This is a genomic window from Halorarum halophilum (assembly GCF_013401515.1).
Taxonomy (GTDB): Archaea; Halobacteriota; Halobacteria; order Halobacteriales; family Haloferacaceae; genus Halorarum; species Halorarum halophilum.
In genome coordinates this window covers 2,949,206-3,410,578 of the sequence record NZ_CP058529.1, presented here as the reverse complement: position 1 = coordinate 3,410,578, position 461,373 = coordinate 2,949,206, and the positions used below count along the sequence as shown (strand labels likewise).

Below are 461,373 nucleotides of genomic sequence, written 5' to 3'. Positions count from 1 at the left end.
CCGCAAGGGCGGGGCGCGAAAGCAGCGCCACAAGGCGGGCCGCCGCTCGAAGCGACAGGGCGTCAACCGCATCGGCCGCCGGAAGTCCATCCAGCGCATCGGCGAGGAGCGCGTCTCGCGGAAGTACCCGAACCTCCGCGTGCTCGCCTCCTACCCCGTGGGCCAGGACGGCTCGCAGAAGTGGTTCGAAGTGATCCTCATCGACCCCGAACACCCGGCCATCCAGTCGGACGACGACCTGAACTGGATCTGCGACGACACGCAGAAGGGGCGCGCGTTCCGCGGGCTCACCAACGCCGGTTCGAAGGGTCGCGGCCTCAACAACCGCGGCAAGGGCGCCGAGAAGACCCGCCCGTCCGTAACGAGCGGCGATCGCGGCGGGAAGTAGCCTGGTTCGACCTTCTTTCGGGTTTTCTGGGTCGCCAGCCACGAGGCTGTTCGTTTCCATCGTTACGACGGGCGTTCAGCGACGACTGCGGAACGAACCCCTGCCGGGAACGCCGCTCGCTTCGTTCGCTCGTTGGCCGACTGCGGGCCCGAGCATCAGGTTCCGATGTCCGCGTCGAACGCCTCCCGGGAGAGTCCCTCCAGAAGGTCCTTCACGTCCTGTCTGGTGTCGTCGTCGACGTCGTCGATAGCCTCGATGCTGTAAGCCCCGCCGTGTGCGGCCTGAAGGGCGTTTTCGTTGAGGTTTCCGTCCGGATCCACGACCGGCAGTTTGAGGTCCGTGAAGTTGTCGGGCGGGAATCCCGACGACGAAAGCACGAAGTGGTCGTCGATCTCGGCGAGGTCGTCGGTGTCGAAATCCTCCGCCTTGGGGGAGTCCCACTCCTCGGTCGTCGTCCCCGAGTACTCGGGTTCGTGCGTTTCGTAATCGGTCATGAGCCGGTTCAACGATAACGAGCGTCACGGTGAAGAACCCGTCGGCGGGGACTCGCCTGGTGTGGGTGTACGGCGCCCCTCGGCCCGGTTTCCGTTCCCGAAAGGTGGTGCACGTGACTCGCGCCACGACGCGCTCACACGGCCAGACATGGAGACCGCCGGGCACCAGGAGTGACCCTCAGTACTCGCCCAACCGCGACTGCCCGTCGCCCGACTCGCCGACACCCGCCAACTCCGCGGCCTGCAGTATCACCGACTCGAACGTCTCGGCCTGGCTCCGGTCGTACAGCGTCGCCGCCGGGTGTACCGACACCAGCAGCCGAATCGCCGTCTCGCCGACGCGAGCGTCGAACACGTCGCCCGCCTCCGAGGTCACCGCGACCGACCGACCGAGCAGGTGCTGGGAGGGAACCTTCCCGAGCGTGACGACGAGTTCCGGGTCGAGCCGGTCGAGTTCCTCGGCGAGGTAGCCGCGGCAGTTGTCCAGCTCCTCGACGTGCGGGTCGCGGTTCTCCGGCGGGCGACAGCGGACGCAGTTCGTGATGCGCACGTCGGCCCGCATGAGCCCGGCGTCCCGGAGCGCGTCGTCGAGTACCGTCCCCGAGCGGCCGACGAAGGGTTCGCCCTGCTCGTCCTCGGTCGCGCCAGGCGCCTCGCCGACGAACACGAGGTCCGCGTCCGTCGGGCCGGCGCCGTTGACGATCCGCGAGCGCGACTCCACGAGCGCCGGGCAGCGCTCGCAGCCGTTCACGCAGAGGTCGGCGTCCAGATCCATACCGGGACGCGGGCGGCGGGGAAATTAGGTCTCCCGGTCGTCCCTGCGGTCGTCGTGGGAACCACCGACGCCGCGGCTGACGCTGCTGCCGTCGTCGCGAAGCGACCGACCGGCGCGGGCGGCGATGCGTGCGACCCGGAGCGGTTCGGGCCGGCGCCCCCCCTCCGGCGTGAGTTCGCGGACGACGTCGGCCGCTTCATTGTCGTCGACGCCGACCGCGCGCACCCAGGCGTCCATCCCCTCGACGGGGACGCGTGACGGCTGGCGCTCGTAGATCGCGAGTCGCTCGGCGAGGGCGTCGCCCGAGAACTGCTCGCGGAGCGCGGTTTCGAGCCCGGTGCTCGCCTCGAAGGAGACGGAGAGCACCGGACGGCCGACCGACTCGTGGACCCGCAGGAGGTCGAGCACGTTGAACCACGCCGGGGCGATGCCGGCCGCAAGCAGGTACTGGACGTCCTCGCGGTCCAGCGACTCGACGCAGTGGATCACGGAGTCCGTGTAGTCGGTTGCGCCGACGGTACACGTGGAAAAAGCGAGGCCGTCGAAGGTCCGGTCCGCGCGGACAAGCGCCCCGGCGACGGTGGCGGCGGTCGGGGTCTCGCCCGGAGGCGTCGAGACCGCCATGCCGAGCGCCCGCGCGCCGGCCTTCACGTCAGGCGTCGTCCTTGATGTCCGCGAGCCTGTCGAGGAGTTCGTCGTTCGACGCGCCGATCTCGAACTCGACGCTTCCCTCGTGGTCGGCCTCGCCCGTCGAGACCGTCTCGTCGTCGAGGTCCGCGTCGACGTTCTGGTTCTCCTGTTCGGACTCGTCGTAGCTCCCGAAGCCCATACGTGGAAACCTAAGCGGTTCCGAGGGAAAAATCCACGGGTCGTTTCACCTCCGAACCGCGTCGAAACGGCCCCAGAACACGTCTCGCCGCCTGAGACGGCCCGTGCGTCCCTATCGTCGGAACCGGCAACCCCCGCCAGGCCGACGGCGTTTTTCACTCGTCGGCACGTGGCCCCGGTATGAACGTCGTGAACGTGACCGCCGACGCCGAGGAGTTCACCTGCAACGCCTACCTGGTCGACGGCGCGGTGCCGGCGCTCGTCGACGCCGGCACGATACCGGGCGTCGAGGACGTCGTGAGCGAGTACACGGACGACCTCGACCGAGTGGTGCTCACCCACCAGCACCACGACCACGTCGGGGAACTCGACGCCGTGCTCGACGCGTTCGACGCCGAACTGTACGCCTACTCGGACCACCCGCGGCGGGACCACGCGCTGGGGCCCGACGCCGAGGTGGAGTTGGGCGACGAGACGTTCGAGGTCGTCTACACGCCGGGGCACGCGGGCGACCACGTCTCGTTCGTCGGCGAGACGGCGCTGTTCTCCGGCGACGTGGTCGTGTACAACGACGGCGCGTACGACGACGGCTCGTTCGGCCGGACGGACATGGCGGGCCAGTCGCGCGAGCGGCTCATCGAGAGCCTGGACGACCTGCTCGAGCACCTGCCCGACTCGGTGACGTCGATGTATGCGGGCCACGGCGACCCGTTCCACGCGACCGAGGACGAGTCCGTGCGGGACGTGATCGAGCGCGCGCTCTCGCGGGCCGAGGAGCGCGAACCGAAGTACTCCGACGATTAGGGGATCAAGCAAGCGGGAGAGACGCGTCGAACGGCCGGGTGAGAGTGCAGTCGCTCGCGAAGGCTGGGTCGAAAGAACGGTGGGCCGCCCGCGAGGGGCGGCCGGAGCGCGTTATGCGGTCCGGGGTTCCTTCGCCTTCGGTCGGAGGCGCGCGTAGCCGCACTTGCGGCAGTGGTCGGCGCGCTTGGGGTTGCGGGCGTTACACCGCATGCAGATGAGCTTGTCGAGGGTGCGGCGCTCGGCCGCGTCGAAACTCGCCATGTATCGTTGGAGAGGGCGGACCCGTGTTAACGGTTGCGAGTCGATGCTCCGTGGGGAGGGATCGCGGGGACGGTGGATTCGCCAAGTATCGGGTTATTCCGACGGTGACAACCCGCTCGAAAGCCCCGGCGTTCTGCGCTCTCTGGGGACGGTCGGGTCGTCGCTGTGGCTCCCCACGCCTCCCCGGCAGGCGCGGCTCGCGGCTTCGCCGCTCGCGGTGCGCCCACCGCTTCCCCCCCGACCGTCGGTCGACGAACAACTGTGGGACTACTGAACCCACGCGCACTCGGTAGTCAGGGCCGCTTCGCTCGATTGGAACGCCGGAGGGGTGGGAATGGAAGGGGCCGCGGCTGTCGACGAAGGTGGACGAAGCAAGCACGTGAGCGAGGCCGGAGGCCGAGCGAACGCGCGCAGCGAGGCCCCCGAGTCGACAGCCGCGGGGGCTTCCGCGGTCACCACCGGTGTCTCGTCACTGTCACCGGCGACCGAAGTTCGGCCGTCACCGGTTCGGAACTCGTAGAATCAGGCCCCAGCGGACGAGAGCGCCTCCTCGATGTCCTCGCGCTGGGTCACGCCCACGAACCGCTCCACCACGCCGTCGTCGTTCTCGACGACGAGCGTCGGGAGCGACCGGACCTGGTACTGGTTGGCGATGTCCTGTTCCTCCTCGACGTCCACTTTCTCGAAGTCGACGTCGGGGTACTCCTCCTCGAGCTCCTCGAGGATGGGGTCCTGCGTCTTGCACGGGCCACACCAGTCCGCGTAGAAGTCCTTGAGTCGGACGCTCATGACGGCCCGCACTTTCGGCGGGCCGCGCATAAGGGTTACTCACCGGGGCAGTTCAGCCGGAACTCGGTCGCCGAGTCGAAAGGCTTAGGCAGGACACACTCGTCGCCCCGCACATGAGCAGTGGACAGAACAGTGGCGGACTCATGTCCAGCGCGGGACTCGTCCGCTACTTCGACGCCGAGGACCGAAACGCCATCCGCATCGACCCGAAGACCGTGGTCGCCTTCGGCGTCCTCTTCGGCGTCATGATCATCCTCCTCAACTTCGCGTTCTGAGCGCCCGGGACTCGGCTCCGAGCGAACGGCGCGATACGCCCGAACGAACGATACCTTTTCCCGCGCCTGCCGCCGACCCCGTAGTATGAAGGCAGGCGTCATCGCCGTCCAGGGCGACGTCTCCGAACACGCGGACGCGGTCCGTCGCGCCGCCGCGAGCCACGGCGTCGACGCCGACGTGGTCGAGATCCGCGAGGCCGGGATCGTCCCCGACTGCGACGTGCTCCTCATGCCGGGCGGGGAGTCGACCACCATCTCGCGGCTGCTCCGCGAGGAGGGCATCGACGAGGAGATCACCGTCCACGTCCACGAGGGGAAACCCGTGCTCGCGACCTGCGCGGGGCTCATCGTCGCCTCCCGCGACGCGAAGGACGAGCGCGTCGACACCATCGACCTGCTCGACGTGACCGTCGACCGGAACGCGTTCGGCCGACAGGCGGACTCCTTCGAGGCACCCCTCGACGTGACCGGGCTCGACGAGCCGTTCCCGGCCGTGTTCATCCGCGCACCCGTCATCGACGAAGTCGGCGGCGACGTCGAGGTGCTGGCCGAGTGGAACGGCGACCCGGTCGCCGTGAAGCAGGGGCCGGTCGTCGGCACCTCGTTCCACCCCGAACTCACCGACGACGCCCGCATCCACGACCTGGCGTTCTTCGCGCAGGAGTACGCCGGGAGCGACGTCGACGTGGGCGCGGAGGCGGCCGAATGAGCGACCCCGTCGAACCCGTCGGGGACGACGGAACCGAGGACGACGCGACCGGGAACGACGCGACCGGTTCGACCCGCACGGGAGACGCCGCCGTCCTCGACGACCTGTTCGCCACCATCGAGTCGCGCAGGGCGGAGCTCCCGGAGGGCTCCTACACCGCCTCGCTGTTCACCCACGAGAAGGGGGAGAACGCGGTGCTCGAGAAGCTCGGTGAGGAGGCCACCGAGACGATCCTCGCGGCGAAGGACGACGACGACGAGGCGCTGACCGCCGAGAGCGCCGACCTCGTCTACCACCTGCTCGTCCTGCTCGCGATGAAGGACCTCGACGTGTCGGACCTCCGCGCGGAGCTCCGTGACCGGTTCTGAACGACCGTAGACCGGGTCGCGCGACTCACGACCGCAACGTGACCCGGAGCGGTGCCGGAAAGGACGCCTACTTATTCTTCCGCCGGGTAGATTTCCCGTGAACAGCCGAGCCGACATCGTCGTCGTGGACTACGGGCTTGGAAACCTCCGGAGCGCCACGCGCGGGCTCGAACGGGCCGGTGCGGACGTGACGATCACCGACGACCCTGAGGCGTTCGCGGCGGCCGACGGCGTCGTCCTGCCGGGCGTCGGCGCCTTCCGCGAGGGAATGGAGAACGCCGGGCCCTACCGCGACGCGCTGACCGAACACGCCGAGGCGGGCCGACCGCTGTTCGGCATCTGTCTGGGGATGCAGATGCTGCTCACCTCCAGCGAGGAGGCCGAGCGCGCCGGGCAGGGCGACGTGACCGGGCTGGACCTGATCCCCGGCAGGAACGTCCGCTTCCGCGACGTGGAGACGGTGCCACACATGGGCTGGAACGACCTCTCGGTCGAACGGGACCACCCGGTCGTCGAGGGCGTCGACGGGAAGTACGCCTACTTCGTCCACTCCTACTACGCCGAACCGGACGACGACGACGCGGTCATGGCCAGCACCGACTACGGAAGACGGTTCCCGGCCATCGTCGCGAACGAGGCCGGCAACGTGTTCGGCACGCAGTTCCACCCCGAGAAGAGCGGCGAGACCGGCCTGCGCATCCTCCGGAACTTCGTGGACTACTGCGTGGAGCAGTAGCTCGCGCCTCCGCTCGTACCCGAGGGCTTATCCTCGGCCCCGGCCCAGCGTGGGGCATGCAGGTAGTCACCCTCGGACCGGTAGGGACCTACTCACACCGTGCGGCCCGGTCCGTGGCCGACGACGTGTCGTTCCGCGAGTCCGTCTCGGCCATCGTCGACGCCGTCGCCGACGGCGAGGCCGAGCGCGGCGTCGTCCCGGTCGAGAACAGCATCGAAGGGAGCGTCTCCGAGAGCCTCGACGCCCTCACCGAGGCGGACGTCGCGGTCGTCCGCGAGGTCGTCACGCCCGTCCGCCACGCGCTGCTCGCCCAGTCGGAGAACTTCTCGATCGTCGCGTCCCACTCGCAGGCGCTCGCCCAGTGTCGCGACTACCTGGAGCGGGAGTACCCGAACGCGACCCCCGAGGCGGTCGCCTCCACGGCCCGCGGGGTCGAGCGGGCGCGGGAGGACCCCGACGTGGCGGGCATCGGACACCCGGCCACGGCGGAGCCGTCGGGCGAGGGGAAGACGCTGCAGGTGCTCGCCGAGGACATCCAGGACCGTTCGTCGAACGCGACCCGGTTCCTCGTCATCGCGCCCGAGTCGGAACGCTCCGACGCGGGCGGGAAGACGTCGGTCGTGGTCTACCCGAGCGCGAACTACCCGGGGCTCCTGCTCGAGGTCCTCGAGGCGTTCGCGGACCGTGACATCAACCTCACCCGCATCGAGTCGCGCCCGAGCGGCGACAGGCTGGGCGATTACCTCTTCCACATCGACTTCGAGGCGGGACTCTACGAGGAGCGAACCAAGGCGGCGATCGCCGAGGTGGAGGAAATCGTGGCGAACGGCTGGGTCCGCGTGCTCGGCTCGTACGACACTGAACACGTCATCGAGTGAAGGGAGGAGGCAGGCGGAAACGGGGGCTCACGGACGCGATGTTCTCCGGGTGACGATGCTACGACTCCTCGACAGTTGGGACGAACAGGCGACACCTCGGTTCCCTACGGCGCTGTGCCGCATCCCTCGCGTCGATGTCGGGTTCGACGCGAAGCGCAACCGCGCGACGCCGCAGGGCCACTCTCACGTCACGGGGACGCTGCGTCCCGATCGTGTTTGAAGGTCCCCAATCCGTCCCCCTGGCAGCGACAAGATTGAAGGGGAATCGCGGCCGATATACGCCCATGCCGCAACGGAACCCCTTCGAGGACATCGAGAGAATGTTCGATCGGATGAACCAGGAGCTGGAGCAGTTCGGCCGGCAGCTCGAGGGCGAGTTCGTCGGCGACGTGGACGTGGACGTGGCCGAGACTGACGACGAGGTCACGGTCGTCGCCGACCTTCCGGGGTTCAGTTCGTCGGAGATCAGCGTAAGCGTCGCGAACCGGGAACTCACCCTCTCGGCGGAACACGAGGAGGAAACCGAGGATGAGAGCGGGGACGAGAGCGACCGGCGCTACCACCGACGTGAGCGTTCCCACCGGCACGTGACGCGCCGCCTCAAGCTCCCCGCCGACGTGGTCGAGGAGGAGGCCGACGCGACGTACAACAACGGCGTACTCACCGTCACCCTGCCGAAGGCGGGGGGCGGCGACGAGGACGGAACCCACATCGACGTCGAGTGAGCCGACGACCCGCCGAGCCGATTTTGCCCACATCCACCTGGTACAGCGCCGGAGGCGTGCGAATAGCTATCCCGCGTCCAGCTACGTTTAATATCTCAGGCGCCCTCTATACCACCCGGTGATAACACGATGACTCGCATGACCCCCTTCGACGACATGAACCGCGTATTCGACCGAATGAGCCGCCAGTTCGACGAGACCTGGGGCGGTATCGACCAGATGCGCCGCCTCGACGGCCCCGCCGTCGACGTGGCCGAGTACGACGACGAGATCGTCGTCGTGGTCGACCTGCCGGGCCTCAGCAAGGAGGACATCGACCTCAGCGTCCGCGGCGACACGCTCAGCATCTCCGCCGAGCGCTCGATCGAGCAGGACGAGGAGTCCGAGGAGGGCGCCTGGGTGCGCCGCGAGCGGCGCGCGGAGTCCGTCCGCCGCCGCATCGGCCTCCCCGACGAGGTCCACGAGGACGAGGCGAGCGCGACCTACACAAACGGCGTGCTCACCGTCACCCTCCCCAAGGTCCACGTCGACGATGACGGCGACGACGACCACCGCATCGACGTGAACTGATCGGGGTCGCCACCGAATCCAACCCCGTCGTCGGCCTCCCAATAGCCCCGTTTTTTCGTATCCGTCACTCACGCCTGCATCATAGAATCCCCGCGGACGGGGACGTTACTCGGCGATGTCGATGGCTGGCCGTCCCGGCTCCGCCTTCCGCGCCACGTCGTCGTCCGCCTCCTCCGCCCGCAGGACGCGAACGGGCGCGTCGAACTCGCGCTCGACGAGCCACGCCGCCTCCTCCAGCGCCCCGTGTTCGCGGTCGGGCGACAGCGCCGGTCGGAGCGCCTCGCGCTCGTTCTGCAGGTCCTGGCCGTAGGCGGCCGCCGCGTCGCCCCTCTCGCGGATGTCGTCCTCCTGCATCAGCTCGGAGATGAGGTTCGGCGCGTCGCTCTCGAGGGCGATCTCCAGCGCGCGATGCTTCCACTCGGGCGCGACCACGACGTCGATGCGCTCGGGGTCCTCGATGCTAGCCACGTCGACGATCTGGCGCACGTCCTCGCGGGTGTTCTCCACCAGGCGGCGGCGCTCGTCCGCCCCGGACACGTCACCCTCGGGTTCTGGCCAGTCGGCGTCGAGGACGAAGCTGTCGCCGCCCTCGCGCCCCAGTTCGTCGTACAGTTCCTCCGCCACGTGCGGCGCGACCGGCGAGAGTAGCTTCACTGCCGTCACCAGCCCACGGCGGAAGGTGTCGGCGTGCACCGCCTCGACGTGGTCACGGTAGCCCCGCAGCGTGCCGACCAATTCCTGCGTCTCCCGCAGCGAGGTGTTGAACGTCAGGTCGTCGTAGTCGGCGGTCGCCGCCGACACCGTCGCGTCCGTCTCGCTTTCGACGTAGGACGCGATCGGGCCAAACTCGCCCTCCGCCGCCTCGGGGTCAAACTCGCCGACCAGCCGCTTCAGCCGTGTCAGGAAGCGGTACGTCGAGCGGACGCCCTCCTCGGACCAGTCGAACGCGCGCTCGGGCTGGGCGGCCTGCATCATGAACAGCCGGGCCGTGTCGGCGCCGTACTCCTCGACGATGCGCTGAGGGGAGACGACGTTCCCCTTCGACTTGGACATCTTCTCGCCCTCCAGCTGGACCATCCCCTGGGCCAGCAGGTTCTCGAACGGCTCGCGGTGCTCCAGCATGTCCATGTCAGCGACGACCTTCGTGACGAACCGCGAGTACAGCAGGTGCATCACGGCGTGCTCGATGCCGCCGACGTACTGGTCGACGGGCATCCAGTCGTTCGCCCGGTCCACGTCGAACGGCGCCGCTTCCAGGTCCGGCGAGACGTACCGCAGGAAGTACCACGAGGAGTCGACGAACGTGTCCATCGTGTCCGTCTCGCGGACGGCGTCGCCGCCGCACTCCGGGCAGTCGACGTGCTTCCACTCTTCGGCGGCGTCGAGCGGGTTCCCGGTCGTGTTGATGAACTCCGGCAGTTCGACCGGCAGGTCGTCCTCGGGGACCAGCACGGGCCCGCAGTCGTCGCAGTGGACGACCGGGATGGGCGTCCCCCAGTAGCGCTGTCGGGAGATGCCCCAGTCGCGCAGGCGGTACTGCGTGTGGAACTCGGCCGAGTCGATATCGGCCGTCAGTTCCTCCCGCGCTTCGGCCGAGGACAGCCCGCTGTACTCGCCGCTGTTCACCAGGACGCCGTCGTCGGTGAAGGCGGACTCGCTCACGTCGGGTTCGGACGGCGCCTCGCCGTCTCCCCCGTCGGAGTCGCCCCCCGGTTCGGGCGCGACGACGGGGACGATGTCGACGCCCATCTTCGAGGCGAACGCGTGGTCGCGGTCGTCGTGGCCCGGGACGCCCATCAGCGCGCCCGTCCCCACGTCCGAGAGGACGAAGTCGGCGACGAAGACGGGGACCTCCTCGCCCGTGGCCGGGTTGGTGGCCGTCAGGTCGGTCCGAACGCCGTTCGGCTCGTCGCCCTCTGGGTCGGCCTCCTCCTCGACGAACCGCCGTACCTCGTCGTCCTCGGCGGCGACCGCCTCGGAGACGGGGTGGTCGGGCGCCAGCGCGAAGAACGTCGCGCCGAAGATCGTGTCCAGCCGGGTCGTGAACGCCTCGACCGGTCCGTACTCCCGCGGCTCGCTCCGCTCCCCGCGTCCGTTCGAGGCGCCTTGCGCCTCGCCGATCTCGAAGGAGACGCGCGAGCCCTCCTGCCGGCCGATCCAGTTGCGCTGCATCTGCCGGACGCTGTCGGGCCAGCCGTCCAGGTCGTCGATGTACCCGTTCAGTTCGTCGGCGTACTCGGTGATCCGCAGGAACCACTGCTCCAGTTCGCGGCGCTCGACGGTCGTGCCGCAACGCCAGCAGTTGCCGTGCGCCCCGGGGCCTTCGGAACTATCCCCGCCCTCGACCTGCTCGTCGGCCAGCACGGTCTCGCAGGTGGGACACCAGTTGACCTCGGCGGCCTCACGCTCGACCAGCTCCCGGTCGTGGAACTCCCGGAACAGCCACTGGTTCCAGCGGTAGTACTCCGGCGTGCAGGTGGTGACCTCGCGGTCCCAGTCGTAGCCGAACCCCATCGACTCCATCTGCCCCTTCATCGTCTCGATGCAGTCGAACGTCCAGTCGCGGGGGTTCGTGTCGCGCTCCTTGGCGGCGTTCTCGGCGGGCAGGCCGAACGCGTCCCACCCCATCGGGTGGAGCACGTCGTCGCCGCGCATCCGGCGGAACCGGGCGTAGGCGTCGGTGATAGTGTAGTTGCGGACGTGGCCCATGTGGAGCAGTCCGGACGGGTACGGGTACATCCCCAGCACGTAGGTGGGGTCCGTCACCTCGTCGGGCGTCCGGTACGCGTCGGCGTCGTCCCACGCCGCCTGCCAGCGTCGCTCGACCGCGGCGTGGTCGTATCCCTCCTCGGACATTCTCTTGTCGTACGAACGGCGGCTTCCGCCCATATCCCTTTCCATCGAACTGTGTAACCGACGTCGGTGGGACCGCAGATCGAGCCGCGTCCAGCAGTGGCACGTTTAGGTCGGAGCACGGAGTTCAGTTCGCCGTGTGAGTGCGGGGGGATACTGAAGATCGACTCCGACGACCGGGCCGGGGAGATCGGTGCGCTCGGAGCGGGCGCAGGGGTGGCCGTCGGCGTGGTGTTCGTCTCGGACGGGAACCCCCTCCTCTGGGCGTCCGTCGGTGCGATCGCCGGCCTGCTGATCGGACTCCTCGTGGCAGAACTGGGATAGGACGGCCGGATTCGCCGGCCCGTACTGTGTGATCCGTGGGCTGTGGGCCCTTCCGTGGGGCGAGTACAGGCTCGCGAGGGGCGAACGAGTCGAGAGCGAGCGATCGCCACACCCACGAAGCCCACGCGACCCCACAGAGCCTTTTTCGCCCAGTAAACCCACTATCGGGACATGAGTGACTCCGCGGAGTCCGAGGACCCGAGCCTCGTCCGGAAGGCCTACCGAACGGTGACCCCCGGGTACAGGGGGCGCGAGGACGTGGAGATGAACCTCATCGGCTGGAGTCTCTTCCTGGGCCTCGTCGTCCTTCTGGTGCCGCTGCTCCCGTTCCTGATCGTCGTCTGGCTGGTCGGGAAGGTGCTCGACGCCGTCGTCCCGAGCGAGGAGTAGTCACCGCGGGTGCTCGAACCGGAAGAACACCGAACCGGTCAGTCCGAGAGGCCGAGCAGGTCGAACGGGTAGCCGTTGTCCCGCTCGTCGGCGTGTTCGTACACGACGTGGGCCGCAGCGACGTCCTGGATTGCGAGCCCCGTCGAGTCGAAGACCGTGACGCCGTCGGCCGCCGTTCGACCCTGCCTGTCGCCGACGACGATCTCGCCGAGTTCGCCGTAGATGTCGTCGTCCGTCAGGATGCCGGCGGCGTAGGGGACGTTGATCTCGCCCGAGTGGGTCGTCTGCGCGTAGTCGTCGATCACGAGTTTCGCGTCCAGCAGGAGGTCGTCGGCGAGTTCGTGCTTCCCCTCCGCGTCCGCACCCATCGCGTTGACGTGGGTGTGCTCGCCGACCGCGTCGCGTGGGACGATGGGGGACTCGACGGGCGTCACCGTCGAGAGCACGTCGCAGGACGCCGCGTCGGCAATCGAGCCTGCGCGGACGTCGAAGCGCCCCTCGAAGGTGTCGATGAAGCGCGCGACGCGCTCCTCGTCGAGGTCCGAGACGACCACCTCCTCGATCTCCCGGACCGTGGCGATGGCCTCCAGTTGCGTGTACGACTGGACGCCGGCGCCGACGATGCCGAGCGAGCGGGCGTCCTCGACGGCGAGGTGGTCCGTGGCGACCGCGGCGGCGGCGCCGGTGCGCTTCATCGTGAGTTCCGTCCCGTCGAGGATGGCGAGCGGGAAGGCGTTGCGCGGGTCCGAGTAGATCATCGTCCCCATCACCGTCGGGAGGTCGTACTCGTCCTCGTTGTCGGTGTGGACGTTCACCCACTTCACGCCGGCCGCGTCCCAGTCCCCGGCGTCGAGGTAGGCGGGCATCGACCGGAAGTCGCCGTTGTAGGCGGGGAGGTCGATGTAGGACTTCGGCGGCATCTGGGCGTTCCCGCGCTCGTAGGCGGCGAACGCCTCCTCGATGGCTGGGACGAGTTCGGCCATCTCGGCGTTCTCGTGAACCGCGGCGCTGTTGAGCAGCAGCGTCTCCATGACCGCAAAATTTGCCCGCCGGGATTAGTACCCACCGAAACTCCGCGCTGTCGATGCCACGCGCTCCGTCGGTGCTCGGCAGCCCGACCCGACGCTGGCGGTGTTCGGTCGGACGGTCGAAAGAATCGCGATCGGTCGTGGGACGATACGGAATCGGTCCGGGTGTGAACGTGCCTGGCCGGCGCTTACATCGCGCCGCCCATGCCGCCCATGCCGCCCATACCGCCGCCGGGGGCGCCGCCCTCGTCGTCGCCGCCCGCAGTCGAGAGGTCGCCCGCGGCGATGATGTCGTCGATCTTGAGCACGAGGTTCGCGGCCTCGGTGGCGCTGGAAAGCGCCTGCTCCTTCGAGTGGGCCGGCTCGACGACGCCGGCCTCGAAACTGTCCTCGATGTCGCCCGAGAACACGTTCAGCCCGGCGTTGGCGTCGCCGCCCTCGTGGGCCGCCCGGAGGTCGACCAGCGTGTCGATGGAGTCGAGCCCGGCGTTCTCGGCGAGCACGCGCGGGACGAGTTCCAGCGCGTCGGCGAACGCCTCGACGGCGAGCTGCTCGCGACCCTCGACGGAGTCGGCGAAGTCGCGGAGCCGCGAGGCGAGTTCGACCTCGATGGCGCCGCCGCCGGGGAGCACGCGGCCGTCGGAGACCGTCGTGGCGACGACGTCGAGCGCGTCCTGGACGCCGCGCTCGAGCTCGTCGACGACGTGGTCGGTGGAGCCGCGCAGGAGGAGCGTGACGCCGTGGGCCTCGTCGCCGCCCTCGACGTAGAACAGCTCGTCCTCGTCGTCGCGGCTGACCGAACCGTACCCCAGGTCGGCCTCGGTGGCGGCCTCGACGTCCGAGACGATGGCCGCGTCGAGGATGTTCTGGAGGAACTGGAGGTCGGACTTCTTCACGCGGCGGGCCGCGAGGATGCCCTCCTTCGCGAGGAAGTGCTGGGCCATGTCGTCAATGCCCTTCTGGCAGAAGACGACGTTCGCGCCGGTCTGCTTGATGGCCTCGACCTTCGCGCGGAGCTGGTCCTCCTCCTGGTCGAGGAACTGCTGGAGCTGGTCGGGGGACTCGATGTTGACGGAGGTGTCGACGTCGGCCTCCTCGACCTCGATGGGGTCGTTGAGCAGGAGTACCTTCGCGTCGTCGACGGCCGTCGGCATGTCGTCGTGGACCGGGTCCTTGTCGATGACCGCGCCCTGGAGGAGCTGGGACTCGCCGGCCGAGCGGCCGGTCTGGGTCTCGATCTCGACGTTCTCCATGTCGACGACGTTGCTCCCGTCGTCGGCCTCGACGGTGACCTGCTTGACCGCCCGGTAGATGAGGTCCGCGAGGACCTCCTTCTCGAGCTCCGCGCCCTTGCCGGTCATGGAGGTCTCGGCGACCTTCTTCACGCGCTCCTCGTCGTCGGGGTCGACGCGCTCCGCGAGGTCGTCGACCTCGGCTCGGGCGCGTTCGCTCGCGAGGTGGAAGCCCGAGGTGATCGCCGTCGGGTGGATGTCCTGGTCGATGAGGTCCTCGGCGTTCTTGAGGAGTTCGCCCGCGATGGCGACGGCCGTCGTCGTCCCGTCGCCGGCCTCGTCCTCCTGGGTCTCGGCGACCTCGATGATCATCTCGGCCGTCGGGTTGTCGATGTCCATCGTGGTGAGGATGGTGACACCGTCGTTCGTGATGGTGACGTCGCCCATCGAATCGACGAGCATCTTGTCCATCCCTTTCGGGCCGAGCGTCGAGCGCACGGCCTCCGCGACGGCGCGCGCCGCGGAGATGTTGTATTCCTGAGCGTCCTTGTCCTTCACGCGCTGGGAGTCCTCACCCATGATGATCATGGGCTGACCCTGCATCCGTCGCTGACTCATGGTCAACTGCGAGTGTGGTTGTGATTCTACATAAAACCTTGGGTACCGACTGACCGAGGTTCCTCGAACTGGTCGATCGAATACTGCCGAGAATCGAAGACACGAGGGGCGCCAACCGTGCTAACGGATACCACGCGATCGGCCGCGACGTCACCCGAACCGGGGGCGAAGCGGTTCTTTAAGTACTACTCGACGTCCGCGGCGCGGAAGCCCTCGGTCGCGGGCTCCTTCCAGTGGACTCGAACGGTCCCGACGGCGAACGCGTCGTCAGTGTCCCCGTCCCGTTCGAGCGCGAGCGTGTTCGTCCCCTCGACGAGCGACACCCCGGTGACGGAGTCGGCCCAGTATTGCCAGCCGTCGTTCGGCGGGATGTCGAACCCCGAGAGCGACTCGCCGTTGAGCACGATCTCGTGGCCGTACTCGCCGACGTCGAACGCCTGGATGCCGAGGAACGGGTCGCTCGGTTCGTCCGTCGGCACTTCGAACTCGTACTCGTCGGTGACGTCGCCGACGGCGTCGGCCCAGTCGAGGTCCAGGCGGACGCCGTCGGGGGAGAGTTGCGCACCGACGTAGACGGTGGCGTAGTTCGCGTGGGTCCGCATCGTCGCCACCTTCGCGGCGGCGGACAAAAAGGGCCGTTGTTCCGATCGGTCAGTCGTCGGCTTCCGCGTCGGCCGAGAGGAGGTCGGCCTCCAGTTCCGTGGGCGGGTACTCCGGCTCGTCCTCGTCGTCGATCGTCTCCACCTCGCGCCGGTTGAGACGGCGTTCCAGCTGTTCGCGCTTCTTGCGGCCCTGACGCTCGCGCCCACGTTTCGTGTCTGGCATTGACAACCGTGACAAGAACACCCATGGTAAAGAATCTTTCCGCCGGGAGCCCCGGGACGCGGATTCGGCCGGTCACGGGGTTCCGACAGCGAGACGCTCCACGAGGAGAGGACGGGCCGGTTAAGTGTCTCGGAGCCCTGCCTCGTCGTAATGAGAGACCGGGTGCGAACGAGGGGTGGGCGGTAGTGGCGAAGGAGTTCATCGAGGTCACGGGGGCCGAGGAACACAACCTCAAGGACCTCGACGTGAAGATCCCGCGCGAGGAGTTCACCGTCGTCACGGGCCTGTCGGGATCGGGCAAGTCGTCGCTCGCGTTCGAGACTGTGTACGCCGAGGGCCAGCGTCGCTACATCGAGTCGCTGTCGGCGTACGCCCGGAACTTCCTCGGGCAGATGGACAAGCCGCAGGTCGAGAGCGTCGAGGGGCTCTCGCCGGCGATCTCCATCGACCAGAAGAACGCCGCGAACAACCCCCGCTCGACGGTCGGCACCGTCACCGAGCTCCACGACTATCTCCGGCTCCTGTACGCGCGGGTCGGCCAACCGCACTGCCCCGAGTGCGGCCGCGAAGTGGGCGAGCAGTCCGCCCAGCAGATGGTCCGCCGGGTGTTCGAACTCCCGGAGGGGACAAGGGCGAAGCTCGCCGCGCCGGTCGTGCGCGACCAGAAGGGCGCGTTCGAGGACCTGTTCGAGGAACTGCGCTCGGAGGGGTACGCCCGAGTCGAGGTCGACGGCGAGGAGTACGACCTCGCGACCGAGACGCCGGACCTCGACGAGAACTACGACCACACCGTCGACGTGATCGTCGACCGCGTGAAGGTCCGCGAGGAGGACCGCTCGCGCATCACCGACTCCGTCGAGACGGCGCTGGAGGAGGCGGACGGCGTGCTGAAGGTCATCCTGCCGGACCCGCCGGCTGACGTCGACCTCGGCACCGAGGCGCGCTCGACGGGCGACCTGGCTGGAGACGCGGCGGAGCGACTCGTCGTCGAGTTCTCCGAGGAGCTCGCGTGCACCCACTGCGGCATCGACTTCTCGGAGATCGAGACGCGGTCGTTCTCGTTCAACTCCCCGCACGGCGCCTGCCCGGAGTGCGAGGGCATCGGCTCGACGAAGGAGGTCGACGAGGACCTCGTCGTCCGCGACGAGTCGAAGCCGATCAAGCACGTGTTCGAGCCGTGGAGCTACAACCGGAACTACTACCGGACGCGGCTCGACAACGTCGCCGAGCACTTCGGCGTGAGCGTGACCACGCCGTTCGAGGACCTCGACGAGGACGTCAAGCGCCAGTTCCTCTACGGCACCGACCGGCAGGTCGAGTTCAGCCAGCAGACCCGTAACGGGGTCCGCCGGAAGACCCAGCGGTTCGAGGGCGTCATCCCGAACCTCGAGCGCCGGCACATCGAGACCGACTCGGACCGCACCCGCGAGCACATCGAGGACTTCATGGCCGTCACCGAGTGCCCGGCCTGCGAGGGGACTCGACTGAAACCCCAGTCCCGCTCCGTGTACTTCGCGGACACCGGCATCGCCGAGGTGAGCCGGATGTCCATCGGCGACGCGCTGGCGCACTTCGAGGGGATGGAGGCGACGCTCACCGACCGCGAGCGCACCATCGCCGAGGAGATCCTGAAGGAGATCCGCGCGCGCCTCGGCTTCATGGAGGAGGTCGGGCTGGAGTACCTCACGCTCGACCGCGAGGCCTCCACGCTCTCGGGCGGCGAGAGCCAGCGCATCCGGCTGGCGACGCAGGTCGGCTCCGGCCTCGTCGGGGTGCTCTACGTGCTTGACGAGCCCTCCATCGGCCTCCACCAGCGCGACAACGACCGCCTGCTGAACACGCTCGAGGGGCTGCGCGATCTCGGTAACACGCTCATCGTCGTCGAGCACGACGAGGCGACGATGCGCCGGGCCGACGAGATCATCGACATGGGCCCCGGGCCGGGCAAGCACGGCGGCGAGGTCGTCGCGCAAGGTAACTTCGACGAGATCGTCGCGTCCGAGGAGTCGGTCACGGGCGACTACCTCGCCGGCCGGAAGGGCGTCGACGTGCCCGCCGAGCGCCGCGAGAGCGACGCCGCGCTGACGATCAGGGGCGCGCGCCAGCACAACCTCAAGGACGTCGACGTGGACGTTCCCATCGGCCAGTTCACCGCCATCACGGGCGTCTCCGGCTCGGGCAAGTCCACCCTGATGCACGACGTGCTGTACAAGGGGCTCGCCCGGACGATGAACGACAACACCGAGGTCGACCCCGGCGACCACGACGCCATCGAGGGCACCGACAACATCGAGGGCGTCCGGCTCATCGACCAGTCGCCCATCGGCCGCACGCCGCGCTCGAACCCCGCGACGTACACCGACGTGTTCGACTACGTCCGGGAGCTGTTCGCGGACACGAAGCTCGCGAACCAGCGCGGCTACGAGAAGGGGCGGTTCTCGTTCAACGTCAAGGGCGGCCGCTGCGAGGAGTGTGGCGGCCAGGGCACCGTGAAGATCGAGATGAACTTCCTCTCGGACGTGTACGTCCCCTGTGAGGAGTGCGGCGGCGCGCGGTACAACGACGAGACGCTCGACGTGACGTTCAAGGGCGCGACCATCGCGGACGTGCTCGACATGACCGTCGAGGAGGCGTACGACTTCTTCGAGTCCCACACCGGTCTGCGACGCCGGCTCGGCCTCTTGAAGGACGTCGGCCTCGACTACATGCGGCTCGGCCAGCCCTCGACGACGCTCTCGGGCGGCGAGGCCCAGCGGATCAAGCTCGCAGAGGAGCTCGGCAAGAAGGACTCGGGCGACACGCTGTACCTGCTCGACGAGCCGACGACCGGCCTCCACAAGGAGGACGAGCGGAAGCTCATCGACGTCCTCCACCGGCTCGCCGACAAGGGCAACACGGTCGTCGTCATCGAGCACGAACTCGACCTGGTGAAGAACGCCGACAACGTCCTCGACCTCGGTCCCGAGGGCGGCGAGGGCGGCGGCGAGGTCGTCGCCACCGGCACCCCCGAGGAGGTCGCCCGGACCGAGGGCTCCTACACCGGGAAGTACCTCCGCGACTACCTCCCCGACGTCGACATGGAGGGGCCGCGGGCGGACCGCCGGCTCCCCGCGCGGGACGACGACGCGGAAGAAGCCGAAGTACCCGCCGCGACCGACGACTGAGGGCGGATCTCGTCCCCGCTTCCGTGTCCCCTCCGATACCGTCCCGTCGCCTCGGCGACCTGGCGTACGCCCTCGGCGGCTGGTTCCTCCTCGCCCTCGCGCCCGCCACGGGTGCGCTCGAACTCCTCGCACCTCACGCCGTCGCGAGCGGGACGGCGTTCCCCCTCGCCGGTCTCGCGGCCGTCCCGCTCGCGGCGCTCCACTGGCTCGAACGCTGGTCCGTCGGCCCGCTGGGCGCGATGTTCTTCTGGACGATGGCGCTGGCGATCACGGCGGGCCTGCCGCTCGCGTTCCTCCTCGACTGGTTCGCGGTGGGCGGCGGTCTCGGCGAACCGGCCGTCCGTCTCGGGTTCCTCGCGGTCGTGTACGCCGGCGCGTACGTCGTCGGCGTCCGGCGACGGGCCGACGACCCACGGCCCCGGGCGTGATGGGCGACAGGAAACCGACGCGAGGCTTTTGTGACTGTCCCGCACACGTTACGGTATGACCACGGCCTACGCCGCCCTCCGAAACGGCTTCCTGACGGTCGACCCCGACGCGGGCGAGACGACCGCGAGGGCCCTCGACGGTCACACGCTGGAGTGCGTCGCCGTCCACCCCGACGACCCGGATCGGGTCTTCGTCGGCACCTTCGAATCCGGCCTCCACCGCTCGACCGACGGCGGGCGGACGTTCAAGCGCGTCGACGACTTCCCCCACGACGCCGTGATGGCCGCGGCGGTCTCATACCGCGACCCCGGCACGGTGTGGGCCGGCACGGAGCCGTCGCGGGTGTACCGCTCCACCGACGGCGGCGACTCGTGGGAACACCTCGACGGCCTCGTCGACCTCCCGTCGAGCGACGACTGGTCGTTCCCCCCGCGCCCGGACACCCACCACGTCCGCTGGCTCGAACCGGACCCCACGGACCCCGACCACTGGTACGTCGCCATCGAGGCCGGCGCGCTGGTCCAGACCCACGACGGCGGCGCGACGTGGGAGGACCGGGTTCCGGACGCCCGCATCGACAACCACTCGCTCGCCACCCACCCGCACGCGCCCGGACGTGCCTGGGTCGCGGCGGGCGACGGCTACGCCGAGACCGACGACGGCGGCGACACCTGGGCGCACCCGCAGTCCGGGCTGGATCGGACGTACTGCTGGAGCGTCGCGGTCGATGCGCGGAGCGACTCGGAGAGTCGGACGGAGCCCGGCGGAACCGGCGATCCGGACCGCGTCCTCGTCTCCGCCGCGCGCGGCGCGTACCAGGCCCACACGGCCGAACGCGCCGAGACCTACGTGTACCGCCGCGAGGGCGACAAGGACTGGGAACGACTCGACGGCCGCGGCCTCCCCCTCGGCGAGGGCGTCACGCGGCCGGTGCTCGCACGGGGCGAACCGGACGAGTTCTACGCCCTGTCGAACCAAGGGCTGTTTCAGACGGGTGACGGGGGCGATTCGTGGAACGCGATCGACATCGAGTGGCCCGACCGGTTCACCGACCGGACCGCCCGCGGACTGGCCGTCCTCCCGTAGACGGTCGAGCAGGGCAGTCCGCCCGCAACTTCAAGGCGGATGCCGGGACCAGCGCCCCCGATGACGTAGCGAATCGCCGGCCGGGGGCGAGCGGGTGCGCGACACACCCCCGGCCGGACGTGGGTGTCGCCTGTCAGTTGTGAACCACGAGGCATATCTCCCTCCGCGCATAGCCGGAAGTATGTACGACTTCGTCGTGGTCGGCGTCGGCCCGGCCGGCGCGCGCTTCGCCCGGCGCGCCGCCGAGGCCAGGTACGACGTGCTCGCGCTGGAGAAGGGCGAGGTCGGGACCCCCCTCGCCTGCTCGGGCCACGTCTCCACGGACATCTGGAACTACGTCCCTGACGGGGCGCGCGAGGACCTGTTCCAGAACCGCGTGTACGGCGCGGAGTTCCACGTCGGCGGCCCCGACGAGGACGGCTACCGGTTCTACAAGCGCGACGAGGTGTCGAACGTCATCGACCGCGTCCAACTCGACCGGACGCTCGCGGACGCCGCACGGGAGGCCGGCGCGGACGTGCGCGAGGGCCACACCGTCACGAGCGTCGAGGAGCGTGCAGGCCACGTCGCCGTCACCGCCAGCGTCGGCGGCGCAGAGCGCACCTTCGAGGGGCGGATGGTCGTCGGCGCCGACGGCCCAGTCTCCCGGGTCCGCCGAGGGCTCGGCCTCCCGGAGCCGGACGAGACGCTCCACGGCGTGCTCGCGTTCGACGAGACGCCGGACGACGGCGACTACGTCTCGGTCCACCTCACCGCGCCGCGGTTCTTCGCCTGGCGCATCCCACGCGGCGACGCCGGCGTCGAGTACGGCCTCGCCGCCCCGCCCGGCCACGAGGTCAACGAGCTGTTCGACGAGCTCACCGACGCATACGACGTGGAGACGGACCACTTCTGCTCGGGCGCCATCCCCATCGGGCCGCCCGACCGGACGACCGCGACGCGCGGGTTCCTCGTCGGCGACGCCGCCGCCCAGACCAAGCCGTTCACCGGCGGCGGCATCCTCTACGGGATGCGCGCGGCCGACGTCGCCGCCGACGTGGTGGACCCGGAGGACCCGACGACGCTCCCCCGCTACGAGGCGGCGTGGCGAGACGAACTGGAGCGGGAGATCCGGTTCGGCCACTGGATCCGGCGGGCCTACTCGCTGCCGGAGCCGGTCCAGCGCGCAGGACTGTGGGCGCTCTCGGGCGAGATCGGCGTCCACATGGACGAGCCGAGTTCGTTCTTCTCGCGCGAGCACCTTCGAAAGCTGTTCTCCTGAGTACGAGTGGATTCGGTCTAACTACCGTTCCAGTCGCTCGAACAGTGGAGCGATAACTCGTCCGAGCAGCCCGTGGAAGCCCCCGCTCGCTGACCGGCCGCGACTCGCTGTGCTCCTCAATCGCTCACCTTCGGTTCGCTCTTGCGGTGCTTGCGTCGTCGGGGCTCGGTCAGCGAGCGGCCCCTTCCATTCCCACCCGGAAGCCAGCCGGGTCATCCCTCGCCAGAGAATCGGCTTCGTCCCCGGTTGTCACTCGGGGTACGCCGGGAGTCGGGCCGAATCCGCGCTGCCCTCGACGAAGGGGAGGTCGATACGTTCGGCGGCTACCTCGTCGCCGTCGACGCGGATAGTCAGGTCGCTCCCGTCGGAGTCGAAGTCGACGAACGCGAGCGCGACGGGAGCGTCGAGCGTCGGCGACTCGACGGCGCGAGTCACCTCGCCGACCGCGCTGTCGCTGGCGAAGACGGCCGCTCCGGAGTCGGGGAGTTCCTGGGGCTGGAGGCCGACGAGCCGCTGGCTCGGCCGGCCGCGGTTCTCTACCTTCGAGACGACCTCCTGGCCGACGAAACAGCCCTTCTCGAAGTCGACCGCGTTGCGGAGGCCGACGACGTTCGGCAGCCTTCCGCGCAGTTCGGGCTCGAACTGCGGCGTGCCCGCCTCGAGGGTGAGCGCGTCCCAGGTCCGGTAGCCGAACGGTGCCGCGTTCAGCCCCCGCGTCAGGAGCGTGTCGAACACGTGGGGGGCGTCCTCTGCCGCGCAGATGACCTCGTACCCCTCCTCCCCCAGCGGCGCGTCCGTCGCGACGACCGTGACGCCGATATCCTCCTCGGGGCCGCCGTCAATCCGCCCGCGAACGAACGAGAGCGCGGGTTCGGGCGCGCCGGCGCCGTTCAGGACGGACGCGATCTTCTCCGTCGCGGTGCCGCCGTGGACGCCGAACACGCCGAACTCCGCGCTCGCGTCGCGGAGCTCCACGTCGTCGATGAACACCTTCCCGGACCAGTCCTCGACGAGGGGTTCCGCCCGGTCGGGCGGCGTGAAGAGGAGCAGTCGCTCGCCGGCGTTGTACACGTACATGTCCGTCTCGATCCGGCCCTGGGGGTCGAGCAGCAGCGAGTAGGTCCCCTCGCCGTCGGAGTCGGGGACGCGGTTGGAGACCGCGTTGTCGACGAAGTCGACGCGGTCGTCGCCCTCGACGACGACGACGCCGTAGCCCATCTCGATGGCGCCGACGCCGTTCCTGACCGCGCGGGCGGCGCTATCGGGCCGGCCGTAGTGGGCGACGACCTCGCGGCCGCCGCGCTCCTCGAACGTCGCGCCGTGGTCGTCGTGGAGGTCCGCGACGAGGCTCATGGGGACCGATAGTGCCCCTCCGGCAAAAGGGCCGCCGTTCCCGCGCGGGTCAGAGGCCGAACCGGTCGCGGATGACGTCGATGATGGTCGCCTCCTCGTCGGGCGCCTCCCCCGGATTCGGGATCACGCGCTCCTCCGGGAAGATGCGGACCCGCTCGCCGTCGTCGTCGACCTCGATGAGCCCGTCCTCCTTCAGGGTCGCGAGCGCGTCCTCGAGTTCGTCGATGCCGGCGTCCACGCCCGAACGCAGTTCGAGGACCGTCATCCCCTCGTCGGCCCTGGCGACGAGGGCGTCGAGGACCGCGACTTCCACGTCCGCCCTGTCGCGGAACTCGGACCGCGCCTTCATGCTGGGGGGGTTCGACGGGCGGCGGTTTACGTGTACCGGCGCTCCGTCGGTCGGGCGTCAGACGGGAAGGAACCCTTTTGTCCGCGAAGACGGTGGTGGTGGGTAATGGGACTCAGGTGCCTGCTCGGTCACGACTTCACGGAGCCGACGACCGAGCGAGAGCGCGAAGAACGGGGGGACGAGGTCATCACCACGATCCGGGAGGTGAAGGAGTGCCGGCGGTGCGGCGAGACGCAGGTGGTCGCCGAGAACACGGAGGTCACCTCGCTGAGCAGGCGGTTCGGCGGCGATACGGACGGCCGCTCCGAATCGGAGGCCGACAGCAGGGGGACGACGCACACCGACGACCCGGTGGTCGCGCCCGAGACCGGGTCCGTCGAGAGTTCGAGCGGTCCCGAGGCCGCCACCGGAACGGACGCCGTCGTCGACGAGGCGGAGCCCGAGGACGACGGCTTCGACCACCCGCGCGGCGACCCCGATAGCGTCGACCCGACCGTCGAGGACGACGCCGAGATCATCCGGGAGGGACCCGCGGACGCGACGAACGAGGGGTCGGCGGACGAGTCGGCCGACCGCTCGACCGGGACGGGGGCGGACGTGTCGGCCGGGGGCGAGCGCGGCCACGGCGAGTGGCCGAACTCGGACAGGACCCATCCCACTGAGGCGGAGGGTGAGACCCGGCCCGACGCGGCCGGCGGCTGGCCGGACCCGGAGGCCGAACACGACGCGCCGAGCGACGGGTCAGACGGCAGACGCGACGTCGAGGACGCGGCGGCGACGGAGGCCCGAACCGGCATCGCCTCCGACGTCGATCGATCGGGGGCTGACCACCAGGCGACCGGCGCCTCGAACGCCGACGCCGACCGCCCGGAGCCCGACCGCGAGACGCGGACCCCGGCCCCCGAGGACGAGGACGTGGAGTTCATCGACGCGGACGCCGCCGCCGACGACTCGGACGACGGCCCGTCCCCCTGGCCCGAGCAGGAGGGCGACGACGAGGGGTTCGACGCCGAGGTCGGCGACGGGCGCCCCGACGAGGACGTAACGGTTGACGGCAACCTCACGCCGCGGGTGAACCCGAACGCGGAGGTCGACGAGGACGCCGAGTTCGTCGAGTCGTCGTCGAGTCCGTCGACCTCGTCCCGATCCCGTTCCGGGGCCGACGAAGGGGCAGGCTCGCAGGCGAGTCGGTCGTCCGGAGCACCTACCTCCACTCCGTCAAAGCACGCGAAGAACGGCAGCCGGAACGGTGGCGGCGAGGGTCGCCGAACCGGACAGGCCCGGCAGCCGACGGCGACACACGAGGTGGAACTGACCACCACCGCCGGCGACCGGGAGATGGAGTACATCTGCCCGAACTGCGGCAAGCGCGAGCCGGTCGGCGCCTCCTCGATGCGCGCGGGCGACATCTGTCCCGAGTGCAAGCGCGGCTACATCGAGGAACGCGAACTCGAGTGACGCAACCGAGGTAACGCGCCGACCCGGCCCCCTGTTCCGTCCCGCCTCCGAGTCCCGAGCACGTCGCTGAAGCGCTGTGAGACAGTCCCACACCAGCCCCGGCGTCTGACGAAACTCGTTTAGGCCCCCCCGCCGAACGGCCGGTCATGAAACAGTACAAGATGCGCCGCGGGGAGCACCTCGAGGAACGTATGCCGGACCTGAAGGGGGAGATCGAGAAGCGGTTCGGCCCGGTCGCGGGCACCGAGGAGTTCGACGGCCACGAGCTCTACGTCGTCGAGGAGCCGGAGAACCCCGTGTTCGACCGCGTCGTCGCAGGGGCCGCCTCCTACTCCGGCAAGAAGGACAAGCTCGCGGTCCACTTCGAGGAGCGCCCGGCCGAGGACGTCATCGCCGAGGGGAACGCCGACGCCGCCGCCGACGCGGTCGACGCGAAGAACTCCTTCCTGCTCGACGCGACGGGCCGGGACGCGAAGTCGCGACGCGAGTCGCTGAAGCGCGAGGTCGAGGACGACGCGCCCGACTACTGATTCCGGGTCCGATCCCCGTCGTACGTTCCGGCAGTGGCTTCGGTCGGGAGCGACGACGCTGCTGACCGAAGTGTCCGAACGCTCGTCCCTCTCAGCGCCACACTCCGCTGCTTGTGTGGGCAGCGCGCGTCTGCCAGCGACGGATGTCCGCCGGCACGCCTACCGCGAACGTCCGATCCTCGACCCGGATCAGAGCTTCTCCGGCAGATAACCCCCGTCGACCTCCACGTTCTCGCCCGAGACGTACCCCGACTCCTCCTGTAGGTAGAACAGCAGGACGTTCACGAGGTCCTCGACGGCGGCCCAGCGGCCGCGGGGAGCCTCGTCGGGGAACGCGTCGGAGGTCTCGACGACGTACGGCGAGACGGCGTTGACGGTGATCCCGTCGTCGGCCGTGTCCGCCGCGAGCATCCGCGTGAACATCAGGACGCCCGTCTTGGCGATGAAGTACGGCGCGTTCTTCGGGTGGATCAGCCCCTTCTCACTGCCGGCGTAGCCGACGTTGACGATGCGCCCCCAGCCCGACTCGCGCATCCCCGGCAGCGCGCGCTTCGAACAGAGGTACGTCCCGTTGACGTTCGTGTGCAGGACTGTCTGCCACCGCTCGAAGTCGATGTCGGCCCAGTGCTCGGGTGCGAAGGCGCCGACGTTGTTGACGAGCACGTCCACCGCGCCGAGCCGTTCCTCGACGTCGGCGAACAGGGCGTCCACCTCGTCGGGATCCGTCACGTCCCCACGCACCGTGATCGCCTCGACGCCGCGCTCGCGCGCCTCCTCGGCCGTCGCCTCGGCCTCCGTCCCGCTCGACCGGTAGTGGACGGCCACGTCCGCGCCGTGTTCGGCGCACGCGAGCGCGAAGCCGCGACCGATGCCCGCCGCGCTCCCGGTGACGAGCGCGGTTCGCCCGCGCAGGTCGGGGTTCATACCGTCACGCTCGTCCGCCGATGACAAAACGCTGACCACCCGGCGCTACCCTTTTCATACAGGGGTCCGAGTCGCCGCGTATGGCTATCGAAACCGTGCTGCTCGCGGTCGGTCGCGACGACGACGCTCGGATGAAGCGAATGGTCGAGGCCGCCGTCGACCTGGCCGCCTCGGCCGACGCCCGAGTCATCGTAGCTCACGCCTTCCCGACGCAGGGGGCCGTGGACGACGCGCTGGGCCAGCTCGACATCACCGGCGGATCGCCCGACGACGTGACCCGCCGGCTGGAGAGCGTCCGCGTCGCGCGGTCCGAGCTCGAGTCGGCCGGGGTGGACTTCGAGATCCGTGGCCTCGTCGGCGACCCCGGCAGCGCCATCTCGGACCTGGCCGGCGAGGTCGGCGCCGACCGCGTCATCGTCGGCGGGCGGAAGCGCTCCCCGACCGGGAAGGCCGTCTTCGGCAGCACGGCCCAGGAGATCCTCCTGTCCGCGCCGTGCCCCGTCACGTTCGTGCGCGAGTGAGCGCTCGCCGGCGCCCCTGACGACCAGCGGCCCGCGAACGTCCCCCGTCCTGTTCTGCGGCCCGACATCCTCCTGGCTCGCGCGCCCGTCAGCTCGTATGAATATTCACTCGAAGCCGGGTGAGAAACGGCACCGTTACGTATCGCCGCGGCGAGCATGGTGGTGATGGCTTCGTACGTCGGCGTCGACCTCGGCGCGACGAACGTCCGCGCCGTCGTCGGCGACGAGGAGGCCCGGATCCTTGGTAAAGCACGCCGGTCGACGCCGAACGGCCCGACCGGAATCGCGATCACCGAGGCGGTCCTGGACGTGGTCCGGGACGCCTGCGAGGAGGCCGCCGTCGACCCGGAGACCGTGGTCGCCGCGGGCGTCGCCTCCTTCGGCCCGTTCGACCTCGCGGACGGCGCGGTCGACAACCCGGCCAACTTCCCGGACACCGTCGACCGCATCCCGCTCACCGGCCCCCTCGGGAAACTGCTCGGCACCGACGAGATCCACCTCCACAACGACACCGCCGCCGGCGTCATCGGCGAGCGGTTCCACAGCGAGCGCAACCCCGACGACATGGTGTACCTCACCGTCTCCTCGGGCATCGGCACCGGCGTCTGCGTCGACGGGCACGTGCTCTCCGGGTGGGACGGCAACGCGGGCGAGTTCGGGCACGTCGTCGTCGACCCCGACGGCGCCATGACGTGCGGCTGCGGCCGCGACGGCCACTGGGAGGCGTACTGCTCGGGCGAGAACGTCCCGAAGTACGCCCGCCACCTCCACGAGACGGCCGACGTGGCGACGGACCTCCCCGTCGACTCGGCGGAGTTCGGCGCCGCCGACGTGTTCACGGCACACGGCGAGGACCCGCTCGCGGACCTCGTCGTCGAGCGCATACAGCAGTGGAACCTCATCGGCGTCACGAACATCGTCCACGCGTACGCCCCGCTCGTCATCTTCGTCGGCGGCGCGGTCGCGCTGAAGAACCCCGAACTCGTCGTCGACCACGTCAGGGAGCACCTGGAGAGCCAGGTGTTCACGAACGTCCCCGACGTGCGCCTCACCGAACTCGGCGACGACGTGGTCGTGAAGGGGGCGCTCGCCTCGGCGCTCACCGGCGGCACCGGCGACCGGAGCCGCCTGTAAGACGCGGACAGTCAGCCACCCGTTCTTCCACGCCGGCCCGATCCGTCATCCGTCGTTCCACCGCCGGTTCCGCCCGTCACCTGCCCCCTCCGCCACCCCTATCCCCGTCCGCGTCACATTCACTGTATGCGACGACGCGACGCGCTCCGCGCAGGCGTTGGGTTCCTCGGGGCGGTTCCGTTCGTCGGCCGTGGAGCCGCACAGGACGGCACGGCGACCGGCTCCGCTGGCTACGAACCGCTCGGCCGCCTCGAACTGGACGGGACGAAGGAGGCGGTCGTCGACCCCGACGGCGACGTCGTCTACCTCGCGCTCACCGACGGCTACGGGGTCGTCGACGTCTCCGACCCCGCGAACCCCGCGGTCCTCGCCGAGCGCCGAGACCTCCGCGCCGACACAGAGGACGGCGCGATGCGGCAGATCCACGACGTGAAGCACTCCGGCGACACGCTGGCTGTCGTCGGCCCGGCGAACTCCGTCCGCGAGGGCTCGGCTGGCGCGCTGCTCGTGGACGTCTCCGACCCCGCGAACCCGACGGAGCGCGCGTTCTTCCCGACCGACTACCCGATCCACAACTGCTTCCTCGACGGGTCGACCCTCTATCTCACCGCCAACGGCGTCGACGGCAATCCGCTCGTCGTCGTCGACGCGAGCGGCGACGACCCGACCGAACTCGCCCGCTGGTCGCTCACGGACCACGAACCCGCCTGGCGGGACGTGCGCTCGAACCTCCGTCCGCTCCACGACGTGTGGGTGCGGGACGGCCTCGCCGGGCTGGCGTACTGGGACGCCGGAACGTACCTCCTCGACGTGAGCGACCCGTCGGCGCCCTCGCACGTGGGAACCATCCCCGCGAGCGACCCGGAGGCGCTGGCCGACCCGCCGGCACGGGAGTCGCTCTCCCCGCCGGGGAACCACCACTACGCCGCCACCGACCCGGCGAACGACCTCCTCGGGGTGGGCAAGGAGTCCTGGGGCGCGCAGGTCGACGGCGAGTACGAGGGCGGCCCGAGTGGGATCGACCTGTACGACGTCTCCGATCCGAGCGCACCAGAGCACCTGTCGACCGTCTCGCCGCCGCCCACGCCCGACCCGTCCTTCTCGGGCGTCTGGACGACCGCGCACAACTTCGAACTCCGCGACGGGACGCTGTACTCCTCGTGGTACCAGGGCGGGGTGAAGCGCCACGACGTCTCCGACCCGTCGAACCCCGTGGAGGAGACGTGGTGGGTCGACCCGGACGCGACGCGGTTCTGGGCCGCCCCCGTCGTTACGCCGGGCGAACTGTTCGTCGCGCCCTCGATGGGCACCGACGACGGAACGGCGGGCCTGTGGACGTTCCCCGACGAGGCCGGAACCGGCGGCGACCCCGACGCGTTACGGGAATCCGGCACCTCGACGGCCACGGACGATCCCACCGCGTCCACCACGCCGTCGGCGTCGACGTCCTCGCCGACCGACGCGACGAGGACGGAGTCGTCCTCCACCGCCGCCGCGGCCGGGTTCGGGGCGACCGCCGCGCTCGGCGGACTCGGTCTCGCGGCGTGGCGCGCGCTCGCGGGGCGTGAAGAACCCTGAGACACTTTCGTTCGAGCCCCCGAAACCCGGTGGAACCGCAAGCTTTCAAGGCTCGGACCGCTAGGATTCGGTAATGAACGACCTCGCTGAGCGCGTGGAGGAGTGGATGGTCGGGCAGATGCCCATCATCCAGATGCACGGCGGGACGAGCGTCGTGCGCGAGGCCGACCCGGAGTCCGGACTGGTCGTCGTGGAACTCGGGGGGACCTGCTCGGGCTGTGGCATCTCCGACATCACCGCACAGAACATCAAGCGCGACCTCATCATGGACTTCGAGGAGGTCGACGACGTGCAGGTGAAGGTGCCCGACACGGGGGACATGGGGGCGAGCACCGTCGAGGGCGGCCGCGGCGGCGACCTCCAGTTCTCGACCGAGTCCGGCGACCACTTCTAAGTCGTTCCCTTGGAAACGTCGCTGTTCTACTGCAGTCGATAGTGAAAGCGCTCTCAACCCGGCGGACCTCGACACCCTCGACGTAGGCGCGAACTGTTCGTATCCCGAAATCCCGCCGGGAGGACCGATAACGACCCGTTTACGCCGGCACCACAGTGATCGTCTGCTTCCTATCGATCGCGTCCTCGAGCTCCTCCGCGATCGCCGATCCGCGCGACACCTGGATGTCGCCGCCGCGCCCGACCGTCGCCGTGAACAGGTACTCGCCGCCCGCGCGCACTTCGACCGTCTCGCCCACGTGCTCGTCCATCCGGACCACGACGTGACGGCTGGTGATCTCGGGCTGGACGACCTCGCCCTGCGGCTTCGGCGTCCCGCCGGCACCGCCCGCCGCCCCGCCCTGTGCCCCACCGTCGGCCGCGTCGAAACCGCCCGCGCCGCCGGAGCCGGCGGGTCGTTCCGAGTGGGTGCGCACGTCGATGTCGATGCCGAGGCGGTTCTCGATGTCGGTGATCCGGCCGCCACCCTTCCCGATGACGTAGCTGATGTCGTCCTCGTCGACGTAGACGACGGCGTCGTTCTGCCCCTGGAGCTCCACGTCGACGTGGCCGCGCGCGACCGAGCGGATCTCCCGCTCGATCTCCTGTTTCGCGATGCGGCCGACGCCCGTCTCGGCCTCGCCCTCGTCGGCGTCGAGCGGCACCGTGACGACCTGGCGGTTGAACGTGTAGATCTCGTAGGCGGGCGTGCCGGTCTCGAAGTCGACGACCTGGATGACCGGGCGGGCGAGGTCCTCGGCGGTCAGGCCGGCGGGGACCTTCACCTGCGTGGTGACGTCGTACACCGTGTCGACCTCGCCGGCCTCGATGAACACGACGGTGTCGACGACCTGCGGGATCATCCCGAGTTCGACCCGGCCGACGAGCCGCTGGAGCGCGTCGATGGCGCGGGTCGCGTGGGTCACCCCGACCAGCCCGACGCCCGCGAGCCGCATGTCCGCGAACACCTCGAAGTCGTGGGTCTTGCGGACCTCGTCGTAGATGGTGTAGTCCGGACGCACGAGCAGCAGCGAGTCGGCCGTCTTGGCCATGTCGCCGCCGAGCGCGGTGTACTGGGTGATCTCGTCGGACACCTGCAGGTCGCGCGGTTTCTCCATCGTCTTCACGGCGTAGTCGTTCTCGTTCAGGAACTCCGCGACCGCCTGCGCGAACGTGGACTTGCCGGCGCCGGGCGCCCCCGCGATGAGCACGCCGCGCTGGCGCTCGAGGAACCGGTCGCGCAGTTCGTCGGCGAACTCGTAGTCGTCGAGCGTCGTCTTCGCGACCGGGCGGACCGCGGTGATCTCGATGCCGTCGGAGAACGGCGGCCGGGCGACCGCGATGCGGTAGTTCCGGTACTGGACGATCGTCATCCCGGGCTCCGAGAGCTCGATGAACCCCTGGGGGGACGCGCGGGCGGTCGCCTCGACGTCGTTGGCCCACTCGGCCATCTGCGCCTCCTCGACGACGTCCTCGTCGATGACCTCGTAGCGCATCTCGCCGATGGTTCCCCGCTTGGCCTTCGGCCGCGTGCCGGTCTTCAGGTGGACCGACATCGTCTCCTCGGTGAAGAACGACTCGATGGCCAGCCCGTCGTCCTTCCGGCCGCGGACCTCGGCCTCGACGTACTCCACGTCCAGCCCGGTCGCCTCGCCGGTCTCGGCCTGCACGTAGTCGCTCGTCAGGAGGGTCGCGTCGTGCTCGACGGCCAGTTCGCGGATGAGCGCGTCGATGTCGCCCTCGCCCGCGCCCTGCTGTTCGGCCGCGGAGGGTCGTCGGCCGACGAACTCGGCCTCGATGACGCCCTCCTTCGACAGTTCGGCGAGCCGCTGGAGCTCCGCGATGCCGTCCCAGCCGGTGTCCAGGCCCTCGTTGGCCTGCCGTTCCAGTTCGGCGACGACCGCCTCGGGGACGAACACCGTCGCCCCCTCGTAGCTCCCGTCCTCGATCCGCTCGGACACGCGCCCGTCGATGACCGCGCTGGTGTCCGGTACGACGTTCATGGTTGGTATCGGGGCGGGAACCCTTTAATTGCTTCAATCCCGCGATGACGCGGTCGAGACGGCCGCGTTCCCACCGTCGCCGTTCGACCGCCGATGCCCGGAAGGTTTTGACCCTCCCCGCGGAGGACCCCCTATGGACCAACGGGAACTCGCGAGCCTCACCGCCGAACTCGTCTCGGTGCCGAGCCACGAGGACGAGACGGCCGCGGGCGACACCATCGAAGCGTGGCTGCGACAGGAGACGGACGCCGATGTGACCCGCGACGGGCACGGGAACGTCGTCGCCCGCCGTGGCGACCCGTCGGCGCCGTCGCTCGCGCTCGTCGGCCACCACGACGTCGTCCCGCCGGGCGAACCGCAGGTCGACGAGGCGGGCGAGTACGTCGTGGAGGAACGCGACGGACGGCTGTACGGCCGCGGGAGCGCGGACATGAAGGGCGCGGTCGCGGCCGCGATGCTGGCGTTCCGGGACGCGGAGGTCGAAGGGGCCTCCAGGGACCGGTCGGGGGCCGGCGACGCCGAGAGGGGCGGAACCGCCGAGGATGGCGGAATCAAACTGGTGTTCGCCTCGTTCGTCGGCGAGGAGATCGGGGGGGTCGGCGCGCGCGGCGCCATCAACGACGGCTTCGTCCCGGACTACGCGATCGTCGCCGAGGGGTCCACGAACTACTCGAAACCGGGCGTCACGGACGTCGTCATCGCGCACAGGGGGCGGCGCGCCAGCACGCTCGTCGCCCACGGCGCGAACGCCCACGCCAGCGTGCCCGAGAAGGGCGTAAACGCGGTGTACCGCGCCTGCGACGCCGTCGGCGTCGTGCGTGAGCTCGACTACCCGGAGGTCGACGTGTACGGCGAGCGCGTCCGCGGGAGCATCGCCGTCACCGAGATCGACGGCGGGAGCGCCTGGAACGTCATCCCGGACAGCTGCACGGTGACCGTCGACGAACGGACCGTTCCCGGCGAGTACGCGCCGCTCGACCGGGCCGAGGAGATCGAGGGCGTGGAGTGGCGCGTCGACCAGGACCTGCCGCCGATGGCGTGCTCAGACGACGCCTTCGCCGACGCCGTGCTCGACGCGGCGGGCGACGTTCAGGAGGGGGAGCCGGAACACGTCACGAAGCCGCACGCGACCGACGCCGGGTGGCTCGCTGAGGCCGGAACCGCCTGCGTCGTCTGCGGGGCGTCCGAGCCCGGCGAGGCCCACACCGACACCGAGAGCGTCTCGCTGGCCGTCCTGTCGCGATGTTACCGGATCTACCGGACGACCGCGGAGTACGGGACCTCCTTCGCGGAGTAGCGCGCCGGCGTGCCCGGCGACGCCGACTGCGACCCCACGAACTTCCGGCCGCGACATGCCGGGAACGCACGTTTCAAGGCGCGTGACGGGCAAGAATTGCGCGATGGCAACAGAGGCGGAGACGGCCGATGAGGCCGACGCGTACGCGGAGCTGACCGAGCGGCTCGAACGGGTTACGGCGATCCAGGGTGCGGGCGGCGTCCTGGGCTGGGACCAGCAGGTGATGATGCCCAGGGGCGGGACGCCCGCCCGCTCGAAGCAGCTCTCGGTGCTCTCCTCGATGGGCCACGACGTGCTCACCGACGACCGGACCGGCGAACTGCTCGACCAGTGCGAGGAACTCGACCTCGACGAGGACCGGGCGGCCGTGGTCCGCGAGGCCCGGCGGGAGTACGAGCGCGGGACCGCGGTCCCGCGCGACCTCGTCGAGGAGCTCTCGCGGACCTCCTCGGAGGCGCTCTCGGCGTGGGAGGAGGCGAAGGCGAACGACGACTTCGAGGCGTTCGCACCCCACCTCGAGACGCAGGTCGAACTGAAGCGCGAGTACGCCGAGCACATCGACCCCGACAGGGACGCCTATGCGGTGCTGTTCGAGGACTACGAGCCCTGCCTCCCGCTGGAGCGGGCCGAGGAGATCCTGACCGAACTGAAGGAGACGCTCGTGCCGATGATCGACGAGATCCGGGCGAGCGACGCCGACGTGACGACCGACGCCTTCTCCGGCACGTTCGACACGGACGCCCAGGAGGAACTCTCCCGCGACGTGCTCTCGACGCTCGGGTACGACTGGGACCGCGGCCGGCTGGACGTCTCGACCCACCCGTTCACCTCCGGGAACCAGTTCGACTGCCGCGTGACGACGCGATTCGACGAGTCGGACCCCCTCGGGGCGCTGATGGCGACGGTCCACGAGTTCGGCCACGCGTACTACAACCTCGGGCTCCCGCGGGAGCACTACGGGACGCCCCTGGGCGAGTCGCGGGACCTCTCGGTCCACGAGAGCCAGAGCCGACTCTGGGAGAACCACGTCGGCCGGTCGGCGCCGTTCTGGGAACTGGTCATGCCGACCGTACGCGAGCACTTCCCCGACGTGGACGCGTCGGTCGAGGAGGCCTACCAGTCCGCGAACCAGGTGTACGAGGACAACCTCATCCGCGTCGAGGCGGACGAACTCACCTACCACCTCCACATCGTCATCCGGTTCGAGATCGAGAAGGCGCTCATCGCGGGCGAACTGGACGTGGCGGACGTGCCCGAGGTCTGGAACGAGAAGTACGAGGAGTACCTCGGCATCCGCCCCGAGACGGACGCCGAGGGCTGCCTGCAGGACATCCACTGGAGCCACGGCAACTTCGGCTACTTCCCGACGTACTCGCTCGGCTCCGTGATGGCGACGCAGCTGTTCGACGCCGCGGAGGACGATATCGACGATCTGGACGGGGAGATCCGTGACGGCGAGTTCGGTGACCTGCAGGACTGGCTGCGCGAGAACATCCACCGGCACGGCGCGAAGTACGAGACGAACGAACTCGTGAAGCGCGCGACCGGCGAGGACTTCACGGCCGACTACTTCACGGACTACGTGACCTCGAAGTACGGGGAGCTGTACGACCTGGAAGAATCGGTTTGAGGTTCTGATTCGGATGTAAACGCTGATTTTACAGTCTTTCCTCAGGTCGTGGCCGCTGCTCTCTACCGTGACCCTGGCGGACTCTCGAAGGGCGAGCGCTCTCGATTCGTCCCCGACAATGCAAGCACCGCAGCGACCGGAGGGAGCGAGTCGCGGACGGTCGAGAGCGTGAGGGCTTCGTTCGACAGTCGAAACATCGGCCGGGTCATCCATCGTGGGAACTCGTCATCCGACCCCTTTTCACCGCCCCGCTCCCACGAAAACCGGAACCCGACACAATGCGTCGATTCACGCCCGAGTACCTCAACCGGACGCGCCGCGGGATGTGGGCCTCCCGCGACGCGCTCGCCGATCTCGAACTCGACTCGCGAACCCGGATCCTCGACGTCGGGTGTGGCACCGGCCAACTGACCCGCGTCCTCGCCGAGGAGGCGCCGGGCGCGACCGTCGTCGGCGCCGACGCGGACCTCGGCCTCCTCGACGTCGCCCGACGCGAAACCGACCTCGACTACTGCGCGGCCGACGCCCTCCGACTCCCGTTTCCCGACGACGCCTTCGACCTCGTGGTGTGTCAGGCGCTGCTGATCAACCTCCCCCAACCGGCCGTGGCGGTTCGGGAGTTCGCGCGAGTCTCCGCGGACCTCGTCGCCGCGGTCGAGCCGGACAACGCCGACGTAGGCGTCGCCTCGACCGTCGACGCCGAGGCCGACCTGGAGTCCCGCGTCCGGTCGGCGTACATCGAGGGCGTCGGGACGAACGTCGCGCTCGGGAAGCGGGTACGACAGCTGTTCGGGGAAGCCGGGCTGTCGGACCTCCGGACGCGCCGCTATCACCACGAGAAGCGCGTGGAACCCCCGTACTCGGCGGCCGACCTGGAGAGCGCGAGGAGGAAGGCCAGCGGGACGGGGATCGCCGACCACGAGTCGGAGCTCCGGAGCGCGCTCCCGGAGGGCGCCTACGCCGACCTGCGGCGGGACTGGCGCTCGATGGGTCGGGACGTGATCGAACAGATGGGCGCGGACGAGTACGAGCGGGCCGAAGTCGTCCCGTTCGACGTGACGGTCGGACGGGTCTGAAAACCCCGGGACGCTTCGGCCGACCGCTCAGACGACATCGCCGCGGACCGTCGGCCCCTCCTGACCGTCGCGGTAGGTCCGCACGGCGGCGGCGGCCTCGGATGCCTGCGGCTCGTCGACTCCGAGCATCTCCAACGCGCCCGAGAGCGTGGGGAAGGGGAGCTCCCCGCCGCGGAGCTTTTCCATCGTCTCCTCCGCGCGCGTGCCGTCGGCCCAGAGCTGGACCCCACGTGGATCGAGGATCTGCGCGTAGTTCTCGCGCGCGAGCGCCCCCTTCAGCCGTTGGGTGACGTTCCTGTCGAACGGCGCGTTACACACCTCGAGGTGTACCGGCTCGTCGTCCGGCAGGAGCTGCGCGGCGAGGCACTTCTCGGGGGCCGCGTGGCCGTTGTCGTTCGTGCGGAGGTGCTCCGGGAACTCGCGGGCCCACTCGGCGGAGACGGACTTCCCGACCCCCTTCACTCCGTGGGATGCTTCGAAGTCGGCCTCGGCGTCCGCGTCCCCTCGCATGTGGAGGTCCTTGGTCACGTACACGTCGAGCCGTTCGACCGGGTCGAGCCCCAGTGCGACGTCGCTGTACACCCACACTTCGCGGACGGGCACCGGCATCGGCTCGGATTCGACCGCGTCGACGATGGCGTCGACGCGGTCGAGGGCGGCGGCACGGTCCATGGCCGTGACTGGGCGCCGCGGCTGTAAGCGTCTTGCGTCCCGGAGTCGGGCGGGACGGCAGCGTCGCTCGATGCTGGCGAACAGGCGGTCCCGCTCGTGGCAGTTCGGCGCGCCGTCGGACCGCACACCCGCCACCCGACGCGCCGCGAGCCTCACGTCACGGAGGCGCTGGTCCCGTCTTCGCCCTTCAATCCTCGTACGGGACGAAACCGGTATCCCTCCGCGGTCGGAAGCGACCAGCAATGGACTGCGACAAGTGCGACCGCGCGGCGGTCCACCACGCCGCCTACTCCGGGGCGCACCTCTGTGAAGACCACCTCTGCGAGTCGGTCGAGAAGCGGGTGCGCCGCCGCGTCCGCGAGGACGACCTGCTCCCGGGGGACGCGACGCCGGAGGACCCCGAGCGCTGGGTCATCGGCCTCTCGGGCGGAAAGGACAGCGTCGTGCTCACCCACATCCTCGACGCGACGTTCGCGGAGGACCCCCGAATCGAGATGGTCGCGCTCTCCATCCACGAGGGCATCGAGGGCTACCGCGACGAGTCGCTCGCCGCCTGCGAGGAGCTGGCGGCTGACCTCGACATGCGCCACGAGACGGTGACCTACGAGGAAGAACTCGGCGTCCGGATGGACGACGTAGTCGAGGACGACCCCGAGAACATGGCCGCCTGCGCCTACTGCGGCGTGTTCCGCCGCGACCTGCTGGAGGAGTACGCCGCTGAGTTCGGCGCCGACAAGCTGCTGACGGGCCACAACCTCGACGACGAGGCCCAGACCGCGCTGATGAACTTCCTCGAGGGCGACGTGGCCCAGATGGCGAAGCACTTCGACGCGAGCCTGGGGCCGTTCCCGGAACGCAACGAGTCGGATCACTTCGTCCCGCGCGCGAAGCCGCTCCGCGACGTCCCCGAGAAGGAGGTGGCGCTGTACGCGCACGTCCGGGACCTGCCGGCCCACATCACCGAGTGCCCGCACGCAAGCGAGGCGTACCGCGGGGAGATCCAGCAGTTGCTCCTGAAACTGGAGGAGAACCACCCGGGAACGCGGCACTCGATCATGGCCGGCTACGAGGAGGTGTCCTCGATGGCGACCGACCGCTACCGCGGCGAGGGCGGGCCGGACCTCTCCGAGTGCGAGCGGTGCGGGTCGACGACCGCGCGGGACGTCTGCCGGAAGTGCCGGCTCATCGAGTCGGTCGAGGCCGTGTAAGACGGGTCGCGAACGGTCACCGTCAGGGGTGGTCGATCGACCTGCGTCGTGTACCGGTGTCACCGGCTGACCTGGACGTCTCTCCGCATATTGCAGCACGAAAACGGGGCGTCTCGTTCGGAAACGGGACGCAACGGAACGACGGTGTCGGTGGACCGGGCCGCGTTCGGGCGCCGGTCCGGCTACGGTAGAAGTCTGTTCGGAAACGCGAGCCCCGATGCCGCCTCGGCCGGGTCGTCAGCGGATGACGTCGAGGCCGTTGTTCTTCTCGCGCGTCTCGCGCCCGCCGTCGGACTGCCAGGCGGCCCGCGAGGTGCCGTTTCCGTTCGTGTTCGCCTTCGTCCCCACCTCAAGGTCGCCGCTCTCGCGACCCTCGATGCTCGCGCGGGACTTGTCGGCCTGCTTCTGCGTGCTCGGGCCGAGGACCTGTGCGCTCTGGACGCCGGTCATGATGGCCATGACGCGTACCTTCCCCTTGTACTCGTCCTGGATGCGCGCGCCCCAGATGACGTTCGCGCTGGCTTCGAGCCGCTCCGTGATGTTGTCGGCGATGCCCTCGGCCTCCTTCAGCGTGAGGTCGGGCCCGCCGGTGATGTGGACCAGGCCGCCGCTCGCGCCGCGGTAGTCCACGTCGAGCAGCGGGTGGTTCATCGCGTCGTTGACGACCTCCTGGGTCTTGTTCTTGTCCTGGGTCTCGCCGACGAGCATCACCGCGACGCCGCCCTGGTTCATGATCGTGGACATGTCCGCGTAGTCCAGGTTGATGAGCGAGGGCTGGGTGATCGTCTCCGAGATCCCCTTCACGGTCTCGGCGATGATCTGGTCCATCACCGAGAACGCCTTGCCGATCGGGAGGTTCGGCACGTAGTCGAGCAGGCGGTTGTTGTCGAGGACGATGATCGAGTCGGCCTCGTTGCGGAGGTTCTCGAGGCCCTCCTCGGCCTTCACCGTGCGGGCGCGTTCGACGTTGAACGGCGTCGACACCATGCCGACGACGATGGCGCCCTGGTCCTTGGCGATCTTCGAGACGACTGGCGCCGCGCCGGTGCCGGTGCCGCCACCCATACCGGCGGTGACGAACACGAGGTCCGCGTCGCCGAGGACCTCCTTGATGGTCCCCTGGGCCATCTCGGTGGCGCGCGAACCCATGCTCGGGTCGCCGCCGGCGCCGAGCCCCTGGGTGAGCGACTTGCCGACGAGGATCTTCGTGTCGGCCTCGATCATCTTCAGGTGCTGCTTGTCGGTGTTGATGGCGACGGTCTCCGCGCCCTCGACGCCGATGTTGTACAGCCGGTTGATGGTGTTGTTGCCGGCACCGCCCGCGCCGACGATGACGATCCGGGGCTCCCCGAACTCGTCGTCGTCGTCCATCTCGGACATCTGGCGCTTCTCGGCCTCCGCGTTGTCGAGCGCGTCCTGGACGATATCCTGCATCTTACACCTTCGCCCAGCTGCGCTTGCTCCGTTCGCGGCGGGTGCGCTCGCCCGACGTGTCCGTCTGCTCGTTGAGCATGTCGCGGACCGCCGACCGAATCGCCTCGCTGCGGTTCGGGAACTCGCCGGTCTCGACCATCTGTTCGACCTCCTCGATCTGTTGCTTGGGTATTCGTAGTGTCACACGCTCCATTGGTACATTCCCCCGGTAAGACGGCGAGCACGCGTCCGCGTGCCTCGAGTCCGGACCGCCTGGACGGGGCACCCGTCCGGCGTCAGCGGTCCGTAAGACATTCCGTCTTACGCAGGCGTAATCACAAACCGATTTGTTATAAAGCTACCGGGGGATGTAAGACAGTCCTTCCCCGCCCCGTAAGACGGTAGCGTCGTCCTACCCCGTCGGTTCGGTCCGGTTCCGCCGTGGATTCCGGCGTTCCGGGCTGCAGTACGTCACACGGATGGTCTTGGTCCGGGTTTCTCGCCAGAGCGTCCGGCGGGACCGCGTCAGACGGGCGGACGGGCGTATGACGAATCCCGTCACCCCCGCCATCCCGTCCCGCCACGTGGATCCGAGATGCCGGCAACGGCGGGCCCCGTTCGTCGTGTCAGCGACGTATACACACACCCCGTATTTCAACCTGTCCCTCGTGCGCCGCACGTCGGACTCGGTCGTCGAACGCCGTGTCCCGCCCCTTCGGTACGTCTCCCTGCGTTTACCGGGTATACGCGTCGCTCGGGAGGGGCCACGCGACCGGTGACCTGCGAGGAGTACCCCGACCGGGTTCGGTCCCGACGATCAGTCAACTTGGTCTTCTCGCGCGCGACGTACGCGCGGGAAGACGAATAAGATGTCAACGATCCTGGCGAACGAGAGGACAGGTGAACGGGTTAGCAGGTCGGCGAGCGGGGGAGTTTCCGTACCAGAACCCCTCGCCGGCGTCGTGGGGGTCTTGGCAGGGGCACGCGTGTGCTACGTATGGACCGACGGACACTCGGCGCGGCCGGCCGCGTGACGGAGATCGGACTGGGTACCTGGAACATCGGCGGCGGATGGGGAGACGTCCCGGACGAAGCCGGCCGGGAGGCGGTTCGGGCGGCGCTCGACGCGGGCGTCGACTTCCTCGACACGGCGGACGTGTACGGCGACGGCCGCAGCGAGCGCCACATCGCCGCCGTGCTCGACGAGCGCGAGGCGCACGACGAGGTGACCGTCGCGACGAAGGCCGGTCGCCGGCTCGACCCGCACGACGCGGACCGGTACGACGCGGAGAACCTCGAACGGTTCGTGGATCGATCGCGGGAGAACCTGAACGAGGACACCCTCGACCTCCTCCAGCTCCACTGCCCGCCGACGGACGCGTACTACCAGCCCGAGACGTTCGCCGCGCTCGCGGACCTCAGGAAGCGCGGGAAGATCGCCCACTACGGCGTGAGCGTCGAACGGGTCGAGGAGGCGCTGAAGGCGATCGAGTACCCCGGCGTCGAGACCGTCCAGATCATCTTCAACCCGTTCCGCCAGCGGCCCGCGGGGCTGTTCTTCGAGGAGGCGAGGCGACGCGGCGTCGGCGTCGTCGTCCGCGTCCCGCTCGCTTCCGGGCTCCTCACGGGGGCGATCGACCGCGACGCGACGTTCCCCGAGAACGACCACCGGAACTTCAACCGCGAGGGCGAGGAGTTCGACGTGGGCGAGACGTTCGCCGGCGTCCCGCTCGACGCCGGTGTCGACGCCGTCGAGGCGCTCGAACCGCACGTCCCCGAGGACCTGACGCTCGCACAGTTCACCCTCCGCTGGATCCTCGACCACGACGCCGTCTCGACGGTCATCCCCGGGTCGACGTCGGCCGAGCACATCGCGGAGAACGTCGCCGCGAGCGAGGCCGACCCGCTCCCGCACCGGCTCCACGGGGTGACGCGGGACGTGTACGACGAGCACGTGGCCGAGCACGTCCACCACCGCTGGTAGCGAAGTGACCGCCCGGCAGCGGTGGCCAGTTCACCTTTGGGGCTCGCGAACCGAGGCGTCGATATGGAGCACTTCACCGAGGAACACGTCGGTATGGAGGTCGTCGACCAGCGCGGCGAGCCGATCGGACGTATCACCGGCATCGAGGAGGACAGCGCGCGACTCGCGCCCGAGACTGGCACGGAATCCCAGATGGGCGCGGCCGCAGATTCCGGTACCGACGCGCTCGACGTCCGTCCCGAACAGGTCGAGGTCGTCACAGACGAGTTCGTCCGCGTCAGCCTCGGCGACGACGCGTAAGGGAACGGCGGGGCGGTGAAGCGGCGTCCCGGTCAGTCCTCGAGGAACGATCTGGCCGCCGCCCGACACTCCTCGTCCGCGAGCACCGTCGAGAGCGACTCGTGGACGCGCTCCCGCTCGTCCGCCGACGCCAGACTCGCCGCTGCCGCCCGTTTTGCGGTCCGCGTCGCCGTCGGCGGCGACTCGGCGATAGACGAGACGAACGCCTCGACCGCCGTGCTCAGGTCGCCCTCACCCACGACACGATTGACCAGGCCCCAGTCGCGTGCCCACTCGGCGTCGATCGGTTCGCCCGTCAGCGCGAGTTCCATGAGCCGCTTTTTCCCGACCGTCGACGCCACACGTTCCATCGCGTACGGTGGGTACGCGCCGATGGTCGTCTCCGGGAGCGCGAACGCCGCGTCCTCGACGGCTACCGCGAGGTCGCTCGCGGCGACGAGTTCGCATCCGCCCCCGTAGGCGAGGCCGTTCACGGCGGCGACGACTGGCACGTCTAGCTTCTCGACGCCGAACAGGGCGTCGTAGAGCGAGTCCGCCAGTTCCGCGACGTCCGCGTCGGTCTCGGCCGCATCGAGCGCCGCGATGTCGTCGCCCGCACAGAACGCGTCACCGACGCCGGTGACGACCGCGACCCGCGCTTCCCCTTCCGCCCGACGGAGCAGGCCGGTCAGCTCCCGCCACCCGGCCACGGGTAGCGCGTTCCGCTTCTCCGGACGGTCGATGGTGATCCACGCCGCGTCGCCGGACAGGTCGTACGAGAGCACGACCGGCGGTTCGGATGGAGTCGCCAAGGAGTTTCGGAGTGAACGGGAAATCGAGTGACTGCGGCGGGGTCAGCTATGAATTTTCCTCGAAACCACCGGACAGCGGCGAGGTCCGCGGTGCGACGTTCGGCCCCGCCGAAGAAATTTGATATCGCGTTATTCGATTTACTGGTGGATTTCGTCCCCACACAGAACATCCATCCGGTTCCCCGAATCTTATGCCTCGACGGCCGAATTCGCCCGCAATGGCGACGAGACTCCCCGAATCAGAGTTCGACGCGCGGCTTGCGCAGGTCCGCGGCCGGCTGGCGGACACCGACGCGGACGCAGCAACGTGGTTCGGCGCGACGGGCATCGAGTACCTCACCGGCTTTCACCACATCCAGACCGAGCGACCGGTCGTCCTCGCCGTCACGGACGAGCGCGTCGAGATCACCGTCCCGCGGCTCGAGGTCGAGCGCGTGGAGTCGAACCCTCGAATCGACGCCGTCCACCACTACTTCGACTATCCGGGTGGCGCCCCCATCGAGGTCGCCGCGGGGATGCTGGAGGGGATGGGCGTCGAATCGGTCGTCTCCGACGCGGACGGCGCCCCCGGCGTGATGGGGTACGAGGGCCCCGCGCTCTCGGAGTTCGTCGACGTGGAGAGCCAGTCGTGGACGACCCGGATGCGCTGGGAGAAGACTGACGCCGAGGTCGGCCTCGTTCGCGAGTCCGCGAAGTGGGCGAACCTCGGCCACCGCTACCTCGCGGAGTACACCGAGGCCGGCGCCCACCCGGCGACCGTGAGCCAGCGCGCCTCGATGGAGGCCTCACGCGCGATGCTCGACACCCTCGGCGACCGGTACTCGGTCCGCGTCCGGGGGAGCGGCCCGGTCCGCGCCGGCTACATCTCCGGGGAGGAGACGGCGCTCCCGCACGGACACACGCCGAACGAGACGCTCTCCGAGGGCGACGTCCTCATCACCGGCGCCTCGGCGAACGTCGACGGCTACAACTCCGAACTGGAGCGGACGATGTTCGTGGGCGACTACACCGACGAGCAGGAGCACTACTTCGAACTCATGCTCGAGGCCCAGACCATCGCCATCGACGCGCTCGGCCCCGGCGTCCCCATCAGCGACGTCGACCGGGCGGTGTGGGACTACTTCGAGGAGCAGGGCGTGACCGACCTCGCCCAGCACCACGTCGGCCACAACATCGGGCTCGACGGGCACGAACCGCCGTACATCGACCGGGGCTGGGGCGAGTACGAGCACGTCGACGAGGGCGACGCCCTCATGGCTCCCGGGCAGATCTACACCATCGAACCGGGCATCTACACGGAGGAGGCCGGCTACCGCCACTCGGACACCATCGCCGTCACCGAGAACGGCGTCGAGTGGCTCACCTACTTCCCCCGGGACATCGACTCGAACGTCGTCTGAACCGCGTCCGACCCGGCCCCCGCGTCGGCAACGGTGGCTTCTTGCCGGCGCCACGCGCACCCGACACCAACCGTGGCGACCTCCTTCGACCTGTTCGGCACGCTCGTCGCCGTCGAGCGCCCCGACGACCCCGCCGCCGCCGTCGGCCACGAGCTCCGCGAGCGCGGCGTCGCGGTGCCGGACGACTGGGAGGCCGCCTACCGCGAACCCCACATCGACGCCCCCGAAGGGGCCGAGGTCCCGCTCCCCGCCCACGTGAGCGCCGCGCTCGCCTCCCGCGGCGTCGACGCGCCCGGAAACGCCGCACGCAGGGCCGTCGTCGCCGCGTTCGACCCGGCCGTCTCGACCCGCGACAGCGCCGTCGACGCCGTCGAGGCCGCCCGGGAACGGGGTCCCGTCGGCCTGCTCTCGAACTGCGCAGTCCCCGAACTCGTCGGTCGGACGCTCGTCCGGTCGGACCTGTCCCGCGAGGACTTCGATTCGATCGTCACCAGCGTCGCCTGCGGGTGGCGCAAGCCCGACCGCAGGGCGTTCGAGGCGCTCGCCGCTGGGCTCGGCGTCCCGGTCGAGTCGCTGACCCACGTCGGCGACGACCCGGCGACGGACGGCGGGATCACCGACGCCGGAGGCACCTTCGTCGACGTGACGGACCGCCCGCTTCAGTCGCTCGCGGCGGAGTGGCGGGAGGGACGCGAGTGCTGACCGCCGGCGCCGTCCTGGTGGCGGCCGGACTCGACGCCCTGCTCGCGGAACCGCCGGCACGCGTCCACCCGGTCGCGCTGTTCGGCCGACTCGTCGACCCGCTGGACCGCGACTGGGGCCGCCCGCGAGCCGTCGGCGTCGGGGCCGCGTCGCTTCTACCCCTCCTGGCCGCGGGAGTCCCGTTCGGCCTCGTACTCGCGGCGAGTAGCGTGGACCCGCGTGCGGGCGCGGCGCTCGCGGGACTGGTGCTCTTCTCCGCGTCGAGCCTGCGGATGCTGCTCGGCGCGGCGCGACGCACGATCGTCGAGAGCGAGTCCGACCTCGCGGCCGCTCGCGAGTCCTTGCTGGCGCTCGCAGGCCGGGACGCCGCGTCGCTGTCGGCGGGACAGGTCCGCTCCGCCGCCGTGGAGTCGCTCGCGGAGAACCTCGCCGACGGCCTCGTCGCGCCGCTCGGCGCGTTCACCCTCGCCGGGTTCGTCGCGGGCGTCGCGGCACCCGGCCTCGCCCTCCCGCTGGCGGCCGCGGCGGCAGCGTGGACGAAGGCCGTGAACACGCTCGACTCGATGTTCGGCTACCGCGAGAAGCCGGTCGGCTGGGCGCCAGCGCGGCTGGACGACGTCGTCATGTGGCTCCCCGCACGGGTGACGGCGCTCCTGCTCGCGCTCGCCGCCGGGCGGCCGGACGCCCTCCTCGCCGCCCGACGCGACGCCCGCGCGCCGCCCTCGCCCAACTCGGGCTGGCCGATGGCGACGCTGGCGCACGTGCTCGGCGTTCGGCTGGAGAAGCCGGGCGTGTACGACCTTCCGGGCGGTGGCGACTACCCCTCCGTCGCGGACGGGCTCCGCGCGCTCGGGGTCACCGCCTTCGCCGGGGTCGTCGCCGTCGCCGGGGCCGTCGGCCTGCTCTGGGGGGTGGCGCCCTGATGGCCAGCGCGCTCCGGGGGGCCGTCTCGTTCCTGACGCGCCTGCCGGCCGGCGGTGACGCGGCCGACTGGGAGGCGTTTCGGCGGGTGCCGGCGACGTTCCCGGCCGTCGGCTACCTCGTCGGCGCGCTCGCCGGACTCGCCGTCGTCCTCCCAATTCCGGCCGCGACCGCCGTCGCGACGTACCTCGTCGCGCTCTACCTCCTCACGGGTCTCACGCACGCCGACGGGTTGGCCGACCTCGGCGACGCGGCGGCCGTCCACGGCGACGCCGAGCGCCGGCGGGCGGTACTGAAGGACTCCGCGACGGGCGTCGGCGGGGCGCTCGCCCTCGGAGTCACGCTCCTCGTCCTCGCATTCGGCGCGCTCGGCGCGGCGGGGATCGGCTCCGGCCTCGCGGCGTTCCGCATCGTCGTCGCCGCAGAGGTGGGCGCGAAGGTCGGGATGGCGCTCCTGGTCTGTCTCGGCGACCCCGGCCACGAGGGGCTAGGAAGCCGGCTCGTCGGCGAGTCGGCGCCGGCCGACCTCGTGCTCGTCGCCGCGCTCGCGCTCCCCGCCATCGTCGCGGTCGGCGGGACGTTGCCGGCGCTCGCGGCCGCGCTGCTGGCCGGTCCCCTCGTCGCCCTCCTCGTGAAGCGGTGGGCGGACCGACGCCTCGGCGGGATCACCGGCGACGTGCTCGGTGCCGCCAACGAACTCGGGCGCGCGACAGCGCTCCACGCGGGGGTGGTCGTGTGGACGCTGTTCTGATGTGCGGCGGCGAGGGCAGTCGGCTCGGGTCGGCAGGAGGAACGGAGAAACCGCTCGTCCCCGTCGACGGCGTCCCGACGGTCGAGCGCGTCCGGCGGGCGCTCGCGGCGTCGAGCGTCGAGCGCATCCACGCCGTCGTCTCCCCGCACACCCCCGAGACGCGAGCCTGGGCCGAGTCGGCCGACTGCGAGGTGATCGAGGGGACCGGCGAGGGGTACGTCGCGGACCTCAACCGCGCGCTCGACGAGGTAGGGCGCCCGGCACTGACCTGCGCGGCCGACCTCCCGCTGCTCTCCCCAGAAGCGGTCGACTGGGCGCTCGACCGGGCCGAGGGCGACTCGCTCGCGGTCTGCGTCCCCGTCCGATTGAAGCGCGAACTCGGCGCGAGCGCGGACGCCTCGTTCGAGCGCGACGGCCGCCAACTCGCGCCCTCCGGGCTGAACGTCGTCGGCGACGGCGAGGACCGCGTCGTCGTCTCCTGGGACGCCCGGCTGGCCGTGAACGTGAATCGGCCGGAGGACCTCGAACTCGCCCAGCGACTCGTGGATTGACGTCGGTGCGACCGCCGAGCGAATCCGAGGTAACGCATCAAGCGGGCCGCCCGAGCCGAGAACCGGGACATTCGACGCATTCGTGTTCGACCGGATCGCCGTCGATCACACGGCTTTCAGGCTCCGTCGGATCCCCGTTTACTGGATGCTTTCTCGTGTGAAATCACCGGTACGTAGGCCCGCCAATTTATCGCTAAGTGATGGAGGATATACGGTGGCGAGGCTACGTTGCCATCCTCTGGAACTCGATAGCATCCCGGGTGATTCGGATGGAGAGCCCATATGCGTTAGAATCGGGGAGATCACACTCGTAGGTGTCTTCCGGCCCGTTCTCTACGGACACTCGAATTAGAAACAGTTCTTCCCCTGTAATCGGATTCCTGTAGCTGGCTGACTCGTCTGCCGGAATTGTTCTCGTATCGGAAAACACCGTCTCCCCGTTCGCATCTCGCGTGACGGTGGTCGTCACGACGACTTCTCGCTCCGTTCGATTCGAATACTGTAGGTCCGGCAACCCCCCGAGGCATCCTGCCACAGAGGCGATAGCCAGACCCGAAAGCTGGAGGAATGTCCGACGGGACGGAGAGCTTGGCATATTTACGGGCGACAGTCCACTGACAAGTGCATTCCCTTTCTCAGAGGTTCAGTTGGGTGAACCCCTGCTCAGTCGAGTTTGCGAACTAATCGGCGGAATTTCTAACAGGTACCTGAACAGCGGGCCCGCATCGGTCAAACGAACGTATCGCAGCACAGGTCAAGCTGTTCAGTACATATGGAGGTGCTATGTGACGGACCAACCGTCGTTCATTCGTCTCGTGGGGAAGGAGCTAAGTGACATTTTTCGGTGGGGTACATGTCGCGTTCGTTCGCCGGCTCAATCACGAAGGTAAGTCGTTCTGTATTCCACCCATCGTAGATGATATAGGCGAAGGCATATTCGGGACTCGAACTCACTCCCTCGTCGACGGACTGAGACACCCACTCGCCATCTCCAAGCCTCGCGGCAACAACATACGAACCAGACGTGTCCATCCACGGACAAACATCTACAGTCCCGGTTACAGACCCTCCGTCTCCCTCGAGCGTGTGAGTAGACTCGTGGACGACCGTATCGTTTCGTTGGACACGAATCTCGAACCGGTGAGATGAGCTACTAAGATTCGTGAGATGAAGCTGGGCCAGTTTCGTCCCAGAATCCAGAAAATCAACAGGAGAGCCAGCACACCCGACCGTCGTGACAGTCGCGGCACAGCCGAGAGTGCAGAGAATCGAGCGGCGGGTTCGCATGGAGGTATTACACGATATTCCTGGTAGTAGAAAAACATGATGATAAAACTGACCCGCCTATGGCTGGTTCAGTCGGGACATCTGGATAGAGTTCGCTGCTCGTGCTCAATGCAGCCTCTACATCCTGCAGGCGACTTCTGGGAGATCGCGAAAGGATCGATAGCCGCTCCGGTAACTGATTCGACTAAACTTAGCACTCAGGAGGCGGATCCAGCGAGTTCTTGAGGGTTCCAACCGAGCCGAGATTCGGTACGAAACCACCGGCTCCCAACGACGCAACCTTCAGGCCGGACCCCACCCACACCCGAGTATGCACCCCGACGCGCTCGAGTCGGTCGGCCGGGTCGCCCACGGCGGCGAGTCGGACCCGGACGTGCTCGACTTCAGCGCGAACACGAACCCCGAGCGGCCGCCCGGCGTCGCGGACGTCTACGCCGCGGCGCTCGACGAGTCTCGCCGGTACCCGGACGACGACTACCCCGAGTTCCGGACCGCCGCGGCCGAGTACGTCGACTGCGACCCGAACGCCGTGATACCCTCGCCTGGCGGCCTCGCCGGCATGCGACTGGCCTTCGAGTCGACGCTCGGCCCCGGGGACTCCGCGCTCGTCCCGTACCCCTCCTTCTCGGAGTACGCCAGGGAGGTCCGCCTCCAGGGCGCCGACCCCGAGTTCGTCCCACACGACGGGATACTCGACGTCGACCCGTCGGGCCACTCACTCGCCGTGGTCTGTACGCCGAACAACCCCACCGGGGAGGTTTCCGACCCCGACGCGCTGCGGAGATTCGCCCTACGGTGCCGGGAATCGGAGACCGTCCTGCTCGTCGACGAGGCGTTCCTCGACTACGTCGACCGCCCGTCGATGGCCGGCGAACCGGGCGTCGTCGTCGCCCGCTCGCTGACCAAGGTGTTCGGGTCGCCGGGGATCCGAGCGGGCTTCCTCGTCGCCGACGGCGACCTCCGGGAACGGCTCGCGACCGCGCGCCCGGCCTGGAACCTCTCGACGCCCGCCGCGCGGGTCGGCGCCCACTGCCTCCGCGCGACGGACTTCGTCGCGGAGACGCGCGAGCGGACCGCAGAGGAACGCGCAAGGCTCCGAGAACGACTCGAACCCGCCTACGACGTCGCGCCGTCCGACGCCCCCTTCCTCCTGCTGGACACCCGCGAGCGCGACCCGGTCGCCGTGGTCGAGCACGCCCGGGAGCGCGGCGTCGCGGTCCGCGACGCGACCACCTTCCGCGGCCTCGACAACCACGTCCGTGTGGCGGTGAAGCGACGGTCGGAGAACGACGAGTTGCTCGGGGCGCTCCCCGGAGTGGAACCGTGACACGGGAGCGCGAATCGGAGACCGAATCCGATTCCCATCGAGGGGACGAACCGGGGGCCGATCGGGGGGACCACTCGGGCGGCGAGGAGGGGGAGTCCGGCGTGTTCGAGGCGACGGTCGACGAGGGGGTCTGTCAGCTCCGGCGTCCGGGCACCCGCTGGCTCTCCACGGGAGCGAACGGCGGCGAATCCGTCGCCGACGCCGCGTACAACCTCACCGTACCCGAGGGCTGGCCAGAGACCGACCTCGCGGCCTACGTCCGGGAGCACAGGGATCGGGCCGGGTTCGCCGCCGACGGACCGGCGCTGCTCACCGGCGTCGACCAGACCCACGCGCGGCGAGCGCGCAGGGGGCCAGTCGAGGTCATCGCCACCGCCGGGGTCTCGAACCCGGCGGCGCTCCCGGTCGGCGATTTCGAGCCCGGTCCGGTGTTCGACGGGAAACACGAAGACGACGAGCCGAATCGGAGGAGTTCGGAGGGGTCACAGGCGGACTCCGAACGGGTCGGAACGGTCAACCTCGTCGTCGGCACGACCCGAGCGCTCGCGCCGGGCGCCCTGGCGAACCTCGTCGCCGTCGCCGCGGAGGCGAAGGCGGCGACGCTGCTCGCGGCGACCGGGTTCCCGGGGACGACGACCGACGCCGTGGTCGTCGGCTGCGACCCCGGGGGCGACCCGGCGGCGTTCTCCGGGAGCGCGACGGTCGTCGGCGACGCGGCGCGGGTCTGCGTTCGGGACGCGGTACTGGCTTCGCTGGAATCGCGATACAGCGCGGCGAATCGGAGGGCTCCGGAGTCGGTCGCGGCGGCCGAGTACGGCGTGGTGGCCGACGGCGAGGCGACGGTGTCGCGGCTCACGCCCCGGTGACGAAGAAGAGGATGACCGAGACGGCGAGCGAGGAGACGATGACGGCGAGCGCAAGCGCGCCGCCCATCGAGACGGCCGCGTTGGCGTGGCTCGCGAGCGTCTCCGTCCGGTCGTTCCCGAAGATGGTGACCTCGGCGCGCTCCGACGCCATGCCGGCCTCGACGGGTTCGAGGTCCGCCTTCGCCTCCGACACGAGGTCGCGGACGAGCTCCTCGAGCTCGTCCACGTCGATCGCCGCGCCGACCTGGTTGTCCGCCTCGACGGTGTTGACGATGTGGGTGTCGGTGGTCATCACCTCGGCCTCGTCGACGAGGTCAGCGACGAGCGTGTCCACGAGGCGGTCGCGCAGGCCCGGCTCCATGTTGTTGCCGTCGACGAGCACGTAGGCGGTGGTGGTACCCGCCACGTCCGCGGTCACACCCTCGCCCTCGCTGGCGCCGACCTTCGATACCATCACGCGTACGCCGAGCGGCCCGACGCCCTCCTTTGGGGTCCACTCGGTTCGGTCCCAGGCGACGCCGACCGCGAGGGCGCCGCGCGGCGCGTTCACCAGGTGGTCGGCCGCGTCGCGCGCGGCGCCCATCAGGTCGAACGACCGGCGGGACCCGGGGGTGACGTGCCCGAGGTCCGGCCCGTCGAGGCCGTTGTTGCAGTTGTGGGCGTCCACGAGCAGCACGTCGCGCAGGCCGCCCGCTCGGGCCTCCGAGGCGGCAGAGAGCCCGACCGCGTACTCCACGTCGTCGGCGAACCCCGGCGCGAACGTCGAGACGAGCAGCGCGTTCTCGCCGAACGACTGGCCGAGCACGCTCGCCTCGCCCGAGGCGACGCGGGCGCCCCGGGTCGCCTCGTCGGTGTACTCAAGGCGGTCGAACGCGCGGTCCGCGGCGTCGATGACCGACTCCACCTCGCGCTCGGTGACGAGGTTGAAATCGTGGCCGGCGGTGGCGTGGGGCGGGAACGCCAGCCCGTCGGCGTGGGCGGCGATCCGGACGGGGAGGTTGCCGCCGCCGATCTCGCCCATCGGACCGGGGTGGATCATCGGGAGCACCCACCGGGCCTTCTCCTCGCCGTCGGGCGTCCGAACGGAGAGGACGGTGACGGGGACGAGCGCCTCCTCGCCGAGCTGTTCGAAGAAGTCCTCCAGCTCGCGGCTCCCCTCGGCGATGTGGCCGATGAACCCGCCGAGGAAGTCGAGCACGGAGACGCCGAGCGAGTTCCGCCACGGGCGGTCGACGACGTAGAGGAACCCCCAGACGGCGAGCCCGTACAGCGCGCACGTGAGCCCGAGCAGCATGAAGTGGTTCGGCCCGATGGCCGAGAGCGCCTGGGGCGCCTCCTCCGGCCGGGCGAGGTACGGCGTGAGCAGCGCGTCGAACAGCGGACCGCCCACCTCGAGGAATAGCAGCGTCCCGCTGTAGACGAACAGGAGCGCAGCGGCGGTGACCGTCTGGATGCTCGCCGGAATCGCCGCGACGAGCAGTCGCGAGCCCGAGACGGCCATGATGACCAGCAGGCGGAGCGCGAACACGGACGCGAGCGAGACGACGAGCACGTCGAAGACGAACCGCTGCTCGAGGCTCGTGAGATACGAGAGCGTCCCCGCGACCGTGAGCATCACGACGATGACCAGCTCGCACACGAGCGCGAGCAGCGACGAGCGGTTGTGCGTGAGCCGCCCGCCGACGCGGTGGTCGACCCACGTGGTCGCGAAACTGGCGACCACGGTGGGGATGCCGATGAAGAAGATGCCCTCCCACGCGTCGCGCCCGACGAACAGGATCCCCCGCCAGGTGGTGACTGCCTCCGGGCGCTCGAACGCGCCGACGCCCGCGACCGCCGCCAGGAAGATGGCGAAGGCGACGCTCGTGGACCACGACGGCGCTCGGAAGATGAACCGCGAGAGGCCCGCGAGGTTGCTCTGCGAGGCGGTCATGTGTGAAGTGGATTGGAGCCACGCGTCCGCCAATTAAAAAGGGCTGTTCTTCGTCGGTGGGTCTCGTTTCGCCAGGTTGGAGCTCCGTTCGGTGGGTTCGAGCCGGCTCGACGAACGCTGTGACCGACTCCGGATCTCCAGCCCACCGGTATTCCGCCATGCCGGCTCCGATGAAACCCTTCCTTCGGGCACGTTCGTGCGTGAACGGGCCGCTCGAATGGGGAGCGGATGGCTCCTCGACGAGGAAGCGTTCCCGTGATAATCGAGGAGGTACCGACGAACCCCTACTCAGTCGAGGAGGCGCGGCGGGCGGGACACGATTCGACACGGTTCGTGTCCGGGTCGTAGTCGACGACACCGAACTCGGCCATCTTGGGGAGGTGAACGTGGTGGAGCATGATCGCCACGCGCTCTACGGTCTCCACGTCGGCCGCACGCGGACCGTTTTCTCGCCCGACGACCCCGACCGCCAGTTCCTCGAGTTCGACCGGGGCGGTTCGACCCTCGAGGATGTCGAGCGCGATCCTGCGATGCTCCGCCGCGAGCAACCGATGGCGATCACTCTCGGTCAGGTCGTCCGTTCCCGTACGCTCCCCCGTAAACTCGCTTGAAGACTGGCTCATATTGGTGTTCGTTGCGACCGACCGGCGTCGGCTGGCGTCTATCGTCCCTGGGGACCGTTCACCCCTAAGGCTACAGTAACGGTGATTAGGTTCCGCCCGCGGTAACCGAGGAACCGGATGCGTACCGCGTCGTTTCCTCGTCCTCCCGAATACCAGCGACGAGACGACCACGAAGTTCCCCGCATCCGACCTCCGAGCGTACCTCCGCCGGCGGAGAGTTGATTAGCCTCAGCGGCGAGGATACAGAGTAATGTCCCCCGGATCACTGACGGAGAGTCTTCGGGAAACACTCACTCTCTTCGATGGAGCGGGGGTTCCACGAACGACGACCGAAGTGGCGGAACTCCTCGACCTCGGCCGACGGAGTACCTACGAACGCCTGGAGCGGCTCGTCGAGCACGGTCGGCTCGAGACCAAGAAGGTCGGTGCGAGCGCGCGCGTGTGGTGGCGGCCGCCGACATCGTCGGCCGGCCACTCCCCCGGCACACAGGGGTGGCCGGCCGCTGTGGAGTCCCTGATCGACGTGCTCGACAGCGCCCAGGTCGGCGTGTTCGTTCTCGACGCGGACTTCGAGGTGGCGTGGATCAACGAGGCGACCGAGCGGTACTTCGGACTCGACCGCGAGCGCGTCGTCGGCCGGGACAAGCGCAGGCTCGTTGAGGAGCACATCGCCTTCGAAGTCGAGGATTCGTCGTCGTTCGTCGACACGGTCCTGGCGACCTACGACGACAACACGTACACGGAGCGGTTCGAGTGCCGCGTAACGGCGGGCGAGGGGCGCGAGGAACGCTGGCTCGAGCATCGCAGCAAGCCGGTCGAGACCGGCGCGTACGCCGGCGGCCGGATCGAACTCTACTACGACGTCACCGCACAGAAGCGCTCGGAGTACGACCATCGAAAGGACCAGACACAGTTCGAATCACTGGTCGAAGCCGTCGAGGAGTACGCCATATTCATGCTCGACCCGGACGGCAACGTCCGCACCTGGAATACGGGGGCCGAGCAGATCGAGGGCTACACGACCGACGAGGTGCTGGGCGAGCACGTCTCGTCGTTCTACACCGCCGAGGACCGCGCGGCCGGCGTGCCCGAACAGCACCTGTCTGCCGCTGCAAGCCGGGGCTCGGTCGAGGACGAGGGCTGGCGCGTTCGTGCGGACGGCTCGCGGTTCTGGTCGGACGTCACTATCACGGCCATCCGGGACGTGGATGGCAGCCTCCAGGGCTACGCGAAGGTGACACGGGACTCGACCGAGCGCAAGCGCTCCGAGGCTGAACACGAACTGCTGTACGAGACGACGCGCGCGATCGCCGAGGCCGGGACCTTCGAGGACGGGGTGGAGGCCACACTGCACGCGGTGTGTGAGATGACCGACTGGGAGTACGCCGAAGCGTGGATTCCGACGGACGGGGGTGAACTCCGGCGTATGGAGGCGGACTACTACGGGGGGGACTTCGAGGAGTTCGCGGCGTTCTCGGCGGACGTCACGTTCGATCGGGACGAAGGGCTTCCGGGCCGCATCTGGGCGTCCGGGGAGTACGAGTGGTTGGCCGACCTCCCGACCGAAACTCCCGCGATGTATCCCCGGTTCGAGACGGCCCTCCGCGAGGGCATGAGATCCTCGCTGGGCGTTCCGATCGTCGACGGCGACGACGTCGTGGCCGTGCTCATGTTCGGCATGAGTCAGGCCCGAGAGACGGACGAGCGACTCGTCGAGACGGTCTCGTCGGTGGCTGCAGAACTCGGCAACCTCGTCGTTCGGCGACGGATTGAAGAGCGGATGGAGCGGGAGAGCGACCTCCTCAATCGGATCCTGAACACGAGCCCGGTGGGCATCACCGTCCGGACCCGCGACGGTGAGGTCCAGCGGCTCAACGAACGCGCGAAGGACCTCCTCGGGATTCCCGATGATCGGGTCGAGTCCTACACGCCGTCGGACCTGGCGATCCGCGATGCCGACGGGAACCCCGTTCCCCCCGCCGACCATCCCTTCTCGCGGACGGTGGCGACCGGTGAACCCGTGTCCGACTGGCAGGCCAGGATCGACGTCGGAGACGGCGAGTTCCGGTGGCACTCCGTGAACACCGCGCCGATTCTGGACGCCGACGGCGAGGTCGAGCGGGTGGTCACGACCGGGAGGGATATCACCCCACTCAAGGAACAGGCCCATCGCCTCGAACGCCAGCGCGACGAACTCGAGCACGAACTGCAGGAGGTGTTCGAACGGATCGACGACGCGTTCTATGCACTCGACGACGAGTTCCGGTTCAGTCACGTCAACGACCGGGCCGAGGAGTTCATAGGCCACACCGAGGCAGACCTCCTCGGACGAACCGTCTGGGAGGCGCTGTCCGTGTCCGCCGACGATCCGATTCGCGATCGGTTCGAGACGGCGATGGCCACGCAGGAGTCCACGACGTTCGAGCGGTTCTCCGATCCGCCCGGAACCTGGGAGTCCGTCCGGATCTACCCGTCGCCGTCCGGCCTGTCGGTGTACTTCACCGACGTCACCGAGCGCAAGGAGCGCGAACGCGAACTCGAACTGTACGAGACGATCACGGAGACCGTTCCCGACGGCGTGTACGCGCTCGACGAGGGGGGTCGCTTCATCCTGGTCAACGAGGCCTTCTGTGAGCTCACCGGATACGACCGCTCCGAACTGCTGGGCCGGCGTCCCACGCTCGTGACCAGCGTCGACGTCAACGAGACGGCGAACGAACTCGAACGCGAGGTCGTCGCCGGGAGGCTGGACGACGCGACGCTCGAATTCGACCTTCGAACCGCCGACGGTGACACAGTCCCCGTCGAGGGCCGCTTCGATCCGTACCAGTACGGTGAGCGGTCCGGCCGATGTGGCGTAGCCAGGGATGTGACCGAGCGGGTCGAGCGGGAGCGCGAACTCCAGGAGGCGAGACGCCACTTCCAGACGCTCGTCGATCACTTTCCCAGCGGCGCCGTCGCCCTCGTCGACCGAGACCTTCGGTACGTCACCTTTGGCGGTACGATGGAGGGGGAAGACACCCTGACGCGAACAGATCTCGAAGGGAACCGCCTTCGCGACGCACTGCCACGGGTGATCGCGGACGTCGTCGTCCCGCACTACGAGGCCGCCCTCGACGGCGAGACCGCCACGTTCGAGGAGGCGATCGGCGACAGGGTCTACGAGTTCCACTTCGTCCCGGTTCGTGACGACGACGGCGACGTCTTCGCCGCCACCGCGATGTCCCAGGACATCACCGACCGCGTGAAGCGGGAGCGCGAACTCGAACGCCAGCGCGAACGCCTCACGGCCCTCGACGAGATCAACGGCGTCTTCCGGGGCATCACCGACGTCGTCGTCGAACAGTCCTCCCGCGAGGAGATCGAGGCGACGGTCTGCGAGCACCTCGCCGACGCGGACTCGTACCTCTCCGCATGGATCGGCGACGTCGACGGTACCGCGCGGACGGTGGACGTGCGAACCGAGGCCGGCGCGGAGGGGGGCCTGGACGGCACCGAGGTAGCCGTCGGTCCCGACGGTGAACGCGGCGAGAGGGCCATGGAACGAGCCATTCGAACGGGCGAGATTCAGCCGATACGCGACGTTCGGACCGATTCTCGTCACGGCCCGTGGCGCGGTACCGCCGAGGAGCACGGCGTCAGGTCGTCCGCCGCTGTCCCGTTCGTCCACGGGGACACGACGTACGGCGTCCTGAACGTGTCCGCCGAACGACCGGACGCGTTCGAAGGCCAGGAACGCGAGGTGATCGGACAGCTCGGCGAGGTCGTCGCCCACGCGATCGCCGCCGCCGACCGCAAGCGGGCGCTGATGAGCGACGAGGTCGTGGAACTCCAGTTCGGCATCCGGGACGCGTTCGCCGGGTTCGGCGTCGACGCTCCACCCGACGGCACGATCACGCTCGACCACACAGTCCCCATCAGGGGTGGCGAGTACCTCATCTACGGGAGTGCAACGGAGGATGCGGTCGACGACGTCGAGGCCCTCGTCGAGAAAGTTCCCCACTGGGTCGACGTGACGTTCCGAACCGCCGACGGGAGGGGTGACTTCGAACTTCGGCTCTCCGAGCCGCCGGTGCTGTCGACTGTCGCCTCCCTGGGCGGGTCCATCGAGAACGCCGTCATCGAGGACGGCGACTACCGGATGACCATCCACCTGTCCCCGGAGACGCACGTCCGGCGGGTCATCGACGCCGTGAAGGCGATCTACCCCGCTGCGGATCTGTTGAAGCGCCGCCAGATCGCCCGACGCGACGAGACGGCCGAACACGTCAGTCACGTTCTCGCTTCGGACCTCACCGACCGCCAGCGAGCGGCCCTCGAAGCCGCCTACCACGCGGGTTTCTTCGAGTGGCCCCGAGATGCGGCCGGCGAGGCCGTCGCCGAGTCGCTCGACATCGCCCCGTCGACGTTCCACCAGCACCTCCGGAAGGCCGAAGGGAAGGTGTTCGAGTCACTGTTGTCGTCGCCTGTTCCACCGACTAGTTAGGAGGACGTCGCGGGCCCGGCGAAATCCCGTTCGTGAGCGGGGTTCCGGGAGAGAACGGTCAACAGCGACGACGACGAACGAGAGATCTAGCGACAGATCTCGACGAAGTTCTCGAAGACCTCCTGCCCGCGCTCGGTGTGGGACACCTCGGGGTGCCACTGGACGCCGTACAGGTCCCGGTCCGGATCGCTCATCGCCTCCACCCCGCAGACGTCGCTGTCGGCGGTGACGTGGAACCCGTCGGGGACCGCCTTCACCTCGTCCGCGTGGCTCGCCCAGGTGCGCGTCCCCGGGGCGAGCGACCCGACCAGCGGGTCGTCGTCGTCGGTGATCGTCACGTCGACGTCGGCGTACCCGCCGTAGTCGCCCGACTCGACGGTGCCGCCGAGCAGCTCGGCGATTGCCTGCAGGCCGAGACAGATGCCCAGCACGGGCACGTCCAGGTCGAGGTACTCCTCGGTGCGACCGATGCGGTCCATGCTCGGCCCGCCAGAGAGCACCAGCCCGTCGGCGTCGATGTCGCCCGGCGGCGTGTCGTTGTCCAGGATCTCCGTGTCCACCCCTGCGTCCCGGAGGGCCCGGCCTTCGAGGTGGGTGAACTGCCCGTGGTTGTCGATGACCACGATTCGCGGCTCGCTCATGGCGGGCCTAGCGCGGACGCGGTGAAAAGCAGTCCGCTTCGCGCGAACTGCTCGCACGGCACCTTCCCGGGAATCTGGGGTTGCCCGTGTTGGACCCGAAATCACCCCAAAATCGAAGGGGAAACTCGACTCATCGACGAATGGACGCTCTGAGAAATATTTCATATAGCGAAATGTGATTCATTCGCTGAAATCAGCCATCCGACCTTCCTCCTCGAAACCTGGGCTATGAGTTACTGAGGCTGCCGAATTACCTCCTTGAGCGTTATAAAGTTCGGGAGGGACCAACGCCGCTTCGCGCCTACTCGTTCCGGCGTCGCTCGCGTGCGGTCGAGAAGCCGAACTCCCCCATCTCGGTGCCGCGCCGCGACTCGCGTTCGGCGATGGCCTCCGGATCCGGGTTCGCGTCGTCGTCCACCCGGGCGAACCCCCTGTGAACTTTCGCGTGGCACCAGCGACAGAGGCCGACCGTGATCTCGTGGGTCGGCGTGTCGTCCCCGTCGGCGTCGCGATCGCTCCCGTCGTCCCGGGTGTCACTCCCCGATGCGACCCCGGGGTCCTCGGTCTTCCGGTCGCGACTCCAGCCGTCCCGTTCCGAGCTGGGGCGTGGGCGACCGTCCGACCGGCGATCCCCTCGCCCCCCGCTCCCCTCCTCGGCGGCGGCGCCACCTCCGTTTCCGGGGCTTCGCCCCGAACCGTACGAGAGGTGATGTTCCTCGACGAGCGGACGCCTCGCGTCGTGGGCCATCCTGACCTCCTCCAGCCCGCAGCGCGCACACGACTTCCCGTCTGTGGTCGATCGGTAGTGGGGGCAGTCCGGCCAGTCGGCGTCCTCGTCGGCCACGAGGCACTCGTAGTCGTCCGCGCGTCGGTCGGCGGCGAACTCCGTGTCCTGGCCCGCGTAGTCGAGGGCGTAGCGACACCGCCCGTCGCCGGTGAGGTGATCGCAGGGACTGGCGTGTTCGTACGGGTCGTCCACGCCGACGGGCGTCCCGTCCGGCGTCTCCTCCATACCGGTCCTGGTTCGTCCTCCCGGATAAGCCCTTCTCGGCGGGAGGAGCGTCGCTGCCGGCTGGTCGTGACTGTCATGAAACCCCACGACTGCGTGCGTTTCTGCACCGCATTTCGCTATATAGAATCCCCCACAGGAGCGGAACCGTCAAGTTGTGCCCCCGGGACCGACGCGACGTGCAGGTCGTCCACTACGCCGCCGACGATGACGACGGTGTCGACGACGCCGAGGGGGACGTGCTCGCGACCGACGCCGAGTCGGCGGACTCGTTCCTCGCGAAGGCGCGCGGGCTGATGTTCCGCCGGTCGATCCCGGAGGGCTACGCGCTCGTCTTCCCGTTCGACGGCGTCGGCTCGCGCGACCTCCACATGGTGTTCGTCCCGTTCGCCATCGACGCCCTCTGGCTCGTCGACGGCGAGGTGACGAAGCGGAAGCGCCTCCGCCCGTGGCTCGGACTCGGCTTCGGCCGGGCCGACACGGTGATCGAACTCCCGGCCGGCGCGGCCGACGGCGTGGCGGTCGGGGATCGGATCGAACTCCGGGAGTGACCGGACCCCCGCTCGGTGGGCAATTCTTGCCCGCCCGACAGACCGGTCTGTCCGGTTGGCCCCGTTTATCCCTCCCCGGCGTGGAGGGGGAGTAGAGTGTCATGACTCGTGACCGTTTTATTCGGGCGTAACGCCCACAACACACCTCCCCTCGATTCGACCGACGTAACGTTCCTCGACACCACGCTCCGCGACGGGGAGCAGATGCCCGGCGTCTCGCTCTCGGCCGACGAGAAGGCCGAGATTGCCCGCGACCTCGACGCCGCCGCCGTCGACTTCGTGGAGGCGGGCTCCGCGTGCACCAGCGCCGGTGAGCGCGAGACGATCAGCCGGGTCGCCGGACTCGGGCTCGACGCCACCGTCACCAGCTTCGCTCGCGGCGTGCGCGCGGACGTCGACCACGCGCTTGACTGCGACGTGGACGGCGTGAACCTCGTCGTCCCCGCCAGCGACCGCCACGTCGAGACGAAGGTGGGCTCCTCGCGCGAGGGCGTCCTCGAGCGAACCATCGAACTGGTGGAGTACGCCCGGGATCACGGCCTCTGGGTCGAGGTGCTCGGCGAGGACGGCTCCAGGGGCGACCTCGAGTTCCTCGACCGGCTCTCGGCGGTCTCGATGGACGCCGGCGCGCACCGCGTCTGCTACTGCGACACCGTCGGGGCCGCATCGCCGGAGCGAACCGCGGAGGTCGTCTCGACGCTGGCGACCCACGGCCCGGTGTCGGTCCACACCCACGACGACCTCGGGCTGGCGAACGCGAACGTGCTGGCCGGGCTGAACGCGGGCGCCGACCTCGTCCACGCCACCGTCAACGGCGTGGGCGAACGCGCCGGCAACGTCGCGCTCGAGGAGGTCGCCGTCGCGCTGGAGCGCTGCTATGGCGTCGAGACGCTCGACCTCGAGACGCTGTACCGGCTCGCCCGCCGCGTCGCCGACGCCACGGGCGTCCCGCTCGGCGCGAACAAGGCCGTCGTCGGCGACAACGCGTTCGCCCACGAGAGCGGCATCCACACCGACGGCACGCTGAAGGACGGCCGGATGTACGAGCCGTACCCGCCCGAGACGGTCGGCCGCGAGCGACGCCTCGTCCTCGGGAAACACGCCGGACGGGCCGGCGTGAAGGCCGCCCTCTCCGAGCAGGACTTCGACCCCGACGACGACGAACTCGACGCGATCGTCGCCCGCGTGAAGGACCTCGGCGATCGTGGCAAGCGCGTCACGGACGCGGACCTCCGCGCCGTCGCCACGGACGTGCTCGGGAAGGAGCGCGAGCGCCGGGTCGAACTGCTGTCGCTCTCGGCGACGAGCGGCGGCGACGTGCCGACCGCGAGCGTCCGCCTCCGCGTCGAGGACGAGGAGCGGACCTCGGCCGGCACCGGGAGCGGCCCGGTCGACGCCGCTGTCGAGGCGGTCCGGACGGCGCTCGGCCCAGACGCGAACGCGGCGCTGGAGTCGTACCACGTCGACGCGGTGACGGGCGGCACAGACGCCGTCGTCGCCGTCGAGGTGACGATGCGCCGCGGCGACCGCACGGCCACGGTGTCGGCCGCGGACGCCGACATCACCCGCGCCAGCGTCGAGGCCGCGGTCGACGCGCTCGACCGCCTGCTCGCCGAGGAGGCGGAGGCAACCGACGGTCCCGGGGAAGTGGACGCCCGAGCGGACGGCGGGCGAACGACGGACGGCGACCGGACGACAGGCGACGGGTCGGACGCGGACCCCGCCGAGTAGCGCCCGTAGACATTTCTCCTCCGGGGTCGTCGACCCCGGTATGCTCCCACGTCGCCGGCTGACGCTCGCGGCCGCGCTGCTCGCCGGCAAGGGACTGGACGCCGTCTCGACGGTCGTCGTGCTCTCGCTATCCGACTCGGTCCGGGAGTCGGTGCCGCTCTCGCGGGCGCTGATGGCCGCGTTCGGACCGGTCGGCGGGATGGCGGTGCTGACGGTCGTCACGATGGTCGTGGTCGGGCTGCTCGCCGAGTCGGGCGTCCTCGTCGACCGGATCACCGACGGCGGGACGCCCGACTGGTACGTTCCGGGGCTACGAGCGACGGTGTACCTCGGCTGCGCGACGTGGTTCGGGCTGGTCGGCCTCTGGAACCTCTCGCACCTGCTCTGAGCTGGGATTTTTAAATACCAGGCCGCGTAACCCCCACCAGTGTACGAGGTCGAGGTGAAACCGTCGGCCCGGAAGGCCAACGGCGCGGTCGGGGGGCTCGTCAACCGCGACGGGATCCGGCACGCCTTCGAGAGCCGCGCCGCCGCCGAGGCCTGGGCCCGCGGGCTCTCCGAGTCGGGTCGCCGTCCGGTGTGGATCCGGACCGCCCATCCGACCGACCTGAGCGACGTCGACGGTTACCTCGTCAGCCGCCAGCGCCAGTTGCTCGACCTCGACCGCGCCTACGACAAGCGCCGCCTGCGCCTCCGCAACGGGTCGAGCGAGCGCGAGACGCTCGCGTCCTTCGAATCCTGACGGCGAACGCCGCTCTCGAACGTCACGGGCCTCCCACAGAGGTGTGTTTCCGGGAGTGAACATCGCATTCGCTCGTGAGCGGCCGCGCGATGACGGACGAACCTACGTGCGGTCCCGGAACCCACCGGTCGAATACTGTCGTGAACTGGGGGCTCGTGGCTCGTTCACGAATTAGTGGTTGCCAAAGGTTCATGACCGGACACCCATCTGATAGGCTATGTCCCGGACCGCCGTCCCGTCCGCGCGGGGAGTCGCGAAACTCGGACTCCTCCTCGCGCTCCTCGGTACGGTGGTAACGATGGGTTACCCCGCCGTCGCGGAGGAGGCCACGCTCCCGACGGTCGACCGGTTCACCGACTCGGCGGCGGCCGACAACCCGTGGAGGCGGACCACAGTTCGGGTCCACGTCGCACACGAGGGGGACGATTCGCCGGCGCTCGACGCGCTCGCGGAGCGGGAACTCGACCACTGGGAGACCAACTCGCAGCGCTACGCCGGGAGCAACGTGTCGTTCGAACTCGTGGACGAACGGGATTCGGCCGACCTGGTGGTGGTGTTCCAGGAGGAGGTCGGCTGCGGGGAGGGGCGGTTCGCGGTCGGTTGTGCGAGGCAGTGGACCTCCTCGCGTACCGGCAGGGTCACCCACGCGACGGTGTGGGTCAGAACTGGGTACGACGATTCGATCACCCGGCACACCCTCCGTCACGAGCTCGGCCACGTCTTCGGGCTGAGCCACGACGACGCCGACGAGTTCCCCTTCATGCGCTCGACCGTCCGGATACACGGCAGCGGGTAGCTTCGGGATGCCGCACACTCCCGTTCACACTCGAACCGTGCAGGTGCGGCCTCGTCACCCGGCCGACTGATGTAAACGACAGGCCCCTGCCGGCCGAGAGCCTTCGTGTTTCCGGAGGTAGGGATCCCTTACACAGTGTCGGGCAGGCCGCCTCGAATCGCGTCGACAGCGGTATCGGAGTAGGAAACACTTACCGGATGGTAACTGTGCCCCCTCTTCCGGTCAACGGAGGAGCAACGAAATTAATATCACGTTCCCTGATGTAACCTGCAGGTGGTCAGTAATCGGCTCGCAGTCGAACTGCACTTGCCCCAAAGAAACCCGTTCCCACTAGGTAAGTCGCTCGAGGTGGTCAAAACCGCTTTTTGGTAAACCCCATCCTACCCGGCCATGGCAGCAGGCCACACCGACGACGGAGAAGAGAAGGGGAACGCTACCGACGACTCAGAGGGGCTAGAGGGGGCGTCGGAAGACGGCCAAATCGGGGGTGCTTCGCGACGTTCGCTGCTGAAGGGGGCAGCCGCGACGGCTGCCACGCTGGGGGCGGTCGGCGTGAGCACGAACGGGGCGGCCGCACAGGAGTCCCTCACGCTCAGTCCGGACGGCGAGGTCACGCTCGATCCGGGTGAGTACACGTGGAGCGGCGAGGACCTCGACATCGGGTCGAACGCGGCGCTCGTCGGCGGCGGGACGGAGGGCGACGTCGTACTGAACCTCGAGTCCGGGACGATGCAGGGGACCGTGGAGGGGACCCTCGAGAACGTCGTCGTCCGCGGGGCGAACCCGAGCTCGAAGGCCGGCATCGACCTACCCCCAGGGGCGACCGTCGACGGGTTCGTCTGGCCCGAGGGCGGCCAGCAGAGCGAGGACCGCGCGTTCTACTCGCCCGAGGGGGGCGACGAGCGCGTGACGCTCCGGAACTCCGCATGGGGATTCATGGCCAACAACGGCGCGTACCTCGACAAACCCCCGGTGACCATCGAGAACTGCGCGGCGGTGAACAACAACATCGCGGGCATCCGCATCGGCCACCGCGATGGGACGAGCAGCGGCCAGACGACCCACGTCCGCAACAGCCTGATCGCCGTCACTGCGGACATCCCGAACGACGACACCAACACCCCCAACGCGCGGGGCGTTCGCATCCGACACCCCGGTGACATCGTCATCGAGGACAGCTACTTCATCTACCTCGACGTCGACGGGGCCGCGAACCCCATTGAGGTCCACGACGGGGCGGCGGGCGCTTCCGTCACGATCCGCAACTGCACGTTCTACAACGACTCCGATCAGGCGATCCTTCGCGACAAGTCCGGCGGTTCCGCCGACGTGACGGTCGAGAACTGCGTCGCCGTCGGTTCCGGGAGCATGGAGTTCGAGGCGGGCGGCGTCAGCGAGTCGGACCTCGCGGCCGACGGCGACGTGTCCTTCCCGCTCCCCTCGGACGTGACCGGCTACCCGTCCGCCGACGAGATCGAGGGCGTCGGCTCCGGCATCGGCCCGTGGGACGGGTCGGTGTCCGTCGACACCGCTACCGAGGAGGAGGAGGAACCGGCGGACCCGGCCGAGTACGACCACGTGCTCGCACTCCACGGGAGCCCGGACAACCCGGTCTCATCGTCGGCGAAACCGGGCGACTTCGACCTCGACGTGACCGTCTCTGGGTCGGCGACGCTCGGCGAGCACGCCGAATCCGGCTCCGACTCCATCGTCGAGAACGACGACGGAACGTCCACGATCAACGTCAACAACCTCGGCCCCGACGAACTGGACTCCTTCCGGTTCGACGGCGAGGTCGTCGACTTCGTGATGGACGACGGCTACGAGGTCGACCTCTCGCTCGACGGCACAACGATGACGCCCGACGAACTCGTCGACGGGACGAGCGGCGGCGACTCCAGCGGGGACGATTCCTCTGGCGACGACTCGTCGGCCGGTGATTCCGCCGATGACGACTCCTCGGGTGACGACAGCACGAGCGAGGACGACGCGCACCCGCACCTGCTCACCGTCGCCGGCGAGGGCGACGTCACCCAGTACACGTTCACCGTCTCCGGCGACGTCGGGCGCGACAGCGATGCGAGCGTCGTGGCCGACGACTCGACGCCGTGGGACCGCATGAAGGACATCGCGCGGGACGGCAAGGTCATCGGGGTCGTCGGCAACGGGACCGACGGCTACCGCTTCTCGGGGCACCTGACGGCCCTGACCGTGGACGGCGACGCGGACGTGACGATCGAACGCGACGCCTGAGATGAGCACCCCCAGCCTCCGGGACCTGGAACGGATGCCGCGCGACCCGGACCCCGAGTCGGATCTCGGGTACCGACTCCTGGACCTGGACGTGCTGCACTCCTCCGACGGGGAGAACGAGCACACGCTCGTGCTCCCCTCGGACGAGGACCTGCTCCGGGAGAACGCGTTCATCGTCGCGAACCCCGGACTCGTCTGCGACCTCAAGACGATGGTGTGAGGCCGGTCCCGTCGCCGACGGTACCGCCTCCTTACCGCGCCGGGACGGGTTTTTTCGTTCTCTCGCTATCCCCGCCAGCCCCGAACGACGAGCCAGCCGCCCCAGCCCCACAGCACGGCCGTGACCACCAGCACGAGCAGGTGGAGTTCCGATACCCAGTAGGGGACCGCCACGACGTGGTGCATCCCCGCGAGTAGCGTCGACAGGACGGGCACGTCACGCGACGTCCACTCGGCCGATTCCCCGTGGACCGTAGGGGTGTCGCCCTCGAGTCCCGCCCGCTCGCCGTAGGGAAGGACGTCCGCCTCGTAGGGGAGCGGCGCGGTGGCGTAGCTCCGGACGAGCCGCCCGTCCTCGTCGACGACGACCACGCGGTCGTTCCTGGTGTCCGTGATCACGGTGTGCCCGTTCGGCAGCCGGTCGGCGTCCCGCGGCCACTCGAAGGCGATGCCGCCGGTCCCGGCCAGCGTCCACGCCACCTCCCACTCCCCGGTGGTCCCGTTCCGGTGGAGTTCGACGACGCGGTGGTTCTCGGAGTCGGCCACGAGCACCCGGCCGGGGCCGAGCCAGTGGGGGTTGTGCTGCTGGTTCAGCACGTCGGCGTCCCGGTCCTCGTTGATCACCTCGACGACCTCGCTCCCGCCGTCGTCGGTGCGTTCGACGATCAGCAGCTGGTTCACGTTCCGCACCGAAACGAGGTACCGGTCCTCGCCGATCCGGTCGACGTCGTTGATGTGGAGCCAGTCCTCCCGCGTCGGGTCCGGCGGTGCCTCGTAGTGCTCGCTCGCGTTCCAGGTCCAGGTTCGCTCCCCCGTCGAGTCGTCGTAGACGAAGATGCTCTCGTACTCCATATCGGCGACCAGGACGTCGCCGGACGGGAGCCGTTCCGCGTCGTGCACCTCGCTGTCCTTCCGCGTGCGGACCGGGTAGCTCCACTCGGAGACGACCGTGGGCTCGGGGTCGGGGTCGATGATGCGGACGCCGGTTCGCTTGCAGGGGGGTTCGAAGTCGCCGCAGTCCGAGTAGCCGTCGTCCGCAAACGTCGTCAACACGGTGCCGTCCTCGAGCGACTGGACGTTCTGGTAGCTGATCACGCCGCCGTCGGTCCCGCCGGCGTAGGTCCACGCGATCGTCCCGTTGGCGTGGAGTTCGGTCACGCTCCCGCCGACCCCCGGACCCTGGACCCCGATGAGCACGGACGTGTTCGCGTAACTCCCGGCTTCGCCTGAGGCGGGGCTGCTTCGGTCGGGCGCGAGCGCCCAGGCTCCGCCGAAGGCCCCTGCCGAGAGCAGGAGCCCGGTGAGGACGAGCAGTCCCCCGATTCGGAGTCGCTTGCGTTGGTTCACAGTCTGTTACAGGGGCGGTCGAGGATCGTCGTGGACCCGAGCGATGGTCGGACGTCGAGGTCGGCCGGCCCACACGGCGTCACGTCCAGATTCGATACGAGAGCTATGCGGCGGATGGACTTTGTTTATTGACGCCATACTGCGTTTCCCCTCGCGGAACGCCCATAATACCTCGCCGACGTCGCGTCCGAGGACCGGCGGCGAGCGGGGGCGCCCGACGTACTCACGGCTTCCCCCCCTCGAGAGAGCCACGGAGGGCTCTCAGGATCGTGATCGCGCGAAAAGCGCCGAGGGGGAGATTTGAACTCCCGAGTCCGAATGGACAGCAGATTTCGAATCTGCCGCCTTGGCCAGGCTAGGCTACCTCGGCTCGTTTCCAAAGAGAGGGGACAGCGTTTAATCGGTTTCGGTATCCGAGGGCCGGCGGCGGGAGAACCCCGGGAGTTATTCACCGGGACGTGCTCACGAAGCGCATGGACGTATCCGACGCGAGCGCGGCCTGTTCGGACGTGCTCTCCGCCCTCCGCGGTGCCATCGTCGCCGAGGACGACTTCTTCCAGGACGTGCTGCTCGGACTCCTCTCGGGCGGCCACGTACTCATCGAGGACGTGCCCGGCACCGGCAAGACCCTCACCGCGCGATCGTTCGCCACCGCGCTGGGCCTCTCGTTCTCGCGCGTGCAGTTCACCCCCGACCTCCTCCCGTCGGACGTCACCGGGACGAACGTGTACGACGAGGGCGCCGGGGAGTTCGAGTTCTCGACGGGCCCAATCTTCGCCAACGTCGTCCTCGCCGACGAGATCAACCGCGCGCCGCCGAAGACGCAGGCGGCGCTGCTCGAGGCGATGGAGGAGGAACAGGTCACCGTCGACGGCGAGACGTACGAACTCCCCTCGCCGTTCTTCCTCATCGCCACGCAGAACCCGGTCGAACAGGAGGGGAACTTCCCGCTGCCCGAGGCCCAGCTCGACCGCTTCAACGTGAAGACGGCGATGGGCTACCCCGACCTCGGGGGCGAGGTCGAACTGCTCCGGCGCCGCGCCGGGCGGGTCGAACAGGACCCGTCCATCGAGCGGGTGCTCGACGAGGAGCGCGTCGTCGGCGTCCGGAGCGCGCCCGAGTCGGTCAGGGTCGAGGACGACCTGCTCGAGTACATGGCCCGCGTGACGCGCGCGACGCGGGAGGACCGCCGGGTCGCCGTCGGCGTCTCCCCGCGCGGCACCCAGCGGCTGTTCGAGGCCGCCCGGGCGGCCGCGGTGCTCGCCGACCGCGAGTTCGTCACCCCCGGGGACGTGAAGCGGGTCGCCCAGCCGACGCTCGCACACCGCCTCGTGCTCACGCCCGACGCCCGCGTCGACGACGTTGCGAAGTCGGACGTGCTCTCGGCCGTGCTCGACCGGGTCGAGGTGCCGACGGTGCAGGACGCGGAGGTCTAAGCCGTCGTCGGTCTCGACCACGCGACAGCCACACTACCCGACAGGATAGCGCGGAACCGACACGTCCGCACCGTGGAAGCCGACGACACTACCGGACAGCACTCGCGAGCAGCACCGCGCCGACGAGCAGGAACACGAGCGCGACGACGGGCTGACCCCCGGTCGCGGCGCTGTAGGTGCCGAACGCGACGCCCGCGCCGACCGCACCGACCGCGACGCTCGCGCCGGTGTGGACTGCGACGTTCCGGGTCACGTCCGTCTCGCGACCGAGTTGTTCGCCGAGGCCGAGCGCGTGCTCGCCGAGGTCCCAGGCGACGGCGGCGGCGACCGTTCCCGCGAGCGACGCCCCGACGCCCGCCCCGTCGAACGCGCTCGCCGCGAGCACGGCGCAGACGATCGCGACCGCGCCGGCGCCGAGGACGCGCCGCGAGGGGCGGAGCAACCCGGCGACGACGAGCACGACGCCGACCGCGCCGATGCCCGCGCCGACGGGCGAGTAGAGGGCCAGCGCCGACGTGCCGGCGAGCGCCGCGAGCGCGGCGCCCCAGACCCCGGCAGCCGGCGGCCGTCGCGTGATCGTCATCCCGACCACCGCGCGGCGGCGCGTTCGAGTTCGGTCGCGAGCGACTCCTCGCCCCAGTCGAGGACGCGGATGCCGGCCCGTCGGAGCCCCGAGAGCCGGTTCGCCCGCTCGATCCGCGCGAGCGTCCGGCCGGGCGTGTCGTCGGCGGTCGGGTCGGGACTGACGACCGTCACGGCATGGCCGTAGGCGTCCAGCCGCCTGGCGACCGTCACGGCGTAGTCGTCCGCGACGGGCGAGAAGAGGATGACCTGCGCGTCCGCCGGGAGCCGCCGCCGGAACCGTCGGAGCCACGTCGTCGGGAGGAACCGCTCGGTCGGCGGCGTCGGCGAGAGCGACGGGTGGGTGCCGAGCACCTCGCGCGCGGCGGTCGCGTGGTCGGCGCCGCTCCCCGGCGGGAGCCAGCATTCGCCCGGGCCGAACGCCGCGACGCCGACCCGGTCGCCGCTCTCGAGCAGCGCGGAGCAGGCCTGGGCCGCGGCGTCGACGCTCCGCTCGACCGCGTTCGACGCGTCGGGGTCGGGCGCGAGGTACGACTCCGCCCGGGCGTCGATACAGAGGACGACCGTCGCCGCGCGCTCCTCGCGGAAGAGGAGCGTCGACAGCTCGCCGCTCCGGGCGTACCGCGCCCAGTTCACACGCTTCGCCGGGTCGCCGTGGCGGTACTCGCGGGTCGAGTGGAACTCAAGGCCGGCGCCGCCGACGTCCGTCGCGACCCGCCCGGCGTACTGGGTCGTCAGCCCGCGGAGCGGGAGGGAGGCGCTCGCCTGCAGGTTCGGTGCACAGCGCATCGTCGTCTCGACGGTCACGCGCTCGTCGTGCTCGCGGGAGCCGCTGGCGTTGCGCGTGATGACCTGGACCGGCTGCCACTCGTGGGCGCCCCGGACCGCCGTCACCGTGTACCGGAGCGTCGCGGTCTTCCCCGGACGCAACGCGGTTCCGAGGCGGGCGGTCGTCTCGACCGAGAGCGCCGGCGGTACCCCGTCCACCAGTCTGAGGTCCGGGACGACCCCGTCGCCGGCGTTCCGGACGCGGAGCGTGACCGTCACCTCCTCGCCGGGGTCGGGCGTCGTAGTCGAGAGCTCCCGCGTCACGTCGAGGTCGGGTCGGGGCGCCGAGTCCCCCCGGGCGTAGGCGGCGTACGCGACGCCGACGGCCCCGACGACGACGAGCGGCGGGCTCTGGAGCAACGCCCCCAGCCCGACCGGGACCAGCGCGAGCGCCGCCATCCCGGCCCACCGCCCCGTCGGGACGACGCCCCGCGGTCGGAGCTGTTCGGGGAGCGTCGACATTATCGACCGACACCCCCGAATCTGTCCCGAAGCGTACCGAGCCGACGGCGGCCGAGCGACCGGACCGCGGAGAGCAGGCCGCTCGCCTCGGCCGACGTGTGTCCGTCAGGTTCCACGTCACCCGCACGCACGGCCGCCAGCGCCGCGACAGTCCGCTCGGCACCGAACCTGAACTCCACGTCCGAGCCGAGGAATCCCCTGATCCGGACGGCCGGCGGCGGCGCGAGGTTGGTCCCGAGGAACCACGCGGCGACTGGGTCGGCCGTCCAGGTCCCCGCGTCCAGCGCCTCCGACACCGTCGTCTCGTCGTAGTCCCCACGGACGAGGAGCGTCTCCCGGGCGACGCGTCGGATGCGCTCGTGGAACTCCCGCCTGCCCCTGATGCTCACCGTCGTCAGGCCGCCGGTGCCGGCGAGCAGTTCGTCGACGTCGCTCCCGGGCGAGGGCACCTCGTGGCGGTCCTCCACGTCGGCCGTGTCGGTCGCGCGGGCGTCGGCGTCCCGCGCGTCGCTCGCGTAGCGGAGCCCCTGGACGAGCGCGAACGCGCCGACCAGCATCACGAAGGTGTAGCTCATCGAGCCGAACGCGTCCGCCAGGCCACGCTGGACGACGACGGTGAAGCCGAACACCACCGCGACAAGTCCGAGTACGACGGTCCTCCGCATCAGTTCCCACCGTCCTCGTCGCCAGCGTCGCCGTCGGCGTACGTCTCCTCGAGGTGTCTGAGCGCCGAGACCGCCCGCTGCTCACGTTCTGGAGTCGGGTCGGCCCCGCCGTAGCGCACCTCCTCGAACACGGCCGTCAGCGCCGTCACGTCCTCGCGGTCCATCCCGGCGGCGACGGCCGCGTCGGCGAACTCGTCGGGCGTGCTCGCGGCCGGGTTCTCGACGTCGAGCAGGTCGGTCATCTCGCTCCAGGCCCGGTACACCTCGTTGCCGAGCCCAGCGTCCTCCTCCAGCCGGTCGGCGGCTGCGCCCGCGGCGGCGCCGACCGCTGCCCGTCGCTCCGCCGGGGGGAGGTCGGGTTCCTCCTCCGCGGGTTCCCCCTCGTCGTCGCCCGTCGAGACGAACAGGAGGACGACGCTCCCGAGGAGCGCGAGCACGAGCAGGACGCCGACCAGGGTCGTCGGGGTCGAGAGCGCCTCCCCGGTCGCGGCCACGCCCGCGTCGCCGCCGCCGACGCCGAACCCGGTCCGGTTCGTGGCACGGCTCCCCCCGGCGATGGCGGCTTCGCTCGGCGTGCGACCACAGGAGACGAGCAGGAAGTAGATGATGACGAACGGAACGAGCGCCGACGAGACGAAGATGGTGCTCAGCACCTTCGACCCGGTCGTGTAGTAGACGGCGAGGAAGAACAGGGCGACGAGGCCGAGGAGGGCCAGTTGCACGAGCGGGCGGGTGAGGAACTCGACGCAGATCGAGAGGCGCATCCCCGTCTGGGTGGCGGAGGTGTTCCCCCCGAGGTCCACCGACCCGCCCCGGTCGCTGCCGACCCCGCGGTCGTCCTCGGAGGCGCCGGCGCCGAAGCCGCCGCTGTCGCTCGTCGTCGTCGCGGAGTCCAGCGTCGCCGCCGCGACCCCGAGGGCGAGGACGGCGAGAACCGCGAGGAGGGCTGTGGCGGCGGTCCGTCGGTCAACCACGTCACCTCGTATCACGGGGCGGGGGTTAAATGTTCGACGGTCGTCACCCGACGGCGTCCACACGACTCGGGCGAGCCGTCGTCCCCCGACTGGCGACTTCCGGGGCTGCGGGGGTTACTTCGAGAACGGGGAGTCGGCGCCGTCGGGCTCCTCGCCCGGGAGGGTGATGACGTTCCCCCGACCGACGTTGATCTTCGTCACCCGGCCCGCGTCGTCCATCCGCGAGAGCACGCGGCTCACCTTCGACTTCGACCAGCCCGTCTCCTCGACGAGATCCGACTGTCGGACGCGCCCCCCGTTCCGTCGGAGCACTGCGAGGACCGCGTCCTCGTTGCTCAGCATCTCGAGTGGTACCTCGGAGGGGCCCTCGTCCGGGCCGGGGTCCGGGCGGTCGCGGCCGCCGTTCGCCGCGGTCGCCTCGTCGGTCGCCCGTTCGCTCGTCCCGCCTCCGACCACCTCCGCGACCCACGATCGGACCCGGTCGGCCCAATCGCGGACGGACAAGACGGTCCCGGTCACTCGGTCGGTCGCCCCCGACCCCACGACCTCGGTCCTGACTCGGTGGGGGACGTGCGGGAGCCACCGGCGCCGTGTCGCCCACAGCGCGCTCCCGGCAGCGGCGCCCACGAACGGGATGCCGAGGAGCAGCGCGAACGGGGTGAGCCGCTGGGTGACGTCGACCTCGCTCGCGTCGGCCTGCCCGTCGCCGTCCGTGTCGGCCCGCATCGGGTCCGTGTCGTAGCGGTTCACCTCGGCGCCGTCGGCGAGCCCGTCGCCGTCGGTGTCCGCGCGGTTGGGGTTCGTCCCGTAGGTGTTCACCTCGGCGCCGTCGGAGAGGCCGTCGTCGTCCGTGTCCGCCAGCGACGGGTCCGTGGCCAGTTCGTTGACCTCGGCGCCGTCGGAGATGCCGTCCTCGTCCGAGTCGGTCTTCGCCGGGTCCGTGCCGTAGGTGTGTACCTCGAGCGCGTCGCTCAGGCCGTCTTCGTCCGTGTCCGTGTCCGTCGGGTTGGTCTCGTGTTCGCGCACCTCGGCGGCGTCGTTGAGGCCGTCGCCGTCGGTGTCGGCCCGAGCGGGGTCCGTCTCGTGGGTGTTGACCTCGAGCGCGTCGGACAGGCCGTCGCCGTCGGTGTCCGCGCGGTTGGGGTTCGTCCCGTACTCGGTCACTTCGGTCCGGTCGTCGAGCCCGTCGCCGTCGGTGTCCGCGCGGGTCGGATCCGTCTCGTGGGTGGTCACCTCGGCGCCGTCGGAGAGCCCGTCGCCGTCGGTGTCCGCTCCCGTCGGGTCCGTGTTGTACGTGTCGAGTTCGAGGCCGTCGGCGAGGCCGTCGTCGTCGGTGTCGGGGTCAGTGAAGTCGGTGCCGCCGTCGACCTCCCGCCGGTTCGACGCCCCGTCGCCGTCCGCGTCGGCGGCCTTCCCGACGACCGAGACGGCGTGCGTCGCGCGCGCCGCTTCGTCACGGCTGAGCGTGTCCGCGGTGACGACGATGCTCACCGTCTGCTCGCCCCGGTACCCCTCGGGCCAGCCGTCGAACGTGAACGCCAGTTCCTCCGTGCTGTTACCCGTGAGCACCTCCGACCGGCACTCGAGGTCCGTCGGGGATCTGTCGTCGGCCGGTTCGGACCGGACGCAGACCTCGTAGTGCCCCTCGCCGTCGCTTCCGCTCGTCTCCAGGGCCACCTCGAGGGTCGTGGACTCGTCCGCCCATATGAACTGCGTTTCCCCTCTCTCCGCGAACGCATCCGCGTCGCCGAACCCGCTCTGGGCGATCCTGATCTCCCCCGGTTCCTGCGCAGCGGCGGTCGCAACCGGCGCGACGAGCGCGGCGAGCAGCACTATCGCTACGAGCGCAGTTCGGGCGGGGTTACGGGGGGTTCGGCGATCGGACACGTACTGGGCTCCAGGTTCGTCCTGCCGTTTCCGTTCAGAGCCTTAACCTTTTCGCGGCGAGTTCTGTCGGAACGTAGACGACGAAACACGTCGAAACAGTGCCGAAACAGTCCCCGAAGGAGGATAGTCCACAGACGCTACGTGGGGTAGTTTCGTTCGAAACAATCAGATCGCTTTCGTATCGTCGGCGGAGGATTCGGGGGCGCCGGCGTCGTCCCCCCGGATCGAGCCGGCAGCCCGTTTGCGGGAACCAGGCCACGTCAGATCGAGTGGGTGCCCAGGTTCTCGGTTGTCGGAATCGTCGGGTCGTCAGCGACTGCGAACGACGCTCGAGCCGTCGGCGTCCACGTGGACGACCGCGTCCATCAGCGAGGCGAAGGTGTCGACGGTCATGTCGTCGTGCGCCTCCGCGCTGAGGTGGTAGTGGGCGAACGCGTCCGCGGACGCGAGCCGGTTCGTCATCGCGTTGCAGAACCGGTAGGCGCGCTGCCGGTCGACGTACTGGAGGAGCGCGGTGAGCGACGGGAGACAGCAGTCGAGCCGTCCGCTCGTGTCCCCTGCACGCGCGAGAAGTTTGTCGAGTGCGACCCCGATCTCGGTGAGGTTCGCGGGCGAGGAGACCGACTCGACGGTGATCCCGTCGGTGGCCTCGTCGACCACGTTCCCCTGCGGGGTCGCGTCGACGACGTACAGCTCCCGGTGCTCCTGTCCCTCGAGCAGTTGGACGTCGGCCGCGGTGAACGCGATCAGGAGCAGCGGCCCGTCGGTCACGAGTTCGGGACCGAAGTGGTCCACGGTCGGGATGCGCGGATCGTCCAGTACTAACACGTTCCGCGCGTCCGCGAGACCGGCCGGCTCGTGGCCGTTCTCGTACAGAACCGACGGGTGCGACGTTCCTGACATGGCGTTTTCAGGGATGGTGACTACGGACTAAAAGGGGAATGTCCGTCCCAACAGATTTCCCTTCACAGCCACAACACTTTCATTTCGTTGCGCGTTATCTCGAATGAAAATCGGGCGCCGGTCCGTGCACACGTCGAAATAGTCCACAAACGATTGGTAACTGGTTACGAAACGGTTCACTGCTGTCGTGCGGTTTCGAGGGATATAGTTGCAAACGTTTCTTCACTGCCGCGGCAACGGTTCGGCCGGAGACGGTGTCGACCGTGTGGGGCCGGCGTCGGGACCGACGAATCAGGCTGTCAGACCGGTGCGCGCGAGAAGCTCCCGAGGAGAACCGCCGTATTCGGATAGAACCGGGCGTACGGCCGCTCACGGTCGCGTATCTGCCGCCAGGGGGATCCGGGGACCTCCAGCATCGTCCCCCTGACCGCCCTCCGGACCTGCTCGTCCGTCGTCGACTCAGTTCCCTGAGCCCAGTTCCGCGACCAGCGACGGACTCCCGGTCTCGGTGCCGGTCGTCTCGTTCTCGTCGCCCCCGGCGTCCACGATCTCGGTTCCGGTCGTTTCGCCGTCGTCGGCGCCGCCGAACTCGGTTTCGGTCGCGGTTCCGGTCGGCTCGTCGGTGCCCGCGTCGGGGGTGGAGGTCCCGCCGTCGGCCCCGCCGCCCGCGGTCCCGTTCGCGACCGTCACCGGCGCCGGCGACGTCACCGCCTCGCCCTCGACCGTGTACGGGCCGTCGGCGGAGCCGTTCGAGGAGACGAAGTCGTACGTCCTGTCGTTGTTCGTCTCCAGGTGGGGCATCGCGAAGAGGACCTGGCTCTCGGTCAGTTCGGAGGTTTGGAACTGGGCGCCCGGCACGTCGAACAGCGTCACGTCGACGTCCTCGTGGAAGCCTGGTTCGAGGTACGAGGAGACGCCGATGACGCTGCCGAGCGCGTCACCCTCCAGGAGGCGCTGGTCGTGGATGGTGACGTAGCCGCCCTCGGGGACGAACACCTCGTCCACGGTGACCTGGGTCCCGTCGGACTCCTGCTCGTCGAAGGAGACGTCGGCGTCGGTGGTCACGTCGAGTTGAGCGAACTGGCTACTGTTGGCAGTCGTGACGCCGTGGATGTAGTCACCGGTACCGAAGTTCGTCGTCTCGAGCGTGAAGCTCACCGACGTCGTCCCGTCCGGCCCCACGGTGACGGACTGGCGCTCCACGATATCCTGGTCGTCGCCCACGAGCCTGAACGCGACCTCCTCGGTGAGCTCCTGGGAGGTCGGGTTCGAGATCGTCGCGTTCACGGTGATCGTGCTGTTCGGCGTTGCGGCACCGGGCGCGTCGAGCGACTCGACGACGAGCCCCTGCCGCTCCTGCTGCTGTTGACCCTGTGCGCCCGCGCTCCACGCCGCGGCGGGTGCGAGCACCGAAACGACCACCAGCGCCGCGACGAGCGATACGACCGCGTTCCGCGTTGTCATGTCCGAGCCTCCATTGCGGCCGATTCGTCGGCCGCTGAGCGCATAAACCCCGGAAACAGTTTACCCTCGAAGGGTAGTCTTACGCCCCAGTAAGCGTGTATTCGGAAGGTTCGCAAGTGAGAGTTAGTCGACACCGAGGGAGCGAACAGGTCCGCCCTTCGGGCGGACGCTGCACGGTTGGTCGGGCGTACTCGGATGCCGAAACGGGGGACGAGGCCGACGCTGTCGGAACGTGGACGTCGCGTCGAATCGACCGCTGGAGGCCTCGTGAGGGTTCCGACGTCCAGGGAACGGTCGCCCTACAGGACGACGCTCGACAGCAGGAGGCCGACCGCGAGGGTCACGCAACCCAGAAGCAGCACCGCGAGCAGTCGCGGGTCCAGGTCGTGGTCGGCCCCGGACCGCCTGATTCGTCGCCACGTTCGGCCGACCGACCGCCTCGTGGCGAGCCTGGCGCGGAAGATCGCGCGGCGGATCCGCCAGACGGTGAACTCGACGCCGTAGGCGACAAGGTGGCTCGCCTCGAGGACGATGTTCTCCTCGGCGGCGTCCCGGCCCCGGCGGCGGTGGCGCCGACTCCGACGGCTCGGCGGTTTCGGCCGCTTCGGACCGCGGTTCTTGACGATGGTCCGCGACGGGGTCCTGCCGATCGGGGTCGAGCGGTCGTCCGTCGCCGAGTCGGCCCGCACGATCGTCCCGCCGCTCTCACCACCCTCGAACTGATCGTCGGCCGACTCCGAGTCGTCGGCGGAGCCGGCGTCCCCGGAGGACGCCGATCCGGCCGTCGAACCCGTTCCTGAGTCGTCCTCGACCGCTTCCGCCGCCTGATCGAGGTCCGGCGATCGCGTTCCTGCGTCGGACGATCCGCCACCTAGTTCGGCCCCGGCTGATCCGCCGCCACCGGCCGATCCGCCGCCGGTCGACCCTCCGCCGGTTCCGGGCCCGGAGTCGGGGTCCTTCATCGTCGACCCCAGGTTCGAGAGCTCCTCCTCGAGGTCGGAGCTGATGGAGCGGAAGTCCGGGCGCTCGACGTCCTCGAGACCGGGGGTCGCGCCCGCGTCGAACGTCTTCTTCCGGCGGAACTGGACGCGCGTCACCTGCTCGTCCCAGTCGGTCACGAGGATCGCCTCGCCGTCGTTGAGCCCCTCGACCATCTCGGCGTACTCGTTGTCGAGGAATCGCCCGACCACCTTCGTGTCGTTCTCCCAGGTGAGCCGGTGCCAGACGAGCCAGTCGCACTGGGTGATGAAGTCCTTGTCGACGGCGGCGGGGCGCTGGGACATGCCACAGAGGCCGAGCCCGCGCTTGCGGCCGCGCTTGGCGACCTGGAGGAGGATCTCGCCGACCTCGTCGAGACCGCCCGACTCCGGGAGGTACTCGTGGCACTCCTCGACCAGCAGCATGAACGGCTTCTTCTCCTTCTTCTCCCGGACGAACAGCGTCTTGACGACGCCGTGGATCAGCTGTCGGGCGTCGTCGACGTCGAGGTACTCCGAGACGTCGAGGATGACCGGGACGTTCTCCTCGAGCGCGAGCGTCGCGATCCGCTGGGCGTGGGTCGGCGAGACCTGCACGTCGCAGAGGTCGCCGGCGCCGACGTGGAGCATCTCGTAGCGCTCCTTCAGCCCGTAGTACTCGCCGTCCGTGTCGATGATGAGCATCGGGAGGTCGAGTTCCAGCAGTTCCTCGGCGATGACGCTGGCCGTGTTCGACTTCCCGCTCCCGGACTTGCCGGTCACGAACCCGCGGCCCGTGAGGAGCTCGATGACGGGCAGCGTCGTACCGTCCTCGGAGATCCTGATCTCGTCCGGGATACTGGTCATCGTTCACCCCCATCTGGGGAGGGCCCCGGCATATGCCTTCCGTCGTGAGTATCCCGTACGCGAATTAAGGGAACCGGTCGTTTCCCGGCCGGTGGTCGGTACCTTTTTCGCCCCCAGACGGCTGTGCTCGCACATGTCTCCCTCACGGTGGTTCGAGGGTCAACTGAAGCAGATCGCCGCACTCGTCCTGGTGTCGACGGTCCTGCTGACGGCCGACTTCGTCGGCCTGCTGTCGCTGGTGACAGGCAACGCCGTCAACGTCGGGATCCGCTTCCCGGTGTACGTGCTCGTGATGGCGGTCGCGTTCGTCGTCACCATCGTCGGGTTGGCCCGCTACGACGCGGACGGCCGCACGGTGCTGTCGGCCGCGACGGGGGTCGCGATCCTCGCGCTGGTCGTCGGCATGCTCGCGGGCGAGGGGATCGTCTACGCGTACCGGGCGCCCGAGGCGGTGCTCAACTCGATCCTCTTCTACTTCATCGCGGCCGGACTCATTGCCACCGGTCTCAGTTTCTGGACGGTGAACTACTGGCGCGACTTCACGCGCGCGGCGACGGCCGACGAGGCCGACGTGTGACCGCGGAGTGACACGCGGGCGCTGCTTCCGAAGGTACGAACCGCAACGGTTCATCGAGTGATTTCGTTCTGTTCACGGCCAACCGGACCTCCGACAGCACTCGGATTCGAGGCTCAGCGATCGCCGCGGAGGACGAGAAACAGGCCGTAGACCACCCCGAGGACGAGGAGGACGGCGCCACCGACCCCGTACAGTTCCTCGTTCGTGAACCTCGACACCCGATCGCCGTACCGGAGGACCGCGCTCGACACGAGGAGCGTGAACCCCGATCCGACCAGCGTCGTGGAGAGATCGAACCCGAAGGGGGCACCAATGTCAGGCACGTGCCACGGTTAGCCACGGCCGGAGAAAAGTGCTGGCCGCGCACGTGCGCGGGAGACGGCGACGACTAGGTTGTGGCTAGGACGACGAATCGCGGTCGGCGGCGGGGCTCGACGCCTCCCGCACCGCCACGTCGGGGTTGAGTTCGCCGGTGTGCCGGTAGGTCCCCGCGAGGAGGACGACGCCGGCGGCCAGGGGGATGAACGCGCAGGCGGCGTAGACTGGGACGAAACCCAGCGCCTCGACGGCCGGGAGCGAGACGATCGGGCCGAGGCCACCGCCGACGTCGCCGAGGACGTTGTTCGTCCCCGTCGCCCGGCCCATCCGGTCGGTCGGGGTGAGGTCGGCCAGCAGGGCCATCAGCGGACCGCCCACGCCGCCCTGGCCGGCGCCGACGGCGAGGCAGGCGACGAGCAGGCCGACGCGGGAGTCCGCGACGGCGAGCCCCAGGAACCCCGCGCACGCCAGCCCGAGGAACGCGAGGAGGATCGGCACGCGGGCGCCGAGCCGGTCGCTCGCGCTCCCGCCGACGAGCATGAACACCGACCCCGCGAGGACGGTCGCGGCCATCAGGAACCCGGAGGTTCCCTGCGCCGAGTAGCCGAGGACGGTGATGCCGCGCCGGCCGAGCAGGAGCACCAGCGTCGCGAACAGCACGCCGGCGTACGAGAAGTAGAGCCCGAAGTTCACCAGCCCCGTGGTCAGCGCCGGGGTGCTCGTGTCGATGTCCCAGGGGCGCACGCTCGTCCCCGCGTCGCTGGCGTGGGTCTCCGGGACGGTGAGGAAGGCGAGCCCGCCCGAGACGAGCGCGAAGGCCGCCGCCAGGGCGAACGCGACCGCGACGCTGTACAGGTCGCTCACGACGCCGCCGAGCACCAGCCCCGCCGGGAAGCCGAACGTGATGCCCGCCCTGACGAAGCCCATGCTCGTCCCGCGCGAGGCCGCCTCGCTCACGTCGGCCGTGATGGTGTAGGCCGTCGCGAACACGAGCGCGCTGCCGAGCCCCCACGCGACCCGCGAGAGGAGGAACCAGAACTCGGGGAGCGACGACGCCAGCGCGACGTTGTAGCCGAGCGTCGCCACGCCCTCGATGAGCAGCCCGGCGATGAACGGCCGGCGGGTCCCGACGCGGTCGACCAGCGCCCCGGCGGGCGCGTTCGCGACCATCCGGACGAACCGGTTCGCGCTCAGGATGATGCCGACCAGGAACGGGGAGATGCCGAGCACCGTCCCGAGGTTCGGCAGGATTGGGAAGACGACGCCGCCGCCGAAGCCGACGAAGAACGTGCATGCGATAACGGCGAGCACGACCGCTCGCGGCCGCACTTCGCCCATTCAGGACCACCCGCGACGCTCGTCCGCGTACGACGCGGTGCTGGAGGGACCGTCGCTCGGGGGAGTCGGGAACCGGCTCACACTGACCGGGTAGTCAGGTGGCGCGTATGAGTCGTTCGGTGCCAGCAGTCGGGGCCGGTACGTGCGGACTCGTCGCGCAGGGAGCGCCGGTCCGGGCGCTCACTCGGACCCGGTCGATGAGTCCGTCGGCGTGTCCGTCGGCGTGTCCGTCGGTGTCTCGGTGGGGGTGTCCGTCGGTGTCTCGGTGGGGGTGTCCGTCGGAGTCTCCGTTGGAGTATCCGTCGGGGTCTCGGTCGGCGTGTCCGTGGGGGTGTCGGTCGCGGTCCCGGTTTCGGTCTCCGTCGTCGTTCCGGTCGCCGTCTCCGTTTCGGTCTCGGTCTCGGTTTCCGTCTCGGTCGCCGTGGACTGGCTGCTGATGGTGCAAATTTCGTTCCCGCCGGTGTCGAGCAGGGCGACGACATCGGTCTCGTCGTTGTTGAGCACTTCACCCTCATAGTCGAACGTCACGTCGGCGTCATCAACGGGTTCAGCCCCGGTGGCGATTATTAAATCCCCTCCCGCGTCGATGGTTGTTCCGTCGGGGATCGTCCTGCGCTGGTCGGTGTCACTGTTTCCGTACTCGAATGCGACAACGTAGCCGGATACGTCGACTTCGCTATCGCCCGTGTTCGTAAACACGACATACTCCGCCTCGGCGTTAACCTCCGCGCACTCGATGTCGTCGGCTCCGTTCTCTCCGTCAGGGGTCTCGGGGTCGCAGTCGTCCACGTCCGGGTTCACGAGGTTGAAGAACACGTCGCCGCCGTCTGCGGCGATCTGGACGCGTTCGATGACCTTCCCCTCGTGTTCGTCCGTCCCGGCGAACGTCCGGGGCGCGGAGAAGTCGTCGGGGCCGAGCTGGTCGCCGAACGTCTGGGTGTCGCCGCCCACGAACAGGAGTCTCGCCATGGCGAACTGCGGGGGAAGGCTGCCGAACTCCTCCTCGCCGACCGTCACCTCGGTGCAGTCGAACGTCGTCGCGTACTCGCCCGGGTCACACGACGTGTCGTCGTTCCGGATGACCACCTCGTCCGGCGTATCGAAGCTCGCGCGGTCGAACACGCGGCCCGGCGAGACGAATTCGACCGGGCTCGGCTCCCTCACGTCGAGGCCCTTCGCGCTCCCGTCGGCGAAGTAGAGGCTGACGTCGACGTTCACGTCGTCGGGGTCTTCCATCGTGATGCCGGAGCACTCCCGGCTCACGTCGAGGCAGCTACCGGGTTCGTTACTCGCCGACGCCGTCGCGGAGCCGTCGGAGACGACGGCCTCCCGGACCCATCCGTGGTACTCGGTGAACAGTTCGTCCTCGTCGCGCACGCTGCCGCTCCCCGAGAAGCCGAACCGGTTCTCCCCGCCGTAGTCGCCGGTGAACCGCTGGGTCGACCCGTCGCTCATCCGGAGGGCGACCTCCTCGTACGACTCCGCGTCGACGTTGACTTCGTAACAGAACAGCTGAATGTCGGCGTCCAGCTCCTCCGGCGCGTCGTCGTCATCGTCGTCCCCGTCATCGTCGTCGTCGTCCCGGTCGTCTCCGTTGTCGCCGTTCCGTCCGTCGTCCTCGACGCGGCCCCTGCGGAGGAGTTCGTCGGTCATGTCCTCGCCGTTCAGGAGCAGCCTGAACTCCGGGTAGTCGTCCGTCTTGTACTCGAAGTCGAGGAGCGGGCCGTACAGGTAGAACGCGTCCCCGTAGCCGTCACTCGCGGAGCCGAGGACGCCCCACGTGCCGTCGCGGAACCGGTCGACGTCGTCCGCGCCGCGATCTGCCGTCCCGCGCTCGGCGGAGTTCTCCCCCTCGTCGAGCGCCTTCGTCACGCGCCCGTCGACGAGGAAGTCGTAGTATAACGTCCCGTCGCTCTCCGTCCTGATCTCGAACAGGTCCCTGTCGTACTCCGAGTCCGGCGTGTCCAGGGCCGTCACGCGGTCGGTCACGTCCTCCCCGTCGAGCTGCACCGTGAACGACGGGGCGCTCTCGTCGTTGTACTCGAAGTCCACCATCGTCCCGGAGAACCGGTAGGAGTCGCCCTGGCCGTTGGCCGTCTCGCCGGTCACGGTGACCTGCTCGGACCGCTCCTCGTCCACGTCGTCGTTCCGCAGCTCGGCGGAGTCGTCGCCCCTGTCGAACACCTTCATGACCCGGCCTGCGACCTCGAACTCGTAGAACAGGGTCCCCTCCTCCTCGGTGACGATCTCGAGGAGGCTCCCGTCGTCGGACTGTGCGTTCGCGCGTTCGGCCTTCGCGGTCCCTCGGGACGCCTCTCGACCCAGACCGGCGGCGACGCCGCCGACAGCCGTCACGCCGAGGAATCCCCGGCGCGAGATATCGGACAGATCCATCGACCCACCTACCACGTCTCGGGCAGTATAGGGCCACCATCCTTCACATCGTCCCGGTCGATGCCGCGAGGAGTACGGTCGGATTTCTCGGCCCGTCGAGGGTGCACCGCTCGACGCGAGAATTCCGTCGCGAGCGATTCCGTCGAGTACGGTACGCCCGCCTTACGTCCACGCTTCGCTCGGTTCACGGCGATTCATCGGCGATTCGCGCGGTCTCGTGCCGGTCCCCGCGCCCGTCACATCGGCTGGTCCGTGCCGAGGCCAGCCTCGCGGGCCGCCTCGTACACCTCGGTGGCCGCCGCGACGTCGAGCACGGCCGTTCCGACGCTCTCGACGACGACGATCTCCTCCGCCGACTCGCGCCCCGCGGTCCCGTCGAACAGCGCCGCCATCGGCACGAGGTCGGCCTCGGTCAGGTCGGTCGCGGCGACGTCGCCGATCGTCGCCACCTCCTCTGGCACGTCCGCGAAGGTACGAGCAGCACGGTCGAACACGGCCGGTTCGAGCTCCTGCATCCCCGACTGGTACGCGCCGACGGCCACGACCAGCGTCCCGGGCGCGAGCGCGTCCGCCGGGAAGACCGGTTCGGTGCTCGTGGTGGCGGTGACGACGACCGTCGCGTCGCGGACGGCTTCCGCCGCCGAGTCGGCCGCCGAAGCCGGAATCCCCTCCTCGCGGAGGTCGGCGACGCAGTCGTGTTTCGAGTCGCTCGGCGAGTAGACGGAGACCGCCTCGACGTCCGTAAGCGCCGCGATGGCACGGGTCTGCCAGCGTGCCTGCGCGCCTGCGCCGATCACTCCCAGCCGTACGGGACTCGTCGCGAGTTCGCGCGCCGCGAGACCGCCGATACAGCCCGTCCGCGCGTTCGTGATGCGCGTGCCGTCCAGGAACGAGACGGGCTGACCGGTCCGCGCGTCCGCGAGGACGATCTGGGCGTGCAGCGTCGGCAGCCCGCGCGCCTCGTTCCCGTCGTGGATGCTGACGAGTTTCGTCGCGAAGTAGTCCTCCCCGTGGACGTACGCCGGCATCGCCAGCCCGGTCCCGAGCGGGTCCGGGGAGTCGAGGCCGGTTCCCACCGGGTAGTGCGGGCGATCCGGGCGTTCGACCTCGCCGGCCGCCTGCTTCACGAGCGCCTGCTCAACGACCGGGGCCAGCGACTCGAGGTCGAGCACCTGCGCGACCGCGTCGTCGGAGAGGAACAGGACCATGTCCGTCGACACGGAATCCGGCGGGTTAGGTGTTCCTCCGATGACCCGCTGGGGTACACTTATTCCGGTGCGAGACCGTGCGTTCGCGTATGAACGTCGTCGTCGTCGGGGGCGGGATCGTCGGGCTCTCGTCGGCGTACTACCTGGCCGACGCGGGCGCCGACGTGACGCTCTGTGAGAAGGGCGCCCTCGGAACCCGGAGCACCGCCCGCTCGGCCGGGGGGATCAGGTCGCAGTTCTCGACCGAGATCAACGTCTGCCTCTCGCTCGCTAGTCGCGAGGTCTGGGACGCCTTCGAGGAGGAGTTCGGCGTCGACATGGCGTACCGCAAGCACGGCTACCTCTTCCTCGCCCGCGACCCGGAGACGGCCGAGGCGTTCCGCGGGAACGTCGCGATGCAGAACGACCTCGGCGTCGGCAGCGAGTACATCACCCCCGAGGCGGCGCGCGAGCACTGCCCGGAACTCCGGGCGGACCGGTTCGTCGCGGCGACGTACAACGCCGCGGACGGCTACGCCGACCCGAACCTCGCCGTGCAGGGCTACGCCGCGAAGGCGCGCGACGCCGGCGTCGACGTCAGGACGAAGACCGACGTGACCGACGTGCTCGTCGACGAGGGGGCGGACGAGCGGATCATCACGGGAGTCGAGACCGAGGACGGCAGAATCGAGGCGGACTTCGTCGTCAACGCGGCCGGCGCGTGGGCGGCGCGGATCGCCGGGATGGCGGGCGTCAACCTGCCGATCCACCCGCGTCGCCGCCAAATCTCGATGGTCGACCCGAGCCTGACGCTCCCGGAGGACGTCCCCCTGACGATCGACCTCGACACGGGGTCGTACTTCCGGCCCGAGCGCGACGGCACCGCGCTCGTCGGCGGGCACTTCGCCGGGGACGACCCCGACGTCGACGCTGACGCCTACACGGAGTCGATGGACATCGACTGGGCGGCGACGGCGGTCGAGCGCGCGGCCGACTGCGCGCGGTACTTCGACGGCGACTCGCGCATCAAGAGCGGGTGGGCCGGCCTGTACGCCGTGACGCCCGACCACCACCCCATCGTCGAGGAGACGGTTCCCGGGCTGGTCACCGCGGCGGGGTTCTCGGGCCACGGGTTCCAGCACGCGCCCGCGACCGGGCGGCTGGTCGCGGAACTGTGCGTCGACGGCGAGGCGTCGCTCGTGGACGTGACTCCGCTGTCGAGCCGCCGCTTCGAGGCGGACGGCGAGGAACTCGTCGAGCGGAACGTCGCGTGAGGAGGACGGGTCGCCGCGGACGCTGTGTGTCGGAGGCGTCCGCTCCGACTTCGACCGCTCGCCCTCACAGCACCTCGTCCCACACCAGTTCCGAGAACGCGGTGTGACCGCACTTGCAGGCGTCCTTCCCGCCGAGCAGGTGGACGGTCTCGTCCTCGAGACGCCGCGCGGCGTACCCCCTGCCACAGCTCTCACACCGCATCAGCATGCGCTCAATCACGGCGATCATCCCCGGCCGCATGGCTACCTGGATCGTGTTCCCTCTCGCGGGTAGTAGACCGGTCGGCCGCCGCGCTCCCGTCAGACGCTCGATGCCGACACGCCCTTCCGAACGCCCCCCGAGACGCGGGTATGGACCTCGACATCGACCACGTCACGGTCGCCGGCCGCGATCTCGACGCGCTTATCGAGGCGTTCACCGACGCCGGGTTCCCGGCCGAGTACGGCGGGAGCCACTCGAACGGCGTCACCCACATGGCCGTCGTCGGCTTCCGTGACGGGACCTACCTCGAACTCGTCTCGACGATAGATCCGGACGCGGCGTCACCGTGGTGGCACGACCCGATTCACGGGGACGGCGGGCCGTGCGCGTGGGCCGTGCAGGTCGAGGACATCGCGACCGCGAGCGGGACGTTCCGCGAGCGCGGCGTCGCGGTCGACGGGCCACACGAGTACGAACGGGAACGGCCGGACGGAACGCTCGTCGAGTGGGAACTCTCCTTCCTGGAGGAGGGCGACCCCGGGTCAACGCTCCCGTTCCTCATCGCGGACCGGACGCCCCGGGAACGCCGCGTGACACCGACCGGCGACCTCGCCACGTCGCCGATCCGCGGCGTGGACACCGTGGTGCTCGCCGTGGCGGACCTGGAGGCGGCCGTCGACCGCGTTCGGACGGCGTTTCGTCTCGACGGTCCCGAGCGCGGTCGGCTCCACTCGCTCGACGCGGACGTCGCCTCGTTCCCCGGGACGCCGGTCGCGCTGGCCGAACCCCGCGACGAGGGCTGGCTCGCCGACAGGCTCGACCGGTTCGGACCCCGACCCGCCGCGTACCTGCTGGGGGTCGAGGGAGGTATCGAGTCGACCCTCGACGTGGAGGCGGGCGACTCGATCGCCGGGCGCGATTTCGGGTGGCTCTCGCCGACCGCCCCTGTCGGTCGCCCGTACCTCGGCGTGATCGGGGCAGATCGCTGAACGAGCGGTGAACGGCGTGGACGGGGGTTTGAATCAGCCGCCGAGGAACTGCTCGCGGACCTCCTCGTCGTCGAGCAGGTCGTCACCGGAGCCCTCGTACCGGTTCTCGCCGTTCGCCAGCACGTAGCCGCGGTCGCAGCGCCGGAGCGCCTCCTTCGCGTTCTGCTCGACCATCAGGACCGCCGTCCCTGCTTCGTTGACCGCGTCGACGCGTTCGAACATCTCGTCGACGAGGTCCGGTGCGAGGCCGGCCGACGGCTCGTCGAGGAGCAGGAGGTCCGGGTCGAGCATCAGCGCACACCCCATCGCGAGCATCTGCTGTTGCCCGCCCGAGAGCGTTCCGGCCGTCTCGTCGAGGCGTTCTTCGAGGATCGGGAACCGATCGAATACGGCCCGACGACGCTCCTCCGGCGTCCCTTCGAGGATGTACGCCCCGAGACGGAGGTTCTCCGCGACCGTCAGCGAGGGGAAGACGTTCCCCGTCTGGGGGACGTAGCTCATCCCCTGGTGGATGACGTCCTCCGGCGGGAGTCCGGTGATGTCGGTCCCGGCGAAGACGATGGACCCATCCAGCCGGTCGGCGAGGCCGAAGACGGCCTTCATCGCGGTGGACTTGCCGGCGCCGTTCGGGCCGACGATGGCGACGTACTCGCCGGAATCGACGTGGATATCGACGTCGAAGAGCACCTGCAGGTCGCCGTAGCCCGCGTCGAGCGCCGAGACGTCCAGCAGGCTCACGGGACCCACCTCCGACGGCGTGCGTTCGTCCTGCGGGCGGCACCCGGGCGGTCACGGAGACGGGGATATCGTGTGTTCATGGTCACTCTCCGAGGTAGGCGTCGATGACACGTTCGTCCGACAGTACGGCTTCCGGGTCCCCCTCCACGAGGAGCCGCCCCTGTTGGAGGACGATTAGTCGGTCAACCAGTTCGGTCAGCGTCTCGATCTCGTGTTCGATGACGACGACGGTCATCCCCCCGTCATTGAGGTCGCGGATTCGGCCGGCGATCTCGCGGGTCAGCGTCGGGTTCACTCCGGCGAACGGTTCGTCGAGCAGGAGCAGGTCCGGCTCCAGCATCAGAACCCGGGCGAGTTCCAGCAGTTTCCGTTGGCCGCCGGAGAGAGCGCTGCTGTACTCGTCCGCGAGGCGTTCGAGTTCGAACGTCTCGATCAGGTCGTCCGCGCGCTCTCGAACCCGACGCTCCTGCTCCTGCATCGCGTCGGTGCGCAGGAGTGCTGGCACGGTGCGCTCACCCTGCTGGTCCGGCGCCGCCAGACGCACGTTGTCCCGGACGGTCATCGTCTCCAACTCGCGCGTGAGCTGGAAGGTCCGAACCAACCCCGACCGGGCCAGCGTCTCGGGGGCGTCGCCGGTCACGTCCTCGCCGTCGAAGGTGACGCGGCCCGCGTCGGGCTCGACGATTCCGCTGACGCAGTTGAAGAGCGTCGACTTCCCGGCGCCGTTCGGCCCCATCACGCCGACGAGTTCCCCCCGATCGACCGAGACCGAGAGGTCCTCGAGCGCCCGGACCCCGCCGAACTCCTTGACGAGCCCGTCGGTCGCGAGCAGGCTCACGAGTCCACCCCCAACTCTCTGGCGTCGCCCCAGATGCCGGCCGGCCGGTAGCGGATGACAGCCACCAGGATCAGACCGACGACGATGAGCCGGATGGAGGCGAACGCGTCCGCCGACACCGGAGCCACGCCGAGGGCGAACCGCGAGAACAGTCGGAGGCCCATGATGATCGCGAGCCCCGCGAGCACCGCGCGGTGGTTCGACGCGCCGCCGAGCAGCATCCCGATCCAGATCGTCACCGTCACCTGGATGGTGAAGTAGCCTGGCGCGACGGCGCCGTTGTACAACGCGAACAGCCCTCCCGCGAACCCCGCGAGCGCGGCGCCGTAGACGAACGCCTGCATCTTGTACGTGAACGTGGACTTTCCGACCGACCGAGTGACCAGTTCGTCCGCACGGATGGCCCGCAACACCCGGCCGTACGGCGCCTCGGTCAGCCGGGTCACGGCTGCGAACGTGACCGCGGTGAGACCCCCGAACAACAGTAGGGTGGCCACCAGCGTCGTGTCGCTGTCGGCGGCGAGGTTCGAAACCGGCTGCGGGACGCCGATGATACCGACGTTGCCGCCGAAGACCCCCCGGAAGTTGACGAACAGCGTGTGGAAGATCTCGGCAGTCGCGAGCGTCGCGATGGCGAGGAAATCGTCGCGGAGGCGCAGCGAGGTCGCGCCGACGACGGCACCGAGCAGCGTCGCGACGAGGACGCCGGCCACCAGCGCCAGCGGCCAGGGGTAGCCGAGGCCGATCCCGGCGAACGGCTCCTGCGCCGACAGCATCGCGACGGTGTAGGCGCCGACCGCGAAGAAGACCACGTGGCCGAAGTTGACCAGCCCCGTGTGGCCGTACTGTAGGTCGAGTCCGAGCACCAGGATGCCGTAGACGACGAAGAGGATGCCGACCTCGAAGACGACGTAGAACCCGCCCGGCACCGACGCCACCAGCGGCGTCAGCGCGAACAACGCGGCCAGGAGGATACAGACGACGCCGACCAGCATCGCCCGCTCGGCGTCGCCGCCCGGGAGCCGATCGAGGGGGCTCACGAGCAGACACCTCCACACGTGTGTTCCGAGCACGCCGCGAGTGCGGGGAGACTCACGCCAACCACCTCGACCGCGAGCGTGCGAAGAGTGAACCGGCCGGGGTCACGCCTCGCGCACCTCCTGTCCCGCGATGCCGCTCGGTTTGACGAGCAGCACCACCACGAGGATGAGGAACGCGATGGCCGTGGAGATGCCGGTCATGCCCGTGGGGAGGAACGCGGTCGAGAGTGCGAGCACGAGCCCGATGATGTACGAGCCGGCGATGGCGCCGTAGGGGCTCCCGGCGCCGCCGAGGATGGCGGCCGCCAGGATCTGGAGGATGTAGCTGAACCCGGTCCCCGCGCTGACGTTCGTCTGCATCCCGATGAGGACGCCCGCCAGCGCGGCGAGCACCCCGGCAAGCACCCAGACGCTGTCCCGGATCGTCTGGGTATCGATACCACGGACCCGCGCCAGGTCCTCGTCGTCGCCCATCGCGCGCATCGCGATGCCGACGTCGGTCCGCGTCAACAGCGCGTGCAGCGCCAGGAAGACGGCCACCGCGCTCCCGACCACCACGAGCTGCTCGGTGGTGACGAACAGATCGCCGAGGAGGTCGACCGGGCCGACGGGAAGGTCCGGGAGCCCCTCGAACCGGAAGGTGGTGGTGTCGGTGTCGAAGTAGCGGGCACTCCGCCCCCCGGCCAACCTGATCCCGTTGCGCAGCGCCAGGCCGAGGCCGATGGAGGTCAACAGCATCGGAACCGGGCCGGTGTGGTTGATGGGCGTGAAGAACGCCCGGGCGAGGACGAGGCTCGCGAGGCCGCCGGCAGCCATGGCCACGAGCGCGGCGACCGGAAGCGGCAGGGGGAGCGCTCCCGCCACGAGGACGCCGACGAACGCCCCGACGGTGAGGTACTCGCCGTAGGCGAAGTTGATCATGTTCACGATGCCGTAGATCAGCGTGAAGCCGATCGCGGCGATGGCGATGTACGAGCCAGTCACCAGGCCGAAGACGAGGTTCTGTGCGAGGCCCATCGATCAGTACTCGTCCTGGGGGACGAGGGCACGCACGTCCTCAGCCGGGATGACCTCCTCCTGGGAGAACTCCCCGCCGCTCGCGACGTTGATCGCGACGGGACCGAACACGTTGCCGAAGTCGGTGAAGTTCACCGGCGTGGCGGCGCCCGTGTAGTTGATCTCGTCCCCGTCGGCCAGGGCCTCCTTCCCCTCCTCGAACGTGGCGACCTCGGTCCCGCCATCGCGACTGACCGGCCCGAGGTTGCGCTCGATGGCCTCGGGGGTCGCCTCGCCGGCCCGCTCGATCGCCAGCGCGGTCACGTTGATGGCGTCCCACGCCGGCGGCGTCCAGCCGTTGAGTTCGGCGTCGCCGCCATCCTCGTAGGCGTCGAGGAACGTGTCGTAGTTCGGACCCGATTGTCCGGGGCTGGCCGCCCAGGCGCCGTCGAGGTCGCTCCCGACCTGTTCCGCGAGGTCGTTCTGGGCGAGCGGGTCCGAGAGGATGGGCTGGCGACCGTAGCCGCCGTCGGCCCAGTCGCTCAACAGGGTGGTGGCGTCCTCGAGGGGGATGCTCACGGCGAACGCACTGAACTCGGCCTGGAACAGGCGGTCGAGCGCGGACTGGTAGTTCGACTCGCCCAGAGCGACCTCGACCCGCTCGGCCACGGTGCCGTCGCCCTCCTCGTAGGCGCTGATGAAGCCGTCGGCCCAGCTCCGCGCCCCCTCGGAGTTGCCGTTGATGACGCCGAGGGTGTCGTGACCCTGGTCGAGCGCGCGCCTCGCGCCGCCGCCGGTGTGGACCGTATCGCCGATGACGGTCCGCCAGATCCACTCGTCGTCGTCGATGTTCCCCGGCGTCCCCCGGTCGCCCCCGCGGGTGTCCAGGAAGCCCGACCCCGGCCAGGGCGTCACGACCGGGACGGCCTGTTCCTGTAGGAAGTCGAACAACGGGTTGATCTCGCTCGAGAACAGCCCCAGCAGCGCTACCGCGTCGTCGTTGTCGACCAACTGGGTGACCACCGTCCGGGCCTCCTCCGGGTTGACCGCGGTGTCCCGTCGGACCACTTCGACCTCCCTGTCGAGCGGACCGCCGGCGTCGTTGATGCGTTGGCGTGCGACGTCCGTCGCCTGCGAGACGCCGGGCTGGAGGAAGTCCCAGTCCCCGGTCTGGGCCGCGGGCTGACCGAAGACGATCGTATCGCCCGACCCGCCGTCCCCTCCGAGGCCGATACAACCCGCCGTGGCGGTGAGTCCCCCGGCACCGGCGACCTTGAGAAACGTCCTGCGATCAGCAGTGTTCGTGCCATTCGGTATCATGACACTCGACAGTCTCCCGGAGAACAGGAAATACCCCTAGCCGACCATGGTCGGGTGTAACCGTGGGCGACCCGACACGTGTCCCCGGATCGGACGTTCAGCGGGTTCGAGCGACGCCTGGTTCGCCCCGTCTCGTTCCGGGTCGGTACCCTGCGGCGAGTCGGGGTTACGGGTCCAGAATCTTCGTCTCCGCCGTCCGCAGGTGTTCGAGCAGCGTCGTCTTCGAGATGTCCAGTTCGTCCGCCAGCTCGCGGGTCGAGACCTCGCGTGGCCACTCGTAGTACCCACGGTCGCGCGCGAGTTCGAAGACCTCCCGCTGGCTCGAGGTCAACGTGTCGAGTCGGCGGGCGCGGGGCGACTCCCGACCGACCGACCCGATGCTCGCGATCTCGATTTCGGCACCGGTCTTCTCGCGGACCGCGTCGATCTGTGAGTCGATCTCGCCGCGCTCGCCGGCGTAGCGAACGTCCCAGTACTCCCGCCCATCCTCGATCCTGCAGGGCGCGCTGTGGACGAACCCGTGTTCGAGCAGCAGGGGACAGATCATGTCGTTCGGGTCGTACTCGAGGAAGAACTCCCGGGAGACGGTGCCGGGCACGACGCGCTGCCTCCGGGTGTCGAAGCTCGTGTGGAGTTCGTTGAGCGTCTCCGTGAGCGCCGACGAGTCGACCTCCCCGAGGAGCGCCTCCACCTCCGCTTCGGTGTCGCCGTACGCGGTGAACAGCCCGTTGACCGTCGCAGTCCCCATCACCGGCGTGTCGTAGACCGCGTGTGCCAGGATCCCGCCGGGCCGCCCCTCGGTCGCCTGGATCGCCCAGCAGTTGGGATGCCACAGGTCGAGCGTCAGCCGGGTCCCGGCCTCGGTGATGCCTCCGCTCATACCCGTCGGTACGAACTGGGGCGGCATGATGGTACGGGTTCACACGGCGAGGCCGATCGCGGACGCGCCGGCCGGCGGCACCCCCATTTACCGTCGTTCGGGCCGATAGCTACGGACGGAACCCCATGACCCGAAACGTCTTCGTCGGCTTCAACGACACGCCCCGTTCGGAGCGCGCGCTCCGGTTCGCGTGCTCCACGTTCCCGGACGACGAGATCGCCGTCCTCTTCGTGATCGACTCCCACACCGACCCGACCGCGGCCACGGGGTGGGGGAACACGACGGACGAGTTCGAGGAGTGGATCGACTCCCGGACCGAGTACGCGGAGGACGTGTTCGCCCGGGCGTCGGGGATCGCGGGCGAGTACGGCGTCTCGACCGAACCCCGACTCGGGTTCGGCCGCGTCAACCGGGCGATCGTCGACTACCACGACCAGTACGACCCCGACTTCGTCGTCGTCGGTCGCCACGGGCGGTCCCGTATCGATGCGGTGCTCGCCGGGGACATCTACGAGCGACTGGTCAGGTCCTCGGACGTGCCGGCGGTGAGCGTCCGCGAGTCGTGGGTCGAGCGACCGGCGGAGGGGCCGCGACGGGTGCTCGTGCCGTTCGACGGCTCGCCGAGCGCCGAGATCGGGCTCGAGTGGGCCTGCGACACGTTCCCCGACCTCGACGTCGTCGCGATGCACGTCGACTCCCACAAGCGCGGAAGCGCGATCCGGAAGTGGACCGACGACGAGGCAGACCGCTCGGCCTGGGTGGGCGAACAGCGCGAGCGGAGCGAGGAGATCCTGGACCGGGCGCGCGGGATCGCGGAACGGAGGGGCGTCCAGCTGGAGACCCTCACCGGCTTCGGTCCCGTCGACGAGGTCGTCTCGGACTACACGACGACCGAGCGCGTCGACCTGATCGTCCTCGGCGTCCGGGAGTCGAGCGGGCTGCGGTCGTACCTGACCGAGTCGCTACTCGATGCACTCATCCAGCGAGCGAACGCCCCCGTCGTGGAGATTCGGGCGGGAGGCCCCGACGAGTAGCCGACTTGCGCGACGGACCCCGCCACCGTCACCGGCCCGAACCCGTCACTCGTCGGGAACCAGGCAGTACGCGTGTCCGGGCGTCTCGGCAACCGGCTCGTCGTTCCCGTCCCGCTCGCCAGAGAAGACGGCGCGTTCGGCGTAGAAGATGCGCCCGTCGTGGGGGACCGCCTCGCTCGTGACGTGGCCGTTGTTCCGGACGCGCCAGCGGACCGTCCCCGTTCCCTTGTCGAGCGCGTAGAGGTGCGCGTCGTACGAGCCGACCAGGACCGACTCGGCGGTGACCGTCAGCGAGCCGATGACGTGGCCGCCTACGTTCCGCGCCCACAGTTCCTCGCCGGTGTCGGCGTCCAGTGCGTGCACGCGGTGGTCGTCGCCCCCGACGTAGACGACCCCCGCGTCGGGGTCGATCCCCGGGTTCGACATGACCACCTCGCCGGTCTCGAACCGCCACCGCTCGGCGCCGTCCTCCAGGTCGAGCCGGTAGACGTTGCCGTCCCAGGAGCCGACGAACGCGCTCCCGTCGTACAGCGGGGTCGTCCCCTTGACGTGGCCGTCAGTCTGGAACTCCCAGGCGAACTCCATCGAGGGGAACTCCCAGCAGTAGACGACGCCGTCGTTCGACCCGGTGACCAGGCGCTCGGAGACCGGGTCGATCGCCGTCGACGGGTGGGGCATGCCGAGGAGCCTGTCGTCGCACCACATCGGTCGGCCCGTCTCCGCGTCGATGGCCCACATCGTCCCCGCGTCCGGGGTGCTGTACTCCGCGACCACGTAGACGACGCCGTCCCAGTAGGCGGGGCTCGACCCGATCGCGATCGACCCGTCCAGCGCCCACCGCCTCGTCCGCCAGACCGTCTCGCCTGTCTCGACGTCGAACGCGTAGAGGTCACCGTCGTAGCCGCCGATGAATGCGATGCCGTCGACGATCGTCGGCGTGCCGTGGATGCCCATCCGCGTCGCCCCGGTCTCGGCCGTCCAGCGCTGTTCGCCCGTCGGCGTCACCGCGTGGACGCGACCGGTGTCGGACGGGATCAGGACGGTCCCGCCGTCGGGCGTTGGGCGGGGGCTCGCCTTGGCCGCCGTATGGTCGTCGTAGTTGACGGGGCGCTGCCAGTCGACCGTCACGGCGTCGGGGACGACCGCGTCGGGGTAGTAGCCGAGCCGACGGAGGCCGCGACGGAACATCGTGACCCCGTCGCCGGGGTACGTCTCGTCGTACGGGAGGACCTCGGGGTCGAAGTCCGCCTGGGGCCGGTCGTACCCGGTCGGACGGCTCAGGAGGGAGGTACAGCCGGCGAGCCCGACGGTCGCCCCGACGCCGGCCCGCCGGAGGAGCCGTCGCCTGCTCGTCCACGGGGAGTCGGGCTGTCGGCCGTCACGGGGGGACACCATGGTAGACGAGCGGAGTTCGAACCGGGGTTACATATGTGTCCCCGTCGGCACGGCGGCAGCGGTCGGACGACGGCTGGAGCCGCACCACCACGTCCGTCCCGCCCGCAAGACATGACTACTGCGACCCGCTAGGGGGGACAATGAGCCGCCAGGACGTCCCGACGTTCGTTCGCGGGTATGCGCGGACGTGGGTTCACGCGCTCGCGGCGGCGGCGATGACCGCGCTGGGCACGCTCACGTTCGTCCACCGCGGGTTCGCGGCGCTGGCCATCGCGGCGTACCTCCTCCCGCCGATCGTCCTCTACCTCACCGGGAACGGGGCACCGGAGGCGGAGGCGCCGGCCGATGGACCTGTCCGGACAGAGTCGTCGGCGGGGGTCGCCGGCGGCGAGGCAAGTACGGAGGGCGGTCACGGGGAACGGACGGACGCGGGTATGACGGCTGAGCCCGCCGGCGCGGACCTCGACCGGGCGGATGTCGAAGTCGACGGCAGGAAGGACGATGTTGGCGGCGAGGGTGACGAGGGCGGCGGTGATGACGAAGACGGCGGCGGGGATACCGGAGCCGGGACGCCCGACGACTGGTCCGCCGTCGACGTCCCCACCGAAGCGACGCTCCACGACGTCGCGCTCGCCGATGGGCGCGCCGTCGCGGTCGGCGCCGGTGGCGTCGTCGTCGCAGGCGACGACGAGTGGGACGTGCTCCTCGAGAGCGGGCCGGGCGCGGACGCGAACACGCTCCGGGGCGCGTCGGAGACGGGGGACGGCGGTGCGGTCTGGTTCGCGGGCGACGGCGGCGCGCTCGGTCGCCTCGACGTCGGATCCGGTCGCCACGTCGACCACTCCGCGCCGGACGGCGTGACCGACACCTGGACGGACGTCGCCGTCGCGGGGGAGGCCGGCGAGGAGACGGTCCTCCTCGTGAACGGCTCCGGCGAGGCGCTCCGCGGCAGGTACCGCGACGGCGACGTCGTCTGGGAGGACCCCATAACGCCCGGGAGCGGGTCGAGCCTGAGCGGGGCGACGCTCGCCACTCCCGAAGCCGGCCACCTCTGCGACACGAACGACGGCGTGTTCGAGACGACGGACGGGCGCTCCTTCCGGACGGTCGGCGTCGACGCCGACGGGACGCTCACGGACGTCGCGACGGCGGGCGAGGGCGACTGTCTCGTCAGCGCCGACGACGGCGTCCTCCACCGGTACGACGGGTCGAACTGGACGCCGCTCGACCTCGCCGACGGGCCGCTGCACGCCGTCTCACGTGCCGGTGGAGCGGCCATCGCCTGCGGGGACGACGCGCTCCACGGCCGATCGGATTCGGACGGCGACTGGACGCGGACGTTCCCACCCGCGGCGGGCGACCTCCGGAGCGTCGCCATCGGCCAGTCGCGCGCGGTCGCGGTCGGTGAGCGGGGGACCGTCGTCGCGCGGGACCGATAGCGGACGAACCGCCGTGTCGAGGGCAGTTGCCACCCCGTTCGTCTGACGCGCGTCGGACGACGAGCCGGAAGAGTCCTATCACCGGTTGCCCGAGAGGGGACCGACTCGATGAACAAGCGAGGCCACATCGTCAACGCGGTCCTGCTCGGCGCCGGGATCGGCTACCTGCTCGAGCCGTCCGGGTCGATCGCGACCCTCCGGAGCGTGTTCGTGGTCGGGATCCCGATCGTCCTCGGCGCGCTGTTTCCCGACATCGACACGGAGTTCGGCACCCACCGGAAGACGTTCCACAACGTCTGGGTGCTGGCCATCTTCGTCGCCTTCCCCTACTACACGGGGAACCTCCAGTACGTCTGGCTGGGCATCGCGACCCACTACGCGCTCGACCTGTTGGGCAACGTCAAGGGGATGGCCGTGCTGTACCCCTACCCCGAGATGTACGACATCCCCGTCGGCGTCCCCGTCACGAGCAAGTGGGCCGACGTCGTCACGCTGCTCGTCACGGCGTTCGAACTGGCGGTCGTCGCCGGTCTCGTCCACGTCGGCCGTGCCGAGCTCCTCCGGAACCCGACGCTCACGACCGTCGTCGACTCGCTGCCGGTGTAACCGAGGTCCAGCCGTCGCCGAACTATCTCCCCTCGGAGCGGCGAAATCAGTCGTCGGTGGGACTCACAGCGGCCGATCGCTCGTCGGCCAGCGAGACCGTCCGATCCCCGGTGACGACCACCGTGTGGCCGCAGAATTCGAACGTGATCTTCCCGACCGGTCGGGGACCGTTGCACGTCGGCGCGAACAGGGCGTCCAGCGCGTCAGGGTCGATCACCTCGTAGAGCGAGACGTTCAGCTCCCGCGGATCGACGTTCTCGGCCTTCGCAACTCGTTCCACTACAGCGTTACTTACCTTCCCCATCGTCGAAGCACTCACACTGTGAGAAGCCGCCCATCACGGATAAACCTACTCTATAATTTACATTTGCAAGCGTGGCGCATTACTCCCGTCCGATTTCCGGGAACGAACGGGTGAAGCGGAAATCGTCCGAGTCGGTCAGTTCCCGTCGACGACGTCGCTGCCGAAGTGGTCCACGGGTTGGTCGAGTTCGCGCTTGAGCATATCGACGCTGGCGATTTCGAGGCCGAGTTCGCCGAGTTCGGTGAGCGCCGCCTCGACGTCGCTGCGCGCCGTTCCGACGAGTTCGACGGTGAGGTTCCGGCGGTGGGTCAACAGTTCCCGAACGTTCACGACGCCGCGAACCTCGAGCGCCTCGTCGGCGAGGCGTTCGCGGTCGCCGAACGGTACCGTCGCGACGACGAGCAGGTGATGATCGAGCCCCATCCGTTCGTAGTCGACCGTCGGCAGGTACCCCGTGATGACGTTCTCGTTCTCGAGGTTGTTGATCCGGTTCCCGACCGTGGTCGAGGAGACGCCGAGCGCCTCGCCGATCCCCGCCGTGGTGCTGTTGCGCGCGTCTCGCTGGAGCAGGTACAGGATCCCGCGGTCGACTTGATCGAGACCAGCCATGGGGGGGTGCTAGCAATAGACCCTCCTGCACAATGAAACGTACCCTTAGTCGTCGTGTCGTCGCCGACATCGGACAGGTCTCGAACGAGGGACCGAACGCACCCCACACGGCCGGCAAGGCCTTTCATTGTCCGACGAGAGATTGCCGATATGGACTTCCGGCTCACCGACGATCAGCGGGCGTTGCGTGAGGACGTCCGGGCGTTCACCCGGGAGGAGATCCGCCCGGCGGCGATCGAACTCGACTGGAACGGGGAGTACCCCGACGAGATCCTCGAGGAACTCGGGGAACGTCGCCTGACCGGACTCACCATCCCCGAGGAGTACGGCGGTCGCGGGGAGGGGCTGGTCGAACTCGCGCTCGTGACCGAGGAGCTCGCGGCCGGGCTCATGTCGGTCGCCAGCGCGACGGCGCTCCACCTGGGCGTCGCCGCCGTCGTCGAGCGGTTCGGCACCGACGCGCAGAGGGAGACGTTCCTGCCGGGGATGGCGACGTTCGACCGGGTCGGCGCGCTCGGGCTCAGCGAGGCGAACGCCGGGAGCGACAAGCTCGCGATGGAGACGACCGCCGAGCGCGACGGCGACGAGTGGGTCCTGAACGGCCACAAGGAGTGGGTGACGAACTTCCTCGACGCCGACGTCGTCCTCACCTACGCGAAGACCGGTCCCGACGGGGACGCCCCCAACAACGTGAGCGCGTTCCTCGTCCCGACCGACGCGTTCGAGGTGGAGGAGGAGTGGCAGACGCTCGGCGCCTGGAGCGTGAAGTCGCCCCGGGTCCGCCTCGACGACGTGCGAGTCCCTGCGGACCGACTCGTCGGCGAGGAGGGCGAGGCGTACGTCCAGCGCGGGGAGGTCAAGACCGGCGTGAACGTCCCCGCACGCGGGGTCGGCATCGCGCGGGCGGCGCTCGAGGACACGGTCGCGTACACGAGCGAACGCGAGCAGTTCGACCAGCCGGTCGGCGACTTCCAGGGCGTCCGCTGGCGGGTCGCGGAGATGGCGGAGCGGGTCGACGCAGCCCGGCTGTTGACCCTCCGCGCGGCCGCACGAGCCGATCGCGGGGCGGACGTCGGCCGGGAGCTGAGCATGGCGAAGATCCGCGCGACGGAGTCGGCCGTCGAGAACGCGAACGACGCGCTCCAGCTCCACGGCGGGAAGGGGTACACGAACGAACACCACGTGGAGCGCTACCTCCGCGACGCGCGGCTGCTCACCATCGCCGGCGGCCCGAACGAACTCCACCGGAACACGCTGGCCGACGCGGTGTTCGACGCGCGTTCGGAATCGGCGTCGACGGAGTGACGGGCGGCGGAAGGAGGTCGTCAGAGTAACCCGAGCGGGCGGAGACGAACCCAGTCGCCGCGTCCATCGCCCACGGCCGATTCCGCCGAACCCGTCGAATTCCCCCATCTTGCGGGCGTTAAGTGGTCTGTAATAACGTGAGTTCCGTCCGAACGGGGAACGTGTCCCAATCCGAGAACCAACCGAACGCGGAGACGACTCAGCGGAACCAGTCGGCCGAACATACCGCCGGTGAGCCGGCCGCCGGCGAGCCGACTCCCGGTGGAGAGACGGCGGAGCGGTTCGCGGCGTCCTCGTTCCGGATCGGCCTGGCGTTCCTCGGAATCGTCCTCCTCCTGTTCGCGCTCGGACAGGCGGTCGGCGTGGACCTGCTCGGGATGGTTGGGGACGCCCTCGCGACGGAGGTCGGGCGCTGGCTCGTCGTCGCGTTCTTCGCGCTCGTCCTGATCGCGGTCGCGCTGCGGGGCTTCGGCAGGAGGCGCAAGTAACCCCGAGTCGGCACCACCGGAGCCTCCCCCGCCGACGGGGGAGCGGGACGGCGGGTCGATCAGAACATCGAATCGACCGACATCTTTAGCCGCAGCCGGGAACGATAGCGGTGTATGTCCGCCGATTCCGCCGACGAGCCCTCCGCGGAGGGTCGCGGTCCCGACGAGGCGTACTGCCGCAGCTGCGGGGTCCTCATAGACGCCGACGCCCGATACTGCCCGACGTGCGGCGCCCCGCAGGACGGCCCCTCCCCGTCGTCCGCGACCTCATCGCTCGACACGGCGCTGGACGACCTCCTCGAGGGCGGCAACCCGTTCGTCGCGGCCGTCCTCTCGGCGGTGTTCCCCGGCCTCGGACAGCTCTACAACCGCGAACTCGAGAAGGGACTCCTCGTCATCGCCGCCAGCATCCTCGCGGTGCTGTCCGCCGTGATCCTCGTCGGGTTCGTCCTCTACCCGGCCGTCTGGCTCTTCGCCATCTACGACGCGTACACCGTCGCCGAGCGGCAGTCCGCGACCGGCGGCCGGGACGCGATGAGAGGTGTGGACGCCGCCTCCGACACGAAACCCCCGCGGGACGACTGAGTTCACGCCGTACATCTCTGCCAGCCTCGACGGGGTCGTCGCCGACGCTCCCGTCCGCGTCGGCCGCCCGTGCCTCAACTGTCGAGGTCGAGCACGAGCTGTTCGCCGTCGCGCTCGAACGAGGTCCCGAACTCCGTGGACAGTTCGCGCATTCGCTCGCGACTCCACTCGGCCGCCTCGGCGCCCGCGCGGTGGACCGAGTAATCGTCGATCTCCGTCGGCAGCAGGCGGAGTTCGACGGAATCGCCATCGTCCGTCACCGACACCTCGAACAGGAAACTCCGGTCGTTCCGCAGCCGATCGTCGACGGCGTAGTCGTCGACGAAGTCGCCCGTGTCGTAGAGGATCGGTCGCCCCTCGTACACCTCGATCCCCTGGAAGACGTGCGCGCTGTGGCCGTGAACCAGGTCGACCCCCTCGTCGACGAGCCACCGGCCGAACTCGCGGAACGAATCGGGGGGCGTCTCGACCATGTTCGGCCCCCAGTGGAGCGAGGCGATCAGCAGGTCGGGGTCCCGTTCGCGCGCGCGTTCGAGGGCCCCGGAGACGGCCCTGCGCGTCCCCTCGTCGTCGACGTCGATCTCGACGTACGCCGTCCCTGGCGACGCCCCCGATGCGGCGTACTCGGGCGTGTTGTCGGTGAGGGAGACGAACCCGACGTCGAGGCCGCTCGCCGTCACCGACGCCGGTTCGAACGCCTCCTCGCGCGTCCGACCCGCGCCGGCGCGAGCGATACCGCCGCCGTCGAGGTGGTCCAGCGTGTCGCGAAGCGCCTCCTCCTCGAAGTCGAGGACGTGGTTGTTGGCCAGTGCACAGCAGTCGACGCCGGCGCGTTCGAGGGCCGGGACTGCCCAGTCTGGGTGCGCGCGGAAGTGAAACGTTCGCCGCGTCCGCCGCCACGGTCGTCCCCGGCTCGACAGGCAGCACTCGAGGTTGACGAAGAGCCCGTCGAGGCCCTCGAGGTACTCCAGGAGATCGCCCCACACCGCAGTCACGGGCCGGCGGCGCTGGTGCTCGTCGACGAGGCGGCCGAGCATCACGTCGCCCGTCAGCCCGATCTGGTAGGGCATCGTCATCCGGTTGGCGCTCCAGTTCCAAAAAGAGGGCTCGCGACGACGGACAGGAGGTCCGAACTCGGCCGCGACCTCGCTCCCGTATCGAGGCGGCAGGACAAGCATACCATGTAGACAGAAAAGGCATCTCGATTAATATTATCTAAATTAGATATGTATGCCAGTTTGGTGAATCGTCTACTCCCTCCATCGCCGTTTGCCGCAAATCAGTCCGGGCCTTGCCCCCGTCGACGGTACCCGTGATGGCGATAGAGCGGGGAACGCATCCGGTCCTGACCAGGTGCGTTCTGTCGTCGCGGGCTCTACCTGCTCGACCGTCGGCCGAGATCGCTCCACACCGAGAGGGCACTACGGCGCTGGGATGGTCAGTTCTAACGTGCTGGACGGTTGGCCGACCCTTTCTCGACCGATGACGATCCGTGAAAGGCTGCGAGAAAGGGACACCCGCGCGGTACGTTCCTCTGACCGACGCCATCCGACGGTTCGGCCGGAGACACTCCGTCGTCCGGATAGTCGTCGGGCGAACCGCCACAGTACCGTCTTGACGCTCCCGAGGCCGTCGCGAGAGGGTTTGCGCGCGTGCGACTGTGGGTGACGATACTCACACGTCCCTCGACGACATATCGGAGTAAGTGAAATATGATAAATAATCTGGTAGTTTTCAAGAATGGTTCAAGATTTGTTATATCAACCCCCGATTTCGATTCCCCCTGGGACGTCGTGTGCATCACGGACGTTCGCCATCATCTCGACGATAGCCGAATTCCGCTCCCTGCGAAAACTGGTCGTCGGCCGTTGGTCGCCCTACAGCGAACTGACGTCGTAGCCGCCGTCCACCGTCACCACCTGCGCAGTGGTGAACGAGGCCGCGTCGCTCGCGAGGTAGATGACCGTCCCGGCGATCTCCTCCGGGGTCGCGACGCGCTCCATCGGCGTTCGCTCGTCGACGGTCTCGCGGAACGACGACCCGTCGTCGAGTTTCGGGCCGGCCATCGGCGTCTTGACGAAGCCGGGGGCGACGGCGTTGACGCGGACGTCCGGGGCGAGGTCGGCGGCGGCGGCACGGGTGAGCCCGTCGACGCCGCTCTTCGCGGCGCAGTAGGCCGCCCTGGCCTCGCGGGCCTGGCCCGCCGACATCGAGGAGACGTTGACGATGCTCCCCTCGGTCATCGTCCGGCCGAAGATCTGGCACGCCCGGAACACGCCGGTGAGACACACGTCGATGTCCCGGGCCCACTCCTCCTCGGACATCTCGGTGATGGGGCTCTGTGCGACCGTTCCCGCGGAGTTGACGAGCACGTCGACCGATCCGAGCGTCTCCTCGGCGACGTCCCGGAGCCGTTCGATCGACTCGCGGTCGCGGACGTCACAGGTGACCTCGGCCGTCGTCGCGCCACGGTCTCGCAGCTCCGTCGCGACGTCCTCGACCGCCTCCCGGGTGCGACTGGTCGCGACGACGTCGGCACCCTCGTCGGCGAACGCGAGGGCGATCGCGCGACCGATTCCGGTCGTCCCCCCGATGACGACGGCGGATCGGTCCTCGACACTCACGGCTGGTTCGGAGTCACTGGCCATGGACACCGCGTGGGTCCGTCCGAGAGGCCTTATCTTTACCTGAAAACGCGATGGATGATCGGGATCGACCGCCGGTTCAGCTCGTCGCCAGCGTGACGTAGCCGTCGAAGTTCAGGGCGATCCGCTGGGCGATGTCGCCGAACAGCGCCTTGCCCGTCGGCGACCGACGACGGCCGAGGACGAAGACGTGGTCGCAGTCACGCTCGGACGCCAGGTCGAGCACGGCGTCCGCGCGTTCGTCGTCGTCGGTCGCCCTCGCGACCACGTCGACGTCGACGCCGGCGGGAAGCAGGTCCGCGGCGAACTCGCGGACATCGTTCGCCGCCGCGTCGAGCGCGGTGTCGCTGTCGTAGCTGACGTTCTCGACCGAGCCGATCGTCTCCAGCGTCTCCGCGTTCGACTCGAACTCCTCCCTGGTCATCGTCGTGAACAGGACCAGTTCGGCGTCGGCGCCGACTGCGTGCTCGGCAGCCTCCCGGATCAGCCCCCTGTGCGCGTCCGTCTTGTCGACTACCACTAGGCCTCGTTGCATATGTAGAGACGCCCATACGCGCGAGACTTAAATTCTCCGGGTCGACCGGGAGCGTGCCCGAGAATCCGTCTCTCGTCGGCGAGCGATGTGCTCTCTCCTCGACGGTGATGACCCCCGTCCGCTAGTAACCATCGGTGGTGCGGAGTGTCCATTGATGCCGGCTGAGGGACAGGACGGACGTCGTGGCGATGGAAGTGTCCAGCTATCTTGGACAGATGACGTGGATGGCAAGTCTCGTCGCTGGAACGGTCCGTTCAGCGTCGTGACTCTCACAGCCGTACGCTTGTAATGCCATCGTCGCCCGGTGAACAGGGCAGCCCGACGTACCGTCAGTAGTGTTTGAGGCGGAGTTCGATCACGTTCGCCTTGTCGTACAGGGGGTCGAGGATGCGCTCCTCGATGAGCGAGTCCGAGAACCTGGCTTTGGGCCCCGACAGGGAGATCGCCCCGATGATGCCCTGCTCGGAGAGCACCGGAACGGAGACGGCGCGGATGTTCTCCCAGTGCTCCTCGTCCTCGAGCGCGTATCCCTGCTCACGGATGCGTTCGAGCTCGTCGTAGAGCGCCTCCGGTTCGGTGAGCGTGTGTTCCGTCGCACGGGGAAGCCCGTGCTCGTCGACGATCGCCTCGACCCGCTCCCGGGGCATGTGCGCGAGCAGCGCCTTCCCCAGTGACGTCCAGTGCATCTCGGTGAACTCACCGGTGTGGGAGTTGTCGTAGACCGCGTCGCCGCCCTCCGACTTGTAGAGTAGCACGCGCTTGCCGCCCTCCTCGACCCCGATGCTCGCGACCTCCCCCGTCTCCTCGGCGAGGCTGTTGATCTCCCCCTTGGCGACCTGGTAGATCTCGAACTCGCGACGGACGACCGTGCCGTGGCTGAGGAAGTGGAGGCTAAGCCGATACGTCCCGTCGTCCTTGTACAGGTACCCCGCTTCGGCCATCGTCTTCAGGTGGATGTGGGCCGTGCTCTTGGGGAGGTCGAGCGCGTCCGCGAGCCCCGTCACCGTCGTCGGTCCCGTCTCCTTGATGTGTCTAACTATCTTGAACGCCTTCCGAACCCCCTGGAGCGTCTGTCCCTCGGACCCGTCTTCCATGGGTATTCGAGGGGAACCATCGTATAAACCGGTTGGGTAATCGGACCGGTTTCCAACCATCCTGGACAGAACGGGAGCGAAAAGCGGTGATGAGTGACCCGCTCCGTGGAGGCCCGCGCCGCCCGATGGGAGCCAGAATGCCCCCGTACGGGTTCGACAGCAAAGAGCACCAACATAAATTATATATGGTGTGTGTGCACATGCCCAGTAGAAGGTTCACACATGGTCAACGACGACTACACGCCGTCGGACCGGAACGGGCACGCCAGTAACCGCCTCAGCCGCAGACGGATGATGCAGGGGGCCGGTGCGGCGACCGCCGTCTTCCTCGCCGGCTGTTCCGGCGGCGACGACGAGGACGTCACGCCCGTCAACGGCAACGGCGGGAACGGCGGCGGAAATGGGGGGAACGGCGGAAACGGCGGGAACAGGGAGTTCCACACGTTCCTGCCGGGCGCGATGGAGTCCCAGTCGCAGATCCAGAACCCGTGGGGGGCGAACCTCCACGCGCTCGCGTGGTCCATCCACCCGCAACTCGCGCGATGGTCGACGTCCGCCGAGTTCAACAAGGAGACCAGCAACACGTACGACCAGTTCGTCCCGCTGGGCCTGGAGTCGCTCGACATCGACCAGGGGAACGGGACCATCACGATGGGCCTGTACGACGACTGGCAGTGGACGTCCGGGGACGAGGTAACGGCCGACGACCTGACGCTGCGGCTCAAGATCCAGAAGGAACTCGGGAAGATCGACTCGGTCATGTGGTCGAACGTCGACGCGATCACCGCCGAGGGCGACAAGACCGTCGTCATGGAGCTGGGGGAGCTGAACACCGACTACGCGGCGAAACAGATGTTCACCCAGGATTACCAGCTCTCCCCGCCGCGCGAGATCGACGGCGAGGAGACCGTGTTCGTCGACTACCTCGAGCGTCTGCAGGACGCGACCACGACCGACGCGATCACGAAGATCGACCAGGAGCTCACCGACGACCACCAGTGGCCGATCGACGAGACGGTCACGTGCGGGCCGTGGAAGATCAGCGACTCGACCGAGACGGTCGCGGTGCTCGAGCCCCACGACGGATTCCACTCCCCGCCGGAGTTCTCGGGGCGCATCGAGAACTTCGACGCCGCGGGCGGGCGCTCGCAGCCCATCTCGGCGGCCCTCTCGGGCAACATCGAGGCCGGGCCGCTCCCCCAGCCCGAGCACATCGAGCGGATCCAGAAGGAGGAGAACATGGAGATCGTGATCCGCGCGGGGACCGCCGTGCAGGGGCTCGCGTTCAACTGGAACACGGACGCCGACGGCGTCCCCGACGTGTACGCCGAGCCCAAGTTCCGGCAGGCGATCGCGTACGTCCTCAACAACGAGGAGATCTCGCGTGCCCACCCGACCCGCACGACCGCGCTCGAGCGGGCCGACGGGGTCTTCTTCAAGACCGAGGAGGCCCTGCCGAACATCCACGACACGCTCCGGACGTACGGGACCGACCACGAGAAGGCCACACAGTTGCTCGAGGAGGTCGGCTTCTCCAAGGAGGACGGCACCTGGTACTACCAGGGCGAGGAGTTCGTCATCGACCACATCTCGCCGAACTACCACCACTGGCCGACGACGGGTCAGGCGACGATGAACCAGCTCGAGCAGTTCGGCTTCAGCACGAACTTCTCGGTCAACGAGCAGTTCGGCTCGATCCTCTGGGGTCGTTCGGACGACACCTGGAACTCCCTACGCACGCACACCAACGCGCAGTCGCCGGTGTCGTACCTGGGAACGATGTTCGACGGCGACAGCATGGTCTACTTCCCCGAGACGATCGAGGTCCCGATGCCGGTCGGTAACTGGGAGGGCGACCTGCAGGAGATCAACGTCCGCGAGGAGGTCGACGGCCTCGCGAAGCTCACCGGCGAGGAGTACACCACGCAGATCGAACTGCTCGCGTGGGTGTACAACTACGCGCTGCCCTCGATCCCCACCAACGTCGAGAACTGGGGGATGATGTACTGGACCGACGAGTGGAACTGGCCGGCCAAGGACGACCCGCTATGGGGCATCAACTACACCAACCGGACGTTCATGTCCATCCCCGCGATGAGCCCGAAGTGACCGGTCGATAATCCGAGACGTCGATCTCGAAACCGGCCCGGACCGTCCGGATTCCGTCACGTCGTCGTATCGACCATAATTAATCGATAGGGATATTACGGTTCGTACTCGAACCACACTGTACATGTCACAACAGGCGGTATCGCACGAGAACGTCCTCGAAGTTCGGGACGTCGACGTCACCTTCGACATGGACCGCGGGACGTCCAGGGTGCTCGACGACGTCTCGCTGGACGTTCGCCGGGGGGAGATACTCGGCGTCGTCGGCGAGAGTGGGAGCGGGAAGTCGATGCTCGCGTCGGCGATGCTCGACGCGGTCGTCAACCCAGGGAAGGTCGACGGCGACATCACCTACCACGACGGGAGCGGCCGTTCGATGAACGTCCTCGACCTCGAGGGTGAGGAGTTGAAGCGACTGCGATGGGGGGACATCGCGATGGTGTTCCAGGGCGCGATGAGCTTCTTCAACCCGACGATGCGGATCCGGGGGCACTTCCTCGAGACGCTCAAGGCCCACGACGAGGACGTCGACGCGGGCATGGAGCGCGCACGCGAACTGCTCACCGACCTCCACCTCGAACCCGAGCGCGTGCTCGACACGTATCCGCACGAACTCAGCGGGGGGATGAAACAGCGGGCGCTCATCGCGCTCAGTCTCATCCTCGATCCGGAGGTGCTCGTGATGGACGAGCCGACGGCGGCGCTGGACCTGCTGATGCAACGCTCGATCCTCACGCTGCTCGAGGACCTCCAGGAGAAGTACGACCTGACCATCGTCTTCATCACCCACGACCTCCCGCTGGTGCAGGACCTCTGTGACCGCATCGCGGTGATGTACGCGTTCGACGTCGTGGAGGTGTTCCACGCCGACGACCTCTCGAACTCCCAGCACCCGTACACCAGATCGCTCCTCAACACCGTGCCGAACCTCACGACGCCGCTCGACGAACTGAAGGCGATCGAGGGCTCGAGCCCGGACCCGGTCGACGTGCCGCCGGGCTGTTCGTACCACCCCCGCTGCCCGCTCGCGACCGAGGAGTGTCGCCGCGAGGAACCTCCCCTGGAGCCGCTCGGCCCCGGTCAGGAGGTCGCCTGCTTCCACCACGATGAGGTAGACGGGGAACTGCCATTGATCCTCGAGGACGACTCGTCCGAGTACGAGCGGATCGAGGGGCGCCAGTCGGACGAGCCGGTGGTGACCCTCGACGACGTCGAGGTCCACTTCGAGGACGACGGCGGGGGGTTCTTCGGCCTGTTCAGCGACCCCAACGTCGTCCGCGCGGTCGACGGCGTCGACCTCGACATCTACGAGAACGACGTGGTCGCCGTGGTCGGCGAGTCCGGCTGCGGGAAGACGACCCTCGGGAAGACGGCCGTCGGGCTCCAGGAGCCCACCGGTGGGAGCGTCAACTACCGCGGCCAGGACGTCTGGGAGGCCAAGAAGGGGAAGGCGGGGGACGGCGAACGATCGTACGACGACATCAGGCGGGCCCTGCAGATCATCCACCAGGACCCGGGGAGCTCGCTCAACCCCAACCGGAAGGTCTCGGCGATCCTCCAGGTGCCGATGAAGCGCTGGAAACCCGACCTCGACAAGGAGGACCGGTGGGCGCGCGTGCTCGCCATGCTGGAATCCGCGGGGATGTCGCCGCCGGAGGACTACGCGGAGCGGTTCCCACACCAGCTCTCGGGCGGCGAACAGCAGCGCGTCGCGCTCATCCGCGCGCTGCTGATGAACCCCGACCTCATCCTCGCCGACGAGGCGGTCTCGGCGCTCGACGTGTCGATGCGGGTCGACATGATGGACCTCATGTTGACGCTGCAGGACCTGTTCGACACGTCGTACCTGTTCATCTCGCACAACCTCACCAACGCCCGCTACCTGACCGGGCGCGCCGGGGGGCGCATCGCCGTGATGTACCTCGGCGAGATCGTCGAGATCGGCCCCGCCGAGGAGATCGTCCGGAACCCGAAGCACCCGTACACGCAGGCGCTCCACTGGGCGACGACCGACATCACGGACGGCGACGAGACGCACGACGAGGCGCCGATCAGCGACATCGACATCCCCGACCCGGTGGACCCGCCGTCGGGCTGTCGGTTCCACCCGCGGTGCCCGAAGGCCCGGGAGGCCTGTACCGAGACGAACCCCGAACTCCAGGAGGGTCACACCGCCGCCTGCTTCCGCGACCGCGACGATGACCACCCATACTGGGACAGCGAGCCGCTCGACAACGAAGTCGTCGGCGTCGGGGGTGACGCCCCGTGAACGGACGCTGGCTGGCGCGCCGCATCGGGATGGCGTTCGTCGTCATCTACACGACGATCACGCTCACGTTCTTCCTCATCCGGCTGATGCCGGGCAGCCCCATCGACCGGATGCGGGCGGAGCTCTACCAGCGCTACGGCGCGACGATGAGCGAGGCGGAGATCAACCGGCAGGTGCGGCTCTACCTGAACGTCAAACCCGACGAACCGCTCCACGTGCAATACTTCGACTACGTGATCAAGACGTTCCAGGGCGACCTCGGCTACTCGTACATCCAGGGCGTCGAGGTGTCGGTGCTCCTGGCGGACGTCCTCCCCTGGACGGTGTTCCTGCTCAGCGTCGCCATCACGTTCCAGTACGTCATCGGCATCCTGCTCGGCGCGATGATGGCCTACACGGAGGGGAGTCGGTTCGACCTGTCCGCCTCCGCGCTCAGCACGTTCGTCGTCTCGGTGCCGTTCTACGTGTTCGCGTTCATCCTCGTGTTCTTCTTCGTCTTCCAGTGGGGGATCTTCCCCCAGGGCGGCAAGTTCGCGGCGGGGCTCAACCCCGGGTCGCTGGCGTGGTACCGGAGCGTACTCTACCACGCGACACTCCCCGTCGTCTCGCTCGTCGCCACCGGCTTCGGGGGCATCGCGCTGAGCATGCGCGCCAACAGCATCCAGACGCTCGGGTCCGACTACATCCGCGGGGCCCGCCTGCGCGGCCTGTCGGACCACCGCATTTCCTACCGGTACGTCGCGAGGAACGCCATCCTCCCGCTGTACACGGGGCTGCTCATCCAGATCGGGTTCCTGTTCGGCGGGTCGGTCATCCTGGAGCAGATCTTCAGCTACCGGGGGGTCGGCTACCTGATGCTCGACTCGGCGCTGCGCCGGGACTACCCGGTCATGATGGGGGCGTTCCTCGTCATCACCATCGCCGTCGTCGTCGGCGTGTTCGTCGCTGACCTCACGTACGGACGGCTCGATCCGCGTATCGAGACGGGGGGTGAGGGACGGTGAGCGACCGACAGGTGGACGAGGACATCCCGCTCGAGGTGGTGTCCGACGTCGACCGGACGCGGGAGGACCGGATCAGGGACCTCCTCCTGACGTACGTCGTCGTCCCCGGACGGATCCTTATCACGGACCCCAGGGCCCTGTTCGGGTTCGGCGTCGTCATCGCGTACCTCCTGATCGGGACCGTCGGGGTGTGGCTGCTGGAGCCGACCGAGATGTGGGCCGGCGGCCGCCTGGTCCAGCCGTTCCAGACGCTCGACCACCCGCTCGGGACGGACCCGCAGGGCCGCGACCTGCTGAAGATGATCATCTTCGGCACCCCACCCATCCTGACGATGATATTCAGCGGCGGCCTCTTCGTCGTCGTCGTCGGCACCGTCGTCGGCACCGTCGCCGGCTTCTCGGGCGGGCGCCTCGACGACGTGCTCTCGACGATCACCGACGTCGCGCTGACGATCCCGGGGCTCCCGCTGATCATCGTCCTGGCGGTGACGCTCGAGCCGGAGAACCCTGTTCTCATCGGCGTTCTGTTGGGGATCAACGGGTGGGCCGGGCTCGCCCGGAACCTCCGATCGCAGGTGCTCAGCGTCCGCGAGGAGGACTACGTGGAGGCCGCCGACGCGATGGGGATCCCGATGCGGAGCATCCTCCTGAAGGACGTGATGCCGAACGTGATGCCGTACGTCATGTACAACTTCATGAGCTCCATGCGGGGCGTGTTGTTCGCCGCCATCGGGCTCTACTACCTGGGCGTTCTGCCGTACAATCAGGACCACTGGGGAGTCCTCATCCGCCAGGCCTACGCCGGCGGCGCACTGACGGCCGGGTCGATGTTCCACTGGATCCTCTGGCCCATCGTCACGGTCGTCCTGCTCTCGATCGGCCTCATCCTGGTCTCGCAGTCGACCGACCGACTGTTCAACCCGCGGGTGCACGCCCGCCACGAGGACTAGCGGCCCGACCGCCCCGCTTCGTCGTTTTTCCGTTCGATTGCGACGGTCGGACCGGCCGACGGCTCAGAGGTCCCGGGACCGACAATGGCGGATGATCGCGTACAGCACGACCGCGTTGACCGACAGCACGGCGACGTTCAGCGGAATGAGCGCCCGTGTCTCCGGCCCCGGACCGTTGATCCAGGCGAACCCCATGAAGAAGAGCAGCGCGACCGAGATCGCGAGGAACACGTACGCCTGCGTGGAGAACAGGCAGAGGAAGTCCCAGAACCGGTCCCGACGTGAGCTCATGGCGTGCCCTACAGGCACCGCACGTTAGGTCGTTACGGTGCTGGTTCGGTCGCAGTACGGTGGTGTGGAGGGTCGGAGTAGGGTGGTGCGCGGGGTCGCAGGATGGGAATGGCACCGTCGGCGATCGGGCGAGGCGACGGCTTTGCGGAGGCGGTTCGGCTGGCCGCCGGCCCCAATGGCAACGACCGTCACGCCTATGGTACCGGTCGGGCAATCGCGTCGTATGCCCATCGAGGAGTACGACGACTGCTGGTTACGGTACGACGCGGTCGCCGACGAGGACCGCCTGGCCTCGTACCGGACGCGCTGTGCGAACGTGTACGCGTCCACCGGAGCGCCGGAACTGGGCGCCGTCCGCGACGAACTGCGACGCGGAATCGAGGGGCTCCTCGGCCGCGAACCCCACCTCTGGCAGCACCCGCCCCGATCGGCCGACGGCTTCCTCGCCGTCGGTACGCCCGGGGAGATGGAGGTCGTGGCCGACTCGGTCGACGTCGATGCGGTCGAGGCACTCGACGACGGCGGGTTCCACCTCCGTTCGGTGGAGTGGGAGGGTGCCGACTGCGTCGTCGTCACGGCCTCGACCGACCGGGGGCTGGTGTACGGCACCTTCCACCTGCTCCGCCACATGGCGCTCGGCCGGCCCATCGACGACCTCGACGTCTCCGAGGAGCCGACGAACGCCGAACGGATCGTGAACCACTGGGACAACCCGTTCCGCCGGTCGGTCGAACGGGGCTACGCCGGGCAATCGATCTTCGACTGGGAGCGGCTCCCCGACCTCCGGGAGCGGTACTTCGACTACGCCCGGCTGCTCGCCTCCGTCGGCATCAACGGCATCGTCGTCAACAACGTCAACACGCAGATCCCGGATCGGGAGGGCGCCAACGAAGCGATGGGCGAACTGGCGGGCTGGCAGCTCCTCGAATCCCGGCATCTAGAGAAGCTGACCGGCCTCGCGTCGGCCTTCCGACGGTACGGCATCCGGACGTACCTCTCGGTCAACTTCGGCGCGCCGGAGAAGGTCGGCGGCCTGGACACCTCCGACCCGAACGACGAGCGGGTGGCGGAGTGGTGGGCGGCGAAGGCCGACGAGGTGTACGACCTCGTCCCGGACTTCGGCGGCTTCCTCGTCAAGGCCGACTCCGAGGGCCAGCCGGGACCCTACAACTACGACGCCGACCACGTCGACGGCGCGAACGTGCTCGCCCGGGCGCTCGAACCGTACGGCGGGCGCGTCTGGTGGCGGGCATTCGTGTACGGGTCACACGAGGACCGCGCCGTCCAGCAGTACGACACCTTCGAACCGCTCGACAGCGAGTTCCACGACAACGTCACGGTCCAGGTGAAGAACGGACCGATCGACTTCCAGCCCCGCGAGCCCGTCTCGCCGGTGTTCGGGCAGATGCCCGACACCGGTCTGGGGCTGGAACTGCAGATCACCGGCGAGTACACCGGCCAGCACGTCCACGCCTGCTACCACGTCCCAATGTGGAAGGAGGTCCTGGAGTTCGACACCGACCCCGACGGCCACGGGAGGAAGGTGAAGGAGCTGTTCACCGAGGAGGGCACCGGCCTGGCGGGCGTCGGCGGTCCCGGCGAGGACCCGAACTGGACCGGCCACTACCTCGCGCAGGCCAACCTCTACGGCTACGGCCGCCTCGCCTGGGACCCCGACCTCGAGACCGCGACGATAACCGACGAGTGGGTCCGCCAGACGTTCGGGGGCGACCCGGCGGTCGTCGAGACGGTCACGGACATCCTGCACGACACCTGGCCGGCGGTCATCGGCTACTCCACCGGCGGCCTCGGGCTCATGCACATGATGTACAACGGGAGCGCACGCCTGGAGAACCACTACGACCCCGGCCCCGAGGAGTGGCCCGGCTACCACGGGGCCACCGAGGACGGCATCGGGAAGGACCGCAACTCGAATGGGAACGGCTATGCCCAGCAGTATCCCGACGCGCTCGCCGAGATGTACGACGACCCCGAGACGTGCCCGAGGGAACTGCTCCTGTTCTTCCACCACCTGCCGTGGGAGCACGAGCTCGACGACGGCCGGACCGTGGTGCAGACGCTGTACGACAACTGCTACGCCGGCGTCGAGGAGGCCGAACGACTCCGCGAGCGGTGGCGCACCCTGGAGGGGAAGGTGGACGACGAGCGGCACCGTCACGTGGCCGAGCGGTTCGACGAGCAGGTCCTGCAGGCGGGGCGGTGGGCCGACGCTCTGAGCGAGTTCTTCCACGACTACTCCTGCGTGCCGGACGACGAGGGACGGGTCCCGCTCGACGAGTAGTCGAGTCGAATCCGAACCGTCGGAGTGGCAGCCGCAGTCTCAGTACTCCGTCCGGACCGTATCGACGACGCCGCGGAGGTAGCCGACCGTGAACCCGCGGGCGCGGTGGCGCCAGTCGTCGTCGCCGACCATCTCCGGCACGTGATCGGGGATGACGACGCCGTCGAAGCCGACGTCGTGGAGCGTCCGGACGGCCGCGACCGCGTCGAAGTTCCCCTCGTCGACGAACGTCTCGTGGAAGCGCGGCACGGTGCCCGCGACGTCGCGGAAGTGGACGAAGACGATCTGGTCCCGCTCGCCGAACCGGCGGACGACGTCGTGCACGTCCGCACCCAGCTGCGAGAAACAGCCCAGACAGAGCTTCAGCCCGTGGTTGTCGCTCGGGACGAGCTCCATCGCGCGCTCGAAGCTCTCGACGCTCCGGAACAGCCGCGGAATTCCGCCCAGCGACTCCAGGCCGGGCGGGTCGACGGGGTGCAGCGCGAGGTCGACGCCCACCTCCTCGGCGATCGGGAGCACCGCCTCGAGGAACCCCCCGTAGTTCTCCCAGAACTCCGCCTCCGTGTACTCCCGGTCGAGCCCCGGCGCGAGCGCGTGGGGGTCGTCGACCTCCGCGAGGTCGAACGCCGTGCCGATCGCGCCGCCGCGGAGTTCGACCGGGGTCGTCCGCATGGGGACGACGCCACGCGGGTTCCACTGGTAGCCGAGGATGGGGACCCCGGCCGCGCCGAGATTACGCACGAGCGTCGTGATCTGCTCGAGCGCCTCGTCCGCCCCGTCCTGCCCGAACATGATGTCGCCGTACAGCGAGTACGGCAGCGACTGGATTCCCGCGAGCCGGAGCCCGGCGCCCTCGACTCGCTCGCGTGCGTCCTCGAGTTCTGCGACGGTGGGGATGGCGTCCCGCCCGACGGCGAGCGTGTCCGTCCCGTCGCGGTCGTTGAACTCGTCTGGCTCCTCGTCGGTGTCGGCGTGGTCGACGAACAAGTCCGTCGCGCCGAGCTGTCGGACGTACTGCAGTCGCGATTCCGCGAGCGAGCGCGTCCTGACGCCGACACGGACGTCGGCGTTCCGGTCGTGCTCGTCGCCCGTGCTTCGATCGGTCATGGTTCGGAATCACTGCGGGACGATAAAACACCACTGACGTCCAACCCCCCACGGTACCGACGCCCGAGACGGGGTTACTCGCCCGGGTAGGCGGACGACTCCGCGAGCACCGCCGAGTCCTCGAGGTTCCAGCCGTCGAGGTACGGCTCCTGGGCGGCGACCAGTTCCGCGAACAGCTCCCGCGAGTCGTCGGGCGACAGTGTGCGGACCTGCTGGTCGAGCAGGAACCCCTCGAAGGCCGCGTCGAGGTCGCCCTCGCGGGATGCCTCGACGATCGTCTCCTGCGTGTCGACGTGACCGCGGACGAGCCCCCGGACGGGCCGCGGGAAGCCGCCGGCGGCGACCGGCGTCACCTCGTCGGTCCGCACCACCGCGTTCGTCTCGACGACCGCGTCCGACTGCAGGTCCGACACCTGCCCCTCGTTGGGGAGGTTGACGTTCGTGACGCAGGTGCCGTCGCCGGTCAGCGCCGTCAGGATGTCCATGAACGTCTCGTTGGAGGACTCCAGAGAGAACTCCCGCTCGCCGTTCATCCACGCCTCGACGTCGGTCGTCTGGTCGGACTCTGCGGGCGACCAGTGCTTTGCGCGGTAGTCGCTGCCGGTGCGCTTGACCCCCCAGCGGTTCAGCGTCTCTCGTCCGCCCTGGAGGAACCACGTGGCGTACTCGACGAGATGGCGGTCGCCGGCGGCCGGTAACACGCCGAACCGGCGGAACAGCTCCCAGGTGACCTGCCAGTTGTCGACGAACACGCTCTCGCCTTCCAGGTCCTCGGCGGTGAACTCCTGGCGGGCCTCCTCGCGCTCCGCGAGGTCCTCGAGCAGCGGCCAGAGGTCGACCCCGTTGCAGCGCGCCTCGTCGACCCAGGTGAAGTGGTTGATCCCCTTGACGTTGACCGAGACGTCCTCCCGTGAGGCGTCCACGTCGAGGTGCTCCCGGGCGTAGCGCGCGAGGCAGGACCGCGTCCCGAGCACCTCGTGACAGAGGCCGATCGCGTTGACGTCGGGGTACTCGTCGTACAGCGCGCGGGTGGCGAACGTGACCGGGTTCGTGTAGTTGAACACCCACGCGTCGGGGCAGTGCTCCCGGATCGCAGCCGCGAACTCACGGTAGAGCGGGATCGTCCGCATCGCCCGGAAGATGCCGCCCGGGCCGATGGTGGCCGCGACTGCGCCGTAGATGCCGTACTCCTTCGGGATATCGAGGTCGTGGACGAACGTCTCGGTCGGGTCGTACTGCGTCGAGAGGACGACGACGTCCGCGCCCTCGAGCGTCGCTGCCGGCGTCTCGGTCGCGTCGTACGACCAGTCGGCAACCGCCTCCTCGCGGTCCTGCACCCAGTTGCCGAACCGCGCGTTCCGCTCCGCACTCTCGTGGTTCGCGTCGTAGAGGCGGACGTTCCCGTTCAGGTCCGACAGCGCGAGGTCGCGGATGAGCGCCGGCGCCCACTGGCGACTCCCGCCGCCGACGTAGGCGATGGTGACGTCGTCCGTCCGGTCCGTGTCGTCCGTAGCCGTCGCTTTGGCCCGAGTGGTTGTCATCGAATCGCACACGTTCGGGACCCAGCATAGAGGTGTGGGAAGCTGCAAGACGGGTCGGTCGCGGATGGCCGATACACCATACCATTAAAACCGCACACGAAGAAAGTGAAATCGATGGCTACCGTCGACGGCGGAGACGCGGCTGCGGAGCGACCCGACGATCTCCCTATGCGGGTCGGTCTCGGACAGTTCATGGAACCGACGGAGGAGCGGCTCCGGTTCATCAAACAGCTCGGGGTCGACGACGTCCTCCTTAACATGTACCAGTACGACGACCCCGACTACGAGCACATGCCCGACGACGAGCGGATGCCCCTGGAGGGCGACGGCGAGTGGTCGGTCGAGAACCTGGTCGCGCTGCGCGAGCGGATCGAGGACCACGGCCTCCGGTTGAACGCCATCGAGAACTTCCCGACGTCGTTCTACGACAAGGTGATGCTCGGCCGGCCCGGGCGCGACGAACAGCTGGCCAAGCTCAAGAACACGATCCGGAACATGGGGGAAGCCGGCATCCCCATCTTCGGGTACCACTGGGCGCCCGCGGGCGTCTGGCGGACCGGGACCGAGACCGTCCGCGGCGGCGCGCGGGTGTCGGCGTTCGACGCCGAGGAGGCGGACACGAGCTTCACGCACGGGCGCGAGTACACCGAGGAGGAGATGTGGGAGAACTACGAGTACTTCCTGCGCGAGGTGCTCCCGGTCGCCGAGAACGCCGGGATCAAACTGTGTCTCCACCCGAGCGACCCGCCGATGGAGACGCTCGGCGGCGTCCCGCAGCTCGCACGGAACTTCGAGAACTTCAAGCGGGCGATGGAGCTCGTCCCGAGCGACAACCACGGGCTGGAGTTCTGTCTGGGCTGCTGGTCGGAGATGGGCGAGGACCTGAACGAGGTGATCCGCCACTTCGGCGGACGCGACGAGCTGTTCTACGTGCACTTCCGGGACGTCGAGGGGACGATCCCCTCGTTCAGGGAGACGTTCCTCGGCGAGGGAAACTTCGACGAGTACGGGGTACTGAAACTCCTGGACGAGGTAGGTTTCGAGGGGATGATGATCCCGGACCACACCCCGAAACTGGAGGGCGACTCCGACTGGGAACACCGCGGCCGCGCGTACACGGTCGGCTACCTGAACGGGATGCTGAAGGCGATGCGGGCGGAGCAGGGCGAGCAGGTGGAGCAGGTGATGCTGGCGGAGCAGGTCGAACAGTCGGAGCGGACGTGACGGCCGCACCTAACCGAACGGCGCGATAACCCGGAGCGAACGACGACAGCTAGGCGAACCCGTAGAGGCGGCCAGGTCGATCGTAGGCGACGTGTTCGACCAGGTCCAGTCCGACGTCCATCGGCATCCGGCCGCGCTCGACCTGCCGACCGACGACGTTCGCGAGCGAGCGCCGGAACATCTCGAAGCGCGAGTCGAACGAGAGGAGCTTCCGCGAGTCGCTGACCATGCCCGCGTGGTTGGCAAGGAGGTCGACCGTGCCGACGTACTCCAATTGGTGTTCCATGCCGAACGGGCTGTCGTTGAACCACCACGCCGCCCCCACGCAGACGTTGGGGAACGCCCGGGCGATGGTCGCCAGCGTCGGGTAGTGCGTCGGGTCGACGCAGTAGAGGACGATCTCCCCCTCGCCGTCGAACGTGTTGAGGAAGTGGCGGAGGTTCTCCGCGATCTCGACGTCGCCCGACGTGACGGTGCCCCCGGCGGCAGAGCTCAGCCGCTCGAACAGGTCCTCGCGATAGTCGCGGACCGGCCCGATGTGGAGCTGGGTGACCCACCCCTTCTCGACGTTCAGCGAGCCGATGTACTCCAGCAGGAACGCCTCGAAATCCTCGACCTCGCGCTCGCTCGGGGACTCGCCCCGGCGAGCGGCCTCGTAGATCCGCCGCGCCCGCGTCTCGCTCACGGGTCGGGAGACGGGTTCGTACACGCTCAGGTCGCTCGCGCGGCAACCGTGGTCGGCGAAGCGGTCGTGGGTGGCCGCGAGCGCGTCGAGGAACCCGTCGAGACTGCCCGTGTCGATGCCGGTCGCGTCGGTCAGTTCGTCGACGAAGTCGTCCCAGTCCCCGTGGCCGATGTGCACGGCCCGGTCGGCCCGCCACGTCGGGAGGACGTCGGTGCCGTCGACCTCGGTCGCGGCGCGCTCGTGGTACTCCAGGGACGAGGTCGGGTCGTCGGTGGTGCAGACGACCTCCACGCCCATCTCCTCGAGGAGGCGCTGCGGTCGCATCGTGTCGTCTTCGAGTTGCGCCGCGGTCTCCTCCCAGATCTCGTCGGCCGTCGCGGCCGAGATGGGGTTCTCGATGCCGAACCGGCGCTTCAGGTCGAGGTGGACCCACTCGTAGGTCGGGTTGCCTGCGAACTCGGGGAACACCTCAGCCAGCGCGGTCCACTTCTCGCGGTTGGAGGCGTCGCCGGTGATCTTCTCCTCGGGGACGCCACGTTTTCGCATCATCGCCCAGACGTAGTGGTCGGTGGCGCCCTCCACCTCCCAGATGTCGCCCCAGCCGTCGTCCTCCACGATCTCGACCACGTCGGCGTGGCTGTGCGGGTCGCGGATCGGCAGGTCGGCGACGGCGTCGTACAGGTCGCGTGCGGCGTCGGTTTCGAGCAGGTAGTCCTCGTCGAGGAAGCCCATCGTTGGTAGAGGTCACAGCCGAGACCGCCATAAATCCGCGGATGCCGCGGACCGGTTTCGTCGGTTTACGCCGATCGTTCGCGCGTCGGCCGTGACCCCGATATCGGTAGGCTACCGCTCGAACGCCAGTTCCGAGAGGGGGGCGCGAACGACCGAACAGCCGGCGGGGGGGACCTCCTCGTCCCCGACGAGCCACTCCGCGTCCCCGTCCGCCCGGACCGTCACCGGATCGAGCGCGAAGTTGAGCACCCAGACCGCGTCTCCTCGGGTCGAACACCGAACGTCCCGTGGGAGGCGGTCCGCGCACTCGACACCGCCCGCGTCGAGCACGTCCGCGACGAGCGCGTCGGCCAGTTCCGCCCCCGGCCAGACGCCGCTGTACAGGACCGTGCCGTCGCCGACGCGGTTCCGCGTGATCGCGGCGCGGCCCTCGCCGACGCCCGCGGCGTACTCGCCGACGACGTCGGCGCCGTCGACGTCGAGCCACTCCGCCCACGTCCGGTACGCGAACGACTCGCCGCGGTACGTCAGGTCCAGCCCGTCCTCGTCGCGGGGGAAGCTCTCGCGCTGGTCGAGCGTCGCGCCCACGGTCCCCGCGAGCGGCCCGGGAGCCGGATCGTTCCGGAGCTTGTCGTACTCGTCCTTGACGCCCGACCGCATCGTCACGAGCAGGGAGCCGCCGCGCTCCGCGTACCGGCGCAGGCGGTCGGCGAGCGCCGCGTCCGCGAGGCACAGCGTCGGGGCGACGACCGCGCCGTAACCGTCGAGGTCCGCGTCGGTCCCGACCACGTCCACGTCGAGTCCCCGCCGGCGGAGGGCGCTGTAGTACGTCCGTGCGTGCGCCCAGTAGTCGAACGAGGAGGATCGGGGCTGGATGTCGAGCGCCCAGGCGTCCTCGTAGTCGTGGAGGAGGGCGACCGGGGCGTCGACCGGGCCGGGATCGAGGTCCGCGAGGTCGGCCGCGGTCTCGCGCGCGTCGCCGTACGCGCGGTCGGGGCCGCCGTGGTGTTTCCGCAACCCGGCGAGGTACTGCTCCTGGCCGCTCCGGCAGCGCCGCCAGCGGAAGTACAGCGCCGCGCCCGCGCCGTGGGCGACCGCCTGGTGGGCCCACAGCCGCATCGCGCCCTCGGCCGGCTGCGGGCTGTCGGCAGGGTAGTCCTTCTCGCCCGACTGGAGCTCCGTCACCCAGAAGCGCTCGTCACTCATCCCCCGGTAGAGGTCGTGGTTCATCCCCACAGTGTCGAACGCGCCGGTCCGGAGCGACGCGTCACCGCCGCGGGCGAACCCGCCCGTCGGATAGGTGTCCCACGAGGCGAAGTCCAGGTCCTCGGCGACGGCGCGGGCGTCGAGGTCGCCGAAGTTCCCCATGAAGTTGTGCGTGAAGAACCAGTCGTCGTCCGCGTCCCGCAGGAGCGCCACCTGGAGCCGGTTGTAGTCGAGGACGCTGTCGCTGGCGAACCGGTAGTACGCCAGCAGCCGCGACGGGTGGTGGTCGGCGGTCGCCACGCAGGGCGGATCGACCGACCCGAACGACGGGTACGACTGGCTCCAGAAGGCGGTGCCCCAGGCCTCGTTCAGCGCGTCGACGTCGTCGTGCCGCTCGCGGAGCCAGTCACGGAAGGCGGCCGCGCAGTCGTCGCAGTAGCACCGGACGGTGTCGTGACAGCCGAACTCGTTGTCGATCTGCCAGCCGGCGACCCGCGGGTCGCCGGCGTACCGGTCGGCCAGCTCCGACACGACGCGCTCGGTCTCCTCGCGATACGCGGGCGAGTTGAAGCAGTAGTGGCGACGTCCACCGAACCCCCTCACCGTCCCGTCCGCGGTCTCCTGGAGGATCCCGGGGCGCTCGTCGACCAGCCACTTCGGCGGCGTCGCCGTCGGCGTGCACAGCACCGCCGTCAGGTCGTGCTCCGCGAGCAGGTCGAGGATCTCGTCCAGCCACCCGAACTCGAAGCGCCCGCGCTCGGGCTCGAGCCGGTCCCAGGCGAACTCGCCCATCCGGACGTGTTCGAACCCCGCCTCGGCCATTTGTTCGACGTCGCGCTCCCACCGCTCGCCTGGCCAGTGTTCCGGGAAGTAGCAGACTCCGATCGACATGCGCTTCCAGTCCTGGCCGGGTTAGTTGAACCTTCCCCTCGGCCGCCCGGATAGGACCGTTCCGGGCGACACCGTGTCCGCCGAAGTCGGGACAGTCGCCCGTCCGGGGCGATACCAGACGCCGTCAGAATCGTTAAGATGCGGCGCCGTGAACCCGGCCTCTGTGACAGCAGAGGTTCCGGAGGGCGCGACGTACACCGACGACGCCGCGCCGCCAGAGCGACGCATCGACGACCTGCTCTCGCGAATGACGCTACGGGAGAAGGCCGCCCAGCTAGGCTCGGTCAACGCGGCGAAGCTACTCGACGACGGCGAACTCGACCGCGAGGCGGCCGAGGAACTCCTGTCCGAGGGGATCGGTCACCTCACCCGCATCGGTGGGGAGGGGAGTCTCTCCCCGACCGATGCCGCCCGGATCACGAACGAGTTACAGGAGATCCTCGGCGAGACGCGACTGGGTGTCCCGGCGATCCCGCACGAGGAGTGCCTGAGCGGCTACATGGGCCCCGAGGGGACGACGTTCCCCCAGTCGATCGGGATGGCGAGCACGTGGGAGCCCGACCTGATGGCCGAGGTTACCGAGCAGATCAGGTCCGAGATGGAGGCGATCGGGACGGTCCACGCGCTCTCACCCGTGCTGGACGTCGCGCGCGATCTCCGGTGGGGGCGCGTCGAGGAGACGTTCGGTGAGGACCCGTACCTCGTCGCGGCGATGGCCTGCGCGTACGTCTCAGGGCTCCAGGGCGACTCGGTCGAGGAGGGCATCTCGGCGACGCTGAAGCACTTCGTCGCCCACGGCGTCTCCGAGGGCGGGAAGAACCGCGCCTCGGTCAATCTCGGCGAACGGGAGCTCCGCGAAACGCACCTGTACCCGTACGAGGCCGCGATCCGGAGGTCGGGCGTGGAGTCGGTGATGAACGCCTACCACGACATCGACGGCATCCCCTGCGCGAGTTCCGAGTGGCTGCTGACCGACGTGCTCCGCGGCGAGCTGGGGTTCGAGGGGACGGTCGTCTCCGACTACTACAGCGTGGAGTTTCTGCGGAGTGAGCACGGCGTCGCGGCCGACGAGCGCGAGGCCGGCGTGCAGGCACTCGAGGCCGGCATCGACGTCGAACTCCCGGCCACCGACTGCTACGGCGAGCACCTCGTCGAGGCGGTCGAGAACGGCGAACTCGCCGAGGAGACGCTCGACGAGAGCGTCCGGCGCGTCCTCCGGATGAAGCTCCGGAAGGGCGTCCTCGAGGACCCGACCGTCGACGCGGACGCCGCGGCCGACGCGTTCGGAACCGACGAGGCGACGGCGCTCACCGAGCGCGCCGCGCGCGAGTCGCAGGTCCTGCTGAAGAACGAGGGCGACCTCCTCCCGCTCGACGACGTGGACACCCTCGCCGTGGTCGGCCCCAAGGCGGACGACGTCCAGGAGATGATGGGCGACTACGCCTATCCCGCACACTACCCGGAGGAGGAGGTGTCGGTCGACGCGACGACGCCCCTCGAAGCCATCCGAGTGCGTGCAGGAGTCGGGGTCGACGTCCCGTACGAGGAGGGGTGTACGACGACCGGTCCGGATACGAGCGGCTTCGACGCGGCCGCGGACGTCGCGGCCGACGCCGACGTCGCGCTCGCGTTCGTCGGCGCCCGCTCCGCCGTCGACTTCTTGGACGCCGACGAGGCGGACGCGACCAACCCGAGCCTCCCCACCAGCGGCGAAGGGTCGGACGTGACCGACCTCGGCCTGCCGGGCGTCCAGCAGGAGCTCCTCGTACGGCTCCACGGGACGGGTACGCCGCTCGTCGTCGTCGTCGTCAGCGGCAAGCCCCACTCCATCGAGTGGGTCGCCGAGGAGGTACCGGCCGTCCTCCAGGCGTGGCTCCCCGGCGAGGAGGGCGGCACGGCCATCGCCGACGTGCTGTTCGGCGACTACAACCCGAGCGGCCACCTCCCGGTGTCGGTTCCCCGGTCGGTCGGGCAGCTCCCCGTCCACTACAGCCGCCGACCCAACTCGGCGACCAACGACCACGTGTACACGGGGAGCGCGCCGCTGTACCCGTTCGGTCACGGGCTGAGCTACACCGAGTTCGACTACGACGACCTCGAACTCGCGGCCGACCGCGTCGACCCGGCCGGGACGGTAGCGGCGAGCGTCACGGTCACGAACGTCGGCGACTGCGCCGGGCGCGACGTCGTCCAGCTGTACGTCCGCCCCGAGTCGCCCGACCAGGCCCGCCCGGTTCAGGAGCTGAAGGGCTTCGAGCGCGTGGCGCTCGACGCCGGCGAATCGAAGCGCGTGACGTTCGAGCTCCCCGCCTCCCTGCTCGCGTACCACGACCGCGACATGAACCTCGTCGTCCACGAGGGCTCGTACGAACTGCGCATCGGCCGCTCTGCCGCGGACGTCGTCGCGACGGAGACGGTCGACGTGAGCGAGTCGAAGGTCGTGCCGCGCAACGGGCGCGCCTACTTCGCCGAGACTCACGTCGAGGACGCCTGATTCCGGATCGCATCGGGGAACTCTACGACGGACCGACGGACGATTCGCTTCAGCACCACGGCCGGCGGAGGTAGTACTACCTTTCTATTATCTTCTCCTTCCTATATCTAACCCGTAATGATTTCTTTTGTTATGAGTCGTGGTGTTCGGCTACTGTCTTGGCTGTCCTCGTCTCCCGCATCTGTCGGCCCGATCCGTCCGCACCGACTCGATCGGCGACGGCTCGGAGTCTGCACTCGATCGGAACCTCGTCGACGCAACAGCGTCCGATCGGGGTACAGCGCCGCTCTCGGCTAATAGTCTGGACGATGGGGCTGCTTCGTCGAAGCCGTGACGCCCACATCGACGGAGCTCGGACGCACGGGTTGGGAAGACACTGACTCGTCCGCTGATTGGATTCTCCGGTTCGCGTACGCCGGCGGACCCACCAGAAAAATATCTATTTACTTTCTATAGTCGTTATTCGTCATTTCTAGTACCTCCATTCGTCGGGAGCTCGTTCAGACTCCTGTCAGCGTGAAATCAGAGGATAGTTAGGGACGACGAGAGAGCGAGCACCAGATGCCCTCCAGACGGTCCCTCCTCGCGACAATCGGAACCGCCAGCGTAGCCGGATTGGGCGGCTGCTCGTCGAACAGCGGGTACGATCGAGCGGCCAAGGACGCCGGCGACGCGACCGACTGGCCGACGGCCGGCCACGACCGCCAGCACACTCGGTACATTCCCGACGGGACGGGCCCCCGGTCGGGCGTGACGGAACGCTGGCGGGTCGAGACCGGAAGGCACACCGCCGAACCCATCGTTGCCGGGGAGACGGCCTTCGTGACGGTCAGCCACGACGTGCTGGCACTCGATATCGAGACCGGCGAGGAACGGTGGTCGGTCGCGCCCGAGAACCGGGTTGCCGTGTACTGGGCGCCACCGGCAGTACACGACGGCACCGCGTACGTCGCCGGGGACAGGATGGTCCGCGCGTTCGACGTCGAGACCGGCGAGCAGCGGTGGGTGCACGAGTCGAGTAGACACACCACCGCGCCGCCGATCGTCAGCGGGTCCGGGACCTCACTGCTCGTCGGCACGGGCGAGACGATCGTCAGACTCGATGGAGAGACTGGAGCTGTGGAGTGGGAGCGCCGGTTGTTCGGTCAGATCCAGGGGATCGCGGGTACCCAGTCGGTGCCGTTCGTGGTGGCGACTGAAGCTGGTGACGTCTACGCACTCAGCCCGAGCACTGGTGATGGCTTCTGGCGCACGGCGTTGCCGGACTACTGCCAGTGTGGCCCGACCACCGTCGGTGGGCGAACCTTCGTCGGCTGCTTCGACGGCAACCTGTACGCACTCGGAAGGCGGGGACAGATCGAGTGGACCACGGAGATCGGCGGCTTCGCGAAAGGTGGCATCGGCGTCGCCGACGGGACGGTGTACGTAGACGGTGGACGGACACTCCACGCCCTCTCAGCCGATAGCGGGGAGAAACGGTGGCACGTCGACGTCGGGACCACCGGCGACCACCCACCGGTCATCGTCGGCGACACGGTCTACACCGGCGGCGACCGGCTCCGGGCGCTCAAACCGGATGGGGGAATCGGGACGGACGGTTTCCGCGTCGAACCCGCGCGGTTCACCGCCGAGGTGGGGACCCACGTCGGTCAGCTCTCCGCGGCGAACGGTTCGCTGTACGCGGCCGTCAGCCAGGGGAGGGGCGACGAACAGCGCACGTCGCTGGTTCGACTCGACCCCGCGTAGCGCGTCGACAGTCGGTCACTCGTCGTTCCCGAACCCCGTCGAACCCCCTTATTTCCTATTAGTATAGCGATGTGATTAATGACCTCCTCCGAGAGTTGATTTGGGCGCATGTGCACCAAACTGTGTGTTACCATCCGTCGAGGGAGAGACCATCACGATCGCCGCCCGGCGTGTGAGACTCATGAGTAAGGATCGCTCGCGACCATCGGCCACATCGCACACGTCGTCGCCGATCACGACCTCCAGGCGCACGTTCCTCCAGGCGACGGGCCTCGGCGCCCTGGCTGCCGGGACCTCGTCCGTCGGCACAGCCCAGTCCGACGGGGCGCCCTCGTCCCCGGAGACGGAATCCGGCGGCCCTGGACGCGTTGGGAACATCTCCTCGTACATCGAGGACCCCACAGTCTTCGAACAGGGGCGCGAACCGACCCACGCCACGGCCGCCATCCCGTACGGGTCCGTCCGGCAGGCGCGCGACTCGGACGAGCGGTTCACCCCCCTCGAGGAGCGGTTCGCGGGGTCCGACTACTTCCGGAGCCTGAACGGGGAGTGGGAGTTCCGCTTCTACGAGCGCCCGGACGACCGACCCGGGGAGTACGCCGACGGGGACTGGGAGTCCATCGACGTCCCGAGCGTCTGGCAGACCGAGGGGTACGACCAGTACATCTACGCGAACACGCCCATCACGTGGACCGAGTACGACCCGCCGCTCGAGGGCGAACTCGACCCCAGGGCCGAGGGCGGCGTCGACGTCCCCGACACGAACCCGACCGGGACGTACCGGCGCTCGTTTAGCGTCCCCGACGACTGGGACGGCCGGGAGGTCTTCCTCCACTTCGAGGGGGTCAAGCAGGCGTACTTCGTCTGGGTCGACGGCGAGTACGTCGGCTTCCAGCAGGGGCCGATGACCCCCGGCGAATTCGACATCACCGAGCACGTCTCCGCCGGGAGCGACCACGAGGTCACGGTCCAGGTGTATCGCTTCTCCGACGGCGAGGCGATCGAGACCATCGACATGTTCCGCTACGCCGGGATCTACCGGAGCGTCTACCTCTTCTCCACGCCGTCGGTCCACCTCCGCGACTTCCACGTCCGGTCGGGCCTCGACGACGACTACGAGGACGGCCACCTCCGCATCGACGCCGAACTGGCGAACTTCACGGGCGAGCCGCAGGGCTCCTACACCGTCCGCGCCCACCTGTTCGAGGGCGAGGAGCCGTCCGGCCCGGGGGCGTCGGAGGACTCGTCGAGGGATGGCCCGTCCGACGAGCCGGTGGCGACGCTGTCGACCACGACGACGGTCGGACCCGACGGCGACGCGGTGACGATGGAGACCGACGTCCGGGATCCCGCGAAGTGGTCGGCCGAACACCCGAACCTCTACACCGTCGTGCTGGAACTGCTCCCGTCCGGGGGGTCGCCGACCGAGGCGATGCTCGACAAGGTCGGCTTCCGCTCGTTCGAGGCGACGCGGGGGGAGCCCGGGGCACGCGTCCTCGTCAACGGCGAACCGGTGAACGTCAGGGGGACCAACCGCCACGAGACCGATCCCGACACCGGGCGGACGGTCCCCGTCGAGACGATGCGGACCGACCTGGAGCTGATGAAGCGGTTCAACCTCAACGCGGTGCGCACCTCCCACTACCCCAACGACCCGACGTTCCTCCGGCTGGCTGACGAGTACGGGGTGTACGTCCAGGACGAGGTCTGCGTCGAGAGCCACTGGTTCGAGGACCTGCTGGCCTCGACGGACGCCTACCACGACCAGGCGGTCGCACGCTTCCGGCGCATGCTGCTGCGCGACCGCAACCACGCCTCGATCTTCTCGTGGTCGACCGGGAACGAGGCGGGGACGGGCGACGAGCACCTGGCGATGGCCGCGCTGGCCGCGGACTCGCCCGAGCACATCCCCGAGGACACGAGCGACGTCACTGGCGTCGGGCCGGTCGAGTCCTACTCGGGGGGCGTCGAGGGACTCGCACCCGACCAACTGCTGTACCACCAGCCGAACGGCGGCGGGTGGGACGTCGAGTACAGCGACATGCTCGGACCGCGCTACCCCGACCTCGACGGCCTCCTCTCGGTCGCCGACGGCTCCGGCATCGGCGACGGCGAGCGCCCGGTCGTGATGGGCGAGTACAACCACGCGATGGGCAACAGCCTCGGCCTCGTCCACCGCATGTGGGACGAGCACATCCAGCCGCCGGTCCGTCGGGCACGCGACGGGACGGGCGAGGGACCCGACGGCGTCCTCGTCGGCTCGCCGACCGTCGAAGCCGGCCGGGAGGGCGGCGCGGTCACGCTGGGGGACGGAGACCACATCGAGGTCGAACGGGCGGACCTCGACCGCTCTCCCTCGTTCACGTTCGCCGTCACCTCCACGGGGGTCGGGCCGAACACGACCCGCGAGCTCCTGTCCGCGGGCGGGCGGGACGTGCTCGCGGTCGACCAGGGACGGCTCGTCGTCGGCACCGGGGGGCGGGCGACGTCGGCCGACCTCCCGGGGCTCTCGGCCGACGAGTGGCACACGCTCGTCCTCGTGGTCACGGACGACGGGCTCCGCGTCTACTTCGACGGCGAGCGGGTGGTCGCGACCGACCGCGCGCCCCGTGGGTTCCTCCGCGGACGCGCCCCGCTCCGACTCGGCGGCGCCGGCCCCGCGTCCGACGACGGGTCGGGGGGCGAGGCGTCGATCACCGTCGACGCGGTTCATGCGTTCGACCGTGCGCTGTCGGCCGAGGAGGCGGCCGACCCCGCCTCCGTCGAGGACGGCGCGGTGCTGCGCTACACGTTCGACGGACTGCTCCGCGACCGGAGCCTCGGCGGCGGGTTCGTCTGGGACTGGGTCAACCAGGACGTGACCCGGACGACGACCGTCGACGGCGAGTCGGTCGAGTACGGGTTCTACGACGGCAACCCGTTCTGTCTGAACGGGCTGGTCTGGTCCGACCGCCGCACCCAGCCCGAACTCGACCAGCTCAAGCACAGCCACCAACCCGTCAAGGTCGCGCCCACGGGGCGACTCGCCGAGGGCGACGTCTACATCACGAACCACTTCTCCTTCACCGACCTGAGCGCGCTCGACGGGCGCTGGGAGCTCGTCGCCGACGACGAGACGGTGGACGAGGGGACGCTCGACCTCGACCTCGCCCCGGGCGAGACCCGGCGCGTCTCGGTCCCGTTCGAGTCGCCCGAGGAGCCCGATCCCGGCGTGGAGTACCGGCTGAACGTCTCGTTCGTCGATCCCGAGGCGAGGGCGTACGCGGAGGCCGGCCACCGGGTCGCCCGCGACCAGCTCGACGTGCCCGTCGACGCGCCGGACGCGCCGACGGTCGACCCCGCGGAGCTCCCCGCGCTGTCGACCTCGGAGGACGACGGGTCGGTCGGCGTCGCCGGGGACGGGTTCGAGTACACGTTCGACCGCGACGCCGGGACGCTCTCCTCGATGCGGTACGAGGGGGCCGAGCTGCTGGACGCCGGCCCGCTGTTCGACGCCTGGCGCGCCCCCATCATGAACGAGGTGCAGGCGTGGGGGAGCGAACAGGCGTCGAGCTGGGAGGAGGCGGGACTGGACTCGCTGGACCACCAGGTCGACTCGGTGAACGTCTCACAGCCCGCGGACGCGCTCGTCCGCGTCGACGTGACCGGGTTCGCACAGGGGCGCGGCCCGCGGACCACGCTGACGACGCCCGACGGGACGGGCGGTAGCGACGGGATCGTCCACGGCGACCCCGAGCGCGTCGACGGCCGGTCCGGGCTGGCGCTCGCGCTCGACGGCGAGGACGACTACGTCGACGCGGGGAGCGGGTCGGGGGTGAACTTCACCAGCCCCGGGTTCACGATCAGCGCGACGTTCGGGGGCGTCGAGACGGGCGATCACAACCCCCTCGTCACCAAGGGCGACCACCAGTACGGGCTGAAGGTCAACGGGAGCGACTTCGAGCTGTTCGTCTACTCGGACGGCTGGCACACCGTGCGGGCACCCGTCCCGGACGACCTCGGTGATGACTGGCATACCCTCACGGGTGTCTGTACGGCGGACGAGCTCCGGCTCTACCTCGACGGGGAGCAGGTCGGGTCGAGCGCCTACGAGCCGTCCGGCGTCAACGGGACCGAGTTCCCGGTCCACGTCGGCCACAACTCCGAGAACACCGGCCGCTACACGGCGACGACAATCGACTCCGCGCGGCTGTACGACCGAGCGTTGACGGCCGACGAGGTCGCGGACGGTTTCGACTCGCCGCCCGAGAGCGCCGTCCGCTGGTACGAGTTCGACGAGTTCGAGGAGAGTCAGTCCTCCGAGCGCGGCGCGGGCTTCTGGACGGCGTACAGCTACGCGGTGTTCGGCAGCGGCGACGTGACCGTCGGCGTCGACGCGGACCCGAACGACGAGCTCCGGAGGATCGTCACCGACTACCTCCCGAAGGTGGGGCTCCGGATGGAGCTCCCCGAGGAGTTCTCCGAGTTCGAGTGGTACGGCCGCGGGCCGCTGGAGACGTACCCCGACCGGAAGTGGGGCGTCGACGTCGGTCGGTACGCCGGGTCGGTCGAGGACCAGTACGTCCCCTACCTGCCGCCGACGGACAACGGGAACAAGGCCGACACGCGCTGGGCGGCGCTCTCGAACGGCGAGGTGGGTCTGCTCGGCGCCGCGACCGACGAGTCGATGAACGTGAACCTCGAGCAGTGGGCCAACCTCGCCGAGGCCGACTACCAGCACGAACTGGAACCGCGGGGCTCCGTCGGGTTCGACCTCGACCACCGCGTCTCCGGCGTCGGCGGCACCCCCGTCGAACCGTACGACGAGTACCAGGTGCAACCGGAAGCGGCGACGTTCGAGTTCCACCTCCGACCGTTCGCCGCCGGGGAGGCAGACCCGATGGACCTGGCGAACCGACGGTTCCCGGCGAGCCACGGGTAGTGCGGCCGCGGGCGGGTCGTCGAAACGCAGGAGGGGCGATCGAACCCGCCCGACGTGCCGCCCCACCCGCGCGAACACCGGGCTTATTGAGCCGCGTCTTGTCGGGGTAGCCATGACAGCCATCGGCATCCAACTGTACAGCCTGCACGCCGTCGGTGACCAGCTTCCGACGGTGCTCGAACGGGTCGGAGGGACGCGGTTCGAGGGCGTCGAGTTCGCCGGCATCGGCGACGCGAGCGTCGAGGCGGTCTCCGACGCCCTCGATCGGTCCGGGCTCGAAGCCGCCGCCGCGCACGTCGGACTCGAGGAGATCGAGGCGGACCCCGAGCCGGTCGCCGAGACCGCCCGCCGCCTCGGGTACGAGGACGTCGTCGTGCCGTGGCTCGACCCGGAGCACTTCGAGTCGACCGAGGCCGTCGAGGCGGCCGCCGTCCGACTCTCGGCGGCGGCCGACGACCTCGCCGCCCGCGGGCTGTCGCTCCACTACCACAACCACGACCAGGAGTTCCGGGAACTCGACGGCGAGCCCGCGCTGGCGCACCTCGCCGACGCCGGCGAGGGGGTGGGGCTCGAACTCGACGTCGGCTGGGCGGGCGCGGCGGGGTACGACCCGCTCGCGCTGCTGGACGAGTACGCCGACCGGCTCGGCCTCGTCCACCTCAAGGACTACGACGCCGGGACCGGCGACGTCGTCGAGGTCGGGGAGGGCGACCTCGACGTCGACGCGATCGTCGCGGCGACCCGCGAGCACGGCGTCGACTGGCTGATTTACGAGGCGGAGGAGCGACCCGACTCCTACGAGACCCTCTCGCACGCGGACGAGGTCGTCGCCGCTCACTGGTAGCCCGCACCAGGGCGCTGGCGGGTCGGGCGGACCGAAACCGATTTTTATCGGGCAGTCAGGATACGCACGGAAGAATGACCACCTACTCAGTGGCCGTCATCGGAACCGGGCCGGACCCGGCGAACCCGACGGTCCAGGGGTTCGCGATGGGGTATCGGCACGCCGAGGCGTTCGAGGCCGACGACCGCTGCGAGGTCGTCGGCTGTGCGGACGTCGCCCCGGAGAACGCCGCGGCGTTCGCCGAGGAGTTCGACCTTCCGGACGGCGCGGTGTACCGGGACTACGAGACGATGCTCCGCGAACTCGACCCGGACGTGGCGAGCGTCGCGGTCCCGCCCGCGATCCACCGCGACGTCGTCGTCGGCTGTGCCCACAGCGGCGTCCCCGACGCGATCCACTGCGAGAAGCCGATGGCGACCACGTTGCCGGACGCGAAGGCGATGGTCCGGGAGTGCCGCAGCAGCGGCGTCCAACTCACGTTCAACCGCCAGCGGCGGTTTGGCAGGCCGTTCACCGAGGCGAAGCGGCTCGTCGATGAGGGTAAGATCGGGTCGCTCCGGCGGGTCGAGATCGGCTGGGGCGACTTCTACGACCTCGGCGCCCACACCGTCGACCTCGCGGGGATGTTCAACGGGGACCGCTCGGCGGAGTGGGTGCTCGCCGCGCTCGACTACCGCACGGAGGACCGCCGCTTCGGCTCGCACCAGGAGAACCAGATGTGGGCCCAGTGGCGGTACGACAACGGCGTGTACGGCGTCCTCTCGTCGGGCGAGGGGAGCGACTTCTGTGACGCCGCGTTCCTGCTCCGCGGGACGGGCGGGACCGTCCGCATCGACGCCGACGACGGCCCGATGCTCGAGCTCGAACGGGACGGGGAGCGCGAGGCGGTCAACGTCGACGGCGAGGGCCTGCACCGCACTGGCTCGGAGACGGACCGCTTCGGCTCGAGCTTCCAGGACCGCTCGGCCGCGGAGGTCATCGACGGCCTCGAGGAGGATCGCGAGCCGATCACCAGCGGACGCATCGGCCTCAACACTGCGGAGATCCTCTTCGCCGGCTACGAGTCCGTCCGCCGGCACGGCCGCGTCGACCTACCGGCCGACATCGAGGGGAACCCGCTCGAGGCGATGGTCGAGTCGGGCGCGCTCTCGCCGGCGCCGGCTAACGATGGGTGACCGGACGGGCCCGGCCGCCCCGGCTCACTCGTCGGCGGCCGAGCGTTCGATGAGCCCCCGCATGTACCCGACCGCGAACAGTTTCCCCGTGATGTGGTAGCCGGGGACCGAGTTGTCCTCGCCGGCCATCGTGGGCACGTGGTCGGGGCGGATCGGCCCGTCGAAGCCCACGTCGTGGTAGGCGTCGATCGCCGCGGCCATGTCGGTCGGTCCCGCGTCGTGCCACGTCTCGACGAAGTCGTCCGCCGGCCCCTCGACGTCCCGGAAGTGGACGAAGTTGATGCGGTCGCCGAAGTGACGGACGGTCTCGGGGACGTCGACGCCCATCGCGGCGAAGTTGCCCTGACAGAACGTGATCCCGTTGTGCTCGCTGTCGACGATATCGAGCACGCGGTCGTACGCCTCGACGCTGTTGACGATGCGGGGCATCCCGCGCACGTCGCCGATGGGCGGGTCGTCGGGGTGGAGCCCCAGTTTCACACCCGCCTCCTCGGCGACGGGGACGACGCGCTCGAGGAAGTACTCCAGGTTCTCCCAGAGGTCCGCAGCGGTCGTGTTCCGCGCCGCAGCGGGGGTCGGGCCGCGGCGCATCTGCTCGTCCGAGTAGGCCGTCGTGAGCGAGTCGCCGCGGGCGGGGACCGTCGTAGACGTGCGCGCCCACCGAAGGCCGGCCATCCAGTCGTAGCAGACGACCCCGACGCCGAGTTCGCCGAGGTTCCGGAGCAGCGTCTCGAACCGCTCGATCTCGGCGTCGCGCCCGTCGGTGCCGAGCCTGACGGCGTCGGTGACCGGGACGCTCCCCTCGAAGACGGCCGGTTCGAGGCCGTAATCGCGGTATCGGTTCACGAGCCGCAGGAGTTCGTCGTACTCGTACGGGCGGGAGCCGTCGCCGAGTTCGAGCGAGTGGAAGACGGCGTGTTCGACGCCGGCCTGTCTGGCGAGGTCCCAGCGTTCGTCCGGTTCGGGCGGCAGGACCAGGGAGAGATCCATTGCTGAGTGGTCAGGGACTCGGCGACTGACCGCTTAGGCCTTGTCGTTCCCCCGATCACGTCGATCCTCTCCGGCTGGCAGCCGCCCGGGTACGGACACGCCATCAACTGTTAATCCCCCGCGCCGGAAGTGGGGAACGTGAGCCTGGACACGGTCGCCGTCACCGGCGGCAACGGGAAGATCGGCGAGGCGATCCTGGCGCACCTCTCCGACCGCGGCTACCGGACGGTGAACGTCTCCCGGGGCGAGCGCCGCGAGGAGGTCGCCGACGAGTACCGTACGACCGACCTCCTCGACGCGGGCGAGGTGTACGGCTCGTTCGCGGTCGCCGACGTCGACGCAGTCGTCCACATGGGGACGATCCCCGGTCCGACGGACCACCCCGGCCACGTCACCTACGAGAGCAACGCGATGAGCGCGTACCACGTCCTCGAGGCGGCGCACGAACTGGACCTCGAATCGGTCGTCCTCCCGTCGAGCATCAACGTGATGGGCGCCGCCTACCAGGAGGCGCCGACCCACGTCGAGTACCTCCCCGTGGACGAGGCGCACCCGCTCACGCCGCGGGACCCGTACGCGCTCGGCAAGGAGACGACCGAGTCGCTCGGCGACGGGTTCGGCCGCCTCCCCGACGCCCCGACCGTCTCCTCGCTCCGCTACCCGTGGGTCGCGACCGAGGACGAACTCCGGGAGTCGTTCGCGGGGGAGGACCGCACGCTCGACGGGCTGGCGGACGCGTGGCACCACACCACCCGGAGCACCCTGTTCTCGTATCTCCACATCGAGGACGGGGCCACGATCGCCCGGGCGGCCCTCGAGGCCGACCACGACGGCCACGAGGCCTACTGGGCGGTCGCGGCCGACACGACCGCCGAGGTCGACTCCGCGACGCTCGCCGAGGAGTACTACCCCGACGCCGAGCACGGCGACCTCTCCGGGACGGAGTCGCTCATCAGCATCGACAAGGCGGGCGAGCAACTCGGCTGGGAGCCGGAACACAGCTGGCGCGACCTCTGAAGACAGCCCGGTCGGCCTCGATCGACTCGGTTCCCGAGCGCGTGGCGGGGGGCCGCCGCCCGCCCGAAATCGTTCCAGCCGACGGCGTCGGCGTGATACTGGTCCAGCGTCACGCACGCGACGGGCGTATCCGGAGTTGCACTTCCGGGGCGGGAGGAAAGATCGACTCGACAAACCCAACGAGTCGAAGCAGGTCACTCGGTGAGCGAGGGCTGGCTGAAGCGGTCGACGAGGTCGGCGGACAGCTCCTCCTGCGAGAAGAGCGTGATGACGTCGTCCGCCTCGATGCACGTGTCCCCGTCGGGGGTGATCATCGTGCCGTCGCGCTCGATCGCGATGATGAGGACGCCGTCCTCCAGGAGCCCCTCGTCGTTCGCCTCCTCCAAGGAGAGGCCCGCCAGCGACGACGACCCGTCGACGGTGATCTCGACGACCTGTGCCGAGCCCGCGAGGCTGATGAAGTCGGTGAGCGATCGGTTCCCCGTGCCGTTCTCCGGGCCAAAGGGGGCGTACGGCTCGGTCAGCTCCTGCTGGAGGAGGTTCTCCGACTCGATCTCCACGTCGAACGTCGAGATGGCGCGGGCGATCCGCGCGATGTCGTCCATGTCGGTCCCGACGGCGACGACGTGGAGGTTCCGCTTCCCGGCCATCAGCTCCCGCACGTTCGTGACGCCCGGGATCTGGGTGAGCTTCGTGGTGACGTTCGGTCGCTCGGCCACCGGCGCCGTGCAGACGAAGAGGTTGGTTAGCCGCTTGTCCACGCGCTCGAAGTTCACGTTGATGTGGTAGCCCGTGATGACGCCGTACTCCTCGAGCTGCCGGATGCGGTTCAGGATCGTCCCCGAGGAGACGTTCACCTCCTCCGCGATGTCTGGCGCCGACGTGTTCCGGGCGTCCTCCATCAGCCGATAGATGACCCGCTTGTCGATCTCGTCGAGCCGATAGTCCATATCCTTGAATGGGGAAGAATCAATACAAACACTTTCCGCTCACTCGGCGGCAACCGTCCCTCTCGGAGTCGGAAGCGATGACGAGTGACACCCGGTCAGTCGAGTTCCCCGCTGGTCTGACCGTATCTGTCCTCGGCCGGTCCCAGGTACGTCCAGTGGAGCCTCGTATCGCCCTCGGGGGTGGGCTCCTCGGTGACGAGGTAGAGTACGGGTACCTCCTGCTGGTCATCGTCGAGCGGTTCGTATCGCAGGACTTTGGCCTGGCCCTCCTCGGCCTGAACGATCTCCTGATGACTGTTCTCGTCGATCCGGTCCGAGATGGCCGGATGAACCTCCCGGAGCCGGTCCTGGGCGAAGTCGATCAGCGCCCGTAGTTCCCCCTCGTCCAGCGCCCGAACGACCGCAAGCAGGTCGTCCGGAAGACGCTCAGTTGTATCTGACCCCTCGTCGTCCATACTATCCCTTCGAAGTTCGACTACTTAATATTCCCCCAGCCAAATTGCGTGATGGGCAATTATCTCGCCCCTCGTTCAGACCCGGACAATCTCGATGCGAGTTCGATACACTTTCCTCAGCCGGCCAAGAACGAACAGGAGAATGTATATTATCATCGTCGGGGCCGGTGATATCGGCACCCCACTCATCGACGTCGCCACACGCTCGGGGAACGAGGTCGTCGTCATCGAGCGCGAAGCGAAGAAAGCCGACCAAATCGCGGGCGAGTACGACTGTCTGGTCCTCAACGCCGACGCGACGGTCAAGGAGACGCTCGAGGACGCCGGCGCCGAGCAGGCCGACGCGATCATCTCCACGACCGATCAGGACGCGACCAACATCATGATCTGCCTGCTGTCGAAGGAACTCGACATTCCCGCGATCCTCTCGGTGGTTCACAACCCGGAGCACATGGGGTTGTTCCGACAGATCGGCGTCAACACGATGGAGAACCCCCAGCAGCTCATCGCCGAGTACCTCTATCGGGCGGTCGCCCGCCCCGCCATCGTGGACTACATGCGCATCGGCGAGGAGGCAGAGGTGTTCGAGATAAGCGTCACCGCGCAAGCCCCCATCGCCGGCAAGACGCTCATCGAAGCGGCCGACGACGAGATCATTCCCGACGACGTCCTGATCGTCGCCATCGAGCGCGAGGGGGAGGATCCACCAATCACACCGCGAGGGAGTACGAGAATCGAAGCCGGCGACCTGTTGACGGTGTACTCGGGATTCGGGGCGGAACCGGAGCTCACCGACGTGTTCGGCCACTACGAAGACCGACTCGACTGAGGAGCCACCGATGCAACGCGTAACCATCACCGGCGGCTGTAAGCGTAGTATGAGTCATACGCTCGAACCGGGATCCCGTCGTCGTTCCGCCGTGTATATGCCTCCTGGTGCAGCAGTCGGAGATACATGAACGCGGCCACGGAAACGATCGGGCGGGACCTTGGTCGTATCCTCCAGGCACTGGCCGGTCTGATGTTCGTCTCCGTCCTCGTTCCCGTCGTCTGGGGGGAGTACTACGCGATCCCGCCACTGCTCGTGTCCGGGGCGATCCCGTTCGTGCTCGGGTACGGCATGACGTCTGTGTTCCGGGAGGCGGAGTACCCCGGAAAGCTCCACGGGATGATCATCGCCGCGCTCGGCTGGCTCTGCGTCGGCGTCTTCGGGTCGACTCCGTTCCTCCTGATCGCGTGGACCGTCGAACTCGCGCCGGCCGTGCTGAACACCCCAGCGCAGACCTCGACGCTCGCGGCCTTCACCAGCCCGCTGAACGCGTTGTTCGAGAGCATGAGCGGGTTCACGGGCACGGGCCTCACGATGACCGACAACGAAGAGGTGCTGCCCCGAACCCTCCAGTGGTGGCGGACGTTCAGCGAGTGGATCGGCGGCGTCGGCGTCATCGTCCTGACGACGGCGATCCTCGCCCGCCCCGGGAGCGGGTCGCTGACCCTCTACGAGAGCGAGGCGCGCTCGGAGAAGATCCACCCCAGCATCGTCTCGACCGTTCGGTCCATCTGGTGGATCTTCATCCTATTCACGTTCATCTCGATCCTGATCCTCTGGCTCGCCGGGATGCCCATCTGGGGGGCGATCAACCACGGCATGACGGGCCTCTCGACGGGCGGGTTCTCCATCACGGACAACTCGATCGCGACCTACGACAGTGTGGCCATCGACTTCGCGCTCATTCCGGTGATGATCCTGGGGAGCATCGCGTTCCCTGTCCACTACCTCATGCTGCGGGGTGAGCTACGGAACCTGTACGCGGACCTCCAGACGAGGTGGATCTTCGGCTTCTTCAGCGCCGGGTCGATCCTCCTCACGGCGATGGTCTACTTCAACGGCACGTACGACTCGGCGTTCACGGCGTTCCGCTACGGGCTGTTCCAGTACGTCTCCGCGATGTCCTGTACTGGGTTCCAGACCGCCGTGGACTCCACGAACGTCGCGCTCGGTCGGTGGCCGGCGGAGGCGCAACTCACGGTGACCTTCGGCATGGTGGTCGGGGCCGCCGCCGGGTCGACAGTGGGCGGCATCAAGCTGATCCGACTGGCGACCCTCCTCAAGGGGATCCGGCACCGCATCTCGGACGTCTTCTACCCCGAGTCGGCCGTCCGCCGCCTGAAGATCGACGGCCGCCGACTCACGCAGGAGGAGGCGAGTCGGGAATTCGAGGAGGCGGCGATCATCGCCTTCCTCTGGTTCGTGTTCCTGGGGCTGGGGATGTTCGTCTTCCTCACCATCCTCCCGGCTGGCGAGTACACGCTCGAGAACATCGTCTTTGAGGTCGCCAGCGCCCAGGGCAACGTCGGGCTCTCCGCGGGCATCACGGGGCCGAGTATGCCCACACTGGGGAAGGTGATGTTCCTGTTCAACATGTGGATCGGGCGGCTCGAGATCATTCCCGTGCTCGTGCTGCTCCGAACGCTGTTCAGTCGCGGGGGGCTGTACCAATGAACGTCCGCGATCTCCCGGTCGTCGAACTGGTGTTCGAGTCGGGAGCCAAGGACCGGGTGTTCGACGGGTTGCTGCTCGTCGGCCCGCTTGTCATCGTGGCGATCGCCGTGCTCGGTCGATCGGCGATCACGATAGGAATCGCCGCCGCGTATCTCGGCGCGTTCGTGTTGCACGTCCTCCAGAACGCCCTCCTCGGTCGGCCGTAGCGTCGCATTGTACGGCCGGCCCTCCTCCGTCGAAAGGGGATACGGTCGGGCTCTCCGCCGTACCGGGAGTGGTCCACCGCCCCCTATCGAAGCTTCACGGTATCGTGGTACCTGTCGTAGGTGACGAGCCCGCCCTCCTCCATCTGGACGAGGCAGTGTCGTGAGAACAGTTGGTAGAGATCACTTCGAACGGCCGGGAGCTCGTCGCTCGATATCGGACCGACCTCGGCGGTCAGGTACTCGTCGATGAGATCGGTGACGTGGACGGGCGAGCGCTGACGCGTCCGCCGGAGGAAGTCGAGGACGAACTGACACCGGGGGTTGCGAAGGACGAACGGGCCGTAGTGCCGGGACGTCCCGGTGACGTTCCGACGTGGATCGCCGTTCGAGGAGTGGGGGGAGCGGTTCGACATGGGAATTAGCACGCGATGAGAGTGGATAGCCCTATTGTCAGTGCTACTGAGGGTGAGCGTAGTAGCGGTAGTCAGACTACACGTCGTCCATCCCATCGAAGTGTCGAATCCGAGTCCTGGAAGTCCGCAACCTGGCCGACGTTCGCTCAGTCGCCGGCGTCGCTCTCATCTCCGCATACTCCTTCCACGACAGGTCATCGTGGTCCCGAATCAGTCGTGGCCACCTCAACCGAGGACGTACCGGAGCCACGGGTAGCGTTCGACGAGGGGTCGCCCATCGACCTCGTACTGCTCGATGTACGCGTCGAGCCCGAGGATCCGCCCGGCGCCGAACGCGGCGACCGAGAGGAAGACGAGCATGTACGCGAAGTCCCCGTTGATGTAGCCATGCGAGATGTCCCAGTTCCCGAGATAGAACAGGAGCATCATGAAGGCGCCCCAGAACGCGGCGAAGCGCGTCATGACGCCGAAGATCAACCCGAGCCCGATGAGTATCTCGCCCCACGGGACGGCGACGTTCACGAACTCGACGAACCACGGCGTGTTCCCCATCGCCACGAACAGGTCCGCGGCCGGACTCCCGTTCGCCGGGGTGGCCCCCGTCAGATAGCCGCCGGCGCTGAAGCTCCCGGAGAGCACCTTGTCGAGTCCGCTCTGGAAGAACGCCAGCCCCATCATCAGCCTGAGCGCGAGGATGAACCAGACGCTCAGCGTGTGGAGCCGCCCGCTCGCCGTGAATCCCCCGACCGTACTCCGGAGTTCCACCTCTCGAGAAGACATCGTTCGTGGGCGACACGCTTAAGGCTAATAAAACTGCATCCTGTCATGTTCTCCGAGCTGCACGACGGTTCGGCGGATCGAGTCCCTCCCCGATTCGGGGACAGCACACTAGTGGGAGCGCGAACGAGTAAGACGAGATGAAGGCACGGTCACGGACGGCGCGCTCGATCCTCGTCGGCTTCGGCGTCGCGTTCCTCGTCCTGTTCGCCCTCGTCAGGATCGTCGGCGTGTCCGAGGTGGTGGCCGCGCTCGGCGCCGCCGATCGCGTCGGGGTCGGCGCCGCCCTGTTCGTCTCGCTCCTCTGGATCGCCTCGTGGAGCTACACGCTCCACCTCATCCTCGGTGCCCTCGACGTCCCGACGTCCCCCCGACGGTCGTTGCTCGTCTTCCTGAACGTGCTGTTCGTGAACAACGTCGCACCGTTCTCGGTCGGCGGCGCCGAACCCATCGCGGCGCTCCTCGTCACGCGGTCGACCCGGACGAACTACGAGACCGCGTTCCTGTCGGTGACCAGCACCGACGTCATCAACTACCTCCCCGCGCCCGTCCTGGCGTTTCTCGGGCTGGTGTACGTCGGGACCACTACGGCACTCGGGCGTGATCTGGCGATCGTAGCCGCGTCGCTCCTCGGCGTCTCGACGCTGTTGGTGGTGATCGGGGTCCTGGGCTGGCGCTATCAGCGGTGGATCGAGGTCCGCGCCGTCTCGGTCCTGGTCACCTTGCAGCAAGTCACCGCGCGCGTCGTCCCCGGCGCCCGGGGCATCACGCCCGCGAACCTGCAGGAACGGGTGGGCACGTTCGTCGCCGGTCTCGAGCGGGTGGTCGCCGATCGTCGGGTGCTGGTCCTGGGGTTGGCGTCGTCGACGCTCGGCTGGCTGTTGCAGGCGACGGTGCTCTGGATCGCGCTCGCCGCCGTCGGGGCGAGCGTCCCGGTCGCGGTGCCGGTGTTCGTCGTGTCGACCGTCGCGGTGACCGACTTCGTCCCCCTCCCCGGCGGCATCGGCGCCGTCGACGCGACGCTGGTCGCGCTCCTCGTCACCGTGACGGGCGTGCCCGCGGCGACGGCGACGGCCGGCGCGCTCATCTTTCGGAGCGCGACCCTCCTGTTCTCGACCGTCCTGGGGGGTGTTACCGTCGCGACGATGCAACTGCGTTCGGGATCTGCCGGCTAATTGTCGGCGGGCGACTCGGCGACCGTCGACTGCTTTCCCCCCGTGGGGTGTCGCCCTCGCGTCGGCCACACCGATCGGTCTGCTCGGTCGGATTCTTCCACGCAGGGTCCGAAACCGGACCGGCCCGTCAGAACACCCGTTCGCTCGCCACGGCCGCCCCGTCGACCAGCGACTCCAGTTTCGCCCACGCGATCTCGGGGTCGACCATCGCCAGCCCCGCCTGCGTGTCGAAGCCGCAGTCCGGGGCGGCGACGACGCGGGTCGGGTCGCCGACGGCGTCGATCACCCGCTCCAGCCGGTCGGCGACCGTCTCCGGGTGCTCGATGACGTTCGTCTTCACGTCGACCACGCCGGGCATGAGGTACCAGTCGTCGGGAAGCGGATGCTCGGCGAACGCGCGGTACTCGTGCTGGTGCCGGGGGTTCGCCTGCTCGATGCTGATGCCGGACACGTCGAGTTCGTACAGCTCCGGGAGCACCTTCTCGAGTTCGACGTCCCGGTGGTGGGGGCCCTCGTAGCTCCCCCAGCACGTGTGGACGCGGATCTGCTCGGCAGGGATGTCGGCGACGGCCTCGTTCAGCGCCTCGACGTGGAGCCGGATGATCCCCTTCAGCGTCTCGATCGACTTGTCCTGGGGGCCGCGGTGGCCCGACGCGAGGAGTTCGGGCGCGTCGAGCTGGAGGGTCGCGCCCGTCTCGGCGATCAGTTCGTACTCCTCGCGGAGGGCGTCGGCGAGCGCGAAGACGAACTCCCGGTGGGAGTCGTAGTAGTCGTTGAACAGGGAGGCGGCCGCGACGCCCGGCGCGGCGGCCGTGATGAACGTCTCCTCGAAGTCGACGTCAGTCGTCTCGAGCAGGTCGAAGAACGCGTCGAGCTCCTCGCGCGCCGCGTCGGCGCCGACGTACTCGATCGGCTCGACCACGGCGGGCTGGGTTCGCAGGTCGATGGTGTCGGTCTTGAACTCGGTCTCCGCGTACTCGGGGTAGTCCTGCAGGTCGTCCCACAGCGGCGCCTCGCGGGTGCCGCCGATCCCCGAGATTCGGTTCGCCACGTACCAGTTGAAGGAGACCCGGGGCTGCTCGCCGTTGTTCACGATGTCCAGCCCGACCTCCGACTGACGCCGGATGACGGTCTCGGTGGCGTCCGCGACCGCGCTCGCCCACTCGTCCTCGTCGACCTCCTCGCCCGCGTCGCGTCGCTTCAACAGCTCGCGTAGCTCCGGCGGTCGCGGCAAACTCCCGATGTGTGTCGTCAGTAACCGGTCGGTGTCGTGGGGCATGGTCCGTTTCACTTCGAAGACGTACGTCGGCCGTCATATGACTTTTGGTAGTATTGGTGGAGTGTATTATCCCCACCAGTAATACAGATCGGTGATCAGGAGTGCTTTCTCTCGCGGACCGGAGGGGCGAATCACACGCATTCGTTCGGGAAGCCACGACTCGTTCGTCCGCGATCACCGGAACTGTCCGAGGAACCTCCTGGGGCCCCCGACTCGTTCACGTTCGCGGGGCGGCCTCCGCGGCGTTCGGTTGGCGGGCGGTCTCGTGCCCGACCCACTCGTACCCGGTCCCAGTACGTCGGATCGTGCCGTCGTCCGCCCACCTCCCGACGACCTGCGCGAGCCCCTCGCGGTAGGTGGGGTACGACGGTTCCCACCCGACGTCCCTGCGGAACAGGGTGGCGGTAGTGGGGAACGGCTTCGTGAGCACGTTCACCTGCTCCCGGCCGACGAGGAACCGGGCGAGCCACCCCGGAACCCGACGGGGCTTCGGCGCGCCCAACTCGGCCGCGAACGCCGAGAAGAAGTCGGCCACGGAGACCGGTTCGTCGTCGACGACGTGATAGAGGCCGGTCGCGTCCGCACCGATCGCCTCGACGAACGCCCGCGCCGCGTCGTCCGCGTGGAGCAGCGACAGTTCCGCGTCCCGGCGGCCGAGCAGGCCGCCCCCGACGATGGGCAAGTCGCGGGAGAGGAGCCCCTCGCCCATCTGGCGCGTGTGCCCCGCGTCCGGCGCGTAGAGGAAGCCCAGCCGCAGGATCGTGACGTCGAACCCGTGTTCCGACGCCGCGTCCTGGAGGAGGTCCTCGACGTCGGCCGCCGACCGCGTGGCCCGGTCCGGGTGGCGCTCGGCCCGCTCATCGAACCGGGAGCCGTCGGGCTGTCGGGCGACCCAGACGACGCTCGGGAAGCAGAACCGGTCGACGGTGTCGTCCGCGGTGGCCACCAGGTTCCGCGTGCCCTCGACCCGGACGCGGTCGTTCCGGGCCCAGTCTGCCTCCGTCGGCTTGTCCTTCACCGGAAGCGCGGTCTGGGCGGCGACGACCACGTCGGCGCCCGCCATCGCCGGAGCGAGCGTCTCCGGATCGAGCACGTCCCCGTACTGGGGCGTGCCGCCCCGCGTCTCGACGAGCGCCGCGCCGTCGTCGTCCCGGACGAGCCCGACCACTTCGTGTCCCCGGTCGGCGAACTGGTCGACCAGCCGACGGCCGAGGACACCCGTCGCACCCGCGAGGAACACTCGCATGATACCCTCGATAGTCGCGCCAGCGCCGTATCCCTGCTGCCGGAACTCCACGGGAGGTTTAAGCCGAGGGGGAGGGAGCGTCCACGGGATGAGACACGTCCGGCTCACCGTCGCACCCGCCGGGGACGGGAGCGAGGTCCCGGCCATGTACCGGGTGCTCTCGGACGCGCCGTACCTCGACCGGGTGGTCGGCCTCCACTGGAACGTCTCCGGCGACCGGCTCGGGTTGATGGTGTACGCGGAAGGCGACGCCGAGGCGTTTCGGGACGGGATACGACGGATCGCGGCGGTGCTCGACTTCGAACTCGTGTCGGCGGGCGACGGTCGTTTCTACGCGTACCTGCGGAACGAGTTGAACGAGCTCTCGCGGCGGCTCTTCGGGACCTTCACCCGCGGCAGCCTGCTCGTCGTGCCTCCCCTCGTCTACGGCGACGGCTCGGTGACGTTCTCGGTGTTCGGGCCTCGGGACGAAGTGCAGGCCGCCATCGAGCAGGTCCCGTCCCCGTTCGAGGTGACGGTCGACGCGGTGAGCGGGATGGGAGCGACGCCGGGACTGGTCGGGACGTCGCTCTCCGCACGCCAGCGCGAGGCCGTCGAAGTCGCCATCGACGTCGGCTACTACGAGGTTCCGCGCCAGGGGGACTACGAGACGATCGCGGCGAGGATGGAGTGTGCGCCCAGCACGGCCGCCGAACACCTGCGGAAGGCCGAGTCGAAGGTACTCCGCGCCGCGTTCCCGCGCGGGTAAACGACGCCACCGTCCTCACTCACCGCTCCTCGTGATACTTGCGGAGGGACAGCGGCGCGAACACGGCGACGATCACGGCGGAGGCCGCGAGCACCCACGCCACGTCCGCGAGCGCGACGCCGCCGTGCATGAGCCCGCGGGTGGCGTCGGTGAGATGCGTCACGGGATTCACACCGACGACCGTCTGGAGCCACCCCGGCATCGTCGTCGGATCCACGAAGATGTTGCTCACGAACGTGAGCGGGAACAGCAGGAGGAAGCTCGTCGTCATGACGGACTCGGGCTTCTCGACGGAGAGCCCGACGAGGATCCAGATCCACGAGAGGCTGAACGCGAAGACGAGCACGAGGGCGAGACCGCCGAGCACGCCACCGACCCCGGCGCCGGGCCGGAAGCCGAGGACGACCCCGAGCCCGATGACCATGACCGCCGCGATCGAGTAGCGGACGAGGTCACCCAGGAGCGCGCCGACGATCGGCGCGGGCTGCCAGATCGGGAGCGACTGGAACCGGTCGAAGAGGCCCTTGTCGATGTCCGTGTTGAGCCCGAAGCCCGTGTAGACCGTGATGAAGACGATGGACTGGACCAGGATGCCCGGCAGGAGGAACTGGATGTACTCGCCGGGCGAGCCCGCGAGGGCACCGCCGAAGAGGAAGGTGAACAGCAGCGTGAACATGAGCGGGAACGCCGTGACGTCGAAGAGCTGGAAGGGGACGTGCTTGATCTTGAGCATCGCTCTCCACGCCAGGGTGAGCGAAGCGGAGACGGCCCCGGCGCGCGGTGGGCGCTCGGCCTTCGAGAGGACGCCGCCGAGTTCGTCCTCGGCGACGGGGGGCGCCTCCGGCGTCTCGGCGCTCATGTCCTCGCCTCCGTCGTTTCCGTTCTCGCGGCACCCGGCTCTTCGACCCGGTCCTCGGCAGGGCGGCCCGTGAGCGCCAGGAACACCTCGTCCAGGCTCGCCTGTCCGAGCGAGAACTCCGCGACCCGTACTCCGGCATCGGCGAGGGCCGCGAGCGCCGCGGCGGCGCGCTCCTCGTCCGGGACGCTCGCCGAGAGCGCGTCCCGGTCGGTCCCGTCGTGGACCTCCAGGCCGAGTACCTCGCCCAGAACGGCCTCGGCCTCCGAGCGGCGATCCGGGTCCTGGACGCGGACGTTGAGCGTGCTCGCCCCGACGGCCGCCTTCAGTTCGCGGCTCGTTCCCTCGGCGATGACGCGCCCGTCGTCGATGACGGCGAGGCGGTCGGCGAGCCGGTCGGCCTCGTCCAGGTACTGCGTCGTGAGGAGGACGGTGGTGCCCTGGGCGGCGATGGCGCGGATGATCGCCCAAACCTGGTTCCGGCTGCGCGGGTCGAGGCCGGTCGTCGGCTCGTCCAGGAACAGCACCTCGGGCGTCACGACGAGGCTCGCGGCGACGTCCAGGCGACGCCGCATGCCGCCGGAGTACGTCCGCACCTGCCGTGTGGCGGCGTCCGCGAGGCCGAAGGCCGCGAGCAGCTCGTCGGCGCGCTCCCCGGCGTCTCGCCACGGGAACCCCAGGAGGCGGCCCACGAGGACGAGGTTCTCGCGACCCGTCAGGTCCTCGTCGACGGAGGCGTACTGGCCCGTGAGGCTCACCGTCGCGCGGACCTCGGCCGCGTCCCGCACCACGTCGTGGCCGAGGACGGTCGCGGTACCCTCGTCCGGCCGGAGCAGCGTCGCCAGCATCCGGATCACCGTCGTCTTGCCGGCGCCGTTGGGTCCCAGGAGCCCGTACACGGACCCCCGGGGGATCTGCAGGTCGATGCCGTCCACGGCCTGCGTCTCCCCGAAGGACTTCCGCAGGCCGGTGGTTTCGATCGCGTACGTCGGTTCGTCGTTCATTGTAGTGTCTGATTGGGTTACAGTCCCGGAGCGATTCGCTGGAGCGATCGTCGGGCTCATTCGAGGAGCGCGGCCAGGTTCCGCAGCGACGACCGGCAGCCGGCCTCGTTGTCCTCGGGCCGGATCCCCCTCGGTACGTTCTCACAGCGATACGTGACCTCGGTGCTGTCGGCGACGTCGGCCAGACTCACGGTGACCCTCATCTCGCCGTCGAACGCCGGATCGTCCGACTCGAACGCGACGACCTCCACGATCCGCTCGTGGGGAACCAGTTCGACGAACCGCCCTCGATGCGTGTCCGTGTCCCCGGTGGTCTTCCCACCCGTTCCACCCGGCGAATCCGCCGGGTCCCGGTACGTCAGCGAGATGCGGAACTCGCCGCCCTCGCGCGGATCGAAGCGATGGACGTGGCCGGTCATGCCCGCTGGTGGGAGCCACGAGGCGACGGCGTCCGGGTCGAGGAATGCTCGATACACCTCGTCGCGGGGTGCCTCGATGACCCGGGTGACTTGCGTGCTCGTACCCTCCCCGGAGGTCCCCGTCACGCTCGCGGTCCCTTGCTTAGGAACGTGGAGATCGCCGCACTCCCGTTCTCCGGCGTCGAGTCGACGTGCTCCACGCTACTCGCCCCCTCGAAACGACAAGTCCCGCGCTTCGAGTAGCTCGCGAAGCGTCGCTACCGTACTCGGACCGACGCCGTGTAGCTCCGCGACGTCCGCCTCTCGGACCGCTTCGAGCTGTTCCAGCGTCGTGTATCCGGCTCCGTCGAGTGCTCGTCGGGCCGGGGCGGCCAGTTCCGCCGTCGGGATGGGCGTCCCTCCCGTATCACGGGGCATACGCTTCCTCCAGCGCCTCCACGTCGAGTTTCCGCATTCCGAGCAGCGCCTCCGTGACCCTCCTCGAACCCTCGGAATCCTCGCCCTCCAGCAGTTCCGACAGCACGGTCGGGACGATCTGCCACGACACGCCGTAGGGGTCCTTCAGCCAGCCGCACTGTCCCTCCTCGCCGCCGTCCGTCGTGAGTTCCTCCCAGAAGTAGTCGACCTCCTCCTGGTCCGCACAGTCGACGACGAACGAGATCGCCTCGGTGAAGTCGAAGCCGTGGTCCATCGCGCTGTCCATCGCCGCGAACCGCTGGCCCTCGAGCCTGAAGTCGGCGTACATGACCGTCCCCTCCTCGTCCGGCCCCTGATCCGGGCCGTAGCGGGCCACGTCACCGACCTCGGAGTCGCCGAATATCGACGTGTAGAAGCCGATCGCTTCCTCCGCCTGTCCACACCGATCGCCGACGAACAGCAGGGACGGGACGATCTCTCGCTTCGGGACGTGGTCGGCGAACATCAGCTGCCACGACACGCCGTACTCGTCCTGGATCCAGCCGTACCGATCGCTGAACGGGTACGTATCGAGCGGCATCAGTTCCTCGCCGCCCGCTGAAAGCTGTCCCCACAGTTCGTCGACCCCCTCCCTCGTCGGGCAATTGACGATGAACGAGATCGCAGGGGTGAACGAGAACCCCGGCCCGCCGTCGAGCGCCAGGAACGACTGGCCTTCGAGTTCGAACGGCACGGTCATGACGCTGCCCGCCGGCCGTCCGGACGCTTCCGCCGATGCCTCGTCGTACCGGCTGACGGTTCCGATCGCCGAATCGTCGAATACGCTGGTGTACCGGTCTACCGCCTCCTCCGCGTCGTCGTCGAACCACAGGTTCGGCGTGATCTTCTGCATCGTGTCACTCCTCGTGGTCCGTCGACGGCTCGCTCGGTTCCGTTCGCGATTCCCGTTCGGTCTGCCGCTGGATTGGTGTCATCGTCGTGGCTCCGTCGTGGCTTCGCTCCGTCCGTCGCTGCCCAGCCTGCTGCTCCACCGCGTCCTGCGCCCGCTTCCACGCGGGGTAGGCCGCCTCGATCTTCCGGCGGCCGGCCGGGGTCAGCCGCAGGGGGCGTTCCCTGGCGTCCGCCGACTCGGCGTCCGCGATCCACCCCTTGTCCTCGAGGCGATGGGCGCTCCTGGTGAGCGTCGTGCGATCGAGACCGAGGAGGTCGGCGAGCTCCCCGAGGGGTTTCGGGCCCGTCTGGGCCAGCGCGGCGAGGACGGAGAACTGCGTCGCCCGGAGTCCGTGGGGGCGGAGTTCCTCCTCGTAGCGTCGCGTTATCTCCCGCGCGCGGCGGCGCGCGGCGAGACAGTGGCAGTTCCTGGTGGCGGAGAGATCCACGGGGGGAGTACGCGGCACGTGTATATACACGTATCTGTGAATCGGCTGTTCCACGCCCGATAGCCGCGTTCTCCGCCGATCTCTGCAGTTCCTGGCCGCTCTTCTCAGAGAGCCCGGAATCGACACCGTCGGGGGGAGTCCATCGAGCGGATGCGTCCGCTGTCCTCGTTTCGAGGAAACCGATGGTATCGACGAAAAGCGGAAATCTGTTTACGCCACGAGCGAAGGGTTCTGGCAAGATGTCCGCTCATCGACCGTGCCGAGACTCGAGGGACGTGTCCCGCTGCTCCCCTTGCTGGCGGGTTGCCGACACCGCGCGCTTCGACGATCGGTCGGCCAGCGACGCGCGTCCGTTCGCCGGTAGCCACGTTCGCGGACGCAGGAGCTAATGCCCGAGAAACTGCTCTATCGGGCGCTGTTCGCGCTCGTCATCGTCGGGTGCGTCGTCGGAACCGCGGCCGCGTACGTCGGTAATCCCTCGGGGGAGAGCGGCTTCGAAGGGAAATCGGGGTCTGAGGTGATGGCCGATCGATCCCAACAGGTCGTCCCGGAACGCGACGACATCACCGTGATGGGGATGGATTCGAACTCGTGGCGTGGACAGGAGAGCGACGGCCCCCGGGGACGGGCGGAACTCGTCGCGTACGCGCCGAACGGGAGCATCCTCTACTACAACGACACACACACCCGCTACTGGGACGTTGACCCGGTTCCCGGGACGCGAGCGACGGTCGAGGCGACCTACGCGGACCACGTCGAGGGCCCCGACTGCCCGGATCCTGACGAATGGGACCCCGCTCGCCACGGCGTCGACCAGGACACCTGGGACGCGTACTACGACCATCACGAGGAAGCCGACGCGTGCACCCGGAACGGCGTCGAACGCGTCAACCTCACTACCGGGGAGGTCACCCCCGTCTGGTCGCGGATGACGCCCGGCAAGGAGGCGACACGGTACCACGACGTCGACCGCATCAACGACACCCACCTCGTCGTCGCCGACATCTACCTCGACCGCGTGTTCGTCGTCGACGAGACGAGCGACGAGACGGTCTGGACGTGGAACGCCTCCGACGAGTTCGACCCCGAGGAGACCGGCGGCCCGTACCCCGGGGACTGGACGCACATCAACGACGTCGAACTCGTCGATAACGGCTCGCGCATCATGGTCAGCGCTCGGAACCTCGACCGGGCCCTGTTCATCGACCGTGAGACGGGCCGGACCGACGAGAACTGGACGCTCGGGTCGGAGGACGACTACGGCGTCATCTACGAACAGCACAATCCGGACTACATCCCCGAGGAGAACGGGGGGCCGGCCGTGCTGGTCGCGGACTCGGAGAACAACCGCGTCGTCGAGTACCAGCGCGAAAACGGCGAGTGGATCAAATCCTGGCAGTGGCGGGACGCCCGGATGCAGTGGCCGCGGGACGCCGACCGCCTGCCGAACGGGCACACGCTGATCACCGACTCGAACGGGAACCGCGTGTTCGAGGTGGACACCGACGGGAACGTCGTCTGGGCCGCGCGCGTGGCGTTCCCGTACGAGGCCGAGCGCCTCGGGACGGGTGACGAGAGCGCCGGCGGTCCCAGCGCGGAGCGTGCGGGGCTGGCCTCGCGAACCGGGGGCCCCGTCGACCAGTTCTGGATCGGCGTGAAGGACGTCCTCCCGGGCAAGTACCTGAACGGGTTGATGTACATCACGCCCGTCTGGCTCGGCGTCGGCCAGCTGTCCGCCCTGTTGCTGGCAGTCGTCGTGGCAGTGGTCTGGGGGGTCCTGGAGTATCGCTGGCGGCGTAACGCCTCCCAGCCCTGACTTCGGGACTGGGTCGTTCTCACTGCGGGACGGGTCGCTCTCACGGCCGACCGCACGGGCCGGGCTCGGGCAGAGCTTCTAAAGACTCAGTCGAGCGGCACGCTCACGCGCCTCCGAACATCTAGGACGGACACTAGCGCGCTGTCCCCGATCTCCTGTGCCGTCGTGTCGCGGGCGTTCCGCTGGAACAGGTAAGGGATGCTCCGGTCAACGTCGTCCAACTCGTGTCCCATGTGAGACTATGCGAGACGTGCGTACTAACTCGTTCACCCACCTGCGCGGTGGAGTGTCGTGCGGCCGCCCGATCGTCGCGGAGGGTGAGTCGAAGCCTACTGGAGGATAGGTCGAAGGCGATCAGTCGTACTCCGTGACCCACTCGTAACTCGGTAGGGAGGGCGACCGTGTCGGAAATCAGTGCTCGCCCGCCAGATCACACTCCTGTCGAACGGGCGCGGACTTCGAGCCCGCCACCGCCGTCGACGACGATCGTGAACACGTCCACCGAAAACGACACGCGAACGTCGGGACGCGAACTGTCTTTCGCAGCGGTTACCAGCGCGTCGAGGGCGTCGCTATCGATGTGCTCGTACAACGGCGCGACGGAGACGGGGTCGCGTCCGGTCGCCTCCGCGATGGCCTCGACGATGGCGATACTCGGCCGTCCGGACTCCACCCACTCTGTCCGGACGATGGTCTCAGAGGGACCTGCATCCCTCGTGGAATCCCGATTCGTCGCGTCCGTGTCTCCCGGTGATTCTTCACATGTCATGTCTTGGACCACGCAGGGAGACTGTATCCCTCACGTCCGAGTGTTCGTTCAGGAATACGTCACCCATATTGTGGGCATCGTACGAGGTGATTCAACACGGACGTACATCAAGGCCCTGTTATTATTCGAGTAACATCTCCCCTGATACCAACCCCCCAGATGTACGATTCTACCTCATTCGCCCTCAGCCACTCGGATTCGACACGATCGCTGAGAGTTCCGTTTCGAGGTCACCGAGGTCGATCGTCCGGGCGTCGGACGGTTCGCTCCCAGTTCCGAGTTCCTTGAATCCGGTCCCCGTGGTTACGACGACGACGTCCTCGTCGGCCGCGAGTTCGCCCTCGTCGGTGAGCGTCCGGACGCCGGCGAGCGTGGTCGCGCTCGCCGGCTCGACGCAGAGTCCCGCCTCGGTCGCAAGTATCGATTGCGCCTCCGTGATCGCAGCCTCGGAGACCGACACCGCCGCGCCGCCGGTGTCGCGGACAGCCGCGAGTGCCCGGTTCCCGCTCGGCGGCGACGCGTTCGAGATGGAGAACGCGACCGTCTCGTCGGGGTCGACCGGCGTCACCGTCTCGGCACCTTCGCGGTACGCCCGGGCGACGGGGTCGCAGGCGGCCGCCTGGACCAGGTAGAGCCGCGGGAGGTCGTCGACGACGCCCGCCGCGGACAGCTCCCGGAGCCCCTTCCAGACCGCGCTGGCGTGCCCGCCGCTGCTGACCGGGAGGACGATCGCGTCCGGGACGTCGGGCGCGAACGCCTCGCAGAGCTCCAGCGCGACCGTCTTCTGGCCCTCGACGCGGAGGGGGGCGTCGGAGTTGACGAACTCGATGGCCGGCTCAGTGTCGAGGGAAACGGTCTCGTCGTACAGTCTCCCGTAGTCGCCTGCCACCTTCAGCAGCGTCGGCTCGTACTGCGCGATGAGTTCGAGCCGTCCGGGTGGGATGCGCTCCGGGACGAGCACGACGCAGTCGAGGCCGCGGCCGGCCGCCATCGCCGCCGTGCTCATCGCCATGTTGCCGTGCGAGACGGTGCCGACGAGTTCGCGGCCGCGTTCGATCGCCGCCCCGACGCCGACGGCGCTGCCGCGGTCCTTGAAGCTGCCAGTGGGGTTCAGCCCCTCGTCCTTCACGTGGAGCCGACAGCCGGCGTACTCGTCGAGTCGCTCGGCTCGAATGAGCGGTGTATCGCCGGCGCCGGCACTCACATCCGTCGACGGCTCGACGGGGAGGAGGTCGGCATAGCGCCACACGCCCTGCTCGCCGTCGCGGACGGCCGACCAGTCGAACCCCGACGGGTCGACCTCGATCCAGACTGGCTCGCCACAGTCGCAGCGCAGGCGCTCGGTCGAGGGGTAGGTTGTACCGCAGGCGTAGCAGACCGTTCCCGAAGCCATGAGTACGAGTGGAAACGCGTGAGGGCGTCTTAATCCTCCGCCTGATAGAGGTCCTCAGATTGGCGATTGGCTGCGGTCGGAACCAGGCAGGGGACCGCGAGTAGATACTGTCCTACGTTCCGACCCGACCAGGGGAGAACAGCGTCGGGATTGGTTCATCAATACACCTGTTAGTTGCGTATTTTATCCAATTCAATAATATTATATTCAACTACTCTTCCATAGTATATTGTATGTACAGATAGTGGAACCAGGGATTCAGCTCTCCACGTTGATCCGGGTTCCCGGCACACGACCCAACCTCAACCATGACCTCCACAGAAGTCCAATCCGACACAGGTTCAGAAACCGATACCCAACCGTACCGCTCGCAGGTGCTGCGTCGAGTACTCGGAACAGTTGTCCTCCTCAGCTTCGCCCTCGTCGAACCCGTCGTCGCACAGGAATCCGCCGTCTGTGCGGCCGAACGACTCCCCGAGATGATCTCGGGATTCTTCCAGCTCACAACTGGGATCGGGGTCATCGGGGTCGTCGTTGTCTGGCAAGCGGACTCGCTCGCAGAGATGTTTACCCTTCATCCCGAGCAGCGCGAAGGACTCAAACGGCACAAACGAGGCGCGCTGAAATCCGCGCTCCTCCTGTTAGTCCTCGGACCGTTGTACATGGTCGCGGGTTCGATGATGAACCTCCCGCTCGCGCAGTGTGTCGACCTGGTCCCCTGGTAACCTGTGTTCGACAGCAATGAGATCGCAGTCACCGCAGGCGCTGGTCGCCATCCTGGTAGCCGTGGGCGTCGTCGTGGTCGGACTTGGTGCTGCCACTGAGCGCTCCCAGCAGACAGCTGAGGACAGCCCACTCGACGACAACGAGACGGCGACACTCTGGTCAAAGGACTCCGATCGCTGTACTGTTGACCCGAACGGATCGGTCGGCTCGAAATCTGAGCAGCACGCGATGGAGGAGTTGGCCAACTGCACTGACATCACGTTCAAACGACCACCGGCGACAGCAGCGACCTGGAGCGCACACGACTTCGGCAACCTCGAACCCGGCGATGGAGAGACGTCGGTACATCCACCAGACGCGAATCTAACCGAATCGGTGGCGATCGCGGACGCACACGCGTCACTCTTCGCCGTCCATCCGTCGACGCGAATTCACCGTGATCCGGGCACTTCACCACTGTACATCGCGCCGCACGGGACGGTCCGAGGACTCGTCGACTATCGCGTGCGAGTCCCCGAGGACGGACCAACAGAAACCGGCTCTGGTGGCTGGTCGGTGGTCGATCACGAGGTGAGCGAGGTTCGCCTCTACTTTGGCGACGACCGTCTGGCGGTCACTGATGGATCACAACTGCCCGTCATCGAATACAGGACCAACGGAAGCAGGCGAACGACCCTCAAGGTCGAGGCCGACATCCGCGTCACCCTCTCGGGTCAGATGACGGAAGGGCTCGGCAATGGGTCGGAGATGACCACCGACCACCTCACCGTCTCCGACTCCGTTCCTGTCAGGGTCTACGACCCGGTCGTGGAGCAGTACCGGGTTGGGTATCCCAACGGCGATGCGGGGGTAGCAATCTATCAGAGCCAGCCCTGGCACGGCTATCAGCTGACCGCGGACGGCGAGGCACGGGTCCGTGGTATCTGGCGCTACTACACAGCCCGCGATGAGAGCTGGGACGAACTCGTTCACGCCCGGGTCGACGGCTCTGAGCGAACCGACTCGGACGCTCGCCCGGTGTACGTCCACGCCTACCCATCGGAGATCGGTCCACGTGCGGAACCTGTTCGTGATGGGCCGACGATCCTGGACGTCTGGGGGACGGAAAGTCAGTCCCCCGCATCAAGACTCCACGAGAACGTCTCGGTTGACGTTGTCACGTCCTCTTACACGCGGTCATACGGGCTCGGGCTTCGGTACACGGACGTCGACCCAGATCAGCTTCGCGTCCACGGAGTCGTGCGCGGGGTGAATGCGACCATCCGCACGCCAGATGGGAACGCTGAGCGCCCATTGCACGAGAGCAACCTGAGCATCGATGTTCTGGAGCAGAACGAGTCTACGGCGACGCTCCGGATCGAACTCTCCGATGCCACCACAGGTGTACCGATTCACCTCGCGGAAACGCAGAGCGACGACCCACAGGCCGTTCCGATTGGTGGGGAAGCACGTGAAGGGTACATCACCGTCAACGGCCAGCGAATCGAGACGAATGTCGAGGGCGTCGCTGTCGTGACTGTCAACGAACCGGGGAGCTACACGGCCCGCTACCACCCTGGCTCGTGGCTCTCACATGATCCGGCGTATGTCGGTGACTCCGCGAGCCTCTCCTGGCACCCGTTGTGGACCATCTCCGGTTGGACGGCCCTCATCGCCGAGGTGGTCTGGTGGTCTATCCCGTTCATCACAGCCCTGTACGGCGGCATACGCCTCGGAAGATTCCTGCAGTACGACGAATACCTATGATACACACCGATCGACACCTCCACCGACGGACAGTCCTTGGAAGCATCGCTGGGAGCACGGTCCTCCCACTTGCTGGCTGTACTGGGGCGCCCGATGGCCAGGGAGAATCTGATGGTGCAATTCGTGACGTCACTGTGAGCGAGATGCAGCTCGTCGTCACGCTTCGTGAGGACGCTTCCGTCGATGGGCTCACGGTGATTCAACCGGATGGATCGGAGTTCGCGACGCGAAGCGTAGCAGCCGGTGTGACCCGTGAAACGATCGACCTCGGGATGCCGTATTCACCGGGAGAGTACGAAGTTCACGCGATCGCCGATGAGGAGACGGTCGACGAAGCGAGTCTTGATATCCGTCCGGACGTCCGGATTACCGATCTGAAGCTCGGCCGGAACCATCCCGACGAGATGTACGAAGGAGCGAGTGATCAGGCAATCCGATCAGAGGCCATTGTCACCGTGGAAAATCACGGAACTGGGCCAGATGCTGTGACGCAGCTTCGCTTCGAAGGTGACGTTCCGCAACCGACACCCAATGATTTCGAAGAGAGCGGAATCTATGATACAGAGAGCGGTCTTCACGAACATCGCGAGAAGGCCCTAATCACGGTTGACGAGGAGGAAAACATCTTCAGCTTCACCCAACCGTTTGGTTCGTCAGGCAGTAACATCTCATGTGGACCTGAGACTGTCGAAGGAAGGTTTTCGGTGAAAATCCTCACTGAGCTTAGTAAGGACTCTCACAGGAAGTCATATAATGTAGAGTATACAGGCGAAGGGTTCCCTTCCTGTAATGTCAGGATCTCGGAGGTGGAACCTTGAGTAACATCTCGCTAGTTGATATTGGACTCAAATGGTTCGAAGATGCTGTCGAACGGATCATTGACTGGTTCCAGAGCGGCATAATCGAGGGCTATCGAACTCTCGCAAAGAGTCAATTTGGTACACCAACTCCCGCAACGGAGGGATCGTTTGTTTTCGGAAGACCAACGAACGAGCCATGGGTTGAACTCCATGATTCTCTCGTAGGCGGTGAAATGATGCTCGTTGGACTACTGTTGCTCGTGACTTGTGTCCAAGGACGGCATACTGTTCGTATTTTCAAAATGGGAAGTAGGTATGAAGCTAGGAAGACAGGGAGCACAGCTTGGACTGGAGCATTTCTAATAGTGACCTGGTATTGGGTGTGCGTCTTAACCCTCTATCTTGTCGATGGATTCACTATTGCATTGATACCGGACATAGCGGTCGTCACAAGCGCCATGCTGAGCTTTTTGCGTGTATCCCTCTCCAATCCGGCCCTTGCGCTCTCAATGGCCACCTTAGGAGGACTCTCAATGTGGGTACTCCAAGCGCTCCTGTTCATTCGAGAAGTCCTCCTCTACATCTACGTGTACGGAATGCCGTTGGCGATCGCCATCACGTTCGGCAATCTTCCTGTCGTCTCCCGAATTGCGAAGGCACTTAGTTTGAAGTTCGTCCCGCTGGCGATCATGCCGCTTCCGGTCGCGGTCCTGTTCAAATCATACGCCCTCCTGTTCAGCGAGGGAACCGGCGCACCCCTAGCCCCCGAGAGCGCGTTTCTCAGCTATCTCCTCGCAGCATCGCTTCCGTTCCTTGCCGTACTCGTCGTCTGGAAGCTGTTCAAGTACGCGTCCCCACTGACGGCGACAGTGCTCGGCACCGCCACTGGCGCCGCGGTAACCGCTGGTGCAGTCGTCACTGCTGGGGCTGTCGCTGGCCCGTATGCCGCCTCAACGGCTGCCCGATGGGGGCCGAAAGCCGCTGCTGGTCATGCAGTCGCACAGCGCGTTGCATCGAGTACGAACGGAACAGGCGGACAAACCGAACACGTGCAGACCGCTAACACTGCTGGAACGAACCAGGACAACGTCGTCGTTGACGCGAACGGCCAGCGCGGCGTTCCCTCGTATCGGCGGACCGAGAACGACCCCGGATACTACTGAGTCCCGACGATGACGAACGATCACGACGCCGCGTCCCGCCGCATCATGGACGCTATCGGCGAAGAGAGTCGCCTTCCGATCATCAACATCCCCGAGGGAGACGTGTACGTCCTCGTCGGCTTTCCGACCGTCGGACTGCTTCTCGGTGGCCTCACTGGAATCGACGTACTGGTGCTTCCCCTCGTGCTACTCGGCATCCTCACAGGAGTCGCTGCCGTGGTGGCCTCCCCATCGCATCTCCCTGCTGGGACCTGGCTCGGTGACGTCGCTCGCTACTATCTCGCCCGGCCACGCGTTACCGTCGCTGCTCCCACGGGCCATTCAAGTGACGAAGCGAACGCGGCGAGACAGACCGATGGTGGTGTCCGCGAATACAGTCCGTTCACGCCGGACGAGCGTACGCAAGATCTCACGGGACTCGAACGGGCGTGGCCCGGCGCCGGCGCAATCGAGCAATCCGACGGGACCATGGTGGGGATGCTCCAGCTCGATCCGGCGAACATGGACTTCGCGATGTCCGGTGACTGGGCGTCCCGTCAGGCCGTCGCCGAGAAGTTCGCCAACAACGACCTCGACTTTCCGCTGACACTCCACGCGACGACGCGTCCGTTTCCGGTGGAGCAACTCATCGACCAGATCGACGACCGACTGATGGACGACGACGTCGCGGCGAACCCGGTGTTTCGCGAGCTCCTGGAGGAGTATCGTGAACGGCGGCCTGCTGACCTCGCCGAAACCCAGCAGCTCCACTACTACCTCGGTGTGGAGGTGACGCCGTTCGAGGTGTACAACCGCCACACTGACGAACGGCCACCCGCCGAGCGGCTGAGTCGGATACCGGTGCTCGGCGTCCTCGTCACCCCGTTCGTGACCCGGCGCGAACGCCTGACCGAGGGCGAACTCCGGGCTGAGTTGTTCGACCTGCTGGACAGGCGCTGCCGAGCGGTCGAAACCGAACTCGTCGGAGCCACTGGGGGCTGGTCGAGCCACCGGCTCGACACGCCCGAACTGTACCTGCTCGCCATGGAGTTCTGGAACGGCGAGACCCATGAGTACGGTGACGCCGCCGCTGCCGTCAGCACGGTGCCTGCGATCGACCATCATCCTCGGGAGGCCGTCGATGAGTAATCTCCCGTCCTCGCTCATCCCGCTTCAGGGTCCCATCACGGAGTTGCCTTTGCTTCCAGTAGGTACTGCCCTTTTGGGGGCGCTGCTCCTCGGCGTACTGGTCACGACGTGGTGGCATCGTCGGGCGGAGCCCGAACCGTTCGAGCCCGGTGCCGTGTTCGACGAGTCGGTCTTGCGGGATGCCCACGCCGAGCAGGCAGTTCTCGAGGAGATCGCCGAGCGCCAGCAGCATGCTGTCGCACCTGCGGCCGTCGAGTGGGAGACGAGAGCGGCCCGTGTCGGCGAGCAGTGGACGAGCACGCTGTACGTTGCTGACTGGCCCGACTACCCCGCCGACGGCTACCTCAACGAGCTGTTCACGCTCACCGACGTCCAGTTCGATTGTACGGTTCGAATCACGCCGAGGAATCAGGAACGCGCCCGTGACGAACTCCAGAAGGTGGCCGACGACCTCCAGGTCGATGCCGACCTCGAACGGAGTGTCCACGGGCGCTACCTGCAGGAGCGCGCTCACGAGGCGGCAGCCACCTACACTGCCGTCGAAAACGGCCAGCGAGTGTTCGGCCAGGCTATGTTTGTCACCGTCCGGGCCGACTCTCGCGAAACACTGCGGGAGGACGTGCGGACCGTTCGCCGCCGTCTCCGCGATACGCCCGCGAACCTCACCCCGAAAACGGCGATCTGCACACAGGATCTCGCTGTCCGAGCTGCCGCCCCACTGACCGGCAATCCATTCGGCCGTGAAGCCGTCGCACTCGGTGGAGCGGTGGGGGCCGTGCTCGCCTCACCACATACGCCAACGATCCTCGAGCCCGGTGGGGTTGAAGTCGGCGTCCATCGTCACACGGACAGCCCGCTCGTCATCGACCCCTTCGCCCGCGAGAACGGCTATGCCAAGTTCACCGTGGGTGACCCGGGCTCTGGCAAATCGTTCGGCGCTAAACAGCAGTTCCTCCGGTCGATCGCCCAGTCGCCGAACCGGCTGGGAATCATCCTCGAACCGCTGAACAACTGGGCCGGCGTCGCTGACGCGCTCGGCGCCCGTCGCATCACGGTCGGTGGGACGATGGGGCTGAATCCTCTGGAGATCAAACTGACTCCGGAGCACGTCCAGCGCGCCATGGGCGAGGACGCCAGCCCGTTCAGCGAGAAGAAGGCGAGCGTTCTGAGCTTCCTCACGAACTACTTCGCCCTCCGTGGTGTCGACCTCGGTGATCGGCGAACGACGCTCGAACTCGCAATCGACCATGCGTATCGAGAGCAGGGGATCACTGACGACATCGCCACGCACGCCAACGAGAGCCCGACGCTCAGGGACGTCCTCGATATCCTGGAGACGTTGGTCGACGATCCCCAACCGTTCGTCGTTCGGACGGCTGCGGAGGAGGACAAGTTACGGGCCGATGCGACGTGGCTTATCGATCAACTCCGACCGTTCGCCGAGGGCGGCCGGTTCGAGAACCTCGGGCGGCCGACCGAGTTCGATATTCGTGATGAGGGTCTCATCTATCTCGATCTCGGCCAGCAGGAGGGGAGCGTCGGTGGGACCACGAGTCTATTGATGCAACTTCTCATCTCGCTCGTCTACGAACGCGCAAAGGAGACCGAGAAGGAGGTCGTATTCTGCATCGACGAGGCGCGGTACGTAATGCAGGACACCGCGAGCCTGTCCTTCCTCGAGACGGTGTTCCGCCATCACCGTCATCACGATCTCTCAATCCAGCTTGTCACCCAGACTGTCGACGAGTTCTTCCAGCATCCGGAGTCGGAAGCCATCCTCGACCAGTGTGCAGTCAAGCAATTTCATCGGCTCGACGGTATGGACGAGGAGTGGGCCAACGAGTTCGGCCTGAACTACGCACAGATGCGATTCGTGCAGGACGCGATTCCTGGGAACGATCGGGCAGGCTACTCGGAAGCTCTTGTCGGTGTCGACGGTGAGTGGCGCGGTCTCGAGGTGCGGGCACTTCCGTTAGAGACGGAGGTGATCGATTTCGATCCAGGCGAGAACGGTTCCGAAACAATGCTTGGGGTTTCAGTGGATAACGGTGGCGCCACCCAATCACTATCGAATCGATAGCATACATCTCAAATTTTCCTCATTCCGATTTCGACATAGCATACATTTTCTGTCATTCTATCTCTGTTCAGATATATCACTCAATCGGTTTTTGGAGACAGCAGCAATCCCCTACTAAAGAACCAAGTAATGGCCCGACAATTTTCCTAGTGGCACTTATAGTAGCATTATCTATCTGATAATCAAATTCGCTAGGAGGCCATGAGAGAGCCCAAAGGCCGAAGAAGTCCGCTACCCATCTCAATTATTATATTGAATCTTGAGTAATATCCCTGATTCGAATAATAGATATTTAATTTACCATATCCAATTTTTGGGGGAGTTGTTGACACTGAATAGGGCAGGTTGAGCTACGCTGCTTGTTTGCGGTTTTCTATATGTTGAACAGTTCAGCAGCGTTTGAGACCATGAGGCGTTCGCGGTCCGACTCGGATGGAACCACAGTTTCGACATCGGCCACGATAGTTTCAGTGTCTTCCTCATCAAATGGGAAGTCCGTGCCAAACACGAACTGTTCGAGCCCAACGGTGTCGATCGCCGCCGCGAGGGCGGGGTGGTGAAAGGAGATACAGTCGTAGTAGAACCGTTGAAGATACTCAAGTATCGGTTTCTCCGGCCCAGCTTCAGGGTCGTCGATCTCGTCACGGCCCCTGTTCAATCGGCCGGCCAGCTGAAGAAGGGCTCCCCCCATATGCGAGAGGACGATGTCGAACTCGTGGTCGTCGAAGAACCCGTCGTAGATGAGGCGGGCGATCTGGAACGTCGTCTCCGTCGGGAACACCACGAGCGGGTTGAGGAACGACTCGTCCTCGTGTAACTCGTCGCTGAGAACGTTTCCGTGCGGGTGGATAAAGGCCGTCAGATCTACCTCATCCATTCGGTCAAACACAGGTGCTAGCTCCTCTGCCGACAGCTTCTGACCGTTGATCGACGTGGGAAGGGCGATCCCATGCAGGTCGAGGTCCGTGGCGATCCGGTCAACTTCATCAATGGCCTCTTCGGGCTCTCGAAGTGGGAGCATCCCGAGTCCGGCGATGCGCCCCGGGTAGTCGGATTGCAGCTCGGCAAAACCATCGTTGATGGCTCGAATCAGCTGCGTCGACTGCTCAGGAGTAAACGCGTCGTGAAGTGGATTCGGGGTGGATACAGAGACCAACGTCGTGTCAACATCGTATTCATCCATCCAATCGAACCGAGTTTCGACGTCCGTGAACCCTTCGTTTACAGGAATCCTGTTTCCGGCTGCGACGCTGGCCGTCCCAGAGCGCTCGTGGGCCATGTAGAGGTTCCCATCTTCGACCTCGAGGCCCACGGGCGTGTCCCATTCTGTGAGAAGGTCGATATACGGTTCCGGCAGGAGGTGATTGTGGACGTCTATCCGCATCCTGATAGCGCTTCTTGTTGGTGGCGTGATAAAGCTACTGTGAGGAAGCCTAGTTCAACCCATCGTCATGAGTGGCTGGACTGTACGCTAACACCGTTGCGAAAGATTGAGTTCTTAAACCGACCCCGGCGGCGTCACAGCCTTGAGCGTCCACACGGCAATCTGGTAGAACAGGTAGGAGCCGAGCATGATGACGATGACGACCCCGAACATGTAGCCGAGTGCCGCGTTTTTCCACGCCAAGACGATCTGATATCCGATCCCGGATGAAGACGCGATAAACTCCGCGACGATTACTCCCACGATGGAGAGCTGGACGGTCGATTTGATGCTGCTCGTAATGTTCGGCATGGCACGCCAGAACCGGAAGTACTTGACCATCTGCCATCTCGAGGCACCCAGGACGGCGCCCAGGTGTTGGAATCGCTCCTCTAGCGCGTTCATCCCGGTGATCGTGCTGAGGAAGACCGGGAAGAACCCAACCCATGCACCGAAGGTAGAGACACCGTCGATCGCCAGACTCAGCGTCGACTCTCTGACCATTTCGGAGCCGAGCACGTATGCGGCGGGATTCTGAAACGTGAGAAGCGTGATATCCCCGCCGATGAGGAACCAAATGATGAACATCGGTGCGAGGACTGGGTGGGGAACTGCGTACGCGAAGATGATGAGTGGCATCGTCATCTGCCTGATGGTGTAGAGCTCGGCGACCACCATCCCCAGAACCACACCGAGGCAGACAGCGAGGATGAACGCGACGAACACGGACGTGAAGGTCTCCATCACCCGAACGACGACAGTGTCACTCCGCTCGAGCGTCTGTTTCAGGGTGTAGGGAATAGTCGCGAAAATCCGATTGTTGCCGATTACGCGGGCGACGAGTTCCCACAGAAGGAGGAACCCGATCCCCGTGGCGACGGTCGGTATCTGTCGCTTGATCCACTGCTTTGTCTTCGCGGATCGGTGGGCTGGCACTCTCGACATCTGTTAGCCCTCCCCCATGATCGACGATTCGCGCCAGAAGAGGAAGCGGCTCTCGATCATGTAGATGATGAGCACGACGCCAGTGCTGATGAATCCCAGTACGAGGACGATGGCGAACGCCCGTGAGACACTCGTGCGACCAATCGCGGAGGCCGCCTGTGACCCAATGCCAAATGTCCCGCTGACGAATTCGCCGACGACTGCACCGATCATCGCCAGCACGAATCCAATCTTCATTCCGTCGAAGATGAACGGGAGCCCTTGCTTGAAGCGGACGTACTTGAACTCCTGCCACGTCGTTGCGCCGTACAGTTGGAGCATGTTCTCCGTCGCCTCGTCGGTGCTTCTGAATCCATCGAGTGCAGCGATCAACATTGGGAAGAACGCCACCCAGACCGCCATAACGTAGTTCGCGAGATAGAGACCGGAGACCGTGACGAAGCTAACCCAGTAGATGACAAGCGGAGTCATCGCAATACGCGGGACGGTGTTCGTCCCGATGATAAACGGCATCAGGGCGTTCAGGACCCGTTCGTTGGCGGCGAGCGGAATCGCGATAGCGATGGACAGCGCGAGTGCGATGAGATACCCTGTGATGGCCGCCGAGAGCGTGTTTGGCAGCGCACTCGTGATCGCAGGCCAGATTCGCACGAGTTCGTTCAGCACCTCGGTCGGGCCCGGGAAGTACTTCGGATTGAGTTCGAGGACGGTCGTGGTCAGCTCCCAGAGCCCAAGCACGAGGAGCATGCCAATGGCGGACAGCGTCCAGCGGGTTCGCCGGGAGTCTTCGACCGTAAACCGACCGGCCTCCGGCATCCCGTCGCCTATTTTGCGAACGGCACTTCCGATCATCGTAGACTCTTGAAGTGCTGATGGAGTTTGGCCGACAGTTCAACGAAGCGTTCCGATCCCCTCGTGTCATCAGTTCGCGGACGGTCGAGGTCGATGTCGATGACGTCGGCGACCTGGCCCGGTCGGGGGGAGAGAACGATAACCCGATCCGAGAGGAACACGGCCTCGTCTAGGTCGTGCGTGATGAACAGGACCGTCTTCTCTGTCTCGCGCCAGATTCGTAGCAGTTCGAGGTTGAGTTCGTCCTTCGTCATCGCGTCCAGCGACCCGAACGGTTCGTCCATCAGCAGGACAGAGGGATTGTAAATCAGCGCCTGGCTGATCGTGACTCGCTGTTGCATCCCGCCGGACAGCTCGTTTGGATACGAGTCACCGAACCCTTCGAGCCCCACGAGGGAGATGAGTTCCTCGGCGCGCTCCCGATACTCGGACATGTCCCCCTCTATCGCCCCGTTCTCTCTCAGGATCTGAATCGGGAGCATGATGTTCTTCAGCACGGTCCGCCATTCCAGGGCGACCGGATGCTGGAACACGAGCCCTACTTCCTTTCGCTCGTGATCGGGACTCTGCACGTCGACGCCGTTGATTTTGACGGCCCCATCCGTGGCTTCCAAGAGGCCCGCGGCAAGATGCAATAACGTCGTCTTCCCACAGCCCGAGGGGCCGACCACGGATACGAATTCACCACGTGAGATATCCAGGTCGATGTCTTTGAGTGCCGTCACTGACTCCTCAGCCGCCTCGTCGGCACCGTACACCTTGTCAACACCGCTAAATGAGATCGTGTTCTCCGCAGACGTCGTGTCGCCCGCCTGGGACTCCGGTGCTAACTCGTTACTCATTCACACACGCACGTCGTATGCCACACCCCATAAGGATAACTGATTCTGCCAAAACCGACCGGCTGAAATTGGAATCACGTGTCGTACGAGGAGAGCATGCCCCGGTCTGATCACGTGTCCGGTGAGTGATCGTCCATCTGTCGTGAACTACACCATGGTCAAGCCCCGAGACACTTGCTTCGTTTACCAGGAGTTTCGGTAGAACCGAGGCCTTGCTGAGGAATTGTCTCGTTCAAATAATCTGATCCGTCTCCACAACGGCTGTCGGCTTGCTACGGTGCGATGGCCCATCGGTGACCGAGAGTGGTTCGGGCCCGATCATCTACTCTGCAAGGGGACCACTGGTGGGGTGTCAGTTCCCAGATTCGGCCTCCTCAAAGAGATTCCACACTTCGCCGGCGGTTTCGGATAGCTGGTTCCACTCATCCTCGGTAAACGTCACTTTCTCCGATTGTTCGTACGCGCGCCTGTCGACAAGCTCGCTCGCGGACGGGAGTGCGTCGGGGTTGTCGACCAGGGCTGACCCGGCGTTCTCGAGAACGAACGATACGCCGTCCTCGGTGAAGTAGCCGAGCCCCTCGTCCTTCATGTCCAGCGTGATCGCTTGGGCGCAGTTCACCGCGTGCTGGCCTTGGAGTTCCTCGTCGGTCCAGGTCTGGAGGTTGGGGTTAACCTCGTTTTTGAGGTAGTCGAGATACTCGCCCTGGTTCAGCAGCCCCCACTTTAGGGCCTTGAAGTACCCGGTCAGGACCTTCGACATGAACTCTACGTTGTTCTCCTTGTTCTCGTACCAGCTGTTGTTGACCCAAATTGGGAAGCCAGGGAACGCACCGAAGGCCGTCAGCGGGGTTACACCGAGTTCGGCGTCCACTTCCTCTTGGTAGGCGGGAAGCAGGTCGATGGACCCCCAGATGGCCTGGACTTCATTGTTGGCTAGTTTGGGGGCAGCGACCTCCTCCGTCCCCTCCTGCATATCCACTTCGCTTGGGTCAACGCCAACTAGATTGGGGTAGACGTCCGAGGTTGCCGCCGCGAACCCGGATGCCGCGAGGATAGATTTCCCGGCGATGTCCTCCCTGTTTTTCATCTGGTCCTTGCGCCAGATGAGCGACAGAAGCGGTCGCCCCCGAGCCAGCCCTACGATCGACATGTCCAGTGCCTCGGTGTCCTCGGTTTCTGGATAGACGCTCAGCGCCGTCGGCATGGAACTGATTCCCATCTGCTTGTTGCCAACACCGATGTTCTGGGCCTCAGTGTCCGACCCGTTGCCCCGCGTCGCGTCGATGTTGGGAACGCCGGCGTCCTCCCAGTACCCACGACCTTCTGCAACGTGTGCGTGACCCCACGAGGGTTCTTGCTTCCACGGTGTCGTGAAAACCTCAGCGTTGCCATTACCGCCGCCATTGCCGCCCCCGTTGCCGCCCCCGTTTCCACCGCCGCCGCCCATGCAGCCGGCGAACATTACAGCACCAAGGGAGCTTAGCGAGCCGTGGAGGAATTTCCGCCGATCAATGCTTCCCGGAAGCAGGCCATCAAGGTCGTCAACTATCTGTTCTTCCGCCGAACTCGATTCTCGGTCGGGCATCGGGAGTTGGGTTTGCGTTCCCCTTATAAAAATTGTGGTATACGGAGAGTGACAGTTCTTACCATCGACTCGTCAGTGCGATCGTTTTGTTGGCGCTAACAGGCCGCTACAATAAGTGCTATTTATAGTTCGGTACTCTCGAATGGGGCCGAGGGCGAGACCCGTTTATGTACGTGAATGACACGCACAATATTACAAGCCTAGGCTTGTCATTTCGAGCCAGCCTGTTATAAAGTTCCCATATGTGAAACCACGAATTCCCACGTGCTGTTCTCACGCGAGTGCTAGTTCAAGTTCGTACTCGTTGATTATCTCCGTCACCCTGTCCGCAAGTTGTCCCTCCCTGTTCGAGCCGGTAAACGAGTGCTCCGGACCGGTGACGCTGAATCCACCAATCACTTCTCCCGATTGTCTGGTCGCGGCGACACCAATTCCATGTAGTTCTTTGATGTTCTCTGCGCGATTGACGGCGTACCCCTGGTCGCGGACTTCAGCGAGTTCGTCGAATAAGGCCGCTCGGTCAGTGATAGTGTTCTCAGTTTCCGCCGGCATCCCCCATTCATCGAGGATCTGTTCGACTCTCGATTTGGGATACTCAGCGAGTATCGCCTTCCCAACAGCAGTGTTGTGGAGGTACAGGCGGTTTCCTAACTGTTCATGCATCCATCCCATTTTGCTTCCCGACGCAGTATGAATGAAAACTGCTTTTCCACCCATCTCTACTGCAAAGATGGATCGAAGTTCGACTTCTTCGAACAGTCGCTCCGTGAACTCGCGTGCTAGGACGAATCCCTCCTGCCGGGTCCGGACCTGATTGCCCAAGCGCAGGAGTTCGGGGCCGAGATAGTAGAAATCACCTCGCTGAATTACGAACTTTTTCTCCTTAAGCGTCGCGAGGTGACCGTGAACAGTGCTCTTTGGGGTCTCCATCTGATCGGCGATCTCGGAGACCCTCGCACCATCGACTGCTTCAAGCAGATTGAGAATCTCTATCGACGTCGCCGTCGTCTGCAGTGTCTTCGGTCCGTCTTTGTTGTCCATAGGGGAAGCAGCGCAGCTAATCATATAAAGTTCAGGATAGTCGAACGTCTAGCGACGAGACGAAATCACTGCTCGAGGATGGTGTCAGAACCGATGGAGCGGAAGCGAGGGTGCATGAATTGTCGACCTACAAACCTGGAACGCGCGTAAGGAAAACCAGAGTGCAGGACTCCGAGCGTGCGGCGTTGCTAGTCCGAGACTTCGACCCACTCGCCACGGTCGCCGGACTCGTAGGCCGCGTCGAGGACTCTGAGCAACTGGACCGCGTCGTCGACCGTCGCGGGCACGTCCCCCGTCTCGTAGCCCTCGAAGTACGCCTCGAAGTAGTCCTGGACGAAGTCACCCCAGGCCGGGAAGCGGTCGTAGGAGAACTCGAACTCGGTGGTCCGCGTTGGCGCTGCCGACCAGTCCGGTTTCTCCGACGTGAGTTCGAGCGGAACCGTCGGCTCGTGCTGGAGGGAGTCGTGGTGGAGCGGCGTCAGAGCTTGGGCGTCGGTTCCGTAGAGGCCGAGATGCGTGTCCTTGCCGCGGTCGCTCAGGTAATACCCCGTATGATACGTGCCGAGCGTTCCACCTTCGGTCTTGAACTGAAGTACGGCCCCCGCATCAACGTCGGTATCCGCCGCCTCGTGGAACTCAGCGTTCACCTGGGCAATCGGATCATCGAGGACCCACGGCATCATGTCGACCCAGTGCGGCCCGATCCACTGGAGGGCGCCGCCGCGACTGGTCGCCTCGTCGTAGATGTAGTGGTCGGTGTTCCGGTAGGAGAGCTGGCTTGCGTTGAACCGCCCCTCAACGGTCCACACGTCGCCGAAGAAGCCATCGCGGACTCGGTCACGGAGTTCCATCGCAACGGGGTTCTTTCGATAGTACATCGTCGGCGAGACGGTGACGCCTGCCTCGTTCGCCCGCTGCGCAATCGTTTCGAGGTCGGCTGCGGTCCGTGCTATCGGTTTCTCACTGATGACGTGGACGCTGTTCTCGACGGCACTTTCGATGATCGACGGCGTCTCGTCGCTACGATACGTAATCCAGACGACGTCGATGTCCCCATCGGCGACGAGGCGGTGCGGGTCCTCGTAGACCGACGCACCCGCCACGAGATCGGCGACGTTCTGTCCCTCGGTGGTGACTTCGTCTGGTCGTTCGTCCATGGCAGCGACGTTCTCAACGTCCACTTGTCGGCCGGGCTCACACACCGCGGTGATTGTGACGTCCAGGCCGCTCGCAACAGCGAAGTACGGGTCACGGTGGTGATGGTCGATACCGACATAACCGATGTTCACACCCATACATCCGACTGCCGTGAGGAGTTATATGAGTATAGAGGTAACAGCCAAAATTGCATCAAACTCCTTGCTCGCCCCATACCTCTGTAACTGCGGATCCAGTCGAGTCATTATAGCAATTCGCCCGAATGAGAGGTGAATCGTGATCGCCGAAGAAGTCGATGGACTGGGAAGATGGGAGTCAATCACTCCACCGTTCTTGTGGGTAGTACCCAAGGGGTGACCAAAACGTTATTGTAGTGCCGAATTGGAGTTTCGACGACGCACTAGCCCCATGCAAGAGATTGGTATCATCATGAATGGCGTGACCGGCCGGATGGGAACGAATCAACACCTCATCCGATCTATTCTGGCCCTCCGAGACGAGGGCGGGGTCGAACTCCCCACTGGAGAGCGGGTGATCCCGAATCCGGTGTTGGTCGGCCGGAACGAGCGCAAACTCAAGGCCTTGAGCGAGGAACACGGTGTCGAGCGCTGGATCGCCGACCCCGACCTAGAGACAGTTCTCGACGGGGACGACGAGATTTACTTCGACTCGCAGGTCACCCCACGCCGTCCGAACGCACTCCTGAAAGCGATCGAGGCCGGGAAGGACGTGTACTGTGAAAAACCCCTGGCGGGAGATTTCGATACTGCCCTCGAAGTTGCCCGGAAGGCGAAGCAAAGTGATGTCAAACATGGTATTGTCCAAGACAAACTGTGGCTGCCCGGGCTGATGAAGCTCCAGCGGCTGATCGACCAGGACTACTTCGGCGAGATCCTCTCGGTGCGCGTCGAGTTCGGGTACTGGGTGTTTACTGGGGACGTCCAACCTGCACAGCGCCCATCTTGGAACTACCGCGCGGAGGACGGTGGCGGAATCATCGACGACATGTTCTCCCACTGGAGCTACGTCATCGAGAACCTCTTTGGCCGCGTGGAGTCGGTTCGCTGTCTGGAGAAGACTCATATCCCCCGACGCGTCGATGAGAACGGCGAGGAGTACGAAGCGACGGCCGACGACGCGGCCTACGCCATCATGGAACTCGAGGACGATATCGTGGCACAGCTCAACTCCTCGTGGACTGTGCGGGTCAATCGCGATGACCTCCTCGAAATCAAGGTCGACGGGACAAACGGGAGTGCCGTCGCTGGACTTCGTGATTGTAAGACCCAACACCACTCCAATACCCCAAAGCCGGAGTGGAACCCCGACACACCGAACGAACACGATTTCTACGACGACTGGGAAGGGGTGCCGAACAACCAGGAGTTCGAGAACGCGTTCAAAATCCAGTGGGAGCAGTTCATTCGCCACGTCGTCGCGGACGAGCCGTTCCCCTGGGATTTCGCTGCGGGCGCTAGGGGCGTCCAGCTTACCGAAGCGAGCTACCAGTCCTCGGACGAGCAGTGTCGTGTCGCACTCGACGAACTCACGATCTGACGGATTACCTTCACACCAGCTACGGGTGTGGCTCGGGTACCGTCTCGGTCCGTCGGAGTATCGACTCCGTTTTCGACGCGCTCAGTTTTGCGGTGATCAATCATCATGTCCCGTCTCGTGAGGGGACGGGGTCGCGAAGTCACCCGCTTCGAACCTAATGGGCGAGGGTTCCTCGAGTACGCGGAGGTCGTCGCGGTCCCGCGCTTCCTCGACGAGCGCGGTCGACGCGTAGAGCCGGTGGAGGTGCATCGTGTCGGCAGCGCGGAGGACGCGGACCGTCGTCGGGTCGACGATTCCAATTGTCGACATTGCTGCGACGAGGCCGGCGCGGTCGGTCTCGACGGCCGGCGGGAGCCGGACGCCCCTGGTCGTACTCGCCGTCAGGGCGTTGATGAGCGTCGTCGGCATCTCGATCTCTTCGAGGAGGTTCGCATGGACGAAGTCGGCCGAGCCCATCCCCATGGCGTTGCCGTGTGTCGTCCCGGTGAGTCCCCGTGTATAGATCCGTTTGATATCAGGAAGGTCCGGCTCAGGTTCCTGGATCGCAAACGGGCGGCGACCGATGACGTTCGTGTCCATCCCCTGGCCGCTGATGTCCTTCCCCTGCCGGTCGAGCACTAGTACATCGAGTTCCGAGAACGGGAGCGTCGGCATGATATCGTACGCGGTCTCGAGGAGTTCCGCCTCGCGGTCGAGAAAGCCCTCCGGTGGCACCCCTTCAATGAGTGTGGTGTCGTCCCGCTGGTCTTCGAGAATCGCGACCCCACCAACGACGGGAAGTTCCGCGAGTAGCTGTTCGGTGATTTCGGGGATCATGTTTCGGAGCGACCAGTCGACGGCCCAGTCATGGGCGATCTTCGCCCCGCGCTGTTTGCCCATCCCGATGACGAGCATCTTCGAAAGGCCGCTCTCGACCGTGCCATCGAAGTCGGTGTGCGGTTTGACTCGGTTGATCGGCACGATCGCGTCGGCCGCGACCGCGTTCGCGTCGGCGACGACCGGCACGTCCCGGTCGGCGGTCCGACCGACCTCGGTGACCTCCATGCTCGACCGAATCTCGCAGCCGATGGCCGACTCGGTCACGCCGAGTTCGGCCAGCATCTCGCGCTGCCCCTCCCCCGTGGCCCCGCCGTGACTGCCCATCGCTGGGAACACGAACGGTTCGTATCCGAGGTCCTGGGCCTCCGCAACAACGCCGGCGACGATCCGGCTGAGATTCGCGATCCCACGGCTCCCGACGCCGAGTGCTATCTCACCGCCCTCTGGGACGTCATCAAGGGGGAGTGATCCAAAGGCATCCGCTGCCCGCTCCCCGATGGCTTCGCGCGCAATCGGGTCGGTCTCCCAAACTTGTTCGATGAGTCCGAGTTCGGGAAGCGGAGTATCGCCACATGCCTTGCGGATCGACTCTTCCGGTACAGCAAGTGAGCTCCTTGCCGAGTTTGCATCCATACCGTATCGCTGGGTTGATTCAGTGAAAAATATGCCCCTACTGCAGTCTCCGCACGACAGCAATCGCTGAGAGCACGCGTCAGAGCTGATCATCGGTGGTAACGCATCCATCTCAATATTTAAGGTGGCGGCCCCATCTCTCACACCCGATGCAATTCGTTCGATACAACGGTGGTGCTGGACCCACATGGGGCATCAAAACCGAGGCAGGCATCCACGCCCTCGCCGATCTCCCAGCGGGTGAACCGTCCTATCAGGACCTCACCAATCAACGGTATCTCGATCAGGTACTCGACCTCGTTCAAGACGAAGCCGTCTCACAGGTCGACCCCGATGAGGTACGCCTGCTGGCGCCGGTTCCCCGCCCGCCGAAAATCGTCTGCGCCGGGCTCAATTACCGGGACCATGCAGAAGAACAGGACGAAGAAATCCCTGACGAACCTCTTCTATTCGCCAAGGCACCGACGACAGTCACAAATCCGAACAGCCCGATCGTCCATCCAGACGGTGAACAGGTGGACTACGAAGTCGAACTTGCAGTCGTCATCGGCCGCACCGCAAAGAACCTCGACGAGAACGAAGTTTCAGAATACGTCGCCGGGTACACGATTCTCAACGATGTGAGCGGCCGGGACGCGCAGTTCTCCGACGGCCAGTTCTTCAGGGGGAAGAGCTACGACACCTTCTCCCCGATGGGCCCCACGCTCGTGGCAGGAGACGACTTCGACCCAAACGCCGTCGATGTCGCGTTACACGTCGACGGGGAGACGAAACAGTCATCCAACACGAGACAGTTCATTTTCGACGTCCCAGAACTGGTGTCGTACATTAGCGCGAACATGACGCTCCAGCCTGGAGATGTGATTTCGACCGGAACACCAGGTGGTGTCGGAATCTTCCGCGAGCCCGTCGACCTGCTTGAACCGGGTCAAACCTGCGAGGCCGAAATCGAAGGGATCGGGACGCTCACGAACCCTGTCGTCGGGGAGTAAACTGACGCGGGCCATGGTGAGGCTCAGAATCCCCCGGTAGGGGTGGCTCGCAAGCAGCAGTATCCTCAGTGTGACCTGTCGGCGGAGGAAGGAATATGGTCGTCGCGATTGTTGGGCCGCCTATGACGATCTCGGTTTCGACCACGACGTTTCACGTAATCGACCTTGAGACCAGGATGCCGTTTCACTTCGGGAATGTCGAAGTGACCGAAATCCCGAAGTTGTTCCTCCGGGTGGAGACTGACGTCGACGGGGCGACCCAGGAAGGCATAGCGACGGGTGGGTTGATTCCAGGCTGGTTCTACAAGGATCCCGAGATGAGCCTTGACGAAGGGATCCAAAACATGGTCGCTGTGTTCCAATCGGCGGCGGACATCGCTCGGAACCTCGACCCGGAACCGACCGCGTTTGCGTTCTGGCGCTCGCTCTACGAAGCCCAACGCGAGTGGGCATCCGACACCTCGTTTCCGCCCTTACTCTGGTCGTACGGCGTGAGTCTCGTTGAACAGGCAGTGATCGACGCTGTCTGCCGCGAAACGAACACGACTTTCGCGAGCGCAGTCCGGGAGAACCTGCTTGGGATCGACCTGGGCTCGGTGTACGACGAGTTGGCCCCGTTCAAACCCAAGGAGTTGTTACCGGAAAGACCGCGACGTGCTACTGCGGTCAGGCACACCGTGGGCCTCGACGATCCGCTCACGAACCCGGAACTCGTAGATAGTCGACCCGACGATGGACTACCGCTGACGCTCGCTGAGTACGTGCGCGAAGATGGGGTGAACCATTTCAAGATCAAGCTCTCCGCGGACCCTGAAACCGATAGGGATCGGCTCGCTCGGATAGGTGAGGTGCTCGCAAACCTGGACGTCGACGACTACCTCTGCACCGTCGACGCAAACGAGGGGTACGACTCCGCGGAAGACTTCAAACATCAATGGAGTGACCACATGTCGGAACCAGCGCTTCGGGCCATCTTCGATCGTCTCGAATATGTCGAACAACCACTCCCACGAGACGAGGCGTTCACCCCCGAAACTCGGGAGTTGTTCCTCGGGTGGGACGATGCACCGCCGATCATCATCGACGAGTCGGATGGCCGAATCGACAGCACGGGTACCGCGCTCGAGTACGGCTACGCCGGGACGAGCCACAAAAACTGCAAGGGAGTCTTCAAGGGCATCATCAACGCGTGCTTGATCGCCCACCGAAATCAGACTGATGCGGAACGTCAGTACGTAATCTGCGCCGAGGACTTGACGACGGTCGGTCCGGTCGAGTTACTACAAGACTTCGCCGTGACGGCGACGATCGGTGCTGACCACGTCGAGCGAAACGGTCACCACTACTTCAGAGGACTGCACTCATTTCCAAAGAAGATACAGGAGACAGTCTTGGCCGTTCACGGCGATCTGTATCGCCACCATTCCGATGGCTTTGCGACACTCGATATCGACGGTGGCACGGTCGACCTGAACACGACTGTCGATGCGCCATTCGGCGTTGCCCCCCTATACGATACGAGCCAGTTTGCGCCGCTGAACACGTGGCTAAGTGAGCGGAACGGATAATCGATAATCCGAGTCGGCGTAGAGATGCGCTCAACGTGGGAGGGGTTCGCGATCGGCGTTGGGCTCTCTGATGTTCGACTTCATCGTCGTAACGCGATGTCCGTTCGTTCCCCACGTAATTGTCGTCGATACAGCAGAGAGCACATTGGATTGCGGGGTCACCCTTCGGTGGTGCAGCATCTCCCGACAATTCGCCACCCCTTATCCTCTAACAGGGTAGACTTCCAGACATTGTCGACGCCATCGATTGAGTCCGAGACAATCCGGATAGGTATCGTTGCGTTGTAGCCGAGCTTCGGAGAGATATCTGATACAAGTATGGATTGGTAATATTATCTACCAATGCTAAAGTGAGAGATGATAGAACTAGATGGATTTCTGTTCAACGCCGTTCCGCTTCCTTCCGATCTCGCGGTGGCATCACACGCTGCATTCAGTTTGGATCGTGATTATCGGGCTGTATCACGATTTCAATAGGCGTGGTGCGGTTCAGATCTACGTCATTACTGACTGGGGCCGTCCTCCAGTACTCTAGTGGTAAACGGTGGATTGACACCGACTGCACCCAACATATCTGTATCTCATACTACCTTCAATAGTGGTAGTAAATCCCGAATAGTTGTGGAAGATTAATCGCGCAGCGTTAAGCCATTCCAGCAGTTGAACGACGGAGAGAACTATCTCGAACTAGTATCAGGTTGATACCTGTGAGTGGACCGTCAAACAACCTAGGCAACAAGGCGCACGATCACTCAGGCGATTCTGATTCGTCTTCATCTGAGAGTCGTTTCGAGAGCCGATCGAACCGATCTGACGCGGACTCCTGGCGATTCTCGGTCTCCTCGGACTCATAGCTGAACTCAACGGGGTCACCGTCCACGAAGCGAACGGTGAACACCGCGTCCTGCTGGCGGCCATCCTCGGGAAGCCTCGAACGTGCCACGACCGCCTCGTCGACTACCTCTCCGTCTGACTCGATTAGGAGGACGGCGACCTCCTCCCCGTCTTCGGTTTCTTCGAAGCGGTCTAACACCGCAGTCTCCTCTGTCTCGCTCATGAGTACTCCTCCTGTAGTACGACCGCATCGCTGGAATCCGTGACGGTGACCGTGTCGCCACCGTTGTTCCAGATCGCGCTTCCAGAACCCCAGTAGAGGTCTGTTGCTATGTCCGTCCCGCTCCCCGTATGAAGTGTTACACGCTCACCAGGCGCCAGTGTGAACCCATCAGGGACGGTGTACGTGTGGTCCGCACTGTCCGCGACCTGCCACCCAGACAGGTCGAGCGCGTCCTCACCAGTATTCTCGAAGACGAGGTACTCGTCGTTCAGGTTCTCGTTCTCGGTACCCTCCGCATCCGCGTGGATCTCGACCAGCGAGAGCGCAGGCCCCTCATCGTCCGCAGTTTCGGTCTCGGTGCTCGACGATTCAGGTGTGTCCGTACCACCGTCGGCGATCGCTGCTCCGAGCGTCATCCGCAGTTCGAGTGAGACATCACTCCCTGGCTCGACCGGCGATCCGTCGCGGATTGCTGTCGCAGTCGTTGGCGCAGACTGCTGGGTCCAGACCTCGACGGCCGAGCCATTCGATCGGAATGCAGTCGTACCATGGGTTGCCGTCCAGTAGGTCGGGATCGAGCGGTCAGCGAGCCGCTGGAGTGTCTCGGTGTGCGGGTGGTCATACTGAGAGTCGTACGCGCTGGAGATGACTGCTACCTGTGGCTCTGTTACATCGAGGAGCTCCTCGTCAGTGCTCGACCGGCTCCCGTGATGACCTGCCTGCAGGACGGTTACGTTGAGCTGGTCGCCGTATCTGTCGACGAGGTACTCCTCCTGTTCGGCTTCGGCATCGCCTTGGAAGAGGAAGCCCGTCTCGCCGTGGCGTACGAGGAGGACGATACTGTTCTCATTGCGATCCTCGTTGGCGAGATACGGCTCTGGCGGCCCGAGGACGGATACTTCTGCACCGTCGAGCGGAAGCGTGTCACCTGCACGCGTCTCGTACAGCTGGACGTCGTGTTCTTCGATGGCGTCGAGGTAGCGCTCGTACGTCGCCGAACTGGCGGAGAGACCGGGGTCGTACACTGCGCCGATTCCGTCTTTCTCCGTCTCGTAGTACTCGATCACCGCTGCGTGGCCACCTATGTGGTCGGCGTCCGCGTGCGTCGTTACGAGGTGGTCGATTCTATCGATCCCCTGGGCGTCGAGATAGTCGATGACGTGTTCGCCTTCATCGCGCCAGTCGCCCGTATCGATCAGCATCGTCTCCCCAGTTGGCGTGACGATGAGTGTGCTGGCACCCTGCCCGACGTTGATGAAGTGGACCTCGAGCGTTCCATTTGGAGTCTGTGCAGTTGTCGTCTGATTCTGCGTAGGAGAGTCGGTTGGAGCGATCGAAGACGTGGGACTTGTATCGGTGGACTCGTCGACGGAGGGGACAGCCGGTCCGCCAGGACTGGCTGCACACCCACTCAGCATCACGATGAGAACGAGGACAACGAGGAGTGCCCTGCGATTGCCGAGCATATTCCATCCTCTCCGGGTGCAGACAAAACCCTTCCCCAGCCAGCGCGAGGTTATCCGTTAGAGAACGGTCCGCGGACTACGGAGATTGCGTTCTTGTGGAGCTGGAGTCATGTATTCTAGTGAGCGGTCACTCGATTTTTATTCTATACCTAGACATGCGATTCGCTCGGCGACAAGTAGGTCGGGTGGGTGCTTACCGTCGAACGGTTGGCTAACCTCACCCACACAGGATATGTCGGAACTCATTGTATTCCGACTGATCATCTTACACATCATCTCCGATACCAATCGAATCGAGATGCAAGTTCCATAATCGGAAATTGAAATAGGAGTTTACATCACTGAAGTCAGGCAGAATCCTTGAGGCGTTATCGACTGGAAACGGAACATTGTCGACAATATTGTACTGACAGAGGTCGTGAAATCTCATGGAGAGAATACGATGTAAGCTGCGGAAGATAACCTGAAATGGAGAATTTAAGGCGATCTAGAGAATGGGAGAAACCAATAGCCAGTCTGATAAGTGATGGGATAAGCCACCACCTCGGCGAGGATGGGGAGGTTCGAATTGTTCTCAGCCATGATCGGACTATTTGTCTTCTGAGTGCTATCGTAGATGGTGAACCAATCTCACTCAACAACTATAGTCAAAAAGCCGAGTCACAAGTTTTTCTTACACTACAACGTCCGTGAACAAGTTGAACGCCTATTTGGTGATACGAATATCACTTCGTATACCGCGATACCAACCTAAATTTCCCTGACACCGATCCTAGTCGGGTCGTCGGACCTACTCGGCGGAATCGACGCTACCAAGAGATACGTTCCGTCTACAGAGATTCGTTTCCCCTGCTCAACTACTGGGACCTGAACCACGTAACCGCCAGATTTCCTATCCTGGCCATGCGGGCTCGACATAGGCTAGAACGCTTTCGGTGATCGCGAATCCCGCGTCCCTAGAGCGAAGGATGATGAGTTTTTATTCTCTGTGTATTCCTTCTAGTTATTCGAGGGTTGGAGAGACACACCCTCCCCGGTCGATAATAGACACAGGCTTGTGAGTGGGGGGAACTGACGCAATTACCATTTCGAAGAGTCGCTTTGACCCCGATTACAATAGTAGGACTGTAATCCCTATGGAAGGTGTATGCCTCCAGTATGTAGGATAGTTCACCAGAATTCGATGTAGCCATATCACGAGACGGTCCTCTCGGTGTTGTTCATCAGCATGGTCACCGATGGTGTACCGACGAACTGCTCTGACCAACTCTCTCCAAGCGGCGTTCGCAGTGAGCAAATCTAATGACGGAACACAGAATCAATGTAACAGGCAGTCTCGTACAGAATCAATCGATATGGCGAGTGTGAAGACGATCGCACTGCGAGCATCCGGGACAAAACAGGTGGAGACGATATACTCCCTAGAGCGTTCTTGATTCGCTTACTGCGAACGAATGAGTGATTTAGGAGAGACGGTATGCACCGCGTTAAAGGGTCAGAACGGCCGATTTCTCCTGTTTAGGACCGGCGCTGGTGTTTGCCCATTGCAAACAGAGCGTCAGAGGTGAGTCGCGTTGATTTCGATGACGTTGACTGCGCCGCGGATAATCTCAGGGATCTCTTCCGTGAAGCGCTCTCCTTTGAAACGACTCGTTGGGCCGGAGACGCTTATGGCGCCCTGTAGTTTGCCGGTCGGATGTTCGATCGGTGCAGCGACACAGCGGAGGCCATGAAGCACTTCTTCGTCGTCGAAGGCAACGTTCTGGTCACGGATTTGCTCGAGTTCATCGAAGAGTTCATCGGAATCAGTGATTGTCTGTGCTGTCTGCTGGGGTAATCCGTGCGTCTCCAGAATCTCCTCAACGCGATCCTCCGGGAGCTGTGAGAGGATAGCCTTGCCAAGCGCCGTACAGTGGAGGTTTTTCCGATTGCCTGTATATGAGGCCGTTTGTATGGCCTTCTCGCCTTGCGCCTTGTGGAGATAGACCCCTTTGCCGTGCTCTTCGACCATGAACTGGGCGATTTCTCCGGTCTCCTCGGCGAGTCGGTCGACTTCGGTGCACGTGAGGTCGTAGATGTCGACGTCGTTTTTTGCGTACTCTCCGAAATCGACGAATCTGAGACTGATCTCGTACCGGTCGCCGCGCTTGACGACGAACTCGTTGTCGCAAAGCGTCGCGAGGTGGCTGTGGACGGTCGCTTTCGCCAGGTCTAGCTGATCCGCAAGTTCCGACACCCCGGCACCATCCAGATTTCGGAGTTCGTCGAGAATTCGGCAGGTCGTCTGGACCGCCTTTACGCGTCGTCCGACATCCCCTGCGGGGTTGTCCGCTGGCATATCGTTGGCATTGGGCCGGTTCTACAAATGTGTTTGCAATGGCCGAACGGTCGAACTCAAAAGAGCGAACCACCATCGTTACAAAGAGAGCGAGTCGTCGACCGCCCCTCGGGCATTATGTAGCTGGCTGCCTGACCTGGTCGCTGGGTTGAGCGAAGTGATCGTTACGTCAAATCTCCTGTGACATTTCTACGGCATCAGTTGGCTCGCTGTTTTTGAGCGCCGCGCCGGACGCGGCGTCGAACAGGTGGATCTTTCGTTCGGGAAAGACGACGTGGAGGTGGTCACCGGCCTTAACGAGACGTTCGCCTTCGACGCTCATCGTGTACGTCTGGTCTCCGATGGTGATGTAGACGTAGCTGAGTTCCCCCATCGGTTCGACGACATTGACGTCGACAGGGATCGCGTTCGGTGTGTCTGCATCGACGATGTCGATATGTTCTGGGCGGATGCCGAGGGTCAGCTCGGTGCTAGCGTCGGCGACGAAGTCGACAGTTTCCTGGCCGAGGTGGTAGCTGAACTGTTCGTGTTCGAGGATGTTGCCGCGCCGGGTAACAGTTAGGAAGTTCATCGACGGAGAGCCAATAAAACCAGCAACAAACTGGTTGGTTGGCTGGTGGTAACACTCGAGTGGCGTGCCGAGTTGCTGGAGCTCACCACCGTTGAGGACGGCGATGTGGTCGCCCATCGTCATCGCTTCCGTCTGGTCGTGAGTCACGTAGATCGTCGTGATGCCCATATCCTGCTGGAGTTGCTGGATCTCGGTACGCATCTGGGTGCGCAGTTTAGCGTCCAGGTTCGACAGCGGCTCGTCCATGAGGAAGACCTTGGGCTCGCGGATAATCGCGCGACCCAGTGCAACACGTTGCTGCTGGCCACCGGAGAGCGCCTTCGGCTTCTTGTCGAGGAGCTCCTCAATCTCAAGCATTCTGGCAGTCTCTTCGACCCGCTGGTTGATCTCGTCCTTCGGGAGGTCGGTTGTAATCTTCAGCCCGTAGCCGATGTTCTTCCGGACGGTCATATGGGGGTACAGCGCATAGTTCTGGAAGACCATCGCCATCTCGCGCTGCGGGGGCTTCTTGTCCGTGATGTCGTTCCCGTCAAGCAGGACCTGACCGCTACTTGCGATCTCCAGGCCCGCGATGCATCGCAGCGTCGTTGACTTCCCGCATCCGGATGGCCCAACGAGCACCAAAAAATCGCCATCGTCCACCGTTATGTCGAGCGAGTCGACGGCGACAATCCGCTCGTCACCACTGTCAAACACCTTCGTCAGTTTGTTGAGTTCAAGTCGTCCCATAGTCTCTATGCGATTCCGTACCAAATGTTGGAACCTGATGTGATAAAACCTCTGTCCGGCGGTGGTTCTGTGTGATACGCGGTGATTTTCACCACGCGATGGTCGCCTCTCTTTGCAGCTTATGGGAAGGAGTGACTGCTAGACCACGCTGACGCGGGTGTGTGAGTGAGAATGAAGGAACGCTCACTGCCGGTACTGAATCAGCTGCGGAGGGGGACGTCCGCTTCTCCACCACAATCTTTAACCGGGCGTTCTAGCACTCATACGGTAATGGTACAGGATGACGAGCCTGATTATCGAGTTGCACAGGGAGGCGGTGTCCCATGGCGTGATCTCGCACGAACAGAGACACACCGGCCCTCGGAACGAGACATTGAGATAACCGACATCAAAACGATGGCCATCGCAGGGAACTTCACATGGGGTATTGTCAAGGTCGAGACCGACGCTGGCGTCTACGGCCTTGGCGAGACCTTTCGAGCCGAGGCAGCCCTCGATATGGCTGGACGGATGGGGATCGACCTCGAGGGCGAAAACCCGCTCGACACCCACCGCATGCGGGAACTCCTCGAACAACGTTATACCGGAACCGGCCGCATAGGCCAGGCCGCGTTCACTGCTATCGAGACCGCCTGTTACGACATCAAAGGGAAATTGTTGGATGTTCCCGTCTACGAACTCCTCGGCGGGAAGTACCGGGACGAAATCAAAATCTACTGTGATACACATGCGGGGGAGTCGCTCGGCGAGGCCACAGCTCACAATCCCAAGGACGTCTACACGCCCGAGTCCTACGCACAAGAGGCCCGGGCAGTCGTCGACGAGGGCTTCGACGCACTCAAATTCGATCTGGACGTGCCTACACACGCTGGATACGACGATGCAAACCGGCGAATGGACAACGAAGCGCTCGAGCACAAAGTATCACTTGTCGAAGCTGTCCGCGATGAAATCGGCTACGACATCGACCTCGGGATGGACCTCCATTGGAACTTCACCGTGGAGACGGCCATCCGCCTCGGCAAAAAACTCGAACAGTTCGACCTTGCGTGGTTGGAAGACCCAGTACCCCCGGAGAAGTGGGACGCACAGAAGCGCGTCACTGAGTCGGTCGACATCCCCATCTTGACTGGCGAGAACCTCGTCACGGTCGACCAGTTCAACAAGACCGCAAGGATGGGAATGATGGACATTGCAGCGCCCGATGTGAACAAGTGCGGGGGCCTCGGTGAGTACGTCGACATCGCCACAGTCTGTGACCTCTACGGCATTCCTATCGCCTCACACAACATTTCCAGTCCGCTCGGCACTGTTGCCGGCGCCCATGTTTCGGCGGCCATCCCGAACTTCATCGCGATGGAGTGGCACTCCCGTGACGTCCCGTGGTGGAACGACATGGTCGCCCGCACCGGCGAGAGCGGTCCCATCCTCGAGGAGGGGTACATTAACGTTCCCGAGGGACCGGGTCTTGGTGTCGAACTGAATCGCGATCTATGTGAGCAGTACCTCACCGATGGGTCCGAACTGATCGTCTGACTTTCTCATCCCTCGTCAACGTTGCCCGAGGCTCTCTCGTCGACGGGGACGTACTCCTCGACGCACTCAACGCAGGCAAGATCGCTGGTTGGCCTTACCGTTCTTCCCGACGACCCACTACATTCGACCACCTGTTCCGCGACTACGAATAGGTCGTCGCGACACCTCACGTCGCCTTGTACTTGGAGGAAGCGAACGTGAATCGACAGCGCACCATCGCCGCGGGGCTCCTAGGGGAGAACCTCCCCCCACATCGTCAACGGTGTTGAGTGAACACGGAGTCGAAATACCCGTTTTGGTGCCGAACTTCTGAATCTAAAGCGTGTGCCCAAGAGAATGACGCGGCAGCTCAAAGGAAATCGGTCGGTGAAAAGGCGCTCTGTGAGGAGACGAGCGATGAGAAAAGCTGCGCCGACCCTGCTCAGGCCTTGCCGGTACCCGCGGTGAGTCCCTCGACGACCTTACGCTGGAAGAACAGCATGAACAACATCAGGGGGATGATTGACGTGAAGACTGCTGCCGAAATAGTCCCCCACGGTGTTTCGAATTGGCCGCCGTACAGAGCGATACCGACCGTGATAGTTCGCATGCTGTCCTGGCTCATGAACGTCAGTGCGAACAGGAACTCGTTCCATGCATAGATGAAGACGATAATAGCGGTCGTCGCCATCGCCGGCGCCGAGACAGGGAGGATGATTCGGAAGAGAACACCGATGCGCGAGAGGCCGTCCATCAGTCCCGCCTCCTCCAGCGAATCGGGCAACTCCTTGAAGTACGCCTGGAAGATCCAGACGGCGAAGGGGAGCTGGAAGGCCGCGTAGGGGATGATGAGCCCGAGGTAGTTATTGAGCAGTCCCCACGAGCGCGCCAGCGAGAATAATGGGATGAGCCGCGAGATGAATGGCAACATCGCCGTGCCCAGGATGAGCAGGAGGACGTGGAGCTTGAATCGGAAGCGCAGACGTGAGAGCGCGTATCCGGCGATAGCACCAAGGAAGACGTCCAATATTGCAGTGCCACCAGCGACGATAGCGCTATTTATCAAGTATCGGAAGAACGGCGCGTTTCCGAGAGCCACACGGTAGTTCTCCAGCGTTGGATTCTGCGGCAAGTACTGAACTGGAAACTGGACGATGCTCCCGGGTTGCTTGATCGACGTGAGGAAGATCCAGATGACGGGAAACATTGAGACGAGTACCAGGATCAGGAGCGACCCGTAGAAGCCGACCTTCTTACCGACAAACTGGAAGGACTCGATCTCGAAGCTGCGTGACTTAGTGCTCACGTTAGCTCACCTCCGGTTCATACAGCGTTCCCACGTAGATTAACGCGATGAGGAGCGCAATGAGCGTGATGATCGTCGCGGCGGCGGAGCCGCGCCCGAAGGCCAGCGAGTTGAATGTCAGCTTATGGTCGTACAAGACGAGTGTCGTCGTCGCCTCTGCCGGGCCGCCACCAGTCAGCCCGTACGGCAGGCCGAACGCTTGGAATGCGGGGAGCGTTCGGAAGATGAGCGCGACGAGGATGGTCGGCTTCAGCAACGGCAGTGTGATGTCCCGGAACTGGCGCCATTTCGATGCGCCGTCCATACGCGCCGCCTCGTAGAGATGGCTCGGAATCCCGGAGAGTCCGGCCAGCATGATGAGTGCCATGAACGAACTCGTCTTCCAGATAGTAACGAACAACATCGAGGCGAGCGCAGCGTCGGGGACTGCAAGGAACGGGTAGGGGGATTCAAGGATGCCGATCTTGACGAGCATGTCATTGATAACACCGTACTCGCCGTGGAACATCCAAGCCCAGATCCGGGCGTTGATCACTGTCGGTAGCGCCCAGGGAAACAGGATCGCGGCCTGAATGAAGTACTTGCCCTTGAACGCACGGTTGAGCAACAGCGCCATGCCGATGCCGATGACGAGTTCGATCGGGACGCTGACGAAGGTGTAGATGAGGCTCACCGTGAGTGCGTTCCAGAATCGTCCGCTGTTGAGTATCTGTTCGTAGTTCTGTAGGCCGACGAACTGTTTCGTCTCGTGTTCGAGGACATACCCCGTATGCAAACTTCCCCATACCGTATCGACGATGGGGTAGAACGAGACGGTCAGGAGAAACATGACGACGGGAAACAAGAGTACCGTCGCCAGTTCTTCCTCTGTCAGGTCGAGTTCGCGATACCGCCTGAATCGAGCTCGGAGCCCAGTTGACCCGCCCCCAGACGGCTCGATGGGTGGATCGCTGGATTGTTCGACTACATCTGCCATATGTGTCCGTCTACCATGTTGGTGGAGGGGTGCATATAAACTACGGTCATGCACACCCCCCTCGCAGCTACGGTTGAGGAGACGGCCCCCGCAATTGTAGACGCGTCACCACGACCCTAGGTGGTTTTATCCCTTCGCAGGTAGCGGACAGAAGTGTATGCCCGCAGAGACAGTGTTCGCTGCTGTGAGCACAAGCAACAGCGTCCTCGGCAGCGTCACAAACTGGTGGCAATCCCTTAACAGGGGCTGGAAGGCGACCCTCATCGGACTCGCCATCGTCTTGGGGTTCATCGTCGTCCCACTGTGACGATGAGCGAGGTCACAACGATACGTTCGCTTGCTCCAGGGCTGCTGATTCTGGTTGCCATCGCTGCACTTTCCCGGCTAACTGTCGGTCCAATCCCGGGCGTCAGCCCGCTCATCGTCGCCATCGGTGTTGGTGCCCTTGTCGCCAACACTGTCGGCGTTCCAGCTTGGGCAGCCCCTGGTCTGGAACAGCACAAACTGCTGCTTGAAACAGGAATCGTCCTCCTAGGCGCTCGCCTCACCCTAGGCGAATTACTCGACACTGGTCCGACCGTGCTACTCCTCGCGGCGGCGGTGGTCACGCTGGGCGTACTTTATGTTGAGTTGCTCGCCGGTCACGTCTTCCAGCTGCGACGACGAACCGGGTCACTGCTCGCGGCGGGTGTAAGCATCTGCGGAGTTTCTGCCGTCTTAGCGGTCGCCGGTGGCATTGACGTTGACGAGGCAGATGTGACATACGTTGTGGCGACGATCCTCCTGTTCGACGCAGTGACCCTGGCTGTCTTTCCTCCGCTGGCGCCAGTGTTTGGGCTTACGGGCAAGCAGTTTGGCGTCTGGGCAGGGTTGAGCCTGTTCTCGACCGGGCCGGTGGCTGCGGTAGGATTCGCTGTCTCAGAGGCTGCCGGGCAGTGGGCGACCGTCACCAAACTCGTCCGGAACGCGTTCATCGGTGTGCTGGCGATTGGCTATGCGGGCCACTACGCCGCTTCTGCCGCGGACTCGATGGACGCTCGTCAGGTTTGGGGACGATTTCCGAAGTTCTTATTCGGGTTTCTCAGCGTGGCTGTACTGGTGAACCTCTTCGGCATATCAGCGGGTACTGCAGACCTCATCGACACTGTTGGCGACTGGCTGTTCACGTTGGCGTTCGTGGGCCTTGGATTCGACATTGATCTTCGCAGCCTCCGAGCAACCGGGATCAAACCCGTAGCGCTCGTACTCGTCCATCTCGTCACCGTCAGCGCGCTCACGCTCGCGGCCGTCTTCATACTCCTCTGAGTTGAGCCCGAGCGAGGCGACAGATACTCGCACGAATACGAACCGTTGATTGGCGGCGTCGTTCACCGGTTGGAAGTGGGGGTCCCGATGGATTGTGAACGGTGGCGATGTAGTCGACTAGAGTAAATTTCGGGCCCATGGAGGCATAGTTATCCAACATGCATCGCCTGCCGCAATCCCTCTGGCCACCCACATAAAAGGATATTTTTATAAACCCGGTTACGTATGTGTGAACGTATGCCACGCGATAGCTTCGGAACCCGGAGACGGCAGTTAATAAAAGGGATCACGGCGAGCGGGGCAGTCCTGCTTGCCGGTTGTAGCGGTGATCAAAATACTGGCAACGGCGGAAACGGCGGTAATGGGGGGAACGGCGGTAATGGGGGGAACGGCGGTAACCAAGAGACTGAAATTAGCTTCGTCCATATTTCGTCGTTCGAAAACGACATGGAGAGTATCGGACCGATGTTCGACGAGGCGAACAACTCCGTCTCGATCGACGCAACTGCGACGCCGGCCGCGTCCTCCTCGACTCGGGAGTACTACATCAACCAGTTCGTTTCGCAGTCGACCGACTTCGACATCGGGATGATGGACGTTATATGGCCTGCCGAGTTCGTCGGGAACGAGTGGGCAGCCGAGGTATCCGATCCAGATGGCCACACCGACGCAATGCTCGAGACGCCGGTTGAGGCGGCGACGATCGACGGGACATTGTACGGGATGCCGATGTTCACCGACGCGAACGCCTTCTACTACCGGGAGGACAAACTCGAAGAATACGGTCACGACGTGCCGAAGACGTACATGGAGGTGGTGAACGTCGCGCAGGACATCCTCGAGCAAGATGACGAAATCAACAATGGCTACATCTGGCAGGGTGGCTCCAACGAGGGACTCACGATCATGTGGCTCAACTGGCTCTGGGGTATGGGCGGCACCGTCACCCACAACGACCAGCTCAAGGTAAATACTCAGAAAGGAATCGATGCACTCAGCCACGCCGTGGATCTGATCCACAAACACGGAGTCACGCCGAAGTCCATCCCGGCGAGCGGAACGGATGGAAACCGCCAGACGTTCCAGCAGGGCGGCACGCTGTTCATGCGTAATTGGCCCTACGCAGTTTCGGTCATGAACGAGGACGGTTCCGCCGTCAAAGACAAGTTCAGCGTTGCCACTATGCCGAAGGCCGAAGGGAACCCGGACGCGCCGAACTCCTGTCTTGGTGGCTGGAGTATCTTCGTCAACAAGTTTTCCGAGAACAAGGAAGCAGCCCAGCAGTTCGCCCAGTTTGTGGCGACGAAAGAGGCCCAAGAAACGCTCGCACTCGAACACAGCAGGTTGCCAGTTCGAAAGGACCTCTACACCGAGGAATACTTCGAGCAGGCGCCCCTTCTCGAGACCTTCGCGGAGGCGCTCCAGCAAACGAGCGCCCGGCCGGCGACGCCGGATTATTCAACGTTCTCCGAGATCGTCTACACGGAGTGCAACAAAGCGCTCGTCCAGGACAAGACACCCAAAAAGGCGCTCAACGATGCACAGAGCCGGATCGACCAGGAGATCAACAACGCCTAATCTCGTCGCACTCGCTGTGTGACCGAGGCGTTCCACCCTTTTGCTGACGTCGACGTTGAGTGCTCAAGCAGGTTAGCAAATCTGTGCCGAGCGCAATACGAATGGACGACGTCACTCAGGGTTCGGAAAGTTCGGGGCGGAGAAAGCTGACTCGGGACGAATCGTATCGTCGGGTGGTGGTATTACTGTTCGGCAGTAGACGTTTCGAGACGTTCGACGATGCGTTCATAGGTTTGGTCGAGCCGGTCGCGTTCATCATCGTCGAGCTTTGGAAGTGGAGCGAGCGGTTCGCCAACATCGAGTCCGCTTCGCCCGACAAGGTGCTTGATCCCCGCGGCGGTCGGAACGTCACTCGTAGCGGTGACGAGGGGAACGACGACCTGGTTCATCAGACGCCGGACTTCGTCGTGATCGTGAGACTGGTGAGCTTCGTAGAGCCGTGCAAGCGCCTCGGGGAAGATATTCGCGGGGCCGGCGATGATGCCGGACGCACCCAAGTCGAGTGAAGCGACAGCTAGTTCGGTCGCACCCTGGAAGACTGCGAAGGAGTCAGGTGTCTCCTCAATGACACGGTGGTGGTAGGTAAGGTCGCCGGAGGTGTCTTTCACCCCCACGATGTCGTCATGAGCGGCCAGTTTGGTGATCGTCTCGACCTCGACGTGGTTGCCGGTCAGCGAGGGGATGTTGTAGACGAGGACCGGCAGCGTCGTACGGTCGGCGACGCTGGTGAAAAAGCGGTACAGTCCATTCTGTGTCGTATTGAGGTAGTAGGGGGTGACGACGACAGCTGCATCCGCGCCGGCAGCGTCCGCGGCGCGAACGTTGTCGATGACGCCGTCAACACTTGTGTCACAGCAGCCGGCAAGTACGTCCGTGTCATCAGCAGCGGTCTCTGCGACAATCTCGATGATCTGATGGTTCTGCTCGCGGGTCAGGCTCGGAAATTCGCCAATCGAACTTCCGGGGAAGAGACCGTGTACCCCCGCATTGACTAAGGATTCCGTGAAGTCCTCGAGGGTAGGTACGTCGATGTCCCCGCCGCGCCTGTGGATAGGCGCAGCCATGGGAACGACAGTCCCCGATAGGTGCATGATGCTGGACTAGTCGACCGTTAGTTTATAATTTGGGATGCCAGCGACATCGACGAAGAGAGCGGTCGGGTCCTCGCGGATCGAATCCGCTGCGACGGCGGCCCGGCGAACGATGCTCTGTTTAATCTCCGCCGCCTATCGGGGCAACACTTAATTTCGCGCTGAGACTCCATCCCTGTATGAGTCTTGAAACAGCGAGTAGCTTAGACAAGGACATGCTCGTCGGTGGCGAATGGGTCAGCGCAGACGAACGGACGGACGTGGTACATCCCTATGACGGCGAGCACGTGGGTTCAATTCCGATGGCTGGGACGGAGCAGGTGAACGAGGCCATTGAGGCCGCCGCTCGCGCCCAGGAAGCTTCGACGCTCTCAGCCTACGAGCGCTACGAACTGCTAATGACGACCGCCGAGAAACTGGAGTCCCGGGCCGACGAGGTCGCCCGCATCATCACCAGCGAGCAGGGCAAACCTATCGGCGAGTCAAAGACCGAGGTCGATCGTGCCGTCCAGACACTTCGCCTCTCAGCGGAGGAAGCTAAGCGGATGTTCGGCGAGTACGTCCCAATGGACGCCCAGAAGGGGTTTGCGAAGGACCACTGCTTCACCCAGCGTGAACCGCTAGGCGTCGTCGCGGCCATTACGCCGTTCAACTTCCCGCTGAACCTGATGGTTCACAAGGTCGGGCCCGCTCTCGCAGCCGGAAACGCCGTTGTCGGCAAGCCTGCGACGAACACGCCCCTCTCGTCAATCGTGTTGTTCGAGTGCCTTGACGAAGCCACCGACCTCATTGGCGCACCCGATGGGCTGGTGAACGTGGTCACCGGAAGCGGATCTACCGTGGGGGACGCTATCCTGGCTCACGAGGCAGTGGAGGCTATCTCCTTCACTGGATCGACCGCCGTTGGGAAATACCTCGCGGACAATAGCGGGATGAAGGAACTCACGCTTGAACTCGGCGGAAACGATCCGACTATCGTCTGGTCAGACACGGATATCGAGCAGGCCGCGACACAGGTCGTCGGGGGTGCGTGCTCGAATGCTGGCCAAGTGTGTAACAGCGTCGAACGGGTACTCGTCCACGAGGACATCGAAGACGAACTAATCGACGCGTTGGTTGACGCCGCAGCGTCGCTTACGATCGGTGACCCGTTCGATGACGAGACGGACATCGCCTCTATGGTTGACGACGACCAATTCAAAACCGTCGTTAATCTGTTCGAGCAGACTGTTGAGCAGGGTGCAACCGTGGAGTACGGGGGTCGCTACGGGAGTGACCTTGGCGAGCGCATCTTCGAGCCGACTGTCCTCTCCGGCGTGACGCCAGAAATGCCCGCCGCAAAGGAAGAGACGTTTGGCCCGCTGGTCCCTGTTATTGCGGTCGCAGACTTCGATGAGGCCATCGACGAGGCGAACAATACAGAGTACGGCCTCGAGGCGGGCCTGTTCACACAGGACATCGACCGCGCCAAGCGTGCAGCGGACGCTATCGACGCTGGCGGCGTCAACATCAACACAGTCAGCGGCTTCCGTGCCGACCATATGCCCTACGGAGGGTTCAAGGATTCAGGCGTCGGCAAGGAGGGAATCAAGTACGCTGTCGAACACTTCTCCCGGACGAAGCTAGTCGGCTTCCACCAGGGCTTCACTGATCTCTGAGTTGGCTATCCGCGGTTGCTAGCAATTTGCAGCGTCGCGCGATGTAGAAGTTGGACAACCAAAAGCTATTACGTCCTCCTGAGTCTGGGGGCTGTATGCAACGGAGTACAGTCGCGACTGTCGACAGCTACGAGACTGACGACCGAGGCGTGACGCTACACTGCCAGACCGATGAATCGTTCGTCGGTGCTGATTTCAAGTACCGCGAGGAGACCCAGCGAACCGGTGACGTACCCGTCGACCGCCGATTTCCCATCTCGCTGATGTTCTACAACCCCTCGACGTTCCGATTCGAGTTCACGGCGAACCCCGAGGCCGGCGCGACCGAATCGCTCACTGACTTGGACGCGTCGGCCATCACAACCGACGTCGAAGTCGAGGTCACCGAAGAGGACGACGCGCTCGTCGTCGAGTCTACTGACCTTCGGGTGATCGTCGGCCTTACGAAGTGGACCTTTGCCGTCGAACGCCGAGACGGAACCGTCCTGCTCGAGGAGCAACGCGGTGACGTTGACGTTCGCGGCGAACGCCGTATCGAACCACTCAGCTTCGCCGAGGAGATCAAGAACCACGGCCCTCGCCGCGTCGAACGGACTGGGACCACATTCGCGCTCGGCCCGGACGAACACTTCTATGGCTTCGGCGAGAAGTTTACGAACTTCGACAAGCGAGGCCAGAAGCTCACCTCTTGGACTGTCGAACCGATGGGAACCGAGACGGAGAAGTCTTACAAGAACGTTCCTTTCCATCTCTCCTCGCATGGCTTCGGGTTCCTGGTCGACACAACTGCTCGCGTCGAGTACGATTTGGGCGCTACCTCGTCGGCGAGCGCTACCATCGACGTGGCTGACGACACCTTCTCGTTCGTCTTCTTCGATGGACCCTCGTTCGCCGATATTATTGAGGAGTACACAGCGTTCAGTGGCCGGTCCCCACGCCCGCCAAAGTGGAGCTTCGGCGTCTGGATGTCCCGGCTCGGCTACGAGTCCCGGGACCACCTCGAAGACATCGCCACCCGCCTGCGCGATGAGAAAATCCCCTGTGACGTAATCCACCTCGATCCCTTCTGGATGCGGGAGTTCCGCTCGACGGATCTTCAGTGGGATACCGAGCAGTTCCCCGATCCCGAAGGGATGATCGACTGGCTGGACGAGCAGGAGTTTCACCTCTCGCTGTGGGAACATCCGTACGTGCCGGTAGGGTCCGAGGCGTTCACGACGGGGGTCGAGAACGAATACTTCGTTGAGGACTCGACCGGGAAACCCTACGTAATGGACGACCTCTGCCAGGGCGACTACGCCGGCGCGATCGTCGACTTCACCGACCCGGGCGCCATTGACTGGTGGCAGGAGAAACACCGAAGACTCCTCGAAATGGGCGTTGACGTGTTCAAGACAGACTATGGCGAAGCGATTCCTGAGGACGCCGTGTTCGACAACGGTCTGACCGGGAAGACGGTTCACAACTACTACCCCTTCCTCTATAATAGAACAGTTTACGAGGCCGTCAAGGACGTAAACGGCGAGAAGGACGCCCTCGTCTGGGGTCGGTCGGCGTGGACTGGCAGTCAGCGGTTCCCGATGTACTGGGGCGGCGACGCTCAGACTTCTTTCCACGGGATGGCGTCAGCCCTCCGTGGCGGCCTCGGTATGTCGATGTCGGGCTTCCCGTTCTGGAGCCACGACATTGGTGGTTTCAGAGGGACACCAGACGACGAGGTGTACATTAGGTGGGTCCAGTTCGGCCTTCTTTCCAGCCATGCACGTTGTCACGGCACGACGCCGCGAGAGCCCTGGGCCTTCGGCGAGGAGGCTGTGCGCATCTTCAAGAAGTATGCTGAACTACGCTACCAGTTACTGCCGTACCTCTATACCGTCGCCGAGGAGGCCACGCACACCGGCCTGCCAGTGGTACGACCGCTCGTACTGGAGTACCAAGACGACCCCCGGACCTATGATATCGAACTTCAGTACCTGCTGGGTGACTCACTCTTGGTCGCGCCCGTCTTCGAGACATCCGGCCAGGTGTCAGTGTACCTTCCGGAGGGTGACGACTGGGTCGACTACTGGTCCGGGGAGTACCACATGGGCGGCCAGACGCTGCACCTGGAGACCGACCTGGACGAGATGCCCGTGTTCATTCGGGCGAACAGCGTCATCCCGATAGGTGAGGCAACCCAGACGGTCCAAGAGGGGACGCCGGAGTCGGTCACCCTTCGAATCACGCCGGATGGCCACGGCAGCGTCGCGACGGCAGCTGAATTCTACGACGAAGATGCCAATGCGCTCGTCAACATCGAGGTGACACTCGACGAGGAATCGCTCGCTCTGCACGTCGGTGATGACGGTCGCTCCGACCTGTTCGTCGCGGAGGTGACCGATATCGAGTCGCCACCCGAGACGGTCACCCTCGACGGCGACAGAGTTGAACGGGTCGACGGGACCCCGACCCCGGGATCGTGGTCTTACGACGAATCTCGGGAGACCCTCACCGTCGATCTGGCGTGAAAAACCGGTGTCGTTGATAGAGGACGAGACCGTTACCGACTGACGTCGACCCACGCCCTACCTTCTGCGCCCTCGTAAATGGCCTCCATGACGTGCATGTCGACTAAGCCGTGTGCCGCATCGGGTTCCATTGGCGCGTCACCGCTGATGCGGTCAGCGAAGTAGTCGAATTCTTCGAGCATCTGGTCAACCTTCGTCAGCCTGACTGACGCCCAACCGTCGCCCCGTGAGATGTGGAGCTTCCGTGTCTGGTCCTGGAAGAAGGCCGGTTCGATCCTGACCTGCCCCTCGGTTCCGGTGAGCGTAATCCCGCTCGACTGGCGTGCATTGTGACTCGCATAACACGAGCCGAAGACGCCGTCAGGGAACTCCACACTGAACGAAACCGTCTCGTCGACCTCGTCGAAGGCATCGTGCGAACTCGACACCTTTCCGGTGACCTCCACGGGATCGGCATCGAGCAGGAAGCGAGCGGTATTGAGCGGGTAGATGCCAATATCGAACAGTGCGCCGCCGCCGGCCAGTTCCTCGTCGAGGCGCCACTGGTCAGGGTCGGGATTCACACGGTCGAGCAATCGCTGGGACATGTCGCCGTTCACCGCCATTGGTTCGCCGACGTAGCCCTCAGCGACGATCTCGCGGGCTCGGCGGACGGCGGGTTCCGTCTGCATTCGATAGGCGATCATGCATTCGATCCCTGCTGCCTCGCACGTCTCAACCAGTTGGCGCGCTCGGTCACTATCGCGCTCCATCGGCTTCTCACAGAGAACGTGCTTGCCCAACTCCGCGGCCGTCTCAACGTAGGGTAGATGCAACGCGTTGGGTGTACAGATGTAGACCGCATCGTATTCCGCCGCCGCCGAGCCATCATGGAAGGCGTCGTAGTCGATTCCCGTCTGTTCACCAGCGGTTTCGGCACTGACGGTCTTGGCTTTTTCCGCGGTGCTGCTGACGAGTACCGTCGGTTCGCAGACGTCGCTCGCTTCGAGCGCGGGTAACGCTCGTCCACGAGTGAACCAGCCGAGCCCGATGACGGCGAACCGAACGGGGCTCACAGCGGTGGGATCGATGGTTTGCCAGTCACGCGCACAGCTATCGCCAAGAATATCGTCCAGGTCCATGTCAAATTCCTCCGCGCTCTTCGGCTTAAAGCCTCGTGCGATACTCCTGATGGTAGTCCGCTGTGGGCGTTGTGGTTTCGGTACACGGTGTTGCAGAGTCGATATCGAGGTCGACGTACGGTCGAACCTTTTACCACTGTGAGGCGTATCACCGTTCTACAACGGAACAAAGGAGAGACACGTGACGGCAAGCGAACGAGACTCCACAATCGACCAGGAGCACGACGATCCGGCGACCGACCCACGCGCGAACTACGACTACAGCGGCAAGTCCGTCGAGCGGCCTGCACTCGTCTCTGATCTCGAGGGACTCGTCGACGGCGAGGTCCGGTTCGACGAGTACACACGACAGTTGTACGCGACCGACGCGAGTGCGTACGAGGTGACGCCGGTCGGCGTCGTCTTCCCGCATGACACCGCCGACGTGAGTGCGACCGTCGAGTACTGTGCGGAGCGGAAGGTCCCGGTGCTCCCGCGCGGGGGTGGAACCAGCCTCGCCGGCCAGGCCGTCAACGAGGCGGTCGTCCTCGATCTTGCACGGCACATGGACGGCGTGATCGAGATCGATTCTGACGCCCGCCGGGCACGCGTTCAGGCCGGCGCAGTGCTCGCTGACGTCAACGCGGATCTAGAGCCGTTCGGACTGAAGTTCGCGCCTGACCCGGCCGCCGGAAATCGCAGTGTGATTGGCGGCGCCATCGGCAACAACTCGACGGGTGCCCACTCGCTGAAGTACGGGAAGACCGATGCGTACGTCGAGTCCTGCGAGGTCGTCCTCGCGGACGGTACTGTGGCGACGTTCGGCGAGGTCACCCTGACTGAACTCCGCGAGCGCGCAGACCCCACCGGCGACCTCAGAGGTCGCATCCACGCCGAAATCGCGCGCATCGTTGACGAAGACGCCGAAGCCGTCGAGGAGGCGTACCCCGCCATGAAGCGGAACGTCTCGGGGTACAATCTTAACGTATTGATCGAGGAAGCTGCGGAGGGCTCGGTTAATCTCGCTCGACTGCTGGCCGGCAGCGAGGGGACCCTCGCGGTCGTCACCGAGGCTGAGGTCTCGCTCGAACCGGTGCCGGAGACGACGTCGCTCGCGTTCCTGACCTACCGGAGCGTCGATGCGGCGATGGAGGACATGCCACACGTCCTTGAGCACGACGCGTCCGCGGTCGAACTCATCGACGATGTACTCCTCGACCTAGCTCGCGACACCGCCGAGTTCGCGGAGGTCGCGGGGATGCTCCCCGATGGAACTGAGGCTGCACTGCTGGTCGAGTTCTACGCCGAGACCAACGCAGAGGGCGAACAGAAAGTCGCCGACCTGATCGACGACCGTATTTCAAAGGCTGGCAGCGGTGAGTACAATACTTCCGCGTTCGCAGCGCTCGAGGCACACAACGACGCAGATCGGGCGTCCTTCTGGAAGCTCCGGAAAGCGGCGATGCCCATCCTCCTTGGACGGACCTCAGATGCAAAACACATCTCGTTCATCGAGGACTGCGCCGTACCGCCCGAGCACTTGACCGAGTATGTCCAGAGCTTCCGGGAGATTCTCGCTGAGCACGACACGTTCGCATCCTTCTACGGGCATGCCGGCCCCGGCGTCCTCCACGTCCGCCCACTGATCAACACCAAGGAGCCTCTCGAAGTTGAGGCGATGGAGTCGATTGCAGACGCGGTCACGGACCTCATCGTCGAGTACGGCGGGTCGGTGTCGGGCGAACATGGCGACGGTCGGGCGCGCACCCAGTGGAACCGGAAGCTGTACGGCGACGGCCTCTGGGAGACCTTCCGGTCGCTCAAGACCGCGTTCGACCCGGACTGGCTGTTCAACCCCGGGCACGTCTGTGGCGATGTGGACATGACCGAGAACCTCCGGTTCGACCCCGACTACGAGTTCGACGCCGGCTTCGACCCCGTCCTCGAGTGGGACAACGAGAACGGGTTCCGGGGAATGGCAGAACTATGTCATGGTTGTGGTGGCTGTCGTGGTAAGCAAGATACCACTGGGGGCATGATGTGCCCAACCTATCGCGCGGCCAACGAGGAGGTGCTATCGACGCGTGGCCGGGCGAACATGCTCCGGCAAGCAATGAGCGGCGACCTTCCCGAGGGCGAGGCGTTCGACGTCGAGTTCATGCACGAGGTACTGGACCTTTGTGTCGGCTGCAAGGGCTGTTCACATGACTGTCCCAGCGAGGTCGACATGGCGAAATTGAAGGCCGAAGTGACCCACGAGTACCACGAGCGCCATGGCTCCGGTCTCCGCGACCGTCTCTTCGCAAACGTAGATACCTTCGCTGCACTCGGGAGCGCGACTGCGCCGCTTTCTAATTGGCTCACCAGCATTCCAGGTAGTCGCCGACTCATGGAAGCTACTGTCGGTATCAGCCGTACCCGCGACCTGCCGACGTTTGAGCGCGATACGCTGCAGGACTGGTGGGCCACGCGCGGCCCCCGCGTCTCAGAGACAGACGCCGCCAGGAAGGCGTTGCTGTTCCCCGACACGTTCACGAACTACGTGAACCCGGCCATTGGGAAGGATGCGGTCCGAGTCCTAGAGGCTGCGGGCGTCCACATCGATCTCGCCGAGCGCACCGACTCGGGGCGGCCCGCCCACTCAAAGGGGTTTCTCGACCAGTCCCGTACGACCGCCGCTGCGAACGTCGAAGCGCTCGACCCGCGGATCGCCGACGGCTGGGACGTCGTGCTTGTGGAACCTTCCGACGCTGTGATGTTCCAATCGGATTACTGTGACCTACTCGGCGGTGCGGCGGACTCACTCGCGAGCAACGCCTACGGTGTATGTGAATACCTCGATATGTTCCAGCTTGATGATGCCATAGACTGGACGTCCCCCACGTCCTCCGAACAGCTGGTCTATCATGGTCACTGCCACCAGAAGTCCACGAAGAAAGACCACCACGCGGTTGGTGTCCTCCGACGGGCTGGATACGATGTCAGCCCGCTTGATTCAGGCTGCTGCGGGATGGCAGGTACGTTCGGCTACGAGGCCGAACATGACTCGCTTAGCCGCGCCATCGGCGGCATCCTCAGCGATCAGGTCGCCGAAGCCCCGGACGGGATGGTGGTCGCACCAGGCGAATCCTGCCGCTCGCAACTCGAGGATGTCGCCGGCGAAGTGGAGCCGCCTCACCCCGTCGAAGCGCTCGCCGCCGTCCTCGACTAAAACGGAGTGTTGTATTGAGATATCTTGCCGCAGCACATACTTCCTTATGACCGCTTCTCATGGTAGATTTTTATGGAGACGACAGAGGCATTTCTAGGCGTAGAGTGTGTAGACTGCGGTACTTTGTTCGACGCTGAAACGGCAACCCACCGCTGCCCGGACTGCAACGGGATTCTGGACCCAGCCTATGATTATGATTCAATTGAGATAACGCGAGAGGACCTTGCCAACCGACGGTTCGACTCGATGTGGCGGTACGAGGAACTCCTCCCGTTTCCGGCGGAATCTGCTATTACACTTGACGAAGGGGCTACCGCATTGGTTGAGTGTCCGGACCTCGCCGAACAGATGGGTGTCGGAAACGTCTACGTGAAAGATGAAGGGCGTAATCCAACAGGAACCTTTAAAGACCGAGGGCAGAGCGCCGCCGTGACTGCAGCAGTCGAACATGGTTCGGATGAAATCGCGCTGGCTTCTGCCGGTAACGCTGGCCAAGCGGCTTCGGCCTACGCTGCAAAAGCGGGGCTGGATTCAAACGTCTTCCTCCCTGAGCGTTCAGGATTCGTTCAAAAGGCCATGGTCGAGGTGCACAATGGCAAACTGACAGTTACGGCGCCAATTGGAGGCGATTCACAGATCGGGGATGCTGGCAGTGCTTTAGAAGACAGTCTGCGGACAGAAGACTGGTATCCCGTCCAAACGTTTGTCACCCCGTATCGTCATGAGGGAAAAAAGACGATGGCATTAGAAGTAATCGAACAACTGGATTGGGACGTTCCTGATGCCGTTGTCTATCCGACGGGAGGCGGAGTCGGCCTCGTTGGCATGCATAAGGCGGCAAAGGAACTTCGCGAGCTTGGGTTGGTCGATGAGTTACCCGGTATGTACGCCGCACAGTCGTCCGGGTGTGCACCAATTGTCGAGGCATGGGACGCTGGTGAAGATACACATGTGCCGTGGACTACTGTCGATACCATCTGTGGTGGAATCGCGATCCCTGACCCAGGTGCAAGCTCGTTGATTCTGGACGCGCTCCGTGAGAGTAACGGAGGTGCTGTTGCGACACCCGATGAAGCAATCCTTGATGCTGCACTCGAAATCGCAGCCTGCGAAGGCCTAGAACTAGCGCCAACCTGTGCTGCCGCCGTCAGTGGGGCCTTCGAATTAGCTGAGAGAGGAGAGTTTGGCCCAGATGATACAGTCATTATCCTAAATACTGGCGCTGGCAACAAAGATGCTGACGTGCTCCGGTCGCATCTCGGGGATGAGACCGAACACTGACTTCCTGAACTGAACCAATCGACGCTCCTCACGGCATTCACAATCCCCTCCGGCAAGACCGATCGTTGAAACTTGCGCTAGACCAAATGGCACCGACGAAGTTACAGCCGGGGAGGCGCAGCGCGTGTACTTTTACTGTTGAAGAGAAGACGAGCGGACGCCGAGAACAGCCCGCTAGAACCACGAAGCCTAGCGTCAAGGAGCGAATCAATCCCAAGTGATCCTCCTCAACTATCTGATCTTAACCTACCTGTTTACAGTTCAGGATATTCAATTGTTGGTTAAGATAGTAACGGACACGGCACCGGAAGCTTCGGATGACCTCCCGCAGCATGTCGTTGATGCGTTAAATCGACAGGATCCTCAAACTCTCTGCCAAACCGCTACCCACTCTAAGAAGTTCGCGTCATGGAAGGAAGTCCACGCTGAAGTGGTGAAGGAGGAGGAAGACGTCGTTCGTGAAGGTCGCACCGACAACAGTGATCGTCCAGAAGGTGTCCCTGCGAAAGCGAACATCGTCGAGAAGAACATCAACGACAACCGCTACTACTACCAGTGGCATGAGGGGGAGAAGATGAAATCGAAGTACAAGGGGCCAGTTGACGCTGGCGACTAACGAGTGAGAAGGCCATCTCCAAATTGTTTACTACTTGATGTTAGTCCGTGTGTGAGTGATTTTTGTCATAACCTCTTGTCGAGGTCATACCCTCACTCGCGGAGGACCTCCGCAGTGAGTTCCGGTTTGCACTGAGCGACGACCATTGCAGCCTCCGGATAATCGGATTTATACACGTCCTCCCCGGGGAGGGTTTCGAGCGTATCCTGGAGTTCATCTTCTGCATTGATAAGCTCCTCCCGGAGAAAATACGGAACCTGCTCGCGCCCTTCGTTCACCTACTCCTGCCCCTTTGCGGTTGCCTTGAACGGTACGACGACGTTACGGACGGCGACCAGCGCGTTGTAGAGAATTGGGCCAGCTTTCCCGGCCGAATCGACGATGAGGACGCCGTAGAGATCACAGACGGTCGCCTCACGCAGGACGCGATGGAGCTAATGGTACATGCTGTAGGATTCCCCCAGTTTCTCTGCCTGCGTTTTCTCGTTGAACAGGAACTAGTGAGCGTATTTTGACATGCTATTTGACGGAATGAGGTCGATGCCGTCCTCTACTTCATATGTGAAGTCCCGGAAGTCACCTTTCGGCCAACCTGATGGCGGACGAGATTGTGTACCTCTGGATCGCCACGATCGTAGTCGGGGGCGAAGAAGTAGATGAGACTCCCGTTCTGCGTGTCCATGTCGATCAGAAGGACGTCGCGCCCTGCCCGACGTTGATGAAGTGAACTTCGAGCGTTCCATTTGCGGATGGTGCGGTTGATGTCTGTTCATTCGTCGGTGAGTCAGCTGAAGCGGGAGAGGAGGTGGAACCAGCTGTCTGTCCATCGACGGACGGGACAGACGGACCGCCAGGACTGGCTGTACACCCACTCAGCGTTACGATGAGAACGAGTGCGAGGGAGAGAACTCCTCGACTGGAGCATACGGTCTCCGTTCCTCGGGAGGGCAAAACCCTTCTCACGGACAGTTCCGCGAAGATCCCCCGAAGCGTCCCGAGCAGATCATGGCTGGTACGATTCTGCGAGCTCGCCCTTCCCTCCGAGTGAGGACGAATAGAGTACGTGCGTTGGACGGAAGAATACTGCTTACGCGTATTGCTCGACCACCTCGATGAGTTCGCCCGCCGTGCTACTGATTCGGTCGAGCCGATCGAGAATGTCATCGGCTTCGTCCCCCTGCCACGCGGCAAGGTAGTATGCCGACCCGCTCGTATCGAGCCCGAAGTATCGACCCACGATCGCAGCAACCGCCTCGGCTTCGACCTCCCGTTTGGATCGCTCCGTGTGGTCCTCAACGCCAACGTGCAATCGGGCGTGGGCGAACTCGTGGACGAGCGTCACTGCGAGGTCCGCCCGGTTCTCCCGATCTTTTACTTCGATACGCGGTCGTTCCTCGCCATCGCTCGGGTGACGACAGAAGCCCTTCGCTGTTCCGTGCGACCACGACTCGGAGGAGACGATTTCGACGTCGGCTGCGAGTTCGGCGGCCGTATCGAGAAGGGCAGGGACCAACTGGCTAGCGTCACCCGTTGCAGCCGTGTCCAGCTTCGGAAGTGGCTCTCCCTCCGTTTGGGAAATGTCGAACACGGGAACAGGTCGGAACTCGACGAGCCCCTCGCTCCAGTCGTCGGGGTCCGTTTCATCGTACGTGCAGTCTGCCGCCTCGTGATACGACGGAGAATTCCCGCAGTTTGGGCACTTGCTGGTGATGATCGGCGCCCAGATCCAGATCGCCGACTCCCCCGCTTTCACATGGCGATCGAACTTCTCCTGCCACGTGGGTCGCCTGGGGACACTGGAGTGCGATGAGGAGCGTGTTTCGATGCGAGTAGTCGTGAAACCGAGTCTGGACGTTGAGCCACTCCTGGAACTCCTCACTTTTGGCTGCCTCGGTGACGCCCTCGACGAGGTCGTGAGCCCACGCTTCGGTCGTTCTGTGCATCTCGTCGTCTCGGTCGTCCGGATTCTCGAACGCCACTTGGGACTGGGTATCTAGCCCAACCTGATTACTGGCATCAGTGGTCATGTTGAATCGCTCCGCATCCTTCAGGAGCGGAAAAACAGCGTTTCACGACGACAGAGAGGGACTGTTTGACCTGTTACTGAGTATCCGAGCTGTAACGTCGGCTATTTGTTTGAATTACAGCATCAGAGCTGGAACAGGCTCTAAGAAGGTCTGCAAACTGATCAGCAGTATTTCTATCAGATCCGGATGATATTCGTCGAGTTATGCTGAATACAGGGCGCGTATCGGACACGAGGGCAGTCCGAAGTGACAGTCGATTGTATCGCTAAGAACAGGTGAGGTACTAATCGCTCAGTACGGAAAAAGAAACAGCCTCACAACGGTATGTTTAATTTAGAGAAAAGTTTGTCAAGACTATGGCCGATTGGTCCCCGACCATCGCACGGAGGAGTCTCCTCACTGGGGGAGTAGCAACACTGACCGCTCTGGCAGGGTGTTCATTCAGCTATTCTGATGACGACACCGAGACAGCACCCGCCTCGGAATCTCCCCTTGAACGGATTATCGTACGTAGCGATACTGGAGCAACTGAGCAAATACGGTTAACGCTGGTGTATGGGCCACCAGAACGTCATACCGAGCGTCCTATCTGGACTACCGTAAACGCACCTGCCGACGGCGAACCCACTACGGTAGTTCGGGACTTGGAGACCGGTGCGGGTGTATACAGTCTGACAGCGGCCTCAGTTCGTCATGGCAATCACGAAGTGATGTCGTTCAATTCTCGAATGAAGGACGGTCCGAGTCAGTTCGAAGTTGCCGTCGGGGGCAACGGCGACGTGTCGGGCAACATAAATCAGGGCGGAGAGCCAATGGCTAAGCCATAAGGAAACAAGTAGCGGTTCGACGGTAAGTTAGCAGGTTCCTCTTAGCGGCAGTTTCAGCATCCACTCACCGAAAATATCGGCGGTGCGCTGCTGAATTCACCCTCTATAGTCAGCATGCTCCTGTTGACAGATGTTGAGTAGATCGTTAAGTGTATGCTGAATACAGGGCGCGTCTGCAGCAACGAGAAGTAGGGACGACAACGGTGTGAAGCCAGCTCACTGTCTGGAACGCGCGTTCCAGCGGCGTCGATAACGGATTACTCCGTGCTCGTCGCGAGTTCGTCAACGTCGGCTTCGGCCCGGTCCTTCCATACGATGGTGCGCTGACTGCCGGTGAAGTACCGGTATGCGGCGTATAGCAGGTTCGGGACGCCCATCGCCCACCAAATCGTCAAGATGGCGATGATGAGGTGAATCCCTGGATCACCGAACTCACGCCGCACGAGCGTGACTCGGTCCTGAGTCTCCTCCTCGATCCGCCAACCTGATTCGACCTTCGAGGTGACCTCACGTCGGTAGGAGTCGGAACGGTCCATAAGGAACCGTAAGGTGCCGCACCGAAAAGTAGTTGCGCCAAAGACGGTTGCGGGTTCACTCCCAGGGGGCGCTGCTGCTCCCTTTACTGCTGAGATACTGTATCGAACACGCCTTACTCAGCAGGTGTAGGAGGTGGGCCGAGTCGGATTTAGCACGCAGTTCCTGCAGAACACCCCCTCGAAGGGGATGTGGCTGAACACCTCGTGTCCACAAACCGGCTACCGGAGGAATTGAATAGTTCCTCATTGTGTCGGTCGAGTATTTCGAGGCTCATTGTTGGACAGATCCGGTCGAGCTGGGCCACTCCCTTGTCCCCGACACAAATACCACCGTTTGCGAGCCGATTATTCCCCAGTAGTCTCTGTCTGAGAGGTCTCAGGTGGCTGGATCACGAGGCGTTCGATTCGCGCGTTGTCGATAGCGTCTACGCGAAGGACATATCCCTGCTGCTCGATCTGGTCACCGACATCGGGTTCTCGACCGAGCTGACTAAAGACGAATCCACCGATCGTTTCGACCTCGTCGGTCTCGAACGTAGCGCCGAGCCGTTCGTTCACGTCTTGGACTGGGACGCCGCCGTCGACGATGTACGTTCCGTCGTCTCGGTGCTCGATAGTAGGGCCCTGCAGTGCTGTGTCAAATTCGTCTTGAATGTCGCCGACGATCTCCTCGAGGACGTCCTCGATGGTTACGATCCCCTCGAAAACGCCCCATTCGTCGATGACAACCGCGATCTGTCCACCACCGTGTGTCTGGAACTCTGCGAGAATTGCGTCAATCCGTCGCGTCTCCGGGACTACCAGGACCTCTCGTGCGAGGTCACGTGCAGTGATTGAGTCGTGATTTGCTTCGGTTTCGCTCGCCTGAAGGATATCCTTTGCGTGGACGAAGCCAACTGGCTGGTCCCCGTCTTCGTCGAGGACGATATAGCGAGTGTAGGTCCCGCTGGCGGCAACCGCACGAAGTTCTGAAAGCGCCATCGAGGCGGACACGGTTTCTACATCGGGACGTGGCACCATGATCTCCCGGGCGAGCGTGTCGCCGAGTTCGAAGACGCTCTCAATCATCTCGACCTCGTCGAGGTCGACGTGTCCCGTTTCTTCCGAGCGCGTGAGGATCATCAGAATCTCCTCCTCGGAATGGGTTTCTTCGCTTTCGGACGCTGGCGACACGCCGACGAGGCTAGTGAAGTAGTTGGCGGTGCCGTTGAAGACTATGAGACCGGGCAGGAATAGGTGGTAAAATATTTTCATGAGCGGCGCAACGAGGAGCGCCACCCGTTCGGCCTCTTGGATGGCGAACGTCTTCGGTGCCAATTCACCGAAGACGACGTGGAGGAACGTGATGAAGCCGAATCCCAGAGCGAATGCCACAAGATGAATAACTCCTGCAGGCAGCAGTTGCCCGAGGATGGGTTCGATGAGTGCTGCGACAGCCGGCTCACCGATCCACCCGAGGCCGAGTGAGGAGAGCGTAATCCCGAGCTGACTGACTGCCAGATAGCCATCGAGGTTCTCGATGGCGTCCTGTACAAGTCCTGCACCGGGTTTCCCGCGGTCAACGAGCGCGTTCACCCGGGTCGGCCGGATTTTCACAAATGCGAACTCAGCGGCCACGAATACTCCGTTCATAATGACGAGGAAGAAGGCGAGGAACAGCCCACCGATAGAGATCAACTCAACCATACACCAGTATTGGCGTATAGGCTCTTGTAGGGGGCGGCTCCTGCGCGCCGCCATAGCGCACGACGCAGTCGAACATCTGTCGGGTCACAGTCCCCAAAAGTACGCGATGCCGGCCGTCGTGACGACGGTCAGGATGAGCTGGAGCGGGGCACCGACGCGCGCGAAGTCGGTGAACTTGTAGCCGCCCGGGCCATACACCATGAGGTTCGTTTGGTAGCCGACCGGGCTGAGTAGCGGCGTGCTGGCGGCAAACGTCACTGCGAGCGCGAACGCGAAGGGGTTGACACCGAGTTGCCCCGCGACCTCGACGGCGATGGGCAGCATCAACACGACGCTGGCGTTGTTGCTCACCATCTCCGTGATGATTGCGGTGCCGAGATAGAACGTCGCGAGCATCGCGATTGGTGGCAGCACGGCGCTCCCGGCGACGATGCCTGTCGCAATCAGGTCCGCGGTCCCGGACGCCTCGAACGCGATACCCAACGGGATAACGCCGGCGAGCAGGAAGATGACGTCCCAGTCGACGGCGTCGTAGGCGTCTGCGGGGCGGAGGATGCCCGAGAACAGCATCGCCACGACACCGGCGAGGGCGCTAACCATGATAGGGAGGTACTCGAGCGCGGCCAGCCCGACGACGCCGGCGACGATGCCCAGCGCGATGGGGATCTGCGTCCGGTCGAACTCCTCCCAGCGCTCGTCGCTAGAGACGACGACGTTGGTGTCGACCCGAAGCCGTTCCAGGACGTCCGCACTCGTCTGCACGAGCAACACGTCCCCAGCCTGCAGGTCGACGTCCCGGAGGCGCTGACGAATTACCTCGTTGCCCCGGCGGATTGCGAGGACTGTCGCGTCGAATTCACGCTCGAAGCCGGCGACGCCATCTCGTCTGTTCGACCACGACCCAGGGAGCAACACGACCTCCGTGAGCGAGGTCTCCGCCTTGGCATCATCCGCGTCCGCGTTTCCGTCCCCGCCGTCTTTTTCCTCGTTCTCATCAGCCGACGGGGTGGCGTCGGCTGTTGCCGGCGGCTGGTTCCACGCGTGGTGTGCCGGCACAAAGCCATCGGGGAAGGGTTCGTCCTCGTCGGCTGCGGCGTCGAGGAGTTCTGGCAGGAGGACGAGGTGCTCGTCCTCGATGACCTGTTCGAGCGTCTCCTGGCTCGCTCTCACCGAGAGGACATCGCCGGCGCGGATCCGCTCGCTCGGGAGGCCGCGGACGATGCTGCGGCCGTTGCGCACGATCTGAAACACGTCCAGATCGAGGCCCCCGCGCCGCAGCTCACGCACCTGTGACCCGACGAGGTTAGAGTCCTCGTGCACGACGACGTCGGTCAGGTAGTCGGCCATCCCAAACTGGTCTGTGGGAGATCCCTCGGCGGTGATCCGGGCGGGCGTGAGGTATCGCCCGACGGTCAGCAGATAGACGATACCGACAGCCAGGACGACGGCCCCCAGTTGTGTGAACTCGAACAGTGAGAACGGCTCGCCGGTCGGACCGATCTGCGCCCAGATATCGCTCGCGAGCAGGTTTGTCGACGTCCCAATGACGGTGAGCGTCCCGCCGAGCATCGAGGCGAACGAGAGAGGAATCAGCAGCTTCGACGGCGAGGTCCCGGTCTTCCTGGCGAGGTTCGTGACGGCTGGGATCAGTACTGCGACGATGGGCGTATTGTTGACGAAGCCCGCGGAGGGTCCAGACAGACCGACCGTTGCGAGGAGTTGTCGTGATTCGCTGTCACCCGCGAACGACTCCATTTTCTGCGTGAGGATCTGGATGACGCCAGTCTGTCGAATGCCTTCACTGAGGATGAACATCGCCAGCACAGTGAGTGTCGCCGGATTCGAGAAGCCGGAGACGCCTTCCTCTGGGGAGACGCCAGTCCACGGACTGAGGAGGATGAGCGCGACCATCAGCGCGATAGCGGTCGTATCGATCGAGACAGGCTGGAGGACGAACAGGACGAGCGCGACACCGACGACGGCAAGCACGACGAACACGTCGAGAGAGACCGGCAGCTCCACTGGGAGTTGCTGGAGGAGTGCCGGCGTCGCCAGTGCGAGTTCGTGTAGTACCTTCGTCACCGAATCAACTATGTATGGGTTCACAGTGGGGCCCACATAGTGATTCGGTTCTCACGGCTATGTTGCCCACCACCGGCGAGGTACGTACCGTGGGAACTGCTTTGTGACTGTTCGCCGAAGCTGCCGGTAGTGACATGTACGATTCGATTCTTCTCCCGGTTGACGGCAGCGAACACGCAGCCAAAATCGTCCATCACGCAGCCGAGCTCGCGCAGTGGACTGAGGCGACGATCAAGGTGGTGTTCGTCGCCGATACGACTCGGGACAGCGTCACTGTTGTCGACGGGACCGTCGTTGACGCACTGGAACAGGAGGGAGAGACGATCGTTGCGGACGTCGCGGGCACGCTCGAAACGCTCGGTGTCGAGCACGGAACCGACGTCGTTCAGGGCAATCCGGCGCCGACGATCGTTGACTACGCCGAGCGCTACGACTATGACCTGATCGTCTTACCCACTCACGGCCGGACCGGCATCTCACGCTATCTCCTCGGGAGTGTCACGGAGAAAGTGGTGCGCTTGTCCGATGTCCCTGTTCTAACCGCTCAAATTCGATCTGGTGAGCAGCTGACGTTCCCGTACGAGAACATTCTCATCCCGACCGATGGGAGCCCTGCTTCGACCACTGCCGCCAGTCATGGTCTGGCGCTGGCGGCGGCCCTCGACGCCACTGTCCACATTATTTCTGTCGTGGATGATACATCGCTGGGTCCTGACGTTCGCTCTGGACTCTCTGCGGACGAACTTGAGCACCCGGCATCTGAGGCTGTCGTCGACGTGGTCGCGAAAGCCCACGAGTACGAACTGGCACACGTCCAAACGCACGTCGAACACGGATCACCTGCGAAGGTAATCAGAGAAAGTATTGAGACGAATGAAATCCACGCCATTGTCATGGGTACCAGTGGCCGACGCGGCGCCGACCGAGTCCTACTCGGGAGTGTGGCCGAGAAAACCGTCAGGTCCGCACCGGTTCCCGTTATTACGGTTAGAGAACCAATTCGGAACGGTTGATCGGTGTGCTCAAGGGGCTGCTAGACCGGCAGCCTCCGGCTTGCACCCTCCCTCACCAGGAATCGCAGTGCGTTCAGTTCCGGGGTCAAATTCTGTACCGGTCACTCGATTTCTAACTGGCCAGTGCGTTCGCCCCCGTTCCCACTGTTCTCATCCCACTCGAGTTCGGCTTTGTCCTCGAACGCCGGACGAGCTGGCGGCTCCATCGTCACGGACTCGGATCCAGATGTGAGCGTAATTGCGTCTCCCCGTTCGAGCTTTTCGGCCACGGCGTGGAGGTACAATGCGATTTCTTCTCTGCTCTGGCCGCTTTCGGATTTGAATAGGACTTCCCCGGACATACACCATCTGCTACACGCCCGGTCAGTTATGGTTTCCAACATTCTTTTAGGTTGGCCTAAGAAATAGCCAAAGCGTCCACCCTTCCCCCCTCGAGCGGAGTACTTCTGCCCCGACCAACTTCCGTTGGGAGACGGGCGGCGAGTTGTTTTAGGACGGCCTAAAATCCGAGGGATTTATGATGTTTTAGGTGAGCCTAAAACACGCATGCAGCAACCAAGGACGCGAGTACGGGCACTCCATACGTCGGTTCTGAGCTGTCGTGGAGGTGGCGTACGATGAGCTATCTCGATCAGGGGAACGGCGCCATACTCTCCCAGCAGGCCAGTCGGGAGTCGAATGCGCGAACGTATCCGCGACATTTTCCGTTGGCCATCCGCGATGCGAAGGGAGTCACCGTCACGGACATGGACGGGAATGAATACTACGATTGTCTCGCAGGGGCAGGGACGCTTGCACTGGGGCACAATCACCCGCTCGTGGTCGAGGCAATGGAGCAGGCGCTCGATACCGGGCGACCGCTCCATACGCTCGATCTCTCCACGCCTGCGAAAGAGCGCTTCATCGACTCGCTATTCGAAAGCCTCCCTGACGAATTCAGTGAGCGAGCGAAAATACAGTTCTGTAGCCCGGCTGGAACCGATGCCGTCGAGGCAGCGCTGAAACTCGTCAAAACTGCGACTGGCAACCGGAGCATCCTGGGATTCCAAGGCGCGTATCACGGAATGACGAGCGGCGCCCTCTCGTTGATGGGTGACACCGATGCCAAAGAGCCCATTTCGGGGCTGATGAACGACGTCCACCATCTTCCCTTCCCGTACGACTACCGGTGTCCGTTCGGTGTCGGTGGCGAGGACGGTCAGCGAATCGGGAGCAACTACGTGGAGAACCTCCTCGACGACGAAAAAGGCGGTATTACCGACCCAGCTGGGATGATTCTCGAACCCGTGCAGGGAGAAGGTGGTGCGATTCCTGCGCCGGACGGCTGGCTCCAGGAGATGCGTCGCATCACGCGCGAGCGCGACATTCCCTTGATACTGGATGAGATTCAGGCGGGGCTCGGTCGGACGGGGGAGACCTATGCGTTCGAGCACGCGGGAATCACACCTGACGTCCTCACGCTCTCGAAGGCGATTGGCGGTGGCCTCCCGCTCGCCGTCGTGGTGTACGACAAGGAGCTCGACGTCTGGGAGCCTGGCGCTCACGCAGGGACCTTCCGTGGCAACCAGCTCGCGATGGCGGCCGGCGAAGCGACCATCGACTACGTGCTCGAACACGACCTTGACGACCACGCCGCCGACGTAGGTGGACGCCTCCGTGACCATCTCGAAACCATGGCTGAGCGTTTCAGTGCAGTCGGCGACGTTCGGGGTCGTGGCCTGATGTTAGGTGTCGAGTTCGTCGACCCCGATGTCGACTGGCAAGGCGCGGGCCCCCACGCCCCCGACAGTGACTTCGCGGAGGCGGTGCAGGCCGAGTGCTTCGACCGGGGGCTCATCATCGAACTCGGTGGCCGCGAAAGCGCGACTGCCCGGTTCCTACCACCACTGATCGTATCGAAGACACAGATCGACGATATCGCCACCATCTTCGAGGAAGCGGTTGCTGCCGTCGCGAACGCCGAGAAAGAACCGGCGGAGGTGGCCCCATGAGCGCAGACGAACTGTTCCTCGGCTCTGAGACAGGGAACGTCGCCTACCGCGAGGCCATGCAGCAGGCCGCCAATGCGGTTGTGGATAGCTTCGCACACACCGAGGAACCGTATTCGGGGCGGTCCCCCGACGCGCTCGCCGAGCAGTTCGAGGAGCCAGTTATCCCTGAAACCGGGACAGATCTCGACACTGCTATCGACGAGGTTGCAACGAAGGTGCTCCCCCACTCGGTCGGAACCTCGCACTCACGGTGTGCAGCGCATCTCCAGTGTCCGCCGATGATTCCTGGACTCGCCGCGGAAGCGATGCTCACCGCGGCGAACCAGTCGCTCGATTCCTTCGACCAGGCACCCGCCGCCACCGTCCTCGAACAGGAGGTCATCGGCGCACTCTGCGAACTGTTCGACCTTCCGGACGCCGCAGATGGCGTCTTCACGAGCGGTGGAACGCAGTCGAACTTCCAGGCCCTCCTGCTCGCCCGCGACAAATACTGCAGTCAGCAGTTCGGCCGCGACGTGCAAACGAGTGGGCTTCCGCCCGAGGCTGAATCGCTTCGCATCCTCTGTTCCGAGGAAGCCCATTTTACGGGTAAACAGGCAGCACATCACCTCGGACTCGGCGAGGACGCCGTCGTCACAGTCCCTACCGACGAGAAACGCCAGATAGACCCGGACGCGCTCGACGCGGTGCTGGCCGGGCTCGAAACCAACGGCGTGGAGCCCTTCGCACTCGTTGGAACCGCCGGAACCACCGATTTCGGCAGCATCGACCCCCTCGATGCACTTGCCGACCGGGCTGTCGAACACGATCTCTGGTTCCACGTCGACGCCGCATACGGCGGTGCACTCGCACTTTCCGACGACTACGATAGCCTGCTATCTGGCATTGCGCGGGCTGACTCCATTGCCGTGGATTTCCACAAACTGTTCTACCAGCCCATCAGTTGCGGCGCCTTCCTGCTCCGCGAGGGTGCGGACTTCGAGTGGATGGCGCGCAACGCGGCCTATCTCAACCCGGAGGCACACGACGAGGCGGGGGTTCCGAACCTCGTCGCGAAATCCGTGCAGACGACACGCCGGTTCGATGCGCTGAAACCCTACGTCGCCTTCCGTGCGCTCGGCCGTGAAGGAGTCGCAGAGCTCGTCGATAGCACCCTCGCACTGGCTGATGGTGCGGCATCGCTCATCAGGGATGCCGAGGATTTCGAGCTGTTACACGAGCCGACCCTGAACGCGGTCGTCTTCCGCTATCGGCCGCACACAGGGATGAGCGACCGCACGGTGAGTCGGTTGAATGCCGAGATTCGGGAGCAGTTGCTTCAGGATGGTCGCGCCATCGTCGCCAGAACGGAGGTTGCAGGCGTGACGAGTCTGAAGTTCACGCTGCTGAACCCGACTGCCACGCTTGATGACGTCGCCACAATGCTAGATATCGTCCGTGACTGTGGGATGGCAGTCACCCAGGAAATGGGGGTGGTCGCATGAGCGAAATGAGCCTCGATTTCGACCACCGTTCGAGCCGGGATATCGACCCTGCCAGCCGTGCCGACGACGCCACCGTTCATGCGTTCCTCAACTGCTACCTCCGTGAGACCGGTGACTACGAGGTCCACGATGAGCCTATGGCCGGGGTCGACCCCGGACCGGATGGATTGCTCCAAAAGCAACTCCCTGCCCAGGGCATCGACCTACTGGCACCCCTCGACTATCACTCGCCGACCGAGCGACATCTGTTCGACACGCCGGTGCGGTATCGGCTCCCCGATGGCGCGATCAATCCCATCGACGCCGCGACACTCGCCTCGTTCGTTATCAAAGACCTCTCACGCGCACGTGATGGCGAGTCCGTTCCGGACGAACTGCTGGAGCGCGTGCTCCGGAGCAAGCGGAACGTCGAATCGTTCGTCGCGAATCGGGTGGGCGACGAGGAACGGCTCTACGCCGAGCAGCTGTCGTTCCGCGACGCCGAGCAAGCCCTCATCTTCGGCCATCACCGACACCCCACGCCCAAGAGCCGACAGGGCATCGCCCCCCGGAACCGGGACACGTACGCTCCGGAACTTCAGGGGTCGTTTTCGCTCCATTACTTCCGTGCCGACCCCGACCTAGTCGCTGCGAGTTCGGCAGACGACCAGCAGGCCGCGACGTGGGTGAAAGACGCCCTGCGAGACGACCCCGAGGTCCCCGACCCCTTCGTCGCCGACCACGTCGACAGCGAGGACGTGCTCCTACCCGTCCATCCGTGGCAGGCGGCGTATCTCCTCGATCAGCCACACGTCCAGCGATACCTCGGCGACGGCCTCGAACACCTCGGCGCTACCGGACGGGAATTCTATCCAACCACCTCCGTCCGGACGCTCTACAGCCCTGACGTGCCGTTCATGGTGAAGTCGTCGCTCAACGTGAAAATCACGAACTCCGTCCGGACGAACAAGCGCCCCGAACTGGAGCGCGGTGTGGCCGTCGCGGAACTGCTCGACACCGCGTTCGGTGACGAACTCGCCAAGACGTTCCCGAACTTCGACATCGTCCGTGACCCCGCCTTCCTCGCCCTCGATATCGGCGAGGAGCGGGAGTCGGGGCTGGAGACGGTCCTTCGGAGCAATCCGTTCCGTGGTGAGTTGGCCGAGCGCTCCACACCGCTGGTCTCGCTCTGTCAGGACGCAATCGCGGGCCAGTCGCGTCTCGGTCGTATCGTCACCGCCATCGCCGAACGCGAGGGGCGCGAAACCCAGGCGGTCAGCGAAGACTGGTTCCATCGCTATCTCGAAACCGCGATCCGGCCGGTGCTGTGGCTCTATCTCGTCCAGGGCGTTGGCGTGGAAGCCCACCAGCAGAACTCGGTGCTCACGCTCGACGAGGACGGCTATCCGAGCGAGTTCCGCTACCGCGACAACCAGGGCTTCTACTTCCCCGAGTCGCTGTACCCCGATGTCGACGACTACCTGCCCGGCGTCGGCGTGCGGGCCGACACCGTCTGTGCAGACGCCATCGCCGACGAGCGACTGCGCTACTACGTCATCCTGAACAACGCACTCGACGTCATCAACGCGTTCGGGAGCGCAGGCCTGGTCCCGGAGCGCCGCCTGCTGGCGCTCCTCCGGGAGGAACTCGAACGCGCTCGCGAGCGTTACGGCCGACCCTCGTCGGACTTTCTCACGCCGCTGCTAGAATCGCCCACCGTCCCCTGCAAGGCCAATCTGCTGACGCGCTTCCGGGGACTGGACGAACTGGAGAACGACCTCGAGAACCAGTCCGTCTACACGTCCGTGAAGAACCCGCTCGTGACCGAACTCGACACATGACAGGACCTGACGCCACCATCGCAATGGACTACGACTACCAGACCTACAACAGGAGTATCGAGCAGACGATCTCGCTCCGACAAGCGTCTCTCGAACGTGACCTCGGCCGGCTCCACGCCTGGCTCGGGAGCGACCACGTGAAACCCTACTGGCAGCTCGACCTGCCCCTGCCGGCGTTCCGCGACCGGTTGGCGGAAAAGCTCGACGACGATTACCTGACGCCCTACATCGGGTGTCTGGACCATGTCCCGATGAGCTACTGGGAGTGCTACTGGGCGGCCGAGGACGACGTAGCGAACCACTACGACGCCGAGCCGACCGACCAAGGCGTCCACCTGCTCATCGGCCCCGAGAAATATCTGGGCCACGGCTACGCGCTCCCGCTGATGCGAGCTGTGGTCGCGATGCAGTTCCGTCATCCCGAGACAGAGCGGATAATCGCGGAACCGGACGCCCGCAACGAGCGCGTCATCCACGTGTTCGAGCAGTGTGGGTTCGAACCTCGCAAGGAATTCTACTTCGAGGAGTCCGAGAAGGACGCCCTGCTGATGGTCTGTGAGCGCGAGCGGTTCGAAACTGACGTGCTCGCCGACGCCACTGCTGCACCGAGCCAGGAGGTGAGCGTGGATGACTGAACAGAACATCCACGACGTCGTCGGCGTCGGCCTCGGTCCGTTCAACCTCGGCCTCGCAGCCATGCTCGATGGTGTCGAAGAAGACGTCGACGCCGCCTTTCTCGAACGCGATGCCGAGTTCCACTGGCACGAGGGAATGCTCCTCGACGGAACGACGCTCGAAGTCCCGTTCCTCGCAGACCTGGTCACGCTCGCGGACCCGACGAATCCCCACAGCTATCTCAACTACCTGCGGGAGACGGGCCGCATCTACGAGTTCTACTTCTATGAGACGTTCCAGGTTCCCCGCCGCGAGTACAACGACTACCTGCAATGGGTCGCCGAGAACCTTGATAGCTGCCGGTTCAGTCGCGAGGTCACTGGTGTCTGCTGGGACGACGAATGCGAACACTACGTCGTCGCCGCGCGGAATCCCGAGACTGGTGAACGCTTCGAGTACCGCGGCGAGCACCTTGCGCTGGGCATCGGTTCCAGACCACAGATTCCAGAGCAGCTCCAGGGCCATCCCGAGGAAGACGTCGTTCACACCGCCCGGTACCGCTACAACCGCGAACGTGTGCTGACGGCCGATTCAGTCACCGTCGTCGGGTCCGGACAGAGCGCTGCGGAGGTGTTCCAGGACCTGCTTCAGCGCCAGAAAGCCAACGACTATCGGCTCGATTGGCTGACGCGCTCGGACGGCTTCTTCCCGATGGAGTACTCGAAGCTGGGACTCCAGCATTTCACTCCCGAATACGAGCAGTACGTCTACGACCTTCCTCAGGAAGTCAAAGATGACCTCATTCCGAACCAGGACCTACTCTACAAGGGCGTCGACCCGGACACGAGCGCGGAGATCTACGACCTGCTCTATCGCCGTTCCATCGGCGATCACGACCCCGACGTGGGACTCTTCGCGATGACCGACGTGCAGGACATCGAGTCCGTGGGCGAAGCCTACGCACTCGACTGTCACCAGTGGCAGACCGAGGAGTCGTTCGTCCACGAAAGCGAGGTCGTCATCCTCGGGACCGGCTATGAACGGCCCATCCCCGGCTTCCTCGAACCGCTCGAAGACGCGATCAACTGGGACGACAAGGGCCGGTTCGAAGTGACTGAGGACCACCGTCTCGATATCGCTGTCGGGGGTGACGTCTTCCTCCAGAACGCCGAACTCCACACCCACGGCGTCGGCGTGCCTGACCTCGGTCTCGGCTGCTATCGCAACACGAAATTCGTCAATCGACTCGTCGGCCGCGAGGCCTACCCCGATGACACCGACACGGTCTATCAGGACTTCTCGCTCGACCAGTTCGTCGAACACGCGCCCGGCACCTCCCGCGAACGCGGGAGCGAACCACTGCCGCAGAACGACTAACCATGAATCCGAACGACACCACCCTGCAGGACGCACTGGACGCTGAGATCTGGGAGACCGTCGAACGCCGTCTCCTGACGAAGATGCTCGAAGAGTTCGCCTACGAGGAGATTATCACACCCCGGAAGGTCGAAGCAGGCGATGGCAGCGCGAGTTACCGCTTCGAACTCGGAGATACGAGCTATCGCTTCGAGGCGACCGAGCGGCTGATGGAAAGCCTGTACGTCCACGGCGACACCGTCGAACGCAACACGGATGGAACGTGGACGTCCATCGGCGACCCCCTTCAGCTATTGCGCGACCTCGGTGAGACGACCGACCTTGACGGACTCACTGAAGGGAACCTCGTTCGCGAGTACAAGCGAACGCTACTCGCCGATGCTCATATCGAGGCGCGCAGGCGGGACCGCGATGAGTTCGACCCCTTGGACCTCGATTACGCCCATCTCGAAGGCGAGATGGAAGGTCATCCCTGGATCACCTACAACAAGGGCCGGCTCGGCTGGGGCTATGACGACTACAAGCAGTACGCGCCCGAGCGCAAGGAGTCGGTGACGCTCTCGTGGGTCGCCGTTCGCAAGGAGAACTCGACGTTCGTCGGGACCGAGCAGGTCGACCACGATTCGCTCGTGCAGTGCGAACTGGGCGAGTATTATGACGAGTTCATTGACCGGCTCGCATCCAAGAATCTCGACTCGGACGCCTACTACTTCATGCCTGTCCACGACTGGCAGTGGGAGAACAGCATCGTCCCGCTGTTCCCCGACCACATCGCCGCGGACGATATCGTCCCACTCGGCGAGGGCCCTGACGAATACCTGCCACAGCAGTCGGTTCGCACCTTCGTCAACGTCGATAACGAAGAGAAACACCACGTGAAAGTCCCGATGCGGATTCTCAACACGCTGGTCTGGCGGGGGCTCCCCGGCGAGCGGACCGAACTCGCCCCGACCGTCACCGAGTACATCAAAGGCATCTACGAACAGGACGAATTCCTCCAAGAACAGGGACTCATCCTCCCAGGGGAGATCGCTGGTGTCAACTACGACCACGCTGATTTCACCGACATCGACGGGTCGCCCTACCAGTATCACGAACTGCTGGGGGCAATCTGGCGTGAGTCCATATACACCTTCCTTGAGGAGGATGAGGAAGCTATCACGCTCTCGTCGCTGATGCACGTCGACAGCGATGGCGAACCCTACATCTCTCAGCTCGTCGAGCAGTCGGGCCTCACACTCGATGAGTGGCTCGCGGAATTCTTCGACACGGTACTGCCGCCCCTCCTCCACTTCCTCTACCAGTACGGGACGGTTTTCTCCCCGCACGGGCAGAACACGATTCTCGCCGTCGAAGATGGCGCTCCGTCCCGCCTGGCCGTCAAGGACTTCGTCGACGACGTGAACGTGAGTGATCAGCCACTCTCCGAGCTGGAAGCACTTCCCGATGAGATTCACGACGTGCTCCGAAAGGAGCCACCGGAGGGGCTTTGCCAGTTCATCTTCTGTGGACTATTCGTCTGTGTCCTTCGGTATGTCGCGGACCTCCTCGAAGAACACGAGGACTACCCTGAAGAGCAATTCTGGACACATGCACGTGAGACGATTCTCGACTATCAGGCGGCGTTCCCCGAACTGGAGGAGCGGTTCGAACTGTTCGACCTGCTCCAGCCGGAGTTCATGAAGCTCAGTCTCAACCGAAACCGCATCTTCGACTACGGCTACGACGACGCGCCTGGTCGTCCCCACGCTTCCGAACACGGCACGGTGACGAATCCACTTCACGTGGTCGCTGACGACGCACCGGATGCTGCTGAACAACCGAGTCCCGCTGACGACTAAGGGATGATCGGCGCGGTCACACGGCGGCTCCAGAACGCATATCGTCACCGACGAGGAGCCGCCGCTGTGGACGCGCTCGTTCCTCCTCGTTTGCGGGGCGCAGTTGCTCGCGTACAGCAGCTATGCAGCGGTTCACCCGATTTTCGCCGTCTATCTGGAGTCGCTAACGCACAGCGAGTCGCTCATTGGCGCTGCCTTTGGCGCGTTCACGTTCGCAGCCGTTGTCGCGCGACCAGTCGCTGGATGGCTACTCGATCGGGTTGGTCGCCGGGGTGTCCAAGCCATCGCTGCCATCGCACTCGCAGGTGCGACTCTCTCGTTCGCGTGGGCGACCGTCATCTGGGTCGCAATCGGGCTGCGGGTACTCCACGGGCTCACCTAGGGCGCCAGCAGTACCGCGACACCGACGATTGCTGCCGACGTGGTACCGGACGCCCGCCAGTCCGAGGGGTTCGCGTATTTCGGTATTGTCCCGAACATCGCGCTGATGGTGCTTCCACCGGCCGGACTCTGGATAGCGCACCAGTACGGATTTTCCGACGCAATTTGCTTTCGCAGCACTGCTTGCGCTTCTCGTGTTGGGCCCGCTGGTCGCGCTTGAGGAGACAACACCGCCCGCAACCAGTACCGGTGAGTTCTATGCGCCGGAAGCGTTGCCGGCCGCATTACTGGTCGCACTCGCGAGTGTTCCTGTCGGCGCCATCGACGCACTCATCCCGCTCTATACCCCCACCGTCGGCCTCGGAAACTCGGGGTTCTTTTTCACGGCGATGGGCGGGGCGATTATCCTCGCACGCGCAGTCCGGGGCCAACTTCCAGGGTCGGTACCGGTCGTACTCTCGGCGTCGTTCATCTGTCAAGCCGCTGGGCTGGTACTTCTCGCGCTCGCTCCTCGCCTCCTTGTCGTCTCTGGGCACCCACTCGGGTTGCTCGCAGGTGCCGGGCTGTTCGGGGCCGGGTTTGCACTCGTTTTCCCACTCCTACAGAGGGTCGCCATTGTTGCCACACGGGACACCCAGAATGGAAGCGCGACCGCAACCGTCCTCATCGGGATGGACATCGGGATTGGTGTGGGGGTGATCGGGTTCGGTGTCCTTGGAAATCACGTCGGATTCGAGCTAATGTATGCGACCGCAGCAGTCGTTTCACTTCTCGGAATGCTGGTGACCGCTCTGGTTCGGCCAGGTGATTCAGTGGGCTAGTTATTCGACCACCGAGCAACTGATAACGACAGTCCCTGGAGTTGTCGACTGCTGCATACACCCTCTATAGTCAGCATGCTCCTTTTGACAGATGTTGAGTAGATCGTCAAGAGTATGCTAAATACAAGGAGCGTATCGGACACGGGGGCGGGAGCGATGCGCGGTTGAATGAAGCGCTATATACCGCTTACACCCTCTTAAATACTGTTCGCTACTGAAAGGTGGAATTTAAAGTAGGCACGGTCACTCGAAGGACCCACTTGGGTCCCATGACCTACGCAGTTACTTGTTCAGAATGTGCTCTCGAGTGCGAGATTGCGGGGGAAGACGCCATGCTCGAGTTCCAAGAAGAACACCGAGCAACGTACGGTGAGAAGCACATCCTCGAATTTGAGCTAATTCATTAGCAGGTTCTACTGAGCGACTGTTTTGTCGTTGACAGCCTGAAACGAACGACGACCGTCTACTGCACACATACCGTGATTATTCTCAGTATTGTCGGTGTCAGAGCAATCTGGCGTGCAAGATACACGCTCTGTATCAGCAAACGGCTTTTTCCAGATCCCGGAAGGATTGATAGTCGTTCCAGAAACTGCTTCCTCTGACCGTAGAAATCTCCATCCCCCAAGCCTACCGACGCTACACCTAACATCGTCTGCGTCGACCTCTCTCGTATGTGCGGCCGCACGTCATTAGCAATCGACCCAGCGGTCCTGATGGAGCGCTTCGACGCGACGCCCGCCGAGGACGTCACCATCCGACCGCGATACAACATCGCCCCGCGGGACGAGTTGCTCGCCGTTCAGAACGACGCCCCCCAGGAGTTCGACCTTTTGGAATGGGGCTTCCTGCCACAATGGGCAGACGACCCCGAGGATGTTCCCCGGCCAATCAACGCCCGCTCGGAGACGGTCGCCGAGAAGTCGATGTTCCGCGAAGCCTTCGAACAGCGCCGCTGTCTCCTCCCCGCCGACGGCTTCTACGAGTGGAAAGGAACGCGTGGGTCGAAGCAACCGTATCGGATTGAGCGCCCCGACCGCTCACCCTACGCGTACGCAGGATTATGGGAGACGTGGACGTCCGCAGAGGGCGATCCACGCGTCACCTGCACCATCCTCACCACCGAGGCAAACGAGGTGGTCGAACCAATCCACGATCGGATGCCGGTTATCCTCGAACAACAGCACGAGGAGACGTGGCTCTCCGGTGGATCCAAAGATGAGTTGCAGTCGGTGCTGAAGCCGTACCCGAGCGATAAGCTTCACGCCTACCCCGTCTCCAAACGAGTGAACAGCCCAGGGAACGACTCCGCGGAGCTACTCGACGAAATCGACATCGGGGAGCAGTCCGGGCTCGGTGAGTTCGGGGGGTAACTCGAATCGGGCGAACCACAGTTGTATCGGTCGCGAATGCACTGAATGATCGGTTGCCGAATCAGACATTCCGGCAACAGCGTCCGTAAGCGAGTCAGGACAGCCGTGCGTATCGAGACCTGCCGGAGTGGTCTACTTCCACTCGCGATATTTGCCAAATTTCTCCCCACCGTTTCCACTAGAGATTCCACCGACTGCAGCGCCATACCAGTACCCGAGACGCAGATTGACTCCGGGGTGTCTGGGTACTTTCACTTCCACCGACCTTCCATGGCTGACGTACAAGCGGTCATGGACAGGATTGGTTGGTATGCACACCAGACGTCAAACATCCATCGATCTCCCGACACTCGATCCGGGAGTCTTACTGCTGGATATCGAGGGTGAACTCGGCCTGGAACCGCTTCACGCACTCGTCGTCGACGAACTGCTTGGCACCGATGGCAACGCCGTCTGGATCGACGCCCTCGGGCACGCTCGAACGACGACGTTCCGGGAACTCGCGCCGCATCGTGGCTACCTCGACCGGGTTCGCCTCGCCCGCGGGCACACTCCGTGGCAGCACGCCGCGCTCTTGGACCGCCTTCCCACACTCGTCGACGAGTCCACGTCGCTCATCGTCGCCCCCGCAGTGGATGGGCTCTACCGGACGGACGATATCCCTGAGTGGCAGGCGAAGGAGCTCCTCGTGCGGCGGCTCGCAACCCTCGCTGGCGTTAGCCGGACGCGGGACATTCCTGTACTCCTCACCCGGACGCACACCGACGGCATCTCCGAGGTGATCGGGAACGCTGCGCATCGCGAACTCGAGTGTACTAACACCCGGTTCGGTCCGCGCTTCATGGGCGACGGCCACGAGACACTCGTCTACCCGCAGGAGAACGGCTGGGTCCAGACGACCCTCGCATTCTGGCGAGAAGTGCTCGAACATCGTGCACAGCGCGTCGACGAGCCCGTGGCACCTGCGACGCCAGCGAGCGCCGTGGATGGCTCGGGGGGACTGTGAGATGGGGCGGACGAACCCGACGTTTCGCGATCTCGTTCGCACAGTCGAAGAGCGCTGGCAGGCGTTCAGACGGACGCTCCGACGACGGGATCAACCTCGGTTCGACCGCCTGTTCGAATACGTACGCGAGCACGCCGACGCAGGTGGGATTCTGAATTACGAGGACCGACTCGCCCCCATGCTCATCTCGATCGATCTCGAACAGGAACGTCGCCTCGACGACCTCGACGAGCGGGTCGACGCGCTCGAAGCCGACCTGAACGATGCCGAATCCGAGCATGCTGACCGCTGATTACCTCGACGGTGGGGGCATCCGCGAGTGGCACGTGACGGATGACGGCGTGACTACAGCGACGAACAGGGAGTATCAGCCGACGCTGTATCTCGGCGATTGCGTCTCGGACCTGTATGGGCAGTCAGGAGGACGGACCCCGACCGGCAGCAGTGACCGGACGACGTTAACCGAGGACCTGGAGGATCTCCGCGAGTGGCTGGCGACCCACGAGGCTGTCGCGTCGACAGCCGTCGAAGACTGGCGGCAGTCGTGGCGCACAGAGGAACGGCCCCTCCTTCGTATCGACGTTCACACGATCGACGCCGTGTCGTCGGTTGCAAACCGCGCCCAGCAGTTCGGCGACCCCGACGCGGTGACGTGCTACAACGTCGACCTCTCTCGCCAGTTTCGCTACGCGCTCGAGACGGGGACACCAGCCGGCCCGGACACCAGTCGTCGTGAGCTTCGAACCCTTCATCTCGGCTTCCCCGCTCACGAAATCGGGCACGGTGTCGACGCACTCCCGCAACTGCAGGTCGAGGGTGAACGCGTCGGGTCACATCCGCGTGCAGTGGTCGAGGCCGTTGGGGCACTCGTCGACGAACAGGATCCGGACGTGCTCGTCATGGACACCGCGGAAGTGGTTTCAGTCCTGTTCGAGGCAGCCGACACGTACGGACTCGATGAGTTCACCCTAGGTCGGAAGCCAGGGTGGGAGACGCTCGCCGGTGCCTCGACCTACCAGACTTACGGGCGAATCAGTCACTCGCCCGCCCGCTATAACGTCCCGGGTCGGGTGCTTATCGACCGCTCCAACACGTTCTTCTGGTCGCAAGGCGGGCTCGCTGGCTGTCTCGATCTCGTCGAGCGGGCGGGGCTCCCCCTCCAGGAACTCTCATGGGCATCGATCGGACGCGTTCTCACGGCGATGCAGATTCGCGCTGCTCGATCCCAGGGAGTGCTCGTCCCGTGGCGTCCGTGGCGACCGGAGTTCGTGAAACGGATGTCCACACTGGACGCAGCCGACCGTGGTGGTGCGACGCTCGCGCCCGAGGTGGGGGTCCACGAGGACGTCCACGAACTCGACTTCTCGAGCATGTACCCCAACATCATTCGGGAGTACAACGTCTCGCCCGAGACCGTCCGGTGTGGCTGTTGTGACGAGGAGACGGCCCGTGATGTCGTCCCCGAGCTGGGATACGCTATCTGCAAGAATGAGGGCTATCTGGGGGACATCCTCGGCCCACTCATCGATGATCGCGACGCGATGAAGGCGGCCATGGAACGAACCGACGACCTGGACGAACGAGTGCGACTCGAGAATCGCTCGTCGGCCATCAAGTGGATTCTTGTCTCGTGTTTCGGCTATCAGGGCCACGCGAACGCGAAGTACGGCCGCATCGAGTGCCACGAGACGATCAACGCCTACGCCCGGGAGATCGTCCTCGACGCGAAGGACGCCCTCGAGGCTGGTGGATGGCGCGTCCTCCACGGGATCGTCGACTCCATCTGGGTGACGCCAGCCGAGGGCGTGTCTGAAACGGATCGTCGGCCACTCGAAGAGATCGCCGCCGAGGTCAGTGCGAAGGTGGACATAGAGTTGGAGTACGAGGCGGCGTTCGACTGGGTCGCGTTCTGTCCCCTCCGGGAGTCCAACGCCGGCGCGCTCACAAAGTACTTCGGGAAGCGTCGAGGTGAGGCGCTCCCATCCAACCCAGCCAACGGACTGGGTGACGCGGTGAAGGTTCGGGGTATCGAATGCCGCCAGCACGATACGCCACCGTTCGTCGCCCAGGTTCAGCGGGAGTTGATCGCGACGTTCGACCGAACGCGTGATCCGGAGGTCGCTCTCGACGTGCTGGCCGCGCGGCTCGACAAACTTGCTGACGGTGACGTTGCCGTCGATCTGCTTACGGTTCAACAGCAAGTCTCGAAACACGTCGAGGAGTACACGCAGGAAACGCTCACCGTCTGTGCCCTCCAGCGGGCGAAGCGCCATGGGACCCCGCTTTCACCAGGCCAACGGATCGAGTACGTCGTCGTCGACGCTGATCGCCGTGGAACCGAACGGGTGCGACTCGACCACGAGCATGTCGACGACTACGATGCTGACTGGTACCGTGAGCAGTGCATCCGTGCTGCTCTGGGGATCCTGTCCCCGATGGGATACCGAGAATTGGGTATCAAGGATTACCTTACAAGAACGACAACTGCTTCGATTCAATCCTATAGTTGAACAGTGAGGACACTGCCCTCATGACTGGTTTCACTTGACCATCGAGACTTCAACTCGAGAGGTCGTCTACCCCTCCGATGGGTGCGGCGGCCGATCGTCGGGCACCGTCGGTTCGATCTCGCCAGCCTCGATGAGCGACTCCAGCGGGTGGTCGTCTACCTCCAACGGTAGGTCGACATCCATGCAGGCGACGACGTTATAACACGTGATTTACTCGTCGCGAGTAGATTCAGACAACCAACGATATTAACTCATATACGAGTCACAGCAGCCCATGGCCGGAATATGGGATATGACTATCACTTCTCTACCCGTAGATTCCAGCAACGCGAAGAGGTATTCAGCTGGTGTACAACGAACTTGCTGCCGAGCTGAGAGAATCGAACCTTTTTATGCTGGCAGCGGATAGACCCCGCCATGAGACAGGATCGGTTCGCCCTCGCTGCAACAACAAACGACCTCACTCAGGAAAAACACGTGAGGGATGTAGCGGATATCATCGAGTTCCGAATGGACAAAGCAGAGGATCCACTTACTCAACTCACAAACTACGACGGGAAACTTCCGATCATCGCCACGAACAGGGGCAAGTGGTTCGGTGGACAGGCATATGATACTGGACGGTTGGATTGTCTCTTCGCGGCCTCCAAGTTCGATGCGGTTGAGATGGTCGACATCGAACTGGAGACGGCACGAGGAACGGATTGGGTTCTCCCGGAATTTCGCGAGAACGACGTCGAAATCATAATTTCCTTCCACGCGTTCGAGGAAACCCCCGATCTGGAGACGCTCAAAGCGATTTTTAGCCAATGTGCACGTTACGGCGATATAGCAAAAGTAGCAACGTATGCCCAAAACCACTCTGACTCACTACGAATGATTCAGGCTGTGAACGACACAACGAGGGATGGGATGCGAGTCGCTGGCATCTCCATGGGAGAGGTTGGAAGCCACACTCGAGTCATCGCACCGCTCTATGGCTCCAAGCTAGGATATGCACCGTTAGAGTCGGACGAGAACGAGTACGCCCCCGGACAGATCCCAATTCATCAGCTGTCGTCTATGATTGAGACGCTCAAGGAGACCGATGGTGAGCTTTCTCAGTTCACTGGCGTAAGCGAGGACATCGCCCAGGTGTAGTAGATGAGAGTATCTTCAACTCTGAAGATCCAAACCTGAAATAGCTGTTCTAAACTGTTCTACAGAAAGCAGTCGCCGACGTATCTATTCTTCGGAGAGGATATGTGGATTGGTGATAGATTCGTGAAGAGACATATCCGGATCCACTTCGTCTACTTGTTCAACGAGTCCGGCGAGTTCCTTCAAGCCAAACTGACCAGGGGCAGCATTGTCTGCGTCCGAACGAAGCGGAGCAAACGCTAATTTCGAACCATAGCCAGGGGCAACGACTCTTGTGTGGCGTCCCACTTCACCCATTCCCACACCGCCAACAGTAATACCCTCAGATGTAGCATTCATGATAGCCGACAAGAGTGACACCGTATCCGCTGGAGTCTCAGCCATCGTTGCGATCTTGACAACGTCACCGTATTTGGCGGCATCTTCCACTATTGACAGTAGTTTCTCAGAACTTGGAGTCTCTGAGGAGTTGTGATAGAAGATGATGAGATCAACATCCGCATTGCTCAACCGTTCAACTTCCTGTTCATTCTCCCGAGCTGTATCATAGTCAATGAGCATTCCTTCGACTGAATCATGGGTTGTCGCTGCACGCAGTGCCTCGAGATCCGTCGTAGGATTGTCCTCTCTGGTTGCACCAGCTATCCCACTCGTTACAATGATGGGAAGTTCGCCCTGATACTCTTCCAACGATTCAAGATTGGTACTAGATCCACGTACGTTGTACTCAATGGCGTCAGCGTATGGTCGCGCCTCCTGTTCCTCTGACAACTCATCCACGAGTGCGACGAGGACGAGTTCGCTGAAATCCATAGAGGATGATTCTGACTACATGGATAAAAACGTTAGTCGCCGATGAGGAAGGCTTGTGAAATACAGTTCGAACACCGAAGAGGCCGCCTTAAGAGCGGTTTCTATCGATCGCAAGTCCCCATTTTGCATCTGTTTCGGTTGAATCGAAGGTGAGAATTGAAACTGGGAGTAGGCGTAGTTAACCCCTGGCCCCTCACCAGAGATGGCAGTTTATGCAACGACCAGAGAGTACACAATCGTTGGTTTGGAAAGAGGCATCAATGGCAGGTGTCGATAGTGAGGCTCAGGTCAGAACGATCCGACTTGAGCTCGTTGACGAACCAGGTGAACTACTGAGGGCCCTCCAACCAATCTCGGAGAATCGTGGGAACCTGCAATCGATATTCCATGAGCGAGGGAACATTACGCCACTCGGTCACATTCCGGTGGAAGTTGACGTCGAGGCAACCTCAGAGCAGTTCGACGCGATCGTCACTTCATTACGGGAAGCAGATATTAACGTCGTTCAAGCGGGGACAGAACGATATAGCGAATCGATTACATTACTCCTCTTTGGTCACCTTGTTGATACTGGTATTTCGGACACGCTGACGCAAATTCGCGAGCGAACAAATAGCTCGATAACGGCATTTTCACTCTCCTCTCCCGAGGGTACACAAGACGTCTCGAGCGCCCGTCTTCGACTCGGTACAGCCGTCGGTGAGGCAGAAAATACAATAGAAGAAATCAGACAAATAATGGAACAGAAAGATATTCAGATCATCGAGCCACTCGCGCTTGGCGGAGAAGCATAATGAGGATCGGAATCTTAGGGGCGGGGGTAGTCGGGTCCTCCGTCGCGGAGCTCGCCGAAGAATACGGTCACACGGTAACTGCTATCGCCGATTCGAAGAGTGCAACAACTGATGCCAATGGAATCGACGTGGAGGCGGTCCTCGAGAGGAAGAAGAATGACGGAGTCGTCGGGGATGAGCCCTCTGACTCCGCAATCGACGCATCTTACGATGCATTAATCGAGGCGACCCCCATTACGATCGGTGATGCAGAACCGGCGTTTAGCCACGTCAAGGGAGCCCTCGAACGGGATTGCCACGTCGTCCTTGGAAATAAAGGGCCAATGGCACAACGGTATCGAGACGTCCGAGCGTTAGAAGCCGAAAGCGATGGAGAGATTCGCTTCGAGGCGACGGTCGGTGGGCCAATGCCGGTACTCTCTACGATATCAGACCTCGGACCGGATCACGTTACGCGAGTCCGCGGCGTCTTCAATAGCCTCGCTAACTTCATCCTCTCCCGGATGACAGCTGAGGGTCTCGGATACGAACATGTTCTCGCGGAGGCACAAGATCTCGGTGTTGCCGAAGTCGATCCAACGTTCGACGTCGAGGGGACTGATGCTGCACTCACGTGTAGTATCCTCGCCAACGTTCTTACGCAGTCGGAACGCGAGTTCACGATCGATGATGTCCACGTTGAAGGCATCAAGGAGATTCCGGGGAGTGCACTCGATCTCGCTAAGGACGATGGACGAACAGTACGCCTCATCGGTGAGATCAGTGAAGACGACGTGCGTGTGGCACCGAGGCTCGTCTCCGAAAACAGTGCGCTCGCGGTCTCCGGTGCACGAACCGTCATCCAACTGGAGACGGAACATGCAGGACAAACACACGTGACCGGGGCAGGTGCTACAGGCCATGAGATCGCCACTGCCATTCTCGTCGACGTGACACGGCTCGAGGCGCCGTAATATCGATCCGCGAACGGGGAGAAATGCGGGTCGAGACGGACTTTCAGTCCAGTTTGACCCGGTTCCCCATTTCGAGTTCGCTTAGTTCACAGTTCGACGATCCCAACCCATTCGCCGAAGAGTTGCTGGTCGTCTGTCTCGGATTTCCACCAACCGTCGATTTCCACTATGTTGAATGGCGGTTTCCCGTTCGATTCGGTACTACACGCCCACCGTTTCCCCAGGCCATTACAATTGTATAACTGTAACCAACTGAGGCAGATCGACCTCCATCGAGTTCAACAGTTTTGAAATTTCGAGTGTCGGTGGGAAGCGGTCGTACTTCCGGCAGCCCCGCCCTCAATGGACAATATTATATACTATTGTGTTCGAATTTGTCTCATCGATGGCAGCGCAAAACGTTCTTGTGACGGGTCCGTTCGGCGAGGCCGGGGAAGCGATTCTCAACTACCTGGCTGAGAAGAAACGGTACGACTTCACGTATCTGGACCGGAACGACCATCCGGAATACGACACGCACGTCGCGGACATCACCGACTACGAGGCGATCCGGCCAGCTTTCGACGGGCAGGACGCGGTGATCCACCTCGCTGCACAATCCGACGCAGGTGCGGACTTCGAGGACGTCATCGAGCCGAATATCGTCGGCACATACAACGTCCTCAAAGCAATGAAGGAGGCCGACGTCGGGAAACTCATCTTCGCGTCCTCCCAGCGCATCATGGGGTTGTACGAGGAGGAACACGCCCCAGAACTCTACGAGGAGGATTATCCGAGCGAGTACGAACCGCTTCGACTCACCCACAAGACGCTCCCGAAGCCCGACGGTTACTACGGTGCCACGAAGATGTTCGGCGAGCACATCGGTCAGACGCATGCTCGTCGCGACGGTGCACCCCATCAGGTCTACTCGCTTCGTATCTCCAGCGTGCGGACGAAAGAGTACGATCACCCGTACGGCGATGCCGAGCGCGGCGTCGACCGTGGTGAGGAGTACAAAGTCGACGACGACGAGGTGTGGGACCAGTCGCAGACCGGTTCGTGGGAGCGTGGTAGTCAAGAGTATGAGGAAATGGAGAAGCGCCTAAAGGCATCCTGGACATCCCAGCGCGACTTTGCGAACCTTTTGGAGTGCTGTCTCGAGGACGAGGACGTCACGTACGACACCTTCTACGCGGTCAGTGGGAACGACGCTCGGTGGTTCGATATCGAGCACGCGAAGGCTGTGCTCGGCTACGAGCCACAGGATAACGGATCCGAGTGGGAAAGCCCCCCGAAGTAAACGGTACGAACTGAGCTGAATCCCGGGCGGAGTCGGTTAAGGACCGACTGCCTTCAACTACTCGTACTGACGGATTTTCAGCTCGATAATGTTCTTCGTGTTGAGCAGCGCCGGGGCGAGCTCCTCTTCGATTCGCTCAGGCGTGATTCGGCTGAGGGGACCGCTGATACTTATTGCGCCGAGGGCTCCGTCAGGTTCGGAGACGATCGCCGTACCGATGGCACAGACACCAGGGAAATGCTCTCCCTGATTAATCGAATAGCCCCTCTCCCGAATCTCCTTCAGTTCCTCGCGGAGGACATCCTCGTCGGTGATGGTGTCATCAGTCAGCGCCGGCAGCCCGCGTCTATCGATGATCTCGGTTACACGCTCCTCGGAGAACTTCGAGAGAATCGCTTTACCAGTCGCGGTTAGGTGAAGGTAAAAATGATCGCCGAGCGATGCGTCATCGTCGATCGACTTCGGACTCTGGGATTTGTAGAGCTGTACCGAGTAACCGCGTTCCTCGACAGTGACGTTGGTGTGTTCCCCGGTCTCCTCCTGCAATTCGTCGAGCTGCGGTTTGGCCGCCTGGTACAAGGCCATCTCGTCCCGACGTTCGCCGCCTGTCTGAAGGAACTCGAAGCTGCACCGGTATTCGTTGCCCTCCTTGACGATATAGCCAGTTTTGAGGAGGGTCGTGAGGTAGATGTGCGCCGTACTCACTGCGAGATCGAGGTCCTCGGCCGTCTCTGAGAGCGTCGAACTGTCGACTTGGCGGAGGTATTCGATGATCTCAAAGGATCGTTCCACGCTCTTCAGCCCCCGTCCGCCCGATTCGTCCGAATCTGCCATGCAAAGTGATTTTGTTACGTCCTCTTAAGCCCGTCGAGGGATTGCAACAATATTGAAATCAGACGTGAGTAGTTACTCTATTCCCCGAGAGTGCCGACGCTATGGGCCTGGGGAGAACCGTGGAACGAGGTCTTTCCGCCAATCAATTCGTCTAGAATCGCTTCGACCGCTCGAACTCTGTCAGCTACTGGATCGAGTCCTCGGGGCCAACGACCTCCATCCCCTCAAACAGTTGGTCGTAGCCGTTGAGCTCGTAGAGGTATTCCCCCGCTTCGACCTCCTCACGAGTCGTATCCTCGGCAGCGAGTTTCTGGTGAGCAAGTTCGAGGACTTTTTCCGCGCCGTGGCCAGGGATGACAGCCACTCCGTCGTCGTCGCCGACGACGATATCGCCGGGATCGACGCTCACGCCACCGCAGGAGATCGTGACGTTAATCGATCCTGGATCCTGCTTGAGGGGTCCCTGGGGGTTCACACCCCGACCATACACCGGGAACTCCATCTCGGCGATATCGCGGCTGTCACGGTACGCACCGTCGATGATGAGCCCCGAAAGCCCGTTCGCCTGGCAAGACCGACTCATGAGCTCTCCGATATGCCCGGTATCCGTGTAGCCATCACAATCGATGACCAGTACGTCCCCAGGTTCGGCCATCGTGATCGCCTTGTGGATGATCAGGTTATCGCCCGGGGCCGCTTTGACCGTGACCGCGGAGCCGGCCATCTCGACCCCGTCGAATGCAGGTCGAATCCCTGAATCCATGGTGAGCCCGATATTGCCGGTCACATCAGAGACGATCGTACTCGGAATCTCCTCGAATGATTCGACGAGATCGCGGTCCTGCCGCTCGATATTCGGTTCGACCGTGTGCATACGTTCGCCGATGGAAACAGCATCAATAAATCCACCGGTGATGGCCAGGGTGACGCACCTCATCCCGGTTCGAAAACCAGTCGACGGCACGCTTCTGAAGAGACGGCGATACTCGAACACGCAGCGTCTCCGTTACCCGCAGATACTCCGAATACGGGCAAACATCTTCGATCTCGTCGAACGCTAGACTGACAGTCAAGTCAGAACCTCTCTGGATTGTTCGGTTGATAATGGTGCTGACTCCCCTCGAAAGCAGTGTGAAAACGAATCGGACCGATCGAACGCGGACGCTTACTGCTTCTCGATGCCCAGTTCGTTGACGAGTTGGCCGTAGAACTCGTACTGGTCGTTGAGGAACTGCGTGAGTTCGTCACCGCTTCGCTGAACGCGGATGAAATCGTTGTTCTCCATGAACTGCACGAAGCTATCGTCTTCGTACACCGAACTGTACACGTCAACGAGATTTTGCTTGACATCATCGGAGATGTCTGCCGGAGCAAAGTGTGCCAGCCAGGAGCCGATTTCGATGTCGAGCCCTTCGTCCGCCAGCGTCGGCGTGTCGGGGAGTGCGTCGACTTGCTTATTGAACGCGACACCAAGGGCCTTCAGATTGCCGTCTCGAACCTGGGGTGCCGCTTCGGCTGCCCCAACCGCGGTACAGTCGACCTCGCCATTGGCGACGGCAGTCATCGCGGGGGCTGCACCCTCGTAGGAGATGTGTTCGACCTGGATACCCGCCTCGCTGGCGATACCCGCCGCGGCCATGTGCCATGAGGATCCGAATCCCGAGTTCGCCATCTGAACTGTATTGTTCTGACCGTAGGATCGCCAGTCGTCAACTGACCCGAACTCGGAGTCCTGGTGGACGATGAGCGCTGCCGGGAACTCCGTGTACTGCATAATCGGCGTGATGTCGTCGGGGCTGAGATCAGCGATCCCGAGGTGCTCGAACAGAGCGATTTCGGGCGCAGTGCAACCGAGTGTGTGTCCGTCAGGTTCGGCGTTGGCAGCGGCGTTCATCCCAACGGAGCCCGAGCCGCCGGTCTGGTTACTGACGTTCCACGAGACCTCAGTGTGATTCTCGGCCGCGTCGGCGACAGCGCGGCTGGTTCGATCGGCACCGCCACCTGCCGACCACGGCGCGATGATTTCGACGGGACGCGCTGGCCACGATTGTTCCCCACTGAGCTGGTCGAGACACCCCGCCGTTGACACGAGGCCTGCGGTTCCGACCGTCTTTACAAAGTTTCGTCTGTTCAGTGCGCTCTGACCGCCGTCATCTGCTACCATACCAGTCCCCCATTTTAGACCATGTATATTAAACCTTACTCATGAATAGAAGTTGATACCGTGACCGAAGGGGGACTTTCTTACTCCTCATCTGCACCGCTGTCTGGTGGTTCGGACCGCGTTCAGCGAGGTAGGGAGTCGGAACTTGGTTCATGCACCCTCAACCGGGTGACCGACCTTTGTGTGTAAACGGCTGTCCTGATGCCGGAACGTTATAATACGTGAATCTTGTTTCTCCTGTATGCGCGGGCTAGCAAAGACCAGCCGCGAGTCAGGAAGTATGGAACTCATCGACGTCCCGACGCCCAAACCGGCGTCGAACGAGTTGTTGATCGCGGTGGACTACGCTGGGCTCTGCGGGAGTGACGCCGGGATATATGAATTCAAGCCCGCGTTCGAGCGGATGAATCCCCCAACAATCATCGGTCACGAATACACGGGGAAAGTCGTCGAAGTCGGTGACGACGTCACGCAATTCTCCCCCGGTGAGCGAGTCGTCGAACGCCCGATCCACGGCTGCGGCGACTGTTACCAGTGCCAGATTGGGATGGAGAACATCTGTAAGAACACCGAACTCACCGGAATCGACCACGATGGCGCGTATGCGGGCTACATCATCGCGCCCGAAACGTCGCTTCAATTGGTCCCGGACGACGTTGAGCCGCAACACGCCGCGCTTGCGGAGCCAACCGCGGTCAGTACCCGTGCAGTCATCGAGAACTCGCGCGTCGGTGCGGGCGACAACGTTCTCGTCGCAGGACCCGGTCCGATCGGTTTGCTCACCGCCCAGGTCGCAGACGCACAGGGTGCGGAGGTCACTGTTGCTGGTATCAATCCGGACACCCGCTACAGACTCCCACTTGCAGAGGAACTCGGGTTCCCCGCGATTAACATCGAGGAGACGGACCTTGAGTCGTACCGAGCGGAGTACACCGACGGGATCGGGTACGACGTTGTCTTCGATACGACTGGCCATCCCTCCGGACTGTCGATGGCCGCCGAGGAAGTTCGGAAGGGCGGCCAGATCGTACTTGTGGGCCAGCCCGGCGAGACGACGATGTCCTATACCCCCTTGGTCCGGGCGGAGGTCGACATCCAGTGCACCTACAGCGCAATGTACCAAGACTTCGTCCGCGCGTTCCGTCTAATTGCCTCGGGAGACGTCGACCACGAGACGTTCCTCGACGATCGATTCAGCCTGCTTGAGGCCGATGAGGCGTTCAAATCATTCCTGGCTGGCGACACCTGCAAACCCGTCTTCGACGTCTCGGTCCTGCGCGAGTAACGCACATTCTTCCCGGCGATATGCAGCGTGCCAAGAAAATCGACCAGGGCCGTCTTGTGCTTCTCTGCGTGGAATTGCCAGGGAGAACGGTTCTGATCTGGACGATTTCCGAGGACACTATCCCGTACTTGGTAGCAGGTTACCACTGGCGCCATGACTGTTAACGCACCCGGAACTACAGGGGGTTCGAAGCGTGCCGACTCCCCCTTCAAGACTACCCGCTACGAAGGAGCGGGGACGCGTTGAGAACAGTTCGACTACGGCAGGCGGAAGATAATGACGGAATTCAGGCCGCCAGCACGTTCTATGGAAACTACCGAATCAGTCCGTCCGAGGATCCCACTCGTTCCATTCGCGCTCGGCGAGGAAGTTGTCGAGTTTCCCCTTCGGATCCTCGAACACGTGGGAACCGTGAAAGACCAGCAGGGTGTCGAAATCGTACTTCAGCAGGTTGTAGAGATTGAGTTCAGCATCCTCGTGGTTGTCGTTGAACAGCGCCGGCGGGGGGAGCAGATACCCAGCCGGCAGCCCGCCGCGGTCAGCACCATCCAGCGAGTCACCTGAAATGAGGATGTCTCGATCCTCGAGGAGCAGGGCGGAGGTCGCTTCCGTGTGTCCGGGAACCTGGATAACACGGATATTCCCCTCGAGCACATCATTGTCTTCGTAGGCGACGTCAGGTTCGATGTCGATCCCCTCCTCTTCGAGGTGGGTGTAGAGTTTCGTCTCGTCCGCCGGCATCAGGAGTTCGGGCGAGAATGCCTCCACGACATGGGCGAGACCCCCGTGATGGCCGTGATCTCCGTGTGTGAGGATTACCCGATCGACGGTTCCGTACTCTGATCGTAGCGTTTCGACGAGCTCCTCGCCGTTCTCATCGAACGCCGTGTCGACGAGTGTAATCTGCCCTTCCTCTGGCACATCCTTCAACACGAACACGCGTACGTGCTCGAACTGTATCTGGTCGATTCCCTCGAGTACGCTACTGAGACCCATATACGAATGCATGTAGTGATATTATCCTAATAAGGCTAGCGATGGGGCAACTGCTTGCACGAAGAATCAATTCGTTAACTGGTTGGGTCGGTTGTAGTTCAGTGGTGGCAATGGTTGGGGAGAATGTGGCCGAAACCGTCCATAGGCGGCAGTACCAGTACATTTATACAGTCATCTTCCGTGAGTTCGTGACACGAGCGTGGGATACTCATGATTAAACAACGGATAGTTGAGGTGGTTGACCGAACCTCCGCAAGTGCACTCTCGTCGAACCCCCTTACCGTGGGATTCGTACTCTTCTCGTTCGTAGTCATCTTTGCTGCGAGCAGATTCCCCGATCAGGGATTGGTCGGTCCCGGGTTCTTCCCGATTCTCATCTCCGCCGGGATTATCGTATTCGGGGTTGCCGAGATCCTGAGCGGAACGGAAACCGAACTTGAGACGGCTGACTTCAACTATGGACCACCGGTTATCGTGCTCATCCTCCTCGTGGCATACGTCGTGCTAATGCCGATAACCGGGTTTTTGGTTGGCTCGATGCTGTTCCTGCCCGCGTTGCTCTATTACTCACAAATCCGCTCAACGCCGTTCCTCGTTGCTCTCTCGATCGGCGTGCCCATCCTGCTCTTCTATATCTTCGGCCGCATCTTCCTGGTGCGACTGCCCGAGGGAATCATCCCCGTCTCCAGGCTGCTTCCCCAGATTCCGCTGGGGGTGGTGTTTTGATGGTACTGGAGTATATTGCACAAGGATTCGTCAACGTGCTGGACCCCGTCGTTATCGGGTTGATGTTCATCGGAATCCTTCTGGGGATTCTCATGGGGTCGATCCCCGGAATGACGGCGACGATGACCATTGCCGTGTTGCTCTCATTCACGTTCACAATGGAACCGGCGAACGGGATGATGCTGCTACTGGGTATCTACGGAGGGGCGGTCTACGCAGGGTCGATCCCAGCAATCCTGATTCGCACGCCCGGAACCCCTTCGGCGGCGGCTACGATCTTCGATGGATATCCGCTGTCACAGAACGGTGATGCTGGACGCGCAATCCGGGTCAGCACGGTCGCCTCGTTCATCGGGGGCGTGATAAGCGTCATCGCGTTGATGTTCTTCTCACCCGTGATTGCAAACGCGGCACTGAACTTCCGGTCGCCGGAGTTCTTCGCGCTCGCAATCTTCGGGCTGACGATCATCGCCAGTGTGAGCGGAGATTCGCTCACTAAGGGGATGATCTCCGGCCTGCTCGGAATGTTAGTTGCGACCGTCGGAATCGATCCGATCATGGGGTATCACCGGTTCACGTTCAACACCCCCGAACTACTCACCGGAGTGGAGTTCATCGCCGTAATGATCGGACTGTTCGGAATCGCCGAGGGACTTCGGAAATACGCTGGCGGAATCGACGAGGATCAAGAGACGATTGACCAAGAGATCACGGGTCTGTTCCCGTCGTTGTCGGATTTACGGGCAATCGCGCCCGTGAGTACTGGGTCGGGAATTCTCGGAGCGCTCATCGGAGCGATTCCCGGCGCAGGTGGTGATATTGCAGCGTTCATCACATACAACGAAGCGACACGGTGGATCAAGGATGCGGTCCCGTCGTTCGGGGACGGAAACGTTCGAGGCGTCGCCGCAGCCGAGTCCGGCAATAACGCGAGCACCGGTGGCGCGCTAATCCCGACGTTGACGCTCGGCATTCCTGGTGACTCCGTCTCGGCAATCCTCATCGGTGCGCTGTTAGTGCACGACGTGAACCCAGGACCAGGCCTGTACCAGGACGAACCTGAACTCCTCTACACGATCTTTGTCGGGTTCTTTATGATCTACGTGTTTATCCTGCTGGTAGGGCTACTTGGGGCCAACTACTGGGCGCGGTTGATCAATATCCCGAAGCAGTTCCTCTGGCCGATCATCCTGCTGCTCTGTGTCATCGGCGCGATCGCCCTTCGTGGGAATCTCTTCGATGCGTGGGTGATGCTCGGTGCAGGGTTACTCGGATACGCGATGCGTCTCCGTGGGTACCCATTAGCGCCCATGGTTCTCGGATTGATCCTCGCCCCGATCGCAGAGGTGAATCTACGTCGGTCGCTGGCCCTCTCAGGAGGCTCACCCGACGTATTCCTCACCAGCCCCCTCGCACTGGTCATCCTCCTCCTGAGCGTTGTGACGATACTTCTGCCGACGGCACGGGCCCTTCGGGCTTAGGACGACCCCGCCCCCGTTCCCTTAGAACAGCCGTACTCGAGCGCCGTTTGCTTAGTTTTCGATAGAGTTGTAACGATGATCTCTGCAGAGCTATCGGTAGTACGCCTCGCCTGATGAGAAGTCAGTCGTCTGCGGGGCCGTACCCCGTATTCACACTATAACTCACATGAGTGGATCGGTTGATCGATTCCATAAGTACGAGGCGGCCTTGGAGGAACCTCGTCGAAGTGCCTCTTGAGAGCGACGTTTTGCGCTGTTTTCAATAGTATTGGAACTCAGGAGTTCGATCAGCGGCCAAATTCTAGGAATTACATGTGTAGTTTTGTAATCCAATCGGCTCTCTTCCCCATGTGAATACAACATTGTTGAACCGTGAGCGCTGGAACCATTGCTCGTCGGTTCCATGATGGGTATTTTGCGGAGACCGACACTCTAATGAAACAGGATAGAGAATTCATGGATATGGCAATCGTCGCCGCAGTGGATCATTCCGATCGGTCCACCCGGGTTATTCGAGAAGCAGAAACGCTTGCCAAGGCGTTTGACGATACCGTCCACGTAGTGTATGCGCTGACGCGATCTGAGTTTCTCGACTTGGGGATTTCAGGCGCACAGTCCGAAGAGCCGCTGGATATGGATCAGATTCGTGCGGTCGCGGCCGAAACAGCTGCCGAGGCTGCAACCGACCTTGATGTTCCATACGAGGCGGTGGGACTCGTTGGCGATGCCGCTGAGGAGGTGACGAGATACGCAGAGGAACAGGACGCTCGATACATCATCGTCGGGCCTCGAAAACGATCCCGCACAGGTAAAGCGCTGTTTGGCAGCGTCGCACAGTCGATATTGCTTAACGCTTCGTGTCCAGTCGTTACTGACGTCGATCAAGAAACGACGTAACATCGGACGTCATCGAAATTCCCTCCTGAAGTTGCACACCTGTTAGTGCCAAGCTTCCAATTATATTACACATGACGTGCTCCTACTCACATTAGCCCCACTCGCCCCTGAGGGCGCCACCAAGGAATTTTATGAGCTACAGCTTTCGCTGAGAGTGAGCCTTAATACCGTCTGCAGTATATAGATTTGATATTGATATTTTTCTGTTTTCCGATTCGCAATACCCCGTGAATGAAGCTTAAGACCAGGTATGATATATTTAGAATTTATATATATAGAATTAGGATAGAGAGAGCGCATTTATGCATCGTGAGTAGGTATTACTGAAGCATACACTAATCACCGACATTTCATACTGACCCTAGCCACACGATGAACCGCCCCTACGAGAATCGGAACCAGAAGTATTGATATCAATAAGATAGATGGAATGTTGTTTCGGTATTTTATCATACTACCTTACTATTTTGATAGTTAGACGGTTGGTGCATAATACTATTTCCTCTTTTTATATACCGATAACAAATGAGGGATAGGTCGCAGAAATAACGTACCTCATTTCAGTCCATTTACTCAATTACTCCGATTCCACCGTCACTCTCTGAGTTCTCGATAGCGCTTCCGAATCGTGAGCGGCGTCACGTCAGCCACGTCAGCGAGTTCGGTCTGTGTAATGTGTTCACCGACTTCCTGGCCGGCCAGGTAGATACAGGCCGCCGCAACCCCGTTCGGATTTCGGCCGTTCGCCAGTCCGGCTTCCTCCGCGTACTCAACGAGGTCACGCGCCCGACGTTCGACATCGCCGAAGGCATTTACGGCGGAGACGAGACGGGGAATGAGGTCTCGAGGACGACGCACCCCCGTCTCCAGCCCTAGTTCTACGTTCAGCACCCGGTAGCCGAGTTTGACCTTGGACTCATCGCACTGCGCCACGTCGGCGATCTCACCGAGCGTTCGGGTGACGCCGTCGCACCGACACGCTCCGTAGAGGCTCCCTGCCGCAATCGTCTCGATCGCCCGCCCGCGGATGAGATTCTCCTCCATTGCCTCACGGTAGATCGCCGCCGCACGTTCGGCCACCGTCTTGGGTAGGTCAAGTGCGCTCGTCATCCGGTGAAGCTCAGAGCAGGCGTGTGCGAGATTCTGCTCGGCCTTCGATCTGAATCGGCCTCGGTTATGTTCGCGACGCAGCCGGCCCAGTTGGACCTGCTTCCGACCAGAAATCGGTGACCCCGTCCCGTCTCGCTGCTGCCCGATCTCGGTCGAGAGGCCGCGATCGTGTCTTACAGCGGTCAGTGGAGCACCTACCCGGCTCGGGTTGTCGTCGTCCCCCTCGAACGAGCGCCACTCCGGTCCGCGGTCGAGTCGCTGCTCGGTGATGACGAGTCCGCAATCGTCACACCGCCGCTCGCCTGCGTCCACGATGACGCGTCCGTCGCACTCCGGGCAGTCCGCCGAGAGCGTTCTGTCGGTCTGTTCGTCGAATCCCGTTTCGTAGACGTCTCTCAGTGACATCGTCAATCACGCGAGGCGATTTGGACTGCCCCGCACCCTTTAGGGGCCAACAAAACTCGCTGTGCTACGCGTCAGGAAGGGAACGACGGCCTGCGAGGACGCAATTCCAGCACGGGAAGTCGTTAGATAGATCGTCACATTCGCATGGATACTCCTCCCCTTCGTCAGTGTCGTCACGAGCGTCCTCATCAGAGTCGACGGGCTCATCACCGGTGTCTACAGGGTGTTCTGTGTCCTTCTCCGCAAGATACTGCTCCTCGGAGAGCGGCTGGTTGGATGACCCAGAGCCGTCCGCGGCAAGTTGAGTGTGGACCGCTGCCTCGAGAACAGGCGTTCTGATTGCAACTGCGACGCGGTGTTTGCAGGCGCCCTCGTAGTTCTCGTCAGCGGGGTACTCGCAGTGAGTGGGAACCCCATCCGTCACGGTGACCTCGTACTCGTGGTTCTCGGGATCCGGATGGCTGCCGTTCCGGACGAGGAGTGCGCCGTCGTGAAACTCGAACTCGAACGCCTCGTACTGGGCGCGTTTCAGGACGCGCGTCGATACATCTAGTCGAGCAAGTGGATGGGCTGCCATTGACGGTCAGCGAGGGCGACTAGGTCGCCCCGCACCCATTGGGGGCGAAAAACTTTGTACGCCCCATTACCTCTGAGAGCAGCTGTGACTGGCTGAAGGGTTATCATCCTCAACGGGAGCTACCGGAGAATCAAGATACACGATAACCATCATCGGGACAGCACCAACGACACTATTGCCGAAGAGAAATCGCTCCAGCTAGACTGTCACTCACGAGTCAGCCTTACTGAGTTCCGCACGAACGTCGTTCAGATGTCCATTTACCGTATCCGCAATTTCATCGAGGTCAGCCTCGATGCCGGTGGCACTCTTCCGGATGTTCGAACACTTCTTTTTCACGCTCTGGAACCGCTCGATGCTGTCACTGACCTCCTCGACCTTTGACTGGACTACTTCTGGGTCAACTTGGCTCCCGGTGTCCACCGCGGCCTGGGCAGCGCGCATCTTCGCCCAATTGTAGCCAATCCGGAAGAGTCGCGGGTCGATCTCGTCCTCTTCGTCCTGGCTGATGGACACGGCGAGATATTCTCGGTCGAACTCCTGCAGATACCCGACCTTGTTCGGCAGATACTCTTCACACTCGGACACGAATATGCCGTAGTCGGCCGACCGATTCTCGATAGCCGCATCCATCTCCTCTTGATGCTGGGGACGGAGTATTCCTTCTCGCTTTTCGCTTCAACGACGATTCGCTGACCCGTATCGCCGAGTGTGAGTACAAAGTCGCCAACGTCACGTCCGGTCAACTCCCCTTCGCTGTCACCGGTGTACTCGTATGAATGGGAGGTATGGTAGACGAGTTCGTCGAGGAGTCCCTCAACAGTATCCTCGAAGTCGTCGCCTTTCAGCGTCGTCCGCTGTCTGACCTCCGCTTGGGCCTCTTCCTTGGTCAATTTCTCCTCAATATCCTGAATCTCGTTTTTCAATGTCTGCTTCAATCGATACGTCGGTGTGCCTTCGGTATCTGGATCGAGGGCTTGCTGGATCCGCTCGCCGTCCTCCCCGAGCTCCTCATCGAGGCGTTCACTGAAGATACCGTCCTCGCCGAAGGCATCATCAATGTGTTCTCGAAGTGTGCCATCGTCGCCGAGATGGCCATCTAAGATGCGGGCTAGTTTGCCATCGTCCCCGAACTTCTCCTGAAGGTCATCCTGCACGTCATCGATCTCGCCCTCGATGACTTCCTGCATCGAGTGGAACTCGCGTTTAACGAATTCTAGGTCCTTGGACGTCTCCGCGAGTTGGAGCGTTGCCGCCCCCACCTTCAGCGCACGGATAACGGCGTCCTCTTTCTGGTCATCGTCGATATCGTCGAGGAACGAGACGAGTCCATCATCGTGGATGGATAATTCCTGAATCTGGACTTCGTTTTCTGTTGAATCGACTTCGACAGAGAGCGTGGTGGCCATGACACGGCCATCCACAGAACAATATGTAATAAGCCTAACTAGCAGAGAAATTGTCTAAACCACCCAGGTCGAAATCATCGAAAGAGCCAGCAGGTATTTGCTGTTGCAATTCCTGTTCATGTTTCAATTGAAATGGTGATTTTGGTCAATCCCTCGGAGTTCGTGACCTAGAATCGATGGTGGTGTATTTCGGGATTCCCGCCAAGTGAACGTTTGACACACTATAATCTTAGTTTAATTGATCGATTCTTTAAGAAGCACTACACCCAATCCAACGATACTAATTCCTATAAGAGATATTGAAACGAGTCGAACAATATCTCTCAGTGAACTTTTGCATTCTGCAACTACTTCGGGATCCTCCCCGAACTCTTCTTGGCATGAACTAATTTGCTGAGAATTCCAAGTTCCGATTCCTGCACCCATAACAACTAGGAAGAGGAGGAATGCTATCATCGCTTTCCGACGATCCGTTGGGACTGCCATTGTACCGTGAGTAATACGATGAACTAAAGTGCTTTGCGGCAATTATGAAGTGTGGAATCGTTACGCCAACGGGAGGTTGTCGAACGCCTGGGCCGGGGCGTGGTCGGGGACCGGCCCGAGGTAGTTTGCCGGAAGGTCTCGCGCCCCGTCGACGTCTGAGCCCAGGCGCCCCAGGACATCACCAGTTGCTCGGCGATCGGAACGCCAGAGAAGGCGAGGCTGTAGTAGCTGTCCGTCGCCCAGGTGCGACGGAGGTCGTGCATTCCGAGCGCGCCCGCCAAGTCCTCCTCAAGGGTATCATCCACCATGAACCTCACGCGCGTCCGCGGTCCAGTATTCTTACCGAGCGCTTCGAGACGTCGACGATTTTGTTCGTCGGCGCGCATCCGCGCAGCGCTCTTCAGGTAGCGCACGCGCTCGACGAGGTTGTTGGAGACCATGGGCTTCCCGTTTCCCGGTCTTCCCGGCTGGGACGGCGAGTACGTGTCCGTCGGCGCCGTTCGCGAGCTCGCGGAAGTGGCGCGGTTCGACCTGGAGGATTTCGTCGGTCCGGAGGCCATGGAGTCCGAGTTGGAGCGCGATCCGTCGACGGGGTTCGTCGTCGACGGCCTCCAGGAGGGCGCGCTGCTCGCTTCGGGCGAGCCAGATCCGCAACCCGTTCTTCTCTGGATAGGGTCTCGTTTGCATGGTTCCGGTTTACAGCGAACGCCGACCCTTTCCGGCATGATAGGTTTTCCTCACCGGCGCTATCGAGCCGATTAGGTGAAGAATTGAGCCGTCGACGGCACTCGTGAGCCGGTCGGTTGCCGAGAATACGTGATTCTCGGAAGTGACCCCTGTCCGGCTGACTGATGTAACGCCAAGTATAGAGCGAAGACCTATCATCGAAAGTAAGGTGGGTACTCTTGGCTGTGCATCTCAAACTGTTGTATATGTCCTTATCAGCAATCGAGGAGGGACCAGTATCGGCAACAGCACAGTGGTTGCAAGGTCTCTGGGAGTATTACCGAGAATACACTCACTCCGCTATCCATGCTGCTTCAGCGGCGGCACTCACCGCATTCGGACTGCTCATCTTCATTGACCCACTCTTTGTGGTGCTGGCGATTGCCACATACATTTGTCCTCCCGTCATCCTCTACAGTCTAGGCGCTGACGTTGGGAAGTCTTCTGACCCGTCAACGGCACCAACTGTCCGGGGTGATTCTGGAACAAACTCGGATATTGATTCGGACAGTGACTCGGATAGCGATGGCGGGGACAGCGATTCCGACAGTGATGATGGAGACACTGATTCAGATGGGCTTCATGCCGACGCCGATGCTGACGGTGCGGATGCTGACGCCGATGCTGATGGGTAACCGTCCTGTTCTTTCTCTTTCTTCCCCTGACCAAACGCTCTTCATCGAATGATACGCAGGTCTACGTAGCAGTTGATTCAGACTTAGCCGATTGAACAACTCCGGCATTGAGTGTGAGTGCTGGCGATTCAGGCCTCCAGGACGGGGCGATTGACCGAGCAGTCCCGATGGACAGCGACATACAGCCCCCCGCAGGCGGGAAACACGTTCACGTGAGCGTGATTTCGGACATTGGACAACGGATACTTCAGTCATTCTCCGGCTCGTTGTGACTGCAACTCATTCTGCTTCTTCCTCTTTCCGCGGGAAACTGATTCTTAGGCCGTGCTCAGAGTAACAGAGCTGGTACAAGTCTGTCATTGAGGTGAGTTGGTATAGAACGGAAATCACCAGTGAACACAGGAGGTACCCGTGCTGCTGAATATCCACCGGGAATTCCTCCAGCTCAACGTGGAGGTCTGTCGGATCAATTATCGACGTAATATCGTCAATGTATCGGGTGAACGCTGCCGGATAGTTCTGTAACTCCTCATACAGCGAGGCACCCGTACCATTGAATGCGTTCCCCATCTTCCCTCTTGCTTCGGAGAGATATTCCTTCGCTGATTGACGTTCACCAATCGCAGTGAACGTATCGTCAAGTTCTGAGCTCAACAGTTCGTCAAGGATTGTATCGAATTCAAGCTGATCAGCGAACCGCATTGTTCGGTGATACACGGCTATTACCATCGTCCGGGGGATACCCAGTGCCTCTAGTTTTTGGAACACCGGTTCAAGCCGAGTTTCGACAAGTTCCTGCTCTCCACACTTCTGATACGCATACGCGGAAGCCAAGCAAATCATTTGCACCCATGTCTCTAGACCGTCAGCTTCGTCAGAATGAGTTGCAATGTACTCTAATGTCTCATCAGCGAGAGTCGCCATCTGCTGATAGAGTTGCGTTGCTTGCTCATCATCAGGCGTATTTCTCGCAACGAGCAACCGAAACCCAATTCGATATCCATCAACCCCGATAATCTGCTTGAACTCAAACTCCGACGGGTACCGATCGGCAATCTCCTCGCGGACTTCGTCCAATAACTCGAAGAGCACCTCCTCTGTGTCCGTCTCCAGGATGCAGAAGTGAGGGAGGAACGTGAGACACAACTCCAACTTCTCTTCGAGATCGAGATTATGTGTGTCGAGTTCGGCTTTGATTGTACCCGCTGTCAGATTTCCCCCAACACTCCCTTTGAGATGGTGACTACACAACAGTCCTGGATACAACGCCCGCCCGAGCAAACTCTGGGACTCTCCCTTAAACAGTTCCTCTAGATAGTACTCCAGCATCGTTCGGTGAGACTCCTCTGCAGCCTCTGCGTGTGTATAGAGGTAGCCCTGAAGATCACTTCGGAGTTTATAGCGAGCAATGCCGTCTCGTCGGCCAACCTTCCGGATGGCGAGTTGATCGGCTAATCCGCGAAGTAGTTCTGCTGCCTCGGGACGGGAAAGTCCAGTGAGGTGAGCGCAGACCCGTTCATCCAACTCTAGCAACACAGAGGTGGTCCGCAGAAACTCCTGTTCCTTGATGCTCAAGGAGGCCACGTAGTCCTCAAGAATGGCCGTCGCTTCATCGGCAACGTTGCTGATGGCAACGTCATCATCGGAGCCATTGGCTTCGAGGAGAAGACCGAGGTAGAGAGGCATTCCCTCTACCCCGTCGTAGATCTCCTCAGCTCGGTCAAGATTCACCTTCGGCCACTGCGTAGTGACGACATCCGTAAACGTGTCCTCTGGTAATGGCCTTGCTTCGATGCTGTGGACTCCGTTCAGCCGATACTCACCGGACGTCACCATTGAGACAGAGTCAGAGAGATTCCTCTTGATTTCCTGGAGGGCGGCTGTAATCTCCGCAGGCGGCGCCGAAAGTGTATGGATGTCGTGAATGAAGACGACTGTCTCAGTAGAGACTCGATCTGAGACTCGGCGGAGCAAGTCGATCGGACGGTTGAATGGATTTTCAGTCCCGAGGCCACCTCCACCTACTGGCGTTGAGAGGCTTGCTGATTTGGCCTGAATTAGGAGCCTCGTCCGGCGCGGGAGCGTGTCGTAAAGTTCCAGGGCGAGTTGCTGGATGACGTAGTCGGTGTCATAGAGTTCGCTGACGTGGAAGCTGCGGATACTCCATTCTTCGAGTGTGGTTTTTGTGCGCTCAAGGAGGTCGTTGCTCATCGTCCCGACCTCACCGAACACGTGAGTCAGCGTGTTCCCGTCCCTAACGGAGCTAGCGATACGGTCAACTTCTGGGCGCTCGACATTCGCAAGCGCCAATGAGTCATGGTTAGAAAGTGAGTCCTGTTCCATTCGTGGCCCGACTGTTATGTTACTGAAAGTGGTTGAGACACTTAGGTATTAGCCTACTTAAGATAGATACTGACCAGTTTGTCTCTACGTCGTGAATAATTGGAGGAGGGCATAGCCCGTGATGAGAACGTACGGGAATGCGAGCACAAGCGGCACTTTCCGTTCCACCCAAGTATGGGTGATATAGGTTCGCGGATTCTTCCCCTCTTGGAGAACAGACCACTCTCTACGAAACGGCTTGAACTGGAGCTCTTCCTCCATCTCGCCAATGACCTCGTACTTCCCGGAATTGAGCTGCTTGTATGACACGATACTCAAATACCAGAGCGTGCAAAGAGCTAACCCGACAAGACCGGCAAGAAGCAGCCCTGTGGCTTCAATTATCTGCGTCTCAGCCAACACCGAGATGACCGCTAGGGTACCTGATAAGAGGAGGACGTAGAAGCGATTGTTCCGCATCCGGCGGTTGCTGACGTTGACCGTGGTTTCGACGTAAGTCGTGTAAAGCTCAAGAAGATCAGCGGAACCACCATTGGCCTCTTGCGGTTCTTCCTCGTCGGTCTCCACGTCGCGCTCGCAGGTCATGAAGCGTGCCTTTCGATCGCATCGATCAATTCCCACACATCGAACTTAACAACCTCCACAGCGTTCTCGCTCACCGCCTTTGGTAGCCGAGTGTTTCCACGGGGTTTGATGCCGATGATGGGCTTTCCCATCTCACTAGCAATCTCCACCTCCTCGGCGATCCACTCACTGCGAGCCACGTACATCCCTGCCAAGATTAGTACGACCGAGGTGGATCGAATCTGGTCTTGCAGTTTGCTCCGAAGGTGGTTCGGAAGTTGGGCATCGATCGGATCGTCAGATCTGACGCTGTGGTCGTACCACTCAAACCCTGCCTCCTGCTGAAGCTGTTGGGTCAGTTCCTGGTATTGGTCTTCGTACTGCCACGAGTGGCTGATGAAGATGCGGTGGGTCTTCTTTGGAGACTGGGGGCCGCTTATGGCCTTTCCAAGAAGGTACAGTCCACCGAGGAAGAGGCTGCCACCTATCGCTACGTCTCGGAGTGACGGATTGCCATTTCCGTTCCTTGAGCTTGCGGAGTTTTGACCCAGGAACGTTGGTTGCCCGACGGGACTGACTTCAACGGTGTAGGTGAGCAGATGTTCACGAATCGTGATAGTCTCTCCCCCTCGCGTCGCTTCATACACGTTGATGCCGTCAAGCCGAAGCCCGAGCGAGTTTGTGAAATCAGAGGGAATGTTTTCTACATCGTTCTTCCAGACGGTGATTGAGCTACCGTATCCTGCCTGGCGTGCTCGGTTGAATTGCTGCTCCCAGCTCACAGTCCGGGGGAAGCAATGGATTGACATAAATCCGTGTATGGTGGGGTGAAAGTGAATCCAGGTATGGAAAGTTGCAAAGAGGCTATACTGGTCGATTTAGTCCTCCATGTACGCCGGTAGGGAGTACAGCACGTCTTTATTGCCGTGCTCAATCCACTCGTAGAACTCAAAGTCGGTCACGCGTACGTTCATTGTTTGCCGTGAGCGCAGTGCGCCTCTCCATTAATTACATCCTGTCGAAATGGTTATATTCCGAAGGTCGTGGCTGCGCGCGCAGCGAAGCGAGCACGGAGCGGAGGGTGGGGCGGTGGGGCCTGGGCAGTTCCGGCACACAGTAAAAAAAAAGAAGTCCGCGCTCACCGGCTACTCGTCCCACCACCGCCCGCGCTCGGGGAAATGGATGGTCGACCACCCAGTCGCGGCCACTGAGACACGTCCTTGGTACCAGTTCCGTGCCGCCCCGTGGATCCGAACGCGTTCGCCCTCCCGAATCCAGGGCTGGTCCGATTTCCGCCAGATCGTCACCTTCGTTCGCCCTGACTCATCCTCGATGAGCCCCGCCTGCTGAATCGCCAGACTCGACGGATCCCACAACTGCGTCACCGTCCCCTCGATGCTCACCTCGCGTCGTTGCACCTCCTCGAGAACCGCGATCGGAATCATCCGGCCAGGCGCCCGCTGCAACGCCTCATACACTCCGAGGACCGCACTCATCACCGACGCCCCGTCCGCAACCCGCTCGGCCAGCTTCCGACTGATCGCCGCGCTCGTCCAGCCGTCCAACTTCCGCTCCAGGCGCGCCGCCTGCTCGTTCACCGTCGCCAGCTCCGCCTGGCTCAACTGCGCTCGTGGGTCCGCCTCCGCTGGGTGCGCCCACTTGTCGACACTCCCGCGTCGCTTCTGGAACGTCCGCCGCCGCTCACGACTGCCCTGGGCAACCGCCTGCCGCGTCCGCGCCTCCCGGCTCGACTCTTGCCGTGCATCGAACCGCCTGTTCGTCCGCTCGATCTCCCACTCCCGCGCTCGCAGCTTCTCTTCGGCCTCGAGGGTCAGCCCATGCACCCCTGCTTTCGGGTGGTTCGCGTCCACCTTCGCCTGGATCTCCTGCTCGACCGTCGGCCTGAACTGCGGCGTCTCGTCCACGACCTCAAAGCCATCCGCATCGACATCTGGCTCGCCGGCCTGCTCGAATCCCTGTTCGTCCACCGAAACTACTTGACCGAGTGCGTTCTCACTAGACATTGGAGTTCACCAACTCTGAAGGCGTTTCACGACGCCACACAACCGCGATCCTGAATCGCGGTTTTCTACGGACTCACACCTCGACAGCTTCGTCTGCACGCGCCGCTCGCGCCTTCGCGAGCGCCCCCTGGGGCGCGAGCGGCGCGTGCCGATGGCGACCGACCAGCCAGCACCGCGCGGCGTCTCACCGAGCGAAGCGAGGTGAGGCACGGGGCGCGAACGAAGTGAGCGACCCGGAGAGCCGCCCGGCGCGAGCGGCCAGCACACAAGCCGGTTTCGCGTCCGTCGAGCGAGCGACGCAAGGAGCGAGCGAGACGCAACCGAACGCGCGCTTGGTGCTGGCGCCGGGGGCACATGCCCGGACCGGGCGCTCGCAGTGCGGAGAGCGCCCGCATGCCCGGAATGGTCGGTCGCGAGCGACGCGGCGGGCGGCAGCGGCGAGCGGTGCGGGCCGTTCGAGAACGACTCGTCTTCTGAATAAACGACGAGAGCCGATACCGCCGTGTCAACTAGTTGGGAGTCGCGCCAGGCCACCGGTGTCGCGGTAGGAAACGTACAACGCACCATCGGCCGTTGCCACGCCGATCCGGTAGGAATCTGGATCGTATTGCCACCGACGCGACCCGCTGGCAGGATCGTAGGCGGCGAGTTCGTGGTCGCTGGCCACAACGAGGACTTCATCGATACGCCCCAACGCCTCGACTGTCCCGCCGATCGCGATGTCGGTCGTCGTCTGCCATCGCCGGGTGCCATCGAGGGCGAAGGCGTCCAGCCGGACCAGGATACCACCGTCAGGGTCATCGACTGAGCTGGCAACGAACACACCCTCTGGAGTCGCCGTCACTGTCTCGAGTTCGTACCCGACGCTCCGACGCCACTGAATGGATCCATCATTGCGGTTGATGGCGACGAACTCGTCCGGGCGATCGTCACGGCCAGCCCGCACGTAGACATGCTCGCCAAGCCAGAGTGGCGGACCAGAGTGGCTGGTCACCTTGCCGGCCACTGCGGCCTCCCACAGGACGTGCCCATCGCGGGCCCGGCGCATCCGTACGGTGGAATTGCGAAGCGTCACGATCCGGTCACCGGTTGCCACGACGTGGGGATAGACGTCGCGAGCTGGCGACTCCCACAGCATCTCACCAGTCGTCGGAGCAAGCGTAACCAGCTCCCTGTCCCCGTCCGAGTTCGTAACGGGAACGATACAGGCCGACTCACTGAGCGTGGGGTACGGATACCTTCGGCTTGACCGCTGGAAGCGGTGTGTGCCGTCGCGCGCATCGTAGCCGGTGACCGAACCGCCGACTGGATCGGTTCCGACCAGCAGCGAGCCCTGCCGACCGAGCCATCTGTTCCGGGACTGCCCCTCCACGTGCCATAGCTCGGTACCCGATAACCCGACCGTGTAGAGGTCTCCATCGGTGCTGTGGACGTGGACCGGTCCGCCCGATGCCGGGACAGCTGGTTGTACCTCGATTGGACCACCGGTTTCGACAGTAAAGACTCGCTCCCCGTCCGCCGTGAACGCATGCAGTCGCTTATCCTGCCCACCGACGACGACGTGCTTGTCAGTCGCGGCTGGTGGGCCTGCGGCCACGGCGGCCGAGAAGTCACGCTTCCAGAGCGGTTGCACACTGGCTGTCACCGACTGCAGGCTGCACCCGGCCAGCGCGAGCGTCCCCGCCGATGCAAGCGACGCGAGCGCCTGGCGGCGCGACCAGTTCCGGCTGTCCTGTCGCTCGCTCGCGTACCGTGGCGAATCGTGCGCATCGCCAGCCGAGTCGGGTTCACGCATCGGTGATCGCCTCCGGAGCGATCCGTGTCAGGCCGAACGTGTGTCCCAGATAGACGGTCTCGCCGGCCGCCTGTGCCCATTCGACACTGCCGCCGTCCTCGAAGGGTCTGCCATCGAGCGGGACTGCCCGGACACGCGTGCCGTCCTGTTCGTGGATGTAGAGCTCGGTTGGGCTGAACGGGATACTGCCGCTTGGGCCACGGATGCGGTGGGTTCCGCCGACCAGCGTCACCAGGCGGTCGCCGACCTGCATCGGCCCGTGGGTCACGGCGTTCCCGAGGTCATCGCGCCATACCTGCTGACCCGAGGCTACGTCGAATGCTCGGAGGGTGTAGTCAGCACCGCCGACGTACACTCGCTCTTCGGTCACTAACGGTCGTGCGAACACAGTGTTGGCCAGCGAGCCGCGCCAAGCGACGCTTCCGGTCGCGGTGTCTAGCGCCAGCAATTCCTCTGTGGCGGCGCCGAGATATGCGGTCCCATCAGCGGCTCCAACCGCTGACAGCGGAGCGCCGATTTCCCGAGTCCATTCCACCGCCTCGGTCCGGTCGAGGAAGAGCACACGGCCGTCGACCAGGGGTGCAACAACACCACCGGACGTCGCGCCGGGAGCACCCGACAGCGACGCGGGCAAGGGGTGGGTAAAAAGCGTCTCACCGTCTGCACGGGCGACTCCGACCAACCGGTCTGGCACGTCATCCTCGGTGCCGGAGATCGGGACCACGATGCGGTCATCGAGGGGAATCGGGGCAAACTCGACGACCCCGGGATCGGCATCGTCGATCGGCGCGAGTGGGCGCTGCCAGACGGTGTCACCCATAGCCGCATCGACGGCAACCATCGTTTCGGCCTTCGAGATGGCGTAGGCCCGCCCGTTACCGACGCCGATAGGTGATTTTTCGCCTTTCGCGACTGTCACCGTCCAGGTGGTCTCACCGGTCCGGATATCCAGGCCGGCGACGATCGGTCGATCCCGGAAGGGACTGTGCGAGCCGGCAATGAGATGACCGGCGCCGGTCGTGGCGACGGACGAGGGGTCGCGAATTCCCGTATACCACGACCGCTGGATCGGGGGCGATCCCTCACCACGGAGACCGGCACAGCCGGCGGTGCCGCCGACGGCGCCGGCTAAGACGCCGAGGGCACCACGGCGTGTCATGGAGGGCATGTACCGAACGTTACAATAGCCATTATATCAGTCTTGTTTTCAGTGGACAAGTGGTCTGAGCCGGGCGAAACGATGGATACCGCTGCTTGTCCTCACCCGCTGCTTTCGCGAGTCCTCTGTCGGACGGGGCCGAGAGCACCCACACGCCCGGAATGGTCGCGAGCGACGCGGAGGGCGGCAGCGGCGAGCGGGGCGGGCAGTCACTGAACAGCGAGGATTCCGAAGGGAGGTCACGCGAGACACAACGTGTTCAAAATCAGCGTAGATGGACCAGACGACGTGGCTTCAGGAAAGGCTCCAACTCCGCTATGATCGCCTGATGAGCAGTGTGATGGAAACGAGGACTGCAACAAACGCGGTACCTACTCCAAATCCATCACCAGACGCAACAGAGGGGGGATCGCTCTGAGCCTGAACGCTCGTGTTCGTCATCGCATCCGACCTAGTCCGCCGCCAGGTCGCTTCGTTTCCATCGACCTCATCCGCGTTCGAACTCGTGATTTCGGCCGGCATGATGAGTGTATACTGCACGACCAACCCTGACATGTACCCGCCTCAGTTTCTGACGCGGGTTCCGCTGACTCATTAACGAAAATTCGATCCTCGAATTCGAGCTGCCCATCCCGTTCCTCAAGGGAGATCGTCGAAAGGTTCGCTACTGGCACATCCTGGACGCGAATACTGATATGTGCGTCATCACCTGAGATCTCTTCAGAGTATTCGACTCGCTCAGCATCAGGGCCAGACCCACTCCGTCGACGAGACTGATTCACTCCTCGTACAGCTAGCTCTTCACCCGGTCCACACCCTCACCGATCGAATGTTCACCCAGGGCGATTGTCCATGAGCCCGGGTTCGATGCTGCGATGAGCCGCTATCCAGAGACAGCAGTCGGATCGAGGCGCTCAAACACGCCATCGAAATCATCGTCGAAGCTCGCGATTTGGTCGATGGACGCCTGCTCACAGTGTGATACCGAAACCGCATCGGTGAAACTCAACGAGTGATCCGCATAGGTCTCGAAAACCTCGAGTGCGGACTCGAAGACCGGCTGGTCGATGAACTCCAGACTGACGACGTCGGGAAAGGGATCCACCCCGCGGATGCGATCTGCGATCGTGCGGGCTGCGTCGAAGTCCCTAGTCCGCCGCTGAGTAAGCGTTACGACCTCGTCGAAGACGTAATCGTTCGTGAAAGGCTGGCCGAACTCCCCATCCAGCATCGCCTCGAAGAAGGCATGGGCCTCGTCGTGACGTGAGGCATCCTTGTCGTGATGCGCGTAGAACACCCCCGTGTCGATGAAGACGCTCATCCGTAGAGCAGTTCGTCGATATCCTCCTCGTCGGTCTGTCGTCCGGAGGCAACCGTCCCCTCGTGAAACGCCTCCTGAGCATCCGCATCGAGTGGGACACGCGTCTCGTGGAACGAGTCAATGAACTCTTCCTTTGATGCGTACGCCTCGTCGACGAGCCGCTCGAGGACGGCCTGTTGGGTGACGCGCCTCCCCGTTTCGAGCCGGATTTCTGCCTGCAGTCGCTCGAGGCGCGATTTCGTCGCCTCGTCGAGTTTGACTGACGTCGCCATACGTATAGTCGAGTCTTCTACTGGATAACGGTTTCTACCAGCTATGACGGATGGTGGTCATTCATCCCTGACACGCACAATCCAAACGCCCTTGCAGTGCTCTCACATCGGCCATTCAGTCGAGATCAGCTGGAACAGCCCATTCAGAGGTGATTCGCATCCGACGTGAACGGATCCGTCTCCCAGACGACATCACCTCGCATGTAGCTCATTCACTCTCCTCCTCGTCGACAGCGTGCTCCAGCCATTCGTCCATGTCTTCCTCACCGAAGCGGTCGTTCGCCGCCCGAGTGCTCTCCAGCAGACTGGTGTAGGCTGCTACGTCTTCGTCGTCGCCGAGTGCCCAGTACGTGCCCTTATGTCTGACTAGCTCACGGTCCTCGAGGCGGGAGAGGACGACACTGATGCTTCCAGTTTTCACGCCCGTCGCGTCCCGGATCTCGCTCTGTGTGAACGCCTTGTCCGGATGGGCAGCCAGGAAGCGCATGACGCGCTCCGCGTTTGTCTCACCTCCCCCCTGGAGCCGGTCCTCCGAACTCGATTCGAACTGCTCGATATCGATCGGCATGTGTATCACTTGTCTCAGAGTGTATTAGATGTATTGCTGTATTTCACCTCCTGGTCTCCCCCATGCTTCACGGCCCGGCAAACCCGTCAGGTAGTGACACCGGCATCGCCTCCAGCTGTACGTCACTCACTGAATCCATCCCGACCTGGACCCATGGGTCGTCCGCTCGATCCCGCCGAAGTTCGATGCGGTTCCAGCCGCCACTCGCTGGAGACGGCTGAAACACGAGCCGACGCTGCCCACCGCCATCCAGCGTGAACGTAATGGTGAACCGATGGGCGGTCATCGCTCACCACCGGACACCAACAGCTGCGGTTCGCGGATTGGAATCCGCATGAGGACGCACCCGCATCGCTCACAGCACCGCAGAAGATTGCCCTCGATCATGGCCACCGACCGATCTGAATACCGGTGCGGACAGCGGGGCCGGAATCCAACCAGAGGATCACCGCGTCCCTGAGCACTGAACTGATTCGCTCCCGACGCGTCCGGGAGGAACTCGGCAAGTCGTCGTGGAACTGACGCTGCATCGCGCATTCGAAGCACCTCACCCCTGAGGGTGCCGATAAACTCCCACGGCGCACACCGGACGAAAGCTGCCGCGACCACCCGACCAACCTGAATCGGGTGGGACTGAAAGGGGCCGTTGCGCTCGCCAGTCGAGACGACGCAAGCACCGCAGGCGAGCAACGCGAGGCGAGGAGCACAGCGAGTCGCAGGCGGCGAGCGCAACGGGGGCTTTCGAGGAATTCTCCACAGCAATCGACGACGAACCACTGCAGTAAATTCCACAATCTAGCGCATTTATGAGAGATTCATAGTTCAGAACCAAACAGCGGAGTCGACACATGCAATCGCCTGCCGACCCTAACACAGACACCCCGCCCACCCGCCAGTACATCGAACTCACGCCCACCGACACACCGCTCGATCCGACGACCGTCGAATCACAGTTCAGACGTCTCCACACCCTCTCCACGAGCGAACCCAACGAGTCCTGGTACGGCCAGCTCTTCAACCAACACACACCCCCGACGATCGAGTGGCTCCTCGTCACCGACGGCGACCCTGACACCCCGCTGCACTACTACGTCGGCGTCGACGATGACACTGCCATCGACGCCCTCGAACAGTGCTGTCGCGCGCTCGTCCCGAACGAGTACGAACTCCAGCGTACCGAGTGGCACCCGAGCGACATCCTCCCAACGCCAGACCTTGACCAAGAACAGCCTGCCGACACCCCACCACTCGAATGCCACGCTGTCGAGTTCATCGGCCGGACAGACCGCCGCGACGACTGGCAAACCGCACTCACCCCGTTCGAGACGTTCACTGTCTCGGAGGACACTCGCCTCCCCCTCGCAGCCATCGTCGAGTCGCTCGCGACCGCCACGACGCCAATCGTGTATCAGGCGCTCCTACAGCCATATCCGGACTGGACCGGCCAGGCCGAGGATCGTCGCTACAAACTCAAAGAGGGACTCGACACGCCCGGCGCGCGCTTCGTCGACATCCTTCTCCCGAACACCGACTACGACTATGAGAACGATCCTGCAGCACGCAGCCGGCTCGACGAACTCGATGACAAAGACGCCCGCCGCTCGTTCGTCGTGAACGCCCGCGTCGTCGCTGCCACACACCCCGACGAACCATCACCAGCAGCCCTTGCAGGGCTCACCTCGGCGTTCGAGACGGCAAGTCACACCTGCTACAGTATCGATGCCCACACCCATACGGACAATGACGCCCGGACGGTCCTCGAGGATCTCATCAGCCGAACGGTTCACCCACCTCAGTACGACACCCTCATCGCGAAACTCCCCTGGACGGCCAACACCAGCAGAGCAATCATCGCCGACGCCACAGAAGCGCCGGTGTTCTGCCTGCTCGACGGTAGCGCCCTCACGGCCAGCGGGACGAGAGCCCTCGCACCAACACCAGGGGAACGGACCGCCCTCCCGCGACCACCACACGACCTCCTCGCCAACTATCGATCCAAGGGCCTCCCGCTCGGTCGCCCACTCGCGCAGGACGGCACGCCCGACAATGTGCCGCTCACACTTCCACCACAGCTCCAACCGCTCCACGTCGGCTGGTTCGGCAAAACCGGCTCCGGCAAGTCCACCAGCCTCATCAACGCCATCCTCGCCAACCACCGAGCAACAGATGGCGCAGATATCCTCATCGACCCGAAGGGCGACGGCATGGCGACCGACTACCTCCGCGCTCACTACGCCGAGTACGGCACCCTCGAGAACGTGCTGTACTTCGACTGTGCCAATACGCTTCCCGCGTTCGGCTTCTTCGACATCCGCGACGAACTCGATGCCGGCATCCCCCGGACAACAGCGATCGAGGACGCGACCGACCATTACATCGAGATCCTCACCCAGATCATGGGTCGAGAGCGCTTCGAGCAGGCGGTCCGCTCCCCGGACGTCATCCGGTACATGGTCAAAGCCCTGTTTGACCCAGTGAACGGCCAGGATGCCTTCTCCCACCGCGAACTCCACGGCGCCGTCCGCCGCATGCACGAACGCCAGTCCGTTCCCCCCGTCTCGGATGCCGACCTCGAACGTATGCTCGGCGGCGTCGTCGCGAATCGCGCCCAGACGTTCGACGAGATCATGCAGGGTGTCGCCAACCGGATGGAGAAGATCCCCGTCGACCAGCGCCTCGCCCGTATCTTCAATCACGTGCCCGAAGCCGACGACCCGCACTTCGACCTCGCAGACCACCTCAACCGGAATCAAGTCATCATCATCGACACAGGCGAACTCCGCAGCGACGCCCAGCGCGTCTTCACGCTCGTCGTCCTCTCGAACCTCTGGACGGCACTCCGCCGGCGCACCCGACGAGGGGATGACGATGCCCTGGTGAACGTCTACGTCGAGGAAGCCGCGAGTGTCGCGGTGTCGGACCTTCTGAAGGAGCTACTGGCCCAGTCACGCGGGTTCAACTGCGCGATGACGCTCGCCATGCAGTTTCCCGCCCAGCTCCGTGAGGCGGATCCTGCGGCCTACGACGAAGTGCTGAATAACATCTCCACGTTCGTGACGGGCAACGTCCCCATCGACCGTCAACTCGCCCAGCGCCTCGCCACTGATGTAATGGATCCACAGGCGGTGGGCAACCGCCTCCGCGCACTCCGCCGCGGCCAGTGGCTCGTCACCCTGCCTGCCACGTTCGGGGAGGACGAGCCCCGTCCGTTCACTGTTGAGTCGCTTCCGCCACCACCGGGCGATGTCGAGGGGCCCCAACCACTCAGTCCAGCGGAAGCGGAGGGGTTTGCGGACGCGATCGAGCGCGTTCGCGAACGGACGCTGACGGAGTCGGGGCTGACGCTCGGCGAACCCAATCCGGCCGAACAGGACACCGACGCGGACGTCGAAGCAGACGAACCCCGACTTCGCACCGACTCGGCACTCCCGCATACGAATCGCCTTCCGCCGACGGTGGAATACGAGGGGGAGACACACGCGCTCCGCTGTACCGAGTGTGACAACCGCTACGACCCCTCGATCGAAGGGATGAAACGCGCGATCTCGTGCTGTTCGTCACTGGACGATGTCGACCGGGACGACGTTCCGATCTGTGAGCTCAATCTCAAACTCGCACCGGACGAGCGGGCCGCCACGGAGTGGTCTGATCGCCAGCTCATGTTCCTCCAGGCGGTGTACAACGGCCAGCAACTGCGGTACAACTCGCTTGAATATGATCTCCTCCACGACTCGATGATCCGCCTCCAGGAGTACGTGGGCATCGACTCGGATGCCGTTCAGGACCTGCTCGAGGCGGACCTCCTCCGCCACGACACTGACCACCCGCATCGGCTCTACACGGTGACGCCTGACGGCCGCACAGTGATCGGCGAGAGCTATCGCCAGGGTGTAGATTACGGCCATGGCGCGGGCGACCTCGAGGAGTCGAGCCAGCACGTCTTCGCCGTCGAGATCGGACGCCAGTATCTCGAAGGAGCGTTCGTCGACGATCCTGATTCTCCCATTGTGGAGGTCGTCCCATACTACGACCTCGACGAGAACCGCCGACTCGATATCGCGGGCGTCGATCGGGAGGGGACCATCGTCGCCGCCGTCGAAGCCGAACGCGTCAATCACGATATCAACCGTGCAGTCCCAGAGGACTTCGACAAGATTGCAGACTGTGATGTCGATGAGGCAATCTGGGTGGTCATGACTCAGTCCGAGGGGCACGATGTCCTCCAAGCGTTGAACGACCCGCCCGAGGGCGACCCCCGAGTCGAGAAAACGTATGCCAAGTCGACGCCACCCCAGCAGTTCCGGATCGACACGCCAGGACTGACGGCGATCTATCCAGCCGAGTGGTTGCGCGACCGACTCGATGACGGAACTGTGCCATAACGCGAGTCGCCATCGAACCGCTGTGCAAGTCCATCTCATAATCGGTGCGGCGGGCGGAGCAGCGAGGAGACAGCGGCTCATGGAGCCTGCATCGGTTTCGAGGGAGTCATAATCGGGTCTCTCCTCCGCAAGAACGCCCACTTCGAGGTTGGCGCTTCGACTAGGGGGAGTTCCAGGGATGGTGGGCAGTTGCAGCTGCGAGGGCAGGACGTGACGTCAGGTGGTCTTGCTTCCGTCTGGTGGTATTCCGCTCCACCAAGATTCTGTTCGGTGTGAGTATACTCGGTCCGGAATCGCAAGACGGGAACCGATTATGGAGAATTGGGGGCAGTATGGTTCTCGGAGAGACGATCGAGGAGTATCCGTAAACGGCGTCCAGACAGTTCTGCAGTGCAGTATTCGGGTGATTGGGCTATTCATCGTGCGGTCGGAGTTTCTTCCTAGTTCCGTGTTCCATATGGCGTGTGAGGGCTTCTTGCGGAGAATACCCCCGATTATGAACCGCTCTCCAGCCGTTGAAGATCCCCGAGAAGACTCATAACCGGTTCTCGTGTGGTGGTTTTGATTATGCATCATGGTTACGACGTGCCATTCGTCACGCATTGGCCCTGAGGTTTATACGCGATATCGGGGCCATACGTCGCGTGAGACTGGATAATCGTAAGACAGGGCGGACTTGAGGAGGTAGCACTCCCGAATCAGGACTTGAATCAGAATAATTCCAGACTTGGCACTCACGACTTACTCAGCGACCGGGAGAAGGCGATGGTGATTCCTCACAACCGCGAAGGAAACAAGTCGCGACGTACACGACTCCTTCCACTCGATAAGGAAACCCAACGGGCCCTCACCGACTACCTCTTGATTCGCCCTGACACCGGCGCGTCGACGCTCTTCCCCTCGAAGACTCGGAACGAGCAACTCCGGAAGAAGGTGATCAATCAGATCTGGAAGGGGGCTTTTCATCCGGAGTACGCAGAGAGCGAGCAGCACCGAGCAGTCACGAGTCACTATGGCCGACACAGATTCACCACCTACTGGCGAGTCGAAGTCGATCTCAACCGAGAACTCGTGAAGTATATGCGGGGGGACACACCCGAAAGTGCCGACATCGAGGAACGGGGGGCAATCGACGCATACATTCACAGTTACTACGAGGACATCGAGTCCATCTACCGGAGTCAAATCTACTCGCTCGACTGCTAGGTAGTGTCGTTCTTCGCCGTTGGAATCAGTCGAGAGCTTTGGCCGAAACGGTGTAAGAAGACCAACCGACAGTTCGGCGACCGCGCCGTCGACGACGGCGTGGTGACGCAGACCAGGGTCGACGAAGTTCACGTGTTCGCCGTCGCCTTTGACGTTAACACGATCTCCCTAAACCGAGGATGAACATTCAATCTCAATATCACCAATAGATTGCGAATAGATACTACATTACAGTCAGTTTTTCACTATACTTAGTTATATCATCTGTTCGTCTCGGGATCGGAAGCTACCGGAGATCGTTAGCAGACCCTGTCGACAACGAAGGACGATCGGACTTTCGGTATGTTCCGACCCTTCAGAGCTCGACTCGCAGTTTGGTGGGAGTTTCGAGCCGTGCTCCCCTGTGGATTGAGCGACGCTGGATTCGAGCTGAAGTGTCGTCCTCAACGTAACTCCAGATACAGTCAGCAGCTAATTGATAGCTGATAGAAATTCCAAATTGATAACTCACCTTAGTTTCACTCTATGGCAGTAACCACGACCCAATTAATAATATATTGATAAGTTATCGTAATGCCGACTTCATGCTCAGTTTGCGAGAGCTCAGACCGCTCGCGTACCGTCAACCGCGCACCAGCCGCAGACTGAACGCGGTAGGAATCAGTCAGGAATCGGTTACTGAGAGCGTGGAGGGGCTCGCATCCGTGACGGCGATGTCGTAGTCGTCGACGATCGAGTCGCCGACGATCCACGTAGCCTCGGCCGGTGCGTCCACGGAGAGCGGCTCGCTGCTGAAGTTGACGATCCACGTCAATCCGTCCCGCCGCACGATTCGGACCTGGTTGGGCAGTCGCTCGGTCGTGGGGACGTTCGCTCGTTCGAGGAGGTCACCTACGAGCGCGCCGGCGAGTTCATCGTCTGGCCAGGTACCGACGTAGGTGACGGATCCCTCGCCGACGGGAGTTTGGACGATAGCCGGGGTACCGTCGGCGAGTTCTCCCTCGTACCGACCCACGACGTCCGTCTCGGCACCGATCGGCGATACCCATTCGTTCCAGACGCGACAGCCGAACTGCTGGCCGCCGTACGAGAGGCTACTCTCGATGAACTCGGGGATGCTCTCGTGCTGGTCGACCTCCGCACCGACGAGTTCGCGCAGGGGACCGGGTTGCCGTGAGTCGTGGAGCTTATTGTGGACGTCCTTCACGCCGGACCGCATCGTTACGAGGAGTTCACCCCCGGCCTCGACGTACGCTTCCAGTCCGTCGGCGAGTCCATCGTCGACGAGATACAGCGACGGTGCGATCACCACATCGTACGCCGAGAGGTCCGAGGAGGGGTGGACGACGTCGACGCCGACGGACCGCTCTCGGATGGCGGAGTAGTACGTCTCGAGGTGTCGCCAGTAGTCGAAGTCGGGCGTGTTCGGTTCGATCTCGAGCGCCCAGAGGTTCTCGTAGTCGTGGAGGAGTGCGACGTTCGCGTCGGGTGTTGCCATCGACGGGTTGGCGCCCTCCTCGGGTCGGATCGTTTCGATGAGGTCCTCGAAGTCCGACGCTGCCTCGACCGCGTCGGTGTATCCGGCATCCGGTGAGCCGTCCTGGGCGAGCAACCCGCTGTGGTACTGTTCTTGACCCATCCGACACTGACGCCACCGGAAGTAGGAGACCACGTCGGCCCCGTGAGCGACCGCAGTGTGTGCCCAGAGGCGCATGGCACCCTCGGCGGGTTGCGGCGAATACGGGGGCCAGTTGATATCGCCCGGTTGTTGTTCCATCACCCAGAACGGCGAATCGGTGACACTCCGATAGAGGTCGTGATCGAGTCCGACCTGGTCGGGGTCGCCGACGCGCAGTTGCTCGCTCGAGACCGACTCGCGTTGCGTCTGCACGTGGCCCGTGGGATACGAGTCCCACGACGCGAAGTCGAGATCTTCGGCCACGTCGTAGGCGTCGAGGGCGCCGAACTGCGACATGAAGTTATGCGTGACGAACCAGTCGTCGTTGGCTGCCCGGAGCACCTCCACCTGCATCCGGTTGTACTCGACGGCTGCGTCACTGGAGAACCGGTAGTAATCGAGGAGTCGAGCGGGGTGGTGACCAGCAGCCGTGTGTTGCGGGGGATCCACCTGGGCAAACGAGTTGAGATCCTGACTCCAGAAGGCGTTCCCCCACTTTCGGTTGAGCGCCTCGACGTCACCGTACCTGGCACGCAGCCAATCCCTGAAGGCGGCCGCGCAATCATCGCAGTAACACCGGAGGGTGCCGTGGCACCCGTACTCGTTGTCCGTCTGCCAGCCGGCAACGGCCCGGGTATCCGAGAACCGTTCGGCCAACTTCTCCGTGATCCTCTCGCTCTCGCACCGGTATGTTTCGGAGTTGAAACAGTAGTGGCGACGCCCCCCGTAGTGACGGGTCGTGCCGTCAGCCTCCTCCTGCAAGATTCCGGGATGCTCGTCGACGAGCCACTTCGGCGGGCTCGCGGTCGGCGTACAGAGGACCGCTTGCATCCCATGGTCCCCGATCAGCGAGACCGCTCGTTCGAGCCACTCGAAGTCGAACGTGCCGGGTTCTGGCTCGAGGCGCGACCAGGCAAACTCCCCCATCCGAACGTACTCCAGTCCCGTCTCGGCCATCCGTTCGATGTCGGCTTTCATCCGCTCGGCTGGCCAGTGTTCCGGAAAGTAACAGACCCCGACGTTCATGTGTGGTACGCTCCCTGAAACGCGATGAACGGATAGTAGTTCGCCCGCCGGCAACGCCCGCAGCGGTCGTCGAGAGACGGTGTGGCGCGGGAGACGCCCGTCCGGTCAGGCGCCCTCCGTGTGGACGTACTGGTCGTAGTCCACGTCGGTTTCGCTCGTCTTCGTCTTGATGGCCTCGCCCGTCTGACTGTCAAAGAGGTAAAGATCCTCTTCGTCGAACGCGAACGCAACCCGAGTGCCCTCCTCGGGCTTGATTCCGCTCTCGATCCGAGCAGTCAGATCGACGCCCCCCATCTCCGCGTAGAGGAAGTTCTCGTTCCCCATCTGCTCGACGACTGTCACGACGCTCGGCATGCTCCCTCCGGACGAGAGCCGCAGGTCCTCGGGTCGGACGCCGACGCGGACTCGGTCCTTGTCGGAGAGCAGTGCTGTATCCTCCAGCGTGAATGTGAACCCGCCCGGGCCGGTGAGCGTATCGCCGTCGACATCCGCGGTGAAGAGGTTGATGCTCGGGCTCCCGATGAAGCCGGCGACGAACTCGTTGGTCGGGGACCGGTACACCTCCTCGGCGGTTCCGACCTGCTGGAGTTTCCCCTCGTTGAGGATGGCGATGCGGTCACCCATCGCCATCGCCTCCGTCTGGTCGTGGGTCACGTACGCCGTCGTGACACCGAGATCCTGCTGGAGTTCCTGCAGTTCGGTCCGCATCGTCGACCGGAGTTTCGCGTCGAGGTTCGACAGCGGTTCGTCCATCAGAAAGAGCTCGGGATCGCGGATGATCGCGCGGCCGAGGGCAACGCGCTGTTGCTGGCCACCGGAGAGTTCCTTCGGCTTTTGGTCGAGGAGCTGCTGGATGCCGAGCATCTCCGTGACCTCGTCGACCTTAGCGTCGATCTCCGCGGTGGACTGCTTCGTCGAGAGCCGAAGGGGGAACCCGATGTTCTTTCTCACAGTCATGTGTGGGTACAGCGCGTAGTTCTGGAACACCATCGCGACATCGCGTTCTCGAGCACGCTGGTCCGTAACGTCCGTTCCGTCGAACTCGATACTCCCCTCGGTCACGTCCTCAAGGCCGGCGACGCAACGCAGTGTCGTCGTCTTCCCACAGCCGGACGGACCGACGAAGACCAGGAACTCTCCGTCCTCGATGGTCAGGTCGAAGTCGTCGACCGCGACGATCTGTTCACCCGCATCTCCGAACACCTTGCGAAGATTCTTGATGTCGATTGTTGCCATGTTGAATTACCTCACTGTTTGACCGACCCCGAAAGGATCCCCTTGATGAAGTACTGCTGGAGGGTCAGGAACACGACGAAGATCGGGATCACCGCGAGCGACGTCGCGACCATGATCTGATCGAAGTACACGCGCTGTTGCCCGACGAGCTCGGCGAGCGCGAGGGGGATCGTGTACATCTTCGGATCCTGCAGCACGACCAGCGGGTAGAGGAACGCCTGCCACTGGTTGAGGAACAGGATGATCGAGAGCGCCGCCAGCGATGGAAGCATCGTCGGTAACGCGATCTTGTAGTACAGTTGGAACTCGGTCGCGCCGTCCATCCGCGCCGATTCGAGGAGCGAATCGGGGATCGCCTGCATGTTCTGGCGCATCAGGAAGATCCCGAGCGGGTTCGCCGCCCACGGCAGGATCACTGCCAGATACGAGTTCGTCCACCCGAGTTGGACCATCAACAGGAACAGCGGGATGATCAACAGTTGGATGGGGAGGACGAGCGTCGCCAGGATGAAGTAGAACAGCGGCTCCTTGAACCGGAACTCGTACTTCGCGAAGGCGAAGCCGGCCATCGAGCACAGGACGAGCGACAGTGCCGTGTACGAGACGGCGATGATGATGCTGTTGCCTATGCTTCTGATGAAATCGACGTTCTCCTGGAGCGCCCGGAAGTTCTCGAGCCACTGGAACCCCGGGATCAGGCGGGGCGGCCACGAGAAGAACTCGGACTGGGGGATCGTCGCCGCGACGATCATCCAGTACAGCGGGATCAGCACGAGCACCGTAATCGTCAACAGGAAGATGTAGCTCCCGAACTTCCAGAGCGCTTCCTTTTGCGTCTCCGACTGCATCACGTCTCACCCCCATACTGGATCTGGACGATGGCCATCGCGCTGACGATGACGACGAGGATGACCGAGACTGCGCTGGCGTACCCCAGGTTCAGCTGGAGGAACGCCTGATTGTAGATGTACTGGACCACCGTGATTGTCGCGTTCGACGGGCCGCCCCCGGTGATGACGTACGGCTCCGCAAAGATCTGGAACGTGCCGATCGTCGAGGAGACCACGACGAACAGCAACACCGGTCTGATCTGCGGGAGCGTGACGAATCGGAACTTCTGCCACCGCGAGGCACCGTCGATCTCCGCAGCTTCGTACAACTGCTGTGGAACCGTCTGTAGCCCCGCCAGGAGAATGATCATGTTGTAGCCGAGCCACCGCCAAGTGACGGCGATCACCAGCGTGATTCGGGCCCAGACCCCGTCGCCGAGCCACGGAATCGCCGACAGGCCGATGCTCTCGAGCACGAAGTTGACCAGGCCAACCCTGCCGTTGAACAGAAGCAGGAATATCGTCGAGTACGCGACGAGACCCGTCGCCACTGGCAGTGCGATCAACGTTCGGAACAGCCCCTTCGCCCTGATGAACTTCGCGTCGAGCACGAGTGCGGTCGCGAGCCCCAGGGTGACCATCAACGGGACCTGGACGAAGAAGATGAACGACGTATTGAACAGCGACCGGTGGAACAACGAGTCGCGGAAGATGAGCCGTTCGTAGTGGGACAACCCGACGAACTCCAGATTCGCGATGCGTGGAATCGTTAGCCGGAGGGGCCCCATTCGGGCCGTGAGTAGAATCTCGTTCGAGACGCCGAGGTAGTTGAAGAACGAGAGGTAGAGCGTGTAGACCGTCGGGAACAACAGGAAGATCCCGAAGAGGATGAAGAACGGGGAGACGTAGGCGTACGGGAGCCCTGGTATCTTTGGCACGAGTCGTGAGAGATCCTGACGCGCGAATCGAACCCTGTCGGACACCTGCTGGTACGCTCCGGAGGACCGAACCCTGGTTTGGATGGCGTTGATGACCATGTTGGGAGGTTACGCTCGCCCCATACGAGGTGTTCCACTGGGCCACTGCTGCGTGGGAGATCCCGTCCGAGGGAGGCCGGGATCGCTGGCCACCCACCCGTCCCATGTACAGGCAGTCCCTCTAGAGGCGATTCGTCCTTCCCCACCGATCGCCCGATATGCCATCCGTGGTGTTTGGAGCCGAAGACCGGTCATGGTGAGTGCTTCCTTCATACAGTGTGGAATCGTGTGAGCTCCCGTTAGATCGTGTTGGAATCGTCGCTCGAACGGTTATGCTAACTCGCGATCGGTCCGGTCAGCGACGGTCTGGGCCGCGGACTCCACCGCTTTCTGTGGCGACTTCTTGCCGTCGAGCATCCGACCGAGTTCGGTCTCGATCGCGTCCTGGACCTCAGGGGTGTCCGTGGTGTACCGGTACGGTTCGATCTCGGTGGCGACGTCGGCGAACAGTCGGAAGACGGGTTGGCCGCCGTAGAAGTCGAGATTCTCGTCGTACACGTCGGACTCGTAGGCCGTGGTGAGCGACGGGAAGAGGCCGTAGTCCTGCAACATCTTGTTCTGGACTTCCGGGGTCGACATCGCCCACAGGCAGTAATCGAAGGCGCGGTTGACGACGCCCTCGTCCTCGATCTGGGAGGGGATCGCCATGTTCGATCCACCACGGTTCGATGCACGTGTACCACCTTTCTCGAACGCCGGAAGCTTGTACACGCCCCAGTTCCCAGAGGTGTCGGGCAACTCTGCACGGAGCGTCCCGTCCATCCATGCTGCGCTCGCGAGGGAGGCGAGTGACCCCTCCGCAAACGAGGTGAACCAGCCGCCGGACCACGTCTCGATCCGCGTCGTGATTCCGGCGTCGCTCATCTTCTTGATCAGTTCCGCCACGCTGACGCTCTCCTGGCTGTGGATGTTCACGGCGCCGTCCTCGGTGAACGGTTGCCCGCCGAGCTGGCGGAACAGCATCCGCCACATCTGTGCCATATCCTGGGGCGGGAGATTGATCATCGCGACGTCGTCGGGGAGCTGTTTCCCGGCCTCGATGAAGTCGTCCCACGTCTCGATGCTGTCAACCGAGATCCCGGCCTCCTCGTATTTATCCCGCTTATAGAAGACGCCCGTCGGCCCGATGTCCCACGGAATCGCGTAATCTGACCCGTCGTAGTTGACCGTCACCCACTTCCCCTCGACGATGTCCTCGCGGATGCCTGCCTCGTCGATCCGAGCCGTCAGGTCGGTGAGACCGTCAATACTGGCGTAGTTCGTGACGTCGTAGTTCTGCACGACCGAGAAGTCGGGCGCGCCCTCTCCGCTCGTGACCGCGGTCTGGAACCGCTGCTCCCAGGCGTCGCCCCCGAGTTCCTCGACGGAGACCTCGGCATCGTGCTCCTGGTTGTACGTCTCGGCAGCGTCCTGAAGGGATCGAGCTGCGATGTTCCACCCCCAGCCAGTAGCCGCCGACGCCATATTCGATCCGGAACCGGCGTCAGTACCGCCACCGTTTCCGCCATTCCCACCCCCGTTACCGTTCCCGTTACCGTTTCCGTTCCCGTTACTCTCGCCACCGGTTTCGACACTGCAACCAGCCAAACCGACCGAACCTGCAACGCCGAGCGACTGTAGGAGGCGCCGACGCCTCACGTCCGGATCTGAAGACCGTGACATAGGTTATCCAATGCCGCGTTCGATAAGCCATTATATCAATGTTTCGGTTCTGTAAGTATGGATAAGGATAGTTATCGCACAGCCATCACGTGACCGTCTACTACGTGCAGTACGCCGCTCGCAGCGGACTCCACCGCGGTGGAGCCAACTCCGACGGCGTTCCACCACCCAAAGAGTAATCACTGGAGGGGCAGTCACACGGCATATCATGGACGATTGGCTCGACCCGCGGACAGTGGGGCGTAATCGGTTAGATCCACACGTGGACGTATTGCCGTATCCGGACGCGGAGACCGCCCGGACCGGTGTCCGGACGAACTCCCCCTGGGTGACGTCGTTGAACGGCGAGTGGAAGTTCGATCTGGCGGCGACGCCGAGCCACGCGCCCGAGGCGTTCCAGGAACGGACGTTCGATACGAGCGACTGGGACGGGATCGAAGTCCCGTCGAACTGGCAGACACAGGGGTACGGAGCGCCCCACTACACGAACGTTGTCTATCCGTTTCCGCTAGATCCACCTCACGTGCCGACGGAGAACCCCACAGCGTCGTACCGACGGACGTTCCACGTCGACGAGGACTGGGACGACCGGCAGGTGCGACTTCACTTCGAGGGCGTCGATTCCGCGTTCCACGTCTGGGTGAACGGTGAGCGGGTGGGCTACAGCGAGGGAGCCCGACTCCCCTCGGAGTTCGACGTCAGCGAGTACGTCGAACCTGGAGAGAACACGATCGCCGTCCGCGTCTACAAGTGGTCGAACGGGAGTTACATCGAAGACCAGGATATGTGGTGGCTCAGCGGCATCTTCCGGGAGGTGTACGCCTACGCCGTCCCGAAGACGCACGTCTCGGACGTCGATGTCCGGACGGAGTTGGACGACGAGTATGCCGACGCACGTCTCCGGGCGACGATCGACCTGACGAACGTGGGCGAGAGCGAGGAAACTGCCGGCGTCGAGACGACGCTCCTCGACGAGTCTGGAACGGTTGTCGCAGAGTCGAACGACACCGCGACCGTCGAATCCGGGGGCACTGTGGCTGTCACCTTCTCGACGACTGTCGACGACCCCGCCCTCTGGTCGGCCGAAACGCCGACCTGTTACACGCTTCTGGTCGCGCTGGCGGACGGGGACGGAAGCGTAACCGAGGTCGTTCCGGAAACGATCGGCTTCCGGCAGGTCGGGATTACGGACGGCCAGTTCCGCATCAACGGGGAAGCCGTGACGATCCGTGGCGTGAACCGCCACGACTTCCACCCCGACCGGGGCCGCGCCGTGCCCATCGAGACGATGCGGGAAGACGTCGAGATGATGAAGCGGCACAACATCAACGCGGTGCGGACGGCCCACTACCCCAACGACACGCGCTTCTACGATCTGTGCGACGAATACGGACTCTACGTCCTTGACGAGACGGACATCGAGTGCCACGGCATGGAACTGGCCGACGACACCGTGCACATCAGCGACGATCCGGATTGGGAGGCCACCTACGTCGATCGGATGGTGCGAATGATCGAACGGGACAAGAACCATCCGAGCGTCGTCATCTGGTCGCTAGGCAACGAATCGGGGTTCGGTGCCCACCACGAGACGATGGCCGACGTGACCCGCGAGCGGGACCCGACGCGTCCGATCCACTACGAGGAGGACTTCGACCAGGAGGTGACCGATATCGTCGGCCCGATGTACCCGCCGCTGGAGCAACTCGAAGCGTGGGCCGCCGAGGACGACCCCGACCACCCGGTCATCCCCTGTGAGTACGCACACGCGATGGGGAACGGTCCTGGGAGCCTCACCGAGTACTGGGACCTCTTCTACGAGCACGACCGGCTGCAAGGGGGATTCGTCTGGGACTGGATCGACCAGGGGCTCCGTCAGACCACCGAAGACGGGGAGGAGTGGTTCGCCTACGGTGGTGATTTCGGCGACGAGCCGAACGACGCGAACTTCAACATCAACGGCCTCGTCTTCCCGAATCGAGATCCCTCGCCCGGCCTGGTCGAGTACAAGAAGGTCATCGAGCCAGTCACGCTAGCTGCGGCTGCCCTCGAACACGGCGAACTGACCGTCGAAAACCGGTACGACTTCCGGTCGCTCGACCACCTTCGGGCTACCTGGCGTGTCGAAGCCGACGGAAAGGTCGTAGAGAGCGACACCGTCGACCTGCCCGACGTGGCCGCCGGCGAACGTGGGACGGTGAACGTTCCGGTCACGGCTGGGGACTTCGGCGACGACGCGGAGTACCTGCTTACCGTCGACGTTTCACTGGCGAGTCGGACCAAGTGGGCTCCGGCGGGTCACACCATCTCGACTGGACAGTTCACGCTGCCAGTCGAGGGCAAACCGGCGACGCCAGCCGTGGGGGACGAGTCCCCGCTCACCTGTGAGACGACCGACGAGGGGATCGTCATCTCGAACGCGCAGTTCGAACTCGTGTTCGACGACACCTACGGCGTCGTCGACTCGCTGGCGTATCATGGTCGACAAGTGCTCTCCGATGGACCGCATGTTGGCCTCTGGCGGGCCCCGACTGACAACGACGAGGGGCTTCCGCTCGCCTGGACGTTGCTCACCCGCCTCCGGGAGATCTACGAGCAGGAGGAGCTGATCGAACACGGTGACATCAGGACCATCGGGTTCGCACAGCTCTGGCAGGAGCACGGGCTCGATCGCCTCGGGTTCCGGACCGACGAAGTCCGGCACGAGGTTCGCGGCGACGAAGCCGTCGAGATCACCGTCGAAGGACGGCTCGCCCCGCCGATCTTCGACCACGGCTTTACGACGGAACAAACGTACACGGCTCGGGACACCGGCGCACTCGAGATCGAGACACGACTCGAACCGGAGGGCGATCTGTCACAGCTTCCCTCCTTGCCCCGCGTCGGGCTCGACCTGACGCTTCCCACCGACTTCGACCACGTCACCTGGTACGGACGGGGCCCCGGGGAATCATACGTTGACAGCAAGCAGTCGTCCCTCGTCGGGCGATACGACTGTTCGGTTGCAGATCTGCACACGCCGTACGTCCGGCCCCAGGAGAACGGGAAGCGCACGGACGTGCGATGGGCGACGTTCACCGACCAGCGGGGCGTGGGAGTGTCCGTAACGGGAGACTCACTGCTCGACGTCACCGCCCACCAGTACACGATCGAGGATCTGGAGGACGCCGATCACACCCACGAGCTTCCGCGCCGTGACGAGGTTTCCGTGTCGCTCGATTACGTCCACTGTGGCCTTGGAACTGGAAGCTGTGGCCCGCCGACGCTCGAGCAGTACCGCGTCGACCCGGACACGTTCGAGTTCGTCGTCGAGATCCGGCCGTTCGTCGCCGACTGACGCCGGCCGCGAACGGAGTAGTCTCCTAGCGACGGAACAATTCAAATAACGAACCGATTCTACCACTCCGCGACGCTACCGTCGGGGTGGCGCCACACGGGGTTGTGCCAGTTTACCGTCTTCTCTGACTGGTCTCGAACGTAGTCCTCATTGATCTCGATGCCGAGACCGGGGTTGTCGGGAATCGTTACGTACCCGTTGTCGTACTCGAACACGGAGGGATCAGCCAGGTAGTCAAGGACATCACCGGTGTCGTTGTAGTGAATGTTCAGGCTTTGCTCCTGAATGAGGGCGTTGGGCGAACACGCGTCCACCTGAACACACGAAGCGAGTGCGATGGGGCCAAGGGGACAGTGGGGGGCAAGTGCGACGTCATACGCTTCGGCCATCGCTGCGATTTTCTTCACCTCGGTAATCCCGCCCGCGTGGGAAAGATCGGGCTGGATGACGTCCACGGTACCGTCCTCGAGTATCTCCTTGAAATCCCATCTGGAGTACATTCGTTCGCCCGTCGCGATAGGGATCGTTGTGTGCTCGGCGATCTGAGGGAGGGCATCGTTGTGTTCTGGGAGGACTGGTTCCTCGATGAACATCGGTTCGTATGGTTCTAATGCCTCGGCCAGACGCTTTGCCATCGGCTTTGAGACCCGCCCGTGGAAGTCGACGCCGACGTCGATTTCGTCGCCGACCGCATCGCGAACTTCGTGCAGGCGATTGACCGCTGCGTCGACTGTCGCCGGGTCGTCGACACGTTCGATCTCCGCGGTGGCGTTCATCTTCAGGGCGGTGAACCCCGCCTCGACTTTCGTCTCCGCCTCCTCGGCCACCTCCGAGGGACGGTCCCCTCCGATCCACTGGTAGACGCGGATACGGTCACGCGCAGGACCGCCGAGCAGTTCGTGGACCGGGGCACCCAGTTGCTTTCCCTTGATGTCCCACAGCGCCTGATCGATGCCCGCGATGGCGGACATGAGCACCGGACCACCGCGGTAGAATCCGCCGCGGTACATCGTCTGCCAGTGGTCTTCGATCCGAGTCGGGTTCTCACCGAGCAAGTACGTGTCCATGAGCTCCTCGACGGCTGCCCGGACAGTGTGCGCGCGACCCTCGACAACTGGCTCTCCCCAACCAACGGTTCCATCGGCGGTCTCGATCCGGAGCATGAGCCACCGAGGTGGTACTTCGAATAGTTCGTAATCTGTAATGTACGACATTGGAGCGATCTCGTGTTCGCCGTGTTTGAACCTGGGTGTGTTAATTGTTCCTGTGGTTCAGGCTGGTCGCGACCCCCTCCGGGAGATCGAGGCAGTACAAGGCGAGTGAACGTGTGGCCACCGTGATTCGGATGGCGAATCGCCCGTCGTTCGCCAGGCGTGAACGATAATTTCACGAGTACGAGCGTTTACTCATCGTAAATTGTTTTGTGAGTGCGACTCGTGGGCACCGTATGACCACCGACCCGGCCACGGTGAAAGCCACGGAAACCAGCTTCCACATCATCGAGCTCCTGGAGCAAAAACAGGGAGCCGGGATAAGCGAACTTGCCCGGGAAGTCGGACTCTCGAAGAGCGGGGTCTATAAGCACGTTCAGACGCTCACTCGGCTGGGATACCTCGTTCGTGAGGGTGACGATTACTACCTCAGTAATCGATTTCTCAGTCTCGGCCGACGCGCTCGCGGACGGCTTCCACTGGAAACGATACGCGAAGTCACCAGTAATCTCGCCGCAACAGCGGGACATACGTCGAGCTTCATCGTCCACGAGAACGACCGCGGCGTGTACGCACTTCGGATCGGCACTGAAGAGGAACACGACGAGATCACGGAGGGTGATGTCGCTCCGTTGCACGCGACGGCCGGTGGAAAGGCTATCCTCGCGTTTCTTCCGGGCGACGAACGTGCTCGCATCCTCGACGGTACCGGTCTCGACGCGTACACGGACAAGACGATCGTCGACGAACAGGAGCTAGAACACGAACTCCGCTCCGTCCGTGATCAGCGGATCGCGTTCGATCGCGAGGAATTCCTCGAGGGGCACCAGTGTGTCGCGTCGCCGGTCGTCAGGGGCGACGGTACCCCGGTTGGCGCAGTGAGTGTCACCGGGAACGTCCATCACATGTCCGGTAAACGCCTCGAGGAGGACGTCACTGGACTCGTCACCAGTGCTGCCAAGGCCATCGAGAACGAACTGCTCTCGGCCTGATTCGTTCACTCACTGCTAACGAGACGCTGATGAGTCGAGAGGGATTACAACTGTAACACTGTAACGAATTGGGAAACGAGACAACGTACGCTCTATTCTCAAAAATGTGTTTACGAGACGTGAACATTTTGCTCGTTCAGCTGTCGAATTACCATCTGAAATCACATAGGCTCGGAACCTGTTTTTCAGGTACTTCTAACGTGTACTCGATCTGTAGTGGTCCTCAATCGAGTACACGTAGGTGCCTTTTCATAGATACCGATCCGGTGAGTGCTCGGGGATCCGTTAGACTGCCATAATCCCCGATCTCACTCGGTGGTTGCCGTAGCAGCCATCGGAGTTTCAGTTCGAAGGGCGGATAGTAGACAATTGAATTACATCATTGGCCACTATGAGGAACTATCCATCGAATACCAAGGTATATCATATTTAAGTCAGAAAGTCTTCGACCTCATCGTCTGCTTCAGAGATGAGACGGGGTTTGACCCCTGGAGGAACCCGAGTGGAAACAGGTTCTCCAGCGGACTTCAATCCCGCTCCGAAGTGGAGTTTCGTGGGAATAAGTGGGTATCCACGAACGAATTCAGCCTCGTTGTGTTCAGGAGAATATTCCCTCATTCTCCCGGCTGAGCTCCTTTTGGTCCGAAAATAGACGATCTTCGGTGGGACATCGTTTTCCCTGGCCATGAGAAAGAACTTCGAGTCCGATACCTCCTCGTTGTTTCACCTCTCGGCGGGGATGAGGCGAACCATGAATCGTCATTGGAGACGGTTTTAGCCTACGAGAGGTACCGTCTCGGGCATCCACTTATCAACATCAAACACTTAATAGCTTTTCGTTGCTATAATTTTCCATATGCTTTTCTATCATTGTCCAATCCGCCCTGGCACCTTCGAACTAGTGCTTGATATGTCTCATGAACGAGGAGTTCCTGGCTGTCGAGCGATACGATGGTATTCGCCGTCGCCTTCGACGTGACCGTGACCGACCCCGAGGGAGCGGCCGAACTGACGGTCGTTACGACGGTTCCCTGAGTTCCGAGCGACTCGTCCTCGGAAAGCCAATCATCGGATTCCGTCCCCGCTCGGTCGACGGAGCGCGATCGAGTTTCCGTTCGATGAGTACACTCGGTAATGACCATCCCAGGGTTTCGAACGCTACCGACCGGCGGTTTATTGTGAGCGTAATAACGTGCGTGTCCCCGCGAGTGTGTGAGCATGAACCGGCGAGACTTCGTCCTGACCGCGCTCGGAGCCAGTGGGGCGATCGCGGCGGCGGGGGCGGCCATCCTGGACATCGGCCCCAGGGGCAGCGACGAAGCAGGCCCTGCCAACGACTCCGACGGCCACGGGCCGAACGGGACGCCGACCCCGACGACGACCGAGTCACCGCAACGCTCGCCCACCGGAACCGAGACGTCGACGGCCACCGACACCGAGTCCCCGCCCGGCACGTCCACCGAGTCGGGGACTGCCACGACGGATACCACGAGCACCGAAACGCGAGGTGCCACGCGGACGGAGACGCCGCGGGGTACAGCGACCGAGACGCCGGGCTCGACGGGGACGGGAACGGGGACGAGCCCGACATCGACCCCGGGGGCGCGTGACGGTATCGAGGTGGAGGGGACCTCCCAGTCCGGCGACGACACGCGAGTGGTGGTGGAGTTGACCAACACCAACGACTACGCGGTGTACGTCGAGGCCGCCGTCACCTGGCAGTTCGAGGGAGGGGAGACGGACTCGCAGACCCGCGCGGGAGTGATCGCGCCGTCGGGCAGCGACACCCGGCAGTACTCCACCGACCAGCAGGGCACCGTGACGGAGTGGAACGTGACGCTCCCGACGGTACAGCGGATCTGAGTGTCCCGACGGCCGTTCGACGATGGAAATGATTTGGTACGAGAGAACCGACCGCCAATAGCGCCACTGCTATCGTGAGGTCAGATATCGAAGGCCGCCATACGTTGCCCTAGTCCGTCCGGATTCCACGGGAACGAGTATACTCCGCGGTTGAGGAACCCGAGTAGGTGTTTCTCCGTCGCTCCTACACCTCTCGTCTCACGATCACGCTTCCAGGAGGAACAGTCCCCTTCCGCGGGATCCCGATCACCGTCATCGGACACGAAGGCTCCGCCGTGGTCGTGTCGCTGACGGTCGCAGATTTTCGAGCTTCAGGGATCGAGGGATTCACGGCGGTACCGTCTCGGATTCAGCCGTTGTCAACCGAGGGAGGAGTACGTATCCGGTCCTTGTTTTCGGTAGCGGGTGATAGTCTCGTTTACTACTACCCGCATTCGACCGCCGTGCCCCCCTTTCCTCACCCGGGTGACTACGGATTGGTTGTCCCCACCCAGTGACCCCGGTCTTCCGCTCCGTACCGCTGCACCAGCCGGTCGACCACCAAGCGGTGCCCGACTTACCGGTAGAGGGCGATCGAGATGACGGACATCCCCGTTCCAATGAGACACGTCTTCAGGAACTCCATCCCCGGGAAGGAGAGGCCGAGCAGTTCGAACGTCGAACAGCCGGTGACACCGCCGACACTCAGCAGGACGAAGCCAACGCCGATCGAGAACATCATCCGACTCCCGTTCCGCCGGTACCCCCGGAACGCCTGGTAGGCGATGAGAAGTCCGAGTCCGAGTATCAGGACGTTTCCGAGGACGAGCGGGAGGCTCATTCGTCCTCCCGGAGGTTCTCCCATGCCCGAGTGAATCTGTCGGCCCTGTTCTCCGATCGAGACATCGTGACCGAGAGGTCTCCGTCCTCGATATCGATGCCGACGTGGTCGACCACCGCCTCGAACGTCCGATAGTGATCGCCGTTCGGGTCGTACTGTTCTTCGCCGTGAATCAATCCGAGTTCCTCCAGTTCGTCCACCCGTCGGTAGACCGTCGAAATCGATGCGTCGCAGGCGTCCGCGAGTTGGTCGGCTGACATCGGTTTGCTACTCGTCCGCATGAGGATGGACCGTGCGTACTCGTCGTAGAGCAGGCCGAGCACCTCCGCCGGGTCCACCTCCACACTCATGCGTAGACCAGCGGCGATCGGATTTAAATCTTGACAGCGTTCGCTGGCGCTGCGAACGCGCCTCTCCGTTTACGGTCCCGGCTTCGTTCAGGGACTCGTATGCGACTGAACCGGAATCCACAGTCCGGCGACACGACCTCCGACGTTCGTTCTTTCTTTGGCCGGCCGGGCCTCGACTCGGGGGGTGCGAGACGATGAGGACCAGACGGAACGTCCTCCTCTTCGGGGCGGGGACTGCCCTGGCGGGGGTTGGCGTCTCGCAGACGATCGGCGGGGCCGACAACGCCGAATCGGACGACGGGTCGAGTGGGCCCCCCATCGCTAATGTCGCCGTTCACGCGTCGGATTCGACCACTTCGTTCGACATCGAGCTCGCCGGTACACCTATCGTCGGCTCGCCGGACGCACCCCTCGATCTCTACTACTGGAGCGACTATCAGTGTCCGTTCTGCGGGCGTGTCGAGGAGGACGTACTGCCGCAACTTCTCGCCAACGAGATCGAAGCCGACACGGTTCGTATGCCGCTCCTGGAGTTTCCGAACATCGGTGACGACTCCCTGACCGCGGCGGTCGCCTCGCGGTGCGTGTGGCGGCAGGTCCGCGACTCTAATCCAAACGCGTTCCTCCGGTGGCACGCCGCCGTCTTCGACGCACAGGGCGAACCGAACTCGGGGTGGGCGAACCGGGAAAACCTCCTCGAGATCACCGCTGACGTCGATGACGTCGACACCACCGTGGTCGAACAGTGCCTGAACGGGAGCTGGAAATCGATGCGGAGACAGGTGACCGAGGAGAAGATGATGGCTCGCCACAACGGTATTAGCGTGACCCCTGGGTTCATCGTGTACAACCCCGAGTCGGGGGAGGCGGAGACGATCACCGGGGCACAACCGTACGAGCGGTTCCGGTCGACGATCGAGTCGGTCCAGAACGCATGAGCGACACTCGGCGCGTGCTCGACGGAACGGTCGCACGAATCGGAGCGGCGCTCAGCTATCCGTTCACCACGACACGCCGGACGGGACTGGCGTCTGCCGTCGCAGCCGTTACGTACGTCGGACTCATCCTGAGTTCGTTCCCGAGCATGAGCGTCCAGATGCTCTCGGCTGGGCCCGAGTGGCTCGACGATGCAGTCCTCCTCCTGACGGAGAACACCTACGCCACCACCGGCGCGATCGGACTGGGCCTCGTCGTGGCGTACGCGTTTCTGACGGGCGTCGCCGTGACAAACACACTCGCCCAGGTTCGTGTCCAGGGTCTCGGGGACGTAACCAATCTCGGCGGCGTCATCCCTGGACTGGTTGCCTCGGGGTGTGCGAGCTGTGGAGCGGGCGTCCTCGGACTGCTTGGGTTGGCGGGCGCACTCGCCGCGATGCCTTTCCACGGCAACCTCCTCAGAGTCGGCGGCATCGTCCTCCTGCTCTACTTCCTCGCACGATCGGGTGATCCACGGTACTGTCGCATCGACGTCTAAGCCGGACTCCTCACAGCGGGCGTGTGCCGTCGACGACACTCGTACGGGCCCTGGGCGACAGTGGCGGAGAAGTCCGAAGTCGATACTACACCCAGCGGGTGGCAGGATGTAGACACGTACCAGCCGTCACCGACCGGTGAGTGGCCGCGAGTAGTCCTGATACTGAGCCAGGTGGAACCCGGGAGTGTGATGGTCTCCGTGCTTCGCTCGGTGTCGTTCGACGGCCGTCTGTCCTTCGAGTACAACGATACGGAGATCACCATCAGGGACGAGGAGCAGATTAAGGTACAGCCGATCGGGGCTGAAAACCCCGTCTAGACCATTCGTGATCTGTCACACCCGATAGAATCCCGGTATGCCCTATTCGACCGGATTCGAGAAGTTCACGACCCACGGAGTCCGACTCCGGGCAATGGCCGACGGAGTCGGTTGGACACGCTGTCAGCGGACGACGCCCGTCGAATTCCCGACCACCCGAACTACCCCGAGTTCCAATGAGGTGTGAGGATGTAAGTCGGGAGTGGCCTTCCCGCCGTCCTCGCTCGACCTCACGCCCAGTGAGGGGTCGTGCATCTCGACTCCTCTACAGCATAGCCGACCCTGATCCCGATCAGCAAATCGACCCCCTCATCGAAACAGGAGTCGAGCTGGCAGACGCATAGGATCTGATCACTCCCGCGTCGCTTGCGCGAATGAGTACGAACTTCTGGATTGAGGAGGTTCCTCTCCCGACTGCGCAGGCGTCGCACCGAGGTGACCGTCTGCAAGTCCGCTCTCTCCCCTCAGGTCGAACAACCGGCTCGTCTCGCGTCAGTCCTCACCGGTACTGACAACGGACGATCGAAGTCCAATCCGCCGTGAAGAATGTGGTCCGCAACTCCTTCCCGTCCTAATGACCGACCAAAGCAACAGCACTCTCCAATCCATGCCGGACGCCAACTCCACCCGAGCGCGGTACGAGTACGACCCTCCGATACGACTCGACGACCTGGACGACGTCGGTGCTGGCTCATCCTACGACCCGTCGACCGTCACCACGGACGAGGGGACGCGGGGTGGAGGCTGGCCCACAGCGGGCACGAAACCAACCGAGTCCGACGCGGACGTCACCCCGGAGAACCGTGAGCAGCTGGTCGAGGCGCTCGAGACCGCCGAGAAGGGGGACGTCATCTTCGTCCCGGGGCGGGCGACGATCGACCTCACGGGCGTCCACGACCAGGGCGTCGCGGCCCCGAACGTCACGCTCGCCTCCGACCGCGGGACGGGTTCGGAGGGTGCGGAGCTCGTCGTCCGCGACTCGATGTACATGAGGGACGAGGAGATCCGCCGCGTGTTCAACGTCACCGAGCCGGGATTCCGGCTCACGGGTCTTCGACTGGTCGGTCCGCAGTCTACGCACAACGAGTGGGTCAGCTACGAGGAGAACCGGCCGATGTCGGGGATCGAGGTGAACGCCGACCGCGTCGAGATCGACAACGTCGTCGGTCGCGGGTGGGGCCACACGCCCATCAACATCGGGCGGGCGGGCTTCGTCGAGAGGGCACACGTCCACCACTGCGACCTCGTCGACAACCCGCAGGACGCGCTCGGCTACGGCGTGTCGATGCGGCACGCGGAGCCGCTCATCCAGCGCTGTTACTTCGACAACAACCGACACAGCATCGCCGGGAGCGGCCACGAGGACTGCTCGTTCATCGCCTGCCACAACCTGTTCGGCCCCCACGGCGTCCTCCACGCCATCGACATGCACTGCCGAAACTCGGACGACGGGACCTCGAAACAGGGCGGGCGGCGCGTCTCCGTGCACCACAACGAGATGCTGTTCACGACGGACCGTATCTCGGGGCGGCCCCAGGAGGCGATCAAACTCCGGGGCGTGCCGACGGAGGGTGCCCGCATCGTCGACAACCGGTTCCACCACCCGTCCGATCGGTTCGATACCACGGGCCCGGGACGGGACGGTGACGCGGTGCTCCTCGAGGTCCCCGAAGGCGACGCGCCGTCGTTCGAGGCGGCGGGCATCGAGGTCCGCGACAACGTCTCCGACGACGACCCGAACGATGCGCTCGGCCCGCTCGGCGGGCGCTCGTGAACGTGTAGTCCCGACGGCCTCAGGCCCGACGGCCTCCGTCGCCGTTGATCCGCTCGCATCGACACGAAACCCGGGATGCATCCACCACGTCACGGGCGTGTCCGACGCTACCCCCAGAGTCCCGCGCTCAGGCTCATTCCGAGGGCCAACCCCACGCCGGTCCACCCCAGCATCGCGATCCGCAGAGGCTCGCTGTGTCTGCGGAGGAGCTGCACGCCACAGATGATGGAGACGAACCCGAAGGCGGGTGGGTACAACAACAGGGCAACGAGCGCGCTCACGGCACCGATAAGCATGTAGGCGTCCTCCCCGAGCCGCTGGAACTTCCCGTCGGGCCCCTCCGCCCACAACTCGGGTTCGGACGCTGATTCGCTGGACACGATCGCCCTTCAAACGACCTCGAACTAAATCCATCCCTCAAATTACGAAGTCTGGGAACGGGGGGCTCCGGTCTTCCAGTGTTGCCAGTCGAGAATCCGTTGCCACTCGCTCTGAACCGGGGAATGCGGATCGCGATCGCGGGCCGGTTAGTGCTCGGCGGTGGGGAATCGGTCCCGCGCTTCGCCGACGGATCGGCGAACGATACGGCGGCGAGACCGGGGTTGACTCCGAGACCGGCGGAGTCAGACCTTGCGGTGCACCCTGCCGGCGACGGAGGACGGGGGCCTTTGCGCCCACGTCGATCGCGGGCCGGCGGACACGCTGCTGTTGCCTGCTGCACCCAGCGGTTCGATCGGCAGCCTCGAATCATTCTTGGCGATGGCGCTACGAACGTACCCCGTGATGCGACCCCGTCCAGATCGCTCGAGTCGTTCAGTCGCGAAGCGATTCGCCGACCACCCGTCGGTTCACCGTCCCCAGGAGGGCCGCTGATGCCCCCGTCCCGACTCGGACGCGCGCTGTACGCCGGTGTGCTCGCCTACACCGCGGTCGAGAACTTCCAGGAGCTCGAGGGCCGTATCGAGTACGCCCGGGCCAAGGACGTGCCCCTCCCGGACGTTCTCGTCCCGCTCGCGAGCGGGATGTTCCTCCTCGGCAGCGTCGGCGTCCTCCTGTGGCGTGCGCCGCGACTCGCTGCCGCGGCGATGGTCGCATGGTTCGTCGGAATCACGCCGACGATGCACGACTTCTGGAACCACGACGACGAGACCCGACAGACCGAGCAGGTCCAGTTCCTCAAGAACACGGCCCTGCTCGGGGCGGCCCTGATGCTGCTCGTCCGCGCCTTCTCCGAGGACGAACCCGACGAAACCACCTGATCGACGGACGTGCTCGGTCGCGAGGGGTAGGCGCGCTTTCCACACCCATCTTTGAGTCGGTGACCGACGGGGATTCACGTCGTGGCTGGAGGCCCGCTGGTCTCGGTCGATGTACAGAGTGTGGGGGCGTGTGTCCCGTTCGACAGCGAACCAGTGATCGTCGGGTGGACACTCGTGCTCGCTGGTGGCGCATCGCGTTTAGCTCGTACGTTTCCGAATAACTGACCGACGAGAAGTTCATCCGTTCGTAGCGTACGAACGTGGCCGAAGACGCTCGTACAGTTCACGGCTCTCGGTCAAGATACGCCGCTACGTCGCCCCGCACGCTTGTCGGTCTCTGGATGAAGAGTACCGCAAGTCGAGCGTCAGTGCCCTCCCGAGGTGACGTGAAGCCCGACGATCCCAACGACGATCACCCCGATGCAGGCGATTCGGGGGGACGTGGCCGGCTCGTCGAAGAGGAGGATCCCGAGCGAGGCCGTCCCGACGGCTCCAATCCCGGTCCAGACCGCATACGCCGTTCCCACGGGGAGGTCTTTCACGGCTTGCGCGAGCAGCACCATACTGACGACGAGCGCGGCGACGGTGCCGAGCGTCGGGAGTGGTTTCGAGAGGCCGTCAGAGTAGCCGAGCCCGATCGCCCACCCGATTTCGAACAGTCCAGCGAGTATCAAGATGTACCAGGCCATCGCCATCCCAACCTCCGTTCCCCGCGCTACTATATCCCTGTTCCCCGCCGGACTGTCGCAGGTTCGTCCCTTAAACCGATAGCGCCCTCAACAACACCTGTTCCCCAGCGACTGGTACATCTCTGCCGGGTCTACCAACGTCATCCGACTTCGCCTGATTCCGATGAGTACGAATACGTGGCCGATGCAGTGGTGCGATTCTCGTTCGAGAGGGGCTGTACTGGAGCGCGGTTTCATCGTGTATACGTTTATGAGCGGGGAAAACTATCGGTGGGAACATGACGTTACAGCTCGTTCTGGCCCTGCTGGCGGGGGTTTTCACTGGAGCTTTGTTTAGTGCGATTCAGGTCCCGATTCCGGCACCACCGAGCCTTCCGGGTCTACTGGGGATCGGCGGCATCTTCCTCGGATACAAAGGAGTCGAGTGGCTGGGGTTTCAATTCGACGTCCTCGCGGCGATCAGCGGCCTCTTCTAGCACTCCGCCGACGTACCGCGTCAGTTGGAGTGACTTTCGAGTGGCGTTTACGATGCGGGGATCGATCCGCTGGCTCCGTGATCGTCAGGGAGGTCCAGATAACGGGGAGAACTCGAGGTGCGATTTCGGGCTCGTACTAGGCCCATAATACATCCTAATAACCTGGGCATTATTAATATCGGGCCCCCACCATCAATCGATGCACGACGTTCCAAACGATTCCGCGACGGAGTCCGCGTACGAGTGCCTGAACTGCGGGACGATCGTCACGGCCACGTCGCACCCTGGCCCGTGCCCGGAATGCGGTGAGGAGATGCAGAACCGCGCGATGTCCCTCGAGTAACTCCCGCTCTGGTTTTTTATGACCTCCAACTCGACTGCATCGGAAGTCGCATCTCAGAGCGGAGACCAGTCCGAAGAACCAGCCCAGCGGACGGCGATCCGCCAGCTCAACCACGCCGCCGAACACCTCGACGTCCATCCGAACATCGTCGAACGCCTGAAACATCCCGCACACGTCCACGAGGTCAACATCCCGCTCGTCCGGGACGACGGGACGCTGGACGTGTACACTGGCTACCGAGTTCAACATGACAGTGTCCGCGGGCCGTACAAGGGCGGCCTCCGCTATCACCCCGCCGTCACCCGGGAGGAGTGCATCGGCCTCTCGATGTGGATGACCTGGAAGTGCGCCGTGATGGACCTCCCGTTCGGCGGAGCGAAAGGCGGCGTCGTCGTCGACCCAAAGGACCTGAGCGAGGTGGAACTCGAGCGACTCACGCGTCGCTTCACGGAGGAGATCCGCGGTGCCATCGGGCCGAACAAGGACATCCCTGCCCCGGACATGGGAACTGACGCGCGGGTGATGGCGTGGCTGATGGACGCCTACAGCATGCAGGAGGGAGAGACGATGCCGGGCGTGGTCACCGGGAAACCACCCGTTATCGGCGGGAGCGAGGGTCGGGAGGAAGCCCCCGGTCGGAGCGTCGCGCTCATCACTCGCGAGGCGTGCGAGTATTACGACTACCCGCTCGAACAGACAACCATCGCTGTGCAGGGATTCGGCAGCGTCGGTGCCAATGCTGCTCGGTTGCTCGACGACTGGGGGGCAACAGTCGTGGCGATCAGTGACGTCAACGGTGCCGCGTACGACCCCGGTGGGATCCCGGTTCACGAGATCCCTTCCCACGACGAGGAACCCGAAGCGGTCACGGAGTACGCGAACACACACGCCGAGAACGTCATCACCAATGAGGAACTACTGGAACTCGACGTCGACGTGTTGATCCCCGCGGCGATCGGCAACGTCCTCACCGAGGCGAACGCCGACGACGTCCGAGCGGCGATGATCGTCGAGGGCGCGAACGGGCCGACGACGAGTACCGCCGATACCATCTTCGAGGAACGAGGGATCCCGGTCGTCCCCGACATCCTGGCGAACGCGGGCGGCGTGACCGTCAGCTACTTTGAGTGGCTCCAGGACATCAATCGCCGGTCGTGGTCGCTCGAACGGGTACACAGGGAACTCGAGGCCGAGATGACCGCCGCGTGGGAGGCGGTCCGAACCGCGGTCGACGAGCGGGACGTCACGTGGCGTGACGCGGCGTACATGGTCGCGCTCGACCGGGTCGGTCGCGCACACGATGCGCGGGGGATCTGGCCGTAATCGACGGAAAACCCATCATCGGGACCACCTACATCCACCCGGTACGGAATCACCGGCACGGCGACGGCGTTCACCCGCGCCGCGGACCGCGAACCGGGCGAGATCACTCTCCCCTGCTGGCCCGCGATCCGGACGTCTCACCACCGCGGCCGGAATCCACCTCGGGACGCTCCGGTCCGTGGTCCCCGAGCACTTCGACATCGACGTGTCGGGGGTGTCGGTCGCGGATCTAGAGGTGGTTACGAGGACCTGGTCAGTGGGATGGCCCGAGCCGGGTTGTCAGGTTCTGACCCGGCTGGAGGTCCAGTTGACCACGATGGTCGAGCCGGGGTCGACGCGCTCGGTGGGCGTCACCTGGATCACCCGTGCCCAGGTACCACCGCTCGGGGCGGTGTAGACCATGCCGCCGCAGTAACAATCGACCTCCAGTGCTGGATCCTCCTCGTCGTGGCCGCCGTAGGGATGGCCGGTGCGATCCCAGGCGCTCCAGTCGAAGGCCTCGCCGTCGTGGCGCGCCACGAGGGTGACCGCCAGTGGCTCGCCGACGGTCGTCGTCCCGTAGTGGATGTCCTCCTGGTCGGTGGCGACGGTGTCGAGCGCCTGTGGTTGGTCCGGGAGCAGGTCCACCTGACTGAGATCCTGGGTGTCGTAGGTCTTCGTGGCCTGCATCTCGGCGCCGTCCGGCGCGTGATACACCTCGGTCTCGAACGGGAGCGACGAGTCCTCGAGACGATAGCCGATCAGGACCTCGTCGGAGGAGACCGACGTCTCCTCGACCAGTGTCGGGTGGACTTCCTCCGGGTTCCGGGCGAACTCGACGCCCTCGGCTGGCTCAGCGTCCGTGTGCTCGTGGGTTTGCTCGGAGCCCGTGTGTTCGTTCGTGGCGGTCTCGGTCGACGTCTCCGTCGGGGTCGACGTGGCCGTCGAGGTGTCGGTCGGCTGCTGTGTGGGGTCCGAGGACCCCGTCGCGTTACAGCCAGCGAGACCGGCGACGGCGACGCTGCCGATCGTTTGGAGTGCTCTCCGCCTGCTGTGATTCGTCTCCTCCCCCATGGAAAGGAAGTGTCGCCGCGGTCTGTTATACCCCCATGATTCTCCTCGCGAAACGGACGACTTACCATCCGTCTAAACGCGCCGTCCGTCACTCCGGTGTCCCTCGGACGGGCCGAATGGGGCTACAACAGGGAGATCAGGAGGAGGACGCTCCCGACCATACCAGCGACTACCCCGACCCCCTTGGCCAGGTGCGTTCCCCACGAAACCGTCCGTTCGAGCGAGAGCACGACCGCGATGAGTGCCATCCAGACGATGTTCATCGAGCCGACGACCACCATCAGCGCGAACAGCGCCCAACAGCACCCGACGCAGAAGACGCTGAACTGCCAGCTCATCCGGATCGCCCCGCGAACGCCCGGCCGGTGGTGACCCATGAGGAAGCCGAGCGGCGATCGACACTGGCGCAGACATCGGTCCTTGTACGGTGAAAGCTGGTACCCCGAGAGGAGCAGCAGCGTCCCGCCCAGCAGTGGCCCCCCGTGTTCGGTGGAAAGAGCGGTGATCGGTACCACGCTGTTGACGAGGAGGGGAACGAACCCCGTCAGCGTCCACACGAGCGCGTACGTTCCCATGACCGACCCGACCCGCGTCGCTTTACCCGCGGTCGTCGTCCCCTCGAGCGTCCTGGAGTACAGCCGGAAGAGCGGGACCGACGACGGAAACATCATCGCGACCATCATCACGCCCCACATGAGCAGGTACAGGGAGACGCCGGCGACCCCGTTCGAGAGCGCCATCGCCTCCGGCACCCCGGGATCGGACATCCGCATGTCCGTCACCACCCCTGGCATCGGGAGCCAGCGGTCGATGACCGCCACCCAGGCGAGCAACCCGGTCACGTAGGAGACGAGCGCGACGACTGGCAGGCGGCGGGCGAGGTAGTCGCCGACCGAGCTACGTGTGGACGCGAGCCGGTGGCGGGAGCGCTCCCCCCTCGGCGTCATCCGTTCGCCAGTTCGAACTCACAGAAGAACGCGTTGTTCCCCGAGACGTCCCACGTGAACTCGTCGTCGTAGGAGACCGTGGCGGTGGTGGATTTTCCAGTGGACATCTCCCGATCCTTGGTGAACGGATGGGGTGCGATCGTCCCGAGTTCATCGTTGAACCCGTACTTCCCGACCACCTCCATGGAGACGACGTCGCCGACCTCGACCGAGAAATCCGCATCGTTCCGGGTGAACGAGAAGGGGGCGGTCGCCACCTCGGCGCGCTCGACGTGCGTATCGGCGGCGGCCGCGAAGATACCGCCCGCCCGGCCCAGGAGAACGTCCTCGAGGGCGGCCCGCTGATCATCGTCGGCCGTCTCGTCGACGAGGACCACCATGTGCCACGCGACGGCCGGATCGAACAGGACCCCCTCCTCGCTCCGGACGAGCATCGCCGCGTGGAGCCCGCTCAGATCGACGTCGCCGTACCGACCGTCCTCGATCCGCCACGCGAACGAGACGGCACAGGCGTCGTCGTCCGGGGGCTCCAGGAGGACGCACTGACAGGAGACGTCACAGTTGCACGCTTCGACGTAGTCGCCGGTGATGGACCAGGAATCCGCCATAGCTCCCTAGCGGCCGACCAAGACGATATAGTCACCCCGTGACCTCGGGTCACCACGTGCAGTTACCGGACGTATCCGGGTCCCGACCGGAACGTGAAGTCGTCTCCAAGCGCTGGTCGAGAAGCGCGAACGATTATGTCGCTGGCCCGCCTCTATGGGCCATGCTATCAAAGACCATGGACCAGTCGCCGCTCGACGACATCGAGTACCTCGCCCGGTCGGAACACCGCGTCACCGTACTCACCGCCCTGGCCGACCGGCCCCGGAGCCGGTCCGACCTCCTGGAGAATACAGGGTCGTCGGCGTCCACGATCGGGCGGACCCTGCGCCAGTTCGAGGAACGACGATGGATCCGCCGCGACGGACACCGGTTCACGACCACGGAACTGGGCGGGTTCGTCGCGGCTGGAATACGGGAGCTGATCGACCGAATCGAGACGGAGCAGCGGCTACGGGACGTCTGGCGGTGGCTCCCGACCGAGACGAGCGGGTTTACCGTCGAGATGGTGTCCGATGCGGTCGTGACGAACGCCGGGGCCGACAACCCGTACGGTCCGGTGAACCGGTTCGTGTCGCTGCTCCGGGAGACGGACCGGTTCCGGTTCGTGGGGTACGATGTCGCCCTGCTCGAACCGTGTAAGGACGAGCTCTCACGCCGGATCGTCGACGGCATGGACACCGAGGTCATCGATCCGCCGAACGTCGCCAGGTACATCCTCTCACGGTACGAGGAGCACTGTTCCGAACCGCTGGAGAGCGGTAACCTCCTGGTCCGGTTGCACGACGACGTACCCTCCTACGGGCTCAGTCTCTTCGACGACCGAATCGCGATCAGTTGCCACAACCCCGACAGCGGCACGGTGCAGGCACTGCTCGACACCGACGCCTCGGCGGCGTGGGAGTGGGCGGAATCGACGTACGAGTCGTACCGACGCGAGGCCCGACCGCTCACCCTCGAACGGACCACGGAGTGACCATCCGGGCGTCGTCGGGGGCGGCTCTTTCGCCTCCGTCGACCGTCACTGCCAGCACATCCGCGTACCCTGTTCGTAATATCGACGCGCGCCCCCAAACGTGCCCAGCTCACGGCGTCGAGTTTCAGGGCACAGCCGAGCCGGCCGCCGAGACTAGCGCGTCCCCCGCTGTCGCCCGGGGCGTGTGATCTCGCGGTCCGCTTGACGTGGACGGTTCCACCTCTCAGGGCATGCTATCACGTATCACTACGAGGATATGCTCGCTGGCGGCGTTGAGAGCCGTGTACCATGTCGAAACAGGATTCTCCACGCCGTGTGTCCACCGTCGGTCGCCGTCCCGTGCTGTACGGACTCGGGGCGGCGCTGGCCGGGAGCGCCCTCGTCGGAACAGTCGGCGGCACCGCCGCACGCGGCCGGAATCCGTTCGACACCCCGAACTCGAACTACGAACGCGGTGAAGCGGCGTCCATTGCCGGCGACGACGACGTCTGGACGTTCGCCACGACCAACCGGGCCGACGAACCAACTCACCTGGGAATCTGGATGTCCAGCGACGCCTTCGAACGGCTCACGAGCCAGTCCGAGGGGCGACACCTCAAGCTCGACTTCCCCGACGTCGACGGGCTCGCGTACACGTTCGCCGGCATCGACTGGAACCCCGCCGGCCACCCACCCGCCGACGTGTGGACGACCCCGCACTTCGACTTCCACTACTACTTCGTGGACGAAGCCGCGGTCGATGCCATCGTCACGCCGGGACCGCTCCCGTTCATGGGCGTCGCGACCTACGACCTCCCCGAGGCCTTCTGGCCCGAGAACTACGTCTACGAGGAGCCGCGGTTCATCGTGAAGGCGATGGGCGAACACCTCTACGACGAGACGTCTCCCGAGTGGGACCCGACCGTGCCGTTCACCCACACCTACATCTACGGGGCGTACGACTTCGCCATCGACCCCACGGAACCGGACGGGACCCTCCAGCTGCCGCTGGGTCCCGGCGGCAGCCTACTCGACCTCCCGACCTACCTAGGTGGGGGTACCGGCCAGCTCACGTTCACCGAGCCGATGATCACCGAGGCGTTCATGCGCGATGTCGCCGCCAGCGCCGCCGGCGAGGTCACGACCGCCGTCCCACTTCCCAGCGCGTTCCCCGAGGCCGGCTACTACCCAACGAGCTACACGACCCGCTACGTCGGGAGCGCGGACGCCTACGCCATCACGCTCGAGGAGTTCGTCTGGGTCGACGCCTACACGGCCTGACATGGACGAGTTACCGCGTCCGGGTGGAACGGGAGCGGGGTCGGATACTCACCCGTCGTCCGACTGCAAACCGCCGTCAGCGAGGATCGAGGCCGACGGCGTCGGCCAGTAGTTCGTGCGATCGGAGCGCGTCGTCGTGATCGGCGACGGTGTGCTGGATCATCACCTCGTCGACGCCGACGCGACCCGCGAGTTGTGCGAGCAGGTCGGCGAGCGTCTCCGGACTCCCGGAGATCGATCGTGGCCACTCGTCGGCATCGAGTGTCGCAGGCGTCGGCTCGGGGGCACCGCCGAGTTCGTCGATGGCCTCGTCGACCGACGGCCTGGTGCCGACGACGCCGCGTCGCATCCGCGCGTACGTCGCCTCGGCCACCGATCGTTGCCGCGCCGCCTCCTGGTCGGTCCCCGCACAGACCGCGTTCACCGCGACCACCCCCCGTGGCTCGTCGCTGCTGCCGGCCAGCCGCGACGGCTGGAAGTGCTCGCGGTACGCCTCGAGCGCACGCGTGGCCAGTTGCGGGCGGATGAACGCCGCGAAACAGTACCGCAACCCGAGTTCGCCCGCGATGGCCGCGCTCGATGGACTCGACCCGAGCACCCATGGAACGGGTCGGTCCTCGCCCGAGCGTGGGATCGTCAGGTCGCTGTAGGCGTGCTCGTCGGGGTACTCGTCGTAGAGGTGAGCGACGACGGCCTCGATCTTCTCGGCGTGGTCCTCGTCCGGATTCTGAACGTGGCGGTCCGTTCCGAGGGCGTGGTCGGCTGCCGGCGACCCGTTCGCCCGACCGAGGCCCGCGTCGATCCGACCGGGTGCGAGCGCGTCCAGCGCGCCGAACTCCTCGGCGACCTTGAACGGGCTGTAGTGGTTGAGTAACACCGCCCCGGACCCGAGCCGGATCGAGTCGGTCTCGGCGGCGAGGTGCCCGAGCAGGACTTCGGGCGTCGTGCCCGCGATGGTGTCCGCCATCCCGTGGTGTTCGGCCACCCAGAACCGCGAGTAGCCGAGTCGCTCGGCCCGACGTGCGGTTTCGACGGTGTTCGCGTACGCGTCGGTCGCCGTGCCGTCGTCCGGAACCGGGGAGAGATCGACGATAGAGAGGTCCATGCCCGGCGTGGGGGACTGCGACCGATAACGGTTGGGCTCTCCGAAGGTCACGTGGACAGGGCCGTGAACGAACGAGCGTCGGACCACCAGCGACGAACCGCTGTGCTCCTCGCGTTTCCAGCGGGTGCGGGTTGGTCAGGACGACCAGGATGACGTCGTCCGTTCCCCGTCCTCCAGGCGGCGATGTTCAGTCGGTCGACGGCTCGAGAACCGCCTCCCGGGCCGCCGGCGTGAGGTTCGCGGTGACCGACCGCTCGTTTTCGAACTCTCGCATCACGAACTTCGAGGACGTCTCGTTGACGCCGCCGATCGCGACGATCCGGTCGATGAGCTCGTTGAGTTGCTCGCGCGTCTGCACACGGCTGATCACGACGAAGTCGATGTCGCCCAGCGTGTAGTACACCTGGTCGACGCCCTCGAGGCCGGCGAGGGCCTCGCCGATGTCCTCGGAGTAGCCCTGTTCGTGGGTGACGGAGACGTCGGTGATCGCGACCATCTCCAGGCCGAAGGCGAGCGGGTCGACGTCCGCGGTGATCCCCTCGATGACGTCGTTGTCCTTGAGCTTATTCAGGCGGTAGTGGATCGCGGACTTCGAGAGGTCCAGCTCCTCGGCCAGCGTCTCGAGGCTGACGTCGAAGTCGGTCTCGACCCGTTCGAGGATGGCGAGATCGGTCTCGTCGAGGTTCGGCGCGGTCCGGAGTGCGTCGTTCATGCCTGTCGATGGGAGGGCGCCCGCCAAGAAAACGCCGTTGTCGACCGAACGTGCCGCGCGTTCGACTACTTTCCGGGACACAGGCACTGCTGTAGGGATTCCTCCGCATCGGTTCCCCTCGCCGTCCACGACTTCGGCCCGGGGGGATCGCCCGAGCGACCTCGTTGCGCCCTCGTCGACCCGGCAACTCGCGGATATTGAACGAATTTCTGAGTTCCTCACGTTCTATTGGATTCCGTTTCCGCTACCCGACGCCCTCCCGCATAATATCATACCACTTTCAAAACAGTTTTTCACTGATGCGACGGTACGCGTGTGTATGTCCCTCACGGACCGCGCCGAGGAGCTCACCACGCTCGTCGGCGATCTGGTACGGATCGAGACGGAGAACCCCCCCGGCAACGAACGGGCGTGTTCGGAGTACATCGTCGAGTGGTTCGACGAGCGTGGCATCGACGCCGAGCTCGTCGCGGAGCCGTACGCCGACCGGCCGCAGGTCGGCGCTCGCGTCGGGACGGGCGACCCGACGCTCGTCCTGAACGGCCATATCGACGTCGTGCCCGCGGGGGACCTCGACGAGTGGACCCACGAGCCGTACGGCGCCGAGGTGGCGGACGGCAGCCTATACGGCCGCGGCAGCGTGGACATGAAGACGGGGGTCGCGATCGCGATGCTGACGACGGCGGAGCTCGCCGACGAGATCGAGTCGGGCGACCTCCCGGGATCGATCGTCTTTCACGCCGCCATCGGCGAGGAGACCGCCGAACCGGGGACGAGGACGCTGCTCGAACGGGGCTACGACGGCGAGTACGGCGTCGTTCTCGAACCGACCTCGATGCGGACGGCGACGAGCGAGAAGGGGCTCGCCTGGTACGAGATCACCGTCTCCGGCGACCCGTCCCACGCGAGTCGGCCCGACCAGGGGGAGAACGCCATCCAACACGCGCGACCGGTTCTCGACGCGCTCGCCGACTACGATGCCGACGTGCGGGCGCGGACTGACGACCTCGTCGGGCAGGCGTACGCGACGGTGACGATGTTCGACGCGGGGACGAAGGAGAACGTCGTCCCGGAACGGGCGACGATCACGGTCGACCGGCGGTTCCTCCCCCAGGAGAGCGTCGAGGAGATCGACGCGGAGTTCGACGACCTCCTCGCCGACGTCGCCGCCGACAACGATATCGAGGTGTCGTGGGAGCGCACCCGGACGTACGAGTCGGCCGCCATCGACGAGGACAGTCCCCTGGCTGAGGTGTTCAGACGACACTCCGCCGACGTCGCCGACGTGCCGACGGATCCGTGGGGGGTCAAGGCGTCGACCGACGTCCGGAACTTCGTGAACGACGCCGACATCGAGGCCATCACGTGGGGACCGGGCGACCTCTCGCAGGCGCACACCTACGACGAACACGTCGACCTGTCGGCGGCAGCGGACGGCCTCGAAGCGCTCCGGAGCGCGGCGCGGGAGGTGCTCTCCGGCGACGTGGAGTGACTCGTCGGCAGGCCGGCACCTGTCAGAACTTCTTTGGATGTGCTATCATGTGCGTAGCTGCGCAGTATTCCTGGATAATTTCCTAGTAGGACAATATTTCGCAGGAATTAGTATCGTAACTACCCTCATATTTACAAGGAGGTACGATGATGTGGGAGCCAGAGTCAGTCATGACAATACTTGGCATGCCAGACGCGATGTTCCTGGTGTTCGTCGCGACGCTCCTCGCCGGGAGCCTGGGAGCGATGCACTACGTGGTCGTCCACGTCCTCCTCGGGAAACCCGTGAACGATCTGGCGGCGGACCGGGCTGCGGAGGGAGGCGATTCCACGAAGGACCGTGCGACCGACGGGGGGCAGATCGATGGCGGAAATTAACCCGTTCTACCTCGGGACGTTCGTCGTGTACCTCCTCATCGTGCTCGCGATCGGCCTCTGGGGGTACACGCAGACCTCCGACGTCATGGACTTCTGGGCGTTCGGCCAGGAGATGGGCCCGTGGCTGGCGACGTGGTCGTTCGTCGCCAACTTCGTGAGCGCGGTCAGCGTCATCGGCTTCATCGGGGCGGTGTACGGCGAGGGGTACACGCTGATGACCCACACCATCTTCGGACTGATGCTCGGGACGAGCGCGCTGTACTTCGCGGTCGATCGGGTCCGGAACCTCGACCTGCTCACCTTCCCGGACATCATCGCCAGCGTGACCGGCTACCAGGTGGCCAGGCCGATCGCGGGCACGGTCCTCCTCGGCAACGGGTGGCTGTACCTCGTGATGCAGCTCGTCGGCGCGAGCCTCCTCGTCACCACCATCACCGGCGTCCCCTACGAGTACATGGTGTGGGTCATCGGCATCGTGTTCATCGCCTACACCGTGCTCGGCGGGCTCATCAGCGTCGCGTGGACCGACTTCCTGCAGGGGACGCTGATGGTCGGCGCTGTGCTGCTCGCGCTCGGGTACATGATCTTCGACCTCGGCGGGCTCACGAGCATCAATCAGCAGTTCGCCTCGCTGAACGCCGCGAACGTGCACCCGACGGGCCAGGGCGCGTACACCGCCATCGGCATCATCGCGACGATCGTCGCCTTCTTCGGGACGATCTTCACCGAGCAGAACAACATCGTCCGGATCGCCGCGACCAAGAACGTCAGGGCGGCGAAGATCCACCTCGCTGCAGCGGGCGTCATCCTGTCGGTGTTCTACTCGGCGCTCGTCATCCTCGGCGGGGCGACGACGGTCGCGCTCGACTCGAACGGGATGGCCGTCCAGACGCAGGACGCCGCGTTCCCCGCACTCATCACCAACTACGTCCCCTCGGGCGTCGGCGTCATCATCATCCTCGCGGTCATGAGCGCCATCCTCTCGACGACGGACACGCGCCTGCACTCGACCGGGATCACCACGGCGCGCGACATCTACAGCTACTTCCGGCCCGACTCCAGCGACGACTCACAGCTGAAGGTCTCGCGGGTCGCGACCATCGTCTTCGGTATCACGGCCACCGCGGCGGCGGTCAATCCGCCGGGCACCATCATCGAGCTCTACAACTTCCGGGCGGTCCTGCTGACGAGCGCGTTCCTCATCCCGGTGTACCTGGGGCTCTACTGGGTCGGCCTGAGCGGACGGGCGATCCTCGCGTCCGTCGTCACCGGCGCGATCCTCGGCGTCGCGACCGAGATAACGGGCGGGCTGTTCGGCATCCCGTCGACGTTCATCGGCGTCGGCGCGGCGACGCTCGTGCTCGTCGTCGGCCACATGCTCCTCGGGGGGAGCGAACCGAAGGGCGGCGCGATGGCGGGCGACTGACCGCACCCGACCCCCGATTTCACAGTGACTGAACTTCGACACGCCCACGGACGGGAAACGGCGACCGAACGGAGCATCGCTGCTGTACCCGGCGTCTCCGGGGAGAGGGTACTGCAGTTCCCCAGCACGAGCTTACGGGAGCGTCCTCGACCCGACACGAGCGTCCTCGTCGACCGTACGGACCAGCAGTCGGATGGAACCCACGGTCCACCCGGCCGGACCACCCACGCCGACCAACTGGGAGGCGTCGTGTGATGCTCCGCCTCGACCGTGAACGCCTCGTCGCGACGATGGAGGAACAGGCGACGTACGGCGCCACCGAGGACGGCGGGCTCCACCGGCTGGCGCTGACCGAGGCCGACCGGGAGATCCGGGACTGGTTCGTCGCCCGGCTCCGGGCGGCCGACCTCACGGTCCGCGTCGACGAGTTCGGGAACGTCTTCGGCCGGCGGGCGGGGACCGATCCCGACGCCGCTCCGGTCCTCGTCGGTTCACACCTTGACTCCCAGCCAAACGGCGGCATCTACGACGGGGCACTCGGCGTGATCGCGGCCCTGGAGTTCGTCCGCACGCTCGACGACGAGGGCATCGAGACGGCTCGCCCCGTCGAGATCGTCAACTGGACGAACGAGGAGGGATCGCGCTTCCAGCCGGCGATGCAGGGCAGCGGCGTGTGGGCCGGTTCCCACGACATCGACGTCGAGTACGCGAAGACCGACGACGACGGGGTCGCGCTCGGCGCCGCGCTCGACGAGATCGGCTACCGCGGGGACGTCCCGGCGGAACCCGCCACCGAGTACGACGCCTACCTCGAGCTCCACGTCGAACAGGGGCCGACGCTCGCGGAGGCCGGCGCGGCCGTGGGCGTCGTCACTGGCATCGTCGGGTTCACGTGGGGCGCGGTCACCTTCCGCGGCGAGGCCGACCACTCCGGCCCGACGCCGATGCACCACCGCAGCGACGCCCTCGTGGCCGCCGCCGACCTCATCACGGCGGTTCGCCGCATCCCCGGAACGCTCGGCGAGCGGACGGTCGGGACGGTCGGCTACATCGACGCCGAACCCAACTCCATCAACGTCATCCCCGAGGAGGTGACGGTGACGTGGGGCTTCCGCGACCCCGACGACGAGACCGTCGAGCGGGCGTACCGACGGGTGCTCGCGGAGGCCGACCACGCGGCCGCGCGTGAGGGCGCCGACGTCGAGACCGAGGAGCGCATGCGCGCGCCGGCGATCACGTTCCCCGACCGCACCGTCGACGCCGTTCGCCGTGCCGCGGACGCCCGCGACTGCCGACACCTCGACCTCGTCAGCGGCGCGGGCCACGACGCGACCCACCTCGCGTCGGTCTGTGACACCGGCATGGTGTTCGCCGCGAGCGAGGGCGGCAAGAGCCACTCGCCGGCGGAGTTCACGAGCTGGGACGACTGCTACGAGGCGGCGACCGTCCTCGCGAACGCGGCGCTCGAGCGTGCGACGGGGACCGAGAAGTGAACGGGCGGATCCCGTCGTCTACTCGGTGATGCCCATCAGGTCGGCCGTCGAGGCGGCCATCACCTTCGCTGCCGTCACGACCTCCTCGACCGGCACGTGTTCGTCAACGACGTGGGCCTGGTCGAGCAGTCCGGGGCCGTAGACGATGCACTCCTCGATGCCCGCGTCGTTGACGACGAACCGCTGGTCGTCCGACCCCGGCGAGACGACGGGGTCGGTCTCGTCGTAGAACTCCAGGATGTTCTCCGTGTACGTCCGGCCCACCGTGCAGTCCGCCGGGACGCTCGTCGGCTCGGCGAACATGATCTCGTCGTACTCGAACGGCCGACCGGTCGCGGCTTCCGCGTCGGCCATCAGGGCGTGGACCTCCTCGCGGGCGCTCTCGACGGTCTCGCCGGGGACGAGCACGCGATAGAACGTCGCCCGACACCGGTCGGGGACGACGTTCTCGGAGTAGCCGGCGTCGACCATCGTCGCCGAGATGTCCGCGCGCCTCGACTCCGGGGGCGTGACCGGCAGGTCAGTCGTCCGGTCGTGGAGGTCGTCCTCGTACTCGTCGACGCGGCCGAGGAAGTCGTTCATCGCCATGAGGGCGTTCGCGCCGTCGTGGGCCATACAGCCGTGGGCCTTCTCGCCGCGGGCGGTGACGTGGAACTTCAGGACCCCCCGGTGGCCGAGACAGATGCGGGAGGAGTCGAAACACTCCGTGTAGACGCAGTAGTCGGTGTTCTCAGGGGCGACGTACCCCTCGGAGACGAGATAGCCCAGGCCGGTGAACCCGCCGGTCTCCTCGTCGACGGTCATGCTCTGGGTGATCGACCCGCGGAGGTTGGCGCCCGCCGCCTCGAGCGCGTCGACCGCGAGGAGGCTGGCCGCGATGCCGGACTTCATATCGCTGGCACCTCGGCCGTAAATGCGGCCGTCCTCGACGACGGGGTCGTATGGGTCGGTGCTCCAGTCTTCCCCGGCGGGGACGACGTCGAAGTGGCCCGTGAAGTGGACGTCCGGACCCTCCTGCTCGCCCGCCTTCCGGCCCAGCACGTTCACACGCTCGTGGTCGGTTCGCTCCGGGTAGTGCTCCGCGACGACGGCCTCGGGGACGTCGACCGTCTCGACGTCGTAGCCCCGGTCGGCCAACTCGTCGGCGAGGAACCGAGCGCCCGCCCGGTAGTTCCGCCCCGGCGGGTTCTCCGTCTCGATGGCGACGAACTCCCGGAGGAACGTGACCATCCCGTCGGTCCGGTCGTCGACCGCGTCGTAGATGTCCCGTTTGGCGACCATGCTAGATGTCCCGCCCCCCGTCGACTTCGAGGGCGGTTCCGGTCACCATCGACGCCTCCTCGCTGGCGAGGAATGCGGCCGCACTGGCGATGTCCCCCGGTTCGGCCAGCCGACCCAGCGGGATGGTCTCGGCCATCCCGTCGACGCTCAGGTCGCCGCCGGCGAACTCGGGGAGCATGTCGGTGTCGGTCGCGACCGGGCAGATGGCGTTGACCCGGATGCCGTCCGCGGCGAGTTCGTGGGCCAACTGCTTCGTGAGGGTGATCATCCCACCCTTGGAGGCGGCGTACGCCGAGAGGCCCGTCCGCGGTCGGATGCCCGCCGTCGACGCGGTGTTGAGGATGACGCCCCCGCCCCCCTCGCGCATGTGCGGGACGGCGTACTTGGCCCCGAGAAAGGCGCTCTTCAGGTTCACGTCCTGGATGCGGTCCCACGTCCGTTCGGTCACGTCCTCGACCGGCGTCGACTCCTGGGGAACCCCCGCGTTGTTGTGGAGGACGTCGATGCGCCCGAACTCCTCGACTGTGCGCTCGACGAACGACGCCACGTCCTCGGGGTCGGAGACGTCCGCGGTCACCGGGACGGCCGCTCCGTCGCCGTCGTCGGCTTCGATGGTCGCGGCCGTCTCGGCCGCGGCGTCGCCGTCGAGGTCGACGACGGCGACCCGAGCGCCACGCTCCGCGAACAGGCGGGCGGTCGCCCGGCCCATTCCCGACCCCGCGCCCGTGACGACCGTCGCTTTGTCACGCAGTACCATAATCGACTGTCGGCACGTTGCGCCATCAAAGCACCGGACAACGTTCGACTGAGCGCCGAGCCAGCGGGACAAATGCCAACGGATGCGTCGTTTCGACCAACAGGATCCGTCCGGCTCGACGCCGCGCGCTCAGGCGCCGGGGAGGTCCGTCCCGTCGTCGTCCGCGAGGTTCACGGCGACGTTCTTCGTCTGGAGGTACGAGTCGAGCGCCTCCAGCCCCTTCTCCCGGCCGATGCCGCTCCGCTTGTACCCGCCGAACGGGGTCTGGTTCGTGTCGCCGAACCACTTGTTGACGTAGACGTTGCCCGCTTCGAGCCGTCGGGCGAACCGGTGGGCCCGCGTGACGTCGGCCGTGAAGACGCCACCGACGAGGCCGTACTCGACGTCGTTTGCCACGGCGAGCGCCTCCGCCTCGTCCGCGACGGGGATGACGGCGAGGACCGGGCCGAAGATCTCCTCCTGTGCGATGCGCATGTCGGTGTCGACGCCGGTGAACACCGTCGGCTCGACGAAGTACCCCTCGCGGTCGAGCGCCCGCCCGCCGGTGGCGAGCGTCGCTCCCTCCTCGCGGCCGAGGTCGATGTAGCGCGTCACCCGCTCGAGCTGGTCAGCGGAGGCGAGCGGGCCCATTCCCGGATCGTCGGTTCCCTGCCCGAGGTCGTACCGCTCGGCGCGGTCGACGAGGCGCTCGACCAGTTCGTCGTGGACCCCCTCGTGGACGACGACGCGGTCGGCGGCCGAGCACACTTGCCCGGCGTTCGTGAAGATCGCCCTGGCGATCCAGTTCGCTGCCGCGTCGAGGTCCGCGTCGGGGAACACGACGGCGGGGTTCTTGCCGCCGAGTTCGAGCGTGACCGGGACGACGTTGTCCGCGGCCCGCTTCATGATGGCCTGACCGGTCGGCACGCTCCCGGTGAACGTGATCGTATCGACGCCGGGGTGCGAGGAGAGCGCCGCGCCGGCCTCGTCGCCGAACCCCGTGACCACGTTGACGACGCCGTCCGGGACGCCCGCCTCCGCGCACAGCTCCGCGAGTCGGAGCGTCGAGAGCGGGGTCTGCTCCGCCGGCTTGACGACGGTCGCGTTCCCGGCGACGAGCGCCGGCGCGACGCCGCGGGCGAAGAGGTTCGCGGGGAAGTTCCACGGCGTGATCTGTGCGCTGACGCCGTACGGTTCCCGCACGGTGTAGTCGAGCTGGTCGGGGCCGACCGGCACGGTCGTCCCCTCGAGTTTGTCGGCCGCGCCCGCGTAGTACTCGAAGTAGCGGGCCGCTCCCTCGATGTCGCTCTCCGCCTGGGAGCGCGGCTTCCCCTGGTCGACGCTCTCCACGGCGGCCAGTTCGTCCCGGTACTCCCGGACGAGTTGGCCGATCCGGTGGACGATCCGCCCGCGCTCGTCCGGCGGCGTGTCGCGCCACCCGGGGAACGCCTCGCGGGCGGCCGCTACCGCGCGGTCGACGTCGGGAGCCTTCCCCGCCGCCACCTCCGCGAGCGGCTCCTTGGTCGCCGGGTCGACGGTGGCGAACCGCTTGCCGGCCGCTGCCGACGTCCACCGCCCGCCGACGTAGAGGTCGTACGTATCCCGTATGTATTCGTCAGCGGTTCTCATGCGTACTCGGCTCGCTCGGAGTCCGATAACCGTTTGGCCCGCATCCGTATCTAGGCGTCCGGCCAGCGTTCGATGTAGATCGCCTTGTCCGTGTAGAACTGGATCATGTCCTCGCCCTGGGCGTGGAGGTCGCCGAAGAACGAGTCCTTCCAGCCGCCGAAGTGGAAGAACGCCATCGGCGCCGACGTCCCGACGTTCACGCCGAGGTTGCCGACGTCGGTCCGGTGGCGGAACTTCCGGGCGTCGGCCCCGCTCCCGGTGAAGAGGCTCGCCGCGTTGCCGAACTCGCTCCGGTTGAGGACGTCGATGGCGTCGTCGACGGACTCGACGGTCGTGAGCGCGAGGACCGGGCCGAAGATCTCCTCCCGGGCGATGACCATGTCGGTCGTGACGTCACCGAAGATGGTCGGGCCGAGGAAGTTGCCGTCCTCGTACCCCTCGACGTCGATGTCGCGACCGTCGAGCAGCAGTTCCGCCCCCTCGTTGACGCCGAGTTCGATGTAGTTGCGGACGTTCTGCTCGTGTTCCGGCGTGATGAGCGCGCCGATATCGGTGTCCTCGTCCAGGCCGTACCCGACGGTCTGTGCCCGTGCCTCCTCGAGGACCAGGTCGACGAACTCGTCGTAGACCCCTTCCTCGACCACCGCGACGTCGTTGGCGAGACAGCGTTCGCCCGCGCAGGCGCACGCCGAGGAGATGGTCTTCTCGGCGGCGTACTCCAGGTCCGCCGTCTCGGTGACGATGATGTGGTTCTTCGCGCCGCCCTGTGCCTGCACGCGCTTGCCGTTGGCCGCCGCGGTCTCGTAGATGTGCTTCGCCACGGGCGTGCTGCCGACGAAGGAGACGCCCTCGACGCCGTCGTGTTCGAGGAACGCGTTGACGGTGTCCACCCCGCCGTTGACGAGCTGGACGACGCCCTCCGGGAAGCCCGCCTCGTCGATGAGTTCGAACAGCCGCCCCGCCACCAGCGGGTCCTGCTCACTCGGTTTGAGGACGAAGCTGTTCCCCGTCGCGACGGCGTACGGGAGGAACCACAGCGGGATCATCCCGGGGAAGTTGAACGGCGTGACCGCGACGAAGACGCCGAGTGGCTTGCGCACCGCGCTCTCGTCGATGTCCGGCGCGGCGTTCAGCAGGCTCCCCGACTGCATCATCGAGGGGATCCCGCACGCGACCTCGACGTTCTCGATGCCGCGCCGGAGCTCGCCGCGCGCCTCCGCGAGCGTCTTGCCGTGCTCCGTCACCAGCAGTTCCGCGAGCTCCTCCTGGTGCTCCTCGAGGAGCGTCTTGAGCCGGAACATCGGCTGGATGCGCTCCTCGACCGGCCGTTGCGACCAGTCTTCGAACGCCTCACGTCCCGTTCGAACCGCCGCATCGACGTCGTCCGCGTCGCTGAACGGGACGTACGCGAGCCGCTCGCCCGTCGCCGGGTTGATCACGTCCCGTCCGTCGTCGCCGGTCGCCTCACGCCACTCGCCGCCGACGTAGCTCCGGACGTCGCCAGCCTCCGAAACCGCTGCAAGCTGTGTCATGTGAGGAACTACCACGACCCAGTGGAATAAACCTTCGGAACGAGTTCGACGTTGTTCTCCTGAACAGAGGTTCAGAAGCACACCGTCCATCGAGATGGCTAATCGGAAGGAAATTTCTGTGCGAGAACGCATTTTTGCCAAAGATTAATGAATCGGACGGGTTAACCCTGTGCGTGAGTATGTCAGACGCTGACGCACCGGACGCGGAAGGGGACGCATCGACCGAGATCGAGCGTCTCGACAGGGAGTACGTCTTCGGAACGTGGTCGTACCAGAAGGAGGTGAGCCCGACGGAGGTGACCGGCGCCGAGGGGGTCCGTTTCACCGACGCACGCGGCAACGAGTACCTCGACCTCTCCGGCCAGCTCATGTGTTCGAACCTCGGGCACTCGGCCGACGCCGTCGCGGACGCCATCGCCGAGCAGGCCCAGGAGGGCGCCTACTTCGCCCCGGGGTTCACCACCGAGGCCCGCGCCAGGCTCGGCGAGAAGCTCGCGGCCGTCACCCCCGGCGACCTCTCGAAGACGTTCTTCTCGACCAGCGGGACGGAGGCCATCGAGGCCGCGATCAAGATGGCCCGCCTCTACACGGGGAAGCACAAGATCGTCTCCCGGTATCGGTCGTACCACGGTGCGACCTACGGCTCGATCAGCGTCACGGGCGACCCGCGACGGCTCCCGGCCGAACCGGGCATCCCCGGGGCGATCAAGGCGCCCGACCCGTACGACTACGGGTCGACGCTCGACCCGATGGAGAGCGTGGAGTACATCGACGAGATGTTGATGCTGGAGGGCGATACGGTCGCGGCAGTGCTCGTCGAGCCGATCGTGGGCTCGAACGGCATCCTCGTCCCCCCCGACGACTACCTCCCGCGCCTCAAGGAGATCGCCCACGACCACGACACCCTGCTCATCTGTGACGAGGTGATGAGCGGCTTCGGCCGGACCGGGGAGTGGTTCGGCTGCGACGTCTTCGACGTGACGCCCGACATCATGACGATGGCGAAGGGGTTGAGCGGCGCGTACGCCCCCCTCGGCGCGACAATCGTCAGCGACGACGTCGCCGAGCACTTCGAGGACAACATGCTCGTCCACGGGCACACCTACGCGGGTCACCCCGTGACCGTTGCGGCCGGCCTCGCCGCCGTCGAGACGTACGAGCGGGAGAACCTCGTCGAGCACGCCGGCGAGGTCGGCGACTACCTCGGCACCCGGCTCGACGAACTCGCCGAGGACCACCCCAGCGTGGGCGACGTCCGCGGCGTCGGCCTGTTCCGCGGGATCGAACTCACGAAGCGCGCCGACGAGCGGGTCCCCTTCGGTCACCGCGAGGACAAGCTCTCGACCGGCACGACCGTCGTCGACGAGGTCACGCAGGACGCCTACGAACGCGGCGTCTACGTGGCCAGCATGATCAACACGCTCATCATCGCGCCGCCGCTGACGATCACCGAGTCGGACGTCGACGAGGCCGTCGCCGTCCTCGACGAGGCGCTCGCGGTGTCCGACGAGGCCATGGAGGAGTGAACGGGTTCTCGCGCCGCTCACTCCGGAATCTGTCGCACCCCTCGTTGGCCGACTGGCTCGCTTAGTGGGGGTGGGATCGAATCGGCTCGCGTTCCCCGCTCACCTGTTCGCGATGTACCGTGCGAGGATAGCGAGTGGAACGAGCGGGATCGCGGTCGCCGTGACGATGAGAACGACGAGGATCACCAGTTTCACCCCGGTGCTGGAGTCGTCCCAGACGCTCCTCGTCACATCGTCGATCCCCCGCGCGATCCGTTTGATTCGTCCAGCCATCTGTATGGGTGCTCTAGGGTCGTCTCTTCCTTATCACTGTCCCCGCATCCGGCGCCGAACCGCCCGGCCACGGGAACTGGGTACCGTGAGTCAGTGCGGCCGTCGACCCGGCACGACTCGCGACTCACGAGCGCAGTGAACTGGGGAGGAACGATCGATCCGAGGAGTGATTCGATTCAGTCGCTCGCCGGGCCTATCGGTCGAGGATCGGCTCCTTCAGGTCGGCCACCGCCGCCATAATGGCCTCGACGTTCTCCGTCCCGACGCCGTTGGTTCGAAGCGCCCGTTCGAGATACGTCGCGACGGTGTCGAAGTCCTCCTCGTCGATGTCGAGGTGCGCGTGCGCCTCGCGCATGTCGGCGCCGGAGTAGTCGGTCGGCCCCCCGGCGACCGAACTGATGAACTGCGCCTGGTGTGCTCGGAGCTCCCGCATGTCCATTCCCTCGAAGTACTCGGCGAGTTGCTCGTCCGACAGTACGCGGTCGTAGAAGTCGTCGACGACGTTTTCGACCGCTTCCCGACCGCCGATCTCGTGATAGATGGTCCCGGACATTGCCGTACGCCGACCGTCGGCCGCTCCCCGGATACCCCCTCTCGCTAGCCCGTTCGGGTCTATAAGTGACCGACTGCTACCGGGTCGCGTCGGCGGCGGGTCGGCTGGTGAGTAGCTGGTCCAGCAGCTTCGACTGGGTCGTCGCGAGATGTTCGCTGAAGGTCCCCACCGAGATGCCGAGCGCGGCCGCGACGTCGGTAGAAGTGGCCTCCTTCGGCTGCTCGAAGTACCCCATCTCGTGGGCCGTCCGGAGCACCTCGTACTGGCGGTCGGTGAACGCGGACCGGTCGACGAGCACGAGCGTCCGCTCGTCGTCGGGCGCGGAGCGCGTGAGTCGGCGAACCCGGACGGTCTCGCAGCGGGAACGGAGGTCGGCGACGATCGTTCGAACCGTCTCGACGCTCGGAACGATGAACGAGACGTGCAGCGTCCCCGCCTCGGCGTGCATGTCGCGGATCGGACAGCCGTGGGCTGGGAGTCGGGTACACGGACAGTCGCCGTCGGCTTCGAACCGATAGACTGACCGCGAGCCGTCCACGAACACGGCGTCGACCTCGTTGGGTACCGAACTGCGATCGTGGGGGTCGGTGACCGTCGCCTCACTGATGGCCCCCTCATCCGCGTCCCGTCCCCCGCTGACGATGGACTCCACCGTGACCTCCGCGCTCAGCGCGGTGACCGGGCAGGTTTCGACGCCGTCAACGGAGAGCTGCGCGTGGATCCCCCTGTCCATGTGCCGGCGACGGACGGCACCGTCTAATGTGCCCCGACATGGAGTCCAGGGTCGATCGACGCCGACCCTGACGACTGTCCCGGGCGACGTGTTCTCGCAGGGGGACCTGCAGGTGCTCCCCGGCAAGTACCGAATCGGAGTGGGCGGCGCGGAGGCGGAGCGAACGCTGACGATCGAGTGACGCGGCCGCCGTGTCGGACGCGGCCCCCATCGGGGCCGGGCTACCGCCGGGTGGGGATTCGTCACTCCCGACGGGACCCACGTCCCCAAGCATGACCCCAGCCAAACAGGTCGGATGGGATCCAGCGTGCGCGTCCACTCCGGGAACCCAGGGCGAAGAGCCTCGTCGGTGATCTCACGGACCTCGACCGCGTCCCATCGCGTATGCGGTTCAACGCGGCGAAATCAGCACCAGCGCCCGTCCGAGTCTCCGGCATCGTCGGTGAGCGCTGCACCGCGAACGCCGCCTCGCTGGGACCGGTGGCGGGCGGCTCGAGACCTGATCGAGGGGGGACGGAATGGGTCTGAAGGAGGCGCTCCTGTACCGGACGTTCGGACGACCCCGGGGGCTCCTCGGACGACTCGGCGGGCGGCTGATGACGGGGCGCGACAAGCGCGAGATGGCCGAGTGGGTCCTCTCGGGACTCGCCGTCGAGCCGACCGACCGCGTCCTCGAAGTCGGCTTTGGGCCGGGAATCGGCATCCAGACGGCAGCCGACGCCGCGCCCGAGGGTCTGGTGGCGGGCGTCGATTACTCGCGGGAGATGGTCGAGATGGCGCGAACGCGCAACGCCGAGGCCGTCGACGCCGGCCGAGTTGACCTCCGATACGGTCCCGCCGACGACCTTCCCTTCGATGACGCGGCCTTCAACGCCGCGTTCTCGATCAACTCGATGCAGGTGTGGCCCGACGCCGCCGCCGGGCTCCAGGAGATCCGACGGGTCCTGCACCCCGGCGGACGACTTGCTTTGGGGTTCACGCCGATCGCCGGGCAGTCGTCGGGCGAGTTGCGGCCGCTCCTCGAGCGGGCTGGATTCGACGACGTTCGGGTCGAGGAGGGGGAACTGGGAACCCGTGCTTTCGCGACGAAGTGATCGGTTGACCTGCTGGTGTGGCGTTCCGACAACCAGCCCCCCACGAGCAGGAGCGCGAGGGCGACGACGCCGGCGGCGGTAAACAGTGCCCCGGCGTTCGTCGCGGCCCGCTCGACGCCGGTCGCCTCTAGCCCGCCGGCGAGGCGCCGACTCGACACGTTGGTCAGGGCCGATAGGACGAGCCAGAGGCCGATCATCGTCAGGACGAGGGTTCCCCGCAAACTGGAGAGCAAGGCGTCGGTCGTGTATCCCTGCCCGACCATGTACATCCCGGTCAGGAACATGACGACTGGAGCCCCCTTCGAGAACAGCGAGAACCGGCTCGTGAACCACCGTAGGGCGTCCGCGTCGAGGCGGCCGTCGCGCGCCCCCGGGACGACCAGCGTGGCCATGAACACGGTCCAGCCGGCCCACACGCCGGCGGTCATCAGGTGCAGTACGCGCATCGCCGCGTCGAGCGTCACGGTGACCATGGGAGGACGACGGGGGGACGCACAGTGGGCGTTCGCTCGAACATGTTCTCGGTGCGGGGGGCGCCGAGACGTCACGAGGGGTCGACGCGTGCGAACAGGCCGGGATACTCGACGACGAGACCGTCCGCGTCGACCACCAGTTCGGCGGAGAAGTCGCTATCGATGGCGTCGTACCGATACCGACCGCCGTTCTCATCGACCGGGTCGAGACAGGTATATCGCTGGGCGTCGGCCTCGACGCGGAGCTCCGGAACGTCCAGATAGGCGACCGTCAGGTCCGCCGACTCGCCGGGGTCGAGGTCCAGCCTCCGAATCGGCAGGGTGTTGGTGAACGGCGTCGCCGAGACGTCGACGTCGACCGCCCCCCGCAGCGCCGGGAGTTCGTCGCCGCGCCCGTCGATCCACGTCCCGTCGCCGTCCGCGCGGAGCGTCATCGACGTAGCTGACGGACCGAGCGTCTCGACGGAGACTCGCTCCGGCCGCCAGTGACGATCGCAGTCGATCTCGTAGCGGATTCGGAACGGGGTCCCGTTGCTCGTTCCGAGGACGACGCCCTCCGCGGCGATCCCCGCACGGTCCTCGCCGACCTGAAGGTGTTCGAGCCCGACCTCGTCGACCGGTGTCCAGAACACGTGGTTGAACATCTCCTACCGCTACTCCGGGCAGGAACAACCGTCTACCGGAAGGCGAGGGGATCGTTCGAGGCGACCGGTTCGAGACGGAAGTCGTCCGGAGTACGCCCCCGACCGTCACCGAGCTTCGGACCGTCCTGCTCGTCCGTGAAACGCGGCCCGGTTCACCGAGGCGTCGCTTGTGTCGATTCGGCACCTCGGGCACGCCACGCGACTCCGATACCAGCGAGCAGCACGAGTACGATAACCACGTGATACACGACGTCCGGGACGGTACGGGGGCCGACGCCGACGAACATCGTCCAGAGTCCGACGAGCGTCCCGAGTAACGCGAACGCCTGCACGGCCGTGGCGGCGGTGAACGTCGAGCGCTGACGGACCCACGTCGTCACCAGGCCGACGAGCAGGACGGCGCCGATCACGGTTTCGGCTATCCTCGCCTCGTAGTGTGCGTATCCGTCGACGAGCGCACCCGCGTGGACCGCGGCAGCGAGGAAGAAGGACGCGGCCTCGACACCGAGCAACGCGCGCACCAACTGCTTCGGGGGGATACCAGCGACCCGTCGGGCCTGGTCGTGCTGCGGTTCTCTGCCCCGGCTCGTGGCGTTCTCCGGTGGCCCTGGTTCGGACGGTTCCATAGTGTATCGAACGTGTGGCGTCGCTATGGCTGTGTGCTCGAACATGTTCGAGGTGACGTGAATACGGAGGGGACCCATAGACGGAGTATATGCCCAGCGCGCGAGTGAGGTTCAGGCCCCCTGGCGACCACCTCGGCGGGCCGTTCAGGATCTCGGCCGAGTACCCTGACGACGAGTTCCGGATCCTGAGCGCATACCCGCACGACGGCGGGCTGCTCGTGATCATGGAAGCGAGGACGGCGGACCCGACCGTAGTCGACGACCTCTTCGGCGGGGCTCCGGCGCCGATTTCCCACGAGGTGCTGCACGCCGACGAGCAGACGGTACTGGTCCAGTTCTCGCTTCCGTTCGTTCCCCCGCCGTACCGCGCCGTCCTCTCGTCGGGGAACCTGCCGCAGTTCCCTCACACCCTCGAGGACGGGTGGATGGTCTGTGAACTGACCACCTCCCAGGAGCGGCTGTCGCAGTTCAGGGACGAACTCGAGGCCACCGGCTTCGCCTTCCAGGTCGACTGGGTCAGACAGTCGGTCGACCCGACCAACCTCCTGACCGACCGCCAGCGGCGGTTCGCGACCGCGGCGATCGAACGGGGGTACTACGATACCCCGCGCGGGTGCTCGCTCACCGACCTCGCGGACGATCTCGGGGTCAGCAAGTCGACGGCGAGCGTGGTGCTTCACCGCGCCGAGGAGACTATCGTCAAGGAGTTCTTCACGGAGCTAGTCGAGTAGCCTGCATCCGGGCCGGTACGACGATCGGTCGAATCAGGGCACTGGGCTTCGGTCGATCCGTTCTACCTGAAGGGATTCGTGCAGCGGGGGAGCGGTGGCGCAGTGAGGCGTTTCGATCGCTCGTGATCCCCGCGAACGCGTGCCCGACGGAACATGTTCGCGCGAACACTCGTGAGGCGATAGAACCATAGATCAGCCGATGGCATCATCACCGGACCTGTCGGATCGCGCCGTGCTGGTGACGGGTAGTTCGTCCGGGATCGGCCGGACAACGGCCGTGGCCTTCGGACGGGAACAGGCGCGCGTCGCGATCACGTATCGTTCCAACGAGAAAGGGGCGGCGGAGACCGCTGATCGCGTGCGCGAGGCTGGCGGCGACGCATTCGTCGTCCGGTACGACATGACCGATAGGGACTCGATCGACGCGGCCGTCGGGGCGGTGATCGACCGCTGGGGAACCGTCGACGTGCTTGTCAACAACGCCCTCCCGTCGGGCGTCGGACCCACGCCGTGGGCGGAACTCGCCGACGGCGAGTGGGAACGGACCGTCCACGGGGTTCAGGACGGCGTCTTCCATACCGTTCGCGCCGCGATCCCGGCGATGCGTGAGGCCGGCTGGGGCCGGGTCGTCACCATCTCCTCGCTGTCGGCCGAGGACGGCACCGCCGGCATGGCGGCGTACGCGGTGGCGAAGGCCGGGCTTCACGGCCTGACCGGGGTCCTGGCCGACGAGTTCGGCGAGGACGGCGTCCTCTCGAACGTGGTGATGCCTGGGATGGTGCTGACCGAGAAGAACATGGAGCGACCCGAGGAGGTCCACGAGGCGGTCGCCGAGCGGACGCCGAGCGGACGCATCTCCACGCCGGAGGACGTGGCCAATTTGGTGGTGTTTCTGGGCTCGGAGGCGAACGGGAACATCAACGGGGCGGTCATACCCGTCTCAGGCGGGATGTAGCAGAAATCACACTCCAACGGGAGCGGTCTGGCCCGTTCGTCGGCGCCATACCCACCCCCTCGCCTATGACGTCTAGATATCGCAGCTGAAAGTCAATCGATATACATATAGCAGATTATCTGTAACCCGGCAGTCATGCGTATCAGTCACCAGCAGACGTCTGCAATTATCTTCTCCCTCCTGCTGATTTTGAGCGCGACGACCGTTGGAATTGCGTTCCCCGCTTCTACACCGAGCGAGGGCGTTCCCGCTTCTTCGAGCCAGATCGATTCGCTCTCACAGCGCGAGGCAGCGTTCTCCGCCCTCCAGGACACGACGGTGAAGGGGAAGCCGGGCCAGAAAGAGGAACTCCTGACCGCACTGAATCGAACGGTCGCCGCCTACGTCGGGCCGAACCGCGTCGACGACTCCGTGTTCGCGGCCGATAGGCGGATCGTCACGCGCACACAGCGCGACGCACCGGGCGTCGCCGAGGGAATCGCCGACGCGGACGAACGACTCGCGCGCACTGCGCTCGCCGACACGGAAGCCGCCCACGACGAACTCTCCGCCGATTCGAACGTCACCTACGACGAGGCGAGCGTCGAGCAGGAACTCTCGCGAGCACGGACCGCACTTGCGAACGGCGGCGACACCCCAGTCGCGCGCGTTCAGCGCTACCGACGCGCCTGGCAGCACGCCCAGACCGCACTCGACACGATGGACCGGGCGGTTACCCCCCGCGTCTCGATCACCACGCGTGCGGACCCCCGACACGCCGAGTCGATCACCTACCGGCTGAACGGGACCGTCACCGACGTCCGGACGTTCGAGATTCGAACGGTGACCGTCACGTTCGCCGACGGCACCGCGAAGGGGGTCAAACTGGAGCGCGGACCCGCGCCGTTCGCGACGGGCAGGTTCAACACGACGCTCACGCTGGACAAGCCGGTCAACGAGATCACCGTCGACGCGACCGACGAGAATGCCCACCTGGGCGCGCGTGAGCGGGGGGCGAAGGGGAACCGTGGGGACGGGAACGACGGCGCCGGCAGTGACGAGGAACGCTCATCGTCGACCGGCAGCGACACGCTCCTGCTCGACGCGGACGGGCTCCCGGACAGCTACGAGCGGTCGGTCGTCGGCACGTCGCCGCTCGATATGGACAGCGACGCGCCGACGACGAACGTCTCGGAGGCCGACGACGGAATCGTCGACGGCGCGGAGGACTTCGACGGCGACCGCGTCACCACGGTCGTCGAGTACCACGCCGGAACCGACCCGTTCGACGTCGACACCGACGACGACGACCTCACCGACTGGTTCGAGCTCTCCTACGAGCACCTCGACCCCCTCGCCGCGGACACCGACGGTGACGGGGTGCCGGACGGACAGGACGACACCGAACCCGACGGGCTCACCAACGTCCGCGAGCAGCGACACGGGACGAACCCGAACGTCGTCGATACGGACGGCGACCGGCTCACCGACGCGTACGAGGTGGACACGACGCTGACGGTCCCGACCGTCGCGGACAGCGATTCCGCTCGGACCGGGACGAACGAGTCCGGGGACGGGGTGTCCGACGGCGCGGAGGACTTCGAGAACGATACGCTCGCCACAGCATTGGAGCAGAACGTCTCGACCGATCCGTTCGACCCGGACACGGACGACGACCGGCTGCGAGACGCGTTCGAGCACGCGTACGACACGATCGACCCCACGACGAACGATACGGACGGGGACGGCACCCTCGACACCTGGGAGGACCCGGACGGCGAGACGCTCGTCAACCTCCACGAACAGTCGAACGGGACGGTTCCCACCGACGCCGACACTGACGACGATTTCCTGACGGACGCCTATGAGGTGGGGACGACGCGAACCGATCCGACCGACGTCGACAGCGACTCGACGCGGACGAACCGTTCGGAAGCCGACGACGGCGTCCGCGACGGGGCGGAGGACTTCGACGGGGACGCGCTGGCGACCCGGATCGAGCAGAACGTCTCGACCGACCCGTTCGACGCGGATACGGACGACGACACCCTGACGGACCTCTTCGAGCATCGCTTCGCGACGGTCGATCCGCTCCGCAGGGACACGGACGGCGACGGCGTCCCCGACGGGCGGGAGGACCCCGACGACGAGGGGCTCGTGAACGTCGGCGAACAGCGGTACGGGACGCTCCCGCTCGACCCCGACACGGACGCGGACAACCTCACCGACTACTACGAGGTAGACACGACGAAGACGAACCCGCTCGTTCCCGACAGCGACACCGGGAGGACGGTTCCGGACGAGGCCGGTGACGGCGTCGTCGACGGGAGCGAGGACTTCGACGGCGACGGGCTCGCGAACGCGATGGAGTTCGCAGCCGAGACCGATCCGTTCGACCCGGACACGGACGACGATGGGCTCCGCGACGGCTTCGAGCAGGCCTACGACACGCTGTCCCCGCTCACGAACGACACCGACGGGGACGGCACGCTCGATGCGGTGGAGGACCCGGACGGCGACGGGCTGGTCAACATCGACGAACAGGCAGCGGGCACGAGTCCAGTCGACCCCGACACGGACGGCGATACGCTGACGGACGCCTTCGAGGTGGAGCGGTCGCTCACCTCGCCGCTCGCGGTCGACAGTGACAGTGCGGGGACGAACGCGAGCGAGGGCGACGACGGCATCACCGACGATGCCGAGGACCTGGAGAACGATTCGCTGACCAACGCCCGCGAGCAGGAACTCGACACGGACCCGCTGCTCGCCGACACGGACGGGGACGGCCTCACGGACGCGTACGAGGTCCGAACGACGAAGACTGACCCGCTCTCGAACGTCAGCGATTCCGCGGTCACGAACGCCGACGAATCGGCGAACGATGTTCCGGACGGGCTCGAGGACTTCGACGCCGACCAGGTCGAGTCGCACTACGAGGAGGTGTTCGGCACGGACCCGTTCGACGACGATACGGACGGCGACGGCGTCACCGACGGCTTCGAAGTCCGCTTCTCGGTGCTCGACCCACTCAGCGAGGACAGCGACGGTGACGGCGTCGGGGACGCCAGGGAGGACGGCGACGGCGACGGCCTCGAAACCGCAGCCGAGGAGCGTGCGGGAACGGACCCGACCGCGACCGACACGGACTTCGACACGCTGAACGACTCCGTCGAACTGGCCGAGCACGGGACGGACCCGCGCTCGCCGGACACCGACGACGACGGGCTCCGTGACGACGAGGAACTCGAGCTCGGGACCGACCCGCTCGTCGGGGACACGGACGACGACGACGTCCCCGACGGTGAGGAGACGTTCACCACGACCACAACGAACGAGTCAGTCGGCGCCTCGGTGTCGATCACGGGTCAGGGGAACGTGGCGGAGTCGGTCACCGTACGGAACAGTACGGACGCGATGGTCACGAGCGACGCCGTCGCGTCCGTCGCGGCCTCGAAGCCGCTCGACTTCACGGCCGGGCGGGAGTTCGACGAGGCGACGCTCACGCTGTCGTACGACGAGTCGACCGTGAGCGGCGAGTCCGACCTGGCGGTGTTCCGGTGGAAGCCGGACGCCCAGACGTTCGAGGAGGTCCCGTCGACGGTCGACGCGGCGAACGACACGGTCAGCGCGACGACGCCGCACTTCTCGATCTACATCGTGTTCGACGGGCAGTGGTACCCGACGCAGTTCTCGACCGGGGACGACTCCGGCGGGTCGAGTGACTCCGGCTCCGGCGGGTCGGGCGACGATCAGGAACGGAGGATCATCGACGGCGGGTTCTCCGATCTCGACGACTGGACCGCGATCGGCGACGTCTCCACCGACGGCACCGACGCCGTCGTGGAGTCGGACGCGCCGAGCGTCGACGACGGGGGAAGCGGTGGTGACGATGGCGATGACGGTGATGACGGCGGTGACGATGGCGACGATGGCGACGACGGCGACGACGACGATGACGACCGCTGTTACACCGGCGGCTGCATCGTCTCGCTCTCGGGGAGTGTAGCCACCTCGTCGTCGAGCGGGACGACCTCGACGCTCGAACGCGGCGTCACCTTCGAGGACGACGCGGCCGACGCGACGGTCAGCGTCACGGTCGAGGGCGACGCCACGGCGGACAGTACGTCGGACGCGGCGGCGGTCGTCGAGACGACCGGCGGCGACCGGGAACTGTTCCAACTCGACAGCGGCACCAGCGGGACGGTCACGCGGGAGGTCGACCTCTCGAAGGTCGGCGGCGACACGGTCACGGTTCGATTCACCGCCTCGAACGGTGCGACGCTCCGCGTGAGCGACGTGACCGTCTCCGCGACGCACGACAGCGACGGTGACGGGCTGACGAACGCGAGGGAGACGGGCGGGTTCACCCTCGGGACGGGCGAGACGATCTACACGAACCCGTACTCGGCGGACACGGACGGCGACGGCCTCTCGGACGGCAGGGAGATCGACGGGCCGGCGGAGAACGACTACGGGACGTACACCAGGCTGGACAGCGACCCGACCACGGTCGACGGCGACGGGGACGGCCTCACCGATTACGAGGAGACCTACGAACAGCAGTCGTACCGCGTCACCACTTCCGCCGAGGACTCGCGCGCACTCCTGCAGGCCGAGAGCGCCGACGAGATGGTCGCGGAACTCGAATCCCGCTCCGCGTGGACCGATCCGATGCGGACCGACACCGACGACGACGGCCTCTCGGACTCCCGCGAGGTCGCCCTGAGCACGAACCCCGACGATGCCGACTCGGATGGCGATGGCGTCACGGACGGTCGGGAGGTCCACCGGTGGGAGACGGACCCGACGTTGCACGACTACCGGCCGCCGGCGGTCACCATCCACCAGGCGAAGTACGGCACGGAGGACCTCCACTCCGAGTACGCCATCCTCTACTCGGCCGAGGACCCAAGCGGCGTTTCGGAGGTGCGGTTCATCAAGGAGGGCGACGTTCAGGAGGCACTCGACTTCGACGGCCGGCCGCAGAACATCGGCGGCCGGGTGTACTTCGAGGTCGGCTTCCTGGAGACAAGCGCCGACGTGGTGACGGGGACGACCGTGGACGTGACCGCGACGGACGCGCACCAGACGGAGACCCGGATGGTCGCGCTCGAACGGGCGAACTTCTACGGCAACCTCGTCGAGGAGTACGACTACCCCAGCCTCAACACGCCGGCTGCCGCGTGGGGACTGGGCGCGGTCTCCGGGTATGCTGCGAGCTGGGGGTCGACCGTTCGCGGCGCCAAACAGGGTGTGGAGGGGACCTACGAAGTGTATCAGTCACTCCGTGAGAACCCTGTCGAGTACCTCCAGGGCGTCACGGAAATCATCGACATCCTGGAGCAGTACGGCCTGCTGGACATTCTGATCAACGCGTTCTTCGGCCCGATTCATGAGCTCCAAGAGACGAACAACCCGTACGACAAGGCAGAAAACCCCGAGTTGTATACGAAATACAAGGTCGGCTGGTACGAGGCGTACGTCGTCGGGAAAGTCGCGCAAATCGTCGTTACCGCAACTGGGAGCAGGGTCGTCGCCAACTCACGATACACTAAGAAGATCGACGACGTGCTCGGCGACCGGTCGACGACCTATCGCTCCCTGAAGGGGCTGAAACACCGGAAGGATGCGGCCGAGGTGTTCGTCGTCACGAAACTCGTGGAGGGGGCCGGACGCGTCGGGTCCGGGACGGTTCGCGGGGCGAAGACCGTTGGCTCGAAGGTGCAGGTCTGGCAGTTGAGCCGGCAGGTGGACGTCGACGGGACTGACCTCACCACCACCGAACAGCAGGCGCTTCGGGTGTACCTCCAGACGACCGGGCAGGACGGCGTCCGGACGCTCAATCGTATGGATTCCGAGACGCGGCGCGACCTGCTGAACCTCGGCACGCGGTGTTCCGTCCCTGCATCGGGCGGGTACAGCACGTTCACACCGAGGGACTGTGGGCTCTCCGAGGCGGAACTGGAGGACCTTCGGACGAACTATGCCCGACACGCCGACGATCACGAAGCGTTTGCTGAGACCGTTGATGGACTCGACCCGAGGACGAAGCGTGACCTCTACGAAGCCATCGCCGACGCGGACGCCGAGACGAGCGAGGACATCGTCTGGATGGCCGAGCATATTTCCGCTGGGCGGATCAATGAGCTGGACTCTCAGGGGCTTAGCCTACGGGAACACGCAAGAGGACTGAGTATCTATGTGAGGTCCGGGAAAACCGTCGGTAAAAATCGAGGAGATATGGCAGAAATTATAGCCCAAGAAACTGTTTTGGCTAAATACCGTGCAGAAGGGAACCTTGTTCCTTTCGGCGAGAACAAGGGAATCATCGTGAGAACTGCGACAGGAGAAGAATACGAATTCGATCACATGGTCCTCGGAGACAATGGCGGAGTTAAATATATCTTTGAAACAAAGTCGGTCCGCGGCCAACCTGGGGCGTCCGGCCAAATCCAGTCGAATCTAGTGGAGCTTGAGAACAATGGAGGTGTCCACGAAGTGAGTCCCAACAGTCTGGAACTCACGGATGACGACCTCCCAGATCCATTTAGGGACAGTGATAAATTACGAAGTGTTGGGCCGTCAGATGCATACGACGAGCAGATTCCATTCAGCGAAGAGCAACTCAGTGCGTTATATGAAACTGCACAGGAGATGAAATAATCATGGACCTTCGTTTAGTTGTCCCATCCGGCATGACTGCAGACGACATCCGGGAGTACTACAATCAGTATCATGGTGCAGGACCCGATTCTTCAGACCACGAAGCGGGGTCTGAGACCGCTGAGAGATTAATCACCAATTGGGATGAAAGCGAGTATCTCCTTGTGGAAACGATTCCGAGGGACCTGATTGAGGAGTATGGAGCCGAACGGTTGTACGATATTCTCATCGACAGCGGAGAGGCTCGAACGATATTCGGCAAAGATATTGCAAATCTAGTGGTGATTATCGACGAATATGCAGAGCAGGCCGATCACGAAAACGTAGGACGAGCGAGTGTGCAGGAAACTGTATCCAAACAAGTACTCGCATTATGTCAGTTCGCGAGAGATAAGGGTTACGGGATTCGACTCTATGACTGAGAGCAGATATTCACCTCGTCGTTGACAAGAAAAGAGATGAAACCGGCAACGATGTCCGAGCTAACGCTATTCAGAAACGATAGAGAATTGAGAGGACGGCAGAACGAACCACCATTTCGAGAAGGTACAGGTGATGAACGCACGCCACACTACCATCTCAGCTTGGGCTATGCCGATTGACGATATAAGTCGGGACCTGTTCGCTGACGCGTTCCAGTTGGAGGAGGCAGGCGAGTACGGCGAAGCCGCCGAGCTGTACGCCCTTCGCGCCTTCGCCGGGCTACTCGAGTCCACGTTCCAACCGGGACGGACAATGCGATTGGCGTTCGCCCACACACTCGAAGCCATCAGCGCTGACGTCCGAGGAGGGAATCAGTCGCGTGCAGAGAACCTCTTCACGACCCTATCGCCGTGGTACGAGCCGATGATAGGGGACGCTGACGACCCCATCCTGGAAGGACTCCTCCACGAGTGGATGGGAGATGCACACCTCATGCTGGAGAGCGATGATGCAGTTCAGCGATATCAGGACGCGAAGCGGCTGTACGAGACGCAAGCGGAGCCAGGCCGTAACTGGGCGTTCGAGGAGGAGTTCGACTACGCGTATTGGGCGTTCGAATCGTTCGCCGAATCGAAAGGATACGCGATGCCCGAGGATGGGAAGCTAGATTTCCTCGGGCGCGTCGAATTCAAGATCGCCCTGGTCGAGGACGTTCTCCCTACGTAATCTCGCGGAATCGGAACGTACGGGTTAGAATTCAGTCTCACACGACGACGGGGACGGGCTCACCGATTACGAGGAGACCTACGAACAGCAGTCGTACCACGTCACCACTTCCGCCAAGGACTCGCACGCACTCCTCCAGGCGGAGAGCGCAGACGCGATGGTCGCGCAACTCGACTCGCCTGGACTGATTCGATAGGGACAGAGACGGACGACGACATCCAGACCCCGCCGACGGACCCGAACGAGCAGACAGCGTCCTCACAGCGGTGGGAACGCCCTGACGAGGTCGAAGGCCGGATCGGGTATGTAGTTCGTACAACTCTGAACGACCTCCGTGAAGCGATCCGTCCGCCGTACTCACGCTTTCGTACTTCGGACCCGAATGAGGGAGGTGGATGAGCGCCTACGAGATCGGGCTGATCGTTGTCGCCATCGCGCTCCTGGGGACAGCCGTCCTCCCACGGCTGCTCGAACACAAACCCCTCTCGTTTCCGATCGTATACGTCGCGCTCGGAGTACTCCTCTTTGCAGTCGTCCCCGGTGCGCCCGCCCTCGATCCGATCGGGAACGCCCATCTGACCGAGCGGATAACCGAGCTCGTCGTGATCGTCTCGCTCATGGGGGCGGGACTGAAACTCGACCGACCGTTCTCGCTACGAGCCTGGTCGGCCACCTGGCGATTGCTCGGAGTCGCGTTGCCCCTCACGGCCGGGGTGATGGCAATCCTCACGTGGCACCTCCTGGGGCTCTTGCCAGCCACGGCCATTCTGCTCGGCGCCGTGGTCGCTCCGACCGATCCGGTCCTCGCGTCCGGGATCGAGTCGGGCGCGCCGCTGACGGAACTCGAGGAGGAACGGGACCCGCAACACCGGTGGGGGACGGTTCGGTTCGCGCTCACCTCGGAAGCGGGCATCAACGACGGGTTGGCCTTTCCGATCACGAACCTGGCGATCGCCGTAGCCGGGGCGTCGCTCACCGGGGGGTCCTGGCTGATCGACTGGGTTCTCGTCGACGTCCTCTACAAGATCGGCGCGGGGCTCGTGTTCGGCTACGTGATCGGACACCTCATGGCCCGCTTCCTGTTTCGGCTCCCGACCTCGGAGAGCGTCGCCGAGATGATGGGGCGTGGCGGGGAGGTGATGGCGGGGGTCGAGGCGCTCGCGACGACGCTGCTCGCGTACGCGGTAACCGAGCAACTGGGCGGGTACGGCTTCATCGCCGTCTTCGTGGCCGCGCTGTCGCTCCGCCACTTCGAGTGGGAACACGACTACTACTTGGAGCTCCACGATTTCGCCGTCCTCGTCGAACGGCTGCTGATGGCGACGGTCCTCGTGTTGTTCGGGGGTGCCATCGCCGGGGGGTTGCTCGCACCGGTGACGTGGCTCGAAGGGCTGATCGGCTTGGCACTCCTCCTGGTGGTCAGACCGGTAACGGGGGTGCTCAGCTTCGTCGGAAGCGACGCCCCCTGGCCCGAACGGCTCGTCATCTCCACCTTCGGCATCCGCGGCATCGGCTCGTTCTACTACCTCTCCCACGCCCTGGCCGAATCGTCGTTTCGGGAGACGGAACTCCTCATCGCGGCGGAGGAGCTCTGGGCGTTCGTCGGATTCGTCGTTCTCACGTCGATACTCCTGCACGGGATCAGCTCCAGCCCGGTGATGAACGCCCTCGACCGGTCGAAACGTGGGCGGGAGGTGAGTCGAGCCGATGTCGACCAGTAGACGACCTTTGCCGTCGATGGATACCCCCGATTACGCGCGATCGGCCTGCTAGCCAAATCGAGCGAACCTAGCGATGGTATTCCCCTGTTTTTCATCCATCTCATCGAAGGAATACACGAGTCAAATGTGATGGTCATTCATAGCATATACAGTGAACATCTCCTCAGTATACGTTCCTCCTCCGCACGTGATGACCGCGGCCCACCGCCCTCCATCGAGCACTACGTACTCCGGGCCGAACGAGAGCCTCAACCTGACACCCAACCAGCGATAGTAACACTTGGGCATAATATACTGTTGTTCGGTATTTTCGCGTCGGCCGGCAGCGAGTCGGTGTTCCCGAGAGATGCGGAAGTGGAGGTCCACGTCCTGACGAGAAAGGAGTCGGATCGCGGCACCCTCGACGAAACGGGGACCTGACCCGACGGCGGACAGTTCGAGTTGTGGATCAGAGTCGATCTACGAATCGAGATATTTCGCTCCGAACGCCCCATGCGTCCGCTCCAACCGTGTTCACCGATCGTGTTATCGCCTATCTTGGTTGGAAAGCGCCCGTATCTCGTCGACGGTGTACTACGGCACCTGCTGGCGTTATTCGAGTGCGTGTCGGAATCGAGCATGGGACCCAGAAGCGAAACGGAAGCCGATAGCTTCCCCGAAATCATACATCAGATCTGGACATATAGAAATCGTTTCCGTAGTCCGTCAACTCTGCCAGCCCTGGTTCCAAACGCGTACTCTTCTCTGGAATCTGCTATTCGGAGAGTGCCACCACAATGCTGGTCGAACGTGGATGAACGCTACTTCACGACGACTTCCGGGTTTGTACCGTCGTGGCGGATGCGACGGCCTCGTTCGCCCGCCGTCGAACGACGAAGGTGGCCCGTTCACAGAAGATTCATGCCCCGATGTCACACACCTCCTCGCGTGCGTATCACCGACTACGAGCTGTTCGAGGTGCCGCCGCGCTGGCAGTTCCTCAGGCTGGAGACGAGCGACGGGCTGGTCGGCTGGGGCGAGCCCTACACCAAGTGGCACTTCGTGAACGGGAGCGCCCCCGCGACGCGGAGCGCGGTCGACCAGATGATCCAGCACTACGTGCTGGACGCGGACCCGGCACGGATCGAAGACATCTGGCAGTCGATGTACCGGAGCAGCTTCTACCGGGGCGGGCCGGTCCACATGAGCGCGATCGCCGGCATCGACGAGGCGCTGTGGGACATCAAGGGCAAGCGATGCGGGGAGCCGGTGCACGAACTGCTCGGCGGCCGCGTGCGCGATCGAATCCGCGTCTACGAGCACGTCTCCGTCCCCCACGACGAACCTGTCGCGGACGCGGCGGCCGCCGCGGCGCGGGAGGCTCGCTCAGCCGTCGACGAGGGGTACACCGCCGTGAAACTCGTGCCGACCGGCGGGCTGGAGCGAATCGACGTTCCCGCGACGATCGATCGCGCCGAGACCGTCGTCGGGGCCGTCCGCGAGGAGGTCGGGCCGGAGGTGGGCGTCGCGCTGGACTTCCACGGGCGGGCGTCGAAGTCGATGGCGGGGCGCCTGCTCGACGCGCTGGAACAGTTCGACCCGCTGTTCGTCGAGGAGCCCGTTCTCCCGGAGCAGGGTCCCGAACTCGCACGGCTGGCCGAGCAGACGACGGTCCCCCTGGCGACGGGCGAGCGGCTCTACTCCCGGTGGGACTTCCGACCCGTCCTCGAATCGGGCGCGGTGGACGTCGTCCAGCCCGACGTCTCGAGCGCGGGCGGCATCACCGAGACGCGGAAGATCGCCGCCGCCGCCGAGACGTACGACGTCGCCCTCGCGCCGCACTGTCCGATTGGGCCGCTGGCGCTCGCCGCGTCGTTCCAGGTCGACGCGTGCGCGCCGAACGCGCTCGTCCAAGAGCAGGTCGTCATCGGCGAGGACCGGCCGCTCTCGTACGTCGAGGACCCGAGCCCGTTCGAGCCGACGGACGGGTTCCTCGACGTTCCCGAGGGGCCAGGGCTCGGCGTCTCGATCGACGAGGAGCGGGTCCGCGACCTCGACGGCGAGGACCTCTCGTTCGAGCGGCCGGTGGGCCGGCGCCCGGACGGGAGCGTCGGCGAGCGGTGAACGACGGCGTGCTTCCGGTTCCAATGCTTTCGCACCCGCGAGCCACCTCCGGGTAGTTCGGCGGGTTCGACGTTCACTCAGTTCACGGTCACCCCCTCGATCGAGGCCGCCTACTCGACCGCATCGCCGAGTACCCCCTCGACCGCAACTTCACGTCGGCATCGCCGCCGATCGATGGTTCCGAGCGGTCGTACCCGTTCTCGACCCGTCGATACGTGCCGCCATGCGTTCTCCTGAGCCGATCCTAGTAGTTACAAATAGTACGAACGTAACGAGGAACTCCGTGTCGCGTCTCGGAACAGGGCCGTGAGCAACTCTGCAGGGTTCGTGACGCCGTTTCCTGTCACGTCCGAACCGACGAGAGTCACCGCCGTCGGCCGAATCGAAGGCGCTTCACCCGATCAATTCATTCGGAAGGCGGGAACGAGCGGTCGGGACGTTCCGACGGTTCGGACGGGTCCGCGTTTGTCCTGCCGAGCGTGTTCTTGGCGCACTCCGCACCTGACGCCTCGGATCGGGTATCCTGGACAGCCCCGCATCCGTTCCCGCCCTCGGAACGCACTGGTGGAACGGAGCGGGCGACTCCGCCACGAGAACCTGACCCGACCCCCAGCGGACCGGGCGATCGAATCTGTGAGGATCGCCTTCACCACCTCCGGACGCCGGCGAGCACGGTACGGGATCGACGACGGGAGCGGGCGACCGTATTTATGTGGGGCGAGCGGTGACGTACGACCGATGTCATGGGAGTTCGAGCGTGTTTCCGGCCCGCGCGACGCCACCGAGGGCCCCGTCTGGATGGACTGGGTGGTCCGGTTCACCGAGATCCGCAGGAATCAACTCCTCGAGTACGACCCCGAGACGGACGCGACGCGCGTGTACATCGACGAGACGGCAGGTGCCGTCGGGCTCCACGAGGGACTCGACGGAACGCTCTACGCCTGCGAGGCCGAGGGACACCGAATCGCAGCGCTGTCGCCCGAAGGGGCGACGACGGTCGTCGTGGACGAGTTCGAGGGAACGCCGCTCAACGGACCGAACGACCTGGAGATAGACGGCAAGGGGGACATCTGGTTCACGGATCCGGACGACATCGGCCGCGGAGAACTCGGTCACACGTCGGTGTATCGGGCCGAACGGGGGGACTCGGGGTGGGAACTCGTCCATCTGACCGACGAGATGGACCGGCCGAACGGGCTCCTGCTCTCGCCCGACGAGTCGAAGCTCTACGTCGCCGAGTGCACGTACGGCCCCGACCAGGACTGCGACCTGCGGGCCTACGAGATCTCGGCTGACGGGTCGCTCGGCGAGTACGAGGTGCTGCACGATTTCGGCGACCATCGCGGTATCGACGGGATGACGCTCACCGAGGAGGGAGCCATCGTCGCCTGCGCCGGGTGGGAGGAGAGCGGACCCGGCCCGTCGGTGTACGTCTTCTCGCCCGCGGGGGAACTACTCGCCCGCCACCCGTTCCCGGAGAACCGGCCGACCAACTGCACGTTCGGCGGACCCGACCGTTCCACCCTCTACGTGGCCGACCTGACGGGAAGCCTCCACAGCGCGGAGACGGAGCTGACCGGCTTCGACCGGTTCTGAGGCACGCGGGAACGGGCGGACGACACTGCTCGCGGGCGATGCTGCTCGCTCGAACGGTTCGTCGGCTTCCCGACCGCGGCGGCCGTGAACGCCCCGAGCCGCGCGATGGTGGCCGCGATGGATTTCGCGCCGTCCGTGTGGCGGAACGCGAAGCGGGTGCTCTCGCTGATCGCCACCACGAGGGTCGTGTTCAGGTGATCCCTTCAGCGGGTGCCTCCGCCGCACTCGTTCCCCGTCACCCCCGACGGCCGCCCGGCACAGTCGCTTACAGCGAGGGGACGTTGCCGGATCTCGCGAACGGCTCCACGTCGCCGGGGTCCGCGGCGTCGAGCAGGTCGTTGTTCGCGAACAGGCGTTCGTCGCCCGTGTCATCGAGGGCGATGAACGTCGCCGTCCCGTCGGCGGCGCGCGAGTCGCGAACGGTGATGTCGCGGGCGTTCGACAGGCGGACGGCGGCGTCGTCCCCGTCGCGGTGTGCCTGTCGGCCGACGAACCCGTCCACGAGCAGTCCGTCGACGTCCGAACACGCCAGCCCGTTCCGATAGTAGTCCGGCACGTCGTCGGCCCACGTCAGCGTCACGTCGCGGATCGTGACGCCGCTGACGTTCTCGACGTGGACGCCCGCGATGTCGCTCTCGAAGATCGGGGACATCACCGACGTGGGTTGGAGATCGAAGTTCCCACCCACGAGGTCGGCGTTCTCGCTCCCGGCGAGCTCGATGCGGACGTTCTCGAACGCCACGTTCTCGATATCGGACTCCTCGGACCCGTAGACGAGAGCGCCGTTCTCGCTGCGGGCGACGATGTTCTCGAATCGGACGTTGCGAACCGCGCCGAGGTCGGTGTCCTCGTCGCGGGGGACCGACGAGACGTGAATCGGCTCGCCCTTCCCCCACCAGGGGCCGGGGAGCAGGTTCGAGTCGATGACGATGTCGGCGAACAGCACGTTCTCCAGGTCGCCCGAGTCCCGGTGCTGGATGCCGAGTCCGCGGTTCGACCCCTGGATGACGATGTTCTGGAACGTGCAGTCGCGGATGGTGTCGTCCGTCCCCGACCCGAACTTGATGGCGCAGGCGCTCGAGGAGAGCGTACAGTTCGTGACGGTGACGCCCTCGCACGTCGTCTCCACGTCGGATCGGGCGCCAAATGTGATGCTGTCGTCGCAGGACTCGATGGTGCAGTCAGAGATGTGGACGTTCCTGCTGTCGCCGATGTGGATGCCGTCGCAGTTCGGGATGAGCATGTGGTTGAGGATGTCCACGCCGAGTACGTCCACCTCCTCGCACCCGTGCAGGCTCACCGTCCACGCGGGCATGTCCCGAAGCGTCACGTCGCGCACGGTCACGTTCGTGCAGTCGTCGAACCTGAACATCGGTCCTGGCCTGAAGTCGGGTTTCGCGACGGGCCACCCCTCCGTCCCGCCGCTTCGGGCGAGATACCGCCGACCCTGCCGCGCCTCGTGGGGGCCGTTCGAGATGAGCGGGTGGCTCGTGCTCTCGTTCGAGTGGCCCTGGATCGGCGTGTCCATCCGCATGAACTCCGTGCCGCGGCCGTCGAACTCGCCGTCGCCGGCGATAGTGACGTTCTCCGCGTCCTCCGCGAGGAGGAACACGCGTTCGTCGTCCGGGCCGACGTACTTCGAGGTGAACGCGGACTCCTCCGACGCCGGATACACCACCGTACCGGCCTCCAGGTGGAGCGTCACGTCGCTCTTCAGGTGGATCGTCCCCGTCGTGTACTCGCCGCTGGGAACGACGACAGTGCCGCCTCCGGCGTCCGCGCAGGCGTCTATCGCGCCTCGGAACGCGTCCGTGTGGAGGTCGTCGTCCGATTCGCCGTACTGGGTTACGTCGTACGCGCTCGCTGCGGGCGCCATCTACCCGTTCACACTCCCGGACGTGCCTTTATGATATCGGTGGTCGAAGTGACGCGAGTGCCCGCCACCAAGCCGAACGTCCTTTTCGTGATGACGGACCAGCAGCGATACGACACCGTTCGCGCGTTGGGAAACGCGCGAATCCACACCCCGAACATCGACCGTCTGGTCGACCGTGGCGTCTCGTTCACCGACGCGTACTCGCCCGACCCGATCTGCATCCCCGCCAGACACACCGTCCGGACGGGGTGCGAGGCGACGACGACGGACTTCCTCGGAAACGAGAAGCGGGACGCGAGTCACCTCGAGGAACGCTGCGGCCCGTTTCTCGCCCGGGCGATGCGCGAACGGGGGTACCGGACGTTCCTCGTCGGGAAGTACCACGCCCACCCCCGCGACATCGACCTGGGGTACGACACCCGTCTCAGCGTCGAGGCGTACCGCGAGGACACGGGCCACGAGGTCAAGACCACCGCCCGCGAAGGTGCGATGGTCCACCTCCCCCAGCAGAACCACCTGCCGCCCGAGTCGAACTACGAGGCGTGGACGACCGACCGCGCGGTCGAACTCATCGGGGGCGACGGCCCCTTCTTCGGACTCGTCTCCTACGAACCGCCGCACCCGCCCTTCGCGCCGTCACCGCCGTTCGACCGGATGTACGACCCCGACAGACTCCCCGGCCCCGTCCGCGGTGACCGCGCGGTCGACCACATGGACGAGAAGATCCCCGCCCAGAACTACCACTTCTGGACGACACGCGAGGACGGGATCGACGCGACCACCGTCCGGGTACTCAAGGCGCACTACTACGGGATGATCTCAGAGGTGGACCGCCACATCGGGCGACTGCTGGACGCGGTGGAGTCGCGCGACGACGCCGAGAACACGGTCATTTGCTTCTTCTCGGACCACGGCGAACTCCTCGGCGACCACCACGGGTGGGAGAAGTCGTCGTTCTTCGAGTCGTCCTGCCGGATCCCGTTTCTGCTCAGCTGGCCTGCGGAACTCCCCGCGGGAGTGCGCAACGACGAACTGGTCTCGCTGACCGACCTGTTCGGCGTCGCGACGACGGCGGCCGGAAACCCGGACCTGCGCGAGGGTATCGACGTCGTCGGGATGGTGAAGGACGACGCCGACCCACGCGAACGACTGTACGGGTATCACCGGACGCCCGGACTCGCGCCGAACTTCACGACGATGGTCCGCGAGGGCGACTGGAAGTACGTGTTCATGCAGAACGGGGGGCGCGAGCAACTGTTCGACCTCTCCGCGGACCCGCACGAACTCGACGACCTGTCCGGCGAACGGCCGGAGCAGACGGCCGAACTCCGCGAGACGGCGGCGCGAAAACTCGAGGCGGACGACCGGACTGACTTCGTGGAGAACGGAACCCTTCGGCGGTATCCGTACCAGCGACTCGACATGGGCCGCCTCATCCGCGAACCGTACCCCGAGTCGCCCGAGGACGTTCTCGAGTAGCGGCGAGGAACCGCCTCACGGTCGGGCGATGTCGACCCGCGGCCGTCGTCCCCAGTCGCCGCCTGCCGTGAGTTTATTACCGCCGGTGCAGAGACTCACGCCACCGATGGAGATCACCGACGTCCGTACCATTCGGTTCCGCTACACCGCTCACGTCGAAGCCGACGAGAAGGGCCACGGCCACCCGGGCCCCCCAACCGACGCGACGGGGACGATAACGCACGTCGTCGTCGACGGCGGCCCGGACGGCTACTGCCGCGGCGGACACGAGCGATCGAACGAGCTCGCGAAACGCCACCTCGTCGGGGAGAACCCCCTCTACCGCGAGGAGCTGTGGCAGCGACTCAGTCGCGCCGAGCGGTTGAACAAGGGCACGCTCACCGACAAGCGCGTGGCTCCGATCGACTGCGCCCTCTGGGACGTCGCGGGCAAGCACGCGGACCTGCCGGTCTACCAACTCGTCGGCGCGGCGCGCGACGACGTTCCGGCCTACGGAAGTACGATGGTCGGCGATGACGACCCGGAGGGACTCGGGACGCCCGAGGCGTACGCCGACTTCGCCACAGCGCTCGTCGAGGAGGGGTACCGGGCGGTCAAACTCCACACGTGGATGCCGCCGTTCGGCGAGAGTCCAGACCGCGACATCGAGGCGTGCCGGGCCGTCCGCGACGCGGTCGGGCCGGACGTAGACCTGATGCTCGACGCGCACCACTTCTACAGTCGTTCCGAGGCCAAGAAGATAGGCCGGGCCCTCGAAGAACTCGACTTCCGCTGGATCGAGGAGCCGATGGACGAGCACTCGATGTCCTCCTACGAGTGGCTGTCGAACGAACTCGACATCGCCGTCGTCGGCCCGGAGACCGCGGAAGGCCGGATGCACACCCGCGCCGAGTGGATCAAGCGGGATATCGCGGACATCGTCCGCGTCGGCGTCTTCGACGTGGGCGGCATCACCCCCGCGCTGAAGGCAATCGGCCTCTGCGAGTCGTTCAACGTCGAGTGCGAGATACACGGCCGCGACGCGCCGAATCTCCACCTGCTCGGAACGATGGCGTTCCCCGGCCGGTACTACGAACGCGGGCTGCTCCACCCGAAGCACGACTACGCGACGTACTTCCCCGAACTGGAGGAACTCCCCGACGAGATCGACGACGAGGGCGTGGTCGAGATGCCGCAGTCGCCCGGTCTCGGGTACGAGTTCGACTGGGACTTCGTCGAGGAGAACCGCCTGGACTGACCCCGCGGACGCCACCGACCGGGAACGCGAACCCGCCTTCCGAACCCTCCCCGCTTCCCGATACTGCGACCCGTCCGACTCCGCGGCCGGCGCCTCCTCCGTTCCCCCTCGTCAGCGGTTGTAGGCGCCCCACGCCCACAGGAAGAGGAAGGATCCGACGCTGACGAGGACGAGCGAGATACCCCACACGCCGAACATTCCGGCGATGACGCCCTCCAGCACGAACCGTGCGAGCAGGATCATCAGGGCCCCGGCGGCGACCGCACCGACGAACAGTTTGTGTTCCGATAGCGCGGTCAGGGGTCGCGACCTGGGAGACGTCTCGACGGCCATGGTATCCCGAGCGTTAGACAGCCACTCACAAATAGATGCTGTTCGGACTACCGGAGTTCGCCCTCGTCGTCGACGATGCTCTGACTGTCCCAGTACTCGTGGGACTCGTCCGCCCGGTAGCATCGGGCGCCGTGGCCGTCGTCCGTGGTGATGAGGTCCGGATCCCGCGTGCGGCAGATCTCTCGTGCCTTCGGACACCGGGGGTGGAAGTGGCACCCGGACGGACGGTCGACCGGGTCCGGGATGTCTATCTCTCGGACGGGGAGCTCCTCCTCGCCCTCGTCGCCGTACAGGTTGGGGGTTGCCCACTTCAGCGCCTTCGTGTAGGGATGTTGTGGGTTCTCTATCACCTGCTCTATCGGACCGACCTCGACGATCCTCCCGAGGTACATCACGGCGATTCGCCCGCCGGCCTTCTCCGCGAGGTACCGGGCGTTCGAGAGGTCGTGGCTGATGAACAGGTACGACGTGCCGAACAGCTCCTGCAGTTCGAGCATGAGGTCCATCATCTCGACCCGGAGGCTCACGTCGAGCGCGCTGATGGCCTCGTCGGCCAGGATCAGGTCCGGATTCGAGAGGAGCGACCGGACGAGGACCACCCGCTGTTGTTCGCCCCCGCTCAGCTGGTGCGGGAAGCGGTTGACGAAGTCCTCCGCGGGCGACAGTCCGACCTTCTCGAGGAGCGCGAGGATGGGCTCCTTGCGCCGTTCGCGGCTCAGGTCGGGGTACCACTTCTTCATCGGGAGCATCAGGGAGGTCAACAGGCGCTGATTCGGGTTCAGCGCGCTGCCGGGGTCCTGGTGGATGATCTGGAGCGAGCGCCTGATCTCGGAGAAGGGTATCTCCGGATCACGTTCGTCGCGGGCCTCCCAGATGTCCTGACCGCGGAACGTGACCGTCCCCGACGTCGGGCGCTCCGCGCCGATGATGGCCTTCCCGAGCGTCGATTTCCCGCATCCGCTCTCGCCGATGAGCGCGACCACGTCGTTCTCGCCGATGTCGAGCGAGATGCCGTCGACGGCGCGGACGGTCTCGTTCTCGGAGAACAGGTCGAGGAGCCCGCCGTTGTTCGTGAAGTGGACCGACACGTCGTCGACGGAGACGACCGAGGAGTCGGAGCTCATCGTCGGCCCTCCCCGTCGCTCCGGAGCGGCATCGCTTCGTCCACGTCGTCGTGGTAGAAGCAGGCGGTTCGGTGGCCCGGCGACCGCATCACCATCGGCGGTTCCGCCTGCGTGCACGACTCGTCAGCCATGGGACAGCGCGGGTGGTAGGAACAACCGGGAATCCTGATGACAGGGTCCGGCTTGTTCCCCTCGACGGACCGCATCTCCTCGACGGGGACGTTCAGGTCCGGCGTCGCCTGCAGGAGCATCCGGGTGTACGGGTGCGCCGCGTGGTACAGTATCTCCTCCGTGTCGCCCACCTCCACGATGTCGAACGCGTACATCACCGCGAGTCGGTCCGCGAGCTTGGTCAACAGCGGCAGGTCGTGGGTGATGAAGATGATGGTCAGGTCGTACTCCTCCTTGAGGTCGCGAAGCAGGGAGATGATGGAGCGCTGCATCAGTAGGTCCAGCGCCGCCGTCGGTTCGTCCATCACCAGCACCTCCGGCTCCAGGACGAGCCCGAGCGCGATGAGCGCGCGCTGTTTCATCCCCCCGCTGAGCTCGTACGGGTACGCGTTGAGGACGCGGTCGGGGTCGAGGTAGAGGTCCTCGAGGATTCCGCGCGCCCGGTCCATTCCGGCGTCGACGTCACGGTTGTGGTCCTCCAACGTTTCTGAGAAGTGGCCGCGAACCCGCTTGACCGGGTTGAACGAGCTCATCGCGCCCTGGAACACCATCGCCACCTCCTCCCAGCGAAACTCCTTCAGTTCGCTCTCGGAGAGGTCGAGCACCGAGATCGGGTCGCCGCCGTCGGGCGGGTAGTACGTCACCTCGCCGCTGGTCTCGCCGGGGTCCACGACGGCGTTGAGCAGCGTCGACGACAGCATCGACTTTCCGCTCCCGCTCTCGCCGACGATGCCGAGCGTCTCGTTGCGGTGGATGTCGAGGTCGACGTCGCGAACCACCTTCGACTCGCCACGGTTGGTGCCGAAGGTGACCTCGAGGTCCCGCACTTCGAACACCACCTCCGATTCGTCCCGCGCCGCGTCGTCCGTCCCGGTTTCCGTATCGAGTGTCGAGTTCATTGTCTTACCTTCTCGGTCAGTCGCTTTGGCTGGTGTGCGATGCGTCCTTCTTGGTCGTGTTCGCGTGCCGGGCGCGGAGGCGGACGTTGAACAGGCTGTCGAGTCCCTGCGAGAGGAGGACGAGGCTGAACGACAGGAGGAAGATGCAGAGCATCGGGAACACCATCCAGTGCAGCATCTCCGGCCGCGTCAGCGCGTTCCCCTCGTAGGCCAGGTTCATCATCACGCCCCAGTTGAACGTGGTGAACGGCAGGATGCCGAGGAAGTAGAGCCCGACGGACTCGAAGATGATGCGTCGCGACGTGATCGCGCCGTTGATCATCACGTACGGCATGAGCTGCGAGAGGATGTCCCGGCGGAGAATCGTCGAGAGCGGAATCCCCATGATCTCCGACGCCTCGACGTACGACTCCTCGCGGATGCTGAGCACCTGCGACCGGACCGTCCGGGCGAGCCCCGGCCAGTTGTCGATGCCGAGGAAGACGCCGACGAGGTAGGGGTTCTCCGGCTGGAAGATCGCCGTGATGACGATGATGAGCGGAAGCCCGGGGATCGTGATGACGACGTCCGTGAACGTCATCAGTATCGTGTCGATGCGCTCGCCGTGTTTGAACCCGGAGAGGACGCCGACGACGGCCGCGAACCCGACGCTGACGACGGCCCCGGCGAATATCATCTTGAAGATGCCGGGCGTCGCGTGGATGAGTTGGGCGTGGATCGGCTGGCCGAACACGTCCGTCCCGAAGGGGTACGCGAGCGCCTGGAACGGGGCCGCGAGGACCGGCGCGTCGCCGCTCGTCGGCTTGTCCACGAGGGCGACGCCGACGGTTCCCATGAGGACGAACACCGCCAGGATGGCGCCGCCGAGGAGGGCGCGCCAGTCGTCGCTGGCCACCCGGGCGGGCGCCAGCGCGTTCAGGTCTATCGCTCGCTTGAGCCGAACCTTCCTGGATTCGGGTTCGTGGTCGCTGCTCTCGTCGTAGAGGTTCTGTAGGTCGAAGGTGTCTGATTCGGGGTTACTCATGACTCGTCAACCGAGATTCGTGGGTCGATGAGGCTGTACGTGAGGTCGGCGACGAAGATGGCCGTCAGCGAGATGGCCGTGAAGACGATGAGCGTCCCCATCAACAGCGGGTAGTCCTGGGTCTTCACCGCCTCGAACATCAGCAGTCCCATCCCGGGGTAGGAGAACACCTCCTCGACGATGACGGCGCTGCTGAACACGCCCGCGATACCGATCATGAACTGCGTGTACATCGGCAGTATCGCGTTGTGCCCGAGGTACTGCGTCGCGATTCTCGTGTCGCGGAGGCCGCGAAGTTGCGCGACGCGGACGTAGTCCTCGCCGAGGATCCGTATCGCGTTCCCGCGCATCGAGAGGGCGGCTGACGTGGCGAGCACTCCCATCGAGATGGCCGGAAGCGCGGCATGCTTGACGAGGCTGATCATGAAGTCTGGGTTGTACCCCACCGGGACTCCCGAGCCAATTCGGCCCCCGACGGGGAAGTACGACTGCTCGATCGCGAGGAAGTAGATGAGCACGACGCCCACGATGTAGTAGGGGATGGAGTTGAGCGCGATGACGACGGAGGAGACGCCGGAGTCGAACCGCGACTTCTCCTTGTACGCGGTCAGCACGCCGAGGATGATGCTGAGCGAGTATCCGAGGGCGAACGCGTACAGGCTGATGAACATCGACCACGGCAGCCGCTGGAGGATGAGCGTCGTGACCTTCTCGTTCTTGAAGAACGACCGACCGAGGTCCTGGTACAGTACCACGTCCCTGACGTAGTTCAGGTACTGCACGTGGACCGGTTGATCCGGGTTCACGTTCGTGTACAGTTGAATCAGCGTGTTCAGGCGGTCGATGTCCATACCGGTCGAACCGCTCTGTGAGAGGATGACGCTCTTCATCGCCTCCGTCGGACCGCCCGGCATCGCCTGATACAGCCCGAACGATACCGTGATTGTGACGAAGAACGTCAACAATGCTTGTCCGAGTCGCTTCAACAGGTATCGTGGCGTCACGGGTTAGCATCTCCCGCACGATAGTATAAACGTTTCATTGCGAGGCCTCCGTCGCGAGGGACTTACTTCGAGCTGATCCACCCGTTCTTGAACGAGAACTGGCCGGGTCGGTTCGTGTTGAGCTCCTGGTCGCCCTCGGCCGGCATCGAGAAGTCCTCGACGTCGCCCCAGTACCCCGAGTCCTCCTCGACGAACACGAGGTCGGGAAGCGCGTAGTTGAACCACTGGACGAGCTTTCTGGTGTTCTCTTTGACCTCCTTCTTGGACTCCGACGACGGCAGTTCGTTCATCAGCTTCGCGGGCTGGATCTCCGTTCCGCCGCCCTGAACCTCCTTCGCGCCGACTTCGCTCGGAATGGTCGTCGTGAACGGCTTCCCGGTCGGGCCGGCGTCCCCGCTGGACGGGTCGCCGACTTCGATGCCGTAGAAGTTGTTCGAGAAGTACGCCGTGGGGTGCCACAACGCCTTCGCGACGTGCCAGATCCAGAAGATGTCGGCCTGGTACGTCTGGAGACGCTGGTAGTAGTCCGAGGAACTGACGGTGCTGATCTTCGTCTGGAGGCCGAAGGAGTTCAACTGGTCGTTGAACACCTTCGTCGCCTGCACCTGGATGTTCTCGTTCGAGGTCAGGACGTTGAACGTGAACTGCTTCCCGTCGGGGTCCACCCAGTTTCCGTTCTTCTTGGTGTACCCGGCCTCCTCCATCAGCGCGGTCGCGCCCTCGACGTCCTTCGACGTCGGGTAGTCGATGAGTTTGTCGACGAAGTCCGAGCCGAGGTACTTGTCGTGGATGGTCGATCGGAGCGCGGTCTGCTTCTTCGGCGGCTTGCCGACGGTTCCGGCCTGTCGCATCGCGGCGACCATCGACTCGAGGTCCACCGCGTGGGCGATGGCCCGCCGGACGGGGAGCTTCGCGAGGTGTTCGTTCTTGAAGTTGAAGGTGAACTTCTGCGTCCGGAACCAGTTGAGGCGGTAGACGTTCTGCAGGTTCTCCGGGTAGGAACCCCGCTGGGACTTCGACATGAGGACGTCGGGGTTCATGTCGACCTTGTTGTTCACTGCGAGCGAGTCCACGTCGGCCGCCGTCTCAGGGATGATCCGCGCCTTCGGGATGTCCGTTCGGTCCGCGTACGGGTGGTCCTCGAACTTCTTCAGCTTCGTCTCCGAGGAGTTGAACCCGGTGACCTGGTACAGGCCGTTGCCGAGTCCCTCGTCGATCAGCTGCTGGGTCGTTATCTTCAGGTTCAGCAGTTCCTCGGTCACCGCGTCGCGTTCGCCCTGGTCGGCGGCGTCCTGCAGTTTCGTGAGGTACTCTTTGTAGACGGATCGCGGCGTGTTGACGAACGTCTCCGCGACGTCCGCCTTCATCAGGTTCGGCGCGACGGCGTTCTTGAACGTCCGCTCGATGGTGTAGTCGTCGACCAGCTCGTTGCTCTCGATGGTGGACTTCTCGGGCTGTTGGAGCCTGTCGATCTCGAGGCCGACGAAGTAGTCCTCGGCCGTCAGGTCGTCGCCGTTCCACCACTTGAAGTTCTTCGGGAACTTCAGCGTGAGCGTCCTGCCGTCCACGGTCATCTCCTCGAGGAGGTCCGGCCGGACCGACCCGTCCGCGTACCCTCTGGCGACTTGCTCGAACAGTTGGTCCTGCAGCGTGTGGGCGTAGTTCCCCAGGCTGTACCTGTTGAACTGGACGTCGGTCGGCGGCCGTCCGGCGGGGAAGTCGAGCGTGTCGTCCGCTACTCCGCTCCCTCCGTCGCTCCCGTCGCCGCCCGTATCGCCCGTCGGCGTGGTCTCCGATTCGCTAAAACAACCCGCCAGACCCGCACTGCCCGCGACGGCGCCGTACTTTACGAAGTCTCGTCTGCTCCAACGGCTCAAACTCCTTTTTGCCATGCGTCATCATTTATCATACTATCCATCCTATAAATACATATCGAAATTGCCGGTTTCGGGTGATGTTCCTCGTCCGTGACCACGAACCCCACTCCGTCCGGACGGGCGACGTCCGGTCACGTGCGGTGGATCACCCAGAGCAGGACGACCACGCCGACGAAGAGGACGACGAACGTCGCCAGTTGCACGAGGACGAGCACGTGGGTGCTCGTGCCGGGTTCGACGGCCGTCAGCGACAGCAACAGGAGGAGGATGGACACGGCCGAGATGACGAGTACGTACTTCATCTTCGTCGTATAGTCCCGAAGGATCCCGGCGAGGCGCGGTTCGGACATGGCGGGTAGTCGTCCACGGCCTATTTGATTGTGTTGTCCGCCGAACGTACGTCGTCCGTCGGGGAGTCCCCGTCGGTAGAGTTAGATAATGCCGGTCGTATGCCTCCAGTATGGATCGAGGAGTGGTCCTCGTGGACGATACCGAGACGCACAGGGGGCTCCTGCAGGAGGCCAAACAGTACTCCGTCGGGGCGGACGCCGACCTCGTCCTGTTGGTGACGTTCACCGAGGACGAGTTCGACGAGACCCAGGAGATGCTCGACACCATCGGCAGCGTCGAGAACACGACCTACACGGACGACCAGGTCCTCACTGCAGCCGCGAACGTCGCCGAGGAACTGGCGCAGGACGTCCTCGCGGACGGCGCCGTCCCGTACGAGGTCGTCGCGCGCATCGCCGACGAGGACGAACGGGCGGAGACCGTCGTCGAAGTCGCCGAGGAGACCGGGAGCGACCACGTCTTCGTCCTCGGACGAAAGCGCTCCCCGACGGGGAAGGCCATCTTCGGGGATCTCGCCCAGTCCGTCGTCCTCAACTTCGACGGCTACGTCACGCTCCACGCCGAGTGAGGCCAACGTGGGACTCCCTCGGTCGGCCGCGGACGCGGCCACGACACCGGCCGGGAACGCACGGTCAACGGGTGCCTCACGCGACGCGTCTACGGGACCCCTGGAGGGGCCCGTTCGAGACGCCCGGGTCGGATCGCCGAACTACCACCCGTCCAGCACGACCGAAGTTCAACGTGTCTTGTCCACCACGTAGTCAACGTCGATATCCGACCCGGGGTCGGTCCGCCACTCGAACACCAGATCCCAGACGCCGTCCCCGCCGTCCCACTCGAAGTAGCTCTCCCACGAGTAGGTGGCCGACGTCCCGCCGGTCGCGGGTTTCGCGCGGAGATCGAGCGCCGAGGGTTCGAAGTCCTCCGGCGCTTCGACGCTTCCGGGAACCGAGGCGTAGTCGGAACTTCGAACGCCCTCCACGCGCGCGGCGGGCGAGTCGCCCGACGAGAGGGTGACCTCGCCGGACGCGAACCCGCCGCCGACGTTGTCCCGGACGACGGTCGTGTTCGAGAACGTCCGGATGCTCCCCTCCGTCGCGGCGTCGCGCACGTCGTTTCCGACGATACGGTTGTTGTTCGTGTTCGGCCCGGTCTCCAGGATCCCCCAGGCTTGCTGCGGGTCGTCCCTGTCGTCGTACACGCGGAGGTTGGTCACCGAGACGCCCTCGGCGGGGAACTGCTCGCCGTCGTCGCGCGAGTCGATGCGGACGCCGTCCCCGTTCGTGTTCTTCACGACGCCGCCCTGCACGGTCACGTTCCGACAGTTCTGGATCAGGATGCCCTGTTCCGCCGCGCCCTCGATGTTGACCTCGCCGACGGTCACGTCGTAACACTCGGAGACGCCGAAGACGCCGCGCGCGCCGCCGCGACTCACCACTTCGCCGACGGTGATGTCGTGCGCGCCGTTCGCGACGCGGAACGTGGCGTATCCAGCGGGAACACCGGGTTCGAGGCCGACGATGCTGTTGACCGTCGTATCCGTGGTGTCGTTGAGGAGGACGACGCAACTCGCCGGGTCGACGCCGATCACCTGGTCGATCTGGAGGCGGTCGACGCCATACGTCTCGAACGCGTGGTGGTCGTTCCCCTCCACGTACACCCGGTCGACCTGGATATCGGTCGAGCGGGGCGCGTCGCCGCGGCCGTCGATGCGGACGCCGTCGCTCCTCACGCCGACGATCCGCAGGTCGCCGAGGCGGACCTCCGAACAGCTCGTCAGTCGGACGCCCATGTCCGCCGGTCCCTCGACGACCAGCGATTCGACTTCGATCTGCGATGCGCCCTCCGCCCGCACGACCGGCGGAACCGCCTCGCCGTCGGGAACCGAGAGCGTCACTGGCGCGTCGAGGACGGTGTAACTGGGCAGTTCGATCGACCCGTCGCCCTCCTTCACCTCGCCCGGGGAGGCGACGACCACCTTCTCCTTGGACGTTCGACCGTCGGTGAGGCCGTCGATCGCCGCCCGCGTGACGGGGACGACGCCGTCTCCGCTCGCGACCTCCCCATCGGGGCCGTCGGCGTGGAAGACGCCCGCTTCGTCCCTCCAGACGACAACGTCGGCGTCGCGGGCCGAGGTGTAGACGTGCTGAACGTCGAGTTCGCCGAGTTCGGAGAGGCTGTGGCCGTTCGCGTCCACGTCGCGGTTCCACTGCCTTGCGGAGGAACCGGTCTCCGTCTCTCCGTCGTCGGACCGCGCGTCTGCGGCTGCGTCGCCGGCGAACGCCGAGACGCTTCCGACGCCGAGCAGTGCCAGTACCGTCCGGCGGGTGTACGTCAGGGCGGATCCGGAGTGCTGGTCGGTACCGTCGCTGTGTGAGCTGGGTTCAGTCACGCGCAGCTAATCATTACCATTGCGTAAATAATTTATCTCCGTTACGTTCGTACGAGAACCAGATACGTGACGTTCGAGAACGGAGTGCACGGGATGCGATTACGGAGACGCGGGGGGCGGCGGGAACACGGATAAGTAGGTTGCCGTGCAGGGGGGAGTAGATGGAACGAGACGGGATCCAGTTTCACAACGTCGAAGAGCTGCGAGACGTCGACGGTGACGGTCTCAGACTGCAACGGGTGCCCGAGGACGTTCGAACTCGGCTGAACGACGGGGCACAGAGTCGGATGTGTCACCCCGCCGGCGTCGAACTCCGGTTCGTCCCCGACGAACCCGTCAGCGTGACGCTCTCCTCACGCGTGCGCGACAGCGTGGTCCGTCCGTTCTGGGGCGACTTCCAGGCCACTGGGAGGGAGGTCATCGTCGGTGAGGAGCCCCGGACCATCGAACTCGAACGTCCCGAACAGTTGACCGACCTCCGTCCATCCGTCCGGGATGGGCTCCGGTACGACCCCCGTCTGTGCCGGCTCGTCCTCCCTGGAGAGCACCGCGGGGGGCACGTTCGCTTCCACGGCGTCGAGGGGACCGTCCGCCCGCCGCACGCGTCGGAGGTCCCGTCGGTGCGATATCTCGCGTACGGCACGTCGATAACCGAGGGCGAAGCCCCCGTCAGCGAGACGCTCACGTACGTCAACCAGACCGCGCGACGCCTCGGCGCCGACGCGATAAACCTCGGCTCCTGCGGCACCGCGTACTGCGACGAGGCGATGGCCGAACACGTCGCCGGCCGCGACGACTGGGACATCGCGACGCTCTCCCTGTCGGTGAACATGGTCGGCACGTTCCCGCTCAAGGTGTTCCGCGACCGGGCGTCCGCGATGGTCGACACCGTCGCGGGAGCGAACCCGGACCGACCCGTCGCCCCCATCACGATCTTCCCGAACGCCCGCGACTACCGGACCGACCACGAGGAAGGCGACGAATGCGAACGCTTCCGGGACGCGCTCAGAGCCGTCGTCGCCGACTGCGACCACGACAACGTCCACCTCGTCGAGGGGCCGGACGTCCTCCCGACGGCCGCCGGACTGACGACCGATCTCGTCCACCCCGGCGACGACGCCATGATACGGATGGGGGAGAACCTCGCGCGCGAGCTGACGCCGCTCCTGGCGGGGACCGATTCGTCGGCCTGACGCGTCGGTCGGCGAAGCGATACCCCTCTCCTGGCGATCGACCCCCAGCCTCGTATCGCTCCGCGCTGCCGTGTTCGATAGTGCCGCTGTCGGGGAGAAGTATGTCCGTGACCCGTTGGCCCTGGTTCGGTTCCGGACCGCGTTCGGGTCTACCGTCGTTCGGCCACGACGGGGTTCGTCAGCGTTCCGATACCCTCGATCTCGACGTCGACGGTATCGCCGGGGGCGAGGAGCTCCGGGGGGTCGCGGAAGATGCCGACGCCGCCGGGGGTCCCCGTGGAGATCACGTCGCCGGGTCGCAACGTCGTGATCCCGCTGATGTACTCGACGACCTCCCCGACGTCGAAGATGAACTCCTCGGTGTTCGAGGACTGCTTCGTCTCGCCGTTGACGCGGCAGGCGACGTCCAGGTCGTTCGGATCGAGGTAGCCCTCCGGGACGAGTGTCGGGCCCATCGGGGCGAACGTGTCGTAACTCTTCCCGCGGAAGAACTGCTCGTCATCGAACTGGGCGTCCCGTCCGCTTACGTCGTTGATGGCCGTGTACCCGGCGACGTAGTCGCGGGCGTCCTCGGCGGGGACGTCCCTGGCCGTCCGGCCCACGACGACGCCGAGTTCCACCTCGTAGTCGACCTCTTCGACCTCGGCGGGGTGGACGATGGGATCCCCCGGGTTCGTGACCGCCGTGTCGGCCTTCCCGAACAGGAGCGGCCGTTCGGGCACGTCCTCGTTCTGTTCTTCGGCGTGGTCGTGGTAGTTCAACCCGACGCAGATTATCTTGCCGGGATGCGGAACGGGCGCCAGCACGTCGACGCTCTCCACCGCCACCGAGCGGTCCTCTGCGGCGTCTACTGCGTCCTCGACGACCCGCAGGAACCCAGGGCTGGTCAACTGCTGGTAGGACACGTCCTCGCGGAGTCCGGTGAGCGGTACGATTGCGTCGTCGCGGCGAACGCCCCACTGCGGGGCTCCGCCTCCGGTGTATCGAACGAACTGCATCGAAAGTCGATCCACCCCGGGAACACCTAACTATTGTGTTCCCCAGCTCGGGAGCGGGATGGACGCACCTCGATGCCCGTCGCGCCTCCGAGAACTCGTTCCGGCCCGGTATCGGCGCCGCGGCCCACCGCTGCACCGTCACTCGCTCACTGTCGTCGGAGGTGTTCATCGGTCCCGTGTCCGGTCCAGCGCGTCGAAGTACTCCACATCATCCTCGTCCGTAGGACACCGCGCGTGGACGCACAGCGTCACGGATTCCGAGGATCCGGACCGCATCCGTACAGTCTCCGTCGCACGTTCGCAAAAACAGGCATCCTCGTCGGGAGGGACCGTCAGTCGAACTGCGGGATCACCTCGTCGGCGAACAGCTCCATCCCGGCCGTGTCGGGGAAGTCGACGAACCAGCCCTGGAACTTCGTGACGCCCGCCCCGATCCGTCGCTCGATGGCTTCGGCGCACTCCTCGGGAGTGCCGATGATGAAGTACTCCCGGGCGTCCTCCTCCGTCTCGATCGCCGCCCGGTCCTGGTACTCCTCCTCGAACTGGATCGGCGTCATCAGGTCCAGCAGCCGTTCGAACTTCTCCTCGTCGCGGGTGCAGATGACGTGGCCGTCCCACGAGTACTCGATCTCGTCGGGGTCGCGTCCGACGGTCTCGCAGTGGTCCTCGATGACGCCGATCTTGTGTTCGAGCGTCTCCACGTCGCCGTTGAAGACGTCCGTGTTCCAGACGTCGGCGTGTTTCGCGACCAGTTTGAGCGTGACCTCCTCGCCCTGCCCGCCGACGAGTATCGGCGGGTGCGGGTCCTGCACCGGCGGCGGCGCGCAGTAAGCGTTCTCGATCTGGTAGCGGTCGCCGTCGAAGCTCGCGCCGTCGGTGCCGGCGTCCCACATCCGCTTCATCAGCCGGATGGACTCGTCGAGCCGCATCAGGCGCTCGAAGCCGTCGCGGTACTCCCAACCGTAGGCGTCGTACTCGGGTTCGTGCCACCCGGCGCCGAGCCCGAGTTCGAGACGGCCGTCGCTGACCACGTCCAGGGTGGCCGCCATCTTCGCGACGAGCGCGGGATTCCGGTAGTCGTTACACAGTACGAGCGAGCCGACGTTCACGTCCTCGGTGAACCCGGCGATGGCGCTGAGGAGCGTCCAGCACTCGTACTCCGCGTGGTCGCGCCCGAGCATGAGGTGGTCGGGCGCCCAGACGGCGTCGAAGCCGAGGTCCTCCGCCGTCTCGACCCCCATCCGGGTGGTCTCCCAGTCGAGCTCCTCGTAACACGGCGTGTCCCGGTGGACGGGCTCCGCGTCCGACTGGGGCGCCCCCGCGAACACCGGCACGTTGAACTCGAACGATAGCTCGCTCATCGGGTCACTCCACGGCGAAGTGTTCGAGCGCCTCGCGGTTGAGTTCCGCGCTCACGCCGACCCCTTCGGGGAGGGGGATGGTTCCACCCTCCGCATCCGGCGGGTTCGCGTAGATGGCGTCCGCGTACGTCGACTCGCGGTCGGCTGCCTCCTGCTGGCGCTGCCTGTACCACTCCGGGATGGGGAAGTACTCGGCCATCGGTATGTTGTCCGAGGCCGCGATACAGTGGAGCGTCGGGTTCGTCCCCGAGTGGGGGACGACCGGGACGCTGTACGTGCTCGCCATGTCCGCGATGCGCATCATCTCGGTGATGCCGCCCACCCGGTGGACGTCGGGCTGGAGGATGTCGACCGCCCCGCGGTCGAGCAGTTCCTTGTGCCCGAAGCGGGTGAACTCGTGCTCGCCACCGGAGATGGGTGTAGCCACGTGCTCGCGGACTTCGGCGTACCCGTCGATCTCGTCGGGGAGGACCGGCTCTTCGACCCATGCCACGTCGTACCGGTCCAGCCGTGAGATCATCCGTTTCGCGTACTTCACGGTCCAGCCCATGTACGCGTCGCCGGCGATCTCGATATCGTCGCCGACGGCGTCGCGGACGGTCTCCACGATGCCCTCGTTCTCGCGCATCCCGCGCCGTCCCGCCTCCGGGCCGTACCGGAACCGGAGCTTCATCGTGTCGAACCCCTGGTCGGCGTAGTCCTGCGCTTCCTCGGCGAGTTTGTCGTGGTCGACCGGGTGGAGGTTGCTCGCGTAGGCGGTGATCTCGCTCTCGGTCGGCCCGCCGAGTAGTTCGTAGACCGGCTTGCCGGCCTCCTTGCCGGCGATGTCCCAGAGCGCGATGTCGACGGCGCTGATGGCCTCGATCGCGGCGCCCTTGCGGCCGAACGGGATGGTCGCCCGGTACATCATATCCCAGAGACGCTCGCGTTCGGTCGGGTCCTCGCCGACGATGAGTTTCGAGAGCGTCTCGTCGACGATGGTCTCGATGGCGCCGGTCGCCCAGTTACCCTGGCCGACGCCGGTGATGCCCGCGTCGGTCTCGACCTCGACGACGACGTCCCCGACCGGCCCCATCCACTTCCGGCGGGCCTGGGGGTTGTCGCCGTCGGCGTTGTTGTACTCCTCGAACTTGCTCATCACGGTGACGAGGGGGAACTCGACGAACTCGCCCCACGACTCCGTGCTGACCTTGGTGACTGAGATATCTGTGATTTCCATGGGTGGCGTTGGCTGGTGGCCGTGTACGTGTGAGACGTGCGGAACTCGACCATAAATCTTTGTGAAGGCCCGTGCTCCCGCCGCCGTCGAGGTGCCGGAGGTGCTCGGCCACGATTCGAGACCGGCGAGGCGGTTCCACCGCTCTGGGCTTCGTCCGGCGTCGTGCGGGGTGACGGTCACGTTCCCGAGTCCCGAGAGGGGTCCGTCGGAGCGGTTCCGGGTCGGTTCGTCTCGAACGGCCGTTCCCGTCCGTCGGGAGGTGCCCGCCGCCCGAGCGCGTACTCGAACTCCCACCCACCACGGGTAACAGACCAAAATTATAAGGTCTCCTCCGCGAAACCGCTGTTCGAACGAGCTCCCCCGTTATCGGTGAGCATCTCGCCATACCAATGAAAGCCATCGTGCAAACCGGACCCGAATCCGTCGAACTCCAGAATCGAGACCGCCCAACTCCTGCTGACGACGAGGTACTAGTCCGCGTTCATTCGGCGGGCCTCTGCGGGAGCGACGCGCACGCCTACCGGTACGAGGGCGGCTACGAGTGGGTCCCGATGCCCCGAATCATGGGCCACGAGTACGCCGGCGTCGTGGAGGCGGTCGGCGACGATGTCGAGGAGTTCTCCGTCGGGGAGAAGGTCGTCGAGGAGCCGATCCACGACTGCGGCACCTGCTTCCAGTGTCGGAACGGACAGCCGAACGTGTGCCAGAACTTCTCCATCACCGGGATGCATCGCGACGGCGCCTACACCGAGTACGTGACGGTCGAGGACCAGCACCTCCACTCGGTGCCGGCAGACGTCCCGCTCGAGCACGCCGCCATCACGGAGCCGACGAGCATCGCCGCCCGGGCGGTTCTGACCCAGTCGATGACGACCCCCGGCCACAACGTGCTCGTCGAGGGGCCGGGTCCGATCGGAGTGCTCACGGCCTGCGTCGCGGATTCGATGGGCGCGAACGTGCTCGTCTCGGGGCTCGAACGCGACACCGTCTACCGGCTCCCGCTGCTCGAGGACCTTGGCATCGAGACGGTGAACCTGGAGGAATCCGACCTCGAAGCGCACACCGAGTCGTTCACGGACGGGGTGGGATTCGACGTCGTCTTCGACACCACGGGGCACAGGAGCGGCGTCGAGACCGCGGTCGAGCACGTCAGGAAGGGCGGCCAGGTCGTCGTCGTCGGGCTGCCGGCCGAGCCGAGCGAACTGTACATGACCCCGCCCGTTCGCGGCGAGATCGACATCAACACCTCCTACGGCTCGACGTGGCGCAACTTCGAGCAGGCGCTTCGGCTGATGGACAACGGCGCCATCCAGCCGGGCGTCATCGTCGACTCCTCCTACTCTGTAGACGATCCGACGGCGGCGTTCGAGGCGTTCCTCTCCTCGGAGACCTGCAAGCCGGTCTTCTCGTTCGCGGAGTAGTCCACGGCAGCGGACCTCTCCGACGTGAGTTCCCCTAGTCCCATAGTAACACTCCCGGTGGGCGGAGCCGTTCGTCCAGCCCGTCGGCCGAGTTCGATAAGTTACTTCATCCGGTACACTTCGTCCATCCAGATCCCGCCGTCGCCGTCCTCGAGGATCGGGTCCATCACCTCGTTCCAGGAGGACTGGGCCCTGCTCGACTCCATCACGCGCCGGACTGCCTCGGGATTCTCCACGGTCATGAAGCCGAAGACGTGGCCGTCCTGTTCGAACACGCTGTAGGATTCGATGCCGGCGCCGGAGGAGAGGTACGCCTCCACCAACTCCTCCGGAACGCTCTCGTGGGCTTCGCGGTAGGCGTCACGCTTTCCGTCGACGATCTCGAGGTGAAACGCGATCCGTTCCATGCGAGCGCCCGTTCACGGAACGCCCTCATAGCCGTTTCGCCGGGGAGGCGTATCGAGCGGTCGGCGGGGAAGGCTTTTGAGATGTCGGGGAGTGCACTCACCCAATGATCATCGACAGTCACATGCACGCGTGGGGCCGTCCGAGCCCGGAGCACCCGTGGGTCAACGGCGACATCGTCGATCTCGTGGAGACGTTCGACGTGCCGGCGGTGTACGACGTCGATCGATTGCTGTCCGACATGGACGGGGCTGGCGTCGACGAGGCCGTCGTCGTCGGCTACCCCATCTGCGAGTGGACCGACAACTGGTACACCGTCGAGGCGGCGAGCCACGACCGACTCTCCGGTATCGTCATGGTCGACCAGTTCGCCGACGGCGCCGCCGACCACCTCCGGAACCTGATGGCCAACGACGGCGTGGTGGGGTTCCGCCTCGGCGCCATCTGCCCGTACGACCGGATGTGGGAGACGTTCGATCCAGCGGTGGACTGGCTGCTCGACGCCATCGAGGAGCGGGCGTTCTGGGCGGCTGCGTGGGAGACGGACGCGGTCGTGCAGGTGCTCGCCCATGTCGACCAGCTCGACCAGGTGGTCGCACTCGTCGACGCCTACCCCGACCTGACCTACCTCGTCGACCACTTCTCGCACGCCGACCCCGCCACCCCACCGGACGAGTCCTCGTTCTCGACGTACGCCGAACTCGCGGAGTATGATAACGTGTACGCGAAGCTCTCGGAGGTCCAGCACCGCTCCCGGGAGGCGCATCCCCACGAGGACATGCACGACCACGTCCGGTGGCTCCTGGAGGAGTTCGGCAGGGAGCGGCTCGTCTGGGGCACGGACTACCCGAACGTCAGCGACGTCGCGACCTACGAAGAGTGCGTGACGTGGCTCGAACGGGTCCCGGAACTCGGCGAAACCGACCTCCGTTGGCTTCGCGGCCGGGCGTTCGAACGGGCAGTACGACGATAGTCGTCCGCGCTACGACCTGCTTCGACGGTATCACGTCCCGTGACGGACTGTGAGCGTGTGAGTACTGCTGGACGTCTACTGGCTACGTCATCGATCGAGGCGGACGGATTGCACCGAAGGGGTCCTTCGTTCGTCGGCGACCGGAACCGTGAAGCTCTGCACCGGTTGAAAAAACAGCCCGTCCGGTAATGCCCGACGCCAGGTCGGCGTCGGTGCCGTCGATCTGCCCCTCGCGGTACGTTGCCTGGACGATCCTCCTCGCAGTACGTCGCCTGGACGAGGGCGTGTGACAGTGTGCCGTCCGGCGATACCAAACGTTTATGCGTTCACTCACGTGTTGTTGTGGCAATGACGGTGTCAGACCCGCTCCGGGTGAAATCGGCCGGAACGACGTTCGCGATCGTCGAGGCGCTCAAACAGCTCGACCGGCCCAGTATCGCGGAGGTTGCCGACCACGTCGGCGTGCCCAAGAGCACCGCACACGATCACCTCAGTACGCTCGTCGAACTCGAGTTCGTCGTGAAAGCCCCCGACGGCTACCGGATTGGCACGCGGTTCCTGGAGTACGGCGGCTACGCGCGGGAGAACATGAAGGTGTATCGCGTGGCGCGGCCGGTCATCAACCGCCTCGCCGACGAGACGGGCGAGCACGCCAACCTCATGATCGAAGAGCACGGCCTCGGTATCTTCCTGTACAAGGCCAAGGGGGAGGACGCCGTCACGCTCGACACCCGACCCGGAATGCGCGTCCCGCTCCAGACTGCCGCCATGGGGAAGGCGATCCTCGCTCACATGCCCCAGTCGGAAGTCGACCGTATCATTTCCGAGCGGGGACTGCCGAAGGTGACCAGGAAGACGATCACGGACCGGGAGACGCTCTCCGACCAGCTTGCCGAGATTCGGGAACGGGGGTACGCCACGGACGACGAGGAGCGCATCGAGGGTATGCGCTGCATTGCCGCGCCGATCCTCGACCGCAACGACGAGATTCTCGGCGCGGTGAGCGTTTCGGGCCCGATGAGCCGGATGCACGACGACCGGTACGAGAACGACATCCCGCGCCAGGTCCAGAGCGCGGCGAACGTCATCGAGGTCAACATGACCTACTCCTGACGGCGCTGATGCCGTCCCCAAACCCCCGCAGCGGTCGTCCATCGGTTCGACCGTGGACCGACCCCGGTTCGAGATGCGTCCGCCATCACCGGACGCCGGACGTCGTTACAGTAGTAGACCCGTAATACCCGGGTTCGCGGCAGATCGACAGCGACCGGTGGGCGGGCCGACGTTCTCCTCCCGTTCCGAGACTCTCGGACGGTACCTTCAAAAGCGGGATCGTCAACCGTCGTCTTCTCCCCGAACCAGTCGATCCGAGAGGGGCCTCACTCGAACCGTATCCGGCCGAAGTGCTCCGGGGAGTGGTACTCCGGTGTCGGCGTCGGAAGCGGGTTCCACGTCGCCTTTCGGTGGTCCGGGACGCCGCTCCGGTAGAAGTTCCCCCGCCAGACGGCGTCGTGCGCTATCGACACCGGTCGACCGGTGAACGACTGGAGAGTCGCCTCCGGAATGCGTACGGCCAACCACCACCCGTTGTCGTCCTCCGACGGCGTTCTGGTCGGACCGGGCACGGACGTCTCGACGTCGATCTCCCCGGCGAGCATCGGCGACACGAGGTCGCGACCGACTCCCCGCTCCCGCCACGCCGGCTCCTGCCACCCCAGTTTGAACGTCCCGCAGCAGTTGGCCTCGAAGTTGAGGTACTTCCCCTCGGCATCCGGGCCGGGGGTGGCGAAGAACTCGACCGAACTGTCCTCGAACGTCGGGCCGTTGAGTTCGGTCACCTCCGCGCGCATCTCACGGTCCTCGACCTGGAACTGCAGGAACAGCGCGTCCTCGTCGTGGAGTGCGCGGACGACCGTTCCGGGCCCATCCCCGTCGTCCGACCACGAGAACCGGTCGATCTCGCCGGCCTTCGCCCGGTCCCAGGCGGTTCCGTTCACCTCGCCCGACAGCTGGACGCCGTCCGGTTCGTACCGCACTTCGTACGTTCGCATCGTCCGGCGCGTCGGCCCCGGCCCCCTTAAGTCGACTGGAGCGTCGGTCCCACACGTCGAACCACCCCTCGGCCAGCCCGAGCGCGTCGCGTCGGTCCCCCCGCCGATCGAACGCCATCTGTGGGCGTACCTGCCCTCAGTCGGGCGATCAGAGAGCCGGCATCCGTGCCGGCGTCGACTGAATCCGATGCAGCGCGGCGAAGCCCTCACCGCTATCGTTCGATTGTTACGTCTGCCATTTTCCCCCTCGAGGCGTTCCCCGCTCGCGAATCCGGGGTGCCGTCCGGGCCTGATCGACCGCTTCCTCGGTGAGCCAGCCGTTCTCGGCCCTCTCGGGACGATTGAACGGAGGGAACTCCGAGCTCCTGGACTGAGGAGTTACAGTAGTAGTGTTGTAATCTCACGTGGTACGTTTCGAGTTCCGTCCCCCCCTGGTGGGGGACGGGACCGTTTAAACGGCGATCCCGTTTCCGCTACGGGAACGGTCATCGAAGAAACCACCTCGTGGTTCCGGCAGCAGTTGTACGGGTTTCTGAAGAACTGGCCGATAAAGCCAGGAAACCTGGATGGACGCGCTCATTTCCGCCCGGATGGAGGATGTCACGCGTTCCCCTCCCGAGAACGACTGTCGGATCGTCGCAGAACGGTGTTCGCCCTATCCCGGTTCGAGAACGGAGACGGGCGACGAACCGAAGGGGCACGGGTCGCGTTCAGTATCCTCGATGCACTACAACTGCGGGCCTCGCACACCGCCCCCCTCGAGAGACGGCGCGAGTCATAGACGAGTGAAGCTCCGAACCGGACCTCGACGTCGCTCGCGGGTCCCGAGAGCCTCGCGACGGACGGAAGTCATCGCCGAGGGCGAGTACGGAATCGACGGCGAGGAGAACGTCCACGGCCTCCGGCGCACCGCCGCGCCTGTGAAAAGCGAAGACGTAATCTCGTCACGGTCGGAACGTCAGTCCCTTCAAGCCGCAGTCCTCCGGAATGGAGCGCCCACGGGGGCGGTCGACGGCGTGATTCGAGAGGCGCAGCTAGTCGGTGTCTCCAGTCGCCCACGACTGAGTGCTGTCGCCGATGACGCGTTCGATATCGTCGTCGAGTCGGTCGTAGAGCTCCTCGGCCCGGCGTTCGTCCGCCGGCGAGAGTGGCTGGATGGGTTCGCGAACCCCGCCGCCGTGGAGGCCGGCGAGATCGAGTCCCTTCTTCACCGCGGAGACGCTGATCGCTCCCGCGATGGAGTTCCCCTGTCCCGTCTCCTCTCGGAAGTTCTGATATGGGATACAGACGTTTCGAATGCGACGTGCACGCTCCCAGTCCTCCGCCGTGAGCGCGTCGAACAGTTCGAGGCCGACCTCGGGGCGGAAGTTGCTGACGCCGGCGGAGAATCCCTCTATTCCCTCGTTCCAGAACGGCACCGCGAACGGCTCGGCGAGGCCATCCACCCAGACGACGTCGTCGGCCCCCGCGGGAACTGCCGCGCCGAGTTTCACCGCGTCCTCCAGCGCGTACTTGATGCCGACGACGCCGTCGACGCGCGTCAGATCCTGAAGGTAGCCGACCGACGGGTCGAACCCCTTGACGTACGGGACGAGCGGCGTTTCGGTGGCGGAATCCAGCTTCTCGTAGTAGCGGATGAGTCCCTGCTCGTGGACGTACGAGTGGTCCGGCGGCATCACCATCATCGCGTCGACGCCGACCCGGTCGTACGCCCTGATGAGTTCCTGCGCCGCCGACGTACTCCCCCCGACCCCCGCGAGAACGCAGGCGTCGGATGGGAGAGCGTCGACGCTCGATTCGGTCACCGCGACCCGTTCGTCGCGGGAGAGGGAGTGGTACTCGCTGATGTTCGCGGCCGCGAGGAACGTCCGAATGCCCGCGCTGTAGAGCGTCTCCGCGTTCTCCTTCAGTTTCGAATGGTCAACCTCTGTATCGGCGTCGAACGGTGTGAGGAGACCAGCGGCGACGCCACGCAGGTGCTGACGCACGCCGTCCTCGGAAAGTGGCATAGAAGTGAATCCCAGCCCGTCGTCATAATACCTTCGTCCACCTGTGGGAAATCTAGAAGAACGGGACGGTGAGGCCAGGACGGAACGGGCGAACCTCGGGAATCGAGGGCGAACACGGCGAGACCGGCACCGAGACGAGACCGATCCCACGGACGCTTCCGGACGAACGGAGCCACGGGAACGGGCGAGATGGAAGATGGAGGGCGTCAGCGCCGTCCCGAGTCCCACGTTCGGCCGGATAGGGGGCGAAGGTGTCCGAGAACAACAGCTATTTTCGGACCGCTTTCGTCACCGGACACCGTATGTACCGACTCGCGGAGCGAGACCACCGTCCGGCCGCCGACCGAGCTCGGAGCCTGAAGATCGGGTACGTCGGTGGCGGGAGCCAGGGGTGGGCTCACACGCTCATCAACGACCTGGCGCAGTGTGAGGACCTCACGGGGGAGGTGGCGCTGTACGACGTGAACCACGGACTGGCGGCGAGAAACGCCGAACTCGGGAACCAGGTCATGGGGCGCGAGGAAGCCGTCGGCGACTGGACGTTCCAAGCTCACCGCGAGATGGACGCGGCGCTCGACGACGCCGACTTCGTGATCTGCTCGACGCAGGACCCACCCGCGGACACGTTCGTCAACGACATCGACATCCCGAAGGAGTACGGGGTGTACCAGCCGGTTGCGGACACCGTCGGACCCGGCGGGACCATGCGCGGGCTGCGAGCGATTCCGCAGTACCGCGAGATCGCGGCGACCGTCCGCGAACGCTGCCCGGACGCGTGGGTGATCAACTACACCAACCCCATGACCGTCTGCACGCGGACGCTGTACGAGGAGTACCCCGATATCAACGCGATCGGCCTCTGTCACGAGGTGTTCCAGACCCAGGAGCTGTTCGCGGAGCTGGCCGAGACGTACGTCGACGCCGCCGAGGACGTCGATCGCGGGGACGTGGAGGTCACTGTCAAGGGGATCAATCACTTCACGGCGGTCGACGAGGCGTACTGGCGCGGTCACGACCTCTTCGCGTATCTCGACGCGGAACTGGAGAATCGAACGCCGCTTCCGGGGTACGAACCGGGCGACATGGAGGGGGAGTCCTACTGGGTGAACAACTTCCAGATCGCCTTCGACCTCTACGACCGCTTCGGCGTGTTCGGCGCCGCGGGGGACCGTCACCTCGCCGAGTTCGTCCCGTGGTACCTCGCGATCGACGACCCCGAGGAGATCCAGCGCTGGGGGATCCGCCTCACGCCGAGTTCCGCCCGCGTGGACGACGCCGACGGGCCCGACGAGATGGCACAGTACCTCGACGGCGAGGAGACGTTCGAGTTCAGCGAGTCCGGCGAGGAGGCGGTCGATATCATGCGTGCGCTCCTCGGCGAGGGACAGTTCGTTACCCACCTCAACTATCCCAACGAGGGACAGATCGCCGGACTCCCGACGGGCGCGGTCGTCGAGACGAACGCCCTGCTCACCGGGGGAGGCGTCACCCCGCTGTGTGCCGGCGAACTGCCGGACGAGTTCCGGAGCATGGTCGAGCGCCACGTCACCAACCAGGAGACGCTGATCGAGGCCGGGTTCACCGGGGACCTCGACCTCGCGTTCCAGGCGTTCCTCAACGAACCGCTCGTCACGCTAGGGCGGGAGGAGGCTCGGGACCTGTTCGCCGACCTCGTCGCGGCCGAACGCGACTATCTCGACGGGTACGACCTCGACGCGTCCGTCCTCCGGGACTGAGACGCGGCGACGTCGCGGGAAGCCGAGGGGAACCCGAACTGCCTCCGACCCCGAAACGGCTGACTGACTTCACTCCCGGACGTCGGACCCGTGCATTGACTCTTCCCGTGCGCTGTTCGGCGGGCGCGTCTCCCCGCCGTCCGGTTCGCCACTCTCTCCCGACGGAGTGTTCGCCTCGAGGCGAGGTCCTACCGCGTACCGATAGTAGGCCGTCCAGGCCGCCGTAGCGATGCCTACCAACAGGAGGAGAGGCGGCGACCAGTCCATCCCGAACCGGTCACCAATCAACATCCCCGACAGCAGCACCGCCAGCACGAACACGTACACCGTCACGTCGGTTTTTCTGAACGACATGCGGAAGCGGATGCAGTCTACCGGAATAAAGGCTCAGGTGGACCGAGCCATCGCGCTTTTGCTCAGGCGTCCACGACCCAGCCGACGGCGTTGCGGAGGAGCTTCCGGTACTCGTCGTGGGCGAACGCCTCCTCGGTGTGCCCGAGCGACGCGTAGCAGACCCGGCTGTCGCCGTACGGTCGCGTCCAGACGACCGGGTATGCGGGGAGGTCGGGATGGTCCATTCGGGCGAGAACGCACACGTCGTCGTCCACCTCCACTTCGTACGGTTCGTCGAACACATCGAAGCTATCGACGCCCTCGGTTACGGGATGCGCGTCGACGATCTCGACGCCGAACGTCGACTGCTGGGGGTGATCGAGGAAGTGCCCCCCGACCAGTTCGCGGAGCTCCGGAACCGGCTCCCGACGGTGGTCGAGTCCCCCATCGCCGTCGCCGACGCTCGTGAGGTCGGCCGCACAGTGGATTCCGAGGTAGCCGCCGCCGCGGGCGACGAAGTCGGTGAGACCCGCTCGCTGCGGCCCGGTGAGCGTGCTGTCGGTGAGGTAGTCGACGACGAGGTCGTACCCCGAGAGGGAGACGAGGTCGTCCCGCTCCGTGGAGCGAGTCACGTCGGCGGCGTCGCCGAGCGCCGCCTCCACGTGGGGGCCCATGTTATCCAGGTCGTGGAACGGGAATCGGGTTTCGCCCACGACGAGTGCGGAGGGTGGTGTCACGGTTCGAGCGTGGCAGAACGGGCGCAAGAACGTTTCGGTCAATCGGGTGAGACCGGGTCACGGGTTGGGTATCGGTTCGGCCAACTGATGGAGCCGCCAGTAGCCTCACCAGCGACACGAGGGTCGGATCTCGATTCGGAGGACCGATCTCGAACAGCCCTCGCGGGTTCGAGGGTGAACGACGGTCGGTAGCCATTTGTGAGTGGGATGAGCACCGTCAGTCGGAGCTCACATGGAAGACCGACGGTTCGGACACGATCGCGCCGAGTGGACGGAGCACGTGCTTCGGGCGAGCGACCTCCCGTTCGCCTACGGCGGGGAGACCGGGTCGGCGTTTCCCGTCTGGCAGGAGACCCTCCGCGAGGAGCTCCGATCCGTCCTCGGGTTCCCGGTGATACGCGAGGGCGGGGTTCCCGACCTCGACCCCCGCTGCCACGGGACGGAGGCGGCGGCGGACCACGAGCGACAGATGTGGAGCGTCCGGACGGAACGGGAGTTTCGCGTCCCGTTCTACCTGTTACTCCCGAACGAGCCGGAGCCACCGTACCCGGTCGTCCTCACCGTCCACGGCCACGCCGAGAGCGGCAAGGAGCTCTCGGTCGGGGAGGTGGAGAGCGATGCGGATCGCGAGCGGATCGCCGACGAGCGACGGGATATCGCCCGGCAGGCCGTCGAGTGCGGGTACGCAGCGGTCGCACCGGACATGCGCGCGTTCGGCGAACTCGCGGCGCCGGAGACGGCCAGCGGAGACCGCCAGTGTACGAGCTTGCAGAAGCACGCCCAACTGGTCGGGCGAACGCTCGTCGGGGAGCGAGTGTGGGATACGCTACGGCTGATCGAGTTCGTCCAGCGACGCGCGGCGCTCGACGTCGACCGGTTGGCGATCACGGGTCACTCCGGCGGCGGGGTGGTGACCCTGTTCGCTGCCGCGCTCGACGACCGGCTCTCCCCCGTCGCCCCGTGCGCGTCCGTCTGTCCCTTCGAGGACTCGCTCGTCCCCATCGACCACTGCGTCTGTAACTACGTCCCCGGCATCCGCCGACTGGGGGAGGTGTGGGACTTCGCCGGCCTGATCGCGCCGCGGCCGCTTCTCGTCGCCGCCGGCGAGCACGACCCGATCTTCCCCATCGAGGGGACCAGACGGGCCTTCGATCGACTCCGTGACGTGTACCGTGGGTCCGGAGCCCACGACGCGTGCGAACTGTACGTCGGCGACGGCGGACACCGGTACTACGAGGCGGGTGTCTGGCCGTTCATCCGGGACCACCTCTGAGTCGACGGGGGCGTCCGACTGCCAGGAGGACGACGAGACGGTACTCCGGGCCGGGATCCTCGAGTCGGGCGCGGTGGACGTCGTCCAGCCCGACGTCTCGAGCGTGTGCAGGCGGTGAACGCCGTCTTTCCTATCGCCTCCGATGCTTCCGCACCCGAGAGTCAGTCCTCGAGCGACTCGGCGGGCTCAACTTCCCCCCAGTTCACCGTCGCCCCCTCGTTCGGGGCGGCCCACTCGACCGCGTTGCGGATCACCTGCTTGACCTCCGCCTGGTGGAGGATGGGGTACTCCTCGTGTCCGGGGCGGAACGCGAAGATCCGGCCGCGCCCGCGGCGGTAACAGAGCCCCGAGCGGAACACCTCACCGCCCTCGAACCATGAGATGAACACCGTGCGATCCGGCTCGGGGACGTCGTACGGCTCGCCGTACGTCTCGGTCGCCGGGATCTCGAAGGACTCCCCCAGCCCGTCCGCGATGGGGTGGCCGGGGTCGGCGACCCACACGCGCTCGCGCTCGCCACCGTGGCGGTACTTGATGTCGCAGGTCGTCCCCATCAGGCGTTTGAACGGCTTGGAGTTCTTCCCGGAGTGGAGCGGAACGAACCCCATCCCACCGTGGACGCGGTCGACGACGCGCGTGGCTACCTCGTCGCTCACCTCGTCGTTCGCGCAGTGGGACCACCAGACGAGCACGTCCGTCTCGGCGAGCACCTCCTCGGTGAGGCCGTGCTCGGGCTCTCCCAGCGTGGCCGTCCAAACGTCGTGGCCCTCGTCCGCGAGCGGCGCCGCGACGGCGCCGTGGATGCCGTTCGGGTACCGCTCCGCGACGGCCGGCTCCTCCCGCTCGTGGACGTTCTCGTTCCACACTGTCACGCGAAGCGTCACGCTCTCACGCTCCGCTCGTCGGGGGACCCCCGTCCTCCGCGAGCTCCGTGTGGATGCAAACGGGTTCCCGTTTCGTCTCCCGAGAGGAGCGCGAACTCGCCGGCGGAGGCGTCGGTGACCACTCCGCTGACGCAGCCCTTGCAGGCGAGATGGCCCACCCTCACGGGTCCGCCCGTGCGGTGCTCCGTCCGCCCCCGGAACTCGGCTTTCAGCATGATATGGGTAGGACTCTCGGCCGGCCGGCAAAAACGTTCGGTCCGACAGCCATCCCCGTCCGTGGGACGGTCACGGACTGTGACGCATGAACTCGATAGTTCGGGGGTTTTACCGCCACGTGTTCCCCACCGGGGAACAGATAGATTACAGTCGTACTCTTGTAATTCGAGGCTCCGATGGCCACCAGGCGGACCTAGTTCGAGGTCGCTCGGCAGCGTCCGTGGCGTCGTTCCCCTCCACATCCGAAACGGCGATCCCCGCCGTCGTCAGCGGAATCGGCGTGAAACGACCCGCCGATTCGTTCGCGAGGTGGGAACGGACGGCCGGGGCGTTCCGACGGTCCAGGGGGTGACGTCCGTCCCCCGACGGTCGTTAGGGCTCACCCGTTCGTAGTTCTCTCCGGGGCCGTTCACCCGAGGCGCCCGACGCCCGTTCCCCTCATGGGAACAGGTTTATGTGGTATGGGGTGTGCTACACTGGTATGACAGAGCAAGCGGGACCCGCGTCGGGCCGAACGATCCGGTCGGTGAAGATCGCCTTCAACATCATCGACGTCCTCCAGGAGCGGGACGACATCGGGGTGACCGAACTCGCGAGCGAGCTGGGACACTCGAAGAGCACGATCCACAGCCACCTCCGGACGCTAGAGGAGCGGGAGATCCTGGTCCGCGAGGGGGACAGCTATCGACTGAGCCTCCGCATCCTCGACATGGCGACGCACGTCCGCGAACAGGTCGGTAACCATGACGTCATCCAGGACGAAGTCGAGTCGCTGGCGGAGGAGACCGGCGAGATCGCCCAGTTCGGGATCGAGGAACACGGTCGCATCTCCTACCTCTGCAAGGCGACGGGCGACCGGGCGGTCGAGACGGCCTCCAGGATCGGAACCCAGCAGCCGATCCACTCCACCTCGCTGGGGAAGACGATTCTCGCGTTCCTCCCGGCGGAGCGCCGCGAGGAGATCGTCGAGTCGACCGAGCTGACGAGGATGACGCCCAAGACGATCACGACGCGCGAGGAGCTCTACGAGGAACTCGAGGTGACGGCCGAGCGCGGGTACGGGATCGACGACGAGGAGAACATCGAGGGGCTCCGGTGCGTCTCCGCCCCCGTCAAGAACGGCGAGAAGGTGCTGGGGGCGATTAGCGTGTCCGGGCCGTCGAGCCGGTTCACGAACGACCGCTTCCACGACGTGCTCTCCGACTACGTCCGCCGGGCGGCGAACGTCATCGAGCTCAACACGAAGTTCTCCTGAGCGCGGCCGGGTTCGGCGTCGTCAGTCCTACTCGCGGGAGCCGGAACGGTTTAGACGCCCGTGTCCGCATCCACCACCATGCAGATCTCCACCGTCCGAGGATACGCGCTCTCGTCGCCGATCGACCCGCCGCAGGAACGCCGCTTCTTCGGCGGGACGCGCCGCCTCCGGAAGCGTGACGTCGTCCTCGTCGTCGTCGAGACGCGGGACGGCGAGCGGGGTGTCGCCACCGCTGGCGCGAGCAGCTCCGCCATGCGGGAGTACTTCGAGGGCGACTCGCAGGGGACGTTCGCCGACCTCGTCGATGGCACCGTCGCCGACGCGCTGGAGGGTGAGACGCTGGACGAGCCCGCGGACGCGCACGACCTGCTCGCGGGGGCCGGGCCGACGGGCCACCTCCTGACGGAGGCGTGCTCGGCCGTCGACGTCGCCCTCCACGACATCCGGGGGAAGCGGCTCGGCGCGCCAATCTACGAGCTCCTCGCGGACGAGTACGGGACTACCCCGACCACCGAGCTCCCGCTGTACGCCAGCGCCGGGATGTACATGGAGCCGACGGGCTACGCCGACCAGGCGGCGGTCCTGGAGGAACTGGGGTTCATGGGGTACAAGTACCGGCCCGGCATCGGCCCCGACGGCGACCGCCGGACGGTCGACCTGCTCGTCAAGGCGGTCGACGACATGGAGCTCATGCTCGACGTCCACACGTGGTGGAAGCTCCGCGACGCCTACGGGGACGAGACAGTCGCTCGACTGGTCGAGTACGCGACCGAGGCCGGCGCCTACTGGATCGAGGAGCCCGTCGAACCCGACGACCACGACGGGTACGTCGCCCTCGCGGAGACGGGCGCCCCGCTCGCCGGCGGGGAGAGCGAGGAGTCGGCGGCCGGGCTCGTCGAACTCGGCCGAACCGGCGCAGTGGACTTCCTCCAGGGTGACGTGCGCCATCACGAGGGGTACACCGGGTGCCGGGAGGCGGTCGATTTCTGTCATGGGCGCGACGTCGAGTTCGTCCCGCACAACTTCGGGACGTGGCTCGGCCTCGTCGCGAACGCGCACCTCGTCGCCGCGGCCCCCGAAGTCCGGCTGCTCGAGTACCCCGTCTTCGAGGGCGATCCGGCCCTGGACGCCGACGAGGACCCGGGGATGTACCAGTTCGACCTCGCGTTCGACATCATCGGGGAGCGGCTAGAGATCGCCGACGGCATGCTGGCCGTGCCCGACGGTCCCGGACTCGGCGTCACGGTCGACCTCGACGTCCTCGAGGAGTACCCGTTCGTCGAGGGCCCGTGGACGGAGTTCGAGTACGACGAATCCGCGTGAGGCGAGACGGAGGAGTTCCGGTCGCCTCACGGGCGGTTCGGACGGAGGAATATCGGAGGGTGCCGCTTCGCGGTGAACGAGTTCGACCGGTCAGATCACTTCGAGGGGCGACTCCGCCTCGATGCGGTCGTAGTGCTCCTCCGCCCGCGATCGGTCCCGCTCCGAGAGGTCGACGAGGGGGCTCCGCACCGGGCCGCCGTGGTACCCCGCCAGGTCCATCCCGTACTTCACCGCCGGGACGTTGTTCGCGGCCGGGAGCGTGTTGCCCTCGCCGACGTCCTCCCTGAGGTCCTCGTACGGCCGCAGGACGCGCTGGATGCGCCGGGCGCGCTCCCACTCCTCCGCCTCGACCGCGTCGAATAGCGACAGCGTCGCCTCCGGGACGAAGTTCCCGATGCCGGTCGTGAACCCGCTCGCCCCCTCGATCGCGAACGAGAGCGCGTACCGCTCCGCGATCCCGTTCACCCAGGTCACCTCGCCCGAGGAGTCGGCCACCGTCTGGGCGAACTCCTTGATGTCGTTGACGGCGAACTTCACGGCGACGACCTCTTCGCGTTCGGACAGCTCCAGGAGGGTGTCGCGCGTCACCTCGGGGCCACGCTTGTAGATGACGACGCCGAGGTCGGTCGCGTCGCACACGGCGTGGTAGTACTCCTTCAGGCCGTCCTCGTGCGCGTACGTGTGGTCGGGGTGCATCACCATCATCGCGTCCGCGCCCGCCTCCTCGTAGGCCGACGCGAGGCGTTCGATCTCCGCCACGCTCCCCGCGGCGCCGGCGGTCACCGTCGCCTCGTCGCCGGTCGCCGCCACGTGGGTCTCGACGATCTCGGCCCGCTCCTCGTCCGTGAGCGAGTAGTACTCGCCCGTGTTCCCGCAGGGGACGAACTGGCGTGCTCCGGCATCGTACAGTCCCGAAAGGTTCTCAGCCAGCGCGTCGTGGAGGACCTCCCCGTCCGCCTCGCCGAACGGCGTGGCTGTGGTGAACGCGACGTCCCGATAGCTATCTCTGAGGTCGGCTCTTGCCATGGAGTGACTCACAGTAAACCGGAAATTCAAATAAAGCTACCGCCCCCCCGTACACAGCTCCGGTGTCCGCCCCGGCTCGGATGTCGGGGCAAGGAGCCCTGCGTCGAGGTCGGAATCAGCCGTCCAGCCGGTCGACACAAGCTATAATGCGCCCGGCCGACTGCTCGGTTCATGGAGATAACGGATCTGGAGGTGATTCCGCTCTCGTGGTCGCTCCCGGAGGGCGAGGGGATGGGCGATTCGCGCGGCTTCGGCCGGACGCGCGCGACCTCGCTCGTCCGACTGGAGACCGACGACGGGACGGTCGGCTGGGGGGAGGCGTTCGCCCCGGGGAGCGTCGTCGAGGCGACCGTCGACGAACTGTTCCGCGACCGGGTGCTCGGGATGGACCCGTTCGACGTCGAGTCGCTGGCCGACCGATCCTACACCGATCCCTACCACTTCGGCGGGAGCGTCTTCGTCCAGAGCGCGCTCAGCGGCATCGACGTCGCCTGCTGGGACGTAATCGGCAAGACGGTCGGCCGGCCCGTCCACCGCCTCCTCGGCGGCGAGGAGTGCCACACCCTGACACCGTACGCGTCGACGATGTACTTCACCGCCGAGGAGCAGCCGATCGCGGAGCCGATCGAGCGGGCGGTCGCGGAGGGGTTCACCGCCGCGAAGATCAAGATCGGGAGCGGCTTCGAGGCGGACGTCGAGCGCGTCCGGACGGCGCGCAAACTCCTCGGCGAGGACGCCGCGCTCATGGTCGACATGAACGGCAACTACCGGCCGCGACAGGCGATCAAGACGGCGCGGGCGATCGAGGAGTACGACGTCGCGTGGATCGAGGAGCCGGTCCCCCCCGAGAACGAGTCGGGCTACCGCGAGGTGAAGAACCGGATCGACACGCCGATCGCCGCGGGGGAGGCCCACTACGGTCGCTTCGCGTTCAAACGGCTCGTCGACGACCGACTCGTCGACGTCGTCCAGCCGAACCTGGGGCGGTGTGGCGGCCTCTCGGAGGCGCGGCTCATCGCGGACATGGCGACGACGGAGAACGTCGCCGTCCGGCCCCACGTGTGGAACAGCGCCGTCGGCGTGGCCGCGGCGGTCCAGTTCGCCGCCAGCGTGTCGCCGTACCCCCACACCCGGAACGTGCCGGAGCCGATGATGCTGGAGTTCGACCGGAGCGAGAACCCGCTCCGGTCGGAGATCCTGGAGACGCCGTTCGACCCGACCGGCGGAACCCTCGACGTCCCACAGGAACCCGGACTCGGCATCTCGGTCGACGAGAGCGCCGTCGAGCGCTACCGGGACGACTGAACGGGACGTGGATCGTTCGTCCCACGCCGCCCGCCGCCGCGTTCCGGTCGGTCGCTTGGACCAGACCTTTTAATATCGAACCGCCTGCCCTACCCGTATGGACGTACTCGTAACAGGCGCGTACGGTCGCTGCGGGACGGCTATCATCGACCACCTGCACGACCGAGAGGGGTACGACTTCACCTACTACAACCGGTCGGACAGGCCGCCTGACCACCCGTACGGCGGCTACGACACCGTCGTCGGCGACATCGCCGACTACGAGACGCTCCGGGACGCGTTCGAGGGACGGGACGCCGTCATCCACCTCGCGGCCTACCCGCTCACCGACGGGGACTGGGGGGACGTCCTCGAACCGAACATCGTCGGCATGTACAACGCGCTGGAGGCCGCCCGGGAGGCCGAGGTCGAATCGTTCGTCTTCGGCTCCTCGAACCACGTCGTGGGGATGTACGAACTCGAGCACAGGCCGGAGATCTACTCGAGGGGGTTCGACCTCGTCCTCGACCACGAGGTTCCCGTCCGTCCCGACTCGTACTACGGCGCCTCGAAGAGCTTCGGGGAGGACCTCGGCCGCTACTACGTGGAGGAGTACGAGTACCCGAAACGGTTCTACGCGCTCCGCATCTGCACCGTCAACGACGAGGAGTACGACCACCCCTACGGCGACGCCGAACAGGGCGCCGACGAGGGGGAGTGGGAGCGCGGCAGCGCCGAGTACGAGGAGGCGGTCGCCCGGATGACGTCGACCTGGCAGTCACGGCGCGACTTCGCGCACATGATCGACCGCTGTCTCCGGGACGACACCGTCGAGTTCGACGTCTTCAACGGGGTGAGCGACAACCGGTCCCGGTGGTTCGACCTCGAACACGCGCGGGCGACGCTCGGGTACGACCCGCAGGACGACAGCGCGGAGTGGGACGGGCCGCCCGAGTAGCAGGCGGTGGGCAGTCCGAGGGGTACCTCGCGGCGCCGAGTTCGCCGCCGGACCCCAACCGATATATGGTGGCATTCCGTAACACGGTAGTAATGAGTTCAGTAGAACGGGCCAGCGGGCGCGAGGACCGGTCCTGGGGAGCGTCGACCGTGCTGGGAACCCTGAGGAACTCGGCCACCCTCTCGCTCGCGACGCTCGGCCTCGTCCTGGTCGTCATCGGACTCCTCATCAACACCGGCGTGTGGGCCGCGATCTTCGTCATCTGGGGGACGGCGCTCGTGCTGTTCGGGGTGACCACCTATTCTCTCATCCAGTGGCGGCGTCGCTGACCGTCACCGACGCCGGAGCTGTGAGATCCCGTGGTCGCCCGGCCGCCGTTCGAGTGAGAGCCCCTGGAACTTCCGAATCGTGAACTCACCGAGCACGTTCACCTCGTTCCCCTCCTCGAGGTGACCGCCGACCGTCCGGTCGCCGTCGAACGCCGTGACGTGCAGGTGGGGCTCCCCGTCGGCCACGACGCCGCCGACGTTCGTCACCTCCCACGAGCCGTCGAGTTCGAGGGTCACGTTCCGGTCTGCCTGCTCCTCCGGGAGGTCGGTCCGGTTCACGTAGTGGATCTTCAGGCCGCTGAACGTCCCGATGCCCGAGACGACGGCGCCGGTGTCGACGTCGTGGTCGGCGCAGGCGTCGGTGAGCGATTCGAGTACGAGGTCGCCGCGGTCGAGGCGGACGACGACGTGGCCGTCGTCTGATTCGAACGAGTCCATACCCATTCCGTCGGTGGCGTTCGGGTTAAGTTTTCACCCGCCGCGTCGCCGCGCGCCACGCGGGACGCCACGGACGGTTCCCAGGTCGCGTTCCGCGGGCATCGCGCCGACGGAACCCGCCCCGGTCAGTTCTCGACGCGGTTCGCCTCGACGAAGTCCCAGTCGAACGAGTAGCCGAGTCCCGGCTCCTGGGGAACGCGGACGGTGCCGTCCTCGCCGAGGGGGTCGACGGGGTCGGTCAGCCAGGGGGTCGCCTCGTCGTACTCGTACTTCGGGTGGAGCAGGCCGCGTTCGTAGTACTCGCCCGGGTTCGCCATCGCGCCGAGCAGGTGGAGATTCGGCGCGTTGCCGCCGTGGACCTCGCACGGCACGTTGAACGACTCGCAGAGGTGGACCGTCTTGATCGCGGGGGTGAGCCCGCCGACGTCGGCCACGCCGACCCGGCTGATGTCCGCGATGCCGCGCTTGATCCACTCGGCGCGGGTGTACATCTGCCCCTCCGCGGTCTCCGGGCCCACGACCGGGACGTCGACGTTCCGCGTGAGCCACTCGTAGGAGGACATCGAGTGCTCGTCCATCGGCTCCTCGAACCACCTGAAGTCGAGTTCCGCCAGCGCCCGCCCGATCCGCTTCGCCTCCGTTCGGCTGTAGAAGTGATGGGAATCGAGCATTAGTTCCACGTCCGGCCCGACTGCGTCCCGGACGGCCCGGCACGCCTCGACGACGCGGTCGGGGTCGGCGTCGTACGGCGGCATCCACGTGTGGAGCTTGATGGCCCCGTACCCCTCATCGAGCAGGTCGGTCGCGAACGCGGCGTACGCCTCCGGGGTGCCCAGCCCGTCGGGGTCGTCGTCGCCGACCATCGTGGAGCCGTAGGCGGGGACGTGCTCCCTGTGTCCCCCGAGCAGCCTGTACACCGGCACGTCGAAGTGCTTGCCGGCGACGTCCCACAGTGCGCAGTCGATGCGGGAGACGTTCGAGTCGCTGAACGTCCCCTTGTGGAGCCGCTGGGACCGATTGAGCCGCTGCCAGAGCCGCTCGCGTTCGAGGGGGTCCTCCCCCCGGAGGTACTCCGCCGCCAGTTCGTTCGCCCGTCTGTCGCCGCCGGTGCAGTAGCCGTCCGGGCCGCCGTCGACGACGACGCGGGTGATGCTCCCGACCGTCTCGTGCGGCGCTCCGGGGTGGGAGTGTCCCTTCCCATCGCGGACCCTGCCCGACCGGTACGTGAACCTGATCGTCTCGATATCGCTGATCTCCATCGTGCGCTAGCGACACACACGACGGTACACCACGTAACGTTTGGGTCGGCCGGCCGGACTACGATGGCCGACGGAGGAGGAAGGAGCGTCGCTCAGTCGTCGCCGACGATGGACTCGCTGTTCCAGTACTCGTGGTCGTCGACCGAGCGGAAGCAGGCGACCCTGTGGTCGTCCGCGTCCGACGCGCCGTACGACTCCGGTTCGGTCGTGCGACATACCTCCCGCGCCTCCGGACAGCGGGTGTGGTACCGGCACCCGCTCGGGGGGTTCGTCGGGTCCGGGATGTCGATCGTCCGGATGGGGGAGTCGTCGACCTCGCCCTCGGCCTCCTCGGCGGAGAGTTCTGGGGTCGCCCATCGGAGCGCCTGCGTGTACGGGTGCTGGGGGTTGTGGATGATCTGCTCGGGCGGGCCGATCTCGACGAGTTCGCCGAGGTAGACGACGCCGATGCGGCCGCCGGTCCGCTGCGCGATGTACCGGGCGTTCGAGAGGTCGTGGCTGATGAACAGGTACGACGTGTCGAACACGTCCTGGAGCTGGATCATCATGTCCATCATCTCGACCCGGAGGCTCACGTCCAGCGCAGAGACCGGCTCGTCCGCGAGGATGAGGTCCGGGTTCATCAGCATCGCGCGGATGAGCGCGACGCGCTGTTGTTCGCCGCCCGAGAGCTGGTGGGGGTAGCGCTCGAAGTAGTCCTCCGCGGGCGACATGCCGACGTGTTCGAGCAGGCTGAGGATGCGCTGCTTCCGGTCGTTCCCGTCGAGGTCGGCGTTCCAGCGCTTGAGTGGTTCCTGCAGGCTCGCCTTGATCCGTCGGTGGGGATTGAGCGAACTGCCGGGGTCCTGGTGGACGATCTGGAGCGAGCGCCGGATCTGCCCCCACGTCATGTCGTCGCTCCCCGATTCCCGCACGTCCCAGATGTCGTGGCCGCGGTACTCCACGCTCCCGCCGGTCGGTCGCTGGAGCCCCACGGCGGCCTTGCCGAGCGTCGTCTTCCCGCACCCGGACTCGCCGACGAGGACGACCACGTCGTTCTCGTAGACGTCCAGCGAGATGCCGTCGACCGCTTTGACCGTGTCGGGCGAGGAGAACACGTCGAGGAACCCCTTCGCCTGCTCGAAGTGGACCTCGAGGTCGGAGAGCGACACGACCGGTTGCTCGTTCGTGCCGCGGGCCACGGCGGTCGCCGTCCCGACGTCGTGGTCGGCGAACGCGTCCGACGAGGCGGCGTCGTCGGCCATCGGGATCGCCTCGGCGGACTCCTCCCAGTGGTGGCAGTGGACGTGGTGATCGTCGTCGACCGGGTACGCCGCGGGATCCTGCATCTCGCAGGTCTCGTCCGAGAGCGGGCAGCGCGGGTGGAACGAACAGCCCGACGGGACGTTCACCGGGTCGGGTGCGCTCCCCTCGACCGGCCGCATCTCCTCGATCGGCGACCCGAGGTTCGGCGTCGACTTCAATAGGAGCCGCGTGTACGGGTGTGCGGGGAACTCCAGGATCTCCCGCGTCGGCCCGAGTTCGGCGATCTCGAACGCGTACATCACCGCGATGCGGTCGACGAGGTCGGCGATGAGGGGCAGGTCGTGGGTGATGAAGACGATGGTCAGGTCGTACTGGTCCTTCAGGTCCTCGAGCAGCGCGATGATCGAGCGCTGCATCAGCAGGTCCAGCGCCGCCGTCGGCTCGTCCATCACGAGCACCTCCGGCTCGAGGATGAGGCTGAGCGCGATTAGCGCCCGCTGTTTCATCCCCCCGCTGAGCTCGTGCGGGTACGAGTTGAGCACCCGATCGGGGTCGAGATACAGGTCTCTGAGCAGCTGTTCGGCCCGCTCCATCCCTTCGTCGACGTTGTAGTCGTGCGCGCTCAGGGTCTCGACGAAGTGGGTGCTGATCTCGCGCACCGGGTTGAACGAGCTCATCGCGCCCTGGAACACCATCGAGACCTGCTCCCAGCGGAACTCCCTCAGCTCCGAGTCCGTAAGATCGAGCACGTCCACCGGCTCCCCGTCCTTCGGGCGGTACGTGAGCTCGCCCGTGAGCACGCCGGTGTCGACGACGGCGTCGAGCAGCCCGGACGCGAGCATCGACTTCCCGCTCCCGCTCTCCCCGACGACGCCGAGCACCTCGTTGCGCTGGATGTCGAGGTCGACGTCGTCGAGCACGCGCGAGTCGCCCCGCTCCATGTCGAACGTGACCGACGCGTTGCGCACCTGCATGATCGGATCCTCTACCTCCCGTTCGGTTCCGTACTCGGTCGTTGAAAGGGTCATTGTCTCAGAGTCCTCCGCCCATCACGTCCGGGTTGGTCGTACTCTCCTCCTCGGCATCGTCGCCCGCGTCGGACGTCGTCTTCTCGTGTCGCGCCCGAACTCGGGGGTTGAACACCCGGTCGAGCGACTGCCCCAGCAGGATCAGCCCGATGGAGATGAAGATGATCGCCACCATCGGCACCAGGAACCAGTGGAGCGCCTGCGGCCGGACGTGGGCCTGGCCCGTCTGTGCGAGGTTCAGAGTGGCCCCCCAGTTCAGGTCCTCGAACGGCAGGACGCCGAGGTAGTACAGCGCCGCCGCCTCGAAGATGACCCTGCGCGAGGCGTTCGTGAGGTTGATGACGACGAACGGCATCAGGTGCGGGACGATCTCCTTGAAGACGATCCTCCGGGTGGGGATCCCCATCGCCCGCGAGGCCTCGACGAACGACTCCTGGCGGAGCGTGAGCACCTGCGACCGGATCGCCCGTGCCAGCCCGCCCCACGCCGCGATGCACAGTATGATTCCGATCACGTACGGGTTGCCCCCGATGGGGAGCAGCAGGACGAGCACCATCACCAGCGGGAGCCCGGGGATGTTGATGCAGATGTCGGTGATCGAACTGAGCACCGTGTCCACCATCCCGCCCTTGTAGCCGGCGACCGCCCCCACGACCGTCCCCATGGTCACGGTGAACAGCGCCCCCGCCGTGATCATCTTCAGCATCTCCTGTGTCGCGTGGACCGTCTGTGCGAACAGGTCCCGACCCATGTCGTCGGTGCCGAGCGGGTACTCCCAGTGCTGGAACGGCTGGGCGAGCGCCGGCCCCTCGACCACCTCCGTCGGCGGGACGATCACCGTTCCGACGGTGCCCATCAGCACGTACGCTAGCACGATGGTGAACCCGATCCGGGCGCGCCAGTCGCGCCAGATGATGGAGATGGGGGCGTACACGTACGCGTCGAACAGCTTCCGGTACCGGTCGCGTCGAGTCTCCTCGTACTGGGAGACGACCTCGAACGGCGACCCGACGGCGCCGCCGTCGGCCATCGCGTCGCCGCCAGTTGTCGCGCCGTCGGCCCCGGCACCGTCTTCAGCCGAGCCGTCGGCGTCGCTTTCCTCCCTACCCTCCCAGTCGTCGAACGGCGATTCAGTACGTTTCACTGTGCTGACCTCCTGCGCGCGGGTCGACCAACCCGTACGTCATGTCCGCGAGTAGTAATGCGATCACGACCGCCACCGTGATGACCATGAACCCCCCCATCATCAGCGGGTAGTCCCGCTGGTTGAACGCCGAGAACAGGTAGTAGCCGAGCCCCTGGTACTGGAACACCTTCTCGAGGACGATGGAGCCGCCGAACATCTCGCCGATGCTGATGAGCAGCGTCGTGTACATCGGGAGCACGGCGTTGCGCGCGACGTACTGGGTCGAGATGGTCACGTCCGAGAGTCCACGGAGGTGGGCCACCCTGAGGTAGTCCGACCCGAGAACCCGGATGCTGTTGCCGCGCATCCCGAGCGAGGCGATCCCGGATGCGACCAGCATGGACATGACCGGAAGCGCCGCGTGGTGGACGATCCCCTTGATGTACGGCCAGTTGACGCCGGCGGGGACGCCGGTCGGCGCCCGGCCGCTGGTCGGGAACCAGCCGAACCGGTACGAGCAGAAGATCAACAGGAGGATCGCCATGACGTAGAACGGGATCGACCCCATGAGGATCGCCCACGAGGTCATCCCCACGTCGAGTTTGCCGCCCTCCCAGTACGCCATCAGCGCCCCGACGGAGATGCCGATGAAGAAGCTGATGAACAGCGACCAGCTCAACACGAACAGCGTCCACGGCATCGCCTGCGCGAGTATCTCGGCGACCGGCTGGGCGTAGTAGGTCGACACCCCCAGATCGCCCTGGAGCATGCTGCCCATGTACTCGACGTACGCGATCGGGATCGGTTTGGTCGGATCGACGCTCATCCGGAGCTCGACGAGCTGTCGCGCGCGGACCGGGTCGACCCCCTGGCTCTCCAGTTGGGCGACCATCGCCCCCATCGGGTTCCCCGGCATCATGCGGATCAGGGCGAACGAGAGCGTGAGGACCGCCCACACCGTGAACACCGATTGCGCTATCCGTCGTATGCGCCAGTCCAACGTTGCCATGGTACTGATAGACAAGCGTTTCGCGACCACCGTAATGAATTTTCCCATCCGCTCGAAAACGCCACGTCAGGTCGCCCACACTACCACTCGCGCACCGTGATTCGAACCGCTCGTCACAGACACCGATCGCCGACGGGACGACCCACTACTCGAGCGGATCCCACCCGGTGTACAGCAGCACAGCCGACGCGGCGAACGTGAGCGCGACGGGAACGAGGGTGAGTTGGGCGACCACGTACGATCCCGACCCGGGTTCCAGGTACAGGAAGCAGAACCCGAGTAGGACGAGGAACAGGATGTCGATCCCGAGTATCGTTCGCGAGGCCGCCTGGAGGAGTCCCATGGCGTGACGTTCGGGTGGGAGCTAATAAACGTTCAGCCGCCGTCCCGATCGGGAGTCGGTGGCGTGCGAACGTCGTTCGCGGCCGGCCGTCCCGACCTCAGTCGCCGACGTACCGAAGGGCGCCGTCGGACATCTTCGGCGCGACGTACAGCGCGTCGTCGACGCCGTTCCGAATGCCGTCCCTGATGTCCAGCTCCCAGTTGGAGCCGTCGTAGGCCCCCGCGTCGGGCTGGTACATCATCTCTGCCTCGGGGAGGGTCTGGTTCCACCACCACATCAGCTCGCGGTGGTACTTGTCCTCGCCGGTGGCCTGCCACTGACGGATGTGGTCGGCGACGTTGATCGTCTTCGTCCCGCTCGACCCCTCCGGGTCGCCGATCGGCATCGGCACGTCGCGTTCGGGCTTGAAGTGGGTGATGGACTGGATCCAGTCGGGGACCAGGTCCAGCGCCCACAGCGCGGAGATGCCGTTGGCGGACGAGCCGTCGGGCATGATGTCGTACTCGCCGTTCGTCCGTCGCTCGTCGAACGTCGCGTCGTCGACCTGCTGTTGTTCGACTTCGATCCCGAAGTCCTTGAGGTTCTTCTTGAGCACCTGGATGTCCGGGCGCTCTGCACCGTTCATGATGTTGAGCTTGAAGCGCTCGCCGTCGGGGGTCATCCAGTTGCCGCCCTCCTGCGTGTACCCCTCCCGCTGGAGCAACTCCGCCGCGCGTTCGGTGTCGTTCTCCCCGTACAGGGTGAAGTCGCTCACGTCGATGGTGCCCTCCGTGAGCACCTTGCCGGGCACCCGACACGGGGCCCACTCGAACAGGCGGTTGACGCCCTGGAGCAGGGAGGATACCTGCTGACGGTCGAACACGTGGCAGACGGCCTTGCGAACGTTCACGCTCGTGAAGGGCGTGTCGTACCCTTCGACGTCGTGACCGCAGTTGAACGCGAACAGCTTGTTGCTGGATCTCCCCTCCCGGAACAGCGTGTGGCCCTCCGGGAGCTGGGCCTCGAGGTCGGTCGAGACGGGGAAGCCCTTGTGTGCGGCGTCGACCAGCCCGTTCGAGTACGGCTGGGTGGGCTTGTCCTGGGAGAAGAGCTTGAGCGCGAACTCGTCGAAGTTGATGTTGTCCGCGTTCGGGTGGTCCTCGTACTTCTCCAGGATGACGATGTTGTCGCCGACCTCCGAGATCTGGAACGGCCCGTGACCGATCGGGTCGTCGGAGAGCGCCGGGTACTTCGCCGACGTGATCTCCCCGATGACGGCCTCCTTCTCGTCGCCATCGCCCTCCCGGAGCCGCTGGTGCCAGTCGCTCCACTTGTCGTCGTCGTGCTTGGTGAAGATGCCGCGCCCGAGGTTCCCGTGGTATGAGCCGATGGTGTTCTGCACCGCGAAGATCTCGGACATCGGGTCGTGGAGGGTGACCCTGATGGTCCGGTCGTCCACGGCCTCGATGGACTTCATGACCTGGTGGGCCCGCTTGCCCTCCTCGGCGCCGGCCTTCAGGATCTCGAGTTCGATCTGCTGTTCCATGACGTAGTCCTGGGCGACGAACTGATCCCCGTTGTGCCAGGTCCACTGGTCGCTGAGGGTCGCTTCGAGGACGGTGTCCTCGGTCATCTCCCAGGACTCGGCCATGAGCGGATACGCCTCGTTCTTCGTCGGGCTATACACCGCCAGGCGGTCGAACATCGCGGCGCCCGGATGCCAGCAGCCCGTCTGGGACGGGTTCCAGGGGTTGAGGTGGCGCTCCGTTGGCGGGACCCCGCTCGTGAGCGGGTCGAACACCCTGAAGCGAGTCGACGACCCGTTGCCGCCGTTTCCTCCGTTGCCGCCGTTCCCGCCGTTCCCGCCGCCGTTTCCACCGGGTTCGGGCGGGTCGTCACCGGAACAGCCGGCGAGCAGCGCTGCCCCGCCGGCCGCCCCCGTCTTGAGGAACGTGCGTCTGGTACTCAGCTCTCTTCGCCAGTTGCTAGGGTCTGGCATACCACAGCATTGCGAACCCCATGGTATATAGTTAACTATCGTTCAGCTCGAATCCGTTTCGATGGGATCGTTCACCGAGATGGTTCAGATGGACGGGACTTGACGGAGTTCGAGTCAGTCGAAGATCCCGTCGAGGAAGGGGTACAGGTCGGTGATCGCGACGCGACCCGCCCCGCGCCCGGACTCGTAGGCCGCCATCGTCACGGCCGTCGCCTTCAGACCGTCGCGGGCCGTCGCCGGGGGCTCCGCCCCCGTCTCGATCGCCTCGAGGAACGCCGTTCCCTTGCTCAGCCGCCGGCTGTAATCGAGGTGCGGGCGGTGCTCGGTCCCCTCGGCGTCGATGGTGTACCCGGTCCGCTCGTCCCACTCGGTCCCCTCCAGGTACACCGCCCCCTCGTCGTCCCAGAGGTGGACGTGCTCCCGCGTGCGGGCGACGATCCCCGAGTCGGAGACGTTCCCCACGGCCCCGTTCGCGAACTCGATGACGATCGAGGACTGCTTGTCGAATATCTGGTCCTCGTCGTGGAAGTCCACGTGGGCGTTCACGTGCGTCGGCGTGAGCCCGGTCGTCCACAGGATCGCGTCGATGACATGCGTGCCGACGTTGAGGAGGTGCCCCCCGCCGCTCAGTTCGGGGTCCATCCGCCAGTCGTCCATCGTCTCGTAGTACTCGCGCCAGTCGTGGGTCAGCTCCCCGGTGACGAACGTCGGCTCCCGGTCGCCGAGCGCCCACCGGTCCCTCGCCAGGTCGTACGCCGGATTCAGGTGGCGCTGGTAGCCGAGCATCACCACCCGATCGCTCGCCTCGGCCCTCCGGGTGATGTCGTGCGCGTCCTCGACGCTCGTCGCGATCGGCTTCTCGCACAGCACGTGCAGACCGCGGTCGAGCGCGGCGAGCGTCTGGTCGTAGTGGAGCCCGTTCGGCGTCGCGATCGCGACGGCGTCGAGCTCCGTCCCGTCCAGCATCGCCCCGTACTCCGCGTACCTGGCGGACTCCGGGATGCCGAGTTCGCGGCCCGCGTCCGCGAGGCCGCTCGCGCTGACGTCGGACACCGCGACCAGTTCGGAGTTCGGGAGTTCGACGAACTGGCGCCCGAGGCGGACGCCGAGGCTGCCGAGGCCCACGAGACCGACCCTGATCGCGTCGTCAGATTCCGAGTGTTCGATCATCGAGGTGGTAACGACGTCCGCCGAGCGGAGCATAACAGTTTTGCTTACCGACTGATCGTTCCTGGCTCCGACACGCGAGGCGGGGAAGACCGTTCCCCACACGGGAACTCGAATCCCGTCGTTCGGACCGTCATTACGAGCGTATGTTTGTAAGGATGACTGGGGAAACGGGGACGCTCGAACGACACCGTCCCGATTTCCGCAGGGAGGAGCCGTGAGCGAGCCAGTTCCCGACACGCGGGTCGGTTACGAACCCGTTCCCAGCATTCCCTCGTCGCCGCTCCTGCTCCCGTCGATCCCGGAACTCCGTTCGTAACGCAGGAACCGGCGGGGACAGGGACTCGAGGGGGGCACTCGCACGAAAACGCGGGGGCTGTGGGTCGCTCGTCGGGATCGAAGCGAGGTCGGGACGGTTCGGCGGGAGGTCTTCCCCGGAACGGACGGAGTGACCCGGCAGAACTGGTTCGGCAGGCGGGAACGGGGTTGGGGGGCGGCCTGCCTGTCTATCGGCGGTCGACCTGTGCGTCCGCGTCGACGTGGTCCGCCAGCGAGCCGTGGTTTCCGGCGAGCGAGATCGAACCGGCCCCCCGGGCCCGGAGGAACGTCCCGGACTCCGGGGCGGTACAGCCGCCCACCCTCGTCTCCGCGACGTCGGTGACGGATACCGCCGGCGAGGGTTGCGGATCCGGAACTCGGAGTCCGTCGACCGAGACCAGTTCGACAGCCTCGCACTCGAGCGCCGGGGCGTCCGGCGTCCGAATCTCCACCCCGTCGAACGACACGTCGGCGAGCGACTTGCAGAAGAACGCGTGGGAGGCGTCGTAGTTCTCGGCCATCGCGGGAGAGATATCCGTGGCGTCGAGCGGCCGGGTCGCGTCGATGCGGACGTTCGAGAACGAGATTCCTTCGAACGGGCGTTCCGGGAGTCCGGCCATGAACCCCGCGGAGGAAACCTCGGTGGCGGTGATGTCGTGGAAGTGGACGTTCCGGACCATCGGGGTCCCCTCGTCGACGGGGAGCGGCTCGCTGTCGATGTCGGTGAAGTAGTAGCCGTTGACGACGAACGGGCAGCCGACGCGGCGCATGACGATGCTGTCGAACCGGAGGTCCTCGACGACGCCGCCGCGACCGCGCTGCGTCTTGATCCTGATACCCCGGTCGGTGTCGGTGAACGTGCAGTTCGAGACGACGACGTCCCGGACATCGCCGGACATCTCGCTCCCGATGACGATCCCGCCGTGTCCCGCCTCGACCGTGCAGTTGGTGACGGTGATCCCCGAGGCCGGCCGGCCGACCTCCCGCCCCTCCGCGTCCTTGCCCGACTTGATGCAGATGGCGTCGTCGCCGGCGTTGATGTAGGTGTCGCTGATCCGGACGAACTGCGAGGAGTCGACGTCGATGCCGTCGCCGTTCGGCGCGTCGGCCGGGTTCTCGACGTTCACGTCGTGGATCGTGACGTCCTCCGAGTAGACGACGTGCGTGTTCCAGAAGGGGGAGTTCCGGAGCGTGACGCCCGAGACGGTGACGTTCTCGGACTCGTACACCTGGAACAGCGGCGGCCGGTGGGTGAAACTGCTGACGTCGTCGGCGTTCTCGTTCCGCTCCTCGAACTCCGCCAGGCGCTCCAGCAGTCCGTCGGGATGCTCGGACTCGGGCGCGTCGTAGAACTCCCACCAGTAGTCGCCGCTCCCGTCGATCGCCCCCCGACCCGTGACGGTGACGTTCTCCGCGTCGGCGACGCGGAGGCAGGGGTGGAAGCCGACCTGGTCCCACCCCTCCCACCGGCTCTCGACCGTCGGGAACGCCGCGTAGTCGCGGACGAACGCGATCGTCGCGCCGGCGTCGAGGTGGAGGGTCGTGTCGTCCCCGACGCGGAGCGGCGCCGTCCGGTACGTCCCGGGCGGGACGTGGACCGTCCCGCCGGTCTCGGCGCAGTCGTCGAGGGCGTCCTGTATCGCGTCGGTGTCGAGTTCCTCGCCGTCGCCCGTCGCGCCGTACTCGCGGACGTCGTACCGACCGGTGGCTGTTTCGTGCATCGTCCGGCTATCTCGGAGGGCGAAAATAAGGGTTGCGACGGCACGAACGGGCCGGAGGAAGGGTCGCCGGACTCCGTCAGGAGACCTCGACCCGCTTGGCCCAGCTGCGGAGCCACGCGCGCGTCCCACTGCTGGGAACGCGGAGCGATCGGGAGTGCTCCGCGAGGTCGGGGTAGCCGCCGACCTCATCCTGACTGTCGACGACCGCACCGCCGGCTGTGCGGACGTTCTCGACGATTCGCTCGTCGTGTTCGGACCGGTCGGCGGGGCGCGCGCCGGCGTTCCGGAGGTTGTGTGTCTCGACCCGGTCGGTGGGGATCCGTTCCAGCTCGTCGGGCCACAGCGGCCGCTCGTCGAGCAGGGTGATCCCGTCCCCGATCATCGGGACGTCCGCGTCCCAGTCGAGGACGTTGCCGTCGGCGTGGACGCTCCCCTCGCCGAAGACGTTCGCCTGCTCGCTGACGGGTCGCTGGAACACGTTGCCCTCGATGCTGTGGGCGGTGTCGGGGTCGGCCCACATGCCGTCCTCGTACCGGTGGACGAGGTTGTTGGCGATGACGGTCTCGGTACCCTCCTTCAGGCGCGGGTTCCGGTCGGTGGCGAACGCCAGGACGTTACCGACGTACGTGACCCGCTTCGCCCGGTCGCCGATAATGGAGTTGTAGCCGTGCTCGCCCTTCGAGTGGGTCGCGTCGTTCAGCGGCTCGGCGATCAGGCAGTTCGAGATCGTCGTGTCCGTCGTGTCGTAGCCCGCGTTGATGTTCTCGTCGACCGACCACGTCCCCGTGCAGTGGTCGATCACGTTGTTCGCGGTGCCGTCGCCCGTCTGGATGGCGTCGGGCTCCCAGCTGGTGTCCTGGCCGGCGTCCCCCGGCCGTACGCGAACGTGCTGGACCACGCAGTCGTCGGCGGACAGCCAGATCCCCCCGCGGACGAGCGTGATGCCCGGCGACGGCGCCGTCTGGCCGGCGAGGTACAGTCGATCGTTGGTCACCGTGAGCCGCTGGGCATCCAGGTCGATGGTCCCGCTGGTCTCGAAGACCACGACGCGCGGTCCGTCTACGCCGACGGCGGCTTCGAGCTGACGACGCGTCGGCTCCGTGATCAGGATGACGGGCGTGTCGTTGTCCAGCCACGGAGCGGGGTCCGCGAACCCGTCACCGGGGTCGAACGCGGACGCGCTCTCCGGTCCGTCCGAGTCGTCCTCGCCGTCCGATATGCTCGGCGTCCCGAGCGTGACCGACGACCCCGTCGCGCGGTCGCCGTCGCTCGTGTCGGCGACCGCGCGCACCTCGTAGTACCGTCTGCTCGTCAGCCCGCCGAGGTCGACGGAGAACTCGTCCGTCTCCGCGAGCGTCGTCGACTCCGTCGCGGTCCACGACTCCGTCGGAACCTCCCGGTACTCGAAGTAGCACTCGGCGGACTCCGCCCCGCCGAGGTCAGTCAGTTCGCCGCTGAGGGTCGCGGAGGACGCGGTCACGTCCGACGGGGAATCCGTCGAGACGAACGGTACGCCCTCCTCGACCGAGACGCTCCCGGCGACCTCGACGTCGCCGATGTCCCGATTCGTGTCCGGCGAGATCCCCGACAGGTTCCGGTGCTGCGCGGTGCACAGCGTGCCCACGTTGTGGCTCGTGACCGGGATCCCGACGTGCGCCGCCGAGTCGAGGTCGACGTTCTCCGGTCCGAGCTGCGCGATCCGCGTCCAGTCGCTCCCGTCCGTGGAACCGTACGCTTCGACCGTGTCGCCGCTCCGGCGCAGCCGCAGCCAGTCGGCCTGCACGCTGCCGCCGTCCACGTCGCTCTCGTCCTCTCCGCCCGACGTCGTGCTGAGCGTCTCCGTCCCGGCCTCCGGTCGCCACTGCAGCGAGGCCGCCCCGTCGGGCGTCCGGCGGAGCATCACGTTCTTCGCGTCGTCGTCCAGCGTCTCCCGGACCATGAGCCCGGTCTTCGCGAAGGCGTCGGTGCGTTCGAGTTCCGTGTTGCGCACCGTCACGTCGAAGTCGCCCTCCAGCGACTCGTAGTAGAAGTGGAACGCGTCCACCTCGCTCCAGATGTCCGCGCCGCCCCCCTCGATGGTGATGATCGTCGCAGCCGCGGCCCCGCTGCTGGCCAGCGGAACCGCCGCGGTACCGATACTCCCCGCTCCGATCGCACGCATGAGCGTGCGCCTGGTTGGTGCCATTGGTTACACCGGGAGGAACCTAATAGCATTCCGTTATAAAGGTTATGTCAACCCGTACCAAGCTATTTTGATCCGTGTAGTATCTGACACCAGCATCGATCTCCGCCGAGCCGACGGGACGGCTCCGGAACCGGGCGCGTCGACTGTTGCGACCCGAAAGACGAAGTTCCGCACCGACGATGCCCGTATCATCATGTCCACGACGCTGGCCGGCGAACTCGTCGAGTCCGTCCGACGGCACGCCGATACCGTCTTCGAACACGGCCGCGACCGATACGGCGACGACCGAACGCCGCTCCTGGCCGACGCCGTCGACGCCGGGACGCTTGACGCCGTTCCCTACGACGCCCGCGACGTGGACGACGGCCGTCGGCTCTCGAACTTCGCCGTCCAGCAGGAGTTCCTCCGGACGCTCGTCGGGCTCGCCCGGTCGACCGGGGCGACCGAGTACCGCGACGAGGCGGCGGCGCTCACCTCGTGGGTCCTCGAGGAACTGTCCGACTCGGCGGGCCTCCTCTACTGGGGCGGCCACGCCGCGTACGACCTCGACGCCGACGAACTCGTGATCAACAAGGACGCGCACGAACTGAAGTTCGAGTACCCGTTCTACGAGTTCCTCTGGGAGGTCGACGCCGAACGGACCCGGCGGTTCGTCGAGGCGTTCTGGAGCGCGCACGTCGTCGACTGGGGGCGGCTGGACTTCAACCGTCACGGGGAGTGGGACGGGGCCGTCGGGAACCCCTGGGACGACGAGTACGAGGGGGGCGACGTGTTCTTCTGGGGCGAGGGGCTCACGTTCGTCAACACCGGGAGCGACCTCTACTACGCCGCCGGACTCCTCTCGTCGTTCGCGAACGAGGCGGCCCCGCTGACGTGGGCCGAGCGGCTCGCCCGTCGGTACGTCGAGACGCGTCAGGAGCCCGGGCTCAGCGGCTACCAATTCAGCCAGCACCCCAGCTACTGCAACGGGCCGGCGATCCGAGGCGACCGGGCGCAGTACCAGTTCGCCCCGTACATCCACGGCGACCACCTCGTCTACGAGGGAACGCTGTTCCGCCCCCGTCCGATCGTCCAGCGGCAGCAGCTCGCGCTCGGCGACCGGCTCGGTCCGCGGGGGGAGTCGTTCACGCGGTGGGCATTGGAAGAGCTCCGGGCCTGGTACGAGGTCGCCTACCGCTCGGACGCGAACGAGTTCGAGCCGATGCTCACCGACGGGCACAGCCTGGAGGGGTTCGTCTGCCGGCGCAACGGGTACTTCGGGCCGAAGGGGCGCGTCGTCGGCCCCATCGACGCCGGCCCGGAGTTCTTCTGGACGTACGCGCGGGCGAGTCGGCTGACGGACGACCCGGTCTGTTGGCGGGCCGCCCGGGACATTGGCCGGGGGCTCGGCCTGGGCGAAGTCGGCCGCCCCGATTCGAAACCGGACCTCAGCGCGTCCGACCGCACCGACCCCCCCGACTACGCGCTCCTGTACGGACTGCTCGAACTCCACCGCGCGACGGACCGGGGGGAGTACCTGGAGGCGGCCCAGACGCTCGGGACCGACCTCCTGGAGGGCCGGTTTCGGGAGTCCACGGGGGCCTTCGTGGACGACCGAAATCGGGCTCGGCTGGACGACCCCGTCCCGCTCTCCCTGCTCCACCTCGCTGCAGCAATCCGGGAAGAGAGTGCCGCAGACCTCCCGACGCCGGTCGGCGCTCCCCGGACGCCCGAGGGTGGAATCTGACTCCACGTCGCGTCGCACCGGAGGACCGTCCGCCCGTCAGGGAGTCCTGTACCGTTAAGTCGGGCGCTTCGCAAGGGATCCCATGAAACGATATCGCACGGACGTGCGGGACGGCACCCTCCACCTGGAGCGCAACGACGGGTGGATGACGGTCGGCGCGATGGACGACATCTGCGAACTGGTCGGGGGTGAGGAGTACAGCATCGAGTACGACGAGCGGGAGCGGGCTGCAGCGTGGCTGGACGACGACGAGGGGACGGTCACCTTCGACGTGCGCGAGACGCTCGCGGACCTGACCTTCGACGACGAGTTCGTCGGACTCGTCGCCGAGGTGGGGATGGACGAGGTCGACGAGGAGGGGTACCCGCTCCGGACGTCGATGTTCGCCGACCTGCTGACGCGCATCTGGGACGCCAAGGGCGACATCGACTCGCTTTCCGAGTGAGTCCCGTCCGGCCCGGAGCCGCTATCCACTCGTCGCTTTGCGGGGACGGGGGTCGAGCGTCGGTCGTCGAGGGTGGGGCAAACTTATCACCGAATCGGTGCAGGGGTACGGTATGGATTCGAATCAGTCGCGACGGTCGCTCGCCGTTCCGGAACGGTCGATCCTCGACGCGTGCGGCGAGACGCCGCTCCCCGAGATGGGGCTGATCGAGCAGGTCTGGGAGACGGACCCGATCCCGCAGGCGGACGTCGCCGAACGCGCGTCACGGGCCCTCCAATCGCTCCCGTTCGACGACGTTCCGGCCGGCGGCGAGGTCGCACTCGGCGTCGGGAGTCGCGGTATCGCGAACCTCCCCGGCATCGTCGCCGGAGCGGTCGACGGGGTAGACGAGTTGGGGTACGAGCCGTTCGTGTTCCCCGCGATGGGGAGCCACGGCGGGGCCACAGCCGAAGGGCAGCGCGAGATGCTGGCCGAACTCGGCGTCTCGGAGTCATCCGTGGGTTGCGAGATCCGGTCGAGCATGGAGGTCACCGAGGTCGGTCGGACCGCCGATCGGGACGTGCCGGTCGTCGCCGACGCGAACGCGGTCGCGGCCGACGCGATCGTCCCGATCAACCGGATCAAACCGCACACCGACTTCGACGGCACGGTCGAGAGCGGCCTTTCGAAGATGCTCGTCATCGGAATGGGCAAACAGCGCGGGGCGAAGATCGCCCACGACTGGGCGGTCGACTGGTCGCTGCGCGACATGATCCCCGAGATCACCGACCGGTTACTCGCGGAGCTCCCCGTCGCGGGCGGCGTCGCGATCCTGGAGGACCAGCACGACGACACGACGCGGATCGAGGCGATCCCGCCCGAGGGCTTCCTCGACCGCGAGGCGGAACTCCTCGAGACCGCGTACGATATCATGCCGACGCTCCCGTTCCCGGAACTCGACGTCCTGATCCTCGACCGGCAGGGGAAGGACATCAGCGGCCAGGGGATGGACACGAACGTCATCGGCCGCCGCCCGTTCGCGATCCAGGAGCCCGAACCCGACTCCCCGGACGTCAAACGGATCTACACGCGGGGGCTCACCGAGACGACCCACGGGAACGCCATGGGGATGGGCTCGGCCGACTTCGTCCACGAGGACCTGCTCGAAGAGATCGAGATGCCGACGACGCTCATCAACGCCCTGACGGCGAGTACGACCAGGGGCGTCCGGCTCCCGCCGGCCGTCGAGACCGACCGCGCCGGTCTCGTCGCGGCGCTCTCGACCATCGGCGTCGTCGACCCGACGACGGTCCGCGTCCTCCGCGCCGCCGATACGATGCACCTCCACCGGCTCTACGCGTCGAGGGCGCTCGTCGACGAAGCGCGGGACCGCGACGACCTCCGCGTGCTCGAGGACCCCTCGCCGATCCGCTTCGAATCGGGTGACTTCGCGGCGCCCTCACCGCACGAGAAGTCCGGCGTCGAGAACCCCGAGCAGGACTGAGTTCCGGTCGGTCCCCGTTTTCTCGCACGCGCGTTCCGCGAAGAAGGAGTTCGGTCGTCGAACGGGCCGGTGCGAGCCGTCAGACCTCCAGGTCGTCGACGTCCACCTGCCGCCGTTCGTCCCAGGCTCGATGACTCGCCTCCGTGAGCTGGACCCCTTTCGCCCCCTCGGAGAAGTCCCAGGGGAACGGCTCGTCCGCGACGACGTGGCGGATGAACTGCGCCCACTGCTGCTTGAACGCGTTCTCGAACACCCGGTTGTCGGGCACCGGCTCCCAGTCCTCGTGGAACTCGTGTTCGGTGGGCGTGTCGGGGTTCCACACCGGTTTCGGCGTGTTGGAGTGGTGCTGCGTCTTGCACTCCCGCAACCCCGCGACGGCGCTGCCGTCCGTGCCGTCGACCTGTATCTCGAGCAGGTCGTCGCGCTTCACCCGCACCGTCCACGAGGAGTTGAGCTGGGCGACGACGTCGTTCTCGAGTTCCATGATGGCGTAGGCCGCGTCCTCGGCCGTCGCATCGTACTCCTCGCCCTCCTCGTCCACCCGCGTGGGGATGTGGGTCTTCCCGAGACACATAACCGACTCCACGCGGCCGAAGAGGTTCTCCAGCACGTAGCTCCAGTGGGAGAACATGTCGTCGATGATCCCGCCGCCGTCCTCCGCGCGGTAGTTCCAGGACGGCCGCTGTGCCGGCTGCACCTCGCCCGAGAACACCCAGTACCCGAACTCGACGCGCACCGAGAGGACCTCGCCGAAGTAGTCCTGGTCGATCAGCCGCTGGAGCTTCATCAGTCCGGGGAGCCAGAGCTTGTCCTGCACGATGCCGTGTTTGACCCCGCTCTCCTCCGCCGCACGCGTGACCTCCAGTGCGGTGTCCAGGTCGTTGGCCAGGGGTTTCTCGCAGTACACGTCCTTCCCGGCCTCGATCGCCTTCAGGAGCGCTCCGGGGCGCCGCGGCGTGACCTGCGAGTCGAAGTAGATCTCGTCGTCCCCCTCCAGGCACGAATCGAGGTCGGGGTCCGCGACCCATCGGTCGACGTCGTGCTCGTCGCTCAACGCCTTCAGTTTGCGCTCGTTCCGCCCGACGAGCAGCGGGTCCGGCACTACGCGCTCCCCGCTGGGTAGTTCGACGCCGCCCTCCTCCCGGAGTGCCAGGAGCGATCGGATGAGGTGCTGGTTCGTCCCCATCCGACCGGTCACTCCGTTCATGATGATACCGAGCTCTTGCATGGTCGTACTGCGTCGGTCGGAATCGAGCTGTAATAGCGTTTTGGTCACGACAATGTAAGACGTTAGAAGGGGCTGACAGGTCGGTGGTCGGTTCCACGGTTCTCGCACTTACCGCTCGAACACGCGACGATCTCGCCGTCGAACGGAGAACCGTCGATAACGCGCGTGCTTCCCGCGTCGGGAGCGTCAGGGACCGGGGCTCCTCGCCGACGAACTCGTTGTTACGACCAGTATCTTCTTGTATTCGGTCGCTGGATTCCCGATATGGGCGCGAAGATAGGCTACGTTGGCGTGGACCACCACCATCGCGATCCGTACTTCGCGATCGCGAGCGGGCTCGACCTCGAGATCACGGCCGTCTGTGAACCGGGTCGGCGGATCGACCTCGGGAACCTCGCCGCGATGGACGATCGGCCGGACGAGATCACGACCGAGGGACAGGAGGTCGCGGACCTCGTGTCGGATGCGACCGTGTACGAGGACCCGCACCGCCTCGTCGCCGACGGGGACATCGACGTCGTCTGGATCACGTACCGCAACGACGAGACGCCGTCGATCGTCGGGAGCGCCGTCGACAACGGCGTCCACGTCATCAGCGAGAAGCCGATCGGGCGGACCGCGGCCGACCTGGAGTCCGTCGCGGAGCGGGCGAACGAGGCGGGCGTCACCGTCTCGCCGACGACGTTCTACCGGAAGAACCCAATCACGATGGAGCTCCGCGAGAAGGTCCGTGACGGCTTCTTCGGTGACGTCTCCACCGTCCAGGGCCGGTTCAACGCGAGCCAGCTCTCCTACCGGAACACCGACCACTACATCTACGACGAGGCGACCAGTCGTGGCGGCGCCCTCCAGTGGATCGGGCCGCACTGGGTCGACATGATGCCGTGGGTGCTGGACGATCCGATCGCCCGGGTGAACGCTCGATTCCACGACGCGGCCGAGGTCGACGTCGAGGCCGGCGCGGTCCTCCAGTTCGAGACCGAGGGCGGAACGCTGGGGACCTATCACACCGGCTACTACCTGAACGAGCGGGGCAAGGACACGCACCTCGGCATCTACGGGACCGAGGCGCAGGCCCGAACGCCCGTCCACCACGACTCCCTCCAGCACGAGCCGACGGTCCCGCTCGAACTCACGTCGGAGGACCCGAACTGGTCGGCCACCCCGACGCGGACCACCGAGTTCGAGTTCTCCTACGACCGCTTCCCGGCCTGGGGTGACTTCGTCCAGGACTACTTCGAGGCGTACTTCGAGGGCTACGAGACGGGGGACGTGCCCGCGACGGTCGACGACGCGGTCCAGTTGCTCAGAGTCCTCGACGCGGCCTACGAGTCCGGCGACCGTGGCGAGTGGGTCGAAGTCGAGGGCTGAAATCGCCGGACGTTCCCGGTTGAGAACCGATTCCCCGACGCGTGAATCGGGCGAGTCGAGAGACCCGAACCGCTGCCTCGTTCGGGAACCAAGCGATTGAAGGGCTCGAACCCACACGGGGAACGCCACGAACTTCGAGTCCGTCGTCCCGAGGCCCTTCCGCGATATCGATCGATACCTGCTGGAGGTAGGTTTCACTCCTCCCCCAGTATATTCACTTTGGCCGTCAGCTACCTCCTTATATAAAATATCAAACTTGTATAAGAGTCGTAACTACGACCCATTAATTTCCGATGTCGAGGTTTTTCTGGCACAATATCCCATATTCTGTTTATTATTTCCTAATATTAATATTTCTTCAACCTGTTAGATCCTCATTTCCGTCGAAGAACTTTACCGGATTCTTCTCGTGATATGTATCTGATTTTTATTACATCTCCTCTTCATTACGGCAGTGGTGGGACACCGACCCGATGAAGATCAGTGCTGGCTGAGGGGACGATGCTCCGAGCAGGCCGGTACCCGTGTCGAGGAGTTTTTCGGGGGAGCGACACGCCGGAGAACGTGTGGGGAGTAGCCAGCGACGAGCCATCGGAGATGGACGGGTGGGAGCCCGGTGACGAAGGTCGGTTCAGGCACCGAGTTTAACCGGGCGCTGAGCCAACGGTTCCCCATGGCCGACCAGCGTGTCGCCGCAGAGACGACGGGTCGGAACGTCGCCGGGGAGGTCCCGGAGGACGAGCCCGACGCGGTGACCGACGACGTCACCGTCCACGACGACGACGTCGAACTCGAGCGGACCATCGGGCTCGTCGGCGGGCTGGCGATCGGCATCGGCACGATGATCGGCGCGGGGATCTTCGTCTTCCCCGGCCTGGCGGCCTCGAACGCCGGCCCAGCGGCCGCCCTCTCGTTCGCGATCGGGGGCGTGATTGCGTTGCTGGTGGCCCTCCCGACCTCCGAACTGGCGACGGCGATGCCGCGGAGCGGCGGCGGCTACTACTTCATCTCGCGGGGGATGGGCACGGCCTACGGCGCGATCGTCGGCCTCGGCTTGTGGCTGGGTCTCGTGTTCGCCTCGGCGTTCTACCTCGTCGGCCTGGGCCACTACGCGACCGCCGTCTTCGCCGAGGTCGGAATCGCGCTCTCGTTCGATCCCGTCATCGCGATCGGCCTGCTGTTCGGCGCGGGGCTGACGGCGCTGAGCATCGGCGGGACGGAGAACACCGCAAAACTGCAAAACGGCGTGGTCGGCATCCTCCTCGTGGTCCTGACGGCCTTCCTCTCGTACGGCGTCCTCGACGCGGTCGGCGTGTTCGGTGAAGGGGCCGTCCCGGAGACGTTCTTCTCCCAGGGGTACTTCCCGGTCCTGACGACCGCCGCGCTGGTTTTCACCTCGTATCTGGGGTTCGCCCAGGTCGCGACGGTCGCGGGGGAGATCAAACAGCCGAGCCGGAACCTCCCGCTGGCGATGGTCGGCTCGGTCCTCGTCGTCACCGCGTTCTACGTCGTGACGATCTTCGTCGCGACGAGCGCGTTCGGCGCGGACCGGCTGGGGACGTTCGGGGAGACGGCCATGGTCGAGGTCGCCCGCGAGTTCCTCGGACTGCCCGGCGCGGTCGCGATCCTGGTCGCCGGCCTGCTGGCGACGTTCTCGAGCGCGAACGCGTCGATACTCAGCGCCTCGCGGGCGGTGTACGCGCTGAGCCGCGACGCCCTGCTCCCGCGGCGGGCGAGCGAGATCAACCTCCGGTACGGGACGCCCCACGTCGCACTCCTCGCGGCCGGCGGCCCGATCCTCGTCCTCGTCGCGACCGGCCAGGTCGAACTGCTCGCGGAGGTCGCGTCGTTCCTCCACCTGATCATGTACGGGCTGATCTGCGTCGCGATGATCGTGTTGCGACGGCGGGACCCGGACTGGTACGACCCCAGCTACCGGATGCCGGGCTATCCGGCGTTACCGGCCGTCGGCGCACTCGCAAGTTTCGGCCTGATCGCGTTCATGCAACCCGCGTCGATCGCCATCGGCGTCGCGGTCATGGTAGTTTCGTACCTCTGGTACCGATACTACGCTGGGGACGTGACCCTCAAAGGAGCCATCAGACAATGACAGACCGACCGTCGATACTCGTCCCGATCCGCGTGCTCGAAGGGGAGTCGATCCCGGAAGGGGTGCCCGAACTCCTCGCGAACGCCCACGTCGTCCTGCTTGGGTACCACGTCATTCCCGAACAGACCGCGCCGGGACAGGCACGCATGCAGTTCGAGGAGCGCGCGACCCAGCGGCTCGACGAGTACGAGGCGATGCTCGCGGACGCGGGGGCGACCACCGAGCGTCGACTCGTGTTCACCCACGACGGGCAGAAGACGATCGATCGGACGATCAGGGAGGAGAGCTGCCTGGCCGTGCTCGTCCCGAACGCGACCGGCCCGCCCGAGGACGTGCTCGTCGCCGTCCGCGGCGCCGTCGGGGTCGACCGGCTCGCCCGCGTCGTCGCCGGACTGTTCGGCGATACGGACGTCTCCGTGACGCTGTACCACGTCGCCGACGAGGACGAGACCGACGACGACATCCGGACGCTCCTCGACGGGGTGGCGGATCGGGTGACCGATCTCGGGATGGACGCCCCGGCGATCGAGACGCGGATCGAGCGCGACCGGGGTCCGCTCGACGCGATCGTCCACGCGGCCGACCAGTTCGACGCCGTCGTCATGGGCGAGTCCGATCCGTCCCTGGCGACGTTCGTGTTCGGGATGCCGGCCGACCAGGTCGCAGAGCGGTTCCTCGGCCCGGTGCTCGTCGTTCAGCGCGAGTCCTCCACGGGGGAGGAGTAGGTCGCGCGTCGGCAGGCTACCGGACCGAGACGACGAGTTCCCCGTCGGCCGTCCGGGCGCGTTCGTACACCGTGACCGTCCCGTAGCTGCTCACCCGAACCTCGTAGTCGTCCGTCTGGAAGCGCAGCTGCCACTGGGAGTCGTCGTGAGCTGCCAGGCACTCGAACACGTCGGGGTCGACGTGGTCGTAGATCGGGCTGTCCAGCTCGACGGGGTCGACGCCGTCGATCTCCCCGAGCTGTTCGGCGATCGTGACGAGGATGGGGTTCGGACCGGGGGTCCCCGTCCACGTCGTCTCCCCGAGGACGCGTTGGCGATCCGCGGCGGCCCGCGACCGGCGTTGCCGGGCGTTGTGTCCCTCGATGAACACGCCCGCTGCGACGGCGCAACTCGTCAGCGTGAGTATCTTGTCGTTCAGCCCGCCGATCGGCGCCCCGCGGAACAGGTGGAGGGCGACCCACCAGGCGCCGATCGACGCCGAAACCAGCGCTCCGATCCAGCCGGCCTTGACGATGCTCTCGACCTGATCGGCGTCGAAGCCACCGTCCCGGAGCCGGAGGGAGAACACGACGAGGGCGGTCGACGCCGCGAGCGGGACGGCGATCTCGGGGAGGTTCGAAACGACCGTCCCGGAGTCGAGCGGAACGTAGGCCAGGGACGCGAGCGCCGTCAACCCGATGAGGATCGGAAAGCTATCCCTCCAGGGGAGCGGTCGTGAGCGATACTGCACGTACCGAACCACCCCTCGAATCGGGATAAACGCCACTCAAAATTTCGTGCCCGAAGCGTCGTAACTTGTCGGGGTCCTCCGAAGATATTCACCATCGGACACCTAGGTGGAAACCGTGGGAGCGAGTTCGCTGTGGCGCCCTCGCGGACGTCCTCGCCGCGATCCAACCGGCCGTTTCGACGGAGCCGTCGATCCTGTCGCACGCGACGTATCCCCCCCAGCGAGGGCGGGGCGTACACTCTTGTGAGACGGGGACCAACCGTCGGCCCACTCCACGATGTCGAGAGAAACAGCGATGTCGCCGGAGCGAGTGTGCGCGTCGGGCCGACGGACCGGGAACCGACCACTGTCTCAGTCCGGCGATGACTGAGCGGGGGCGCGATCTGTCGGGGGTGTTCGCCCCCGAGCGGATCGCCGTCGTCGGCGCGACCGAGCGCGAGGGGTCGGTCGGCCGCGCGGTGACGGCGAACCTGCTCGCGGACTTCGAGGGCGAGGTCGTCCCGGTGAACCCTGGCCGCGACTCGGTACTCGGCGTCCGGTGCGTCGCGAGCGTCGCCGACGCCGACGCGGACCTGGCGGTGATCGCAGTCCCGTCCTCCGCGGTCGCGGACGTCCTCGAGGAGACCGGTGAGGCCGGCGTGCGCGACGTCGTCGTGCTCACGGCCGGGTTCGGCGAGACCGGGTCAACGGGCGCGACGCGCGAACGCGAACTCCGCGAGATCGCCGCGGCGTACGGGATGAACCTCGTCGGCCCGAACAGCCTGGGCGTCATGAGCAGTCCCGTCGGGCTGAACGCGACGTTCGGGCCGGACGCGCTGCCGCCGGGGAGCATCTCGTTCATGAGCCAGTCGGGGGCGTTCGTGACCGCCGTCGTCGACTGGGCGAGCGAGGCCGGCCTCGGCTTCAACGACGTCGTCTCGCTGGGCAACAAGGCCGTCCTCGACGAGACCGACTTCCTCCGCGAGTGGGGCGGCGACCCGGAGACGGACGTGATCGTCGGCTACCTCGAGAGCATCAGCGACGGGCGCGCGTTCGTCGAGGTGGCCCGCGAGGTGACCGACGACACCCCCGTCGTCGTGGTGAAGTCCGGCCGGACCGACGCCGGCGCACAGGCCGCGTCGAGCCACACCGGCGCCATCGCGGGGAGCGACCGCGCCTACGAGACCGCACTCGCAGAGGCCGGCGTGATCCGCGCCGGGACGGTCCAGGACCTGTTCGACGCGGCCCGGGCGTTCGCGAGCGGCCAGGACATCGCGACCGACGGCGTCGCGGTGGTCACGAACGCCGGCGGGCCGGGCGTCATGGCGACCGACGCGGTCGGCGACGCCGACCGGCTCTCGCTAGCCTCGTTCACCGACGACACCATCGGGACCCTCGGCGAGGCGCTCCCGGACGAGGCGAACCGCTACAATCCCGTCGACGTCGTCGGCGACGCCGACGTCGGACGCTTCGAGGCCGCGCTCGACGCGACGCTCTCGGATCCGGGCGTCGGCGCCGGCGTCGTCATCGTCGCCCCGACTGCCACGCTCGACTTCGGGGCGCTCGCGGACGCCGTGGTCGACCTCGGCGCCGAACACGACGTGCCCGTCGCCGTGAGCCTGATGGGCGGCCCGCGACTGGCCGAGGCCCGCGAGACGCTCCGGGACGCGCACGTTCCGACGTACTTCGACCCGGCCCGTGCGGTCTCCGGGCTCGACACGCTGGCCGAGCACCGGGCGATCAGCGGGCGCGAACGCCGCGAACCCGAGCGGTTCGACGTCGACCGCGACCGCGTCCGCGAGACGCTCGCGGCGGTCCGGGAGCGGGAGGACAACCAGCTCGGCGTCGAGGCGATGGACGTGCTCGACGCGTACGGCATCCCGACGCCCGTCGGCGAGGTGGTCGACGACCCCGCAGACGCCCGCGAGCTGGCGGAGCGGATCGGCGGCCCCGTCGTCATGAAGATCGTCAGCCCGGACATCGTCCACAAGTCGGACATCGGCGGCGTGAAGGTCGGCGTCGAGCCGGGCGACGTCGCCGACGCCTACGAGGATCTCGTCGCCCGCGCCCGTAACTACCAGCCCGACGCCCGGCTGCTCGGCGTGCAGGTCCAGGAGCTGATCGACGTCGACGCCGGGGTCGAGACCATCGTCGGCAGCCACCGCGACCCGCAGTTCGGCCCGCTCGTGCTGTTCGGGCTCGGCGGGATCTTCGTCGAGGTGCTCGAGGACGCGACGTTCAGGCTGGCGCCGGTCGCGGCCGCCGACGCCCGCGAGATGACCGGCGAGATCGACGCCGCGCCGTTGCTCCGGGGCGCGAGGGGTCGCGACCCGGTCGACCTCGACGCCGTCGTCGACGCCATCGGGCGGCTCTCCCAGCTCGTCGCCGACTTCCCCGCCATCGTCGAACTCGACGTCAACCCGCTGGTCGCGACACCCGAGGGCGTCCAGGCCGTCGACCTGCGGCTGACCGTGAACCCGGAGGAACTCCCATGACACGAACGCTACTCGTCACCTCGACCCGAGAGAGCATCGGCAAGACCGCCATCGTTCTCGCGCTCGGTCGTATCGCGGCCGAGCGCGGGCTATCGGTCGGTTACATGAAACCGAAGGGGACGCGCCTTCGGAGCGTCGTCGGCAAGACGCTCGACGAGGACCCCATGCTGGCCCGGGAGGTGCTCGACACCGGCGCCGAGACCCACGAGATGGAGCCGGTCGTCTACTCGCCGACCTTCATCGAGGGGGCGGTCCGCGGGCGCGAGGACCCCGACGCGCTCGCCGAGCGCGTCCGGGAGGCGTTCGACGGCCTCGCTGAGGGGCGGGACCTGATGCTCGTCGAGGGAGGCGGCGACGTCCGGACCGGCGGCGTCGTCGGCCTCACCGACCCCGACGTCGCGGAGCTGCTGGACGCCGAGGTCCTCCTCGTCGCGGAGTACCAGGAGCCCGGCGACGTCGACGAGGTCCTCGCGGCGGCCGCGGACGTCGGCGACCGGCTCGCGGGCGTGCTGTTCAACCGGGTCGGCGACACCGCCTACGACACCCTGGAGTCGGACGTCGTTCCGTTCCTGCGCTCGCGGGGCATCGAGACGGTCGGCATCGTCCCTCGCCGGACGGACCTCGCCGGGGTGACCGTCCAGACGCTCGCGGACGAACTCGGCGCGGAACTGCTTACTGACGGGGACACCGACGCGGTCGTCGAGCGGTTCCTCGTCGGCGCGATGGGCGGGGAGGAGGCGCTGCGCTACTTCCGCCGGAGCCGCGACGCCGCGGTCATCACGGGCGGCGACCGCGCCGACATCCACACCGCCGCCATCGAGGCGGGCAGCGTGAACTGCCTGGTGCTCACGGGCGGACACCGTCCGCCGGGGTCGGTGCTCGGCGCTGCGGAGTCGGCCGGCGTCCCGATCCTGCTGGTATCGGGCGACACGCTGACCACGGTCGAGCGCGCCGAGGACGTGGTCCACAACGGGCGGACGCGCGACGAGCACACTATCGACGTCATGCAGAACCTGCTCGCGGATCAGGTCGACACGGAGCGACTCCTCGGCGGGGACGAGGAGTGAGTCGAGGTCCGGAAATCGCGGATTCCACGCCGATCAGATCGGCTCCCTCCGGTCCGTGGAACCCCGGGAGTGGTAAGGGAGGGTGACTTTTCACGCCGGAATACATCGTACTTATTCTAACCCATCTATATGGGCGAACATGGATAGCGTCGAAGATGGTCGGGTGAAACCGATCGACATTCTGTTGGTCGAACCTAATCCGGGGGATACCCGCCTGTTCACGGAGTCCTTCAAGGACGGGAGCATCACGAACCAGATCTACGCCGTCGGGGACGGCGAGTCGGCACTCGAGTTCCTCCATCAGCGGGGCGAGTACGAATCCGTACCCCAGCCGGACATCATCCTGCTCAACTTCAAGTTGCCGGGGACGAGCGGCGAGGACGTGCTGGCAAGGCTACGGGGGGACCCGAAGTTCAGCGAGATTCCAGTGGTCGTGCTCACGAGTTCCGAGGTCGAGGAGGACATCGTCAGGTCGAACGGGGTCGACGCCGACCACTACCTCCAGAAACCGGTGGAGTCCGAGGACTTCGTCGATTTCGTCCAGTCCATCGAGGCGTTCTGGCTCACCATCGTCCGGGACTCCTCGAAGTAGCGGTCCCCCGGCCCGTTCGACGGCGAGTCGGAGCCGACGTCGAATTACTCCGTCACTTCCTCCCGTCGAAAAATCCTTTGACTCCGACGGTCGTACTTCGGCCATGTCCACCGACGCGCTCGACGAACTCGACTTCGGGATCCTCCATCTGCTCCAAGAAGACGCGCGCAACATCTCGCCGGTCGACATGGAGGACGAACTCCCGGTCTCCGACACGACAATCCGCAACCGCATCGAGAAACTGGAGGAGCGGGGGATCATCGAGGGGTACGTCCCGCTCATCAACTACGAGAAGGCCGGGTTCCCGTTGCGGGTCAAGTTCGCCTGCACCGCCCCCGTCCAGGAGCGGTCCGACCTCGCGGAGGAGGCGCTCGAACTCCACAACGTGGTCGACGTCGAGGAGATGCTGAGCGCCCACGAGAACGTCCAGATCCTGGTCGTGACCGATCACGCGGACGGCCTCCACGAGGTCACCTCGCAGATCGACGCCCTGGGACTCACGATCGAGCGGGAGAGCCTCGTGCGGCGGATCCATCGGCGCCCGTTCAACCACTTCGGCGAACACATGGTCTCCGGCGAGAAGTAGCCCCGGCGAAGAATATATTTCTCCCCCTTATCCTTCGAATATTCAAGCACTTTTATGCAGTTACTGTCTTCGAAAGTCACTTTTAGACAATTCTTTTGTCCCATGCCAACTAGGGGTGGCCTATGAACGTACAGGAGGGAGTTCCATCGAACGACGCCGTGGAGGACGACACTGGCGTGGTCCCAGCTGCCATCGCCGAGGCCGAGAGCGTGGGCGTGACCGAACTCGCTTCCCGACTCGCCGGCGAGGCGACGCGCGTGTCGTTTCCGTCTCACCGCCGGGAGGTGGAAGTTCGGGGTAACGGCGCCGTAACCGTCACCGAACCCTCGGGTGGGAAGTAGATGTACCAGTGTCTGTGCAACACCTGCAAGGAGGACAGGATGGTGGACGGCATCGAGGAGGCGCAGGAGTACTTCAACGAGCACGCTGGCCGCGGGTGTGAAGTCGAGATCGTGAAGGCGGACGTGGCCGACGACCAGTTGACCGCCGAACCGACCGCACCGACTGCCTCGGGGAGCGACGCGCAGTCGGCAGACGAGGCTGCTTCGGCCGAGGATACCCAGCCCTCCGACGAGTGAGTTCCCGACCGTCGAGCCGCTGAGAACGGGATGGTGTACTTCCCGCACGTTCCCATCGGTTCCCACACCCTTCCATCGGGCGAACGACCACCGTGACCGACCGGTCCTCCCGGCGGGGAGGCGAACGAACCTACAGTTCGCGGTTCCACCGGGGTCGGGACGGTCGGGAGGAGTGTCCGTCCGTCGAGTTGAGCCGTTTTTCGAGTAGTAACTGTATCAGGGCGAGGTGCCGAAGCGGAGACCGCCTCGTTCCCACGTTAGCGAGACATTCGTTGGCAGACCTAAGTGGTTAGGAGCAACCTACTACGGGTAACAGCCACTCCGTGAGAGTAGATGGAGTCTACGTTGACCAGAATCTGGCAAAAGGTGTCCCGGACGGCATCGCTGGGGATCGAGTCGGTGGGGGACTCGACGGAATCGGTCGAGGCCCGGGAGTCGTCCGAGGAGGATGCGTCTTCCGAGGATCGTTCGTCGTTCGGGGAGCGTTCGTCGTTCGAGGAGGGGGAGACCGGGTCCGAGAGCCCCCTCGGCGACTACGATCCGAGCGCGCTGTGCAGTCGGCGGCACTTCGTCACGGAACTGGGGATCTCCCACGACGAGTTCTTCGCCCGACTCATCGAGGACCAGAGCGGTTCGCTCCCCCAGAAGGAGTTCACCGAGTTCACCAGCCTGTCGAGTTCGACGGTGAGCCGCATCCTGCGGGAGATGGAGGACGACGAGCAGGTCGTTCGGGTGCAGATCGGCAGGGAGAACATCGTCTACCTCCCCGAGCACGCCCCGGCGGGCAGCGTCTCAAGGACCGACACCGCCGACGTCCGCATCCACGCGTGAGCGTTCGATCCGTCTGAGACCTCCCCGGACACGCGAGGCGCTCGACTGGTGAGCAACCGAGCGCCCGGGGTCACGTCCTCAATGGGGTTCCACACAAGCCGACCGTTCTGCCGTTGGCGTGCGAACTTATCACGGCTATAATGAACACGTCGGCGCCGCCTCTCCCGAGCGGACGTAATGACGGACTACTCTCGACGAACCCTCCTGAAACACGCGGGAATGTCGATCGGTGCCGGGACGGCGACTAGCGGGTGTATGGGTCTCTCCGGTGAAACCAGTCCGACCGCCTCCGACACCCCGACCGGATCCCCGTCGGCGTCGACCCGGGGAACCGACGGCCAGTCACCGACGACCGAGGGAACCGACGTGCACGAATCCGTTCGGATCTCCGAGGACATCGAACTCAGGAAACTCCCCTACGAGGAGTGGCCCGAGTCGGACGCGTACCCGTACAACGCCGAGGAGGCCGAGGAGATGGAAGCGCGGACGAACACCTACGAGGGGAACACGGGGCTGCAGGTCGTCCAGAACGCCCGCGTCCTCACGAACCTCTCCGAGAACGTTCGCACCTCCGACGATCCCGTCTTCGAGGACGCCGCCGAGCGGGTCACGGACACGCTCGTCGAGGCGGCACATGGGACCCCCGAGGGGAGCACCGCCGAGGCGATCTACTTCCCATACGGGTACCACTTCAAGCTCCACGGAAACCCCGATCTGTTGATGGAGACGCCCTGGTACTCGGGGATGGCTCAGGGTCTACTCTTGAGTTCGTTCACGCGGCTCTACCGACAGACGGGGGACGAGCGGTACAGCGACCTCGCGGACCGCACGTTCGCCTCGCTCGTCCCGTCCGGGGGATCAGAGCGGTCGAAACCGTGGGTGTCCCTGATCGAGGACGGCCACTACTGGATCGAGGAGTACCCGAGCGAGGTGCCGGCGCACACGCTGAACGGGAAGATGTTCGGGATCTACGGGCTCTACGAGTACTGGTGCCACAGCGGACGGGAGGACGTGGAGACGTGGCTGCTCGCCGCGCTCACGACGATCAGCGACCGGATCGAGGAGTTCCGGGTCCCCGGCGGCCTGAGCTACTACTGTCTCGAACACGAGGGACAGATCGACAAGTACCACTCCATCCACATCGGACAGCTGGAGGCGCTGTATGACATGACGGGCCACGACCGGTTCCACGAGGTGGCCGAGACGTTCAGATCCGATCACGCGCCCTAGGAACCGACTCGGGGCTCCTCGGACGTCCCGACGACGGCCACCTCAGGACGCGTCCCGGCCGACCCGCCTCACCGCGAGCGCCTCGCCAACGCGACGACCCGAGCGGGCCGACAGTTGATTACCTGCGGGACCGAACGACCGCGTAACGGATGTTCGACGAGATACTGCTCCCCGTCGACGGGAGCGAGAACAACCGTGCCGCGATCGCGCACGCCGGCGGTATCGCCGAAGCGTTCGGGAGCACGATCCACGTCCTCCACGTCGTCGACGAACGGATACTCGACAACGCGGACGCCGCCGACGAGCTGGTCGCGGCCGGCGAACGCCTCGTCGAGTCGGTCGCCGACGAACTGGAGGGGGACGGTATCGACACGTCCTCTCGGGTCGAGACTGAGATCCCGCGCGATGTCATCGTCGACCACGCCCACGGCCGGGGGATCGACCTCGTCGTGCTGGGGAGCCACGGGCGGACGGGGATGCGGAAGTTCCTCCTCGGAAGCGTCGCCGAGGGCGTCATCAGACGCTCGGACGTCCCGGTGTTGACGGTCCCGCCGGGCGGGGCGGGGGCCGAGTTCTCGCCGTACCGGACCGTGCTCGTCCCGACCGACGGGAGCCCGAGTGCGGCCGCCGCGCTCGACCCGGCTACGGCGCTGTCGACGGCGTTCGACGCCCGCCTCGACGCGCTCTCGGTCGTGACCACGACCGCGCTCGGGGTCGACGTCCGCTCGACCGTGTTCCACGAGCAGCTGGAGGAACGCGCCCGAACCGCCGTCGACGACCTCGAGGAGCGGGCGAGGGCGGCCGGCGTCTCGTCGGTCGGGACGTCGGTCGCTCACGGGTCCGCCGCGGCGGAGATCGTGCGGTACGCCGTGGAGCACGACGTGGACCTGGTGGCGATGGGGACCCACGGCCGGGAGGGTGTCGAACGGTACCTCCTCGGCAGCGTGACCGAGCGCGTCCTCCGCACGTCGTCCGTGCCGGTGCTGACCGTCCGAGTTCCCGAATCCGGGACCGAACCGGGGATGACGTCCGAGTCCTCCTGACTGGACCACGGCGGCGATTCCCGAGCGGATACCCGCGTTGCGGCCGCCGAGGGTCCCAGTCGACAGGCATATAGTCGACCTGTTGCGTACAGGTGGTCACAGTGATGGCGACGACCCACGTGCTGACCGGAATGCTCCTCGCGGTTCCGGTCGCCCTCGTCGCGCCGGAACTCGCGCCCGCCGCCCTCCTCGCGGGCGCCCTCGGCGGCTTCGCGCCCGACGCCGACCTCTACGCCGGCCACCGGAAGACGCTCCACTACCCGGTCTACGGGCCGGCCGCGGCCGCCCTCGCGGTCGGCGCGGCGGCGGCGATTCCCGGCGAGGCGACGGCGTTCCTCGCCGTCTTCCTGCTTGCCGCGGCCGTCCACGTCCGCATGGACGTCTTCGGGGGCGGCCTGGAGCTCCGGCCGTGGGAGGGCGGTTCCGACCGCGCGGTGTACGACCACTTCCGCGGACGCTGGCGTCGTCCGCGCCGGCTCGTCCGCTACGACGGCTCGCCCGAGGACCTGCTCCTCGCGTTCGTCGCGGCGGGCCCGGTGCTGGTCGCGTTCGCCGACGTCGCGTACGTCACGCCCGCGGTCGCGCTGTTACTCGGCGTCTCCGCGCTCTACGTCGCCGTTCGGAAGCCGCTCGCCGGGCTCGCTGCGCAGCTGGTCCCGTTCGTTCCCGTCCGCGTTCGGCGGTACGTTCCGGAGCGCTACCACGGCTGAGCGTTCGAGCCGGGGTCGTCCACGCTCGAACGGGGCGAGGCCGGTGGCGGTCGTCATTCGCCGGTCGTCCCGCCCGCGAGCGAGAGACCGTTGTGTGACCGAAAGAGGGTCGTGGGGTCGTACTCGGCCTTGAGTTCGGCCAGCCGCTCGTAGTGGTCCCCGAACGCGGCGCGCATCAGGTCCGTCCGGTCCGCCGCGAGTCCGGGGAAGTTCACGTAGAGGGACCGGTCCGACTGCTCCCAGAGGTGTTCCCACGTCTCCCGCGCCCAGTCGAGGTTCTGGCTCGACGTGTGGGGGTCGTCCCACGTCGCCTCGACGCTCAGCATGAAGGCGGCGTCGCGGTGGGGGAAGGCGGTGTCGTCGGCGTCGACCCGGTTCATCTCCCCGCCGAGTTGCCAGAGGGTCACGCTCGAGTGGTGGGACGGCGCGACCGACGCCCGTTCGACGAGCAGGTCGATGCAGTCGTCGCCCAGTTCGTCCAGGTACATGGACTTCCAGTAGTAGTTCCGCCCGTGGGGGTAGGCGCCCTCCGAGTCGTGGATGTCGGCGTACGTCGTGGGGCCGCTGTAGTCGACGAGCGGGTCGCCGAGCTCCCGGAGGGGCCGGAGGACCCGCTCCCCCTCCTCGACCGGTCCGACGTGACAGGCCATGATCCCGAGCGCAGGCTCGCCGCGGGCGGATTCTGGGACACCGTCGCCCCCGGGTGCGAAACTGTGGAACGCGAGCGTCGTCACCTCGTCGGGGCACGACTCCGTGTACTCCCGATAGGCGCGCAGGACCTCGCGGGAGTTGTCGCCGGGGTAGTACACCATGGCGCTCGCGATCTCCGGGCCGACGGGGTGGAGGTCGAACTCGAACGACGTCACGGCGCCGAACTGTCCGCCCGCGCCACGGATCGCCCAGAACAGGTCCCCGTGGTCGGACGGGCTCGCCCGGACGAACGACCCGTCGGCGAGGACGACGTCCACGGAGCGGAGGCTGTCGATGCCGAGCCCGTACTTCCGGCGGATCCAGCCGAGTCCGCCGCCGAGCGTCGACCCCGCGACGCCCGTGTCCGCGGCCATACCGCCCGGCACCGCGAGCCCGAACACCTGCGTCTCGCGGGTGAGTTCGCCGAGGGTGACGCCGGGTTCGACACGCGCGCGTCGGGCGTCCGGGTCCACGTGTATCCCCTTCCGCTCCGAGAGGTCGACGACCAGGCCGCCGTCGACGACGGCCGTCCCGGCGACGTTGTGGCCGCCGCCGCGGATCGACACCGGGAGGTCGTGCTCGCGGGCGAAGTCGACCGCCTCGACGACGTCGGCGACCCCCGAACACCGCGCCACGACGGCCGGGTAATGGTTGATCAACCCGTTCCACACCTGCCGCGCGTCGTGGTACCCCTCGTCGTCGTGTGTGAACACCGTCCCGGCCATCCGCTTCCTGAACGCGCGAACCTCCTCCTCCGGGATCTCCCGGAGCGAGCCGACTCCGGAGTGGTGCTTCGAACCGCGCATGTCACGGAGGTTCGCCTCGAATCCTGTTGAAGGTTGTGCGGGGTCGAATACGGCGGTCGTCGGCGTCCGCGTCACCGCCGAGCGACCGTCCGATTTCGTGGCGTTCGACGTGGCCGACGCCAGCGACGGGAGTGGACTACGTCCGCTTGTCGCGGGCCGGCCTGGTCTCCAGGCCGAAGACCCACGGGAGCACGTAGACGATCGTGGCCGCGATGATCGCCCCGCTCAGGAGGACGCCGAGCAGTTCGGCCCCTCCCCGGACGGGGGCGACGGCGAGGTAGCCTACCGCCAGGAGCGCGAAGAACGCGACGGCCTGTACGATTCGGGGCACGTTCGGTGTTGTGTCCTGCCCGATATAGGGGTGTTGCCGGCACCCGCGGGAACGTCGAGCAGTCGCCCCGGGCGAAGCGTGTCGCCGGATCTCGGGGTCGAATGCGCCCCCTAACCGGCCCAACGTTAAATCCCGACGCGACGAGAGTGTCCACGTACAGTGACTCACGCCGTAGTGGTGGGAGGACGATGACCCACCCGGTCGAGGTGCAGCGATTCACGCTCGGAGCGACCCGTCCAGGGGTCGCCTCGAACGGAAGGGACCGATGAGTTCGGGGTTCCGCGACTTCCTGGCCTCGCTCCGGGGGCCGGTCTCCGTCTACTCCGAACCCGAGGGCCTCCCGCGCCACGCCACCTGGCTCGAACTGTTCTTCGACCTCGTGTTCATCGTCGCGGTCGCCGAACTCGGCGCGTTCCTCCGGGAGTCGCTCTCGCTCGTCGCCGTCCTCGAGTACGCCAGCCTGTTCATCCTCGTCTGGTGGACGTGGGTCGGGTTCAGCTACTACGCCGACGTGTTCGACACGGACGACCTCTTCTCGCAGGTCGCGCTGATCGTCGTGATGTTCGGGGTGATCATCATGTCCCAGACGATCCACGACGCGCTCCACGGGGGCTCGTTCGAGTTCGCGGCCGCGTTCCTCGTCTTGCGGCTCCTCTACATCGGCCTCACGGTCCGCGGGTGGTACATGACCGGGGGGTCGGACAAGTTCTTCAGCTACTGGGTGACGTTCAGTTCGCTGTCGACGTTCGTGTGGGCGCTGTCGCTGTTCTACGCGGACCCCGGCCGGTTCGGGCTCTGGACGTCCGCGTTCCTCCTCGAGATCGCCGGGATCGGAATCGTCTACCTCGTGTTCGACACGGTTCCGGTCCAGGTGTCGCACTTCCCGGAACGGCTGGGACTGTTCACCATCCTCGTCCTCGGCGAGACGATCCTCGCCGTCGCGGCCGGGACGGAGGGAGCCGACTGGTTCCTCCGCTCCGGGATCACCGCGCTCGGCGGCTTCCTGGTCGCCGTGACGCTGTGGTGGCTCTACTTCAACAACTTCGACGAGCGAACGATCGACCGCGTGCTCGGGCAGTCAGAACTCCACTGGCTCCACATGCGCGAGCGGATGCTCGTCTACGTCTTCGGCCACTACTTCGTCTTCACGGGTATCGGCGCGGCCGGTATCGGCCTCGAGGCGGCGATCGAGGCCTCGATCGCGGGCCACGAGATCGAACCCGTCGCCCGGGTGGTGCTCGCCGGGGGGATCGCCGCCTTCCTCCTCGGCAGCAGCGTCTGCCACCGGGCGATGCCGACGCCGATCCACGACCACCTGTTCGCCGCACGCATCGGGACGGCGCTGATCGTCGTCGCCGGCGCGGTCGTGGGGAGCCACGTATCGCCGGTCGTCGCCACGTGGCTCGTCGCGTTCCTCCTGCTCGGGCTCACAGTCGTCGAGGGCGTCCACCGGTACTCGCGCTCGTCGGCGGGAGCCGTCGAACCGGAGCCGGGGCCATGAGACGGAAACAGACGACGAGTCGGGAACGGGGCGACCGGCACGGCCGGCGCGTCGCGACGCCGGGACACCGGCGGGGGAGGGCGTAGCAGATGCGCGAGGTCGTCCTGATGTGGCGCGACTCGCGGATGATCATCCTCACGGTGGTCGTGACCGCGGTGTACACGGCCGCTCTCATCCCGTTCAAGGGGTTCGTCCTCGTTCCGGGGTTCACGGAGATCAGGATCGCGAACGCGTTCCCGGTCGTGTTCAGCCTCATGTTCGGGCCGGCGGCCGCCTGGGGGTCGGCGTTCGGCAACCTCCTGGGGGACGTCTTCGGCGGAACCCTGACCCGGGGGAGCTTCTTCGGCTTCGCCGGGAACTTCTTCTTCGGGTTCGTCGGCTACAAGCTCTGGGGGAACCTCGGGCGGCTCTCGAGCGACAGGGAGCCGGACATGCGGTCGGGCGATCAGGTCGTCGAGTTCGTCGTCGTCGCCCTCGTGGCCTCCGCGGGGACCGCCGCGATCATCGCCTGGGGGCTCGAGGTCCTGGGGTTGTTCCCGTTCTCCGTCCTCGGCACCATCATCGGCGTCAACAACTTCCTGCCCACCGCCGTCCTCGGCCCCCTGCTGCTCCGGGTCCTCTACCCGCGGGTCAAACAGGACGGGCTCCTCTACCCGGACCTGATGCGCGCGAAGGACCTCCCGTCGGTGAACCATTCGCGCCAGTCGACCGCGGGAGTGACCATCGCCGTCGTCTCCATCGCGTGGGCCGTCCTCGGCATCGCCGTGAGCGTCGGTATCCAGGGCATCCCGCTCGGCGCCAGCCCGGGGGAGGTGATGCCGCCCAGCCCGGTGGAGACGCGGATCCAGCTGGTCGTCGGATCGGTCGCGGTCGTCCTGCTCCTCGTCGCGAGCGCCTTCTCCGGCGAGCGGCTCTCGCAGCTCTATCGTCAGGAACCCCCGGCCAGTGGGCCGTCCGACGAGTTCGGTCCGTGACCGGCGGGCCGAAGCGCGCCTTCAGTCGTCCTCGCTCGTGAAGCCGATCTCCTCGTGGGTCCCGTCGCAGTACGGTTTGTCCCCCGAGGCGCCACAGCGACACAGCCAGGCGTCGTCGTCCCGGGCGGTCGAGCCGTCCTCCTCGCCCACCAGTTCGAACTCGCCCTCCAGGTGGAACGGGCCGTCGTCCGTGGGCGTCACGCGCAGTACGCCCTCGGGCGGGGATCCGTCGTCCGTCGACCCGTCGGTCACGGTCCCGGCCGCCGAGAACTCGACGGACCGGTGACTGTTGTCACAGAGGGGTTTGTTCTCGGAGGCGCCGCACCGACAGAGCGCCACGCGGGTGTCCTCGAGGAGCACCTCGTCGTCCTCGGAGACGAGTTCGACGTCGCCGCGGACGTACAGCGGGCCGTCCGGGGCGACGGACACCGTGTTCTCCTCCGGGACCGACTCCGGGCTCCCGCCGTCCGACCGGTCGAAGTGCAGCGCGCCGGTCGGACACCGCGTGACGACCTCCGCCAGTTCGTCGGGGTCGGCGCCCTCCGGCTGGATCCAGGGTCTCCGGTCGGGGTCGAACACCGAGGGTAACCCGCGAACGCACTCCCTGGCGTGGATGCACCGCTCGACGTCGTAGCTCACCGTGATGTCCTCCGCTTCGTACTCGTGCACGTCCCGCTTCATCGTGAACTCCTCCGGGGCACCCACGCAGGTACGGCTGCGACATACGTTAACGTTCCTCTGGGCAGCGGAGAGCGCGACCGTTCGAGCGGTCGCGACCGCCGCCCCGGCCGCGGTTCGTCGACCCGCGACGGGGGCGTTACCGTCTCCTCACGCCCGGGAGCCGATGAACCGGTCACACGCGGACCCCACCCGTGTCGCGGAGTCCGACAGATCCCACTGGACCTCCCAGAACGGGTTCGCGCCGTTGACCCGGGGGACGAGCGCCGGGTCGGTGTCGGGCGAGATTGCGTCCCGACGGCCGCGCCCCGCGACGCCGATGTCGTGGGTCCGACGGACGACGTCGGCGGCCTCCTCGCTGTAGCTCCCGTACGGGTAGCAGAACCGGTCGATGTCGATGCTGAGGCTCTCCTCCAGTCGGCGTTTAGCGCCGGCGATCTCCGGTTCGAGCCGTTCCGGGGGGAGTTCGCCCAGGCGGGGGTGCGACCCCGTGTGGTTGCCGATCGTGACGAGGTCCTCGTCGGCCAGCTCGACCAGTTCCTCGCGATCCATGTACTCGTACTCGTCGTCGTTGTGGTCGAACGACGGGTCGTCGACCGCGTCGGCGATGACGAAGACGGTCGCCGGCACGTCGTACTCGCGGAGGATCGGCACGACGTTCCGATAGAAGTCGCGGTAGCCGTCGTCGAACGTGAGCGCGATCCGTTTCGCCCCGCCGGTGGAGAGGGCCTCCGGCAGGTCGACGATCTCGAATCGCGTGTCGAGGTACTCGATGTCGTGCCGGAGCCGGTCCGGGGGGAAGTCGTCGTAGAACCCGCCACCGACCGAGTGGTACCGGAGGACCCTGTTCGTTCGGCCGAGGCCGAGCGTCCCGAGACGGGAGTAGTGACCGGCGAACGCGACGAGACGCCATCCCCTGAGCAGGGCCGAGTCGAAATCCGTCAGCGTGTTCAATTTACGCATTCGTCGTGTCGAGGGACCTACTCCCTATTCGTTAGTTACCGGATTACGGTCCGGTGGGGGCCACTCGGAGGACCGAAGCCGACCGTGAACCGACGGGTCGTCGTCGCTCGCCGTCCTCACGGCCCGAAATCGGCTCGCCTCTCGTCGCCCGGACGACGTGTCGGCTTGCCGGGAACCGAAGAGGAATTCGGCCGGGACGATACCGGGGACCGATGGCCCAGCGCAGCGGCAGGGAACTGCTCGGCGTCGCGACCGCGGCGTTCTTCGTGACGATGGTCGCTCGGCTGGCCCCGAGCCCGCTCGTCCCCGACATCATGGACGCGTTCGTCGTCACGAAGAGCGAGGTCGGCGTCGCTCTGACGGGGATGTGGGCCGCCTACGCCCTCTTCCAGTTCCCCGGCGGCGTCCTCGCGGACCGGTACGGCGAGCGCCGGGTCGTGCTGCTGGCGATGGGCGCGACCGGCGTCGCGAGCACGGTGCTCGCGGCCGCCCCGACGTTCCCGCTGTTCGCCGCCTTCGCGGTGACGCTCGGGGCGGCCGCGGGGCTGTACTTCACCGCCGGGACCGCCTTCCTCACCGCGCAGTTCGAGGACACCGGGCGGGCGCTCGGCATCCACGAGATCGGTGCGTCGTCCGCCGGGCTGGTCGCCCCCGTCGCAAGCGCGTACGCGGCGACCAGGTTCGGCTGGCGCGCCGGCCCGCTCGTCCCCGCGACCGTCGCCGTGGTCGTCCTCGTCCTCTTCGCGTGGCGCGCGCCCCGAACGCCGCCGGCCGATCCCGGCCAGTCGCTGACCGAGCAGCTCGACGTCCGTCGGCTGCTCGCGCTCCTCGCGCGGCCGAGCGTCCTGTTCACGACCGTCCTCGCGATGGTCGCCTTCTTCACCTGGCAGGCGTTCGCCTCGTTCTTCCCGACGTTCCTCGTCGAGTACGCCGACGTCCCGACGGGCCGCGCGAGCCTCGTGTTCGGTGCCGTGTTCGCGCTCACCATCGGCGGCGCGCCCGCGCTGGGCTGGGCGTCGGACGCGACCGGCCGGGACGCCACCTTCGGGGCGTCGCTGCTCGCCGGCATCGCGGGGTACGTCCTCTTCCTGTTCGCGGAGGGAACCGCGGCGGTCGTTGCCGGGACGCTCCTCGTCGGTATCGGGCTGAGCTGGCCGGGCGTCCTCAACTCCCGGTTCATGGACGTCCTCGCCGAGGACGAGCGCGGTACCGGGTTCGGGCTCGTCCGGACGGTCGTGCTGCTCGTCAGCTCGCTCGGCAGCGGCGTGACGGGGACGATCGCCGACCGGGCGGGCTGGCTCCCGGCCTACGGGCTCGTCGCGGGGCTCATGGGACTGCTTGTCGTCCTGCTCGTCGCCAATCAGGCGCTGGGCGTCGACGCCTGAGCAGGACGGCTACGCCGCGGTGCGTCCACCACGATCAGTCGGCGAACGGGTTTCGCAGCCGGCGGTCGGTCGTCCGTTCGATCTCGAGGAGCCGGTTGTACTTCGCCAGCCGCTCGGAGCGCGCCAGCGAGCCGATCTTGATCTGGCCGGCGTCGAGCCCGACGGCCAGGTCGGCGATGGTCGTGTCGCACGTCTCGCCCGACCGCGCCGACACGACCGGGGCGACGTCCGCCGCCTTCGCGTCGGCGACGACGTCCATCGCCCGAGTCATCGTCCCCGCCTGGTTCGGCTTGACGAGCACCGCCGAGACGACGTCGTCCTCGGTGGCGCGAGCGAGCCGGTCGCGGTTCGTCACGAGCAGGTCGTCGCCGAGCAACTGGACGTCGGCGGGGAGCCGGTCGGCGAGCCGCGCCCATCCCCGCCAGTCGTCCTCCGCGAGGGGGTCCTCGATCGAGATCAGGGGGTACGACTCGGTCCACTCGACGACCAGCGAGATCAATTTCCCGCGGTCGAGCGTCCGGCCGACGCTCTCCAGCCGGTACGTGTCCGCGTCGGCGTCGTAGAAGTGGGAGGCGGCGACGTCGACCGCCAGCGCGACGTCGTCGCCGGGGACGTACCCCGCCCGCTCGATGCCGTCGACCACGAGTTCGAACGCCTCCCCAATCCCCGCCATCGGCGGGGCGAACCCGCCCTCGTCGGCGACGAGCGGGCGGTGGCCGGCCTCGACGACGAGCGAGCGCACCGCGCGCCGGACGTCCCACGCCGTCTCGAGCGCCTCGGAGTAGGTGGTCGCCCCCCGGGGGACCGCGAGCACGTCCTGGATCTCGATGCCACCCTCCGCGTGCAGGCCGCCGCTGACGACGTTGACCATCGGCGTGGGCATCGACCCCTCGGATCCCCGACTGTCGGCGATGTACCGGTGAAGGGACTTCCCGGCGACGGAACTCGCGGCGTGGGCGACCGCGCCGGATACCGCGAGCACCGCGTTGGCCCCCACGGCGGCGAGGGCGTCGGTTCCGTCGTAGGCCACCATCGCCGCGTCGATCGCCTCCTGGTCGGTCGCGTCCCTGCCGACGACGACCTCGGCGAGTTCGTCGTTCGCCGCCGCGACGGCGTCGGTCACGCCCTGCCCGCCGTATCGGCCGCCCCCGTCGCGCCGTTCGACGACCTCGTGCTCGCCGGTACTCGCACCAGCCGGGACGGTGAAGGTGCCCGAACCCGACTTGGCGTCGACCCGGGCGCGAACCGTCGGGTTCCCCCGCGAGTCGAGCACTTCCCAGGCCGTGACGTCGGTGATCTCGCTCACCGGCCGTCCACCTCCTCGCGGACGATCGAGGCCAACTCCGCGACCGTCCCGACATCCCCGGTCAGGATCCGCCTCGCGAGCGCCCGAAGCGTCTCCTTCGTCTCCACCTGCTCGACGTACTCGACCGGCGACTTGCCGTCGACGCGGGCGAGCATGAGGACGCCGAGTTCCCGCACCACGTCGGTTTCGTCGATGGGGGTCGTCTCGACGGTGTCGCGGTACGCCTCCCAGAACGCCTCGGCGGCCGAGACGTACTCGTCCCGCCGGTCGGCGAGGTAGACCGACTTGATGAACAGGTGGTTGAGCATGAACGCGACGTCGAACGCCGGGTCGCCCCAGTGTGCCACCTCGAAGTCGAGCAGCCAGAGGTGGGGTCGCCTGTCCGTGTCGTCGACGAGCACGTTCTTCGGGCTGTAGTCGCCGTGGACCAGCGTCGAGCGCGTCGACCTGATGCGCTCGATCTCGCGCTCGATCGCCGGCGCGAGGTCCGGGTGGCGCTCCGCGACGGTCCGGTGGTACGGGTCCAGGCGCAGTTGCTCGAACGGGACGTAGTTCCCGAACGCTTCCTCGAGGTCCCCGTCGTCCGCGGCGTAGTCGTGGGCCGCCGCGAGGAACTCGCCGACCGTCGCGGCGATCCCCGGGTCGACGGTTCCGTCGAGCAGGTCCGACTTCCACATCCGCGCCGACTCCGGGGCCGAGGAGATGCCGATGACGTGTTCCTCGTGGTCCTCGAAGCGGACGGCCGGGACCGCGACGCCGTCCATCCCGCGGTCGTCGAGGACGGCGGCGTACACCCGGGCGGCCGCGGCCTCGTTGTGGACGCGGCCGACGTCCGCCGGCCAATCGTCCGCCACCGCGAGGTCCGGGAGCGGCTGTTTGAGGACGACCGCGTCGTCGTCCCAGCTGACGCGGAACACGTCGTTCGAGACGCCCCCGCCCAGCGGTTCGGCGACCGGTCGGGCACCCTCGGGGACTCGACCCCGAGCTTCGAGGTACTCGACGGCCGCGTCGGCGTCCAACCTCATCGCTCGGCGTCCCCCGTGGCGCGGAACTGTCCCGTGTCAGTCATACCCACAGTTCGGGCGGTTCGGCTAATGGCTCTTGGGGAGGGCCGGCGGACGGCCGCCGGCGACCGACCGCCAACTGCCGTCCGAGCACCGCTCAGAAGTGCGAGAACTTGTCCCGGCGGTACAGGTCCAGTTCGTTCACGGCGTCGGTCCCGGCCTGTCCGAGCGAGAACCGCACCGCGTCAGCGATGGCCTCGGGTTCGGTCGCCTCGTCGGGGCCGTACTGCTCCTCGAACGCGTCGCCCTGCTCGGAGCCGAACTCGGTCCGCACCTCGGTCGGGTTGACGACGGACACCGCAATCCCGTCGTCGCCGACCTGGCCCGCGAGGCTGTGTGCGAACCCGCGAACGTACCACTTGGTCGCGGCGTACACCGGGTTGCCGGGCCGGGGGTACTGCCCGGCGAAACTGCCGATGAACACCACCGTCCCCTCGGTCTCGCGGAGATGCGGGAGCGCCGCGCGGGTGGCGTAGAACGCGCCGTCGACGTTCACGTCCATCATCGTGTGGTACTCCTCGTCCGTCAGCTCCGCCACCTCGCCGCCGAGCCCGACGCCGGCGTTGTTCACCAGCCCGTCGAGGCGGCCGAACTCCCCGACCGTGGCCTCGACGAGGTCGTCCACCTGCTCGCGCTCCGTGACGTCGGTCGACACCGGAAGCGCCTGAACGTCGTACTCGGATTCGAGTTCGTCGGCCAGTTCCTCGAGCCGGTCCTCGCGACGGGCGGCGAGCACGAGGTTCGCCCCGTCCGCCGCGAGAACGCGCGCGGTGGCCCCGCCGATTCCGGAACTCGCTCCCGTGACGACGACCGCGTCGCCTTCGATGTCCTCCATGTTCGGGAACTCGTAGCGAGGGCCGAAAGGGGTTACTCCCGCTCTCGCGGGTCACCTCCGAACGGTCGACGTGTGATCCCTCCGGGCGTTCCGACGACGTCGAAGTCGGTGGCGGTCAAGCTAGGTGATCGGGTGGGCGGGGAGGCCAACCAAATCGGTGACGGGGAACGATCCCGACTCGACGGCCGGCCAGATTCGCGTAGCTCACGGGACGCACCCACCGAGAATATCAATTTCTAGTATATAGAATTTAGATTACTAATTTCTCGCCTATCGAGCTGCTGTATTCCCACGAAGTATCGCTAAACCAAGCCGATCCTACACCCCTCAGCTAGTTGAGAGCGGTGATCCTCACCATAACCCGTCGATCCGGACCCAATCGTCTCGAACCGTATCCTCAGTCCACCCCAATCTCGAGAAGAGCGAGTACGACGCCTCGTACCGGGTTCAGTCCGATTCCAACAACGGAGTCGTGTTACTGGGGATGGCTATCGTTTACATTCGCGTGCGCCGACCCGCGTTGACCGATTCCAATCATTCCCCAGTCTCGTATTCAATACTATCATGTCTTTGTGGTATGGAACGACCTCGAGGAAGTAGGGGGAGAGATGGCAGAAATCGGTTCGGAGAAGCCGGACACGAGGAGCCGACCGCCGTCCACGCCGCCACAGTCGACGGTCGGGGTCGACGAAAAGATCACTGCAGACGTACACTTAGCGCGAAGGACGGGGCCCCTGTCGCGTCCCCGGGGCCCCGTCCGGAGGGAAGGTTTTTGTACGATCGAAACCGTGTCGACACCGTGTCACGCGGTAGCAGTAGCGGTCGGAACGGCCGAGTTTCGGGTCGTCCAGCGGCGTCCCGTTTCGACGCGGACGCCGCGCGCGGCGCCGACCCGTCCGCTGGCGGACCCCGGCTTCGTCGGGACGTCCGTCGCCGCCCGAAGAGACGCGCACAACGACGAGAGCCCAACGCAATCCAATGACAGAACACGAGCCACGCCGCGGCAGGACGGCCGCCTCACACCAGCACCCCGACCGACTGCGAACTACGGGGAGGCCGTGATGGACGGGAACGTCACCATCTCGAACCTGGAGAAGTTCTACGGCGAGGGGGCCGAGCGAACGAAGGCCATCGAGGACCTCTCGTTCGAGATCGACGGCGGCGAGTTCGTCAGCGTCGTCGGGCCGAGCGGCTGTGGCAAGAGCACGCTGTTGTACCTGATCGCCGGCTTCCTGGACGCGTCGACGGGGACGATCTCCGTCGACGGCACCCCCATCGACGGCCCGGGGACGGACCGGGGCGTGGTGTTCCAGGACTACGCGCTGTTCCCCTGGCGGACGGTGTTCGAGAACGTGACCTACGGGCTCGAGGAGGGCGGCGTCCCCAAGGACGAGCGGCAGGCCACGGCCCAGCGGTACATCGACATGGTCGACCTCGACGGGTTCGAGGACAAGTACCCGAAGGAGCTCTCCGGGGGGATGAAACAGCGCGTCGCGCTGGCCCGGACGCTCGCGTACGAGCCGAAGATCCTGCTCATGGACGAGCCGTTCGGCGCGCTCGACCAGCCGCTCAGGGAGTCGCTCCAGGACCAGCTGATCGACATCTGGGGCGACCTCGAGAAGACGGTCGTGTTCATCACCCACGACGTGGAGGAGGCCGTCTACCTCTCCGAACGCGTGATGATCATGACCCGCCACCCCGGGACGAAGAAGATGGTCACCGAGGTCGACCTCGACCGGTCGCTCCCCCGCGAGGAGATCATCACGTCCGACGAGTTCACGACGACGAAGAACGCCGTCTGGAAGTCGCTCCGCGAGGAGACGAGGACGGAGGTGCGACCGTAGCCGTGGGGGGGGCAACCTTTCAGGGGTCCGAAGCGGTCCCGGAACGGCTCCGGAGTCCCGCCCGGGCGGTCTTCGACTGGGTCCCGCTCGTCATCGTGGCGCTCCTGTGGGAACTGGCGAGCGGGACGGTCGTCGCCGAGGCGATCCTCCCGTCGCCCGTGACCGTCTCCGGCGAGATCTGGGAGCTGCTCGTCACCGGCGAGGTGTACTCGCACCTGTTCGTCTCGCTGTTCCGGATCGCGGTCGGCCTGGGGCTGAGCATCGCCATCGGCGTCCTCCTCGGCATCGGGATGGCGCGCTCGGACGCGGTCGAGAACTTCTTCGACGTCTTCCTCTCGATGACGTACCCGATCCCGAAGACGGCGCTCGTTCCACTCGCGATCCTCTGGCTGGGCGTGGGCACGAGCACCGCGATCCTCATCGTCTTCCTCGCCTGCCTGCTCCCCATCGTCCTCAACAGCTACAACGCGGCGAGCGACGTCGACCGGAACCTCGTGTGGTCGGCGAAGATGATGGGAACGGACGGACGGCGGCTCCTCTGGAAGGTCATCTTCCCGGCGACGATCCCCGAGATCATGACCGGGGTCCGGCAGGCCGTCCCCATCGCCTTCATCGCGCTCGTGAGCGCGGAGCTCATCGCCTCCAACGAGGGGATCGGCTACCTCATCCTGACGTCCGGCCAGATCGGCAACTACCCGACGATGTTCGCGAACATCGTCATCATCTCGGCGATGGCCTTCGTCGCGGTGAGGGGGTTCGAGGAGGCCAGGGAACGGGTGTTGACATGGACGTAACCGCAGACCGACGGGTCGACCTGTCCGCCGCCGTCTCGGTCGGCAAGTCGATCTACTCGCTCGTCATCGTTCTCGTCCTCTGGGAGCTCGTCGCCCAGTTCGGGCTCATCCACTACTACTTCCTGCCGCCGCTCTCGGACATCCTGCTCCGGTTCTACGAGCTGACGGTGTCCGGCGAGATGCTGTACAATGCCTACCTGACGCTCAGGCGGGCGCTCGTCGGCCTGGCGATCGCGTCGGTCCTGGGCATCGTCGTCGGCATCCTCTGCGCGCGGAACGCCGCCGTGAACTGGTTCTTCGACCCGATCATCAAGATCGGTTACCCGGTGCCGATCATCTCGCTCATCCCGGTGTTCATGCTCTGGTTCGGCATCGGCGACGTCTCGAAGATCATCATGGTCGCGGTCGGGACGTTCTGGCCGGTCGCGGTCAACGCCCGCGACAGCACGCGACAGGTCGAGCAGAACCTCGTCTGGTCTGCCCGGATGATGGGGACGGGCAACGGGCGGCTCCTCCGCCGGGTGATCCTGCCGGCGGCGGCGCCGGGCATCCTGACCGGCCTCCAGATCGCCATGCCCCTCTCGCTCATCATCACCTTCGTCTTCGAGATGGTCGCCGGCGGCGGCGGGCTGGGAGCCCTGGAGATCGAGGGCGTCCGCTCGTTCGAGTCGACCCAGGTGTACGCCGCCATCATCGCCATCATGCTCGTCGGTATCGGCCTCGACCGCATCCTCCGCTTCGCCCGCGGCCGACTCCTCCACTGGACGTAAGCGGGGTGGGACCGTCCTGCCGGCCCTGTCCGGCCGCAGTCCCCGTTCGCTTCCCCCACTCGTTCACACCGTCTCGATCCTTCCCCTTCGGTCGCTCACGTCGTCTCGACGCGACGCCGGTGGCGCCGAGGCGAAAACCTAAATGGTCGTCTAGCCATGTTCTCGCTGTATGCCAGCGACCCCCACGAACAGCTGCGTGGCAGTAGAGTTCCCTCCACGGATGCGGGAGGGACGCCCCGACTCCGACGGCGGGTGGTACGCGCGATGATCGACGTCACCGAGGAACGGGTCATCGACTGCGACTGGCACTACCAGGACTCGTTCAAGGAGGTCGCGGAGTACATGCCCGAGCCGTGGCACACGAAGTACGTGGAGAGCAACTGGGACGACGCGGGCGTGAAACAGAACCTCAGTTCCTTCTTCCCCACGTCCACGGGCGACAGGCAGAACTACGGGAAGGTCACCCGCGAGCACTCGAACTACCCCGACGAGCCGGAGGACCCGGAGCGCGTCACCGAGGGGATGGAGTTCCTCGACATCGACGTGTCGCTGCAGATCTCCCACCTCATCCTCGCGATGGGCGGCGTCAACGCCGACGACGAGCGCGTGCAGGCGTTCACGAAGGGGTACATCGAGTACATGATGGAGGAGGTGCTCGACCCCGACGAGGGCGTCTACGGGCTCGCGCCGATCCCGTACGGCGACGTCGACGCCTCGCTGGAGGTGCTCGAACGCGTCGAGGACGAGGAGGCGTGGGTCGGCGCCTGCTTCATCACCGCGGGGGCGAGCCCGCCGCTGGGGAACCGGAAGTACGACCCGATCTACGAGCGTTGCGAGCAGATGGACTACCCGGTCGTGTACCACACCGGCGGGTCGGGCCTCGACGAGTACGTCCGGGCCGGCTACCAGGAGATGATCGAGACGCACACGCTCGGATTCCTGGAGTCGAACATGTCCCAGATCGTCAGCGTCGCCTGCCAGGGCATCCCGGAGAAGTTCCCCGACCTCGACATCGTGTTCATGGAGTCGGGCGTGACGTACATCCCGGGGCTCGTCAGCCGCCTCGACGAGGAGTACCTGAAGCGACCCGAGGAGGCGCCGCTGCTCGACACGCGCCCCGGCGAGTACATCACGGACTTCTACTTCGGCACCCAGCCGCTGGAGATCTCCGCGCGCAACGACCTGCTCGAACTCTGCTTCGACATGATCGGGACCGACCGGCTGCTGTACGCCTCGGACTACCCCCACTGGGACTTCGACAGCCCCTCGACCATCAACGATCTCCCGATGCTCGACGACGACGACCGCCGGGCGATCCTCGCGGGCAACGCCGAGGAGGTGTTCGGCCTGTGAGCGACGACTCGCTCGTCAAGGTCGGGCCGGCCGACGAGTTCGCGGACGGCGACCACCGGATCGTGCAGATCGGCCGGGCCGAGGTCGGCGTCATCAAGGCGGAGGGGGAGTTCTACGCCATGCGGAACCAGTGCCCCCACGACGGCGGGCCGGTCTGCGAGGGGAAGGTCCAGCGCAAGCTCGTCGGCGAGTTCACCGGACCGGGCGAGCGCATCGACCAGCACTACAGCGACGACTGCATCGTCTCCTGTCCGTGGCACGGCTGGTCGTTCGACCTCGAGACCGGGACGCACATCGGCGACGACAGCATCGTCCTCCCGATGTACGACGTGGTCGTCGAGGACGGCGTCGTCTACGTCGACGACGGGAAGTAGCAGTAACGCGGACCGTCGGCTGTGAGCCGTCGCCGCCCGCGACGGTTCGGTTTTCGACGTTCCCCGGCGCCGTGAGCCTCGACGCCGAACACGCCGGCTCGTGGACCGACGGCGCTCGACCCACCGGGGACAATCTACTTGGGGCAGACCGGTGAGGGGGGAGTATGCACGTTGCGATCATCGGCGGCGCGAGCACCATCGGCTCGACCGTCGCCTACACCGTCGCCGGGCTGGCCCCCTCCATCGACGTCAGCCTCGTGGACATCGACGAGGAGGCCGCCTGGGCCCACGCCACGGACATCTCCCACGCGGGCTACCACTTCGCCAACGCGCCCGACGGCCGGTCGAGGGTCGGCCCCGACGGGTTCGGCGAGGTCCGGTCGGCCACCCCCGAGGACCTGCCGGACCTGGATCCCGACCTCCTCGTGTTCAACGCGGCCGCCCCCCAGCCGGAGGACGCGACCGACCGCGGCGCCCGCGAGGCGGAACTCGAGCGGAACCTCGCCATCGTCGACGACGTCGCGGCGGACCTGCGCGGACTCGACCCGACCCCGCTGCTCGTCGTGACCAACCCCATCGACCGGCTCACCTACCGGTTCCGGTCACTGCTGGGCTGGCCACGGGAGAAGTTCATGGGCTACTCGCTCTCCGAGACGGCCCGCGCGGCCGACGCCATCGCCGAGGGGCTCGGCGTGCACAGGAACGCCGTCCACTGCCCCATGATGGGCGAGCACGGGGAGAACGTCGTCCCGGTGTTCTCCCGCGTCCGCGTCGACGGCGAGCCCGTGGAGGTCCCGGAGTCGGACCGCGCCGACGTCCGGGAGTACGTGCGCGACGTCCCCTTCGAGATCGCGAAGCGCCGAGGGGTGAGGGAGACGTCGCGGTGGGTGACGAGCGCCGGCGTCACCCGCGTGATCCGGTCGATGGCCGCCGGCGGGAACGAGGAACCGTTCTGCCTGTCCACGCCCCTCGCGGGCGAGTACGGGTTCGAGGACGTGGCGCTGGGCGTCCCGGTGACGCTGGACGGCGACGGGGTCGCGGAGATCCACGAGTGGGAACTGTCGGCCGAGGAGGGGTCGCAACTGACGGAGGCGTACGAGGCGGTCAGAGCGGACCTCGAACGGATCGAGTAGCCGAAGTCGCTTCACCCTCTTCCAGCGGTTTCGGGCCAGCGTGGACCCCGTGCTCGCGGTGACGGATGGCGTGAAACGTAGGGGTCGCGTGAAAAATCGCGGTCGACGGCGTGTCCCCTCCCTTCAGTTCTCCGGGAGGAACTCGTTGGTGGCGTACTCGCGGACGTCGAAGCTCTGCTCGATGAAGCCGAGGTCGACGAGTTCGTCCATCGCGAACTGGAGTCGCTCGAAGTCGATCCTGATGTCCTGGCGGAAGTAGTCCTGGTTGGTGAGGAAGAAGCCGTCGACCAGCGGCTCCGGGAGCTCGAAGTGTTCGGCTGCGAGCGAGACGACCTCCGAGCGGTTGTCGTAGCAGTAGTCGACGAGTTCGGCGAAGTCCTCTCCCCACGCGCCGATGGCGTCGGACTTGTTGTCGATGGAGTCGTTCGAGGCGGCCGTGTACGCGAACGGGTACTCCTGGTCCCACGTGTCCTGGCTGGTGTACACCTCGGTGAAGTTCTCGCCGCGCGCCGAGACGGCGAAGATGGCCGGGAAGATGGCCGCGTCGATGCGCCCGTCGTTGATGGCGGACGTCATGGTGGGGAACGGGAGTTCGACCATGTCGACGCCGTTCTCCGGGTCGATGCCCTCCTGCTGGAGCTTCTTGACGATGACCGCGTGGACCCCGGTCCCGAGGCTGTTGACGGCGATCGTCTTGCCCTCGAGGTTCGCGGGCTCGGTGACGTCCGAGTCGCTCCCGGAGAAGATGGTGAACCCGTACCACTCGGGGTGGGCGTCCCAGAAGTCCGTCGCCACCATGGAGATGTTCCCCGGAACTGCCTCCTGCTGGACCGCCGACGCGTAGCTCACCGAGGAGAGGAGCGCCAGATCGGTCTCGCCGGCGGCCATGCCGTTCAGCGAGTCGGGCGTGCTCTGGTTCCGCGTGACCTTGAGTTCGTACGCGTCGCCGAGGTTCGTGAGTTGCTCCTGGAGCTCAGGGATGGCGAACAGGGAGCCGAGGTTCTCGACCGGGACCGTGAACGCAAGTCCGAGTTGCGTCGTCCCGCCTCCCGGAAGGCTCGAACACCCTGCGAGTCCGGTCAGGCCGGCCCCCGCGACGGCCGCACCTGACTTCAGAAACGTTCGACGCCGCGTGCTATCGAATGGCATCATCGAATCGAATAGTTTTCGGGGTATAAAAATTCACCCATGAATCGGCTACCTGTCACTAGCCGATTCGATCGGCACAGCGGAGGTCGACGCGGACGGAGGAGCGAGCCCCGGACCTCACTCGGACATGACGGTCACGACCGGCTGGTCGGCCGAGAGGAGGATCGACTGGGTGCTGCTCCCGAACAGCGCCTTGCCCGTCGGCGAGCGCTTGCGTCCGCCGATGACGAGATACCGGGCGTGCCGGCGGTCGGCCTCCGCCAGGATCTCCTCGACCGGTTCGCCGACGCGCCCCTGGACGACCGCGTCCTCCCAGTCGTCGAGCGTCCCGCGGACGACGTCGCGGGCGACGCTCCTCGCGTGCCGTTCGCCGTCCTCGACGGAGTACCCGTCCGAACTGGCGTCGCCTGACCGGACGCCGTCGGACCCCGAATCGCCGTACGAAGCAGCGGACGGCAACGAGTACCCCCCGGCGGTCGTACCCGTCGACTCCCGAAAGCCGTCGAACACGTCCTGTGGCATCACGTGCAGGACGACGTGGTCGTCGCCGAACGCCTCGGCGAGTTCCCGCCCCTTCTCCACTGGCCTGCTGGGTATCGCCTCCCCGTCCACCGCCGTCAGTATCGTCATACCGGACCACTCGTGCAGGACCCAATAAAGCGTGGTGTCGCTGGAAGGTTCTCGGGTTCGCGGCGGCCCGTCGATGCCTCGTTCGCATCGCGGTCGGGCGGGGGACCGCCGTCCGTCACCCCCACCCCCGAGTTTAATAGTGGTCCCTCACAACAGATTGGCCGTCGAATGAGCGAGAGAGAGTCAAACGACCGTAGCCCCTCCGCTACCGGGGCGGGGGATGGCGGGGCGAGATACCTCACCCAGGACGACCTCGAGGTTCCCACCCACCGGATCGTCGCGCCGGACGGCTCCTACAACGCCGGGGCCGTCCCCGACCTCGACGACGAGGAGTTGCGCGACCTGTACCGCTGGATGGTGACCGACCGGGTGTTCTGCCGCCGGATGGTGAACATCCAGCGGCGGGGCGAACTCGGAACCTTCGGGTCGACCCGGGGGCAGGAGGCGAGCATCGTCGGCAGCGCGTCCACGCTGGAACCGGACGACTGGCTTTTCGTCGGCCGCGCGTGGACGCCCATGTTCATGCGCGGGGTCCCGATGCGGGACATGATCCTCTTCTGGCGGGGCATCGAGGAGGGCCAGAAGTCGTTCGCCGAGCACAACTCCCAGATCGCCATATCCATCGGCTCGCACCTCCCGCTGGCCGCCGGCGTCTCCTGGGGGATGGACCTCGACGACGGGGACGCCGTCACGACCGCCTATCTTGGCGATGGCGCGACGAGCACCGGGGCGGCCCACGAGGCCATCAACCTCGCGGGGGCGCTGCGGCTGCCGGCGCTGTTCTTCTGCCAGAACAACCAGTACGCCATCTCGACGAACTTCGAGAGCCAGACCGGCGCGAGCACCATCGCGCAGAAGGCGCTGGCGTACGGCATCGACGCCATCCGCGTCGACGGCCAGGACGTGCTGGCGGTGTACGACGCCGTCTCGACCGCGAAGGAACGCGTGCGCCAGGGCGAGCCGGTGTTCGTCGAGTCGGTCACCTACCGCCTCGACGCCCACACTACCAGCGACGATCCCACGCGCTACCGCGACGACGAGGAGGTCGAGCGATGGGAGGAGGACGACCCCATCGAGCGGTACCGGTCGTTCCTGGAGGCCGAGGGGCTGTGGGACGACATCGACCACGACGCGATCGTCGAGGAGATCGAGGCGGAGTTCGACGAGGCGCTCGCGGCCGCGAACGAGTTCGAACAGCGCGGCGTCGAGGAGCTGTTCGCGTACGTGTACGACGAGATGCCGCCCGAACTCGCCAGGCAGCTGGCGGAGTTCGAGGACCTCCTCGAGCGCCGGCCGGAGATGTACGACTACGTCGAACAGCGGCCCAAGGGGTGACCATGCAGGCAACAATCGTGGAGGCGGTCAACGACGCATTGCACACCGAGATGGCGGCCGACGACCGCGTGGTCGTCCTGGGTGAGGACGTCGCCAAGAGCGGCGGCGTCTTCCGCGCCACGGACGAACTGCTCGAGGAGTTCGGGGGCGACCGCGTGGTCGACACGCCGCTCTCGGAGATCGCCATCGTCGGGGGCGCGACGGGGCTGGCGATGTACGGCTACCGGCCGGTCGCGGAGATCCAGTTCTCGGGCTTCCTCCCGCCGGCGTTCGACCAGCTTGTCTCCAACGCCAGCCGCATCCGCTGGCGGACGCGTGGGGCGCTCAACGCGCCGATGGTGGTCCGGATGCCCTACGGCGCGGGCGTCCGGGCGCTCGAACACCACTCCGAGAGCCTCGAGGGCGCCTACGGCCACATCCCGGGGCTCCAGATCGTCGTGCCGAGCACGCCCCACGACACGAAGGGGCTGCTGCTCAGCGCCATCCGCGACCCCGATCCGGTGCTGTTCATGGAGCCCAAGCGCATCTACCGGTCGTTCCGCGAGGAGGTCCCCGAGGACGACTACGAGGTGCCGCTGGGCGAGGCGGCCGTCCGCCGGGAGGGCGAGGACGTGACGGTCGTCGCGTGGGGGTCGATGATGCCGCCCACCCTTGAGGCGGTCGAGGAGGGCGACGTCGACGCGGAGGTGATCGACCTCCGGACCGTCTCGCCGATGGACGCCGAGACGGTCGTCGAGTCGGTGAAGAAGACGGGCCGGTGCGTGGTCGTCCACGAGGGGCCGCGCAGCATCGGCGTCGGCAGCGACGTCGTCGCCCGCATCAACGACGAGGCGCTGATGTACCTCGAGGCGCCGGTCGAGCGCGTCACCGGCTTCGACACGCCCGTCCCGCTGCTGTCGATGGAGGACTACTACTTCCCGCACCCGCCACGCATCCTGGATGCGATGGAACGCGCGCTCTCGGTCTGATCGATCCGTTTTTCTCGGGGATTCGTCGTTTCGAGGTGCTGCCCGGCATCACGAGGAACTCGGAGGGCGACTCGGTTCACCACGGGGGCTTCCGAAGTGTTCTCATCCGACCAGGGGAGCTCGCGGTCACGTATCCACACGACAGATAGGAGGGGGAAACACTCAAACGGAACCCCGCAGACGATGAGCCATGGCCGAGCGAACGTTTGAGCTACCGGATCTAGGCGAGGGTATCGCCGAGGGGGAACTCGTCTCGTGGCTGGTGGCGCCGGGCGAACACGTCGAGGAGGACCAGACCATCGCCGAGGTCGAGACCGACAAGGCGCTCGTCGAGGTCCCCTCGCCGTACGAGGGGACCGTGAGCGAACTCCACTACGAGGAGGGCGAGATGGTCCCGGTGGACTCCGTCGTCGTCACCTTCGACGTCGACGGGGACGACGGGGGCGCCGACTCCGAGGGCACCGGGGGGAGTGATGAGTCCAGGTCCACGACCGGGGATGGGGCCGAGACGACCCCCTCGGCTGCGGGCGACGCGGAGACGTCCGAGTCCGGTCCGAGCGGAGGCGACGAGCAAGCGGTCCCCCAGAGTCGCGTGTTCGCCGCGCCGACGACCCGGACGCTGGCACGCGAACTCGGCGTCGACCTCGCGGCCGTCGTCGGCTCCGACGGGGGCGGGCGGGTGACCGAGGCCGACGTTCGCGAGGCGGCCGACGCCGGCGACAGTGACGGCGGCATTGAGGGCGTCGACTCGGCCGGCGAATCGGTCGACGCCTCCGCCAGCGATTCCGGCGGTGCGAGCACGTCGGCCGGACCGACGGATGTCACCGGCGGCGAACCGGCCGTGACCGAGCGCGCGTCCGCCGACGCGGTACCCGTCACGGTCGAGGGCGACGGCGCGGACCGCAAGCGAACCCTGGCGATGCCGGCGACCCGCCGACTCGCCGAGGAGGCGGGCGTGGATATCGACGACGTTCCGGCGAGCGAGGAGCGCGACGGCGAGGCGTTCGTCACGCCCGAGGACGTCCGCGCGTACCTGGAATCCCGCCGGAGCGGGGACGGGACGGTCGGCTCCGACACCGCCACGGCGGTGGCCGGAAGCAGTGCGGGGGGGAACGGTGCGACGGCCGGCGGAGGCAACGACACGACCGCGGGCGGAGGCGGCGGCACGACAGCGGGTGGCGCCACGTCGGGCGAGCGCGTCCCCTACAGGGGCGTCAGGCAGACCATCGGCGAACAGATGGCCCGGTCGAAGTACACCGCGCCCCACGTCTCCCACCACGACGAGTTCGACGCCGCCGACCTGGTCGCGGTCCGGGGAGAACTGGCCGAGGTGGCCGAGCGGGAGGGCGTGAAGCTCACCTACATGCCGTTCGTCATCAGGGCGATCACGACGGCGCTGCAGGAGTTCCCGTACCTGAACTCCAGCCTCGACGAGGAGGCCGGTGAGATCGTCCTCCACGACGAGTACAACGTCGGCATCGCCGTCGCCACGGACGCGGGGCTGATGGTGCCCGTCGTGAAGAACGCGGACCGGAAGGGACTGAAGGAGCTGGCGGCGGATGTCAGGGACCTCGCCGAACGGGCGCGGAACAGGGAGATCTCGCCGTCGGAGATGCAGGGTGGGACGTTCACCGTCACGAACATCGGCGTCATCGGCGGCGAGTTCTCCTCGCCGATCATCAACCACCCCGAGGCGGCCATCTTCGCGATGGGACCCATCAGGAAGCGCCCGTGGGTCGTCGACGACGAGGTCGTCGCCCGGGAGACGATGCGGTTCTCGATGTCGGTCGACCATCGCCTGGTCGACGGCGCCGACGCGGCGCGGTTCTCGAACCGCGTGAAGGAGTTGCTCGCGAACCCGGCGCTGCTCCTGCTCGACTGACCGAGATACCGTCCCCGGGCTCGGGACGACGCCACCCCGACCGGGACGACGTCGGCACGGTCGGGACGACACCCGTGGACGAGATCGGTCGTCTCGACGGACGAGTGCACTTTTGACGGGAGGACACGAGGTGCGAGTCATGGTTATGGGAGACATCGCGACCGGTACCGACCTCCTGGTCATCGGCGGCGGTCCCGGCGGGTACGTCGCCGCCATCCGCGCCGCTCAGGAGGGCGTCGACACCACCCTGGTCGAACGCGAGGCGTACGGCGGCACCTGCCTCAACCACGGCTGCATCCCCTCGAAGGCGTTCATCACGGCGGCCGACGTCGCCCACGACGCGGCCACCGCCGCCGAGATGGGCGTCCACGCCGACCCGGCAGTCGACGTGGCGGCGATGGCCGAGTGGAAGGACGGCGTCGTCGAGGAGCTCACCGGTGGCGTCGAGTCGCTCTGCGAGGCGAACGGCGTCAACCTCATCGAGGGGACGGCCGCGTTCGAGGACGAGCACACGGCGCGGATCGCACACGGCGGCGAGGGGCAGGGGATGGAGACGGTCGAGTTCGAGCGGGCCGTGATCGCGACGGGGTCACGCCCGGTGGAACTCCCCGGCTTCGACTTCGCCGACGACCCAGTGTGGTCCTCGCGGGAGGCGCTGGCGGCCGACGCGGTCCCCGACGACCTCGTGGTCGTCGGGGCGGGCTACATCGGGATGGAGCTCTCGACGACGTTCGCGAAACTCGGCGCCGACGTGACGGTCGTCGAGATGCTGGAGGACGCCCTCCCGACGTACGAGCGCGACGTGGCCCGGGTCGTGACCGAGCGCGCCGAGGAGCTGGGCATCGAGTTCCACTTCGGCGAGGGGGCGGCCGGCTGGGAGGAGACCGCGGACGGTCGCATCGCCGTCGAAACCGAGACGGAGTCGGGCGACAGGGCCACCTACGAGGCCGACCGCGTCCTCGTCGCTGTGGGTCGCGAACCGGTCACGGACACCCTCGAACTGGAGGCCGTCGACCTCGACCCTGACGAGGACGGCTTCCTGCAAACCGACGACCGGGCGCGGACCGACCTCGAACACGTCTTCGCGGTCGGCGACGTCGCCGGCGAGCCGATGCTCGCGCACAAGGCCAGCGAGGAGGGCATCGTCGCCGCCGAGGTCGCCGCCGGAAACCCCGCCGCGCTGGACTACCAGGCCGTCCCGGCCGCGGTGTTCACCGATCCCGAGATCGGCACCGTGGGGATGACCGAGGCGGAGGCCGAGGAGGCGGGCTTCTCCCCCGTCGTCGGCCGGATGCCGCTGCGCGCCAGCGGCCGGGCGCTCACGATGGCCGAGTCGGACGGCTTCGTGCGGGTCGTCGCCGACGAGGGGACGGGCTTCGTGCTCGGCGGGCAGATCGTGGGGCCCGAGGCGTCCGAACTCGTCGCCGAACTCGCGCTCGCCATCGAGATGGGCGCGCGTCTCGGGGACGTGGCGGGCACGATCCACGCCCACCCGACGCTCTCGGAGGCGGTCCACGAGGCGGCCGAGAACGCGATGGGGAAGGCGATCCACACGGGGAACCGCTGATCGGAGGGACGCCACCCCGACGTCGGGGGCGGCCCCCGCCCCGTCTGTGAGACCGCCCGCACGGCGACCAGTGAGCCCACCCGAGGAACTAACTCGGAAAGGGGCGAGGAACGACCATGTCACGGGAGAGCCGAATCCGGCGCGTCGCGATCCACGACTGGGGCGATCACCCGTGCCCGCCTGCCCACCTCCGGGACCTGCTCGGCCACCTCGACGCGGAGTTCGAGGTCAGGTGGGCGGACTCGCTGGACGACTGTGACGGGGTGATCACGGTGTACCACCACGACGAGTTCCTGGAGGCGGTCGAGTGGGTCCACACGATCCGCTCGGGCTACGACGACTTCCCGCTGGACGCCTACCGCGACGCCGGCATCACCGTCACGAACAGCACGGGCGTGGCCGGCGATCTGGTCGGCGAGTCGGCGGTCGGGTTCATGCTGACGTTCGCGAAGGGGCTCCACCGCTACCGGGACAACCAGGGCGAGAACACGTGGGAGCGCATCCCCTGGGAACGGCCGTTCGAACTGGGCAGGACGTCCGCGTGCGTCGTCGGACTGGGCGAACTCGGGGGGAGCGTCGTCGCCCGCGCCGGCGTGCTGGGGGTGGACGTGGTGGGTGTCGACGTCAGGCCGGTCTCGGAACTCGGGCTCGACCGCGTCTACGACGTGAATCGGCTGGCCGAGGCCGTGAGCGACGTCCGGTTCGTGGTGCTCACGACGCCGCTGACGGATGCGACCCGCGGGCTCGTGGGTCGGGACGTCTTCGAGGCGATGGACGAGGACGCGTACCTGATCAACGTCAGTCGGGGGGAGATCGTCGATCAGGGCGCGCTCGTCGGAGCGCTGGAGGACGGGGAGATCGCGGGGGCGGCCCTCGACGTGTTCGAGTCCGAGCCACTAGACCCCGGTTCGCCGCTGTGGGGGATGGACGAGGTCATCGTGACCCCGCACGCCGCCGCGCAGTCGAACAACTACGGCGCGAAGGTCGCCGACCTCGTCGAGACGAACATCTCGCGGCTCGACGAGGGCCAGCGACCCTGGAACGAGATCGTCTAGCGCCTGGCCGGCTGTACACTCCTGTTCTCGGCTTTCAGTGGATTCGGCTCTCTTCGTGGCTGGCCGTGTGTACGACCAGCCACCATCGTTACTCCAGTCGGAATCAGTGGGACACGGCGGCATCGTGATCGCTCACGATCGACCGAACGATCACGGTTCGCGAGAGACGAACCGTGGTGAGAAGAGCAGTCGTCACGATCGGTCTGTTCGTCAGATCCGAACGGAAGGGCGTCGTCCATCCTCTCCCGACGAAGTTACGTACGAGCCCATGAGCGAGAACTGAACTCCTAGCGGGCCGCAGGCTGCAGAAGACGCCCCCGTCGGTCCGGCGCGTCCGCACATCATTACAGGAGTATGGCTGTAATCGGAATCCGTTTTCGCTCACCGATCGGTTCTCCGCCGGTGGATCACGTATCGTACGCTGTCCCGAACCCGTGAAATCAGAGTCGACGAGTGATATCTGACTGACGTGTGAAGTACCTGTGAGTGGGGGCATGTCGGGTCGCGGCAAACGGGTAGCGATATTATTCGTGAGAAGCGAATATCTGTTCTCCCCTCGATGTCCCTCGTTCGCGTCCGGATACGACCGACGGAGCGGACGGCTCAGGAGTGCGTCTGATTGAGTTCGATGATGTTCGCGGCGTGCCGGAGTTTCGGGAGGATCTCGTTCTCGATCCGGTCGGCGTCCATCCGGCTGGTGGGGCCGGAGACGCTCACGGCCCCCGTAATCCGGTCGGCGCTGAGGATCGGCACCGCGACGCAACGGAGGCCCTTGATCCGCTCCTCGCGGTCGTACGCGACGCCGCGCTGCTCGATCTCGTCCAGTTCCTCGTACAGCGCGGCCCTGCTCGTGATCGTTCGGTCGGTCTTCGCCTCCAGCCCGTATCGGTCGATGATCTCGTCCGTTTGCTCCCGCGGGAGGTGCGCGAGGATCGTCTTGCCGAGGGCGGTCGTGTGTAACCGGACGCACTGACCGGTGTAGGAGTCGACGCTGACCGCGTTGGCGCCCTGCGCCCGTGAGAGGAAGATGCCGAGCCCGTGTTCCTCCACGAGCAGGTTGACGTGCTCCCCCGTCGCCTCCGCGACCTCCTCCAGTTCGGGTGCAGCTACCGTGTACAGCTGTTCCCTGGTACGGGCGTACGCGCCGAGGTCGAGGAATCGGAGGCCCACTTCGTACTGGCCGTCGTTCTCGACGACGTAGCCTTCGTGTTCGAGGGTCCGGAGGTAGTTGTGGGTGCTGCTCTTCGGGAGGTCGAGGTGGTCCGCGAGTTCCGTGATGCTCGCACCGTCGAGCGCCTTCAGCGCCTCGACGATCCTGAACGTCGTCTGTGCCGTCTTCACCGGCGTCTTGAGTTCCGTGCCACTCGGTTCCATACGTCACCCACGGAGTTCGCATTGAAATACTTGCTGTTCGCCAGAGGCGGACAGTCATTCGTCGGCCGGTGACAGGTACGACCCCTCCGTCCCGTTCACACAACCGTCCGGTCGACCGGTCGAACCGGTTCGTCAGGGGCACCCACGAGACTGATATCATTTGTAGGATATAGGTATATTTCTGTTAATTGGGATGGGATCGGTTTCGTTCGGTATCTACCTCCGTTCGACAGGACGTTCTATCAACGCCCTTATTCGGTGCGTTGACACTCATAGCAGGCGTTCCATGTTTTTCCGAGTGGAATCGTTTGACTTCCAGCCAGTCTGACGCGATCGGGCCATCGGTTCGGAGATACGCCGTCATTCAGCCTCTATCGTGTACCTCCGTCGGTTTCGCGGGGAATTCGAAGCGGGATCGCGACCGCGGAGCGTAATAGTATGATATTTGTTTAGAGGGCTTTTCCATAACTTTATTGTCTAATTCATCGACACGGTCATACTCTGCTCGTTCGGGATGCCGTCGACCGTCGTCCGCGCCACTACTGTTATCCCCCGTCGTTCCGACGACGGCCCGTGAACCGATGGGGAGGACGACCCCGTTCCGCGGACTCGGTACGAATCGTCCACAGTACGACGTCATGGAGGACTCCGAAGACGGATCGAATCCTGGACGCCACAGCGTGCTCGACCGGTCCGGATCGACCATCCACTACTGGATCGCCGGCCCCGAAGACGGTCCGCTGGTCGCGTTCACCCACGGCGCGACGATGGACCACCGGATGTTCGACCTGCAGGTCGGCCCGGTCGTCGACGCCGGCTACCGGGTGCTGACGTGGGACGTCCGCGGCCACGGGCGCTCCAAGCCGATCGGGATGGAGTTCACGCTCCCGGCCGTCGTGGAGGACTTCCTGGCGATCGTCGACGCGCTCGGAGCGGACGAGGTGACGCCGGTCGGACAGTCGTTCGGGGGCTACGTCTCGCAGGAACTCGCGTTCCGCTACCCAGGGCGAGTCCCCGCACTCGTCGTCGTCGGCTCCACGAACGTCACGGCGCTGCCGTCGACGCTCGAGTACGCCGCGCTCCGCCTCTCCCCGTACGTGTTCAGAGTGTGGCCGTACCGGCACCTGCGACGAACGATCGCGAAATCCACGGCCGAGACGGAGCCGGTCCGACGGTACGCCCACGACGCGGCGAGTCGGCTCTCGAAGCGGGAGTTCCTCGCGGTCTGGGAGGCGGTCGCCACCTGCCTGCACGCCGAGCCCGGCTACCGATTCGGGAAACCGCTACTGTTGACGCACGGCGAGCACGACGGGACGGGGACCGTCGCGAGGGACGCCCCAACGTGGGCGGCGACGGAGCCCGAATGTCGCTACGAGGTCGTCCCCGATGCGGGGCACAACGCCAACCAGGACAACTCCGAGTTCTTCAACTCGCTCCTGCTCGAGTTCCTCCGCGAGCACGTTCCCGTGTGACTGTCGCTCCCAGTACCATTGCACTGCGCCCGTCCTTCCTCCATCCGGCGAACGGACGAGCCGCAAACCGTGCCGGATTCGCAGGTCACGCCCGATACCGGGACCGCTCCGGCCGTGGTCGGGCTGCGACCCGATCAGGGTTCGGCCGCCGACCCCGACGCGAACTGCCACGCCCGTCTCGTCGCGAGGAGCGCCACGAGGAAGATCGCCAGCGCGTTCACCGGGTGGACCGCGGCGACCATCGAGCCGAACGCGCTCGCGGTGGTGTACTGCACCGAGAGCAGTACGAACAGCCCGACCGGGGCGAGTTTCAGCGGACGCGGGAGCCGTCCCAGGAAGGCGAGGGCGAGCAGGATCGGGAGGAGCGGTTCGAAGACGTGGACGAAGCCCGCGTGGAGCGACCAGTTCGCCGGGTCGACGAAGACGGCCATCCCGGCGACGTACACCTGCACGACGACGCAGGCGGCGAAGACGCCACCGACGAGGACGTAACCGTACCGCGCCCACGCGACCCGTCTCGGACGCGTCATTCCGGCCTCCCGCTTCCGTCCGCGGTGGCGTCCGTGCCGACCGTCGAGAGTTCGTGCCCGAGGGCGACGAACGCGAGGTAGAGCGGGCCTTCGACGCCGAAGGCCGGGAACCCGAGGATGGCGAGCGGCGCGAAGATGACCATCGCCGGGAGGATCGCGACGAACAGCCCCGCTGTGAGCCGACTCGCGTCCGTCTCCCGCCAGAGGAGGACCCCGTAGAGGCTCCCGAGCACCCGGATCGCGAAGAAGGCGACCCCGACGAGTCCCGTGACCGGGCTGAACGGGACCCCGACCACCCGGAGGCTCGCGACGATGACGAGGACGGCACAGCCGTAGCACGCGAGCGAGAGCGCGAGCAGGGCGGCGACGCGGCGACCGCGACGGCCGTACATCGCCCCGTATCGGGCGTCGGCCGCGAGCAGCGCCACCGCACACAGCAGGTAACCGAACGGGTACGCGATACTCACGGCGCCGGGGTCCACGCCGAACCCGGTGCGACTGATCGACAGCGCGGCCAGGGCGACGCCGGCGACGAGGCCGCCGAGACCGGCTATCCTCACTCTGTTCGGCGTCCACCAGGTCGCGGACAGGAGGGGTCGTTCGGGGTTCCCGGAATCCGTGTGAGTCATCGGATCACCCCTGCGTCAAGGCGGTCCCGTCACCGTCCTCGCCCTCGACGACGACCGCGCCCTTCATCCCCGCCGACTTGTGGGGGTCACAGTAGTAGAGGGACGTCCCGGCGGCGTCGAACGAATGCTCGAACGTCGCCCCCTCCTCCGGCCCGCCGCTGTCGAACGCGTCGTCCCTGTCGACGACGTTGTGGTAACCGTCGTCGATCCACTCCCAGGTGACCGTCGTCCCGAGCGTGACGCGGATCGCCGCGGGTTCGAACGTCATCTCGTCGCTCCCGGGTCCGACCTCGACCGTGACGGCGTCCTCGTCGGTCAGGTCCGTGACGGAGTCGTAGTTATCGGTGTCGGAGAGCCACTCGTCGACGCTGTCGCCGCCGCCTCCGTTGCCCGTCCCGCCGTTCCCGTTGGCCGTTCCGCCGTTCCCGTCGGTACACCCCGCGAGCACGCCCGCGACAGCGAGACCGCCCACCGCGCGGAGGAACGTGCGCCGCCCGGGCGAGGTGGTTGGCCCCTCGTCCTCGGGTCGCATCCGGTCGTGGTCCGACGGTCGGTTTCGGGAGTCGGTCGTGCAGGTCTCGTGTGACGTTGGTTGCTTCATGGTCTGTCTCCATCAGCGCCGACGAGCGGGACGGCGATAACCCGGCAAGCAGAGTCGCCGGCCCGGCGTCCGTGCACAAGAGTTAAGTATCGAAACCCGGCAGACGGGATCGAGTCGTCCGCCGCGACGCCGACGCGCGCCGAACCCGACAGATTAAGCCGGTCCGTGGTCAGGGGCGGGTGGAGACGCGCCGAACGCGATCCGAGCCCAGACCAATGTCAACCAGGACGTCCCCTCCAACCCGCGATCTGGAACAGGTCGTGGGTCACGCGCTCCGTGCACCGACGAGACCGCAGACGTACCGGAACCTGCTCTACCTCCTGGTGTCGTTCCCGCTCGGGATCGCCTACTTCGTGCTTTTGACGATCGGCTTCTCCGCCGGCGTCCCCCTCCTGCTCGTCCTCGTCGGCGTCCCGGTCATCGTCCTCACGCTCCTCGTGTCCGTCTGGCTCGCCGGGTTCGAACGGCTGCTCGTCCGTCGACTCCTCGGCGTCGAGGTTCCCCCGACCGAACTGCGGACCGACGGGAGCCCTCGGGAACGACTCGTCGGGCTGGTGACCGACGTGGCGACGTGGAAGGCCGTCGGCTACCTGTTCACCAAGTTCGCCTACGAGAACCTCGCGTTCGGCCTGCTCGGGTCGGTGTTCGCGACGTCGGCCAGTTTCCTGCTCGCGCCGCTCTACTACACGCGCGCCCCGGTCGTCAGCTACGGACCGTTCTCGATCGCGGACCTGACGCTCGAACTGCTGTTCGGCTGGGACGACCTCCTGATCGGGCTCACGACCACGATCGAGCTCGGTTCCTGGCAGGTCGAGACGCTGCCGGGCGCCCTGCTGTTCGCCGGGCTCGGTGTCCTCGGCTTCCTTGTCGCGTTCCCGCTGGCCAACGGGTTCGCCTGGCTGTGGGGGCGGTACGCGCGGTACATGCTCACGGCGCCGCGCTACTGGTCCACCCCCGAGTGGTAGGTCGCCCGCCGGCCCCTGAATCAGGCCCTGGTGAGCGAGTACAGGATCGAGAGCACGCCGGCGAGGTGGGCCGCCGTGACCGCGAGTACGATCTCCGCGTCGGTCGCCGCGGTCAGCGCCGTCAGCGCGGAGTTCACGCCGACGGGTACGGCCGTGAGCAGGACGATCCCGACGGCGAGATACAGCATCGGCCGGCTCCCGTTGCGCCGGTAGCCGCGGAACGCCTGGTACGCGACGAAGACCCCGGCGACTGCGGTCACGGCGGCGAACGCGAAGATGAGACCCCCGGCGCTCGTGAACGCGTCCGAGAGCTGGAGCAGTGGTCCCGTCATTCTCTCACCTCGTCCGACCGATCTGCGTCGCGTCGCGACTCGGGTCGACGCGGTCGCGCGGCGCCGTAGATCGCGTACAGCATGGCCCCGAGGCCGAGCACCTTGCTCGCGTTCGCGGCCGCCGACCGTGCGACCGGCGAGGCGGCCGTGACGTTCGTCAACACCAGCTGGATCACGATCGGTCCGGTGACGAGCAGGATCAGCCCGACCGCGAGGTACAGCCGGGCACGGTCGCGGTTCCGGCGGTAGCCGCGAACGATCAGGTACGCCACGACGAGCGACAGGGCGGCCGTGAGGAGCAGCGCGAGGAGCGCCAGGACGACGACGAGCGGAGACCCGCCCGTAGCAGTCTGGAGGGGTGTGGTGGCGACCATGTTAGCGTAACCCCTCGAACAGGTCGGTGAAGCGGTCGGCGGCGGTCTCCGGGCGGTACGTGACCTCGACATCGAACGCGCCGTCGGCCAGTTCGATCGTGATCCGGTCGAGCCGGGCCGAGTACGTCCGGTAGTGGTGGCCGTCCCTGTCGAGGTTCAGGCGCTCGGCGAGCAGCTCGTGCTCCTGGAGGCGCTCGATGCGGCGGTAGATCGTCGAGACCGACGCGTCGCACGCGTCGCTCAGTTCGGGGGCGGACATCTCCCGTTCGCTCGTGTAGATGAGGATCGCATTGGCGTACTCGTCCTCGAGGAGCCCTGCGAGCTCCCGAACCTCGTCCCCCTCCGTCATTCGACGCCCCGGTGGCGCGACGGGACGTCGGGACGCCCACGTGCGTTCGATCGGGTCGATACCGCCATTGACTCGACGGGTGTGCGAGGGGAGCCGACATAAAAGGGGGGACACGGTCGCTCGTTCGGCGACCGTGGGCGGTGGGACTCCCAGCCGTGCGACGCCCCGGCACGCACGGTCACGGAACGGAAGGCACTTGTTCGCCGGTTGTTCACTTTCGGGCCTCCAAGTGTCACGCATCCCGAATCCACTCCGCTCGCTGGTCCTCGCCGTCGGTCTCCTCCTCTCCCGGTTCGGCCTCGTCACCGAGCGACGCGCCCGCCGTATCACCGACCTCTCCTGGCCGCGCATCCTCACCGGCCTCGCGCGAATGTCGAAGAGCGCCGTCGACGTGGCGATGGTGGGGATCGCGCTCGGCCCGGCCGCCATCGCCGGCGTCGGCTTCGCCAGCCCGTACTGGGGGCTCGCGTTCTCGCTCGGCGGCGGGATGGCCGCGGGTACCATCGCGCTCGTCTCGCAGCGCTACGGCGCCGACGCCCACGAGGAACTCGGGCAGGCCGTCCGGTCGAGCGCGCTCGTCGTCGTCGCGGTTTCGCTCCCGGTGGCGCTGGCCTTCCTGACGGTCCCGGAACAGCTCGTCGGGATCGTCAGCGACGATCCGGTCGCGATCGGCTACGGCGCGGACTACCTCCGGGTCGTCGCGTTCGGCGTCCCATTCGCCGGGCTGAATCTCGTCGCCAGCCGGGTGTACATCGGCGCAGACGACGCCTGGACGCCGATGGTGCTCCGCGCGGGCGGGGCGGTCGCGAACATCGCCATCAACGCCGTGCTCATCTTCGGGTTCGACATGGGCGTCGTCGGCGCCGCGACCGGGACCGTGGTGTCGAACGCCGTCGTCGCCGTCGCCTTCTCCGGCGGGCTCGTCGCCGGTCGGCTCCCCGGCGTCGGCGACCTCCCCGTGCGGATCGACCCCCGCGGCCCCTACCTCGACGGCGAGGAGATCCGACAGCTCGTCCGGATCGGCGCCCCCGTCGTCGGCCGCAACCTCGTGTGGACCGTCGCGGAGTTCCCGATGCTCGCCATCGTGGACGTGTTCGGGCGGGACACCGTCGCGGCCTTCGTCGTCTCCCGGCGCATCTGGGGGCTGATGAACACGCCCGGCTGGGGGTTCGGGCTCGCCTCCTCTAGCCTCGTCGGCCAGCACCTCGGCACCGACGACGAGACGACGGCGGAGGCGTACGGCCGCGAGATCATCACGTTCGCCGTCGCGACGTACGTCATCTCGGCGGCGCTGGTGCTCGCGTTCGCACGGCCGATCGTGGTCGCCTTCGTCGGCGACCCGACCGCCGGCTCCGTCGACCCGGCGGTCGCGCTGGTGCGCGCCGCCTGCGTCGCCGTAGTCCTCCAGGGCGTCTCCGGGGGGGCCGCCGGCGCGCTCGACGCGAGCGGCGACACGCAGTGGCCGTTCTTCAGCCAGGCCGTGGGGATGTTCGGCGTCTCCATCCCGCTGGCGTACCTCGGGGCGACGACGTCGCTGGGCTTCCTCGGCCTCCAGCTCGCCTTCCTCGCCGAGACCGGCGTGCCGGCCGCGCTGAACTACCACCGGTTCCGGACCGGGAAGTGGAAGGCGGTGAGTCGGGGCTACCGCCCGGACGCGGCCGTCGGAGGGGACTGAGCGGATGGACGCGGTCCCGCGGGTTCGGTTCCGTGGGACGACGGGTCAGGGTGCATCAGGTATTTGACCCGAGGGCGTGACGGGACCTCCCGATGGTCTGGCAGGTAACCTGGGCGACGGTCGCGCTGGCCATCGCGGCCACGGTCTCGACCGGCGTCCTGGCCCACGTGCTCCCGGCCGCACAGGACAACTGGCGGCGGCTGGAGTACCGGGCGTTCGTATGGCTCTCTCTCGGCGCCATCGTCTGGACTGCCACCTACGCGACCCACCTCGCGGCCACCACCGGGTCCGCGAAGTACGTGCTGCTCGACCTGACGTGGGTCGGTATCGCCATCGTTACGGCTTCGTGGCCGGTGTTCGCCTTCTCCGTGACCGGGAGCGACGTCCTCACCGGGTGGTCGATCCTCGTGCTCGTGGCGGTCCCGACGGTCGTCGCCGCGCTCGCGCTCACGAACCCGGTCCACGGACTGGTCTACGCCGACGTCGTCGAGAGCGACGTCGCCGCCGGGGGGTTCGAGTTCACCCCGGGACCGGCGCTCGTCGCGTTCCTCGCGTACTCGTTCGCGGTCAACGTCGCCACCTTCGTCCACCTCCTCCGGGCGACGCTCGGCGCGGCAGGCGACGCCCGGGTGCGGTTCGCGCTCGTCTGTCTCGCCGGGGTCATCCCCACAGCCGGGGGGATCGCGGGCGCCGTCGCGAGCGGCGGGTCGCCCACCGTCGACTACACGCCGGTCTGTCTGGCGCTCACCTCGTCGATGACCGGGCTGGCCGTGACCCGGTACGGGCTGCTCGATCCCGTCCCCGTGGCCAGGGAGACGGTCGTCGCCCGGATGCGCGACCCGGTGGTCGTGGTCGGCGAGGACGGCCGCGTCCTCGACTCCAACGACGCCGCGGACGACCGTCTCGGAGTCGGCGACGACGACCTGAACCGACCCGCGTCCGCCGTGTTCGCGGACGTCCCTGGCGTCGAGCGGGCGCTCGCGGGGGACGAGTGCGACCGGATCGAACTCGTGGGGCCCGACGGCGACGTTCGGCTGTTCGACGTCTCCGTCACGGCGCTCGGGACGAGCGAGCCGACAGCCGGATCGGGAGTGAGATCCGAGAATCGGGTGCTCGTGTTCCGCGACGTGACCGACCAGCGCCGGATCGAACGGCGGTTCGAGGCGCTCATCGAGGGGACGTCCGCGCTCATCGCCGTGCTCGACTCCGAGGGGACGGTCACCTATGCCAGCCCTGCACACGAGGACGTCCTGGGGTACGACCCCGATTCGCTCGTCGGCCGGTCGGTGTTCGAGTTCGTCCACACGGAGGACCGGGAGGACATGGCGGGGGCGTTCGCGGAGGTCACCCGGGACGGCGAGAGCCGGACCGTCCAGTGTCGATTCCGCTGCGCTGACGGGAGCTGGCGGGAGCTCTCCGCGACCGGCGACGACCTTCTCGACGACCCGTTCGTCGAGGGGGTCGTGGTCTCCTCCACCGACATCACCGTCCAGAAGCAGGCGGAGCGACGCCTCCAGGTGCTCAACCGCGTGCTCCGGCACGACCTCAGGAACGACATGAACGTGGTCGACGGGTACGCCGGCCTGCTCGCGACGACCGTCAGGGAGGACCCCGACCGGGCGTGCGAGTACGCCGACATCATCCGCCAGCGCGCGCGCAACCTTGTCGACCTCGGCGAGAAGGCGCGGACGCTCGACGCCCTCGTCACCGACGCGGAGACCGTGACCGAGGTGGTGGACGTGGTCGCGCTGATACGGTCCCACTGCGAGCAGTTGCGCGCGGAACACCCGGAGGTCGAACTGACCGCCTCGCTCCCCGAGTCGGCGTCCGTGACCGCCGTCCCCATCCTCGGCTCGGCGTTCGACAACCTCCTCGAGAACGCCGTCGAGCACAACGACCGCGAGCGCCCCACGGTGGACGTCTCGGCGACGGTGGTCCGCCCGTCGGACACGGAGGAGGCCGCCCACGTGCGGGTCCGGATTGGCGACGACGGACCGCCCATCCCGGAGAACGACCGGGAGGTGCTCCGTCGGGGATCCGAGACCGCGCTGGAACACGCCAGCGGGCTCGGGCTGTGGCTCGTCAGCTGGATCGTGTCCGCCTCCGGCGGCACCATCGAGTTCGACCCGGTCGAGCCCCGCGGGAACGTCGTCACCGTCCGACTCCCGCTGTACCGGCCCGACGGCGACGCCGAAGCGGCAGACGACGACAAAGCGACGACGCACGCGACGAACGACGCCGGAGCCGGCGACGTCCTTGGCCCCTCGACGGACCCGACCGGTGAGTAGGCGACCAAGAGTCACACGACCTCGGTTACCGAGACGAGGAACCGTCAGTCCACGCGACCGTCGTCGGCGAGTTCGCCGGCCAGCCCCCACTCGGCGGCGCGCCGCTCGGCCTCCTCCCGCGCCTCGCGCTTGATGGCCGCGACCCGCTCCTCGTCGGCGAGGAACGCGGCGAGCGCGTCGTGATCCCCGCCCTCCCCGCGCCGTCCGTCCGGCGCCCGCTCTCGGGTTCGAGCCGCCAGCTCCGGGTCGTCGGCCAGTTCCCGCGCGGGCCCGCCTGGGGCCACCTGCAAGGGGTCACAGTCGTGGACGGTCGCGATCTCGGGGGCGGAGAGGCGGTAGGAGGACGCCCGCACCGGTCCCGCGCCCGCGAGCGCGGCCAGCGCGGCCGGCCCGCCCGCGTCCGAGTCGAGTTCGTAGGCGAGCACGGGCACGCCGTCCGCTAGCGTGATGACCCCGCGTTCGGCCACGTCGAGCAGCAGCGTCGTCCCCGGTTCGAGCACGAGGTACCCCGTCAGCTCCCGGTCAAGCGCGTCGCGCAACGGCTCGCCGACGTCCGCCACGACCCGCGCGGCGAGGAGGTCCCCCCGGGGGAGCGACACCGGCGCGGGCGCGGCGCCGAGCGGCCCGTCGCTCATGGCCGGTCGGGGACCACCGCGCTCCGGAAGCGGTCGGCCACGTCGCCGGCCTCGCCGGGCTTCGGGTCGAGGCGGGCGGCCGCGGCGCGGTAGGCGGCCGCGGCCGCGGAGTCGGGCGCGTGTGCGAGCAGCGGGCGGCCGGCGCGCCTCGCCGCCCGCGCGTCGTCGCTGTCCGGAACGGCGCCAAGGGTCGACCCGCCGAAATAGCGCTCCGCCTGGTCGGCGACCCGCCCGAGGTCTCCGTGCACCTTGTTGAACAGCACGCCCGCGGTTCCCGTTCCGTACGAGCGCGCGTACTCCTGGACCTTGAGGCCGTCCGATAGCGAGGGGATGGTCGGCTGGAGCACGACGATCACCCGGTCGGCGAGGACGACCGGGAGCACGGCGGACTTCGAGGCCAGCGTCGCCGGCGAGTCGAGCAGCAGCACGTCGGTATCAGCGGCCAGGTCGGCGACGACGTCCCGGAGGCGGTCCGGGTCGGCGGCCTCGAACGCCGCGAGGCTCGTCCCGCAGGGGACGACGCGCATGCCGTGCCGCTCGTAGGTAGCGTCGTCGACGTCGATCGCGGTGTCCTCCACGAGCAGGTCGTGGAGCGTGACCGGCGCGTCGTCGAGGCCGGCGTGGAACAGCAGGTTCGCCATCCCCGTGTCGGCGTCGACGACGGTGACGTCGTATTCGTCGGCGAGCGCCATGCCGAGCGCGAGCGTGCTCGTCGTCTTCCCCGTCCCGCCCTTGCCGCTCGCCACGGCGAACGCCTCGACCATGCGCGGGGTGGTTCGCACTGGTACAAATAATTTCGGCGTCGTCGTCGCGAAAAGCGGGCTGGATGGGGTTCCGGTGGGGATGGTCGCCACGACCGTCGCGTTCGTCGTCGGGCGACTGCTGGAGGGGTTCGCGCAGGTCGACCGGTCCGACCGGCCCTCACGTCGTGGGGACGGTCAGACGGACAGCGACCCCGCCGGACTCGACGTTCGCGAACTCGGCCCGGCCGCCGGAGGCGTCGAGGACCCAGTAGATGACCCACAGTCCCAGCCCGGTGACGTGCTGGAGGGGGAGTTCGCGGTCGCTCGAGAGGACGGCCATCTCGTCCTCGGGGATCCGCGAGCCGTCGTCGACGATCTCGAGCGTGGCCGAGCCCTCCCCGGGATCCGTGACGAGCGAGACGGTCACGGACAGTCCCTCGGTCCGGTTGTGGACGGCCACGTTCTCGAGTACCTCCCCCACTGCGACGGGGAGGTGCCGGTTGGCCTCGACCATCGCCCGGTCCGGGAGGTCGGCGTCGACGGACACCTCGGGGTACGCGTCCCGGAACTCCGCTACCTCCCGGCGAGCGATTGCGGCCAGGTCGATCACCTCGGTCCCGCCGCTACCCCAGAGATCGGAGAGCAACTGGGCGTTCTCCGAGAGCCGGTACACCCGGTCGACGTGGGCGTCGACGGTGTCGAGTTTCCCTCTCGTCTCCGGGTCCGCGGCCGACTCGGTCAGGTCGTCGCTCAACCCGCGGAGGATCGTTACCTCGTTCCGGATGTTGTGCCGGAGCACCCGCTGGAGGATGGTGAGCCGTTTCGTCAGGAGTTCCTGTGCCGCGCGCTCCCGCTTCACCTCGGTGAGGTAGTAGCCGACGAGCGCGCCCGCGCTCGCCCCGAGGCTCCAGCCGATCGAGAGGACGAACCAGGCCTCGGCGGTCGGCTCCCCCGTCGCTCGCCGCAGCAGGAGGAAGAGGGTGGCGAGCAGGCCGACGACGACGCCGACGCCCAGACCCACGAGGACGATCCGGAGGACGTCCCTCGCCGGGAGCCGTTCGGCGACGGCCCGGTAGCCGGCGAAGAAGACGCAGATCGCGAACACGAGCAGGATCGCGGCCTCCGCGAACTCCACCGCGAGCGGGTCGCTGTCGAGCAGGACGTGCACGCCGGCGAGGAGGACGATCGCCAGCCCCAGGAGGTGGACGAGGTAGCCGACCCTTCCCGGGTCGTCGCCGGCCGCGCGCGCTGACATTCCGGGGACGTTGTGAGTCCAGAAAGGTATATCTACGGAAACACTACCTCCCGAAACGATGCATCGAATCGACTCCGGACCGACGTTCCCCGCCCCGAGCAACCACAGTTAAGATATGACCGGGAGTGGTCCAGCCCGTGCAGGGGGAACGGTCCGCGGGGGACGAGCAGTGGTCCTCGCGTACGGGCTTCGTACTCGCGGCGGTGGGCGCCGCGGTCGGCCTGGGGAACGTCTGGCGCTTCTCCGCGGTCGCCGGCACGAACGGCGGGGGCGCGTACGTCCTCCCGTACCTCGTCGCGGCGTTCGTCCTCGCCGCCCCCCTCCTCGTCCTCGAGTTCGCCGTCGGGCGCGCCTACCGAACCGACGTCGTCGGCGCCTTCCGCGCGGTGCGCCCGTGGCTCGCGCCGGCCGGCTGGGCCGCCGTCGGCGCCGTGTTCGTCCTCCTGTCGTACTACCTCGTGCTCACCGGCTGGGTGCTCGCGTTCGCGCTCGCCGCGCTGCTCGGCCGCGAATTCACGTTCGTCGCGTTCACCGCCGGCTGGGCGCCCGTGGGCTACTTCCTCGCCGCCGCGGCGGTCGTCGCCGTCGTCGTCTCGCTCGGCGTCCGCGACGGCATCGAACGGCTCTCGAAGCTCGCGATCCCGATCGTCTTCCTCGTGCTCGTCGGCCTCGGGGCGTTCGCGTTCACGCTCCCCGGCGCACGGGAGGGGTTGACGTTCCTCTTCGCGCCACGGACGGACGCGCTCGCGGACCCCGGCGTCTGGGTGGCCGCGCTCGGGCAGGTGTTCTTCTCGCTGTCCGTGGGCCAGGGCGTCATGCTCACCTACGGCGCGTACCTCCCTGACGAGGTCGACCTGCGACGCTCGGCGGTGGTCATCACCGTCGCCGACGTCGCCGTCGCGCTCGTCGCCGGCGTCGCCATCTTCCCCGTCGTGTTCTCGTTCGGGCTGGAGCCGTCGGCCGGCACCGCGCTGGCGTTCGAGACGCTCCCGACCGCGTTCGCCGCCATGCCCGGCGGCCGGTTCGTCGCCGTCGCCTTCTTCTCGCTCCTGTTTCTCGCCGCGGTCACCTCGGCGGTCTCGTTGCTGGAGGTCGGGGTCTCCACAGCGACTGGTAACACGCGGCTCTCACGCCGCGCCGCGACTGCGGCCCTCTCGGTCGGGATGGTCGTGCTCGGGCTGCCGTCGGCGCTGTCGTACTCGGCAGTCGACCTCCGCCTCGGCGGGGTCCCGGTGCTCGACGCGCTCGACGGCTCGGTCGGGACGTTCGCGCTCCCGTTCACGGCGCTGTTGACGGTCCTCGCGTTCGTCTGGCTCACCGAGCCGGCGATCGTCCGCGAGCGCCTCGGCGGCGGCTCCATCGTCCCGTTACTGCGGTACGCCGTCCCGATCGTCCTCGGCGCGACGACGACCTACCGGCTTGTCACGGCCGGGCGGGGCGGGTTTGGTCGGGTGCCGGACGCGATCCATCCCGACGCGGGCGTGGCGTCGCTGCTCGTGCTCGGCATCGTTTGCCTCGCGCTCGTCGGCTGGTACTGGACGCGCGAGCAGCAGTCGAGCCGCGCGGCGCGGCGGGGCCGGACGGAGCGGGACTGAACGTCGGGACCGGACGGCCGGATCCGGAGTCCCCGGACGGCGCTCACCCGATGCGGAACTCGCGCCGCTCGATCGCCCCGCAGCGCGGACACACCCGCCGGTAGACCAGTCGCCCGTCGCGGTACCGCGTCGTCCACTCGCCGGCCGTCTCGGCGGTGCCACACGAGCCACAGCGCTCGGTTTCGCGTAACTGTTCCCGGTAGCGCTCGAGCGCGGTCTTCCCGCGCGCGGACGTGGATGCCATGCGTTAGCATACGCATTGATGCGGCAAAAGTTGCTAGGACCGTTGATTCGCCGGACGGCGCGGAGGTGGGCTACTCCTCGAACAGGTCGTCGACCGCGTCGCCCGCCGCGCGCGCCGCCTCGTCGGCGACCGCCTCGGCGTCCGGCTCGGCGTCCGCCGGGGGGTTGACGTACACGTCGACGTCGAGCACGCCGTCCTCGAACGTCACCGTCACGTCGAAGTCGGTCAGGTCGGCCTGGCGGTAACGCGAGAGGACGACCCCCTCGGCCGCCTCGGAGGCGACCTGGACGACCGTCTCGTCGCTCGGTTCTTCGGGCATCGACCCTTACGCGCCGCCCGCGCCGCCGGGACCCATCCCGGCCGGACCGCCGCCGGCGCCGCCCTGGAGCATCTGCTGGAGCTCGCTCTGCAGGTCCTCGAACTGCTCCTGGACGCGCTCCTCCTGCTTCCCGAAGCGTTCGGCACGCATCTCGAGCGTGTCGACCTTCTCCTCGAGCTCGTCGTACGCCTCGTCGTACTCGGTCTCGACGAGGAGCTCGCCGACCTCGCGGTACATCACGGTGTCTTTATCGATGTCCTCGAGCGCCTCGAGGGCCGTCTTGGACTCCGTGAGCGAGCTCTCGGTGGCCTGTTTCTGCTCCGCGACCTGCTGGGCCTGCTCCTGCAGGTCCTGCAGTTCCTCGATCTTCTCCTGAGCCTCCGGCGGCAGATTACCCTGCATATCCCGACAGTCGTGCTTCGGCGTGAAAAACCCGGTTATTGCCGGACGCGAGTGACGCGAGCGACTCGACCACCCGGAGGGAGGTGTACGCGGCCGAGCGGCCCGGAATCGGGAGTAACGCCGACCGGAGTTCGCGGCTAGCTCACTCTGTCCGCGACACGTCCGCCACGTCGGCGATCTCCTCGGCGACGCGAACGAGGCGGACCCAGGTGTTCGTCCCCGCACGGAGCGCGACGAGGTCGCGCGCGCGCACCCTGACTTCCACGGTTCGGCCGGCCCGCGAGACGGTCGCCCGAGAGCGGTCGTCGTCGACCTCGCCTACCTCGACCGCGACGGCGTCGTGGACGTCGCGGGCGCGCCGCTCGGCGGGGTAGGGGAAGGACAGAACCGCGTCGTGATCGTAGTCGGTACCGCCTCCGGGCATCGGCCCGCGGCTACTCCACGTCGACTTCCTTGATGACTGGTGCGCGCTCCTTCAGGAGCACGCGGTGACCGCAGTAGGGGCAGCGGACGCCGCCGTACTCGTCGAGTTCGACGTCGCGCTTGCAGCGGGAGCACTTGTAGCTCATTGGTGGATGGTGGGGGTGGAGGTACTTGGGCCTCGGGGTTACTCGTCCTCGGCCTCGACGTCCACCTCGACGTCGACGTCGGCCGCGCCCTCGCCCTCGAGCGCCGCACGGATGGAACGCCGGACGCCGCGGCCGCCCGGCGTCTCGGGCCGGTAGGCGCCGCCGGTGAACGTCTCGCCGGTCTCCTCGTTCACCCAGACGCCGGTGCCCTTGCGCTTCACCGAGTCGCCGTCGACCGTCGCGTTGTTCATCTCGTCCTCGATGTCGGCGACGCGCTTGCGTGCGACACGACCGTATCGGGCGCCGAACCGCCCGGCGCTCCCGGTCTTTCGTGCCTTGGATTCAGCCATATGAGCGCGACTTCGCCGGACGTGGGTAAAAACCCCGCGAAATCGGCCGCAGCGGTCGGCAGACCCGACTGCCGGACGGACTACGCGAACTCGTCGTCCGCGAGCGCCTCGTTCAGGTCGGCCCGGACCAGTTCCCCGACCTCGCGGTCGCTCGCGGTCGTCACCACGCGGTTCTCCTGGACACTGGAACCGTCTCGAAGCAGCAGACGGACGTTCCCGTGCTCGTCAGCCCGGGTCACCTTCGCGCGGACTCCCGTCCGCGAACCGCTCCCGCCGGCGTCGATGGGGCCGGGGATGATCTTCTTCACGTGGGGGTGTTCCGCGACGGCCCGGATCGCCCGCCATCCCTTTCGTTCGCCGATGAGCGTCGAGTGTGCGCCGCCGAGTTTCTCCGCCGGCGCGGCCTCGACCACCTCGAGCGACGGTTCGCCGTGCCGGGCGAGCACCGTCTCGACGGGGTCCTCGTCGGGCACGCGGTAGAACTCGTAGTGGAGTTGCGCTCGGGTCTCGCGCAGCGGGACCCGCTCCCCGGCCGCGTACACCGTCTCCGGCCGTTTCCGCTGGATTTCGTCGGCGACCCGGCCCGCGTAGTTGCGGAGCTGCGTCCGGGCCGTGCGCTCGCCGTCGTCGGGAACGGTCGTCACCGTGGTCTCCCCGAGTACCTCCGCCCGGTCCGCAGGTTCCTCCGACTCGTCGTCCTCGACGCCGACCTCGCTGTCGAGCATCGTGAGCGTCGCCCTGTCCTCACCGAACACGACGACGACGGCGTCACAGTTGGCGGTGTTGCACCGGAGACAGTAGTCCCCGGGGCGGTCGAGGGGTGCGCTACACCGCCGACAGTTCATACCCGAGCGAGGTGTCGGGGTCGGATAAGCGCGTTCGTTCGGTTCGGCACACCGCATGACGCTATATCAAATCCCGGAGGATGGCGTCCTCACCCGTCCGATCGAATTCGAGAGTCGGCATCGAGAACGTCCCGTCCGTTCGGCGTTCCCGAAACGCGTTCGGACGAGAAACCGCGAGAAGCTGCGAGGGGTGAAATCGGGGCGGTCCGGGTGGCCGTGCTTTCCGGTGCGCGTCGAACTGCGTCAGGTGGCTCGAGTCGTCACGGGACCAACGACAGGGAAACGGACGCCCGATGAACCCGCGTCGACCGCCGGCCTCACTCGTCCCCCGGCGGTCCGATCCCGATCGTCTCCTCGATGAGGTTGCTGTGACCCCGCCGCAACCGCTCGGAGAACGCCTGGTGGGAGATGCCCATCTCCTCCGCGAGTTCCCGGAGGTCGATCTCGCGCGGGACGTCGAAGTACCCCGCCTCCCACGCCGTCCGCAGGCTCTCGTACTGCTCATCTGTCAGCCCATACCGTCCGCTCGGGTCGGATTCGAGATCGCGGATCCGCTCGATGTCGAAGGTAAGGTCCTGCTCTTCGCAGAACGCGTTCACGTTCGACAGCTCGTCCCGGTCCGGGAACAGTACTCGGACCCGCCAGCCCGACTGCGTGCCGTGGAGCTCCATGATGGTCGAGCGCTCGTTCGTCACGATCCGGACGATCAGGTGGACGTGCTGGGCCCACGTGAGCTGATAGAGCCCCTCGTCCTCGTACCAGGTGAGCTGCGAGAAGTCCTGCACGCTGGGATCGTCCTCGAGCGCCTCCTCGAGATCGGCCTCGTTCGCCCCGCTGAGCCAGACGAGCGGGACGACGATGTCATCCCCGTTCGCCACGATCCGCTCGCTCTCGGCCTCGAGATCCGGCACCTGATCGAACGTGTGCTGCAGGGCGAACTCCCCGTGGGGGATCTCGGCGACGACGATCGTTGGCATACGCAGTCGTATATCCGGCGAGGTATGAGAGTTTTGTCGGGAGTTCCGCGTTCCTAATCGGAAATTCGAATTACATATCGTGCACGGACGCTGGATTGTCCAACTCACGGTCCCTGCCCAGGCAGGCAGCGGTCACATAGGAGTCGGTTACCCATGATGAACGTACATGAGCAACCAGGAGACCAGGGTCGATACGACCGACAGCGAGGAACTCAGGGAGATCGTGGAGCGACAGCGGGACGCGATCGATCGGCTCGAACGGAAGGTCGACGCGCTGGCCTCCGAACTGGACACGAGTTTCGGGGGGAGGTGTACGCGGTGCGAGGACGGCGTGATGCTCCGGAAGGACATGTCGCTGGTCTGTTCCTCGTGTGACGTCGTCAGGTCGCTCTGACAGCCGTCGGGTCCGTCCACCCTCTTCCGGACGACCGCGCGTCAGGGCCGGACGGACCCGAGCACCCTCGGTTTCGCTCACCCAGGGCGGGTGAGCGACGAACGCTCCTCACGGGTGAATCGAGCAGGCTCACAGGGGGCCCGTTGCGGCATCGAAAAAGAATCCGACCGGACGTGTGCGAGCGCGGCCTTACCGACCGTGGCTGAGGCGGACTTCGTCGTCGGTCACCGCCTCGATGTCGCTCTCCCGGAGCCGGTAGGTGTCCTCGTCACTGTCACCCCACCCGAGTTTCGCCTTCAGCTCGTCGGCGATCCCGGGGTTCGGGTCGATGTGGGCGGCGCCGGCGTCGACGTCCTTGACGATCCCGATCTTGTCGCCGGTCGACGTGACGACGTCCTTCCCCTCGTCGGCGTCAGTGAGTTCTGTCGACATTGCATCCAGGTAGTCACCCGTTATCGTGGTCGTCCTTCTGCCTGCATATTCAACATCGGCGTCGACAGGAGGTCGACGCGGGCGGCAGGTCGGACGCGGCGGGTCGCCATCGCCCCAGCGTCCACTCATCTACACCGGGAGTCCACCCGTCGGTCGTCCGTCGTCGAGGGAGGGGAGGTTACGGCCGGTCGAACGCGTCGTCGAGACGGTCGGCCGCGAGCGCCGTCACGGTCCTGACCCGCGTCTTCTGGAGGTTCAGGTCGCTGTACCGACAGCCCAGTTCGCGTAACGTCCGTTCGCTCCCCCGGAAGTCGTACGTGCGTCTGGCGAGGCGGCCCTCCGGGCACCGCGTCGTCGCCACCACCGGCACGCCCCGTTCACCGAGCGTTTCGAGCGCGGGGATGATCTGCGGGGGAATGTGGCCCGCACCCAGCGCGGCCAGACACACCGCGTCGCTGTCGGCACAGGCGTCGAGGAGGCGCGTCGACATGTCGAGCGTGACCGTGATCGCCTCGACGTCGGAAGACAGCGCGTCCCTGTCGGGCGCGAGCGTCGGGTCGGGGTTCTCCGACCGACGGCGCCACGTCACGCGGTCCTCGTCGACGACCGCCAGTGGGCCGAACTCCGGCGACCGGAACGTGTCCACGTTCGTCGCGTTCGTCTTCGTCACCTCCCGCGCGGCGTGGACCCGGTCGTTGAAGCAGACGAGCGTCCCCTCCTCCCCGGCCGTTCCATCGACGGCGACGCGCACGCTTGCGAGGAGGTTCGCCGGGCCGTCGGGGCCGGCGAGCGACGGGTTCCGCATCGCGCCCGTGAACACGACGGGCGTCCCGCCGTCGTAACACAGATCGACGAAGTACGCGGACTCCTCGAGCACGTCCGTCCCCTGCGTGACGACTACGCCCGTCACGTCGGGGTCGGAGTCCAGTTCCTCGAGGCGCTCGACCAGGTCGTACAGCCCCTCGTAGGTCATGTACGGGCTCGGTTCGTTCGCGAAGTCGACGGTGTCCACGTCCGCGACGTCGCCGAGCCCCGGTACCGCGTCGACGAGTTCCCGGCCGGAGAGCGACGGACTGGCACCGTCCCCGTCGGACGTCGACGCGATCGTACCGCCGAGTGAAACGACAACAACGACCATGCGACCGGTACCGACCGAGGCCTCTTGAACCGCGTGGAGTACATCGCTCGAGCCAATTAATGTGAATATATAGATATATTCCTCGGGGGCGTATCGAGGGATATCGGCTGTTTTGAGCCGTCTAGTCGACCGAAAACAACTGTTAGCTGACGAAGGAGGAGGAGCACCCGTGAATCGGATAGCGCGATATCGAATTTTTCGCGGACCCCGACGAACCCTCTCGGAGCCCTCGCAGGGGCGACGGAAACGAGTCCGAACGGTGTCCGTCCGTACCAGTCGGTCTCCGTCGACTCGAGAAGGTGGGTCAGTGTTTCCGCGTGCTAGCCGCAGGGAGCACTCATCCGGCCGATTACAGCCGCTCCGGGTCCCGTTTCAGGTACTCGCGCAACACCGTCGTCGCGTACGAACCGGAGGGGAGCGCGAAGGAGAACACCGGGTCGCCGTCGCGCTCGTCCACCCCGAGGTCGGTGACCAGCGAGACGGCGCGCCGGGTGCCGGTCGACTCGAACTCGCCGGGGAGCGCGAAGTCGCCGCGTTCGACGCCGAGGTCGGCGAGCACCTCGCGCTCGATCTCCCCCGGTTCCCCGTCGGCGAACTCGGTCTCCGTGCCGACGAGCGGCGCCGTGACGAAGGCACGACCGCGCTCGCAGTGCCGGGCGAGCACGTCGACCCGGTCCTCGGTGGCGCGCTGGACGCGGTCGGGGTCCGGTTTGGGGTAATCGGTGTCGCGTTCCGCGAAGCAGCACACGTCGCCCGCGACGGGCCGGTGGAACGGTAGCCCGCGGCGGAGTCGCTCGCTCAGGATTCGGTTGAAGGCGTACGATTGCGCCGCGTTGACGAACAGCCGCTGGAGGTTCGACGGCACCGCCTCCAGCGCCTCGCGCCAGTCCGCACCCTCGGCGAGCCGGTAGAGCATCGAACGCTCGTACCGGAGCCGGCCGGGCATCGCGTCGAGCGCGGCGGTCCAGTCCGGCTGCTCGGAGGCGGCCTCCCGCTCGACGACGTCGCGGGCGGCCTGGGAGTCCTCCGGCTCGGTGTCGTACGGGTTGCCGACGTACGCGAGCACCGCGCCGCGCCAGTCGCCCCGGAGGACGTGGAGCCCGACGTCGTGGGTGACCGGCCGCCGGCTGCCGAAGCGCTGGTGGCCGAAGTAGTTCGGGACGGCGACCGTAGCGGGGTCTTCCCCTGAGGTTCCGGCGTCGCCGCCGGCGAACGCGCGGAGGTCGGCGGTGATGGGCGCGGGGTCGCCGTCCGCGTCGCGGACGCGGATCTCGAACTCGTTGCCCGCGAGGTCGCCGAAGGTGAGCGCTCGCCCCGTTCGCCCGAGCACCTCGACGTCGGCGTGGCGTATCTCGGGGACTTCGTCCGGGTCGATCCGCTCGACCGTGAACAGCTGCGTCGTCACGGCGTGCTTGTCCTTCGTCCCCGCCCAGGAGACGCGCTCGCGGCTGATCCCGAGGTCGTCGGAGAGCCGGCCGGCGAAGTCGTTGGTGTCCCAGCTCCGGAGCGTCGCCCGGAGGAGGACGTGCGGGTACGAGCCCGGGTCGGCGTCGACGGGGTCGGGGTCCATCCGCTCGCGCTCGCGGACGACGAAGTCCTCGGGCTCCTCGCGGAGGTGACCGCCGATGCCGTCGGCGTCGCTGACGTAGAAGTCGACGCCGACGACCCGCTCGCGGGGGTGGGCCTCGCGCATCAGTACAGCGGCAGGTCGCCGGTCACCTTGTCGACGATGTTGTCCTGCCCCGGACCGACGGCCAGGGCCGTGACGGTGCCCGGTTCGAGCTGGGTGTGTCCCGCGTCGCGGACGACGGCGTACGGCAGCCCTTCGCGCTCGGCGACGTCGGCGAGTTCGAACAGCTGGGACTCGCCCTGCCCCTTCAGGACGACCTTCTTCTGGCCCCCGCCCTTCCACTCCTTCCGGGTCCGTCTGTCGGCGTCCTCGTAGGCCGAGAGGGAGGCGTGTGCCACCTGCGCGGCGAGCTTGCCCGTCCCCATCCCGATGTCGGTCCGGGCGACGATGGCCTGTTTCATGTTCTCCTGGTTGTCCCGGCTCGGGGTATAGGTGCTGTTATCCGGTGGGTTCGGCTGGGCGTGGTTTCCCGGAGCGGTGACTGCTTCCATCGCGACACATTCCGTGACGACCGCGAAAGCCCATCACGACCGACGAGTAAGTCCGAAAACATTTACCAGATCGCCGAGAGCACCCGCCAATGTCGCGTCCCCGTACGCCCCTCCTCCGCCCGCAGTCGTACTTCCAGGCCCACGACGGCTCGCCCCCGCTGGGGGACGCCATGATCGCCGTCCTGGTGGTGGCCGTCGTCACCGCCGGCGGCGTCGGCCTGTTCCTCTCCGAGTTCGACCGCGCGGTCGACGCGACCGTCACGATGGACAACCCCGAGCACGTGCCCGAGTGGGCCTGCGAGAACTACGCCGAGAGCGACATCTCGACGCCGAGCGGCTGTCACCCGTCGGTTCCGGAGACGGTCGAACGGGACGTCGGTTCGCTCGTCGTCGAGAAGTACTCCTGGCTCCCCCTGGTCGTCCTGCTATTCGTCCCCGTCCTCTGGGTGTTTCAGGGTGCGGTGCTCCACGGCGCGAGCGCGCTCTTCGACGGCAAGGGGACGTTCTCGGACACGCTCGCGGTCGCCGGCTGGGGGATGGTCCCGAGCGTCACCCGCATGCTCGCCATCGGCGCGCTGCTGGTGTACCAGCTCCGGACGACGACCTTCCCGGGCTCCACCGAGGGTGCGGTCGCGGCGCTGGAGGCCGCCTTCGCCGGACTGAGCACGATCTCGCTGGTCGCGACCGCCGTCGTCGCCGTCTGGGCGGGGGCAGTGCGGGTGTACGGGCTCGCCAGCGCGAGGGAGATCACGACCGGCGAGGCGTTCTGGATCGTGCTCGCGAGCACGCTCGTCGGCCTGCTGTTCGAGGCGGTCTGACGGGCGCGGAGGGGTAAGGCCCCGGCGCAGTGGGACACTGCCGTGCGACGCGGACGGGAGGGTTTACGTCGCCCCGTCCCGGTCATCGGGACATGATACTGGCGGACACCGACATCCTCGCGCGACTCCGCGACGGGGACCTCGTCGTCGACCCGCTCGACGACGTCGACACGCAGGTGCAGCCGGCGAGCGTCGACCTCCGGCTCGGCCCGGAGTTCCTCGAGTTCCGCCGGACGAACATCCCCTGCATCCACCCGAACGACGAGCGCGAGGTCGACGAGTACGTGACCGAGACCCACGTCCCCGAGGGCGACGACTTCATCCTCCACCCCGGTGACTTCGTCCTCGGCACGACCAAGGAGACCGTCGAGATCCCCGACGACCTGGTCGCCCACGTCGAGGGCCGCTCCTCGCTCGGCCGACTCGCCATCGTGGTCCACGCTACGGCCGGGCTGTGCGACCCCGGCTACCGGGGACAGATCACCCTCGAACTGTCGAACCTGGGGAACGCCCCGGTCGCGCTCAGCCCGGGGATGCGCGTCTCACAGCTCACCTTCACCGAACTGAAGTCGCCGGCCGACCGCCCGTACGGCAGCGAGCGCGGCTCGAAGTACCAGGGCCAGTCCGGCCCGCAGGCCTCGCGCATCGGCGACGACCCGGAGTTCGCCAACCGTCGACGCGGGACCCGACACGGCGGCGAACTCGGCGACGATGGCGACGAGACAGCCGGAGGAACGGGGGCGTAGCGTGCGGTTCATCGAGGAGATCGTCGTCGAGGAGTTCCTCCCGACGGTGCGCTCGATGCTCGCGGAGGAGCTCAGGGACCGCGGGCTCACCCAGAGCGAGGTGGCGGACGCGCTCGGCATCAGCCAGTCGGCGGTGTCGAAGTACGCCCACGGCGAGGTGAGCCGGCGCGAGGAGGTGCTGAACGACGAGCGCGTGGAGGAGCTGGTCGAGCGGGTAGCCGAGGGGCTCGCCTCGGGCGACATGGGTCCGGTCGCGGCGCTCGTCGAGTTCGAGGTGCTCGTCCGGGAGCTCGAGGACGGCGACCTGCTCGCGGACCTCCACGAGGAGGCGATGCCCGAACTCGCCGGCGCCGAGTACGACTTCACGGTCCACGACCCCGAGAGCGCGCTCCGGGAGCGCGAGCGGACGCTCGCGTCGCTCCGTCGCGGCCTCCGGCTCCTCACCAACACGTCCGGGTTCGCCGGGCTCATCCCGCACGTCGGCTCGAACCTGGTCGAGTGTCTCCCCGACGCGACAGACATCGAGGAGGTCGCTGCCGTCCCCGGGCGCATCTTCGACGTGAAGGGCCGGGCCACGGTCCCCGGCGACCCGGAGTTCGGCGTGAGCGAGCACGTCGCCGGCGTGCTCCTCTCCGCACGCGCGGCGGACGCCGACGTCCGCGCCGCGGTGAACATCACCCACGACGACGACATCGTCGCGACGCTGGAGGAGGCGGGGTACGAGGCCATCGCGTTCGACCCGGAGGCGCCGACCGACCCCGTGCGGGCCGCGCTCGCCGATCGCGACCTCCCGGAGACGTTCGTCGTCTACCAGGCGGGCGGCTTCGGCATCGAACCGGTGGTGTACGTGCTCGGCCCGGACGCGCCCACGGTCGCCAACGTCGTCCAGGAGCTGCTCTGATGTGGCCGAATCGGGAGGACGGGGGACGCTGAGACGATGGACGCGCCGGAGTTCTATTCCACGTTCGCGGGGCTGTACGACGCGCTCGCCCGGCACGGCCCGGGTGTCGGGCACCTCCGCGAGTCGCTCGCCGACACGCTCGCGCCCGATGCCGGCGACGCCGTCGTCGAGTTCGGCTGCGGCACGGGCGCGAACCACCGCCACCTCCGGGAGCGGGTCGGTCCGACCGGCCGGTACGTCGGCGTCGACTTCTCGCCGGGCGTCCTCGCGGTGGCGTGGGACCGGGAGCGGGCGGACGGCGCGGCGTTCGTCCGCGCCGACGCGACGCGCCCGCCGATCACACCGGGGAGCGTCGACGCCTGCTGTGCGGCGTTCGTCTCGGGGATGCTCGCCGACCCGGCCGAGGCGGTCGAGGCCTGGGCCGACCTCGTCGGACCAGGCGGCCGCCTGGCGCTGCTCGACCTCGCGCGGACGACGCGGCCCGGGTGGCGCGCGCTCAACCCGGGCTTTCGCCTGTTCGTCCGGCTCGGCTCGCCGCCGGGCACCGCGACGTCCCTCAGCGAGAGCCCGACGGCGGTGCTCGACGGCCGCGTCGCGGCGGCTCACCGGACGCTCCGGGCGCGGTGTACGGACGTGACCGTACGGACGCTCGCCGGCGGGTTCGCGCGGGTGAGCGCGGGGACCGTCAGGTAGCCGGCAGGCGAGCGCGGTTCGTCGGTGGCCGCTCCCCCCAGGGCCGGTCCATCAGCAGTTCGTCCCTGACCGGTGGCCAGGCCGGTCGGCGCTGTCCGTCGTCAGCGCGTCGCCCGCGCCTCGCGGACCTCGGCGCCGTCGCGGACCACGTCCTCGCAGTGGGGACACACGCGCGGACCCGCCCTCTCGTCGGGCGCGAACACCCTGACGTACTGCTCGGAGACGGACGACCCACAGTTGTTGCACTCTCGCATGCGACCTGCCGTTTCCCAGCATCCGTGATAAATTCCGTGGTCTGAGGACGAAAATATGGTCCGGAACGCGGGGCGCTCCGTCGCCCCGGCGGCAGAGCACCGAAGGTGAGCGAGCGCCCCTACCGCAGGGGCAGCAAGCGCTCTCCGAGCCCGCGCTCCATCGGCCGCTCCGCCAACAGGACCGAGCAGTCCACCTCGTCCACGACGTCGTAGTGGAGCGAGTCGCGGACGAGCCGCGACAGCAGGCCTCGTTCGGTCGCCCCCATCAACAGCATGGTGTGGCCCGCCGCCTCCCGGGCGATGGTCCCCTCGAGATCCCCGGAGTCGTCGACCACTGGCGTGGTATCCTCGAGGTCGTGCTCGGCGGCCCACTCCACGAGGAAGCGCTTCCCAGCCGCGACCTCGTCCGAATCGTCGACGACGTGCAGGAGCGTGACCTCGGCGCCCGTTCCGGCCTGGAGCGTCCTGGCGATCTCGGCACAGAGGTCCGAGTGCGGGGAGTCGGTGACGGGGAGCAGGACCCGGGAAGTGTCAATTCCACTATCCTTGAACACGAGGAAGTCGCAGGGAAGCTGACCCGTGAGTTCGTGGAGCGGGCGGTCCCGTCGTGCGGCACCCCACAGGCGGTCGGCACCCCAGCCAAGCATCACGAGGTCGGTGTCCCTGCGCTCGGCGACCCTGAACACCGCCTCGAACGAGCGGTGTGAGACGATCGTGGAGGTTTCGCAGGTGACGTCGTAGGTACCCACCGTCTCGCGGACGTCCTCGAGCAGCCGCTCGGACTCCGCGACGATCCGCCGGTTCTGCCCGGCGCCGTACCCACCCGGGGACCGGTCGGGAACCTGGACGATGTGGACGACGTGGACCGTGGCGGCCTCCCTCTCGGCGGCGAGCGTGCACGCGAGTTCCACGAGCCTGGACTCGGTCCGCGGGTTCGCGATCGGCACAAGTACCCGGTACCCCCCGTCGTCGGTCGTCGGTTCCTCCGCAGTGTCGACGAGCGGGACGTACGACTGCCCCACCAGCCCGCCGAAGAGCCACTCCTTGAGCGAGAGCTGCCGATCGGCGCCCTCAAAGCGCGCGGACTCGAGGCGCCGCTCTGTCGTCTGGAAGTAGTTGACGACGGTGACGAGGATGACCCCGCCGACCGTGTTGCCGAGCAGGACCGGGAGGACGAAATCGACGAACCCGACGAACACGGCGAGGTCCCCCCGGAGGACCAGGTACACCATCTCGGTGATCGAGACGACCGAGTGGTACAGCCCCCCCAGGGGGATGGCGAGGAAGGCGAGGTAGACGACGACGAGCCGGGAGATCGTGTCCTGGGAGGCGTACTCGACCCAGACGACCCCTGCGACGATTAGCCCGGCGAACGCGGCCTTCGAGAACAGGGGCCACCACCCGGTTTCGACGCCGTGCTGGCCCAGTTCCGCCGCCACCGTCGCCGCCTCCGGTGAGAGCACGCCGCCGAAGACGAGCGCGGTCGCCCCGAGGGCCCCGCCGGCGGCGTTCCCGCTGATCACGACCACCCAGTTGCGCAGCAGGGCCGGAATGCTTGCGAGCCGTTCGAGCGTCAGCGCGACCGGAGGGAGCGTGTTTTCGGTGTACAGCTGGTAGCCGCCGATGATGATGTAGATGAACCCGAGCGGGTACAGCAGGGCGCTCACCACGGGGTCCCCGCCGGTCGTCGCCGACAGCGAGACGTACAGCATGAACGTGATGGTGATGGCGAAGCCGCCCGCGAGCCCGCTGAAGAACAGTTCGCGGCTACCGGACGTTATCTCCTCGTCGGCCGCGGCGACGATCCGCTGGAACACCTCGTCCGACGAGAACCGGTCGCGGACGACCCGGCCCGCCGCCGGCGCGCCGCTCCGCGAGCGCTCGACGGCGTCCCTGACCGCCGTCTCGTTCTCGGATGCATCGGGGTCGGACATTACGGGCACCGGCTACCGATTCGACCCAAACATTTGGTTCATTCGGCCACGGCATCCTGAAACGGTGGTCGGGTTCACCCCGTCGACGCCGGCCCTCCAGGGCCCCGGCACCGCCGCGTCGTCGCCCCTCCCGAGCGACGCGGGTTTTTGCCGTCGGAGCGCCAACGACCACCACACGAGTCACAATGAGCGACGCGACCAACATGCTCGTCGACGGGGAGTGGCGGACGGACGTCCGCCGCGACACCGGCGACGGCGGCGAGTTCGAGCGGGAGGAGACGAGCTTCCGGGACTGGATCGACGGCGCGGTTCCCGGGCCGGACGCGGAGCCGGTCGAGAACCCGGATTTCCCGGCAGAACCGGACAGGTACCACGTCTACATCAACCGGGCGTGCCCCTGGGCCCACCGCGTCGCGATGACGCGCGCGCTGAAGGGGCTGGAGGACGTGGTCTCGCTCTCGCTCACGCGACCGGAACGGTACAACGAGGGGTGGGAGTTCTCCGAGGACCAACCCGACCCGCTCTACGGCGCGCGGTACCTCCGCGACATCTACACGAAGGCCGATCCCGACTACACCGGCCGCGTAACAGTGCCGGTGCTCTGGGACACCCAGCGCGAGACGGTCGTGAACAACGAGAGCGAGGAGATCATGCGGATGCTCGACACCGCGTTCCACGACCTCGGCAACGGCGTCGACCTCTACCCCGAGGGGTACCGTGAGGAGGTGGACGAGTTGATCGACGACGTCTACCCGCGAATCAACAACGGCGTCTACCGCGCCGGCTTCGCCGGCACCCAGGCGGCGTACGACGATGCGGTCGATGACCTGTTCGAGGCGCTCGACGAGTACGAGGAGCACCTGGACCACCGCCGGTACCTCGCGGGCGACCGCCTCACCGAGGCCGACGTGGCGCTGTTCGCGACGCTCGTCCGCTTCGACCACGTCTACCACACGCACTTCCGGTGCAACCGCCGTGCAATCCACGAGTACCCGAACCTCTGGGAGTACACGAAGGACGTGTTCGGGACGCCCGGCGTCGCGGGGACGGTGAACCTGGACCACATCACCCGCCACTACTACAAGTCGCACGAGAGCCTGAACCCGAAGCGCATCGTACCGACCGGCCCAGACATCGACTTCTCGGCGCCGCACGACCGGGACGGGTTGCCCGGCGAACCTCCCGCAGAACTGGTGGGGGACGCGGCGGCGGATTGAGCGACGTTCCCCGTCCTAGAGGAGGCCGCAACGTCGCTCGATGGCGAATGCCCCCACTTCTGCCCACCATAGCCAGCAGCCGAGGACGAACTGGAACGCGATACGACTAATAGACGCGTCAACTTTCCATATATTCCGCAAGATGTTCTCCCGTCCGAGTTTAATCCCTTTCTTCGAATACAGAAATTTGTTTTGGTGAGCCCCGAAACCACCGTTTTATCGCGATCCGGCACGTCATTGTTCATCCCGACTAAAGCGTCGCCGGAGAGATTTCATATCGCACTATAGAGTTTATTATGTAAACCTTCGTGTCAGAGGGTGGATCACCCGGAATCGGCGACGACGACCCGGATGCGGGGCTTTACGGCGACCCACGCGAATAGCCGGCCATGCCCAGACCCACAGCCCGCGTCAGGTCCTGTGACCGCTCCCGCATCCGAGTGATGTTCGACCTCGCCGACGAGGCCGAGCGCGAGGGGCGGGACCCGGTCCGCCTGGAGGTCGGCGAACCCGACTTCGACACGCCCGAACACATCACCGAGGCCGCGGTCGATGCCCTACGTGGCGGCGCGACCCACTACACCTCGAACGCGGGGCTGCTCGAACTCCGCGAGGCCATCGCCGACACGCTCGACGCGGAGTACGGCGTCGAGCAGACGCCCGACGAGGTCCTCGTCACGACCGGGGGGATGGAGGCGCTCCACCTCGCCGTGCTCGCGACCGTCGAGCAGGGCGAGGAGCTGCTCATCCCATCGCCCGCGTGGCCCAACTACTGGACGCAGGCCCGACTGGCCGACGCCGACCCCGTCGAGGTCCCGATGGCGGCGCCGGACTACGACCTCGACGCCGAGCGCGTGATCGACCGGATGGGCCCCGACACCGGCGCGGTGGTGCTCTGCTCGCCGTCGAACCCGACCGGGCGCGTCGCCGACCCCGACGAGGTCCGGGCCATCGTCGAGGCGGCCGCCGAGCACGACGCCTACGTCATCTCCGACGAGGTGTACGGTGCGCTCACCTACGACCGCGACCCGGAGGGGGTCGCGTCGATGACGGGCAACCCCGAGCACGTCCTCACGGTCGGCTCCTGCTCGAAGGCGTTCGCGATGACCGGCTGGCGGGTCGGCTGGCTCGCGGGCACCGCCGACGTCGTCGACGAGACGACGAAGGTGCGCGAGTCGACGACCTGCTGTGCGCCGACCATGGCCCAGCACGGCGCGCTGGCTGCGCTCACCGGTCCGCGCGACCCGGTCGAGGAGATGTACGAGGCGTTCCGGGAGCGACGCGACTACGTCGCCGACCGGCTGGAGGGCATGGACGGCGTGACTGCCCCGCGTCCCGAGGGCGCCTTCTACGCGTTCCTCGAACCCAATACCGACGAGGCGAGCCTCCCGCTGGCGAAGCGTCTGCTCGAAGACGGCGACGTTGTGCTCGCGCCGGGCGACGGCTTCGGGGACGCCGGACGGGGACAGCTTCGGCTGTCGTTCGCGAACTCGCTGGAGCGACTGGAACTGGGGCTGGATCGGATCGAGGAGACGATCTAACGACCAACGTCGGTTCGACTCCACCGGCCCGTCGACGGCGCTACGACCCGTGCTGTATTCCGGTCCACTCGTCGATCTCGAGCCGGTACCCCTCAATGCCCCGCATGGGGTCGGCGGCGCTGAACACGTCCGGGTGCCACGCGTTCTCCATGGCGTCCCGGAGGTCGGTCCACTCGTCGTCCTCGATCTCGCGGAGGGGACCGGTGAGGCTCAGACTCCGCCACTCGTTCGCGGACTCGGCGTCGTAGACGAGGAACCTCGCTTGTCCCGCCCGATCGCTCAACGTCTCCTTGCGGCTCTCGGTTCCGAACAGGAGGAACACGAAGTACAGCGTCGAGTCCCCGTCGAACCCGAACGACATCGGCACGAGGTACGGAACCCCCTCGTCGAGGAGTCCGAGGACCCCGACGCCCTCCTCCGTCAGGAACTCCCGCATCTGGTCGTCGGTCATGAAATCCGGGGAGGACTCACGTATCTCGTCGATCGACATACGAAACGATACTCGCCCGGACCCATTAAGCCAGGAGATGATTTCGGTCAGTTTTACTGTCGATGTAGTCCCGTTGTCGACCGATTCGCCACGCGTGAGGACGTTCCGACGCCCCAGCTTCCACAGCGGAACTAAACCCGTCCGGTGCCTCCCGTCACCTATGCACGGGGTCCCCGGGAGCCTCGCGTCCGCCGTCCGGCGGCTGGAGCCACCGCCGCGGGTCGTCGACTGGGCGCTCGCGGCGACCGTCGCGTTCCAGGTCGTCTCGGGGCTGTTCTCGTTCACGGTCGGCTCCCCCGACGGCGAGTGGGTGTTCTGGCTCCACTCGACGGTCGGGCTGACGCTCGTGGGCCTGCTCGCGTTCAAACTGTGGCGGGTGCGCCGCCGCGTGCGCACGCCGGCCGCGTGGGACGGCGCCACGCCGCTCTCGGTGCTCCAGGCGGTCGTCGCGGTCGCCGCGCTGGCGACGGGCGTGTTTTGGGTGCTCGGGGGCAACATCCCCGTCCTCGGCTGGACGACGCTGAACCTCCACATCGGGCTCGGGCTGGTGCTCGTCCCGCTGGTGCTCGTCCACCTCGGCGCCCGCTACCACTCGCCCCGCGACGTCGACCTCGACAGGCGCGCGGCCCTGCGGACCGGGGCGCTGCTCGTCGGGGGCGCGCTCGCCTGGCAAGCCAGCGAGGCGACCGACCGCCTGCTCGGCGGCGCGACCCGGCGGTTCACGGGCTCGAAGCCGACGGCAGACCTCTCCGGGGCGGAGACTGAGGGCGGGGAGTTCCCGGTCACCTCGTGGGTCGCCGACGACCCCGACCCGGTCGAGCGCGAGGAGTGGACGCTCTCGGTCGCAGGGCTGGTCGAGGAACCGCTTGAACTCGGTTACGACGAGGTGGACCCCGGCCCCGCCGGTTCGGGCGACTCCGGCGGGGAGGGCACGCAGGTGGAGGCGACGCTCGACTGCACGAGCGGCTGGTACACGCACCAGAACTGGGACGGCGTCCGCGTCGGCGACCTCCTGGAGTCGGCCGGCGCCTCCGGCGAGGCGCGCTACGTCAGGTTCGTCTCGGTGACGGGCTACCGGTGGTCGCTCCCGGTCGAGGAGGCACGCGACGCCCTGCTGGCGACGCGGGTCGGCGGGGAGCGCCTGAGCCACGGCCACGGCGCGCCGGCGCGGCTGGTCGCTCCCGGACGGCGCGGCTTCCAGTGGGTGAAGTGGGTCGAGCGCGTGGAGGTCCGACAGCGTGGCGACCCGGCCCAGTGGCTCGTGACGCTGATCTCGGGGTTCGACTAGTCTCCCTCGGAGATCAGATGGTCGATGCCGCCGTCGCCGAACAGGTCGGCGACGCCCCTCGGTAGAACGGCTCCGGCGAGATAGGGTACCGGTGAGTCGTCACTCCTGATCCTTGCCGTCGCGCTTCCCGAGGTCTCCCTCGCGGATGGCGCGCTCCGCGTCGCGAAGCGCGGCCTCGCTGTCGAACCCCTCGACGATCCGTTCGAGTTCCCCCCGCGGCGCGTCGGCCAGTTCACGAGCGTGACGCGTGATGTTCGGCACGGCGCGGATGATGTTGTCGATGACTGGGACGGCGGCCATCCGAGGCGACCTGGACATCGGGTTCAGGTCGACGACGATCTCCGTCTTGCCGAGTTCGCCGAGCGACTCCGCCCGGTCGCCGTCCTCCAGCGGCACGAGCACGACGTCGGCGGCGCCGATGCCGTCGGCGTCCACCTTCGCCCGCTCGTGGTTCAGTCCGGGGATGCGCCCGTCCGCGGCGAGTCCCTTCACCTCGTCGGCGCCGTGTTCGCGGAGGTGGTCGGCGATCGCCCCCATCCGCTCCTCGGTCCGGTTGAACAGGTTCACCTCGATATCGGCGTCGGTCGCCTCCGCGAGGTCGACGATCTCGGCCGGGACGAGCGCGGCGACGTTGCCGTTCACCGAGAGCACCGGATGTTCGGCGAGCAGCAGGTGGGCCGCCGCCGCCCGGGCGGCCGCGTCCGCGCTCGGAAGCGTCTCCTCGCCGAGTAGGTAGTCGAACGCCTCGCCGCGGCCCTCGGCGATGAGCCCCTGCGTGGAGGTGATACCCTTCTCGACGCCCTCCTCGATGCGGTGGCGCGTCAGGAGCGACTGGTAGCGCGGGTGGTCCCGCGGGAGCTCCGACTCGTGGTCGACCTCGGGCGGCGCGGCCTCGTCGGTCATAGCAGGTGGTCAGCGCCGACCGGTGAAAACTCACCCCGTTTCGGTCGGCCCCACGAGTCCCGTCTGGGGACCCGGTGGGTGGTCGTCCGAAACCCACGTCCGGGCGTGGTCCATCCCTCGCAGCTCGACCGCGATGCCGGCACGCTCCGGACGAGACGTGAGCGAGCGGTATCCGGCTTGGGAGATGTAGCGAGTATTTCACCTCAGAAAGTTCTTTATGCATAATCATGACAAACGTACATGACCGGACAGTCGGACTACAGTTTTGCCCTCTGCCTCTCCCACGACGTCGACCGGGTGTACAAGACACACCAGTACCTCTACAACGCGATCTCCGACCGCGATATCGGCGAACTTCGGGGGACGTTCGGATCGAAGAACCCCTACTGGCAGTTCGAGCGGTTCATGGCCATCGAATCCGGACTCGGCGTCCGCTCGTCGTTCAACGTCCTGGACGAGATCCACCTCTCCGACCGCCCGATGTCGGAGTGGGTGAGCAAACGGGGCTGGATGCTGTACACGGGTCGGTACGACGTGACCGACAGGGCGATCGCGTCGACGTTCCGCACGCTCGACAACCTCGGCTGGGAGATCGGTCTGCACGGGTCGTACACGTCCTCGGAGAACTCCGGCCGGTTCGGCTACGAGAAGGAGCGGATCGAATCCGTCGTGAACACGGAGATCATCGGCAACAGACAGCACCACTGGCGCCTGTCGCCGCCGGAGACGTGGAAACACCTACGTGATGCCGGGATAAAGTACGACACCTCGCTGGGCGACTCCACTGCCATGGACTTTCAACACGGGTACGACCTGATCCGACCGTTCGACGACGAGTTCGTCGTGTTCCCGTGGTCGCTCATGGACCACGCGGTGATGGGATCCGCGAAGTCGACCGACGAGGTCCTGGCCAACTGCCAGCGCGTCCTCGAGGACGCGCGGGACAACAGCAGCGTGCTCGTCGCCGACTGGCACTCGAACGTCCTGTACGAACCCGAGTACCCCGACTACGCGCGGGTATACGAGGACCTGATCGAGCGGGCGCTGGACATGGGCGCCTGGGTCGGCCCGCCCGGAACGTTCTACGAGGCCGTTCCCCAGCCCGACGGGACGATCGCCGACGCGCTCGACAACCTCTCGTCGACCGGGAGGGAAGCCCGTGTCTGAGGCACCGCCGAACAACCTGTGCGTCCTCGCGGACCCGTACCTGAAGGGGTACCAGGTCCGGTCGATGGAGATCGCGGTCGAGCGGGCGGGGGTGGAGATCCCGCTCGTGCTCGTCAACGACGACGAGGACCCGGACTACGATCGGGAGGCGGAAGCGAAGACCGTCAACGAGGGGCTCGGACTGGACGCCGTCCGGCTGTTCTTCGACGTCCTGGAGCGGGAGCGAGCGTGGACGTTCGTCATCGCGGAGAAGAAACTCGCGGAGGAGTTCGGCACCCGCGTCGAACCGTCGAGGCGGATCCACGTCGACGACATCGCGCTGTTCGACGACGCGGACGTCCGCCGAGTCAGCCCGGTGAAGGACGGCAACTGGAACGAACTCCCGCCGGACGCCGTCGAGGCGGTGGGGGAGTCCTGCGACGTCGGCATGCGGTACGGCTTCGGGCTCCTCAAGGGGGACGTCCTCGAGGTGCCGGAGTACGGCGTCCTGAGTTTCCACCCCGCGGACATCCGACTGTATCGGGGGATGGGACCGCCGCAGGCGTACCTCGACGGCCGGGACCGGATGGGCGTGACGCTACAGCGGCTCACCGAGGACATCGACGCCGGGGAGATCATCGCGTACGCCGAGACCGACGTGGACGACGGCGCCACCCTCTGGGAGATCTACGACGAGCTCCACGATCTCCAGGCGAACACCCTGGCGACGGGAATCGAGAACCTCCGCGACCCGTCGATCGAACCGACGGTTCCCGACTCGCTCGGGCCGTACTACTCGACGACGCTCCGACGCAAGCCGTCCTTCGCCGGTCGGGTGCTCCTCAAGAACCTCCGCGGCCACGTCCTGAGCTAGGGACCTCCGAGACCCACCAGCGTCGCCCCGGTCGGGTGGACCGTACAGGGGGTCGCGTCGTAGCCGGCGTCCGAGAGCCCCGTCCCGAGCGCGAACGCCGTCCGGCCGAGCATCGCCATCGACGCCCGCGACCCCTCCGCCTCGGCCGCCTCGACGGCCTCCGCGACCGCCGGAACCAGGAGCCCCGCGTCCTCGGCGAACTCCCGCGCGGCCGCGAGCAGCTCGTCGACCGTCGGGCGGCGGCGCAGCCGCGTCAGCGCCGCCTCGCCGGCCGTCCGAACCGGGTCGAGGTCCCCCCCGAGCACCGCCTCGGTCGACAGTTCCCCGAACGTGACGTACTCGACGCGCGGGCGGGCGGGCAGTCCGTCGAACTCGCCGTGGCCCGGCGCGCCGGGTTCGAGCCTGATGGGGAGGCCGCCGCGGAACTGCGCGACCACGTCGCCGAGCCCCGTCCCGGCCTCGACCTCCGCGACGTGGGCGGCCCGGACCAGTTCGTTCTCCGAGCGCGCGAGGTCGAACGCGTCGTTCGCAGCGAGGGCGGTCGCCAGGGCCGCCGCCCCGGAGACGCCGAACCCGGCGCCGACCGGGAGGTCCGTCCGGACGTCCACGTCGGCCGGGAGCCCGCCGGACTCGCAGTCCCCCTCCCGGGAATCCGGGTCGAGCGACCCGAGCACGCCCGTCACGGCAGCCATCTCGGTTGGCGTCCCGTCGAGGAAGATCCGCCCGCCGTCTTCGATCGATCCGGTCGGGCGGACCGTCACCTCGACGCCGTCCGACAGCGCCAGGCCGGCGCCTCGGGAGCCAGCGACGGCGGGGTCGTCGTGGGGGTACGGCGCGAAGAACGCCGTCACGTGGCCGGGCGCGAACGCGGTCGCCTCGTCGGTCATCGTTCCCGAATCGCCCGGCCGGTAGGTATCGGTTGTGGAAGCGGCGCGCGGCGTCACCCTTCAATATACTGGCCGAGCTTTACAATGGAAGGGGACGAAAATTGGGTTGCATGTCAGTAACAACAGCCATGCTGTCGGCCGGCACAGTCGCAGCCACACCGTTGCAGGGCGGGGGGGGCCTGCTCTGGCTCGCTATCGTGTTCTTCGTGCTGGCGCTCGTCTCCGCGTTCGCGGGCTTCCGCGGAGTGGCCGGGATCAGCATGGAGATCGCGCGGATCCTCGTGTTCGTGTTCATCGTGCTCGCGATCCTGACGTTCCTGCTGTAGGCAGGCGCGAGGAACTTTGTCGGCCGGCGGCCCAGTGACCGCATGGAACGGGTCGCCGTCGACGACGTGGAGAACAGTGTCCAGCCAGCGGCGGTGCTGAAGCCGCTCACCGACGCGCTCGGCTGCACCGACCTCGCGGTCAACTCCTACGAGCTGGCGCCGGGCGACTCATTCGCGTTCGCGTACCACAGCCACGACGCCCAGGAGGAGGTGTTCGTGATCCTCGAGGGGACGGCGACGTTCGAAACCGAGGAGGGCGACGTGACGGTCGACTCGAACGAGGCGATCCGCTTCGGCCCGGGCGAACTCCAGCGCGGGTGGAACCGGGGCGAGAAACGGGTCCACGCCATCGCGCTCGGCGCACCGCTGGCGTACGAGGGCGGCGAGACGCTCGTCGACTGCCCGACGTGCGGCGAGCGCACCTCCCACGACATCGTCCGCCCGGATGACGAGCCTGACGCGAGGGCGGTCGTCTGCGAGATCTGCGGCACGGAGACCCAGCGGTGGCGACGCGGCGCGGGCGGCGAGAACGAGTGGGCGTAGCTCACTCCGCGTCGCGCTCCCGTCCGGAGCAACCCCCGCGTTCGACGTCGGTACCCTGGTCGGTCGCACGCTCGCGCTCGGCCGCACGCCGGGCGGCGTCAGCTCTGGCGTCCTCGACCGACTCCGTCCGCAGGAGGGCGTCCACCCGGCGCTCGAACTCCGCCTCGTCGATCTCGTCGCGGGCGTAGCGGTCACGGAGTATCTCGAGCGCGTCCGCTTCGGGATCGGCTGTCCCCTCCGCGTCCTCTGCGCGCCGTCGCTCGTAGTACCTCGCGAGCGCGACCGCCGCAGGGAGCACCCCGCCAAACCCGACGGGGAACGCGACCCAGAAGTACGGATAGTCGACCGCGAGCAGGCCGAACGCGACGAGGAGGACGAGCGCGACGACCACGCCGCCGACGGCCTCCTGGAGGGGCGTGTCCTCCTCGTCCACGCCCTCGCTTCCGGGGCGGTCGCCCCCCGGGTTCGACCGGTCCATGGCCGTCTTACGCACCAGCGCATGAAGAAACGGCGTGGTCGGGGGACGACGGGGTAAGGTCAGTGAAGGCGTGTCTGTGAGAGAGGGATCGATGCGGGAGTAGTCGGTGAGAAAGTGGTCGGTGAAGGGGAGTGAACGGTGCCGTCCGCGGACAGGTCGCCTTGCGACCGCAAGGCCGACTCCGCCGAAACCGCCGGGCGGAGCAGCGATCGGCGACAGGACCTATCCGTCCGCCGTCCGTTCCGTGAACATGGTCTCCATCGACGTCGTCGTGCTCACCCTCCTCGGCATCGTCTTCCTCGGCGCTGCGCTGCTGCCGGAAGAGCTCGACGGCGCTCCCGTGTCGCCGGCGATGCTGTACGTCCTCTTCGGCGCGGCCGTGTTCTCGCTCCCGCTGGGGCTGCCGGCTCCGAACCCGCTGGAGTACGAGACCGCGACCGAACACTTCGCGGAGTTCGTCGTCATCGTCGCGCTGATGGGCGTGGGGCTGAAGCTCGACCGACCGTTCTCCGTCCGCGGCTGGTCGGTGACCTGGCGCCTCCTCGCGGTGACGATGCCGCTAACCATCGCAGCCGCCGCCCTCCTCGGCTGGTGGTGGGTCGGCCTGGCCCCGGCGGGGGCGATCCTCCTCGGCGCCGTCATCGCCCCCACCGACCCCGTCCTGGCCTCCGACGTGCAGGTCGACCGCCCCGCGGCCGGGGAACTCAGCCCTGAGGAGGCCGACGACCAGGAGGTCCGCTTCGCGCTCACGTCCGAGGCCGGGCTGAACGACGGCCTCGCGTTCCCGTTCACGTACCTCGCGATCGCCGTCGCGACCGCCGGGCTGGCGCCCGAGAACTGGCTCCAGGAGTGGCTCCTCGTCGACGTCGGCTACCGGATCGTCGTCGGCTGTCTCGTCGGCTACGGCGCGGGCTGGGGGCTGGGAAAGCTCCTGTTCCGACACTCCCCGACGACTCGCATCGGGAAGGCCGTCGAGGGGACGGAGGCGCTGGCGTGCACGCTCCTGTCGTACGGGGTGGCGGAGATCCTCAACGGATACGGCTTCCTCGCCGTGTTCGTCGCGGCGCTGCTGATCCGGGATATCGAGCGCGGCCACGAGTACAACCAGGCGCTCCACGACTTCGCGGAGGTCGTCGAACGCCTGTCGCTGGCGCTGCTGCTGGTGCTGTTCGGGGGCGCCGTCGCGACCGGTCTGCTGGCGCCGCTGTCGGTCGAGGCCGCCCTTGTCGGTCTGGCGCTGGTGCTGCTCGTCCGGCCGCTGGCCGGCGCGGCCGGCGTCCTCGGGCTGTCCCGCTCGGCGGGCGAGCGGGCCGTCGTCTCCTTCTTCGGGGTCCGCGGGGTCGGCTCCATCTTCTACCTCGCCTACGGGCTTGGGTCGGCGGAGTTCGCCGACGCCGGCCTCATCTGGGCGCTCGTGGGTTTCGTGGTCCTCGTCTCCGTGTTCCTCCACGGCGTGACCGCGCCGTACGCGATGAGGTGGTTCGTCGGCGAGAGCGAGGAGGAGAGCGGGGAGACGGGAGCGGGAGAAGACGAGGGAGCCGCGGCGTAGACGGCGAGGGGGCGAGCGGCCGGCGCGGAGCGGAAGGTGGGGCGGAGGGCGTGTCGCAATCGCGTTCCCGCGAGCCCGCTTTGCGACGTCGGCTAGGGGCTCAGTCGCTGGCGGTCCCGCGGGAACAGGACGGCCTCGCGGATGTTCTTCAGGCCGAGGATCGTCATGACGAGGCGCTCTGCGCCCATCCCCCAGCCGGCGTGCGGGGGCATGCCGTACTTGAACATCTTCGTGTAGTACTCGAACGCCTCGGGGTCGAGTCCCTGCTGTTCGAACCCCTCGATGAGCCGCTCGTGGCGGTGTTCGCGCTGGCCGCCCGAGACGAGTTCCATCCGGGGGTGCATCATGTCGAAGCCGGTCGAGAGCGACTCGTCGTCGTCGTGGTCCTTGATGTAGAACGGCTTGATCTCGGAGGGCCAGTCGGTGATGAAGTAGTGCTCGCCGACGTCCTGCCCGAGCGCGTGCTCGGCCTCCGTGGAGAGGTCGTCGCCGTAGACGAGGTGCTCGTCCAGGTCGCCCGTGGCGTTGATGCGCTCGAGGGCCTCCTCGTAGGAGAGCCGCGGGAACTCGCCTCCGGGGACCTCGAACTCGTCGGTGAGGTCGAGCGCCTCGAGCTGCTCCTCGCAGTTCTCCGCGACGGCCTCGTAGGCGTTCCTCGTGACCGCTTCGGCGGCGTCCATCGCCTCGTGGTGGTCGCAGAAGGCGCCCTCGAAGTCGATGGACGTCGCCTCGTTGAGGTGGCGAGGCGTGTTGTGCTCCTCGGCGCGGAAGATCGGACCGATCTCGAAGACGCGCTCCAGGCCGGAGCCTGCCATCAGCTGCTTGAACAGCTGCGGCGACTGGTTCATGAACGCCTCGCGGCCGAAGTAGGTGATGGGGAACAGCTCGGTGCCGCCCTCCGTGCCGGTGGCGACGATCTTCGGCGTGTTGATCTCCGTGCAGCCGAGCTCGCGGAACGTCTCGCGGGTCGCGCGGAGGATCTCGGCGCGGACCTCGAAGACGGCCTTCACCTCGTCCTTCCGGAGGTCGAGCGTGCGGTTGTCGAGCCGGGTCGGGAGTTCGGCGTCGACCTTCCCGGAGGGGTCGAGCGGCAGTTCGGGGTCCGCTGCGGAGACGATCTCGACGGACTCGGGGACAATCTCGACGCCGGTCGGTGCGCGGGGCTCCTCAGCCACCTCGCCCGTCACGGAGATTACCGACTCGCGGTGGACGCCCAGTCCCGTCTCCACGAGGTCGTCGTCCATCTCGTCCTTCTCGAACTTCACCTGGATCCGGCCGGTCGTGTCCCGGAGGATGAGGAACGCGATCCCGCCGAGGTCGCGGGTCTCGTGGACCCAGCCGGCGACGGTGACCTCGTCGCCCGGCTCGGCGTCGGCCGTGTAGGTTCTTCCCTGCATACGCGTTCGTTCCGGCTCACGGGGCTTAAAAACGGTCGATTCGAGAGCGCCGGAGGTCGCCCACACCCAAAACGTTTTGTTCGTATTAGGTTGCTAGTATCCTGATTCGAGAAAATACCGCCTAGTTTATCCGGATTCGGCATCTACGTGGCACCAAGGAAAGCGACTCGTCATGAACCACGACACTGTCATCATCGGCGGAAGAGGCGCTGGAGAGACGCTCGCGGAGGAACTGGCGAACGAATCCGGTGAGGTGGCGTTCCTCGGCGATGACCACCGCGCGGTCGAGCGTGCCGCGGCGGCCGGCGCCGACGCGCGCGTCGTCGATCTGAAAACGGGGACCGCGCTCGACCGGGAGGGCCTCGACGGCCCGGACGTCGTCATCGTGGCCTCGCACGAGGATGGCCGAAACCTCCTCGTCGCACAACTGGTTCGGATTCGGCGGGCCAACCGCGTCATCGCGCTCGTGAACGACCCGGAGAACGTGGATGCGTTCGTCGACGCGGGGGTGGAGCCCGTCTGTGCTTCGACCGCCCTGGCGTCCGCGCTCGACAGGAAGCGCCACGGAGAGGAGGTGTTCGAAACGGAGGAAAGCTCCGAGGACCACAAGTGGTCGACGAACGAGAACGAGCGGTTGCGCTCGGACGGCGGGGGTGACGCGTAGTGCCGAAGGGCCTCGAACGCGACCTCGGTCTGTTCTCGGTGCTCGCCATCAGCATCGGGGCGATGATCGGCAGCGGTATCTTCATCCTCCCGGCGGTGGCCGTCGAGTACGCGGGCCCGGCGGTCGTGCTGGCGTACGTACTCGCCGGCCTCGTCGTCCTCCCGGCGGCGCTGTCGAAGGCGGAGATGGCCACCGCGATGCCCGAGTCCGGCGGCACGTACCTGTTCATCGAGCGCGGGATGGGCCCGCTGCTCGGGACGGTCGCCGGCATCGGGACGTGGTTCGCGCTGTCGTTCAAGGGTGGGCTGGCGCTGGTGGGCGGGGTACCGTACATCCTCTACCAGTTCAACGTCCCACCCAGCATCACGACGCCGCTGGCTCTCACGCTCGCTACGATCCTCGTCCTCGTGAACCTGCTCGGCGCGAAGCAGACCGGCCGGGTGCAGGTCGCTATCGTCGCCGTCATGCTCGTCGCGCTCGGCTGGTTCGCGGTCGGGGGGACCCCCGCGGTGGACATGGTGAACTACGACGGGTTCTTCGACAGCGGCACCGGCGGGATCCTCGCGGCCACCGGACTCGTGTTCGTCTCGTACGCGGGCGTGACGAAGGTGGCGAGCGTCGCCGAGGAGATCGAGAATCCGGGCCGGAACATCCCCATCGGCATCCTCGGCTCGCTCGCGTTCACCACGGTGCTGTACGCGCTCATCGTGTTCGTCATGCTCGGCGTCACCGAGCGGTCCGCGATCGCCGACTCCAGCGCGCCGATGGCGGTCGCCGCGGAGGCCGCACTCGGCCCCGCAGGCGTCGTTGCGGTCATCATCGCAGCCCTGCTCGCGCTCGTGAGCACGGCCAACGCGGGCGTGCTCTCCTCCTCGCGCTACCCGTTCGCGATGGCACGGGACAACCTCGTCCCCCCGTCGCTCGGGGAGATCCACGAGCGGTTCAACACGCCGAGCACGTCCATCCTGCTCACCGGCGCGGTCCTCCTCCTGCTCATCGCGTTCGTCCCCCTCGAGAGCATCGCCAAACTGGCGAGCGCGTTCCAGATCCTCGTGTTCGTCCTCATCAACGTCGCCGTGATCGCGTTCCGCCGCGGCACGATGGAGTACGAGCCGTCGTTCGAGTCGCCGCTGTACCCGTGGATGCAGGGGTTCGGCGTGGTCGGCGGGCTCGTCCTGCTCACGCAGATGGGGACCGTACCGCTCGTCGGCGCGGTGGTCATCACGGCCGCGAGCGTCGGGTGGTACTTCCTGTACGCCCGCGGTCGCGTGGACCGCGAGGGCGCCGCCGTGGACGCGGTTCGGCGCGAACTCGGCAGGCAGGCGCTCGACCGGACACGCGAGGCGGTCGCGCCCACGGGGAGCGGCTACGAGGCGCTGGTCGCGGTCCCGGAGGACATGGACCCCTCCCACGAGCGCGCGCTCGTGGACGTGGCCGCGGACCTCGCGGCGCCCCAGCACGGCAGCGTGTCGGTCGTCCGGTTCGACGAGGTGGCAGACCAGGTGCCCCTGGATGCCGCCGAGGAGCAGTCCGCCGCGGACGTCCAGTTCGAGGAGCGGACGGACGACATCGCGGCCGAACTCGACGTCGACGTCCCGGTGCGGGTGAGCGAGGTCGTCAGCCACGACACCCGTCACGCGCTCGCCAACCACGTCGAGTCGACCGACGTCGACGTGCTCGTCATGGAGCACGAACCCAGTGGACTGCGCGAGCGGCTGTTCAGTTCGGACGTGGACTGGGTGCTCGACCACACCGACTGCGACGCGGTGCTCGTCGACGACGGCGCGCCTGAGTCCGGCGGTTCGCGGGGCGGGATGGATGCCCCCGACGGCGTCGGCCTCGGCGACGTGAACGTCGTCTCGGTGCTCACCGACGAGGGGCCGTACGACCCGGCCAAGGTCGCGGTCGCGGACGCGGTCGCGATGGCCCACGACGCCGAGGTCCGCTTCGAGTACAGCGTCGATGGCTTCGTCTCGGAGGAGCAGCGGCGAGTCATCGACGACTACCACGAGGAGATCGCGGGGCTGTGCTCGGCGCCCGTCCGGACCGGGTTCGTGCTCCCCGACGGCGGCAAGGTGGACTTCGAGGCCGACGAGACGGACGTCCTCGTCACGGGCGTCGGCGCCGGTGAGATCCTCGAGAACGTAGACTGCCCAACGCTCGTCGTCCGGCCACGCGAGGAGACGACGCCCGGGCGGTTCGCCCGCGCGCTGGAGCGCTGGCTGCTGTAGCGGCGAACGCAAACGCTTTCCGGGGCGAGTTCGCGTGAGTGGTCATGCCGAAGCGCGAGTTGGACGAGCTGGACGGGTACATCATCTACCGGCTGCAGGGGGACGCTCGGACCACGTCGGCCGCGGAGATCGCGGAGGATTTCGGGGTCTCCCCGAGCACAGTGCGGAACCGGATCAAGCGGCTCGAGGAGGACGAGGTGATCCGGGGAAGCCACGTCGACATCGACTACGAGCTGGTGGGCTACCAGCTGTTCACCATCATCTTCTGCACCGCGCCCATCCCCCAGCGCGAACAGCTCGCCAGGGACGCGCTCGAGGTACCGGGCGTCGTGTCCGTCCGCGAACTGATGACCGGCGAGGAGAACCTCCACGTCGTCGCAGTGGGGCGGAGCGGCGACGACCTCAGCCGCATCGGCCGCGACCTCTCCGGGATAGGACTGGAGATCGTCGAGGAGGAACTGGTGCACAACGAGTACACCTGCCCGTTCCACTGGTTCGACCCGGACTGCGAGAAGGATGCTGATTCCGAAACTGAGGACCCATTATCCGACGATTCGTGAATTAATCGTCTGGTTTATGCTGTAGCGCGATCTACGCGGCGGTGATGACCGACGTCACCAGACACGTCCAACCGATTCGCAGCCGATCCACTCGAACTCGGCCGGCCGGAACCAGCCCGATCTCCATCCGATCGGCCGGCCCCGACCCGATCCTCGTCGGACCGACCCCATCGACGCCCGAGACCGTCGCCGCGTCGCGGACAGCGGGGGGTGGCTGAGATGGTCGAGGCGGCCGGAATCGACCTGCTGGGGATACTACTCGTCCTCGCACTCGCGCTCGTGTTCGGCTCGCTCGCCGAGCGCGCGGGCTACCCCGCGATGATGGGCGAACTGTTCGCCGGCATCGTCTTCGGGCCGCCGTTGCTCGGCCTGCTCTCGCCGAGCGCGGGGCTGGAGGTGCTCGCCGAGCTCGGCGTGTTCCTGCTGATGGTGTACGTGGGCATGGAGGTGGACATGCACGAGCTGTTCGCGCTCGGCCCGAAGGCGCTCGTCGTCGCGGTCGGCGGCTTCCTCGTGCCGTTCGGGCTCGGCTACGGCATCGGCGCCCTCCTCGGCTTCGACGTCGGGGCGTCGCTGTTCGTCGGGCTCGCGATGGCAGCGACGTCGCTCGCGACGAAGTCCCGCATCCTCTCGGACCTCGGGCTGCTGGACACCCGCATCGCCGGGGTGCTCCTCGGGGGCGCGCTCGTCTCCGACGTCGGGGTGCTGGTCGCGTTCGCGGGCGTCCTCGGCTACGCCGACGCGGGGAGCGTGAACGCCGTCGAACTCGGAGTCGTGCTCGGACAGGCGCTCGCCTTCTTCGCGGTCGCGTTCGTCGTCGGCGACCGGTTCCTCCCCGCCGTGTGGCACGGGGTGGAGACGTTCCGCGAACGGTACGGCTTCGTCACCGAGACGACCGCGTTCACGGTCGCGCTCGTCGTCGCGCTCGTGTTCGCCGAACTCGCGCACCTCGCCGGGCTCCACGCCATCATCGGCGGCTTCGTCGCGGGGATGTTCATCCGCCAGGCGGACCTCGAGCCGGCGCTGTACGACCACATGGAGCACGTGGTCCGGGACCTCGCGGTCGGGGTGTTCGCGCCCGTGTTCTTCGTGACGGTCGGGTTCGAGCTGACGCTGGACGTGTTCGGCTCGGCGCTCGGAACGCTCGCGCTGCTCGTCGCCGTCGCGTTCGTCGGGAAGATCGTCGGCTCGTGGCTGTTCTCGCTCCCGACCGGGCTCACCTCCCGCGAGGGGCTGGTCGTCGGGCTGGGGATGAACGGCCGGGGGACCGTCGAGATCATCATCGCCTCCGTCGGGCTCTCGGCGGGCATCATCGACCAGTCGCTGTTCTCGATGCTGGTGTTCATCGCCATCTTCACCACCGCGATGGTGCCGGTGACGATGACGTGGGGCGTCCGCCTCCTGGACCGGTCCGGGGAACTGTACGGCGCCGACGGCTCGACGGTCGCACTCGCCGACGGTGGGGCGGCGGGGAACCGCGACGGCGGGGGTGACGGCGAACGCTGACAGCGAACGCCGACCGTCACGCCAGCACGGAACGCCGACGGCCGGGTCGGCGGGAAGCGCGGCTGACGCGCGGCGAGGAGTGGGTGAGAACGCGGAATGCGCGGCCGTGGGATGTGAGCGGAGTTCGCGGGACCGTGCCGTTCAGACGTCCGCGAGTTCGGCGTGGGCGTCCTTCACGCCCTCGACGGTCTCGCGGACGGCGTCGCAGCCCTCGTCGTGGAGCAGGTCGCCGACGACGACGGTGTCGGCGTGTTTGCCCATCTCGTGGGCCGCGTCGTAGTCGCGGATGCCGCCGCCGTAGAACAGGCTGGCATCGTCGAGGGCGTCCTGTGCCGCGCCGACTTTCTCGGTGTCGCCGAAGGTGCCCGAGTACTCGATGTAGACGATCTCCTGGCCGAACATCCGCTCGGCGACGCGGGCGTAGGCGGCCACGTCGTCGGCCCCGAGGTCGCAGTCCGCGTCGGTGAGCTGGGCGACCGAGGCCTCCGGATTGAGGACGATGTACGCCTCGGTGTGGGTGCGCGACCAGTCGAGGCCGTTGTCGATGCGGACCCACTCCTTGTGCGCGCCGGTGATCCAGAACGGCCCGCCGGCGTTGAACACCGTCGGGACGAGGTAGCCCTCCAGCGCGTCCGAGTCGATGACGACGCCGGGGTTCGACGGCTCCTGGTACAGCGGGACGTCGTACTCCTCGCACGCCTCGACGACGCGCCGCATCTTGTCGGCGGTAACGTCGAGCGTGCCGCCGATCTCGATGGCGTCGGTGCCGGTCGCACAGACGTCCTCGAACGTCTCGTCGGCGTGCAGTTCCTTGTCCGGGTCCACCTTCAGAACGTGGTCCCAGTCATCCCAGGGCGCGGTCATCGTTGGAGTGTGAGTGTGCGAGGGACGGTAAAAAGGGCGCTGATTGGACGTTGAACAACGCTTATGATCGTCACCTAATATCAGGAGCCATGCAGACTGTCGAGGCGCGCGAGGAGCTACTCTCACGCGCCCGGTCGATCTCTCCCGATGAATTCGAGGTCCTGTGTTCACTCGTTCTTGGCCGGACTCTTCGAACGACGGAGCTGTCAGTAACGCCGAGGTCGCAGGACGGCGGAATCGATATCGAAGGCCGACTCAGTTACGACTGGTTCGCAGCGGACTACGGTGTCCAGGTCAAGCGGTACGCCGAGGAGAACACGGTGGGAAGTGATCGCGTCCATCGGCTCGCAGGGGCGCTTCTCAGCAACAACTACCACTTGGGAACGTTCATAACGACGAGTTCATACACCAAACCGGCCGTCGCGGCGTCGAATCAGCTGCCAGTATAGCTCGTTTCGGGCGATGAGTTGGCCGACGCGATGGTTACTAACAGAATCGGAGTTACGCGAACCGATAACGGATACGAGCTAAGGGCGGAGTTCTGGGACGACCTCGTCGCGGCGAGCGAGCGAATACCGGCGGGTGACGTTCCGCTGGCGAGCAACTTCGATCGCATCCGCACAGTTCTGATAGCGATGAAGTACACCGATGGCACCGCGAATGCGATACACCGGTGGGTGAAGGAGAACCGACCACAGGAGATCTCCAGCCGCCACGTCTACATCAATGCCAACGCCGCAGCAGTCCTCGGGCTCGCACGAACCGAACCACCGACCGGGGATCGGTCCGTAAAGCGATGGGGATTGACTGGACTCGGTGCGCAACTGATAACGACGGCCCCCGGTTCCGAAGAGGAAACGCAGACCTATGCCGAGGCGATTCGTGGCGTCGAGTTGATTCAAAAGCTACTCGTTGAACTCCGTGACCGTGGAGAGTTGAAGAGATGTGAGATAAAGGAAACCATCAGTTCAGAAACCACTGGGCTCTCCGAACAGAGCATCAGTCGCCGTGGGAGTTCGGTCCGAAACTGGTTACAGAGACTCCCAGAAACCCAATCCGAGGGTCCAGGTTCGACCCTGACGTATCTCAGTCAGTAACCTGAAAAGCGCGGGGGTGTCAGTCCGCCTTCGCCTGCCAGTCCCGCACCGTGTCCGCCCCCACACCCTCCACCTCGGCAGCCAGATCGTCCGGCTCGACGTCCTTCAGCGACTTCACGTCCTCGACGCCGGCCGCCTTCAACTTCTCGGCGGTCTTCTCCCCGATGCCCTGGATGGCCTCCAGTTCCGACCCGTCCTGTCGGGACTGGTACTCCCGGTAGTTGCAGATGGGACAGCCGAGCTCCCACGGCTCGTCGCCCGAGTGGACGATCAGATGCGGGAGCCCGTGCTCCTCGCACTCCTCGTCCGTGATCTCGATCTCGCCGCGGCGCGGCAGCGGGAGCGAGTAGTCGCAGTCCGGATAGCGCGTACAGCCCACCAGCCTGGAGCCCGAGCGGAGGCGCTTGATCGCCAGTTCCCCACCCTCCTCCTCCCCGCACTCGGGACACACGCCGATGACCTCGTCCTCCTCCTCGTCCGCCTCGTCGGCCTTGCACTGCGGGCAGCCGTGGACGAACGTCTTCCGCCCGGCGAGCATCTTCACGTGGCTGAGGCCGTGCTCCTCGCACTCCTCCTCCAGGATGAGCGGCTTGCCCGTCGACGGGAGCGGGAGCGTGTACGTGCAGTCCGGGTAGCCGTCGCAGCCGACGAAGTACGAGCCGTGCCGCGACTTGCGCACGAGCAGGTCCTCGCCGCACTCGGGGCACGGACCGAGGCGCTTGTCCGCCTTCAGCGACTTCTGGAGCATGTCGCCCACCTCGTCGCTCGACTCGGTCAGCCCGTCGAACACCTTCTCGAGGATGTCCCGCGACTCCTCCGTCACCTCGTCGTAGTCCTTGTCGCCGTCGGCGATGGCGCGCATGTCCGCCTCGAGCTGGGCGGTCATCTCGTCGGAGACGATGCGGTCGGCGAACGTCTCGCTGGCCTCGACGACCGCCTCCGCCAGCTTCGTCGGGCGCGGCGGGTCGCTCTCGATGTACCCCCGGTCGTACAGCTTCTGGATGACGTCGTGCCGCGTCGCCTTCGTCCCGATGCCCATCTGCTCCATCGTCTCGATGAGCCGCGACTGGCCGTACCGCCGCGGGGGCTGAGTCTGCTTCGCCTCGAACTGCGTGTCGGCCACGCCCAGTTCCTCCCCCTCGGTGACGTCCGGCACGTAGCTCTCGTTGGTCGAGAAGTACGGGTAGACGGCGTGGTACCCCTCCTCCACCAGCCGCTTGCCGTTGGACTTCAGCGAGAGCGGGCCGTCGTTCGGGCCCACGCCGCCGTCGGCCGCGACCTCCGACACGACGCGCAGGTGCTCCCAGGTCGCGTCGGGCGCCACTGTCGCGAAGAAGCGCCGCACCACCAGTTCGTACACCTCCCACTCGGCGTCCGACAGCTCCGAGGCCGACGGGAGCTCCCCCGTCGGGTGGATGGGCGGGTGGTCGGTCGTCTCCTCGTCGCCCTCGGTCGGCACCAGTTCGTCCTGGTCGAGCAGCGAGTCGGCGTCCTCGCCGAACTGCCGCGTCCCCGAGAACTCCTCCAGCAGTTCGCGCTCGTCGAGGTCCTCGGGGTACACCGTGTTGTCCGTCCGCGGGTAGGTCATGTAGCCGGCCGTGTACAGGTCCTCGGCCATGCTCATCGCGCGCTGGGCGGAGTAACCGAGCGACGACGCCGCGCGGATGAACTGCGTCGTGTTGAACGGCGCAGGCGGCTCGTCCGTCCGGGTGCGCCGGCGCACCGAGTCGACCGTCGCGGACTCGGCCCCCTCCAGCACCTCGTAGACGGCCTCCGCGGTCGCCTCGTCCCAGACGCGCTCGGCCTCGGTGCCGTCGTCGTCCTCGTAGAAGTACTGCGCCTCGAACTCGACGTCCTCCTCGTCGTCACCCTCCCGCTTCAGGAGGTCGGCGAACAGCTCCCAGTAGTCCTCGGGGTCGAACGCCTGGATCTCGCGCTCGCGGTCGACGATGAGCTTCAGCGTCGGCCCCTGCACCCGGCCGACGGAGATGAAGTCGTCGCCGAGCTGGCGGGCCGACAGCGAGAGGAACCGAGTCAGGGCGGCGCCCCACACGAGGTCGATGACCTGCCGCGCCTCGCCCGCCGCGGCGAGGTCGAAGTCGATCTCGTCGGGGTTCTCGAACGCGTCGGTCACCTCGCGCTTCGTGATCGAGGAGAAGCGCACGCGGTCGACCGGGGCGTCCTCGTTCACCTCGCGCACGAGTTCGTACGCCTCCTTACCGATGAGTTCACCCTCGCGGTCGTAGTCGGTCGCGATGACGACCCGGTCGGCCTTGCGAGAGAGCAGGCGGAGCGCCCGGACGATGTTCTCCTGGGTCGGGCGCTTCTGGACGGGCGCGTCGATGAGTTCGACCGGTTCGACGTCGCGCCAGTCGTCGTACTCCGGCGGGAAGTCGACCCCGACGACGTGCCCCGAGAGCCCGATACACCGGGTCCCACCCCACCGGTAGACGTTGACGCCGGCCTGGCGCTCGGAGTCGAAGGACTCCCCCGAGAGGATCTCGGCGATCCGCCTCGCGGCGTTGTCCTTCTCCGTGATGATGAGTTCCATTGTCGCATTGATAGGCCGATTCACCTTCTAAAGGTTTCGCGGTCTTTCGTGCGAATCGGTGTCAGTAGACGAGGGTTGGGTTTTGGGCCCAAAACAGACGGGAACAGCGTGAAGTCCCGCGTTCTGCGGTCGTGCGCCACGCGCAGTGGAGGATCCGTTCGTCGTCCGTTCGTTCGCCGTCCGGGCCGAGGCGCGGTCAGTCGAACTCCGATACGGCGTCGGCGGTCTTGTGGAAGCGCCAGCGGTCGTAGAGGAGGTCGACGTCGCCCGCGTCGTCGTCCACCCGGAACTCCACGGGCTCCCGGTTCCCGGCGTCGTCGAGCGCGTAGAAGTCGTATCGCGACCCGTCGTCGTCCGGGACGAGCGGCGTGCCGTCGCCGCCGAGCGCCCCGCCGAGTTCGAGCCGGAGGGTGCCGCCGTCGCGGGCGACGTACGCGCGCTTGATGCCCCGGTAGGAGGCGTACTCGCCAGTCAGCCGGTCGAAGCGGGCGCGGCGCTCGAAGAACGGGACGACCTCCGCCGGGTCCTCGCCCAGCGCGGCGGCGAAGACGCCCATTCCGAGGTGCGCGAGGGGGTAGTCCGGTGAGGCGTTCGCGGCGACCGCGACGCCGAGACCCTCATCGGGGGAGAAGCCCGCGTAGGCGCTGGAGACCGCGATGGAGCCCGAGTGGCCGACCAAGTCGCGGTCGCAGACCCGACGGGTTCGCCAGCCGTAGCCGTACGGCCCGGCGGGCGTGTCGACGTGGCCCTCGTGGAGCGCGCGGACGCCCGCCTCGCTCAGGAGGCGCGACCCGTCGACCTCGCCGTCGTTCAGGTGGAGTCGGAGGTAGTCCGCGAGTTCGCGGACGGACGTCAGGACGCCGCCCGCGGCGCGCGAGCGCTCCCGAATCGGAAGCGAGGCGGCGACGATGTCGTCGTCCTCGCGGAGGTACTGGGTCATGTGGTCGTCGTCCATCGCGAACTCGGTGTCGTCGAACGTCGCGCGGGGCATGTCGAGCGGCTCGAACACGTGGGCGGTGACGTACTCGTCGAACGGCTTGCCCGTGCACGCCTCCACGACCTCGCCAAGCAGCGTGTAGCCGGTGTTGCAGTAGGCGAAGCGCTCGCCCGGCGCCGCCGCTCGCT

At 66.0% G+C, this 461,373-nt stretch carries 419 protein-coding genes, 1 tRNA gene and 4 pseudogenes (2 of these 424 only partly in view); 211 read left to right on the top strand and 213 right to left on the bottom strand.

What is annotated here, in order from left to right:
• On the top strand, positions 1–388 hold the 3' portion of the coding sequence (locus HUG10_RS16935) for a 50S ribosomal protein L15e (RefSeq protein ID WP_179170685.1). The gene continues 203 nt to the left of window position 1, outside the view; only the last 388 of its 591 coding nucleotides appear in the window; the start codon falls outside the window, past its left edge; its stop codon occupies positions 386–388.
• Positions 389–543: 155 nt separating this feature from the next.
• Here the strand turns inward: HUG10_RS16935 and HUG10_RS16930 are convergent, their stop codons facing one another.
• The 4 genes from HUG10_RS16930 to HUG10_RS16915 all read right to left on the bottom strand — a co-directional run bounded on the left by HUG10_RS16930 (position 544) and on the right by HUG10_RS16915 (position 2,486).
• Positions 544–882, bottom strand: coding sequence for a hypothetical protein (locus HUG10_RS16930; protein ID WP_179170684.1), 339 nt, complete (start codon positions 880–882; stop codon positions 544–546).
• A 178-nt stretch (positions 883–1,060) separates the two neighbouring features.
• The gene (locus HUG10_RS16925; RefSeq protein ID WP_179170683.1) at positions 1,061–1,657 is read right to left on the bottom strand and encodes a uracil-DNA glycosylase; all 597 of its coding nucleotides are present in this window, start codon (positions 1,655–1,657) and stop codon (positions 1,061–1,063) included.
• Positions 1,658–1,681: 24 nt separating this feature from the next.
• Entirely contained in the window at positions 1,682–2,308 is a 627-nt protein-coding gene (locus HUG10_RS16920) for an endonuclease dU (RefSeq protein WP_179170682.1), read from the bottom strand.
• 1 nt (position 2,309) lies between these two features.
• Positions 2,310–2,486: a DUF5786 family protein gene (locus HUG10_RS16915; protein WP_179170681.1), complete on the bottom strand. Its 177-nt coding sequence runs from the start codon at positions 2,484–2,486 to the stop codon at positions 2,310–2,312.
• Between the two features lie 179 nt (positions 2,487–2,665).
• Here HUG10_RS16915 and HUG10_RS16910 point away from each other — a divergent pair, with 179 nt between their 5' ends.
• Entirely contained in the window at positions 2,666–3,289 is a 624-nt protein-coding gene (locus HUG10_RS16910) for an MBL fold metallo-hydrolase (RefSeq protein WP_179170680.1), read from the top strand.
• A gap of 111 nt (positions 3,290–3,400) precedes the next feature.
• Here HUG10_RS16910 and HUG10_RS16905 read toward each other — a convergent pair whose 3' ends face one another.
• Together HUG10_RS16905 and HUG10_RS16900 are read right to left on the bottom strand one after the other, a co-directional pair.
• Entirely contained in the window at positions 3,401–3,550 is a 150-nt protein-coding gene (locus HUG10_RS16905) for a 50S ribosomal protein L40e (RefSeq protein ID WP_179170679.1), read from the bottom strand.
• Between the two features lie 522 nt (positions 3,551–4,072).
• Entirely contained in the window at positions 4,073–4,339 is a 267-nt protein-coding gene (locus HUG10_RS16900) for a thioredoxin family protein (protein ID WP_179170678.1), read from the bottom strand.
• Positions 4,340–4,452: 113 nt separating this feature from the next.
• On the opposite strand from HUG10_RS16900, the gene HUG10_RS16895 reads away from it, so the two are divergent.
• The 7 genes from HUG10_RS16895 to hsp14 all read left to right on the top strand — a co-directional run bounded on the left by HUG10_RS16895 (position 4,453) and on the right by hsp14 (position 8,600).
• The gene (locus HUG10_RS16895; protein WP_179170677.1) at positions 4,453–4,614 is read left to right on the top strand and encodes a preprotein translocase subunit Sec61beta; all 162 of its coding nucleotides are present in this window, start codon (positions 4,453–4,455) and stop codon (positions 4,612–4,614) included.
• Between the two features lie 85 nt (positions 4,615–4,699).
• Entirely contained in the window at positions 4,700–5,323 is a 624-nt protein-coding gene (gene pdxT / locus HUG10_RS16890) for a pyridoxal 5'-phosphate synthase glutaminase subunit PdxT (protein ID WP_179170676.1), read from the top strand.
• A complete protein-coding gene (gene hisE / locus HUG10_RS16885) occupies positions 5,320–5,691 on the top strand; it encodes a phosphoribosyl-ATP diphosphatase (RefSeq protein ID WP_179170675.1) in 372 nt (123 codons plus the stop codon). Before pdxT ends, hisE begins: the two co-directional genes overlap by 4 nt.
• A 97-nt stretch (positions 5,692–5,788) precedes the next feature.
• On the top strand, positions 5,789–6,427 hold the full coding sequence (gene hisH, locus HUG10_RS16880) for an imidazole glycerol phosphate synthase subunit HisH (RefSeq protein WP_179170674.1): 639 nt from the start codon (positions 5,789–5,791) through the stop codon (positions 6,425–6,427).
• Between the two features lie 56 nt (positions 6,428–6,483).
• The gene (gene pheA, locus HUG10_RS16875; RefSeq protein ID WP_179170673.1) at positions 6,484–7,305 is read left to right on the top strand and encodes a prephenate dehydratase; all 822 of its coding nucleotides are present in this window, start codon (positions 6,484–6,486) and stop codon (positions 7,303–7,305) included.
• Between the two features lie 284 nt (positions 7,306–7,589).
• Entirely contained in the window at positions 7,590–8,030 is a 441-nt protein-coding gene (locus HUG10_RS16870; RefSeq protein ID WP_179170672.1) for an Hsp20/alpha crystallin family protein, read from the top strand.
• 129 nt (positions 8,031–8,159) lie between these two features.
• Entirely contained in the window at positions 8,160–8,600 is a 441-nt protein-coding gene (gene hsp14, locus HUG10_RS16865) for an archaeal heat shock protein Hsp14 (protein WP_179170671.1), read from the top strand.
• 105 nt (positions 8,601–8,705) lie between these two features.
• Here the strand turns inward: hsp14 and leuS are convergent, their stop codons facing one another.
• Entirely contained in the window at positions 8,706–11,456 is a 2,751-nt protein-coding gene (gene leuS / locus HUG10_RS16860; protein WP_179170670.1) for a leucine--tRNA ligase, read from the bottom strand.
• 96 nt (positions 11,457–11,552) lie between these two features.
• On the opposite strand from leuS, the gene HUG10_RS16855 reads away from it, so the two are divergent.
• Positions 11,553–11,777, top strand: coding sequence for a hypothetical protein (locus HUG10_RS16855; protein WP_179170669.1), 225 nt, complete (start codon positions 11,553–11,555; stop codon positions 11,775–11,777).
• 171 nt (positions 11,778–11,948) lie between these two features.
• Positions 11,949–12,167: a DUF7535 family protein gene (locus HUG10_RS16850; protein WP_179170668.1), complete on the top strand. Its 219-nt coding sequence runs from the start codon at positions 11,949–11,951 to the stop codon at positions 12,165–12,167.
• Positions 12,168–12,205: 38 nt separating this feature from the next.
• Here HUG10_RS16850 and HUG10_RS16845 read toward each other — a convergent pair whose 3' ends face one another.
• The 4 genes from HUG10_RS16845 to HUG10_RS16830 all read right to left on the bottom strand — a co-directional run bounded on the left by HUG10_RS16845 (position 12,206) and on the right by HUG10_RS16830 (position 15,870).
• Entirely contained in the window at positions 12,206–13,198 is a 993-nt protein-coding gene (locus HUG10_RS16845; RefSeq protein WP_179170667.1) for an ornithine cyclodeaminase family protein, read from the bottom strand.
• A 185-nt stretch (positions 13,199–13,383) separates the two neighbouring features.
• On the bottom strand, positions 13,384–15,045 hold the full coding sequence (gene thsB, locus HUG10_RS16840) for a thermosome subunit beta (protein WP_394354976.1): 1,662 nt from the start codon (positions 15,043–15,045) through the stop codon (positions 13,384–13,386).
• A 185-nt stretch (positions 15,046–15,230) separates the two neighbouring features.
• Positions 15,231–15,647, bottom strand: a complete 417-nt coding sequence (locus HUG10_RS16835) for a DUF7383 domain-containing protein (RefSeq protein ID WP_179170666.1) — start codon at positions 15,645–15,647, stop codon at positions 15,231–15,233.
• A 49-nt stretch (positions 15,648–15,696) separates the two neighbouring features.
• Positions 15,697–15,870 carry a hypothetical protein gene (locus tag HUG10_RS16830; protein WP_179170665.1) on the bottom strand — a complete coding sequence of 58 codons (174 nt, stop codon included), beginning with the start codon at positions 15,868–15,870 and terminating at the stop codon, positions 15,697–15,699.
• Positions 15,871–16,055: 185 nt separating this feature from the next.
• Between HUG10_RS16830 and uvrA the strand changes: the two genes are divergently transcribed.
• The 4 genes from uvrA (at position 16,056) to HUG10_RS16810 (ending at position 21,810) form a co-directional block, all read left to right on the top strand.
• Positions 16,056–19,034 (top strand): excinuclease ABC subunit UvrA, encoded by a 2,979-nt coding sequence (gene uvrA / locus HUG10_RS16825; protein ID WP_179170664.1) that lies wholly within the window; start codon positions 16,056–16,058, stop codon positions 19,032–19,034.
• Between the two features lie 23 nt (positions 19,035–19,057).
• Positions 19,058–19,462 carry a hypothetical protein gene (locus tag HUG10_RS16820; RefSeq protein WP_179170663.1) on the top strand — a complete coding sequence of 135 codons (405 nt, stop codon included), beginning with the start codon at positions 19,058–19,060 and terminating at the stop codon, positions 19,460–19,462.
• Between the two features lie 55 nt (positions 19,463–19,517).
• Positions 19,518–20,549: a WD40/YVTN/BNR-like repeat-containing protein gene (locus tag HUG10_RS16815; RefSeq protein WP_179170662.1), complete on the top strand. Its 1,032-nt coding sequence runs from the start codon at positions 19,518–19,520 to the stop codon at positions 20,547–20,549.
• A 181-nt stretch (positions 20,550–20,730) separates the two neighbouring features.
• On the top strand, positions 20,731–21,810 hold the full coding sequence (locus HUG10_RS16810; protein WP_179170661.1) for a geranylgeranyl reductase family protein: 1,080 nt from the start codon (positions 20,731–20,733) through the stop codon (positions 21,808–21,810).
• 249 nt (positions 21,811–22,059) lie between these two features.
• Here the strand turns inward: HUG10_RS16810 and ygfZ are convergent, their stop codons facing one another.
• Both ygfZ and HUG10_RS16800 read right to left on the bottom strand, forming a co-directional pair.
• Positions 22,060–23,163, bottom strand: coding sequence for a CAF17-like 4Fe-4S cluster assembly/insertion protein YgfZ (ygfZ, locus tag HUG10_RS16805; RefSeq protein ID WP_179170660.1), 1,104 nt, complete (start codon positions 23,161–23,163; stop codon positions 22,060–22,062).
• Between the two features lie 49 nt (positions 23,164–23,212).
• Entirely contained in the window at positions 23,213–23,512 is a 300-nt protein-coding gene (locus HUG10_RS16800; protein ID WP_179170659.1) for a DUF6432 family protein, read from the bottom strand.
• Between the two features lie 105 nt (positions 23,513–23,617).
• Between HUG10_RS16800 and HUG10_RS16795 the strand changes: the two genes are divergently transcribed.
• The gene (locus tag HUG10_RS16795; protein ID WP_179170658.1) at positions 23,618–24,970 is read left to right on the top strand and encodes a DUF7093 family protein; all 1,353 of its coding nucleotides are present in this window, start codon (positions 23,618–23,620) and stop codon (positions 24,968–24,970) included.
• Positions 24,971–25,116: 146 nt separating this feature from the next.
• Entirely contained in the window at positions 25,117–25,500 is a 384-nt protein-coding gene (locus HUG10_RS16790) for a DUF5611 family protein (protein WP_179170657.1), read from the top strand.
• A gap of 189 nt (positions 25,501–25,689) precedes the next feature.
• Here the strand turns inward: HUG10_RS16790 and HUG10_RS16785 are convergent, their stop codons facing one another.
• Positions 25,690–26,424, bottom strand: coding sequence for an SDR family NAD(P)-dependent oxidoreductase (locus HUG10_RS16785; protein WP_179170656.1), 735 nt, complete (start codon positions 26,422–26,424; stop codon positions 25,690–25,692).
• A gap of 80 nt (positions 26,425–26,504) precedes the next feature.
• Between HUG10_RS16785 and HUG10_RS16780 the strand changes: the two genes are divergently transcribed.
• The 4 genes from HUG10_RS16780 to HUG10_RS16765 all read left to right on the top strand — a co-directional run bounded on the left by HUG10_RS16780 (position 26,505) and on the right by HUG10_RS16765 (position 30,051).
• The gene (locus tag HUG10_RS16780; RefSeq protein ID WP_179170655.1) at positions 26,505–26,945 is read left to right on the top strand and encodes a universal stress protein; all 441 of its coding nucleotides are present in this window, start codon (positions 26,505–26,507) and stop codon (positions 26,943–26,945) included.
• 165 nt (positions 26,946–27,110) lie between these two features.
• The gene (locus tag HUG10_RS16775; protein WP_179170654.1) at positions 27,111–28,079 is read left to right on the top strand and encodes an ROK family protein; all 969 of its coding nucleotides are present in this window, start codon (positions 27,111–27,113) and stop codon (positions 28,077–28,079) included.
• A gap of 126 nt (positions 28,080–28,205) precedes the next feature.
• A complete protein-coding gene (locus HUG10_RS16770) occupies positions 28,206–29,657 on the top strand; it encodes an LVIVD repeat-containing protein (RefSeq protein WP_179170653.1) in 1,452 nt (483 codons plus the stop codon).
• 73 nt (positions 29,658–29,730) lie between these two features.
• Positions 29,731–30,051, top strand: a complete 321-nt coding sequence (locus tag HUG10_RS16765; protein WP_179170652.1) for a NifU family protein — start codon at positions 29,731–29,733, stop codon at positions 30,049–30,051.
• 139 nt (positions 30,052–30,190) lie between these two features.
• On the opposite strand, the gene HUG10_RS16760 is transcribed toward HUG10_RS16765, so the two are convergent.
• Positions 30,191–32,092: a PINc/VapC family ATPase gene (locus HUG10_RS16760; RefSeq protein WP_179170651.1), complete on the bottom strand. Its 1,902-nt coding sequence runs from the start codon at positions 32,090–32,092 to the stop codon at positions 30,191–30,193.
• A 133-nt stretch (positions 32,093–32,225) separates the two neighbouring features.
• Here HUG10_RS16760 and HUG10_RS16755 point away from each other — a divergent pair, with 133 nt between their 5' ends.
• The 3 genes from HUG10_RS16755 to HUG10_RS16745 all read left to right on the top strand — a co-directional run bounded on the left by HUG10_RS16755 (position 32,226) and on the right by HUG10_RS16745 (position 36,095).
• Positions 32,226–33,389 carry a M20 family metallopeptidase gene (locus HUG10_RS16755; protein ID WP_179170650.1) on the top strand — a complete coding sequence of 388 codons (1,164 nt, stop codon included), beginning with the start codon at positions 32,226–32,228 and terminating at the stop codon, positions 33,387–33,389.
• Positions 33,390–33,492: 103 nt separating this feature from the next.
• A complete protein-coding gene (locus tag HUG10_RS16750; protein WP_179170649.1) occupies positions 33,493–35,019 on the top strand; it encodes a carboxypeptidase M32 in 1,527 nt (508 codons plus the stop codon).
• A 278-nt stretch (positions 35,020–35,297) separates the two neighbouring features.
• Entirely contained in the window at positions 35,298–36,095 is a 798-nt protein-coding gene (locus HUG10_RS16745; protein ID WP_179170648.1) for a class I SAM-dependent methyltransferase, read from the top strand.
• A gap of 27 nt (positions 36,096–36,122) precedes the next feature.
• On the opposite strand, the gene HUG10_RS16740 is transcribed toward HUG10_RS16745, so the two are convergent.
• Positions 36,123–36,767 (bottom strand): DUF7095 family protein, encoded by a 645-nt coding sequence (locus HUG10_RS16740; protein ID WP_179170647.1) that lies wholly within the window; start codon positions 36,765–36,767, stop codon positions 36,123–36,125.
• A 242-nt stretch (positions 36,768–37,009) separates the two neighbouring features.
• Here HUG10_RS16740 and ncsA point away from each other — a divergent pair, with 242 nt between their 5' ends.
• Entirely contained in the window at positions 37,010–37,975 is a 966-nt protein-coding gene (gene ncsA, locus HUG10_RS16735; RefSeq protein ID WP_179170646.1) for a tRNA 2-thiolation protein NcsA, read from the top strand.
• A 237-nt stretch (positions 37,976–38,212) separates the two neighbouring features.
• Here ncsA and ftsZ read toward each other — a convergent pair whose 3' ends face one another.
• Together ftsZ and HUG10_RS16725 are read right to left on the bottom strand one after the other, a co-directional pair.
• Positions 38,213–39,409, bottom strand: coding sequence for a cell division protein FtsZ (gene ftsZ / locus HUG10_RS16730; protein WP_179170645.1), 1,197 nt, complete (start codon positions 39,407–39,409; stop codon positions 38,213–38,215).
• A 1-nt stretch (position 39,410) separates the two neighbouring features.
• Complete coding sequence (locus tag HUG10_RS16725; RefSeq protein WP_179170644.1) at positions 39,411–39,602, bottom strand: ribbon-helix-helix domain-containing protein; 192 nt, start codon at positions 39,600–39,602, stop codon at positions 39,411–39,413.
• Between the two features lie 783 nt (positions 39,603–40,385).
• Here HUG10_RS16725 and HUG10_RS16720 point away from each other — a divergent pair.
• The gene (locus tag HUG10_RS16720) at positions 40,386–41,372 is read left to right on the top strand and encodes an aldo/keto reductase (RefSeq protein WP_179170643.1); all 987 of its coding nucleotides are present in this window, start codon (positions 40,386–40,388) and stop codon (positions 41,370–41,372) included.
• A gap of 63 nt (positions 41,373–41,435) precedes the next feature.
• Positions 41,436–41,672, top strand: coding sequence for a hypothetical protein (locus tag HUG10_RS16715; RefSeq protein ID WP_179170642.1), 237 nt, complete (start codon positions 41,436–41,438; stop codon positions 41,670–41,672).
• Between the two features lie 32 nt (positions 41,673–41,704).
• Here HUG10_RS16715 and HUG10_RS16710 read toward each other — a convergent pair whose 3' ends face one another.
• A complete protein-coding gene (locus HUG10_RS16710; RefSeq protein ID WP_179170641.1) occupies positions 41,705–42,436 on the bottom strand; it encodes an enoyl-CoA hydratase/isomerase family protein in 732 nt (243 codons plus the stop codon).
• Positions 42,437–42,681: 245 nt separating this feature from the next.
• Here HUG10_RS16710 and HUG10_RS16705 point away from each other — a divergent pair, with 245 nt between their 5' ends.
• From HUG10_RS16705 to HUG10_RS16685, 5 genes are all read left to right on the top strand, one after another.
• On the top strand, positions 42,682–43,863 hold the full coding sequence (locus HUG10_RS16705; protein WP_179170640.1) for a M24 family metallopeptidase: 1,182 nt from the start codon (positions 42,682–42,684) through the stop codon (positions 43,861–43,863).
• 72 nt (positions 43,864–43,935) lie between these two features.
• The gene (locus HUG10_RS16700; protein ID WP_179170639.1) at positions 43,936–44,565 is read left to right on the top strand and encodes an HAD family hydrolase; all 630 of its coding nucleotides are present in this window, start codon (positions 43,936–43,938) and stop codon (positions 44,563–44,565) included.
• Complete coding sequence (gene cbiB, locus HUG10_RS16695; protein WP_394354975.1) at positions 44,559–45,488, top strand: adenosylcobinamide-phosphate synthase CbiB; 930 nt, start codon at positions 44,559–44,561, stop codon at positions 45,486–45,488. The genes HUG10_RS16700 and cbiB overlap by 7 nt, the downstream gene beginning before the upstream one ends.
• Entirely contained in the window at positions 45,485–46,237 is a 753-nt protein-coding gene (gene cobS, locus HUG10_RS16690) for an adenosylcobinamide-GDP ribazoletransferase (RefSeq protein WP_179171128.1), read from the top strand. Before cbiB ends, cobS begins: the two co-directional genes overlap by 4 nt.
• A complete protein-coding gene (locus HUG10_RS16685; RefSeq protein WP_179171129.1) occupies positions 46,237–46,788 on the top strand; it encodes an NTP transferase domain-containing protein in 552 nt (183 codons plus the stop codon). The genes cobS and HUG10_RS16685 overlap by 1 nt, the downstream gene beginning before the upstream one ends.
• A 223-nt stretch (positions 46,789–47,011) precedes the next feature.
• Here the strand turns inward: HUG10_RS16685 and HUG10_RS16680 are convergent, their stop codons facing one another.
• Positions 47,012–47,257 (bottom strand): hypothetical protein, encoded by a 246-nt coding sequence (locus HUG10_RS16680; RefSeq protein ID WP_179170638.1) that lies wholly within the window; start codon positions 47,255–47,257, stop codon positions 47,012–47,014.
• A gap of 1,128 nt (positions 47,258–48,385) precedes the next feature.
• On the opposite strand from HUG10_RS16680, the gene cobD reads away from it, so the two are divergent.
• On the top strand, positions 48,386–49,402 hold the full coding sequence (cobD, locus tag HUG10_RS16675; RefSeq protein WP_179170637.1) for a threonine-phosphate decarboxylase CobD: 1,017 nt from the start codon (positions 48,386–48,388) through the stop codon (positions 49,400–49,402).
• Positions 49,403–49,503: 101 nt separating this feature from the next.
• Complete coding sequence (locus HUG10_RS16670; protein ID WP_179171127.1) at positions 49,504–50,268, top strand: adenosylcobinamide amidohydrolase; 765 nt, start codon at positions 49,504–49,506, stop codon at positions 50,266–50,268.
• Here HUG10_RS16670 and HUG10_RS16665 read toward each other — a convergent pair.
• Both HUG10_RS16665 and HUG10_RS16660 read right to left on the bottom strand, forming a co-directional pair.
• Entirely contained in the window at positions 50,255–52,201 is a 1,947-nt protein-coding gene (locus HUG10_RS16665) for a DUF2070 family protein (RefSeq protein ID WP_179170636.1), read from the bottom strand. The genes HUG10_RS16670 and HUG10_RS16665 overlap by 14 nt on opposite strands.
• Before the next feature lie 284 nt (positions 52,202–52,485).
• A complete protein-coding gene (locus HUG10_RS16660) occupies positions 52,486–52,824 on the bottom strand; it encodes a DUF7344 domain-containing protein (protein WP_179170635.1) in 339 nt (112 codons plus the stop codon).
• Positions 52,825–53,158: 334 nt separating this feature from the next.
• Here HUG10_RS16660 and HUG10_RS21705 point away from each other — a divergent pair, with 334 nt between their 5' ends.
• Positions 53,159–57,310 carry a PAS domain S-box protein gene (locus HUG10_RS21705; RefSeq protein ID WP_218780617.1) on the top strand — a complete coding sequence of 1,384 codons (4,152 nt, stop codon included), beginning with the start codon at positions 53,159–53,161 and terminating at the stop codon, positions 57,308–57,310.
• An 86-nt stretch (positions 57,311–57,396) separates the two neighbouring features.
• Here the strand turns inward: HUG10_RS21705 and HUG10_RS16635 are convergent, their stop codons facing one another.
• On the bottom strand, positions 57,397–57,951 hold the full coding sequence (locus tag HUG10_RS16635) for a GMP synthase subunit A (RefSeq protein ID WP_179170634.1): 555 nt from the start codon (positions 57,949–57,951) through the stop codon (positions 57,397–57,399).
• 301 nt (positions 57,952–58,252) lie between these two features.
• Entirely contained in the window at positions 58,253–58,963 is a 711-nt protein-coding gene (locus tag HUG10_RS21860) for a DUF7097 family protein (RefSeq protein WP_246310173.1), read from the bottom strand.
• 176 nt (positions 58,964–59,139) lie between these two features.
• Here HUG10_RS21860 and HUG10_RS16620 point away from each other — a divergent pair, with 176 nt between their 5' ends.
• The 7 genes and pseudogenes from HUG10_RS16620 (at position 59,140) to HUG10_RS16590 (ending at position 65,253) form a co-directional block, all read left to right on the top strand.
• Positions 59,140–59,511, top strand: coding sequence for a DUF192 domain-containing protein (locus tag HUG10_RS16620; RefSeq protein ID WP_394354973.1), 372 nt, complete (start codon positions 59,140–59,142; stop codon positions 59,509–59,511).
• Positions 59,512–59,619: 108 nt separating this feature from the next.
• Positions 59,620–61,149 (top strand): annotated as a pseudogene (locus HUG10_RS16615) (2-isopropylmalate synthase); the annotation flags it as partial.
• Between the two features lie 133 nt (positions 61,150–61,282).
• Entirely contained in the window at positions 61,283–61,630 is a 348-nt protein-coding gene (locus HUG10_RS16610; RefSeq protein ID WP_179170633.1) for a hypothetical protein, read from the top strand.
• A 39-nt stretch (positions 61,631–61,669) separates the two neighbouring features.
• Positions 61,670–61,984 carry a hypothetical protein gene (locus HUG10_RS16605; RefSeq protein WP_179170632.1) on the top strand — a complete coding sequence of 105 codons (315 nt, stop codon included), beginning with the start codon at positions 61,670–61,672 and terminating at the stop codon, positions 61,982–61,984.
• 217 nt (positions 61,985–62,201) lie between these two features.
• A complete protein-coding gene (locus tag HUG10_RS16600) occupies positions 62,202–62,780 on the top strand; it encodes a zinc-dependent metalloprotease family protein (RefSeq protein WP_179170631.1) in 579 nt (192 codons plus the stop codon).
• A gap of 390 nt (positions 62,781–63,170) precedes the next feature.
• Positions 63,171–65,033: a right-handed parallel beta-helix repeat-containing protein gene (locus HUG10_RS16595; RefSeq protein WP_179170630.1), complete on the top strand. Its 1,863-nt coding sequence runs from the start codon at positions 63,171–63,173 to the stop codon at positions 65,031–65,033.
• Between the two features lies 1 nt (position 65,034).
• Positions 65,035–65,253 (top strand): hypothetical protein, encoded by a 219-nt coding sequence (locus tag HUG10_RS16590; RefSeq protein WP_246310172.1) that lies wholly within the window; start codon positions 65,035–65,037, stop codon positions 65,251–65,253.
• 65 nt (positions 65,254–65,318) lie between these two features.
• Here the strand turns inward: HUG10_RS16590 and HUG10_RS16585 are convergent, their stop codons facing one another.
• Both HUG10_RS16585 and HUG10_RS16580 read right to left on the bottom strand, forming a co-directional pair.
• A complete protein-coding gene (locus HUG10_RS16585; protein WP_179170629.1) occupies positions 65,319–66,599 on the bottom strand; it encodes a hypothetical protein in 1,281 nt (426 codons plus the stop codon).
• Between the two features lie 285 nt (positions 66,600–66,884).
• Positions 66,885–66,969: transfer RNA gene (locus HUG10_RS16580), tRNA-Ser, on the bottom strand.
• Between the two features lie 103 nt (positions 66,970–67,072).
• On the opposite strand from HUG10_RS16580, the gene HUG10_RS16575 reads away from it, so the two are divergent.
• Positions 67,073–68,035, top strand: a complete 963-nt coding sequence (locus HUG10_RS16575; protein WP_179170628.1) for an AAA family ATPase — start codon at positions 67,073–67,075, stop codon at positions 68,033–68,035.
• A gap of 88 nt (positions 68,036–68,123) precedes the next feature.
• Here the strand turns inward: HUG10_RS16575 and HUG10_RS16570 are convergent, their stop codons facing one another.
• The 8 genes and pseudogenes from HUG10_RS16570 to HUG10_RS22215 form a co-directional block, all read right to left on the bottom strand.
• The gene (locus tag HUG10_RS16570; RefSeq protein ID WP_179170627.1) at positions 68,124–68,618 is read right to left on the bottom strand and encodes a DUF7519 family protein; all 495 of its coding nucleotides are present in this window, start codon (positions 68,616–68,618) and stop codon (positions 68,124–68,126) included.
• Complete coding sequence (locus tag HUG10_RS16565) at positions 68,615–69,907, bottom strand: DUF58 domain-containing protein (protein ID WP_179170626.1); 1,293 nt, start codon at positions 69,905–69,907, stop codon at positions 68,615–68,617. The genes HUG10_RS16570 and HUG10_RS16565 overlap by 4 nt, the downstream gene beginning before the upstream one ends.
• Positions 69,907–70,572: a DUF7269 family protein gene (locus tag HUG10_RS16560; RefSeq protein ID WP_179170625.1), complete on the bottom strand. Its 666-nt coding sequence runs from the start codon at positions 70,570–70,572 to the stop codon at positions 69,907–69,909. The genes HUG10_RS16565 and HUG10_RS16560 overlap by 1 nt, the downstream gene beginning before the upstream one ends.
• Positions 70,572–71,546, bottom strand: a complete 975-nt coding sequence (locus HUG10_RS16555; protein WP_179170624.1) for a DUF4129 domain-containing protein — start codon at positions 71,544–71,546, stop codon at positions 70,572–70,574. Before HUG10_RS16555 ends, HUG10_RS16560 begins: the two co-directional genes overlap by 1 nt.
• Positions 71,547–71,660: 114 nt before the next feature.
• Positions 71,661–73,433 carry a helix-turn-helix transcriptional regulator gene (locus HUG10_RS16550; RefSeq protein WP_179170623.1) on the bottom strand — a complete coding sequence of 591 codons (1,773 nt, stop codon included), beginning with the start codon at positions 73,431–73,433 and terminating at the stop codon, positions 71,661–71,663.
• A gap of 309 nt (positions 73,434–73,742) precedes the next feature.
• Entirely contained in the window at positions 73,743–74,336 is a 594-nt protein-coding gene (locus HUG10_RS16545; protein WP_179170622.1) for a DUF7504 family protein, read from the bottom strand.
• A gap of 459 nt (positions 74,337–74,795) precedes the next feature.
• Entirely contained in the window at positions 74,796–75,800 is a 1,005-nt protein-coding gene (locus HUG10_RS16540) for a DUF7282 domain-containing protein (RefSeq protein WP_179170621.1), read from the bottom strand.
• 1,625 nt (positions 75,801–77,425) lie between these two features.
• A pseudogene (locus HUG10_RS22215) lies at positions 77,426–77,623 on the bottom strand (helicase HerA domain-containing protein); the annotation flags it as partial.
• Positions 77,624–77,756: 133 nt separating this feature from the next.
• On the opposite strand from HUG10_RS22215, the gene HUG10_RS16530 reads away from it, so the two are divergent.
• Positions 77,757–78,200 (top strand): hypothetical protein, encoded by a 444-nt coding sequence (locus HUG10_RS16530; RefSeq protein WP_179170619.1) that lies wholly within the window; start codon positions 77,757–77,759, stop codon positions 78,198–78,200.
• A gap of 113 nt (positions 78,201–78,313) precedes the next feature.
• Here HUG10_RS16530 and HUG10_RS16525 read toward each other — a convergent pair whose 3' ends face one another.
• The 4 genes from HUG10_RS16525 to HUG10_RS16510 form a co-directional block, all read right to left on the bottom strand.
• The gene (locus HUG10_RS16525) at positions 78,314–78,523 is read right to left on the bottom strand and encodes a hypothetical protein (protein ID WP_179170618.1); all 210 of its coding nucleotides are present in this window, start codon (positions 78,521–78,523) and stop codon (positions 78,314–78,316) included.
• Between the two features lie 76 nt (positions 78,524–78,599).
• Complete coding sequence (locus HUG10_RS16520; protein ID WP_179170617.1) at positions 78,600–79,856, bottom strand: MFS transporter; 1,257 nt, start codon at positions 79,854–79,856, stop codon at positions 78,600–78,602.
• 180 nt (positions 79,857–80,036) lie between these two features.
• Positions 80,037–82,250: a lamin tail domain-containing protein gene (locus tag HUG10_RS16515; RefSeq protein WP_179170616.1), complete on the bottom strand. Its 2,214-nt coding sequence runs from the start codon at positions 82,248–82,250 to the stop codon at positions 80,037–80,039.
• Positions 82,251–82,486: 236 nt separating this feature from the next.
• Positions 82,487–83,458 carry an ornithine cyclodeaminase family protein gene (locus tag HUG10_RS16510; RefSeq protein WP_179170615.1) on the bottom strand — a complete coding sequence of 324 codons (972 nt, stop codon included), beginning with the start codon at positions 83,456–83,458 and terminating at the stop codon, positions 82,487–82,489.
• A gap of 89 nt (positions 83,459–83,547) precedes the next feature.
• Here HUG10_RS16510 and HUG10_RS16505 point away from each other — a divergent pair, with 89 nt between their 5' ends.
• Positions 83,548–84,711: an NAD(P)/FAD-dependent oxidoreductase gene (locus HUG10_RS16505; protein ID WP_179170614.1), complete on the top strand. Its 1,164-nt coding sequence runs from the start codon at positions 83,548–83,550 to the stop codon at positions 84,709–84,711.
• Between the two features lie 64 nt (positions 84,712–84,775).
• Here the strand turns inward: HUG10_RS16505 and HUG10_RS16500 are convergent, their stop codons facing one another.
• Entirely contained in the window at positions 84,776–84,940 is a 165-nt protein-coding gene (locus HUG10_RS16500) for a hypothetical protein (protein WP_179170613.1), read from the bottom strand.
• Between the two features lie 122 nt (positions 84,941–85,062).
• Here HUG10_RS16500 and HUG10_RS16495 point away from each other — a divergent pair, with 122 nt between their 5' ends.
• Positions 85,063–85,902 (top strand): VOC family protein, encoded by an 840-nt coding sequence (locus tag HUG10_RS16495; protein ID WP_179170612.1) that lies wholly within the window; start codon positions 85,063–85,065, stop codon positions 85,900–85,902.
• Positions 85,903–85,935: 33 nt separating this feature from the next.
• Here HUG10_RS16495 and HUG10_RS16490 read toward each other — a convergent pair whose 3' ends face one another.
• The 6 genes from HUG10_RS16490 to HUG10_RS16465 form a co-directional block, all read right to left on the bottom strand.
• On the bottom strand, positions 85,936–86,640 hold the full coding sequence (locus HUG10_RS16490) for an ABC transporter ATP-binding protein (protein WP_179170611.1): 705 nt from the start codon (positions 86,638–86,640) through the stop codon (positions 85,936–85,938).
• 82 nt (positions 86,641–86,722) lie between these two features.
• Positions 86,723–87,478 (bottom strand): ABC transporter ATP-binding protein, encoded by a 756-nt coding sequence (locus HUG10_RS16485; protein ID WP_179170610.1) that lies wholly within the window; start codon positions 87,476–87,478, stop codon positions 86,723–86,725.
• Entirely contained in the window at positions 87,475–88,518 is a 1,044-nt protein-coding gene (locus HUG10_RS16480) for a branched-chain amino acid ABC transporter permease (protein WP_179170609.1), read from the bottom strand. The genes HUG10_RS16485 and HUG10_RS16480 overlap by 4 nt, the downstream gene beginning before the upstream one ends.
• Before the next feature lie 102 nt (positions 88,519–88,620).
• Positions 88,621–89,535, bottom strand: a complete 915-nt coding sequence (locus HUG10_RS16475; RefSeq protein WP_179170608.1) for a branched-chain amino acid ABC transporter permease — start codon at positions 89,533–89,535, stop codon at positions 88,621–88,623.
• A 3-nt stretch (positions 89,536–89,538) separates the two neighbouring features.
• Entirely contained in the window at positions 89,539–90,834 is a 1,296-nt protein-coding gene (locus HUG10_RS16470; protein ID WP_179170607.1) for an ABC transporter substrate-binding protein, read from the bottom strand.
• A gap of 166 nt (positions 90,835–91,000) precedes the next feature.
• Entirely contained in the window at positions 91,001–91,714 is a 714-nt protein-coding gene (locus HUG10_RS16465) for a helix-turn-helix domain-containing protein (RefSeq protein WP_179170606.1), read from the bottom strand.
• Between the two features lie 125 nt (positions 91,715–91,839).
• Between HUG10_RS16465 and HUG10_RS16460 the strand changes: the two genes are divergently transcribed.
• Positions 91,840–92,748, top strand: a complete 909-nt coding sequence (locus HUG10_RS16460; protein WP_179170605.1) for a universal stress protein — start codon at positions 91,840–91,842, stop codon at positions 92,746–92,748.
• Between the two features lie 45 nt (positions 92,749–92,793).
• Here the strand turns inward: HUG10_RS16460 and HUG10_RS16455 are convergent, their stop codons facing one another.
• Positions 92,794–94,143, bottom strand: coding sequence for an outer membrane protein assembly factor BamB family protein (locus HUG10_RS16455; RefSeq protein ID WP_179170604.1), 1,350 nt, complete (start codon positions 94,141–94,143; stop codon positions 92,794–92,796).
• 140 nt (positions 94,144–94,283) lie between these two features.
• Here HUG10_RS16455 and HUG10_RS16450 point away from each other — a divergent pair, with 140 nt between their 5' ends.
• A complete protein-coding gene (locus HUG10_RS16450; RefSeq protein WP_179170603.1) occupies positions 94,284–95,582 on the top strand; it encodes a hypothetical protein in 1,299 nt (432 codons plus the stop codon).
• 108 nt (positions 95,583–95,690) lie between these two features.
• The gene (locus HUG10_RS16445; protein ID WP_179170602.1) at positions 95,691–96,188 is read left to right on the top strand and encodes a metal-dependent hydrolase; all 498 of its coding nucleotides are present in this window, start codon (positions 95,691–95,693) and stop codon (positions 96,186–96,188) included.
• Positions 96,189–96,234: 46 nt separating this feature from the next.
• Here the strand turns inward: HUG10_RS16445 and HUG10_RS16440 are convergent, their stop codons facing one another.
• Together HUG10_RS16440 and HUG10_RS16435 are read right to left on the bottom strand one after the other, a co-directional pair.
• Positions 96,235–96,492: a HalOD1 output domain-containing protein gene (locus tag HUG10_RS16440; RefSeq protein ID WP_179171122.1), complete on the bottom strand. Its 258-nt coding sequence runs from the start codon at positions 96,490–96,492 to the stop codon at positions 96,235–96,237.
• Positions 96,493–96,627: 135 nt separating this feature from the next.
• Positions 96,628–97,101 carry an Lrp/AsnC family transcriptional regulator gene (locus HUG10_RS16435; protein WP_179170601.1) on the bottom strand — a complete coding sequence of 158 codons (474 nt, stop codon included), beginning with the start codon at positions 97,099–97,101 and terminating at the stop codon, positions 96,628–96,630.
• Positions 97,102–97,251: 150 nt separating this feature from the next.
• Here HUG10_RS16435 and HUG10_RS16430 point away from each other — a divergent pair, with 150 nt between their 5' ends.
• The 3 genes from HUG10_RS16430 to HUG10_RS16420 all read left to right on the top strand — a co-directional run bounded on the left by HUG10_RS16430 (position 97,252) and on the right by HUG10_RS16420 (position 99,479).
• Positions 97,252–98,406, top strand: a complete 1,155-nt coding sequence (locus tag HUG10_RS16430; protein ID WP_179170600.1) for an acyl-CoA dehydrogenase family protein — start codon at positions 97,252–97,254, stop codon at positions 98,404–98,406.
• 161 nt (positions 98,407–98,567) lie between these two features.
• Positions 98,568–98,894, top strand: coding sequence for a hypothetical protein (locus HUG10_RS16425; RefSeq protein WP_179170599.1), 327 nt, complete (start codon positions 98,568–98,570; stop codon positions 98,892–98,894).
• A 114-nt stretch (positions 98,895–99,008) separates the two neighbouring features.
• The gene (locus HUG10_RS16420; protein WP_179170598.1) at positions 99,009–99,479 is read left to right on the top strand and encodes a zinc-ribbon domain-containing protein; all 471 of its coding nucleotides are present in this window, start codon (positions 99,009–99,011) and stop codon (positions 99,477–99,479) included.
• A 74-nt stretch (positions 99,480–99,553) separates the two neighbouring features.
• Here the strand turns inward: HUG10_RS16420 and HUG10_RS16415 are convergent, their stop codons facing one another.
• The 4 genes from HUG10_RS16415 to HUG10_RS16400 form a co-directional block, all read right to left on the bottom strand.
• Positions 99,554–100,549 carry a CapA family protein gene (locus tag HUG10_RS16415; protein ID WP_179170597.1) on the bottom strand — a complete coding sequence of 332 codons (996 nt, stop codon included), beginning with the start codon at positions 100,547–100,549 and terminating at the stop codon, positions 99,554–99,556.
• Between the two features lie 807 nt (positions 100,550–101,356).
• Complete coding sequence (locus HUG10_RS16410; RefSeq protein WP_179170596.1) at positions 101,357–102,127, bottom strand: SDR family NAD(P)-dependent oxidoreductase; 771 nt, start codon at positions 102,125–102,127, stop codon at positions 101,357–101,359.
• Between the two features lie 76 nt (positions 102,128–102,203).
• On the bottom strand, positions 102,204–102,659 hold the full coding sequence (locus tag HUG10_RS16405) for a universal stress protein (protein WP_179170595.1): 456 nt from the start codon (positions 102,657–102,659) through the stop codon (positions 102,204–102,206).
• 329 nt (positions 102,660–102,988) lie between these two features.
• The gene (locus tag HUG10_RS16400) at positions 102,989–103,753 is read right to left on the bottom strand and encodes an IclR family transcriptional regulator (RefSeq protein ID WP_179170594.1); all 765 of its coding nucleotides are present in this window, start codon (positions 103,751–103,753) and stop codon (positions 102,989–102,991) included.
• 222 nt (positions 103,754–103,975) lie between these two features.
• Here HUG10_RS16400 and HUG10_RS16395 point away from each other — a divergent pair, with 222 nt between their 5' ends.
• From HUG10_RS16395 to HUG10_RS16380, 4 genes are all read left to right on the top strand, one after another.
• On the top strand, positions 103,976–105,862 hold the full coding sequence (locus tag HUG10_RS16395; protein ID WP_179170593.1) for an ABC transporter substrate-binding protein: 1,887 nt from the start codon (positions 103,976–103,978) through the stop codon (positions 105,860–105,862).
• 124 nt (positions 105,863–105,986) lie between these two features.
• The gene (locus HUG10_RS16390; protein WP_179170592.1) at positions 105,987–108,131 is read left to right on the top strand and encodes an ABC transporter ATP-binding protein; all 2,145 of its coding nucleotides are present in this window, start codon (positions 105,987–105,989) and stop codon (positions 108,129–108,131) included.
• On the top strand, positions 108,128–109,135 hold the full coding sequence (locus HUG10_RS16385; RefSeq protein WP_246310171.1) for an ABC transporter permease: 1,008 nt from the start codon (positions 108,128–108,130) through the stop codon (positions 109,133–109,135). Before HUG10_RS16390 ends, HUG10_RS16385 begins: the two co-directional genes overlap by 4 nt.
• On the top strand, positions 109,132–110,085 hold the full coding sequence (locus HUG10_RS16380) for an ABC transporter permease (RefSeq protein ID WP_179170591.1): 954 nt from the start codon (positions 109,132–109,134) through the stop codon (positions 110,083–110,085). Before HUG10_RS16385 ends, HUG10_RS16380 begins: the two co-directional genes overlap by 4 nt.
• A gap of 63 nt (positions 110,086–110,148) precedes the next feature.
• On the opposite strand, the gene HUG10_RS16375 is transcribed toward HUG10_RS16380, so the two are convergent.
• Positions 110,149–110,376: a hypothetical protein gene (locus tag HUG10_RS16375; protein WP_179170590.1), complete on the bottom strand. Its 228-nt coding sequence runs from the start codon at positions 110,374–110,376 to the stop codon at positions 110,149–110,151.
• 223 nt (positions 110,377–110,599) lie between these two features.
• Between HUG10_RS16375 and HUG10_RS16370 the strand changes: the two genes are divergently transcribed.
• On the top strand, positions 110,600–112,678 hold the full coding sequence (locus tag HUG10_RS16370; protein WP_179170589.1) for an alpha-glucuronidase family glycosyl hydrolase: 2,079 nt from the start codon (positions 110,600–110,602) through the stop codon (positions 112,676–112,678).
• Positions 112,679–112,717: 39 nt separating this feature from the next.
• Here HUG10_RS16370 and HUG10_RS16365 read toward each other — a convergent pair whose 3' ends face one another.
• Entirely contained in the window at positions 112,718–113,785 is a 1,068-nt protein-coding gene (locus HUG10_RS16365) for a mannonate dehydratase (protein ID WP_179170588.1), read from the bottom strand.
• 74 nt (positions 113,786–113,859) lie between these two features.
• Positions 113,860–115,326 carry a family 4 glycosyl hydrolase gene (locus tag HUG10_RS16360; protein WP_179170587.1) on the bottom strand — a complete coding sequence of 489 codons (1,467 nt, stop codon included), beginning with the start codon at positions 115,324–115,326 and terminating at the stop codon, positions 113,860–113,862.
• Positions 115,327–115,440: 114 nt separating this feature from the next.
• On the opposite strand from HUG10_RS16360, the gene HUG10_RS16355 reads away from it, so the two are divergent.
• On the top strand, positions 115,441–116,550 hold the full coding sequence (locus HUG10_RS16355) for a mannonate dehydratase (protein WP_179170586.1): 1,110 nt from the start codon (positions 115,441–115,443) through the stop codon (positions 116,548–116,550).
• Between the two features lie 49 nt (positions 116,551–116,599).
• On the opposite strand, the gene uxaC is transcribed toward HUG10_RS16355, so the two are convergent.
• Positions 116,600–117,967, bottom strand: coding sequence for a glucuronate isomerase (gene uxaC / locus HUG10_RS16350; protein WP_179170585.1), 1,368 nt, complete (start codon positions 117,965–117,967; stop codon positions 116,600–116,602).
• Between the two features lie 111 nt (positions 117,968–118,078).
• Positions 118,079–120,064: a beta-galactosidase gene (locus HUG10_RS16345; protein ID WP_179170584.1), complete on the bottom strand. Its 1,986-nt coding sequence runs from the start codon at positions 120,062–120,064 to the stop codon at positions 118,079–118,081.
• Positions 120,065–120,311: 247 nt separating this feature from the next.
• On the opposite strand from HUG10_RS16345, the gene HUG10_RS16340 reads away from it, so the two are divergent.
• The 5 genes from HUG10_RS16340 to HUG10_RS16320 all read left to right on the top strand — a co-directional run bounded on the left by HUG10_RS16340 (position 120,312) and on the right by HUG10_RS16320 (position 131,244).
• Positions 120,312–122,558 carry a glycoside hydrolase family 3 N-terminal domain-containing protein gene (locus tag HUG10_RS16340; RefSeq protein WP_179171120.1) on the top strand — a complete coding sequence of 749 codons (2,247 nt, stop codon included), beginning with the start codon at positions 120,312–120,314 and terminating at the stop codon, positions 122,556–122,558.
• Positions 122,559–123,119: 561 nt separating this feature from the next.
• The gene (locus tag HUG10_RS16335; RefSeq protein ID WP_179170583.1) at positions 123,120–124,304 is read left to right on the top strand and encodes an outer membrane protein assembly factor BamB family protein; all 1,185 of its coding nucleotides are present in this window, start codon (positions 123,120–123,122) and stop codon (positions 124,302–124,304) included.
• A gap of 181 nt (positions 124,305–124,485) precedes the next feature.
• The gene (locus tag HUG10_RS16330; protein ID WP_179170582.1) at positions 124,486–129,225 is read left to right on the top strand and encodes a beta-galactosidase small subunit-related protein; all 4,740 of its coding nucleotides are present in this window, start codon (positions 124,486–124,488) and stop codon (positions 129,223–129,225) included.
• Positions 129,226–129,337: 112 nt separating this feature from the next.
• Positions 129,338–130,069, top strand: a complete 732-nt coding sequence (locus tag HUG10_RS16325) for a sugar phosphate isomerase/epimerase family protein (RefSeq protein WP_179170581.1) — start codon at positions 129,338–129,340, stop codon at positions 130,067–130,069.
• Positions 130,070–130,143: 74 nt separating this feature from the next.
• On the top strand, positions 130,144–131,244 hold the full coding sequence (locus tag HUG10_RS16320; protein WP_179170580.1) for a Gfo/Idh/MocA family protein: 1,101 nt from the start codon (positions 130,144–130,146) through the stop codon (positions 131,242–131,244).
• A gap of 24 nt (positions 131,245–131,268) precedes the next feature.
• On the opposite strand, the gene HUG10_RS16315 is transcribed toward HUG10_RS16320, so the two are convergent.
• A complete protein-coding gene (locus HUG10_RS16315; RefSeq protein ID WP_179170579.1) occupies positions 131,269–132,234 on the bottom strand; it encodes a mannonate dehydratase in 966 nt (321 codons plus the stop codon).
• A 138-nt stretch (positions 132,235–132,372) separates the two neighbouring features.
• Here HUG10_RS16315 and HUG10_RS16310 point away from each other — a divergent pair, with 138 nt between their 5' ends.
• Positions 132,373–133,251: an NAD-dependent epimerase/dehydratase family protein gene (locus HUG10_RS16310; protein ID WP_179170578.1), complete on the top strand. Its 879-nt coding sequence runs from the start codon at positions 132,373–132,375 to the stop codon at positions 133,249–133,251.
• 194 nt (positions 133,252–133,445) lie between these two features.
• On the opposite strand, the gene HUG10_RS16305 is transcribed toward HUG10_RS16310, so the two are convergent.
• Positions 133,446–134,201: an Lrp/AsnC family transcriptional regulator gene (locus tag HUG10_RS16305; RefSeq protein ID WP_179170577.1), complete on the bottom strand. Its 756-nt coding sequence runs from the start codon at positions 134,199–134,201 to the stop codon at positions 133,446–133,448.
• A gap of 95 nt (positions 134,202–134,296) precedes the next feature.
• Positions 134,297–134,656, bottom strand: a complete 360-nt coding sequence (locus tag HUG10_RS16300) for a hypothetical protein (RefSeq protein ID WP_179170576.1) — start codon at positions 134,654–134,656, stop codon at positions 134,297–134,299.
• Between the two features lie 142 nt (positions 134,657–134,798).
• On the opposite strand from HUG10_RS16300, the gene HUG10_RS16295 reads away from it, so the two are divergent.
• From HUG10_RS16295 to HUG10_RS16285, 3 genes are all read left to right on the top strand, one after another.
• The gene (locus HUG10_RS16295) at positions 134,799–135,485 is read left to right on the top strand and encodes a potassium channel family protein (RefSeq protein WP_179170575.1); all 687 of its coding nucleotides are present in this window, start codon (positions 134,799–134,801) and stop codon (positions 135,483–135,485) included.
• 126 nt (positions 135,486–135,611) lie between these two features.
• The gene (locus HUG10_RS16290) at positions 135,612–137,159 is read left to right on the top strand and encodes a TrkH family potassium uptake protein (RefSeq protein WP_179170574.1); all 1,548 of its coding nucleotides are present in this window, start codon (positions 135,612–135,614) and stop codon (positions 137,157–137,159) included.
• A complete protein-coding gene (locus HUG10_RS16285; protein ID WP_179170573.1) occupies positions 137,156–137,365 on the top strand; it encodes a hypothetical protein in 210 nt (69 codons plus the stop codon). The genes HUG10_RS16290 and HUG10_RS16285 overlap by 4 nt, the downstream gene beginning before the upstream one ends.
• 83 nt (positions 137,366–137,448) lie before the next feature.
• Here the strand turns inward: HUG10_RS16285 and HUG10_RS16280 are convergent, their stop codons facing one another.
• Together HUG10_RS16280 and HUG10_RS16275 are read right to left on the bottom strand one after the other, a co-directional pair.
• Positions 137,449–137,778, bottom strand: a complete 330-nt coding sequence (locus tag HUG10_RS16280) for a DUF7344 domain-containing protein (RefSeq protein WP_179170572.1) — start codon at positions 137,776–137,778, stop codon at positions 137,449–137,451.
• Between the two features lie 225 nt (positions 137,779–138,003).
• Positions 138,004–138,558: a DoxX family protein gene (locus HUG10_RS16275; protein WP_179170571.1), complete on the bottom strand. Its 555-nt coding sequence runs from the start codon at positions 138,556–138,558 to the stop codon at positions 138,004–138,006.
• 137 nt (positions 138,559–138,695) lie between these two features.
• Here HUG10_RS16275 and HUG10_RS16270 point away from each other — a divergent pair, with 137 nt between their 5' ends.
• Entirely contained in the window at positions 138,696–139,730 is a 1,035-nt protein-coding gene (locus HUG10_RS16270) for a lysylphosphatidylglycerol synthase transmembrane domain-containing protein (protein ID WP_179170570.1), read from the top strand.
• Positions 139,731–139,857: 127 nt separating this feature from the next.
• Here the strand turns inward: HUG10_RS16270 and HUG10_RS16265 are convergent, their stop codons facing one another.
• Both HUG10_RS16265 and HUG10_RS16260 read right to left on the bottom strand, forming a co-directional pair.
• Complete coding sequence (locus tag HUG10_RS16265) at positions 139,858–141,009, bottom strand: cobalamin-independent methionine synthase II family protein (RefSeq protein ID WP_179170569.1); 1,152 nt, start codon at positions 141,007–141,009, stop codon at positions 139,858–139,860.
• A 217-nt stretch (positions 141,010–141,226) separates the two neighbouring features.
• The gene (locus HUG10_RS16260; RefSeq protein WP_179170568.1) at positions 141,227–142,255 is read right to left on the bottom strand and encodes an NAD-dependent epimerase/dehydratase family protein; all 1,029 of its coding nucleotides are present in this window, start codon (positions 142,253–142,255) and stop codon (positions 141,227–141,229) included.
• Positions 142,256–142,343: 88 nt separating this feature from the next.
• On the opposite strand from HUG10_RS16260, the gene HUG10_RS16255 reads away from it, so the two are divergent.
• The gene (locus HUG10_RS16255) at positions 142,344–143,003 is read left to right on the top strand and encodes a helix-turn-helix domain-containing protein (protein ID WP_179170567.1); all 660 of its coding nucleotides are present in this window, start codon (positions 142,344–142,346) and stop codon (positions 143,001–143,003) included.
• Between the two features lie 19 nt (positions 143,004–143,022).
• Here the strand turns inward: HUG10_RS16255 and HUG10_RS16250 are convergent, their stop codons facing one another.
• The 6 genes from HUG10_RS16250 to HUG10_RS16225 form a co-directional block, all read right to left on the bottom strand.
• Positions 143,023–143,862: an ABC transporter permease gene (locus tag HUG10_RS16250; RefSeq protein WP_179170566.1), complete on the bottom strand. Its 840-nt coding sequence runs from the start codon at positions 143,860–143,862 to the stop codon at positions 143,023–143,025.
• The gene (locus HUG10_RS16245; protein ID WP_218780614.1) at positions 143,859–144,863 is read right to left on the bottom strand and encodes an ATP-binding cassette domain-containing protein; all 1,005 of its coding nucleotides are present in this window, start codon (positions 144,861–144,863) and stop codon (positions 143,859–143,861) included. The genes HUG10_RS16250 and HUG10_RS16245 overlap by 4 nt, the downstream gene beginning before the upstream one ends.
• A 56-nt stretch (positions 144,864–144,919) precedes the next feature.
• The gene (locus HUG10_RS16240) at positions 144,920–145,408 is read right to left on the bottom strand and encodes an SRPBCC family protein (RefSeq protein WP_179170564.1); all 489 of its coding nucleotides are present in this window, start codon (positions 145,406–145,408) and stop codon (positions 144,920–144,922) included.
• A 75-nt stretch (positions 145,409–145,483) separates the two neighbouring features.
• Positions 145,484–145,699 carry a helix-hairpin-helix domain-containing protein gene (locus HUG10_RS16235; RefSeq protein WP_179170563.1) on the bottom strand — a complete coding sequence of 72 codons (216 nt, stop codon included), beginning with the start codon at positions 145,697–145,699 and terminating at the stop codon, positions 145,484–145,486.
• Entirely contained in the window at positions 145,689–146,591 is a 903-nt protein-coding gene (locus HUG10_RS16230; protein ID WP_179170562.1) for a VOC family protein, read from the bottom strand. Before HUG10_RS16230 ends, HUG10_RS16235 begins: the two co-directional genes overlap by 11 nt.
• A gap of 4 nt (positions 146,592–146,595) precedes the next feature.
• A complete protein-coding gene (locus HUG10_RS16225; protein WP_179170561.1) occupies positions 146,596–147,078 on the bottom strand; it encodes a MarR family winged helix-turn-helix transcriptional regulator in 483 nt (160 codons plus the stop codon).
• A 388-nt stretch (positions 147,079–147,466) separates the two neighbouring features.
• Between HUG10_RS16225 and HUG10_RS16220 the strand changes: the two genes are divergently transcribed.
• The gene (locus HUG10_RS16220) at positions 147,467–148,894 is read left to right on the top strand and encodes an arylsulfotransferase family protein (RefSeq protein ID WP_179170560.1); all 1,428 of its coding nucleotides are present in this window, start codon (positions 147,467–147,469) and stop codon (positions 148,892–148,894) included.
• Positions 148,895–148,980: 86 nt separating this feature from the next.
• Here HUG10_RS16220 and HUG10_RS16215 read toward each other — a convergent pair whose 3' ends face one another.
• The 3 genes from HUG10_RS16215 to thrC form a co-directional block, all read right to left on the bottom strand.
• On the bottom strand, positions 148,981–149,127 hold the full coding sequence (locus tag HUG10_RS16215) for a hypothetical protein (RefSeq protein WP_179170559.1): 147 nt from the start codon (positions 149,125–149,127) through the stop codon (positions 148,981–148,983).
• 197 nt (positions 149,128–149,324) lie between these two features.
• Entirely contained in the window at positions 149,325–149,675 is a 351-nt protein-coding gene (locus tag HUG10_RS16210) for a HalOD1 output domain-containing protein (protein ID WP_179170558.1), read from the bottom strand.
• A gap of 172 nt (positions 149,676–149,847) precedes the next feature.
• Positions 149,848–151,056, bottom strand: coding sequence for a threonine synthase (gene thrC, locus HUG10_RS16205; RefSeq protein WP_179170557.1), 1,209 nt, complete (start codon positions 151,054–151,056; stop codon positions 149,848–149,850).
• Positions 151,057–151,364: 308 nt separating this feature from the next.
• On the opposite strand from thrC, the gene HUG10_RS16200 reads away from it, so the two are divergent.
• Genes HUG10_RS16200 through HUG10_RS16175 form a run of 6 tightly spaced genes read left to right on the top strand, consistent with a single transcriptional unit; the run spans position 151,365 to position 158,699 of the window.
• The gene (locus tag HUG10_RS16200) at positions 151,365–151,781 is read left to right on the top strand and encodes a hypothetical protein (RefSeq protein WP_179170556.1); all 417 of its coding nucleotides are present in this window, start codon (positions 151,365–151,367) and stop codon (positions 151,779–151,781) included.
• Between the two features lie 16 nt (positions 151,782–151,797).
• On the top strand, positions 151,798–153,528 hold the full coding sequence (locus tag HUG10_RS16195) for a hypothetical protein (protein ID WP_179170555.1): 1,731 nt from the start codon (positions 151,798–151,800) through the stop codon (positions 153,526–153,528).
• Positions 153,525–154,346: a hypothetical protein gene (locus tag HUG10_RS16190; protein ID WP_179170554.1), complete on the top strand. Its 822-nt coding sequence runs from the start codon at positions 153,525–153,527 to the stop codon at positions 154,344–154,346. The genes HUG10_RS16195 and HUG10_RS16190 overlap by 4 nt, the downstream gene beginning before the upstream one ends.
• Positions 154,343–155,491, top strand: coding sequence for a hypothetical protein (locus HUG10_RS16185; protein WP_179170553.1), 1,149 nt, complete (start codon positions 154,343–154,345; stop codon positions 155,489–155,491). Before HUG10_RS16190 ends, HUG10_RS16185 begins: the two co-directional genes overlap by 4 nt.
• Positions 155,492–155,500: 9 nt before the next feature.
• A complete protein-coding gene (locus tag HUG10_RS16180) occupies positions 155,501–156,619 on the top strand; it encodes a hypothetical protein (RefSeq protein ID WP_179170552.1) in 1,119 nt (372 codons plus the stop codon).
• Positions 156,612–158,699 (top strand): VirB4 family type IV secretion system protein, encoded by a 2,088-nt coding sequence (locus tag HUG10_RS16175; protein WP_218780613.1) that lies wholly within the window; start codon positions 156,612–156,614, stop codon positions 158,697–158,699. Before HUG10_RS16180 ends, HUG10_RS16175 begins: the two co-directional genes overlap by 8 nt.
• A gap of 373 nt (positions 158,700–159,072) precedes the next feature.
• Here HUG10_RS16175 and HUG10_RS16170 read toward each other — a convergent pair whose 3' ends face one another.
• The 7 genes from HUG10_RS16170 to HUG10_RS16140 all read right to left on the bottom strand — a co-directional run bounded on the left by HUG10_RS16170 (position 159,073) and on the right by HUG10_RS16140 (position 166,682).
• Positions 159,073–160,083 (bottom strand): amidohydrolase family protein, encoded by a 1,011-nt coding sequence (locus HUG10_RS16170; protein ID WP_179170551.1) that lies wholly within the window; start codon positions 160,081–160,083, stop codon positions 159,073–159,075.
• A gap of 114 nt (positions 160,084–160,197) precedes the next feature.
• Complete coding sequence (locus tag HUG10_RS16165) at positions 160,198–161,067, bottom strand: ABC transporter permease (protein WP_179170550.1); 870 nt, start codon at positions 161,065–161,067, stop codon at positions 160,198–160,200.
• Between the two features lie 3 nt (positions 161,068–161,070).
• Positions 161,071–161,919 carry an ABC transporter permease gene (locus HUG10_RS16160; RefSeq protein ID WP_179170549.1) on the bottom strand — a complete coding sequence of 283 codons (849 nt, stop codon included), beginning with the start codon at positions 161,917–161,919 and terminating at the stop codon, positions 161,071–161,073.
• The gene (locus HUG10_RS16155; RefSeq protein ID WP_179170548.1) at positions 161,916–162,761 is read right to left on the bottom strand and encodes an ABC transporter ATP-binding protein; all 846 of its coding nucleotides are present in this window, start codon (positions 162,759–162,761) and stop codon (positions 161,916–161,918) included. Before HUG10_RS16155 ends, HUG10_RS16160 begins: the two co-directional genes overlap by 4 nt.
• A gap of 352 nt (positions 162,762–163,113) precedes the next feature.
• Complete coding sequence (locus tag HUG10_RS16150) at positions 163,114–164,346, bottom strand: ABC transporter substrate-binding protein (protein WP_179170547.1); 1,233 nt, start codon at positions 164,344–164,346, stop codon at positions 163,114–163,116.
• Between the two features lie 273 nt (positions 164,347–164,619).
• Positions 164,620–165,387 (bottom strand): IclR family transcriptional regulator, encoded by a 768-nt coding sequence (locus HUG10_RS16145; protein ID WP_179170546.1) that lies wholly within the window; start codon positions 165,385–165,387, stop codon positions 164,620–164,622.
• 188 nt (positions 165,388–165,575) lie between these two features.
• Positions 165,576–166,682, bottom strand: coding sequence for a Gfo/Idh/MocA family protein (locus tag HUG10_RS16140; protein ID WP_179170545.1), 1,107 nt, complete (start codon positions 166,680–166,682; stop codon positions 165,576–165,578).
• 271 nt (positions 166,683–166,953) lie between these two features.
• On the opposite strand from HUG10_RS16140, the gene HUG10_RS16135 reads away from it, so the two are divergent.
• Positions 166,954–168,102, top strand: coding sequence for a Gfo/Idh/MocA family protein (locus tag HUG10_RS16135; protein ID WP_179170544.1), 1,149 nt, complete (start codon positions 166,954–166,956; stop codon positions 168,100–168,102).
• Positions 168,103–168,198: 96 nt separating this feature from the next.
• Here the strand turns inward: HUG10_RS16135 and HUG10_RS16130 are convergent, their stop codons facing one another.
• Positions 168,199–169,554 carry a DUF362 domain-containing protein gene (locus HUG10_RS16130; protein WP_179171119.1) on the bottom strand — a complete coding sequence of 452 codons (1,356 nt, stop codon included), beginning with the start codon at positions 169,552–169,554 and terminating at the stop codon, positions 168,199–168,201.
• A gap of 149 nt (positions 169,555–169,703) precedes the next feature.
• On the opposite strand from HUG10_RS16130, the gene HUG10_RS16125 reads away from it, so the two are divergent.
• Entirely contained in the window at positions 169,704–170,546 is an 843-nt protein-coding gene (locus tag HUG10_RS16125) for a fumarylacetoacetate hydrolase family protein (RefSeq protein WP_179170543.1), read from the top strand.
• A gap of 95 nt (positions 170,547–170,641) precedes the next feature.
• Positions 170,642–172,114 (top strand): enolase-like domain-containing protein, encoded by a 1,473-nt coding sequence (locus tag HUG10_RS16120; protein WP_218780612.1) that lies wholly within the window; start codon positions 170,642–170,644, stop codon positions 172,112–172,114.
• 748 nt (positions 172,115–172,862) lie between these two features.
• Here HUG10_RS16120 and HUG10_RS16115 read toward each other — a convergent pair.
• The 4 genes from HUG10_RS16115 to HUG10_RS16100 all read right to left on the bottom strand — a co-directional run bounded on the left by HUG10_RS16115 (position 172,863) and on the right by HUG10_RS16100 (position 178,275).
• Positions 172,863–173,171, bottom strand: a complete 309-nt coding sequence (locus tag HUG10_RS16115) for a DUF3006 domain-containing protein (RefSeq protein WP_179170542.1) — start codon at positions 173,169–173,171, stop codon at positions 172,863–172,865.
• Positions 173,168–174,637 (bottom strand): lamin tail domain-containing protein, encoded by a 1,470-nt coding sequence (locus HUG10_RS16110; protein WP_179170541.1) that lies wholly within the window; start codon positions 174,635–174,637, stop codon positions 173,168–173,170. Before HUG10_RS16110 ends, HUG10_RS16115 begins: the two co-directional genes overlap by 4 nt.
• A 1,558-nt stretch (positions 174,638–176,195) precedes the next feature.
• Positions 176,196–176,975, bottom strand: coding sequence for an IclR family transcriptional regulator (locus HUG10_RS16105; protein ID WP_179170540.1), 780 nt, complete (start codon positions 176,973–176,975; stop codon positions 176,196–176,198).
• Positions 176,976–177,144: 169 nt separating this feature from the next.
• On the bottom strand, positions 177,145–178,275 hold the full coding sequence (locus HUG10_RS16100; RefSeq protein ID WP_179170539.1) for an ABC transporter ATP-binding protein: 1,131 nt from the start codon (positions 178,273–178,275) through the stop codon (positions 177,145–177,147).
• 270 nt (positions 178,276–178,545) lie between these two features.
• Here HUG10_RS16100 and HUG10_RS16095 point away from each other — a divergent pair, with 270 nt between their 5' ends.
• On the top strand, positions 178,546–179,811 hold the full coding sequence (locus tag HUG10_RS16095) for a mandelate racemase/muconate lactonizing enzyme family protein (RefSeq protein ID WP_179170538.1): 1,266 nt from the start codon (positions 178,546–178,548) through the stop codon (positions 179,809–179,811).
• Positions 179,808–179,963 (top strand): NAD(P)-dependent oxidoreductase, encoded by a 156-nt coding sequence (locus tag HUG10_RS22045; RefSeq protein WP_218780710.1) that lies wholly within the window; start codon positions 179,808–179,810, stop codon positions 179,961–179,963. Before HUG10_RS16095 ends, HUG10_RS22045 begins: the two co-directional genes overlap by 4 nt.
• A gap of 269 nt (positions 179,964–180,232) precedes the next feature.
• On the opposite strand, the gene HUG10_RS16085 is transcribed toward HUG10_RS22045, so the two are convergent.
• Both HUG10_RS16085 and HUG10_RS16080 read right to left on the bottom strand, forming a co-directional pair.
• Positions 180,233–181,096, bottom strand: coding sequence for a carbohydrate ABC transporter permease (locus HUG10_RS16085; protein WP_179170537.1), 864 nt, complete (start codon positions 181,094–181,096; stop codon positions 180,233–180,235).
• A gap of 1 nt (position 181,097) precedes the next feature.
• Complete coding sequence (locus HUG10_RS16080; protein WP_179170536.1) at positions 181,098–182,072, bottom strand: carbohydrate ABC transporter permease; 975 nt, start codon at positions 182,070–182,072, stop codon at positions 181,098–181,100.
• Positions 182,073–182,229: 157 nt separating this feature from the next.
• Here HUG10_RS16080 and HUG10_RS16075 point away from each other — a divergent pair, with 157 nt between their 5' ends.
• The 3 genes from HUG10_RS16075 to HUG10_RS16065 all read left to right on the top strand — a co-directional run bounded on the left by HUG10_RS16075 (position 182,230) and on the right by HUG10_RS16065 (position 184,955).
• Positions 182,230–182,379 (top strand): hypothetical protein, encoded by a 150-nt coding sequence (locus tag HUG10_RS16075; protein WP_179170535.1) that lies wholly within the window; start codon positions 182,230–182,232, stop codon positions 182,377–182,379.
• 2 nt (positions 182,380–182,381) lie between these two features.
• The gene (locus tag HUG10_RS16070; RefSeq protein ID WP_179170534.1) at positions 182,382–183,377 is read left to right on the top strand and encodes a YeiH family protein; all 996 of its coding nucleotides are present in this window, start codon (positions 182,382–182,384) and stop codon (positions 183,375–183,377) included.
• Positions 183,378–183,614: 237 nt separating this feature from the next.
• The gene (locus HUG10_RS16065) at positions 183,615–184,955 is read left to right on the top strand and encodes an ABC transporter substrate-binding protein (RefSeq protein ID WP_179170533.1); all 1,341 of its coding nucleotides are present in this window, start codon (positions 183,615–183,617) and stop codon (positions 184,953–184,955) included.
• 182 nt (positions 184,956–185,137) lie between these two features.
• Here HUG10_RS16065 and HUG10_RS16060 read toward each other — a convergent pair whose 3' ends face one another.
• Positions 185,138–186,046, bottom strand: a complete 909-nt coding sequence (locus tag HUG10_RS16060) for a dihydrodipicolinate synthase family protein (RefSeq protein WP_281375662.1) — start codon at positions 186,044–186,046, stop codon at positions 185,138–185,140.
• Positions 186,047–186,225: 179 nt separating this feature from the next.
• Here HUG10_RS16060 and HUG10_RS16055 point away from each other — a divergent pair, with 179 nt between their 5' ends.
• Both HUG10_RS16055 and yicI read left to right on the top strand, forming a co-directional pair.
• A complete protein-coding gene (locus tag HUG10_RS16055; protein WP_179170531.1) occupies positions 186,226–187,704 on the top strand; it encodes an aldehyde dehydrogenase family protein in 1,479 nt (492 codons plus the stop codon).
• 95 nt (positions 187,705–187,799) lie between these two features.
• On the top strand, positions 187,800–190,211 hold the full coding sequence (gene yicI, locus HUG10_RS16050; RefSeq protein ID WP_179170530.1) for an alpha-xylosidase: 2,412 nt from the start codon (positions 187,800–187,802) through the stop codon (positions 190,209–190,211).
• A 32-nt stretch (positions 190,212–190,243) separates the two neighbouring features.
• On the opposite strand, the gene gfo6 is transcribed toward yicI, so the two are convergent.
• On the bottom strand, positions 190,244–191,332 hold the full coding sequence (gfo6, locus tag HUG10_RS16045) for a D-xylose 1-dehydrogenase Gfo6 (protein ID WP_179170529.1): 1,089 nt from the start codon (positions 191,330–191,332) through the stop codon (positions 190,244–190,246).
• Positions 191,333–191,513: 181 nt separating this feature from the next.
• Between gfo6 and HUG10_RS16040 the strand changes: the two genes are divergently transcribed.
• From HUG10_RS16040 to HUG10_RS16030, 3 genes are all read left to right on the top strand, one after another.
• The gene (locus tag HUG10_RS16040; RefSeq protein ID WP_179170528.1) at positions 191,514–194,522 is read left to right on the top strand and encodes an FAD-binding and (Fe-S)-binding domain-containing protein; all 3,009 of its coding nucleotides are present in this window, start codon (positions 191,514–191,516) and stop codon (positions 194,520–194,522) included.
• A gap of 72 nt (positions 194,523–194,594) precedes the next feature.
• A complete protein-coding gene (locus HUG10_RS16035) occupies positions 194,595–195,803 on the top strand; it encodes a threonine synthase (protein WP_179170527.1) in 1,209 nt (402 codons plus the stop codon).
• 217 nt (positions 195,804–196,020) lie between these two features.
• Positions 196,021–196,419, top strand: coding sequence for a hypothetical protein (locus HUG10_RS16030; protein WP_246310169.1), 399 nt, complete (start codon positions 196,021–196,023; stop codon positions 196,417–196,419).
• Between the two features lie 92 nt (positions 196,420–196,511).
• On the opposite strand, the gene HUG10_RS16025 is transcribed toward HUG10_RS16030, so the two are convergent.
• The 6 genes and pseudogenes from HUG10_RS16025 to HUG10_RS16005 all read right to left on the bottom strand — a co-directional run bounded on the left by HUG10_RS16025 (position 196,512) and on the right by HUG10_RS16005 (position 203,517).
• Positions 196,512–196,697, bottom strand: a complete 186-nt coding sequence (locus tag HUG10_RS16025) for a hypothetical protein (protein ID WP_246310168.1) — start codon at positions 196,695–196,697, stop codon at positions 196,512–196,514.
• An 809-nt stretch (positions 196,698–197,506) separates the two neighbouring features.
• Positions 197,507–198,362: pseudogene (locus tag HUG10_RS16020) on the bottom strand (ImmA/IrrE family metallo-endopeptidase).
• A gap of 1,168 nt (positions 198,363–199,530) precedes the next feature.
• A complete protein-coding gene (locus tag HUG10_RS16015; RefSeq protein WP_179170526.1) occupies positions 199,531–199,809 on the bottom strand; it encodes a hypothetical protein in 279 nt (92 codons plus the stop codon).
• 156 nt (positions 199,810–199,965) lie between these two features.
• Positions 199,966–200,084: pseudogene (locus HUG10_RS22290) on the bottom strand (DUF7567 family protein); the annotation flags it as partial.
• Positions 200,085–200,154: 70 nt separating this feature from the next.
• Positions 200,155–201,495 carry a hemolysin family protein gene (locus HUG10_RS16010; RefSeq protein ID WP_179170525.1) on the bottom strand — a complete coding sequence of 447 codons (1,341 nt, stop codon included), beginning with the start codon at positions 201,493–201,495 and terminating at the stop codon, positions 200,155–200,157.
• A gap of 84 nt (positions 201,496–201,579) precedes the next feature.
• Positions 201,580–203,517, bottom strand: coding sequence for an SLC13 family permease (locus HUG10_RS16005; RefSeq protein WP_394354997.1), 1,938 nt, complete (start codon positions 203,515–203,517; stop codon positions 201,580–201,582).
• A 194-nt stretch (positions 203,518–203,711) separates the two neighbouring features.
• Between HUG10_RS16005 and HUG10_RS16000 the strand changes: the two genes are divergently transcribed.
• Complete coding sequence (locus HUG10_RS16000; protein ID WP_179170523.1) at positions 203,712–204,590, top strand: universal stress protein; 879 nt, start codon at positions 203,712–203,714, stop codon at positions 204,588–204,590.
• 101 nt (positions 204,591–204,691) lie between these two features.
• Here the strand turns inward: HUG10_RS16000 and HUG10_RS15995 are convergent, their stop codons facing one another.
• Positions 204,692–204,931, bottom strand: coding sequence for an amphi-Trp domain-containing protein (locus tag HUG10_RS15995; RefSeq protein ID WP_179170522.1), 240 nt, complete (start codon positions 204,929–204,931; stop codon positions 204,692–204,694).
• A 276-nt stretch (positions 204,932–205,207) separates the two neighbouring features.
• Here HUG10_RS15995 and HUG10_RS15990 point away from each other — a divergent pair, with 276 nt between their 5' ends.
• The 13 genes from HUG10_RS15990 to HUG10_RS15930 all read left to right on the top strand — a co-directional run bounded on the left by HUG10_RS15990 (position 205,208) and on the right by HUG10_RS15930 (position 220,949).
• Complete coding sequence (locus HUG10_RS15990; RefSeq protein ID WP_179170521.1) at positions 205,208–206,581, top strand: diaminobutyrate--2-oxoglutarate transaminase; 1,374 nt, start codon at positions 205,208–205,210, stop codon at positions 206,579–206,581.
• Entirely contained in the window at positions 206,578–208,065 is a 1,488-nt protein-coding gene (locus tag HUG10_RS15985) for a pyridoxal phosphate-dependent decarboxylase family protein (protein ID WP_179170520.1), read from the top strand. Before HUG10_RS15990 ends, HUG10_RS15985 begins: the two co-directional genes overlap by 4 nt.
• 5 nt (positions 208,066–208,070) lie before the next feature.
• A complete protein-coding gene (locus HUG10_RS15980) occupies positions 208,071–209,885 on the top strand; it encodes an IucA/IucC family protein (protein WP_179171116.1) in 1,815 nt (604 codons plus the stop codon).
• Complete coding sequence (locus tag HUG10_RS15975; RefSeq protein ID WP_179170519.1) at positions 209,882–210,520, top strand: GNAT family N-acetyltransferase; 639 nt, start codon at positions 209,882–209,884, stop codon at positions 210,518–210,520. The genes HUG10_RS15980 and HUG10_RS15975 overlap by 4 nt, the downstream gene beginning before the upstream one ends.
• On the top strand, positions 210,513–211,877 hold the full coding sequence (locus HUG10_RS15970; protein ID WP_179170518.1) for a lysine N(6)-hydroxylase/L-ornithine N(5)-oxygenase family protein: 1,365 nt from the start codon (positions 210,513–210,515) through the stop codon (positions 211,875–211,877). The genes HUG10_RS15975 and HUG10_RS15970 overlap by 8 nt, the downstream gene beginning before the upstream one ends.
• A gap of 2 nt (positions 211,878–211,879) precedes the next feature.
• The gene (locus tag HUG10_RS15965; protein WP_179170517.1) at positions 211,880–213,718 is read left to right on the top strand and encodes an IucA/IucC family protein; all 1,839 of its coding nucleotides are present in this window, start codon (positions 211,880–211,882) and stop codon (positions 213,716–213,718) included.
• Between the two features lie 103 nt (positions 213,719–213,821).
• Positions 213,822–214,100 carry an MFS transporter gene (locus HUG10_RS22210; protein WP_179170516.1) on the top strand — a complete coding sequence of 93 codons (279 nt, stop codon included), beginning with the start codon at positions 213,822–213,824 and terminating at the stop codon, positions 214,098–214,100.
• Between the two features lie 193 nt (positions 214,101–214,293).
• Positions 214,294–214,920: an MFS transporter gene (locus HUG10_RS15955; RefSeq protein ID WP_179170515.1), complete on the top strand. Its 627-nt coding sequence runs from the start codon at positions 214,294–214,296 to the stop codon at positions 214,918–214,920.
• 674 nt (positions 214,921–215,594) lie between these two features.
• Entirely contained in the window at positions 215,595–216,293 is a 699-nt protein-coding gene (locus HUG10_RS15950) for an SOS response-associated peptidase (protein WP_179170514.1), read from the top strand.
• 310 nt (positions 216,294–216,603) lie between these two features.
• Entirely contained in the window at positions 216,604–217,299 is a 696-nt protein-coding gene (locus HUG10_RS15945) for a P-loop NTPase family protein (protein ID WP_179170513.1), read from the top strand.
• 1 nt (position 217,300) lies between these two features.
• Positions 217,301–217,591: a hypothetical protein gene (locus HUG10_RS15940; protein WP_179170512.1), complete on the top strand. Its 291-nt coding sequence runs from the start codon at positions 217,301–217,303 to the stop codon at positions 217,589–217,591.
• Entirely contained in the window at positions 217,563–219,809 is a 2,247-nt protein-coding gene (locus HUG10_RS15935; RefSeq protein ID WP_246310167.1) for a type B DNA-directed DNA polymerase, read from the top strand. Before HUG10_RS15940 ends, HUG10_RS15935 begins: the two co-directional genes overlap by 29 nt.
• Positions 219,810–220,319: 510 nt before the next feature.
• Complete coding sequence (locus tag HUG10_RS15930; protein ID WP_394354996.1) at positions 220,320–220,949, top strand: type I 3-dehydroquinate dehydratase; 630 nt, start codon at positions 220,320–220,322, stop codon at positions 220,947–220,949.
• Between the two features lie 84 nt (positions 220,950–221,033).
• Here HUG10_RS15930 and HUG10_RS15925 read toward each other — a convergent pair whose 3' ends face one another.
• Entirely contained in the window at positions 221,034–221,762 is a 729-nt protein-coding gene (locus HUG10_RS15925) for a type I 3-dehydroquinate dehydratase (RefSeq protein WP_179170510.1), read from the bottom strand.
• Positions 221,763–222,022: 260 nt separating this feature from the next.
• On the opposite strand from HUG10_RS15925, the gene HUG10_RS15920 reads away from it, so the two are divergent.
• The 3 genes from HUG10_RS15920 to HUG10_RS15910 all read left to right on the top strand — a co-directional run bounded on the left by HUG10_RS15920 (position 222,023) and on the right by HUG10_RS15910 (position 224,791).
• Positions 222,023–222,556: an amino acid-binding protein gene (locus tag HUG10_RS15920; RefSeq protein ID WP_179171114.1), complete on the top strand. Its 534-nt coding sequence runs from the start codon at positions 222,023–222,025 to the stop codon at positions 222,554–222,556.
• Complete coding sequence (locus HUG10_RS15915; RefSeq protein WP_179170509.1) at positions 222,556–223,509, top strand: 2-dehydropantoate 2-reductase N-terminal domain-containing protein; 954 nt, start codon at positions 222,556–222,558, stop codon at positions 223,507–223,509. The genes HUG10_RS15920 and HUG10_RS15915 overlap by 1 nt, the downstream gene beginning before the upstream one ends.
• Positions 223,510–223,894: 385 nt before the next feature.
• On the top strand, positions 223,895–224,791 hold the full coding sequence (locus HUG10_RS15910; protein WP_179170508.1) for an NAD-dependent epimerase/dehydratase family protein: 897 nt from the start codon (positions 223,895–223,897) through the stop codon (positions 224,789–224,791).
• A 57-nt stretch (positions 224,792–224,848) separates the two neighbouring features.
• On the opposite strand, the gene HUG10_RS15905 is transcribed toward HUG10_RS15910, so the two are convergent.
• The 3 genes from HUG10_RS15905 to HUG10_RS15895 form a co-directional block, all read right to left on the bottom strand.
• A complete protein-coding gene (locus tag HUG10_RS15905; protein WP_179170507.1) occupies positions 224,849–225,625 on the bottom strand; it encodes an IclR family transcriptional regulator in 777 nt (258 codons plus the stop codon).
• A 184-nt stretch (positions 225,626–225,809) separates the two neighbouring features.
• Positions 225,810–226,499 (bottom strand): 4-carboxy-4-hydroxy-2-oxoadipate aldolase/oxaloacetate decarboxylase, encoded by a 690-nt coding sequence (locus HUG10_RS15900; RefSeq protein WP_179170506.1) that lies wholly within the window; start codon positions 226,497–226,499, stop codon positions 225,810–225,812.
• Between the two features lie 291 nt (positions 226,500–226,790).
• Positions 226,791–227,789, bottom strand: coding sequence for a Bug family tripartite tricarboxylate transporter substrate binding protein (locus HUG10_RS15895; protein ID WP_179170505.1), 999 nt, complete (start codon positions 227,787–227,789; stop codon positions 226,791–226,793).
• A 241-nt stretch (positions 227,790–228,030) separates the two neighbouring features.
• On the opposite strand from HUG10_RS15895, the gene HUG10_RS15890 reads away from it, so the two are divergent.
• A complete protein-coding gene (locus HUG10_RS15890; RefSeq protein ID WP_179170504.1) occupies positions 228,031–229,074 on the top strand; it encodes a zinc-dependent alcohol dehydrogenase in 1,044 nt (347 codons plus the stop codon).
• A gap of 321 nt (positions 229,075–229,395) precedes the next feature.
• Here the strand turns inward: HUG10_RS15890 and HUG10_RS15885 are convergent, their stop codons facing one another.
• The gene (locus tag HUG10_RS15885) at positions 229,396–230,070 is read right to left on the bottom strand and encodes an MBL fold metallo-hydrolase (RefSeq protein ID WP_179170503.1); all 675 of its coding nucleotides are present in this window, start codon (positions 230,068–230,070) and stop codon (positions 229,396–229,398) included.
• A 210-nt stretch (positions 230,071–230,280) separates the two neighbouring features.
• Between HUG10_RS15885 and HUG10_RS15880 the strand changes: the two genes are divergently transcribed.
• The 3 genes from HUG10_RS15880 (at position 230,281) to HUG10_RS15870 (ending at position 233,174) form a co-directional block, all read left to right on the top strand.
• Complete coding sequence (locus tag HUG10_RS15880) at positions 230,281–230,796, top strand: tripartite tricarboxylate transporter TctB family protein (RefSeq protein WP_179170502.1); 516 nt, start codon at positions 230,281–230,283, stop codon at positions 230,794–230,796.
• Positions 230,796–232,277, top strand: a complete 1,482-nt coding sequence (locus HUG10_RS15875) for a tripartite tricarboxylate transporter permease (RefSeq protein WP_179170501.1) — start codon at positions 230,796–230,798, stop codon at positions 232,275–232,277. The genes HUG10_RS15880 and HUG10_RS15875 overlap by 1 nt, the downstream gene beginning before the upstream one ends.
• A 462-nt stretch (positions 232,278–232,739) precedes the next feature.
• Complete coding sequence (locus HUG10_RS15870) at positions 232,740–233,174, top strand: universal stress protein (protein WP_179170500.1); 435 nt, start codon at positions 232,740–232,742, stop codon at positions 233,172–233,174.
• 594 nt (positions 233,175–233,768) lie between these two features.
• Here HUG10_RS15870 and HUG10_RS15865 read toward each other — a convergent pair.
• The 6 genes from HUG10_RS15865 to HUG10_RS21850 form a co-directional block, all read right to left on the bottom strand.
• A complete protein-coding gene (locus HUG10_RS15865) occupies positions 233,769–234,689 on the bottom strand; it encodes a transcription initiation factor IIB (RefSeq protein WP_179171113.1) in 921 nt (306 codons plus the stop codon).
• Positions 234,690–234,753: 64 nt separating this feature from the next.
• Positions 234,754–235,266, bottom strand: coding sequence for an SWIM zinc finger family protein (locus HUG10_RS15860; RefSeq protein ID WP_179170499.1), 513 nt, complete (start codon positions 235,264–235,266; stop codon positions 234,754–234,756).
• Between the two features lie 210 nt (positions 235,267–235,476).
• Entirely contained in the window at positions 235,477–235,710 is a 234-nt protein-coding gene (locus HUG10_RS21700) for a hypothetical protein (protein WP_218780611.1), read from the bottom strand.
• Positions 235,656–236,675, bottom strand: coding sequence for a hypothetical protein (locus tag HUG10_RS15855; RefSeq protein WP_218780610.1), 1,020 nt, complete (start codon positions 236,673–236,675; stop codon positions 235,656–235,658). The genes HUG10_RS21700 and HUG10_RS15855 overlap by 55 nt, the downstream gene beginning before the upstream one ends.
• A gap of 234 nt (positions 236,676–236,909) precedes the next feature.
• Entirely contained in the window at positions 236,910–237,161 is a 252-nt protein-coding gene (locus HUG10_RS15850) for a hypothetical protein (protein WP_179170498.1), read from the bottom strand.
• 23 nt (positions 237,162–237,184) lie between these two features.
• Positions 237,185–237,601 carry a hypothetical protein gene (locus HUG10_RS21850; RefSeq protein ID WP_246310165.1) on the bottom strand — a complete coding sequence of 139 codons (417 nt, stop codon included), beginning with the start codon at positions 237,599–237,601 and terminating at the stop codon, positions 237,185–237,187.
• Here HUG10_RS21850 and HUG10_RS21845 point away from each other — a divergent pair.
• Together HUG10_RS21845 and HUG10_RS15840 are read left to right on the top strand one after the other, a co-directional pair.
• Entirely contained in the window at positions 237,600–237,923 is a 324-nt protein-coding gene (locus HUG10_RS21845; protein WP_246310164.1) for a hypothetical protein, read from the top strand. The genes HUG10_RS21850 and HUG10_RS21845 overlap by 2 nt on opposite strands.
• A 149-nt stretch (positions 237,924–238,072) precedes the next feature.
• Positions 238,073–238,522, top strand: coding sequence for a hypothetical protein (locus tag HUG10_RS15840; protein ID WP_218780609.1), 450 nt, complete (start codon positions 238,073–238,075; stop codon positions 238,520–238,522).
• A gap of 279 nt (positions 238,523–238,801) precedes the next feature.
• Here HUG10_RS15840 and HUG10_RS15835 read toward each other — a convergent pair whose 3' ends face one another.
• The 9 genes from HUG10_RS15835 to HUG10_RS15795 form a co-directional block, all read right to left on the bottom strand.
• Positions 238,802–240,865: a hypothetical protein gene (locus HUG10_RS15835; protein WP_179170497.1), complete on the bottom strand. Its 2,064-nt coding sequence runs from the start codon at positions 240,863–240,865 to the stop codon at positions 238,802–238,804.
• 84 nt (positions 240,866–240,949) lie between these two features.
• Positions 240,950–241,450 carry a RipA family octameric membrane protein gene (locus HUG10_RS15830; protein WP_179170496.1) on the bottom strand — a complete coding sequence of 167 codons (501 nt, stop codon included), beginning with the start codon at positions 241,448–241,450 and terminating at the stop codon, positions 240,950–240,952.
• Positions 241,447–242,211, bottom strand: coding sequence for a TIR domain-containing protein (locus HUG10_RS15825; RefSeq protein ID WP_179170495.1), 765 nt, complete (start codon positions 242,209–242,211; stop codon positions 241,447–241,449). The genes HUG10_RS15830 and HUG10_RS15825 overlap by 4 nt, the downstream gene beginning before the upstream one ends.
• Before the next feature lie 363 nt (positions 242,212–242,574).
• The gene (locus HUG10_RS15820) at positions 242,575–243,453 is read right to left on the bottom strand and encodes a DNA-binding protein (protein ID WP_179170494.1); all 879 of its coding nucleotides are present in this window, start codon (positions 243,451–243,453) and stop codon (positions 242,575–242,577) included.
• Positions 243,454–243,958: 505 nt separating this feature from the next.
• A complete protein-coding gene (locus tag HUG10_RS15815; RefSeq protein WP_179170493.1) occupies positions 243,959–245,248 on the bottom strand; it encodes an outer membrane protein assembly factor BamB family protein in 1,290 nt (429 codons plus the stop codon).
• Positions 245,241–246,416 carry an outer membrane protein assembly factor BamB family protein gene (locus HUG10_RS15810; protein ID WP_246310163.1) on the bottom strand — a complete coding sequence of 392 codons (1,176 nt, stop codon included), beginning with the start codon at positions 246,414–246,416 and terminating at the stop codon, positions 245,241–245,243. The genes HUG10_RS15815 and HUG10_RS15810 overlap by 8 nt, the downstream gene beginning before the upstream one ends.
• Positions 246,417–247,290: 874 nt before the next feature.
• Positions 247,291–247,728, bottom strand: a complete 438-nt coding sequence (locus HUG10_RS15805; RefSeq protein ID WP_179170492.1) for a type II toxin-antitoxin system VapC family toxin — start codon at positions 247,726–247,728, stop codon at positions 247,291–247,293.
• Entirely contained in the window at positions 247,725–248,000 is a 276-nt protein-coding gene (locus HUG10_RS15800) for a hypothetical protein (protein WP_179170491.1), read from the bottom strand. The genes HUG10_RS15805 and HUG10_RS15800 overlap by 4 nt, the downstream gene beginning before the upstream one ends.
• A 208-nt stretch (positions 248,001–248,208) precedes the next feature.
• Positions 248,209–248,568 (bottom strand): MarR family transcriptional regulator, encoded by a 360-nt coding sequence (locus HUG10_RS15795; protein ID WP_179170490.1) that lies wholly within the window; start codon positions 248,566–248,568, stop codon positions 248,209–248,211.
• 848 nt (positions 248,569–249,416) lie between these two features.
• Between HUG10_RS15795 and HUG10_RS15790 the strand changes: the two genes are divergently transcribed.
• Complete coding sequence (locus HUG10_RS15790; protein ID WP_179170489.1) at positions 249,417–252,950, top strand: ATP-binding protein; 3,534 nt, start codon at positions 249,417–249,419, stop codon at positions 252,948–252,950.
• A 741-nt stretch (positions 252,951–253,691) separates the two neighbouring features.
• Here the strand turns inward: HUG10_RS15790 and HUG10_RS15785 are convergent.
• The gene (locus tag HUG10_RS15785) at positions 253,692–254,288 is read right to left on the bottom strand and encodes a hypothetical protein (RefSeq protein ID WP_179170488.1); all 597 of its coding nucleotides are present in this window, start codon (positions 254,286–254,288) and stop codon (positions 253,692–253,694) included.
• Here HUG10_RS15785 and HUG10_RS22285 point away from each other — a divergent pair.
• Positions 254,256–254,339, top strand: a complete 84-nt coding sequence (locus HUG10_RS22285) for a hypothetical protein (protein ID WP_449272361.1) — start codon at positions 254,256–254,258, stop codon at positions 254,337–254,339. The genes HUG10_RS15785 and HUG10_RS22285 overlap by 33 nt on opposite strands.
• A gap of 481 nt (positions 254,340–254,820) precedes the next feature.
• On the opposite strand, the gene HUG10_RS15780 is transcribed toward HUG10_RS22285, so the two are convergent.
• From HUG10_RS15780 to HUG10_RS15760, 5 genes are all read right to left on the bottom strand, one after another.
• Positions 254,821–256,860 carry a beta-galactosidase gene (locus HUG10_RS15780; RefSeq protein WP_179170487.1) on the bottom strand — a complete coding sequence of 680 codons (2,040 nt, stop codon included), beginning with the start codon at positions 256,858–256,860 and terminating at the stop codon, positions 254,821–254,823.
• Positions 256,861–256,965: 105 nt separating this feature from the next.
• Positions 256,966–258,096: an ABC transporter ATP-binding protein gene (locus tag HUG10_RS15775; protein ID WP_179170486.1), complete on the bottom strand. Its 1,131-nt coding sequence runs from the start codon at positions 258,094–258,096 to the stop codon at positions 256,966–256,968.
• Between the two features lie 11 nt (positions 258,097–258,107).
• Positions 258,108–258,944, bottom strand: coding sequence for a carbohydrate ABC transporter permease (locus tag HUG10_RS15770; protein WP_179170485.1), 837 nt, complete (start codon positions 258,942–258,944; stop codon positions 258,108–258,110).
• On the bottom strand, positions 258,944–259,864 hold the full coding sequence (locus tag HUG10_RS15765; RefSeq protein ID WP_246310162.1) for a carbohydrate ABC transporter permease: 921 nt from the start codon (positions 259,862–259,864) through the stop codon (positions 258,944–258,946). The genes HUG10_RS15770 and HUG10_RS15765 overlap by 1 nt, the downstream gene beginning before the upstream one ends.
• 369 nt (positions 259,865–260,233) lie before the next feature.
• A complete protein-coding gene (locus HUG10_RS15760) occupies positions 260,234–261,427 on the bottom strand; it encodes an extracellular solute-binding protein (RefSeq protein WP_179170483.1) in 1,194 nt (397 codons plus the stop codon).
• A 406-nt stretch (positions 261,428–261,833) separates the two neighbouring features.
• On the opposite strand from HUG10_RS15760, the gene HUG10_RS15755 reads away from it, so the two are divergent.
• Complete coding sequence (locus HUG10_RS15755; RefSeq protein WP_179170482.1) at positions 261,834–264,962, top strand: glycoside hydrolase family 2 TIM barrel-domain containing protein; 3,129 nt, start codon at positions 261,834–261,836, stop codon at positions 264,960–264,962.
• A 59-nt stretch (positions 264,963–265,021) separates the two neighbouring features.
• Here the strand turns inward: HUG10_RS15755 and dgoD (HUG10_RS15750) are convergent, their stop codons facing one another.
• Complete coding sequence (gene dgoD / locus HUG10_RS15750) at positions 265,022–266,176, bottom strand: galactonate dehydratase (RefSeq protein WP_179170481.1); 1,155 nt, start codon at positions 266,174–266,176, stop codon at positions 265,022–265,024.
• A gap of 233 nt (positions 266,177–266,409) precedes the next feature.
• On the opposite strand from dgoD (HUG10_RS15750), the gene HUG10_RS15745 reads away from it, so the two are divergent.
• From HUG10_RS15745 to HUG10_RS15735, 3 genes are all read left to right on the top strand, one after another.
• Positions 266,410–267,165 carry an IclR family transcriptional regulator gene (locus HUG10_RS15745; protein ID WP_179170480.1) on the top strand — a complete coding sequence of 252 codons (756 nt, stop codon included), beginning with the start codon at positions 266,410–266,412 and terminating at the stop codon, positions 267,163–267,165.
• Positions 267,166–267,480: 315 nt separating this feature from the next.
• Positions 267,481–267,795 carry a hypothetical protein gene (locus tag HUG10_RS15740; protein WP_179170479.1) on the top strand — a complete coding sequence of 105 codons (315 nt, stop codon included), beginning with the start codon at positions 267,481–267,483 and terminating at the stop codon, positions 267,793–267,795.
• A gap of 588 nt (positions 267,796–268,383) precedes the next feature.
• The gene (locus tag HUG10_RS15735; RefSeq protein WP_179170478.1) at positions 268,384–269,028 is read left to right on the top strand and encodes an HK97 gp10 family phage protein; all 645 of its coding nucleotides are present in this window, start codon (positions 268,384–268,386) and stop codon (positions 269,026–269,028) included.
• A gap of 556 nt (positions 269,029–269,584) precedes the next feature.
• Here HUG10_RS15735 and HUG10_RS15730 read toward each other — a convergent pair.
• Together HUG10_RS15730 and HUG10_RS15725 are read right to left on the bottom strand one after the other, a co-directional pair.
• Positions 269,585–269,848, bottom strand: coding sequence for a DUF7521 family protein (locus HUG10_RS15730; RefSeq protein WP_179170477.1), 264 nt, complete (start codon positions 269,846–269,848; stop codon positions 269,585–269,587).
• On the bottom strand, positions 269,845–270,198 hold the full coding sequence (locus tag HUG10_RS15725; protein WP_179170476.1) for an ArsR/SmtB family transcription factor: 354 nt from the start codon (positions 270,196–270,198) through the stop codon (positions 269,845–269,847). The genes HUG10_RS15730 and HUG10_RS15725 overlap by 4 nt, the downstream gene beginning before the upstream one ends.
• 194 nt (positions 270,199–270,392) lie before the next feature.
• Between HUG10_RS15725 and HUG10_RS15720 the strand changes: the two genes are divergently transcribed.
• From HUG10_RS15720 to HUG10_RS15705, 4 genes are all read left to right on the top strand, one after another.
• Complete coding sequence (locus tag HUG10_RS15720) at positions 270,393–271,136, top strand: DsbA family protein (protein ID WP_179170475.1); 744 nt, start codon at positions 270,393–270,395, stop codon at positions 271,134–271,136.
• Positions 271,133–271,672, top strand: coding sequence for a hypothetical protein (locus HUG10_RS15715; RefSeq protein ID WP_179170474.1), 540 nt, complete (start codon positions 271,133–271,135; stop codon positions 271,670–271,672). Before HUG10_RS15720 ends, HUG10_RS15715 begins: the two co-directional genes overlap by 4 nt.
• 60 nt (positions 271,673–271,732) lie before the next feature.
• Positions 271,733–271,990 (top strand): hypothetical protein, encoded by a 258-nt coding sequence (locus HUG10_RS15710; protein ID WP_179170473.1) that lies wholly within the window; start codon positions 271,733–271,735, stop codon positions 271,988–271,990.
• A 607-nt stretch (positions 271,991–272,597) separates the two neighbouring features.
• Positions 272,598–273,764: a hypothetical protein gene (locus HUG10_RS15705; RefSeq protein WP_179170472.1), complete on the top strand. Its 1,167-nt coding sequence runs from the start codon at positions 272,598–272,600 to the stop codon at positions 273,762–273,764.
• A 107-nt stretch (positions 273,765–273,871) separates the two neighbouring features.
• Here HUG10_RS15705 and HUG10_RS15700 read toward each other — a convergent pair whose 3' ends face one another.
• A complete protein-coding gene (locus tag HUG10_RS15700) occupies positions 273,872–274,144 on the bottom strand; it encodes a hypothetical protein (RefSeq protein ID WP_179170471.1) in 273 nt (90 codons plus the stop codon).
• A 492-nt stretch (positions 274,145–274,636) separates the two neighbouring features.
• On the opposite strand from HUG10_RS15700, the gene HUG10_RS15695 reads away from it, so the two are divergent.
• Positions 274,637–275,023 (top strand): DoxX family protein, encoded by a 387-nt coding sequence (locus tag HUG10_RS15695; RefSeq protein ID WP_179170470.1) that lies wholly within the window; start codon positions 274,637–274,639, stop codon positions 275,021–275,023.
• A 365-nt stretch (positions 275,024–275,388) separates the two neighbouring features.
• Here HUG10_RS15695 and sugE read toward each other — a convergent pair whose 3' ends face one another.
• Positions 275,389–275,712 (bottom strand): quaternary ammonium compound efflux SMR transporter SugE, encoded by a 324-nt coding sequence (sugE, locus tag HUG10_RS15690; RefSeq protein ID WP_179170469.1) that lies wholly within the window; start codon positions 275,710–275,712, stop codon positions 275,389–275,391.
• A 278-nt stretch (positions 275,713–275,990) separates the two neighbouring features.
• Between sugE and HUG10_RS15685 the strand changes: the two genes are divergently transcribed.
• From HUG10_RS15685 to gdhB, 3 genes are all read left to right on the top strand, one after another.
• Positions 275,991–276,188, top strand: coding sequence for a XapX domain-containing protein (locus HUG10_RS15685; RefSeq protein ID WP_179170468.1), 198 nt, complete (start codon positions 275,991–275,993; stop codon positions 276,186–276,188).
• A gap of 199 nt (positions 276,189–276,387) precedes the next feature.
• On the top strand, positions 276,388–276,531 hold the full coding sequence (locus tag HUG10_RS15680; protein WP_179170467.1) for a rubrerythrin-like domain-containing protein: 144 nt from the start codon (positions 276,388–276,390) through the stop codon (positions 276,529–276,531).
• Between the two features lie 18 nt (positions 276,532–276,549).
• Entirely contained in the window at positions 276,550–277,854 is a 1,305-nt protein-coding gene (gdhB, locus tag HUG10_RS15675) for a glutamate dehydrogenase GdhB (RefSeq protein WP_179170466.1), read from the top strand.
• A 279-nt stretch (positions 277,855–278,133) separates the two neighbouring features.
• On the opposite strand, the gene HUG10_RS15670 is transcribed toward gdhB, so the two are convergent.
• The 3 genes from HUG10_RS15670 to HUG10_RS15660 all read right to left on the bottom strand — a co-directional run bounded on the left by HUG10_RS15670 (position 278,134) and on the right by HUG10_RS15660 (position 280,462).
• The gene (locus HUG10_RS15670; protein ID WP_179170465.1) at positions 278,134–278,907 is read right to left on the bottom strand and encodes a hypothetical protein; all 774 of its coding nucleotides are present in this window, start codon (positions 278,905–278,907) and stop codon (positions 278,134–278,136) included.
• A 122-nt stretch (positions 278,908–279,029) separates the two neighbouring features.
• Positions 279,030–279,854 (bottom strand): DUF2182 domain-containing protein, encoded by an 825-nt coding sequence (locus tag HUG10_RS15665; protein ID WP_179170464.1) that lies wholly within the window; start codon positions 279,852–279,854, stop codon positions 279,030–279,032.
• Positions 279,851–280,462, bottom strand: coding sequence for a DUF1326 domain-containing protein (locus HUG10_RS15660; protein WP_179170463.1), 612 nt, complete (start codon positions 280,460–280,462; stop codon positions 279,851–279,853). Before HUG10_RS15660 ends, HUG10_RS15665 begins: the two co-directional genes overlap by 4 nt.
• 161 nt (positions 280,463–280,623) lie before the next feature.
• Between HUG10_RS15660 and HUG10_RS15655 the strand changes: the two genes are divergently transcribed.
• Together HUG10_RS15655 and HUG10_RS15650 are read left to right on the top strand one after the other, a co-directional pair.
• A complete protein-coding gene (locus HUG10_RS15655) occupies positions 280,624–281,436 on the top strand; it encodes a helix-turn-helix transcriptional regulator (protein ID WP_179170462.1) in 813 nt (270 codons plus the stop codon).
• Between the two features lie 339 nt (positions 281,437–281,775).
• A complete protein-coding gene (locus HUG10_RS15650; protein WP_179170461.1) occupies positions 281,776–282,696 on the top strand; it encodes a hypothetical protein in 921 nt (306 codons plus the stop codon).
• A 76-nt stretch (positions 282,697–282,772) separates the two neighbouring features.
• Here HUG10_RS15650 and HUG10_RS15645 read toward each other — a convergent pair whose 3' ends face one another.
• Both HUG10_RS15645 and HUG10_RS15640 read right to left on the bottom strand, forming a co-directional pair.
• Positions 282,773–283,801 (bottom strand): LLM class flavin-dependent oxidoreductase, encoded by a 1,029-nt coding sequence (locus HUG10_RS15645; RefSeq protein WP_179170460.1) that lies wholly within the window; start codon positions 283,799–283,801, stop codon positions 282,773–282,775.
• A gap of 187 nt (positions 283,802–283,988) precedes the next feature.
• Positions 283,989–284,513, bottom strand: coding sequence for an Lrp/AsnC family transcriptional regulator (locus HUG10_RS15640; protein WP_179170459.1), 525 nt, complete (start codon positions 284,511–284,513; stop codon positions 283,989–283,991).
• 319 nt (positions 284,514–284,832) lie between these two features.
• On the opposite strand from HUG10_RS15640, the gene HUG10_RS15635 reads away from it, so the two are divergent.
• The 4 genes from HUG10_RS15635 to HUG10_RS15620 all read left to right on the top strand — a co-directional run bounded on the left by HUG10_RS15635 (position 284,833) and on the right by HUG10_RS15620 (position 289,301).
• Entirely contained in the window at positions 284,833–286,005 is a 1,173-nt protein-coding gene (locus HUG10_RS15635) for a M20 family metallopeptidase (RefSeq protein ID WP_179170458.1), read from the top strand.
• Positions 286,006–286,175: 170 nt separating this feature from the next.
• A complete protein-coding gene (locus HUG10_RS15630) occupies positions 286,176–286,382 on the top strand; it encodes a hypothetical protein (protein ID WP_179170457.1) in 207 nt (68 codons plus the stop codon).
• Entirely contained in the window at positions 286,369–287,808 is a 1,440-nt protein-coding gene (locus HUG10_RS15625) for a sodium:solute symporter family protein (protein ID WP_179170456.1), read from the top strand. Before HUG10_RS15630 ends, HUG10_RS15625 begins: the two co-directional genes overlap by 14 nt.
• A gap of 251 nt (positions 287,809–288,059) precedes the next feature.
• A complete protein-coding gene (locus HUG10_RS15620; protein ID WP_179170455.1) occupies positions 288,060–289,301 on the top strand; it encodes a Zn-dependent hydrolase in 1,242 nt (413 codons plus the stop codon).
• Positions 289,302–289,319: 18 nt separating this feature from the next.
• On the opposite strand, the gene HUG10_RS15615 is transcribed toward HUG10_RS15620, so the two are convergent.
• The 4 genes from HUG10_RS15615 to HUG10_RS15600 form a co-directional block, all read right to left on the bottom strand.
• Positions 289,320–290,582 (bottom strand): ArgE/DapE family deacylase, encoded by a 1,263-nt coding sequence (locus tag HUG10_RS15615; RefSeq protein WP_179170454.1) that lies wholly within the window; start codon positions 290,580–290,582, stop codon positions 289,320–289,322.
• A 1-nt stretch (position 290,583) separates the two neighbouring features.
• Positions 290,584–291,339 (bottom strand): SDR family oxidoreductase, encoded by a 756-nt coding sequence (locus HUG10_RS15610; RefSeq protein ID WP_179170453.1) that lies wholly within the window; start codon positions 291,337–291,339, stop codon positions 290,584–290,586.
• Positions 291,340–291,468: 129 nt separating this feature from the next.
• The gene (locus HUG10_RS15605) at positions 291,469–292,947 is read right to left on the bottom strand and encodes an aldehyde dehydrogenase family protein (RefSeq protein WP_179170452.1); all 1,479 of its coding nucleotides are present in this window, start codon (positions 292,945–292,947) and stop codon (positions 291,469–291,471) included.
• Between the two features lie 50 nt (positions 292,948–292,997).
• On the bottom strand, positions 292,998–294,479 hold the full coding sequence (locus tag HUG10_RS15600) for a CoA-acylating methylmalonate-semialdehyde dehydrogenase (RefSeq protein ID WP_179170451.1): 1,482 nt from the start codon (positions 294,477–294,479) through the stop codon (positions 292,998–293,000).
• Between the two features lie 179 nt (positions 294,480–294,658).
• Between HUG10_RS15600 and HUG10_RS15595 the strand changes: the two genes are divergently transcribed.
• The gene (locus HUG10_RS15595; RefSeq protein ID WP_179170450.1) at positions 294,659–296,005 is read left to right on the top strand and encodes an aminotransferase family protein; all 1,347 of its coding nucleotides are present in this window, start codon (positions 294,659–294,661) and stop codon (positions 296,003–296,005) included.
• A 99-nt stretch (positions 296,006–296,104) separates the two neighbouring features.
• On the opposite strand, the gene HUG10_RS15590 is transcribed toward HUG10_RS15595, so the two are convergent.
• The 3 genes from HUG10_RS15590 to HUG10_RS15580 form a co-directional block, all read right to left on the bottom strand.
• Positions 296,105–296,278 carry a hypothetical protein gene (locus HUG10_RS15590; protein WP_179170449.1) on the bottom strand — a complete coding sequence of 58 codons (174 nt, stop codon included), beginning with the start codon at positions 296,276–296,278 and terminating at the stop codon, positions 296,105–296,107.
• A 193-nt stretch (positions 296,279–296,471) separates the two neighbouring features.
• Complete coding sequence (locus HUG10_RS15585) at positions 296,472–296,831, bottom strand: group I truncated hemoglobin (RefSeq protein WP_179170448.1); 360 nt, start codon at positions 296,829–296,831, stop codon at positions 296,472–296,474.
• Between the two features lie 76 nt (positions 296,832–296,907).
• Positions 296,908–297,564: a helix-turn-helix domain-containing protein gene (locus HUG10_RS15580; protein ID WP_179170447.1), complete on the bottom strand. Its 657-nt coding sequence runs from the start codon at positions 297,562–297,564 to the stop codon at positions 296,908–296,910.
• A 28-nt stretch (positions 297,565–297,592) separates the two neighbouring features.
• Between HUG10_RS15580 and HUG10_RS15575 the strand changes: the two genes are divergently transcribed.
• Both HUG10_RS15575 and HUG10_RS15570 read left to right on the top strand, forming a co-directional pair.
• Positions 297,593–297,745, top strand: a complete 153-nt coding sequence (locus tag HUG10_RS15575; RefSeq protein WP_179170446.1) for a hypothetical protein — start codon at positions 297,593–297,595, stop codon at positions 297,743–297,745.
• A 337-nt stretch (positions 297,746–298,082) separates the two neighbouring features.
• A complete protein-coding gene (locus HUG10_RS15570; RefSeq protein ID WP_179170445.1) occupies positions 298,083–298,658 on the top strand; it encodes a class I SAM-dependent methyltransferase in 576 nt (191 codons plus the stop codon).
• Between the two features lie 544 nt (positions 298,659–299,202).
• On the opposite strand, the gene HUG10_RS15565 is transcribed toward HUG10_RS15570, so the two are convergent.
• Positions 299,203–299,775: a putative glycolipid-binding domain-containing protein gene (locus HUG10_RS15565; RefSeq protein ID WP_179170444.1), complete on the bottom strand. Its 573-nt coding sequence runs from the start codon at positions 299,773–299,775 to the stop codon at positions 299,203–299,205.
• A gap of 152 nt (positions 299,776–299,927) precedes the next feature.
• Entirely contained in the window at positions 299,928–300,401 is a 474-nt protein-coding gene (locus HUG10_RS15560; RefSeq protein ID WP_218780608.1) for a hypothetical protein, read from the bottom strand.
• Positions 300,402–300,505: 104 nt separating this feature from the next.
• On the opposite strand from HUG10_RS15560, the gene HUG10_RS22040 reads away from it, so the two are divergent.
• The 8 genes from HUG10_RS22040 (at position 300,506) to HUG10_RS15520 (ending at position 315,298) form a co-directional block, all read left to right on the top strand.
• Positions 300,506–301,132, top strand: coding sequence for a helix-turn-helix domain-containing protein (locus HUG10_RS22040; RefSeq protein ID WP_179170443.1), 627 nt, complete (start codon positions 300,506–300,508; stop codon positions 301,130–301,132).
• Between the two features lie 199 nt (positions 301,133–301,331).
• A complete protein-coding gene (locus HUG10_RS15550) occupies positions 301,332–302,087 on the top strand; it encodes an SDR family NAD(P)-dependent oxidoreductase (protein WP_179170442.1) in 756 nt (251 codons plus the stop codon).
• 135 nt (positions 302,088–302,222) lie between these two features.
• Positions 302,223–308,729 (top strand): hypothetical protein, encoded by a 6,507-nt coding sequence (locus HUG10_RS15545; RefSeq protein WP_179170441.1) that lies wholly within the window; start codon positions 302,223–302,225, stop codon positions 308,727–308,729.
• A 32-nt stretch (positions 308,730–308,761) separates the two neighbouring features.
• Positions 308,762–309,151 (top strand): hypothetical protein, encoded by a 390-nt coding sequence (locus tag HUG10_RS15540; protein WP_179170440.1) that lies wholly within the window; start codon positions 308,762–308,764, stop codon positions 309,149–309,151.
• 169 nt (positions 309,152–309,320) lie between these two features.
• Positions 309,321–309,878, top strand: coding sequence for a hypothetical protein (locus HUG10_RS15535; protein ID WP_179170439.1), 558 nt, complete (start codon positions 309,321–309,323; stop codon positions 309,876–309,878).
• Positions 309,879–310,273: 395 nt separating this feature from the next.
• Positions 310,274–311,599 (top strand): cation:proton antiporter, encoded by a 1,326-nt coding sequence (locus HUG10_RS15530; protein ID WP_179170438.1) that lies wholly within the window; start codon positions 310,274–310,276, stop codon positions 311,597–311,599.
• A gap of 927 nt (positions 311,600–312,526) precedes the next feature.
• Positions 312,527–313,702 (top strand): galactonate dehydratase, encoded by a 1,176-nt coding sequence (gene dgoD / locus HUG10_RS15525; RefSeq protein WP_179170437.1) that lies wholly within the window; start codon positions 312,527–312,529, stop codon positions 313,700–313,702.
• Between the two features lie 738 nt (positions 313,703–314,440).
• Complete coding sequence (locus HUG10_RS15520) at positions 314,441–315,298, top strand: SMP-30/gluconolactonase/LRE family protein (protein ID WP_179170436.1); 858 nt, start codon at positions 314,441–314,443, stop codon at positions 315,296–315,298.
• A 265-nt stretch (positions 315,299–315,563) separates the two neighbouring features.
• On the opposite strand, the gene HUG10_RS15515 is transcribed toward HUG10_RS15520, so the two are convergent.
• The gene (locus tag HUG10_RS15515; protein ID WP_179170435.1) at positions 315,564–317,174 is read right to left on the bottom strand and encodes a glycoside hydrolase family 28 protein; all 1,611 of its coding nucleotides are present in this window, start codon (positions 317,172–317,174) and stop codon (positions 315,564–315,566) included.
• A gap of 30 nt (positions 317,175–317,204) precedes the next feature.
• Between HUG10_RS15515 and HUG10_RS15510 the strand changes: the two genes are divergently transcribed.
• On the top strand, positions 317,205–318,653 hold the full coding sequence (locus HUG10_RS15510; protein WP_179170434.1) for a sulfatase family protein: 1,449 nt from the start codon (positions 317,205–317,207) through the stop codon (positions 318,651–318,653).
• 106 nt (positions 318,654–318,759) lie between these two features.
• Positions 318,760–319,890 carry an enolase C-terminal domain-like protein gene (locus tag HUG10_RS15505; protein WP_179170433.1) on the top strand — a complete coding sequence of 377 codons (1,131 nt, stop codon included), beginning with the start codon at positions 318,760–318,762 and terminating at the stop codon, positions 319,888–319,890.
• 111 nt (positions 319,891–320,001) lie between these two features.
• On the opposite strand, the gene HUG10_RS15500 is transcribed toward HUG10_RS15505, so the two are convergent.
• From HUG10_RS15500 to HUG10_RS15470, 7 genes are all read right to left on the bottom strand, one after another.
• Positions 320,002–320,223, bottom strand: a complete 222-nt coding sequence (locus HUG10_RS15500; protein ID WP_179170432.1) for a hypothetical protein — start codon at positions 320,221–320,223, stop codon at positions 320,002–320,004.
• 47 nt (positions 320,224–320,270) lie between these two features.
• Positions 320,271–321,347, bottom strand: coding sequence for an ABC transporter ATP-binding protein (locus tag HUG10_RS15495; RefSeq protein WP_179170431.1), 1,077 nt, complete (start codon positions 321,345–321,347; stop codon positions 320,271–320,273).
• Positions 321,344–322,417, bottom strand: coding sequence for an ABC transporter ATP-binding protein (locus HUG10_RS15490; protein WP_179170430.1), 1,074 nt, complete (start codon positions 322,415–322,417; stop codon positions 321,344–321,346). The genes HUG10_RS15495 and HUG10_RS15490 overlap by 4 nt, the downstream gene beginning before the upstream one ends.
• A gap of 16 nt (positions 322,418–322,433) precedes the next feature.
• Positions 322,434–323,441: an ABC transporter permease gene (locus tag HUG10_RS15485; RefSeq protein ID WP_179170429.1), complete on the bottom strand. Its 1,008-nt coding sequence runs from the start codon at positions 323,439–323,441 to the stop codon at positions 322,434–322,436.
• Positions 323,438–324,445, bottom strand: coding sequence for an ABC transporter permease (locus tag HUG10_RS15480; RefSeq protein ID WP_246310159.1), 1,008 nt, complete (start codon positions 324,443–324,445; stop codon positions 323,438–323,440). Before HUG10_RS15480 ends, HUG10_RS15485 begins: the two co-directional genes overlap by 4 nt.
• Positions 324,446–324,507: 62 nt before the next feature.
• On the bottom strand, positions 324,508–326,322 hold the full coding sequence (locus tag HUG10_RS15475) for an ABC transporter substrate-binding protein (protein ID WP_246310158.1): 1,815 nt from the start codon (positions 326,320–326,322) through the stop codon (positions 324,508–324,510).
• A gap of 131 nt (positions 326,323–326,453) precedes the next feature.
• Positions 326,454–326,672: a hypothetical protein gene (locus HUG10_RS15470; protein ID WP_179170427.1), complete on the bottom strand. Its 219-nt coding sequence runs from the start codon at positions 326,670–326,672 to the stop codon at positions 326,454–326,456.
• Positions 326,673–326,782: 110 nt separating this feature from the next.
• Between HUG10_RS15470 and HUG10_RS15465 the strand changes: the two genes are divergently transcribed.
• Positions 326,783–327,241, top strand: coding sequence for a universal stress protein (locus tag HUG10_RS15465; protein WP_179170426.1), 459 nt, complete (start codon positions 326,783–326,785; stop codon positions 327,239–327,241).
• A 168-nt stretch (positions 327,242–327,409) separates the two neighbouring features.
• Here HUG10_RS15465 and HUG10_RS15460 read toward each other — a convergent pair whose 3' ends face one another.
• Positions 327,410–329,065, bottom strand: coding sequence for a right-handed parallel beta-helix repeat-containing protein (locus tag HUG10_RS15460; protein ID WP_246310157.1), 1,656 nt, complete (start codon positions 329,063–329,065; stop codon positions 327,410–327,412).
• Positions 329,066–329,226: 161 nt separating this feature from the next.
• Between HUG10_RS15460 and HUG10_RS15455 the strand changes: the two genes are divergently transcribed.
• Positions 329,227–330,258: a GDSL-type esterase/lipase family protein gene (locus HUG10_RS15455; protein WP_179170425.1), complete on the top strand. Its 1,032-nt coding sequence runs from the start codon at positions 329,227–329,229 to the stop codon at positions 330,256–330,258.
• Between the two features lie 149 nt (positions 330,259–330,407).
• Here the strand turns inward: HUG10_RS15455 and rhcF are convergent, their stop codons facing one another.
• The 3 genes from rhcF to HUG10_RS15440 all read right to left on the bottom strand — a co-directional run bounded on the left by rhcF (position 330,408) and on the right by HUG10_RS15440 (position 333,836).
• A complete protein-coding gene (gene rhcF / locus HUG10_RS15450) occupies positions 330,408–331,256 on the bottom strand; it encodes a 2,4-diketo-3-deoxy-L-rhamnonate hydrolase (protein WP_179170424.1) in 849 nt (282 codons plus the stop codon).
• A gap of 332 nt (positions 331,257–331,588) precedes the next feature.
• On the bottom strand, positions 331,589–332,617 hold the full coding sequence (locus tag HUG10_RS15445) for an LLM class flavin-dependent oxidoreductase (RefSeq protein WP_179170423.1): 1,029 nt from the start codon (positions 332,615–332,617) through the stop codon (positions 331,589–331,591).
• A gap of 4 nt (positions 332,618–332,621) precedes the next feature.
• Positions 332,622–333,836, bottom strand: a complete 1,215-nt coding sequence (locus tag HUG10_RS15440; protein ID WP_179170422.1) for an enolase C-terminal domain-like protein — start codon at positions 333,834–333,836, stop codon at positions 332,622–332,624.
• A 389-nt stretch (positions 333,837–334,225) separates the two neighbouring features.
• Here HUG10_RS15440 and HUG10_RS15435 point away from each other — a divergent pair, with 389 nt between their 5' ends.
• The gene (locus HUG10_RS15435) at positions 334,226–335,257 is read left to right on the top strand and encodes a zinc-dependent alcohol dehydrogenase (RefSeq protein ID WP_179170421.1); all 1,032 of its coding nucleotides are present in this window, start codon (positions 334,226–334,228) and stop codon (positions 335,255–335,257) included.
• 101 nt (positions 335,258–335,358) lie between these two features.
• Here the strand turns inward: HUG10_RS15435 and HUG10_RS15430 are convergent, their stop codons facing one another.
• Positions 335,359–335,664, bottom strand: coding sequence for an L-rhamnose mutarotase (locus tag HUG10_RS15430; protein WP_179170420.1), 306 nt, complete (start codon positions 335,662–335,664; stop codon positions 335,359–335,361).
• Between the two features lie 107 nt (positions 335,665–335,771).
• Here HUG10_RS15430 and HUG10_RS15425 point away from each other — a divergent pair, with 107 nt between their 5' ends.
• Both HUG10_RS15425 and HUG10_RS15420 read left to right on the top strand, forming a co-directional pair.
• Positions 335,772–336,635 carry an amidohydrolase family protein gene (locus HUG10_RS15425; RefSeq protein WP_179171107.1) on the top strand — a complete coding sequence of 288 codons (864 nt, stop codon included), beginning with the start codon at positions 335,772–335,774 and terminating at the stop codon, positions 336,633–336,635.
• 354 nt (positions 336,636–336,989) lie between these two features.
• The gene (locus HUG10_RS15420) at positions 336,990–337,748 is read left to right on the top strand and encodes an IclR family transcriptional regulator (protein ID WP_394354995.1); all 759 of its coding nucleotides are present in this window, start codon (positions 336,990–336,992) and stop codon (positions 337,746–337,748) included.
• A 266-nt stretch (positions 337,749–338,014) separates the two neighbouring features.
• Here HUG10_RS15420 and HUG10_RS15415 read toward each other — a convergent pair whose 3' ends face one another.
• Both HUG10_RS15415 and HUG10_RS15410 read right to left on the bottom strand, forming a co-directional pair.
• Positions 338,015–338,686, bottom strand: a complete 672-nt coding sequence (locus HUG10_RS15415) for a carbohydrate-binding family 9-like protein (protein ID WP_179170418.1) — start codon at positions 338,684–338,686, stop codon at positions 338,015–338,017.
• Between the two features lie 1,034 nt (positions 338,687–339,720).
• A complete protein-coding gene (locus HUG10_RS15410; RefSeq protein WP_179170417.1) occupies positions 339,721–340,695 on the bottom strand; it encodes a dihydrodipicolinate synthase family protein in 975 nt (324 codons plus the stop codon).
• 302 nt (positions 340,696–340,997) lie between these two features.
• Here HUG10_RS15410 and HUG10_RS15405 point away from each other — a divergent pair, with 302 nt between their 5' ends.
• Positions 340,998–342,431 carry a family 4 glycosyl hydrolase gene (locus tag HUG10_RS15405; RefSeq protein ID WP_179170416.1) on the top strand — a complete coding sequence of 478 codons (1,434 nt, stop codon included), beginning with the start codon at positions 340,998–341,000 and terminating at the stop codon, positions 342,429–342,431.
• Between the two features lie 69 nt (positions 342,432–342,500).
• Here the strand turns inward: HUG10_RS15405 and HUG10_RS15400 are convergent, their stop codons facing one another.
• A complete protein-coding gene (locus HUG10_RS15400) occupies positions 342,501–342,785 on the bottom strand; it encodes a hypothetical protein (protein ID WP_246310156.1) in 285 nt (94 codons plus the stop codon).
• A gap of 62 nt (positions 342,786–342,847) precedes the next feature.
• Positions 342,848–343,501: a ThuA domain-containing protein gene (locus tag HUG10_RS15395; RefSeq protein WP_179170415.1), complete on the bottom strand. Its 654-nt coding sequence runs from the start codon at positions 343,499–343,501 to the stop codon at positions 342,848–342,850.
• Between the two features lie 232 nt (positions 343,502–343,733).
• Between HUG10_RS15395 and HUG10_RS15390 the strand changes: the two genes are divergently transcribed.
• Positions 343,734–344,774, top strand: a complete 1,041-nt coding sequence (locus tag HUG10_RS15390) for an alpha/beta hydrolase family protein (protein WP_179170414.1) — start codon at positions 343,734–343,736, stop codon at positions 344,772–344,774.
• Between the two features lie 161 nt (positions 344,775–344,935).
• Here HUG10_RS15390 and HUG10_RS15385 read toward each other — a convergent pair whose 3' ends face one another.
• On the bottom strand, positions 344,936–345,658 hold the full coding sequence (locus HUG10_RS15385) for a ThuA domain-containing protein (RefSeq protein WP_179170413.1): 723 nt from the start codon (positions 345,656–345,658) through the stop codon (positions 344,936–344,938).
• A gap of 697 nt (positions 345,659–346,355) precedes the next feature.
• Between HUG10_RS15385 and HUG10_RS15380 the strand changes: the two genes are divergently transcribed.
• A complete protein-coding gene (locus HUG10_RS15380; protein ID WP_179170412.1) occupies positions 346,356–347,129 on the top strand; it encodes an IclR family transcriptional regulator in 774 nt (257 codons plus the stop codon).
• A 78-nt stretch (positions 347,130–347,207) separates the two neighbouring features.
• Complete coding sequence (locus HUG10_RS15375; RefSeq protein WP_179170411.1) at positions 347,208–348,452, top strand: mandelate racemase/muconate lactonizing enzyme family protein; 1,245 nt, start codon at positions 347,208–347,210, stop codon at positions 348,450–348,452.
• A gap of 90 nt (positions 348,453–348,542) precedes the next feature.
• On the opposite strand, the gene HUG10_RS15370 is transcribed toward HUG10_RS15375, so the two are convergent.
• Positions 348,543–349,478, bottom strand: coding sequence for a dihydrodipicolinate synthase family protein (locus HUG10_RS15370; protein WP_179170410.1), 936 nt, complete (start codon positions 349,476–349,478; stop codon positions 348,543–348,545).
• 171 nt (positions 349,479–349,649) lie between these two features.
• On the opposite strand from HUG10_RS15370, the gene HUG10_RS15365 reads away from it, so the two are divergent.
• From HUG10_RS15365 to HUG10_RS15355, 3 genes are all read left to right on the top strand, one after another.
• A complete protein-coding gene (locus HUG10_RS15365; protein WP_179170409.1) occupies positions 349,650–350,783 on the top strand; it encodes a mandelate racemase/muconate lactonizing enzyme family protein in 1,134 nt (377 codons plus the stop codon).
• 97 nt (positions 350,784–350,880) lie between these two features.
• Positions 350,881–351,720 (top strand): NAD-dependent epimerase/dehydratase family protein, encoded by an 840-nt coding sequence (locus HUG10_RS15360; protein WP_179170408.1) that lies wholly within the window; start codon positions 350,881–350,883, stop codon positions 351,718–351,720.
• Positions 351,721–351,812: 92 nt separating this feature from the next.
• Entirely contained in the window at positions 351,813–352,049 is a 237-nt protein-coding gene (locus HUG10_RS15355) for a hypothetical protein (RefSeq protein WP_179170407.1), read from the top strand.
• Positions 352,050–352,052: 3 nt separating this feature from the next.
• Here the strand turns inward: HUG10_RS15355 and HUG10_RS15350 are convergent, their stop codons facing one another.
• From HUG10_RS15350 to HUG10_RS15305, 10 genes are all read right to left on the bottom strand, one after another.
• On the bottom strand, positions 352,053–352,487 hold the full coding sequence (locus HUG10_RS15350) for a PPC domain-containing DNA-binding protein (protein WP_179170406.1): 435 nt from the start codon (positions 352,485–352,487) through the stop codon (positions 352,053–352,055).
• A 125-nt stretch (positions 352,488–352,612) separates the two neighbouring features.
• On the bottom strand, positions 352,613–353,746 hold the full coding sequence (locus HUG10_RS15345) for an enolase C-terminal domain-like protein (RefSeq protein WP_179170405.1): 1,134 nt from the start codon (positions 353,744–353,746) through the stop codon (positions 352,613–352,615).
• A gap of 92 nt (positions 353,747–353,838) precedes the next feature.
• Complete coding sequence (locus HUG10_RS22205; protein ID WP_179170404.1) at positions 353,839–356,019, bottom strand: ABC transporter ATP-binding protein; 2,181 nt, start codon at positions 356,017–356,019, stop codon at positions 353,839–353,841.
• 4 nt (positions 356,020–356,023) lie between these two features.
• A complete protein-coding gene (locus HUG10_RS15335) occupies positions 356,024–357,163 on the bottom strand; it encodes an ABC transporter permease (RefSeq protein ID WP_218780607.1) in 1,140 nt (379 codons plus the stop codon).
• On the bottom strand, positions 357,150–358,154 hold the full coding sequence (locus HUG10_RS15330; protein ID WP_179170403.1) for an ABC transporter permease: 1,005 nt from the start codon (positions 358,152–358,154) through the stop codon (positions 357,150–357,152). Before HUG10_RS15330 ends, HUG10_RS15335 begins: the two co-directional genes overlap by 14 nt.
• A 145-nt stretch (positions 358,155–358,299) precedes the next feature.
• On the bottom strand, positions 358,300–358,497 hold the full coding sequence (locus HUG10_RS15325; protein WP_179170402.1) for a hypothetical protein: 198 nt from the start codon (positions 358,495–358,497) through the stop codon (positions 358,300–358,302).
• A gap of 97 nt (positions 358,498–358,594) precedes the next feature.
• A complete protein-coding gene (locus HUG10_RS15320) occupies positions 358,595–360,475 on the bottom strand; it encodes an ABC transporter substrate-binding protein (RefSeq protein WP_179170401.1) in 1,881 nt (626 codons plus the stop codon).
• Positions 360,476–360,589: 114 nt separating this feature from the next.
• A complete protein-coding gene (locus HUG10_RS15315) occupies positions 360,590–361,642 on the bottom strand; it encodes a Gfo/Idh/MocA family protein (protein WP_394354994.1) in 1,053 nt (350 codons plus the stop codon).
• Between the two features lie 506 nt (positions 361,643–362,148).
• The gene (locus HUG10_RS15310; RefSeq protein WP_179170399.1) at positions 362,149–363,681 is read right to left on the bottom strand and encodes a glycoside hydrolase family 28 protein; all 1,533 of its coding nucleotides are present in this window, start codon (positions 363,679–363,681) and stop codon (positions 362,149–362,151) included.
• 76 nt (positions 363,682–363,757) lie between these two features.
• On the bottom strand, positions 363,758–365,866 hold the full coding sequence (locus tag HUG10_RS15305) for a pectate lyase (protein WP_179170398.1): 2,109 nt from the start codon (positions 365,864–365,866) through the stop codon (positions 363,758–363,760).
• Positions 365,867–366,059: 193 nt separating this feature from the next.
• Here HUG10_RS15305 and HUG10_RS15300 point away from each other — a divergent pair, with 193 nt between their 5' ends.
• From HUG10_RS15300 to HUG10_RS15290, 3 genes are all read left to right on the top strand, one after another.
• Positions 366,060–367,592, top strand: coding sequence for a pectate lyase (locus tag HUG10_RS15300; RefSeq protein ID WP_179170397.1), 1,533 nt, complete (start codon positions 366,060–366,062; stop codon positions 367,590–367,592).
• 82 nt (positions 367,593–367,674) lie between these two features.
• A complete protein-coding gene (locus HUG10_RS15295) occupies positions 367,675–368,037 on the top strand; it encodes a hypothetical protein (protein ID WP_179170396.1) in 363 nt (120 codons plus the stop codon).
• Between the two features lie 112 nt (positions 368,038–368,149).
• Entirely contained in the window at positions 368,150–369,520 is a 1,371-nt protein-coding gene (locus HUG10_RS15290; protein WP_179170395.1) for a DUF362 domain-containing protein, read from the top strand.
• 79 nt (positions 369,521–369,599) lie between these two features.
• Here HUG10_RS15290 and HUG10_RS15285 read toward each other — a convergent pair whose 3' ends face one another.
• A complete protein-coding gene (locus tag HUG10_RS15285) occupies positions 369,600–370,748 on the bottom strand; it encodes a Gfo/Idh/MocA family protein (protein ID WP_179170394.1) in 1,149 nt (382 codons plus the stop codon).
• A 264-nt stretch (positions 370,749–371,012) separates the two neighbouring features.
• On the opposite strand from HUG10_RS15285, the gene HUG10_RS15280 reads away from it, so the two are divergent.
• The 3 genes from HUG10_RS15280 to HUG10_RS15270 all read left to right on the top strand — a co-directional run bounded on the left by HUG10_RS15280 (position 371,013) and on the right by HUG10_RS15270 (position 374,954).
• On the top strand, positions 371,013–372,119 hold the full coding sequence (locus tag HUG10_RS15280) for a Gfo/Idh/MocA family protein (RefSeq protein ID WP_179170393.1): 1,107 nt from the start codon (positions 371,013–371,015) through the stop codon (positions 372,117–372,119).
• A 673-nt stretch (positions 372,120–372,792) separates the two neighbouring features.
• Positions 372,793–374,229 (top strand): APC family permease, encoded by a 1,437-nt coding sequence (locus HUG10_RS15275; RefSeq protein WP_179170392.1) that lies wholly within the window; start codon positions 372,793–372,795, stop codon positions 374,227–374,229.
• Complete coding sequence (locus HUG10_RS15270) at positions 374,226–374,954, top strand: universal stress protein (RefSeq protein ID WP_179170391.1); 729 nt, start codon at positions 374,226–374,228, stop codon at positions 374,952–374,954. Before HUG10_RS15275 ends, HUG10_RS15270 begins: the two co-directional genes overlap by 4 nt.
• 16 nt (positions 374,955–374,970) lie before the next feature.
• On the opposite strand, the gene HUG10_RS15265 is transcribed toward HUG10_RS15270, so the two are convergent.
• On the bottom strand, positions 374,971–375,684 hold the full coding sequence (locus HUG10_RS15265) for a HalOD1 output domain-containing protein (RefSeq protein WP_179170390.1): 714 nt from the start codon (positions 375,682–375,684) through the stop codon (positions 374,971–374,973).
• Between the two features lie 362 nt (positions 375,685–376,046).
• Between HUG10_RS15265 and HUG10_RS15260 the strand changes: the two genes are divergently transcribed.
• The 10 genes from HUG10_RS15260 (at position 376,047) to HUG10_RS15215 (ending at position 384,795) form a co-directional block, all read left to right on the top strand.
• Positions 376,047–378,158: an acetate--CoA ligase family protein gene (locus HUG10_RS15260; protein WP_179170389.1), complete on the top strand. Its 2,112-nt coding sequence runs from the start codon at positions 376,047–376,049 to the stop codon at positions 378,156–378,158.
• Positions 378,155–379,225 carry a phosphotransacetylase family protein gene (locus HUG10_RS15255; protein WP_179170388.1) on the top strand — a complete coding sequence of 357 codons (1,071 nt, stop codon included), beginning with the start codon at positions 378,155–378,157 and terminating at the stop codon, positions 379,223–379,225. Before HUG10_RS15260 ends, HUG10_RS15255 begins: the two co-directional genes overlap by 4 nt.
• A 139-nt stretch (positions 379,226–379,364) precedes the next feature.
• Positions 379,365–379,817 (top strand): response regulator, encoded by a 453-nt coding sequence (locus tag HUG10_RS15250; RefSeq protein ID WP_179170387.1) that lies wholly within the window; start codon positions 379,365–379,367, stop codon positions 379,815–379,817.
• 103 nt (positions 379,818–379,920) lie between these two features.
• Complete coding sequence (locus tag HUG10_RS15245; protein ID WP_179170386.1) at positions 379,921–380,403, top strand: Lrp/AsnC family transcriptional regulator; 483 nt, start codon at positions 379,921–379,923, stop codon at positions 380,401–380,403.
• 122 nt (positions 380,404–380,525) lie between these two features.
• The gene (locus HUG10_RS15240) at positions 380,526–380,744 is read left to right on the top strand and encodes a hypothetical protein (RefSeq protein ID WP_179170385.1); all 219 of its coding nucleotides are present in this window, start codon (positions 380,526–380,528) and stop codon (positions 380,742–380,744) included.
• Positions 380,745–380,981, top strand: a complete 237-nt coding sequence (locus tag HUG10_RS15235) for a hypothetical protein (protein WP_179170384.1) — start codon at positions 380,745–380,747, stop codon at positions 380,979–380,981. It begins immediately after the preceding gene.
• A 333-nt stretch (positions 380,982–381,314) separates the two neighbouring features.
• Positions 381,315–381,812, top strand: a complete 498-nt coding sequence (locus HUG10_RS15230; protein ID WP_179170383.1) for a helix-turn-helix transcriptional regulator — start codon at positions 381,315–381,317, stop codon at positions 381,810–381,812.
• Positions 381,813–382,178: 366 nt separating this feature from the next.
• Positions 382,179–383,042 carry a D-glucuronyl C5-epimerase family protein gene (locus HUG10_RS15225; RefSeq protein ID WP_179170382.1) on the top strand — a complete coding sequence of 288 codons (864 nt, stop codon included), beginning with the start codon at positions 382,179–382,181 and terminating at the stop codon, positions 383,040–383,042.
• Between the two features lie 149 nt (positions 383,043–383,191).
• A complete protein-coding gene (locus HUG10_RS15220) occupies positions 383,192–384,085 on the top strand; it encodes a universal stress protein (protein WP_179170381.1) in 894 nt (297 codons plus the stop codon).
• A 104-nt stretch (positions 384,086–384,189) separates the two neighbouring features.
• Positions 384,190–384,795: a metal-dependent hydrolase gene (locus HUG10_RS15215; RefSeq protein ID WP_179170380.1), complete on the top strand. Its 606-nt coding sequence runs from the start codon at positions 384,190–384,192 to the stop codon at positions 384,793–384,795.
• A gap of 53 nt (positions 384,796–384,848) precedes the next feature.
• On the opposite strand, the gene HUG10_RS15210 is transcribed toward HUG10_RS15215, so the two are convergent.
• Complete coding sequence (locus HUG10_RS15210) at positions 384,849–386,291, bottom strand: FAD-binding oxidoreductase (RefSeq protein ID WP_179170379.1); 1,443 nt, start codon at positions 386,289–386,291, stop codon at positions 384,849–384,851.
• Between the two features lie 136 nt (positions 386,292–386,427).
• Positions 386,428–386,622 carry a hypothetical protein gene (locus tag HUG10_RS15205; RefSeq protein ID WP_179170378.1) on the bottom strand — a complete coding sequence of 65 codons (195 nt, stop codon included), beginning with the start codon at positions 386,620–386,622 and terminating at the stop codon, positions 386,428–386,430.
• 265 nt (positions 386,623–386,887) lie between these two features.
• Here HUG10_RS15205 and HUG10_RS15200 point away from each other — a divergent pair, with 265 nt between their 5' ends.
• Positions 386,888–388,123 carry a low temperature requirement protein A gene (locus HUG10_RS15200; protein WP_179170377.1) on the top strand — a complete coding sequence of 412 codons (1,236 nt, stop codon included), beginning with the start codon at positions 386,888–386,890 and terminating at the stop codon, positions 388,121–388,123.
• An 89-nt stretch (positions 388,124–388,212) separates the two neighbouring features.
• The gene (locus tag HUG10_RS15195) at positions 388,213–389,097 is read left to right on the top strand and encodes a QueT transporter family protein (protein ID WP_218780606.1); all 885 of its coding nucleotides are present in this window, start codon (positions 388,213–388,215) and stop codon (positions 389,095–389,097) included.
• A gap of 21 nt (positions 389,098–389,118) precedes the next feature.
• Here HUG10_RS15195 and HUG10_RS15190 read toward each other — a convergent pair whose 3' ends face one another.
• Both HUG10_RS15190 and HUG10_RS15185 read right to left on the bottom strand, forming a co-directional pair.
• Positions 389,119–389,778, bottom strand: a complete 660-nt coding sequence (locus HUG10_RS15190) for a CDGSH iron-sulfur domain-containing protein (RefSeq protein WP_179170376.1) — start codon at positions 389,776–389,778, stop codon at positions 389,119–389,121.
• Between the two features lie 147 nt (positions 389,779–389,925).
• The gene (locus HUG10_RS15185) at positions 389,926–390,738 is read right to left on the bottom strand and encodes a polysaccharide deacetylase family protein (protein WP_179170375.1); all 813 of its coding nucleotides are present in this window, start codon (positions 390,736–390,738) and stop codon (positions 389,926–389,928) included.
• 212 nt (positions 390,739–390,950) lie between these two features.
• On the opposite strand from HUG10_RS15185, the gene HUG10_RS15180 reads away from it, so the two are divergent.
• Positions 390,951–392,123, top strand: a complete 1,173-nt coding sequence (locus HUG10_RS15180) for an MFS transporter (RefSeq protein ID WP_179170374.1) — start codon at positions 390,951–390,953, stop codon at positions 392,121–392,123.
• A gap of 34 nt (positions 392,124–392,157) precedes the next feature.
• Here the strand turns inward: HUG10_RS15180 and eno are convergent, their stop codons facing one another.
• From eno to HUG10_RS15165, 3 genes are all read right to left on the bottom strand, one after another.
• A complete protein-coding gene (gene eno / locus HUG10_RS15175; protein ID WP_179170373.1) occupies positions 392,158–393,429 on the bottom strand; it encodes a phosphopyruvate hydratase in 1,272 nt (423 codons plus the stop codon).
• A complete protein-coding gene (locus HUG10_RS15170) occupies positions 393,426–394,454 on the bottom strand; it encodes a phosphotransferase family protein (RefSeq protein ID WP_179170372.1) in 1,029 nt (342 codons plus the stop codon). The genes eno and HUG10_RS15170 overlap by 4 nt, the downstream gene beginning before the upstream one ends.
• Before the next feature lie 136 nt (positions 394,455–394,590).
• Positions 394,591–395,328, bottom strand: a complete 738-nt coding sequence (locus HUG10_RS15165) for an SDR family oxidoreductase (protein ID WP_179170371.1) — start codon at positions 395,326–395,328, stop codon at positions 394,591–394,593.
• A 1,061-nt stretch (positions 395,329–396,389) separates the two neighbouring features.
• On the opposite strand from HUG10_RS15165, the gene HUG10_RS15160 reads away from it, so the two are divergent.
• From HUG10_RS15160 to HUG10_RS15135, 6 genes are all read left to right on the top strand, one after another.
• A complete protein-coding gene (locus tag HUG10_RS15160; RefSeq protein ID WP_179170370.1) occupies positions 396,390–397,172 on the top strand; it encodes an ABC transporter ATP-binding protein in 783 nt (260 codons plus the stop codon).
• Positions 397,173–397,174: 2 nt separating this feature from the next.
• On the top strand, positions 397,175–397,966 hold the full coding sequence (locus HUG10_RS15155; RefSeq protein ID WP_179170369.1) for an ABC transporter permease: 792 nt from the start codon (positions 397,175–397,177) through the stop codon (positions 397,964–397,966).
• Positions 397,957–398,736: an ABC transporter permease gene (locus HUG10_RS15150; RefSeq protein WP_179170368.1), complete on the top strand. Its 780-nt coding sequence runs from the start codon at positions 397,957–397,959 to the stop codon at positions 398,734–398,736. Before HUG10_RS15155 ends, HUG10_RS15150 begins: the two co-directional genes overlap by 10 nt.
• A gap of 264 nt (positions 398,737–399,000) precedes the next feature.
• A complete protein-coding gene (locus tag HUG10_RS15145; RefSeq protein WP_179170367.1) occupies positions 399,001–400,089 on the top strand; it encodes an amidohydrolase family protein in 1,089 nt (362 codons plus the stop codon).
• Positions 400,086–400,463, top strand: coding sequence for a Rieske (2Fe-2S) protein (locus tag HUG10_RS15140; RefSeq protein ID WP_179170366.1), 378 nt, complete (start codon positions 400,086–400,088; stop codon positions 400,461–400,463). Before HUG10_RS15145 ends, HUG10_RS15140 begins: the two co-directional genes overlap by 4 nt.
• Before the next feature lie 164 nt (positions 400,464–400,627).
• Positions 400,628–401,596 carry a malate dehydrogenase gene (locus tag HUG10_RS15135; RefSeq protein ID WP_179170365.1) on the top strand — a complete coding sequence of 323 codons (969 nt, stop codon included), beginning with the start codon at positions 400,628–400,630 and terminating at the stop codon, positions 401,594–401,596.
• A gap of 123 nt (positions 401,597–401,719) precedes the next feature.
• Here HUG10_RS15135 and HUG10_RS15130 read toward each other — a convergent pair whose 3' ends face one another.
• Both HUG10_RS15130 and HUG10_RS15125 read right to left on the bottom strand, forming a co-directional pair.
• Positions 401,720–402,745, bottom strand: a complete 1,026-nt coding sequence (locus tag HUG10_RS15130; protein ID WP_218780605.1) for an ABC transporter substrate-binding protein — start codon at positions 402,743–402,745, stop codon at positions 401,720–401,722.
• 117 nt (positions 402,746–402,862) lie between these two features.
• Positions 402,863–403,375: a universal stress protein gene (locus HUG10_RS15125; protein WP_179170363.1), complete on the bottom strand. Its 513-nt coding sequence runs from the start codon at positions 403,373–403,375 to the stop codon at positions 402,863–402,865.
• Positions 403,376–403,543: 168 nt separating this feature from the next.
• On the opposite strand from HUG10_RS15125, the gene HUG10_RS15120 reads away from it, so the two are divergent.
• The 5 genes from HUG10_RS15120 (at position 403,544) to HUG10_RS15100 (ending at position 410,182) form a co-directional block, all read left to right on the top strand.
• Entirely contained in the window at positions 403,544–404,710 is a 1,167-nt protein-coding gene (locus HUG10_RS15120; RefSeq protein WP_179170362.1) for a thiamine pyrophosphate-dependent enzyme, read from the top strand.
• A 2-nt stretch (positions 404,711–404,712) separates the two neighbouring features.
• A complete protein-coding gene (locus HUG10_RS15115) occupies positions 404,713–405,678 on the top strand; it encodes an alpha-ketoacid dehydrogenase subunit beta (protein WP_179170361.1) in 966 nt (321 codons plus the stop codon).
• Positions 405,679–405,868: 190 nt separating this feature from the next.
• Complete coding sequence (locus tag HUG10_RS15110) at positions 405,869–407,560, top strand: 2-oxo acid dehydrogenase subunit E2 (protein WP_179170360.1); 1,692 nt, start codon at positions 405,869–405,871, stop codon at positions 407,558–407,560.
• 139 nt (positions 407,561–407,699) lie between these two features.
• On the top strand, positions 407,700–409,127 hold the full coding sequence (gene lpdA, locus HUG10_RS15105; protein WP_179170359.1) for a dihydrolipoyl dehydrogenase: 1,428 nt from the start codon (positions 407,700–407,702) through the stop codon (positions 409,125–409,127).
• Positions 409,128–409,243: 116 nt separating this feature from the next.
• Complete coding sequence (locus HUG10_RS15100) at positions 409,244–410,182, top strand: D-2-hydroxyacid dehydrogenase (protein WP_179170358.1); 939 nt, start codon at positions 409,244–409,246, stop codon at positions 410,180–410,182.
• 603 nt (positions 410,183–410,785) lie between these two features.
• On the opposite strand, the gene HUG10_RS15095 is transcribed toward HUG10_RS15100, so the two are convergent.
• Positions 410,786–411,556: an IclR family transcriptional regulator gene (locus tag HUG10_RS15095; protein WP_179170357.1), complete on the bottom strand. Its 771-nt coding sequence runs from the start codon at positions 411,554–411,556 to the stop codon at positions 410,786–410,788.
• A gap of 638 nt (positions 411,557–412,194) precedes the next feature.
• Between HUG10_RS15095 and HUG10_RS15090 the strand changes: the two genes are divergently transcribed.
• Positions 412,195–413,028, top strand: a complete 834-nt coding sequence (locus HUG10_RS15090) for an alpha/beta fold hydrolase (protein ID WP_179170356.1) — start codon at positions 412,195–412,197, stop codon at positions 413,026–413,028.
• A gap of 134 nt (positions 413,029–413,162) precedes the next feature.
• Here HUG10_RS15090 and HUG10_RS15085 read toward each other — a convergent pair whose 3' ends face one another.
• The 3 genes from HUG10_RS15085 to HUG10_RS15075 form a co-directional block, all read right to left on the bottom strand.
• The gene (locus HUG10_RS15085) at positions 413,163–413,558 is read right to left on the bottom strand and encodes a DUF6220 domain-containing protein (protein WP_179170355.1); all 396 of its coding nucleotides are present in this window, start codon (positions 413,556–413,558) and stop codon (positions 413,163–413,165) included.
• Complete coding sequence (locus tag HUG10_RS15080; protein WP_179170354.1) at positions 413,555–414,118, bottom strand: hypothetical protein; 564 nt, start codon at positions 414,116–414,118, stop codon at positions 413,555–413,557. The genes HUG10_RS15085 and HUG10_RS15080 overlap by 4 nt, the downstream gene beginning before the upstream one ends.
• 73 nt (positions 414,119–414,191) lie before the next feature.
• Positions 414,192–414,788 carry a halocyanin domain-containing protein gene (locus HUG10_RS15075; protein WP_246310155.1) on the bottom strand — a complete coding sequence of 199 codons (597 nt, stop codon included), beginning with the start codon at positions 414,786–414,788 and terminating at the stop codon, positions 414,192–414,194.
• 215 nt (positions 414,789–415,003) lie between these two features.
• Between HUG10_RS15075 and HUG10_RS15070 the strand changes: the two genes are divergently transcribed.
• Positions 415,004–415,753: a sensor domain-containing protein gene (locus tag HUG10_RS15070; RefSeq protein ID WP_179170353.1), complete on the top strand. Its 750-nt coding sequence runs from the start codon at positions 415,004–415,006 to the stop codon at positions 415,751–415,753.
• 20 nt (positions 415,754–415,773) lie between these two features.
• Here HUG10_RS15070 and HUG10_RS15065 read toward each other — a convergent pair whose 3' ends face one another.
• From HUG10_RS15065 to HUG10_RS15055, 3 genes are read right to left on the bottom strand one after another with little or no spacing between them, the layout of a single operon-like run.
• Entirely contained in the window at positions 415,774–416,085 is a 312-nt protein-coding gene (locus tag HUG10_RS15065; protein ID WP_218780604.1) for a DUF7521 family protein, read from the bottom strand.
• Positions 416,082–416,459 (bottom strand): DUF7521 family protein, encoded by a 378-nt coding sequence (locus HUG10_RS15060; RefSeq protein ID WP_179170352.1) that lies wholly within the window; start codon positions 416,457–416,459, stop codon positions 416,082–416,084. The genes HUG10_RS15065 and HUG10_RS15060 overlap by 4 nt, the downstream gene beginning before the upstream one ends.
• 1 nt (position 416,460) lies before the next feature.
• Positions 416,461–416,808, bottom strand: coding sequence for a helix-turn-helix transcriptional regulator (locus HUG10_RS15055; RefSeq protein WP_179170351.1), 348 nt, complete (start codon positions 416,806–416,808; stop codon positions 416,461–416,463).
• A gap of 229 nt (positions 416,809–417,037) precedes the next feature.
• Between HUG10_RS15055 and HUG10_RS15050 the strand changes: the two genes are divergently transcribed.
• Both HUG10_RS15050 and HUG10_RS15045 read left to right on the top strand, forming a co-directional pair.
• A complete protein-coding gene (locus HUG10_RS15050) occupies positions 417,038–418,483 on the top strand; it encodes an MATE family efflux transporter (protein ID WP_179170350.1) in 1,446 nt (481 codons plus the stop codon).
• 92 nt (positions 418,484–418,575) lie between these two features.
• Entirely contained in the window at positions 418,576–420,771 is a 2,196-nt protein-coding gene (locus HUG10_RS15045; RefSeq protein WP_179170349.1) for a sensor histidine kinase, read from the top strand.
• Positions 420,772–420,815: 44 nt separating this feature from the next.
• Here HUG10_RS15045 and HUG10_RS15040 read toward each other — a convergent pair whose 3' ends face one another.
• The 3 genes from HUG10_RS15040 to HUG10_RS15030 form a co-directional block, all read right to left on the bottom strand.
• Positions 420,816–421,406: a hypothetical protein gene (locus tag HUG10_RS15040; RefSeq protein WP_179170348.1), complete on the bottom strand. Its 591-nt coding sequence runs from the start codon at positions 421,404–421,406 to the stop codon at positions 420,816–420,818.
• Positions 421,403–422,170 carry a nucleotide-binding protein gene (locus HUG10_RS15035; RefSeq protein WP_179170347.1) on the bottom strand — a complete coding sequence of 256 codons (768 nt, stop codon included), beginning with the start codon at positions 422,168–422,170 and terminating at the stop codon, positions 421,403–421,405. The genes HUG10_RS15040 and HUG10_RS15035 overlap by 4 nt, the downstream gene beginning before the upstream one ends.
• A gap of 157 nt (positions 422,171–422,327) precedes the next feature.
• A complete protein-coding gene (locus tag HUG10_RS15030) occupies positions 422,328–423,404 on the bottom strand; it encodes a sensor histidine kinase (protein ID WP_179170346.1) in 1,077 nt (358 codons plus the stop codon).
• A 137-nt stretch (positions 423,405–423,541) separates the two neighbouring features.
• On the opposite strand from HUG10_RS15030, the gene HUG10_RS15025 reads away from it, so the two are divergent.
• Entirely contained in the window at positions 423,542–424,999 is a 1,458-nt protein-coding gene (locus HUG10_RS15025) for a sodium-dependent transporter (protein ID WP_179170345.1), read from the top strand.
• 43 nt (positions 425,000–425,042) lie between these two features.
• Here HUG10_RS15025 and HUG10_RS15020 read toward each other — a convergent pair whose 3' ends face one another.
• The 8 genes from HUG10_RS15020 to HUG10_RS14985 all read right to left on the bottom strand — a co-directional run bounded on the left by HUG10_RS15020 (position 425,043) and on the right by HUG10_RS14985 (position 428,705).
• Positions 425,043–425,243, bottom strand: coding sequence for an HVO_0649 family zinc finger protein (locus HUG10_RS15020; protein WP_179170344.1), 201 nt, complete (start codon positions 425,241–425,243; stop codon positions 425,043–425,045).
• A 70-nt stretch (positions 425,244–425,313) separates the two neighbouring features.
• Complete coding sequence (locus tag HUG10_RS15015; protein WP_179170343.1) at positions 425,314–425,562, bottom strand: DUF3194 domain-containing protein; 249 nt, start codon at positions 425,560–425,562, stop codon at positions 425,314–425,316.
• A 6-nt stretch (positions 425,563–425,568) separates the two neighbouring features.
• Positions 425,569–425,964 carry a prefoldin subunit beta gene (locus tag HUG10_RS15010; RefSeq protein WP_179170342.1) on the bottom strand — a complete coding sequence of 132 codons (396 nt, stop codon included), beginning with the start codon at positions 425,962–425,964 and terminating at the stop codon, positions 425,569–425,571.
• A gap of 142 nt (positions 425,965–426,106) precedes the next feature.
• On the bottom strand, positions 426,107–426,388 hold the full coding sequence (locus HUG10_RS15005) for a KEOPS complex subunit Pcc1 (protein ID WP_179170341.1): 282 nt from the start codon (positions 426,386–426,388) through the stop codon (positions 426,107–426,109).
• Positions 426,389–426,398: 10 nt separating this feature from the next.
• Positions 426,399–426,533, bottom strand: coding sequence for a DNA-directed RNA polymerase subunit P (locus tag HUG10_RS15000; protein ID WP_179170340.1), 135 nt, complete (start codon positions 426,531–426,533; stop codon positions 426,399–426,401).
• Between the two features lie 38 nt (positions 426,534–426,571).
• Positions 426,572–426,883 carry an eL43 family ribosomal protein gene (locus HUG10_RS14995; protein ID WP_179170339.1) on the bottom strand — a complete coding sequence of 104 codons (312 nt, stop codon included), beginning with the start codon at positions 426,881–426,883 and terminating at the stop codon, positions 426,572–426,574.
• A gap of 80 nt (positions 426,884–426,963) precedes the next feature.
• A complete protein-coding gene (locus HUG10_RS14990) occupies positions 426,964–427,728 on the bottom strand; it encodes a DUF2103 domain-containing protein (RefSeq protein WP_179170338.1) in 765 nt (254 codons plus the stop codon).
• A 317-nt stretch (positions 427,729–428,045) separates the two neighbouring features.
• Positions 428,046–428,705, bottom strand: a complete 660-nt coding sequence (locus HUG10_RS14985) for a helix-turn-helix domain-containing protein (RefSeq protein WP_179170337.1) — start codon at positions 428,703–428,705, stop codon at positions 428,046–428,048.
• Positions 428,706–428,871: 166 nt separating this feature from the next.
• On the opposite strand from HUG10_RS14985, the gene HUG10_RS14980 reads away from it, so the two are divergent.
• On the top strand, positions 428,872–429,099 hold the full coding sequence (locus HUG10_RS14980; RefSeq protein ID WP_179170336.1) for a hypothetical protein: 228 nt from the start codon (positions 428,872–428,874) through the stop codon (positions 429,097–429,099).
• Between the two features lie 189 nt (positions 429,100–429,288).
• Here HUG10_RS14980 and HUG10_RS14975 read toward each other — a convergent pair whose 3' ends face one another.
• The 4 genes from HUG10_RS14975 to pth2 form a co-directional block, all read right to left on the bottom strand.
• Positions 429,289–429,531, bottom strand: coding sequence for a PRC-barrel domain containing protein (locus HUG10_RS14975; RefSeq protein ID WP_179170335.1), 243 nt, complete (start codon positions 429,529–429,531; stop codon positions 429,289–429,291).
• 178 nt (positions 429,532–429,709) lie between these two features.
• Positions 429,710–430,669 (bottom strand): asparaginase, encoded by a 960-nt coding sequence (locus tag HUG10_RS14970; RefSeq protein WP_179170334.1) that lies wholly within the window; start codon positions 430,667–430,669, stop codon positions 429,710–429,712.
• Positions 430,670–431,018: 349 nt separating this feature from the next.
• Positions 431,019–432,362 carry a tRNA pseudouridine(13) synthase TruD gene (truD, locus tag HUG10_RS14965; RefSeq protein WP_179170333.1) on the bottom strand — a complete coding sequence of 448 codons (1,344 nt, stop codon included), beginning with the start codon at positions 432,360–432,362 and terminating at the stop codon, positions 431,019–431,021.
• Positions 432,362–432,700: a peptidyl-tRNA hydrolase Pth2 gene (pth2, locus tag HUG10_RS14960; RefSeq protein ID WP_179170332.1), complete on the bottom strand. Its 339-nt coding sequence runs from the start codon at positions 432,698–432,700 to the stop codon at positions 432,362–432,364. The genes truD and pth2 overlap by 1 nt, the downstream gene beginning before the upstream one ends.
• Positions 432,701–432,879: 179 nt before the next feature.
• Between pth2 and HUG10_RS14955 the strand changes: the two genes are divergently transcribed.
• The 4 genes from HUG10_RS14955 (at position 432,880) to HUG10_RS14940 (ending at position 435,948) form a co-directional block, all read left to right on the top strand.
• On the top strand, positions 432,880–433,608 hold the full coding sequence (locus HUG10_RS14955; RefSeq protein WP_179170331.1) for a Yip1 family protein: 729 nt from the start codon (positions 432,880–432,882) through the stop codon (positions 433,606–433,608).
• A 92-nt stretch (positions 433,609–433,700) separates the two neighbouring features.
• Complete coding sequence (dcd, locus tag HUG10_RS14950; protein ID WP_179170330.1) at positions 433,701–434,354, top strand: dCTP deaminase; 654 nt, start codon at positions 433,701–433,703, stop codon at positions 434,352–434,354.
• A gap of 1 nt (position 434,355) precedes the next feature.
• Positions 434,356–435,255: a thiamine-phosphate synthase family protein gene (locus HUG10_RS14945; protein ID WP_246310263.1), complete on the top strand. Its 900-nt coding sequence runs from the start codon at positions 434,356–434,358 to the stop codon at positions 435,253–435,255.
• Positions 435,256–435,291: 36 nt separating this feature from the next.
• A complete protein-coding gene (locus HUG10_RS14940) occupies positions 435,292–435,948 on the top strand; it encodes a class I SAM-dependent methyltransferase (protein ID WP_394354968.1) in 657 nt (218 codons plus the stop codon).
• Between the two features lie 101 nt (positions 435,949–436,049).
• On the opposite strand, the gene HUG10_RS14935 is transcribed toward HUG10_RS14940, so the two are convergent.
• Together HUG10_RS14935 and HUG10_RS14930 are read right to left on the bottom strand one after the other, a co-directional pair.
• Positions 436,050–436,202 carry a DUF7563 family protein gene (locus tag HUG10_RS14935; protein WP_179170329.1) on the bottom strand — a complete coding sequence of 51 codons (153 nt, stop codon included), beginning with the start codon at positions 436,200–436,202 and terminating at the stop codon, positions 436,050–436,052.
• 119 nt (positions 436,203–436,321) lie between these two features.
• The gene (locus tag HUG10_RS14930) at positions 436,322–438,136 is read right to left on the bottom strand and encodes a formate/nitrite transporter family protein (protein WP_179170328.1); all 1,815 of its coding nucleotides are present in this window, start codon (positions 438,134–438,136) and stop codon (positions 436,322–436,324) included.
• A gap of 185 nt (positions 438,137–438,321) precedes the next feature.
• On the opposite strand from HUG10_RS14930, the gene HUG10_RS14925 reads away from it, so the two are divergent.
• A complete protein-coding gene (locus HUG10_RS14925; protein ID WP_281375657.1) occupies positions 438,322–439,353 on the top strand; it encodes a glutathione S-transferase family protein in 1,032 nt (343 codons plus the stop codon).
• Between the two features lie 389 nt (positions 439,354–439,742).
• Positions 439,743–440,894 (top strand): pyridoxal phosphate-dependent aminotransferase, encoded by a 1,152-nt coding sequence (locus HUG10_RS14920; RefSeq protein ID WP_179170327.1) that lies wholly within the window; start codon positions 439,743–439,745, stop codon positions 440,892–440,894.
• A 40-nt stretch (positions 440,895–440,934) separates the two neighbouring features.
• Here the strand turns inward: HUG10_RS14920 and HUG10_RS14915 are convergent, their stop codons facing one another.
• On the bottom strand, positions 440,935–441,384 hold the full coding sequence (locus HUG10_RS14915; RefSeq protein ID WP_179170326.1) for a pyridoxamine 5'-phosphate oxidase family protein: 450 nt from the start codon (positions 441,382–441,384) through the stop codon (positions 440,935–440,937).
• A gap of 160 nt (positions 441,385–441,544) precedes the next feature.
• Between HUG10_RS14915 and HUG10_RS14910 the strand changes: the two genes are divergently transcribed.
• Positions 441,545–442,672, top strand: coding sequence for a molybdopterin-dependent oxidoreductase (locus tag HUG10_RS14910; protein WP_179170325.1), 1,128 nt, complete (start codon positions 441,545–441,547; stop codon positions 442,670–442,672).
• Positions 442,673–442,771: 99 nt separating this feature from the next.
• Here HUG10_RS14910 and HUG10_RS14905 read toward each other — a convergent pair whose 3' ends face one another.
• Entirely contained in the window at positions 442,772–443,575 is an 804-nt protein-coding gene (locus tag HUG10_RS14905; RefSeq protein WP_179170324.1) for a 4-phosphopantoate--beta-alanine ligase, read from the bottom strand.
• A 240-nt stretch (positions 443,576–443,815) separates the two neighbouring features.
• Between HUG10_RS14905 and HUG10_RS14900 the strand changes: the two genes are divergently transcribed.
• Both HUG10_RS14900 and HUG10_RS14895 read left to right on the top strand, forming a co-directional pair.
• Positions 443,816–444,742 (top strand): polysaccharide deacetylase family protein, encoded by a 927-nt coding sequence (locus tag HUG10_RS14900; RefSeq protein WP_179170323.1) that lies wholly within the window; start codon positions 443,816–443,818, stop codon positions 444,740–444,742.
• Positions 444,735–445,595 carry a formyltransferase family protein gene (locus HUG10_RS14895; RefSeq protein WP_179170322.1) on the top strand — a complete coding sequence of 287 codons (861 nt, stop codon included), beginning with the start codon at positions 444,735–444,737 and terminating at the stop codon, positions 445,593–445,595. Before HUG10_RS14900 ends, HUG10_RS14895 begins: the two co-directional genes overlap by 8 nt.
• On the opposite strand, the gene HUG10_RS14890 is transcribed toward HUG10_RS14895, so the two are convergent.
• On the bottom strand, positions 445,592–446,482 hold the full coding sequence (locus HUG10_RS14890; RefSeq protein WP_179170321.1) for a pantoate kinase: 891 nt from the start codon (positions 446,480–446,482) through the stop codon (positions 445,592–445,594). The two genes, HUG10_RS14895 and HUG10_RS14890, sit on opposite strands and share 4 nt — an antisense overlap.
• Positions 446,483–446,592: 110 nt before the next feature.
• Between HUG10_RS14890 and HUG10_RS14885 the strand changes: the two genes are divergently transcribed.
• The gene (locus HUG10_RS14885; RefSeq protein WP_179170320.1) at positions 446,593–446,808 is read left to right on the top strand and encodes a DUF1328 domain-containing protein; all 216 of its coding nucleotides are present in this window, start codon (positions 446,593–446,595) and stop codon (positions 446,806–446,808) included.
• Between the two features lie 42 nt (positions 446,809–446,850).
• Positions 446,851–447,351, top strand: coding sequence for a cupin domain-containing protein (locus HUG10_RS14880; RefSeq protein WP_179170319.1), 501 nt, complete (start codon positions 446,851–446,853; stop codon positions 447,349–447,351).
• A 1-nt stretch (position 447,352) separates the two neighbouring features.
• On the opposite strand, the gene HUG10_RS14875 is transcribed toward HUG10_RS14880, so the two are convergent.
• Positions 447,353–447,829, bottom strand: a complete 477-nt coding sequence (locus HUG10_RS14875; RefSeq protein WP_179170318.1) for an SHOCT domain-containing protein — start codon at positions 447,827–447,829, stop codon at positions 447,353–447,355.
• A 250-nt stretch (positions 447,830–448,079) separates the two neighbouring features.
• Here HUG10_RS14875 and HUG10_RS14870 point away from each other — a divergent pair, with 250 nt between their 5' ends.
• Entirely contained in the window at positions 448,080–449,378 is a 1,299-nt protein-coding gene (locus HUG10_RS14870) for a cation:proton antiporter (RefSeq protein WP_179170317.1), read from the top strand.
• Positions 449,379–449,470: 92 nt separating this feature from the next.
• Here the strand turns inward: HUG10_RS14870 and aspS are convergent, their stop codons facing one another.
• On the bottom strand, positions 449,471–450,775 hold the full coding sequence (aspS, locus tag HUG10_RS14865; RefSeq protein WP_179170316.1) for an aspartate--tRNA(Asn) ligase: 1,305 nt from the start codon (positions 450,773–450,775) through the stop codon (positions 449,471–449,473).
• A gap of 172 nt (positions 450,776–450,947) precedes the next feature.
• Here aspS and HUG10_RS14860 point away from each other — a divergent pair, with 172 nt between their 5' ends.
• From HUG10_RS14860 to HUG10_RS14845, 4 genes are all read left to right on the top strand, one after another.
• Positions 450,948–451,439 (top strand): NAD-binding protein, encoded by a 492-nt coding sequence (locus tag HUG10_RS14860; RefSeq protein WP_179170315.1) that lies wholly within the window; start codon positions 450,948–450,950, stop codon positions 451,437–451,439.
• Positions 451,439–453,670, top strand: coding sequence for an amino acid permease (locus tag HUG10_RS14855; RefSeq protein ID WP_179170314.1), 2,232 nt, complete (start codon positions 451,439–451,441; stop codon positions 453,668–453,670). Before HUG10_RS14860 ends, HUG10_RS14855 begins: the two co-directional genes overlap by 1 nt.
• Positions 453,671–453,714: 44 nt before the next feature.
• Entirely contained in the window at positions 453,715–454,230 is a 516-nt protein-coding gene (locus tag HUG10_RS14850; protein ID WP_179170313.1) for an Lrp/AsnC family transcriptional regulator, read from the top strand.
• A gap of 219 nt (positions 454,231–454,449) precedes the next feature.
• Positions 454,450–455,736, top strand: coding sequence for a cation:proton antiporter (locus tag HUG10_RS14845; RefSeq protein ID WP_179170312.1), 1,287 nt, complete (start codon positions 454,450–454,452; stop codon positions 455,734–455,736).
• Between the two features lie 141 nt (positions 455,737–455,877).
• Here the strand turns inward: HUG10_RS14845 and HUG10_RS14840 are convergent, their stop codons facing one another.
• Entirely contained in the window at positions 455,878–456,600 is a 723-nt protein-coding gene (locus HUG10_RS14840; protein ID WP_179170311.1) for a phosphoglycerol geranylgeranyltransferase, read from the bottom strand.
• Positions 456,601–456,689: 89 nt separating this feature from the next.
• Between HUG10_RS14840 and HUG10_RS14835 the strand changes: the two genes are divergently transcribed.
• Both HUG10_RS14835 and HUG10_RS14830 read left to right on the top strand, forming a co-directional pair.
• Positions 456,690–457,049, top strand: a complete 360-nt coding sequence (locus tag HUG10_RS14835) for a restriction endonuclease (protein ID WP_179170310.1) — start codon at positions 456,690–456,692, stop codon at positions 457,047–457,049.
• A 30-nt stretch (positions 457,050–457,079) separates the two neighbouring features.
• Positions 457,080–457,697 carry a hypothetical protein gene (locus tag HUG10_RS14830; RefSeq protein ID WP_179170309.1) on the top strand — a complete coding sequence of 206 codons (618 nt, stop codon included), beginning with the start codon at positions 457,080–457,082 and terminating at the stop codon, positions 457,695–457,697.
• Between the two features lie 19 nt (positions 457,698–457,716).
• Here the strand turns inward: HUG10_RS14830 and HUG10_RS14825 are convergent, their stop codons facing one another.
• A complete protein-coding gene (locus tag HUG10_RS14825) occupies positions 457,717–460,248 on the bottom strand; it encodes a DNA topoisomerase I (protein WP_394354967.1) in 2,532 nt (843 codons plus the stop codon).
• A 196-nt stretch (positions 460,249–460,444) separates the two neighbouring features.
• On the bottom strand, positions 460,445–461,373 hold the 3' portion of the coding sequence (locus HUG10_RS14820; RefSeq protein ID WP_179170308.1) for a serine hydrolase. 460 nt of this gene lie beyond the right edge of the window; the window shows 929 of its 1,389 coding nt (coding positions 461–1,389); the start codon falls outside the window, past its right edge; the stop codon is at positions 460,445–460,447.

Coding starts and splice junctions, on each gene's coding strand:
- HUG10_RS15680 (WP_179170467.1), top strand. CDS start 276,388: ATGCACGACGTTCCAAACGATTCCGCGACGGAGTCCGCGTACGAGTGC.
- HUG10_RS15820 (WP_179170494.1), bottom strand. CDS start 243,453: ATGTCTAGTGAGAACGCACTCGGTCAAGTAGTTTCGGTGGACGAACAG.
- HUG10_RS16065 (WP_179170533.1), top strand. CDS start 183,615: ATGCCACGCGATAGCTTCGGAACCCGGAGACGGCAGTTAATAAAAGGG.
- HUG10_RS15585 (WP_179170448.1), bottom strand. CDS start 296,831: ATGTCCGGGACCATCTATCACGAGATCGGCGGTCGGGAAGCGGTCGAA.
- HUG10_RS15330 (WP_179170403.1), bottom strand. CDS start 358,154: ATGGCAACGTTGGACTGGCGCATACGACGGATAGCGCAATCGGTGTTC.
- HUG10_RS15390 (WP_179170414.1), top strand. CDS start 343,734: ATGGAAGACCGACGGTTCGGACACGATCGCGCCGAGTGGACGGAGCAC.
- HUG10_RS14850 (WP_179170313.1), top strand. CDS start 453,715: ATGCCGAAGCGCGAGTTGGACGAGCTGGACGGGTACATCATCTACCGG.
- HUG10_RS14975 (WP_179170335.1), bottom strand. CDS start 429,531: ATGTCGACAGAACTCACTGACGCCGACGAGGGGAAGGACGTCGTCACG.
- HUG10_RS15595 (WP_179170450.1), top strand. CDS start 294,659: ATGTCAGACGCTGACGCACCGGACGCGGAAGGGGACGCATCGACCGAG.
- HUG10_RS15565 (WP_179170444.1), bottom strand. CDS start 299,775: ATGTTCAACCACGTGTTCTGGACACCGGTCGACGAGGTCGGGCTCGAA.
- HUG10_RS16135 (WP_179170544.1), top strand. CDS start 166,954: ATGCAAGAGATTGGTATCATCATGAATGGCGTGACCGGCCGGATGGGA.
- HUG10_RS15720 (WP_179170475.1), top strand. CDS start 270,393: ATGAGGACCAGACGGAACGTCCTCCTCTTCGGGGCGGGGACTGCCCTG.
- HUG10_RS16325 (WP_179170581.1), top strand. CDS start 129,338: ATGACAGCCATCGGCATCCAACTGTACAGCCTGCACGCCGTCGGTGAC.
- HUG10_RS14830 (WP_179170309.1), top strand. CDS start 457,080: ATGGTTACTAACAGAATCGGAGTTACGCGAACCGATAACGGATACGAG.
- hisE (WP_179170675.1), top strand. CDS start 5,320: ATGAGCGACCCCGTCGAACCCGTCGGGGACGACGGAACCGAGGACGAC.
- HUG10_RS16570 (WP_179170627.1), bottom strand. CDS start 68,618: ATGACGATCACGCGACGGCCGCCGGCTGCCGGGGTCTGGGGCGCCGCG.
- HUG10_RS15755 (WP_179170482.1), top strand. CDS start 261,834: ATGGACGATTGGCTCGACCCGCGGACAGTGGGGCGTAATCGGTTAGAT.
- dgoD (WP_179170481.1), bottom strand. CDS start 266,176: ATGTCGTACATTACAGATTACGAACTATTCGAAGTACCACCTCGGTGG.
- HUG10_RS15310 (WP_179170399.1), bottom strand. CDS start 363,681: ATGCACGAAACAGCCACCGGTCGGTACGACGTCCGCGAGTACGGCGCG.
- HUG10_RS15100 (WP_179170358.1), top strand. CDS start 409,244: ATGTCACGGGAGAGCCGAATCCGGCGCGTCGCGATCCACGACTGGGGC.
- HUG10_RS15255 (WP_179170388.1), top strand. CDS start 378,155: ATGACACGAACGCTACTCGTCACCTCGACCCGAGAGAGCATCGGCAAG.
- HUG10_RS16345 (WP_179170584.1), bottom strand. CDS start 120,064: ATGTCGATCGGAGTCTGCTACTTCCCGGAACACTGGCCAGGCGAGCGG.
- HUG10_RS15465 (WP_179170426.1), top strand. CDS start 326,783: ATGGATCGAGGAGTGGTCCTCGTGGACGATACCGAGACGCACAGGGGG.
- HUG10_RS15410 (WP_179170417.1), bottom strand. CDS start 340,695: ATGCCACTTTCCGAGGACGGCGTGCGTCAGCACCTGCGTGGCGTCGCC.
- HUG10_RS15715 (WP_179170474.1), top strand. CDS start 271,133: ATGAGCGACACTCGGCGCGTGCTCGACGGAACGGTCGCACGAATCGGA.
- sugE (WP_179170469.1), bottom strand. CDS start 275,712: ATGGCCTGGTACATCTTGATACTCGCTGGACTGTTCGAAATCGGGTGG.
- HUG10_RS14990 (WP_179170338.1), bottom strand. CDS start 427,728: ATGAACTGTCGGCGGTGTAGCGCACCCCTCGACCGCCCCGGGGACTAC.
- HUG10_RS15850 (WP_179170498.1), bottom strand. CDS start 237,161: ATGGCAGTCCCAACGGATCGTCGGAAAGCGATGATAGCATTCCTCCTC.
- HUG10_RS14980 (WP_179170336.1), top strand. CDS start 428,872: ATGAGCAACCAGGAGACCAGGGTCGATACGACCGACAGCGAGGAACTC.
- HUG10_RS16435 (WP_179170601.1), bottom strand. CDS start 97,101: ATGGCTGGTCTCGATCAAGTCGACCGCGGGATCCTGTACCTGCTCCAG.
- HUG10_RS15300 (WP_179170397.1), top strand. CDS start 366,060: ATGTCCACGACGCTGGCCGGCGAACTCGTCGAGTCCGTCCGACGGCAC.
- HUG10_RS16035 (WP_179170527.1), top strand. CDS start 194,595: ATGGAGACGACAGAGGCATTTCTAGGCGTAGAGTGTGTAGACTGCGGT.
- HUG10_RS16495 (WP_179170612.1), top strand. CDS start 85,063: ATGGACCTCGACATCGACCACGTCACGGTCGCCGGCCGCGATCTCGAC.
- HUG10_RS15015 (WP_179170343.1), bottom strand. CDS start 425,562: ATGCCCGAAGAACCGAGCGACGAGACGGTCGTCCAGGTCGCCTCCGAG.
- HUG10_RS15655 (WP_179170462.1), top strand. CDS start 280,624: ATGCTATCAAAGACCATGGACCAGTCGCCGCTCGACGACATCGAGTAC.
- HUG10_RS15485 (WP_179170429.1), bottom strand. CDS start 323,441: ATGAGTAACCCCGAATCAGACACCTTCGACCTACAGAACCTCTACGAC.
- HUG10_RS16410 (WP_179170596.1), bottom strand. CDS start 102,127: ATGGCCAGTGACTCCGAACCAGCCGTGAGTGTCGAGGACCGATCCGCC.
- HUG10_RS16455 (WP_179170604.1), bottom strand. CDS start 94,143: ATGGTGTCCCCCCGTGACGGCCGACAGCCCGACTCCCCGTGGACGAGC.
- HUG10_RS15400 (WP_246310156.1), bottom strand. CDS start 342,785: ATGTCGTTCAGAAAAACCGACGTGACGGTGTACGTGTTCGTGCTGGCG.
- HUG10_RS16930 (WP_179170684.1), bottom strand. CDS start 882: ATGACCGATTACGAAACGCACGAACCCGAGTACTCGGGGACGACGACC.
- HUG10_RS15005 (WP_179170341.1), bottom strand. CDS start 426,388: ATGCCCGGAGGCGGTACCGACTACGATCACGACGCGGTTCTGTCCTTC.
- HUG10_RS15195 (WP_218780606.1), top strand. CDS start 388,213: ATGCGCGAGGTCGTCCTGATGTGGCGCGACTCGCGGATGATCATCCTC.
- HUG10_RS16520 (WP_179170617.1), bottom strand. CDS start 79,856: ATGGGCGAAGTGCGGCCGCGAGCGGTCGTGCTCGCCGTTATCGCATGC.
- HUG10_RS15045 (WP_179170349.1), top strand. CDS start 418,576: ATGGTCTGGCAGGTAACCTGGGCGACGGTCGCGCTGGCCATCGCGGCC.
- HUG10_RS15605 (WP_179170452.1), bottom strand. CDS start 292,947: ATGAGAACCGCTGACGAATACATACGGGATACGTACGACCTCTACGTC.
- HUG10_RS15350 (WP_179170406.1), bottom strand. CDS start 352,487: ATGGACTCGTTCGAATCAGACGACGGCCACGTCGTCGTCCGCCTCGAC.
- HUG10_RS15215 (WP_179170380.1), top strand. CDS start 384,190: ATGGCGACGACCCACGTGCTGACCGGAATGCTCCTCGCGGTTCCGGTC.
- HUG10_RS14870 (WP_179170317.1), top strand. CDS start 448,080: ATGGTCTCCATCGACGTCGTCGTGCTCACCCTCCTCGGCATCGTCTTC.
- HUG10_RS15170 (WP_179170372.1), bottom strand. CDS start 394,454: ATGAGGTTGGACGCCGACGCGGCCGTCGAGTACCTCGAAGCTCGGGGT.
- HUG10_RS15545 (WP_179170441.1), top strand. CDS start 302,223: ATGCGTATCAGTCACCAGCAGACGTCTGCAATTATCTTCTCCCTCCTG.
- hsp14 (WP_179170671.1), top strand. CDS start 8,160: ATGACTCGCATGACCCCCTTCGACGACATGAACCGCGTATTCGACCGA.
- HUG10_RS16115 (WP_179170542.1), bottom strand. CDS start 173,171: ATGAGCGAGACAGAGGAGACTGCGGTGTTAGACCGCTTCGAAGAAACC.
- HUG10_RS15865 (WP_179171113.1), bottom strand. CDS start 234,689: ATGTCACTGAGAGACGTCTACGAAACGGGATTCGACGAACAGACCGAC.
- HUG10_RS15890 (WP_179170504.1), top strand. CDS start 228,031: ATGCGCGGGCTAGCAAAGACCAGCCGCGAGTCAGGAAGTATGGAACTC.
- HUG10_RS15600 (WP_179170451.1), bottom strand. CDS start 294,479: ATGACACAGCTTGCAGCGGTTTCGGAGGCTGGCGACGTCCGGAGCTAC.
- aspS (WP_179170316.1), bottom strand. CDS start 450,775: ATGCAGGGAAGAACCTACACGGCCGACGCCGAGCCGGGCGACGAGGTC.
- HUG10_RS15000 (WP_179170340.1), bottom strand. CDS start 426,533: ATGAGCTACAAGTGCTCCCGCTGCAAGCGCGACGTCGAACTCGACGAG.
- HUG10_RS16190 (WP_179170554.1), top strand. CDS start 153,525: ATGATACACACCGATCGACACCTCCACCGACGGACAGTCCTTGGAAGC.
- HUG10_RS15745 (WP_179170480.1), top strand. CDS start 266,410: ATGACCACCGACCCGGCCACGGTGAAAGCCACGGAAACCAGCTTCCAC.
- HUG10_RS15275 (WP_179170392.1), top strand. CDS start 372,793: ATGGCCGACCAGCGTGTCGCCGCAGAGACGACGGGTCGGAACGTCGCC.
- HUG10_RS16195 (WP_179170555.1), top strand. CDS start 151,798: ATGAGATCGCAGTCACCGCAGGCGCTGGTCGCCATCCTGGTAGCCGTG.
- HUG10_RS15305 (WP_179170398.1), bottom strand. CDS start 365,866: ATGGCACCAACCAGGCGCACGCTCATGCGTGCGATCGGAGCGGGGAGT.
- HUG10_RS15280 (WP_179170393.1), top strand. CDS start 371,013: ATGGGCGCGAAGATAGGCTACGTTGGCGTGGACCACCACCATCGCGAT.
- HUG10_RS16335 (WP_179170583.1), top strand. CDS start 123,120: ATGCCCTCCAGACGGTCCCTCCTCGCGACAATCGGAACCGCCAGCGTA.
- HUG10_RS16505 (WP_179170614.1), top strand. CDS start 83,548: ATGAACGTCGTCGTCGTCGGGGGCGGGATCGTCGGGCTCTCGTCGGCG.
- HUG10_RS15635 (WP_179170458.1), top strand. CDS start 284,833: ATGTCCCTCACGGACCGCGCCGAGGAGCTCACCACGCTCGTCGGCGAT.
- HUG10_RS16100 (WP_179170539.1), bottom strand. CDS start 178,275: ATGGGACGACTTGAACTCAACAAACTGACGAAGGTGTTTGACAGTGGT.
- HUG10_RS15795 (WP_179170490.1), bottom strand. CDS start 248,568: ATGCCGATCGATATCGAGCAGTTCGAATCGAGTTCGGAGGACCGGCTC.
- HUG10_RS16175 (WP_218780613.1), top strand. CDS start 156,612: ATGAGTAATCTCCCGTCCTCGCTCATCCCGCTTCAGGGTCCCATCACG.
- HUG10_RS16720 (WP_179170643.1), top strand. CDS start 40,386: ATGGACCGACGGACACTCGGCGCGGCCGGCCGCGTGACGGAGATCGGA.
- HUG10_RS15790 (WP_179170489.1), top strand. CDS start 249,417: ATGCAATCGCCTGCCGACCCTAACACAGACACCCCGCCCACCCGCCAG.
- HUG10_RS16015 (WP_179170526.1), bottom strand. CDS start 199,809: ATGGACCGTTCCGACTCCTACCGACGTGAGGTCACCTCGAAGGTCGAA.
- HUG10_RS16285 (WP_179170573.1), top strand. CDS start 137,156: ATGAACGTCCGCGATCTCCCGGTCGTCGAACTGGTGTTCGAGTCGGGA.
- HUG10_RS16900 (WP_179170678.1), bottom strand. CDS start 4,339: ATGAGCGTCCGACTCAAGGACTTCTACGCGGACTGGTGTGGCCCGTGC.
- HUG10_RS16305 (WP_179170577.1), bottom strand. CDS start 134,201: ATGGACTATCGGCTCGACGAGATCGACAAGCGGGTCATCTATCGGCTG.
- HUG10_RS16340 (WP_179171120.1), top strand. CDS start 120,312: ATGACGCTACGGGAGAAGGCCGCCCAGCTAGGCTCGGTCAACGCGGCG.
- HUG10_RS14840 (WP_179170311.1), bottom strand. CDS start 456,600: ATGACCGCGCCCTGGGATGACTGGGACCACGTTCTGAAGGTGGACCCG.
- HUG10_RS16440 (WP_179171122.1), bottom strand. CDS start 96,492: ATGGGGAAGGTAAGTAACGCTGTAGTGGAACGAGTTGCGAAGGCCGAG.
- HUG10_RS14900 (WP_179170323.1), top strand. CDS start 443,816: ATGACCGGACAGTCGGACTACAGTTTTGCCCTCTGCCTCTCCCACGAC.
- HUG10_RS16215 (WP_179170559.1), bottom strand. CDS start 149,127: ATGGGACACGAGTTGGACGACGTTGACCGGAGCATCCCTTACCTGTTC.
- HUG10_RS15870 (WP_179170500.1), top strand. CDS start 232,740: ATGGCAATCGTCGCCGCAGTGGATCATTCCGATCGGTCCACCCGGGTT.
- HUG10_RS16095 (WP_179170538.1), top strand. CDS start 178,546: ATGGTACAGGATGACGAGCCTGATTATCGAGTTGCACAGGGAGGCGGT.
- HUG10_RS15780 (WP_179170487.1), bottom strand. CDS start 256,860: ATGAACGTCGGGGTCTGTTACTTTCCGGAACACTGGCCAGCCGAGCGG.
- HUG10_RS15380 (WP_179170412.1), top strand. CDS start 346,356: ATGACAGAGCAAGCGGGACCCGCGTCGGGCCGAACGATCCGGTCGGTG.
- HUG10_RS16785 (WP_179170656.1), bottom strand. CDS start 26,424: ATGAACCCCGACCTGCGCGGGCGAACCGCGCTCGTCACCGGGAGCGCG.
- HUG10_RS16810 (WP_179170661.1), top strand. CDS start 20,731: ATGTACGACTTCGTCGTGGTCGGCGTCGGCCCGGCCGGCGCGCGCTTC.
- HUG10_RS15090 (WP_179170356.1), top strand. CDS start 412,195: ATGGAGGACTCCGAAGACGGATCGAATCCTGGACGCCACAGCGTGCTC.
- HUG10_RS16330 (WP_179170582.1), top strand. CDS start 124,486: ATGAGTAAGGATCGCTCGCGACCATCGGCCACATCGCACACGTCGTCG.
- rhcF (WP_179170424.1), bottom strand. CDS start 331,256: ATGCAGTTCGTTCGATACACCGGAGGCGGAGCCCCGCAGTGGGGCGTT.
- HUG10_RS15150 (WP_179170368.1), top strand. CDS start 397,957: ATGGACGTAACCGCAGACCGACGGGTCGACCTGTCCGCCGCCGTCTCG.
- HUG10_RS16320 (WP_179170580.1), top strand. CDS start 130,144: ATGACCACCTACTCAGTGGCCGTCATCGGAACCGGGCCGGACCCGGCG.
- HUG10_RS16595 (WP_179170630.1), top strand. CDS start 63,171: ATGGCAGCAGGCCACACCGACGACGGAGAAGAGAAGGGGAACGCTACC.
- HUG10_RS14905 (WP_179170324.1), bottom strand. CDS start 443,575: ATGACCGACGAGGCCGCGCCGCCCGAGGTCGACCACGAGTCGGAGCTC.
- HUG10_RS21850 (WP_246310165.1), bottom strand. CDS start 237,601: ATGGTCTCCAACAACCTCGTCGAGCGCGTGCGCTACCTGAAGAGCGCT.
- HUG10_RS16270 (WP_179170570.1), top strand. CDS start 138,696: ATGAAGGCACGGTCACGGACGGCGCGCTCGATCCTCGTCGGCTTCGGC.
- dcd (WP_179170330.1), top strand. CDS start 433,701: ATGATACTGGCGGACACCGACATCCTCGCGCGACTCCGCGACGGGGAC.
- HUG10_RS14930 (WP_179170328.1), bottom strand. CDS start 438,136: ATGTCCGACCCCGATGCATCCGAGAACGAGACGGCGGTCAGGGACGCC.
- HUG10_RS16515 (WP_179170616.1), bottom strand. CDS start 82,250: ATGGATCTGTCCGATATCTCGCGCCGGGGATTCCTCGGCGTGACGGCT.
- HUG10_RS16755 (WP_179170650.1), top strand. CDS start 32,226: ATGGACCAACGGGAACTCGCGAGCCTCACCGCCGAACTCGTCTCGGTG.
- HUG10_RS15185 (WP_179170375.1), bottom strand. CDS start 390,738: ATGCGTAAATTGAACACGCTGACGGATTTCGACTCGGCCCTGCTCAGG.
- HUG10_RS15495 (WP_179170431.1), bottom strand. CDS start 321,347: ATGAGCTCCGACTCCTCGGTCGTCTCCGTCGACGACGTGTCGGTCCAC.
- HUG10_RS16375 (WP_179170590.1), bottom strand. CDS start 110,376: ATGAGCTCACGTCGGGACCGGTTCTGGGACTTCCTCTGCCTGTTCTCC.
- HUG10_RS15490 (WP_179170430.1), bottom strand. CDS start 322,417: ATGAACTCGACACTCGATACGGAAACCGGGACGGACGACGCGGCGCGG.
- HUG10_RS16780 (WP_179170655.1), top strand. CDS start 26,505: ATGGCTATCGAAACCGTGCTGCTCGCGGTCGGTCGCGACGACGACGCT.
- HUG10_RS16835 (WP_179170666.1), bottom strand. CDS start 15,647: ATGCGGACCCACGCGAACTACGCCACCGTCTACGTCGGTGCGCAACTC.
- HUG10_RS14920 (WP_179170327.1), top strand. CDS start 439,743: ATGCCCAGACCCACAGCCCGCGTCAGGTCCTGTGACCGCTCCCGCATC.
- HUG10_RS16850 (WP_179170668.1), top strand. CDS start 11,949: ATGAGTGACTCCGCGGAGTCCGAGGACCCGAGCCTCGTCCGGAAGGCC.
- HUG10_RS16590 (WP_246310172.1), top strand. CDS start 65,035: ATGAGCACCCCCAGCCTCCGGGACCTGGAACGGATGCCGCGCGACCCG.
- HUG10_RS15145 (WP_179170367.1), top strand. CDS start 399,001: ATGATCGACGTCACCGAGGAACGGGTCATCGACTGCGACTGGCACTAC.
- HUG10_RS15435 (WP_179170421.1), top strand. CDS start 334,226: ATGAAAGCCATCGTGCAAACCGGACCCGAATCCGTCGAACTCCAGAAT.
- HUG10_RS16290 (WP_179170574.1), top strand. CDS start 135,612: ATGAACGCGGCCACGGAAACGATCGGGCGGGACCTTGGTCGTATCCTC.
- HUG10_RS16200 (WP_179170556.1), top strand. CDS start 151,365: ATGACCTCCACAGAAGTCCAATCCGACACAGGTTCAGAAACCGATACC.
- HUG10_RS16300 (WP_179170576.1), bottom strand. CDS start 134,656: ATGGACGACGAGGGGTCAGATACAACTGAGCGTCTTCCGGACGACCTG.
- HUG10_RS15210 (WP_179170379.1), bottom strand. CDS start 386,291: ATGCGCGGTTCGAAGCACCACTCCGGAGTCGGCTCGCTCCGGGAGATC.
- HUG10_RS16540 (WP_179170621.1), bottom strand. CDS start 75,800: ATGACAACGCGGAACGCGGTCGTATCGCTCGTCGCGGCGCTGGTGGTC.
- HUG10_RS15370 (WP_179170410.1), bottom strand. CDS start 349,478: ATGGCAAGAGCCGACCTCAGAGATAGCTATCGGGACGTCGCGTTCACC.
- HUG10_RS16060 (WP_281375662.1), bottom strand. CDS start 186,046: ATGCACCTATCGGGGACTGTCGTTCCCATGGCTGCGCCTATCCACAGG.
- HUG10_RS15590 (WP_179170449.1), bottom strand. CDS start 296,278: ATGGCTGGACGAATCAAACGGATCGCGCGGGGGATCGACGATGTGACG.
- HUG10_RS16430 (WP_179170600.1), top strand. CDS start 97,252: ATGGACTTCCGGCTCACCGACGATCAGCGGGCGTTGCGTGAGGACGTC.
- HUG10_RS15770 (WP_179170485.1), bottom strand. CDS start 258,944: ATGCAGTCGGAGACGCAAAAGGAAGCGCTCTGGAAGTTCGGGAGCTAC.
- HUG10_RS15980 (WP_179171116.1), top strand. CDS start 208,071: ATGAGCCTCGATTTCGACCACCGTTCGAGCCGGGATATCGACCCTGCC.
- HUG10_RS14925 (WP_281375657.1), top strand. CDS start 438,322: ATGAGCGACGCGACCAACATGCTCGTCGACGGGGAGTGGCGGACGGAC.
- gdhB (WP_179170466.1), top strand. CDS start 276,550: ATGACCTCCAACTCGACTGCATCGGAAGTCGCATCTCAGAGCGGAGAC.
- HUG10_RS16230 (WP_179170562.1), bottom strand. CDS start 146,591: ATGCAGAAGATCACGCCGAACCTGTGGTTCGACGACGACGCGGAGGAG.
- HUG10_RS21700 (WP_218780611.1), bottom strand. CDS start 235,710: ATGCGCGCTGCCCAGGCCGCGGTGGACACCGGGAGCCAAGTTGACCCA.
- HUG10_RS15290 (WP_179170395.1), top strand. CDS start 368,150: ATGGATTCGAATCAGTCGCGACGGTCGCTCGCCGTTCCGGAACGGTCG.
- HUG10_RS15295 (WP_179170396.1), top strand. CDS start 367,675: ATGAAACGATATCGCACGGACGTGCGGGACGGCACCCTCCACCTGGAG.
- HUG10_RS15910 (WP_179170508.1), top strand. CDS start 223,895: ATGGCAGCGCAAAACGTTCTTGTGACGGGTCCGTTCGGCGAGGCCGGG.
- HUG10_RS16450 (WP_179170603.1), top strand. CDS start 94,284: ATGAGCCGCCAGGACGTCCCGACGTTCGTTCGCGGGTATGCGCGGACG.
- HUG10_RS15945 (WP_179170513.1), top strand. CDS start 216,604: ATGCACACCAGACGTCAAACATCCATCGATCTCCCGACACTCGATCCG.
- HUG10_RS16155 (WP_179170548.1), bottom strand. CDS start 162,761: ATGAGTAACGAGTTAGCACCGGAGTCCCAGGCGGGCGACACGACGTCT.
- HUG10_RS16355 (WP_179170586.1), top strand. CDS start 115,441: ATGGCTACCGTCGACGGCGGAGACGCGGCTGCGGAGCGACCCGACGAT.
- HUG10_RS15505 (WP_179170433.1), top strand. CDS start 318,760: ATGGAGATCACCGACGTCCGTACCATTCGGTTCCGCTACACCGCTCAC.
- HUG10_RS15405 (WP_179170416.1), top strand. CDS start 340,998: ATGTACCGACTCGCGGAGCGAGACCACCGTCCGGCCGCCGACCGAGCT.
- HUG10_RS14875 (WP_179170318.1), bottom strand. CDS start 447,829: ATGGACCGGTCGAACCCGGGGGGCGACCGCCCCGGAAGCGAGGGCGTG.
- HUG10_RS15120 (WP_179170362.1), top strand. CDS start 403,544: ATGAGCGAGAGAGAGTCAAACGACCGTAGCCCCTCCGCTACCGGGGCG.
- HUG10_RS15445 (WP_179170423.1), bottom strand. CDS start 332,617: ATGAGCGAGCTATCGTTCGAGTTCAACGTGCCGGTGTTCGCGGGGGCG.
- HUG10_RS15415 (WP_179170418.1), bottom strand. CDS start 338,686: ATGCGAACGTACGAAGTGCGGTACGAACCGGACGGCGTCCAGCTGTCG.
- HUG10_RS16160 (WP_179170549.1), bottom strand. CDS start 161,919: ATGATCGGAAGTGCCGTTCGCAAAATAGGCGACGGGATGCCGGAGGCC.
- HUG10_RS15245 (WP_179170386.1), top strand. CDS start 379,921: ATGTCCACCGACGCGCTCGACGAACTCGACTTCGGGATCCTCCATCTG.
- HUG10_RS16760 (WP_179170651.1), bottom strand. CDS start 32,092: ATGAACGTCGTACCGGACACCAGCGCGGTCATCGACGGGCGCGTGTCC.
- HUG10_RS16365 (WP_179170588.1), bottom strand. CDS start 113,785: ATGACCGATCGAAGCACGGGCGACGAGCACGACCGGAACGCCGACGTC.
- HUG10_RS16360 (WP_179170587.1), bottom strand. CDS start 115,326: ATGACAACCACTCGGGCCAAAGCGACGGCTACGGACGACACGGACCGG.
- HUG10_RS15325 (WP_179170402.1), bottom strand. CDS start 358,497: ATGGGACTCCTCCAGGCGGCCTCGCGAACGATACTCGGGATCGACATC.
- HUG10_RS15670 (WP_179170465.1), bottom strand. CDS start 278,907: ATGGGGGAGGAGACGAATCACAGCAGGCGGAGAGCACTCCAAACGATC.
- pdxT (WP_179170676.1), top strand. CDS start 4,700: ATGAAGGCAGGCGTCATCGCCGTCCAGGGCGACGTCTCCGAACACGCG.
- HUG10_RS16390 (WP_179170592.1), top strand. CDS start 105,987: ATGTCACAACAGGCGGTATCGCACGAGAACGTCCTCGAAGTTCGGGAC.
- HUG10_RS14860 (WP_179170315.1), top strand. CDS start 450,948: ATGAACCACGACACTGTCATCATCGGCGGAAGAGGCGCTGGAGAGACG.
- HUG10_RS16445 (WP_179170602.1), top strand. CDS start 95,691: ATGAACAAGCGAGGCCACATCGTCAACGCGGTCCTGCTCGGCGCCGGG.
- HUG10_RS15880 (WP_179170502.1), top strand. CDS start 230,281: ATGATTAAACAACGGATAGTTGAGGTGGTTGACCGAACCTCCGCAAGT.
- HUG10_RS15935 (WP_246310167.1), top strand. CDS start 217,563: ATGCCGAATCCGAGCATGCTGACCGCTGATTACCTCGACGGTGGGGGC.
- HUG10_RS15895 (WP_179170505.1), bottom strand. CDS start 227,789: ATGGTAGCAGATGACGGCGGTCAGAGCGCACTGAACAGACGAAACTTT.
- HUG10_RS16295 (WP_179170575.1), top strand. CDS start 134,799: ATGTATATTATCATCGTCGGGGCCGGTGATATCGGCACCCCACTCATC.
- HUG10_RS16575 (WP_179170628.1), top strand. CDS start 67,073: ATGGACGTATCCGACGCGAGCGCGGCCTGTTCGGACGTGCTCTCCGCC.
- HUG10_RS16530 (WP_179170619.1), top strand. CDS start 77,757: ATGTCTCCCTCACGGTGGTTCGAGGGTCAACTGAAGCAGATCGCCGCA.
- HUG10_RS15705 (WP_179170472.1), top strand. CDS start 272,598: ATGCCGGACGCCAACTCCACCCGAGCGCGGTACGAGTACGACCCTCCG.
- HUG10_RS16245 (WP_218780614.1), bottom strand. CDS start 144,863: ATGAACGACGAACCGACGTACGCGATCGAAACCACCGGCCTGCGGAAG.
- HUG10_RS15230 (WP_179170383.1), top strand. CDS start 381,315: ATGGAGTCTACGTTGACCAGAATCTGGCAAAAGGTGTCCCGGACGGCA.
- ygfZ (WP_179170660.1), bottom strand. CDS start 23,163: ATGAGCCTCGTCGCGGACCTCCACGACGACCACGGCGCGACGTTCGAG.
- HUG10_RS16705 (WP_179170640.1), top strand. CDS start 42,682: ATGGCGACGAGACTCCCCGAATCAGAGTTCGACGCGCGGCTTGCGCAG.
- HUG10_RS16130 (WP_179171119.1), bottom strand. CDS start 169,554: ATGGATGCAAACTCGGCAAGGAGCTCACTTGCTGTACCGGAAGAGTCG.
- HUG10_RS16790 (WP_179170657.1), top strand. CDS start 25,117: ATGAAACAGTACAAGATGCGCCGCGGGGAGCACCTCGAGGAACGTATG.
- HUG10_RS15020 (WP_179170344.1), bottom strand. CDS start 425,243: ATGGCATCCACGTCCGCGCGCGGGAAGACCGCGCTCGAGCGCTACCGG.
- HUG10_RS16465 (WP_179170606.1), bottom strand. CDS start 91,714: ATGAGCGGAGGCATCACCGAGGCCGGGACCCGGCTGACGCTCGACCTG.
- HUG10_RS15070 (WP_179170353.1), top strand. CDS start 415,004: ATGTCAACCAGGACGTCCCCTCCAACCCGCGATCTGGAACAGGTCGTG.
- HUG10_RS15355 (WP_179170407.1), top strand. CDS start 351,813: ATGAGTTCAGTAGAACGGGCCAGCGGGCGCGAGGACCGGTCCTGGGGA.
- cobD (WP_179170637.1), top strand. CDS start 48,386: ATGCACCCCGACGCGCTCGAGTCGGTCGGCCGGGTCGCCCACGGCGGC.
- HUG10_RS15440 (WP_179170422.1), bottom strand. CDS start 333,836: ATGGAAATCACAGATATCTCAGTCACCAAGGTCAGCACGGAGTCGTGG.
- HUG10_RS16725 (WP_179170644.1), bottom strand. CDS start 39,602: ATGGAGCGTGTGACACTACGAATACCCAAGCAACAGATCGAGGAGGTC.
- HUG10_RS15930 (WP_394354996.1), top strand. CDS start 220,320: ATGGACAAAGCAGAGGATCCACTTACTCAACTCACAAACTACGACGGG.
- HUG10_RS15320 (WP_179170401.1), bottom strand. CDS start 360,475: ATGCCAGACCCTAGCAACTGGCGAAGAGAGCTGAGTACCAGACGCACG.
- HUG10_RS16610 (WP_179170633.1), top strand. CDS start 61,283: ATGCTCCCACGTCGCCGGCTGACGCTCGCGGCCGCGCTGCTCGCCGGC.
- HUG10_RS16775 (WP_179170654.1), top strand. CDS start 27,111: ATGGCTTCGTACGTCGGCGTCGACCTCGGCGCGACGAACGTCCGCGCC.
- HUG10_RS15570 (WP_179170445.1), top strand. CDS start 298,083: ATGGGTCTGAAGGAGGCGCTCCTGTACCGGACGTTCGGACGACCCCGG.
- HUG10_RS16500 (WP_179170613.1), bottom strand. CDS start 84,940: ATGATCGCCGTGATTGAGCGCATGCTGATGCGGTGTGAGAGCTGTGGC.
- HUG10_RS15580 (WP_179170447.1), bottom strand. CDS start 297,564: ATGGACAGGGGGATCCACGCGCAGCTCTCCGTTGACGGCGTCGAAACC.
- HUG10_RS14995 (WP_179170339.1), bottom strand. CDS start 426,883: ATGGCTGAATCCAAGGCACGAAAGACCGGGAGCGCCGGGCGGTTCGGC.
- HUG10_RS15110 (WP_179170360.1), top strand. CDS start 405,869: ATGGCCGAGCGAACGTTTGAGCTACCGGATCTAGGCGAGGGTATCGCC.
- HUG10_RS16740 (WP_179170647.1), bottom strand. CDS start 36,767: ATGGACCGTGCCGCCGCCCTCGACCGCGTCGACGCCATCGTCGACGCG.
- HUG10_RS16795 (WP_179170658.1), top strand. CDS start 23,618: ATGGGACTCAGGTGCCTGCTCGGTCACGACTTCACGGAGCCGACGACC.
- HUG10_RS16905 (WP_179170679.1), bottom strand. CDS start 3,550: ATGGCGAGTTTCGACGCGGCCGAGCGCCGCACCCTCGACAAGCTCATC.
- HUG10_RS15040 (WP_179170348.1), bottom strand. CDS start 421,406: ATGAGCGACGGGCCGCTCGGCGCCGCGCCCGCGCCGGTGTCGCTCCCC.
- HUG10_RS15360 (WP_179170408.1), top strand. CDS start 350,881: ATGGACGTACTCGTAACAGGCGCGTACGGTCGCTGCGGGACGGCTATC.
- HUG10_RS16470 (WP_179170607.1), bottom strand. CDS start 90,834: ATGATACCGAATGGCACGAACACTGCTGATCGCAGGACGTTTCTCAAG.
- HUG10_RS15455 (WP_179170425.1), top strand. CDS start 329,227: ATGGAACGAGACGGGATCCAGTTTCACAACGTCGAAGAGCTGCGAGAC.
- HUG10_RS16145 (WP_179170546.1), bottom strand. CDS start 165,387: ATGGACAACAAAGACGGACCGAAGACACTGCAGACGACGGCGACGTCG.
- HUG10_RS14880 (WP_179170319.1), top strand. CDS start 446,851: ATGGAACGGGTCGCCGTCGACGACGTGGAGAACAGTGTCCAGCCAGCG.
- HUG10_RS16895 (WP_179170677.1), top strand. CDS start 4,453: ATGAGCAGTGGACAGAACAGTGGCGGACTCATGTCCAGCGCGGGACTC.
- HUG10_RS15630 (WP_179170457.1), top strand. CDS start 286,176: ATGACAATACTTGGCATGCCAGACGCGATGTTCCTGGTGTTCGTCGCG.
- HUG10_RS16745 (WP_179170648.1), top strand. CDS start 35,298: ATGCGTCGATTCACGCCCGAGTACCTCAACCGGACGCGCCGCGGGATG.
- HUG10_RS15950 (WP_179170514.1), top strand. CDS start 215,595: ATGTGCGGCCGCACGTCATTAGCAATCGACCCAGCGGTCCTGATGGAG.
- HUG10_RS16110 (WP_179170541.1), bottom strand. CDS start 174,637: ATGCTCGGCAATCGCAGGGCACTCCTCGTTGTCCTCGTTCTCATCGTG.
- HUG10_RS16660 (WP_179170635.1), bottom strand. CDS start 52,824: ATGAGCCAGTCTTCAAGCGAGTTTACGGGGGAGCGTACGGGAACGGAC.
- HUG10_RS15065 (WP_218780604.1), bottom strand. CDS start 416,085: ATGACGGGACCACTGCTCCAGCTCTCGGACGCGTTCACGAGCGCCGGG.
- HUG10_RS15640 (WP_179170459.1), bottom strand. CDS start 284,513: ATGAACGACGCACTCCGGACCGCGCCGAACCTCGACGAGACCGATCTC.
- HUG10_RS16280 (WP_179170572.1), bottom strand. CDS start 137,778: ATGTCGAACCGCTCCCCCCACTCCTCGAACGGCGATCCACGTCGGAAC.
- HUG10_RS15560 (WP_218780608.1), bottom strand. CDS start 300,401: ATGGAACCGTCCGAACCAGGGCCACCGGAGAACGCCACGAGCCGGGGC.
- HUG10_RS15625 (WP_179170456.1), top strand. CDS start 286,369: ATGGCGGAAATTAACCCGTTCTACCTCGGGACGTTCGTCGTGTACCTC.
- HUG10_RS16150 (WP_179170547.1), bottom strand. CDS start 164,346: ATGCCCGACCGAGAATCGAGTTCGGCGGAAGAACAGATAGTTGACGAC.
- HUG10_RS14825 (WP_394354967.1), bottom strand. CDS start 460,248: ATGGAACTCATCATCACGGAGAAGGACAACGCCGCGAGGCGGATCGCC.
- HUG10_RS15125 (WP_179170363.1), bottom strand. CDS start 403,375: ATGACGATACTGACGGCGGTGGACGGGGAGGCGATACCCAGCAGGCCA.
- HUG10_RS15260 (WP_179170389.1), top strand. CDS start 376,047: ATGACTGAGCGGGGGCGCGATCTGTCGGGGGTGTTCGCCCCCGAGCGG.
- thrC (WP_179170557.1), bottom strand. CDS start 151,056: ATGGCTTCGGGAACGGTCTGCTACGCCTGCGGTACAACCTACCCCTCG.
- HUG10_RS15970 (WP_179170518.1), top strand. CDS start 210,513: ATGACTGAACAGAACATCCACGACGTCGTCGGCGTCGGCCTCGGTCCG.
- HUG10_RS16600 (WP_179170631.1), top strand. CDS start 62,202: ATGTCCCGGACCGCCGTCCCGTCCGCGCGGGGAGTCGCGAAACTCGGA.
- HUG10_RS16260 (WP_179170568.1), bottom strand. CDS start 142,255: ATGCGAGTGTTCCTCGCGGGTGCGACGGGTGTCCTCGGCCGTCGGCTG.
- HUG10_RS16140 (WP_179170545.1), bottom strand. CDS start 166,682: ATGGGTGTGAACATCGGTTATGTCGGTATCGACCATCACCACCGTGAC.
- HUG10_RS15610 (WP_179170453.1), bottom strand. CDS start 291,339: ATGGTACTGCGTGACAAAGCGACGGTCGTCACGGGCGCGGGGTCGGGA.
- HUG10_RS15885 (WP_179170503.1), bottom strand. CDS start 230,070: ATGGGTCTCAGTAGCGTACTCGAGGGAATCGACCAGATACAGTTCGAG.
- HUG10_RS15940 (WP_179170512.1), top strand. CDS start 217,301: ATGGGGCGGACGAACCCGACGTTTCGCGATCTCGTTCGCACAGTCGAA.
- HUG10_RS16275 (WP_179170571.1), bottom strand. CDS start 138,558: ATGTCTTCTCGAGAGGTGGAACTCCGGAGTACGGTCGGGGGATTCACG.
- HUG10_RS15995 (WP_179170522.1), bottom strand. CDS start 204,931: ATGTCCGGGGAAGTCCTATTCAAATCCGAAAGCGGCCAGAGCAGAGAA.
- gfo6 (WP_179170529.1), bottom strand. CDS start 191,332: ATGGACCTGGACGATATTCTTGGCGATAGCTGTGCGCGTGACTGGCAA.
- HUG10_RS15855 (WP_218780610.1), bottom strand. CDS start 236,675: ATGGCCACCACGCTCTCTGTCGAAGTCGATTCAACAGAAAACGAAGTC.
- HUG10_RS16845 (WP_179170667.1), bottom strand. CDS start 13,198: ATGGAGACGCTGCTGCTCAACAGCGCCGCGGTTCACGAGAACGCCGAG.
- HUG10_RS16010 (WP_179170525.1), bottom strand. CDS start 201,495: ATGGTTGAGTTGATCTCTATCGGTGGGCTGTTCCTCGCCTTCTTCCTC.
- HUG10_RS16125 (WP_179170543.1), top strand. CDS start 169,704: ATGCAATTCGTTCGATACAACGGTGGTGCTGGACCCACATGGGGCATC.
- HUG10_RS15615 (WP_179170454.1), bottom strand. CDS start 290,582: ATGGTCGCCAAACGGGACATCTACGACGCGGTCGACGACCGGACCGAC.
- HUG10_RS16120 (WP_218780612.1), top strand. CDS start 170,642: ATGGTCGTCGCGATTGTTGGGCCGCCTATGACGATCTCGGTTTCGACC.
- HUG10_RS16070 (WP_179170534.1), top strand. CDS start 182,382: ATGAGCGAGGTCACAACGATACGTTCGCTTGCTCCAGGGCTGCTGATT.
- HUG10_RS16405 (WP_179170595.1), bottom strand. CDS start 102,659: ATGCAACGAGGCCTAGTGGTAGTCGACAAGACGGACGCGCACAGGGGG.
- HUG10_RS16170 (WP_179170551.1), bottom strand. CDS start 160,083: ATGCGGATAGACGTCCACAATCACCTCCTGCCGGAACCGTATATCGAC.
- HUG10_RS15345 (WP_179170405.1), bottom strand. CDS start 353,746: ATGGAGATCAGCGATATCGAGACGATCAGGTTCACGTACCGGTCGGGC.
- yicI (WP_179170530.1), top strand. CDS start 187,800: ATGCAACGGAGTACAGTCGCGACTGTCGACAGCTACGAGACTGACGAC.
- HUG10_RS14970 (WP_179170334.1), bottom strand. CDS start 430,669: ATGGTCGTTGTTGTCGTTTCACTCGGCGGTACGATCGCGTCGACGTCC.
- HUG10_RS15430 (WP_179170420.1), bottom strand. CDS start 335,664: ATGGAACGGATCGCGTTTCACCTCGAGATCGTCGACGGAAAGCGTGAC.
- HUG10_RS16685 (WP_179171129.1), top strand. CDS start 46,237: ATGTGCGGCGGCGAGGGCAGTCGGCTCGGGTCGGCAGGAGGAACGGAG.
- HUG10_RS15735 (WP_179170478.1), top strand. CDS start 268,384: ATGAACCGGCGAGACTTCGTCCTGACCGCGCTCGGAGCCAGTGGGGCG.
- HUG10_RS16220 (WP_179170560.1), top strand. CDS start 147,467: ATGCCCGAGAAACTGCTCTATCGGGCGCTGTTCGCGCTCGTCATCGTC.
- HUG10_RS15515 (WP_179170435.1), bottom strand. CDS start 317,174: ATGGCGCCCGCAGCGAGCGCGTACGACGTAACCCAGTACGGCGAATCG.
- ncsA (WP_179170646.1), top strand. CDS start 37,010: ATGGACTGCGACAAGTGCGACCGCGCGGCGGTCCACCACGCCGCCTAC.
- HUG10_RS16510 (WP_179170615.1), bottom strand. CDS start 83,458: ATGGTCCTGTTCCTCTCCGACGACGCGGTCGCGCAGGTGCTCGACCTC.
- HUG10_RS16075 (WP_179170535.1), top strand. CDS start 182,230: ATGCCCGCAGAGACAGTGTTCGCTGCTGTGAGCACAAGCAACAGCGTC.
- HUG10_RS15240 (WP_179170385.1), top strand. CDS start 380,526: ATGAACGTACAGGAGGGAGTTCCATCGAACGACGCCGTGGAGGACGAC.
- HUG10_RS15180 (WP_179170374.1), top strand. CDS start 390,951: ATGGCCCAGCGCAGCGGCAGGGAACTGCTCGGCGTCGCGACCGCGGCG.
- HUG10_RS14985 (WP_179170337.1), bottom strand. CDS start 428,705: ATGCCAACGATCGTCGTCGCCGAGATCCCCCACGGGGAGTTCGCCCTG.
- pth2 (WP_179170332.1), bottom strand. CDS start 432,700: ATGAAACAGGCCATCGTCGCCCGGACCGACATCGGGATGGGGACGGGC.
- HUG10_RS22205 (WP_179170404.1), bottom strand. CDS start 356,019: ATGACCCTTTCAACGACCGAGTACGGAACCGAACGGGAGGTAGAGGAT.
- HUG10_RS15800 (WP_179170491.1), bottom strand. CDS start 248,000: ATGGCGACGTCAGTCAAACTCGACGAGGCGACGAAATCGCGCCTCGAG.
- HUG10_RS15235 (WP_179170384.1), top strand. CDS start 380,745: ATGTACCAGTGTCTGTGCAACACCTGCAAGGAGGACAGGATGGTGGAC.
- leuS (WP_179170670.1), bottom strand. CDS start 11,456: ATGTCCGAGGAGGGATACGACCACGCCGCGGTCGAGCGACGCTGGCAG.
- HUG10_RS16180 (WP_179170552.1), top strand. CDS start 155,501: ATGACGAACGATCACGACGCCGCGTCCCGCCGCATCATGGACGCTATC.
- uxaC (WP_179170585.1), bottom strand. CDS start 117,967: ATGGGCTTCCTCGACGAGGACTACCTGCTCGAAACCGACGCCGCACGC.
- HUG10_RS15985 (WP_179170520.1), top strand. CDS start 206,578: ATGAGCGCAGACGAACTGTTCCTCGGCTCTGAGACAGGGAACGTCGCC.
- HUG10_RS15010 (WP_179170342.1), bottom strand. CDS start 425,964: ATGCAGGGTAATCTGCCGCCGGAGGCTCAGGAGAAGATCGAGGAACTG.
- HUG10_RS15270 (WP_179170391.1), top strand. CDS start 374,226: ATGACAGACCGACCGTCGATACTCGTCCCGATCCGCGTGCTCGAAGGG.
- HUG10_RS15685 (WP_179170468.1), top strand. CDS start 275,991: ATGACGTTACAGCTCGTTCTGGCCCTGCTGGCGGGGGTTTTCACTGGA.
- HUG10_RS15130 (WP_218780605.1), bottom strand. CDS start 402,745: ATGCCATTCGATAGCACGCGGCGTCGAACGTTTCTGAAGTCAGGTGCG.
- HUG10_RS16750 (WP_179170649.1), top strand. CDS start 33,493: ATGGCAACAGAGGCGGAGACGGCCGATGAGGCCGACGCGTACGCGGAG.
- HUG10_RS15160 (WP_179170370.1), top strand. CDS start 396,390: ATGGACGGGAACGTCACCATCTCGAACCTGGAGAAGTTCTACGGCGAG.
- HUG10_RS15830 (WP_179170496.1), bottom strand. CDS start 241,450: ATGACCTGCGAGCGCGACGTGGAGACCGACGAGGAAGAACCGCAAGAG.
- HUG10_RS16870 (WP_179170672.1), top strand. CDS start 7,590: ATGCCGCAACGGAACCCCTTCGAGGACATCGAGAGAATGTTCGATCGG.
- HUG10_RS16420 (WP_179170598.1), top strand. CDS start 99,009: ATGTCCGCCGATTCCGCCGACGAGCCCTCCGCGGAGGGTCGCGGTCCC.
- lpdA (WP_179170359.1), top strand. CDS start 407,700: ATGGTTATGGGAGACATCGCGACCGGTACCGACCTCCTGGTCATCGGC.
- HUG10_RS16105 (WP_179170540.1), bottom strand. CDS start 176,975: ATGCCAGCGGACAACCCCGCAGGGGATGTCGGACGACGCGTAAAGGCG.
- HUG10_RS15920 (WP_179171114.1), top strand. CDS start 222,023: ATGGCAGGTGTCGATAGTGAGGCTCAGGTCAGAACGATCCGACTTGAG.
- HUG10_RS15860 (WP_179170499.1), bottom strand. CDS start 235,266: ATGGCAGCCCATCCACTTGCTCGACTAGATGTATCGACGCGCGTCCTG.
- HUG10_RS15030 (WP_179170346.1), bottom strand. CDS start 423,404: ATGTCAGCGCGCGCGGCCGGCGACGACCCGGGAAGGGTCGGCTACCTC.
- HUG10_RS21860 (WP_246310173.1), bottom strand. CDS start 58,963: ATGGAGGAGACGCCGGACGGGACGCCCGTCGGCGTGGACGACCCGTAC.
- HUG10_RS16915 (WP_179170681.1), bottom strand. CDS start 2,486: ATGGGCTTCGGGAGCTACGACGAGTCCGAACAGGAGAACCAGAACGTC.
- HUG10_RS15695 (WP_179170470.1), top strand. CDS start 274,637: ATGCCCCCGTCCCGACTCGGACGCGCGCTGTACGCCGGTGTGCTCGCC.
- HUG10_RS14955 (WP_179170331.1), top strand. CDS start 432,880: ATGTCGCGTCCCCGTACGCCCCTCCTCCGCCCGCAGTCGTACTTCCAG.
- HUG10_RS16265 (WP_179170569.1), bottom strand. CDS start 141,009: ATGCCCCACGACACCGACCGGTTACTGACGACACACATCGGGAGTTTG.
- HUG10_RS16715 (WP_179170642.1), top strand. CDS start 41,436: ATGGAGCACTTCACCGAGGAACACGTCGGTATGGAGGTCGTCGACCAG.
- HUG10_RS15085 (WP_179170355.1), bottom strand. CDS start 413,558: ATGACGCGTCCGAGACGGGTCGCGTGGGCGCGGTACGGTTACGTCCTC.
- HUG10_RS15115 (WP_179170361.1), top strand. CDS start 404,713: ATGCAGGCAACAATCGTGGAGGCGGTCAACGACGCATTGCACACCGAG.
- ftsZ (WP_179170645.1), bottom strand. CDS start 39,409: ATGCAGGATATCGTCCAGGACGCGCTCGACAACGCGGAGGCCGAGAAG.
- HUG10_RS14910 (WP_179170325.1), top strand. CDS start 441,545: ATGCACGGGGTCCCCGGGAGCCTCGCGTCCGCCGTCCGGCGGCTGGAG.
- HUG10_RS15190 (WP_179170376.1), bottom strand. CDS start 389,778: ATGAAGCGGGACGTGCACGAGTACGAAGCGGAGGACATCACGGTGAGC.
- HUG10_RS16815 (WP_179170662.1), top strand. CDS start 19,518: ATGACCACGGCCTACGCCGCCCTCCGAAACGGCTTCCTGACGGTCGAC.
- HUG10_RS15725 (WP_179170476.1), bottom strand. CDS start 270,198: ATGAGTGTGGAGGTGGACCCGGCGGAGGTGCTCGGCCTGCTCTACGAC.
- HUG10_RS15470 (WP_179170427.1), bottom strand. CDS start 326,672: ATGTCCGAACCGCGCCTCGCCGGGATCCTTCGGGACTATACGACGAAG.
- HUG10_RS15730 (WP_179170477.1), bottom strand. CDS start 269,848: ATGAGCCTCCCGCTCGTCCTCGGAAACGTCCTGATACTCGGACTCGGA.
- HUG10_RS15975 (WP_179170519.1), top strand. CDS start 209,882: ATGACAGGACCTGACGCCACCATCGCAATGGACTACGACTACCAGACC.
- HUG10_RS16565 (WP_179170626.1), bottom strand. CDS start 69,907: ATGTCGACGCTCCCCGAACAGCTCCGACCGCGGGGCGTCGTCCCGACG.
- HUG10_RS15990 (WP_179170521.1), top strand. CDS start 205,208: ATGAGCTATCTCGATCAGGGGAACGGCGCCATACTCTCCCAGCAGGCC.
- HUG10_RS15775 (WP_179170486.1), bottom strand. CDS start 258,096: ATGGCAACAATCGACATCAAGAATCTTCGCAAGGTGTTCGGAGATGCG.
- HUG10_RS15905 (WP_179170507.1), bottom strand. CDS start 225,625: ATGGCAGATTCGGACGAATCGGGCGGACGGGGGCTGAAGAGCGTGGAA.
- HUG10_RS15375 (WP_179170411.1), top strand. CDS start 347,208: ATGCAGATCTCCACCGTCCGAGGATACGCGCTCTCGTCGCCGATCGAC.
- HUG10_RS16665 (WP_179170636.1), bottom strand. CDS start 52,201: ATGACCGCCTCGCAGAGCAACCTCGCGGGCCTCTCGCGGTTCATCTTC.
- HUG10_RS15135 (WP_179170365.1), top strand. CDS start 400,628: ATGCACGTTGCGATCATCGGCGGCGCGAGCACCATCGGCTCGACCGTC.
- HUG10_RS15060 (WP_179170352.1), bottom strand. CDS start 416,459: ATGGTCGCCACCACACCCCTCCAGACTGCTACGGGCGGGTCTCCGCTC.
- HUG10_RS21845 (WP_246310164.1), top strand. CDS start 237,600: ATGGGCTTCCCGTTTCCCGGTCTTCCCGGCTGGGACGGCGAGTACGTG.
- HUG10_RS15925 (WP_179170510.1), bottom strand. CDS start 221,762: ATGGATTTCAGCGAACTCGTCCTCGTCGCACTCGTGGATGAGTTGTCA.
- HUG10_RS16395 (WP_179170593.1), top strand. CDS start 103,976: ATGGTCAACGACGACTACACGCCGTCGGACCGGAACGGGCACGCCAGT.
- HUG10_RS15520 (WP_179170436.1), top strand. CDS start 314,441: ATGTCATGGGAGTTCGAGCGTGTTTCCGGCCCGCGCGACGCCACCGAG.
- HUG10_RS15035 (WP_179170347.1), bottom strand. CDS start 422,170: ATGGTCGAGGCGTTCGCCGTGGCGAGCGGCAAGGGCGGGACGGGGAAG.
- HUG10_RS16055 (WP_179170531.1), top strand. CDS start 186,226: ATGAGTCTTGAAACAGCGAGTAGCTTAGACAAGGACATGCTCGTCGGT.
- HUG10_RS16400 (WP_179170594.1), bottom strand. CDS start 103,753: ATGGAAGACGGGTCCGAGGGACAGACGCTCCAGGGGGTTCGGAAGGCG.
- HUG10_RS16545 (WP_179170622.1), bottom strand. CDS start 74,336: ATGTCAGGAACGTCGCACCCGTCGGTTCTGTACGAGAACGGCCACGAG.
- HUG10_RS16460 (WP_179170605.1), top strand. CDS start 91,840: ATGACCCGAAACGTCTTCGTCGGCTTCAACGACACGCCCCGTTCGGAG.
- HUG10_RS16415 (WP_179170597.1), bottom strand. CDS start 100,549: ATGCCCTACCAGATCGGGCTGACGGGCGACGTGATGCTCGGCCGCCTC.
- HUG10_RS16770 (WP_179170653.1), top strand. CDS start 28,206: ATGCGACGACGCGACGCGCTCCGCGCAGGCGTTGGGTTCCTCGGGGCG.
- HUG10_RS15900 (WP_179170506.1), bottom strand. CDS start 226,499: ATGCACACGGTCGAACCGAATATCGAGCGGCAGGACCGCGATCTCGTC.
- HUG10_RS15665 (WP_179170464.1), bottom strand. CDS start 279,854: ATGACGCCGAGGGGGGAGCGCTCCCGCCACCGGCTCGCGTCCACACGT.
- HUG10_RS15535 (WP_179170439.1), top strand. CDS start 309,321: ATGCCGATTGACGATATAAGTCGGGACCTGTTCGCTGACGCGTTCCAG.
- HUG10_RS15805 (WP_179170492.1), bottom strand. CDS start 247,728: ATGAGCGTCTTCATCGACACGGGGGTGTTCTACGCGCATCACGACAAG.
- HUG10_RS15915 (WP_179170509.1), top strand. CDS start 222,556: ATGAGGATCGGAATCTTAGGGGCGGGGGTAGTCGGGTCCTCCGTCGCG.
- HUG10_RS15075 (WP_246310155.1), bottom strand. CDS start 414,788: ATGAAGCAACCAACGTCACACGAGACCTGCACGACCGACTCCCGAAAC.
- truD (WP_179170333.1), bottom strand. CDS start 432,362: ATGCGCGAGGCCCACCCCCGCGAGCGGGTCGTCGGCGTCGACTTCTAC.
- HUG10_RS15500 (WP_179170432.1), bottom strand. CDS start 320,223: ATGGCCGTCGAGACGTCTCCCAGGTCGCGACCCCTGACCGCGCTATCG.
- HUG10_RS16765 (WP_179170652.1), top strand. CDS start 29,731: ATGAACGACCTCGCTGAGCGCGTGGAGGAGTGGATGGTCGGGCAGATG.
- HUG10_RS14845 (WP_179170312.1), top strand. CDS start 454,450: ATGGTCGAGGCGGCCGGAATCGACCTGCTGGGGATACTACTCGTCCTC.
- HUG10_RS16635 (WP_179170634.1), bottom strand. CDS start 57,951: ATGAGCGAGCCGCGAATCGTGGTCATCGACAACCACGGGCAGTTCACC.
- HUG10_RS15760 (WP_179170483.1), bottom strand. CDS start 261,427: ATGGCGTCGGCGGCTACTGGCTGGGGGTGGAACATCGCAGCTCGATCC.
- HUG10_RS15220 (WP_179170381.1), top strand. CDS start 383,192: ATGTTCGACGAGATACTGCTCCCCGTCGACGGGAGCGAGAACAACCGT.
- HUG10_RS16250 (WP_179170566.1), bottom strand. CDS start 143,862: ATGAGCGCCGAGACGCCGGAGGCGCCCCCCGTCGCCGAGGACGAACTC.
- HUG10_RS14915 (WP_179170326.1), bottom strand. CDS start 441,384: ATGTCGATCGACGAGATACGTGAGTCCTCCCCGGATTTCATGACCGAC.
- HUG10_RS15660 (WP_179170463.1), bottom strand. CDS start 280,462: ATGGCGGATTCCTGGTCCATCACCGGCGACTACGTCGAAGCGTGCAAC.
- HUG10_RS15200 (WP_179170377.1), top strand. CDS start 386,888: ATGAGTTCGGGGTTCCGCGACTTCCTGGCCTCGCTCCGGGGGCCGGTC.
- HUG10_RS15055 (WP_179170351.1), bottom strand. CDS start 416,808: ATGACGGAGGGGGACGAGGTTCGGGAGCTCGCAGGGCTCCTCGAGGAC.
- HUG10_RS15540 (WP_179170440.1), top strand. CDS start 308,762: ATGACTGCAGACGACATCCGGGAGTACTACAATCAGTATCATGGTGCA.
- HUG10_RS14940 (WP_394354968.1), top strand. CDS start 435,292: ATGGACGCGCCGGAGTTCTATTCCACGTTCGCGGGGCTGTACGACGCG.
- HUG10_RS16830 (WP_179170665.1), bottom strand. CDS start 15,870: ATGCCAGACACGAAACGTGGGCGCGAGCGTCAGGGCCGCAAGAAGCGC.
- HUG10_RS15250 (WP_179170387.1), top strand. CDS start 379,365: ATGGATAGCGTCGAAGATGGTCGGGTGAAACCGATCGACATTCTGTTG.
- HUG10_RS15530 (WP_179170438.1), top strand. CDS start 310,274: ATGAGCGCCTACGAGATCGGGCTGATCGTTGTCGCCATCGCGCTCCTG.
- HUG10_RS16560 (WP_179170625.1), bottom strand. CDS start 70,572: ATGCGGAGGACCGTCGTACTCGGACTTGTCGCGGTGGTGTTCGGCTTC.
- HUG10_RS16000 (WP_179170523.1), top strand. CDS start 203,712: ATGTACGATTCGATTCTTCTCCCGGTTGACGGCAGCGAACACGCAGCC.
- HUG10_RS16910 (WP_179170680.1), top strand. CDS start 2,666: ATGAACGTCGTGAACGTGACCGCCGACGCCGAGGAGTTCACCTGCAAC.
- HUG10_RS15965 (WP_179170517.1), top strand. CDS start 211,880: ATGAATCCGAACGACACCACCCTGCAGGACGCACTGGACGCTGAGATC.
- HUG10_RS16315 (WP_179170579.1), bottom strand. CDS start 132,234: ATGGATCTCTCCCTGGTCCTGCCGCCCGAACCGGACGAACGCTGGGAC.
- HUG10_RS14890 (WP_179170321.1), bottom strand. CDS start 446,482: ATGACCGACGAGGCGACCGCGTTCGCGCCCGGCCACGTGACGGCGTTC.
- HUG10_RS15875 (WP_179170501.1), top strand. CDS start 230,796: ATGGTACTGGAGTATATTGCACAAGGATTCGTCAACGTGCTGGACCCC.
- HUG10_RS16925 (WP_179170683.1), bottom strand. CDS start 1,657: ATGGATCTGGACGCCGACCTCTGCGTGAACGGCTGCGAGCGCTGCCCG.
- HUG10_RS16235 (WP_179170563.1), bottom strand. CDS start 145,699: ATGCCCCGTGATACGGGAGGGACGCCCATCCCGACGGCGGAACTGGCC.
- HUG10_RS15645 (WP_179170460.1), bottom strand. CDS start 283,801: ATGGACCTCTCTATCGTCGATCTCTCCCCGGTTCCGGACGACGGCACG.
- HUG10_RS16165 (WP_179170550.1), bottom strand. CDS start 161,067: ATGTCGAGAGTGCCAGCCCACCGATCCGCGAAGACAAAGCAGTGGATC.
- HUG10_RS14935 (WP_179170329.1), bottom strand. CDS start 436,202: ATGCGAGAGTGCAACAACTGTGGGTCGTCCGTCTCCGAGCAGTACGTC.
- HUG10_RS15510 (WP_179170434.1), top strand. CDS start 317,205: ATGATATCGGTGGTCGAAGTGACGCGAGTGCCCGCCACCAAGCCGAAC.
- HUG10_RS16370 (WP_179170589.1), top strand. CDS start 110,600: ATGCCCATCGAGGAGTACGACGACTGCTGGTTACGGTACGACGCGGTC.
- HUG10_RS14835 (WP_179170310.1), top strand. CDS start 456,690: ATGCAGACTGTCGAGGCGCGCGAGGAGCTACTCTCACGCGCCCGGTCG.
- HUG10_RS16800 (WP_179170659.1), bottom strand. CDS start 23,512: ATGAAGGCGCGGTCCGAGTTCCGCGACAGGGCGGACGTGGAAGTCGCG.
- HUG10_RS16475 (WP_179170608.1), bottom strand. CDS start 89,535: ATGGGCCTCGCACAGAACCTCGTCTTCGGCCTGGTGACTGGCTCGTAC.
- HUG10_RS15835 (WP_179170497.1), bottom strand. CDS start 240,865: ATGGAACAGGACTCACTTTCTAACCATGACTCATTGGCGCTTGCGAAT.
- HUG10_RS15285 (WP_179170394.1), bottom strand. CDS start 370,748: ATGCAAGAGCTCGGTATCATCATGAACGGAGTGACCGGTCGGATGGGG.
- HUG10_RS15165 (WP_179170371.1), bottom strand. CDS start 395,328: ATGGAGGACATCGAAGGCGACGCGGTCGTCGTCACGGGAGCGAGTTCC.
- pheA (WP_179170673.1), top strand. CDS start 6,484: ATGCAGGTAGTCACCCTCGGACCGGTAGGGACCTACTCACACCGTGCG.
- thsB (WP_394354976.1), bottom strand. CDS start 15,045: ATGAGTCAGCGACGGATGCAGGGTCAGCCCATGATCATCATGGGTGAG.
- HUG10_RS15550 (WP_179170442.1), top strand. CDS start 301,332: ATGGCATCATCACCGGACCTGTCGGATCGCGCCGTGCTGGTGACGGGT.
- HUG10_RS15365 (WP_179170409.1), top strand. CDS start 349,650: ATGGAGATAACGGATCTGGAGGTGATTCCGCTCTCGTGGTCGCTCCCG.
- HUG10_RS15815 (WP_179170493.1), bottom strand. CDS start 245,248: ATGCGTGAACCCGACTCGGCTGGCGATGCGCACGATTCGCCACGGTAC.
- HUG10_RS15810 (WP_246310163.1), bottom strand. CDS start 246,416: ATGCCCTCCATGACACGCCGTGGTGCCCTCGGCGTCTTAGCCGGCGCC.
- HUG10_RS14885 (WP_179170320.1), top strand. CDS start 446,593: ATGTCAGTAACAACAGCCATGCTGTCGGCCGGCACAGTCGCAGCCACA.
- HUG10_RS16080 (WP_179170536.1), bottom strand. CDS start 182,072: ATGGCAGATGTAGTCGAACAATCCAGCGATCCACCCATCGAGCCGTCT.
- HUG10_RS16255 (WP_179170567.1), top strand. CDS start 142,344: ATGAGACACGTCCGGCTCACCGTCGCACCCGCCGGGGACGGGAGCGAG.
- HUG10_RS15095 (WP_179170357.1), bottom strand. CDS start 411,556: ATGGAACCGAGTGGCACGGAACTCAAGACGCCGGTGAAGACGGCACAG.